The sequence below is a fragment of the Natronorubrum daqingense genome (assembly GCF_001971705.1).
Taxonomy (GTDB): Archaea; Halobacteriota; Halobacteria; order Halobacteriales; family Natrialbaceae; genus Natronorubrum; species Natronorubrum daqingense.
Genome location: NZ_CP019327.1, coordinates 959,836 through 1,416,953 on the forward strand (window position 1 = coordinate 959,836; position 457,118 = coordinate 1,416,953).

Below are 457,118 nucleotides of genomic sequence, written 5' to 3' on the forward strand. Positions count from 1 at the left end.
CGTATCGAAACGCTTACTCCCCGCTGGCTAGTGCGAGCAAGCATGAGCGACGCCGTCAGTCCCGAGGAAGTCCGCCACGTTGGCGAACTGGCTCGCGTCGACCTCGACGACGACGAGGTCGACCAGTTCACCCAACAGTTCGGTGACATCCTCGAGTACTTCGAGACGCTGGATACGGTGCCCGAGGTCGACCGAGAGGCCGACCTGACGAACGTGATGCGACCCGACGAGGAACGCGAATCACTCGATCACGAGGCGGCACTCGAGAACGCAACAGAGACCGAAGACGGCTACTTCAAAGGACCGAACGTCTCCTGATCATGTCCGAACACATCTTTATCACGAAAGAGACGATCGACGGCGCGGACGAAGGTCCACTCGCCGGCCAGACCGTCGCCGTCAAGGACAATATCTCGACCGAGGGCGTCCGAACGACCTGCGGGTCGACGATGCTCGAGGAGTACGTCCCGCCGTACGACGCGACGGTCGTCGAACGCGTGACGGACGCCGGCGCGACCATCGTCGGGAAGGCGAACATGGACGAGTTCGGAATGGGAACGACCACGGAGACCTCCGCGTTCGGCTCGACGGACAATCCGGCCGCGCCGGGGCACGTTCCCGGTGGTTCCTCCGGTGGTTCGGCCGCAGCCGTCGCCGCTGGCGAGGCCGACCTCGCACTCGGGTCGGACACCGGCGGCTCGATTCGCTGTCCCGCCGCCTTCTGTGGCGTCGTCGGCATCAAACCGACGTACGGGCTGGTCTCCCGGTACGGACTCGTCTCCTACGGCAATAGCTTGGAACAGATCGGCCCGTTCGCGAACACCGTCGAAGACGCCGCCTCCCTGCTCGACGTCATCGCCGGAAGCGACGAGCGAGATGCGACGACGCGAGAACCGCCACGCGGTTCGGACGATCGAGCGGGCGACGCCCGCGAGACGCGAGGTGAGGACGACTCGAGGTACGCCGACGCCGCAACGGGCGACGTCGACGGGCTGTCGATCGGTGTTCCGACGGAACTACTCGAGGGTGCCGACGACGGCGTCCTCGAGGCCTTCTGGGACGCGATTGCCGACCTCGAAGCGCAAGGAGCCGAGTACCACGAGGTCTCACTCCCGTCGGTCGAACACGCCGTCGAGGCCTACTACGTGATCGCGATGTCGGAAGCCTCCTCGAATCTCGCCCGGTTCGACGGCGTCCGCTACGGCCACTCCGCGGACGCCGAGGGCAACTGGAACGACGTCTTCGCCGAGACTCGCAAAGAAGGCTTCGGCGACGAGGTCAAACGCCGCATCCTCCTCGGCACCTACGCCCTCTCGGCGGGCTACCACGACAAGTACTACAAGAAGGCACAGGACGCTCGAGCGTGGGTCAAACAGGACTTCGACGAGGCGCTTTCGGACGCCGACGTGCTGGCTTCGCCGACGATGCCGGTCACGCCGTTCGAGCAGGGCGAGAGCCTCGACGACCCGCTTCAGATGTACGTCGCCGACGCGAACACCGTCCCCGTCAACCTCGCCGACCTGCCCGCGATTTCGGTGCCAGCCGGCGAAAGCGACGACGACGGCCTCCCTGTCGGCCTCCAGTTGGTCGGCCCCGCCTTCGGCGAAGAACGACTGATTCGAGCGGCGAGCGCGCTCGAGTAACGAACGCCATCCACTGTTTTGCAGCAATTTCCACGAGTCAGGATCTGTCAGTGGGAATCGAGAACGCCATCTGCGAGGCTCTCCGTCGATGGTGATGCGGCAGAATCGAAACCAGCAGTTGGTTACTCCTCGTAGGCGAGGTTCATAATCCACTGCGAGAACGCGTCACTGTTCGGGTCGACTTCCTCTTCACCGATATACGGCGAGAGCATGTCGCCGGCCATCAACAGCGTGAAGTCGAGGTCTCGAGCGGTCGGCGTGATGTAGTAGGTGTTGTGTCCGTCATAGACGGCGTCTTCGCGGTCGACGAGTTCTTTCTCGACGAGCGACTCGACGATTCGACTACCCTTTCGCGAGGAGACGTCCAGTTCCTTCCAGAAGTCACTCTGGTGGATCCCACCACTCTGACGGACGAGTTCGAGCCCGGCGCGCTCGTCCTCGGAGAGTTCGGCTTCGATCGCAGAAACGCTCACGGTGACCACCTCTCCGTGCTCATCGCTCGGAACGGGAGTGCGTCCATGTACGTATAAGGTTGGTCGAGGCGCTTAAATGTGCCCTTCGACGCTGCAATCGTCACTGATGGCGCGCGTGTTGGCGCACCCGGGAGCCTCGAGGTCGACGGGTTCGTACGCCGTCTCACACGGCGGACCTGGAGCGAACGCGTGTCGTGTCGGTGACGATCCGAGCGCGATCAGCGACGACGAGCGCGTTCCGTACCCGTTTTCGTGGAGACAAACGCCGTAGTCGTGATCCGCGAGGACTCCGCCAGCCCGCTCGAGCCACTCAGCGGCCGTCTCTTCGGTAGGGTCCGAAAGGACGTCGCGAACCGCGCGAGCGCTGTCGGCTTGCTGGCGGCCGGCGTTGGCCCGGCGGTCCGGAACGTCGACGCGGTCGTCCACGGCCACGTTGACGACCACGTGGACGCCCGGCTCGAACTCGAGTCGCGAGAGCGTCCCGTCCCACTCGTAGCAGTAGGCGTCCGTCTCGTCTGCAATCACGAGATAGAAGCCGTCGTACTCGATGTCGGCCGTCTCGGCCTCGAGAACCCCCGCTGCTTCAACGGCGGATTTGGCCGAAAGCACGTCTGCCACGAGCAATCCTCGAGATCGATCGCCGGCGAGGTCCGCGTCGGTCCACTTGTTCGTAATGCCCGCGAACACGCCGAACTCGTTGTACCCGATCCAGGTGCCGCCCGCTTCGGCGTCCCGGGGTGCGACAATCGCCGGCTCGTCTCGGTAGCGTCCCGGCGGTTCGGACGGCCGGCCGACGGCCTCGTCACGATTCGCAGCGACCGCGACCGGCGCGTCGTCGAATACCCGCCACGCGAGTGTCAGTGTACACACGACCGCCGTTTAGGCCGCCAACGCCTTAACTTCGCTTGCGTTCAGGACAGCTCAGAGACGTCGATCCCGCGCTCGAGGAGGAGGGCTCGCGCGCCATCTCGGTCGACGGTTCCCGACGCCGTTCGGGGAAGCGAGTCCGCGAGGGCGATCGTCTTCGGCTGTTTGAATCCGGCGAGGGAGTCCCCACAGCGTTCGAGCACGGACTCGAGGTCGATCGAATCCGCTTCGCTCGAGGCGACCCGACTCGAGTCGGCCGACTCGGCTTCCGTCGCATCCGAGCGACCCGATTCGTCGGGAACGACGAGCGCTGCGACGCGTTCGCCCCACTCGGAGTCCTCGAGTCCGAGCACGACAGCCGTGTCGACGTCGGGGTGGGATCGAATCGCGGCGATCACTTCGCCCGGGTCGACGTTTTCGCCGCCGGTGACGATTCGGTCGCTTCGTCGGTTGAGCACCCACAGCCGGCCCCCGTCGTCTCGGTACCCGATGTCGCCCGTGTGGAGGCCGTACTCGTCGAACGCGGCGTTCGTGTGCGCGTCCTCGAGGTATCCCGGCGTCACCGTCGGCCCGCTGACGACGAACTCCCCCGTTTCGCCGGGGTCGAGGGGGTCGCCGTCTTCGTCGACGACGGTCACGTCGGTGACGAGCAGCGGCGTTCCCGCCGTTCCTGTGTGATTGGCGAGATCCTGTGGCGTCGCCGTCGCGATTTGGGAGGCCGTCTCGGTCATGCCGTACGTCGGGTACACCGGCACGTCGGCAGCGAGACACCGATCGAGTAACTCGCTCGAGGCCGGTGCGCCGCCGAGTAAGACGAAACGAAGCGCTTCGTCGGGTTCCCACCCGCCGTCGAGCAGTCGCTTACACATCGTCGGCACGAGCGACACACCGGTGATCTCGTACTCCTCGAGCACGCGTGCGGTCTCGTTTCGGTCGAAGGTTCGCTGGATCACGACCGTCGTCCCGTACAGCGTCGATCGAACGACGGGTGCCAATCCGCCCATGTGGTACATCGGCAGACAGCACAGCCACCGGTCGGACGGGTCGGTTCCCAGACGGAATGCGGAGGCAGTCGCACTCGCGATCAGGTTACCGAGCGTCAGGCGAACGCCCTTCGGATCGCCGGACGTACCCGAGGTGAACATGATGAGGAACGTCTCGTCTCGCTCGAGCGCGGACGACCCGCTCGAGGAAACTGTAGTCCCGCTCGACGATTCTGAGGGCACCGTTTGCGGTGAGCGAGTGTTCGGTGAGCGCGCCGTCTCCTCGAGCGTCGCTCGAATTCGTCCGGTTCGGTTCGCACTCGGCTCGTCGACCGAGAGAACGGGTGTCGACGAGCCACCCGTGTCGACCGTCTCGGCCACCTCGAGCGCCGCCGACTCGGTCTCGCGTTCACAGACGATGGCCGTGAGAGCGGTCCGTTGGGCTTTCCAGGCCAGTTCGTCGGTCGTCTCGCGGACGTTCAGCGGGACGACGATAATCCCCGCTCGCATCGCGGCGAAGACGAGCGTTACGAACGCCGGTCGCGTGTCGACGAGCGTTCCGAGTCGCGGCCGTGCCCGGGTATCGTCGACGGCCGCGAGCGTTCGATCGAGCGTCTCGGCCACCCGATCGACGAGTGCGTCGAGTTCGCCGTACGACCACTCGCGTCTCGTTTCGTCGTCGAGCAGGGCCGTCCGTTCCGGCGTCGTCTCCGTTCGCATCGCGAGGAGATCACGGGGTGCGTCTGCGAGTGGGTCTCCGATCACGCGTCCCACACCCCCTCGACGCCGAGCCCTTTGGCCTGCGGGACGACGGCCGACCCGTTCTCGAGCAAGACGGGATCGTTGCCCAGGTCGTCCGCGAGCAGGTCCGCAGTTGCCAATCCACAGGCTGGAACGTCCGGGATCGACGCGGCGACGTGAAGCGCCCCCGTCCGCGCGACCACGCCGTCGATCGTCGTCGTGACGATTGGCTCGATATCGAGCATCCGTACCCACGCCGCGATCTTGCGGACAACGTCGATCCCGCCGAGCGCCATCGGTTTCAGAATGACCGTATCCGCCGCACCGGCGTCACAGATTGCGTCGACACCGTGCTCGAGCAATCCTTCGTCCAGCCCGATCGCGACGCCGTCCTCGCCGACGCTTCGTCTGAGGTCGGCGTGACCGTCCAGCGATCCGGCCGGTAGGGGCTGCTCGAGGAGCGAGACGTCGTACTCCGCGAGCGTCTCGAGTGCTCGCGTCGCCTCCGCGACGGTCCAGGCACCGTTCGCGTCGACCCGGAGTTCGACGTCCGGACCGACGGCCTCGCGGGTGCGGGCAATTCGCTCGAGATCCGTTTCGAGCGAGCGCTGTCCGACCTTCAGCTTACAACTCTTGAAGCCGCGCTCGACGGCCGCTCGTGCCTCCTGTGCGGTTTCGGCCGGGGATCCGGACCCGACGGTCGCGTTGACCGGAACCCGTCCGACCAGCGGGCCGTTGCCGAGGTACTGGTACAACGGCGTCGACCGGCTGGTCGCCTGCAGATCCGCGAGTGCGAGCGTTATCGCGTGTCGAGCGGCGACCTGATCGCTGACTGTCTCGAGTGCAGTTTCCGGGTCGACCTGCACGGCAGACTCGGCCCGCTCGAGGGCGTCCCGACAGTCCTCGAGCGATTCCGTCCACCCCGCGAGGGGCGTCGCTTCGCCGTAGCCGACCGGGGCTGGGTTTCCCTCGTGGTTCGCGTCCACGATTCTGACCAGAAATCCGTCCCGCGACTCGATCGTCCCGTCGCCGGTTTCGAGCGGGGCGGCGAGTGGAAGCGAGAACGACCGGTACTCGAGTTCGAGTTCGCGGTTCCGGTCGCGGTCGTCGGTACAGGATCCACTCACAGGACCACCCCGAGCGCGAACAGTAACGAGTACAGCGCGAGCAGCTTTCCGGTCCCCTCGAGCGCCGGATTCAACGCCTCTCCGTCAGTTCGAGTGTAGATCGTTCGGGTCAAGACGGCCGCGTACGGCAACGTGAGCAGGGGTAACAAGACGGCGATTCCGTAGCCTTCGCCGAGCCAGAACCACACCGGCGTGGCGTAGGCCAGCGCGAGCATGGCCACGTACTCGAGGCGACTCCACTGGTAGCCGAGCCTGACCGCGAGCGTTCGTTTGCCGGTTTCCGCGTCCGTCTCGAGGTCTCGGATGTTGTTCACGACGAGAATCGCCGTCGAGAGGCCGGCAACGGGAAGACTCGCGAGGAACGCCTCTCGCGTGAGCGTCCCCTCTGGAATCGTCGTCGCGAGTGGATCCGCGAGCGTCGCCGCGGCCTGCACGTAGAACGCCCCCATCACGGCGACGACGCCGAAGAAGACGAAGACGAACAGATCGCCGAGTCCGTGGTAACCGAGCGGATACGGTCCGCCGGTGTACGCCCAGCCACAGAAGACGCTCACCAGTCCGATGAGGAGGATCGGAACGCCGCCGACGTAGACGAGATAGGTGCCGGTGGCGATCGCGAGCGCGAACGTCAGGATCGTCGCCAGCTTGACCTGCTCGGGCGAGATGATCCCCGCCTGCGTGACTCGCGTGAACCCTTCCCTATCGTCGGTGTCGGCTCCCTTCATCGCGTCGTAGTAGTCGTTCGCGAAATTTGTCCCGATCTGGATCAGCGCCGCACCGACGAACGCCATCACCGCCGGCCCCAGCGCGAACACGCCCTCGTGAATCGCGAGCCCCGTCGCGACGAGTATCGGTGCCGCAGCCGCGGGCAAGGTCTGTGGACGCACAGCCATCACCCACGCCTTCGTCCGTGAAATGTCGACCTCCGCCGTACTCATTGCACCAGAGTGGTACTCGCGGGAGTGTGAACGTTGGCATTGCAGTCGACCACCGCCTCGAGACGAGCGTCGCGACTCTTCCATCGTGAGTTATCGAACGCGTCCACAATCGAAGTGAAATCACTTCCGGAACCGGCTCCGGCACCGGCCGGGAGCAAACCGACCAGCGACGGAAAACGAGCCATCTCCGACGGAACGCAAACCGATCAACGCCGCCGGCAGAGGAACAGGAGCGTCCCGCCGACCGCGACCAGTGCGACCAACGGGGTACCCGCCGGGATCGAATCGTCCGCGCCGTCACTCGAGTCACCGTCGATTTCGATCGAGCCGTCGCGTTCGATCGACGCCTGCGGGTACTCGCTGATCAGCATCGCCTCTGAATCGGTAATCTCGAGGTCCGTCTCCGTCGATGGTGCGTCCTCCGCGACCTCCACCGTGATCGTCGCCGCCGTTTCGGTTGCGACCGCGCCGTCGCCCGAGGGCTCGCGTTCCTGCTCGATCGACACGGCTCCGTCCTCGTCGAAATCGGTGGCCCCGTTGACCTCGGCGTCGTTGGACCCCTCCGCGAGCATCAGCCCGTGTTCGACGTCCGTCACCGTAAGCAGGTCCGAATCGTACTCGAGGTCGACGGACAGTTCGTCGATGCCGTCGCCCACGTAGTCGCCGTGGGTGCTCGCGACGAGGTCGACCGTGATCGTCTCGCCGGCGTTGGCCTCCGACTCGTGGGGATCGAAGTAGATCGTCGTCGCGTTGTCGCCGCCGGCGACCGTGGCTGGGACGACGAGCCCGGCGACGAGCGCACACGCGAGCGCAGCGGCGATGACGGCCGAGCGCCGTCGCCGAGGAGGCGACGTGCTCATCGGACCTCGGGAACGTCAAACTCGATCGGGGGCATCTCGAGAAACGCCGTCTCGTACCCCTGGTGGCGAGCGACCTGCGGGGGGGCGTCAACCTCGACGGTCACCCCGTCACCGGCGGCCGCGTCCGGGAGCGGCCCGGCGTAGTGCAGGCCGTACTCCCCGTCGATCGTCTGCTCGAGGTCAGCGTCCGCAACCGACTCGTCCTCACGCTCGAGGATGGCGCGAATCGACATATCCGCCAGCGGAACCCGGTTGTACGGCGTTCGCGGCGAAACGAGGAGCGTCGTCTCCCCGTCGACCGCGAGTCGAGAACTCGAGTCCACGAGCGTCGCGACGAACGCCGCGTCGCCGCTGCGGGGGAGGTCGCCGTCTTCCGGTTCTTCGGTCGACTCGAGTAGCGTTCCCGGATAGTCGCTGGCGGGTGGGAGCGAGGAGTAGGGAATGTCCTCGTGGTGGCCGTGATGGTCGTCGTCCTCGTGGTCTCCGTCTTCGTGACCGCCGTGATCGTCGTCAGCGTGCCCGTCGTCGTGGTGTTCGTCGTGCTCACCCGCGTCCTCGCCGTGCATCGGCTCGAGCGCGCCGGGTTCGCCCCACTCGTCTTCGTCGAAGTACGTCACGTCGAAGACCGCGTCCCGAAACGACTGGTCGTAGTCGAACTCGAACGTCGCCCGTTCTCGGTCGGTAAATCGATCCTCGAGGTCGCCCGTCCTCCGAACGGAGAGCGACGGCAACTCGACGTCGACGGTGTACGTTCCGTCGCCCTCGAGTGGGACGTTGTCGCCGAAGTGAAAGCCCATCTCCTGGGAAATCATCGTCCACGCCGAGCGCGGCGAGCCGACCGGGTCGCCGTCACGCGAGACGGCGATTTCGACGCCCTCGTCGACCGGGAGGATCGTCTCCGTCTCCTCGTCCCAACAGAGTACCATCAGATGGACGCCCTCCATCTGCTCGGGGTCCTCGCGCTCGACCTCGTCCTCGTCGGCCCCGCCGGCGACGACCCAGAAGGGGTGGGGATACGACAGCATCGGTGCGAGGGTGTACTCACCCGCATCGACGGGCTCGAGAACCCGCATCGACTCGCGGTGTGTAGGACGGTAGACGGCGTCCGGCGGGTCGTCGATCTCGGGAAACGCCGGGACGTCGACATCCTCGTCGGAGCCGCCGCCGTTTTCCCCGTCGCTCGAGTCGTCCCCCTCGTCGTCGCCGTCTCCGTCCGCGATACCGTCGAGACAGCCCGCCAGCGCGAGGGTGCCGGCTCCGACGCCGGTCAACCGCGCGAACGTTCGTCGGTTCATAGCTCGGTCGTGCATGGATCGAGTCGTGATTTTCTGAGTGGTTGTCGCGAATGTAAGTATCTGTTTTGCCGAATGGTCGACGTCACGTCTCGCCCGGATCGGGCGGCGGCAGTGCGCGCAGCGACCGCGACGGGATCAAGTAGTTCCCCCGCCGGGAGACGAACAGATAGCTCCGAATGCCGTTGTTCGCGTTCGAGACGGCCAGATCCTCGCCTTCCATCGCCTCTCGAACGTCGACGAACGTCTCGATATCTCGTTGGAGCGAGAGGAAGTGTAGTCCCGGCGTGTCGCCGTCGACGGTGTTGAAATCGCGGCGGAGCAACGGCGGCTCTCCGTCGATCCTCCCTCGAGCCGCCTTCTGTGCGTGCCCGACGACACCGCTTCGGGCGTCGTCCTCCGTCGCGTCGATCCGTTCGTCGGGTAGTTCGTTCGAGTCGGTCAGTTCCTCGCCGACCTCGCCCACCAGCTCTTCGTCCGCGTGCTGGGGACTGAACGTCTTCATCACGCGCTGGCGGTGGCTCTCCTGTTCGAACCACGTCCGGAGTTGCACGTCCATCGATTCGACGTGCTGGGTCGTCGCGCCCTCGAACGGTCCCTCCTCGATCGTCACCCGATCCTCGTCGGCCTGGCTCCGATCGAACCCGGAGCGAAAACCCATGAAGAACGGGGCCTCCTCGGGGACGGAGTCGGGAACTCCCGACACGTCGGTGTGCTCCGCCGGAAGTCCCGCCCCGACGAACCCGGTGCGGCGCTCGTCCTCGAGTCGCTCGAAGACGTCGGTGAGGTCGGTTTCGACGTCGACGCCGTTGACCGACGAGCGTTCGCCGAACAATCCTTCTTCGACTTCGAGAACGACGTCCGGATGGTCGCTGGCGAGGTGAATCACCGCGTCGGAGGAATCGGTCGATGGCTCCTCGCGCTCGGTGAGTGCCTCCGGAGCGGGCAAATCAACCGTCTCTGGAAGCGACTCGTCGAAGCGCTCGAAGTACGCCGGCGTGTAGCCGAGCGTAAACACCAGCCCGTCGTTGCTCCACTCGTACGCGCGCTCGAGCGTCCGTAACGCCGCTTCGATCACCGCTCGAGTTTCCTCGCTCGGTTCCTCGAGGAGCGACAGCGCGACGAGGACGTGGTGTTCGGGAAGGCGGACGTTTCCGTCGTCGTCTCGAGCGAGGGACTCGTTCCACGCGTGCTGGCGGGACGGGAGAGCGTCCGGATCGTCCGTCCCGCTCGGAACGTCGGTATCCTCGGTTTCGGAGAGACAGGCGCTGAGGGCCGTTGCTCCACCGATGGCGACGAGCGCGCGGAGGGAGTCCCGACGGGACAGTCCCGACCGATCGGGGAGTGTCACTGGTGTATTTTTCACGCCGATCCATCCAAAGCGTTACGCTTCCTGACAACTGCAACCGGAATATCCGAGGAATTCTGCAACCGTTCGCAGTCAGTAATGCCACGGATACTCGTCGAAATCGGGCTCGCGCCCCTCGACGAAGGCGTCTCTGCCCTCTTTCGCTTCGTCGGTCATGTAGCCGAGTCGCGTCGCCTCGCCGGCGAACACCTGCTGGCCGACCAGTCCGTCATCAGCCATGTTGAACCCGTACTTGAGCATTCGCATCGCCGTCGGGCTTTTCGCGTTGATCCGCTCGCCCCACTCGAGGGCCGTCTCCTCGAGTTCGTCGTGCGGAACCGCCTCGTTGACCATCCCCATCTCGGCGGCTTCTTCCGCGCTGTACGTTTTTCCGAGGAAGAACACTTCTCGAGCTTTTTTCTGACCGATCTGTTTCGCGAGATACGCCGAGCCGAAGCCGGCGTCGTAGCTCGCCACGTCGGGGTCGGTCTGAAGGAACTTCGCGTGCTCTTCGCTCGCGAGCGTGAGGTCGCAGACGACGTGTAGCGAGTGGCCGCCGCCGACGGCCCAGCCGGGGACGACACAGACCACGATTTTCGGAATGTGACGGATAAGACGCTGGACCTCGAGAATGTGTAGTCGCCCCTGTTCCGACGCGCGTGCTCGCGGGCGCTGTCCGTTCGAATTCTCCGTCTCCGAGGAGCGACGCGCCTCGCTCGCTTCGTCGCCGTTGTATTGGTACCCGTCGTCGCCGCGGACCGTCTGATCGCCGCCGGAGCAAAACGCCCAGCCGCCGTCTTTCGACGATGGACCGTTACCGGTCAGCAGAATGCAGCCGACGTCGGTCTGTCGTTTCGCGTGATCCAGCGCGTCGTACAGTTCGTCGACCGTCCCCGGACGGAACGCGTTCCGAACGTCCGGTCGATCGAACGCGATTCGAACCGTGCCCGAATCGACTGCCCGGTGGTAGGTCAGATCACGAAAGTCGAACTCCGCTACCGGTTCCCACTGCGTGTCGTCGAAACATTCCGAAACCATTGGCTCGCATTTCGCGTCCGGCAGGTGAAATAGGTTCGTCCTCGCGGTGTAGTGGCGACACCTACCGAACGCTCGAACGTCGTCTCCCGGTTACGTCGGACGAATTACTTTCCACAACAGACCGACTCGAGCATGAGATGGATACGGTTATTGGCCGTGAGACCACACTTCGAGACAACAGTGGCTCCGTCTCGAGAACTATGAGTGAGGACGTATCCCTCGGACGATTCGACGACGTCAGCGGCTACCTTCGGACGCTTACGTGGATCAATCTCTTCCTGGCCGCACAGCTCGTCGTCGGTCTGACGTACGCGGCCGTCGTCGACGCGAACACGCCGAACGTCCACTACTACTTCATCCCGTTCATCTGGATAACCATCTCCGCGCTGGCAGTCTGGTACACGAGACCGGTTACCCGTTCGTTCAAGTACGTCGCCATCGCTGCGAGCGTGGCGATCGCGTACTTCCTCGTGATCTTGTACCTCTCGGGGATGGTGATGCCGATTCGATCGATTGCAGAGCCCGGCCCATCGGGACTCGTCGTCGAGTGGGATCGACCGCTCGGCTGGTCGCCGATCGTCGACTACACCGGCAGTTGGGTCTCCGTTCGACTCATTCCGTACCAGGTGATCGGCTATCTGGCACTGTCGTATCTCCTCTACACCGCCGTGCTCAACATTTCCTCGTCGATCTACACCGGCGTCGTCGGACTCGTGACCTGTCCCGGCTGTGCCGCCCCAGTCTTGGCCCCACTACTCGCGGGTGCAGCGGGAACGTCCTCCGCGTTCGTCTTCATGGTCAACTACACCCACGAAATCGCGACCGTCCTCTTCGTCCTCGCCGTCGGCTTACTCTACTGGCAGCCAACGCTGGACGAGTTTTCACACGCGTTTTCCACCCGTCTTCGGGCACTCACGGGGGGCGTCGCCGTCGCCGTCGCCGGATTGCATCTCTTTCACCCGACGCTCGGTCTCCCCCGTCTGCTCGAGTACGTCCAACTCGGGACGCTCTACGATCCACGCCCGCTCCTGTTCACCCTCTCCGGGCTTGCCATCTTCGTCGGGATCGTGCTCGTCGCGACCGATTTCGTCGACGTTCCGAATCGCCACCTCTACGCGCTCGGCATCGGACTCGTCCTCGCGTACCTCATCGGCTACGTCGCGTGGCACACCGTGTTAGAACACGGCGCATTCTGGCCACACATCGAGGCCCACGGCCACCACGATCAGGGAGTCCTCGAGACGGTCGTCGCGCACCTCCTCGACGACGTGCACGCACTCGCGAGCAAGACCACCGAAGTCGTGTTGTTGGTGTTGCTCGTCGTGTTATACCGGCGCGAGCGCTGACGAGGCGTTATTCTCGAGCGGTTTCGACAATCGAAATTGGGTTGCTCGAGTGGAATGCGTATTGCCTTCACTTCCGTTCATTAGCTGATTCAAAATTCGCTAAAATAGTGAAGGTGACCTTTTAGCACACTATCTGATATTCAGTAAATTCTATACAACTTTTAGAGTTGGATGCCATTGCCACAACAATACTATATAGTACAGTCGAGAGGTTTACGTGGGCCATCTCAAAATGAGATTCGCCAATCATATATTATTCCTGGTAGAGCCCTATCCAATTAAAGAGGCACGACGGATATATTTCTTCTGTCGATAGAGGATGGAACATCGCCGATATCCCATCGGTCGGTAGTCTCTATGTAATGGTAATGGCTCCCGCTTTCTTCAAACGGCTCGGCGATAATTGGTTGGTCTTCATCGGCAAACGCAAGACCCACAGCTGCATGCCCTGCCTCGTTCGGATTCGATGGTAGATAGAAAATCAGTGCCGTGTCATGACCCCACGCCTTAAGCAACGACGCCAACAAGACGGAGGTATCAATACAATCGCCTTCGACATCAACGAGCGTCTCGGAAGGAAACCGGGTGTAGTCGTCGAATCCGACGCTCTGTTCATCTAAGACGTATGGGAGGGACTGAACAAACCGAACCATCATCAGCAGCATCTCAGTATCATCGTGATTGCCGTCAAGATCTGCAGACTGAAGGAACGCATTCAACATCGCCTCCGGGAACCCCAATTCAAGAGCCTCTGTGACAATCTTCACCCGATCTTCTGTGGGAAGTAATGTTCGCTCCTCTTGATTGTCTTGATGACGAGCGTAAATTTGCTTTGGAATATAAACTGGTACTGTAGTTGATAAATCCCATTCGGAAACAGATGGCTCGAACTCAATTGCGTATCCCCCTTCGACAGTTTTGCGAGTGTAAATACCATCTTCGGTGTCATCAGAGGGTATATAATCGGGACTGTGACGACGCATACCGTCCTCAGTTATTTCTACCGGATCGGATGTTTGAACTAGGTTGTCCATTGCTTCGGAGGCGTAGCCCCAATTGTGGGTTGCCGCATTAGGATCAACGAGAGACACATAGTAGGTAATACGTTCGTCGATTACCCCGTGTGAAAAATCCATTTCAACGGTTATGTCAGTCTCTTCCGTGCTATTAACGGTGAACGGTTCACTCACACCGGGTCCGTATACGTCTCCACCTGCGGGATAGGATTCTGCCAAAACGACTGCTCGCATCTCTTCACCATCCAAAGATACATCAGCACTATACACGTTCTCCTCTGAAACAGAGAGACCCACTTCCGCGTAACTGTACCAGTTTATTACATCTCGTATCGATGATGGGTGACGTTCAACCGTAATCCGTTCGTGTGCAGCCTCCTCGGAAAGATGATCACCGTATGTCTCGTCTTCAACATCGGTCGACGTTGGAATGTCTGGCACATCCCCCACCGAATTGTCTGTCGAGTTATTTGTTTCACCATTTACTGTGTCGTCTCTGAGAGACTCCATACATCCGGAAAGGGTTACAACGGTACCCACTCCGAAGGCTTCCAGAAACGAACGACGGTTCTTACGAACCATGTATATCTTCGTACCAATCGTCGAAATCGACGTAGTGGTATCCTTCTATTTTAACTTCAATGTCTACAAATGACCGGTTAGTAATTGCCATTGATGGTTCCTCGCCCGCGACAAACACGTAGTACCAGTAATCATCATCGTCGGGGACTGTAATCTGTTCCTCATAAAGCTCAACCGACTGTTGACTGTACTCGTCGTAGTAATCGAAGTCAGACTCGTCTTCGAAGAATGATTCTGGATTGTCGAGGTCGTCACCCATCCCCTCTTGTTGTGGACCTATCCAAACGTCTACGGGCTCTTCCAGTGCTTCGATTGTAAGTTCGTACGTGTACTCACTCCCTGTGATATCCTCGTCTTTACCGTTGAGGAAGCCAAAATCTGGCGTTGTCGAATCACCCCCGGGAAGGAATACTGGCACTTCGCGGTTCCTATAGTCATCATCTGGGAAGTCGTCTTGCTCTTTCCAGTGTTCTCGGCGTTCTTCACGATGTGACTCTTCTTTATTCTCACCCTCGCTTTCTTCAGAGATTGCGTCGAGACAACCGGCGAGTGTGGCTGCGACAGTTCCTACTCCTGTCCTCAGCAACGAACGTCGGATAAAATTCATGTGTGTGGGTAATTCAAATTCACTTATATTATTGGTTCGGTTTAACGTTTTCGTTACTACGTCTAAATCAGTTCAAAATCACATGACCGCTGTGTATGAGCATATTAGACGGGGAACGAATTTTATTATTAATTCCATCAATTTCTATCTCATCGGTTGGTTTGTAGAAATCCAAACTTGCAATCTCTGAGAGGCACACTCGCTATTTGATATAGCATTATACAATGTATGTGTCCAGTTTCGCCCTCGTTTTGTGACGAAGATGACCGCAGATTGACCACCAGAACTCGAAATCAGCGGCTCGAACGTGGCACTCAGTACGATTTTCACGACCAATCTCCAACAACGTTCCATCCAATGGGTGAGACCTACTACGAAATCCTCGAGGTCGACTCGGATGCTACACGGGCCGAAATCACGGCGGCCTACCGCGAGCGCGTCCTCGAGACCCACCCGGACCACAACGACGCACCCGACGCCGCGACGCAGTTTGCCCGCGTCTCGAGGGCTCGAGCCGTGCTCACCGACGGGGACGAACGCGCTCGGTACGACCGATTCGGACACGACGCCTACGAGCGCCTCGGTCGCTACTCGAGTGACTCGAGCGAGACGGGAGACTCAAGCGAGACAAGAAACACGAGGACGTCGAGACAACCGAAGACGACCGATTCAACCGAGAAGACGACCGAATCGAACGGTGCTCGAGGCACGCGAGGGGCGTCCGACGGAACTCGGTCACGAACCGGGTCGACACACGGCTCTGGAACGACGAGTCAGCGGAAGGCCGGAAGCCAGCGCGCACGACGACGAACGAAACGCCGTGGGGAATTCACACGAGACGCCACCGAAGTCGGTTCCGCCGCCCGGCCTCCGCCGGAGAACGAGGCCACGGAGCGTTCTGCAGGCGGATTCCGGTACACCGTTCACGATTGGGATGGCGAGGTCTCCCTCGAGTGGGAGGGCCGTCCGATCGATCGCGCGACGATGTTGACGATCGGCGGCTGTTGGCTGTTGTATCCGCTCTTCGTCGCCTCGAGCGTGACCGAAGTGTTTCCGCTCGCCGCGAACGTGGTGCTCGCGGTCTGTACCGGTGTACTCGTGGTATACTTGCTTACCAGACCGCGACTCGCAACCGTATTGTTCGGCAGTTGGAGCCTCTTCTTTCCGATCGGACTCCTCCAGCTGCCGGGCGTTTCCGTAATCTCGGTACCTGGCCTCATCGCCCTCGGTGCGGTCTGGATTCCGTTCGGCTACGCGCTGGCGTTCTGGTGGGCGTTGCGGCCGTAAAATGCTACGCCGAGTCGGTGCGGGCGTCTTCGACGGCGTCTCTCACACGTCGCTCGAGGGAGTCACGGGTTCGGTGATTCGTTTCGGAATCGAACGCGACAGAGAGCACCTGTGTTCCCTCGCGCTCAAGGGAATCCGCGTATGCGTCAGCGAAGTCGACGGGACCGACGCGTTCGAACTCGAGGCCGTAGAATTCGGCGAGCGAATCGAACTCGAGGCCGTGGGGCGTTTTGAACTGCTCCGTAAACGGCGGCTCGAAGTCCTCGATTGGGAGCTTGTGGAATATTCCGCCGCCGTCGTTGTCGAGCACGACGATGGTGGCATCGACGTCACAGCGCTCGACGGCGAGTAAGCCGTTCGAATCGTGGTAGAACGCAAGGTCGCCGGTAACGAGGACCAGGGGTTCGTCGCACACGCTGCCAGCACCGAGTGCCGTGCTCGTGATCCCGTCGATGCCGCTCGCGCCGCGGTTTGCCAATACCGTGAGTTCCGTCGCTCGAGGCCGCACAAACCGGTCCGCATCGCGAATCGGCATGCTGTTCGAGACGAAGACAGTCGCCGGGTCTGGCGCGCGTTGGAACACCGTGGCGAGGACGCTTCCCTCGAAGGGGTGGGCCTCGAGTGCCTCGTCCGCCCGCGCTTCCTCGAGGAGTCGCCAGTGTTCGCGTTCAGCGTCCCGAAACTGTTCGATCCAGTCGCTATCGGCGTTCGTTTCGGGGTCGACCCACTCGAGGAGGTTCGAAAAGACGGCTCCGGGCGAGGCAGCGAGCAGGTCCGTCGCGGTGAACGTGGCCTCGCGCCACGCTCCAGCGGGATCGACGAGGAACTGTCGTGCGTCACTATCGCGTAGGAAGTGACGAAGCGGTTTCGAGGTCGGCGACGCACCGAAGCGAACGACGACGTCGGGAGCCGGTATCGCGTCGATGTAACCGTCGTAGCCACCGCAGACGTACTTCTCAGGTGACCCGTCGTCGACGTGATCGCCGAATCGAACGGCGGAGAGGGGGTCCGCGAGAATCGGTGCGCCGACACGCTCGGCAACCGAAACGACGTGCGCAGGGTCGAGAGTCGAGAGCGAAACGGGGTCGGCCGGTCCGGCGACGATCACCGGTCGCTCGGCCGCCTCGAGAGCCGTTGCCAGCGATTGGGACTGCTCGTCCTCGAGCGAACGGACCCCTGCAGCCGTCTCGACGAACGCCCCGGATCTGCCTCGGCCAGCCAGGGTATCCGCAAACGACTCCGGAACGTCGCCGGGAACGTCGACTGGCTCGAGGGGCTTCCGAAACGGGCAGTTCAGGTGGACTGGACCGGGATCGACGCCGCCGGTCTCTGCGAGCGCCCGCGCGGCGGTAGTCCGAAGGCTCCTGACTTTCCGTTCGTCGGGTTCGGGGTCCGGCAGTTCGGCGTCCCACCGAACCGCGTCGCCGTAGAGCGACGGTTGGTCGACGGTCTGGTTCGCGCCGCTGTCGCGAAGTTCCCGCGGTCGATCGGCCGTCAAGACGAGCATCGGGACTTGCGCCTGATCGGCTTCCATAACTGCCGGGTGGAAGTTCGCCGCTGCTGTCCCCGACGTGCAGATCAGCGCCGTCGGCTCGCCGGTTCGTCTCGCACGCCCGAGCGCGAAGAAGCTCGCCGACCGTTCGTCGAGGTGCGAATAGACGTCGATATCGGGATGTGCAGCCGCGGCGACGGTCAACGGCGTCGAACGACTGCCGGGGGCGACACAGGCGGCCTCGAGTCCTCCCTTTGCCAGTTCGTCGATCAGAATCCGGCCCCACAGCGTCGAGCGATTGGGTGCGTCCATCTGATCACCTGAGTTCGTCGAGGATCGGTCGGAACTTGAGCTGTACTTCCTCCCACTCGTCCGTCGGGTCGCTGTCGGCGACGATTCCGTTGCCCGCGAAGAGCGTGACCGTGTCCTCGCGAGCGAGTCCCGAGCGAATGCCGACGGCGAACTCGCCGTCGCCAGCACCGTCGAACCAACCGATCGGGGCGGCGTACCAGCCCCGGTCGAACGTTTCGGCGTCCCGAATGGTTTCGAAAGCCGATCCCGGCGGGACACCGCCCACGGCGGGAGTCGGGTGGAGCGCTTCGACGAGGTCGAGAACGTGTCGGTCGTCCTCGAGAACGCCTGTGATCGGCGTCTGAAGGTGTTGAATGTTCGCGAGTCGTCTGATCGTCTGCTCCTCGACTGCGAGCGTTCGCGTGAGCGGTGTGAGTTGGCTCCGAATCGCGTCGACGACGAGTTCGTGTTCGTGCTGGACTTTTTCGCTCTCTGCCATCCGGTCCGCGAACGCCCGGTCCGCTTCGGGCGAGTCGCCTCGCTGTACCGATCCAGCCAACGCTTCGGTTTCGACCTGATTGCCGCGTTTGGAGACGAGCCGTTCAGGTGGGGCACCGAAGAAGGTCCCGCCTCCCTCGTAGCCCCCCAAGAACCGATAACAGTTCGGGTACTCGCGACGGAGTCGCTCGAGCGTCCCGGGAACGTCGATCGAATGCTCGAGATCGACCGAGAGCGACTGTGCGAGGACGACCTTTCTGAGCGAGCCCCGATCGATTCGCTCGAGGGCGGTTTCGACCTGTGTCGCCCAATCCGCTCTCGAGGTTGGGCGCTCGGTCGACGCGATACCGGGGCTCGCCGCCGTCGGCTTCATCGACGGTAACTCGGCGAGTCGCTGACTCCAGGACTCGAGTCGTTCCTGTGCGCGTGCCGAATCCTCGCCGAGCGTCGTCAGCCAGGTGCCGTCGTCGCTGCGAACGACGAGCGTTTCGGGGATGACGAACGACGCCGCGTCGAACCCGTTCCACAGTGTTTCCGGCACGTGTTCCTCGTGAAATGCAAACCCGCCGAACGCACGAGGCCGGGCGACGGCTGGGCCCGTGTGCTCGAGCGCGTCGAACGTCCGTCGTGTGCGAGTTCGAATCTGATCGAATCGGTTTGGGCCGCGGGCGCTGAATCGAGCACCGACACCCCGGCCGACGATCTCCACACCATCGGGCGTCGACCACAGGATCCGCGACTCGGCGTCCGTATCGACGATCGCGCCGAAGGAGACGTCCTCGAGTTCGCGGCTGTGGCTGACGAAAGAGGGCGGGCCGTCGGCTGGCTCGACCCCCGCCAGTCGACGGTCGCCCGACGAATGATCCATCGAACACAGTTCGGAACTGCCGTGCCTTCAGCCTAACTATACCGGGTACTGACGGGGAGGGTATACGTTCGACAGCGCAACGACGCAACGGAAGACGCGCGTTACATTAGCTGTAGCGTTCTTCTTGCCACGGATCCGCGGTCTCCGAATAGCCGCGTTTCTCCCAGTACCCGAGTTCGGGTTCGGTCAAAAACTCGACACCGTCGACCCACTTCGCCCCCTTGTAGGCGTACTTGTGCGGAGTGAGGACTCGTAGCGGCCCGCCGTGATCGGCGGGAAGCGACTCACCGTCGTACGCCCACGCGAAGAGCACTTCCTCACGGAGGCAGTCCTCGAGTGGAAGGTCGGTCGTGTAGCCGTCGAGCGCGGAAAACATGACGTGGACTGCATCGTCGTCGACGCCCGCTCTCTGGGCGAGTTCGGGGAAGGTGACGCCCGTGAACTCGCAGTCGAACTTGCTCCAGCCAGTCACGCAGTGAAAGTCCTGACACTGAGTCTCACTCGGTAACGCTCGGAACTCGTCCCACGAGAGCGTTAGTTCGTTCTCGACGGCACCCGTAACGGTGAACTCCCACGTATCGGGGTCCCAGTCGGGCGTGCTCCCCTTCGAGAGAACCGGAAACGCCGTCGTTTCCCGCTGTCCGGGCGGGAGTCGGTCGTCGCCGAACTCCTGATAAAGATCGGTCACGTCGGAGATGTCCGTGTTCATACGAATACGTCCGGACCGAGGGACGTAGGTGTGACGCTCGAGCGCCAACTCGAGTCGCGTCGCCATCGCGACTCGAGAGATCGATCTCTCGAGTCGCGAGTTCCGCGTGACAATCCGTACTTACCACGACGAAGGACGAAATGAAACGGTTTGAAACGGTTTCAGTGAGGTCCTATGGAAAGGATTCCGGGCGAAACCCTCGCCATCCCTTAGTACAGTCTCGACCACTCTCACATCGTATGGCGAGTAAACAACAGATGACGGAACAGGAGATGTCCGGACAGCAGGCAGAAGAAGTGACTAGACAAGCCATGGGCCCGGCGCTTCTTGCGGCGGTCGCATCGGTCGGACTGTCGTGGTACTACTTCTTCCTCCGCGGCGACCGACAACGTGGCATATTCGTCGGACTCTGGCCGCCGACCATCCTCGCGTTCGCGAGTTACTTCAACCAGCGTAAGATGCGCCGGCAACTCGAGATGGTCACCCAGCCCGGAACGACGCTCAAGAACGCGTTCGACTCGATGATGGGCAACAAATAACGGTCCGCTGACTCATCCTCGAACGCCCCCGTTTTTCGGTGAAGCCCCATCGGTCGATATCGAATGCGCCCGACCTGTCACCGACACAGCACTTTTCGTGTCGGTCGTCGACGAACCACCGACTGGCGACGAGTCGAGTGGCTCGAGTCCGTCTCCGTTCACAATATTTCAGTCCGATTCCAAGCACGATAGACTCCCCGTCAAACCTAAATACCCCCTCACCGAAACCCGAATCAGATGCCGAAAGTAGAGATCACCATACCGGAACACCTCGAGATGCAGATCGCTCAGATGGTCGAACGCGGCGAGTTCGTCAATCGCGAAGAGGCGATCGAGGATCTGCTGTCGACCGGTATCAAGGCCTACAAGACCAGTGGACCAATGGACGAAGATGAGGGTGGCCCGGGCGGCCTCGAAGACGACGGCATGATGGGCCACGACGACGAATACGTCTTCTAACTGACCTTTCCCGCGCGTTCCTGTCGCTACGGAGCCACTGCGACGAGCGGAATCCCGAACGCGAGCGCGACGCCGACGAGCAAGATCGCGAATCCGATTCCGGCTTCGCGCGCCGAAAACTCGCTCATCGGTGCAGTCGTCCGTTCGGCCTCGAGGTCGTGACCGACGTCAGCGCCCGAGTCGTCCTCGACATCGGCGTCTGATTCGTTTGCCATACCAGCGTGTTGGCCGGTGGTCGTCTTAAAGACACGCGATCCGAGAGGTCGCCTATTCTGTTGCGATCGGTGGAGAGGGGTATCGCCCTCAGCGATGACGCATCGATGCAGGTCACTTTACTACATCGGGTGCTAACCCTCGAATAGTACCTACATGCTGACCAAGCGAATCATCCCGTGTATCGACGTCGATCTGGACGAAGACGGGAACCCGGCGGTGTACACCGGCGTTCACTTCGAGGACCTCGAGTACACCGGCGACCCGGTCGAGATGGCAAAAGCGTACAACGAATCCGGCGCGGACGAGTTCGTCTTCCTCGATATTACGGCCTCCGCGGAAGGGCGCGAGACCATGCTCGACGTCGTCGAACGCGTCGCCGACGAAGTGTTCATCCCCTTGACGGTGGGGGGCGGCATCCGCACTACCGAAGACATCAAAGAAACGCTTCGCGCCGGCGCGGACAAAGTCTCGATCACGACCGGCGCACTCGAGCGACCCGAACTGATCAACGAGGGAGCGCGCGCGTTCGGAAGCCAGTGTATCGTCATCAGCGTCGACGCGAGACGCCGCTTCGACGAGCAGGGTGAACACTACGTCGACGTGGACGGCGAATCCTGCTGGTTCGAGTGTACGAAAAAGGGTGGCCGCGAAGGAACCGGGATCGACGTCATCGAGTGGGCACAGGAGGCCGAATCCCGCGGCGCGGGCGAATTGTTCGTCAACTCGATCGACAAGGACGGAACCAAAGACGGCTACGACGTCCCCTTAACGTCGGCCGTCTGCGATGCAGTCGACACGCCAGTCATCGCCTCCTCGGGTTGTGGCGGACCGGAACACATGCACGAGGTGTTCACCGAAGCCGACGCAGATGCCGGTCTCGCAGCCTCTATCTTCCACTTCGACGAGTACTCGATCGGCGAGGTCAAAGCGCATCTGGACGAACGAGACGTTCCCGTCCGCAACTGATTCGCTACGCTTTTCTTCTATCACTCGAGTTTCCGACTCGTGAAGTGGCGGTGTACGTGGTGTGGCAAACCACACGAGTCCGACGACCCTCCGTGTGATAGCTGTGGCCACAACGAGTTCGAGAAGGCCGTCGTTCGCCAACAGGAGTTCGAAACCGTCGACACCGGCACGCAATACATGTGGGTCTGTTCGAACTGCGGCCGCCAGCACATGAAGAACAACCCACCCTGTTCTCGCTGTGGCGACCACGACCTCGAGAAAGTCGAACAGACCTACGACGACGTCGGTAGCGACCTCGAAGTTCCAAGCTGGCTCGAGGTTGCGAAACCCTACGCGCCGATTATCGCCGTCTTCGGGCTCATCGTCGTCTTGTTCGCGACGGGGATCATCTCACCGTCGATCATCCCCGGTGTGGGAACGCCATCACCGCCCGACGCCCCCGGTGACGGAGCGACGGCAGCCGGCATCGACCTCGAGGCCACTGAGGAAATAATTCACGAGCAACTCGATGCGGAGCGAGAGTCGACGCGGACGTACGACGGCGGTATGGCTGCATACGCAGAGTACATCAATCGTGCGGAGGTCGCGAGCGAGTACGACGACGCGAACCCGGATTCGGTCGAACCGGCCGATTTTGGCGCTGATTGTAGCGGGGAGATCCCCGTCTGGCCGGGCATCGAAATGGTATCCGTCGACGAGTACGACGACGAAGACGAACTCGCGAGCGCCGTCACCACGGCGTTCGAGACGAGCGGCTCCGAGGAAATTACCGGCGACGAGTACGACATCGAGGGGATGGACCTCCACGCCGTCGACGGACAACTTTACGTTACGTACGCGGCGTGCTAACGACTGATTCGTTCCGGAATCACCGACAAAAACAGCCACACCGGACCTCGAGAACGAGACGAAATTACGCGGCCGCTTCGAACGTTTCGCGGAAGGAAACCGCTTTGTCACGAACGTCGCCCGCAGCGTCCTCGAGCGTGTCGATCGGGTCGGCTCCGGAGACGGTCTTGAGCGTGAGAATCGGTTCCGTCTGCCCACCCGACTGTTCGGGGTTGACGTCGTACGTTGCGGCGGTGACGTCGTCGTGTTCGAGCAGCGTTCCCTTGAGCACGTTCATAAAGGTGTGATCCTCGCCGGCGATTTCGATCGAGAGTTCGTTCTCGCTACTCTCGGTGACCCGCAGTTCCATAGTCTCCGTTCCGGCCGTCAGCCGCTTGTACCTTTCTGTTCGCCCTCGAGGCACGAGGCCGCTCGAGTCGGCATTCCCGGAATGTAAATCACTATACAGCAGGCCCCGAACCGTTGGGTATGTTGTCGATCGGAACGCTCTTCGCGATCATCCTCTCCGTCCTCACGGTGGGGACCATCCTCGCGTCGGTTGTGATCGTCGATCGGTTGCACGATTCCGAGGAGGGGTGGGTAGATAGTGCCCGCTCGAGGCTCGTGATGGGTGTTCCGTGGGGCTCGCTGATCGTCATCGGACTCGTCTGTGGCGTCTACCTGTTCGTCCAAGACGGCATCTCGTCGATCAACGACCCGGTGACAATTCCCCACCGGGCGTATTCGTACTTCTACCCCCTGGGGATGCTCACGTCCTCGTTTTCACACGCGTCCGCGAGCCATCTCATGGGGAACCTCGCGGGGGCGATGGTGCTCGCCCCCATCGCGGAGTACGCGTGGGGTCACTATCCGGACGAGCGAGCGACGGATCGATTCTCGTGGTGGCCGACCACCCCCTGGATCCGGGCGGTGGTCGTCTTCCCGCTCGTCGTCGTCGGTCTCACGCTCGTGACGAGTCTCTTCGCGCTCGGACCGGTGATCGGCTTTTCGGGAGTCGTCTTCGCCTTCGCCGCGTTCGCGATCGTGCACTATCCGATCGTCTCGCTCGTCGGCATCCTCGGCGTTCAGGGGGCGCTCGTGACCACCTACCAGGCGCTCCAATCGCCGATCGGCGTCTTCGTCGCCCAGCCCAGTCCGCCGTCGGCACCCTCGTGGGCCGGCATCGCGATACAGGGCCACGCACTCGGATTCTTCCTCGGACTCGTTCTCGGTATCGGGCTCCTACGCCTTCGAAACCGACAGCCTAACGCCCGCTGGGTCTGGCTCGCCGTCCTCCTCTTCGCGTTCGCACAGGGACTCTGGCAGATCTACTGGTTCGGCGGCGGGAACGTCTACTACCTCTTCAGAGGGCCCGGTGTCTTCCTCGTCATCGTTCTCGCGCTCGTGATTACCGTCGCCATCGCCGGCTCCGAGAAACCGATCGTGCCGGGACGGCTCAGGTCGCGAGCAGACCCCACCGACCGAAATCGTTCGGACGGCCCCCTCGAGCGATCGCTCGAACTCGCCCGCCGTTCTGGCGAACGCGCCCCATCGCCGACGGGCCGACTCGAGCGCATCGAAACGATCGCCAGCGGGCCACGCTCGAGGGGTCGAAGTCGGCTCGCGACGCTCGGGCAGCGACAGACGGGAACCGTCCTCGTCGTCGTCGTGCTGGCGATCCTCGCGGGTATGGCCGTTCCGGTCAACCTCTTCGTCCTCGAGGATGCTACACCGGAGTCCGACTCGGCCGTCGAAATTGAGGACTACACGGTGCAGTACGCCGAGGACGTCGAAAACGAAATGACGACTCCGTTCGCCATCGGTCCGCTTCAGGACGCCATTTCCCTCGAGTCGAGTGGCGTCATCGTCGCGAGCGAGGAGCGACAGCTCTGGTCCGAAGCGATTCCCGCACAGAACCTCGAGTTCTCCGGTTCGGATTCGGTCGACGTCGGCGGCGTCGGGTGGCGCGAAACCGTCCACGTCGAACGCACCGGCTGGGAACCGGTCGGTAACGATTCCGTCTATCAGGTCGAACTCTGGGCGGACGGCGAGGACCCACAGGTGGCACACGAGTCGAACGAATCACGAGCAGACGTCCAACTCGAGGGCCAGAACGTGACGCTCGCGTCGACGGACGGGACGTTCGAGTTCGCCGTCGAATCGACCGAAACGGGTGCCGTCGAAACGACGCCGATTCCGGACGGCAACGAATCGACGACGGCCGGGACGCTCACGTTTGAACGCGAGAGCGATCCGGACACCGATTCGGCCGAGACGATCTATGCAGTCGCCGACGGAACGCAGGTGGCTGTGGCGACCAAAGAGACCTACGAGTAAGGTGCTCGAGCCGCCCACGTGAAAATCTGACTGAGTGTCACATAAACGCTATAGTTCATCTTTAAATACACTCACGGGTACAGACACATTTCTTTCGCCGAGATTCACCGGTATCGAATTGAACGCATTTGCTCTCGAGATGGTCGCGAATCGATTACAGTAGCCGTGAAAGCGACAGTCGTCGCAACTGGGACGATCGTTAACGGCTACGTGGCTGTGAGAAGTCGGCGGGAAACAATAGCCGACTGCGTCGGCCTTTTGCGTGAGTTGACTCTGAATCGATGAGCAAGCACACGCTGCAACAGGACGCGCACTCGACCGACCGACCGCGTACCGACGAGGCCGAGCTACCGACTGTGGTTCGTCTCGCGGGCGTCACGCACGAGTACGGCTCGAGTGGGGCTCGCGGAGTCTCCGGGTCTGATCGGGCCGTGACCGCGCTCGAGGACGTCTCGCTCGACGTCCACGCCGGCGAAATCGTCGGCTTCGAGGGGCCAAGCGGCAGCGGAAAGTCGACGATCCTGCACGCCGTTTCGGGGCTATTGGTCCCCTCTTCTGGAACCGTCGAGTTGCTCGGAACGCCACTCGAGGGCCGTTCCAATCGGCAGCGAACCCGGCTTCGACGCGAGCACGTCGGCATCGTGTTTCAGCGATTTCACCTGCTCCCCTCCCTCTCTGCGCGTGCGAACGTCGCGTTGCCACTCGTCCAGACGGGACTGCCGAGAACTGCCCGTCGCGAGCGGGCCGAAACGTTGCTCGAGCGCGTCGGGCTCGCTGAACGGATCACGCATCTACCGGGCGAACTCAGCGGGGGTGAACGCCAGCGCGTCGCGATCGCGCGAGCGCTCGTGACCGATCCGGACGTCATCGTCGCCGACGAGCCGACGGGCGAGCTCGATACCGAGACTGGCGCGGACGTCCTCGAGTTGCTGACGGATATCGGCCGTGATCGGGCAGTACTGGTCGCCTCCCACGACGAACCGACGCTCGCCGTCGCCGACCGCGTGATCACCCTACGCGATGGACGGGTGGTTTCCGATGGCAGCTGACGACGCCTTCGAGTCGAACGAAGACGGCACGCGACGCTCGCGGTGGTGTGGAATCCTCGGCGTCTCGGTCACTCGGCTGTGGAAGCGGACCGTCCGAACCAGATCGAGTCGGGTCCTCGCGACCGTCTGTGCCGTCGCCCTCACGATTGCACTGCTCGTCGTCGTGACCGGCGTCGCGCTCGGACTCGCCGATGGCGGCGCTGTCGACGACGCCGATGCCGACGTACAGATCGTCCCCGAAGAGAGCGGCACGCTGTCGGCCGTCGACGGCGTCGAGGGGCCTCGCCTCGGTGAGACGAACGATCGGGCGGAGACGATTCGCGAATCCGACGGTGTCGATCACGCCTCACCCGTCCTCATCGAACCGGTCGAACTCGAGTCCCCGAGTGACGACGAATCCGTGACGATTCTTCTCGTCGGTGTCGATACGGACGACGAAAGCCGAACCGTCGGCGGGCTCTCGACGGCGCAGTTAGCGGGGGGTGACGACGGTGGCGACAACGAATCGGATGCCACCTCACAGGATGGCACCATCGTCCTCTCCGAACCGGCCGCAGACCGATTGGATGCAGCGCCCGACGACGACATTGCCGTCGGCTCCTCACACGTCCCAGAAGGCGTTCCAGCCCCCTCGATGACGGCGACTGACATCGAGTCGACCGACGACGAAACGCCGGTCGCACTCGTCGACCTCGAGCAGTTGCAGACGCTCTCGGGTGCCGACGACGACCAACTGGCAGATCAGGTCCTGGTGTGGGGCGACGACGACGCAGCGGCGTCCGCTGCTGACGACGAGTATCCCGACGCGGCGGTCGAAACCCACGACGGAACCGACCCGTCCGCACTGTTCAACGACGGACTCGCGTTCGCGACGAGCGTGCTTACGTTCGTCATCGGAATCGCAATCTGTGCCTCTTTCGTCGCCACGACCGCCGGGATGACCGTCACCGAAGAGCGCCGGACGCTCGCCGTTCTCGAGGCCGTTGGCTACCCTACGCGGAGTCGCCTCTCGATCGTCGCCGTCTCGACGATGCTGACGACGATCGTCGGTGCACTCGTCGGCATCGTCCTCGGCATCGGTGGCATCGCGCTCGTCAACGCAATCGCCACCGCGACGATTGCCCCCGGTGCCGTCGCCATCGTTCACCCAATACTCGTCCCCTACGCACTCGGCGTCGCCCTCGTCTCGGGGCTCGTCGCGATTCCTTACCCGCTCGCGGTCGCCGCGCGCACCTCCGTCCTCGAGGAGGTGGGACGGTGAGGCTTCGTCGGGGCGGTAGACGTCTGCGGGCGGTGGTCGGGCTAGCCGGCTCGCAGCTTCGGCGCTCGCCCGGACGAACTGTCCTCACCGTATTCGCCGTCGCGCTCGCGGTCCTGTCGGTGACGCTTCTCGCCAGCCTCGGCGTCGGCGTCGTCGAAACGGGAGAGGATGGCCTCGACAGTTCCAGTCGCGATATCTGGATCTCGAGCGATCCGATCGACCCGTCAGCCAGTGGCACCGAAAACCCGATCGTCGGCGCACACACCGTGTCTGCAGAGGTAAGCGAGCGTGAGGACATCAGTTCCGCCGCACCGCTCGCGATGCACGACGTCTACATCGGAACGTCACCGGACGACCTCGAGCGAACGTCGGCCGTCGGCGTCCACGAGACCCACGACGGGTTCGGCTTCGAGGAGGGGGAGGGGTTCGAAACCGATTCGAACGCGTCCGACGGTGAGGGGGTTGTCGACGAGCGGCCAACCGACCCGAACGTCGAAGAGATCGTCCTCGATCCCGATACTGCCGAGGAACACGACGTGTCGGTCGGCGAGTCGGTCTACGTCGGGACGGCTCGAGAGTCGGCACCGAACTACGAGTTCACCGTCGTCGGAATCGCCGAGTACTATTCGCAATTCCTCGGGTCGGACACCGAAGCGATTCCGTTGGGTGATCTCCAGGCCCTCGGCGGAACGGCCGGAACCGACCGAGCGACGTTCATCACCGCGAGCGTCGCCGACGGTGAAGATCCAAACGCCGTCGCAGCCGAACTGGACGACGACTATCCGGAGTACGACGTTCGAGCCAACGACGAGCAGGTCGGGGCGATGATCGAAGAGCGACCGCTCGTCATCGCGAGCGGCACGACGCTGGTCGGCCTCGCGCTCGTCGGCGGCGTCGTTTTGACGGTCAACCTCTTCGCGTTGGTCGCCTACCAGCAACGCGACGAACTCGCTGCACTACGAGCAATCGGCCTCTCTCGGTGGGTACTCGCCGGAACCATCGCCGTCCAGGGGTTCCTCATCAGCCTCGTCGGTGGCGTACTCGGACTCGCAACGACCCCCCTGTTCGCCACGGGACTCAACCACATCTCGGCGTCAGTCGTCGGCTTCGACGAATTACTGCAAACCCCACCTGAGGTGTACCTCCTCGGACTCACGCTCTCGATTGCCCTCGGAACGGTCGTCGCCCTCGTCACCGGCTGGCGTGGCGCTCGCTACGCTCGACTCGAGCACCTCGAGTGACGCGAGCGTCACCGACAGACACTGGTCACGCCCACTCGATCCGGAACACTTCCGCCTCGAGCGTTCGCTCGCCTTCGGTGTGGAACTCGAATCGCTGTTCGATCGGGAACTCCGCTCGAAACGCGTGCGTGACGTCGCCGCCCTCGTCCGCCGCGAACGACTCGACGAACGACTGACTCCCCTCGTTGTGGATCGTATACGAAACGTCGGCGATCGACCGAGCAGTCTCGAGGAACGCCCGATCCGCGTGACGATTTCCCCGTTGTGCGCCGAAGGGTGGATTCGAAAAGACCGTGACCGTAGCGTCGTCTACCGGCCCCGATAGTGGCGGCTGCGTGGCGTCAGCACGGACCCACTCGAGAAAACCCGATTCCTCCGCCGCGTCGAGTCTGGCCGCATTGGACTGCGCGACCGCGAGGGCGTTGGGATCGACGTCGACTCCGATCACGCGTTCGGCCCCCGAAAGCGACGCCGCGATCGCGAACATTCCCGTCCCGGTCCCTAAATCGACGACCCAGCCGTCGAGATCCCCGGTGAGTCGGGCCTGATGACAGACGTGGGCGGCAATCTCGGGGGGCGTGAGGTACTGCTCGAGTGCGACCGACGGGTCTGCAAAATCGTCGAGCGTCTCGAGCGCTCGAGCGAGCGATCGCCGCGACGGGCCGGACATGCGAATCGATTCGGACTCGAGCGTGATAGCCCCCTCGGAATTGGGACTGGAAGGGACACGTTCGACCGCCGACGGAACGTGTTCTCGTGACCCATCTGACGACCCGGTTGTCGAGACGCATGAATCATATTAAATATGGTATGTTCGAATAGAGTTAAGGATAATCCGTGTGACGTGCAGGTATGGAGTGTCCACGCTGTGAGGGAGCGTTAGAGGAGCTCTCGTTGGGTGACGTCTCGACGGTGTCGTGTCCACACTGTGAGTTTGCGGACGTCCCGGTCGACCACATCCCCGAGGGTGAGGAACCGGAGTCCTGGCGAGACGCGTTCCACCGATTTTACGATCAGTAACCGAGCTGTCGAACCACGGCCTCCTGCCCGTCCTTCGAACGTGTCTGCGAACTCGAGTGTCGCGACTCTCGAGAAACTCGTCGCCAAAAAATACGCTATGGCGCTTATTCGGCAGCCGCTTCCGCTTCTTCTGCGTCGTCGTCTCCGCCGTCGTGGTCGACGTCTTCGTCGGAACGGGCGGCCACGAGGCCACCACGGGCGACGCTGTAGAGGGGTTCGTTCGCGTGGGAGACGTCCCGAATCGAGAACGGAATGTTCGCGTCCTCGAGGTGGTCACGGAAGAGGTCCTCGAAGCCACTCGGACTCGAGGTTCCGCCCGTGACGACGACCGGAACGTCCAGTCCTTCCTCGACGTCTTCGTCGTCGACTTCTTTGACGATGTTCTCGATGACGTAGTCGAGCAGGTTCTCGTAGTAAATCGAGAGTGCACCTTCGACGCCACCAACGTCGGTCGTGAAGTCGAGTTCGAAGTCGTCTTCCTTGATGGAGGTGACCTTGTCGACGGGCGTGCCCGTCGCGCGGGCGGCCTGTTCGTCGACCCAGTCGCCACCGCGGGCGACGGAGAACTTCATGACCGGCACTGCGTAGTACGCCAAACAGACGTTCGTCATCCCGGCACCGAAGGAGATGCCGAGGCCGGTGAAGTTGTTGTCCGCGAGTTCGGAGTAGATGACGGACATCCCTTCGTTGATCGGTTCGGAGTCGTATCCCATGTCGTTGAGGAACGACTCGATCGTTTTCTGGTGATACAGCGTCGAGAGATCCGAGTCGATCGGATCTGCGGGCGAGGAGAAGTACAGTTTCTCGTCAGGATAGGCTGGCTCGCCGACGACCTGTTCGATGATGAGTTTCATCATCGGAATCGCGCTCTTCTCGTCGTTCGAGAGGATCCCGTGTTTCATCGGGCGGCGTGTCTCCTTGTTGAAAATGTTCGCAAAGTTAAGGGCGTCGTCACCAACGACGTACACCTTATCGTCTTTGCGAATGTGGAGTACTTCACTTCGCGAGAGCATTTGCTCGGCCATATCCGAGTATTCGATCTCTACGAATGAGTTGCGCTGTTGCACGAAAACCGTGTCGTTCCCATCCTGCTGTGCTGACAGGATGTTCATCGTCCCAACGTCTAGGCCTTTCGCCATAGTTGGGCAAGGCGGCCGACGGAATATAAATCTATGTGAATTTCTTACATCTCAACGTGTGAATTATAAGCGGCAATTACCGCCAGTATCAGATGATTACCTGCGGGGAAGGAGGCCTCGAAGCCGATCGAGTAGTCCAGAGATCGCCGATCCCTCGTTCTCGGCCGTTGCCAGTTCTTCGTTGCGCTTTTGCTCTCGAAGTTCCTTCAACTTCGACGTCTGGTCGTCGACCGTCGAACTCGAGGTCGTCGTCTTCGTTTCGCCACCTTTCAGTCCCTTCAAGCCCGCGACCTGTGCGTCGACACCACTCGAGCGTGCGGTCTTCGTTCCGGCGTCCGTATCGACCGAAACGTCCTCGAAGTCGTCGCTCGAGAAGCTCAGCCGTTTGTGCTCGGTCTTCTGGACGCCTCCCCACGAGAGTTCGACGTCTTCCATCGCTTCGTCGATATCCCGCTGGACGTCGGCATCGGAGAGTTCCTCTTCCTCGTCGTCCTCGCCGTCGATCTGAACCGTCTCCGCCTGGCGCGCGAGGTCGAGGTAGTGAGCGACGAGCGCCGCGCCGGTCGAAGCGATAAGCCCGGAGAGGCCGAGCGCGTACGTCGCGACGACCTCGATGGTGTAGTCGACCTCGCGAACGAAGTTCCAGTGCATCGGGTAGGCGTAGACGAACCCGATGACCGCACCGATGGTGACCACTGCACCCGCGACCGAGGTGTAACGCACCTTACGCTCGGCGGGCAACAAGACGACGATCCCCAGCATCATCGCGGGAAGCGAAAGCATTCCGAGTGCGTACGCCGACTGAATCCAGTCGTAGTACGCGCTGTCTAAGGTGTGGACCTCGTGCGTACTCCCCCAGAGGAAGAGTACGAGGGCCGTCACCGCGATTCCGATTCCACCGAAGAAGAGGCCGAAACCGACGTAGACGTCGGTTCGCTCCTCGGGTTCACCGATGTATCGACGATAGAGGTCGAAGAGATACCCATCTGCAGGCTGTTCCGCTGGCATTAGCAACCCGTTTATACTCCAGTACTATGACTGTTGGGTCGACTTACCAGTTATATATCAAACTGGTTTTTCCGTGATTTGATCCCCGTTTCCTCTGTCACGTTCCCCGTCTAGCCCGACGCTCGATTCGTCTCGTCCGACTGGTCTTCGTCACCGTGTGGCTCGCTCGTCGCTGTATTTTCGACAGCGTGCAGTATATACGTCCGTGCACGCTACACCGGACAATGAGTCACGAGTCGGAGTACACCGAGGGTGACCTCCGAAACACTGGGATGCGTCTCAAACACGACCGGGAGTGGGATTACGAACTCGAGCAAATCGTCGACGCCATCGACGAGCGAGATGCGAAGAAAGTTGGCCTGCAGTTTCCGGAAGGGCTGAAACGTCGCGGCCCAGCCGTCGCGGACGACCTCCGTCAGTTGGCCGACGACGACGTGACGTTCATGCTCTCCGGGCAGCCGTGTTACGGCGCCTGCGACCTCGATACGTTTCTGATGAAACGAACGGACGTGTTCGTTCACTTCGGGCACTCGCCGATGAAGAACACGGACAAAGTAATCTACGTCCCGCTGTTCTCGAACGTCGAGGTCCAGCCGATCATGGAGGAGGCTCTCGAGACGCTTGAGGACCCCGCAGAGACCGAAGACGTCGGACTCGTCACGACGGCCCAACACATGAATCGCTACGAGGAGATGACCGACTTCCTCGAGGAGCGAGGCTACGAGGTTCACAGCCGTCGCGGCGACGACCGACTGACCCACGAAGGGCAGGTACTCGGCTGCAACTACGCGAGTGCAGACGTTCCTGCGGATCAGGTGCTCTACGTCGGCGGCGGGAAGTTCCATCCGCTCGGACTCGCGATGGAACACCCCGAGAAACACGTCGTCATCGCTGACCCGGTGAACAACGTCGTCACCGTCGCGGACACGGAGAAGTTCTTGAAACAGCGCTACGCGTCGGTCCACAAGGCGATGGACGCGAAGAAGTGGGGCGTCATCTTCTGTACCAAGATCGGCCAAGGGCGGTGGGAACAGGCCCAGCAGATTCTCGACGACAACGACGACGCCTACCTCATCACGATGGACGAGGTGACCCCTGACCGCCTCCGAAACTTCGACATGGACGCCTTCGTCAACACCGGTTGCCCGCGAATCACGACCGACGACGGTCCGCAGTTCCACAAGCCGATGCTCACCCCCGGCGAGTACGAGATTGCCGTCGGCAACAAGCCACTCGACGAACTCTCCTTCGACACGTTCCACGGAACCTGGTAAGCAGACGATATCGCGGATCTTTCTCGGGACGTTGCAATCGATTATCCCCATCCACCTCGGAGCATACGTTTGCCGAATGTGAGTGTGTCCGTCACTACTCTTTCGTGGATCGCCAGAATGTTGACGAATAGTGAACGAACGTACCAGTGAACGTCGTAACCGTAGGTTGACTCCAAATAAATTTGGAGCAGTCCTTTTGCACGTATGGTGCCCACGAGTAATCGATGAGTAATTCAGACGTCGCTGGACGATCGACGCGGTCTCGAGACGTGGTCTTCGGGGTACTCACGAACGGGACGCGCCGTCGTCTCCTTCAAATTATCCGGGATCGGTCACCGACTGGGATCTCGAAACGTGCGCTTGCGCGTGAACTCGCCACCGTACCCACCGATGCCGAACCAGCAACGGTAACAGATGCCGAACTCGAGCGAACGCTCACCGAGTGTCACCACTCTCACCTCCCGTACTTGCTAGATTCTGGGCTCGTTGTCGAAACTGATGCGGATACGGTTGCCGCGGGCGACCACTGGGCGTTCGACGACCCCGTGGTCCGGACACTCCTCGACAGCCAAATGGACTCGAACGTCGTCGAGACGCTCGCCAACATCCTTACGGACCCACAACGACGAACCGTGCTGAGCGTGCTCGCGAACTACCAGAAGCCAGTTTCGACCGACACGCTCGCTCGAGACGTCACGGCGCGAGAGATGAGAGATACAGAAGCCATCGATTTCCAAGAGCGCCTCGACTACGTCCTGACTGCACTCGTCCACGATCACCTGCCACGATTGCAACAGGCGGGGCTCGTTGGAACGGGCGATCGGCGAGATGTAATCTCCTACGAAGGCGGATCACGGCTACGCGATACGCTAGTCACCACAACTTCCCCCTCCGAACCCGTCGTGTCGTGAATACCGATCGCCGAAATAACGCACAACCGCCAGTGACTGTCACAGGCGCCTCTCGAGTTCTACTTACTGTCGTGTGGGAGAGCTAGGACACGCTCCGGAGACAACAACACTTACCCACTCACTCCTCGCATCGGTAGGTATGATCCACAGCGACTGGGGAGACTGGCTCCTCGACGACGTTGCGGACGCATCGCCCGACAGCGTGGCAATCTGGTACCTCGGTTGCAACGGATTCGTCCTCAAAGGTCACGATGGGACCACGATCTATATCGACCCGTATCTCGGACTCGGCGATCCACCCCGGACCGTTCGGATGATTCCCGTCCCGTTCGATCCCGCCGACGTCACGTCGGCTGACGCCGTGTTCGCCACCCACGAACACTCCGATCACGTCCACGGCGAGAGTCAGGCACCGATTCTCGAGCAGACGGGTGCAACCTTCTACGCACCGGATGATAGCCTCGAGGCCGCTCGAGACGACCAGGAGTGGGCCACTCGCTGGGACCTCGACGACGACCAGTTCGCCGAAGTGGCCGAAGGAGACACGCTCGAGGTCGGCGAGTTTACCGTTCACGTCGAAGTGGCGAACGACCCCGATGCAACCCATCCGGTTAGTTACGTCTTCGAACACGACTCGGGAACCTTCTTCCACGGCGGCGACACGAAGCCCTCCGACGAATTCGACCGAATCGGGAGCGAGTACGACATCGACCTCGGCGTTCTCGCGTTCGGTACCGTCGGTCAGATACCTGATAAACAAACCCGCGAACCGTCCCGAACTCGCTGGTACAACGACGAGAACCAACTCGTCGACGCCGCATCGACGCTCCGACTCGAGCGCGTCCTTCCAAGTCACTGGGATATGTGGCGTGGTCTCACCGCTGACCCGAAATCACTTCATCACCACACGGCGAGTTTTGAGTACCCTCGACGGGTCGAACTCGCCGAAATCGGCGACCGGGTCGATCTCTAGGGCCGCGACGTACACCAAATCTGATACTGTCCGTATCATTTATAGTAATGGTGTGGTAACGTTGGCGTCATGAGTAGCACCGCCGACACGGACGACGTGATCGAGGTCTCTGCCGACGGGTTATCCGTCCGAAAATCGTTCACGGCGGACGAATTTCCGGTTCCTGCGATTAAATTCGAAATCGAATCAGAACGGGAGGAACCCGTTACATTCCGTCTCTCTGAATCGATTCCGGAATCGTTCCCGATGGACAGGGTCGGATTTCATCCAGACTACGACAGCGACAACTGGACTGCCTTCCAAGACAACCACGTCGAATTTACCGGAGCCGTCGACGCAGCCGACGACTTGCTCACGGTATACGGAATTCGGATCGATGACGACACCGACATCGGTGCGTTTCTGACGGACCCAACGATCGTCGAAGTGAGTTCTGAAACGACCGATTCCACAGGTTCAGGAGCCGACGTCGTGGAAGACGATGTTATCGGAAACATCGTCTCACCGGACCGAAATCAGGCGGTCAAAGACATGATCGCCGGGGAGACTGACTCGGTACCTGGCCTCGAAGACGAGGATACCGATTCTGAACGTCCCATCGACGAAGACGATCACAGCGAGGCCGATCCAGACGAAGAACTCGATCTATCACTGGGGACAACGGACGGAGCCGACGAGGAAGACGACATGGACGAACGTGACTCTGACGAGGACGCCCCCGATATCGACCTCGACTTCGAAGAAGACGATATCCCGGCTGCTGAGGAAGACGATGACGAGTCGGAACTCGAACTCGATCTCGACCACGAAACCGACACGGACCACGCAGACGAGGAAGACGACGCCGACGGCGACGAAGGAGTGACAGCCGAACCAGCCGAAGAGCCCGAAATCGACCTCGGCCCCGAGGAAGACGAAATCGACGAAACCGATATCGAAGACGACGACACAGCCGAAGACGCTGGTGAGAACACAGTCGAAGACACTGACGACGACACAGCCGATACTGAGACCGACATGGCCGATTCTACTGACACAACAGCGCCCGTCGAAGCGACCCAGACCGACACTGCACCTTCAAGTGATACCACCGAAAATGCAGACGCAGTTGCACTCGAGGGCACCGTTGGAGCCACACTCGCGGCGGAACTTCGCGACGGAGAAATCGACGACGACGACCTCGACGTACTCCAAGACGCGCTGGACCTCGAGCCAGCGGGGGCAGACGTTGCGAAATTCGACCATCTTCAATCTCGCGTCGAAGAAGTCACCGCCTATACTAGCGCACTCGAGGAGTTCCTCGACGAGAACGGGACCGGTGCGCAGATCCTCGAGGACGTCCAAGCAGACCTCGAGTCGATGAAATCGGACCTCGAGAGCGTGGACGATCAGGTCGCAGAGAACGGTCGTCGCCTCACGGATACCGAATCGGAACTCGACGACGTCTCGGGTGACGTCGACACAGTCTCGTCCGAACTCGAATCGCTCGAATCCGACGTCTCGACGGTGGAAACAGAACTCGAGGAGACGACAGCCGATCTCACGGCTATCGATGACGACCTCGAGACGGTTTCGACCGAGGTTTCGGGTCTCGAGAGCGACGTGGACAGCCTCGACGACGATGTCTCGACGGTGGCCGACGGTCTCGAAACGGTGACAGACGATGTCGAGGAACTAGAAGCAGACCTCGAAGACGTTCGTGGTGACGTCACCGATATTCAGGAGTGGCGTGACCAACTCGGCTCGATGTTTTCTGACTGATTTTCCACGCTCTGGCTTTCGAAACGCAACGCGTTTATCCCTCGGTACGTGAGAACTCGTCGATGGGCGAGACGATCCCGATTGCGGTTCCACGAAAGGGACGACCACTCGAGTCGGTCCTCGATCGATTAGCACACCGACTCGACGTCACCGACCTCGCGGACACGATTTCGTCGACGCTTCGTCACGAAAAGGCGCTGACGAAGGGGACGATCGAGCCAGCAAACGGACCCGACGAACACGTCTACCATCGTCTCGCAACCTACAGTTCCGTCGAGGACCCGACCGAACCCGAGTACACGCTCCTGAGAGACGACCGTGACGGCAAACCACGGCGTATCGTCTTCGACAGCGTCACGATTCCACTCGCCGGCGTCGACGGTATCCCCGGCGACGTCTCGATTCAACTCGTCGGACGGGAGGAACCGTTCCGTGCGCTTCGGACCCACGAGTTTGCACTCGGGTTCGACAGCGCCGACCTCGTCCTCGAGGAAGTCGTCGAACTCCGCCCGGATCCACTCGAGAGTTTAGCGGATATCAACACGCGAATCGATCCGTCGGACACGCACGTCCAGGTGGTTACCGGACTCGGTGATACCGTGTACCATACGCTGATGGCTACCCCCGACGTGTCCTCGACCGGATCGATCGATCGCGCGTTCCTCGAGCGCTACGAGGGTCCGTTATGTATCGAACCGCGCTACGAGCGACTCGTACAGGCCGTCCTCGGAACGCGCGTGCTCGAGGGGGTTTACTTCGAATACCCCCAATCCGGTCGCGAAGAGGAAGCGGCTATCGCCGACACCGGAATCGGCGTCTACCTCACGGTAACGGGATCGACCGCTCGAGAACACGGCCTCTTGCTCGGCGAGCAGCTCTTCCCGAGCGAAACCGTCCTCCTCGAGAGTTCCCCGGAAGTGACGGACACCGTCGAACGGGTTCGGTCGCTGTTCGCCGGTCCCGACCTCGAGACCGAACTGACGCTCGAGCCGTAGCAGCACAATTTTCGCCGCAGTTTCGAGCGGCGACTCACAAACCCCAGCTATCTCGCCGGAGACTCACCAATTGAATATAGCATTATACAATTTATCAGTCGTACTTCGGACGCGATATACTACAACAATCATAGTAATTATATTGGGCAGATTGAGTCAAACCCCGGGAATCGTGCCGATGAGACAAGAATCCATCTCCGCGTCTACGATAGCGCTCCTCGCGTCTCAGAGCAGTATTCAGCCGCGAACACAGGGAAAAGATGATCGACCGCGTGCCACTACCGACGAAGCGTATAGATGTGCTCGAGATACGTTTCTCGAACGCGATCACCCCAGTTGTGAGTGTACGTATCGATCACGTCGCTTGCGACGTCTCCGCGAAGGTACTGGACGATACCTCGATCACCCGTTCGGTCGCGAAGATGTGTCGTGAAGAAGTGTCGAAAGTAGTGTGGCGTGACGTTCTCTGCGGCTCCACCGCCCGTTCGATACCATCCGTAGGCTCTCGCGTACTGCTCGACCACGTGGTGGACGATGTTCGGCGTCAATCGCTCTCCCCAGCTGCTGGCTGTCCCGACGAAAAGGGGCTCCGATGCAGCCGGTGTGGCCGAGTTCGAAGCGACGTCCGGCCGAACGGCGAGCCACCGAACGAGGACGTCTTTGAGCTCCGAATCGATCGGAATCACCGTCTCCCGTTTTCGCTTATTCGACGCGTTTCGGCGTTCCCCGCCCGATTCCTGACCGTACGTGTGCTCCGTCGCGATGAAAAGCGAGTCGGAGCGACCGGAGATGTGGGCTCGAGGCTGCCAAGTCCGGGCCTCGTGCTCGAGATTGACGTCGATCAGATCGAGGTTGCAGAGTTCCCCCGCTCTGATACCCGTTTTCAAAAGGGTGAGCACGATTGCTTCGTGTAAGGGATGGTGAATCTCGCCGACGAATGACCGCATTTCGGGTAGCGTGACGTCGCGACGCGTCGGATTCGACTCAATCGACTCGTTCATCTCCTCCAAGACGACGGTCATAGGGTTCTCGTCGGTGTGTCCCACTCGCTCGAGATAGCTATAAAATCGGTTCAGATACGACGCGTACGTCGCGATAGTGCTGTCGGAGTGCGTGGAGCGGAGTTCGTGTACCCACGCCATACAATCCCGATAGCTGGCCGCTGGCGGCGTCTTATCGAAGCGTTCCGCGAGGAACTGTTCGTAGTCTGTGAGCACGCGTTCGTAGGCCGCTGCCGTTCGTTCGTTTCGTCCGTGGTGTTCGATGTCCTGGAGGAAGTACTCGACCGTATTCGGCCGTTGCTGGCCCTCACTCATCGCTCGTCACCACGTAGCCGCCCTCTCGGCCGCTGTATCGAACCAGATTATCGTCCTGTAGGCGCTGTATCTCTGCGTCGAGTTCGGCCTCCACGTCGTCGACCAATGCTTCGACGAGGTCGTCCCAATCCAGCGCGCCACTTCGCTGTAACACCTCGAGAATGCGGTCTGCAAAGTCCTCGTCAGCAGGTGCGTCAGAACCTGGTTCAGTACCCCCCGAGTCACCTGCCGAAGGGATCTCGAATTCACTCCGCCCAGCCTGGACCATCGTCCTGACGAACTCGCTTTGACTCATCTCGAGATCGTCCGCCTGGGCGCTCCAAATTTCCTTTTGTTGTCGAGGAACGTATGTTTTCACAGCGACGCGGTCGTCTTCAGCCATAGTCGGCGCAACTCAGCGGGCACACTTCAATCTACCCCACTATCACAAATAAGGGCATTTATTTGGGTATCTAATCCCCTAGGTACCGGCGATTGAATTGGTTATATTCCTTAACAGGACCACTAATCGTCTCCTTTTAGTCCTATGTGGGAGAATAAAGAAACAAGATTCGAGTTGGTCTGAATATGGGGTGCGACGAATTGGCAGATAGGTTATGCTACTGTGGGGCGGCCCAGTATTCTCACTCGACTGCTGAAAACCAATTGCAATTCGTAATCGGAGAACTGCTGAAACCGGCAATATTTGATTGCCATCTTCCGGGGGTAAACCCTCGGGGTAACGCCCCGAGAACACCCATCCAATACCAGATAATTTCGAGGCGACTTTCCAAGAATAGATCCTCGGCGAAGTGCGTTAATACTCACCCTCACTCATGCCTCAGAATCTCGCTTCAGTTGTACCTCCAAAGTAGTTCGAATCGATTTCCTCGAGCGAGTCAGAAACGTAATCCACGCCTCGCACGAGAGGGCCGAACGGTCGAAAAAGGGCCCGCCAGTGCGGGATCTTAAAACCCAGATGGGCGAGGGGCCCTACGTGGTACGCGTCAGGAAAAACAACCGACTCGAGACCCGCCGGACCAGAGTCAGGCCAATACTCGAGGAGTGTTCCTGTGAACGCGTGAGTCTTTTTCACTACACCGCCAAAGTCACCAGCCGACGCTGCTAGCGACTGTTCTGCTTATCGCGGGAACGACGATGGAAAGACGCCGGTCGGTCGATTCGTACACTCGAGTACGGTGTGCGTCGCTGGTCGCAAGCCACTCGAGAGAGTCGGTTTTGACCCGTACACTGTGTAGGTCCAGTTCCATCGGAAAATGGATTCGACGGCCGCTCATCGGCCTCGAGCGGAGTGCTGTCCGTGAGTAGCGCGGTTGATCGAACCACAGGTTTACCGCCGGAGAGACGCTTCGTCCGATCGAATCGGACTGAGTGACCGATCCATCAAAGCGGTGGTCCCCACCGTTGAATTAGGGGTAGACGGTCGACTCAGGTGTTCGTCGATTTGGGCCGCGATCTCGACGGCCTGTGAGCGGTGGATGTGGACAAGGAGTGGTGTCTCAACCGGTACTCGTTGTATCGATTGCAAAATGGGATCATCCGCCGAAGCGATCTGGCTTCCATTCGGTTGACGCCTCGAGCGAGTGCCCCGGTACCAACACTAAATCAAATTAGTTAGTACACTCGTAGTGAATATATCTCTCAACCGGGGTTGAAGACAGACACATATATCGTATTTCGCTATACCGAAAGATCGGTGAGATTGTTCACGAGTACGGAAGTCACCCACTATTATCACGACCACGGTGATGCGAACACGTATGGCTTCGCCAACACTTGTCGATTCGGACGTCACCGACGGAATTGCGACGATTACGCTGGCGCGTCCGGACAAACTCAACGCGGTGAATCTCGAGTTACTTTCCGCTCTCAGAGACGCCCTCGTCGACTTGCCCGAGGATGCGGTCGACGGTCTCGTCCTGACTGGGGCCGGTGACGTCACCTGTGCCGGCATGGACAGGGACATCGTCGCTGACCCAGCGTACGGCGAAACGTACGCCGACGAAATCGGCGAGTTGACCGGTGAAATATACGAGTTTCTCACCTCGAGACCGTATCCGACCGCCGTCGGTGCGCGCGGTGCACTCATCGGTATCGGCTTCATTCTCTCGTTGCGGTGTGACTTCCTCGTCGCCGGCGAGGAGACGACACTCGCGATGCCGGAGGTTCAATTCGGTATCGCGGCCTCGCATTCGATTCCCTACCTCGAGGCAATTGTGGGCTCTCGAGTCGCGAAAGAGATCGTGCTCACCGGCGAAGCCGTTTCACCAGAGCGCGCACGGGCGCTTGGACTCCTCAATCGAGTCGTTCCGAGCGAAGACGTCGAAGCCGAAACTCGAGAACTCGTCGGTGATATTGCGGACCACGATTCGGCCGTCGTACAGGAACTCAAAGGGGAGTTGACCGATCCAGCGTAATCGATACGTCGGCTGAAATGGAGTTGGTTCGGGTTCGGGGTGCGCTCGAGAGCGAATCTGTCGCCTGAGAACGCCCGCGAGACGGACTGTCGCGTGGAACACCCACTCAGTGTGTAGCGGTTCGAATGTCTTCAACTCGAAAGAGGTCCTCTTGGAGACCACCGCCGTCGCACTCGACGTCCGGACAGTCATAATGCCAGCCATCTTGTGTCGCCTCGGCCTCTCGGAACCGATCGCCACAGACCTGACAAAAGAGTTGGCCCTTCGTGCACGTATCACGGTGCAATTCGAGTGCGAGTTCCGTCTGAAACGACTGTTTACAGTCGCGACAGGTGTGCATATTTTGTCTGACGCGAGCCCCCGCCAAAACTGCTTGGATTTTTTATTCCGCCGGAGATTACCGTGATCTGGACCCACTATGTCGTTTTATTGGCTATTACTCGTGAAGAAAGAACGTCAGAATATCCCGAGTATTCGGTAACGAGTGGGGCGGTAACTGTCACGTTGGTCGGGGGAACTGTTTTCGCTCGAGAAAAATGTAGGATGACGCAACGAGTAAGTGTTGGTTCCGCTCAGGACTCAGTCGTCCTGGCCGAGGATCCCGCGTTGGGACATTTTGCGGGGGTCGAGCACTTCGTCGGCTTCTGCTTCGTCGAGATAGCCCTTCTCGAGGACGACCTCACGGACCGTTTTGTCCTCTTTGAGCGCCGTCTTCGCGACCTCGCTGGCTTTGTCGTATCCGATGTGGACGTTGAGCGACGTTGCCATCGCCATCGACTGTTCGACCTGGTCCGCACAGAATTCGCGGTTCGCTTCGAGCGGGTCAACGAACCGGTCGGCGAATACCTGACTCGAGTTTGAGATGAGTTCGGCGGACTCGAGGAAGTTGTGTGCGAGGACGGGTTTGTAGAGGTTGAGGTCGAGTTGGCCGTCTGCAGCGCCGGCGGAGACGGCGGCGTCGTTGCCGATGACCTGTTTGTGGACCTGATTGACGGCCTCGGCGACGACGGGGTTGATCTTGCCCGGCATGATCGACGAGCCGGGTTGATTTTCGGGCTGTTCGATCTCGCCGAGACCGTTTCGCGGTCCGGAAGCCAGCAGTCGAAGGTCGTTGGCAATCTTGTTCAACGAACCGGCGATGACGCGAAGCGCACCGTGGGCCTCGCTCATCGCGTCGTGTGCCGCCTGGGCCTCGAAGTGGTTATCGGCCTCGCGGAACTGGACGCCGGTCTCTTTCGTGATGTACTCGGCGACGCGACCGGGGAACTCCTCGTGCGTGTTGAGGCCGGTCCCGGTTGCCGTGCCACCGAGTGCGAGTTCGGCGAGGTGGTCGCGAACCTTGTCGACGCGGGCGAGTCCCTTCTCGACTTGTGTACGATAACCGCCAAACTCCTGACCGAGGGTCACGGGAGTCGCGTCTTGGAGGTGCGTACGGCCGGTTTTGACTACGTCGTCGAACTCGTCTTCCTTTCGCTCGAGCGCCTCGCGGAGTTGATCGAGTGCCGGGATGACGTCCTTTTCGACGGCCTCGAGTGAGGCGACGTGCATCGCGGTCGGAATGACGTCGTTGCTCGATTGGCCGTAGTTGACGTGATCGTTCGGGTGGACGACGCGGTCGCCGATCTCGGCTCCTTTGAGTTCGGCGGCACGATTGGCGATGACCTCGTTGGCGTTCATGTTCGAGGACGTGCCAGAGCCGGTCTGGAACACGTCAACCGGGAACTGCTCGTCGTGTTTGCCGGCGATGACCTCGTCTGCGGCCTCGACGATCGCATCAGCGACATCGTCTTCGATGAGACCGAGGTCGCGGTTCGCCTGTGCGGCGGATTTTTTGACGACACCCAACGCGCGAACGAAGCGTCGGCCGAACGAGATGCCCGAGATTGGGAAGTTCTGGATCGCCCGCTGGGTCTGTGCGCCCCAGTAGGCGTCCTTGGGTACCTCCATCTCCCCGAGACTGTCCTCCTCGACGCGGAACTCGTCATTGTCTGCCATACGCGACCCGTCTCGGTGAGTCAGGTAAAACCCACCGAAACGAGCCTCGGCCTCGAGAAGGGCGTCCCAAACTGATCGTCCGAAACGGATCAGAACTCGTCGGTCGGCGAGGTCTCCACGCCGTCTCGAGTTCGCTCGTGGAGACTACGCTCGAGTCGAGCGCGACTCTCGTCGTGAACATCGCGAGCGTCCTCGAGGTCGATGTCGACAATCTGTGGCGTCGACCGAGAGAACGTCCGCGAACTGGCCGTATCGACGACGACCGTCGCCAGATCGAGTCTGCGCTGGAGAACCGTCCTGTTGGTCGTCAGCGTTTGGATTCGGTAGTAGGGGATGACGGTCGTGGTCCGGTTCCAGAAGCCTCGGCGGACGACCAAGTGGTCCTCACCGAGGTAGTAGGACATGTGTTTCCACTTGAGGTGGGCCGCTGGTGGAACTGCGAGAAAGGCGAGTCCCGCGAAGTACCACTGCTCGAGTGCGGTCACCTGGGCTGTGACGAACGCGGCACCGACGAGGAGCGTCGCGAGAATCGTGTACCGCGCGAGGTATCGGCGGCGAGCGATCGGCGGGTGGTCCGAAAACGCCGGTCGCTCGATTCCGGTGACTCGTTCGGCGAATCGGTAGACTCGGTCCTCGGTCGCGAACGGAACGGTCGGTTGGCTGCCGCCGCTGCTTTCGGGGCCGTAGCCGGCCGTCTCGACCCAGAGCCCGGCGTAGCCGAACGCCCGCTGGATCGGATTGTCCGTGATCGACACCGATTGGACCTTGTCGATCGGAATCGAGCCGCTGTAGTGTTGGATGAGTCCATGTTCGTAGACGTAGTCGTCGCCGGCGCGCTCTAGCTGGAAATCGTAGTAGCGTGCGATGGTAAACAGCCCGCTAAAGAGGTACGCGGCCAGCGCCCAGGGGACGACGACGAGAACGGCTTGGAGGAGTATCGAGAGTTCGAAGAACCCGCTCGTGAACACCCCGGATCCGCCGTCGGTGAAGAAGACGAAGAGGATCACCGGCAACATGACGCCGCTCAGGCTGAACGCCGTGGTTCCGTAGAGCAACAGTTCGCGGGTCTCGAGTTCGAACAGTCGCGTTCGTTCGACTCGGTGGTCGTCAGTTGCTTCGGTCTCGATCCCGGAATCCGTATCAGAGCCGGTGACGGGTTGGGTCTCCGTGCCGACATCTGCGTCGACCGCTGGTGTTTCAGTGGCCGATTCTGTACTCGAGGCCCGTTCGTCCGACGTTGCCCGCTCGGATCCGGATTCGGCCGTCAGTCGGCGGACCTCGGTGCGGATTCGCTCGGCTTCGTCCTTGGTGACGAAGCTCAGGGTCGCCTCGGAGGCCCCGCCACCAGCCGTCTCGAGGGAGACGACGGCGACGCCGAGTATTCGATGGAGCAGATCCTGTCTGAGGTCGACGTTCTGGATTCGGCCGTAGGGAATTTCTCGAGACTGGCGCGCGAAAACGCCCGAGGAGACGTCGAACGTGTCCGGGGAGAGTTCGTACTCGAACCGGTAGTAGGTCGCAATTCCGTGTGAGACTCCCAGAACGAGCCCTATCGGAACCAGTGCGTACACCGCGTTCGTGCCGAGCGGGTCCGCGAGGAACGAGACGGTGAGAAACGGAAGGAAAAAGCCGATGATCGCGCCGCTGACGGCGTTCGAGACGGCGCTGAGTGGGTGGAGTCGGTTCATCGTGAGTTAGACCGCGTCGTCGGCCTCGCTCTCGACTGCCAGTTCGCGCAGCGCATCCTGAAGGTCTCGAGCACGGTCGGGCGTCAAGCCCGGAATTCGAACGTCCGCGTTGCGCGAGCCCGCCGTGTAGACGACGACGCTCGAGAGTCCGAGCACGCGTTCGACGGGGCCAAACTGCGTGTCGACGTGCTGGACGCGAACGAAGGGCACCGAGGTTTCGACGAAGGTAACGACGCCGCGCTCGAGGTAGAGCGCGTCGTCCTGAAGTTCGTACTGCCAGATCTGATACAGCCGAATCGCGTAGACGCTCGTGAGGACGAGGCCGATTGCGATGACGACGGCGATGATCGACGCGGGAACGTCTGTGATAAATTGATCGAGGGCGACCAGGAGGAGCCCAACGACGAGCGCCTGAAGAGCACCTTTTGCTATCCAGAGGAGCCTAATTCGCGAATGGAGGGATTCCATACCGCGGCGTTATTGTGGAAATTAGATAAAATCATCGGAGCGTTTACTCGAGGCGGTGAAGTCGACGTCGAGGCCGAGGTCGTCGTCTCGAGCGCGCTGGCGAAGCGCCGATTGGAGCCGTTTTCGGCCGGTCCCGTGCGCGTCGCGCGCGTCCTCGAGATCGACGTCGTAGATGGTCGGCGTCGTCCAAAAGAGCGTTCGCGAACTGGCCGTGTCGATGACGAGCGACGCCAGCCCGAGTCGACGCTGGAAGATCGACCGACGAGTCGAGACGGTCTGGATTCGGTAGTAGGGGATCACGGTCGTTCGGCGCTGCCAGAAGCCCCGTCGCACGACCAGGTGGTCCTCGCCGACGTAGTAGCCGAGGTTGACGTACTTCAGGTGGGCTGCGGGTGGAACCCCGGCGAAGACGACGGCAGCGAGGTACCAGCGCTCGAGGCCGGTTACCTGCGTGATTCCGAAGCTGATCGCGACGACGACGGTGGCGACGAGCGAGTAGCGAACGAGGTATCGGCGGCGTGCGATGGGTGGCGGGCGCTGGAACTTCGGCGTTTCGACGCCCGTCAGGTTTTCCGTGAAGCGATGAACGCGTCCCAGTTTCGCCAACGGGACGGCAGACTGGCTGCCGCCGTTGCTGTCGGGGCCGTAGCCGGCCGTTTCGACCCAGAGTCCAGCGTACTCGATCGCCCGTTGGATCGGGTTGGCGGTGACCGTCACCGATTGAACCTTTTCGACGGGGATCGAGCCGCTGTAACGCTGTAAGAGCCCGCGTTCGTAGACGAAGTCGTCGTCGGCCCGTCCGAGCTGAAAGTCGTAGTACGTTGCGAACGTGTACGCGACGCTCAACACGTACGCGATGACGACCCCGTTGGCTATCGAGACGAGCGTCAGGATGCCGTAGTCTGTCGTCGTCCCTTCGCCCAGCGATTCGGGGCCACCGACCGGTTGGGCGACGACTACGAGCAACTCGAGGAAGGTATCCGTCGCGATGAAAAAGAGTCCCAAGACGGCAGCGGCGGCCGCGGGCCGAAACGACGTGAACGAGTAGAGGAGGAGTTCTTTGGCCTCGAGGTCGAACAGTCGATGTTGTCGGCGTCGGCCGACTCCTGATGCGAGCGGAGACTCGGGGTCGAGCTCTCGAGAGCGGTTCGACGTCGGTTCAGGGACACCAGGATCGCCGGTCCCGTCGATCGTCTGGTCGCTGCTCGTGCGCTCGGCGTCGTTGGGGTGTTCGGATCGATCGGCAACTGACTCGGATTGATCGTCCGGCGACGATTCCTGTTCGCGTCGTCGACCTCGACGGTTCTTTACCTCGGCAGTTCGCCGCCTGATCTGCGTTTGGAGTCTCGTGGCTTCGGATTCGCTGACGAAGTTGAGCGTCGCTTCCGTTGCCCCGCCACCTGCGGTCTCGATCGACAGCGTCGCGAGACCGAAAAGTCGTTGAAACACCCCTTGTCGAACGTCGACGTTCTGGATCCGGCCGTAGGGAATTTCGCGGGATCGGCGCGCGAAAACGCCCGAGGAGACATCGAACGTGTCCGGCGTAATCGCGTACTCGAATCGGTAGTAGTACGCGACGCCGTAGGCGACGCCGATTACGAACCCAAGTGGCGCAGCGAGCGGAGACCAGGCCGGGCTGATCGAATCGACGAGGGCACCAAGCAGTAGAACCAACGCCATCGGTATCCAGAGCCAGATGAGGCCGTATTGAAGCCCGTACGTGGCTGCGCTGAGTGGATGGAGTCGGTTCATCGTGAGTTAGACCGCGTCGTCGGCCTCGCTCTCGACGGCGAGATCACGGAGGGTATCCTGGAGCGCCTCTGCACGGTCGGGCGTCAACCCCGGAATTCGGACGTCCGCGTTGCGCGAGCCCGCCGTGTAGACGACGACGCTCGAGAGCCCGAGCACGCGTTCGACGGGGCCAAACTGGGTGTCGACGTGTTGGACGCGAACGAACGGGACGGCCGTCTCGACGAACGTGACGACGCCGCGCTCGAGGTAGAGCGCGTCGTCTTGTAGTTCGAAGCGCCAGACCTGATAGAGTCGAATCGCGTAGACGACTCCCAGCCCGATTCCGACCGCGATGACAGCCCCGACCGCTTCGATGGGGATATCGATCACCCATTGACCGGCGAGCGTCCCGACGACGCCGAGGACGATCGCGACGATCGCCACGTTCGCGATCCAGAGAAGTCTGATTCGCGGGTGAAGGGATTCCATACGCATAGCCTCTCAGGAACGTGGATAAAGTTGCGGTTGTCTCCTCACGTGACGTGATTGTCTCGCGGCGGTGTCTCGAGTCAGTCCGCTTGCTCGTCGTACTCCTCGGGCGTGTACGTCGACAACTCGAGGGCGTGGATATCGGTCGTCATGTGCTCTCCGAGGGCGTCGTAAACGGCCTGGTGTTGTTGAACCAGCGGGAGGTCGTCGAACGTCGGCGAGACGACCGTCGCTGCGAGGTGGTCGTCGTCGTGTTTGTCTCGCGCGTGCGTGACGTTCGCCTCGGCGTCCTCGACGTTCGACTCGATGAGTTCCTCGATGTCGGATAGATTCATACACGGACATTCGGACGCTCGAGGCAAAAGCGCCGCGGTCTCGCTCGCAGCGGGTCGGCGTCTCCGTCTCGGTTGTCCCTTCTCGAGTCGCTTCGGCGTCGATACGCCGGTGCCTGCCGGACGGTGACGGCGAGTTTATACCGGTTCAGGGTCCTTGCTGGGATATGTCACTGGCAGCCGACGCGCGGCGGGCCGCCGACTCGCACCCGTTTCTCATCACGGCGTTGCGGGCGGGGATCGTGAACTACACCGCCGCCGCTCGATTCCTCGAAGTCGACGGCGAGACGGACGCGGTCGCGACGGCGTTGAGACGCTACGCCGAGGAGTTACCGACACACGAGACGAGGGCTCGAGACGCTCGGGTCACGATGGAGAGCGGGATCGGTCCGGTCGAACCGGGGTCGGACCACGCCGTTTTGGAGGAGGCACTGGTCACGGTCGCCGGGAGTGCATTCGGTCCGACTGGGGGCGACAGCACGGCCGTGATCGCGACCGGTGAAGTCGGCGCGACGGCACTCGCGGAAGTCCTCCAGCAGCTGTCGCGTTCGGGTGTCGAGCCCCAGTCGGCGGGCGTCGGCGACGAGTCGCTGATCGTCGTGGTCGATCGACTCGAGGGGGCGAACGCGCTCCGGGCGGTCGAGGACGCGCTCGAGTCGTGTCTCGACGCTCATCACACGCTTTAACTTTCGGCCGGGGGAAGTGAGCCTAATGACCCTGCACGTGACGAACACGTTGACGGGCGAGAGAGAGCCCTTCGAGCCACAGGACCCCGAGAACGTCTTGCTCTACTACTGTGGCCTGACGGTCTCCGATCCGCCCCACCTGGGCCACGCGCGCTCGTGGGTCCACGTCGACGTCATGCACCGCTGGCTCGAGTACCTGGGCTACGACGTGCGTCACGTCGAGAACTTCACCGACGTCAACGAGAAGATCGTCGCCCGGGTGGGCGAGGACGACCTCGGCTCGGACGAAAACGACGTCGCGGAGACGTACATCGAACGGACGCTCGCGGACATGCGCGCGCTCAATCTCCGCCGCGCGGAAGTCTATCCGCGCGTCTCAGAACACGTCCCCGAGATCGTCGACCTCGTCGAAACCCTGATCGAAAAGGACTACGCGTACGAGTCGAACGGCTCGGTCTACTTCGACGTGACGAGTTTCGAGGAGTACGGCAAGCTCTCGAATCAGGAACTCGAGGAGATCGAATCCCAGGGGGAAGCCGACGAGCGCTCCGAGAAGCGCCACCCTGCAGATTTCGCACTTTGGAAAGCCGGCGGCGTCGACGAGTCGTCCGTTCACGAACACCGCCACGACGATGTAGCGTTCGAGTGCGAGGACGAACCGAGCGGCCAGACCTGGGAGTCGCCGTGGGGCGAGGGCCGTCCCGGCTGGCACATCGAGTGCTCGGCGATGAGCATGACGCACCTCGAGGAAACGCTCGACGTTCACGTCGGCGGGAGGGATCTGGTCTTTCCCCACCACGAAAACGAAATCGCCCAATCCGAAGCCGCGACCGGCCAACAGTTCGCGAACTACTGGCTCCACTGCGAGTTGTTCCAGATGGACGACGAGAAGATGTCCTCGAGTCTGGGCAACTTCGTCACGGTCGACGACGCCGTCGAGCAGTGGGGGACGAACGCGATTCGGACCTTCCTCACCGCGGGATCCTACAACAGCAAACAGCTCTACTCCGACGAGACCATCGCAGAGGCACAGGAGCGATGGGATCGACTCGAGCGCGCCTACGAGTCGGCCGTCGAGGCGCTCGACTCGCCGGCCGCACGGACGAAAGCGTCGGACGAATCGCTTCGAGACACCGTCCGGAGCGCGCGTTCGAACTTCGTCGCCGCGATGAACGACGACTTCAACACGCGTGAGGCGCAGGCCGCGTTGCTCGAGCTCGCATCGGCGCTGAACGCACACCTCGAGAGCCACAACGAGTACGACTACCGCGGGCTCAGGGAGGCCGTCGAGACGCTCGAAGAACTCGGGGATGTCCTCGGTCTCTCCTTCGTCGGCGAGACGACGGGAACGGCCGACCTCGCGGGCGACGTCGTCGATCTGGTCCTCGATGTCCGCGAGCAAGAACGAACGGCGGGGAACTACGAGCGAGCGGACGAGTTGCGCGACGAACTCGAGGGACTCGGCATCGAAATACAGGATACCGACGACGGCGCGAGCTACCGGTTACCGAGCGACGAGTAGTCCGCTGGTTTTTCGCTACCACTTCTGCGAGGGCTCGTTTCAGCGAGTGACAACGGGCACGAGCTATATACGCACGAGTGGGGACGACCCGAGTAGATGAATCGACGGGTGTTTCTCGGGGCGAGCGTCTCCGGCATAGTCGGCGTCACTGCAGGCTGTCTGAGCGGTATTATCGACGACGAAACGACGTTCGAGGCGTCGCCGGTTCGCGTCTCTCCGGCCGCCGTCGACGAGACCGACTACGAGCATATCCGAACCGAAGAACGGGTCGAACAGCGGGAGTACGAGGGCGAATCGTACGAGGAAACGAGTTACGTGAGCGAGTACGCCCGGGAGGTCGAACACTCACTCGAGGACCTCGAGTCGTCGTCCGTTCCGGCCGTCGTCTCCGTCGTGTCCACGCCGACAGTCGTGGTCGCGGGCGAGGAACTCGAGACGCTCGCAGACCGCGATCCCGAGGTCATCGCCGAATCGGTTCAGGACGGGTACGAAGAGTTCGACCTCGAGAACAACGTCGGCGGCCGTGCCGTCGAGGTCGACGATCTAGAGATCCGGGTCTCCTTCGATACGTACGCCGCGACGGCGACGGTGGCTGACGACGCTGACGCGGAGATCGACTGCGTGGTCGACGTCGTTCGATTCGATGCCGGCGAGGATTCGCTCGTCACGATCGGCATCTATCCTGACGACGAGGCTCTCGAGTTGAGCGACGAACAGGGCGAGGTCGATACACTCCTCGCCGGTCTCGAACACGGCGAGGATGTAGACGTAGATATCGACGAGGAAACGGAGATCGATCACACGGACGATGACGAATAGAATCGGTGGCCACTCAGAATCCGAGCGCGGTCGAAATCGACAGGCCGCTCGCGATCGCCCCGAGCAGGTAGCCCCCGATTGCGCCCCCGTTGAGCAACGGTAAGCCAGCGTGGGGTCGGCCCTTGAGCACCATGTACATGAGCACCAGGAGGCCGGCGATCGTTCCGACGAGCGCGCCGAGTGCAGGCACGTTCAGTGCGAGTCCGGGTACGTCGATCGTCCCGGCCTCGAGGAAGTACGCGGCGCTCGCGACGAGAATCGTCGGAATCACGGCGTCACCGAGGCCGATGAACAGCGCGTCGCGCTCGCGTTCTTCGGCGGAGAGTTCCTCTGTGTTAGCTTCGCCCTCGGAGCCACTTCCGGCCTCGAGTTCGGCGTCTGAATCAATCTCGAGATCCGCGTCTGTCTCGGCCTCGAGTTCGGCGTCTGAATCAATCTCGAGATCCGCGTCTGTCTCGGCCTCGAGATCGGCGTCCGCTTTGGTCTCGGTGGCGGGGTTTGGTTCGGTCTCGGCCGCAGTACTCGAGTCCACCTCGTCGGTCGATTGGTGGCTGTCCGATGGATTCTCGTCTTCGACGTCGGTGACCCCCTCGGTGCTTCCCGCCTCGAGGTACGAGTAGGAAAGCGTCGTGGGGACGACGAGGACGACGGGGATTTTGAGGTCCATCACGCCCTCTGCGAGGTCGAGCATATGCTCGGTTCGGTAGACGCTGATTGCGTCGTAGATTGCGAGGATCGAGAGCAACAGGATGGCGGGTAGGAGACCGAAGCTGATCCCGAAGAGGGCGGCCGCGCCAGCACCTAATACGATACCCGTGGCGTCTATGACGTACCACTCGGGATATATTAACAGGGCTGCCCCGACGCCAAGCGCGCCGAGTACGGCGAGGACGTTGGTCGAGGCGACGGTAACCACCGGCGGGACGAGTTCGGCGAAGACGAACCACCCGAGCATCACGCTGACGCCGACGATCAGGGCCCTGATGAGCCAGTCGGCGTTGTACTTGAACGTGAGGAGCATGAACGCCGTCGCGACGAGGATAATTCCGAAGTAGAACGCGCTGTTGGCCGGATCGTCGGGATCGTCGACGGCCTGGTGGCCCGCCTCCTGGAACGGTTCGACCAGCGCGAGCGTCCCGAGCTGGATCGCGAGGAAGAGCGCCACCGTGAATCCGACGGCGGCGGAGACTCGAGTCCGATGGTTCATAGCCCGGCGTTCGTATCCTGCTGGTATGGGTGTTTTCGTCTCCGCTCGAGGAGGCGTACGCCGAACTCAACCCACTTAGCGTGTGTAGAGCTTCGAGCCGACGAGCGACGGCAGGTGGACGCCGTCCTCCGGTGTCACCGCAACGTAGGGTTGCTCGACGGGTCCGAACACGTCGACGACGCGACCGACGGTCTCGAGGTCGTCGTCGATGACCATCGTCCCGATTTCGTCGCGAAACGCGTTGCCGCCTGCGTCCGCTGCATTCTCGTCACTCCGTTCGGTCGCGCGGAGGACGGCGAGTCCCTGTGCCGTTCTGACGACGGAGCCAACCCGTCGCATCTTACTCACGCATCGCGACGACGTACGCCGCGACGGCCTGAACGAGGTCGTTCTTCGACGAATCGTCGGCACCGCGAACGACGACCCGACCCCGGTCGGCCCAGTGCTCTCGAGAGTAGGCTTTGTCCCGTTCGATCGAGGCGTCGTAGCCGATCTGTTGGACTGCCTTGGCGATTTCGTCGACCGTCGGTTCCTCGACGGCGAGCTCCTGTGAAACGCGCCGCCCGTCGGCCCGCGAAAGGGCCGCATCGAGATAGGCGGGCCAGATGACGTTCTCGACCATACACTCATCTCGGCAGTCCGACCGGTAAACCCTTTTCAAAATCAGTGGGGAGAGATTCCCTATCGGAACCGAACGAGGAACCCGACGGCGAGCAAGGCTGCGGCAACCGCGGCGGGAACGCCGAAGCCGGGGATCGGTTCGCTTTCGTCGCCGTCGTCAGCGTCGTCAGCGTCGTCGGCACCCTCAGCGTCCGATTCGTGCGCCTCGGCTTCGTCTGCGAGATCCTCGACAGTTTCGACGATCATCGGCCCTGGCTGGTTCATCAGGTTGTCGTTGACCGGAACGAAGTTCTCTTCTTCAGCCGCCGTCGTCGCCTCGACGGCATCCGGTATCGGTGGCTCGTCCTGATAGTCGGGATAGATGATGACGTCAGGATCCGCTTCGACCACCATCTCCGGGTCGATCTCGCCCCACTCCTCGACGCCAGCATCCTCGGCGATGTTCTCGAATCCGGCCGCCTCGAGCACGTCGTGGTTGAACGAGCCGGGACCGGCCGTGTAGCCTTCTTCGTCCATCGCGAAGTACGCCGTCGGCGACTCGTCGATGTCCGGTTCGGCGTCCTCGAGTCGGTCGTCCATCTCCTCGACCGTGTCGGTTGCACCCTCACACTCGCCGACGAGTTGCCCGGTGAGTGCGACGTTCTCGGTGACGTCGTCGATACTGTTGGCGTCCTCGACGACGAAAACGGTCAGGTCGGCCTCGTCACGGAGTTGGTCGATCAATCCCTCCTGGCTGAGTGCCGTTTCGTCGGCGACGACCACGTCAGGATCGAGATCGATGACCTGTTCGGCGTCGGTCGTCACGCCGTCGTCTTCGGTGATGTCGGTCGCGTGATCTTCGACGTCGAGGTAGTCGGTGAATTCGCCGATCGGCATGCCGACGACCTGCTCTTGGGCACCGATTTCGTAGGTCGTTTGTGCGTCACTCGGCTGTAAGGCGACGACTTCCTCCGGTTCTTCGTCGATCGTGACGGTCTCACCGGTCGCGTCGGTCATCTCGAGGGGATACTCACAGACGGTATCGTCCTGAATCGACGGTGTGACGTCACCCGCCGAGGTGCTCGTTTCGGGTGTGGCGTGTGTAGTAGCGCCGGCCGCGGCGGCCGGGGCGAACGCTGCGGTGGCAACGAACACTGCCACGACGAGTGCTGCGATAGGTCGCATACCTCCGACTCTGGAGCCACTTCAACAAATATTTGGCTAATCCAACCGTGGTTGTGACGTATGTACCGACCGGGCCGGCTCCTCGTGTGGTCGATGGGGTTGTTCGCCCTCCTCGTGGCCACGATCGTCGCCAGCGCGGCGCTCGGCTCGGTCCGGATCGACCCGCTCACGGTTTCGATGGCCGTCCTCAACGCGCTCGCCGTTCCCGTCGGGGCCAGCCTCGAGTCGTCCGGGCTTCCGGTCACCGGGTGGTCGATTCCGTTCCCGTCGTTCGAGTACCGTCCGCTGTTCGGCTTCGACGTGCCCGACAGCCATCAGATCATCGTCACCGACGTCCGCCTGCCGCGGATCGCCCTCGCAGCCACCGTCGGATTCTCGCTCGCCGCGGCCGGGACGGTGATGCAAGGATTCTTCCGCAATCCGCTCGCCGACCCCTCGATAATCGGCGTCTCGTCGGGTGCTGCCGCCGGTGCCGTCGCAGCCATCGCCTTCCCAGCACTGATTCCGTTCGGTGGCCTCCACCTCGCGGCGTTCGTCGGCGCGCTGGGAACGGCCTTTTTCGTCTACGCGATCGCGACCGAAGGCGGGCGAACGCCGGTTGCAACGTTGCTCCTCGCGGGCGTCGCGATTCAGGCCTTCCTCGGCGCGATGATCTCCTACATGCTCGTCCACAGCGGTGACGACCTTCGACAGGCCGTCGTCTGGATGATGGGCCATCTGAGCAACAGTACGTGGAGCGACGTCGCCTTCGCCCTCCCGGTGACGCTCGTCGGCGTGGCCATCTTGCTCACCTACACTCGAGAGATGAACGTCTTGCTCCTCGGGGAGGAAGACGCCCACCACCTCGGCGTCGACGTCGAACGGACCAAACTCCTCTTGCTCGCACTGGCGAGCATCGTCACCGCTGCGGGCGTGGCCGTCGCTGGCGTCATCGGATTCGTCGGCCTCGTCGTCCCCCACATCATGCGACTCCTCGTCGGCCCGGATCACCGAATCCTCCTGCCGACCAGTGCGCTCGCGGGGGCGTCGTTTCTGGTCGTAACGGATACGATCGCCCGCCTCGGGACGCTCTCGTTCCCACTGGGTATCCAGATCGAGACGCCGGTGGTTCCCGTGGGGATCATCACGGCCGCACTCGGTGCGCCCTTCTTCCTGTTCTTGCTCACGCGACGGGAGGTGCACTCGGTATGAATCCGTTTACTTCCGGCGCGAACTCGGATAGTACCGACACCCACGGGGAACCCCTCGAGACCGAGGAACGCGACTCGCTTCCATTCGCGAGTACCGGACGGACACCAGCATCCGCGTCGATCGAAATCGAGAACTGTTCGCTCTCGTTCGGTGACCTCTCCGTTCTCGAGGACATCTCGCTTACCGTCGACGCTGGTGAGTTCGTCGGCTTCATCGGCCCCAACGGAGCCGGGAAGACGACGCTCCTTCGATCGATCAGTAGCGCACTCGAGCCGGATTCGGGGACGATTACGGTCGACGGGACCGACGTCCACGACGCCTCCTCGAGGGCCTCGAGTCGGTTGCTCTCGGTCGTCCCCCAGGATACGTCGCTCTCGTTTTCCTTCCCCGTCCGCGCCGTCGTGGCCATGGGCCGTCACCCCCATCGTTCTCGCTTTAGCGCGCCCACGGACGAGGACCGGCTTGCGGTCGAACGAGCGCTCGAGCGAACGCGAACGACCGAGTTGGCTGATCGACCGATCGACGAGATTAGCGGCGGCCAGCGCCAACGTGTCGTCCTCGCGCGAGCGATCGCACAGGAGACGCCCGTTATGTTGCTCGACGAACCGACCGCGAGCCTCGACGTGAACCATCAGGTCGAGACGCTCGAGTTGGTTCGCGACCTCGTCGACGACGGCCAGACCGTCTGTGCGGCGATTCACGACCTCGATCTGGCCGCCCGCTACTGTGATCGTCTCGTCTTGCTCGCCGATGGCTCGGTCTACCGGAGTGGGCCGCCGGAAGACGTACTAACGGGTGAGACGCTCTCCGCGGTCTTCGAGGCGAGCGCAACGGTGACGCAGAATCCCGTTACGGGGACCGAACAGGTGACGGCACTACCGACTACCGACGGAACTGCGGACCGACTCGAAGCGACAAATTCGAGCGGAATGGACAACGATGAGAGAGCCAACGACAACGGCAGAGTCGACAACGACGGCAGAGTCGACAACGACGGTGGTGCCACGAACGTCACCGTCCACGTCCTCGGGACTGGACAGGTCAGTGCGGGCGTCGTCTCGCGACTCGAGACAGCGAATCGCGACTTCTCGGTAACCGTCGGTCCCGTGACCCGCGGGAGCACAGTCGCCGATATCGCGCGCCGACACGACCTCGCGTGTCTCGAGATCGGCCCCTACGAGTCGCCATCGCCGGCCGTACACCCGACGTTCGAGGTGCGAGTCGGAACTGCCGACGTCACGGTCGTCACCGAACGCGTCGTCGAATCGGTTGGGCCCGGGTCGCGCGCACTCCTCGAGACGGTCGATGCAGTCGCCGACTCGGTCGTGATCGTGACGGACTCGAGCGGAGACGACGGACGGGACAACAACCCTCGGGAAGCCGACAGTCGAGTCAGTGCCACCCGTGAAGACGACGTATCTGGTAGCGACTATCCAGCGTCGCAAACGGCCCCCGAAACGTTCTCGAGTCACCAGCGAGTGATTGCTGGAACCCGAGAGACCGTTCTCGAGTCCATCGACGCCGCACTCGAGGAACACACGAACGCGGTCGACTCGCGTCGGACCGCCGGGTCCGCGAGTAGCGGATCGACTTCCGAAGACGATTCGAGTCCGGGCGCCTCGGCGGAGTCCTCGAGCGATTAGAGAGTTGCAGAGCGCGGTATCAATCTGGGTTCTCGGTTTGCACCCCTCGAGACGCTCGAGAGGGGCTTTACCAGCCGATCAGTCGAAGGATGATCCCGAGAATGATTCCCGAGATGCCGACGAGAAGTCCAACTCCGGGGATGACGGGGATCGGAATGAGACCGATTGCGAGCACGATCGCGAGGATGATGACGATCGTCGAGAGTCTAACCATACTAAATTCTGTCACGACATCGACCGGTAACGATAGTGCTTGCATGTGCGAGACGCGAAGTGTATTTACGACTGTCTGTCACGCTTTCCGAGAGAGAACATGCTCGAGACATTTGCAATCGTCTTGCTCTTCGTGAGCGTCGGCGTTCTATTGTTCCTGCCGACTATCGCAATTAGCTGGTGGCAATCGCGCGAGCGAGATGAACGAGACGACCGTGATTCGAGCGAGCGTACACGTGAGTAAGGCGGCCGACGACGACTGAACGCAACTGGACGGTTTTTTACCCTTCCGCCACCGAGTGGCCGCTAATGAGCGAGTACGATTACGACGAGCTCGGACTCGTCGCCGGGCTGGAGATCCACCAGCAACTCGAGACGGCGACGAAGCTGTTCTGTCAGTGTCCGACCGAGCTTCGCGAGCCCGAGGAGTCGTCGCGGACCTTCACGCGCTATCTCCACCCGACGCGCAGCGAACTGGGCGAGATCGACGAAGCCGCCTTAGAAGAGAGCAAGGTCGACCGCGAGTTCGAGTACCTCGCGTACGACTCGACGTGTCTGGTCGAAGAGGACGACGAGCCACCACACGAACTCGACGAGGAAGCGCTCGAGACGGTCCTCGAGATCGCCCAGCTAATGGACATGCACCCGGTCGATCAGGCGAACGTCATGCGAAAGCTCGTCGTCGACGGCTCGAACACGTCGGGCTTCCAGCGCTCGACGCTGATCGCGACCGGCGGCGGGATCGAGACCAGCGAGGGGAGCGTCGGTATCGAAGACCTCCTCCTCGAGGAAGAGAGCGCCCAGCGCGTCGAGGAGACAGACGACGGCGTCCGCTACAGCCTGGATCGGCTGGGGATTCCGCTCGTCGAAATCGGCACGAAGCCCGACATCGCCTCTCCCGAACAGGCGCTCGAGGCCGCCGAACGAATCGGCATGCTGCTTCGTTCGACGGGCAAGGTAAAACGCGGGCTCGGAACCATCCGTCAGGACGTGAACGTCTCCATCGCGGAGGGGGCTCGCGTCGAGATCAAGGGCGTCCAGAGTCTGGACGACATCGACGACATCGTCCGCAACGAAGTGGGTCGACAGGCCGAACTCGTCGACATTCGTGAGGAACTCGAGAAACGCGAGGCTGCCGTCGGCGAGGGACAGGACGTCAGCGAGGTATTCGAGGGAACCGACAGCGGCGTCATCGCCGGCGCGCTCGACAGTGGTGGTTCGGTAACGGCCGTTCCACTCTACGGCTTCGACGGCATCGTCGGGCGCGAGATTGCACCCGATCGTCGGCTCGGCACCGAACTCTCAGACCACGCAAAGCGCCACGGTGCCGGCGGGATCTTCCACACGGACGAACTCCCGGCATACGGCGTGACCGAGGGCGAAGTCGACGCGCTTCGCGACGCGGTCGGGGCCGGTCCCGAAGACGCCGTCGCGATCGTCGCCGCTGACACCGACGTCGCCGAAGCCGCGATCGAGGCCGCCGCCGAACGCGCTGCGACTGCCCTCGAGGGCGTCCCCGAGGAGACCCGCGGCGCGAACGACGACGGGACGACCCGCTATCTGCGTCCACTGCCCGGTGCTGCGCGGATGTACCCCGAGACGGACGTGCCGCCCGTCGAACCGGATCCGAGCGGGGTTCCGGAGCCGGAACTCCTGACCGAGAAGGTCGAACGGTATCAAGACGAGCACGACCTCGGTGCCGGACTGGCCGAACAGGTCGCCTACGGCAGACGGATGCCACTCTTCGAGGACGTGGTCGCCGACGGCATCGATCCGACGCTCGCCGCGACCACCCTCGAGTCGACGCTCACCGAACTCAGACGAGACGACGTGCCGGTCGAGAACCTCGAACGCGGGCATCTCGAGACCGTGCTCTCGATGGCCGAAGAGGGCGACCTCCCTAACGAAGGAGTGCCGGATCTCCTCTCCACGCTGGCTCGAGAACCGGACCGAACCGCCGAAGCGGCGGCGGAAGCGGCGGGACTCGGCGGCGTCGACGAAACGGAGGTTCGGGACGCCGTCGTCGAGGTCGTCGAACGAAACGAGTCACAGGTCGCAGACGAAGGTATGCAGGCGTTCTCCGGACTCATGGGCGAGTGTATGGGCGCGCTCCGAGGGAAGGCCGACGGCGACCTCGTGAGCGAGTTGCTGCGTGAAGAGATTCAAAAACGGACGTAGACCGTCTGCGAATCAAAAACGGACGTAGACCGTCTGCGAAAACGCTCGAGACGCATTTCGTCGCCATCTTCGTAATTACGACTTCGAATAGCGTGCTCACTCACTGGCGAGTTCCTCGAGCAACGTCTCTAGCTCGTAACTCTGGAGCGCGTCCCGCTCTTCGATGGCCGAAATCACGAACGTCGAATCGGTCCGGTCGACGCCTTCGATCTGTTCGAACTCCGCGATCAGTCGTTCGACCATCTCGCTGGCGCTCAGTCGAGCGAGGACGATGAAGTCGGTTTTCCCCATCGTAAAGTAGACGTTCGTGACGCCCTCGACGGTCAGCAGTCGGTCGGCGAACTCCTCGTAGGAGCCCTGATAATCGGCGTGAACCTCGACGAGGACCGTCACGCCGAGGCCGAGTTCCTCGAGGTCGATCTCGTAGCGATCGTTCGTGATGATTCCCTCCTCTCGGAGGTTGCTCAACCGATAGTGGATCGTAGAGACCGGTATCCCAGTGGCTTCGTGGAGTCGTTCCGGGCTCCCGGTCTCGAGTTCCGAAATTGCCTTCAGCAGTCGCACGTCGCGCTCGTCCATGGAGTAACACTCAGCGTTCGGTTCGAATATATCCTTCGTCTGACGTACTTGGACATATCTATAACACAGTCCATCAGTGTGGCAGTACATTCGGATGTGATCCATATGTGTGGTTCTTGATTCGCCTCAGAGAGTGAGCTTGTAGAAGGATCTAAATATACCCCTCCATTCTGAATCGGATATGACTCATCTACTCTCCCGCCGATCTGAGTACCGAGAACTGGTGCTCTTTTCGATACTCGCACTCTGCTGGGGAAGTTCGTTCGTCGCAATCGAAGTCGGCCTCGAGTACGTCCCACCGTTGTTGTTCGCCGCCTTTCGCTACCTCGTCGCGGGCGCAATCGTCTTCGCATATGCGGTGATCGCAACCGACCGAATACGGCCACGGACTCGCGGCGAGTGGCTCGCCGTCTCCATCGCGGGCGTCTTCGTGATCGGTCTCTACCACGGGCTCTTGTACCTCGGTGAGCTCTACGTCTCGGGAGCAGTCGCCGCAACGGTCGTCAGTACGGCCCCGATTCTGACGGTCGTCTTCGCCAGTCTCCTGTTGCCGAATCAGCGAATCAACGGACTCAGCGTTATCGGGTTCGTCCTCGGACTGGTAGGTGTAATCCTCGTCGTTCGACCGTCTCCAGCATCGCTCCACGGCGACATGACGTACGGGGCGATACTCGTCCTTGGTGCTGCGATTACCTTCGCGCTCGGGAGCGTCCTCGTCCGACCGATCGAGTCCGCACTGCCGATCGAAACGCTCCAGGCGTGGGCGATGCTCATCGGTGCCGGCGTCCTGTTCGCCTGGGCGGGCGTTCGCGGTGAGTCGATGGCTGGCGTCGAATTGACGACGACAGCGTTGCTCTCGTACGCGTACCTGACGATTATCTCCGGTGTCTTCGCGTTCTTGCTCTACTTCGAGTTGCTCGAGCAAAGCGGACCGACGCAGGTCAACCTCGTGGGCTACGCCGAACCTGCCGTCGCGATCGTCGTCAGTTGGCTTGTGCTCGGCTCGGTCGTCGACTCGATTACGATCGTCGGATTGCTCACGATCCTCGTGGGCTTTCTCGTCATCAAGCGAAACGCGATCCGCTCCGCTCTGGTATCGACGCGTTCGGGCAAGCCAGATCGGGGACTTCCTGAGACGTACGTCGAAGCCAGCACTGAACCCCACCTCGAAGCCACCACCGAAACCCACGCTAAAGCCAGAACAGATGGCGGGGTCGTCCCCGAGTCCGACTCGAGTGAGTTACCCAACGAGCGCTAACCCCTAGAGTTCGAAGCGGTAGTCCCTCGGGTCTGACGGCCTCGTTCGTATCGTGCTCAACGGACTATCCGTTTCGTACTCGACGACTCCGCTCCTACTGTACCTCCGCTCTTACTGTACCTCTGCTCGTACTGCACCTCCGCTCCTACTGTACCTCCGCTCGTACTGCACCTCCGCTCTTACTGTCCTCGAAGACCCGAACGTAACGTAAATCGCTAGTAAGAGCTCTTCTGGCACTCAATCGGTCAGCTCTCCCGTGTACTCACCGTCGACCCGCACTGCAGTGTCGTCGGTCGTCGTCTCGGTCGAGTCTGCGTCGGTTCCGAGTGCCGACTCGAGTCCTTCACTGTCCAGTGAATCTTCCCCGGCGTACGTCACGAGCGTACTGGCGTGTGCGCCGTCGGATTCGACCGCGAGGTGTTGGTGAACGGCCGACGCATCCTCGAAGGCCCCGAATTCGAACTCGAGGCTCTCCTCGTCTTCCGCCGGTTGCTCGCCGTCGATCGTCTCGGCGGGAAGGGCCTCGTCGTCGGTGTACACACCGAGCGTGATCCCTCCCGATTCGCCCGTCCGGAGCAGCCACTCGAAGTCGTCGTCGGTTTCGTGTTTGGGCTCTCGGTCGCCAGTTGCTGTCTCGACGATTCTGTCGACTCCCTCGAGTGCGTCGTACTCGTCGTCGTTCGGATTCGGGTACGAAAAGGCGTACACGCCGTCGGTGATCCCGACGATTTCGTCGGTTTCGGCGTCACTGAAGAGTGCTGACGAATCAGATTCGGACTCGAGGTCGTATCCCGCCTGCTCGAGGTCGGTGTAGAGACCGTCGTAGTCGTACTCGCCGACGACTGCGAAGGCACCGTTCGCGTACACGAGCGTTCCCTCGTCCGTCGGTGTCTCGTCGTTGTCGCTGTAGGCGGTCGCTCCTGGGGAGTTTGCCAGGTGAGAAAACCCACTCGAGTTGAGGACGGCGACGACGATCGGGTTCCCGATGAGCGGATCGTCCGGTTCGTCACCAGCCGCCGCGTCTTCCTCGTCGATGATGGTCGCCATCGTCTCGAAATCGATCGCACCATAGACGTACGGCGAGTGGTCTCCGGTGGGAAGAATCGACGCGTACGACGGCAGTTCATCGTCGGCCTCGATCCCGCCGTCAGATTCCTCATCGTCGGAGCTAGGTAACTCCGAGCATCCAGCGAGGGCCAGCATTCCACCCGCGGCGAGAGACAGTGCGTGTCGTCGGTTGACCTCGATCATCCAGTCGTAGTAATTACCACTGATATATCATTGTAGTGGTATTCGTTCCGTTCGTCTCGCAGTGGCAACGAGGTGCGAGAATGCGAGGAAAGGACGGTCGGTGAAGCAGCTGTCGGCTTTGTTACTTCTTTTCGGGGCGGTCAGTTGCTCGGCGAAGGACACCGAGGAGCGTGTGTGCTTCTCGCGCTGTCAGATCCGCCCGACCGTGGATCCGACGAAGCATCCGCATCGTTTTGTCGTGTTTTTCGGACGGATGATTGAGTTCCGCGAGAAGCGCGTCCCATTGGTCGTACACTCGATCGACCGTCTCCTGTGGCGCTCGGACCTGCTCGCGGTCGGGAAGCTGTGTGTCTCCCTTCGCGAGTGTGAGTGAGCTGAGTTCGTAGAGCGTGATCGTCGCCGCCTGACCGAGATTGAGAACGGGGTACTCTTCGGCAGCCGGAATGGAACAAATTTCGTCGATTTGGGCGAGTTCCTCGTTCGTAAGTCCGACACGCTCACGGCCAAAGACGAGTGCCGTCGGTCCCTCGACGGTCTCGAGGCGATCTGCGAGTTCGCCAGGAGTCGAGAACGGAAAACGGACGTGACTGTTGTCGTCTTCGTTCGTCACTGCCGTACAGCCGATGGTGTGATAGTTTTCGACGAGCTGGTCGAACGTAACTTCACTCGCGTTCGGAAGAATGTCGTCTCGAGCGTGTCCTGCGAATCCGTACGCTGGGCCGTCACGGTCGAGTGCTGGCGGGTCGACGAGGAGGAGGTCTTCGAATCCGAAGTTCTTCATGCCTCGTGCAATCGTCCCGACGTTCCCCGGCGTCTGGGCATCGACGACGGCGACTGCTGGCGGTGTTCGACGAGTGACCGTGGTCTGGTCGTCTAACTCCTCGCTCATACGCGTTCAGCGAAGATCGGGTCGTGAAACGGGTTACCCTTTCGATTCATCACTCGGTGGCTCGAGGACGGAAGCAACGAATGAGAGAGGAGCGGGATTGACCGGAAGAGAACGAGAGTCTTGTTCAGGATACTCGACCAAATCTGGACATCGTCTCGGTCTCTTCATCTGTCTCGGTCACTTCTTCTCTTTCAGTCACTCTTTCTCTCTTCTTCTGTCTTCTAGTCTAGACTAGCTAATCTAGACTAGTTCCTAGACTAGTCAGTTGATACTAATTGTACTAATATGGTCTTGAGACTGTGATACTTTGGAATTGTGTGAGTACGGTCGTGGTTGGGTCGGTATAGTCTCGATTCACGAAGGTGTTTGGTAGCTCTCCGTATCTCGAGACACAACACATATAATGGGGGGAGGGACACACCCCCATCGCGTTTGTAAGGCTGTATGTGTGTGGGGGTTCTGTATCGGTACACACCAGTGCCGCGGATGTAAAATCAGCTCGACTGACCCTAAATGCGGACAAATCAGCCGATACTCTCAGACCCCACCCACCCATTTGCCGTTACAAACGCGATGGGGGTGTGTCTCCCTCGAGCGATGGAATTAACAGGTTCGAACGTCGCGAATGGCGTTTTGAAACACGAGAGACGAGTGGGAGCGAGTGGAACGATTTGTGCGAGAGCAAGTGGATCAATTTGAGCGAGAGCAAGCGAGACTTGCACTGTCCGCTCCTAGAAATCGAGTGAACTTCGGAGGAGCGCTCGTTTTAACCACCGTCAGCGTTCATCTCCCCTCGACCCCCTCCCTGTCGGCACAGTTACATCCGCGACGGGGGTGGGGGCGTTTCGCATACCGGTCGTCCATCGAACCACAGTGTTAGAAGCGCGATACTGGCAATCTACTGATTCACCGTCACTCCCGCGCGTACAGTCTTTTTAGAGGGGTTCCCACCATATTTACATCCGCGAGCGAAGTCCATAGGTTTATTTCAATCCAGTTGAAAGCCACGAGGTACTGCAATGTCCGCCAACGACGATCGTGATCCGCTCTTTCAATACGACGATCCGGTCTTTGCTGACGAGCGATTGCTCGAGATTACGCACCTCCCCGGCCCCGACCGCATCGTCGGCCGGGACGAACAGATGCAACGCGTCGCAGACGCCCTGAACCCTGCAATCTTCGGCAGCGAACCCAACCATCTATTCATCTTCGGGAAGACTGGAACCGGAAAGTCACTCATTTCTCGATCGGTGACCCAACGTGTTATCTCGGAAGCCGGTCGTGACGACATCGTCGTCAAGTACGCCTTTATCGACTGCGGCGAACAGAATACGGAGGCTTCGGTCATCAAGACCATCGCGCAACTCGTCAACGAACCCGAAGCGAGTGGCATCTCCGTTCCCGACCGCGGACTCGGCACCGGTGACTACTACAAACGCCTCTGGGAGGCCATCGACCACTGCACGGACGTCACGATCGTCATTCTAGACGAGATCGACATGCTCGAGAACGACGAGGTCCTTCGAAAGCTCTCTCGAGCGGGCGAAAATCGGCGTATCTCGGACTCGAGTATCGGTATTATTGGCATTTCGAACAAGATCGACTTTCCCGATCATCTCTCCGAGCGCGTCAAATCGAGTCTTTCACGTGACGAACTCGTCTTTTCACCCTACGACGCCAACCAACTCGTCGAAATCCTCGAGAAACGCCGCGACGCGTTTCACGATGGTGTCCTTTCCGACGACGTGATTCCGTTGACCGCCGCGCTGGCGGCCCAGGAACACGGCGACGCGCGGAAGGCGATCGATATCCTTCGCAATGCGGGTCGGATCGCAAAGAAACAAAACGCGACGCGCGTTACCGCGGATCACGTCCGGGATGCAAAGGAGAAAACCGAAGCCGACAGGTTCAACGAATTGATCGAGGGCTCTCCACAACAGGCGAAGGCGATCTTGTACTCGCTGACGCTGCTCACCGAGAACAGTTCGGAAAAGGAGTTCCCGACGAAGATTATCTACAACCAGTACAAGTCGATCGCTCGTCAACTCAACTTCGACGTCCTCTCCGAACGGCGAGTCCAGGAGATCCTACAGGAACAAAACTTTCTCAACGTGATTCAATCCGAACGTGAGGGACGTGGGCGCGGTCGAGGCGCGCACGCGAAACACCGGCTCCTCGAGAACCCGTCTATCGTCAAAAAGGTGCTCCTGCGAGATTCGCGACTGGCCGTCCTCGAGGACGACGGCGACGAGTAAGTCCCTCCGAGAAGCCGTGGACACGGTTCTCTCAAACTGACGTCTATTCTTCGCGATCTGACCCCAGTGCAGCGGATTTGCGGATTCACTAGTTACGCTCGCTATGTGCCCTTGCTGTGTGTCCCGTGTGAGTCTCTTTCATGGGGAAGACTGCGGTGTCTCAAATCACCAACCGTCGCACGACCGAATGCCTTCCTTAAGGATCCATTCACAAGGTAGACTATATGTTAATATCTTATACAGTACTGTGGAAACACTATTCAATTGTTGCGATATTTCCTACTCTATGTCGAATATCACGAAGCGGTTACGAGAAACAGCGATGGGTCATCAAAACGAACCAGCAATCGCCGGTGAGGATGGGGTCGAGCCACTAACGTTTTCGACGCTCTGGTCACAAACGGACGCGTTCGCTGGCGGGTTACAGGAACGTGACATCGCCAGCGGTGATACTGTCGTGATCTGTCTGTCGAACCCTCAAGCGTTTCTCGTCGCGTTCTATGGGGCGCTCAGAAACGGATCGGTTCCGGTGACGATGCCGTCTTCGTATACGAACGCCGAGCGGACGACCGTACTGAACGAGACAAATGGAACGGCGTACGTCACCGACGAAACGCCGTTTCTCGGCATTTTGAACAGAGTCACTTCGGTTCGTGTCGCGATCACCGTCGATATTGACTCTCGAATGGGGATCGATCTCTCCGCATTTCTCGACAACGACGGAATGAATAGCGCAGGATCTCGAACTGGCATCGACGTCGTTCGTCAATCTGACACGGACCGTGGATTGATCGCGTACGTCGGATACGACGACGGGAGCCCGCTGGGAGTGGTTTATACGCACTCGGCGATTTCGGCTAGCGCTCGCCTCGGCGCGTCTATTCCTCACGAAACGACGCGCCCCCACCACCTTGGGGTTCTTCCACCGTCGAACCCGATCGAACTGCTCTACGGAGTGAATGCGACGATACTGAGGGGCGGTCAGTATCATCCGCAGGCCCAGTGGTGTCCCGAGCGACTCCGGACTACCCTTGCCGCTGACGATATCGACCGGATATTAGTCACATCATCCCAGTACGATGAACTTCGAGCATCCGAGACGGACGGAACTAACGAAGACGACAGTGACACGACGATCGCCGTCATCGAACAGATGACGTCACTACCCGAGAGGACTCGTGAGAACGCAACGAGTGGGTGCGCAACAAATGGGGACGCAACTCGGTACGTCGGGTCGCCAGAGACGGGACTGACGCACGCTCGAGTCCCGGGTGATGGGCCCAATTCGACGCACACTACGCTTCCCGACGTCGAAGTGAGGAATATCGAGGATGGAGACGGTGGACGGTCCGTCAGGAGTCCAGCGGCGATGACTGCGTACGCGAACCGGCCAGAGTTGACCGATGAAACGATGATTACGACCGACGGTACGCGATGGATCCGAGCAGAGGCGATTGTGACGGGAGGGACGACTGCGTCGGTCGTCGGATCGACTGCGCGGTAAATCGAACTCGAGTTGTTCTCACAATCGGCGTACCTATCAGGCTCTGTTCCCCAGTGTGTGGTATGAACGCTGTCGACGCAGCAGGTCTCGGGATCGGTGACGATTACCCGCCCCGGATTATGGGTGTGTTGAACGTCAGCGAGGAGTCACCGTACGATCCGAGCGTGTTCGACGATCCCGGTGACGCCGCTCAATATGTCGACGAATCGTTGATCGACGAGGGTGCCGATATCGTCGACATCGGACTCGAGTCTGCGAACAAACGCTTCGACGTGCTTTCGGCCGACGAAGAACTCGAGCGACTGGATATCGCCCTCGAGACGATTGAGAGCGTCAGTGGAGATGCGGTGTTCTCGATCGAAACTCGGTACGCAGCGGTTGCCGACGAGGCGATTTCACGTGGGTTCGACATGGTCAACGACATTGCCGGATTCGCCGATCCGGAGATGCCGGTCGTCTGTTCGGAGTACGACGTCGCCGTCGCCAAGATGGCAAGTCCGCCCGACCTCGAGCGACCCGGTGCCATCGAGGAGACCGATTGGGCGCAACGAAAGTCACGCGTGTGGGCCGATAACGCCGACTACGTCGACAAGGTCTACGAGGCGTTGAAACAAAACGGTCTGACCGAGAAGACGATCATCGATCCGGCGTTCGGCGGATGGAGCGAGGCACAAACGCTCGAGAACGACCGGGAGACGTTCCGACGCCTGCGAGAGTTTCGGTCGCTCGAGCGACCGATGCTCGTCTCGATCAACCGGAAGAACTTCCTCGGAGACATCGCCGATCGCGAGACCGAAGATCGACTGCCGGTGAGCCTCGCTGCGACCTCGATGGCCGTCGACCGTGGGGCACACATCGTCCGAACGCACGACGTTGCCGAAACGAGGGATGCAGCACTGATCGGTGATGCGTTCGCTGATTCGTGTGCTCGAGACTGATTCGTGTGCTCGAGACTGATTCGTGTGCTCGAGACTGATTCGTGTGCTCGAGACTGATTCGTGTGCTCGAGACGAGTGTCGATCGATTTCTGTCTTCTTCTCTTTACGGCCGATCTACGCAGTCCCGATGAGAGGAGCCAGCCACTCGTGGTACCAATAACCATGGTACAGTAACGTCGGACCGATTCGACTGAATTCACGCCGCTCGAGTATTCTCTCCAGATATTCGTCACGCTCGACAGTATCAGATTCCAACTACTGACAGTGCTCAGGTAAGAGAAAGCTTATGCCTGATGCTTCAAAAGGATGGAGTGGACGCCGGGTGGCCTCCCGGGTAGGGGTACTTCGGAGGCGACCTCCCGGCCCACAACACGGAATTATTGTGGCCCCAACCGGCGAGTGACATCTTCACTCGAGCACGTTATGTACTCCGCCGTGACTGTTCTTCTTTGAAATAGAATCGACTGATGAACGCTGGCTGTTGTGAACACAACGTCGGACTATCGTTCGTTGGACTATCTCGCTATTGTTCGTCCCACTATCGTTTGTGGGGCCGCGTGCGCAATACAGATACGACTCCACTTCACAAGAGGAAGTATGGAGTTCGACGAGTGGGAACCCGTGTACGAAGCGATTCTCGAGGATTTCGGGTACGGTCGTGAAGGTGATGAGCGAGCGCGGGATCTTCTCGGATCGATGACCAACGCGTTCGATTTCGACGTACTCTCGAGCGTCGAAGACGCAACTGTCGCCATCGTTGGGGCGGGACCATCGCTCGAAGACGATGCTGCGCTCGAGCGAATCCGGGGAGCCGACGTCGTCTTTGGGGCCTCGACAGCGACCGATCGGCTCGCAGCCCACGGCATCGCCGTCGACTGTATGGTGACGGATCTCGATAAGAATCCGGGTACCGTTCGACGTCTCACGGAAGATGGCGTTCCCGTCGCAGTCCACGCTCACGGAGACAATATCCCGCTGATTCGCGAGGTCATTCCGACGTGCACAGACGAATACGTGCTTCCAACGACGCAGGCTGCACCGCGGGGTCCGGTCGTCAACGTCGGCGGGTTCACCGACGGTGACCGTGGGGCCTTCCTCGCCGACCATCTCGGTGCCACGACCCTCGAGTTCGTCGGCTGGGATTTCGACGATCCGACGGTCGATGGGCAGAAAGCCCGGAAACTCGAGTGGGCCGAACGACTACTCGCCTGGCTCGAGCGACGCCGCGGCGAGGCGTTCGAACTGTTAGACGGCCGTCGAGCGACTATCGATACGAACGACTTACCAGTGGAACCCACCCGAGACCAGTGACGGCTCACTCTCGTGTGCGCGTCGCCGAGGGGCTGAGGGGCTCGAGGTGGGTACACTACTCGAGATGACCCGATCACTCGAGGTGGTAGGTGGCGATCTCCTCGCGACCGCAAGTCGGACACGAGGGTGCCGACGTTTGCAACGTCGTTCCGCACTGACGACACTCTTCGATGGTCGTTCGATCCGAATCTCGAGAGAGGACGGCTCGAAGTGATCGGCGGATGCGTGAGTCGCGACCGCCCCGATTCGGCTGACTCTTCCGTGCCATAGTCGCCAGATCGATCGTATCGGGTTTCGTTATACTCTCCATACCCTGAATAACACAATATTTGATGCGGGCGACATCTCGATTGCGTCGGGTGGTCACACCAACTGTTCATCAGGCGGGGTTCGCGAGAGGGTTGAGTGAACGAATCATGGCTGGGTGTATTGAACGATTCCGGCATCACGGGCTACCTGTGACTGAACAAGGCAACACTGACGCCTCGAGTTACTAGTGTGGTCTCGAGCAATTCAGGCTCGAATTCGCTTCTCGAGCGTTAGAAGAGTGCGTCGAGTTCGCCGCCCGTATCGACCAGTGTCGCGAACTCGTCTTCGGCGTTCGCGTGCACGGTTGCCGTGGTCTCTTTCGCTTCGACAGCAACCTGTTGGAGTCGTTTGACACGTGGAACGTCCGTCACTCCCGAGAGGAGAACCACTGCTCCAACGTCCGAGTCGTCCGCCCGCGGATAATCGCCGCCGCGAATTTCCATGCTTCCCGTTTCCTCCTCGAGCCACTGTCGACCGCGTTCGACGCCCTTTCGATTGAGGTGATCCGCCGGCCCCGTGGCGACGACCAATCCGCGGTCTGCACTCCCGACGTCACACGGGAGCGTCAGTCGACCCAGCGTCGCCTTCCGGACGAGACTCGTCATCCGATTGGTGGCGCTTCCCTCGTCGAACTCGTCGTTGCTCCCGGTGAACGACGAAAGCAGTCCGTCGCTGTTCGTTCCGACGGATTCGCTCGCGTAACCGATCGTCGAGACGCCGCCACTCGAGAGCGTGTTGATGATCTCTGAGGAATCGACGACGCTCTCTGCGACCACGTCGCCGTGTGAGACCTCGCCGGAAGCGAACAGGAGGCCGAAGCGTTCGACGATTTCGCGATTGATCCGATCGTAGCCGTCTCCGACGGATTCGCCGGTACTCCGCCAGACGTCGTTGTCGAAGACGAGGAGGTTGTCGACTTCCCGGACGAACGTCTGGAACGAGCGTGCCGCGTTGAGCGTGTAGATCCCGCCCTCGTCCATCGCGGGGAGGAGACCTAGCCCGTAGACGGGTTGGGTGTAGATGGTTCGGAGGTGTTTCGCGAGGACGGGTGCGCCACCCGACCCGGTGCCTCCGCCCAGACCGGCGACGACGAGGAACGCGTCGAGTTCGTGCGTCGGCACCTGATCGATCGCGTGTTGTATCTCGTCGATGTCCGTTTCGGTGACCGCTGCACCGAGTTCGTTGTCCGCGCCGACCCCGTGACCGTTCACTCGCGCCTGTCCGACGAGCACGCGACGATCCTCCGGGACGTTCTCGAGTCCGTGGAGATCCGCCGTCGCCGTATTGACCGCGATGGCGTCCTCGACGAACCCGCCGCCGATCTCGGAATCGTACGCCAGAAATTGATCGACGACCTTTCCACCTGCCTGTCCAAAGCCGATGAGTGCGAGTTTCATGGGTGTATTCGTGGCCGCTACTGAGTCGGGGTCGTTCGACTACTCTGCCGAACGACCGTTTCAGTAGCCGTCTCACAGTTGATCGATCGACAGCCGTTCCTATTGTTATGGATAGAGTATACTCGAATAAACAAAAATAAATACCTCATTACATTCTTTATTTTCTAGATATTGGTCAGTTCGGACTCTCGAGATCAAACTGCGAGATGGAGCAATCCTCTCGAGTGTTCCGCGACACGTCAGCTAATCGTCTCGGCGAAATGTCGATTCGAGAGTAAGTCCTATACGCAACGGTAGCGTACCCTCGCTCGTATGGAAGGGGGCGCGCTGCCGACGACGCGACGAGGGTTCATTGCTGGCGGGAGTGTGGCCGCTGTGAGTTCTCTTGCAGGCTGTTTCGATCGACTCTGGTCCCAAGCGGAAACGACCGGTCCGGATCAGGTGACAATGTCGATCAAAACGGTCCCGGCAGACGACGATCCACTCGCCGCGACCGTTGCGAACCGGCTCCGTGAAAACTTCACCGAGGCCGGGATCGACGCGTCCCATCACCCAATCGCGAAGGCAGAACTCCACCGTGAGGTCCTCCTCGAGCACGATTACGACGTTTTCGTCGTCCGACATCGCGGGTTCGACGAGTACGACTCGCTGTCTGGGTTGTTACATTCGCAGTTCGTCAGCGAGCGGGGGTGGCAGAACCCGTTCCAATTCGCTGACCTCACTGTCGACGACCTCCTCGAACGACAACGCGAGGCGTCGAACGACGACCGCCCGACAGAACTCGTCGATCTCGTCGAGTTCCTGTTGGAAGCAGTGCCCTACACGGTGGTCGCACATCCGTACCGAATCAGCGGCGTCCAGTCCAGTCTCGAGGCTGCGACGCCGCCACGAGACACCCCGAGTTACGTCGACCTCCTCTCAGACGAGAACAACGGATCACTGGATGGTCGGGTAGAGTTGGGCGTTTTTGGAGAAAATTTGACCCAGCGACTGAACCCACTCACCGTCGATCGGAACCGAATCGACGGGGTGTTGGATTTGCTGTACGATCCGTTAGTTCGCCAGTTCGAAGACGACTACGTGCTGTGGCTGGCTGAGGACGTCGAATGGGACGACGATAACGGACTTCGTGCCGACGTCACGCTCCGTGAGGGTCTCGAGTGGCACGACGGTGAACCGATCGACGCGGACGACGTGGCGTTCACGCTCGAACTCATCGAGGATACGTCGCTCGGCGACGCTGAGAGTCCGATTCCTGCTCCAGTCTATCGAGATCAACAACTGCTCGTCGAATCGACTGACGTGTACGCGACAGACTCAATTTCGATATCGTTCGGATCGGTGTCGCGGGACGTCGCCAGACGCGTGTTCACGATACCACTCCTTCCAGAGCACATCTGGGCCGACCGATCGGAAATCATCGCTAATCGCCAGACTGAGGTGCTCGCAAGCGACAACGAGGAACCGATCGGCTCAGGATTGTTCGCGTTCGAAGCGGCGACGGAGGACAACGAAGTCCTTCTCGAACCGTTCGAAGCGCACGTCTTCTCCGAGAGTGGGGACCGACCATCGGTGCTCGAGAACTTCTCACATTTCGGTGGGCTGCGATACAGTATCGTGGCGAACTCGGGAACGATGGTCGACACATTGTTTGACATGGACATCGATATTACGGCGAGCGAACTGCCGCCGGAGTACGTTAGTGACGTTCAGGGAACGAGCGGCGTGACGACGACCAAGGATCCTTCTGACTCGTTTTATATGATTGGATACAACAACCAACACGACGAACTCGCGAATCCGAACTTCCGGCGTATCTGTTCGCGCTTGATCGATCGCGAGACGACCGTCGAAGACGTCTTCAATGACTTTGGGGATCCAGCGACGACACCAGCCGAACTCGTCGGCATGCACAACGCCGACTTCGACGACGATGACGAACTCGACTCGCTCACCCCAGAGGTGTTGAACTTTCCGGGGTCTGCAGGATCGATCGATACCGCTCAGACTCGGTCGCTGTTCGAAGATATCGGGTACAGCTACGACGACGGTGTATTGCTCAAGTAGTTCCGGTCGGTCGCGTGTGGGTGACTGCGTCGTTCTCACTTGCGTTCTCCCGCTCACTGTTGCGTTCTCTTGTTGACTGTCGACAACTCCGCTGGTTGGGGCTACGTCGGTCACTATCCGTCTGTCGACGACGAGCAACTGTTCTACAGTGGAACGTATCGGCCACCCACACCGATACCCATGAAAGAGTTAATGATGCGCAGTCTCTATCTCTACGTAGACCCGAATGGCGCTCCTCTCAGTACTGTTCGAACTCTCGCTCGTCGTGGCGGCGATGCTCGTCACCGGGATACTCGTTATTATCGGTCCCCGAAACCTGATCGATGCGATACGAGACTTCCGATGGCGTCTCGAGGCCTGCCTCTTGCCGGTTATCGCGTTGGCCGCCGTCTTGCTCTTGCGCTGGTCGACACAGGATATCGTGCAGTTACTCGAGCGTCGCGTCCTCCAGAACAATATCACGCCCTACCTCTTCGAGTTCGATCAGACGGTGTTCGGAACGGACCCCGTCGTTATGGTCCAGTCGGTCCAGACGGATCTGGTGACGGCGTTTTTCGTCTTCATCTACATCTACGGCTACGCGTTCTTGTTGTTGTTCCCGTTTCTCGCGTATTTTGCACTCGAGGAGATGGACGACCTCTCGACGCTCATCCTCGCGTTTACCGCGAACTACGCGATCGGGTTGCTCTTCTATACGCTCTTCGTGGCGTATGGACCACGCAACATCGATCCAACCACGTTCGAGCCGTTGTTATACGACGTCTTCCCGCAGTCGGGGGCGCTCACGACCGAAGTGAATCAGAGCACGAACGTTTTCCCGTCGTTGCACACCTCGCTTTCGATGACCGTCTTCTTCCTCGCGTGGGTAACGCGCCGGAAGTATCCGCTGTGGGTTCCGGTCTCCGGTTTCCTCGCGGTCAGCGTCGCGCTTTCGACGATGTACCTGGGAATACACTGGTTCGCTGACGTCGTCGCCGGCACCATCCTCGCACTCGTGAGCGTTTACATCGGCGTCAACTACACTGTCGAGGGCATCGTCGACTCGGTTCGTCGATTCTTCGAGACCCGGTTGGACTCGGTTAGCGGGACTAACGAATAATTCGCGGAATCCGCGCGATCGTCATCAGCAGTGACTCACTCGGCCCAGTGGGCCTCACCGGGTTCCGTCTCGAATATCGCACGCTCGAGGAGGTCGACCGCCTTCTCGAGGCCCTCTCGCGAACTCGTCAGCGAGTCTTCGTGCTCGATGCTGAGCGTGCCGTCGTAGTCGACCATGCGAAGCGTCGAGACGATATCCTTCCAGTGAGATTCGCCGTGTCCGTAGCCGACCGATCGAAAGAGCCACGACCGATTGCGTTCGTCGTCGTAGGCCGTGGTATCGAGCACACCCTTTTCTCGGGCCTGGGCTTGGTAGATTTTCGTGTCCTTCGCGTGGACGTGGTGAATCGCATCCCGTTCGGCGAGGTATCGAATAGCGTCCGTAATCGTGATTCCCTGCCAGTAGAGGTGCGACGGGTCGAAGTTCGCGCCGATTCGCTCGTTCGTCTCGTCGCGGAGTTTCGCCATCCCGTGGGGTTCATAAACCAGCATGTTCGGGTGCATCTCGATCGCGACGTCGACGCCGTGGTCATCCGCGTGTGCAGCGAGGTCTTGCCAGTACGCAGTCGCCTGTTCCCACTGATACTCGAGTGCGCGCTCGTGCTCTGGCGGCCAGGGAGCCGTAATCCAGTTTGGCACCTCGTCGTCGGGACTGCCAGCGGGGAGGCCGGAAAAACAGGTGACGACGTCGACCTCGAGTTGATCGGCGAGGGCGATCGCTTCGCGGAGTTCGGTATCGGCGGCGTCGGCGCGTTCGTCGTCGGGGTGTAACGGATTGTTGTGGGTGGCGAGTGCGCTGATCTCCATTCCGTACTCCTCGAGTTTGGTTCGAACGACCTGTTGTGCGTCCTCGTTATCGAGGTGTTCCGTCCGAGAGAGGTGATCTTCCCCGGGATGGCCGCCGACTCCCGGTTCGATCGCGTCGACGCCGATATCTGAGAGGTACCCGAGTGCCCCCTCGAGCGATTCGTCGGCCAGCGGCGGGGTGTGGACGCCGATATTCATACGAGACGACGGTCGACGGCCGGTAAAATAAAACGATGGCCGGCGATCGAGACGGTCCGTCTCGAGTTACAGTCGAAGCGGGTCGGTTGGTCGTGCTTTTCGCCTCGTCGAGGTGCGTGGCAAGGTTCGCACGAGGGTCGAGACGGGTTTGTACGCGGTGGTATCCGTCGGCGATTTGGCCGCGATAATTTTCCAGAATCCGGGCGAGTGAAACGTCACTTCACACCACCCACCGGCGTCGGTTCTGACCCGCTTCGAACCGGCCTCGACGATCGCACCCTCGACCGGACGGTTGCTCGACGTGACGCGAACGACGACGGGTTCTCCGACGGGGACTTCGTACCTGTTCACCTCGAGAACGAGCGATCGGTTCACGTTCATACTGACGTCTACCACCGTTTGCCCCCAAAAGCGCACACTTGCATGTGACACACGAAAAATCGGAAACCGCTACCGGCACGAACCGACGCTCTCAGTGAGACACCAGTTAGCTGGCACTGAAAGGCAGTGCGCACCCGATCCGACGATGAGTGTGCGATCGGTGCGAAATTTACTCCGCTCGTCACTCCGTCTCTGGCCACGAATCACTCTTCGACGGCGATCGTTTTCCCCGCTTCACTCGAGCGATAGATCGCCTCGATGACCTCCTGGACGGCCAGCGCCTGTTCGATACTGTGTTCAGGCGGGTCGTCACGACGAATACCCTCGAAAAACGCGCGTTGCTCCGCCGAATGGGTGTCGTTCTGGCGCGTTTCGATCGTCGTATTCTCGAGGTGATCCGGGCCTGTCGTACTCGCCGAGTGGATCGACAGATCGCCCTCGAGCAAGTCGAAGCGGGCGGCCGACTCGGTGCCTCGAACCACGAACTCGTGGTTTGCCGGGCGATTCGTCGCCCACGCGACCTCGAGCGAAATCGTTCGATTCCCTGTACACCGAACGAACGCGCTCGCAGAGTCGTCGACGTCGAATCCGGCGGGACCGGCGTCTTCGCCCCACATCTCGAGGTAGGCGTACTCGTCGCTCGCGCCGAACTCACCGCGGGCAACGCCGGTGACCTCCGTGAGATCCGGATAGTCGAGTAAGAACAGCGCGAGGTCGACGGCGTGGACGCCGAGATCGATGAGCGCCCCGCCACCTGCAATCTTGCGTCTGGTGAACCACGATCCTCTCCCCGGGATTCCTCGCCGACGGACGTAGTTCGCCTCGATGTGCGTAATTTCCCCGAGTTCACCGCGATCGATTCGATTGTGGACGATCTGGACCGTGTTCGCGAATCGGTTGTTGAATCCCACCATACAGTGGCCGGCCGACTCATCTGCTGCCGCTGCGATTCGCTCCGCACTCTCGAGAGAGTGAGCGAGTGGTTTCTCCATGAGGACGTGGAGGTCGCGGTCGAAGGCGTCGATGGCGTACGCTTCGTGGTACTTGTTCGGTGTCGTGATGATGACCGCGTCGATTGTATCGTAGAGTTCCTGATGGTCTTCGTAGACGTCCACATCGTATCGGCGTGCGAATCGCGACCGTGCTTCCGGAGCGACGTCCATGCCGCCGACCAGCGGAATACCGAGGTCGACGAGTCGCTCTGCGTGGTACTGGCCGATGTTTCCCAGTCCGATGATTCCTGTTCGTACGTCGTTTCGATCCGGTGTCATTGTCCTAGCCTCGGTGTGGCCGAATCCCTCGATATATTCGATATCGCTATATCAAATTAGGGGCTCGACCCTCTTTGCTCCGTTGGCGACTGTTCATTGGCCCCGTTCGTCGCTCGCCGGTTCAACTATCTGCCTCTCGAGTCGTGGTCCCCGGCTCCCGTTCGGAGTGGTCGACGAGGCCGTGGACGAGTGCGTCACCAGTTTCCGTCTCGAAGAGGTGAATCTTCGATCGATCGAGCACGATGTCTACGTCCTGTTCGACGGACACCTCCGTATCCGGCGTCACGCTCATCAACAGTTGGTCGGACGAGGACGTCGGGTCCTCCGCCATCGACTGCGACGACGTTTCCGCGAGCAACAGATAGACGAACACCTCATCACCCATCGGCTCGAGGACGTCGGTCCGAGCGTCGATTGGTGCCGTCGAGTGGTGGATCGTGTCCGCAAACTCACTGAGGTGGATGTCCTCCGGCCGAACGCCGAGTGTCACTGCGTCGCCAACCGTTACGCCCGAGAGCGTCTCGGAATCGAGACTGATGTGGAAGTTTGGTGTTTGCAGGCCGCTTTCGTCGAGTTCGCCGTCGACGAAGTTCATCGACGGCGAGCCGATGAAGCCCGCCACGAACCGGTTTGCGGGTTCGTTGTAACACTCTAGTGGCGGGGCGATTTGCTGGAGTTTCCCCGCGTTCAAGACGGCGATCCGATCGGACATCGTCATCGCCTCGGCTTGATCGTGCGTGACGTAGATGATCGTCGTCCCCAGTTGTCGGTGAAGCCGTTGGAGCTCCGTCCGCATGTGTACCCGGAGTTTGGCGTCGAGATTCGCCAGCGGTTCGTCCATCAAGAAAACGTCCGGATTGCGAACGATCGCGCGGGCGATCGCCACCCGCTGGCGTTGGCCGCCGGACATCTCGTCGGGCATTCGCTCGAGCATGCCCTCGAGTTGGACGATATCGGCTGCTTGCTCGACGCGGCGGTCGATCTCCTCGTCGTCGTACTTGCGCAGGCGAAGCCCGAAGGAGATGTTCTCGAAGACGTCCATGTGGGGAAAGAGCGCGATGTTCTGGAAGACCATCGCGACGCCGCGATCCTTGGGTGCGAGCGTGGTAACGTCGTCGTCACCGATGTACACCTTCCCGTCCGTGGGTTTCGTCAGGCCGGCGACCGTCTCCATCGTCGTCGACTTTCCACAGCCGGAGGGGCCGACGAATGTGACGAACTCGCCGTCTTCGATGTCGAGACTGACGTCGTCGACTGCCGTGACGTCTTCGTAGCGTTTCGTGACGTTCTCGAGTCGTACTCGTGCCATGGTTGTATCTTGGTTACTCCTTGAGCGCGCCGGCGGTCAGTCCGCTCACGATCTTCTCCTGGGCGATGATCACGAGGATCGCGACCGGAATGACGCCGATGATGCTCGAGGCGGCCATCAGGTGGTACATCACCTCGTACTGGCCCTGATAGCCGAGGATACCCTCGAGAATCGGAGCCCAGTTCTCCGGTTGGCCGTCGGTCATCAGGAACGAGAAGAAGAACTCGTTGTAGACGGCGATGAACGTGAGGACACCCGCGGTCGCGACGCCGGGTGCCGACAGCGGGATGATGACGCGAAACAGCGCGCCGAGGCGAGTCGTCCCTTCGACGCGGGCGGCGTCCTCGAGTCCGTCGGGAATCTGGCTGTAGAACGTCGTCAGGATGAAAATTGCCAGCGGCATGAAGATCGCCGAGAGTGGCAACACCATCGCTCCGGGCGTGTTGTACAGCGAGCCGTCGCCGGTGATCGGCTCGAGGGCGACGAACTGCGTGTTGAACAACTCGTTGAGCGGGATGAAAAACGCGGCTGGCGGGAAGAAGGAAATGACCAGCACGAGCAACATGAGCGGTACTTTCCCCGGGAACTCGAGACGGCCGAAGGCGTAGCCCGCGAGGCTGGCGACGATCAGGACGAAGATGGTCGAGGCCGTCGCGATCACGAAGCTGTTGAAGATGTACCAGTGAAACGGCAATACCTGGAAGACCTCGACGAACGCGCCGGGATTGAATCCGTTGGGCGTGAGGATGATATCTTGTTGTTGCCCTTCCGGCGTGAGCGCGACCATGAGCAACCAGTAGAACGGAAAGAGCGTCGTGAACAGGAAGAAAATCGTCGCGGTGTAGAACATCGCCCGGTACGCCCGCGTCGGGTTCGAAATCGAACTCGCGACCCATCGCTCGAGTGGTCCGCGGTCGAGTTCCGCGTCGTCTTCACCCATCAGCGCGTCGGGCCCCTGAGATTCGGGACGCCCCCCATCGGCTATCCGTTGTGGTGGCGTCTGAGCCGGTTCCGTCCCACGTGCCTCTTCTGACACGGTGTCGGAGGACTGCTCGAGCGGGTCGTCTCCGCCGGTCGGTGAGGTATCGTTCGTCATCAGTAGAGCCCTCCTTGCGTATCCCGGAAGAAGAACACGTACACCGAGATGATCAGGCCGATCACCAGCGCCGTCGCGAACGCGATAGCGGCAGCCGTCGCGAAGATCCGCGTCCCGCCGAACATCGCTTCGACGACGAGACAGGTCAGCGAGGGGACGGTCGTACAGCCGGCCGTCGATTCGATGAGGCCGTAGACGCGCATCGCGTCCATCGTTCGGAACAACATCGCGACTAGCAGTGCCGGCATGACGAGGGGCAGCGTGATTCGCTTGAACCGTTGCCACGGCGACGCGCCGGCGACGCGTGCGACGTCGTAGAGGCTCCGATCGACGCTCTGGAGTCCCGCGAGGATGAGCAGGGCCATGAACGCCGAGGACTTCCAGATGTCGGCGATGAGGATGATGATGAACGAATCCTGACTATCGGCCAGCGGATCTGCCCCGAAGAGACCGAGCCACTGCATCAGGTCGCTGCCGAAGCCGACTTCGGGTTGGAACAATAAGAAGAAGATCATCCCCTGGATCACGATCGGTACCGCCCACGGGAGGATGATCGCGACGCGAACCCACCGCCGGCCTCGGAACTCCTGATCGAGAACGTACGCCTGTCCGAAGCCGATGAGGGTCTCGGCGATGACGCTGATGACGGCGAACGCGAGCGTCACGAACAACGCTTGCTGCAGGAACGGCACGCCGAGTTCGACGAACGGAAACGACGTCGAGACCGTGACGTCGAGGAACTGCCGGGCGAGACGAGCGTTTCCGGTGAGTATGTCGACGTAGTTCTCGACGCCGACGAACTCACCGAGTGGCTCTACACCCCGCGTCTCATCGGAGCGCAACGACATGACGAACGTCTGAATGAGCGGGTAGAACGCGATCAGGGTGAGTAACGCGAACGCCGGGATCAACAGCAAGTAGGCGTACGCGGCCTCGCTCAGATTCTCCATCCAGTTGACGACGGCGTTTCCGCTTCGGTCTCGGTCTCGTTCCCGCCCTTCTTCTCCGCCAATCAACGGGTTCTCGTCGGTATCAGTCGCCATGTTGCTCGGCCACCTCCGATTCGCTTCGCTCGAGTCGCTCGTCCAGATCGTTCATCGCTTCCTCGGGCGATTTTGCGCCTCGATAGGCCGCGTTGATCTCCTGGAAGATGAGCGCCGATTGCTCCGGCCAGACGTCGGTGACCGGCCGTGAAATCGCATTCTCCCCGGCGAGTTGGAGTTGGTCGGTGTACCGTGCGATCGGGCCGATTTCGTCCGGGTCCGCCTCCTCGATGAGGTCGATGTTCGGCGGCAGGAAGCCCTGCAGTTCGAAAATCGTGAGCATGACCTCCTCGTGGGTGAAGGCCTCGAGCACCTCGAGCGCGAGGTCCTCGCGATCGGTGTAGGGACTGAGCGTGAGGTGCCACCCGCCGAGTGCGGCGGCCGTTCCACCGACGCCCTCGTACTCGGCGTCGTCCTCGGAGACCGCGTACGGTTGGGCCATCACGCCGAGATCCTCGCCGAACACCTCATCGTCGCCGGTTTCGGCGATCGAAAACGGCCAGTTTCGATGGGCGACGGCGTCGCCTCCCGCGAACGGCCCGAGTGACTCCTCTTCGGACCACTGAACGATGGCCGAGGGGCTGATCTGGGGGTAGCCCTCGAGTGCGTGTTCGTCGTCCTCGCCGTGGATGAACGCTCGCATCATCCGAATTGCATCCAGAACGCCGTCGTCGGTGACGGTGATCGGTCGCTCGCCGGCGACGAAGAGGTTCTCCGTGCCGCCGAAGTAGCCACCGCCCCAGGTCGTCATCACCTCGTTGAACGAACAACACGCCAGTCCCTCGAACGCGGCCGCCTGCGTGGTGTAGCCGAAGTCGACATTGTGTTCGGACTGCGTCTCGGCGACCGCCTCGGCGAACAACTCCCACGACGGCGGCTCCGTGTCCCACTCCTCCGTGTCGTATCCGGCGTCCTCGACGAGATCCTGTCGGTACAACATCATTCCGAAATCGGGAAACAGCGGAAGTCCGTGGAGGTCCCCCGTCTCCGGGTGCTGGGTCGTCTCGAGTGCTTCCTCGAGATACTCGGATTCGATCTGTTCGACGACGTCGTCCGGAAACGCGTCGGTCAGGTTTCGCGTCTGCCCGCGAAGGATAAACGGAATCGTCCATCCGCTGTCCATCATGTGAATGTCGGGGGGTGCTCGGCCGGCTTGGAGCGTCGATTGCGCTTCTTGCATCCGCTGGACCGAGTCGCTAACGACCGTCTGGAGTTCGACCGTGATATTTTCGTCGAGCCCGGCGTCCCACAGTGCCTGCTGGACCGAGGGTTCCCCCTCTTCCGTGTGGAGAATCTCCTCGAAATCAGTCGCACCGGTCATGACGACGGTTGTTTCGTCTCGTCCACGCCCGAGACAACCGGCCAACGCCGTCGCGGTGAGCGCCGTCGATACTGACGCGGTTCGTACGAACGTCCGGCGTGACACGCCAGCCCGCTGGAATCGTCCGCCAGTCTCGTCTCCCATCCGAACTCAATACACGGCGCTTCAGTGCTTAATTAGTCTGCTTGCATGATTATGCCTACCACAACTAGCGAAACCGATCACCGGAGTAATCCGTCGTTACGCCCCTCGAGAAGTGACGAGAGATCCGAGCGAGGCGCACACGGCCGTTCTGGAGCGATCGTCGGCGAAATTGAGTACTCACGAAGTCCTATCCAGGAATTCGGAGCGAGAAACGGTACGAACGTGAGCCACGAGGCGACGGAAACCCGTCAAGTGACTATCGAGACGCGTTCGAATTCGGGGCCGAGTTCGAACGTCGTCTCACGTTCTGGTTTCGGTTCGGATTCTGGGTCGTGTTCGGTGTTAGTCCTCGAGCGTCGGTGGCTCGTGGCGGCCGATGTGAATCTCGTGAGCTTCGACGTCCTCTAACGCGGCGACGCGACCACCGACGGAGACTTCTTCGCCGTCTTCGGTCTCGAGCGTAAGCGACGCGACTTCTTCGCTCACCTCGAAGGAAACGTCGAGAATGCGACCGCGAACGACACGCGGGCCGCCGACTTCGACGTCTCGACCGTCGATGGTCGCGTAGAACTCCCCGCCCTCGTCGAGGACGTCCTTGACGCACCGACGAATCGAGGCGTACTTGCGCGGGTAGGTGCCGGCAACGCCGTTCTCGGCGAGCGTCTCTTCGGCGGTCGTCCAGAGAACGGTACCGAAGAATCCCGAGACCAGGAAGCCAAGCGCCGACCGATTGAAGATAACGCCGTAACGGTCTTGATCGTCACGTAAGGCGTCCTGTGTCGCATACATCGAGTAGTTCCCGTCTGCAACGGCGACGACCGGCGTCGTAATTCCGCGCCGCGCTCGAACAGTCGTCGCGACCTCGAGGTAGTCGAACTCGTCCGGATCGGGCGCTTCGTTCGCCGGCGTGACGATCAGATCGACGCTCACGCCGTCGTCGATGGCCTCCTTGAGGTCCGCTTCGAACCGCGTGAGGAGCTCCGGCGTCAGCGACACCGAGAGTTCGAACTCTGCGTCGGCGATGACCTCCTCGAGATACCGAAGGATCGTCGAGCGCGATTTGACGAGGGAGACCGCCTCCGTATCGCGTGCGGGTGCCGTGTAGCGTGCTTCGAGTTCGGAGATCATCTCCTCGAGGGAGTCCTGGACGTTCTCGAAGGCGTCTTCCGGGTCGATCGCGACGACCTTCATCGGTCGAGACTCGCGCAGTTCGACCAGTCCGCGGTCGCTCAAACTGCGGACCGTATCGTAGACGCGGGGCTGGGGAATGTCAGTTTGGTCTGCGATTTCGCTTGCCGTCAGTTGTCCCTGCTCTAACACGGTGAGATAGGCATCGATCTCGTATTCTCCGAGGTTGAACCGATCGCCGACCTGCTCGACGGTCGAACGAAGTTCGTCTGAAGCCATATCGATTCGTACGGTCCCGACGGCTAAATGATTTATTATACTCTGAGTAGCACCTCTTTTCGAAATCGGGTAGTCTCGAGAACGATTCGGAATCGTTCTGCCAACATCTCTCAGGACATCGGGACTGTGATAGTCAGAACCCTTAACCACTGCGACCCTGATTTGCTGTCATGCGCGAGGGGTTGTCATGACCGAGAGTGAACTCACCGAGTACGTGCACCAAATCCTTCCGTTCGGTCCGCCGGAGTGGGTCGTTCAGCTCGTACTTGCGATCAGTATCGTCGTCCTCGGCTGGTATCTCTCGAAACTCGTCGTCCAACTCGCCGGTCGAACGATCGCCAGACGAATCGACCGACCGAGCGTTACTCGAACCGTCCTTCGCGGCGTTCGAATCTCGGTTCTGGCCGTCGCGACCATCGTTGCGGCCTGGATTCTCGGCGTTGGCGATACGGAGATCCTCCTCTCGGTGACCGTCATTTCGGCGGTTATCGCCGTCGTCCTCGCACCGCTGGTTGGCAGTCTGATCAACGGCTTCTTCATCCTCGCCGATCAGCCCTACGAAATCGGAGATATGATCGAAATCACCGACGAGGAACACAAAGGCTTCGTCGAAGATATCACGATTCGCTACACCAAAATATTCACCCTCGAGAATACGTTCATCGTTATCCCGAACGCGGAAATCCACGAACGGGACGTCATCAACTACTCCGCTGAAGACGAACGAACTCGCATCTCCATCTCGTTCGAAATTACGTACGAGAGCGACCTCGAGGAAGCACGGCGTCAGGCAGAACGGGCTGCTCGGACCGTCGATACCGTTATCTCTGGCGGGCCGGATATCCGAATTGGAAGCGCCAGATACGCCGCTGCACCGATGTGTACGATCGACGAATACGTCGAAGATGGGATCGCGCTACAACTTCGCTTCTGGATCAAACATCCCTACAAGCAAGCCGTTTCCCGCTCGGACGTCCAAACGGCTGTCTACGACCGATTCGAAGCGTTGGACGTCGAGTTCGCCTACCCACACCGTCACCACGTCTTCGACGACACCAGCGGCGTCGCTCGGACGACAGTCGAGGACGCCCAACAGACACGGTCGAAACCCGATGTCCCGGTTGACGCCCACGACCACGATTCGACCGGTTCTCGTCGAGAACCGGACGACGACAGCGAATGATCTTAGGCCGCCCGCGCTTTCCGCCCACTGGAATCGTGGTAGTCTTTTATCCCATCTTGTCACGAAGTCACGTACTAGCACAGCGATGTACGACGATATTCTCATTCCGACGGACGGGAGCGAAACGACCGACGAAACGCTCGAGCACGGACTTGCTATCGCCGAAGACAACGATGCAACGGTCCACGCGCTGTACGTCGTCGACAGCCGTATCACCGCAGCGGCGACCGAGGAAACTGGGACCGACCTCGAGCACTCACTCGAGGACGAAGGTCGTGAAGCCGTCACTGCCGTCACGGACGCTGCCACAGAACGCGGTCTCGAGACGGCACGCGACGTCCACAAAGGAACGCCGTCGAAAACGATCCTCGAGTACGCAGACGATCACGATATCGACCTGATCGTGATCGGAACGCGCGGCAAGAGTGCGCGAGAAAAAGTGACGTCTCTCGGAAGCGTGTCCGAACGCGTCGTCGACAACGCAGAAATACCGGTTTTCGTCGTCCGAAATGCGGGAACTACTGCGTGAGTCGACGGGTTTCTACTCGCGCGTTACTCTTCAGGCGCGCGCACTCTCGACGGTGATAATCTCGCACTCGAGGTGTGTACGAAGGTATTGGTCGATATTCGGATTGTCGGTGAACCGGCGGAAAATCCGGCGAAGGCGACTCGCCTGTCGACTGCCGATGACGACCGCGTCGGCTTCCTCTGCTGCCACCTCGTCGAGAATGCTCTCCTCGACCAAAAACCCGGTCCGCACGACGTAGCGTACGTTCTCGAGACGTCCGAATTCGCGCTCGACAGCGTTCTTGAGATCAATTCTCGTGACTTTCTTCCCGTTCTGATAGAGATCGACGTGGAGAACCGTCAACGCCGCGTCGCGCTCGCGCGCAACTGAAATTGCGCTCTCGAGCGTTCGACGCGAGTGCTTCGACAGTGGATACCGAACGGGAACCACGACCAGCGACATTATTCACCCGAACGGTTCGCCACCGGGTAAACCTTTCAGTGCGGACAGTCACGGGTGTGCACAATTGTCACGGACTGGCGGACGGTCCGTTTCGGAAACGAGTTTCGAACCTGGACAGACAGTCATTTACCCCGAGCGACGGTAGGGAAGCGCATGCAGTCACTGTCCACCGACGACGGAACGACCGTCTACGTGTCACAGACGGATGGCGACCGCGGTTCGAAGGGACCGTTTCTCGTGGCTTACGAGTCTCGAGCGGCTGACAGTCGATACGGCTGGTACTGTTCGAACTGCGAGAGCTTCGACAACGCGATGGATTCGATGGGCCGAATCAAGTGCAATCAGTGTGGGAACTTCCGCAAACCGACCGAGTGGGACGCCGCCCACGAGTAACCGCGTTCGACTCACGAGACTCGTCTCCAGTTACCGATTCTCGTGCTCAGTTTTCCGTCGCGAAAACCGCCCTCCATCGACGACGTAGAGGTGACGTCCACCCACTAAATTGACCGATTCCGTCGTGGTTTATCCACCGCTACTCGGAGATTCTGTCGACAACCCGAACTTACCTCGAATTCTCGTGTCGGACCAACACTTATGGTGTATGCCAACAACTGTCTATACGAATGGGTCCTGTTAACATGCGACTCGTCGAGCAGGCCAGGTCGATATTCGCTGAACTCGGATACAGCGTCGAAGGAAACGGCCCGACGTTCCGCGCCGAACGCGAATGGAAGGTCGTCCACGTCAACACCGTCCTCGAGACAGCAGAACTGTCGGACGAATCCGGACAGTTCCACTGTTATGTTGCACAACCTGAGGACGTAGACGAACTCGAGACCGAACTTCGGCGTCGCAGCCCTGAATACGAGTGGGCCATCATCGTCGTCGACGGTGACGACTATCAGGTCGAACGTGCCCCGCCGGGCCCGCACGCGACTGCCTAACGATCACGGCCTTATTTTATTGAACCCACCTTCCGGAAGCGCAGCGACTGCGTCGTTACTTGAGTGCGTTTCGCGTCGCAGAGACACCTGCACCGGGGTCGACGTCCGCACCCATCGACTCGAGGACGTCACCCAGCGCCGTCACGACGTAAATGACGTTTTCCGGGCGTGCGGAGTGTCCCATACAACCGATGCGGAATATTTCGCCGGCGAGGTCTCCCAACCCACCCGCGACCTCGAGGTCGTAGCGCTCGATGAGTTCCGAACAGACCGCTCCGTCGTCGATTCCGTCCGGAACGCGGACGGCGTTGAGACTCGGAAGCCAGTACTCCTCCGGCGCGTTCATCTCGAGACCCATTCCTTCTGCGCCCGCTTTCAACGCGCCGGCGAGTCGCTCATGGCGCGCCCAACGCTGCTCGATTCCCTCTTCGGCGACGAGTCGCAGCGCCTCGCGGATCGCGTAGACGTTCGTGATCGGTGCCGTGTGGTGGTACGCGCGTTCGTTCCCCCAGTATCCCTCGAGCAAGGAGAGATCGAGGTACCACGAGCGCGGATCTTCCTCGCGCGAGAGGACTTTGTCCATCGCCTCCTCAGAGAGCGTGAGCGGACTCGCGCCCGGTGGACAGGAGAGACACTTCTGTGGCCCCGCGTAGGCGACGTCGATGTCCCACTCGTCGACGCGGAGTTCGACGCCACCGATCGAGGTGACCGTGTCGGCGATCACGAGCGCGTCGTGGTCGTGGGCCGCCCCGGTAAGTTCGGGAACGTCGGGCTGGAGGACGCCCGTACTCGTCTCCGCGTGAACGAAGCCAAAGACATCGGGGTCGTGTTCTGCCAGCGCGTCGGAAACGTCTGCGGGCTCGAGGGGTTCGCCCCACGGCGCGTCGACCTCGACGACCTCGCCGCCGGCGCGACGCGCCATCGACGCCATTCGCCCGCCGAAGTAGCCGTTCGTCGGTACGAGCATGGTATCTCCTGGCTCGACGACGTTCCCGATGGCAGCTTCCATGGCCGCGGAGCCGGTTCCCGACACCGGGATCGTCCACTGATTGTCGGTTCTGAACGTGTAGCGAAGGAGTTCCTGCACCTCGTTCATGATCTCGACGAACGAGGGGTCAAGGTGGCCCACGAGCGGCGTGCTCATCGCTCGCAGCACGCGTGGATGGACATCGCTCGGCCCTGGGCCCATCAGCGTCCGATCCGGTGGCGTCAACTCGTCTATCTCCGCGACGTCTATCGCCTCGTCAGCATCTGACATGGTACCCTGTGGGAGCGGAACCCTCAAAAACGTTCACGCATCGCCACGGCACCCACACGCGAGTCCACACTGCATTTGGCGATTACAGTGCTGGAGCAGCGTGACTCTTGCTCACACGAGCCACATATTGAAGGCCGAGGACGGTGTACTCCAACAGGCGATGGTCTTTAAGAAAATTACCCTGATCGGAACCAGCACCGAAAGCTTCGACGACGCAGCCGACGACGCGATCACCCGCGCCGAAGAGACGCTCGAGAACGTCCACTGGGTCGAAGTCGACGAACTCGGCGTCGAAGTCGCGAGTGCGGACGACCGCGAGTATCAAGCGGAAGTGACCGTCGCGTTCAGACTCGAGGAGTGAGCACTCACTCCGTTTCCTTCCGTTTCGAGAGCGCAGTTTTGCGCGGCCACTCGTCGTCTCGAGAATCGGTGCCGAAAATGTATCCAGAAGAACGGACGGGAGGTGGCCGTCGTCGTTACGTTCGGAACGACTCTCCACAGCCACACTCGCTGACGACGTTCGGGTTCTCGACGTGGAACCCTTCTGCCTGGAGGCCACTTTCGTAGTCGAGGATACTTCCCTCGATGTATTTCAGGCTAGCCGGGTCGACGAAGACCCGAAGGTCGTGATGGTTGTAGATCGTATCGTCGTCGTCCGGTGAGTCGTCGAAACGCATCCCGTAGGAGAGGCCAGCACACCCACCCTGCTGGACGAAGAGGCGGAGTCCGGCTTCGGTCGCGTCGAGACCCTCACTGTCGAGTAGCGACAGCGCCTGTTCGGCTGCAATCTCCGTAACTTCGATCTCCGGGTGTGTCTTCGCATTGGCACCTTCCATGCTGTCCGTGCTCATGCGTATCCCTTCTGTCGCAACGATGTTAACTGTGACGCCATTCTCGGCCCGACACGCTCAGCAATCGATTCGAGGTACTCGACGTTACTCGCCGTACGTGTTCGCCCATTGCTGTACCGATTGGTAGTACGGACCGAACTGACGTTTGTCGTTTCGGGACAGCTCAATGTCGTACTCTGCTAGCAACTCGAGCATTCGTTTTGGCTCACACTCGTACCACATCGAGAGGAGTCGCACGTTCTTCTGTGCGTAATCGTAATTTCGCTCGAGCACCCGTCTATCGGTTGGATCGACCACTGGCTCGTTTTCACACTTCTGCCGTGGCATTATGCAGTTACCTACTACCTCGACGACCCTAAAACTAGGTTACAATCACACCCCGTTTCACTCGAGGCGATTTGCTTACTCCTCGAGTCGCTTTCGGACGCTCTCCGCGTGAGCCTCGAGCCCTTCTGCCGCTGCGAGGGTCGTAACCGTCTCGCTGATATCCGTAAGTCCCTCTCGAGAGAGTCGTTGGACCGTCGTCGACCGGAGGAAGGTCTCGGTCGAAAGCCCGCCCGTCACGCGCGCGCCGCCGTTCGTCGGGAGGACGTGGTTCGTCCCGCTCGCGTAATCTCCTGCAGCGACCGGTGTGTTCGGTCCGAGAAAGACGCTCCCCGCGCTGTCGATTCGCTCGAGGACTGCCTCGTCGTCGTCAGCCATAATCGAGAGGTGTTCGGGGGCGTACTCCTCGGTAAAGAGAATCGCCTCGCTCATCGATCTGGCCACGAGGATACCACTGGCGTCGTTCTCGAGGGCGTCTCGAATTACATCCTCGCGCTCGCGCGCGCTAGCCTGCTCGTCGACTGCAGTCTGAATTGCAGTAGCGAGGTCTTCGTCGGCTGTGACTGCGACGACGGAGGCGTTCGGGTCGTGTTCGGCCTGTGCGACTAGTTCCGCGGCGACGAGTTCGGGATCTGCCGTCTCGTCTGCGACGACGACGATCTCGCTCGGTCCAGCGAGGAAGTCGATTTCGACGTCACCGCGTACCACGGCTTTCGCCGCCGTGACCCACTTGTTCCCCGGGCCAACGATTTTCTGTACGCGCGTGATGGATTCCGTCCCGTAAGCGAGACCGGCGATTGCCTGCGCGCCACCGACGCTGTACACTGCATCTGCGCCTGCGACGTGGATCGCTGCCAGCGTCACGGGGTTGAGTTCATCGGCTGGGGGCGTGACGACAGCAACGTGTTCGACACCGGCGACGACCGCCGGAACCACGCCCATGATCGCACTCGAGGGATACGCAGCGGATCCACCGGGCACGTAGACACCGACGCGATCGATCGGTCGGAACCGACGCCCAAGCTCTCGACCAGGACTCGCTTCTTCTCGCCAGTCCGCTGGTAACTGGGTTTCGTGGAACGCTCTCACGTTACTCGCGGCCGTTTCGATTGCCTCTCGAAGATCTGGCTCGAGTCCATCGTACGCGCGCTCGCACGCGTCAGTTATTTCGATGTTTCCGAGTTCGACGTCGTCGAACTCGCTCGTGAACTCCCGGACGGCAACGTCGCCTTCCTCGCGCACGCGAGAGACGATCGCTTCCACGTCACCGCTGATCGCCTCGATTCCGGCGTCCCGCTCGAAAAACGCATTACGGTCTGCCGGACCGAGGTCGGCAAGTGACCGCACAAGTGCTGTCATACCCACGCATTCGGTCGGTGTGCGAAAAACGGTTTCCTTCCGGTGACGTCTCGCTCGAGGCGAGTTACACAGAATCCACTTCGGGAACGATTACGCGTCCGGATTTTCGACTTCCCAGATCCCGACGGCGTCAAGCGTCGCCCTGATGAATAAATAGACGACGATGCAAAACCCAACGAGCGCGAACGGTGCTTGTAGCATCTCAGCGATACCCCGACCGAGCGCGAGCTGGCTGAACCCACGAACGAAAAAGCTCAAGATGACGAGTCCGATCCCGATTACGGCGAGCTTGACGAATCCCTCTCGGTCCATGTCTCACTTATCGCTCGCTCGCCGCTAAATCGTATCGGTCGCCGACTCTCGCACGCTGGCACCTTACGCTTCCACCTCCATCTTCCGTACTTTCTATTCGACCCGTACGATTCACCGGGCTCTCGCACCGTCACTGTCGAGCGCCAACATCTCCGTCCTGGGCTCGGTGCGAACTCCACAACGAACGCGAATTCCCGACCGAAAGTGAATACAGGTGCTCCATAACTATCCATCGTCCACCGTACGCCCAACGTATGTGGCCATGGGAACACGCTATCGTTGGATATCTCGCCTACTCGCTGTTCTGTCACACGGTCTATCGCGATTCTCCCGGCGGACTCGAGGCGTTCGCCGTCGTCTTCGCTTCTGTCCTCCCGGATCTCATCGATAAACCACTCGCCTGGGAGTACGGCATCTTCGACAGTGGGTACGCGCTCGGCCACTCGATCTTTTTCGCGGTGGCCCTGTCTCTCTTCGTCGGAATCGTTGCGCACTCGCTCGGCCGCCCGCGGACTGGCCTCGCGTTTGGCCTCGGGTATCTCCTTCACCTCCCGTCCGATGTCGTCGACGCGTACGTCCGCGAAGGGGTCTATCAACCCGAACTGATGTTTTGGCCCGTCGAGACAACTGGCTCACACGGCCACAGCCGGAACTTCCTCGAGCAGTTCTTCCAACTGTTCTCCCAGTATCAGGCGGAATTGCTCGCGGGCGACCTCTCGACATACATGTGGATCCAGATTGGGATGGCTTCTAGTGCCGCATTACTCTGGCTCTACGATGGTGCACCGGTCCTTCGGGAGGTTCTCGTCGGAAGTTTTCGATTCGTTCGTACTCTCGTTTCACCCGAAACCCCGACCGAGACTCCATCTGAACGGAAGTAACGATACCGTACGGATACACTGATTCGGATTACCTAACGGCACTGCCTAACGTGGGCCAGACGCGACTCGAGACGACGGCCTTATGTGTACACCCGACTTTCGAAAGTAATGCGAACGACGTGGCGTACTTCGTCGCGTCCCCTCCGGCCGTTTCCCGGCACGGAGGTAGGTATAGTATCCCGCCCTCGTCTTGACGATACGGATCGCTCCGAAGCGTCGGATGGGAGTTCGGATTCTCCGTGATACACTTCGACGATCGACGTCGGAGACGACGCCCTTATATGTGGTCGTCGTCTATTATTGTATACGCGGAATCCTCCGTTGGATGTGGTTTCCGACGGTGGATTTGATCCGACGCCCTTATATGTACGAGGTCGTTTGGATACTAACGTGATCGGCGAGGCGCTTGACGTCTCGTCGGATCGGATCGCTCCGGTTCGAAGGGGTTATGTACCTCGGATGGCTTAGGAGTAGATCCGAAGGAAATGAGAATCCTACCCCTGCGGTCCGCCGTATAGATGGGATTTGATGTTAGCCTTGGTAGTTCGGTGTCGCTTGATCGGTCGACGATCTGGGGGACATCGAACGTGGACCCATGTGTGAGTGTGTATCTTGGATACGACATTCACCGCCAAATTTAGCCCTCCCAGCCCATTGGGGCTGGGAGTTAGATATAGCATTCCGGTTGATCCTGCCGGAGGTCATTGCTATTGGAGTCCGATTTAGCCATGCTAGTTGCACGAGTTCAGACTCGTAGCAGATAGCTCAGTAACACGTGGCCAAACTACCCTATGGATCCGAATAACCTCGGGAAACTGAGGCTAATGCGGAATACCGCTCGCTGCCTGGAAGTGGCGCGAGCGCGAAACGTTCAGGCGCCATAGGATGTGGCTGCGGCCGATTAGGTAGACGGTGGGGTAACGGCCCACCGTGCCGATAATCGGTACGGGTTGTGAGAGCAAGAGCCCGGAGACGGTATCTGAGACAAGATACCGGGCCCTACGGGGCGCAGCAGGCGCGAAACCTTTACACTGCACGCGAGTGCGATAAGGGGACTCCGAGTGCGAGGGCATATAGTCCTCGCTTTTCACCACCGTAAGGTGGTGGTGGAATAAGTGCTGGGCAAGACCGGTGCCAGCCGCCGCGGTAATACCGGCAGCACGAGTGATGACCGCTATTATTGGGCCTAAAGCGTCCGTAGCTGGCCGCACAAGTCTATCGGGAAATCTGCGTGCTTAACGCGCAGGCGTCCGGTGGAAACTGTGTGGCTTGGGACCGGAAGATCCAGAGGGTACGTCTGGGGTAGGAGTGAAATCCCGTAATCCTGGACGGACCGCCGGTGGCGAAAGCGCTCTGGAAGGACGGATCCGACGGTGAGGGACGAAAGCTCGGGTCACGAACCGGATTAGATACCCGGGTAGTCCGAGCTGTAAACGATGTCTGCTAGGTGTGACACTGGCTACGAGCCAGTGTTGTGCCGTAGGGAAGCCGTGAAGCAGACCGCCTGGGAAGTACGTCCGCAAGGATGAAACTTAAAGGAATTGGCGGGGGAGCACTACAACCGGAGGAGCCTGCGGTTTAATTGGACTCAACGCCGGACATCTCACCAGCATCGACAACGTGCCGTGAAGGTCAGTGTGATGAGCTTACTGGAGCCGTTGAGAGGAGGTGCATGGCCGCCGTCAGCTCGTACCGTGAGGCGTCCTGTTAAGTCAGGCAACGAGCGAGACCCGCACTCCTAATTGCCAGCAACACCCTTGTGGTGGTTGGGTACATTAGGAGGACTGCCAGTGCCAAACTGGAGGAAGGAACGGGCAACGGTAGGTCAGTATGCCCCGAATGTGCTGGGCGACACGCGGGCTACAATGGCCACGACAGTGGGATGCAACCCCGAAAGGGGGCGCTAATCTCCGAAACGTGGTCGTAGTTCGGATTGAGGGCTGAAACTCGCCCTCATGAAGCTGGATTCGGTAGTAATCGCGCCTCAGAAGGGCGCGGTGAATACGTCCCTGCTCCTTGCACACACCGCCCGTCAAAGCACCCGAGTGAGGTCCGGATGAGGCCCCTGTACGGGGGTCGAATCTGGGCTTCGCAAGGGGGCTTAAGTCGTAACAAGGTAGCCGTAGGGGAATCTGCGGCTGGATCACCTCCACAGACCGGGACTGGGGCGTTGCCCCAGCCCAGAAGTCGTGACGGTTATCCGTCACGCAGTTCACGTTCGATCGCCCACCGTTAGGCCGATCGAGCACCTCAGAACTACCAAGGCTAACAGTCATCTCGTGTCCACCATCGAGTGGTGGACGTGGGCCCATAGCTCAGTGGTAGAGTGCCTCCTTTGCAAGGAGGATGCCCAGGGTTCGAATCCCTGTGGGTCCATGACTCGGAGTCAATCACGGATCGTGTCTCTTAAGTGGGAGACGGCCCGAGGATTGAATCCGAAGCAGAACCGATGCACCAGCCCGCGCAAGTGTGGCTGGGAAGGGTCAATGCAGGCCGGCCGTCTACCGGCGTGCAGATGAGACCGTGTGTACGTGTAGTCCAGGCGTCCACTGGACCCGTTCCCGGGTCACTTAACGATTACATCTTTGATGTAATCCCGATCCGATGAACGTGGCTACTGTGCCAGCTGGTGGATCGCTCGGCTTGAGAGCTGAAGACGGACGTGCCAAGCTGCGATAAGCCTGAGGGACCCGCACGGAGGGAAAGAACTCAGGATTTCCGAATGGGAATCCCCACCGCAATTGCTTCGCGCAATGGGGAACGCCGAGAACTGAAACATCTCAGTATCGGCAGGAAAAGAAAACGTAATGTGATGTCGTTAGTACTGGCGAAGGAACGCGATGTAGTCCAAACCGAAGCCTTCGGGCAATGTGGTGTTCGGACTGACGATCACTTTCAGAAGATCTGCAGGAAGTCTCTTGGAATAGAGCACGAGACAGGGTGACAGTCCCGTAGTGTAGATTAGTATGAGACGAGTCAGCTCCAGAGTATCGGGGGTTGGATATCCCTCGTGAATATCCCAGGCATCGACTGGGAAGACTAAACACTCCTCAAGACCGATAGCGAACAAGTAGTGTGAACGAACGCTGAAAAGTACCCCCAGAAGGGAGGTGCAATAGGGCGTGAAATCAGTTGGCGATAGAGCGACGGGGCACACAAGGTCCTGTGAGTAATGAATCAGGTGCGAACCTGTAGTAAGCATCACGGGAAGCCGGTGTTCCGTCGTACGTTTTGAAAAACGAACCAGAGAGTGTGCCTGATTGACGAGTCTAACCCGGGTATCGGGGAAGGCGTAGGGAAACCGACATGGCCGCAGTGCTTTGCACAAGGGCCGCCGTGTTCAAGCGCGGGGAGTCAATCGGGCACGACCCGAAACCGGACGATCTAGGCATGGGCAAGGTGAAGCGTGGCGAAAGCCACGTGGAGGCCTGTTAGCGTTGGTGTCCTACAATACCCTCGCGTGACCTATGTCTAGGGGTGAAAGGCCCATCGAGTCCGGAAACAGCTGGTTCCAACCGAAACATGTCGAAGCATGACCTCTGCCGAGATAGTTCGTGGGGTAGAGCAACGGATTGGGGGATCGCACTCCGAGAGGAGTGTGCCCCCCTGTCCAACTCCGAACCTACGAACGTCGTTTGACGCAGGGAGTCCGGTGCGCGGGGTAAGCCTGTGTACCGTGAGGGAGACAACCCAGAGCTGGGTTAAGGTCCCCAAGTGTGGACTAAGTGCGATCGAAGGTGGTCTCAAGCCCTAGACAGCCGGGAGGTGAGCTTAGAAGCAGCTACCCTCTAAGAAAAGCGTAACAGCTTACCGGCCGAGGTTTGAGGCGCCCAAAATGATCGGGGCTCAAGTCCACCACCGAGACCTAGCGGCACTCTTGACGGAGTGATCCTGTAGGTTGGCGTACTGTTCGGGCGGAAGCACGGCCGAGAGGTCGTGTGGACCGTGCAGTAACGAAAATTCTGGTCATAGTAGCAGCGTGAGTCGGGTGAGATCCTCGACGGCCAAACGAGTAAGGGTTCCTCAGCAATGCTGATCAGCTGAGGGTTAGCCGGTCCTAAGTCAGCCCGTAAGTCGAAGCTGACAACAGGGAAGTAGGTTAATATTCCTACGCCAGTGTGCACTCAAAGCCGACGCTTTGGGGCCGCCTCTACCGGGTTTTCGCCCGGTCGAACAGTCGAAGATCGTGGAAGCCGTAATGGCAGGAAGCGATCGAATGGCTGGATAGCGAAAGAGAGGTCAACCTAGAGCCCGTGAAAAGGTAAGCACACAGTCCGTACCGAGATCCGACACAGGTACTCGTGGCAGCGAAAGCCAAGGTCTGTCGGGAATAACCGACGTTAGGGAATTCGGCAAGTTAGTCCCGTACGTTCGCAATAAGGGATGCCTGCCTCGGAAAGAGGCAGGTCGCAGTGACTCGGGCGCTCCGACTGTCTAGTAACAACATAGGTGACCGCAAATCCGCAAGGACTCGTACGGTCACTGAATCCTGCCCAGTGCGGGTATCTGAACACCCCTTACAAGGGGACGAAGGACCCGTTAACGGCGGGGGTAACTATGACCCTCTTAAGGTAGCGTAGTACCTTGCCGCTTCAGTAGCGGCTTGCATGAATGGATCAACGAGAGCGCCACTGTCCCAACGTTGGGCCCGGTGAACTGTACGTTCCAGTGCGGAGTCTGGAGACCCCCAAGGGGAAGCGAAGACCCTATAGAGCTTTACTGCAGGCTGTCACTGAGACGTGGTCGCCATTGTGCAGCATAGGTAGGAGGCGTTACACAGGTAGCCGCGCTAGCGGCTCACCGAGCCAGCATTGAAATACTACCCGATGGTGACTGCGACTCTCACTCCTGGCGGAGGACACTGGTAGCCGGGCAGTTTGACTGGGGCGGTACGCGCTTGAAAAGATATCGAGCGCGCCCCAAGATTTCCTCACCCGCGTCGGAGACGCGGGAAAGAGCGCAAGAGCATACGGAAGTCTGACAGTGTCCGGCACAACGACGGACGCTGACGCGAAAGCGTGGTCTAGCGAACCAATTAGGCTGCTTGATGCGGCCAATTGCTGACAGAAAAGCTACCTTAGGGATAACAGAGTCGTCACCCGCAAGAGCACATATCGACCGGGTGGCTTGCTACCTCGATGTCGGTTCCCTCCATCCTGCCTGTGCAGAAGCAGGCAAGGGTGAGGTTGTTCGCCTATTAAAGGAGGTCGTGAGCTGGGTTTAGACCGTCGTGAGACAGGTCGGCTGCTATCTATTGGGGGTGTTACGGTATCTGACGGGAACGTTCGTATAGTACGAGAGGAACTACGAATGGGTGCCACTCGTGTACCAGCTGTCCGAGAGGGCACGTGCTGGGCAGCGACGCACCACGGGGTAAGAGCTGAACGCATCTAAGCTCGAAACCCACCTGGAAAAGAGATACCACTGAGATCACTCGTAGAAGACGAGTTCGATAGACTCGGGGTGTACGCGCCAAGGCAACGAGGCGTTGAGCCCGCGAGCACTAATCGATCGAGCCACACAGTCATACATTATCGCATTGGATCCGTGACGCGGTGAACGGGTCCGGACGCAAACTGGACTACACATACACACGGTCGGAGACCACCGATTACGGTTTAGCGACGGTTCGAGTCCGTCGATCGGCGTTACGGCGGCCAGAGCGACGAGGTGCCTCCCGTACCCATCCCGAACACGGAAGATAAGCTCGTCTGCGTATCGGCACGTACTGGAGTGCGCGAGCCTCTGGGATCCCCGATTCGCCGCCTTCACTCATACTTCAAAGCCGACTCCTTCGCGGGGGTCGGCTTTTTTCATGTATTGCAGAGCAACGGTGCTGTTGCTCTGTGAAATCACTCTCGAGAGTGGATACACAGTTCGTTCGCGAATCGAATACACACGGAGAAACGGTGGCTGATTCGACTACCAATTCGGTAGTCACTCTTGAATGTTAAAGAGTGTCACCCGGAACACTAACGTCCAGCCTCATCCCGTGGCGGCATGCCGCGTCAGCTGGCTAACCCTCGTGCCGGGCGGAGGAGTAACAATTCTCCTCAGCGGGTGGGCACTGCCCACCGAGTGTATCGCGTGCCCGGGTTCGCCGTACTGTCATCGCACCCGAATGGGTAGACTCGGACGGGGACTAAAGGCACGCAGTCGTACTAACGTCTTCCACCGTTTAACCCTTGCTGCGCGCGTCGAGTGGACGCGGTAATGCGTTATTCTTCGCGCTCGTCGGGATCGTTGTACGTTTGCGGTGCCGGTTCTGGAGCAACGACCTCGCCATCACCCGGCTGCTCTGGAACGTACGTGAATTGACCGTTGCTATCTGGCGAGTCGCCTTCCGTCCAGGGAAGTCCAGGGTCAGGCTGTGGCTCGCGGCGGGTGGAGATGAACGTGTAGTTGTAGTCCTGATTTTCTTCCTCCTGTGGGAAACTCGCTGGTACGGGAACTGGGTCGTCGAGGGCCTCGAGTGCTTCGAGCCATTGATTTTGGTGCATCGTATCGCGGGCGATGAGGTAGGAGAGCATTTCCTCCATGCCGGGATCGTCGGTGAGTTCGTACAGCCGTGTCGCGAGCAGTCTGCCAGTCGATTCAGCCATAACGTTCGCGTAGAGGTCGGCTGCGAGGTTTCCGGAGGCGACGATGGTCCCGGCGTCGAACGGGACGCCGTTGCTGTCGATTGGCATAGCCGACTGTCCGGCGGATAACAGGTGACGTGGTGTCTGACCGGTCATCGATGCGGCCATGGCAGCGTGTTCTCTGGCTTCGTATGCCTCTTCGAGGAGGTCGTCGGGTGCGCCCCGAAGGTGTTCTGTGACGGCGCTCGCGAGCATTTCGATGTGACCGAGTTCTTCAGTTGCGGTCTCGAGCAAGAGGTTTCTAAACTGTTCGTGTTCTGGCGGGAGCGCCCAAGCTTGGAACATGTATTGCATTGCGACGCGAATCTCTCCTTCGGCACCGCCGATAGCCTGTTGGAGGAGTTTTGCGAAGTGCGGATCCGGTTCGTCGACGGTGACTTCGAATTGCAGTTCTGGTTCGTGAAAGAACATCCAGTAAAGTCACTGCAGCGAGGTGGGTAATGGTGGTACTTGCCTCTGCTCTGTCGGGGGAGAGGCGTTGTAAGGTCATGGCGAAGCACTATCCCAGTATTGCTGGTGGAGGTGCTGTATGCAACAGGAGGTAATTGGGCCACCGTCACGGCGCAGAGTGTTGAAATATGGACTCCTCTCGACAATCGGTTTCTCGGTATCGAGTGGTATGGGTAGTGCGACGGTCGAGACGCCCGATGAAGTGTCTGAAACGGCGGAACCGACGCGAGGTGTGATGTTTCCGTATCAGTGCGTTCCCGGTGGACGGGGGACAATTACTGACGCTCTCGAGTGGCATCCACGGAGTCTCGAGGGGGCGTATCGAACCTACGTACTGTCTTATCAGTCCACACCGTCGTATCAGGTGTATCTGTTCGTCGATACTACTGATGGAGTCGCCGAAATACATCGCGGCGATGGAAACGACGACGGTCCCTTCGAGGTTGGAGCAGACGTCTCAGTTGGTCGGATACACGGGTCGCCGTCCGGGACGAAACGCAGTTTCGTTACCGTTGATCTCGAGGACGTTACTGATCACTCGGTTGACTCCAGCATGTAACGCGTCGGGTGTGTGTCTGTCTATGACTATCGACTCTCGTCGGAGCGGACTGTATTCCGTGTGAGTTGGTCTCGGCGAGGTGATTCGGAACACGTCGAAAAAGCGCGTGTTCGTCGTTCCGATCTGGTTAGTAGACGTAGTCGTCTTCCCGAAGTTGCACGTAGTTGCCGTTGCGGTACTCGAACTTTTTCTTCTTGTAGAGGAGGAGTATCTTCGAGGCGCTCACACCAGCGGAGTAGCGGTTGCTGATGAGGGCCTTCGACCCATTGTCGCCTTGCATTTTGGTGACAGTGTCGAATGCCCAGTCCCAGTCGTCGGGGCCGTAGTCTTTGACGATGTCGGCGAACGCGACGTTTCGAAGGATTTCCTCACCGATTGCGCGCTTCCAGATGTCGTTGTAGTGCTCGAGTGAGTCGGTCGCGGCGAGTCGGCCGGCGATTTTCCCGGTTCGGACGGCCACGTGGTATCCACCTTCGTGGAACGCGGAGGTCGTTCCCATTGCGCCGCCAGCGACGGCAATGTTCGCGCCGACGGGTGACTCGATCGGACGGGTCGAGGAGATGGGGTAGGTTTCGGTCCCCTTCGATTTCCCGCGGTCTTCGACGATCGGAATGTCCTCCTCGATGTCGTACTCGTCACCGTACTCGAGTTCGAGCAGGCGTTCGATGTACTCAGAGCCGGTGGGGAGTTGGTCGTCGGTTGGCTCGAGGAGTTTGTAGGAGCCAGGATTCTCGACGTCCTCGAGTGTCATGCCGATGGGCATCGTGAGACCGACGCGTGCGACCGTGCCGTCGTTGGGGAATACCCACGGATAAGCGGTTTCGCCGGGCATGTACCCCCACCAGAATTTGAGGGTGTCTTCGAACTCTGCGAAGAGTTCGTCGGGAAACTCTCGGTACTCCTGGTAAGCGATATGATTCGCTTCGGGGGGTGAGAGCAACTCGGAAATGGAGCGTCCCGGCGTCGTAAACTGATCGAGGGCGTCGAGCGTGATCCGACGCTGGGGACCGTCGGCGAGAACGACGTACTGTGCGTCGAGTTGCTCGCCACTCGAGAGGGTGAGCGTGTGCGTTGGCCCCTCTGAACTCGTGGCGCGGAGGTCGGTTTCGAGGTCTTTGACGCTCGTTCCAACCCGGAGGTCGGCACCGGCGTCCTCGGCGCGTTCGTAGAGCCAGTCGTCCATCCGTGCACGGTGGAAGGTGTATCCGAATTTCGAGTAACTGGCGTCGATCCCGGTCGTCGTCATCTCGAGGGAACTGTCGGGACCGACGAATTCGGTCGCCTCGAGTTCTCGGTGTACGATGTGGTCGGGGATCTCTTCGTACTCGAAATCCATGATGTCGATCCAGTAGTCGAGCATCCCGGCGGCGTCGGTCGAGTCGGGACCGAGCTCGTCGCGGTCTTCCCGCGGGACGCCTTGCTCGAAAAGGACCGTCTCGGCGCCGTGGGCAGCGGCCCGTTCGGCTGCGGATGCGCCCGCGGGGCCGCCACCGACGATCGCGACGTCAACGCGTTCCATACTCCGTTTGGACTCAGTCGCCCGTATTAAACTGCGTGAATTTCGTATCAGAGACCAAGGCCGCTCGAGATTGCTGGTCGAGGGGGAGCAAACTCGAGTACGGAGTAGGAGGTCTGGGAGACGAACGTTTTTGATTCGGCCGACCGAGGCACCGAGTATGAGCGAGTCAGACACGGCCGAACTCCTCGTCCTTCGTCGGGGCGCACACGGAATGCCGATCGAATCGTACGCGGATGCGCTCCGCACGCGGCTTCCGGAGTGGGACGTAACCCTTGCCCGGACACCCACCGCAGAACGTGACTTGATCGAGGATGCTCGATTCGTCACCGGAATGATGCTCGACGAGGAGTTACTCGAGCACGCACGCTCGCTCGAGGTGTTCGGGTGTGCGTACGCGGGGACTGGCCATCTTCCGCTCACGGAGCTCGACGAGCGGGACGTGACGGTCACGAACGCGTCGGGTGTACACGGGCCGAACATCGGCGAACACGTCCTCGGTGCGATCCTTCGATTCGCGCGTCGCTTCCACGTTGGGGCTCGTCGACAGGAACGTCGAGAGTGGCGTCACTACAAGACCCACGAATTGCAGGACTCGACGGTGACAATCGTCGGATTGGGTGCGATCGGACGGGCCGTGTGCGAGCGTCTCGAGGCGTTTGGCGTCGAAACTGTTGGGGTACGCTACTCGCCGGAGAAGGGCGGGCCGACGGACGAAGTGATTGGATTCGACGACGAGGAGTTCGAAGATGCACTGGCACGAACCGAGTACCTCGTTCTCGCGTGTCCGCTCACGGAGACGACTCGCGGGGTTATCGATCGAGAAGCGCTCGTGACGATCGATCCGAACGCGGTTCTCGTCAACGTCGCGCGAGGGCCGGTCGTCGAGACGGATGCGTTGCTCACGGCCCTTCGGTCTGGATGGATACGCGGGGCAGCACTCGACGTTACCGATCCCGAACCGCTGCCAGAAGCCCATCCGCTGTGGACGTTCTCGAACGTCCAGATCACGCCACACAACGCGGGCCACACGCCGAAGTACTACGACCGACTCGCAGATATCGTCGCGGAGAACGCCAGTCGGTTCCGAGCCGATCCGAACGCGGAACTCGAGAATCAGATCGACTCGTAGCTGGCGTGGTCACGACGGCGTTCGGTCCCAATTGTGTCGACTGCAGTTTTTTCACGGTGACGTTCGTACAGCAGGTATGGTAAAACCGAGCGGGGCTGCTCGACCGAATTCGAGCGTTGATTCGAGCGTATTGCATCGAGTGGGGAGAGTGCGATGACACTCTCGTTCGACGGGACGGTTATCGTTCCCGCGGCAGATCCGGACGACGGGGAACGGACGGCGACGTCACTCGCCCCACATCTCACTGCCTCGAGTAAGGTAATCGTCGTCAACGTCGTCGAAAAATCGGGGGGCGGAATCGACAAGGCTCCGGTCGCACAGCGCGAGGAACACGCCGAAGACATCTTCAGGCGCACCCGGTCCCCGCTCGAGCAAACGGACGCGACGGTCGAAACGGCGGTCCTCTACGGGACGGATATCGTCGAGCGGGTGTTCACCGAAGCAGGGGACCGGAACGCCGATGCCGTGGTGTTCGTTCCGCGAGCGGGAAATCGTCTCGCGGAATTACTTACCGGCGACGTTGCCCGACGAATGGTCAAGGAAGCGTCGGTCCCAGTCGTTGCACTGCCCCAGACTGACGTCTAAGCGAGGCGAGTGCAGTTTTGACGGTACTGTGGTTTCTTCGTCGAACTCGAGTTCGGGGATTACTGGTTGTTGTATTCGTTCCCAGTCGTTGCTTCGACAGTTTCCGCTCGCGCAAGTAGTGACTCACTCGCCGGACCCGGCGTGACGGTGTTCGCGTCGATATCGAAGTCAACCGCATCGGCGGCTTCTAATTTTGGAATGTGAAGGTGCCGAAGTGAAAGCATGACGCGACGGCGAGTGCCCAACAGTGCGTCGCCGTAGTCTGCAATCGTACTGCGGTCTTCGTCGTGTTCCGTGATCGCGACGTGGTCTGCCAGTTCTTCGAGCGAAATCGGTTCGTCGGCCTCTTCGAGATACTGAAGAACGTAGTGCCGGCGGCGGTTTGCGAGGACGTCCAGCGATCGTGAACTGCTGTCGGTTGCAGCCGCGTCCGTCGAAGCGGACCCCGTAATTGGCGTCAACGATTCGGGGTCGGAGATTGCGGGAAGCATATCCTGTCGTTGGGAGTGAGTACACTAGTACACGCCGCCAAAGTGAACAGGTGGCTCTCGAGAGTCAGTGTCGGAAACTGACTGCTTTAGATGAGGCCGTTCTCGAGGAGGAGTTCGCCGTTCAGGACGCTCGCGCCGGCAGCGCCGCGAATCGTGTTGTGGGCGAGGCAGTTGTACTGGAGGCCAAACGGCGTTTCCTGCAGGCCGCCTGCGCCAATGGCCATGCCGTCGCCGAGCGTTCGGTCCATTCGTGGCTGGGGTCGGTCCGGTTCGTCGAACACGTGGATGAGCGGGTCGGGCGAGGAGCGAAGGTCGAGCGACGGGTACGCCTCCATCGCCGATGCAGCCGCTTCGGTACTCAGGTCGTCTTCGGTTTCGACCCAGACGTTCTCGAGGTGACCGTCTATCGTCGGGATGCGGTTACACGACGCCGAGACGTCCATCTGGTTGTGGCTGAGTTCGGCCCCGTCGAACGATCCGAGCAGTTTTCGAGATTCGGTCTCGAGTTTGTCCTCCTCGCTGCCGATGTGGGGAATCGCATTGTCGATGATCTCCATCGAGGAGACGCCGTCGTAGCCCGCGCCGGAGACGGCCTGCAGGGTGGAGACGTGAACTTTCTCGAGGCCGTACTCTGCCAGAGCGGCGAGCGTGGGGACGAAGGTGATCGTCGAGCAGTTGGGGTTCTTGACCATCGCACCGTCCCAACCGCGCTCGTCTCGCTGGACCTCGAGGAGGTCGAGGTGGTCGGCGTTGACTTCGGGGATGACGAGTGGAATGTCGTCGGCCATGCGCCCATTCGAGGAGTTCGAAGAGACGACGTAGCCGTCTTCACAGAAGCCGGGTTCGACTTCGGCACCGACGCTCGAGGGGAGCGAGGAGAACAACAGGTCGACGTCGTTTGGAACCTCGTCTGGATCCGTCGCGGTGACGGTCATCTCGGCGACGTCGCTGGGGATCGGGCTGTCGACACGCCACTTCGCGGCCTGTCGGTACGTCTTGCCAGCGCTCGAGTCACTTGCGGTCAATGCGGCGATTTCGAACTCCGGGTGGGGTTCGAGAAGCTGAATTAGTCGCTGTCCAACGGCACCGGTTGCGCCGAGGACGCCAACTCGTACTGCCATTTTCCCGGACTCGGGGTTGTGTCCGCAAAACCGTTTGGGTTTTCGTCTCACGTGTCGGCGTCACGAACCGGTGGTACAACGGCGTTGACGGTCGTAGCTCGAGATCAAATAGTGATCAGAGACTTTCAGACCGACCGATACGAGTGCGTCGGTAGTGGGCGGCCATAGAAGAGGTTAAGAAACCCGAGTGGAATGTAGTACCCATGTACGTCCAACAGGTTCGATTCGCATCGAACGCGGGGTGGTCCAAGTGACGAGTTCGACCGCTAACTCGAGCGGCGTCGGTCCGTTCGATACTCGTTTCCAGACAGGCGCTGCGGCACTCTCCGGAGTGTTCTTCCTGGTTGCGCTCGCCATCGGCTGGCTCGGGTACGACGGCGCAGAGCTTCTGGGTACCGAACTCAACGTGGTTTCGGGCGCAGCAGGTCTCATGGTCCTCAGTTTCTTCGGCGTCGTCTCGCTCGTCGTCGCAACGTACATGGAACCCGGATTCGACCACTGAGACGCCCACTATCTTCGCAGCGTTCGCTTCACTTCTGACTTGGAGACATCAACTTCGCAGTCCAAACGCTCGTCCACGCACCGACGGCTCCCGTGGCTCGTCGTCGTCGAACTCGAGGAAAATACTCGCTTACGCCGTCGCCGTCTGGGAACTCTTCTTTCGGGTGACGTAGCCTGCGATCCGGTTACGGACCCCTTTGGACTCGACGGTGGTGAGTTCGGTGACGCTGTCTTTGTTCTGTTCGAAGTCGGTCGTGAACGCCTCCGGGTACCGTTCCAAGAGGAGGTTCCCGGTCTTCTTGACGTAGGCCGGTTTGATTGCCATAGCAGTTGGTTCCGTCCAGAGGCTCTTAATCCCTTTCTCTTTCTCTTCGTCTCTGGAGACCAGACTGCCCGTAGCGAGCCGTCCGTGTTCCGTTTTGCACTCGAGTCGACCGGCGTCGACTACTGAGAAGATCGAACGTCCCGAATTCGCGTTGAATCAGGCACCGTGGCCGGAGGCGGAGTGGGAGTCCGGTTTGGACGGCTGTTCGGTTGGACCGTCCTCGTCGTCGTCAGCCTTGCTGATGAGTTCCTGGAATCGCTCCGAGCGTCCGGCGATGCGATCCATCGTCTCGCTGTCCGGTTCCGTGTCTCGAGATTCGACGAGGAACGTGGTAATCACGACGGTCTTCACCCACGGCTTGAGGAAGCCGGTGTAGATGGTGAGAAACACGCCACCAACGAGGACCCAGCTCACCGCCTCGAGCGTCGTCGAGAGCCCGCTCAACACGGTTGCGAGTGGCGTGAGGGTGAGCAAGAGGACGAACGCGGTGGCGTACATGCCGAGGACGATGAGCATGGTGGAACCGAGGACGGGTTTCCAGTGTTTGCCATAGAGGACGACGCCGTCTCGAGCCGACCGCCACGGATTCTCCTCGTCGCTGACGAACATGTGTGCGATGATCGCTTCGTCGATGTAGGAGGCAGCGATGGCGATTGCCTTTCCGACGAATTGGATTAGCTGTTTTAGTGCAGGAACGACGCTAAATAGCCCCGAAAACGACACGACGGCGTCGTTGAACTGTTTGACGACGGCTTTGATGACCTGATCGACGGCAAAGAGGGCGCTCGCTTCCGTAAATCGCTCGCTCACCTGTGATTTGCCGTATCGAAGCTGATCGTCGGGAACGTCACCGGTTTCGACGACGTGGGCGATGACGGCGATGTGGGCCGCTTTGACGAGATAGAGGACGTACCTGCTCAACAGCCGCCAGAACCACGCGAACGCGCCGAGTGCGACGAGTAAGCCGACGACTGCGATCCATCCGGAGATCGTTCCGCCCTCGAGAAGGTGGTAGCCGACGTAGAACACGCCGCCGAAGTAGAGGATACTGAGAACGCCGAGGAGGAGGCCGATACCCAATCTGAGGAGGACGAACGGGAGCGTTTTCGCGTAGATGCGTGTCGCCTGTCTGAAGTGGAGTACCATGTGGCCCTGCTTGGCCCCTCGTTCCTATTTAAAATCATTCACAGTCGGCCTCGAGAGGAACCGACGCTGGTCGGGGCAGTCGCTGTCCCGGCGGAGAAATCGACTCACCACTCCGTGTGCTCGCGGACGCGTTCGAGCGCGTCTTTCTCTCGTCGACTCCCCGCCCGGTCGACGACGGAGGCGACGTACTCGAGTCGCTCGCGGAGGGTCTCCTCGTCGTAGCCGGGAACGCCGAGTCGGGACGCCACGACGGTGGCTTCGACGACGGCTGCGAAGCCGCGGTCAATCGTCGGCACCGTTTTCGATTCGATCCCTGCCTCGACCGGGGAGAGTCGCCACGTTTCCCACTCGGTTCCGTCGCTCGTTCCAGCGTCGGTTTGCTCGACGGAGACGTGTGCCCACGCGTGCGCACACTCGAGAACTGGCTCTTCGCGTTCGACGATCGAGAGCGCGGCGTCCGCGAAGACGACGGGGTCGTCGACGAATACGACGTAGCCTTCTCCCTGTCGGTGAAAGTTCCGACGCGTTCGAGTATTACCCCACGTCCGTGCCGTGATTGGCGCGCCTTCGGCTTCGTCGTCAGCGAACAGCCCGAGTGCGGCGAAATTCCACAGCCCGTTTGGTCCAAGCGTCGAGACGATGGATTCGGTGACCCCGGAGAGGTGGAGTGGCCACACTGTGGATTCTCGCGTCGGCGCGTCTGGGTCGGAGTGGGACGCGTCGTCGCTCATACGCTGATCGCCTCGCGCTCGAGCGCGATGAAGAGCCCTGCGGCCGTCACGTCCGCCGTCGTGCCCGGGTTGATCCCGCGGGAGACGAGGTCGTCTGCGAAGGCTTCGAGTGCGTCGGGGTCCGACTCGAGGCCGTCGTCCGCGAGCAACTGCGCCGCGCGTTCGGAGACGCTTGTGGCGACGTCCTCACCGCGGCGATTCGCGACGAGGGTATCAGGCCGCTCGGCGAGCAACTCCAGAAAAACGTCAGCGGTGCGTTTCGATAGCGGCTCTGTTTCGTCGGTGTCGGCGAGGCGCTCCGCAGCGCCAAACGACCGCTCAAAATCGGTGAGCCACTCTCGAGCGACGTCGTCTCCGGGCACGCTCCGTTCCATCACGTCGAAGAGGGTCAGCTCCCGTTCCTCGAGTGCCGGAATCGCGTCGCTTCCGCGACGAACGTCGAGTGGCTCCATGTCTGCCGGCGGTTCGTCGACGAAGACGTCGACGTGGTCGAACGCGCGATAGAAGCCGGCCGCGTCCGCGACGGTCGTGTTCTCGCAGACGCTCGAAACGGTCGCTCGAGTCAGGTCGTCTCGAGCGGCCCGGACCAGCGGGGTGAGCAACAAGAGCGCGCCGAACTGCGTGTTGTCCCCGCCCTGGGCAGCCATCCCTTTGACGGCACGCTCGAAGGCCGTCCCGACCGGCTCGCCGTCGGCTGCGAGGTCGAGCCCCGTTCGTGCGCCCACGGCACCCGCGAGGAAGTGTTCGAACCGCAACTCCTCGAGGTCGCGATGTCGGTCGACGTTGCCCGGCTTGGGCGTTCCTGCGACCTCGAGGAGGAGTGCCAGTTCAGCCTGTTGCGCTGGCGTTCGCATGTCACCAGCTACGAATCGGGCGGGTTAATGACTGTGCATTTCGGGCAGTTTTAGCGGTAGATTCGCTGGAAGGCTTCACGATACTCGAGCAACCCGAGTCGGGCCCGTCGTCTCGAGGAGAATCCGAAGCCGACCGCGGGACAATCGTCCGTCTGGCACTCCCAGCGAAACGTCTGTGAGTGTGGATCTCTGCTAACCGGGACGTCTTCGTCACACCGGGGGCAGCGCCATCCCCAGCGAGTGTCGACTGCGTGCTCGTCTCTCCGACGCATACTCTCGTCTCGAGGTTAGCCTCGGGCCTGAAAAGGGACCGTCTACACGACTGGACGCTTTATAGGTGAGGCGACGACGAGTCCTGACTGGTCTGCTCGACGACGGCGTCGTGGACGCGCTCGAGGACGACCGGGTTGTCACTCGGTCGGCCGACGCTGACCGCGTCCGCGCCGTACTCCGCGTACTCGTTGACGGTCGCCTCGTCTCGGACGCCGTTATTGGCGACGACGAACAGATCCGTCTCCGCCACGATATCGCGGACGATCGACTCGGTGTCCATCGCGTCGACGTGGACGAACGACGCGCCGGCGGACTCGAGGGCGACAGCGAGCGCGGGGAGGTCGACTCCCGACACTTCCGCTCGAACTTTCACGCCGACAGTGACACCGGTTTCGGCCGCCGCTTCGACGTACGTGCGGAGTCGCTCGTCGTCTCGCAGCAGCGATTCGCCACAGCCGACCGCACAGAGTTCGTCCTGTCTGCAGTGGGCGTTGATCTCGAGGAGCGCGTCTCGATCCCGACAGATGCGAGCCGCGTCCGGGATCGGGTCGACGGTCGCACTCCGCACGTTGAATCCCGGTTGAAGGTCGACGTCCTCGAGCGCGGCGAGTTGGGCGTCGATGAAGGCGAGGGGATCGTCCGGGAGGAACTCGGTTCGGTCCCTGTCGACGAGCGCTCTGGCCGCGTCTCGAGCGTCCTCGTCGAGTGCGATACCCCCGAGGAACGCCCCGCCGGCGAACTCGGCTCCGGCTTCGGCCCAGGCCGCGTCGGATTCGCCGCTGAGACTCGCGAGGGCGAGTGGTGGTGAGAACATCGCCGTCACTCGACGACCTCGATCGCTTGCTCGATCGTTCGCGCGACGCGTGCCGCGTCGTCCGGCGTGTCGATGCGAATGTCGGTCTGGAACGTCGGTCGATCGAATACCGCGTCGTCCGTGTCGTCGACGACGAACGCGTCGGCGAAGGGATACGCCGTCGCCAGCCCTTCCGTATTCGGCGTCGCGTCGACCGCGCCCATGAGTTCGCCCGCGGGCCCCGAGAACGCGTCGTCGCCGAGGAACGGGGAGACGGCGACGACCGTCGTCTCGGAGAGCGCCTCCGCAACGCCCGGTAACGTCAACATCGGACCGATGCTGGTGACCGGATTCGAGGGTCCGACGACGACGGTCTCGGAGAGTGCCTCGAGGACGCCCGGTGCGGGTTGGGCGTTCGACGAGCCGCGAAATTCGACGGTTTCGACGGCAGGTTCGCCACGGTGGGCGACCCAGAACTCCTGGAAGTGCATCGTGCCGTCTTCGGTGTGGACGAGACTCGCGACGGGGTCGTTACTCATCGGGAGGATGTCGATCGAAACGTCGAACGCGTCGGCGAGTCGCTGGGTTGCCTCGCACAGCGTGTGTCCCTGCTGGAGGAGACTCGTCCGTGTGATGTGGACAGCGCGGTCGCGGTCGCCGATCGTCATGAACTCGTCGACGCCGGAGAATCGCCGCCAGTTCGCGAGTTCCATTCCGTTGGTCTGTTTTTCCTCTGGGAGGTACTGCGGGCCGCCGGGGAGTCCTGCAGCGTCCGCGATATCGGCCAGCGCTGTGTTCGTTCGGTGGGTATCCCCGTCGATCCCCCACCACGTCTCGCGATCGAGTACCCCGCCACCCTGAAACAAGAGCGTGTCGACGTCGGGCGAGACGAACAGTCCGCCGAGTTCGATATCGTCGCCGGTGTTGGCGACGACAGTTGTTTCCTCCGGCGAAAAGACGACACCAGCGCCGTCGAGTACCTTCGGCGTGCCGGTGCCCCCGGAGAGGAACGTAACCATATTCGTCACTGTCGAGCGAGGACACTTATACTGTCGGCTGACTCGCTGTGGCTATGTTCGCCCCGCGTCCCTGCTCAATCGCCGATCCAGTCCGCGAAACTCCCCTCGAGGAGCGTCTCGGATTGTTTGTTGACGTACTCCGTCTGCATGTCCTCGATGGCGTCGGCGAGCGAGGCTCCGTCTGCGACGGCGCTTCGGACGCGTTCGTGTTTCCAGCGGGCGGGGGTGACGCCCTGGCGGACCCGTCGCCGGAGCGGGTAGAGGTACTTCGCCGCCTCCTCTTCGGTTAGCCCGCGGTTGACGAGGCCGTCTTCGGCGTGAGCCAGCAGGTCCTCGTAGAGTGCGAGCTTGTCGGTCGTCTCCTTCCCGTCGTTCGTGATCCAGGTGAGATCGGCCTCGAGTCCCTCTCGCATCGCCGCGTAGAAGTTCTCTCTGGCGATCTGCCAGTCGAGTTCGATGACGGGGTGTTCGAGTCGGGTCAGGCTCTCGAGGACGCCGGCGAAGGCTGCGAGGAAAGAAATCGAGTCGCGAACGGTCGGCTGGGCCGGAACGGGCCGAAACTCGATGCGGGCGTTGGCTGCAGAGCGCGTGGGTCCGCCGAAGACGGGACGGACCCAGCGCCAGTACGTCCCGTGCTTTTGTCGGAAGTGTGGGAACTGATCGTCGAAGCGCTCGCCCGGTTCGACGGGCATCGGAACGATGGTGTCGTCGCTGGCGATTCGTGCGATCGCTTCACCGACGGTGTCGAGGTCGTAGGGGAATCGAACTTTGCCCTCGCCGGTGGCGGGATCGTTCAACACCGTTTCGAAGACGCTGATCCGATGTTCCATCCAGGCGTCCGCGAGGATTTCCTCGGGGGTCGCCCCGTCGTCGTAGAGGTCCGCGGGGAAAAAGGGCGAGTTGACGCCGAGTGCGAGGAGGGGCCCAGCGGCGCGCAGCGCGTAGTTAAAGTACAACGGGAGGTCGGGTGCGTGGGCGACCTGATAGTGTGGCTGGATCGACGTGATGAGGCTCTCGGGCATGACGGTATCGGCCTGCAACGAGACGTTCGGAGCCTCGAGTCGCATGCCGGCTGAGTCGGCCTGATCGGTGTTGGCCATCGCATGATAGCGCGCGGAGTCGCTCATGTTCGTCGCGATCCGGATCGATTGCTCAGACCCGTCGGGAGCCGTGACCGTTCGCTCGATGCTGTCACCGAGGTAGGTTCGGGCGTCTTCGCCCTCCGGCGGAATCGTCCAGAGCCCGTCACTGACCAGTCGCATGCGTTCGGATTTGGTGACGTCGAGTGCCGTCCGAAGCCGTGCTTTGATCTCCGACTCCTGGGCGGCCAGCCCGTGAGCGTTTAGCGGCTGCGGGCTGGTCGTCATCTCGGCGTTGTGCAAGCCGAGTTCCTTCTCGAAGCCGATGAGTTCGAGCAATCGACGGGGAACTCGCCGAAGCGTACAGTCGTCGTTTTTGACCGCGTAGAATTCGTACTCGAAACCGACGATCGCCTGTGGGTTGTCGAAGACGCCGTCGTGGACGGCGTCCGTGATCACCTCCGTGTTGGCTTGGGCACGCTCGCGAAACTCTTCGCCGTCGACCGCAAGCACGTCCGCGACCTGCGCAGCGAGTTCCTCCTCTGGCATACCTCCGAGTGCGGCCCGACTCTCTTTAAACCCTGTCCCTCGGATCGACTGGTCACAGGACCGAACGGGCGGAGAACGAGGATCAGGGGTCGATCTCAGAACCGTTTTACTCTCGAGTGCGTTACGCTCTCCCGATGGAGTTCGCCACGTTCGCCCAACGTGTGGCCGCGATCGAAGCCGAGCCCGCCGATCTCGAGATCGTTACACTCGTCACGGAACTGTTCGAGGAGACGCTCGAGACGCCCTCGCTCGAGGGTGTAAATCCCGGCTCCGACGCCGGGCACGGCACTGACTCGTCCGACGACCTCGACACACCAGACACCCTCGAGATCGTCGCCCGATTCGTGCAGGGGCGGGTCTTTCCGGCCTGGCAGTCCCGAACGCTCGATATCGGGCCGAGCACGTGCTACGAGGCGATCGCTCGGGCGGCGGGGACGAACGTACGAACCGACGACGTCGAGGCGCGACTCGCGGATATCGGTGAGATCGGCGAGGTCGCGGCGAGTTACGACCTCGGCGGACAGCAGGGACTCGGAGCCTTCGGTGGCGGATCCTCGAGCGACGACGGAACCGATGGAACCGACCTCACCGTCCGGGAGGTCTACGAGACGCTTTCGGAACTCGCGGCGGCCGAAGGCGCCGGCAGCCAGGATCGAAAGGTCGACCTCCTCTTCGGGCTGGTCAATCGCTGCTCGAGCGAGGAGGCGCGTTACCTCGCACGGCTCGTCCTCTCGGAGATGCGCATCGGCGTCGGCGAGGGAACCGTCCGCGACGCGATCGCCGAGGCGTTCGACGTTCCCGGCGGCGAGGTCGAACGCGCGCTGCAGGTCTCGAACGACTACGGGCAAGTCGCTCGAGTGGCCCGCGACGACGGCCTCGAGGGCCTGACCCAACTCGACCTCGCCGTCGGCCGCCCCGTTCAGGCGATGCTCGCACAGGCCGGCACGGTGACGGACGCCCTCGAGGAGTGGGAGTGCGCGGCCGTCGAGTGGAAGTACGACGGCGCACGGATTCAACTGCACTACGAGCCCGATTCGGACGACGCGAGCGAGACGATCGGCGTCTTCTCGAGGAACATGGAAGACGTCACCGACGCGCTGCCCGAAGTCGTCGAGTTCGCCGAGGAGACGCTCGAGAACCCCGTCATTTTGGACGGCGAAGTGGTGGCCATCGACGACGACGGCACGCCGCTCCCGTTCCAGGAGGTACTCAAACGCTTCCGGCGAAAGCACGACGTCGAGAAGGCTCGGGAAGACGTGACGGTTCGGCCGGTGTTCTTCGACTGTTTGCACGCCGACGGCGACGACTTGCTCGAGGAGCCGTTGACAACTCGCCACGACAGGCTCGAGGCGGTCCTTCGCGATGGGGACGAACAATCTCGCTCTCCCGAGAACGTGGACGGACTCTCCCTGCTCTGGCGGAGCGACGACCCCGAGGAGATCGAGTCGATCGACGCCGAGGCGCTCGAGGGCGGCCACGAGGGGATCATGCTCAAGAATCCCGAATCGACGTATTCGCCCGGTCGTCGGGGGAAACACTGGCGCAAACGCAAGCCGGACGTCGAGACGCTCGACTGCGTCGTAACGGGGGCGGAGTGGGGCGAAGGTCGGCGGGCGACGTTTTTGGGTACGTTCGAACTCTCCGTGCTGGCGGGGGAGGCGGGCGACGAACTCGAGACCGTCGGCAAGGTCGCAACGGGAATCACCGACGAAAAACTCGAGGAGTTGACCGCGTTGCTCGAGCCCTACATTACTGTCGAGGAGGGGCAGGAAGTCTCCCTCGAGCCCGAAGTCGTCTTCGAGGTGGGATACGAGGAGATCCAGACCTCGCCGACGTACTCTTCGGGCTACGCCCTGCGGTTCCCGCGGTTCGTGGGGGTGCGTTCGGACAAGGAGACGGCGGACGCGGATTCCCTCGAGCGACTCGAACGACTTCGCGGGTGAGACTCTCGATCGATTTCGTCGTAGGTTGACGATAGTCTGGCTGGTACTTTTTCTGACTCTGGACACGAGGAAACCTCACCCTCCCCAGCCGATTCGCTCCGTCACTTCGTTCCCTCGCTCATCCCTCGCACGGAAGCGTCGATCTGTCCTCGCCCTCGCTCGGACGCGATCGACGGCGCGCGCCACAGCACTGCGGAGGGGAGGGGGGTTCTACCGTGTGGAAACGGTCAGGGACGAGCGACTGTCCCCATGTAAGCACCCTTAAGAGCTATCGGAAACTGGATTGGCGTATGCAACCGCGCGACCTGTCCGATCACGTCGCTTACGAGGCGGGTCGGGGCATCGAGGAAGTCGCCCGCGAACTCGGGCGCGACCCCTCTGAATTCGTCAAACTCGCCTCGAACGAGAACCCACACGGGCCCTCGCCCGCAGCCACCGTGGCGCTTCGCGAGGCCGCCTCGAGCGTGAGTTCCTACCCGAAAGCGGCTCACGCCGACCTGAGCGCCGCCGTCGCCGAGCGCTGGGACGTTTCTGCCGACCAAATTTGGCTGGCAAACGGCGGCGACGGGGCGATCGATTACCTCTCCCGAGCGACGCTCGAGCCCGACGACACCGTGCTCGTTCCCTCGCCGGGGTTCGCCTACTACGGCATGAGCGCCCGATTCCACCACGGCGACGTCCGGGAGTACGACCTCGAGCGAGAGGACGACTTCGAACAGTCGGCCGACGCCGTGCTTTCGGCGTACGACGGCGACCGACTCGTCTACCTCACGAGCCCGCACAACCCGACGGGGACGACGATCCCGCTCGCAGAAATCGAGACGATTGCCGCGGAAACGGACGACGACACGCTCGTCGTCGTCGACGAAGCCTACGGCGAGTTCGCCGACCGCGACAGCGCCGTCGCGTTGCTCGAGGGCCGAGACGGGTTCGACGCTCGAGACGACGTCGCCGTCTTGCGAACGTTCTCGAAAGCCTACGGACTCGCCGGCCTCAGACTCGGCTACGCCGTCGTTCCCGACGAGTGGGCTGAGGCCTACGCTCGCGTCAACACCCCCTTTGCCGCGAGCGAACTCGCATGTCGCGCCGGATTGGCCGCCCTCGAGGACGACGAACACGTCGCGCGCACCGTCGAGACGACCGAAGACGCCCGCGCGTACATGCGCGAACACATCGACGCTCACGTCTGGGAGAGCGAGGGGAACTTCGTCCTCGTCGACGTCGGCGAGGCGAGCGCCGTCGCGCAAGCGATGCAAGAATCGGGCGTTATCGTCCGGGACTGCTCAAGTTTCGGCCTCCCCGAGTGCATCCGAATTACCTGCGGAACGGAGGAGGAAACCGAACGCGCCGTCGACACGCTCAACGACGTGCTCGAGTCGGCTGGGACTGGTTCGGAGGTGTCCGAAACATGAGAATTGCCGTCACCGGAACCCCGGGAACGGGGAAGACGACCGCGACGGAACGCCTCGCGTCGAAACTCGAGGAGAGAGACGCTGCAGAGTCGTCGGCCGATTTCGACGTGATCCACCTCAACACGGTGCTCGAGGACGAAGCACTCTACACCGAGGTCGACGCCGACCGACAGAGCAAGGTCGCCGACCTCGATGCGCTCGCGGCGTGGCTCGAGGGTCGCGAGGATACTATCGTCGAGTCCCACCTCGCACACCACTTCGATGCCGACCGGGTCGCCGTGCTTCGGTGTGCTCCCGAACCGCTCGAGAAACGGCTGCTCGAGCGCGGTGAGACCGAGGCGAAGGCGGCGGAGAACGCAGAGAGCGAGGCGCTCGACGTGATCCTCGCAGAAGCCGTCGATGAACACGGCCTCGAGTCGATCTACGAAATCGATACGACCGACCGCACGCCCGACGCCGTCGCCGCGGAACTCGCGGCGGTTGTGACGGGTGATCGCGAACCGAGTGCAGGCGACGCCGACTTCGTGGGGTATCTCACATGACGCTCGATAAGTTCAGGCCGTACGTTTCGAGATTTCTCGACCCGTTCGTGAAAGGATTCGACAAGGTGGGCATGACGCCCGACGGCGTGAGTATCCTTGCCTTTGGCATGGCCGTCCTCGCGGCGGGGGCATTCATGCTCGGGGGCCGTGCAGACCCCGTCTGGTACGCCGTTGCCGCGACGCTGGTCTTTCTCAACGGCTGGCTCGACATCGTCGACGGCGCACTCGCTCGAGAGCAAAACGTCGCCTCGGCGGGCGGGGACCTCCTCGATCACGTGCTCGATCGCTACGCCGACATCGTCATCATCGCGGGACTCGCAGCCGGTATCGGGGATTACCTCCTCGGATTTCTGGCCGTGACCGGCGTCGTTATGACCTCCTACCTCGGCACGCAAGCCCAGGCAGTCGGTCTCGACCGCGTTTACGGTGGATTGGTCGGCCGAGCGGATCGCTTAGCGATCATCGGCATCGTCGGCTTCCTCGCCTTCCCGCTCGCCGGCGAGTATGGCGGACTCACACTCACCGGCTGGTTGCTCGTCTTCCTCGCCGTCGTCGGCCACCTGACCGCCCTCCAGCGATTCGTCCACTCCTGGTCGGCACTCGAGTAGGTCGCTTTCTCCGTCCTTCGAGAGTGCGCCGCATGGTTTATCACTCGCCGCGATATACGTTCCTCCATGGTTCAGTGCGAGATGTGTGGCGCCGAGACGTCGTCTCCGAAGACGATCAAAGTCGAGGGTGCGAAACTCGACGTTTGTTCGAACTGCACCGACTTCGGCACCGAAGTCAAACAGCCGTCGAGCTCGAGTTCCTCGAGTAAGTATTCGACCTCGAGTTCGAAATCGGGTTCAGCTTCGAGTTCCAGTGGCGGTTCGGCCGCCAGTGGCTCGAGCGCGAGTTCAAGCGGTGGCTCGAGTTCCCAGCGTCGATCGGACATGTTCGACGATATGGATCAACTCGCGACCGACTACGACGAGCGAGTTCGCAACGCTCGCGAGGAGAAGTCCCTGAGTCAGTCGGAACTCGCCAACGAACTCAACGAGAAGGCGAGCCTGATCCGGAAGATCGAACGCGGCGACACCCTCCCGAGCGACAGCGCACAGTCGAAACTCGAGAACTTCCTCGAGATCGACCTGAGCGCAGCCGGAAGCTCCGGTGACGAATCCGAGTGGTCCGGTGGCTCCTCGTCGGGAAGCTACACCCTCGGCGACGTCGTCAAGCGAAAGGACTGACGCGTCACTTCTCACCTCGCGTCGTTGCGACGGTTTTGTCTCTCCAGTTTTCGTCACAGAAGACTCGAGAGTCGCCGTTCTCGCTCACGTCCGTCGCTTCGTCGGTGACTCGCAAGCTATTTCTTTCGGGCGAGAGGCTGTGCTGGTATGTTCGTCCTTGTCAACCTGAAGACCTATCCGTGCGATCCGGTCGCGGTCGCCGAAGCCGTTCGCGACGTCGACGAATCGACCGACGCCCGCCTCGCAGTTGCGCCGCAGGCGACCCACCTCGAGCGCGTGGCCGAGACGGGAGCTGAAACGTGGGCCCAACACGTCGATTCGATCGACCACGGGAGCAACACCGGCCAGACGCTGGCGGAATCCGTCGCGGACGCCGGTGCCGTCGGGACGTTGCTCAACCACTCCGAACGGCGGCTGAAGCTGGCCGATATCGACGGAGCTGTTCAGGCGGCAGAGCGTGCGGGCCTCGAGACGGTCGTCTGTGCGAACAATCCTGCACAGATCGGTGCCGCCGCGGCGCTCGGCCCCGACGCCGTCGCGGTCGAGCCGCCGGAACTGATCGGCACCGGGACGCCGGTCAGTCAGGCTGACCCGGACGTCGTCGAGGATGCCGTCGATGCGGCCCAGCACGTCGACCGAGACGTGTCCGTTCTCTGCGGGGCGGGTATCAGTACCGGCGACGACGTCGTCGCAGCGGGCGACCTCGGTTCCGAGGGCGTGTTGCTCGCGAGCGGGGTCGCGAAAGCGGACGATCCGACGGCCGCCCTCGAGGACCTCGTCGAACCGCTGTAGACGAGCGTAGTGGGTCGATTGGATCGCCGGCGTCGTTCGACGCCACAGTTCCTCGAACCGATGGTTTTTCTCACTCGCGATGGGAGGTCGACGTATGAGCGACGCTCGTCCCATCGAAGTAGCCCTCGAGAATCGACTGATGGGACAGGGAATCTACGTGGACGAGGTCACTCGTCTGCCACGGGCTTCGAACGAGGAGACGGCTGAAACGGGCGACATTTCCGACGGGGCTGGCCTCTCGATTTCCTACGAGACGGTCTCTCAGTCGAAACGGATCGACAGCGACGAGGTCGGCACCGTCGTCCGAACCGTCCTCGATATCGGTGCCGAACGCGAGTGGACGCCGGGACGACTCGAGGCGACCTCGCAGTCGACCGACGGCGATATCCGCGGTCGCTGGCACGTCGAAGCAGAGTGGTTCGACGAACTCGGCGTAGCGTTCGACGACCTCGAGTTCTCGGAGCGCGTCCTCGAGACGAGAGATCACAATTCTGTCACCGAGTAAGTGATGTCGACGAGTAGGTAGATTAATGGTCTCACACTCGTGTTGTCGGTGTAGATACGCAGATGGCCGGAGAACAGATCTACGTCTCACACGCACCTGCTGACCTCGAGCTCGTCCAGGAGTTGTTCTCGACGGTCAAGAATTTCCCCTTTGGAACACATATCGCGCTCGAGGAAGTCGAATCTGGTCGCTCTCGACAGCGACTCGAGGGCCGCCTCGCGAACAGCGACGTCGTCGTCGCGGTGCTCACGGCGGAATCGTCGACCAGCAGGTGGGTCAATCAGGAAGTCGGGTACGCACTCGCAAAGGGGATTCCCGTGATCCCACTCGCCGACAGCGACCGCCATCTCGGCGGCTTTCTCGAGAACGCCGACAGCGTCGCGATCACTCGAGAGAATCCCTCGCGAACCATTTACGATCTGATCAGCCGACTCCGAAGCGAACTTGCACCACTCGGTGCGCTGTCCGTGCCGAATTGGTACATTCGATTCCCCTGTACGATTCCGGACTGTGGCCACCCCGTGACCCTCGAGATCGAGCAAGACCAATCCAAGCTCTGGAAGCGATACGAACACGGGAAACTGCTGTCGTCGACGTGTGACGTCTGCGAGTCGACGTACTACTTCGATGCGGCGACGATCGGATACGTTCGCCGAGAAGACGGCATTCTCTAGTTCAGGCGTCTTTTTGAAGCCGTTCGTAGGCGTCCGTGACGAGTTGGAACGCCGAGCGACTCCCGCTCTTTCGGTCGGGATGGGCCCGTTTGACCTCGCGGTGGAACGCCGCACGAATTTCCTCGTCGCTCGCAGCGGGGTCGACGCTGAGCACCTCCCGAGCCTCCGACTTTCGCATTCCGATCGTTTTGACGATCCCGTTTTCTTTTGCGGTCTCGGTGCACGGCGGACAGAATCGCTCGCTTCGCCCGTCGATGGTGGTGATCTCGAAGCGTTCGGCGGTAACCCACTCGTTGCACTGCGTACAGAGCGTCTCGTCTTCGTCCGTCGACTCGGCGTGACCTCGAGTACGTGTGTCGTCTGCTGTGTGCGTCGACTCGTCGGCCTCGGAGGATGCGGACGTCGTCTTCGAGTCGGCCGCCGGCGCCTGCGCGACACACGTTGGACAGCACGTGAGGACGGTTCCGTCTTCGAGGACGACATCTTCGACTCGAGACGCGAGAATCGTGTCGGTGCAGCCGTCGCAGGTCCGACGTCGCTGGTCGATCGAAGAACACTTTCGAGCGGCCTCACGGGCGTGGGGCTCACAGCGAGGACAGCACGCGACCCTGTCGCCGTCGGGCATCGTGATTGCCGTCAGCTCCTCGAGTGGGACCGTTCGGCCACACCCATCACAACCACCCTGACGGTCGTCGACCACTGCCATTAGACGGTTGTTTATACTGAATCCTTATCAGTTCTTCTGCTGACAGACATACACGAGCGAGACGGCGATCGTTCATAGGAGAACGTTACCGCCGTCTTGGGACGCGCTGATCCGACCCCGTCGTCGGTGAAGGGTGTCGGTAACAAAGGCGAGTTGTGCCGACTACCGGCCCGTGCGAGGTGTGCCTCGCACGGATGTTGTCCGTTGGGTGGCTCTCGGCGACGAACTGTCGTCGGGGCCTCCTCTCCTGTCACCGACGATTCTCCTCGAGTACACACAGAATCCGAGACACCAATAGGGGTCCGGCACCGAGAGAACGTATGGAGTCCGCAACTCGACTGTCCACGCGCGTTGGGAGCGCCGACCGACGGACGTTCACACTCGTGGCCGGTGACCTCCTCGTACTCACCGCGTTAGTGCTCGTCGGGCAACTCGAGCACGGGATGAACCCGCTCGAGCAACCGATCGGTGCGCTCGAGGCGCTGGCCCCGTTCGTCGTGGGATGGATCGTCGTCGCCGCGTTGGCTGGTCTCTACACGCGACCGATTTCGACGTCGCTCTGGGAAACGACGCGTCTGACGACCGTCGCGTGGCTCGCTGCCGCGAACGTCGGATTAGTGCTTCGCCAGTCGGTCTTCGGTAGCACTGCGGCGTGGCCGTTCCCGCTCGTCATCTCGGCGTTCGGTCTCGTCCTCCTCGTCGGGTGGCGGGTTGGGTTCGCGTACGTCTCGAGCTCCACCGATACCTAATTTCGACGCGCTCGGTCGACGTCACATATCAGTGTTCGTATACGTCGACGATAGTACTGGAAGAAAGACCCTCCTTCTCGCGTTGTAGTTCCTCACAATGAATAATGCGAAATATGCGAAACAGGCCAATATCCCTGTCTATAGGCCCTGTACTACCCTCTTGTGAGGGTTCTATCGGGTTAAATAATGGCGCTGGGAGATAGAGATGATCGGCACCCGAGACTAAATAACCAACTCATAAGTTATGAGAATCCACGGTAGCAAATACTGATTAGAAACGGATCCACTACAGCGTAGGTATGAGAAACACTTATATGCCTGTCTCCCATACTATATGTTACGTTATGACTGGATATTACGACATTGTTCTCGGCCTCATCCCAGTCGCACTGATCGGTATCACCGCTGCCCTCGCGTTGGTTGGTCTGTCTCTGACGACTGCGGTGCCGATTGGTGCGTTCGTGTCGATGGCGATCATCGGTCACGCAATGTTCGTCAACGCGCCTGCGGACGTTCCGGAGGAACCCCAGTCCACTCACCCACCGATCAACGCTGACTAACTGTCTCGACTGCTCTTTTTTTCTTTCCTCTCGTCTCTGCAGGTGTTTCGGACTCGAGCGTTCTACCTAACTCTCGTTCCACCGAGCGTTATCGCCCGAGTGGGTATTCTCTCGGCGGCGATCGTCGTATCACCCGGTATCGACGCTCGTCCGTGACCGAATCCGTTCTCAAAAAAGTGCGAGAGGCTTTACTCCGCAGGTCTGACCTTGAACCCGTAGCGTGTCACGCCCTCTTGGGTGTAGACGCGTCGAATCGTCGTCTCGATCCGATCGCCGACGGCGAACGCATCGGGTGCTGCGTCAGTTCCCATCGCCGCAATACTGGCCGTTTCGTCGCCATCTCCCGACTCGAGGGCGACGATTGCGGCCGCGTAGTCACCGGAACGACCCTGCTGCTCGGCGAACTCGGGTGGTGCACCGCCCTGTGAAATCGTCGTCACCGCCTCGATTTCTCCCTCGCCGGAGAGGTGAACTGGTTCGTACTCCTCGAGAGCGTTACAGTCCGCACACGCTCCTTCCGGCGGGAACGCGAGCGAGCCACACTCGGGACAGCGGCCGGCCTCGAGGGTATAGCGCTGGGGAATCGACCGGTGCCACGAGGGGACGCTCACGTACGCACCCCCGCCCGAGGGCGGACCGGTCGTGACGACACCACGTTGGCGCAGGTACTCCGCGTAGGACAGTGATTCGTCGCGCTCGAGTGTCGTCTCCGCGGGAACGTCTCCATCGACGTCGACGACGAAGGCGTCCGCACCCGCGCCGCTACCGTGGGAGACGCCGAGTATGCGCTCGTAGCCGTCCTCGAGCGCGCTGACCAGCGAGACGGGGACGCTCGCCGCGCCGAGGTCGCCGAGTTCGTGGACTGTTGCCGCTGCTTGGATCTCGTCCGTTCCGACGCCCGCCGCCCCCGCTGCGCGGTAGGGGAGTTTGCCGTCTGGTGCCTGAATCGCCACGGCCGTCGGATCGGGATCGACCTCGAGTCCGGAGACTGCCCCGCCGATCGTTTCGGTGAACGCCGACCGGTCGTACTGCGTGACGCCGAGTCCCTGCGTTGCGTCCTCGCCGGTCGCTCGGAATCGCGTCCCGGGGTACGGCGTCGCGTACTCGGCACGGTCGACGATCTCGGCGGGCCCGTCTCGCTCGATGACGAACGCGGCTGCGCCAGCCCCGGCAGCGTGATCGATCCCGTCATCCGGGTCGCCCTGTGGTGCGTCGGCCGCGACGACGAGTCCGGTCGATGCCTCGGCCTCGAGGGCATCCATTCCGGCCCAAAGTGCGCGGGTTCCGGCCCGCGTGCTGCCCGTAAAGACGTGTCGCGTGGCGGAGTCGGAGACCTCGAGCATGGCGCCGAGCCGTGCGGTGAGGTCCTCCTCTGCGAGGGGCGGTGTCGAGGACGCAAATGCGAGCCAGTCGACCGTCTCGGGGTCGACGTCGGCCGCCTCGAGCGCGCGGTCGGCGGCCTCGTAGGCCATCGTCAGCGCGTCTTCGTCGGCAGCGGCGACGGCCTTCTCGGTGACGCCGGACGCCTGGAACTGGCCCCAGGCGTCCTGAAACGCTTCCGCGCTGATCCGGAACCGGGGCGCGTACGCACCGACGCCGGTAATTGCCGCCGTCATCAGGCGCTCACCTCCGTTTCCTGCTCGCGCTCAAAGATGTGAACAACGGACGCGCCACCGCTGCCGCCGACGTTGTGCGTGAGTCCGCGGGTCGGGTTCTCGACCTGGCGCTCGCCCGCAGCGCCGGAGAGCTGTTTGAACGCTTCGACGACCTGACCGGCACCCGTCGCGCCGATGGGGTGGCCCTTCGACTTGAGCCCGCCCGAAGTGTTGACCGGAATCTCACCGCCGAGTTCGGTCGCACCGGATTCGATCAGCTGTCCGGATTCACCTTTCTCACAGAAGCCGAGGTCCTCGTAGGCCAGCAACTCAGCGATGGCGAAACAGTCGTGGACCTCGGCGAAGTCGAGTTCCTCCGGCTCGATGTCGGCCATCTCGTAGGCCGTCTGCGCTGCGTGTTGGGTCGCGGGGACGCCGGTGTAGGAGTCGCGCTGGAAGAGACCCACGTTGTCGCTGCCCGCGCCGACGCCGGCGACGCGGATCGGATCGTCCGTGTAGTCGTCGACGACGTCCTCGCTGACGATCAGCGCACAGGCCGCGCCGTCGGAGGTCGGACAGCAGTGATAGAGGTTCAGCGGATCCGCGACGACCGGCGCGGACTGTGCGTCCTCGAGCGAGCACTCGAAGCCCAGTTGTGCGTGGGGGTTCTTCGCGCCGTTCGAGTGATTCTTGACGGCGACGCGAGAGAGGTGCTCGCGCGTGGTGTCGTACTCGTCCATGTGGACGCTGGCCATCTGGGCGTAGACGCCGGAGAAGGTGGTGCCCGAGAGGCGTTCCCACTCCGTCTCCCCGGAGACGCCGAGCCAGTACTTCGTCGCGTCGGAGCTCATGTCAGACATGATTTCGAACCCGCCAGCAAGGGCGACGTCGGCCATACCCGATTTGACGGCCTGGACGGCCTGACGGGTGGCGAATCCACTCGCTGCGCAGGCGTTTTCGACCCGCGTACACGGCACGCCGTCGAGTCCGACGTGCTCGGTCACTGCTGGCCCCGAAAGGCCGAGTTGTCGCCCACCGACGCCGAGATTTCCAACGAACGCTTCGTCGATATCTCCCGTCTCGAGTCCGCCTGGTACGCTTTCCGTAGCCGCTTCGAACGCCGTTCGGAACAGCGACCGGTAGCTTTCCTCGGGGAAGGCCCCGTAGTCAGACTGCCCCGCGCCGACGAGGTATGCGTCTCGCATATCCAAGGGTGTGCTCCCCGGTGTGAAATAAGTGCACACTTGTGGCGAATCGTGTACGGGGAAGGTGTCGGCGCCAGCACTGGTTCGTAACTCGAGACGGACTCGAGGTCGAGACGCTGTATTGGGATGCTACGCCGAATCAATCCGAGATTGCCCACGGGTTCGTTCACGTTTCGTCAGGGCATTCAAGCGTCTTGCTCGCGTGCAGCGGTTGTATGTCCCGCGCGGCGGAACTCGTCACCGTCCTCGAGTCGATCGACTCGGTGGCGATCGTTTGTCACGACAACCCAGATCCTGACTGTCTCGCCAGTGCACTGGCACTCGAACGAATCGCAACCGATCACGGGGTGGAGGAGGTGACGATTACCTACGGCGGCGACATCTCTCACCAGCAAAATCGCGCGTTCGTCAACATGATCGACATCTCGCTCGAGTCGATCGAGCGCCTCGAGATTGACGACTACGACTGTATCGCGTTCGTCGATCACTCCCAGCCCGGATCGAACACGGAACTGCCGGCACAGATTACGCCCGATATCGTCGTCGATCACCATCCCGGCGAGCCGATCGAGGTCTCCTTCGAAGACATTCGTGCGGAAGTCGGCGCGACGGCGACGATTTTCGTCGAGTACCTCTCCGAACTCGAGACGGAACTGACGACGCGACTGGCGTCGGCGCTCCTCTTTGCACTCCACCGCGAGCGACTGGATTTCGTCCGCGCACCGACGATACGTGAGTACGAGGCTGCACTGACAGTCTATCCGGATGCCGACCTCGAGACGCTCGAGCAACTCTACGGGAGCGCGTTCTCGCCGGGAACGATCGACGCGATCGGTCACGCCATCGCGACTCGAGAACGGCGTGGCTCCTCACTCGCGGCGAGCGTCGGTAGAACGACCGAAACGGACGCGCTCCCGCAGGCGGCTGATTACTTGCTGAACCTCGAGGGCGTCGATACCGTCCTCGTCTACGGAATCATCGAAGACGCGATTCGACTCAGCGCGCGTTCGATCGATCCGCGAGTACACATCGGTGAGACCCTCGATAGCGCCTTCGGCGACCTCGGACCCGTCGGCGGACACCACGACATGGCGGGCGGTCGTATCGGACTCGGCCTCTTCGCCGACGATTCGAACGACACGGACGCGTTGCTCGCGTTCGCCGGCGGGCGACTTACTCGTCGCTTCTTCGACGCGCTGAACCTCGACGATGACCGGTGAGGCCCCGCCAGTCGATCCGTGCGCACACCTGCTGGGGCGGCCGCCGGTCGTGGTCGACAGGGATTCGGCGTGGCATCTCGGTCACTCGATATCGATGGTGTGTGACCCACTGGTCGAGTCGCGTTTCGGGATGGTGACCGTCAAGATGCCGTTGTTGAGTGATGCCGTTACGTCGTCTGGATCGACTGGATCTGGAAGCCGAATGCGACGACTGAACGATGTCACCTCTCGTTCGCGGCGAATGTACTCCGCCGTCGCGTCGGCCAGTTGTGTTCGCTCATCGCCTTCGGTCTCGTCGCCGACCTCCTCAGCAGTATCGGGTTCGTCATCGGTTTCGCGTCGTGGTGTTCGCACCTGCTCGCGCTCGCCACTGATCTCGAGCGTCTCCCCGCGGAGTCTCGTCTCGAGGTCGTCGGTCTCGAATCCGGGGACGTCGACGGTGACGACGAACGAATCGCCGTGATCGGCGAGATCCAGCCGTATCGCCGACTCGCCGACGGAAAGATCGAGGTGGCTTCTGGTGTCGAACTCGGATTCCCAGGACCGGACGGCCGTCTCGAGTTGTCGATTCAATCGCTCGAGGAGTTCCTCGAGCCCCTCCAGTGGATTCGATCTGTCTTCCATTGTTCTCGTGAGATGTTCACTACCAATCACAAAAAAGGCCACTCACAGCGTGAGTGAGCCTCTCTGCGTCGAATGTGTTGAACTGCGTGATTGCGGCAGAACCGAGGGAGGGGCTGGTCGTTTTTAGGCTCCTCGCCGTAGGAAGCGGTATGGATTCAGCACTATTCGTCGTCAGCGAGGAAGGCTACTGGGGAGAGGAATGTATCGAACCGCTCGAGACGCTCTCGGATGCCGGACTCGAGATTACGGTCGCGACGCCGTCGGGTGGACCGCCGGAACTCGACGAGACGTCGGCCGACCCCGACGAGGTCGGGGAGGAAACCGCCGAGCACGTCCGAACGGTTCACGAGAACGACGAGCGATTGAACGATCCGATTCCGACCGCGCGGGCGGACGCCGAGGCGTACGACGCCGTCGTCTTCCCCGGCGGCCACGGCACCGAGTGGGACGTCAACCAGGACAGTGACGCCCGCAGACTCCTCCGCGACGCTGTCGCTGGTGACGACGGCAAGGCGCTCGTCGTCTGTCACGCCGTCGGCATTCTCGCGTTCGCTCGTGATAGTCAGGGCGCGTTCGTCGTCAACGGCCGCGACGTGACCGGCTTCCCGAACGAGTGGGAAGCAGACATCGTCGACGAGAACGACGTCATGCCGACCGGTCGAAAACTCCCCTACTGGGTCGAGGACGAAGTGATCACCGCGGGCGGCAACTGGGACGCCGAACTCGAGGCGGACACGAGCGTCACCGTCGACGGTGACCTCGTTACCGCCCGCGGTCCCGAATCCTCGAGTGCCGCAGCGCAGACGCTTCTCGAGGAACTGGACGCGTAAGGTTCGTACTCGCTCGGTTTGCTCTCGATCGTCCGTCCGTCTGTCATCCGTGACGTGTCGTCTTCGATACGAACATCTCAGCGGTTGCTGGACGGAATACGAGCGCTATTGTGGATCGTGCTACGCCGATTCGATTCGAATTTCGCCGTCGGCACGAACGGTGATCAGGCAGTCGTTGTACTCGAAAATGAGCGCCCCCTCGGATCGTACCCCGTTCGATCGGGGTTCGAACAGTCGCTCGAGCGCGTCGGTGTTGATAGTGTAGTGGAGAGGCTCGAGTTCGGTCACCTCCTCGTTGCAAAACGTCGCAACGGCGGTGACGATAGTCACGCTCAGCGGTTCGGAGTCGAGTTGATCGTACTGCACAGTGTCGTACTCCGCCGAGTGTGCAGTCTGTGGTGATGTCATCTCTGTCATGTAGTTTTGCGCACCCCCAGTGCGGTCAATGGGAACTCAACTGTCGTTCACCGTTCACACTAAAGAGCCTACTCGTTAATTGAGTAGCCGTCAGTCCAAACTGGGGTTAACTGATTAACCTTCGGACACCGTTTCGTCGAATATCGTCGCGAACAGCTTCTGCTCTACGGCTCTGACGTGCTTGTGGAACGCAGGCGGCGAGATCTCGAGTGAATCGGCCAGTTCGTCACCGTTCGTGTGACGCGGCCACTCGAAGTATCCGCCGTGGTACGCCGTTTGAACGACCTCCTGTTGTCTGTCGGTGAGTTCCGCGAGCAACGCGTTGCGCGCAGCGACGTCGATCGTCGGCTGTGTCGTCGACTGTTCTCGGCGTGCGACCATCGACGCCGAGAACCCACGTCGATTCAGGCCGGAGAGGAGCTCTCTCACCTCGATGGATTGGGGAACCTCGATAGTGGCTCGCGTCTCGTCGTCCGTTGCGACGAACGTCCGCAACGTTCCACCGTCGGTGTCGACGACCGAACCGAGAAACGGCTCCGAACACTGCAGCTGGAGCAAAGTTTCGTCCTCGGATTCGGCGATAATCGAAGCGTCGTGGATCCCCTCGAGTGAGCGAAGGTCACTCGAGTGCTCGGTCACCGCATCGGAGTTGGCGACGGCGAAAACCGTCGGCTCCCCGTCGTCTCGAATCGTCGCTCCCTCGAACGTCAGCCGTGTTTCGAGCGCGCCGGCGAGGCGACGAAACAGCGAGTCGCCGGTGAGTTCGACCTCGAGTTCGACGGTGTCGACGCCACTGTCGGCGAGCGCGGTTTTTCGTTTGGTGGCGGTGATCGCGTACGCGATCGTTTCGCCGAGTTCGGCGAGCGTGTCACGCAGCGGTTCGTCGAACGCGTCGCGGTCGTCACCGTAAATGGCGACGACGCCGTAAAGAAAGTCGTCGTAGACGATCGGAACGGCGTAGACCGACTGATAGTTTCGCGAGAGCGCTTCGACGCGCCAGGTTCCATCGCGCACGGAGTCAGCGATGTTTTCGGCGTAGGTCGGCGTTCGCGTTCGCGCTGTCCGGCCCGCTGGTTCGGCCGCGGAGTCGTCGACGGTCGTCACCGAAATTGTGTCGAGGTACGTACGTTCTCGACCAGCACTAGCTTGTGGTTCGAGTTGGTGGCCACCCGGATCCGGCTCGCCGAACCAGACGAACGAACACTCCTCGAGGGCTGCGAGACGCTCGCAGATGCCGCGTTCGATTTCCGATCGATCGTCGGCCATCAACAGCAACTGCTCGATATCCTGTCTGACCGTATTCGCCTCGTTCAACTGCTCGAGGTGGATATTTTGTCGTTTGAGCGTGCGTTCGCGGCCGTGAAGTCGACGCGTTCTGGAGATCCGGTCGAGCGCGGCTTCGGCGGTCGTCGCGAAGAGTTGGGCTAGTTCGTACGTCTCGTCGTCGTAGTGGTTCGTCTCGGTCTCGAAGGCGACGAGGACGCCGTGTTCACCGATCGGAACGTACAGCCCGCTTCGAGCGCGGTCGGGATATGTCCCGCCGGTATCCGTCCGGTCGTCGACGAGTGTTGGTGTCCCGTCGACGAACGTCTGCCACACGAGTCCGTCGTCGGGAGTGTGCTCCTCGGGCTGACCGAAGTTCGTTTCGAAGGCGTGTGAGTACGCCGCCGGGACGAGTTCGTTGTGGTGGTCGTCGAAGCGATAGACGACGCTCTCGATATCGAGGACGTCGCTCGCGACGTCGACCATGTACTCACACGCGGCCTGTTTCGACTCGACCGTCAGCAAGTGATTCGTCGCCTCGTGGAGGGCGTTGAGCGCCTCCTGGTACTGCGCACGCTCGGTGACGTCGACCGCGATGCCGATGACGCGTTCGACGGTTCCATCATCCGTCACCGGCCGCCACCACGATTCGAAAACTCGGTCGTCGAGGCGGATCTGCGAGTGCGACTGTTCGCCCCCTATTGCGGCATCCGTATCCGAGAGAACGGTCGGGTGGTCGCTGAAAATTTCGAAAATCGACTCGCCGACGACGTCGTCGGAGAGTCGCTCGACTTTCTCGAGGCCGCGACCCTCTGCGAGCAAAATCGTCCCGTCCGTTTCGTGGACGAACAGGATCACCGGGAGATTTTGAACGAGTATCTCGAGTCGCTCCGTTCGCTCTCTGAGCGCTCGTTCGCGTTCGATGCGCTCGGTCACGTCGGTAAAGTAGACCGCAATGCCGGAGGAGGAGGGATACATTCGGGCGCTGTACCACGTCTCCATCGGTTCGTAGTATCGCTCGATGGAGACCGCTTCGCGCGTTTCCATGGCTTCGACCGCTGCCGACTGAAACGCCGTCCCCAGAATATTCGGGAAGAGATCGTAAATCTTGACGCCGAGGACGGTCTCCGGATCGACGTCGAAGAGTGCTGCCGCGTGGTCGTTGATGTGGGTGAACCGCCACTCCGAATCGAGCGTGTAGAACGCGTCGCCGACCCGTTCCATCGCTTCGTCTAACTCCTGTTCCGCCTGGTGAAGGGCCGTAATATCGCGAATCGATGCGACGATACCGTTGATATCCTCGTCCTCGAGCCAATTAGTCAGCGTGGCTTCGTGGATGTACCAGTCGCCGTTCGCGTGTCGACACCGGTACGTCAGCCGTTTCGTCGTTCCGTATGGTTCCTCACAGAGTTCCTCGAACGCGGCTTCGACCATTGCGACGTCTTCTGCGTGGACGGCGTCGGTGAGGTGGCTGTCACGTAACTCGTCGGCGTCGTACCCACCGACTCGTTCGACCGACGGTTCGACGTAGGTGATCGTTCCGTTCGAGTTGGCAACGACGATGAGGTCCGACGACTGTTCGATCAACGCCTGGTACCACCGTCGCTGTCGCTGAATGGTTCGGGTTTTAGCGCCCAGTGTGGCGGCCTGTTGGACGCGATGGGCGAGCATCGAGGACTCGATGGGGAGCGTCTTCCGAACGAAATCCGTCGCACCGTCTGTCCGAAGTCGTTCGAGTGGGACTGCGTTCAGGTCGTCGATGGCGTAGACGACCGGACACGCGTCGCTGACCGTGGTGAGAACCTCGCGTTCGTCCGTCACGAGACAATCTGTCGCGTCGAGCCTGTCCATCTCGAGGTCCGTAGCCGGGGGGAGTGGACCGTCGACGATGATGGAATCCGCCGAGAGCTCCGTCGCTGCTTGGTGGAGCCACGGCGACGAGCCAACGACGAGCGCGCGAACGTGGACCGGTTCGGGACCCTCGAGTCTTCGGTCCATAATTCCTCTGTGTCGGGAATGGGTAAAAACCTCCTGTTGACGATGCAATAGATTCAGCGTAGAAGAACGTCTAATAGCCGATTGCGTTCCCGTCCTTTCTTGGCTCGGTTGCGCCAGCGAGCGTGCCGTCTCGATACCGGACGAGTTGTGCGCCACCGAACATGACGGGCGTGAGGACGTCGACATCGTGACCCATCCGCGCGAGTTTCGGGAGTTGCGAGAGTCTGTCCTCGACGCCGAGCGACCCGCTCTCTCGGTATCGCCAGCGTGGCGCGTCGAGTGCTGCCTGCGGGGTCATCCCGTAGTCGACGATGTTCGAGATCACCTGTACGTGCCCCTGTGGCTGCATGTACCCGCCCATGACGCCGAACGCGGCCCAATCGTCCGCATCGAACTTCGCGATGGCCGGGACGAGTGTGTGAAACGGCCGCTTGCCCGGCTCGAGGCTGTTGGGATGACTCGAGTCGAGCGAGAACGATGCGCCCCGATTCTGCAGGGCGATTCCCGTCTCGCCGGCGACCAGCCCGCTACCGAAGCCGGCGAAGCGGGAGTTGATGTAGGAGACGAGGTTTCCGTCCTCGTCGCCGACGGTCAACAAGACGGTGTCGGCGTCCTCGGCGTTGGCGTTTGGCACGCCGACTTCGGGGTCTTGAATCGGCGTCTCGCCGATTCCCCGAGCGCGCTCTCGAGCGTAGGATTTCGAGGCGAGCGGCGGAATCTCCTCGAACTCGGGATCGGTGATGTAGTGGTGGCCGTCGACGAACGCGAGTTTCATCGCTTCGGCGAAGGCGTGGACGCGTTCGGGCGAGTCGTAGGGGTGGTCGCCAGCGCCGATCTCTTCGGCGATGTTCAGCGCCTCGAGTGCGACGAGTCCCTGATTGTTCGGCGGGAGTTCCCAGACCTCCGCGCCGTTGTACGTCGTGCTGACCGGGTCGACGAACTCGGGTTCGAACGACGCTAGATCCTCGTGCGTCAAGAACCCGCCCGCCGATTGGATCTCTTCGACGATCGCGTCGGCAATCTCGCCCTCGTAGAATGCGTCGGCCCCGTCTTCGGCGATCGTTCGCATCGATTCGCCGAGTTGTGGGAGCGTGACCGTCTCCCCCGCGTCAGGAGTGTCTCCGTCGAAGAGGTAGGCCTCTCGAGCGTTCTCGTCGGTGAAGAGGTCTTTCGCGCCCTCCCAGTAGTAAGAAATCACCGGCGAGACGGGAAACCCCTCCGTCGCGTACTCGATCGCTGGCTCGAGAACGTCTCCGAGCGTGAGTCGCCCCAGTTCCTGCACCGTCGTCTCCCAGCCGCGTGCCGTCCCGGGGACCGTCACCGCGTGCGGGCCGAGAAACGGCATGCCCAACTCGTCGGCACTCGAGGCGCTGTCGACGGCATAGCCGCGAGATTCCGGGTAGTACCCCTCGAGCGTTTCGCTGTCGGTGTCCTCGAGTGCGCCGCGGACGTTCTCGATGGTGGCATCTGCGGGTGCGCCCCCACACGAGCGCATCGCGCCGACCTCGCCATCAGCGGTGCGATACAGTGCGAAGACGTCGCCGCCCAGTCCGGTCGACGTGGGCTCGACGACGTTGAGCGCGGCGGCCGTCGCCACGGCCGCGTCGAACGCGTTGCCGCCGTTTTGTAGAATCGAAACTCCCGCCTGTGCAGCGAGGGGTTGACTCGTCGAGACCATCCCGCGGTTTCCGTAGACGGTCGAGCGTCTCGAGTCGAATCGATCCAGGTCGAAATCCTCGGTCATACCCGGAGTTAGTGCTGGTAAACTAAATTATGATGGAAGCGGACAGAGGCTCGCAGTGAAGGTGACCGTCTCGTCGGTGTCGTTTCGGGCCCCGTGAATCGCACCGCGTTCGTGGAGAACGACGCCGGGGGCGTCGATCGCTTCGCTCTCGCCGTTACGGAGCACCGTTACCGTCCCCTCGAGGACGTGAAAGACGTTCGTACTGTTCGCGTGCTCGTGTGCCTCGAGTTCGGCACCCGGCCCGAGCGCGAACGCCTTCACGAGCACGTCGTCGCTGACGACGAGTTCCGCGGTTTCGAGTTCGCCCTCGTCGGGGTCCAGTGCTGGGAGTGCGTTCGTGTATTCGTCGTCGATCATACCTCCTCTTCGTCGGTCGGTCCAAAAAACGTACTCACTCGGAGAGCGGTGCGTGTTCGACCCGGTAGCCGTACTCATCATCCGAATTTTGGGAGATCGAGTCGACTGAGGCGACTTCGTGGAACCGAATGTCTCGTTCCATCTTCGTGACGACCGGCGTCTCGTAGTGGGTCGCCTCGTACTCGAAGGTCTCGCCGTCCTCGCGGCGACGCGTGACGAACTCGCGGTGTCGCTCGAGTCTCGCGCGAGCAACTGCGTGTGAGAGCGTCGAGACGTCGTCGATTCGGTCGGTGAACACCTCGAGAAACGCGTCCTCGAGTTCCGAGCCGAGCGAGTCTCGGCCCGCACACATCGCGGCGAGCGTCGTCGTTCCGGTGCCCCAGAAGGGGTCGAGAACGGTGTCGCCGTACGCCGAGTACATGCAGATCAGTCGGTAGGGAATCTCGAGGGGGTAGGCCCCAGATCGGTCACGGATGTCTTCGTCGCGTCCGTCGGCGAGCGACTGCAACTCGCCCTGGACGTCGGTCCAGACGTCGGAGAACCACTGATTGCGCTCCTCCCAGAAGTACGCCGCTTCGTAGCGCTGGTCTGCACCGGGTTCGAACTCCCGGCTCTCTGCGCCCTTCCGAAAGACCAGCACGTACTCGTGCTCGAGGGTCACGTAGGCGTTGGGCGGGATCATCCCGCTGCCCATGAACTTGGCCGCGCTGTTGGCCGGCTTGCGCCAGAGCACGTCCGGAAGCGGATCGAACCCACGAGCTTCGAAGGCCTCGAGGACGCGCGCGTGATTCGGGTAGACGCGAAAGCTCTCCTCGAGCGAGCGAGTCGCGTCGCCGACGTTGAGACAGACCAGTCCGCCGTCGACGAGCACGCGCTCGAGTTCGTCCCAGACGGCGTCGAGTTGCGCGTGCATCCCCTCGAACGCTGCCCGACCGTCGCCGGCCTCGAGCGCCTCTCCGACCGCCGGGTCGAGACTCGTAAAGAGGTCGTCCCACATCTCGATCATCGGATACGGCGGCGACGTGACGACGAGTTCGACCGACTCGTCGTCGACCGATTCGAGGGCCCGAGAGTCGCCGACGAAAACGCGGTGGGTCGTCTCCATTCGATAGACACTGTCGGCGTCGCCCCCTTAGCTTCTTCGCAGGAGGACTGTCGATCGGTACCGTCGAATTTCGAACGAAAATCGAGACCGTCGTCGTCGCAGTTACTCCTCCGTTTCCTCGTCGCCGGATTCGGCTTCGGCTTCCGCTTCCATCGCGTCGTCCTCGCTCTCGTCGTCAGCGTCCTCGTCCGACTCGTCATCCGTCGCCGGTTCGAACTCCTCGATCGGTTCCCACTCCTCTTTTTCGTCGGACGAGAGTCGCTGGCGAAGAATCGCGATACCGGCGACCAGCCCGATGGTGAGTATCAGTTTCCCGATCTTACTCGAGCCACCGCCGTCTTCCACCTCGGCATCAGTTTCGTCCGTCATTCCTTCCTCGTCACCGCCCATCATCCCCTCGTCACTAGCTCTCGTCTCCTCGAGTGCGTTCTGAATAATGTCGGGCTCGTCGATGTCCTCGAGCGATCCGACCTCGAGTTCGTGTGAGCGCCGGCCGGCGAGAAAGCCGAGTGCGCTACCGATGCCAAAGAGTGCGCCGGCGAGTGGCAGATTTCGGTCGCTTCCAGTCTTCCCCTCGGCGTCTTCGACGGCCTCGAGGATCGAATCGCGGAGCGGAGACTCCAGTCCCATCCCGACTGCTTCCCTGACGACGATTTCCGATAACGTCTCGTCTTGCTCCTCAGTTGTAGGCATACTCGCTCCCGACCACACCCCCGTAAATAATTCTATCCAACGTTTCGATCGCCCGCACTCCGGCGACGTCGAGTACATCACGACTACTCCGCACCGTTTTGACGAGTAACCACCGCCTACTCGAGCGCTCGCCCGACCCGGAACGTAATCGATTCTCCCAACTGCCACTCACGAGTTCGTCGCCTCCGGAATCCTGACGGACTGTCCGGGCCGACAACTCGACCCGATTCGTAGCGAGTCGGATCGTCGATTCGCTCCTCGAGCGTCTCTCTCGGAGTGTCGACCGCGCCGCCTCCGGTTTTCGGCGGGGCCCAACGGCCTCGTGGTCGAAACCGTTCACTTCCCGCCGTATATATCTGCACTGACGAGACTATGTGAGTTAATGTCTTCCATAACGAAAAGGGTTCCTCGAGTGGAGGTGTCTATGAGCGTCATTCGGCAACCCGGCGTGTTGGGTCAAACGACTCAACGGCGGGTCGTCGGTGTGAGCGCAGCCCTCACGGCGGCGCTGGTGGAGACGGTCGCCGTCGGTCTTTGGTTCGTTCTCGTGAGCGAGACACGCTCCGCATCGACGGCACTCGCCGGGCTCGGCATCCTCTTTTGTGGCGCGCTCCTCAGGGCGGGCGTTTTCGGCGTCACGATACGGAACCTCGACGATCTGTTACATCCTCGTCGACTCGGTGCCCCACTCCTGTTGTGCGCCGGCTGGATCGTCTGGTTGCTCGTCGCCGAAACCGTTGGCGGCCATGCCGGAATTTTCGTCGCGACGATTCTTCTCGTCGGCATACTCGTGAGTCAATTCGCATTCGAACGCCGCGCCTTCCGGCTTCGACGGGCCGCTGACGGTTCTTCAACCCCGTTCGTCCCCAGCCTGTTACTCGCCATCGGTGCCGCGTCGTTGCTCGTCTCCGCGTGGCTCGTCGAGTGGACGGTCGCAACGCCGCCGCTTTCCCTCGAGATTACGACGGTCGTCTTCCGCGTCGAAGCGGTGCAACTCGGGCTGCTGTGCTTCGGCGTCTTCGCCTTCCTCGCCCATCAGCGACGATTCGTGCACCTGCTCGAGTCCTAATTCCGGCCTCGGTCGTCCCCACCGTCGCTTACTTTCCTTCTGCACCGATGTTCTGGTCGCTTTGAAACGAGTCCGGATCCGGTTCGATCGTCGCGTACTGGACGGCACGGCGACCCAGCGTCGCCACGCGTTCCTCGAGGTCCTCGTCGACGAACTCGCCGTCTTCGAACGCACTGTGTGAGTTCGCGACCGCGGCCTCGTGAGGGATCACCCACGCGTTGAGCGCTCGACACACGGATCGCATGTGCTCGAGTGCAGTGACGGGAAACGCCCCGCCGGAAACGGCGAGCAACCCGACCGTGGTGTCTCTGAACTCGTCGAAGCCGCAGTAATCGAGCGCCGTCTTCAGCGGCGAGGAGTACGAGCCGTGGTACATCGGCGAGCCGAGGATAATCGCGTCGGCGTCTCGCAATCGGCTCGCGAGCGCGTCGGCATCGCCCGCATCCGCTCGAGACTGATCCGCGTCGAAAATCGGCAGTTCGTACTCGCGCAGATCGATCAATTCGGTCGTCGCCGTTCCCGCTCGGGCGGCTTCGAGGACGCACTCGAGGGCGATACGCGTCGCGCTGTCGTCGCGAAGACTTCCGCAAACGCCGACGACGTGGACGTTCGTCATAACCCGCATGACGGGTGCGAGGAACAAATAAACGTGGTCGAGTCTCGCCCGTTTATCGACGTAACCGCGCGACCGTCTCCGCTCGGGAATCCCCTCGCTCGAGGGTCACCAGTCCGTCGTCAGCAAGGTCGTCGAGGAGTCCCTCGAGCCACTCGCGGCCGTACTCGCCGTCGGGGGCGTAATCGACGCGAATCCGGTGGCCGAGCGTATCGAGCTCGAGTTCGTCGTACTCTCGCAGTGTCCCGACCACGCGGCCGCGAAACTGTCTGCGGCTCCCCTCGAAACTGGGCTGGGTCGGCACGTCGGGGGCCGTGAAGTCCCCACTCGCGTAGGCGTCACACCACTCGCGCCACGGACAGCCGGCTTCGTCACAGCGGGGCGTCTGGGTGCAGGCGACCCCGCCCAACTCCATGATCGCGTTGTTCCAGACCCGGGATCGATCGTCTGGCATGAGTTCGTTCGCAGCCGTCTCGAACGCCGCATCGTCGTCGGGAACGGAGAAGACGCGATAGCAGACGCGTTTGACGTTCGTATCGACGACCGCGTTCCCGTTGTTGAACGCGAAACTCGAGACGGCGTTCGCGGTGTAGGGACCGACGCCCATCAACTCCTGTAGCTCGTCGGGCGACTCCGGAAACGAGCCGTCGTACTCAGATTCGACCTGCTGAGCTGATTCGTGGAGATACTTCGCTCGGTTGTTGTAGCCCAGACTGTGGTCCGTCCAGAAGCCCACGACGTCCGCTCGGTCCGCGCCGGCGAGGTCGGCCGTCGTCGGCCAGCGCTCGAGGAACTCCTCCCAGGCCTCGACGACGCGACCAAGTTGAGTCTGCTGGCTCATCACCTCGCTCACGAGGATGGCGTAGGGATCGTCCGTCCGCCGCCACGGAAAGTCCCGGTGGTCGGCTTCGTACCACTCGACGAGGGCGTCTCGGACGGCCTCGAGGTCGTGGGCCTCGCCGAGACTGACGGCGTCGTCGCGCTCGGTCATCGTCCGTCGTAGGGACAGCCCTCGTTTAGGCGTGGTGATTCTCGGCGGCCACTCCCGTATTCGACGCGAACGGGCCGACGATTACCGCAGTTGGAATATCGCGAGGGACGCCGGCGTGAATTCCCTCGAGATGGATCCGAACGTCTCGAGCACGAAACCCATATCCCCTCGGCTCGAGTCCTAGCCGCCATGAGCCTCGACGACCTCACCGAGAACGTACAGGATTCGTATCGCACCATCGACGACGAGGTATCCGTCTCACTGGACCGAGAGGCACAGAACGAACTCGCGTTGCTCGAGGCTGCACTCGATCCGGAGGATACGGACGAACTTGTTCGCCGGGCGATTCACCTGTTCTTCCAGACGACCGTCGACAGCGGAAAACTCGACTTTCAGCTGCGCTCCGAGTACGACGTGACCTACGACGAGTACCTCTCGGGCATGACCTTCGAACAGATGACCGGTGCCGATCAGTACCCGAGTATGGACGACGAACGGCGGTACCAGTTCTAACCACTCTTGCAGTAGGCGGTTCGCTCTCGCTCGAGCGTTCCCAGAACCCCGTCCGTCGACGAACGGGATTCACCAGCGTGTGTTCGGTTTCGTTATCGCGTCGTTTCACGGTTCAACTGGTCGATTTCTCCGACAAATTGCATCGGTAGACACTCCAGTCAGACGATTATTCCGCCCAAATAACGAACGAACTTATTACCGTCGCGTGCTGTTGTCCCGACGTGGCTATCAGTCATTCCCCAACCGACGCAGACCTCCGCTGTCCAGAGTGTACCGGCACGTATTCGGTCCGGTACGACTCACTCGAGTGCCCCGACTGTGGCTTCACGCCACGCCACGGCGCGGATTAACTCGAGTCCAGAGACGGCTACGTAACGACAACTGATCACCGACACCCGAGTACGGTACTGCCGACGACTCGCGAGACGCATCTTTCGTTCGAGTCCGTCGGTCACTGACGTCTGAGCGGTCTCTCGTCGACTCTTTTGGCGTCCACACAGACGAACAGCGTCGCGAAAAGAATCAGCGGTCGTCGATCGGTACCTGTCGGTCAGCACTCGCCAGTGGGTAGCCGACGGCCGTCAGTCGTCGATCGGCGCTGCACTCGAGAGCGCTTCGTCGATTTCGGCGTCTTCCATCTTGTCGACGAGGGCGTCGATCACTTCCTCGCGTTTGCCTTTGACGAACTTGATCGAACCGACGACGAGGTGGCCGCCGCCGGAGACGCCGCCGCCGGGAATCTCCTCTTCGAGTTCCGAAACCATATTCGGAATGTCGAGGCGGACGCCGTCGGAGCGGAGGACGGCGAAGTCGGGGCCGTAGCCGACCGTAATTACGGGATCGCCGGTTTCCTCGATCTTTCGGTCGTGAATTTCACCGGTGGTTTTCCCTGGTGCAGGGTAGGTGAACCGGTGGGCGTAGTTCTCAACGTCGATCCGGTAGAGGTGTGCGCCGTTGTTGAGGTCTTCGTGTTCGAGGTGGGGCATCGCGGCCTCGAGTTGCTCGTCGACGTCCGCGCGAGAGCGGTCCGCGAGGAACGAGACGAGTTCGCGGTGGCGCTCCTCGTCGTCGCTATCGATCTGGAGGAGGTCCTGGATCAACTGATCGCCGGAGTTGTATCGCAGCCAGAACGCGGCGTAGTCGAGCGCTTCGCTCAGGTCCTGAAGACGCTGCTCGTCGTAGCCCTCCTCGTTTGCGAGTGCGAGGTAGTCCTCCATCGCGTCGGCCTTGGAACGATCCGAGAGGCCGGCGACGGCGGGGACGTGACGGAGTTCGTCCGTGATATCCGGGTAGATCATCCGCGCGAGTTCGACACAGCACATCCCCGTCGTAATCCGGTAGTCCTCGTCGTGGAGGTACGGGTTAACGTGGGCGTCGAGAAGGTCGCCGACCGCGTCGGGGTCGGGGTGGTGGTGGTCGACGACGGCGATCGGGATGTCGTAGTGTGCCAGCGTTTCGTAGGCCGGAACGTCCTCGGCCGTCGAGCCGTTGTCGAGCATGAGCAAGAGCGGCAGTTGCTGGCCGTGTTTCTCGCGGTCCTCGAGTGCGAAGTTGAGGTCTCGCGTCGCGTCTTCCATCTCGTAGAACGGAGCCTTCGCGGGCAGGCGTTTGATGAGGTGACGCGGCGCGTTCTCGTCCTCGTGAACCTCGCTGATGAATCGCTCGAGGGCGATCTGAACCGGGACGGCGGCGCACATGCCGTCGCCGTCGGCGTGGTGGCGAACGCGAATCGGGCGTCCCTGGAGGACGGTGCGCCGGAGCAGTTGGGCGACCTCCTTGAGGTTCGGGCGGAGCTTCTCGAACGCCTCCCAGTCGATCAGCGGGTCGACGTCGTGGGGTTCGGCGCGCGCTTCGAGTGCGTCCTCGAGTCGCTCGCGAGCCTCCTCGGCGTCCTCGCCCTCGAGTTTCGAGAGGCCCTCGGCCTCGATCTGAACGGAGTTTTCGTGGTGTTCGGGTGTACCGGTGACACGGACGATATCGCCGACCTCGATGGACGGATACGCTCGCACGCCAGCTTCCTCGAAGGCCGCACAGGGGACGACGCCGGCTTCGTCGGCGACGTGGAAGATGGTCGGGCCGCCGGTCTGTTTGACCTGGACGATTTCGCCTTCGATGTGCACCTGCTCGCCGATGGTCGCCTCGAGTCGGTCGGTGGCGGTCAGGGAGTAGTCGTGCTCGACGTGCTCGAGCGCGTAGTCGTCGACGTCGACGGGTTCGAAGGCGACATCGCCGTTGTCGCGAACGCTCTCGAGCGTGACGACGAGTTCGTCGCCGACGCCGTAGGTACCCTCGAGCACGGATTCGTGGACGAGACCGGAAACGGACTCGGAGAGATCGACGAAGATACCGTAGTCGACGATACCGTTAATTTCGGCGAGATACGACTGATTTTGCTCGACGTCCTCGATCGTACAGTCTTTGGAAAGCTCGTAGACGACGGAATCCCCGTCATCTGTGCCGGGTTCCCCGGCGGACTCACGTGTCATCTTGCCCCGTTATTTGAGACGGTCGCGTATAACCCTTGTCAAGAAGGGAGCACCACAGCGCCCACATCGTCCGTCGACGTGCGATCGGTCGGCTGCTGTGGGCTGTGGAATCACTCGTCCTGTGCGTCGACCGTGGCGACCGCAGCCAGATTGACGATGTCGCTCACGTCGTCGTCTCGCTGGAGGACGTGAACCGGCCGGTCCATGCCGACGAGCATCGGACCGATCGCTTCGGCACCGCCCAGTCGCTGGAGAAGCTTGTAGCAGATGTTCCCCGCCTCGAGGTTCGGCAGAACCAACACGTTCGCGGGCTCCTCGAGGTCGCTGAACTCGTAGCTGCCGGTGAGGAAGTCCTCGACGACGGCGGTATCGGCTTGCATCTCGCCGTCGACGGGGAAGTCGACTGCTGGGTCGTCGCGAAGTCGCCGTGCAGCGCGGCGCGGTTTGCGCGTTCCCTCGTTGTCGACGCTGCCGAAGTCGGAGTACGAGAGTAAGGCTGCTCGTGGCTCGACGTTGAACCGGCGAGCGAGGTCGGCCGTGTGACGGGTGATCTCGGCCAGGACTTCCTCGTCCGGATCCTGATTGACCGTCGTGTCCGCGAGGAAGACGACGCGATTCTTGAACGTGAGCATGTAGACGCCAGCGGCGTAGTCGGTCTCGGGAGCGGTCCCGATCACCTGCAGCGGCGGCCGAAGCGCGGAGGGATAGTGATTCGTCAATCCCGTTAGCATGGCGTCCGCGTCGCCCTGATCGACCATCACCGACGCGAAGTAGTTGCTATCGCGAATCCGTTCCGTCGCTTCGGTTCGCGTCACGCCCTTTCGCTGGCGACGTTCGTAGAGTGCATCGACGTACGCCTCGACCGCTGACGTGCTCGGATCGACGACGTCCGGGTCGAACTCGAGGCCGAGGGCCGAAATCGTCGTCTCGATCTCGGCCGCGTCGCCGATCAACACGGGAGCAGCGATCTCGCGGTCGGCGATCTGTGCCGCCGCCCGGACGATCCGCTCGTTTGCTCCCTCGGCCAGCGCAATCCGTTTGGGGTCGCTCTTCGCCTTGTTGAACACGGTTCGCATCATTTCGCGAGACTTGCCGAGTCGGGCCTCGAGTCGCTCGACGTACTCTTCAGGATCGATCTCGGTTCGGGCGGAACCGGAGTCCATCGCGGCGCGGGCGACGGCGGGTGCGACCTCGAAGAGGACCCGCGGATCGAGGGGTTTCGGGATGATGTACTCGGGGCCAAACTGCAGGGGTTGGTCGCCGTAGGCCTTGCGCACGGCGTCTGGCACGTCGGCTTTCGCGAGGTCGGCGATGGCTTTCGCGGCCGCGACCTTCATGGCCTCGTTGATCTCGGCCGCGCGCACGTCGAGCGCACCTCTGAAGATGAAGGGGAAGCCGAGCACGTTGTTGACCTGATTCGGGTAATCCGAACGCCCCGTGGCCATGATGACCGTGTCGTCGCGGGCGTTCTTGGCCGTCTCGTAGTCGATTTCCGGGTCGGGATTTGCCATCGCGAAGACGATTGGGTCAGCGGCCATCGATCGGATCATCTCCTCGCTGACGATTCCGCCGACGGAGAGGCCGACGAACACGTCCGCATCCTCGAGTGCGCCCTCGAGGCCGCCGTCGGGAACGTCGCGGGCGAACTCGCGGCTGTAGGGGTCGAGATCGCCGGATTCTGCTCGGTCGGTCGTCAAAACGCCGTCGATGTCGACCATCGTGATGTTCTCCTTCTCGACGCCGAGCGAGACGAAGAACCGCGCGGTCGCGAGGGCTGCTGCACCCGCCCCGGAGAACGTAACGGAGAGATTCTCGAGTTCTTTTCCAGCGATATCGACGGCGTTCAACAGTGCCGCTCCGCAGATGATCGCGGTGCCGTGTTGGTCGTCGTGGAAAACGGGGATGTCCATTCGCTCGCGCAGGCGCTCCTCGATTCGAAAGCAGTCGGGGGCGGCGATGTCCTCGAGGTTGATCCCGCCGAAGGTCGCGCCCATCGCGGCGACCGATTCGACGAACGCGTCGGCGTCGTCGTGCTCGAGTTCGATGTCGAAGACGTCGATGTCGGCAAAGCGTTTGAAGAGGACGCCTTTCCCCTCCATGACTGGCTTGGAGGCCTGCGCGCCGATATCGCCCAGTCCGAGAACGGCGGAGCCGTTGGAGACGACCCCGACGAGATTCCCTTTCGCCGTGTACTGGTAGGCGTCGTCCGATCGGTCGGCGATCTCTCGACACGGCGCGGCGACGCCGGGTGAGTACGCGAGCGAGAGGTCCCGCTGGGTGGTCGTCGATTTCGTCGTCCGGATCTCGATCTTCCCGGGCGGGTCATCACGATGGTAGTCGAGTGAGTCTTCATCTAGTGACATATAATCGACTACGAGTAGGTCCCCGAAAAGCCCCTCGCTAGTACCATTAGGAGTATACTGACACCTAGTTGATTACGTACAAACATCATCGATAATTCATACAGTATTGAATCAACTCGACGGGAAACGCTCGCAGAACTCCCGACTGCAGGGCCGACCACCTGATCGGAACGTTTAGCAACCGCAAGCACGCAGGGCCTGATATGGGGCTGTTCGACGCGCTGTTTCGCTCGAGCGAAATTCTCGGCATCGCCGAGGAGACGCTCGAGTTCGCACTCGAGTCCTCGGAGGCGACGCACCCGCACGAGTACATGGGGTTTCTCCGGGGCACCGACGCCCAGGAACTGGGACTCGAGCAAGATGGGCTCGTCATTACCGACGTGCTCGTCGTTCCGGGGACCGAGTCCAACAGCGTGAGCGCGACGGTTCGAACGAGCCAGATTCCGAACGACGTGAAGGCGCTCGGAAGCGTTCACTCGCATCCGAACGGCGTGATCTCGCCGAGTGCGGCGGACCTCGAGACGTTCGGTCGGGGGAGCGTCCACATCATCATCGGCGCACCCTACCGTCGCTCGGATTGGCAGGCGTTCGATTCGGAAGGTCACTCGACGCGGCTGAACGTGATCGACGTGGAACTACCCGATACCGATGATTTCTTCGACTTTACACAGGCGGATATCGACGACGACCTTCGACGATAGCATGATACGTCAGACGAAGCCGACGAGTTCGGCGACGACGGTTCGTTCGCACGGGTACCGACGGCTGAACGGGAGGAACGCATGACGAAGACAGTCATCGCACAGGGGACGTTCGATATCGTCCACCCTGGTCACGTCCACTACCTCGAGGAGGCCGCGGCGATGGGCGACGAACTGTACGTGATCGTCGCTCGAACGGCGAACGTCGACCACAAGGAGTCGCCGATCTGTCCGGCCACCCAACGCCGGGACGTGGTCGACGCCCTCGAGGCGGTCGACGAGGCGATCCTCGGTCACGAGGAGGACATCTTCGTCCCGATCGAGGAGATCGATCCCGACGTGATCGCGCTGGGCCACGACCAACACCACGACGACGCACAGATCGAAGCCGAACTCGAGCGCCGCGGACTCGAGTGTACCGTCCAACGCGCGAGCGCTCGCGAGTCGGTCGCGGACGACGAACTGCTCTCGACACGGCTGATTATCGAGCGGATTCTCGAGCAGCGGGCCTAACTCTCGTCGCTCGCAGTCGTGCGAGTGGCCTTTGTACAGTCGAGTTGACTGGTTTTAGTACCCATCACGGTCGATCCGGTTTTCGGGGATTGAGGCCCATCTGGCACCTCGAGTGGCGCGTCTTTCGCAGACGGCGACCCTCTTACCGGCGCGCTACCGTCTGCGGTTATGCGCCGAATCAAGTCATAGGTAGCGGCGATATTGTCCTGCTCGTGGGCGTTCATTCGGTATGGTGATTCCAACAGCGGCAGTATTCGGGCGATGAAGGGGATGTGAGTGTTCAAACTCGAGTCAATTCTTGCCTCATCCTATGGCTAAAATGCTGAAATCGCCACGTAGAAGGCCTGAAACCCGCACCCTTTTGATGGTGTAGCTCCCAGAGACGTGTATGCGAAAGGACGCAACACGCAGACGGTTCTTGGTGGGGAGTGCAACGGTGAGTGCAGTGGCACTGGCTGGCTGTGCGGGTGACGGCAATGGTGACGACGACAACGGTGAGGGGTCGGAGTTCGACGACGAGGACTACGACATCGACCCGGACCTCGAAGAGGGTGACGGATCGTACGAAGTCTGGGCGCTCGATCAGGGTCGAGACGACATCTTCATCTACGAACCCGCCGCAGACGCCGACGGCGACGACGAGTTCGCGATGACGGACTACATCGACGTCAACGACCTTGGTATCGACGCGGACGACATCGTCCCGCACATGATCGACTTCAGTTCGGACTACGCCTACGCCGCTATCGCCTGTACGGCCGGCGGCCGAACGCTCGTCTTCGACACCGAAGAGAAAGAACTCGTCGCGGACATCGAGACCGGGCCGTCCACGCACATGGCCGCGTTCAGCCCCGGTGACGAGTACATCACCGTCGACGTCATGGGCGACATGGAAGACGGTCACTACGGCAGCATCGTTCGCCTCGACGCCGATACCGAAAACGGCGAGTTCGAAGAAGTCGACCGTATCGAACTCGGCGAGAGCGACGAGGTGTCGGACAACGAAGTCGAGCCGGGTCATCCAATCTGCCATCAGTACACGGCCGACGGTCGCTCGCTTCACACGCTCGGCCCGGAGTATGGCAACGCGGGGCTCGTCATCGTCGATCACGACGAGTTCGAAATCGAACGCGCGTACACGCAAGAAGAAGCGCCGACTAACTGCGGAACGATGCCCCACTACGAGGACGAGAAGTTCTACCTCACCGCCGGCGCACCGTCCGACCCCGACGAGGGCGAAGACGGCGTCGGCCACTACTACGTCTACGACACCGCCGAAGACGAGTTCATCCTCGAGGAAGGTGACACGGAAGGCGTCGACGCACACGGCTTCTGGTTCACCCCTGACGGCGAAGAGCTGTGGATCCTCAACCGGGAAACGAACGACGGCGTCGTCGTCGACCCGGAGACCGACGAGCCAGTCGAAGACGGCTACATCGAGCAGTACGGTCCGGATCAGGCCGACGACCCGGCTGACAGCGACGCGCCGGACATCATGTGGTCCTCACCCGACGGCGAGTACATGTTCGTCAGCCTGCGCGGCCCCGACCCGGTTTCGGGCGACCCCCACGCAGCGACCGGCATTACGCCCGGCTTCTCGGTCATGAGCATCGAGGATCGCGAAATCGTCGACGTCGTCGAACCACACCCGATCGACGAGTTCGACGACGACGAGATCGAGGCCGCACAGGACGGCGACGGTCTGCGCCTTCCGGACTTCCACGGACTCGGCGTTCGCGTGGTCGACGACTTCGACACCGAAATCGAGAACTCGCCCGGCTTCAACTAAGCCGACGAGCCGAACTGGCTTTCTGCACCGTCACACCGATTAATTTTGCAGGACGATTGGCGGCGGTAGTCTGATCGAATCGACAGCGTGTCCCGTTTCGACGAAGTGATCGATCGCGTCTTCGGAGACCTCTCTAGGCGTCTGTCCGGCGTCCGTACTTGCGTACCAATCACACTCGAGGCAGTATTTGTACATCGGAACTGATCTTACGTGATATTCGACGATACGGCCCCGAAAGCCTCGTGCAGGAAATCGACGGTCCATGCACTCGCCTGCGTCGGAATGTCTCCGGAACGAACGAGTCAGCATCGATCGAAAACGAGTCGTGACGAGGTCGTGATCGGGAACCGATTACTGGCGTTTGAGGCCAGGGTTCGTCACCGCGCCGTGGGATGCAGATCCGAAGTCGCGGCAGTACTTGGCCAGCACGCCGCCGTCGTACGGCGGGTCCGGACGCTCCCAGTCCTCGCGACGAGCCTCGAGTTCCGCGTCGTCGACGTCGACCTCGAGGGTGCGCTCTGGAATGTCGACGGTGATCTCGTCGCCGTCCTCGAGCAGGCCGATCGGCCCGCCGACGAATGCCTCGGGGGCGACGTGGCCGATCATCGGGCCGCGGGTGCCACCGGAGAATCGGCCGTCAGTGATCAGCGCGACGTCGTCTTCGTGACCGGCACCGACGACGGCGGCGGTGACGCCGAGCATTTCACGCATGCCGGGGCCGCCACTCGGCCCCTCGTTTCGGATGACGATCACGTCGCCGCTCTCGATGTGTCCCTCCTGGACGTACTCCATCGCGTCCTCTTCGTCCTCGAAGATTCGTGCGGGACCGTGGTGGTGGAACTCGTCGTCGCCGGTCACCTTCAGGACGGAGCCGTCGGGCGCGAGGTTGCCCGTGAGGATCTTGATCGCCCCTTCGGCTTCTTTGGGGTCGTCGACGGAGTAGAGGAACTCCGCGTCGATTTCCGACTCGTCGGGCAGGTCGAGCGTCTCGAGTTCCTCCTCGATCGTCCGGCCAGTGACAGTCATCGCGTCGCCGTGGAAGAGATCGGCCTCGAGCAGTCGGCGGATCACGACTGGAACGCCACCGATCTCGTGGAGGTCGTTCATGACGTGGTCGCCGCCGGGAGAGAGGTCGGCGATCTTGGGGGTGCGCCGGGAAATCTCGTCGAAGTCCTCGATCTCGAGGTCGACGTCGGCCTCGCGGGCGAGCGCGAGCAAGTGAAGCACGCCGTTGGTCGAGCCGCCGATGGCGGTCTGGAGCGCGATGGCGTTCTCGAAGGACTTGCGGCTGATGACGTCGGAGGGGCGGCGATCCTCCTCGACGACTTCGACGGCGAGTTCGCCGGCGCGGCGGGCGACCTCGTAGCGCTCTTCGTCCTCTGCTGGTGGCGACGCGCTGCCGAGCGGGGCGAGACCGAGCGCTTCGGAGATGGAGGCCATCGTGTTCGCGGTGTACATGCCCCCACAGGAGCCGGCACCGGGACAGGCGCTTCGCTCTAAGTCGTCGAGTTCGTCGCCGCTCATCTCGCCGGTGCCGTAGGTGCCGACGCCCTCGAAGACGCTGACGATGGTGACGTCGCGGCCCTCGTGCTCGCCCGGCATGATCGAGCCGCCGTAGAGGAAGACGCTCGGGAGATCCGTCCGGATTGCGGCCATCAACATGCCCGGCAGGTTCTTGTCACAGCCGGCGACGGTGACGAGGCCGTCCATTCGCTCGCCGAAGGAGACCAGTTCGACGCTGTCGGCGATGAGTTCTCGAGAGATCAACGAGGCCTTCATCCCCTCCGTCCCCATCGAGATGGCGTCGGAGATGGTGATCGTGCCGAACTCGATGGGCATGCCGCCCGCTTCGTCGGTTCCCTCGAGCGCCGACTCCGCGACGTCGTCGAGGTGGACGTTACACGGGGTGATGTCTGCGGCCGGGTTCGGAACGCCGATCATCGGCGAGCCGAAATCCTCATCCTCGAAGCCCATCGCCCGAAACATCGCCCGGTGGGGGGCTTTCTCCGCGCCCTGGGTGACCTCGGTGCTTTTGAGGCGTTCGTCTTTGCCGTAGTCGAACTCGTCGTCGCTGCTCATGGTCGACCCTTGCGTCGAAACGGTATAAGTTACCCTTTCTCAGCCGGCAGGGTCCGCCCTTGTAGCAGGGAAAACGGCGCTCAGCCTTCGAGGCGGCGTTCGGCCTCGCGAAGCGCCGCTTGCGTGTCGATGCTCTCGAACGTGTGGTCCGGAACGCCCTCGAGTTCGCTTTCCTCGACCAGTTCGACGTCGATTCGATCGAACGCGGTGACGATTCGCCCGTCGCCCTCCTCGAGCGCTATCTCGCAGGCTCGAGCCATCGCATCGGCACGATAGACGGCTTGGGTCGTCTGGTACCAGCCGTCCTCGAGCGTGACGACGGCGGCGTCGCGGCCGCGGGCGCGCTCGAAAAGGTCCTCCAGCAACGCTGGATCGACGTGGGGCATGTCGCAGGCGACGACGGCCGCGTACGCCGCGTCGACCGCCTCGAGACCGACCCGAATGCCGGCCAGCGGGCCCAGGTCGGGCTCCGGGTCGGTCGCGTACGTCAGGTTGACGTCGCTTCCCTCGAGTGCAGTTTCGATCGCCTCGCGCTGATCGTCGCGACAGTTGATCACGCAGTCGTCGACGACCCGTCCCAGTCGGTCGACGACGCGTCGAATCATCGGCGTTCCGGCGAGCTCGGCGACGGCTTTGTCGGCTTCGCCGAAACGGGTCGAAAAGCCGCCGGCGAGGACGACGCCGGCGCGTGAGTCGTCGGTCATTATTCGTTCGATAGCACCGGCGCTGTATAAATGGCTGGCGACGCCACGACCACGTGTCGCCGTCGAAACTCCCTTTTAGGGAGGGTTCTTACCGCGTGCTATGACGACGGCGACGGTCACCGCGGGTGCGAGGGTCCACGTCGGATTTCAGAACCTCTCGCTCGCGCGACGGCGACTCTACGGCGGTATCGGCGTCGGCCTCGAGGAGCCGCGCGTGACGGTGACCGCCGAACCGGCGACAGCCGTCGAGAGCGATGACTCGCTCGCTCGAGCGTACGCCGAACGCGCGGTCGACGCCCTCGACGTGTCCGGGGTGACGATTTCGCTCGAGGAGCGACTGCCCCGCCACGTCGGATTGGGAAGCGGGACGCAACTCGCGCTCTCGATTCTCGCCGCGACGGCCAGCGCGCACGACCTCGAGGCGGACGTGCGAGCGCTGGCACCGGCGATGGGGCGGGGCGGGCGCAGCGGGGTCGGCGTCGCGACGTTCGAAGCCGGCGGCTTCGTCGTAGACGCGGGCCACCCGACGAATCGCTTCACGACCGAACCGCCCGCGGAGGGCGACTGGACGGTGCCCCCGGCCGTTGCCCGCCACGACCTGCCCGCGGAGTGGCGATTCCTCGTCGTGGTTCCGGACGCCGAACCCGGCCGAAGCGGCGACGACGAGGACGCGAGCATGCGAACCGTCGTCGAGCGGGCCGACCCGGCCGTCGCGGACGAAATTGCGGGCGTCGTCACCCGTAAGCTCCTCCCTGCCGCTGCAGAAGGGAGTCTCGAGGCCTTCGGCGACGCTATTTCCGAGATCGGCCGGAAGAACGGCTCGTGGTACGCGGACGCCCAGGGTGGCGTCTTTCGGCCCCCGGCGGGCGTCCTCGTCGAAACGCTTTCTGAATGTCCGGTCTGTACCGGCGTGGGTCAGTCGTCGTGGGGCCCCGTCGTCTACGGGGTCACCGATCGAGACCACGCGGACGAGGCCGAAGCGGCCGCTCGAGACGCCCTTGCCACGAACGGACTCGAGGGAAACGTTATCGTGACGCGGCCGAGTGACACCGGTGCTCGAGTTAGCACGGAACCGACCCAGTAAGCCGACGCTCGATTCGGACCGGTGGAGACAACTGCCCGAAACGGGAGTCTCTTGCACTCGACACTATCCTTTTGCCCGTCGACCCGTTACGCTCAGGTATGCGCTTTTGCGACGAATGCGGCTCGATGATGAAAGCCGACGGCGACGAGATGGTCTGTACGAGCGCCGACTGCGGGGCCTCGAGCGAACGCGACCGAGAACGAGAAGACGAGTTCGTCTCGACGGAGTCCCAGATGGACGCCGAAATCATCGAGTCCGACGAAAACGCCAACTTCGAGGGGAAGCCGAAGGCGACCGACGTCGTCTGCGACGAGTGTGGCAATCAGGAAGCCTGGTACACGCTCAAGCAGACGGCCTCCGCCGACGAGCCGCCGACGCGATTCTTCAAGTGTACTGAGTGTGGAAAACGATGGCGCGGGTACAACTGAATTCGCTTCGTTCTCGCGTTACAGATCGTTTTTGAGAAAAATTCCGACGACCGCGCCGAGAATGCTCAACCCGACGGTATAGAGTCCGCCGAACACGACGAGGAAGAGTATTCCGAACACGCCGAACCCGCCACCCCCGGCGGGACCGACGAACAAGGCCATGCCGAAGAATCCGAAGAGAACGACTGGGAGAAACATGATGAATCCTGCCAGCGCCCCGACAGGCACACCGTCTGCGGGTTCCCCTCCCTCGAGGTAGCCGGCGACGGCTCCCCCGATCACCGTCGATCCCGGAACGAACGAGAGGACGATACCGACCGCGGCACCGACGAGCGCGTTGAACACCGTGCTCGAGTCCGACTCGTCGTCGGATCCGTACGTCTCGATCGGCGGTGGCGTGTCTGCAGACGGCGAATCCATACGTGGCACTTTCGCCACTGGTAGGAAAGTAATTCGATTGATGTGTCAATTCGGGCGGTGTCGGACGACAGTGGCAACCGGCGGCCGGTAGGGCACAACGTTCACAACGACGCGGACGAACTCTCGAGTGAACGAATGACCGAGGGGCCGCGGCTACCGGGCGTAGGGACGGACGACGACGAGGAAGAGCGGATCGTCTGTCACGTCGACGCGGATTGCTTCTACGCGTCCTGCGAACGGCTTCGCGAGCCCGAACTGGCGGGCGAACCGGTCGTCGTCGGCATGGGATACGAACCCGGCGACAGCATCGGGGCCGTCGCCACGGCCAGCTACGAAGCCCGCGAGTTCGGCGTCGAGAGCGCCCAAGCAATCTCGAGCGCGCTCGAGCGACTCCCTCGTCGCGGCCCCCTCGAAGACGACTCCCAGCGCGACGAAACTGTTGACGAGACTCACGATGACGACCTGTCGGTAGAGAACACGGGGTACTACCGGCCCGTCGACATGGATTACTACGAGTCGGTCGCGAGCGAGGTTCGGGAAATCCTCCACGAGTGCGCCGACGTCGTCAGGGAGGTGAGCATCGACGAGGCCTACCTCGACGTCACCGACCGAACCGCCTGGGAGGTCGCGGACGGCTTCGGTCGCCACATCAAAGACCGGATTCGACGGGAGGTCGGTATCACCGTCAGCATCGGCGTCGCGCCGACGATGAGCGCCGCGAAAATCGCCAGCGACTTCGACAAACCAGACGGCCTGACCGTCGTCGAACCCGGCGAAGTAGCGGAATTCCTCGCGCCGCTCGAGGTCGACTTGCTCCACGGCGTCGGTCCCGTCACTGCCCGGGCGCTGCGCGAGATGGGCCTCGAGACGGCCGCGGACGTGGCGGCGACCGATCCCGAGCCCCTGGTCGAACGCTTCGGCGAACGGGGCCAAGAACTGTACGACCGCGCCCGCGGGGACGACGACCGACGCGTCCAGCCCAAGGGCGAGCCCAAAAGCTTCTCGCGAGAGTCGGCGTTCGCCGAACCCGTCGAGAATTCGGGGCCGAAGTACGAACAGATCGAGACGCTCGCGGCGGCCGTCGCCGACCGCGCCCGACGCGAGGGTGCCCTCTATCGGACGGTCGGTGTCAAGGCGGTCCTTCCGCCGTACGACGTCAACACCCGCGAGCGATCGCTCTCCGGTCCGGTCGACGACCCCGACCTGGTCGATCGAATCGCCCACGATCTGTTCTCGGAGTTCGAGTCCGAACCGGTTCGAAAAGTCGGCGTGAGGGTGGCCAACCTCGAGTTCGCGGCGGCTGATCAGGCGGACCTCGACGGGTGGGAGTCTCACTCGCCAACGTCTGCGACCGAAGCCGACGTGTCCGCTGACGAGGAGGTGTCTGACGCCGAGTCGCTAGATGATCGGGTATCTGAGACGAACACGGTACCTGACACGGAAGCGGAAACAGGTTCCAACGAGGAACGTTCGACGACTGCACGCGGACAGGCCTCGCTCACCGATTTTTCGACACGCTCGAGCGACGACTCCTGAGCGTGTGACACACAGGTCGGAAGGAGGGTCCTGGAACATCATTCAGTAGACAGTACTGTCCAACTGAAACAAACAATCTAATTACAACCCCGTCCAACAGTTCGTACAAGACACGCTGACTTTCACATGACTGAGGATTTCTACGACCTTCTCGACGTCCCGTCCGACGCCTCCCAGGACGAGATCAAAACCGCTTATCGCGAGAAGGTTCGCGAATACCACCCCGATCACAACGACGACGAACGCGCTCGAGCGCAGTTTACGGCGGTCAAAAAGGCCTACGACATTCTCGGCGACCCCGTCGAACAGCAGGCCTACGACAGACTCGGGCACGAAGACTACGTCGCCAAACGAACGAGTGGCCTCCCATCCGCGTCGGTGTGGCGAAGTTCCGACGACAATGACGACGACACAAACAGTTCCTCGAGTAGCGCTAGTGCCAGTTCCTCCGCGACGAAGCAGACGGCTTCCGCGACGAGTGGCGCGACGGGCACAAGCAAAACGACCTCGAGCACGGACTCCGCAGGAACCGGAACTGGAACCGGGGCCAGAACTGGAGCGGGGACCTCGAAGTCGACTGGAACACAGACAACTAGTGGAAGTACACGGTCGACGAGCCAGCAGACGGCGACCGCCTCCGGTACCCAATCCGAACGCAATGCCGCCGTCCGCTGGTGGCGACGACAGAACTTCTCGCTACCGCTGATCTGGGGTTCGCTTTTCGTCTATCTCGCCGGACTCGCTCACTTCGCCCTCGAGAACGAAGCCGAACTCACTGGGCTAGCCGGTGACTTCGGTGCAGTCGGTGGCGATTCCGGCGAACTCTGGGAACTGCTCGCGACCGGCCGGCACGGAGTCGACCCCGTTGTCTCGTTTCTCGCCGCGTTCGAACCGTTCGCGGTGCCACTCGAGGCCCACCTGTGGTACGCCGCGCTGGGCGGTATCACTGGCCTGACGGGCCTCACGTTACTGGGTGCTCGAGTGCGTCGCTCGAGCGAACTCTTCGGTGCGCTCTCGATCGACGAAACGATCGTCCTCGCGGTGGCCCTCGGCGTAACGACAGTCCTCGTCGGCGGTCCGCTGCTCGCCGGCGCGGTGCTCATGCCGTTGCTCTTTCTGGTGATCGTCCAGCACACGCGTCGCGGCCCAGGCTGGACGCCCTCGTATCTGTACGTCCTCCCGGTTCTGGGGCCCCTGGCCGGACTGGGGATCGGTCTTGGCGTCGGTGGCGAACCGACGCTGGTCGTCGACCTGATCGCGTTCGTCTTGTTGCCGATCGTCGGCGGTCTCGCGCTTCCGATTCGAGCGACGATTCGAAAGCACCTCGGCCGATAGCACTCGCCAGCCCGCTCGAGCGTCGCTTCTCACCCGACACGCGTCGCGACGCCCTTCGTCTGGCGGTAATCGCGTCCGAGAATCGCCTCGAGCCGCGAGACGATCGCGTCGGCTTCCGTATCCTCCCACACGGTCGGGTCTCTGATCGGGACGACCATGAACCCACGACCCCGGATCTCCTGTCCGTGCAGCGTGGCCATATCGAGCTCGAGACGGTCGCGCTGAGTCGTGTACGATCTGAGGACGTGGTCGGTTGCGCGCTCACCGACCGGGAGCAGAATGTGGGCGTTGATCGCGCGCAACTCGGCGTCGAAGTATCGCTCGAGGTCGTCGTACGTCGATTCGTCGGGCGTCTCACCCGGCGGGAGACAACACATGTGCCGGTAGCTACAGAAGAGATTCTCGACGGTTGGCTCGCTCCAGGAGCCCGCTGCGAAGCCGACCTCGCGAACGATCGATTGCACGCGCTCGCCGGCCTCGGTTTCGGTAAACGGTACGCCGCTCTCGCGTCCGCCGTGAACGCCGGGATAGTTACCGATCAGGTGAAAGTCGGCGTTCGCGTCGCCGTAGCCGAAGACGGCCGTTCGCTCGTCGGGCCTCGTGCGATCGAACGGCGGTCGCAGTCCAAACGGGTTGCGAGTCCGTTCCGTGACGTTCTTCACGACAGTGAGCAGGGCCTCGAGCGCATATAGACTGTCGGTCCCGTGCGATCACCGCGAGTCGAGTTCGTTCAGCGGGTCGTCTCTTGGCCGGTCGGGGGCGAGCGTCTCCTCGATGAGCGTCGCCAATCCCCGTCGCAGGCGCTGTGAGACCGCGGAGTCGGAGACCTCGAGTTGGGTACTGAGGTCGACGAGCGTCGACCCGCGGGGAACGTCGAAGTACCCGGCCCGATACGCATCCTCGATCACTTCGCGTTGGGGTGTAGTCAGGCCAAACTGGTGGGTCTCGGTGGGACTCACCGTTTCGTGTAGCTGAACGAGTTCGACGGAAATCTCCTGGTCGACGCAACTGCGATAGAACACGGAGAGCGACTCGTAAGTAGAAAATCGCAGCCGAAACGTCCACTGTGTTCCCGTGCCGACGGCGCTCGTGACGATCGCATCCTGCGCTCGAATCGACTCGAGGAGACCGTTGACTCGTTCTCCCCACGTCACTTTGAGCAAGACGTGATCGGCTGTTCGATCGACCGTCGAGACGCTCGCGACAACTGACTCGGTCTCGAGGGCGTCGACGACCGAGTCGGAGGCGGCGGCCGGAACCCAGACGTAGGGCACGACCGACTCGCTCGTCGGCACCGTCGTCTCGACAGTGAGCGTGACGTCTTCGTCGATGTCGGTGAGCGAACCGAGCGGGAAATCCGTCGACGGGACGGCGACTGTCGCGATGATGCTCATCTCACGCGGTCCTCTCGAGTGACGAACCGCCTACGTAATCGGTTTTCGACTGTTCTCCCTGTCCTATCAGTGTTCGTCGAATATCATCACACATGGAGGAACCGTTCGCTGTAACAACTGCAGGGACGTTCAAGAGTTGGCTGGTTAGATATCGAAGTAATTTAAGTATGAACGCGACCGAACGCGTCCTCGAGTTCGGTGGGGCGTACCGTGTCCGTCTCGCTGTTCTACTGGCGGTGGTGAGCCGGAGTTGACGCCTGAACCGGCCAAATACGCCGATCGATCGCGACCTTCACGTCCCGATTGCGGTGTGTTTATTACCGGATAGGCAATTTCCACGGACGATGTACCAGGTCGGTCACTACGGGGCCGCGTTGGTGGCGTACGCACCGGTTGGAACCGCTGTCGGACTGGCTGGGAACGAGACGATGGCGATACTCGGCGCACTCGTTTGCGTTGGCCTCTCGACAATTCCGGATGTGGACCACACACTCCCCCTGATCGACCACCGTGGTCCGACTCATACGGTCGGCTTCGCGGTGGCCGTCGGAATCGTCCTCGCCGCTGCCACGGCCGTACTCGTCGATGCCACCTCGCCGGCAGCGGACGTCGGATTCGTCACGTTTGCCTTCGTCGTCGGCACGCTTTCGATCGGTTCACACCTCCTCGCAGACGCGTTGACTCCAATGGGAATTCGTCCGTTCTGGCCGCTCTCGAGGCGTCATTACTCACTCGGCGTGACGACCGCGGCGAATCCGATCGCGAACTACGTCCTGTTTGCGATCGGTGGCGGTATGGCGCTTCTCGGAATCGGAGTTGTCGTCACGTTCGGCTAACCCCGACAACGCGAATAGTCGCCGCAGGTCGTCAGCATACGACGGTCTCAGTCAGCCGGTTCGGGTTCTGGGACTTTCGCGTCTTCGCTCACGACGGACCGATTCGGAATGTCGAGTTCGGGCTCGATACCGACGGTGAGCAGCCGTTCGGTGTACGTGAGTTCTTCCGCGATCGGATCGGGTTTGTCGACAGTTTCGTACTCGACGACGACGCCCTCAGATTCGGCCGCGATACGCGCGTAGTTCAACTGGAAGGACGGCTGGAAGACCGGCGGGAGCAATCCGGCGACGACTTCGCGACGGTAGAGTCGCTTCAGCCAGGTGCCCGTGTTGACGACGAGTCGGTCCTCGAGTTCAGTGACGGCGGGTCGGTGGGTGTGGCCGTAGCAAAAGACGGCCGTCTGCGGGCGCTCCTCGAAGACCTCCCGTGCGGCCTCGTGGTAGGGTTCCGTCGGATCCGCCGGCTCGTCGCCCTCGAAGATACCGAAGCGATTCAGCGTAATTCTGACGTCTCGAGCGACGAGATACAGCGGAACGCCGATCAGTAACAGCAAGCCGACGACGGCGACGTTGACCGCGAGCAAGGAGTAGACGAGGGTGCTCGCCGGACCCAGATAGACGAGGGCGCTCTCGAAGTACACTATCGGAGCCGACCAGACGTCCGCCAGGTCGAGTCCGGCGAGTATCGCGAGGATCGCGCTGACGTTGAACAACAACAGAAACGGCACCGCTGCGTACCGAAGCAAGGGGTTCATCTCCCGATAGAAGTACTTCGAGGTCATCCACGTCGGAATTCGCTGCATCGGGGCGACCGCCTGAATGTCCTTGAGCCAGTTGTAGCGGCCGCGATCCGACAACTGACCCGCACGACTCGTCACGTGCCGGTTTACGTAGTACCCCAGCGGTTTGTCGTGTTGATTGCCGAAATCTTCGATCCGATTGTTCGGGTCGCGTTGCATGCCGTGCTCGAGCCAAATCTCGCGCTCACCGACCGTGCGAGTGATCGACTCCTCCTGGACAAGGTCGACGTTGTACTCGGCGAAGCGCTCGACGTACTCGTCGTAGGCCGCAAGTTCGTAGTCGTGATTGCCCGGTAACAGCGTGATCTGGACGTTCTCGCCCGTCGCCCGAAACTGCTCGAACAGTTGGGGGTACGACGACACGAGCGAGTCGAACTTCTCGATGCCCTCGAGTTGGGTAAACTCCCAGAGCCCGAACGCGTCGCCGTTGATCAGTAACTCGGCGTCTTCGTCCGTCGTCTCTAACTCCTCCAGAAACGCGAGGAGTTCGTCTAAGAACTCGACGTGCTCGAGTTGTTCGTCACCACCGATGTGTAAATCGCTGATCACGTAGTAGACCGTCCCGTCGGCGTTGTCGGCCATTCGGGTAGGGGTTTCGAGGCCACCCTCAAAGGAGTGTCCCGTTCCCTCGAGACGTGTCGATCGGTTGTGAATTTCTTGACGGAACCGCCCAAAAACCGTGTGCTCCGAACGGCGTTACGCGCTGCTCGCGGCGACCCGCGTTCGCCAAATGCTGATTGCGAGGAAGACGAACAACAGTGCGGTGGAAGCGAGATACACGGCGTCGTAGGCTGGGTTGACGGCCTCTCGAGCGAGGAACGTGACGACGAACGCGAGCGCCGTCGTGAAGCCGAGCAGTGCGGTAAGGGGCTTGTTCGAGAACTGGCGTCGTCCGATCATGAACGCGACGAGGACGGCGGCGATGGAGACGAGCATCACGGCGTACTGGGCCATCTGCAGCGACGGGCCGTAGGCGGTGATGTCGCCGAGTGCGAAGGGACTGAGAGCGACGTGGAACGGGAGTGAGAGCGCGCCGAGTGCGAGCGAGGCGGTCGCGTGTGTCGCCGTCAGTTGTGACTCCCAGACGAGAACGGTCGCGACCACGAACAGGACGAAGATGAGAACGGCCGTCCAGAAGTGAAGCTGGAGGATGTCCATCGTGTACTGCGTGACGGTTTCGCGGCCGAGGACGACCTGAATCGGCGTCAAAATCGCGCCGAGAACGACGAGGCCGGCGATCCGGTTGTCGATGTCCGGCAGCCGCCAAGACGCGAATGCCGTGGCGACGATGGCGAACCCGGCGAACATCGCGACGAAGCGGTGGAACCACTCGTAGAAACTGGGCATGTTCGCCGGGAACGCGTTGTAGGGTCCGGCGTCGCAAAGCGGCCAGTTTTGCTCGCAGGCGAGGCCGGAGCCGGTCGCCTTCGCCGCAACGCCGAGGAGAATCGTCGCGGCGACCAGCAAGAGCGTCGTCACGAGCAGGTGGCGAAAGCCAAACCGTTCGATCAGCGGGCGCAATACCGGACGGGAAGTGTAACTATCGGTCGACACGGGCGTTCAGGCGAGGGTTAGCACTATCGCTACTTAGGTTACCCGAGTCGTTCCTACACCACTGGAATCGCCAGACAGGGACGGTACGCCGGTGATTCGCTCGAGTCCGTGCTCGTCCGCACCGACGCGGGCCGCGTTCGCCACGCTCGCTCGAGGCTGCCTTCGCCACGCCCACGCGAGGCCGGACTCGCAGCGCGCCCTCGCGTTCGTCGCATTCAAACGTTGTCCGTCCCAGCACCCGCTATGGACAAACGCGAGCGACTCGAGGCCTACCTCGAGTCGAACGGACTCGATTCGGTCTGGTTCGCTCGGCCGAACAGTTTCGCCTGGCTGACGGGCGGTTCGAACGTGATCGACCGCGAAACGGATGCCGGTGTCGCCGCCGTGGGGTACGACGGCACGGACGTTCGTGTCGTGACCAACAACATCGAGGCGGATCGAATCGCGGCCGAGGAACTCCCGGATCTCGCCGTCGAAGACGTCTCGCTCGAGACGTACTCCTGGCACGCCTCGTCGCTCGGCGAGGCGATCGCCGCCCGCGTCGGCGCGGACGAACGCGGCGCAGCCGACGTCGACGTTCCCGGTCTCGAGCGCATCGATCCGACGCCGCTTCGACAGCCACTGACCGAGCGGGATCGAGAGCGATACCGGACGCTGGGGCGGGAAACAGCCGCCGCCGTCGAATCGGTCTGTCGCGAACTCCGAGCCGAGGATACCGAACACGAGGTCGCCTCGGCGTTGCGCGTCGCCCTCACGGCGCGAGACATCGAAGCCCCCGTAGTGCTCGTCGGCGGGGCAGAGCGAGCACAGGAGTATCGCCACTACACGCCGACGACAGCCGAATTGGGTGACTACGTGCTCGTCTCCGTCACGACCCAACGCGCCGGCCTCCACGCGAGTTGTACGCGCGCCGTCGCGTTCGACCCGCCCGAGTGGCTCGAGGAGCGCCACGCGGCAGCGGCACGCGTCGAGACGACCGCGCTCGCAGCGACCCAGCAGGCAGCCCTCGAGGGCGAATCCGCGGGAACCGTCTTCTCGGCGATTCGAGACGCCTACGATGTCGTGGGCTTCGACGGCGAGTGGGAGTATCACCACCAGGGGGGAGCGGCCGGCTTCGCCGGCCGAGAGTGGATCGCGACGCCGGACCACCGGGCCCCGGTGATCGAGCCGATGGCGTACGCGTGGAATCCGACCGTTCGAGGTGCCAAAAGCGAAGGGACCGCACTCGTCACGGCCGAATCGGTCGAGGACCTGACGACGACGGATCGCTGGCCGACCACGACGGCCCGGGCCGTCGGCTACGAGTTAGCACTCGAGCGCCCGGCCGTACTCGGCCTCGAGGAGTGAGGAATAGACCTATTCGTCGTCCGTCCGCTGATCCGTGTCGCCGGCTACACTCGAGTCGGTGGCATCGTCAGTATCCGACTCCGGACGGTTCGGTGTACTCGAGCCCACGCCGTCCGTCTCTGTACTTGTGTCCGGTTCGTCCCGGGTTTCGGTCGAATCGATGTGGTCAGTCGATTCGGTCGATTCGGTTGGGTCGGTATCGTCGACGGTAATCGTCACCGGCTCGAGGTCGGAACCCCCATCGGAGGGGCGCTCGAGGATCGAATCGAGCGTGAAAATCGTGTTCAACTCGCGTTGAACCTGATCGACGACCCCCCCGACGAGATCGCTCGGTTGGATTGCGGTGTAGGCGTAGGGATTGTTGCCGGCACCGTCGTTTACGCGTTTCTCGCGCGTGACTCGCTCCTCGTCGTGGAGTTCTGCGAGTGCTTCTCGAACCGTACTCGGATAGAGGCCCGTGCCCGTCGCCACCTCCTCGGCGGTACTCGCGGGATTCGCGAGCAAGAAGACGTAGATCTTCGCGCGGGTCTCGGTGTCGAGAATCCACGAGAGCAGATCGACGATTCGCTGGTCGACCTCCTCGAGTGCGACCGTTCGGACGGCGTCGTCGTCACCGTCTCGAGGACGATCGGGTTGGTTCTCCTCGCGCGGACGCCCGTCTGTGTTGTCCGAACCCATCTGTCTCTCGAGTGGGGCGACACGTCCCACGGCAGTAAATCTTTGCGGGCCCTGAACAACTCGCTGGGAGACCAGTCGGTCGTTACTCGGTCCCGAGAAGCAGCGACTGACACAGGGCGTCGGGGCCGTCTTCCTCCCGAAGTCGCCGCTGGCGCTCGGCACCGCTTTCGCGTTCGTAGACGCGTTTGATCCCCTCGATACCGAGACGTTCGCACTCGCGGTCGACGACCTCGCCCAGATCGACCGTTCCCTCGAGGTCGCGAGTGATAAACGAGGCGTCCTGGCCGTGGCGAATCGCCCGCCACTTGTTTTCGTCGAGGAGTTCGCGGCGGTGCTCGCGACCGTAGCCGGGCGCGCCGTCCTCGTACTCCGCGGCGAGGGCCTCGACGAGCGCGTGGGCGTACTCGACGAACGCCATCACGATATCCGGGTCGGCCTGTCCGTCCGGCGTGCGGAGTTCGACGGTTCCGTGGGCCGTGTGCGGGCGCACGTCGTACCAGAGTTCGCCGCGGTCCTCGATCGCGTTCGTCTCGAGCATCCGTCGCTCGAACTGGTCGAACGCCTCGTAGTCCTCGAAGTACGTCGGCATGCCCGTGTTCGGCAGCGCCTCGAAAATCTTGGCGCGCGCGGACTGGAGGCCGGTGTCGAATCCGTTCCAGTACGGCGAGTTTGCCGAAAGCGCGAGCATGATCGGCACGTACCAGCGCAGTTCGTTCGCGATCCAGACCGCTTTGTCCGCGTCGTCGACGCCGACGTGGACGTGGACGCCGGCGGTCGTATTCCGGTGTTGTGGATACTGGATTCGGTCGAGTTGCGATTGGTAGCGGGGCTTTTCGGCGTGCTCGAGTTCGCGCCACTTCGCGAGGGGATGTAAGCCGGCGGCGGCGATCTGGAAGCCGTGTTCGTTCGCGTGGTCGACCAGCGCGCGTCGGATCTCGAGCAGCGACTCTCGGGCGTCGCTCGGTTCCTCGATCAGCGGCGTCTGCGTCTCGATGACGAACTTGAACAGCTCGTGGTCGAGGCGGTCGTCGAGGATCTCCGGCGGGTCGTGTTCGTAGACGAGTTCGTCGGTGCCACTCGTAGGGCGGCCGTCGTCGTCGACGACGAAACACTCCTCTTCGATCCCCAGCGTGCCCATGCGCGTAAACGATTCCCGGGACCCGCGTTCCATCGTCTCTCGTTTTCGCCCGCGGTGATAAATACCGTTTGGACTCGGAACTGACTGCGGTGTGATCCCCGTCGAAACGCTCGAGGAGGCAAAACGGGCGAGAGAATTCGCCAGAAGCTCAGGTGGTCGTGATCTCTGCGTCCGGTTCGACGGCGTCGTCGTCCTCGCGAAGCCTGAACTTCTGGACTTTCCCGCTCGGGTTCTTGGGGAGTTCGTCGACGAAGTAGTACGCGCGCGGCCGCTTGAAGTCGGCGAGGTCGTCGCTCTCGAGGACCGCGGCGTCGAGTTCGTCCGCGCTGACGCCGTCGGCGACGACGTAGGCGACGACCAGTTCGCCCCACTCCTCGTCGGGTTCGCCGAGGACGGCGGCTTCTTCGACGGCGTCGTGGGCGAACAGGACGTCTTCGACCTCGGCGGGGTAGATGTTCTCGCCGCCGGAGACGATCATGTCGTCCTTTCGGTCGACGACGAAGAGGTAGCCGTCCTCGTCGCAGTAGCCGAGGTCCCCCGTGTAGTACCACGTCGTTCCGTCGACCTCCCGAAGCGAGTGGTCGGTCGCCTCGGGGCGGTTCCAGTACTCGCGCATCACGCAGGGGCTGGCAATGAGAATCTCCCCGATTTCTCCTTGCTCGAGGGTCTGATCCGGATCCGCATCCGGCTCGACGATTCGAACCTGATGGTTGAGGCCGGGCAGGCCGGCAGAGCCCTGTTTCGGGTGTTGATCCTCGGGTGGCTGAAAGACCCCTGCTGGCCCGATCTCGGTCATACCGTAGGCCTGCACGTAATCGTCACAGAGGTGCTCCCGGCAGTTCTCGAGGACCTGTTCTGGCATCGGTGCTGCGCCGTAGAGGCCGAGTCGGAGCGAGGAGGTGTCGACGGGGGAGTCCGCGGCGGTGAGCGACAACGCGTTCCACGCCGTCGGTGCGGCGAACAGGAGCGACACGTCGTGTTCGTCGATCGCCTCGAGCGCGGCGACGGGGTCGAACTCGTGGTGGATGACGCTCGTCGCGCCCCGGTGGACGCGCGGGAACAGGTTGCAGTGTAACTCGGCGCAGTGATAGAGGGGCATGATCGACAACCCGACGTCGTCGCGAGTGAGGTTCATCTCGGCGATACACAGCAGGTTGTGCTCGACCATGCTTCGGTGTTCGTGAACCACTCCTTTCGGCCGACCAGTCGTTCCCGAGGTGTAGATGAACGCGTACACGTCGTCTTCCTCGACGGTGGCGTTCGGTCGCTCGGCCGTGCCGGACTCGAGGAGGTCGTAAAACCCGCTGGCGTACTCCGGCACGTCGTCGTCGATGTAGACGTACGAGTCGACGGTCTCGAGGGCCGGCTTCGCCCCTTCGACGGACTCTCGAGTCGACGATTCGAACACCACGACGTCGGCCGCCGCGTCGTTCACGATGTACTCGATCTCACCCGGCGGCAAGCGGAAGTTCAGCGGGGTGAAGACCGCACCGAGTTTCGCACACGCGTAGACGGTGAGCGCCATCTCCGACCCGTTTTGGAGTACCGTCGCGACGCGGTCGCCCTTCTCGACGCCCGACTCGCGAAACGAGTTCGCCAGTCGATTCACGCGCTCGTCGAACTCCTCGTAGGTCCAGCGCTGGTCCTTGTGCGGATAGACGATCGCTTCCCGGTTGGGGTGTCGATCAACCGTCTGCTCGAGCGTGTCGCCGATCGTGGGATGTGCAGACATAACGCGCTAGAATATCACAAACATCCTTATATTTGTTATCGCACATCGGACCAGCGTCCAGCCGCTCTTTCAAAAACTGAACTCAAGCTCGAGCTATCGCGGCCGAGCGACGATACCGAGGTGATCCGTGTGATAGTCGTCGAGTCGGCGCGTCTCGAGCACGTCGTACGCCGACTCGAGTTCCTCGCGAACGTCAGCGAACACGTCGCTCGGCTCTCGCGTCACGTCCTCGCTTCGGGCCTTCACGGCGAGTAAGAGTCGGCCGTCGTCTGCCAGGAATCGGGCGTTCTCGCAGGCGACGCGGGCCTGCCCGCGCGTCGCGACGTCCTGAACGAGCATGTCGACGTTCGATTCGACGACGTGGGCGTACGTCTCCGGTTTTCTGGCGTCCGCGAGCAACGGGAAGAGCCGCGGGCGGGACTCCGCGGCCTCGAGCAAGTCTCTGGCCGGCCGAGGCGCGAACTCGACGGCGTACGTCGGCCCGGAAAAATCGGCGACGTGGCTGACCGTCGTCCCGCTCGCCGCGCCGAGATAGAGGACAGTTTCTTCACCCGCGAGGGAGGTGTCCATCTCCAACTCGAGCATCGCCCCCAGTTTCGATCGATTCGGGTTCCAGGCTCGCCACTCGCCGTCCCTCGGTTCGCCGTAGACCGGCTCTCCGCGAGTCGCGAGGCGTTCCGTCCCGTCGATTTCGCGGTGCTCGACGCCCGCCGGGAGCGCGTCACTCATCGTCACCCTCCGGTTCGTCGCTATCGCTCGAACCAGCGTCGTCGGTTCGCGCCTGAATCGTTTCGATTCGCTCCGCGAGTTCGGCCTCGAGGTCGGGCTTTCGCTCACCGGAATAGTGATCGACGCGGGCGGCGATAGAGAGTTTCCCGGCGAGGGCTCTCGCCGCCGAGCCCCGCTCGTCGGGATGGGTCTGTCGCACCGCGTCGTGTGTGTAGATGATCCCGTGTTTTGGCGAGGGTGCGTGCCCACGGAGGTGAGCGAACAGCGCGTCCTCGGCACCGAGCACCTGTACCGTTCCGCTCGGCTTCTTCGCGAGGTTCTCGAGTCCCCCGGCTAGCGAGATCAGCCGCGCACCGAGGACGGGGCCGGCGAGCGCCGCGAGGTTCGGTGCGACTGTCGGCATCTGTCGCTCGACGTACTCCCGCAACGCCTCGGCCTCGTCGGCCAGACCCACCGCGCGCTCGGCGAGCGAGACGAGTGGCTGCGGTGGGTGCTCGCTCGCTGGGTCTCGAGTCGCGAGTTCGCGGGCGTAATCGATTCCCGTTCCGGCGTCGGGATCGACCGTCCCAGCCCACTCGGCGAGGCGTTCGGCGAGTTCGTTCGCCGTCCGCGTACAGTCGTCCATCGTGCGCACTGCGTGGACCAACTGGCGGTCGTCGGCCCCCTCGCGCTCGGTCACGGCCCCTCGAGTCGCCGCCATCGAGGCCTCGTGGAGCGCGTCGTAGTAGGCGTTCTCGTCGTCGACGAACCCGGCCTCGAGCGCGAGCGTCGGCCAGTCTCGAGGCTCGTCGGCACGCCCCTCGCGAATCGCCGTTGCGGCGGCCGCTGTGTCCTCCGCGTCGACGTTCGCGAACCATCCATCGTCCGCGGCGAACGTATCGGTCATACCGTCCCTTGGTGGCCGCGCTCGTATATGCGTTCTCGAAACCGTTCGAACTCGGCCTCGCGGTCGCTTCGAACGCTTCGACTCGAGGGTTCTGCCGAATTCGTTAGCCCCCGACGTCTCGTGCACGAGTGCGGGTCAACGACTGGCGGACGTCGTAACGCCTTTCGTCTCACCGCCACAACCTTCGATTCGTTATGGTCTCGCGGAGGCGCGGTCGCTAATGTACGTCCTCGTCGTCGGCGCGGGGGAGGTCGGGAAGATGATCGCCTCTAATCTCGAGGACTCACACGACGTCGCGATGGTCGATCGAGATCCCGACATCGTCGACGACCTCACCTACACCTACGACGTGCTCGCCATCGAGGGCGACGGCACGGACCTCGAGGTGCTTCACGAGGCGGGTCTCGAGAAGGCGGATCTCGTCGTCGCGTGCACGGACAACGACGAGACGAACATCGTCGTCTGTGGCACGGTCAAAACCGACAGCGACGCGTTCACGATCGCTCGAGTCAGGAATCGAACCTTGCTCGACACCTGGCAGGGGTCACAGGGTGGATTCGGGGTCAACTTCATGGTCTGTACCGATCTGCTGGTCGCACAGACGATCTTTCGAATTTCGGGGTTCCCGCAGGCTCAGGACGTCGAGATGTTCGCCGGCGGACTCATCCGGATGGCCGAGTTCGAAATCGACGCGGAGAGCCCCCTCGTCGACCAGCGCGTCAGCGAGGCCGACGAGTACGATTCGATGACGTTCGCCGGCGTCTTCAGGGGCGACGAGATGATCGTCGCCCGCGGGGAGACCGTTTTCTGTGCGGGTGATCGAATCGTCGTTATCGGGAGCCCCGAGTCCGTCAAAGCGTTCGCGTTGGACGCCGTCTCCGATACGACCTCACCAACCGAAGACGTCGTCATCGTCGGCGGCAGCGAGATCGGGTTTCAGGCCGCCCGCGAGTTCGAAGCCCACGGCTTCGAGCCGCGATTGATCGAACGAGAGCACGACCGCGCTCGCGAAATCGCGGAGGCGCTTCCAGACACGTTCGTCATGGAAAACGACGCGACGGACCGGGAGTTCCTGGCCCGCGAACACATCGACGAAGCCGACATCGTCGTCGCCGCACTCGACAGCGACGAGAAAAACCTGCTCGTCTCCTTGTTAGCTCAGCGCGTCGGCGTCGACCGAACGGTCGCGATCATCGAGAACACGCAGTACACCGACCTCTTCGAAACCGTCGGCATCGACGTCGCGATCAACCCTCGCGAGGAGACGGCCGAGGAGATCATCCGCTTTACGCGCACGAATCAAACCGAGAAGATCGCCATGCTCGAGCACGACCGCGCCGAGGTCATCGAGGTCGAACTCGGCGAGGACAGTGCCCTGACTGGACGACCGATCGCGGAATCGATGGACGACCTGCCCGATTGCGTCGTCATCGGCGCGATTTCTCGCGGTGGCGACCTCATCACCCCCCGCGGAACCACGGAGCCCCAACCCGGCGACCACGTCGTGCTCTTCGTCGACGCGACCGTGCTCGATGAAGTGTCCGCGGTGTTGTGATCACCGGTAGAGGGAGGCCGAACGAAAGAGCGCCCCCAGTAACACAGTGATCGGGATAATCTCGAGACGGCCGATCCACATGTTGAAAAGCAACATCACCTTGGCAGCGTCGGGCATCTCCGGGCCAGTGATTCCGGCGTCGAGTCCGACGTTGCTCTGTGCGCTCATCACGTCGAAGATAACGTACTCGAGCGGGTGAGTCGGCGATAGCACCCACAGCAAGACAGCGACGCCGACGACGAGAAAGACGATCCAGAGGACGAACACCACGGCCGCCTCGGTGTACTCACGACGGATCTGGTTTCGATCGAGCGTTCGTTTTCCGAGCCTGAGTCGACGGACCGCCGTCTCGGGCGAAAAGACGTTTTTGACTTGCCAGATCGTGCCTTTGATGAGCGTGATGGTTCGGATGAGTTTGAGTCCGCCAACCGTCGACCCGGCCGCCGCCCCAGTCAGCATTCCCAGACAGATCAACAACGTCGCGCCGGCCGTCCAGACCTGCTCCGTACCGTCGCCGATCGTCGTCGTTCCGAATCCGGTGTTCGACGTTGCGGAGACGAACTGGAACAGCCCGGTCCGGAACGTCTCCTCGAGGGAGCCGTACTGTCCGTTGACGGAGAGGAGACCGACCAGCGCGATCGAACCAGTGGCGAACCAGAGGAACACCCAGCGGGTCTGGATGTCGGCGTAGAAGTTTCGCAACTCGCCCTTGAGAATCAAGTAGTGAATCGGAAACGCGATGCTACCGGCGACCATCACCGGCACGACGGCGTACTCGATCAGCGGACTCCCGTAGTGACCGATCGAGTCGGCGTGGATCGAGAACCCGCCCGTCGCGATAGCGGTCATCGCGTGATTGATCGCACCCCAGAGCGGCATGCCAACCGCGAGGAAGAGTGCGACTGCTGCAACCGTCAGCCCAAGATAGATCTTCCAAATTTCCGTGACGGTCGAGACGATACTCGGATGTATCTTCTCCGATCGTGCTTCGCTCTCGAACAGCGTGAGAGAACCGCTTCCGGGTCGTGCGAGGATGGCGACGGTGAGGACGATAACGCCGACACCCCCGACCCACTCGGTGAACGAACGCCACCAGTGAAGCGACTGCGGGAGGTCGTCTTCGACGGCGGCCATCGTCAATCCGGTGCTCGTAAAGCCGCTGACGCTCTCGAAGATCGCGTTCAACGGATCGCGGAAGGCGGCGACGGTTTCGTTCCCTACCGGCGTGTTCATCCAGGCTGGATACGGATCCAGCGCGATGGTCCACGCGACGAGGACGAACGGGAGTCCGCCGAGAACGCCGACCATCCCCCACGCCGAGGCGGCAGTGATCATCGCCTCGAGTTTACCCATGTCGCGTGCCCCTCGGTACCGTCGTGCGAGTGCCGTTCCGATGCCAGCCATCGCGACCGCAGACGCGACAAACGCGGGAATTGCGTAGAACTCGCCAGTAACCACGGCGACAGGGATCGAGACGAGTAGCATAAGCGAGACTACCTGAAGGATGCGACCGAGGTCCCTCCCGATGGTCGAGTACTGGACGTTCATTGTCGGTCGCCCGTAAACGCCCCAACCGCGTCGGCTAACGTCGCGTCGTCGGTAAACACCGTGACGTCGTCTCTCGCTCGTATCGTCGTGTCCCCACGGGGCGCGCGAATTTCACCGTCGCGTTTGAGCGCGACCACGAGACAACCCGCGGGGAGGGTGCCGTCTTCGTTAGCCGTCTCGAGGAGGTGTCCGTCCATCGGCGCGTCCGGCGTGACGGTTAACTCGACCAGTTCCGTCTCGTCGTCGAGGTCGATGAAGTCGCTGACGCCGGGATACCTGACCGAGTGATAGAGGTAGTCGGCGATCAACCGCTGTGGATTTTCGATGAGTGTGACGCCGATTTTTTCGAAAACGGGCAGATTCTCGGTGTCGTGAACCACGCTGACGAGGTTCGGCACGTCGTGTTCTTGGGCGAGCAACATCACCATGATGTTGACCGCGTCGACGTTCGTCGTCGATATAACGGCGTCCGCACGCTCGATGTCGGCGTCTCTGAGTGTGGCGTGGTTCGTCGCGTCGGCGTTGAGCACGAGGCAATCGTACCGAGAAGCGACATCGTTCGCGCGCGTCTCGTCGCGTTCGACGACCACGACGTCGTTGCCGTCACGCACCGCGAGATCGATCAGATTCGAGCCGATACTTCCTGCGCCGATGATAACGATGTACATAGTGGTTTCTGTTAGGTGTGCTTCGGATCGTCGTCCGACTCGCGTCTCGAGAAGACGACGAGAGGTCGCTCGCTTTCCGTGATCAGGCGGTAGGCGTCGCTTCTAAACAGCAGTCGTCGGAGTCGACTACGAGGGCGGGTCACGAATCCGATGGCCGTCGCATCGACGTCCGCCGCGGCAGCGAGTATCTCGTCGACGACGTCGGTTCCGTATCGGAGTTCGCGTCGTATTCGTGGTCCGTCGGCGAAGCGCTCCTCGACGATTGAAAAGATCCGCTCGGCCTGTTCCTGGCGGGCCTCGAGGGGTGCTTTGTCCATGTACCCGGCCGTCTTTTCGATGACATGAACGACGGTGACGACGTTCGCGTGCTCTTCGATGACCGACTCGAGTTCGTTGCACGTCGTCGTTGCGTCGGTTTCGTTCGCGACTGGGACGACAGTCTTTCTCAGAAGTTCGCTCGTCATCCACGCCACCTCTCGATGGGCCGATGCCGTTCGGTCGATTTTCCATCTAACATAGTTGCTCCACCGACACTATTACTGATTGCGGAATATAAAACTCTAGGATTGTGGAATCGAAAACTGCCTATTAAGGTAGGTTTCTAACACGGCATGCCCCCAGAGTGAGTGTAGGTTGCTGATCGTGGCCACAATCCGATCGAAAACAGGACGCTTTCAGTGTGGGCCCTCGTATTCGCGCGTATGAGCATCCGTCTCGACGACGTAAACAAACGCATTATCCACGCACTGATGGGGGACGCCCGAAACACGTCCGCGCCCATGATCGCCGACGAAGTCGGCGTTTCTCCCGCAACGATCCGGAATCGAATCAACCAGTTGGAAGACGCGGGCGTCATTCGCGGCTATCATGCGAACGTGGATTTCGACGCCGCCGACGAGATGCTCACGACGCTGTACGTCGTTTCGGTCCCGATCGAAGAGCGTGCCCGACTCGCCCAGCAGGCACGGACGATCACAGGGGTAATCAACGTTCGAGAGTTCATGGCCGGCGAAGCGAACCTGCATGTACTCGCCGTCGGCGACACGGTAAACGCACTCAACGATATCGCACGTGAGTTGACGTCGCTCGGGGCTGAAATCACCGACGAAAAACTCGTTCAGACGGAGCAATTCCAGTCATACCATCCGTTTGGACCGACCGAAACCCACCAGCAGTTCTCGGACTACATCAGCCTCGCCGGCGGCAACGAAGTCGTCGAGCTTACCGTCGACGACGATGCCCCCATCGCCGGCATGACTCTCGAGGAAGCAGGAGATGCCGAATTACTCGAAGACGGGGTCCTCGTCGTCTCCATTGAACGTGATGATACGGTACTGACTCCACAGGGTGAGAGTTCGATCCGCGCCGGCGACATCTTGACGGTACTCTCTCGAGGCGGCTTCTCGGATGCGACGTTCGACGTTTTTGAAACAGAAACTAGCTAAGCCGAAGTTGTTGAAGCGAAAAGATAGGGTAGGAGTAGTTACCGAAGGCCAATACTCTTATTTCATCGGAACCAATCAAGGGCAGGTGTATGACTACTGCGCTTTGGTCGACCATCGTCGTTGATCGGTCATTGCTTCTCACTCGATCAGGTGCCACTGGTGGTGAGTCAGAACATGGCTGACTCCGATCAGGAACTCGCGCGTGACCTCGGCTTTCTCGAGGCGTACACCCTTGGACTTGGGACGATGATCGGTGCGGGAATCTTCGTGTTGCCTGGTATCGTCGCCGAGAGCGCGGGCCCGGCGAGCATGATATCGTTTATGATCGGCGGTGTCGTCGCCTTGCTGGCTGCCCTCTCGTTATCCGAACTGGCAACTGGGATGCCGAAAGCCGGCGGGAGCTACTACTACGTGAACCACGCGCTGGGGAGTTTCTTCGGCACCATCGTCGGCTGGGGAATGTGGGCCGGCTTGATGTTCGCGACCGCGTTCTACATGCTCGGTTTCGGCCAGTACTTACTCGACCAGCCCTCCGACGCATTCGCCGTGATCCTCGCCGGAGTGGTCATGGCGTCGCTCCTCGTGGCGATCAACTACCGTGGCGTCAAAGAGACGGGATCGTTACAGAACGTCATCGTTATTCTGTTACTGGGGCTGATCGTCGTCTTCATCCTCGTCGGCTTGCTCGCGATCGATACGGACCTGCTCACGCCGTTCGTTCCGGAGGGTGAGGGGTATCCCGTTGTTGCAGCAACCGCAGGAACGGTGTTCGTCACCTTCATCGGCTTCGAAGTGATCGCGACCAGCGCAGAAGAGATCGAGAACCCCGGCCGCAACCTGCCGCTGTCGATGATCGCCGCCGTCGTCACGCCGACGATTCTCTACGTCCTCGTCATGCTCGTCAGCACGGGCACGCTTCCGATTCCCGACCTGGCAGAGTCGGACGTTCCCGTCGCGGACGTCGCCGCAACGGCCGCCGACATGTTCGGCGCGCTCGCCATCGGCGAGTACACGCTCGAGTTCGCGACCGTCGGCTCGGTCGTGATGATCTCGGGGGCAATTCTGGCGACCATCTCCTCGGCGAACGCGTCGATCCTCTCGGCGGCCCGCGTCAACTTCGCGATGGGGCGAGACAAGATCCTCACGAACTGGCTCAACAAGATCCACGACGAGTACCGAACGCCGTATCGAGCGATTCTCGCGACGGGTGCCGTCATCCTCGCACTGATCGCCAGTCCGCTTCCGATCGATACGCTCGCGGACGTTGCGAGTTTCATGTTCCTCATCACGTACGCGCTCGTCCACACCGCAGTCGTCGTTTTGCGACGGGCCGAGCCCGACGAGTACGAGCCGGACTTTCGGATCCCGTCGCTCCTCTACCCGATCGTGCCAGCGCTTGGATTCATCACGTGCATTGCAGTGATGCTCCAGATGGAACCGGTCGTGCAACTGATCGGCCTCGGAATCGTCGGGGTCGGCATCGCCTGGTATCACTTCTACGCGAAAGAGCAGGCCGTCTCGACGACACTCATCGGCGAAGCGGTCGCTCCACGGGAGACGGAAGCAGAGACAATCGACGACGGCTACCGCGTCGTCGTTCCCGTCTCGAACCCGAACACCCAACAGCCGCTGTTGAACTACGCGGCGGCGAGCGCCGCGAGTCAAGACACGGAAGCCGAACTCGTCGCCGTCAACGTCATCGAGGTCCCACCGCAGACCTCGCCGGCACAGATCGAATTCGAGGAAACGCGCGTCGAACGCCAGCAACAACTCCTCGAGAGCGTCCGGGACGTCGCCGAGGCCTTAGACGTCGCCGTCCGAACGCGCGCGATCGTCGCCCGGAGCGCCGAAGACACGCTCCTCTCGGTCATCGACGAGGAGGACGCCGACCACGTCCTGCTCGGCTGGGGTGGCGAGCGCCGACGCCGGGACGTCCTCTTCGGGTCGACGATCGACCCGCTCCTCGAGCGTGCGCCGTGTGACGTGACGTTAGTCAAAGACCCGACCGACTCGCCGGGGCGAATCGTTTCGCTCGCCGGTAGCGGTCCCCACGCCTCGACGTCCGCGCGCCGGGCGGGCGAACTTCAGCGCGTGTTCGCCGACAGTTCGCTCACGCTGTTGAACGTCCAACCGGAACTGGACGACGACGCCACTGGAGACGACGCTGTCGAGGAAGCGAAAGCTCCCATCGATCCGGTTGCCGTTGGTCGGGAAACTATCGATTCAGTCGCGGCTGACGCCGGTCTCGACTCGCCAGAGTACGACTCTCGAGTCGTCGTCGACGACGACGTGACGGGGGCACTCGTCGACGCCGCCGCCGAGTACGACACTATCGTGATCGGTGCAACGGGAACCAGCACCGTCGCGCAGGCGTTGTACGGTTCGATTCCACAACGCATCGTCGAAGAAAGCGACGGGGCAGTGATTATGTCCCGCGGCGAGCAGCGAGCGCCGCGAACGTTCCGTCAGGCGCTCCTCCAGCGTCTGGAACGCTAAGGCAGTCCTCGAGTGCCCGATTCAGTCGTCCTCCGATCGACTGCCGACGAGACGATCCCAGAACGACCGTTCCGTCGGCCGTTCGGCGAGCAGAACGGAACACTCGACTTCATTGACCACGCTGTAGGCCAACGATCCCCGGATGAGCCGCGAGAGGAGGCCGCGTCCGGTTGCGCCGAGGATAATCAACGAGTGGTCGCGCGCCGCCGTCGCGATGGCGTCTTCGATGTCTCCCGACGTATCGACTCGTATCGTCGCGTCCTCGAGGCCGTGTTCCGTCGCCCACTCCGTCAGGAAGGCTTCACCTTCGGCCTGGCTCTTCTCGTCGACGACGTGTAAGAGCGTGATCTCGCTGTCGAATTGCTCGCGGAGGTATCGCGCAATTTCGGCGCTGAGGACGGAGTCCGGACCGCCAGCGGTCGGAACCAGGACTCGGTCAGTCTCGAGACCGCGGTCGTTCAGGACGAGAAAGTCACACGGGAGGTCGTGGGTCAGCTCGTCGAGTGGCCGTTCGGCGCGCCCGGCACTCCACGGACGATCCGGCCCCCAGCCCATGACGACGGTATCAGCGTGTTCGCGGCGGGCGACGTCGAACACTTCTTCGAACGAGCGGTGGGACGCGACCGTTCGAACCTCGACCGGCACGTCGAGGGTTTCCGTACTCTTGCGGACGTTCTCCATCAGGCGCTGTGACTCGTCGTCGATTCGCTGAACGTGTTCGGAACCTTCGACGAGTGGCGTCTGGTCGGGCACCTCGACGATGTGGACAGCTTCGACGACGCCGTCGTTGGCCTTGGCGACGACGCTCGCCAGCGAGAGCAGGTGAGATTCCGTTCGCGGGTTCGAAACTGGAACGACGACGGTGTGTTCGTTCTCAGCTTTCGGTTTGGCGACGTTCGCGGCCGAAACGGCGACGTCTGGCATCTCTTCGGTGCGAGAGAGGATGTAGTTGCTCAGGACGCCCTCGCGGTCGGTCTCGTGACGGGCGTAGATGCCGTACCAGATGAGCGCAGCGACGACGAACAGGAGGCTCAACGCGACCTCGATCATGTCCATGAACCCGATGAGTCCGAGCGAGAGGACGATCCCGAGGATCGGCGTGATCGGATAGAACGGGACGGTGAAGTCCGGATCGTAGTCGGGAACGTCCGCCTCGCGAAAGACGATCAACGCGGCGTTGATGAGCGCGTACACGATGAGGTGTAACGCGCTGGCAGCTTTCGAGAGCACCTCGAGGTTCTCGCCGAGCAAGATGATGAAGACGAGGATCATCCCGCCGGTGACGGCGATCGAGCGATACGGCGTCGCGAAGCGCGGGTGGATCTCGTTGAGCCAGTCGGTGACGATCTTGTCCCGTCCCATCGCGAAGTTGATTCGCGCGGAGGCGAGAATCGACGCGTTCGCACTCGAGGCCGTGGCTAACAGTGCAGCGAGCGTGATCGAGGTGACGCCGATGACGCCGAGATTGTTCTCGAAGATGACCCCTGCCACGTCGGACATCGGCGTCTCCTCGCTGATCGCGTCGTAGGGGATGATCCCGATCATCAACGCCACGAGAATCGAATAGATGATCATCACGATGACGACGCTGCCGATGATCGCGATAGGGAGATTTCGACCGGGATTCTCGAGTTCCTCACCGATGGTCGCGATCTTCGCGTAGCCGAGGTAGGAGACGAACACGAGGGCCGTTCCGGGCAACACTTCGCCGTAGCCAAGTGGGGCGAGGGTGCCGTCGGTCGTCACGGTCCCCCAGTCGAAGGAAAAGAAACCGACGAACGCGAAGACGGTGAGGATCGCGAGGAGCAGCGTGACGATGGCCGTCTGGATGCTCCCCGTCTCCTTCGCGCCGATGTAGTTGATGCCGACGAACGCGATTCCGGCGAGGAGCGCTCCGATCTGGATCTCGGTCAGGACGAGCGGACCCAGCGCGATGGTCGGGAGGAGTGCGAGTTCGCCGACGCCGGGAATCGGGACCACAACGCCGTCTAACAGCGTCGCGAGGTAGCCACCGAACCCGATGCAGTAGAAGGCGCTCGCGAAGGCGAGCCCGATCCAGTCGCCGACGCCGGAGATGGAGCCAAAGAGCGGCCCGAGCGCGCGATTGATGTAGTAGTACGCGCCGCCGGCTTTGGGCATCGCCGTCCCCAGTTCGCTCACCGAAAAGGCGTTTACGAGGGCGATCATCCCGCCGATAACGAACGAGAGGACGACGATCGGACCCGCCTCCTGTGCGGCCTCACCCGGGAGGATGAAAATTCCCGCACCGACCATCGTCCCGATTCCAATCGCGAGCGCGGAAAACAAGCCCAGGTCTTTCGCAAGTTCCTCGTCGGCCCCAGTCATCGGCGCTGTCCACCTCGCTTATCCCCGTTTCTGTAGAATTGTCCTCGCATACTATCGTACTCGTCCTCGAGGGCTGTCTCGTATTGGCTCCGAGTTGGCGATCCGTGTCGGAAATTCGGTGTCTGGACCGGCCCCGTTTCCGTCGCTGTACAGCCCCCTCCAAAACATACTCGTGGCAAGTGCCACCTACTTCTTAATACTGTTCGTTTCCCGATACCGGCCGTTCTGCGTGGTCTCGTGTGTCGTTCGCCAGTCGCAGTTCGATCCGAGAAGAACCGTCCGTTAGCGCGTGGATTCCCCTGATGAACTGGAGAGAATCCGAGTGATGGCCCAGAGCACCCACCCGAAGACGATCGCGGTGAAGACCCCCATCTCGAGGCGGACGAACGATCCGTGCCATATCGTGAGCACGATCGCGACGAGGACGATCGTACTGACGGTGACGGTGAAGACGTCGAAAAACGACGTCGGGTGTCGGAGACTGGGCAGTCTGATCATCGATACTCAAGTCGCCCCTACGATCCGAGAGACCGTAAACGACCGTGTGACCGGTACCCGCGTCAGTTCCGGTGGGGGTCGCTCGCCTTCCTCCGCACCTGTTTCGCGACGATCGTTTCAAATCTCGTTGAACGTGGAATTATGTGCCGCCAGCACGTTGGAACAGTCGTTATTTGGCGTCACGACCATCATCAGTCGACCCATGAAAATACGCGTTGATTGGCGGGCGAGTGTCTCTCTCACCGGCACGATCTGTAAATACCTCTCTCTTGCACTTTTCGTCCCGCTCGCCGTGGCCGTCGTCTACCAACGCGATATCCTCGTCTTCGTCGTGACGATCGTGATCACCGTCACGATCGGTCTCTTGCTCGAGCGAGTCGATCCCGACCCCGAGTTACGGCCTCGAGAGGCGATGTTACTGGTGGCGCTCTCCTGGTTCGCCGTTGCAATACTCGGGGCGATTCCGTACCTGCTCGCGACCGTCGGAACAGACTCTTCGCTCGCGCACCCGGTGAACGCGCTTTTCGAATCCATGTCCGGATTCACGACGACCGGGGCAACCGTGATGGACGAAATTTCGACCGATCGCTACTCACACGCGCTCTTGTTGTGGCGACAGATGACCCAATGGCTCGGCGGGATGGGAATCATCGTGTTGATGATCGCCATCTTACCGAAACTCGCGGTAAACGGTGCACAACTGATCCAGATCGAATCTCCGGGCCCCGAATTCCAGAAACTCACCCCGAGAATCGCCGAAACGGCGCGTATCCTCTGGGCGGTTTACTTCGTACTCACGCTCGTTCTCGCCGCCTCGCTCTACGGCCTCCACCTCGTCGGTCTCGCACCGAACATGACGGCGTACAACGCCGTCGCACACAGCTTCACGACGCTACCGACCGGCGGGTTTTCTCCCGAGCCGAACAGCATCGCGGCGTTCTCCGCGCCAGTCCAGTGGATTCTCATCCCGTTCATGGTCGTCGCGGGGACGAACTTTGCGCTCTTCTGGTATCTGGTGCGTGTCGAACCTCGACGATTTCTCGAGAACACCGAATTCCGGGCTTATGCAGGAGTCATAGCCGTCCTCACTGGAATCGTCGGTGTAATGCTGTACGGGGGCGCAGCCCCTGCACTCGGCGAACTGGGTGGCACGACCGAGGGATCCGGCGAGAGCGCCCTCCGTCACGGGCTCTTCCAGATCGTTTCGCTGCTCAACTCGACCGGATTCGCGACGAGTGACTTCGCGGCGTGGGATTCGACCGCCCAATTCATGTTGCTCACCGCGATGTTCGTCGGCGGCAGCGCCGGGTCGACCGGCGGCGGGATCAAGATCATCCGCTGGCTCGTCATCTGGAAGGTCGCCCGCCGGGAACTGGTCACCGCCGCCCATCCCGAGGCCGTGAAACCGATCCGTCTCGGCGGGTACGTCATCGACGAGGACGTCATTCGTGGCGTGCTCGGCTTCACCCTTCTCTACCTCCTCGTGTTCGTCGCCGCGACGGTGTTCATCGTGCTCAATTCGGCCCGCGTCGGCTCCTCGCTCACCGTCCTCGAGGCCATCAGCGCGAGCATCGCAACGATCGGCAACATCGGCCCCGGATTCGGAACGCTCGGCCCGTTCGGGAGTTACCTCGAATTTCCAATGACGTCGAAACTCGTGATGATTTTCCTCATGTGGATCGGTCGTCTCGAGATCATTCCTGTCCTGGTGTTGTTCACCGGTGCGTTCTGGAAACGCTGAGGTGAGCCCGTTTCTGTCGGTAGTTCGCAGAAATAGTCGCCGGCGATTAGATGGCGAACGTCGCTCGAAGCATATCACGCGTTCCGGGTCCGAGTCCGACTGCGACGACGGTGATCATCATCAGGATAGCGAATCGAGGACTCTCCTCGAAGATCTCCTCGTTGAAGATCCAGATGATGAACACCGGTGCGGCGAGCTTGAGGAGGGCGAACGGCCAAGCTTCACCGATGGTGTCCGTGAGACCTGACGGCACGAAGAACAGCCAGTCGAGCACCGCCTCCGTGTGCGTGACGATGGCGTCGTTGACTGGGTGTTTCGGGGCGTAGGCCAGTCCCCAGACGTGCGACCAATCGAGCATCAACTGGTTCGCAAAGCCGTCGACGGCGTGGGCCCAGATGACGACGATTCCCATGTAGCCGGTTCCGCGGTTCAGTGACGGCGCGAATCGCTGGATTCCCGCCCAGACGATCGCAGTCGAAACCGTCGCGGCCACGAGGACGATGGCGGCGATCGACGGGACGAATCCGACGTAGTCCGTCACCGCGGCGAGGTAGCCGAGCCACCCGAGCGTCACGGCGAGGACAACTGTCCCAATTCCGAACAGCGGATACTCGTAGCCCGAAACGTAGTCGTTTCGCTCGAGCCAGACCGACGCAACGACTGCGATGAGAGCGATTAATGCCACCGTGAAGTAGATCAGCGGGCTGATCAGGAAGCCCGACCACGGTAGCTGAATCGCGAGGTCGCCGGTCGCGCCGTATGCGGCGACGTTCGCGTCCTCGACGGTTCGCAGTGCGCCCCCGAAGAGCATGAACGGGAACAGCGCGAAAAAGCCCGCTCGATACCGGTCGATATCGAGACGCCGAATTGCGAACAGAATTCCGACCGCCATCAGGATGAGCGTCGGGATGTAACCGGCGTAGGAAACGGCGGTGTAGCCGGGTGAGGCGGTCGGTCCATCGTCTCCCGTGACCTCGCCGCATTCTAATTGGTCACCATCGGCCCACGTAACACAGTTCCATCCGTGCGCGTCGGCGACCACCGGTCCCCAGTAGTACTGCCAGATGAAGTCGACGTACACGCGCTGGGGAAAGAGGAATGCAGCGAGTGCAACGGCGCCCGCGAGGAGGACGACGGTCGCGACCCAGAGGCGCTCGGCCCCGTACCGTTCGATATACTCGTCCATGGATATCGAATATCCGTAGCGGCTGGCGCTTACCGTTTCCGATTTTCTACAGTTGGCGAAACTGGCTCCGTTCTTCCCACCCGAGCGTCGCTCCTCTCCCGTTATCCTGACCAAGTACCCGTTTCGGCGCTCGATTTCAGCTCATCCCGACGTCGATCTCTCGAGCAGCCTGCAGAACCTCCTCGTGAAGTTCACCGTTCGAGGCGACCAGTCCCGTACTGTCGTGGTGCCAGCGATTCCCCTCGAGATCGGTTACCGTCCCGCCCGCCTCGCGAACCAAGTGAACGCCGAGAACGGTGTCCCACGCCGGCGTTTGCAGATTCGTCACGACACCCTCGAGTCCCCCCGAGGCGACCATCGCGAGCTCGAGTTGCGCGCAGCCGAGGCGGCGCATGTCGCCGAAGCGTTCGACGATCGCTCGAGTCGCCGCGGCGTAGTGTTCGCGCTGGTCGAAGTCCCACCAGTAGGTCGGGCAGACGGTAGCAGTCTCGGGATCGCGACGCTCACTGACCGACATCGGCTCCCCGTTTCGAAACACGCCGTCGGGGCCGACGCGGTAGGTATCCGAGAGTGCGGGGCAGACGAACGCGCCAGCGACCGGCCGACCATCGCGAATGGCGGCGACGGCCGTGCCGAACGCCGAAATGCCGTCGACGTAGTTGTTCGTTCCGTCGATCGGGTCGACGATCCAGGCCGGCCCCTCTTCGGGGACGGTCTTCAGCGCCTCCGCTTCCTCGCCGACGACCGGCTCTCCCGGAAACACGTCGTCGATCCTGTCGATGACCGCCTCCTGTGCGTCTCGATCGGCTTGGGTGACGACGTCCGTCTTCCCGTCTTTGTGTTCGACAGCGAGATCACCCCGAAACGACCTCGCCGCGACCGCTGCACCCTCCGTCGCCGCCTCGAGTGCAACGCTCGCGCGTCGAGCGTCCGCGTCTCTTTCACTCATTGTCGACTGTCTGTGTCGGGGCGTGAAAAGTATCGTCCTCCAGTCGGTGGCCTAATCGGTCCGAAGGAACCGGTCGTCGTGTTCCGGTTCGTCCTCCCGGAGGAAAAAGAGCGCAGACGACCGCGCCGGGACGTCCGTCAGTCGCGTCGAAACCGACTCGAGTTCGGGATCCCAGCCGATCTTCTCGGATCGAACCGCGAGCGTGATCACGAACTCCGCGGGAACCGTCTCGAGTTCGAGTTCGGCGTAGAGTTCGTCCCAGGACCGGACGGACGCGAATTCGGCCACAACGTCGATTTCGACGAGATCGAAGAGCGTCCGATAGTGTTGGACGTTCTGTTCGAACACCCAGACCGTGACGGACGCCTCGAGCGTGCTCGCGAGTTGTTTGACGTTGTAAATCGCCTCGTAGAATCCTTCGTGGTGATCGATGTGTTGTGGGACGACGACGTGCAGCCGTTCTTTCTCCGAGAGGGCACCATCGAGATGGACCAGATACGTTGGGAGGGACGTCTCCGCGAGGACGTGATCGGCCGTTCGACCGAACGTCGCCCCCTCGCTGGCGTGGGACGGTTCGTGTCCCATGACGACCAGATCCGTCTCCGTTTCGTCGACCGTCTGAGCGACCGTCGCCGGTACGTCCTCGCTCTCGGTCGTATCCGAGTTGATGGCCGTGTTCTCCGCCGCTTCGAGGCCCGAAAACTGGCCGGGTGTACTCGAGTCCGCGTCGGAATCACCCGCCCCCGCGCGCGCTTCGGTAGATTGGATTCGAAGGAGGTGAACGGGTTCGTCACCGTAGCGATGCTTGATCGAGCACGCGAACGCGAGTACCTGCTCGGTGACGTCGTCGGTCGCGTCCGGGAAGTCTGGAAGGAAAATACGCGGATCGATCGCTCGAGCGTCGTCGACGTCTTCGGAGTCGAAAATCGACAACTGGGGTGACGCACTCCGAAGCGTCGATTCGGAGGACTCCTCGCTTCCGTCTGCGTGGCTATCACGCTGTCTCTGGATTCTGAAGCCGGCGACGACGAGGACGACGACACTGATGACGAGCGTGCTGGCGACGACGAGTGGACTTGAAAGCGTCATCTGGTTAGAACCGCCGATAACAGTGCCAAGCGTTGATCGCCACGCGATACGTCTCGTCACCGCGACTCGAGACAGTCCGCACTCGTGAGTCGTCCACTGTTCAAAACACCTACTCGTCACTCGGGACTTCAGGAATATAACTGTATTCAATCACGGCTCATATTCGAATGTTTGCGCCACGATTTTCCGACGATAAAAGTACAAACGTACAATAATATTTGGAACTGATTGACAAAGTGGCGTGGTTAGAGATGACACTGTCTCTCGACGAGTCGGTTTCGACCACTCCAGTTCTGCCCACTCTCGAGGCAGCTGTGCGCGATGGCTTCGCTCCTCGAAAGGAGTGCCCGTAGAAGTTTGCGAGGGCAAGATACTGCTCTTGCCGCACTGTTTGACAGTGCGAGGGGAGGGAATCGAACTACCTCCGAGAACCTGCGCGAAGCGCAGAACCTCGGCGTCATTCGATCCCTCCGTGCATTTTCGTTCGGCGCGGTGTGCGCCTCACTGCAATGCGAGGGGAGGGAATCGAACCCACGAACGTCTACACGAGCGGATCTTGAGTCCGCCGCCGTTGGCCGCTTGGCTACCCTCGCACGCAGTACGTGGTTTCGCCCTCACAGGGTTAAATCGTCCGATTTCTGGTTTTGGACACACGCGAAAACGCCGTCGTCTCGAGTGAGGTCTCTCGAGTCGACTGAAAACGCTTAGGGGTTCGCACACGATACGTAACCTGTGAGCGAGAATCGCGTCGTTCAAGGGCGAATGGTTACGGCTGGCAAACTCGCGGAGCTGATCGAGGACGACTCCGTGATGGAGGCCGAATCGATCGAAGAGGCCGACAGGGAGTGTCCCGACTGTGGCGGAGACGTGTTGAAAGTTGGCTACATGCCTTCAGTCACCGAGTTCGTTACCGGCTGGAAGTGCCAGGATTGCGACTGGAGCGACACCGACCGAGAGTGAGCCGACACGAAGAGTCGGCTTCGAGTCATCGATCGACTTCGTAGAGAACGACGAGCAACGCGAGCAAGATGGCCTCCGAGAGTTTACTCACCAGGTCGCGATAATCGTCGAGCATGTGGTCGATTACCGTCTCGAGTACGCCCATCTCGGCGTGCCCGTGGGCTTCGATGTGGGGCCAGAAGCCGCCGTGCTCGAGGACGGTGTGCCAGGCGACGTACCCGAGGAGGTACGCGAGCATCAACCCGATGCCGAGCGCGTAGACTCGGCGCTTGGCAATCTCGAGGAAGACGACGGCGATTCCGGCGAGGATCGCGAGGCCAGAGACGGTAAATGCGAGGGGGCGCGGATCGTACAGCGTCCCCAACTGAATGTGTTCGACGAGTCGCGGAATTCCTAATTCGGGGTGGAGCAAGTGGACTCCTGCGACGAAAAACGCGAAGAACGCTGCGTTGTACCTGAGCAACCGAACGTTTACAGAGGTGTGAGTGTCGGTCATGGCTGAGATCCGTGAGTCGTGGGAACTCTGGCTACAGTGGCACGTACGAACGTCGTGGTATCATAATACTCTGGTTTATCTGTCGAACGAGTGTCCGACGGACGTGCGTCGAACCTGTCCGGAGTCCGCTCGCTACGCACCGACGTCACCAGACGAGCCACTCGAGAGCCAGGACGACTGCTGCCAGAAACACGTGTTCTCCGTCGACGACGAAGCCGTAGTAAAGCGGTCCGCGCTCCGGCGTCGCGAAGGGAATGTAGGCCGCGACGTATCCGTTCATCGCAAGTAACGCGAGGAACTCGAGCGAGAGACCGGTTCCGACGACCAACGCGACGACGGCGACACCGATCGCGACGTTCGCGACCTGCGAGTAGCGTCGCGTCGCCGCCGGGCCGAGTCTGTTGGGAACGGTAGCGATCCCCTCGGCCCGATCGCCCGGAATATCCTTCACGTCGAAAATGACCGCGGCGACGGTGATCATCGCCGTCACGTACCCCGTAATCACGAGGATCTCGAGCGTCCAGAGCTGTTGGGAGTAGTAACCGACACCGAGTGGAATCGCCCCCCACGCCAGTCCGACGAAGCCGTTTTTCACCAGAAAGAGCTCCTTGACGCCACCGACCGAGTACAAAATTGCCACGACGAGGGGCAAAAGCAGGTAGACTGCACCCGGCAGCCCCTGCGAGACGGCGACCGCAATTGCGACGACGTAACAGCCGACCGCGAGCGCGAGCAGAAACCGGCCGTAGCGTTTCGTGAACGACGCGCGCTCGGGTACGTTCGCCTCGTCTTCCTCGAGGTCGGTGAATCGGTTGACCGTGTAGACGAACAACGTCGCGCCGAAGACGATGAACAACGGCAGGGCCTCGAGTGGGAGGTCCGCGAGGACGACCGTCGTGACCACGACGCTCATCGTCGCGAGCGAGATGAAGAGGTTGCTGTGGACCAGCACTCGGAGTGCCCGCTGGAGGGACGCGAGCCACTGGCGTTCGGTCGGGTTCGCAGTAGGTGTGGTCACGTCAGTTGCGCCTCCGGGCGGACGTAGCGACGACGAGCATCGATTCGGGATACCCGATCGATCGATTGGGTTGTAACGTCCGTATGCGTATCCGTTGCGTCCGCTTGGAAACAAACGCTTCGGTACTCCAGTCGCCGAGAGTCCCGGTTTCTCGGCACGCTCGTGTCGACCGGACGACGCGAGTCAGGTACGCTTTCAAAGAGGAGAGACGACGGGAGTCGTTATCGTGCCGGAAATTGACAAACACACACCGATGGCGTCGAATGTCACCGCGGTTCGGACGCGTGATCGATATTCGGCGTACTATAGTTGAAAAAACACAGCGAAAACGTATTTGAGAAAACGGTACGCGTGTCGTGTGTCGGTACAGTTGGTACCTGTTGATAGATTCCGGTTGCGAATTGAAACTAACAGGATTTAAGCAAGGTCGGAACGGCCGTTCGAATGGCTATGAAACTACACGAGTATCAGGCGAAGCAAGTCTTCGCCGACGCCGGGATCCCGACGCCGGCGTCTCAACTCGCCTCTGACGTCGACGGCGCTGTTGCCGCGGCCGAGGAAATCGGGTATCCAGTCGCAATCAAAGCGCAGGTACAGGTCGGCGGCCGTGGCAAGGCCGGTGGCATCAAACTCGTCGACGACGACGAGGAAGCCCGCGAGGCAGCCGACGAGATTCTGGGGATGGATCTCAAGGGCTACCACGTCGACCGCGTGCTCGTCGAGGGCGCAGTCGACTTCACCGACGAACTCTACGTCGGAATCACGATGGACCGCGGCGAGGGCAAACCCGTCGCGATGGTCTCGACGAAAGGCGGCGTCAACATCGAAGAGGTCGCCGAGGAAGACCCAGACGCCATCGCGCGCGAACACATCGACCCGGCCTTCGGCATGCATCCGTACCAGGCCCGAAAGGCAGTCTACGACGCAGGCGTCGACAAGGCGATCGCCCGCGACGTCTCGAGCGTCCTCACCACGCTCTACGATCTCTGGGAGAACCGCGACGGCTCCGACGCGGAGATCAACCCGCTGATGGTCACCGCAGACGACGAGGTCATCGCGGCCGACGCCGTGATGAACATCGACGAAGACGCGCTCTTCCGCCAGCCCGAGTTGGCGGAAATGGAAGACGAAGCCGCAGGCGGCGACGAACTCGAGCAAAAGGCGGACGAGTACGGCTTCGACTATGTCCGACTCGAGGGCAACGTCGGCATCATCGGCAACGGTGCCGGGCTGGTCATGACGACGCTCGACCTCGTCGACTACTACGACGGCGAACCGGCGAATTTCCTCGACGTCGGCGGTGGCGCGAAGGCAGAGCGGATCGCCAACGCACTCGATATGGTCTTCTCCGACGATAACGTCGACTCGGTCGTCTTCAACATCTTCGGCGGGATCACCCGCGGCGACGAGGTCGCCAAAGGGATCAACGAGGCCCTCGAGCAGTTCGACGAGATTCCAAAGCCGGTCGTCGTCCGCCTCGCGGGGACGAACTGGGAGGAAGGCATGGAGATTCTGAACGAAGACCTCGTGACGGTCGAACAGACCCTCGAGGACGCGGTCGAGCGTACCGTCGCGTACGCCGAGGAGGTGAACGAATAATGAGTGTACTCGTCGACGACGACACGCGCGTCGTGGTACAGGGAATTACGGGCGGGGAAGGCAAGTTCCACGCCGAACAGATGATGGAGTACGGGACGAACGTCGTCGCCGGAGCGGTGCCCGGCAAAGGCGGACAGGAAGCCGCCGGCGTCCCCGTCTACGACACGGTCCACGAAGCGGTCGAGGAGGAAAACGCCGACACCTCGGTAATCTTCGTTCCGCCGGCGTTCGCCGGCGACGCCGTCTTCGAATCGCTCGACTCGGATCTCGACCTCGCGGTCGCGATCACGGAAGGCATTCCGACCCAGGACATGGCGAAAGTAAACAAGCGCCTCACCGAGACCGACACGCGACTGATCGGTCCGAACTGTCCGGGTCTCATCACCCCCGGCGAGGCGAAACTCGGCATCCTCCCCGGAAACATCTTCTCGGCGGGTAACGTCGGTCTCGTCTCGCGCTCCGGGACGCTGACCTACCAGGTCGTCGACAGCCTGACCAACCGCGGCATCGGTCAGACGACCGCCATCGGCATCGGCGGCGACCCGATTATCGGCACGGACTTCGTCGACGCCCTCGAGCTTTTCGAGAACGACGACGACACCGACGCCATCGTCATGTGCGGTGAGATCGGCGGCGAGGACGAGGAAGAAGCAGCCCACTTCATCGACGAGAACGTCGACACGCCCGTCGCCGGCTTCATCGCCGGCCGCACCGCGCCTCCGGGCAAACGCATGGGCCACGCCGGTGCGATCGTCTCCGGGTCCGGAACCGGCACCGCCGAGAGCAAGATTTCGGCGCTCAACGACGCCGGCGTTCCGGTTGGTGACACCCCCGAGGAAGTCGCAGACCACATCGAGAGCTTCCTCTAACACCGCCGCGCGTCGTTCTTTCTCTCCCTTTTCTGCTGTCTCGAGTATCCAGCAGTCAAACGACTTCAGTAGTCAGAACGTGGTTCGAAACACGCGTTTGAGACAGGTCGTACACGTTTTGGCAACCTGAGTACCCGTCAGCGAACGCTAGTGCCTCGCAATTCTCGGCCGGGATACGACTCGACGTATTCCACGTCTTCGTGGTCACAACGATCCCCTCGCGAAAGCAATCGACGTTCTCTCCTCACCAGTATCCGCGTCTGTTCTAGAAGATATCTTATATTATCGAACATGTTATGAGCACGAAGCTACGACGCATCAGTTGCATGGCGACGTACCTTCCCCAGCCGAGTGGATCGCTGGATCGGCTTCGGCAAACTGGCTTCTATATATCAGTACTGCTGATTGTCGCGAGTCTGTACGTTGCCCGTCACGTTTCGCTACTGGTGGCAGCCGGATTCGTTCTCTCCGCTGTAGGCATTGCAGTACGTTCCTTTCCGTTCGAAGTGTTTCGGACGACAGAACGCACCATCTACCTCTACAATCGCGCCGAGACACCCATCCGGTTTACTCTGAAGACGAGCGCGGAGGACGATGACGCGAAGCGATCAGGGGACGCGTACGAACTATCACCCGAGAACAGGATGATCGTGACGGATCAATTCGAGATCGATCGACGCTACACCGTCTCGATAATTATCAACGGACGAGAACTGAAGGCTGACGTGACACCCGCGAAATCAGCGGAACGTGGGGGCTCGAGGGAACCGTACGTCGCGTTCGATAGGGATACCGTCCAAAGCGGGTGGCATTACCCGGCTGACTCCCAGTTCACAGGCCGGACGGTGGTGCAATCGCCCTCTGGAAACACGAGGAGTACGCTGTATCACGACTGGTAGTTTTCGTATCAGTATATTGAACGACCCAAATCACGATTTCACTCTGCAGAAAGCATTTAATCAGTGACACATGATTATAACCTATGAACCGGCGGGATTTTCTCGGTGCCGGCGGCGCGGGAATGGCTATGGGCGTTAGTGGCTGCCTCAGTGATTTAGCCGTAAACGTCCCCCCATCCAACGATAATTCTGCCACTAACGAAGAAGTTCCTGACGAAAAATCCGAACAGGGGCACGCAGACCCACTTACGGCTAGCGCTGAAGTCAGCACAGACGATGTCCGTGATGGACTCGATAACGAAACGATCTGTCAAAGCGAGGCGAGTGAAGCCGCATTCCACGTAATTCAATCGGAACTCGGCGATTCGTTTGATGAAGCTGAGTCTGACGATTCGTGGCAGTCGATCACCCCTTCTGTGTCCTCGAGCGATGGTGTCTCAATCAGAATGACGACAGTTCTTTCCCGTAACGGCGATGTCCGCAGGACCCCGAAAAGTGATTTCGAGGAAGTCGTCGAGGTTACCCCGGAAACAGTCGATATAACCGTCGATATCGACGGCGAAACGTATCAGTGTACGGATGATGTGACTGTTGTACAGGAGGCTGAACAGGAGGATTAACAGTGGATAGCAGCGCGATTTCTTTATTCAGAAGCAACTGAAACGGGGGCAGATGATCCGGTCACCACGTGTGCCAACCTTTTGCTCTACGTGCGGTCGCAAAGCGACCGCACTCGGCAAAACGTTGATGAAAAGCACTCCTCCCTCCCCGACGGGTCGGTCGTCGGCCCGCTCGCTCACTCCGTTCGCTCGCGGTGAACATACACTCCTTGCCCTGTCCTGAACGCGAGTTTCATGAGCCGTTTTTAATAAAGGAACAATATTATCGACTACTGCTATTACCAGCGAGTCAGTACGGATGAGTACACGAGACGTTCGCATACTGCTGTGAGAATTCGTTCAGGATTGAGAGCCCCATCCCAATTATCCGCTACTTCTTCAGCACGTCCGGCGGGAGCCGACAGCCACAGGGGGCAACTTGCGCGGCAGACGGTTCGACGAGCGCGACGACCATGACCTTACGGTGGCACTTCGGACAGTGCGTCCAGCGTTTCATGCCGTTCGCGTCGCGGTAGGCGTACTCGTCGTATCCTGTGGGGTCGTCACTCGAGTCCAGGTCCTTCCTCGAGCACTCGCCATCTCTCGGTGCGTTGTCGTCCCTCGTTGTGCTGTCACCTCTCGATACGCCGGTGTCCCTCGATGCTCCGTCTCCCTCCGTTGCAGCGTCGAATTCGCGATTCGACTCGTCGCCGCGATCCGGTGTTCGATCGTCGGTCACGGACGACCACCGCCTGCGGACTGGTACATTAGCGTCTGTTGTGGGTACGTTCGGTGCTGTGCGGGACGTTTATATCGTCGGAGTAGTAACGTAATCATGGCTTTTCAGATCCCCGTGAAGGGATGAAAGCCACGTCTCGGGTGCTTCTTCCACCCGGGGCAGTTCAGGGATATGCCCTCGCTGCTTGCTGGAGCGCGGCTTCCGGTATGATTGTTGAAGTATAGTCACTTATAACTACTGTTGAACGTGTGAAATTGGCTGTGCGAACCCGAGTCCCGCCTGCAGAAACGTGCCCGGCCCCTTCTCGAGCGTCCTTCGACCGGACAGTGCCGACACCGAGATAATGTTCGTCCGTGGTGTGGATCGGGCTATGCCCGTCACGATTCAGTGTGATGACTGCGGCCTCGAGCACACAATTCCGGATCGACCAGATCAACAGGGTGGTGGAACAGGGTGCCCGCAGTGTGGGGGCAGGTCGTTCACCGTTCGCCGGGATGAACTCGAGTGGCATCCCCGTTGTGCGGAGGGGTGAAACGGGGCGGAAAATGACTGATAGCTGTGGCGGGGGTGGTCGCTGTGTGTAATTAGAAGAGACTGCGCAGTTTCGCTCGAAGGCGAGCGAAGAGTCCGGATGACTCGGTAGTCTCGATTTCCGACTGGTCGTCTGTGTCGGCCGCCTCCGGGTCGTCCGTCTTAAATTCCGTTGGAGGGGACGGGTCGTCACTCGGTTCGACTGGCCCCTCATCCACCGTTTCCTCCGCCGAGATGTCGGGCTCTTCCGGCGAAGTATCCTCGTCGGGATCCACGGGAACGTCGTCGGTATCCGCGTCCATCTCGCTATCTGACTCTTGACTATCGGTTGGTTTCTGGGTGACCAGTTCGGAGTCCGACTCGCGGTCGCGTTCTTCGTCGGTCTCGACCCAGAGGAACTCGTCTGCTTTCGTCCGCCCGGTGAGCAACAGCGCCGCCAGTTCGTCGTCGTCGACGCTGAGAGCCTCGTCGATCTCGGGTTCCGGCTCTGGATCGTCCGCACTCGCGATGATGTCTTCGGGGCTCTCGTCCTCGAGAACGCCATCTGCGTCGTTTTCTGCGGATTCGCGAAGTTGATCGAACACGTCGGCAGCCGTTTGGTCCGTGACGCCCTCACCGTCGGACGCCCGATCGGCTGGCGGCTCGTCGTCGATTTCATCAGCGTGTTCGTCCTCGAGTGACTCGTCTGTCGGCTCGCCGAAGAAGTCCTCGCCGCTCGAGTTCAGGTCGAATGCGCTCCCACCCGACCGCGTCTCTATCGAACTATCAGTCATACTGTCCTTCGCCCTATCTACATTATCACACGACTTTAACTTTTGGAGTTTTCACAGACTGCTTTACTGACTATTCTGACGTATTAGCGTATCGGCCGATTTCTCTCCCGCTCGAATTTCCAGTGACCGAATGTTCATTTAATAGGATATATAGTGAACGTACGCCAATAGTTGTCCGAGTGACATTGAGCTTGGAATCGCTAATCGTTCGAGAGAGATGCGTAGCGGGTGGCTCAGGACGTGGCCATCGTTGTCCCGCGGACCTTCAGTTCCGTCAGTCTCGGGTTGGGTCTCTTGAGCATGACTGAAATCTGTCTCGTTTTATTCTCACTGACGAGGAGGGTGCAATTCTCGCGACGTTCCAAACAGTTATCTTGTCGTCAACCTCTCCTAGAATTGTGGTTTACGAGACGAACAACACGACGATCGACGACGCACTCGAGCGAATCTGGGCTGGCGAGCGACTCGACCGAACCGACGGAATCGCACTCATGGCTCAGCCGATCGACGCGCTTTCGGAGGCTGGCGGGGCCGTTCGCGATCACTTCGGCGACGGAACGGTCGACGCCTGTTCGATCGTGAACGCGAAGGCGGGCAACTGCGCCGAGGACTGTGGCTTTTGTGCCCAGTCGGTCCACTTCGACACCGGCATCGAGACCTACGGCTTTCTCGGCCCCGAGAAGATTCTCGAGGCTGCCAAACGAGCCGAACGTGACGGCGCACAACGATTCGGCATCGTCGTCGCGGAAAAAGGCGTCTCGAAAGAACGCCGGCCCGAGGAGTGGCAGGAGGTCCTCGAGTCCATTCGACTCGTTCGAGACGAGTGCGACCTCGAGGTCGACGCCTCGCTCGGTATTCTCACCGAGGAGGAAGCGAAAATCCTCGCTGCGGAGGGGATCAACCACTACAATCACAACATCGAGACCTCGCCGCGGTACTTCCCCGAAATCGTCGACACGCACAGTTTCGAAGACCGCGTGAAGACGCTCGAGATCGCCAAAGATGCCGGGATGGACCTCTGTGCCGGTGTCATCCTCGGAATGGGTGAGACGCCGACCGACCGCGTGGATGCCGCGATCGCGCTCCAGGAGATCGGCATTTCCTCGCTTCCGGTGAACGTCCTCAATCCCGTCGCAGGGACGCCGTTAGCGAAACGGGGCGTCTCGATTACGACCGAGGAAATCGTCAAGACGGTCGCGGTGTACAAACTGCTCCACCCTAACTCACGGGTGCGACTCACGGGCGGGCGCGAGGTCAATCTCGAACCCGACGAGCAACATCTCCCACTCGAGGCCGGAGCGGACGGTCTCCTCACTGGCGACTACCTGACGACGGAGGGCCAATCCCCCGGAGACGACATCGACATCATCGAACGGGCCGGACTCGAGCCGAATCAGGAGACGAACGAGTTCGATCCGGAGGCGGTTAAGGCCCGAAACAGGGATGGGGCGAGCGACTCCCCACCCGAGACGCAGGCGAGTACGGGTCCGGAACCAGGTGACGACTAACGACGCACGATTGGAGACACAATTATGAACGACATCACGTTTGCAGTACTCGGAACCGGCGGTATCGGTCGACGAACACTCGAGGTCAGCCAGCACACGGACGAACTCACGCCCGTCGCGGCGTGTGACCGTCACGGGGCGGCGGTCGATTTCGATGGGTTGGACGTCGAAGAACTCCTCGCGGCGACGGAAGGCAACATCGACAGCGGGCCCGGGGACGGCGACGTCGCGACAGACGGCGGCGCAGTCGCCGACGCCCCGTCCGGAGTCAAACAACACGGCGAGTCCGTCGGCGTCGTCGCCTCCGAGCAAGCCACTCCCAGCGACGATCCGATCCAGGCGATCATCGACCGCGGAGACCGGATCGACGCCGTCTTGCTCGCGTTACCGAACTACGAACACGACTTCATCCCTCGCGTCGCGGATCGATTCCTCGAGGGCGGCTACTCGGGAGTCCTGATCGACGTGCTCAAACGCTCGCGCGTGATCGAGATGCTCGACGAGCGCGGTGAAGCCTTCGACGATGCAGGGATCACGTTCGTCTGTGGGGCGGGCGCGACCCCGGGCTTGCTGACCGGCGCGGCGACCCTCGCCGCCCAGTCGTTCGTCGAGGTCACCGACGTCGACATCTGGTGGGGCGTGGGTCTCAAATCCGGCTACGAGGACAACCGCGGCACCGTCCGCGAAGACATCGCCCACCTCCCGGAGTACGACATCGAAACGGCGCGCGACCTCTCCGAATCGGAACTCGAGGCCGTTATCGACGACCACGACGGCGTCATCGAGTTCGAAGACATGGAACACGCGGACGACGTCCTCCTCGAGCGAGCGGGCGTTTGCGACGCGGAGGACGTGAGCGTCGGCGGGATTCTCGACGTTCGACGCGACGAGAAGCCCACGACGACGACGGTCTCCGTCACGGGACGGACGTTCGACGGCGAGACGGCGACGAACACGTTCGAACTCGGCGACGCGACGAGCATGGAGGCAAACGTCAACGGCCCAGCACTCGGCTACCTGAAGACCGGCGTCCGACGGAATCGCGCCGACGAATACGGCGTCTTCGGCCCCGCCGAATTGATGCCGCGCTTCTAACCGACGACGCGCGTTCAACAATTGTGACTCGACTCGAGACCCATACCAGACGAAACCGCCAGACGATGTCGAATTTCGACAGCGGCCGAACCACCGTCCCCCAATCAGAACCGTGAGAGTGAAACCGTGGCACTGACACCGTTGATGCGAATGGAAGATCGCGGGATCGATCTCGAGGATCGACTGGCCGACCTCGAGACAGCCAACCTGAAACGATCACTCTCTCCCGTCGACCGGATCGCCGAGCGGGGTCACTTCGCGCCGCCGGCAGCCGGCGACCTCCCAGTACTCGACTCCACGGACGCGCTGGTGTTCGCCTCCAATAACTATCTGGGGTTGACCGACGACGAGCGCGTCCAGGATGCGGCCCGGCAGGCCGCTGCTACCGTCGGGACCGGAGCCGGTGCGAGTCGGCTCGTGACCGGCGACACGCTGGTCCACCACGACCTCGAGCGACTCCTCGCCGAGACGAAGGCGACCGAGCGCGCGCTCACGTTTTCGTCCGGCTACGCCGCGAACGTCGGGACGATCACGGCGCTCGAGCCGGACGTGATCTTTTCGGACGAGTACAACCACGCGAGCATTATCGACGGCTGTCGTCTCTCCGGGGCCGAATCGATCGTCTACGACCACTGTGGCGCTGGCGACCTCCGTTCGAAACTCGAGGCTCGAGCGGCCGACGACGAGCACGCGGACGAATCGTGGCTCATCGTCACCGACTCCGTCTTCAGCATGGACGGCACCGTCGCCCCGCTCGCGGAACTCTGCGACGTCGCCGAGGAGTTCGGCGCGTGGGTCATGGTCGACGAAGCTCACGCGACGGGCCTCTACGCGAACGGTGGCGGCGTCGTGCAGGCGGAAGGGCTCGAGGATCGCGTGCACGTCCAGTTAGGAACGCTCTCGAAGGCGCTGGCGAGTCAAGGTGGCTACGTCGCGGGCAGTTCCGAACTCGTCGAGTGTCTGATCAACGACGCCCGGTCGTTCGTCTTCTCGACCGGCCTCACGCCGCCAGCGGCCGCCGCAGCGAGTGAAGCACTCCACGTCTCCCGCCACAGTGACGTCCGCGAACGGCTCTGGGAGAACGTCGCCCACCTTCGAGACGGCCTCGAGACGATGGGTTTCGAGGTCCCCGGCGACTCCCAGATCCTCCCGGTGGTCATCGGCGACCGACGGGATGCACTCGCGCTCGCTGACGGGCTTCGGTCGCGCGATATCGTGGCTCCGGCGATTCGCCCGCCGACGGTCCCCGAGGGGACGAGTCGGATTCGCGTCGTCCCGATCGCTTCACACGACCAACAAGATATCGTCACCTGTCTCGAGGCGTTTCGAGCCGCTGGACAGGATGTCGGCCTTCTCTGATCACAGGACACCACATGACCACTCCGATCGCAATCGTCGGCACTGACACCGACGTCGGGAAGACAGTCGTTACGGCAGGACTCACCAGCGCCCTGCGCGAGCGAGGAATCGACGCGCGAGCGATTAAACCCGCCCAGACCGGGTATCCGCCGGACGACGACGCCGGCTTCGTCGCCGAGGCGTGTGATGACCCTGCGGCCGCAACGTGTCCACACTATCTCGAGCCCGCACTCGCGCCGCGAGTTGCCGCAGCCGAAGCCGACGCGGAACTCGGCTACGAATCGATTCTAACGGCCTGTGAAGCCGAAATTGCAGACACATCGTTCCCGATCGTCGAGGGCATCGGCGGCCTTCGGGTGCCACTGGCCGGGGACCGCGAGGTGATCGACCTCGTCGCCGACCTGAACGCGACGGCCGTCGTCGTCACCCGATCCGGACTCGGGACGCTCAATCATAGCGCCCTCTCCGTCGAGGCCCTCGAGCGCCGCGGCGTCGACGTCGCCGGCATTGTGTGCAACGAGTACGCCGGTGCGACGCTCGCGGAACGGACGAATCCCGAGGAACTCGAGCGAATGATTGGGCACGAGGTCGAAACGGTCCCGTCTCTCGAGGGAGAGACACCAGCAGCGCTCGCTGGCGGTGTCGAAGACGCACTTTCCCCGGAATTCGTCGATCGAGTACTCGCATACGGCGAGTGAGTGGGTTCGTCGACTTCGTCGGTGTGTTCGTGGTATTCCGATACTGTCCGCGATACGTTCTCGAGTGATCCTATCAAAATCGAGCTAACGGCGCTCCCCCCTCAAAACGCCGGCTACATGAAATCGCTCAGTCCAGACTGGTCGTCGTCTTCGTCTGCCTCCGTTGCACCCTCCTCGACCCCGGATTCACTGCCACCGTCGTCCGAACCACTTGCTGCAGCGAGCGTCTCCTGTCCGTCCGACTCCTCGCCCGCGGTCGACTCGTTCGTCGCCGATTCGTCCGATTCGTCCGATCCGGCGGATTGGTTGTCGTCGCCGCTCGAGTCACCGGTGTTGAAAAATGCCGATCCCGAGTGCTCGACGGTCTGTTTCTCCCGGCGTTCCTCGGCGTCTTCGACGATCGATTCGACTTTGTTCGTGCTCTTGCCGCTGCCGGTGACGAACGACACTTCGGATTCGTCGAGTTCGTAGGCGCCGGCCATTCGAACGGTCAACTCACGATTTTTGCAGTGATGGGTCATCGCCGAGAGGAACGGGAGGATCTCCCGGCGTGCAGTGGCGACACTCGTACCTTCGCGCTCGGCGACGCGCTCGGCGATGGCGTCTCGAGTGTTTCGCGTGCCCTTCGTCCGCCCGAGTTTCGACCAGTAACTCGGCGGGCCGTAACGCGTCCAGCCCCCCTTGTCGCCGCGACGGGAGGCGGCGACGCCGGCGGTCATGTTGTCCGTCGCGTAGCGCCAGAACGAGTAGTTCTGACTCGAGCGGACGCGACCGAGCCAGCGATCGGCGTTCGAGAGGTACTGGTAGGCGTCGGCCAACTCGCCACCCTCGTAGTCCTTCGGAACGTTGTCTTCGATCCAGTTGAGCATCTCGTCGGGATTCTCGTCGACGTCGTAAGACGCACGGAGTGCACCCTCGGCGTCTGCTTCCTTGATCACGGTGTCCAAAAAGTCGAAGATCCCTTCGGTCGTATCCCGCTGGCTCGTCACGACGTCGTCGACGGTTAATTTGTCCGTCTGCTCGGCGACCGCCTGCAGGTCGTTGACCGCCGATCGAAGGTCGCCACTCGTCGACTCGGCGATTTTCTCGAGTGCCTCATCTTCGTACTCGACGTCCTCGCGCCGGCAGATATCCCGCAGCACGGGAACAATCGAGCGCTTCGAAACGTCCCGGAACTCGATCGTCTCGCAGGCGTTTCGCAGCGACTTGCTCATATCGTAGAACTCGTTGGCCACGAGGACGACCGGCTGATTGGCCTCTTTGACGACTCGAGTCACTTCGGCCGAACCGCCGTAGTCGGCGTTCCCGTGGAAGTTGTCCGCCTCGTCTAAGATCACGAGTCGGCGGCCGGTTCCGCCCGCGCTCAAGGTGCCGCTCTTCGAGGCTTCGCCGGCGACGCGTTCGATCACGTCGGCTCCGCGACTGTCGCTGGCGTTGAGTTCCATCACCGGCCACCCCATGTCGCTGGCCAGCGCGTGCGCCGCGGAGGTCTTCCCGACCCCAGGGCTGCCGTGGACGATCGCCGCGTCCCGGTGGTCGTCCCAGGTTTCGGCCCACTCCTCGAGTGCGTCGCGGGCTTTGTTGTTTCCGCGTACCTCCGACAGTGTCGTCGGTCGGTACTTCTCGGTCCAATCGCTCATTGCGCTGTGGTTGGGCCGAGTCGCGTTTAGTGGTTGCGGAGCGTTACTCTTCGGCGACTGAGACGAGGCGTTGCCAGATGCGATTTCCGCACGATAGGGCGACGAGGCTAACTACCGCACGACCGAACGGCCCGTATGAACGTCGCGATCGTCACCGTCGGCGACGAGATTCTGGCCGGATCGACGACGAACACGAACGCTACCTGGCTCGCCTCGAGACTCACCGACCGCGGGAACACCGTCGAGCGAATTCTGACGGTTCCCGACGAGCGAGCGCTCATCGCCGACACGGTCTCGGCGTGGGCGGACGCGTTCGACGCCGTCATCGTCACCGGCGGGATCGGCGGGACGCCCGACGACGTGACCGTCGAGGCCGTCGCCGACGGGCTGAATCGGGACCTCGTCGTCCACGAACGGATCAGAGACGAACTCCTCGAGAAGTCGACCGCGTTTCGCGAGGAGAATCCCGAACTGGTCGAGGAGTACGACCTGCACCTCGATATCGACGCTGCGGCATCGATTCCCGAAGGAGCGACCCCCCTCGTCACAGACGAGGGCTGGGCGCCGGGCTGTACCGTCGAGAACGTCTACGTCTTCGCCGGGATTCCCGATGAGATGCACGCGATGTTCGACCTCGTCGCCGAGGAGTTCCAGGGCTCCGTCGTCACCCGTACGATCCACACGCCCGCTCCCGAGGGCTCGCTCCACGACGTCCTCGAGGGGGTTATCGACCGCTACGGCGTCGGCGTCGGGAGTTATCCCCGTGGAGAGACGCACCCTGGTCGAATACGTATTCGGGGGGAAGACGAATCGACGGTCGATGCGGCAGCCTCGTGGGTGCGAGAGCGAATCGAAACGGTCGACGACCCGCCGGCGGAGTGAGTGGACGGAAATACCCTAAACCTGCCGTGAATCAAAACAAGGAGCGCCACAGCGCTTCGACGCGGATGGCGAGTCGCCTGCGAGTTCGACGCGGATGGCGATCCGCCCGTGGGTTCGACGTGGATAACGAGGTGCCCGTGAGGGTGTAGGTGTGGTCCGTCGTTTACCGGTAGAGAGAGAGATAGAGCATGCCGAAGCCGACGATGAACGGTACCGTCTCGGCGATGAAAAGCAACGACGGCGTGGACGAAAGCTGGGAGTTGATCGTCGTCAGCCCGACTCCCATGCTGAGGAAGGCGAAGCCGATGAACGCCGACTCGAGGCGTTTGGATCCCGTTTGGTTGTACGACTGGAAGCTAATGAGCGTCAGTCCGAGCGACAACGCGAAGACGACCATCTGGAGGATCATCAACACCGCGTTGAGGAGTTCGTTCATCGACGCTCACCAACGCATTGACGCCGCCTCGATCGGGTTTTCCGACTGTATGTAGTGCACATCGTTCGACGTTAGTTCGTTCCGAGTTCGTCCCACAGTTTCGTGAACCGATCGGGGAGATTCTCCTCGCGGAAGATACGAACGTCGTACTCGTCGTCTTCCAAGGAGATGACCGTGCTATTGAAGTTGCACGTGTACTCCTTGTAGTGATTACCGTCGTCGGCGACGAGCGTCCGGTCTTCGATCAGGTCGTTTTCCTCGAGTAACTCCAGGCGGCGGTAGATCGTCGGTTGGGAGAGCTCGAGTCGCGCTGCCAGTTCCTTTGCCGAGCCCGGCTCACGGCTGATCGAGGCGAGGACGGTGCGGGCGTGTTCGTCCCCGATTGTATTGAGGACTTCCTCGATAGAAGACTCGTCATCCATGTGTCTCTAATTAGAATACTCACCGCAAAAGGTTTTCCGAGTATTGATGAAAATCAGAAATACAGATAAAAACTCGGATTACAACGTCTTGGGATCACTCTCTCGCACCCACACGCGGATCCCTCCCGTCGCGAGCGTTTGCAAGCATTCGTTTAAAAAAGCTGCCAGATACTGATCAGTACGCGAGGGTATTATCTCGAATTGAGAACGCCTATTTATACCACTTCTCTTGGCACGAAGTCACTGTGGATGATATATCGTGATGTAGTACGATGGGGACAGTATGGCAACGACTAGTGGCGTATCAAACGGGATGAGAGAACCGTGCGAAGAGTGTGAAACGGACACATTGCACGAGGTTTCTATCCAACTCGTTACGGAGAGTAGAAGTGAAGATAACGCACAATATTCCCGAGAGCCATACCGCGTCCGGGAGTGTACGCGCTGTGGCAACCTCGATAGCCAGCGAATGAACAACGCGTAACGATCTCTCGATAGCCTGTCCGTTTCAACCACACCAATTCTTCTCGCCGACGAATTCGACCGTTCGATCAGGCGTCCCTTTATACCGATCAGGTCGGCCCGTCACGTCGGAGTGCCACCTCGTTCGCAGGGCCGCCGAACCGCCAGTAATCGCTACCGAACCGTCTTCAGTAGCTACTTGAGTCGACCGCGTAACAACGACGTATGAGCGGTCGTGGGCCCAAACGAGAACTCGCGGAGAAGATCGCCGGAGAGATCACGCTGAGTGACGATCCGGGCGCCACGCTACGCAAGTGGCGGACCGATTTCAACATCTCCCAGACGGATCTGGCGTCCGAACTCGAGATTTCGTCGTCGGTCATCTCCGACTACGAGAGCGGTCGACGTGAGAGTCCCGGCATCGGCGTCGTTCGCCGACTCGTAAACGGACTGCTCGGTATCGACGAACGCCGAGGCGGGGACCGAATCCGACAGTACGGGCGCGTGCTCTCGGCCGGATTCGACAGCGACGTCGTCCACGACCTGCGAGAATACGCCACCTCGATTCCCCTCTCGACGCTCCACGATGACCTCGAGGCGACCGAAATCGTCACGAACAATACGACGCACATTAGCGGCCACACGGTCATCGACAGCATCGAAGCGATCACGCGACTCTCGAGCGAGGAGTTCTTCAGACTCTACGGCCAGAGCACGAATCGCGTCCTGGTGTTCACCAACGTCACTCGCGGCGAGGGCGTCGGTATCGCCCTTCGCGTACTCAATCCGACGCCCAACGCCGTGATCCTCCACGGGCTCGAGGAAGACGAGTTGTGGGACCACGCCCGGGAACTCGCGCGTATCGACGGCTACGATCTGGCCGTGACGAACGTCGACCTCGAGGAGATGCTCGAGCGACTCGCCGCACTCGAGTGACCGAGGTGGACGCGATGGCTATGAGAGACCGATTCGATTGGACCGAACGACTGACGATCGTCTTGACGCTCGTTTTCGTCCTCTCGCTGGGACTCGTCCGCCTGAGTGGGAGCGCCGTTGCCTGGGTCGTCTGGGGTGTCGCGATGGTTCTCGTGAGCGGTATCGCGCTCGTTCTCGTCAACCGATCCGAGCGGCCGGCGGAGTAAGAGACGCGCGGAAATTCAGGCGATCTGTTCTTCGTACTCGTCGGCCGAGAGCAGGTCGTCGAGTTCGCTCGTATCGTCCGCATCGATCTCGAGCATCCAGCCGTCGCCGAAGGGGTCGTCGTTGACGAGTTCGGGGGCGTTGAAGAGGTCCTCGTTGACGGCCGTGACTTCGCCGCCGACCGGTGCGTAGAGATCGGAGACGGCTTTGATCGACTCGATGACGCCGAACTCCTCGCCCTGTGCGAGCTCGTCGCCCTCGTCGGGAAGTTCCACGAAGACGACGTCACCGAGTTCGTCCTGTGCGAAATCCGAGATGCCGATTCGGACGGTGCCGTCTTCTTCGTGTGCCCATTCGTGCGATTCGAGGTACTGTCTGTCGTCTGGAATATCGAAACTCATGTTATACGGTGTCGATGAAGGGGATGGTTTCAACTCTTGCCTTTTTGGACTGTCCGCGAACGACGACGTGAAGCGTCGTTCCCGGCTCCGCGTACTCACTCGGAACGTATCCGAGTCCGATCGCTTTCTCGAGCGACGGACTCATCGTTCCACTCGAGACGGCACCGACGACGCGGCCGTCGGTGTTCGTGATGTCGTACCCGTGTCGCGGGATACCTCGGTCGATCAATTGAAAGCCGACGAGGCGCTCGTCGACGCCCTCGCGTTGTATTTCGGCCAGCGCGTCTCGACCGACGAACTCGGTGTCGAGGTCGACCGTGAAGCCGATTCCCGCCTCGTAGGGCGTTCGCGGGTTCGACTCGAGGTCGAAGTCCTGGCCGGCGAGTAGGAGGCCCGCTTCGATTCGGAGCGTGTCTCGAGCACCGAGGCCACAGGGCTGGCACTCGAACAACTCCCAGATCCGTTCGGCGTCGGACCACGGGACGAGTAGCTCGAAGCCGTCTTCGCCGGTGTAGCCCGTCCGGGCGACCCAGCATCGACTGTCGTCTACCGTCGCGTAGCGGGCCTGAAATCGCGAGAGGTCTGACACGGGGTCGTCGCTCACGCGCTCGAGGAGGTCGGGTGCGTCGGGTCCCTGCACGGCGAACATTGCGAACTCGTCGGTCTGGTTGTCGACGGTGGCCTCGAGGTCCCACTCGTTGCGGTAGCTGATCCAGCGTTCGTGGGTCGCCTCGTCGGTGCCGGCGTTTGGGACGAAGAGGTAGGATTTTTCGCCCGCGACGTCGGGTTCGTCGCTGCCCGCATCTGGGAGTCGGTAGACGACGGTATCGTCGATGATGGCACCGTTCTCGTTGGTGATCGCAGCGTACTGGGAGTCGCCGACGGCGAGTTGGGTCACGTCGTTCGTCGTGAGTCGTTGCATCAACTCGGTCGCGTCGGGACCGGTGACGGAGAGTTGGCCCATATGCGAGACGTCGAAGATGCCGACATCTTCGCGTACGGCCGCGTGTTCCGTCTGGATCGAGTCGAACTCGACCGGCATATCCCAGCCGCCAAACTCCGTGAACTTCGCGCCCCGATCGGCGTGCACGTCACGTAACGGCGGCGTTTGAAGCGGCATACTCGCTAAATCACCCGGGGAGTAGTAATGTCTTTTCGTCGCGTGGGCTGTGGTGTCGACTCTCAGATGTGTTTTCGTCGACGCATCGTCGTTCGCCGCCGCAGTCTGACACCACTGGGTCCGTCGATCGACTCGCACGCAGTCACGCTCTCGTCCGTCTCCCCACTCGTTCTCCCGATTCATTCACGTAACTACTATGAGTTACAACTGATTACCGCATCGTCTCCGGTTGCCGAACACATTTATCTGAAAATAACGGTAGTAACGAACGGATGAGTACCCACGAACTCGAGCCGACAGCTGATTGGAGCCAATTGTACATCGATGGTGAGTGGTGCGACGCCTCGAGCGACGAGACGATCGCGGTCGAAAACCCCTCGAAACGAGAAGCGTTTACGTCGGTTCCGGCCGCGAGCGAGGCCGACGTCGACGCGGCCTACGAGGCAGCCGAGGCCGCCCAACCGGCCTGGGCGGAGACGCCTCGAGACGAACGAACCGAGATCGTCCAGAACCTGCGCTCGCAGCTGAACGATCACTACGACGAGATTACGACGCTCTTAGCGACCGAAGCCGGCACCCCGTCGTATCGCGCGACGGCCGAGTTCGCAACCGCGACCGGCGACGTGGAGATGGCGCTCAATCTAGAAGCACCCGACGAAGAAGTGCGCCAGTCGCCGTCGATTCCGGACAAGGACAACCACGTCATCTACGAACCGGTCGGCGTCGTCGGCATCATTTCGCCGTGGAACTTCCCGTTACACCTCTCCTTACGCGCGCTCGCGCCGGCGATCGCACTCGGTAACACCGTCGTCCTCAAGCCCGCGACGGATACGCCGATCACCGGCGGACTGTTGATCGCGAAACTCTGTGAACTGGCCGGCGTCCCGGACGGCGTCGTCAACGTCGTCACCGGTCGCGGCTCTGCGATCGGCGACCGATTCGTCGAGCACCCGGCCGCACGCGTGATCTCCTTTACCGGATCGACAGCCGTCGGAAAGGACGTCGCCGGGCAGGCCGGTCGAACCCTCGCACAACCCGCACTCGAGTTGGGCGGTAACGCTCCCTTCATCGTCACCGACGAGGCCGACCTCGAGAAGGCTGCGCGCGCCGGCGCGTTCGGCTCGTTCTTCCACCAAGGACAGGTTTGTATCTCTATCAATCGCCACCTCGTTCACGAGTCGCTTTACGACGAATACGTCGACTTGCTCGTCGAACACGCCCGGTCGCTTACCGTCGGCGATCCCTCCGAGGACGACCGCGTCACCTTCGGCCCGGTCCAGAACGAAGCCCAGCGCGACGACCTCATCGAGTACGTCGAGGCGACGCTCGAGGCGGGTGCGACGCTCGAAACCGGCGGCGACGCGGAGGGCTTGTTCGTCGAACCGACGGTGCTCTCGGGGTGTACGAACGAGATGGCGGCTGCGTGCAACGAACACTTCGGCCCGATCGCGCCGGTGATTCCCTTCTCCGACGACCAGGAGGCCCTCGAGTTGGCTAACGACACCGAGTACGGTCTCTCCGCCGCGATCCAGTGCGAGGACGAAACGCGCGCTCGCGAACTCGCCGACGGAATCGACGCGGGGATGGTCCACATCAACGATCAACCGATCAACGAGGACCACAACGCACCCTTCGGCGGCGTCAAGCAGTCCGGACTCGGCCGGTATCACGGCGAGTGGATCGTCGACGAACTCACCGAACCGAAGTGGATCTCCGTCCAACACGACGAACGCGATTACTTGATCTTCGAGTGAGCGACTGAGCGACCGAGCGCGAGCGGGTCACTTTCGTCACATCTATCTCGCGGCCCCAGAAACGCTCGAGCATGTTCGACCGCGTTCGCGCCCGTTTCGGCCAGAGCGAGGAGTCTGCTCCCGACCGCGAGCCGTCGGTGGGCCTGTTCGTCGACGGGCCGAACGTCTTTCGGGACGAGTTCGACGTCGATCTGAACGACCTGCGCGACGCCGCGCGCGACCTCGGACGCGTGGGCATCATCCGAATCTATCTCGACGAACACGCGACGCCGGGGCTCATTCAGGCCGCCGAAGCGCGAGGCTTCGAGGTCATCATCACGAGCGGTGACGTCGACGTGAAACTCGCCGTCGACGCGACCGCGCTGTGCAGCGAGGGGACGATCGACCGACTGGCCATCGCCTCTCGAGACACGGATTTCAAGCCCGCCCTCGAGTACGCCGGCTCGGTCGGCGTCGAGACGATCGCGATCGCGCCGGGCGAACACGGTCGCTCGGACGCGCTGAAAAACGCCGCGGACGACGCGATCACGCTCGAGCGCTGAGGTTCCCGCGCCACGACGCCGGCAGTCGGCGTCGGAAGTCGGAGCGTTTTCCCCTGAGGGCCCCTCACTGTCCGCTATGATCGACGAGGAGACGCCCGTACTCGACAATCACCTCCACCTCGATCCGGACAACCACCGCGGCATCGACGCGGTTCGAGACTTCGCTCGAGTCGGTGGGACACACTTGCTCGTCGTCAACAAACCCTCCTGGCACCTCGGCGTCGAGGCTGAGACTGGCGAGGACTTCAGGGAGGTCTTCGAGCGGACGATCGAGGTCGTCGACGAAGCCGACGAGGAACTCGAGGGGCGAGCCTGGCCCGTGCTTGGCGTCCATCCCGGACTCGTGTCGCGACTCGTCGACGAACGCGGGTTCACACCCGAGGACGCGCGCGACCTGATGCGAGCCGGAATCGACGCGGCGGCCGAGTACGTCGAGTCGGGCGACGCACTGGCGCTGAAATCGGGCCGACCGCATTACGAGGTCGACGACGCCGTTTGGGAGGCCTCGAACGCCGTCATGCGTCACGCGTTCGAACGCGGGGCCGACCTCGAGTGTGCCGTCCAACTCCACGCGGAAGCGAGCGAGGAGATGACCGAGGTCGCGGAGTGGGCCGAGGACGCGGGCCTCTCGCGACACAAGGTCGTCAAACACTACGCGGGCGGCCGACTCGAGGGGCCGATTCCGAGCGTGATGTGCGACAAAGGTCGACTCGAAACGGCCGTCGAACGCGGCGAACCGTTTTTGATGGAGACCGACTACATCGACGACCCGGACCGGCCAGGGGCCGTACTGGGGCCAAAGACCGTCCCCCGACGGGTTGCGTGGTTGCTCGAGAACGGTCACGCCGAAGCGGTCCGGAATGCCCACGTCGAAACTCCGGATCTCGTCTACGGAATTGACACGGAAGGAACCCTCTAACGACACAGAACGGGCGATAACGGTTCGTTCGGATTACCGTACAGTAGAGAAAGGCATTTCAAGCGGCCGGTGTAGGTGTCTGTATGAGCAATCCCCCGACCGAGTTCTACTCGGAGGAACGTTGGCAAAACTGGATCAGCCGCATCAAAGACGAAGAGATCGATCCGGAAGACGAGTCGTCGGCGCGGCTCCTGTTAAATCTACAGGACGACACGGCGATCGCGATCGCGAAGATCGTCGCCGCCTACGACGACGGGGACCTCGAGGAAGAGGCCGCACTCGAGGAGATCGCCGATGTCCGCGAGATCGTTCTCGGCGAGGTCGACATCGAGGACGAGGAGAAACTGATCCTCGTCGACGGCGTCCAGACGAGTCTCGTCTGCGTGTTCTTCGCCGCGGAGGAGTACATCGCTGGCGGCCCACCGGAAGACGGTAGCGTCGGCGACTACCTCGGCGCTGCGGCGGACGCGGAAGCGGAGGAGGAACTCGACGCCGCCCTCGGCTACGCCGCACAGGCCGGCACCCTCATCATCGACGGCGAGGAACTCGACATGGGCGTCGCAGAGGACCTCGAGTACGGCCTCGTTACCGAGTGGGTCAACGGACTCGACAGCCTCCAGAGCGCGATGAGCGATCCAGAAGTCGTCGAAGAAGAAGACGAGTAATCCCGACTAGTCCTCCCGCGATAGGTCGTCGTTCGTGGCGTTTTCGTCACTGGTACCGACCCGATACTCTCAGGCCGAGCAGCGTAGAGTGATTTTCAGCAGTTCGGCGGTCACCCGTTCCGCGTCGGGAGGTTTACCTCGACGACTCGAGTGTAACGCGTCCAAACAGTCACGAGCTTGTGATAGTGGCAATACGGTCCTCGTCTTCCGGCGAACGTGATGTCGCCGCGTTCACCACCGAGTTGTCGCGATCCGTCCTCGAGTCGCGGAATGCGTCGTCTCGTTGCGATTCGGGCCGATCGCGCGTCGTCGCGAGCCGTCGCAGTTTCCGTCAGACGTTTCCGCTCCCCCAAAGCGTTTAAATGAGGTAATTATATCTCATTACACAGCATGACGGAGAACTTCCCCGACTACGTCGACGTGGATTACGACGACGGCGATGGCGAAGATCCGGAGGACTACCCGCACATCCAGGATCGAATCGAGAAGGCGATCGAAGTCACTCGCACCGGTCTCGAGGAGTACGAGAACCCGGCGGTCATGTGGACCGGTGGGAAAGACTCGACGCTCACGCTGTACTTCATCAAGGAAGTCGCCGAGCGTTTCGACCTCGAGGTGCCGCCGGCGGTGTTCATCGACCACTACCAGCACTTCGACGAGATTCACGACTTCGTCGACCACTGGGCGACGGAGTGGGATCTCGAGGTCATCTACGCCCGAAACGAGAACGTCGGCGAGTACGTCGACGAACGCGGCCTCGAACCTGGCGACGAAATCGATATCTCGGAACTCTCCGAGCACAATCGACACCACGTTCGAGAGATCCTCGAGTACGAAGAAGAGACCTTCCCGTTCCTCCTCGACACCTACGTCGGCAACCACCTGTTGAAGACGGTCGCCCTCAACGACGCACTCGAGGAATACGACATCGACGGCGTCATCAGCGGTGTCCGCTGGGACGAACAGGAAGCCCGCGCCGACGAGACGTTCTTCTCGCCGCGTCACGATCCGGAGATTTACCCGCCACACGACCGCATTCAGCCCATCCTGCAGTTCGACGAGGCTGCGGTCTGGGAGGCCTTCTGGAACTTCGTCGTGCCGGACACGGTCGAGAACTTCCCCGAGGACGGCTACGTCCCCGAAAGCGACGAGGACCTACCGGAGGGCGTCGATCAGGACGATATCCCGATCTCGCCGAAGTACTTCGCCGGCTTCCGCTCGCTCGGCAGCGAGGTTTCGACGGAGAAGTCGGAAGAAGAGCCCGCCTGGTTGCAGGACCTCGAAGGAACCACCGAGCGTGCCGGGCGCGCTCAGGACAAAGAGGACCTGATGGAGCGCCTGCGCGACCTCGGCTACATGTGAGTGGACTCGAGTGATCGCACCCGAGTGAACCGGAACGAGGTGTCGGATTTCTCCGTCCACCTCACGTCGTCTACAGTCGTTACTGGCGAGTAGTGCCGTTCGAACCGCACTGACAGCAGTGTCAGATTCTCGAACGCGCTCAGTTCGTCGCGCGATACTCGCCGAATTTCACGCCGATCCCCAGCATGATCGCGCCGAATGCGATCATCGACGGGGCGACCATCATCAACACGTCGTCGGTCTGCATCATGTCGGTCGCGATCATTCCGCCGACGCCGAGTGCGATGATGGCGACGAACGCAATTCCTGTCGTGAGTTCGTTGAACTCCATACGAAACTGTTGGAAATCGGTCGCCAAAGGATGTCGGAAATCGGTCGTCCGTTTGCGACCGTTCACAATGCGAGTACGTCCTTACCGGGACGGGCGAACCAGATTCGCCAGTGCGATGACGATACCGAGAAACCACCCCAGCGGGAACGAGATGCCGACCCACATCGCGGCGTAGGCGGCCCCCTCGAGTTGGTAGTTCGCGCGCAGGTACTCGTTCAGGTCGCCAATGTAGAGGACGTTATCGAGCGCCCAGACCGCGAAGTCGTAACTGGGTTCGAGGATGACGCCCTCGAGCGACGGCGTGACGAGTGCGGCGACGACCGGTGGCAAGAACAGCGCGGTCATCGCGAACGGGTAGGCGAGCAACACCGAGGTAAGTCGCCCGCCGAACTTCGAGGTGATCGCGGCGAGCGCCGTCGAGACGGTCGCGACGCTGCTCGCGGCCGCGATGGCGATGACGGCTTCGGTCGGGAGCCGAAGGTGGGCGATAACTGTCAGGGTTCCCCAGACGACGACGGCCATGGCCGTGACGCCGACGATGCCCAGACGGGTCCGGGTCGAGTCGAGTTTCGCCGCGTAGAAGCGGGTTGCGAGTCCGATGACGGTGAGGGGATACAAGAGGAGTAAGCCGAGGAATCCGAGCGAACTCCAGGTGTGGTAACCGATTCGCTGCGGGAGGGTGTCGGGCTTCCACTTCCCCATGACGGAGTGACCGCGGCCACGCTGGCGTGGAAAGACGAGTTCCATCCACGCACCGTGTAACCGCTGAACGTCGGTCCTGATCGCACCGACGACCCCACCACCGCCACGTTGTCGTGAGCGGGCGGACATACGCGAGCCAAAAAGCCGTGATACCGTAAACTTTCCTGCTTTTCACGAACTCGAGTATGTTACTCGTACTGATACATAAGGGCGGACGAAGAGCGGGGAGGCACAGAACGCGAATCGGTCAGTTCCAGGGTCCAAAGTCCGGATCGACCTGCCGAGCGGTCTCCTCGATCGAATCGATTCGATCGATATCCTCTCGATCTAACTCGAGTGACAACGACGCCCAATTGTCACGAATGTGGTCTTCGCTCGTCGCTTTCGGAATCGATGTCACGCCCTTCTCGCGCAACCAGGCGAGGCTGACCTGTGCTTCGCTGACGCCGTGTTTTTCGGCGACTGCCTGTAGTTCTGGCTGGGAGAACACCTCACCGCGGGCGATAGGCGAGTACGCGACGACGTCGACGTCGTAATCCGCACAGGTCTCGCGGAGTTCCGGCTGTTGAAGCAACGGGTGTAGTTCGACCTGATTCGCCAGAATCGGTGCGTCACAGACGTCGACGGCGACCTCGAGTTGCTCGGGCAAGAAGTTGCTGACGCCGACGTTCTCGATCAGCCCTTCGTCGTAGAGTTCGGAGAACGCGGCGAGCGTTTCTTCGGCGTCGTACGTCCGGGCCGGCCAGTGGACGTACAGGAGGTCGAGTGCGTCGACGCCGAGTCGGTCGATGCTCGCTCGAGCGGTCTCGAGGACGTCGTCGTAGGCGAGATTCGAGATCCACACTTTGGTGGCGAGGAAGACGTCGTCGCGGTCGACGTCGGCCGCTTCGATGCCGTCGCCGACGGACTCCTCGTTGTCGTAGGCCTGTGCGGTATCGATGTGGCGATACCCGGTCTCGAGTGCGGTTGTGACGCTTTCGACGCATTGCGTCGGGTCGTCGTGTTGCCAGGTGCCAAAGCCGAGCATCGGCATGCCGCCGCTCGTAGTCGGACAACATTCTGGTGTAACAGCATCGGCATCGTTCGTTCCCATGAGCGAAGACATGGCCGTCGGGTGAAAATGGGTTGGGGTTGCGGCGAGGGTGTTGTTCGGGTGAGAACGGTCACTCGGAGGGATCCATCGAATCTACTCGTAGAGATGGTCCCACGGTCGTTCGCGCTCGAGTGCTCGGCTCGCGGCCAGGACGGTCTCGTCTTCGAATCGCCCGCCCGCAAGTTGGAGGCCGACGGGGTGTGAATCTGCGCTCAGGCCGGCGGGTGCCGCGGCGACGGGGTGACCGGTCCAGTTGAACGGCCACGTGAGCGGCCACTCCCAGGCGCTCGAGGCGAGGTCCTCGCGCAGGCCCACGTCGGCGCGCGAGAGCGTCGGCGTGAGGAGCACGTCGTACTCCGCGAGCACGTCCTGAACCGCGTCGTAGAACTCCGTTCGGACGATTCCGGAGCGAGCGAGTTCCGTGGGACCGTACTTCTCGCCGATGTGGACCATCGCGAGGAAGCTGTCCGAAACCTCGTCGGGGTGCTCTCGCACGTCGATGCCGTGGGCTTCCTCGAGCACCGTCGCGGTCTCGAGAATCGAGGTCATGTACGTCGCCATCGTCGCCTCCTGAAGCTCCTCGAGCGTGGAGCCGTGATCGACGGTGATCTCTTCGACCGTCGCGCCCGCGGCTTCGAACGCGCCGAGTGCGTCCTCGACGACCGCCCGGACCTCCTCCGTGACCGGAAACACGTCGAGGTCCGGGCTGTAGGCGATCCGGCAGTCGTCGATCGAGTCCTCGAGCGCTCCCAGTGGGTCGATGTCGACGGGGACGCTCGAGGGGTCCGCGGGGTGGGAGCCGGCCATCGCCTCGAGCATGAGCGCGGCGTCCTCGACCGTCCGGGCCATCGGCCCTTTCGTGACGTGTTGAGTTTTCCGGCCGAACGCGGTCGGTCGCCCGTCGTCCGGGACGAGTCCGAACGTCGGCTTGATCGCGTAGACGCCACAGGCCGCGGCGGGAATTCGAAGCGACCCGCCGGCGTCGCTCCCGGTCGCGAGCGAGGTCATGCCAGCGGCGAGCGCCGCCGCCGAGCCGCCGGAGGAGCCGCCGGCGTTGAGGTCGGTGTCGATCGGCGACGCCGTCGGGCCGATCAGCCCGTTGTCGGTCGTCCCCTTGTGCCCGAACTCGGGCGTGTTCGTCGTGCCGATGACGATCGCCCCCGCGTTCTCGAGTCGCTCGACGATCGCCGACGTTTCGCTCGCGACGTTTTCGGAAAAGAGCGGCGAACCGGACGTGTGGCGAACGCCTTCCTTGAGCGCGCCGAGGTCCTTCAACGCGAGGGGCACGCCGTGGAGCGGACCGACGTGGTCGCCTCGCTCGAGCGCCCGGTCGGCTTCGGCGGCAGCCTCGCGAGCGTCGTCCGCACAGACGGTCACGAAGGCGTTGAGCTCGTCGTCCAGACGCTCGATCTGCTCGAGGTGGGCCTCGACGGCGTCGCTCGCGGTTACGTCGCCCGTTCTGATTCGGTTCGCGAGTTCGCTCGCGGAGAGCCGTGTGAGTGCAGTCTCGAGTGACATACCACGAAGGTTGCACGGAACGTGTGTTATAGGTTAGCAAGTACGTAGCGAACTGCCACTTCTCCGGAAGCGTCCGAAACCCAGGAGAGACGGCGACAACTGGTGTGTTCGCAGACACGTCAATCGTGGTCCGGCCCCTCTGTTCGAGTCCGCCCGTCGAGCCACGGGAGCCCCTCGAGTTCGTTGCCGACGTAGGAGCCGTCGAACTCCTCGTCCTCGAGGACGCGATAGGCGTCGTGCTGGACGACGCTCTTCATCACTTCGGAGGCGCCGCCGAGGAATCGGCCGGCGCGGACGTCCCGCTGGATGCGCTCGATGGGATACGACGTGGTCGTGCCGATTCCACCGACGAGTTGGATGCAGGTATCCGCAATCTCGTGAGCGAGGTCGTTCCCGTACCACTTCGCCATCGCGCCTTCCATTCGACCGGCGGAAATCCCTCGCTCGTCCAGTATTCTGGCCGCTCGAGTGTTGAGGAGGTACGCCGCGTCGAGTTTCGTCGCCATCTCCGCGACCGAGTGGTTGACGGCCTGATAGCGCGACGTGGGGCGCTCGTTGACCACCCGATTCTCGGTGTAGTTCGCGGCGATTTCGAGCGCGCGTTGGCTCGCCCCGAGGCAGTACCGGGCGACGGTCAGGTGCTCGAGGTTCAACTCGTCGGTGATATACGACCACGCGGCTCCCTCTTCGCCCACGAGGTTTTCCTCGGGAACGCGGACGTCGTCGAACTCCATCCACGCCGCCGCGGTCCCTCTGAAGCCGTGCCAGTCCGACTGCGACTCGAGGAACTCGATCCCGTGGGCGTCGCCGTCGACGACGAGCAGCGAGACGCCCTCACGGTCCCCGTCGGCCCCGCTCGTTCGACACGGCAGGAAGTAGAAGTCGCCGTAGCGAGCGAAGTCGATGAATCGCTTTTGACCGTTTACCACCCACTCGTCGCCGTCTTTGTCGGCGGTCGTCTCGAGATGTGCGAGGTCGGTTCCGCTCGAGGGTTCCGTATAGGCTTGCGAGACGATCAACTCGCCCTCGAGCATCGGTGCGAGGTACGTCTCCGTGAGGTGGTCGTTGCCGTGTTCGTACAGCGTCCGGCCCACGTGCTGGGTGAGCGACGTCTGGCAGGCGTGGACGATCGTCCCGCAGTAGCCGATCGCCTGCTCGGCGAGTACGGTCTCCACGACGGTGCCGCCCGCTCCGTTGTACTCCTCGGGAACGGTGATTCCAGCGAAGTCGTGAGAGCCCATCCGACTGACGTATTCCTCCCAGTCCGCCCGCGATTCCTCGTTTCGATCGAGTTCCTGGAAGTGTTCCGCGTCGAGTTGGTCGACGAAGACCTCTTGCTCGAGGGTTTCGATGCACGCAGAGAGGAACTCCTGTTCTGCCGAGGTCAAACTGGTATCTTCTCCGATCATGCGTATGGCTATCAGTCACAAGGTCAACTCGTATAAAGCTACGAACCGATCTGTCGCTTTCACGGTTCGATCCGACCGCCACACCAGTGATACCAGTCGGTTAGTACTTCGGCTCCGCACCCGTGATGTCGTAGACCTGATCCATGACGGCGTCGCGCTCGGCCTGCCAGGCGTCGAAGTGTTCGGGGCCGTCCGGGTAGCTATCGTAGACGTCTTTGAGCGTGCCGGCCGATTTCTGGACCTTGTAGAGATCGTAGAGCGTGTCCCAGTGGCCGACGGTCTTGACGAGCGTCTTGAGCTTCAGGCCGATGCTCATCTCGGCAGTTCCCTTCTTGCCGATAGTATCGACGAGTTGCTGGCCGGGGAGGACGGTGATGACCGAGATCAGGTCGTCGAGGTCTCGCGCGGTACCGAAGATGTTGTAGAGGTCCATCGCCGCGAAGCGCTTCCCGAAGTCGGTCTGGACGCGGTGGTTGTACTCCCAGAGTGCGCCTTCGCTCACGTCACCGTTCGAAATCGCTTCCGTTGCAACCTTCGCGGCCCAGTGGCCCGCCTTCGCAGCGCCGGGAATGCCGCCGCCGGTACAGGGATTGACGTGTCCAGCAGCGTCACCGACGGCGACGTAGCCGGGGTGGACGGCGGAATCTAACGGCCGTCGGGTCGGCAACGCCGCGCCGAGTTTGTTCTTGACCGTCGCGCCCTGGAACTCGTCGCGGTTGGCGATGTCGTCTTTGAGCACGTCGACGAGTTCCATGGGCTCCTGACTCATTTGGAAGCCGAGTCCGGCGTTGATTTCCGTCGAAGAGCGCGGGAAGTACCAGAGGTAGCCGAGTTCGGCCGTCGGCTTGAAGACGAGCGCGTCGTCCCACTCGACCGGTTCGGGCACCTCGAGGACCTCGCGGTAGGCCGAACAGAACTGTGAGTAGTTGACGTTCGTGTCGAACGACGAGCGAGCGAGGTCAGCTTTGTCCTGCAACACGGAGAGGGCACCGGCGGCGTCGACGACGACGTCGGCTTCGTACTCGATGACCTCGTCGTCTCGGATAGCCGTGACACCCTCTACCTGTCCGTTCGGCTGGATAACGTCGTTGACGACGGTATTGTAGTGGATGTCGACGCCCGCGCGGTCGGTCTCCTCGAGCAACACCTGTCCGTACCGATATCGGTCGACGACGGCACCCGACCGGTCGAAGGGAATATCGAGGTGTTCGTCGGTCTGTGGGTTCTCGAAGACGGCGCGCGTGATGCCTTCGTTAGTGAACGACTCGGCTCTGAGTCGGTCGCGGTCGACGACGTCGGGGAACGTACTCTTGCCCTTGATGCCGTCGCCACAGGCGATGTGGCCGCCGTCGTCCTCGCTTTTTCGCTCGAGTAAGACGACGTCGAGGCCCTCGCGGGCGGCGGTCGATGCTGCGAAGCACCCACCCGTGCCGCCGCCGACGACGACCATGTCGGACGTCCTGGTCTTCGATGCCATTGCTATCCGTTCGAACGGTTTCAGTTATAAAAAATACGGGGAAACTGTCTTGACGCTATTGTGACATCAAAACACGTTGAATCGAGTTTAATTCCGAGAATCTCGAGGGTGGGGACGAAGCGGGGTGACGCCTCGAGGCGTTCACGAGTTGGCCAGCGTTCAGGATGGAACTCGGACACGACTCCCCGAGCCTTGAGGGACTCTGCGAGCCTTGGGAACGTGACGGGCGGCGTTACTGATACATCCGCAACGGCTGGGCCTGCGTGCTCTCCTCTTGGCCGATCTGTTGCATCTGCTGGGCGAACTGTTCGCGTTTTTCCCGAATCTCCTCGGCTCGGTCGACCAGGTCCTGGACGTCAATATCGAGTTCGGCGAGGGGCATGACTCCGTCCTCGAGGAGCGCGCCCGCCGCTTCGGGATCCGGAAACTGCGGGTCCGATTCGACGACGAGGCCGATACTCTCGTAGTTGCGGTGTATGGCGCGGTTGACGAGTGCACCGGTCGGCCCCGTGACGACGCCGTCCTCAGGAGGAGTGTCGATTTCCTCCGCCGCGAGCAACTCGTCTGCAGACCCCGTTCCGACGCCGTAGACGGCGGGACGTCCCTCTCGCTCGGCGGGAAGCCCGCTGAGGTAGATCGGGGTCGCCTCCTGTGAGACGATCCACTCGGTCAGGCAGTCGGCGACGGTGTGAACGGCACCGGAGGCGATCGGCGTGTCGCTCTGGAGGGCGAACAGGTCGTGTTCTTCGCTGACGTAGAGTCGAACTGGCGGCTGTGCGGTTCGCTCGCCGCTTCGGTAGACGCCGATACCGGGCAGCCCCGAACAGTCGACGCTCGCGTAGTAGCGCATCTCGAGTTCGCGCACGAGGTGGTCGGTCGCGATTTTACCGACGAGTCCGAGTCCGGGAAATCCCTCGACGAACACCGGGTCCTCGAGGTCAGCTTCCTCACCCTGCAAGTGAATCTGTGCCATGGGTGAACTGTGTGCTGGCGCGCTCATAAAATCGAGGGGGAATCGGTGGAGAGACGACCGATACGACGCGGGTGAAGCGGGGACAGACGCCAGTATCGCGCTTCGAAACCCACAAACGCCGGCTCTCCCAAACGAGAGTACATGGAGCCACTCGAGCGGTATCGGCCGATCGTCGACGATTTCGAGGCGTTTCTCGAGGCCTGTGCGCGGCCACTCGGTAGTGCCGTGCGCATCAACACGATCAAGGCCTCGGTCGACCGGACGCTCGAGGCGCTCGACGAGCACGGTGTCGCGTACGAACAGGCGGCCTGGAACCCTCGCGTCTTGCGTCTCGAGACGGATTCCCCGGGGTCGACGTGGACCTCGTTCCACGGCTTTACGCACGGGCAGGAGGAGGTTTCGGCGGTTCCACCCGTCGTTCTCGACCCCCAACCCGGCGAGCGCGTCTGGGACTGCTGCGCTGCCCCCGGCGGGAAGGCGACCCAACTCGCGGCGCGCATGGACGACCGCGGTACCGTCGTCGCGAACGACAGCAACCTCGGGCGCATCTCCGCGCTCCGGTTCAACGCGGAGCGACTCGGCGCGACGAGCCTCGCGGTGACGAACGACGACGCTCGGAACTACTCGCTCGAGCGGTTCACATTCGACGAGTTCGATCGGACGCTCGTCGACGCACCCTGTTCGTGCGAAGGGACGATTCGGAAGAACCCCGACGCGCTGGACAACTGGTCGGAGGGCCAAATCAGCTCCGTCGCGGGCATTCAGAAGGGAATTCTCCGCCGAGCGATTCAGGCCACCCGCGAGGGCGGCACGGTCGTCTACTCGACGTGTACGTTCGCCCCCGAGGAGAACGAAGCCGTCGTCCAGCACGCTCTCGAGACCGAATCCTGTCGCGTCGTCGACTTCGACATCGGCCTCGAGTACGCGCCGGGACTCACCGAGTGGGACGACGAGGAGTACGACGAGAGCCTCGAGCGCGCCGCCAGAATCTACCCGCACCACAACGACACCGGCGGTTTTTTCGTCGCGAAACTGGAGGTGAGCGCCTGATGGGAGAGGACTCGTCCCCCACGGAGACCGAGCAAAACGACGGCCAGCGGTTCGATCGACTCCCCGAAACGCCCGACGAGCGAACCGTCGAAGGCCGCGCCAGTCGCGAGGAGGTCGTCGAGTATTTCGACGACCGGTTCGAGATACCACCCGAGACGTTCGACGACTACACCTTCTGGGAGAAGGGGGCCGGCAAGATCTGGATCTACGCCGGGGAGTCACCGTCGCCCCTCGAGATCGAAGCGATCGGAATGACCTGCCTGCGAACCCGACAGGAACACTGGAAGCCGACGACGGACTTCGCTCAGCGCTTCGGTCGCCACGCGAGTTCGTGCGTAGTCGAACTCGAGGACGACCGGGCAAAACGGTTCGCGGCGGGCGAAGACCAGGACCTCGAGCGATGGGACGGCGACTGGGGCTACCTGATCGGCGCCCACGAACTAGCCGGTGAACTCGAACCGATCGGAATCGGCCTCTACGTTCACGGCGAACTCCGGTCGATGGTGCCGAAAGGCCGACAGCGGGAGCTGTAGCGGACCAGCCGGCGATATGCCGGCAGCGTCGTTTTGGCGCTGGGTCCGTACTGTCGAGCACACGTGCACCGTACCGCGAGTGATCACGATGGCCGGTGAGGACGTCGACCCCGGTGAGAACGTCGTTGGCGACAACGAGGTGGAACCGCCGTCCACATCGCTGGACGACACGTCCGTCTTCGAACGGCTCAACGCCGAGGAGTTCGTCCGCTGGACGTTCCTCTACGGTGACCGGCGCGTTATCTCCGGCCTACTACTGCTCGCGGTCTTCGCTGCCTCGCTGTTGCTCATCCGGGGCGGACTGATCACGCCCGCCGAGGCTGGCGACATCACGGCCATCAGCGCGGCCCTCGTCGGCGGGATGCTCCCCTTTATCACCGTCGTCCTCGCGATCAACCAGCTCATCCTCTCCGAGGAGTTCGGCTCGACCGGCGCCTTCTTCGAGCGACTCGAGGAGACCCGAGAGTACCGCAAGCGGATCGAAGACCACACCGGCTATCGGCCGACGCCAGCCGAACCGTCGTCGTTCCTCCGCGTCCTGATCGAGTCGAAGCGCCGGACTGCGCGGGGATTGCAGACCATCTGTCGCGACGGACCGGACGACCTACAGTCGCGGGTCGACGCGTTCGTCTCGCAAACCGACCCGCGGGATCGGGACGCGATCGAGACGCTCGAGGGCGCCACGTTCGGCTCGTTCACCGTCATCTCCGTCATCCTGCACTACAACGATCCCTGGCAGCTACAGATCGTTCGCCAGCTTCGGGAGGGTCATCGAAACGACCTCTCGGAGGCCGCGGACGGACAACTCGAGCGACTCGAGGAACTCCTCGGCGACATCCACATCGCTCGCCAGTACTTCAAGACGGTGTACATGCAACAGGAGCTCGCCGATCTGTCGAAAATTCTCCTGTACGTCGGCTTTCCGACGCTGTTGGGCGGCGCGTTCGTCATCGTCTCCTACGGAAACCTGCTGGCGATGGGGCTGCACCCGTCGGTCTACGTGCTGGTCGTCAGTACGACCGTGACGGCGCTGTTCAGTCCCTTCGCCGTCCTGCTCGTCTACGTCCTCCGGATTGCGACCATCGCCCGCCGGACTGCCGCGGACTTCGGTCCGTTCGTGCTCCAACAGGAGCTTCCACGGGAGGAGACCGAGATCATGGAGTCGTCGTGAGCCGGCGCTAACGAGCACTCGATCGGTCGGACGATCAGCCGCTGGCGATCAAGAGTCGGACGATCAGCCGCCGGCGATCAAGAGTCGGACGATCGGCTGTCGACCAATCGAGGGGTGTCCGATCAGGGGGAGAGCTCCGGCAATCCGGCTTCGATCTCCTCGCGTCTGTCCTCGAGCCACTCGGTGAGGACGAGCCGTTCGCCTAACTCGTCGAGTTCTTCGTCGACCGTGTAGCCCGGTTCGGCGGTCGCGTACTCGAAGAGCACGCCGCCGTGTTCGCGGGCGTAAACCGACTCGAACCACTTGCGGTCGATGACCTCGGTCGGGCGGAGCCCCCGGTCCATCAGGAGCTGGCGCCAGTCGGGGTGGTCGTCCCTCGAAACTCGGAAGGCGACGTGGTGGACGGTTCCCGCGCCGGGGATTCCGCGTGGCGCCTGCGGGTCCTCGAGCACGTCGACGACGTATCCCAGGTCGCCGTCGGCCTCGTACCGGTTTCGGCGCCCCTCGCGGTCTGTCTGGCGGTACCCCATCGCTTTCAGCAGGTCGCCGGTGGCGTCGCCGCTCGTTAGCGAGAGCGTGACACCGAAGAAGCCGCGAATCGCGTGCGCGTGGGGAACCGGGCTCTCGGGAAGGTTCGCCGGCGGGGCGTCCTCGCGGGCGACCAGTTCCAGCGGGAGCCCGTCGGGATCGGTAAACGCCAGAACAGTGTCGCCGAACCGCTCGCGGGGCTCCTCGAGGTCGACGCCGACGTCTTCGAGGCGGTCGCGCCAGTAGTTAATCGAGCCTGCGGGGACGAGAAACGAGACGGCGGTGGCTTGCCCCGAACCGACTTGTCCGGGTCGGGCGTCGGTGTAGGGAAAGAAAGTCATACTCGTCCCCGGCGTTCCCTCGTGATCCGCGTAGAACAGGTGATAGACCGAGACGTCGTCCTGGTTGACGCTTCGCTTGACGAGTCGCAAGCCGAGCGTCTCCGTGTAGAACTCGTAGTTTGCTCGCGGGTCGCTCGCAACCGCGGTGACGTGGTGGATACCGGGAATATCGTCGGGCATACGCCTCTTTACGTCGTCAGCGGGGATAATGCTGAGGGCGTGCGAACTGGGATACTGAACGGCCAGGACAGCGTGCGGACCGAATCGACGGAGCGGGGCGGTGCCGTCGCCATTCGAGATCGAAGCGATCGGAATCGGCCTCTACGTTCAGGAGTAACTGCGTTCGATGGTGCCGAAGGAACGCTAGCGAACGGTGTAATTACGTTGAGAGCGGCGGCAACTCAGCCTGTTCGAACCAGAAGGCTTCGATCGCGTGACCCAACTCGGCGAACTCGTCCGGACTGCTCGGTTTCGTCAGATACGCGTTCGCACTGAGATCGTAACTTTTGGAAATATCGTCGATGGTCTCCGAACTCGTCAGGACGAGGACGGGCGGAGCGGAGAGGTCCGGATCGTCCTCGAGTCGCTCGAGGACGTCGAATCCGCCCAACCGGGGCAGGTTGAGATCGAGGAGGACGAGGTCGATCGTCGGAAGTGACGGATCCTGTTGGTGGTCGCGCAGGCGCTCGAGTGCCGGATACCCGTCGGTGACGGTGTGGAATCTCGTCTCGGTGACAGTCTCCTTGAAGGCCTCTTCGATTAACCGTACGTCGCCCGGATTGTCTTCGACGAGCAAGATGTGTATCGACTCGGTGGAAGGCGAGTGGCTCACGAATGGTGCACGTTCTTCCACTGACAGTTCAACACCTTAAGACTGCACACTACACATGTTGGAACTCGAACGACTGCGGGTGATTTCGGGAGGTTCGACGGTCGAAATGAATCAGTCGCTTCGGCCGGTCAGAACACTCCGCTCGAAACGCGTCGTCCGCGACCATCGGTGTCCGGGAGCCTCAGCGGTGTCCGAGTGACTCGCGAATCGACTCGGCCGCGCGCTCGAGTCGCTCGCGCTCGTCGGTCGAGAGGTCCCACTCGACGATTTCGGCGACGCCGTCGCCGTCGAGGACGACCGGCACGCTCAGAGTGACGCCCTTGAGTCCGTACTCGCCGTCGAGTGGCGTCGCCAGACAGACGGGGTCCGCGTCGGGGTCGGTCCCACCCTCGAGCAGCCTCGAGACGATCAGCGAGATGCCGCGGCCGGTGACCCACCGCGAGGAGTCTCCGTTGTCCCGCATCTCGATGACGTCGTAGGGAACCGACCGAACGTAATCGAGGATCTCTACGCGTTCCGATTCCGCGAACTCGACCGGACGGCCGTCGACGGTCGTCCTCGAAAACACCGGCACAATGTGTTCCCCATGTTCACCCAGGATCGGACAGTAGACGTCGGCTGGCGACACGTCCCCGTTCGAGGGTTCACGCGCCGAAACCCGTCGAGCGATCTCGTCCGCGATTCGAGCCGTTTCTGACAGCGAGTAGCCGAGGAACGAACCCCGCGGCCAGCCACTCGCTTCCCAGAGGCGGTGGGTCACCCGATCGGAGGGGTTCGCGACGACGACGGTCGGCGTCGGATCGGCCGACGCGAACCACTCGCCGAGATCGCTCGCGATCTCGAGGTTTCGCTCGAGGACGGACAGTCGGCCGCCGCGTTCGAGACTGTCCGAACTCCGAGGCTCGCTCGCGGTGACGACGATGGCGTCTGCAGCCTCGACGGGGTCGGGCTCGGGACTCGAGGTGGGATCGACGACGGAGACGTCGCCGAGTGTTGAGGCCTCGAACTCCGGCCGGCCGATCGCGTGCGCTGCGTGAGAGCGAGAGTGGAACAGATCGATCGCGTGCCCTTCCGCGCGTTCTGCTTTCGGGTCGGCGAGCGTCACCTCGAGTGACGGATGTTGCGTCGCGAGCGTGTACGCGACGGTCGAACCGATCGTTCCCCCGCCGCCGACGACGAGTACGTGCATACTCGCCAATTTACGTCGGCTTCCTTGAATGGTTCCCATGGCACACGGACACGGTGGGTAGCGTTTTCGGAGGCGTCCGATTTTCCGCCACTCGGTTCGACACCGAAGACACGACCGATTGGCTGGCAGCTATTGTTCGACGGTGTATCCAGCCACCGCCAGGACCACGTACAGGTGGAGACGACCGCTGCGGTCGCGACGCAAGCACACCGTCCGCGAGCGGCTGGCGGGAGCGAGCGGCCTTGTAACGTATACTTTTGCACCGAGAGGTACGTGATCGAAGTCGTTCGAAAGACGCAAAGCGACGTTCGTGATGACGAGAAACCGCTGGTTTCTCGGCCCACGAGCGAACCCGAGGCGTACAAAGGGACATCCAGAGTGTACAGAGAGCGTCGGCTCAGGCGTGCAATCTTCTGAAAAATTGAAATTGTTGTCTGTCGCTGTGAACGACAGTTGTGTCTCGGTATTACTGCCGAACGACGTTCGTCGCGCGAGGCCCCTTGGGCGAGGACTCGATGTCGAACTCGACCTCAGTCCCTTCCGTGAGGTCTTCGCCGCCGACATCCTCCATGTGGAAGAAAACGTCTTCGTCGTCGTCGAGGTCGCCGTCATCTGTCGAAATGAAACCGTAGCCGCCAGTGTCGTTGAAGAAATCAACCTTACCGTTTGCCATTACAAACAAATAGTGAGTTGGACGAGGGATAACCCTTCCGATGGTCGTGGTACCACGACTCTTCACCCACATTCGCACGCAACGTTTGCGACCACGGTATCGTGATACGTGGCTGAAATGGACCCTGAAACAGGTCTTCACAGCTAGTCATCTCACATCGCCGAACGACTCGAGTCTCGTGTCTACCTTCAATCCTCGCGACGTACCGGGTCGCCGGTAACTGAAATTACAAGGGAGACCTGGCACATCCTCACATTCGTGGAGCCATCGGCAGGGTCGGGACGTGATCGGCTCATCGACATCTGGAGACGCGTGTTCGGCCTCTCCTGGCCGGTAATGGCAGAGCAGGTCCTCCGGACGCTGATGCGGACCACCGACCTCCTCGTCGCGGGGATGTTCTCTCCCGCCGCGGTCGCAGCCGTCGGCCTCGCGGATATCTACGGCCGCCTCCCCCTCTGGTTCGGTCTCGGTGTCGGCGACGGCGCGATCGCCCTCTCGAGTCAGGATACGGGAAGCGGACAGACGGCCAATCGAGACGAAGCCGTCACGCAGGCGCTCTTGCTCGGTATTCTCGCGGGGATTCCCTTCGCCCTGTTTGGACTCGTCGGGAGCTACTGGGCGATCGACGTCCTCGGCGCGGAGTCCGAGACCGTCCGGCTGGGCGGGCAGTATCTGGCGATCATCTTCCTGACGGCACCCGCGTTTCACGTGACGATGATCGCCGCGCGAGCGATTCAGGGGACCGGCGACACGCGAACGCCGATGTACATCAACGCCGTGGCGAACGCGCTCAACATCGGCCTCACCGTGGGACTGGCGTTCGGCCTCGGGCCGTTTCCGGAGCTATCGATCGTCGGCATCGCCGTCGCGACGGCCATCGGTGACGTGCTCGCCGCACTGACGTTTCTCGCCGTCATTTACAGCTCCTGGAGCGATTTGGGATTCGTCCGGCCGTCCCAGCCCGTCATCATGAAACAATTGCTCGTGATCAGTTCGCCGCGCATCGCCGAGGGGATCACCGAACTGATCGCCGAGTTCCCGTTCAACGCGATCTTGCTCGGGTTCGGTACCGGCGACGAGGTGAACGCGGCCTATCACGTCGGCAGACGGGTCTACCAGCAGATCTCCTCGCCACTCGCGCGGGGATACGGCGTCGCCGCGAACGTTCTCTCCGGACAGGCCTTGGGCCGCGGCGAGTCCGAGAAGGCGTACTTCAACGGCCTCGCGACCGCCGCGCTCGCGGTTCTGACCGTCGGTGGGCTCGGTGTCGTGATCTTCGTCTTCGCCGAGACCGTCGTCCAACTGTTCTCGAACGATCCGGAAACGATCGGCTACGCCGTCGGCTTCGCGCAGGCCTACGCCATCTCGACGTTTCTCATCGCCTGCTACGTCGTCCTCGCCGGTTCGCTTCGGGGCGGCAGCGAGACTCGGCCACCGTTCGTCGCGAAGGTCACCGGTGCCGTCTTCTTCTTGCTCGGCATCACCTACGTCTTCGGCGTCCAACTCGAGTACGGCGTCACCGCCGCCTACGTCGCTATCGTCGCCGACTTCGTCTGGCGAAACCTCGTGGTCGGTGCCGTCTACCTCCGAGGACACTGGCTCGAGCGGGGCCTCTCGATGATGCACGAACGCGGAAGCCTCTCTAACGACGATTAAGCGCTCCAACGACGTTGCGGACCCTCACTCGCGCCGCTCGAGCGTGCCGCCGGCCAAGCCCTCCCACTCGACGCGGTAGCCGAGTTCCGCGAGGATCGCACTCGAGTCGGAGATGCCCACCTCCTCGAGCACATCCTCTGCGTCCGCGAGATCCATCCCGACCTCGACGTCTTCGGCCAGCGACTCGAGCACTGACGGGCGAACGAGCGTTCTCCCGACTCGCTCGTGTTCCGGAAAGGCGACGTCCGCCAGTGCGTCCTCGCTCACGCCGTGAGCTGCGGCGAGGTCCTCGAGCGAGCGGACGTCCGCGTCGAGTCGCAACTCTGCGGGCAAGTCGGCGGCGCTCTCGGCGACGAGTTGGCGTTCGTACTCCCGAAGCACGGCCGCGACGTCTTTCATCCGAACGGTGCCCGTGTAGGGAATCGCCCGGAAATCCCGCGCCTCGATTTCCTCGCCGACGCCGAGTGACTCGTCGACGGCGACGACGAGTTCGACGTCCTCGAGTCCCTCGAGTTGGGCGAGTTTCTTCTCGACGTACTCGGGCGTCCAAAAGCCCATAATTTCGACGTAAACGCGAAAGTCGCGGTGTGCGTAGTCGAACGCGAAATCGGGAATCATCACCCGCGTTCCCGTCGCGAGGGGTTCTGGCTCGCGCTGGAGGTCCCACTCAAGGTCGAGCGTCGAAAACCGGCCGGCGAAGTCGGCTTCCACGCCGCTGTCGAACGAGACGTCCGTCACGGGCTCCGCGTCGGGAACGCGAACCGGATCCTCGTCGGACAGGGAGAGGGTCCGTTCGGTTCCGCGGTCGTCGATCGTGGCCTCGAGCGACCACTCCTCGGCCTTCGCGACGGTTCGCAGGAGCCGTGCGAAGCGCGTTCCGTACCGACGCGTCGCCCGAAAGAGGCGGGTCGGGCCAGTGACGACGATTTCGCGTTCGGCGATTCCGACATCGTCGTCGTCCGTCGCCGTGGAATCTGGAGTCAGCCGCTCGATTTCGTACATCAATCGCAGGCGCTTGATCGCCGAGACCAGCACCTTCGGATCGCTCGAGCGAACCCGAATCTCGGTCGCGTCGAACAGCGCCGTCTGAGCGAGCGAGAGGTTGTACTGCGCGATGAGGTCGTCGGGTTCCCATCGGGGGTCGACGCCCGTGAGAACCTGTCGCTCCTCGAGGTCGGCGTACAGCGCTCGTTCGAGGTCATCCGCGGAGCACTCGAGCGATTCGCTCGCACGAATGAGCGCCATCGCCCGTTCGTCTTCGGTGACGACCCCGAGCGCTTCGGCGGCCTCGAAGGCCCTCCGACGGGCACGTTCGGGATCGATCGCCGCCTCGGTCTCGACGGTCGCCTCGCGCTCGAGCAAGGCGGCCAACCCGCGGACGAGTTTGAAGTCGTCCGTCTCGCGCTCGAGCGCCTCGAGGGCGTTCTCGAGCGATGCGCGCGGTTCGCCGACGTGACCTTGGTACGTCCCGAGGACGCGCGCGGCAAGTGGCCGGTGCTCCCGGCCGGCAAATCGGGGCCGATAGCCGCCGCCGGCCCGAGAGACGCGAAGCAGGTCCTTCGTCAGCATTCCTCTCGGTCTGCGTGTGGTATCGTCAAAAGCGACTCGTTCTCGACGACCCGGTGGTTCTCGACGGCCTTCGGTTACGTTTTCGGCTCAGCGTTGTCCCTGTGCCTGCTGTCTGGCTTAGAAGATCCCAGCGATGAACGCCAGCCCCATTCCCACTAGCACCGTCGCCGTCAGCACCGGCAGGTACGGCGTGTACCGCTCGACCGTTTCCCGGTGGCGCTCGTAGCCCGCGATCAAGATCAGCGTCGGAACGAGGATTGCGACGATGACGACGAGCGAGTAGAGCAACATCAGTTCCAGACAGTAGTCCGTTCCGGCACAGATCGCCAGAATCTGAATCGGTTCCTCGTGGGCGAATCCCAAAACGAGGGCAGTCGTCCCGAGACCCATCAGCCCCCGCTCGGCGTCTGCTTCGCTCAGGTGGCGATGCCCGCCGCCGAAAAGTCGCTCTCGAATCCGAGTCAGCACCCCCTGCTGGGAGGACTCACTCGAGTGGCCGTGGCCGTGGTCGTGGTCGTGCTCACAGTGTGTCTCGTCGTCAGTATGCGTGTGTTTGTGATCACGGTGGCCCGCTTCGTCGGTGTGGTCGTGTCCCGTGCCGTGCCCGCCGTTCCGGTATTCGTGAATTCCAAGTAGAATAAGCACGGTTCCGGCGAGATACCGCATCAGTGGGCCTTCGGCGAACGCAGCAAAGCGACTGAACCAGAAATATGCCAGTACCAGGACGACGCTGCTAATCAGATGTCCAATCCCGAGAATGAGACCTGCAACCGTCCCGTAGAGCCACGTCCGAGAGCGATTCAACGCGTAGGTCGCCGCGATCGGCCACCCGTGATCTGGGAGTACCCCGTGAATAAAGCCGATTGCGGCGACGCCTGCGACGAGACCGATATCCATACCGGTTCTCGGCAGACACGGCACAAAAGTGCTGTTAGCACCGAATTGCGGGGACCGTAATACTCACTCTCCGTGAGCAAACCACAGCACCCATTCGTTCTCCCCGCTAGTACCGGCGTAGACAGATGCGTACCAGTTTCAATATCCCTGACGATTTACTCGCAGAGTTCGATCGGACGTGGCAATCCGAGGGATTCGACTCTCGCTCCCGAGCGGTTCGGGAAGCGATGCAGGAGTACATCGAGGCCCACACCGAACTCGAGACGGTCTCGGGTGACGTGACCGCTGCGCTCGCGTTCGATTACCAACACGAGCGCGTCATCCGCGACCTTCACGACGTGCAACACGATTTTCAGGACATCATCAAGACGACGAGTCACACGCACGAGGGAACCTGGTGTCTGGAAACGATTTTCTGTCGCGGCGAGGCGTCTCGAGTGCGCGAACTCGTGTATCGTCTCCGCGATTTCGACGCTGTAGGGCAGGTGAACGTCCTGTTACTTCGGTCGTGAGTCCTCGAGGAGTTCTCTTCACCGGTCGATCGATGTCCGCCCGATCGATTCAACGCCGTTCGAGAGCGCTATCAGGTAAATATCGTCAGAGGGTTGGCGACGGTCTCGAGGGACGACTCGAGGTCGTCCGACGCCTGAGCGTACAAGCCCGTTCGTTATCCGCGCATCCGTCGTTTGCTGAACTATCCGACGATGACCGGCAAACACACGTGGGCGATCCCGGAGGGGTACATTCCCAAGGAGAGCACCGGCCCGGAACCCGAGATGACCAGCCACGAGAGCGTCTGCGTGCTCAACGCGACCGACGAGGACGCGACCGTCGAGATCACGGTGTACTTCACCAATCGCGGTCCCATTGGACCCTACGAGAAGACGGTCCCCGCGGAGCGAACCAGACACTTCCGGCTCAACGAGTTCGAAGACCCCGAGGAGATCCCCCGGGGCGAGGACTTCGCGAGCGTCCTCGAGTCAGACGTACCGGTCGTCTGCCAGCACACCCGCCTCGACTCGAGACAGGCCGAGAACGCCCTGCTCACGACGATCGCTCATCCGGGTGAGTAATCGTGGGGCAGGAATCGGCCGACGAATCGTCCGCGGAGACGTGGTCGAACTGGTCGGGAAGCGTCTCTTTCGAACCCGACGAGATACTCGAGCCGGCGGACGAGGAGGAGTTGCGGGAGATCGTCAGCGCGTGCGCCGAGGCGGGCCGGACGGTCCGCGTCGCGGGTGCCGGCCACTCTTGGACCCCCGTAGTCGAAACCGAGGACGTGGTCGTCTCACTCGCGAACATGACCGGCGTCGTCGACCACGACGAGGACGCCAAGACGGCGACGCTGTACGCCGGTACGACGCTCGAGGAGGCCGGGACGAAGCTCCACGATCGGGACCTCGCGTTTCCGAACCTCGGCGACGTCTCGATGCAGACCGTCGCGGGCGCGTTCGGAACGGGGACGCACGGAACGGGGCCGACGTTCGAGAACCTCTCGGGCTCACTCGTCGGCGGACGGATGGTCACCGGAACCGGCGACGTGCGCGAGTTCGACGCCGAGAACGACCCGGACCTCCTGCGCGCAGCACAGCTATCGCTCGGCACGCTCGGCATCTTCACCGAGGTTGAACTCGATCTGCAGACGACCTACAAGATCCAGCGCCGCGAGTACTGCACGAACTGGCGGGAGTGTCGGGGCCACATCCCGACCCTGATCGAGGAGAACCGCAACTTCGACTTCTACTGGTACCCCCGCTCGGACGAGGTCAAACTGCGACTGTTGAACGCCCCGGGCGGCGGCACGGACCACAACGACCTCGCGTACGCGACGCTCGTCGAAGACCAGACGGGCTGGTGGCAAGAGACCATCCCCGAGCACGACGACATCGGCCGCGAATTCGACGAGATGGAGTACGCGCTGCCGTTCGAGGACGGCCTCGAGTGCTTCGAACGCGTGCGCGAGCGCGTTCGCGAACACTGGCGCGCCGACGTCGGCTGGCGACTCCTCGTGCGGACCGTCGCGGCCGACGACGCCTTCCTCTCGACGGAGTACGACCGACAGACGATGACCATCTCGTGCATCCAGAACGCCGAACTCGAGCACTGGCCGTACTTCGAGGACATCGAGCCGATCTTTCGCGAGTACGAGGGCCGCCCCCACTGGGGGAAGAAACACACTCTTCGCGCGCCGGAGCTTCAGGAACTGTACCCCGAGTGGGATCGCTTTCAGGAGATCCGACGCGAACTCGATCCCGACGGCGTCTTCCTCTCTGAGTATCTCGAGGACCTGCTCGAGGCCGAGTCGGACGACCCGGCCTCGGAGCGCCAACTGGCCACGGAACGGACCGAACCTGGGAGGAGCCGAGACGAGTCCGGAGGTGACGAACCGTGACCGACTCGAGTTCGTCCCAGCCGATCGGGAAGACCCGCTGGGAACTGGCTGGCGGGAGGGTCCCCGTCGACAGCACCGGACCGGAGCCGGAGCTGGTGAGCAACGACAAGGTGTGTCTTCTGAACGCCGGCGAGGAGATGGCGACGGTAACCTTGACGCTGTACTACGCCGACGGACGCGTCGCGGGTCCGTACCCGCTCTCTGTCGCGTCCGAACGCGTGCGTCACACGCGAATCAACGACCTCATCGACCCCTACGCGCCACCGCTGGGCGAGGCCTACGGAATCGTCCTCGAGTCGAACGTGCCGATCGTCGTCCAGTTCACCCGCCAGGATACCCGGCAGGCCGAGAACGCGACGCTCTCGACGGTCGCGTACGGGGAAGACTGAGGAATTCGGTGTAAAGTCGGGCGGACGTCTCTCTTCGAACCGTTCAACGTGTGGTGGCGCGCGCAGACCCGCAATAACTCGTGAAATCGCTATTTGAACGTGGAGAAAACATATACGTGCACAATAGCGTTTGAACGACATGAATAGGCGCGCGTTCTTCGTCGGGTGTACCCTTTCGGTGGGCGTTGCGGGCTGTCTCGACGATCTTTCGGACGACGAGGGTGGCTCGGACGAGTTACCCGGCGACATCCGGCCAGACGACGACCCGGAGAACGTCCCTGCCGAATTACACTGTGAGGGGGAGGAATTTGACCGTATTCAGTATCAGGACGACGACGATGAGTTGGTGTACGGGGACGCAGACGCGTTTGCGTTACGAGTGATGGATCTCTCGTACGACTACGGAGAAAGCGCGACTTTCGAACTCGTGAACACCTCGTCGGAAGAGCAATTAACGAGCACGAGCACGCGGTGGAATCTGCAACTGTATACGGAAAATGGATGGGAAGAGGTTCGAGGAACGACTGAAGACCGTAGACTCGAGCACACTGACGAAGAAGTCAGTCACGAACCCGGAGACGGGTTTTCTTGGACGATCGAACTGACTGAAGACGGAATCAGTGAAGCGGGACCTGTCTCCGACAGCGTTGCGGTCTGTCCGGAATTACGGGCCGGCCGATTTCGGTTTATCTATACGGGGTACGCACCCGAGGACGTTGCCGTCCAATTCGACTTCGAACGGTAACGGGTCCGCCGAGGGTACTCGCTCGTCTGACAACTGCCAACTGGATAGTCGGTCCGTTCCGACCTCTGCAACCCGTTGAACTCGAGCGTAACGATAGCCCGTCCCTACGTCAACATCGTAATCAGGACGAACAGGGTGACGATCGAAACGAGGGTCGTCGCGAAGACGTTCACCGACGCGAACTCCTCGTCGCCCTGCAACTCGGCGGCGAAGACGTACGTCGAGACCGCCGTCGGCGTCCCCAGCATGACGACTGACGCGACGAACGTCGCCGTATCGACGGCGAGCGTCGAGAAGACCAGCCACGCGAAGATCGGCATCGCGACGATCTTTATCGCCACGACCGACCCCGTCGCGCCGAAATCGATCGCCGGCAGGTCGACCTCGAGCGACGCGCCGACGCACAGCAAGGCGAGGGGTAACGCGAGCGAGCCGACGCCGTCGAGGCCGGTCGCGACGGTTCCCGGCACGAAGACGCCGCTCGAGCCGATGGCGAGTCCGGCGAATAGCGAGAGTAACACCGGATTCAACGCGAGCCCGCGCAGTTCGTCGATGAGTTCGACGTCGGCCCCGTTGAACGTCGAGAGCACCAGAATCGTCAACGGCACCTGCACCAGCGTTACGACCCCGAGGACGACGCTCGCGATCGCCGTGACCTGCGCGCCGAAGGTCGCCGCGACCAGCGGGAGCCCGAGGTAGCCCAAATTCGAGTGATACGATTGGACGATCGCGACGCTCTGTCGGTCGCTTTCCGAGCCCTGTATCTGGTGGACGATCCACGCGAGGCCGGCCGTCGAGAACAGGACGAGCAACAGTCCCGCGACCAGCGTCAGCGACAGCAGTTCGCCGATGTTCTGATCGTACACCGAGATGAAGATGAGTGCGGGCAACGCGACGTAGTACGCGACGGCGTTCAGCCAGTCGGTCCGCGTGGCGTCGAGGACTCCCGAGAGCCGAAGTCCCGTCCCGACGAGGAGGACCACGAGCAACGCCAACAACCTGAGGAGAACGTCGAGCTCACCACCGAGTTCCATACCGACCTCGAGTCGCCTCGGACGGTTTTCGGGAGTGGCTGCCTATGACGGCGTCAACCATTCACACGGGCCGTAGGACGCCCGTGTCGGTCGATCCGTCAGGATTCGTCCCGTCGACGCTTCGAGACCCGTTCCTCGCCCGTGTCCTCGGCGACGACTTCGTAGAGGACGGCTCGAGTGCCGTCCGATTTCGGGCGGAGAATCCGCCCGAGTCGCTGGGTGAACTCCCGTTCGCTCCCGCTGCCCGAGAGCACGACCGCGACGGAGGCGTCCGGCACGTCGACGCCTTCGTCGAGGACGTTCGAGGTGGCGATCCGCGTGTACGTCCCCTCGCGAAATCGCTCGAGGATTTCGCGCCGTTCCGCGGCCCCGCTCTGGTGGGTGATCGTCGGGATCAGGAAGCGTTCGCTGACGTCGTACGCGAGGTCGTTGTGGGCGGTGAAGACGATCGTTCGCTCGTCTCGGTGCTCGTCGAGGATCCCCTCGAGGGCCTCGAGTTTGGCGTCGCTACCGTACATGATCTCTCGAGCGCGCTGGCGCGCGAGCAGGGCCTCGCGGGCTTCGGGATCGCTCCCAGAGCGTTTGACGAGTTCTTGGTAGTCAGAACCTCGTTGCATCCGAATGTCGGAACGGGCGAGGTAGTTCGTGAAGACTTCTTGCTTACGCTCGTACTCCTCGCGTTCTTCGGGCAGCAAGTCGACCTCGAGGCGTTTCACGTCGTAGTTGGCCAGGTGGTCGCCGGCCAACTCGTCGATATCGACGCGGTGGACGAGGGGACCGACGATGTCCGCGACGACCTCGTGGGCGTTATCGGGTCGCTCGAACGTCGCCGTCAATCCGAGGCGTGCGGGTGCGGCGAGCAGCTGAGCGATTTCACGGTAGCCCTCTCCGCCGAGGTGGTGGACCTCGTCGAAGACGACGAATCCGAATCGATCACCCACAGAATCCGCCTTCAGGTACGCCGAGTCGTACGTCGAGACCGTGATCGCTTCGAGGCGTTGCTCGCCGCCCCCGAAGCGCCCGATGGGTTGATCGAACTCCGACTCGAGTTCTCGTTGCCACTGCTCGAGTAAGTCGATGGTCGGCACGACGACGAGTGTCGGAACCGAGAGCCGTTCGATCGCTTTCAACCCGATGACGGTCTTTCCGCTTCCCGTGGGTAACTCGAGGACTCCCGCGGGAGCCTCCGCGGGTGTTGGCTCGGTGGCCGTCTCGCCAGCACTACTGTCGTCCCATCGGTCGGTCTCGAGCCACGCCTCGAGCGCCGTCCGTTGGTACGCTCGAAGCTCGTAGGCCGATTCCAGTGGTCGAAGTGATTCGAACGCGAGCACCTCGTCGTCGACTCGTTCGGGGGTGTCCACGGCCTCGAGAACCGCAGTTCGGAGAACGGCGTATCGTCCCGCGGGAACGCGCCAGCCGTCGGTTCGCGGATCCGCCTCGAGAGCGGGAACGGCCTCGGCAATCGTCCCGGGCGAGACGGACGCGTCGTCGAGGCCGTCGATCCGGACCGTTCCGTCCTCGTAGCGAAGGCGAATCTGGGTTGCCTCGTCGGTCGATGGCCGCGTCACACCGTGGTGGTAGCCATTGGGTCAGCAAAAAACAGGTGGTCCCCGAACGCTCACTCGAGGAGGCTCGAGTGGGTGGCCGTCAACGGCTGTCGACCTCGCGTACTCCGTTCGACGGCGACCGACCGATCGGGACCAGACGGCGACCTCAATCCTTTTATTACCAGTGTTCCTTGACTGGCACATGAGCGAAGACGAGGGTACGAACACGACCGCCCAGGGAGTCTCGTCCGAGGACCATCCCGAGGACGGCGACGCCGCGACGAGGGGTGCGGAGGAATCGGACGCCGAACCTGCCCCGCCCGCCGACACCGAATCGGAGCGGACCGAGGGTGCGACCGACGCGACGGCACACACGTCTGCGAACGATGTGGAGCCCCGGACGACGCCGGAAACGAGCGAGGACATCCAACAACTCCTCGAGCAACTCTCCGAGTACGACGAGGACGTCGCCCAGCAGGTCAATTCGATCGTCGAGGAGGCGCGAGACCTCAACGCAACGGTCACGAACCAGCGCGAAGAACTCGAGGATCTCTCCGAGCGCGTCACCGAGCAGGCCGACACTATCGAGGAACTCAGAGCGGAACTCGAGGCCCGCGGCGAGAAACTCGAGGAGTACGAAGCGACCGAAGAGGATCTAAAGAGCCGACTCAAGCGCAAACAGGCCGACTTTCAAAACTACAAGAAGCGGGCCAAAAAGCGCCAACAACAGATCAAGGACCGAGCGACGGAGGACCTCGTCGAACGGCTCATCGGCGTTCGAGACAACATGAAACGCGCGCTCGAGGAGGAAAGCGACGATACTGACAGCCTGCGCGAGGGTATCGAGATGACGATGCGCGAGTTCGACCGCATCCTCGAGGACGAGAACGTTTCAGAGATCGATCCCGACCCCGGAACCGAAAGCGACCCACAGCGCCACGAAGTCATGATGCGCGTCGACAGCGACCAGCCCGAGGGCACTATCGCCGACGTCTACACGCCCGGCTACGAGATGGGCGATAAAGTCATCCAGAACGCACAGGTTACCGTCTCGAACGGCGAACTCGAGGATCTCGATGACGACTCGAGTGAGGACGGCGCGGGCGAGCAATCAGACTCCGATGGCGACGATACGGCCGACTCGACTTCAGAGACGGACGGCGACACCGGCGAGGACGCTGGTGCAACGGCGGTCGACGACGCAGGCGACGGTAATAGCGGTGACGGAGACGACGCGGGCGACGGTGGAGAAGCCATCGAACTCGGTGGTGAGGTCGAAACCGACGCGGATAGTCGGTCGGCAGCGAGCGAGGAGTAGTTCGATCCTTCTTCCCTCGGACGTCGGGGATCATTGACAGGTCCGCCGACGATCGTTCGGATAGTGTACTCGCATAGTGTCATCGAGATCCGCGAGAGTACGCTCGGTAGAGGGCGTGTGGCGGGGATATTCGCCATTTAATTCGACTCGAGAAAGTGCCTAGTAACCTTTAAAACAAAGTGCGCACAATAGCCGTCCACGATGGCGAGCAACAAAATTCTCGGTATTGACCTCGGAACGACGAACAGCGCGTTCGCGGTGATGGAAGGCGGCGATCCGGAGATCATCGTCAACGCGGAAGGTGAACGAACGACGCCGTCCGTCGTCGCGTTCACGGACGACGACGAGCGCCTCGTCGGCAAACCCGCGAAGAATCAGGCGATTCAAAACCCAGAAAAGACGATCGCCTCGATCAAGCGCCACATCGGCGAGGACGACTACACCGTCGAGATCGACGACGAGGAGTACACCCCCGAACAGATTTCGGCGATGATCCTCCAGAAGATCAAACGCGACGCAGAAGAGTACCTCGGCGACGAGGTCGAGAAGGCCGTCATCACGGTCCCTGCGTACTTCTCGGACCGACAGCGACAGGCGACCAAAGACGCCGGCGAAATCGCCGGGTTCGAAGTCGAACGGATCATCAACGAGCCGACGGCCGCGTCGATGGCCTACGGCCTCGACGACGACTCCGACCAGACCGTTCTGGTTTACGACCTCGGCGGCGGAACGTTCGACGTTTCGATTCTCGACCTCGGCGGCGGGGTCTACGAGGTCGTCGCGACCAACGGGGACAACGACCTCGGCGGCGACGACTGGGACGAGGCCATCATCGACTGGCTCGCGGAGGAGTTCGAAGCCGAAAACGGCGTCGACCTCCGGGAGGACCGTCAGGCCCTCCAGCGACTCAAAGACGCCGCGGAGGAAGCGAAGATCGAACTCTCGAGTCGAAAGGAGACCGAGATCAACCTGCCGTTCATCACGGCAACCGACGACGGCCCGATCCACCTCGAGGAATCGCTTACGCGCGCAAAGTTCGAGTCGCTCACCAGCGACCTCATCGAGCGCACCGTCGAGCCGACCGAGCAGGCGCTCGAGGACGCGGGCTACGAGAAAGACGACATCGACGAGGTGCTCCTCGTCGGTGGCTCGACGCGGATGCCACAGGTCGGCGAGAAGGTCGAGGAGCTAACCGGCAAGGAGCCCCAGAAGAACGTCAACCCCGACGAGGCCGTTTCGCTGGGCGCGGCGATTCAGGGCGGCGTCCTCGGCGGCGAAGTCGACGACATCGTTCTGCTCGACGTGACGCCGCTCAGCCTCGGTATCGAGGTCAAGGGTGGCCTCTTCGAGCGACTCATCGAGAAGAACACGACGATTCCAACCGAAGAGTCGAAGATCTTCACCACGGCGGCGGACAACCAGACCTCCGTCCAGGTCCGGGTCTTCCAGGGTGAGCGCGAACTCGCACAGAAAAACGAGATGCTCGGCGAGTTCCACCTGAGTGGCATCCCGCCAGCCCCCGCCGGAACGCCACAGATCGAAGTCATGTTCTCCATCGACGAGAACGGCATCGTCAACGTGAGCGCGGAGGACAAGGGCAGCGGCGAGAGCGAGGAGATCACTATCGAAGGCGGTGCCGGCCTCTCCGACGCCGAAATCGACAAGATGCAAGAAGAAGCCGAGCAACACGCCGAAGAGGACAAGAAGAAACGCGAACGGATCGAGGCCCGAAACACGGCCGAAGCCACGATCCAGCGAGCCGAGACGCTCCTCGAGGAGAACGACGAGGAAGTCGACGACGACCTTCGAAGCGACATCGAAGCCGCAATCGACGACCTCGAGGAAACTATCGACGACACGGATGCGGACGCCGAGGACATCGAGGCGGCGACCGAGACCCTGAGCACGGAACTACAGGAGATCGGCAAGCAGATGTACCAAGATGCCGGTGCTGCGGGCGCTGGCGCTGGAGCTGGCGGTGCTGCCGGAGCTGGAGCCGCAGGCGGCGCAGCAGGCGCAGGTCCCGGTGGTATGGGCGGTGGCCCGAACCCGGGTCCTGGCGGCGCTGCAGCGGATGGCGAGGATGAGGAGTTCGTCGACGCCGACTTCGAAGACGTTGACGAAGACGAGGACTGAAAGGACGAGTCTTCGTCTGCCAGCGAATCTTCGATTCGCACTGTTGACGAAAACGACGAAGACTGAGTCGTCTTCTTGGGCTTGGAAGACGAGCAGAGTGAGTCTTCCGTAGTTTCGAACACGAACGCGGTGAGTGTTCGAATCCGACGAGAACGAGGGTATCGAGTTACTCGTCGCTTCGAAAAGTGAGTGATGCGAACGTTTCGAAGAGGACGAAGTGATGTCTCTGCGGTCGAAGTGCAAGCGCTGCACCCGCGAGCGGTGCGCGGTTCGGAGCAGCGCGAGAACCGCGAGAATCCGAACGGGCGCAACGCGCCCGTGAAGGAGCGAGCGGCCTTTTAGCGTAGATTTTTGCGCCGAGTGGTTCCTCGCTTCGCGAGGAATCCTGAGGCGCAAAAAGGTACTGCCGGAACGTTCGTTTCAAGTGTCTCAACCGACTATCGGTCGAACAACGCATGAGCGAGGACTTCTACGATGTACTCGGTGTGAGTTCTGACGCCTCCGCCGAGGAGATCAAGCAGGCGTACCGGACGAAGGCCACGGAGTATCATCCGGACGTCAGCGACGACCCCGACGCCGAGGAGAAGTTCAAGAAGATTCAGAAGGCAAAGCAAGTCCTCACGGACGAAGACAAACGATCGGCCTACGACAGAATGGGCCACGACCGCTTCGAACAAGCCGAAAAGCACGGCTTCGACGCGGGTGATGCCGGCGCTGGCGGCATGGGTGGCGGGCCGTTCGGCGGCATGGGCGGCGGTGGCGGCATGGGCGGTGGCGGACTCGGCGACATCTTCGAGCAAGTCTTCGGCGGCGGTGGCGGTGGTGGCCGCGGGCGTCGCCGGCCGCGGAAGGGGCGCGACCTTCGAACCGAACTCGAGATCGACCTCGAGGAAGCGTACGAGGGGGCCCAGAAGCAGTTTTCCGTTCACCGACCGGAGGAGTGTGAGACCTGTTCGGGTGCGGGCCACCCGCCCGACGCGGACTCGCGAACGTGTCCGGAGTGTCAGGGTCAAGGGCAGGTAACGCAGGTCCAACAGACGCCGCTGGGTCGCGTCCAACAGACGACGACGTGCCAGCGCTGTGAGGGCGACGGAACGATCTATTCGGAGGAATGTGGCGACTGTCGAGGCGAGGGCTACGTGCGCAACGAAGCCACGTTGACCATCGACATCCCTGCGGGCATTCAGGAAGGCCAGACGCTTCGAATGGAAGGCGAAGGTGCGCCGAGCCCAGAAGGGGGTCGCCACGGCGACTTGCTCATCGACGTCCGCGTTCGCGAGCACGAGGAGTTCGAGCGCGACGGTAACGACCTACAGTATCGCCTCGCGATTTCGTTCCCGCAGGCGACGTTCGGCGACACCGTCGAAGTGCCGACACTCGACGGGGCGGCGGAGTTCGAGATTCCGAGCGGAACGCAAAGCGGCGAAACCTTCCGACTCGAGGGCAAGGGCATGCCGCGACTCCGTCGGCGCGGGCAGGGCGACCTCTTCGTGCAGGTGCAAATCGTCACCCCCGAGAGTCTCAACGGCGAGCAACGCGAGGCGCTCGAGGCGTTCGCCGAGGCCGGCGGCGACGAGATCGAGGTCGCGGACGGCTTCTTCGAGAAGATCAAACGGGCGTTCTAACTGTTTATTTCCTCGCTCGAGTGGAGCCAGCGGGCACAGTATCGACGTCGCGCGCCGCGAGTCGGCGCGCTTTTTTCGACCGGGTGCACAGACACGGGTATGAATGCGGCGACAGTCGACGAACTCTTGACGCGCGACCGTCGGGACGACCGGACGGCGCTCGAGGACGCGACGGGGCGGCCGTTCGACTACCACTGGGTGTGTACGACGGCCTGGCAATCCGGAAACTTCCTTCGCCACGCGGGGGTTCGAAACGGCGTCACCGTCGGCGTCGTCGGCGACGGCCCGCTGGCCCTGCTCGCCTTCTTCGGAACGACGCTGCTCGAGGGGGCGACACGGTTCGAGCCGCCGGCCGACCTGACTGACGAGGAGGACTTTCGCGCGCTCGTCGCGCCCGTCGACGACCTCGAGTCGGGCGAGTACGCCCTCCCCCGTGGGGCCCAGCGCGTCGGCTACGGCGCGAAACCCGAGGAGCCTGACATCCACCACTTCGACGCCGGCGTCTGGACGGAGAATCCGTCGTTCCCGCCGCTGGACGTCGATCCGGAGACGGAGATTCTGACGGACGGCGAGCGAACCGTGAGCCACGGCGAGGTGCTCGAGGCCGCCGAAGACGTCGTTTCGGCGTCCGGGCTCGAGGCGGGTGAGCGCGTCGTCGTCCGAAATCCACTTTCGGACCTCGAGACCGTCGTTGCCGGCGTCGTTGCGCCGCTGCTAGTCGGCGGGACCGTCGTTCTCACCGACGCTGAAGGGACCGAGGGGGATTCCAACGAGGCCCGTGGAGAGTACGCCGTCTCGAGTAGTCCGGTCCCCGAATCGACCCGAATCGATCCTGCCGAGGTACGGATTTCGTAATCCCTCGAGTGCGTCAGTGCAGACGTGACCGGCATTCGAGTCGAAGAGCGATCCGTTTTTGGAGGGTATCCACCAATCGGCAGTATGGAAAAGCTCGTCGCGTCGCTCGACGACGCACCGATTATCGACAAGGACGGCTACGAGTACTTGGTGCATCCGATCAGTAACGGCGTGCCGATGCTCGAGCCGGCTCTCTTGCGCGAGGTCGTTATCGAAGTCATGCAGACGGCCGATCTGGACGTCGACAAGATCGTCGCTCCCGAGGCGATGGGAATTCACCTCGCAACGGCGCTCTCGCTCCAGACCGATATCCCCCTCGTCGTAATCCGCAAACGACCGTACGGTCTCGAGGGCGAGGTGTCCTTGCACCAGCAGACGGGCTACTCGGAGTCGGAGATGTACATCAACGACGTCGAGTCGGGTGATCGCGTCGTGGTCGTCGACGACATGCTCTCGACGGGCGGCACGCTGGCGTCGATCTGCACCGCACTGGACGACATCGGGGCCGACATATCCGACATCGTCGTCGTCATGCGGAAAGTCGGTCCGTCGGCGCTCGATGAGACGCAATTCGAGGCGACGAGCCTACTCGATATCACCGTCGAAGACGGCGACGTGACCGTCCACTGAGTTGTTTCTCTCGGTACTCAAATCGACGCTCCATCTAACCGTTCCAGCGTTGCGAACCAGGTTGTTGTACACATACTTGCATACTATGGTGTGGTTAGTGGGGTAGTATGGGCGCATATACGAGATTTTTTGTACAACGACTCGCAACCGAGCGAGTATACTATGTCGGACAGCACGGACGGGGGCATGCAACTCGAATACGAACTCGACGACAGGCCGCCGTGGCCGAAGTCGATTCTCCTCGGCTTACAACACGTCGCGGTCATGATCGTCCCGGCGACGGCGGTCGCGTACATCGTCGCCGGCGACGTCGGCCTCGGCGGGGCGGATACGGCGTACATCGTCCAGATGGTCCTCTTGTTCTCGGGACTCGCGACGATCATCCAGGCGTACACGGTCGGTCCGATCGGCGCGAAACTGCCGCTCGTGATGGGCTCGAGTTTCACGTTCGTGGGCGCGGCGGCGACGATCGGCATCGACTACGGGATGGCAGCCGTGTTCGGCGCGATTCTCGTCAGCGGCTTCGCCGTCGAAGGCGTCATCGGTTGGCAGTTCAAACGCGTCAAACCCTTCTTCCCGCCGCTCGTCACCGGCCTCGTCGTCGTCATCATCGGCTTGTACCTCATTCCGACGGGGATGGATTACGTCGCCGGCGGTGACGCCGCCCAGGAAGCCGGAGAGTACGGCAGTTTGCACAACCTCGGATTAGCTGCGCTCGTCTTCGCCATCTCAGTCGGCCTCAACATGTTCACGCGCGGGATCGCACGGCTGTTGAGCATTCTCGCCGGCATCTCGATTGGCTACCTCGTCGCCGTCGTCCTCGACGTACAGTTTGGCTACGACCTCATCGACTTCGGCGAGTTCAGCGAGGCCGCCGTGGTCGCCATCCCCGAACCGGCGAGATTCGGCCTCGAGTTCGAACCCGTCGCCATCCTGATGTTCGCGTTCTTGTTCCTCGTTTCGGCGATGGAAACCGTCGGCGACATGTCCGGTGTGACGGCCGCCGAGGGGCGGAATCCGACCGACCGGGAGTTCCGCGGCGCGCTGTTCAACGACGGCTTCTTGAGTTCGCTCGGCTCGCTGTTCGCCGCGTTCCCGATCACGTCGTTCTCCCAGAACGTCGGGATCGTGACCTTCACCGGCGTAATGAGCCGACACGTCGTCGGCGTCTGCGGGGCTATCCTCGCTATTCTCGGTCTGAGTCCGCTCGTCGCCACCGTCGTCACCACCATTCCGAGCGCCGTCTTCGGCGGTGCCGTCTTGCTCATGGTCGGGATGGTCGCCGCGAGCGGCGTCAGGCTGATCGTCCTCCACACCGAACTCAACCGACGGAATATGGTTATCGTGGCCGTCTCGATCGGTCTTGGACTCGGCGTCGCGACGACGCCCGAAGCGCTGCAGGGGTTGCCCACCTCGGCTGAAATGTTCTTCAGCGAACCCGTCATCATGGCTGCCTTCTCCGCACTGCTGCTCAACACCTTCGTCCCCGGCGAACAAAGCCCACTCTTCGACGCCCGCTCACCGGATCACTCTACCGAGTCCGAACCCGCACCTGTCGGTCCGGGCGACGACTGACACGGTCGTTCCCGCCGCCTGCGTGTTCGGGGCTCACGACTATGGACTTTTCCAGCGGTGAGATACCTATGCGAACCAGTGTCGACCAGATATCAGACCTCGAGGAACTGTTTCATCACAAACTCGCCCAGCAGTACACCATCGAGCAAGAACTCGTCGGAATTCTCGACGAGATGGCGACGAACGCGACCAACGACCGCCTGAGAAAGGGGCTCGCCGATCACCGAGACGAAACTCGAACGCAGGTGTCGCGTCTCGAGGACGTGTTCGCCGCGCTCGACCGGCCGGCCGAACAGCGCGAGGCACCGATCCTCGAGGGTCTCGAGCAGGATCGACGCATGCTCGAGGACGCCATCGAAGACGACGATCTGCGCAACACGAGCTATCTGAACGCGGCGATGATGACGGAACGAATCGAGATGAGCGCCTACGAGGGGCTCTCGACGATGGCGACACAGATTGGCTACGACGACGAGATTCGAAAGCCACTCGAATCGAACTTCGACGAGGAGCAATCCGCGTACCGCGAACTGTCGGCAATGGAATCCGCGTCGGAGCTGAAGTCGATGTGGGATCGGCTGACACCCTCCTAACGACGCACGAGGACCGGAGCAAACGCAGGTTGTGGTCTCTCGACCGAGGGTGTGTTCCTCGTGTGGGGCGTCATGAGACTGCCGTGGGCTTATTCCGGTCGATTACTTGATCGTAGTATGGCAGTTATTGCAGAATTTTCAGTCCACTCGGACGACTTTGCGCTTCACCACGCGCTGACCGCGGCTCCCGAGATGATCGTCGAAATCGAGCGAGTCGTCGCGACGATGAAAGATCGGATCATGCCGTACTTCTGGGTCACTGGTGAGACGTTGTCGGAATTCGAGCGGGCGCTCGACGAAGATAATTCGGTGAAGAACATTACCGAGGTCGACGTCGTCGAGGATGCGAAACTCTATCGAGCGGAGTGGACTGAAAACATCGAGACAGTCATTTTTGCGTACGTCGAGATTGGAGCGACGATTTTGCAGGCGTCCGGACGAAACGACCGCTGGGAGCTTCAAATGCGTTTCGACGACCAAGAGAAGGTCGCCGATTTCCGCGAGTACTGTGACGAAAACGACGTTTCGTTCGAACTCCTGCAACTCCAAGAGCAAGAACAGCCCATGGCGAGTACACAGTACGACCTAACGCCAAAGCAACGAGAAACGCTGATCAGCGCCCTCGAGGAGGGATACTACGAGGTTCCACAGCAAGTGACGATGAGCGAGTTAGCAGCCGAAATGGGAATCTCACAACAGGCCCTATCGAAGCGATTTCACAATGCCCACAAGAATCTTATCACGAACGTGTTGACCGTTAGCGAACCCGACGAGCCGTGATTTTCCGCGGGCAGTCTCCCGGTATATGAACCGTTGGTCAATACAACCGTTCGTTCCATTGGGGCGTACCCGCTACTGTGTATGTGATAAGTGAGTTCCGACAGAAACACGACGATTCGCCACCACTCGCGCTCCCTGTCACGAGGACGACTCGATCATCGAAGACAATCATCGAAGAGGAACGAAGCAAACCGAGACTGCATTGCAGAACGTAACTTAGATACAACATGTCAGGAGACGACAACCGATCGAAGATTGCCGCAAAGTGTCGCGCGTGTGAAGCAGTTTACTCGGCGTGGCTATTGAGCGACGACTCGATTCACATCATCGGACGAAAAGACGGCTGTCGGTGCGGATCGAACGCGTTCGAAGCGCTCTCGAAACCGACACTCTAACTCGGTTGTGTTCCCCAGCTACTCACCGTGGTAGTCGACGTTCCATCGAGAACCGTCGGGTACAAGGCCGTACGCGTTGAGTCAGATCGCATGCAACTCGAGTGTATCTTTTTCGGTCCGTTTCGAGAAGCGATCGACGAGAAGACCGTTCACTACGAGACGGAAGCACAGACTGCCGGCGACTTGCTTCGCGAACTCGAGTCGACGTATCCCGAACTCGAGGGACGACTCGTTGCTGACGACGAAAGTGGGCTCGCCGGTGAGACCGTGGTCACGAAAAATAAGCGAAACGTGACTCACATCGACGGCCTCGAGACGGAACTCGAGGAGACCGACGTGATTCGACTCGTTCCGTCGGTGTACGGCGGGTGAACCGTTCGGTTTGGCTCGAGAGAGACTGAACAATTAGTCGTCGGACGGGAGGGCGTCGGTCGCCGACTCCATTCTCGCGTCGGGAACGGTGCCGTCGTCCGACCACGCTCGCGCCTCGTAGTACTCGTCGATCGCCGCCTCGAGATCCGGCAGGTCGTAGGGGACCCCGTCGTCGTCGTTGTCGAATCCGCGCTGGTTGTTGAAGTGTCGTTCGCGCTCGATCGTCCGGGAACCCACGGACATGAGGTCCTCGTAGTCGGCGTCGAAGAGTTCCTCGAGTCGTTCTTCGGTCACGTAGTCGTCGCCGAAGGCACAGACGATTCCCGTATCGCGGAAGGCGTTGTGGTTCTCGCGGTCGACGAGCGTCTCCGCTTTGCCGAGCGTTCCTTCGGGATCAAGTTTGCCGGCGTACTCGGGACTGAGCATGCTCGCGTACATGTGGTCTGCGCCCCGATTCGCGACGGCATAGGAGAGTCCCTGCCCGTGGAGGACGCGACCGTCGTGGGCGGCGAACTCCATGCCTTTGACCGTGTAGTTCTCGACGCCCAGTTCTTCGTGAGCGCGGGCGACACCCTCCGCGAGCGTGTCGCCGATCCCGTCTCTGTGGGCGATTTTCTCGGTGATTTCCTGGGCGAGGTCGGCGTTACCGAACTCGTCAACGCTGTCGAGGTAAGCCGCGACCGTCACGCCCGCGGAGATGGTGTCCATGCCGAGGGTGTCACAGAGTTCGTTGCCCTTCATGACCTCGACGATGTCGCCGACGCCCTGCTGGGAGCCGAAGGCGTAGACGGTCTCGAACTCCGGCCCTTCGGTCTCGACGCCGCGTTCTTCGTCTCGAGTCGGGAGTTTACAGGCGTACGCGCAGGCCGAACAGGCTCCTTTCTTGTACTTCTTCTCCTCGACGGCGCTGCCGCCGATGTCCGCTGCATCCTCGAACTCGTACTCCCGGAAGTATCTCGTGGGCAGCGAGAAGTTCTCGTTGATGAACTCCGTGTTCCCGGTCGTCCCCTGTCTGCGCATCAGGTCGTCGGATTGGGCGGCCTCGCGATGGACGTCCATCTCCGGCGGGTTCGGAATTTCGAGTGGGTTCTCGACGTCGCCGTCGAAGGTGACGCACTTGACGTTCTTCGAACCGAGGACGGCACCCAAGCCGCCGCGGCCGAACGCCCGCGAGTCGAAGGTCATCACCGACGCGAAGCGGACGAGGTTCTCGCCCGCTGGACCGATGGCGATGCAGTGCTCGGGACCCAGGTCGCGTCCTTGCTCGACGTGCTCCGACGTTTCGGGGACGGTCGCTCCCTCGAGTTCGGGCACTTCTTCGAACTCGACGCCCTCGTCCGTGACGTGAATCGCGAGTAACTCGTCGCTCTCGCCGACGACCTCGAGGACGCTGTAGCCAGTTGCGACGAAGTTTCTCGAGAGGTAGCCGCCGGCGTTCGTCGAGACCAGTCCATCGGTCAGCGGCGAGAGGCCGGTCATGTTCATCCGCCCGGTAAAGGACATCTGTGACTGCTGGAGCGGCCCCGTCGAGAGGTACGCCCGATTCTCGGGTCCGAAGGGATCCGCGTCGAACGGAATTCGGTCGTGTGCGAGCGCCGTCGCCGTGGCTCTCCCGCCGACAGTGTCCGCGAGGAGGTCGTCAATCGCCGTCTCAGTTGCGCGTCGCTCACCGACGTCGACGGTGAGCAGTGGCCCTGTCGCGTGAAGCATGTTCACACGGTTAGTGGGACAACACCTTAGTATTGTAGTGTAACTCTCCCGTGGTCCTGAGACGGTCGATCGACTGACGCGTCGCGTTTTACCGCGGTCATTGGCCGAACACGCACGAATCGGTATGACTGATAGCGAACATGACTAAAATTCTATAGGTCGAGGGCCAACACCCGACTATCGTTGGGGTCTCCCTCGCTCACGCATCGTCTCGTCCGCCCGTCGCCAGCCGGTGTGCGGTCGTCTTGACACGCTCGTATCGTTCGTGTGCCCACTCCCAGAGCGCCGATCCCGCCCGATCTTGCAACACCGAGTGAGTTCTCATGTGATCGTCAAAGGCCCCGAGTAACACCGTCTCGTCGACGAATCCGACCGCGTACTCCGGGACGGCACTCGACTCGTAGAGTTGAACCGACGGAGACGCCTCCAATCGTTCGAGCGTCTCGGTGTGGGTGCTCGCCAATCGCTCGTAGGCAGTTGGCGGGGCGAGAATCTCGATACGAACGTCCTTCTCGAGACCCTGCCGAAGTCCGTCTACGTACGTCGGATTGATGACGGGCAAAAATCCGCGAACGGTTTCGCCCGCTACGACCGCGGATTTGACAGTCGAAACCGGATCGAACGGGGCGTCGACGGCCGCGGATACGACTTCAGCTGTCAGTATGGTCTCGGTCGTGAGCGAAACCGAATCCGGGAAATATTCGAGGAACGGCTCGAGTGAATGGGCTCGTTCGACCGTCGAAACCGCTTTCGAAAACGTGCCGTGAATGACTTCGCCCGTGGCTGTCAGCGAGTACTCGTTCGCCGCGGGCGACCGTGACAGTATCCCGCGCTCAACGAGTGCCGAAAGGTTTCGATGAAGCGTCGACCGGGGCGCCTCGAGACGAGATTTGAGCGCTTGGATCTCCTGAGGGCCATCGGCCAGCACCGAACAGATCCGCAATCGAACGGGACTCGAAGCGAGGAATTCGACGGTCTCGAGGGCTTCTTGTGTCGATGTATCCATGCATTGGATGACAGCAGGTTGAACTTTGGATTTTCGGTTCGTACAGCAGGAGTGTCTCATACCGTGAGACTCCCTCAGGGGGGAGTCTTTTTACCTCCGTCAGTATACACGTTGGTACAGATGAATTACGACGCGGTTCTGTTCGATTTCGATGGGGTCGTCGTCGAGACCCCCTCCTCACAACGCATGTACGCTGCGCTCGGACGAACCTACGAAAAACTCGGTCGGTCGGGGCCGGCCGCCGAGACGTTCCAGGAACTCATGCAGGGCGATTTCGAGGCGATCGCGAACCGGTGTCGGACCCTCGAGATCGACACCGACGTCTTCTGCACGCAGGCTGCTCGCGAGTTGATCCAGACGCAGTTAGCCGACGTCGAACGCGGCGTGCGCTCCGTCTTCGACGACGTCCGCGTCGTTCGCTCGCTCCCGATCCCCCTCGGCGTCGTCAGCGACAATCATCCGACCGTCGTGACGAAACTACTCGACCGATTCGGCCTCCGATCGGTCTTCGAAACCGTCTACGGCTGTCCGCTGACGCCGGATGGACTCGCTCGACGAAAACCCAACCCGACGAACATCGAGACCGCGATGGAGACGCTCGAGGCCGACTCGGCGGTGTACGTCGGCGACCGCGGAGTCGACGTGGAGGCGGCCGCTAACGCGGGCATCGACTCGGTGTTGCTCTCTCGAGAGAGCGACTGTCCCCACCCGGAGGACACCTTCACTGTCGACCCGACCTATCACTGCTCGTCGCTCACCGAATTGCCGGCGCTACTCGAGTCCTAACCACGTTCTCGAAGCGAGTGCTCGACAGACTGCTGTGTCAAACGTGTACGATTTCGTCCTCTCACCACCTCCGATTCTCGCGCGATATCAGCTCCCACCTAACCGAAAGAAATACTGGTTGTTGATTTGAACCATCGACTGATGTGGTTTGATCCCGCTGTGGTCGAAGCTGTCCGTGACGGTATTCCTCACTGGTTGGGGGTCGTCATGGTCGTCCTCTCGTATTTCGGTAGCATCTACCTGATCGCCCCCTCGATCATCGGTGCCTACTGGGCCAATCGCGACCTCGTCGCGCCGTGGCTCGGCGGCGTGATCGGCTGTTACGGCCTGATGTCGATCACCAAATCGTACTACGGTTCGAGTCGGCCGATTATCGGACCGCCAGTTAATGCGGACGCGCTTCCCGGCTGGTTCTACCCGCTGTACGAACACGCCGCACACATCTCGACGACGAGTTTTCCCAGCGGACACGCGCTGGCAGTCACGATCGTCGTCGGCATGCTCGTCGTCGAACTCCCGGTGAGCACGATCTGGAAACGCGCCGTCGCCGGTCTCCTCGCAATCGGTTGGGTCGGATTCACTCGAGTCGGACTGGCGGTTCATTATCCGGGCGACGTCGTCGGTGGCATCGCCTACGCGCTCGCCTTCCTCGTCGTGTTTTATGCGGCCCGACGACTCGTGAGCCAGCGGCTGTCGATCGACGAGACGACGGTCGCCCTCGCGGTCGGTTTCGTCGTCGCCCTGATCGCCGTCGTCTACGTGGGGAGTCGAAACTCACACATCGCCTTCGGCGGCGGGTTCGGGGCGCTCCTCGCCTGGCAGTTTGCACCCCAGATCGCGACGCGAATGCGCGGGACCATCTGGGAGACGGTGGCCCCCGTCGTCGGCCTCGCCATCGTCCTGTGTACGTGGTACGTCGCCGAGATGGAACTGGGAAACGAGGCACTCCTCGCCGCACTCTCCGCACTGTTCATGGCCGCCATCGTTCTCGTCCCGTGGATCACACCAACACAGAAGCTGTGGTCGACGGCGAAGCGTCGCGGCCGAGCACTCGCCGAGTAACCTCCGAACCTGATTGGGACTTTCCTTTTGAGTTCCGCCACTCGAGTGACTTCGTCTCGAGTTCGAAGCCCGACCGACGAACTTGGGAGTCCGATTCCGTCCGTTCCGCCGCAAACGCTTTTGGAGTCAGCACCCCTCTTTCCAATCATGTACGTTCGGGACGCGAAAAACAGAGAGGAGGCCTGGCTACTCGAGCACATCGAGACGATGGGGCTCGACGATACGGCGTTTCGCTCACGCGATTACGTCGTCGCCGTCGACGAGACCTCCGGTGAAACGGCCGGATTCGGTCGCATTCGCGTTCACAAGCCCGAGGGCGACGAGAACAGCTGTGAGCTGACCAGCATCGGCGTCCCAGCTGGCTGGCGCGGACAGGGAATCGGTGCACACGTCGTCGAACGACTGGTCGAGTACGCCGGAGATCAGGGATTCGATACCGTCTACTCGCTCACGAGTGAGGGCGGCTACCTCGCGCAGTTTGGCTTCCGGCGGATCGAGGAAGACGCGCTGCCGGGTCCGCTCCAGGATCGACTCGAGGCCAAACGCGAGACGATCGATCCCGGCGCTTCGTCCTACGCGATCGACGTGGATCGCTTCCGGATGCCAGATCGACTTCGCGAGGCGTTCAAACGCGCGCCGGCGGAACGCGAGACGATCGCGAACGAGGAGTCGGCCGAGGATTTCGGGATCGATCCCGATTCGGCGACCTACAAGTACGACACCGGTGACTAAGGCAGGGCGAGCCGGTTGCGTCGATTCGGTTTCGGTGGCGCTGAATCGGTTGGATCTCACGCGATCGGTGACTGTGGTGATTCTGTCGTGCCAGCACTCACCCGTCGCGATCGGTGGAACTCGAGACGAGAGTGGCCGCGTTCATGAAGCTTCAAGCCCCACCCCGTCCTCGAGTAACGATAATGTTCGATCCTGACGATCTCGAGGAAATCCGCGCTGGGAAAGCGGAGTGGCACGAGGAGGAAGTCGAGCCGACGGTGGATCGGTTCGGCGAACGAAAAGAGACGTTTACGACGGATACGGGGGGTCAAACGGTCGATCGACTGTACACGCCAGCGGATATTTCGGACGTGGATTACCAGGAGGATCTGGGCTACCCCGGAGAGCCACCCTACACGCGCGGCGTGTATTCGACGGGGTATCGTGGTCGCCTCTGGACGATGCGTCAGTACGCCGGATTCTCGACGCCTGAGGATACCAACGAGCGCTATCACTACCTGCTCGATCAGGGCCAGACGGGGCTTTCGATGGCGTTCGACTTGCCGACGCAGATGGGCCACGACTCCGACGCGAGCATGTCGGCCGGTGAGATCGGAAAGGCCGGCGTGGCGATCGACTCACTCGCTGACATGGAGACCGTCTTCGACGGCATCCCACTCGACGAAGTGTCGACCTCGATGACGATCAACGCGCCTGCGTCGGTCTTACTCGCGATGTACATCGCCGTGGGTGACCAGCAGGGCGTCGACCGCGAGCAACTGCGCGGAACGATTCAAAACGACATTCTCAAGGAGTACATCGCTCGAAACACCTACATCTACCCGCCGGAGTCGTCGATGCGGATCATCACCGATATCTTCGAATTCTGTGCCTCGGAGACGCCAAAGTTCAACACGATTTCGATTTCGGGCTACCACATCCGAGAGGCGGGATCGACGGCTGCACAGGAACTCGCGTTCACGCTCGGTGACGGTATCGAGTACGTCGAGACGGCGATCGAAGCCGGCCTCGATGTCGACGACTTCGCGCCCCAGCTCTCCTTTTTCTTCAACGGGCACAACAACATCTTCGAGGAGGTTGCGAAGTTCCGCGCCGCTCGCCGAATGTGGCACGACATCATCGACGAGCGCTTCGACGCGAACGACCCCAAATCGAAACAGCTCAAGTTCCACACCCAGACGGCGGGGTCGATGCTCACTGCCCAACAAATCGAGAACAACGTCGTCCGCGTCGCCTATCAGGCACTCGCCGCCGTCCTCGGGGGCACGCAGAGTCTCCACACCAACGGCAAGGACGAGGCCCTCGCGCTGCCGACCGAGGAATCCGTCCGAACGGCCCTGCGAACCCAACAAATCCTCGCCCACGAGTCCGGGGCTGCGGACACGATCGACCCGCTCGCCGGCAGCTACTACGTCGAATCGCTCACCGACGACGTCGAGGAAGAAGCCTACGAGATCCTCGAGGAAGTCGACGAACGCGGCGGCATGCGCGAAGCGATCGAACAACAGTGGGTCCAGCGCCAGATCCAGGACACGTCCTTCGATCGCCAGAAGGAAATCGACTCGAACGACCGCATCATCGTCGGCGTCAACGAGTTCGAAGTCGACGAAGACCCCGAGATGGACGTCCAGGAGATCACCGAAGAAGACCAGCAACGACAGATCGACAGCCTCGAGTCGACCCGCGCGGACCGAGACGACGACGCTGTCGAGGCCAAACTCGACGCACTCCGAGAGGCGGCCCAAGGTGAGGACAACCTGATGCCGTACATCATCGACGCCGTGAAAGTGTACGCGACAGTCGGGGAGATCTGTAACGTGCTCCGAGACGAGTTCGGTGAGTATCAACCGGGAAGCGCGGTCTGAGACTGTTCGCCATTCGTCTTTCGACTTTCGCCGTTCGACTTTCGTTTTTTCGAGTCCGGCCTGGTGAAACCACATCAATATTTGTGTTCGACATCGAACCCTCGAGCGATGCACTTCGAGCACGCCGGAATCGCGACCGAGGACGCACAGGAACTCGCGGAACTGTACTCGGACCTCTTCGGACTGGCGGTCGCACACGAAGAGGAGTTCGACGGCATGCGCGTCGTCTTCCTCGAGTGTGGCGACGGCTACTTCGAACTCCTCGAGCCGTTCGAAGACGGCACCATCGCGCAGTATCTCGAGGCGAATGGGTCTGGTATTCACCATCTCGCGCTCGCAACGGAGGACATCGAAGCCGCCCTCGAGACGGCGCGCGAACACGACGTTTCGCTGATCGACGAGGAACCGCGCCCCGGTGCGTGGGGCCACTCGGTCGCGTTCCTTCACCCGAAGGATACTGGCGGCATCCTCCTCGAGTTAGTCGAACACTGACGCTCGCACCAGTGGAGAGGAAAACGAGTGCTACTTTCTGCCGACAGGACGTAGCCAAGCCGAGATTCGGCGTCCGAGTTACCGACTCGAGTCGCCGTCTCCGTCTCGATCGATACTGATTCGATGTGGCTCGGGTCGCTCTTGCTCACCACTATTGCCGCCGCCGACGGGAATCTTCGTTCGCAAGTCTGCGGCGAACGATTGAACCTGATCGACGACAGTCTGAACTTCCTCTTCGAACTGCTCGACGGATCGTTCGACGTAGTGGACTCGTTGAGCGGGTATCCGACGGACGATGTCGTGCCCTTCCTCGTCCTCGTCGGTCTTGATGATCCAGTGATCTTGGAAGTATGCGATGTGTTCGTTCGGAACCGTCTTGTTGACGGTGCCCTCGTCGGGTTCGTCGTAGACGATCGTTGCCTCACCGAGGTCTCGCTCGAGTTCGAGGTCATCGTCGACCATATCGGGTGCTAGAGTATCCTATCCGCGTAGCTACTGTGCTTGCGAATCAGTGTGGTTCAGTTCACCATGATACGCACACGAGGACGATTCGACGACGGTCGAACTCACCCGAAATTCTCGATCAGCGCGTCGTCAGCGTCGCCGCCGGCGTCTTCGATCGTCTCCGAGACGAACGTCACGAACGATTCGAAGCCAAAGGCGTAGAGTTGCCCGTCCTCGAGGTGAGTCTCGATTGCGTCGGCGAGTCCGTCGCTCTCGCCGTCCTCGAGAACGGTAACGGCCGCGCCCGCGTCCTCGAGGGCGTCCAGTCGGTCGGTGTGGGCCGGCGCGTCGTCCTGGTAGATCACGGTCGCGTCGTGACCCGACTCGTGGGCTGCTTCGGCGATGGAAACGGCAGGGCCGACGCCGGGGCCGCCCGCGACGGCGACGACGTCCTGGTCTCCGTCGTAGGTGATCGTGCCGAAGGGACCCTCGATGTGGACGATTTCGCCGCCCTCGAAGTCGGCGAGCCAGGGCGACAGTTCGCCGTCGGGGTCGATTCCGACCGTGATTTCGAACGTCTCCGTTACCGACGGCGAGGAGAGCGTGTAGTGGCGCATGACGACGTCGTCTTCCTCGAGGTCGGCTGCCGTCTGATCGTCTTCGCCGGGGACGGCCCGGAGCAAGACGAACTGGCCGGGGAGCGCCTCGAACTCCTCGGGTGCCTCGAGTTCGAGTGCAATGGTTCCGTTCCCAACGTCGCGAATCGCTTCGACCGTCACCGGTGTCCCGTCGATTGCCATGTCCGATCGTTTGGTGCCCCGTCGAAAAGGCGTTCCGTTACCCGTCGTCCTCGAGGGTGTAAATAGACAGTCGTCGGGTCTCTCGATTCGTTCAATTCGAGGCAAATATTGACGAACGTATGAGGTGGGTCTCCAAGATACGGAGTAGCAGGCCTGGATTGGCGATCTTTGCCAGAATTCGATATGTGTGGTTTCTCCCAGGAAGACTGTAACGATTAATAGAAACTGACCTCGGTAGCCGAACATATCATCGACTGTTGTCGAAGTGTGGTTGGGTTTTCAGAAGCCTTTTCATTTACTGGGGGCAAGGTTCGGCATAACATGGCTGAGGATCTCAACTGGGCGGTTGGAGGCGAGGCCGGGGACGGTATCGACTCCACGGGAAAAATCTTCGCTCAGGCACTTTCCCGAGCCGGACGGCACGTATTCACGTCGAAAGATTTCGCGTCGCGAATCCGCGGCGGCTACACAGCGTACAAGATTCGAACGTCGGTCGAAGACGTCCAAAGCGTCGTGGATCGACTGGACATTCTCGTCGCGTTGACACAGCGAACTATCGACGAAAATCTCGACGAACTACACGACGGTAGTGCCGTCATCTACGACGGCGAACGCTCGTGGGAAGCCGAGATCCCAGATGAAGTTGAAGCAGTCGACGTTCCACTTAAATCGATCGCAGAGGATGCTGGCGGTGCGATCATGCGCAATATCGTCGCCCTCGGTGCTGCGTGTGAAATCACCGGCTTCGACGTCGAATACCTCGACGAGGCCCTCGAGAAACGCTTCGGTGGCAAGGGCTCGAAGATCGTCGAGAACAACAAGGAAGCCGCACGCCTCGGTCAGGAGTACGTCCAGGAGCACTACGATTTGGACCACCTCGGCTACAACGTCGAGACGACGGACAACGACTACGTCCTGCTCAACGGTGACGAGGCGATCGGGATGGGTGCCATCGCTGCCGGCTGTCGCTTCTATGCAGGCTACCCGATCACGCCCGCGACGAACGTCATGGAGTACCTGACGGGACGGATCGAAGACTACGGCGGTCACGTCGTCCAGGCCGAAGACGAACTGTCGGCGATCAACATGGCGCTCGGTGGTGCCCGTGCCGGTGCCCGCTCGATGACTGCGACCTCCGGCCCCGGGATCGACCTGATGACCGAGACGTTCGGACTCATCGCGACGAGCGAGACGCCACTCGTCATCGTCGACGTCATGCGCTCTGGCCCCTCGACCGGGATGCCGACGAAACAAGAACAGGGCGACCTCAACATGACACTCTACGGTGGTCACGGCGAAATTCCGCGCTTCGTCGTCGCCCCGACGACGATTGCCGAGTGTTTCTGGAAGACCGTCGAGGCGTTCAACTACGCCGAGAAGTACCAGACGCCAGTGTACGTGGTCTCCGACCTCGCACTCGCCGTCACCGAACAAACCTTCGAGCCGGACGTGTTCGACATGGACGACGTCGAAATCGACCGCGGAAAACTCGTCGATGACGACGAAGTCGACGAGTGGCTCGACGCACAGGGACGCTTCCGCGCCCACGCCGTCACCGACGACGGCATCAGTCCGCGCGCGAAACCCGGCACGGTCGACGGCGCACACATGTCGACCGGCCTCGAGCACGACGAACTCGGTCGCCGGACGGAAGAGGAAGACGAGCGCGTCCAGCAAGTCGACAAACGCTACCGCAAAGTCGAAACTGCACAGAACGAAGAGGACTGGGATTACCGCGAATTCGGCGACGAGGACGCCGACAACCTCGTCATCTCGTGGGGGTCGAACGAAGGTGCACTTATCGAAGCGCTCGACTATCTCGAGGACGACGGCGTCGACGTGCGCGTCATTTCGGTTCCCTACATCTTCCCGCGGCCTGATCTCAGCGACGAGATCGAGGCTGCCGAGGAGACGATCGTCGTCGAGTGTAACGCGACCGGACAGTTCGCCGACGTGATCGAACACGACGCCCTTACCCGCGTCAAGCGCATCAACAAGTACACCGGCGTCCGCTTCAAGGCGGACGAACTCGCCGAACAGATTGTCGACCAACTCTCCGAGGAGGTACCAGCACAATGAGCTCCGACGTACGATTCACCGACTTCAAATCCGACAAACAGCCCACGTGGTGTCCCGGTTGCGGCGACTTCGGGACGATGAACGGTATGATGAAAGGCCTCGCCGAGACCGGCAACGATCCGGACAACACGTTCGTGGTCGCCGGCATCGGCTGTTCCGGAAAGATCGGGACCTACATGCACAGCTACGCGCTGCACGGGGTTCACGGTCGCGCGCTGCCGGTCGGCACGGGCGTCAAGATGGCTCGACCCGACATCGAAGTGATGGTCGCCGGCGGTGACGGTGACGGCTACTCGATCGGTGCCGGCCACTTCGTCCACGCCGTCCGCCGGAACGTCGACATGTCCTACGTCGTCATGGACAACCGAATCTACGGTCTCACCAAGGGCCAAGCCTCGCCGACCTCGCGCTCGGACTTCGAGACCTCGACGACGCCAGAAGGACCGAAACAGCCGCCAGTCAACCCGCTCGCACTTGCACTGGCCTCGGGCGCGTCCTTTATCGCCCAGTCGTTCGCCTCCGACGCGCTTCGACACCAGGAGATCATCGAGGAAGCCATTGAACACGACGGTTTCGGCTTCGTCAACGTCTTCAGCCCGTGTGTCACGTTCAACGACGTCGACACCTACGACTACTTCCGCGACAGCTTAGTCGACCTGCAAGAAGAGGGTCACGATCCAAACGACTACGAGGCTGCCAAAGAGGTCATCCTCGACAGCGACAAGGAGTACCAAGGCGTGATGTACCAGGACGACGAGTCCGTTCCGTATCACGAACAACACGGCGTCACCGAGGACATGTCCGAAATCCCTGACGGCGCGCCGGAAGACGCGATGGACCTCGTCCGCGAGTTCTACTGACGACCGCCCGCAGTTTTTGACCGCCGCGTTTTGAACACCACAGCCACCAGCGAAGCGCCTGTGTCCGGTACCGCTTTTTCGAAACCGATGCTCGAGAGCTGCATGCGCCTTCGTCTCTATCCATCCGACGGCGTTTCGCACGCCGCCTCGAGGACGCCGTGATGTCGGTCTCGAAATTTCAGCAACGGCCCGGTCCGACGCCTCGCGAGGAGCATGAGCGAGCCACCAGCGTCGACTCGCGTCACCGTCTCGATGCTGGCCGCGAAGTTAGACACCGTCCACGCGACCGGTCGACGACGACCGACGTCAGGCCGCTCACCGCAAAACAGCGGGAAGCCCTCGAGTTGGCGTACGAACTGGGGTACTATCGACGCCCCCGGGCGGTCCGACTCGGGACGGTAGCAACGTAAGTGACGATTTCGGAGTCGGGCACGTCACAGCGCTTGCAAGGCGCAGAATCGAGACTGATAAACGCCGTCTTCGGGACGTCCGCCCGCGAGTCCTGAGTCGGTAACGGACGCTGGATTTCCCCGTTCACCGTCCGGTCACCGTTCTCCGTTCACTCGCCGCGTCACGGTCGTTCGTCGCTCGAGTACACACTGGTCGTCCCGTTCGATCGCCGCATTTGGGACAGATACCGACCGTAACGGGGTGCGTCGGATCCCTATTCGCTACTGTACGAGGCGTCGTACCATCGGTACAGTGGTGTAAATACGGCGAAGACGAGAATTGCACCGATAGCGACACCAATCCACTCTGCGTATGGCATCTCGAGACCGGCGAAGGACTCTCCGAGCGTCCCTCCGGCGATCATCATCGCGTAAATCACCGCAAGACCGAGGATGATTCGTGTGATAAAATTGTCCTCGACAGGATTTTGACCCATGTTGCAACGTAGTCGGCGAGGTTCTATAGTTTCTCTGGTGACATAACTCGTGTTCAGTTCGTCCGGCCACTTTTCGTCGCTCGAGGAAGCCGTCGAATACCAGCGCGTAACCGCCAACCCGGGGCGAGTGCTGGTCGCATGTTCGTCGCTGTTATCCGCCAGTTGGTTTTCGTTTTCTGTTTTGGGTTCTCGCTCACGCTACTCGGGGCGCGCTCGTATCGAATCGTGCTAGCTCCGTTCGACCGACTCTTCAGCGACTGATGGCGCACACCATCTAGTGAACTCGCACCTCCGACGATTGAGGAGAGGACAAGTCCCCTCTCACAACAGTTGTGAAGGAAACAAGTCCGAATATCGACTGGATAGTAACGGACGCACTCGCGAACCGTCTCCGTATGGCAGAATGGCAGCGACGATCGGTGCTAGCAGGGGGCGTGGTGCTTTCGATTGGCGGACTCGCGTCGGTCGGTGCCGGGTCCGACGGAGACGATACGCAGGACCTCCCGGATCCGGACGTTGACCCCAACCCGGAACTAGACGAAGACTGGCCCTCCTCCGATGGCGGCCCCGATCAATCTAGGTCTATCCAGGCGACCCGCGAGTTCGACGGCGACGCCCTCGAGGCAGCCTGGAGCGTCGACCACGACGGCAGCGTCGCCGTCGCCGACGACACGGTCTATACGACGTCGGAGGAGTCTGTCCTCGCGCTCGAGGCGGCGGACGGGTCGGTCGTCTGGGAGACCGACGACCTCGACGTAAGCGGTCCGTCGGTCGCCGATGACACCGTCTATCTCAGCGACAGCGAAGTCGTCGCGCTCGACAGGGCTGACGGACGCGTGCGCTGGACCACCGACTTCGAAAACGGTGACGCGGGCAGTCAAACGGTCGCGTACGACGCTGTCTTCGTCGTTGCTGACGGAACGCTGTACGCCCTCGAGACGGAGGACGGATCGATCCGCTGGGGCCTCGAGTCGATCCAAGACGAGGATGGAGACGAACAGGCGTTCATCCGAGACGTCGCTGCGGCGAACGGCGTCGTCTACGCCGTCGCCGAGGGATACCGGGGCGTCGCGCTCGATCCGGAAACGGGCGAGGAAGTCTGGCAAACCGGAATCTACGGCGGTCAGGAGATTTATCCAAACCCGACTCGTGCGACGTCGACGGGTGCCCTCCTCGGGGGCGCGTACTACAATCGCGAAATCATCGATGCTGAGACGGGGGAGTCGTTCGAATACGGTCACATCGACTCGGAGTACGTCGATCCCGTTTTAGACGAGGAGATGTCCGTACACGGAGGCCAACACGCCCTCGTCGGTCGATCCTACGGTATCGACGACGAGTATAGCTGGGGAATTAGCATCCACTCAACTCAGCGAGTCTCGACCGTGATCACCGAGGAAACCGTCTACGTCTACGTGATGGAGGGCGATGGGTACCCGGACGCGGAGTACAGCACGGAACTTGTCGCTCTAGATCGGTACGACGGGACCGAACAGTGGGTGCTCTCTGCCGACGACTCGCCCGTTGGCCCGATTCGAGCCCTCAGCGACGACACGATTTACGTTGATCACGACGGCGAACTCGTGGCACTCCGCGAGGAGCTCAACGAGGACGACCAGTCCGACGGTGAGGATGGAGACGGTAGTGAAGGCGATCAGCCCGACGAAGATGAAAGCAGTGACGAGGACGATCGATCCGACGAGGAATCGGAGGACGGCGACTCCGACGGCAGCGACGACGAAACTGAGACCGAGGATGGCGACGATGAAACCGAGGAGGAAGGCGGCGACGGCGAAGGAACCGACAGCGACGATGACGATGCTGATACCGACACCGACGACAGCGACGACACCGACGCTGACGACGCGGATACCGACGAGGCCGACGACGCGGACGGAGAAGACGAGGTAGATGACGAAAACGAAACCGGTGACGAAGCCGACGGCGGGAATGGTGGGGACGAGAACGGCGACGCTGACGACGGTACGCCCGGATTCACGACAGGAACCGGTATCGCGGGCGGCGCGCTTGGCCTCGAGTGGCTGCGCCGGCAGGCTGGTACGGACGACCCGGAGGAATAACGAGGTCCTGGCCGCGGCGAATCCGAGCGAAGGCGTTGCTTCGTAGCTCGCGGCCTCGTCGACGCATCGTTAGCAGGTGCGTGTAATTCGTGATACTCATCGTCAGCATGTACCGAACTGTCAGCGTGTTCGCTGAACTCGAGTCCAAATGAGGGAGTTACCGAGGGCACGTTATATCGTGTCAACTGCTGACCTGATTTCTCCGTTCTCTGTCACCTCAACTTGATAGAAGTCCGGTCCACCGACGCTCCCTTCGTACGCCGTCTCTCCATCGATACATATCTCGAACGAACAAGACTCCGCATCTTCCTCGCGCTGAACGCCGAATTCTTCTTCCGAGTCGATTTTGAACCGTTCCGTTCGACAGTCAGTCTCGAGAGCAACCGTCTCGTCAAAATCACTATCGACGTCCACTTCGACCATGGTCGTACCCTCCGCGCGCGAATAATCCTCGTCGAAGTCGTCTGAGTCACCTTCTGACCCAGTATCGCTCGTTCCTTCGCTCAAATTGTCGACGCAACCTGGGACTCCGACCAACGAGACACTCCCGAGCAACACTCCTCGCCGATTCATACCCCACTCAACACGACGAACCTGTAAATGCTTTGTCGACATGAGGTCTCAAGCAGTAACTTGTCAACTTAGATAGTGGTAGCAAAACACGAAATCCAATCTGAGCCCGCCGTTCGTTCAGTTCCTCTGCACGACGGCTACTGTCAGCTTTCGATCGGGCTCTCGTCGGCGGGCACCGCTTCGCCGACCGAGGAGGCGAGGGCGCTATCTCGGCGTCTCAGCGCACCGACGGCGTCTGCCGTGTTGCCGGCGAGGGTTTCGAACGCTCGAGCGCTCGCGCCGTCGCCCAACGCGACGGGTGATCCTTCGTCGCCGTCGACCCGGATGTCCTGATCGATGGGGAGCGCGCCGAGGAACGGCACGTCGTACTCCCGGGCGAGTTCGTCGCCGCCGCCGTTGCCGAAGAGGTCGTGATGGTCGCCACAACTCGTACACTCGAAGGTTCGCATGTTTTCGACGATCCCGAGGACGGGGATGCCGTGGGAGCCGAACATCGAGAGGTTGCGCCGCGCGTCGTCGATCGCGACGCGTTGTGGCGTCGTCACGACCACCGCGCCGGTGACGTCGACGGTTTGACAGAGCGTGAGTTGGGCGTCGCCGGTCCCCGGCGGCAAGTCGACGACGAGGTAGTCCAGTGGTGCCCACTCGGTTTCGGTCAACAGCCGCTGGAGCAGGCTGTCGACCATCGGCCCCCGAAGGACCGCAGCCTCGTCTTCCGGGACGAGCTGTCCGATGCTGAGGACCTTCACGCCCTCGTGTTCGGGCGGGACGATACGCTCGTCGTCGGTTAGGGTGGGAGCGCCCTCGACGCCGAGGACGCGGGGCACGTTCGGCCCGTAGACGTCGCCGTCTAAGATTCCGACGCGGGCGCCTCTGTCGGCGAGTGCCGTCGCGAGGTTGACGGCGACGGTCGTCTTTCCGACGCCGCCTTTCCCCGAACTGACCGCGATGACGTTTTTCACGTCGGGGGTCGGCCCCTCGTGTCGTGTCGATTCCGGCGCGAGCGACAGTTCGAGGTCGCGCTCGAGGCCTGCGTCCTCGAGTTCGTCGCGGATCGCGGTGGCGATCCAGCGCTCGTCGGGGGCGTGTGGTGCGTGGAGTGCGACCTCGACGTTGGTCGTCTCGCCGTCGAGGTGGATGTCGGTCACGACGCCGAGACTGACGATGTCTTCGCCGAGTTTCGGGTCGTCGATGCGTGCGAGCGTTTCGTAGAGTGCTGATTCGTTCATCGTTAGAAGTTCATGAGGACGCCGATGGCGGCGCCAGCGATCGCCGTCCCGATGATCAGGACGATGATCGAGCCGAGTATTGCGCCGAGTCCGATGAACGCCGTTCGGAAGTCCCTCGGTTTTCCGAGGAACCAGCCGGCGAGCATCACGTACACGGGAACCAGGACGACGCCGAAGACGACGAACAGGCCGATGTGGACGAGCGAGTGCGTCATGGGTTAGATCTCCTCCGGGTCGAGTTCGACCATCGGGATGATCTTGGTCGCCAGTGCGATCAACAGCGCTGCGATAACGACGGTGCTCACAACGACCACCCATTCGATCGCGGTGGGGCTGTAGGATCCTGTCGGATACAGGTTCGCCAGCGGCGGCGTTGTCGGGTACAACAGCCCCTCGACGACGAAGATCAGCTTCTTGATCCAGATCGCGATCGACACCGAGATGGCACCGGCGACGACCGCCGGCAGGCTGTACGCGCTCGGTCGGACGATGGTCGCCAGCATGTAGAGTGCGGGAATCGTGATTCCGGCGACCGCCACCCAGAACAGCGGCATAGTGAGCAGCGTCTCGGTCAACGCTTCGTCTTGCACCGGTGCCGCGTAGACGCCTGAGAGGGTGTCGTGCAACAAGAACCAAAGGACGGCCATCGAGAGCACCGTGAGCGCCTTCGTGAGCCCGCGGAACACCGCGTCGTCGATGAACTCCCAGTCGTAGGCGTATCGGAACGCGGCCCCGACGACGATGACGAACGCGATCGCAGACGCGAGCGACTCGAACAACATCGCAGGGCCGGTCGCCGCACCGAACCAGCCGGGCTGTGCGCCGACTAAGCTGAACAGCCACGGAACGACTCCGCCGCTCAAAAGCGGCACCAGCGCGAGAATCGCGATCGCGAGCCAGTAGGCCATCTGCTCCGCCTTTTCGTCTTCTTCCGGACGGTATCCGAGCAACAACAGGCCGTAGACGGGTCGAAGGTATCGCGGAACGCGGTCCATCAGCGCGTAGAGTTCCGCCCGCATCGTCAGCGTGAGGTACGTCATCGAGAGTACCAGGTACAGCGAGACGACGGCGACGTCCCACGCCAGCGGCGAGTGGTGGACCGTCTGTGGCCACATGATCATCGTGTTGATCAACCGATCCGGGCCACCCAGATCGAAGACGATGTTGGCAGCCGCCATCGGCAGCGCGACCAGCGTGACGATCTCACCGATGCGAGCGATCGGCTCGAACTGGTCCATCTTGAACACGCGGACGGCCGCGGAGACCGCGATTCCGCCGTGAGCGATCCCGACCCACCAGATGAAGCTCCCGATGTACATTCCCCACGGGACGCCGCCGCCGGTACCCCAGTCGCCGAGACCCGTCATGATGAGTCCGTTTCGAAGCTGCGTGATCCAGGCCTCGAGGAACAAGAGCATTCCCAGGCCGAGGAGCACGAGCAGGGCCAGGAACTTCCACGTCGTCGTGTGGAGGGGCCTGAGAACCCGTTCTACCGGCACGTCGTCAGTCATCCGCCTCACCTCCTGCCCACCGCGCGTCGATCTCTTCTCGTCTGTGTTCGGTCATGTCCATCTCCTCGTAGGAAACCGGCCCCTCCACGGGCGTCGCGGAACTCGAGGGTTCGGGGCCGACGTACGTGATGTTCGGTTCGTTTCCGGCCTCGTCGAGGAGTTCGAACGTGTTGGAGTCCGACTTCTCCTCGAGGTGTCGTTGTGGCGCGTCATCCGGGTCGGTGATGTCGCCGAAGTGGATCGCGTCGGCCGGACAGGCGTCTTCGCAGGCGGTCGTTCCGACGAGGTCGGGGTCGTCGGAGTCCTGCCGGTGGACGCAGAACGTACACTTCCCCATGACGCCTTCCGGCGGGTTGCCGGCGACGGTGTCGCCGTGTTGGTCCGTTCGCGACTCGTCGAAGCCTCCCGCTTCGTCGGTTGGCTCCGCCCACTGGAAGTAGTTCACGCCGTAGGGACAGGCGACCTCACAGTAACGACAGCCGATACACGTGTCGTAATCCGTGAGGACGAGTCCGTCGTCTTCTCGCTTGTACCGCGCCTGCGTCGGGCAGACGTACGTACAGGTCGGCCGCGTGCAGTGTTGACACGGTCGCGTCATCGAGTCGTCGTGGTCGTCGTCCCACTCGGCGTCCTCGTCCTCGGCCCAGCGGAAGACGTACGTCCAGTGGACCGCGGCGGAGGTGTTGTTCTCCTCTTTACAGGCTTCGGAGCACTGGAGGCAGGCGATACAGTTCTCGACGTCGATGGTCATCCCCAGTTGCCCGTTCGACTCCTCCGTCGTCGCCATCGTCTGCTCGTCCTCCCCGAGACAGCCGGCGAGTCCTGCCGTCGCCGTGGCCGCTGCGCCTGCACCGAGGGCCTTGAGCATCGACCGACGACTCTGTTCGTGATCGTCGGGAACTCGCGGAATCGAGGCGGCGGACTCGAGTGTCGTCTTCGTCGGTCGCTCGTCGACGCCGAACTCGGCTTCGACGCGGTCTCCGTGTCGTCGCTGGAACGCTTCCTTCGAGAGGTCGCCGTCGGCGATTCGATAGGCGTCTCGAGCGAGTCGCTTCCCGAGTTCGGTGTCGAAGTCGGTCTCGGCGAGGACCTCTTCGGCCCACTCCTCCCACTCCGGCCCGGACAACGCTGGCGGTGGGCCGAACTGGGCGGGTTGCTCTTCGCCGTCCGGAACGGGAGTGTTCGTGGGGACATCTCCGCCGCCACAGCCACAGCCCTCACCGTCGGTACTCCCGCCGCAGCCGTTCACCATCGACACCACCTTGCAGATCGAATCGGTCGCCGTGCGATACCTCGACGCGAACGCGAGTGTGTACGTCTCATCTGTCGAATGATTTTGGAGACGAGACGGCTCGTCGCGGTGATCGGTCGCGGTGGGCTGTGCCCCAACCGAGTACGATCAGCGGTTGCCTCCATTCGGATAGTCACCTACCTAGTCGTCGACCCCCTACCTCGGTGAGTCCACTTCTCAATATTACAGACCTTTTTATACCCTGTCTATCGCGACGACCGTCTCCGGACTCACTGCCGTTTCAGTCGTTCTAGGGCCCGTCTTTCTCATCGTCGGTCGCCTCCTCCCGAGTCAAATTGGTAACATAACTGAAACCTCAACATAAATACTCGGTGGCCGTCGGTCCGACTACGCGTCGGGTTGGTCGCCAACGGACAGTTCGAACTCGTCTCGCGGTTTGCCCGTACAGGTCAGGATGTAGCCGTCTTCGACCGTCTCGTCGTCCAGTTCGTCGACGTTGTTTTCGGTCATTTCGACGAGTTCAGACCCGTCGCCGTCGACGCGGGACGTACACTGTCCACAGTTACCGGACCGACACTGGTAGGGCAACTCGAGTCCCTCATCCTCACCCGCTTCGAGCAAGTTCTCGTCTTCGGGCACCTCGACGGTTTGACTCTCGCCGTCCTCGAGCAGGTACTCGATTTCGTAGGACGCACCCTCGTCTTCGTCGTCGACGTGTGCGCCGACCTCGAGTTCGAACGCTCCGCGTGGTTCGCCGGTGCACGTCAAGACGTATCCGTCTTCGATCGCGTCGTCGTCTAGTTCGTCCACGTCGTTGTTCGTCATCTCGACGAGTTCCGAGCCGTCACCGTCGATACGGGACATACACTGTCCGCAGAAGCCTTCCCGACACTGATATGGAAGTTCCCAGTCCTCCGCTTCGCCAGCTTCGAGGAGATTCTCGTCTTCGGGGACCTCGATCGTCCCGCCGTCGTCGTCCTCGAGGAGGTAGGCAATTTCGAAGGGGCCCTCGTCTTCATCTTCGTCCTCGGTGTCGCCGTTGTCCTCGTCTTCGTCGCCGTTTTCTTCTTCATCGTCGTCCTGTCGTTGTGCCGGTTGGTCACCGAATTCGAACAGACCGACACAGCCGGCTAACGCGACCGAACTGCCACTCCCCACTGCTGCGAGGAGCCGTCGGCGCTGGACGACAGAGAGATTCTTCGGAAGCTCGATACGGTTCTCACACGGTCCATCCTCACCGGAACAGCCATCGTCGCTCATACTTCAACCGAGGACACACGCCGCGCTGAGCGTTCGTCTCAAGTATGAAGGGCTTTTTATCGCCGGCCGTTCCTCGCCGCTGATCGCCAGTTCCACCGGGTACAAAAGATTCCGTGAGAGGACCCACGCTGGGCAGTCGTGTCGACCTGAGTGAACTCCAGCTGACGCCACCGACCCAGCACGTGTCAGTACGCTCGAGACTCCGATCAACGCGAGCCTGGATACTACAGCGGTTTTTCCACCGACTCGCCGCCCACACTCGCGAGACACGATCCATCCCCGACGCGGGAAAGGATCGCGTCGCTCTTCGCTCGAGCGCCGAGCCTCGATAGAGTCTTGGAGTCAGTCAGATCGACGGGGAGAGACGAGTCCCCAGCCGGAGTGACTGGGAAAATGGCAGGAGTCGGACGTACCGTTACGTGGCAGTTACAACGACTGCTGTTCGAACAGCGACGTGACGAGCTTCGATTGTACGGCGCTCAGTCGCTGGGAGACCGCCGACGGCGAGACGCCTAGGCGGTCTGCAAGCTCGTCGAGATTGGCCTCCCGAGGCGTTTCGAAGTAACCGGCTTCGACGGCGACGCAAACCGCTTCGCGTTGCTTGTCGGTGACGCCGTCCACGTCGATCTCGAGGGACGATTCCGCGTTCCCCCCGCCTGCGTGACTGATTCGTCGAAGTTGAACCGTCGCGCCGGTTTCGCGCAGTTCCTCGACGAGCGATGTGAGCACATCGTTCGAGGGAGTCATGACGACGATGTCCATCGCGCCAGCTTCGTAGCGTTCGATCGAGGTCGTACACTCGTGTGCGTGAAAGATCGGACAGATACACCGACCTGACACGTCGTTGACTAGGTACTGTTGACCTCCGGTCTCGGGATCAGTGACGGCGGACCGACATTCGACGTCGGTCTCTCGAGTCTCGTCCGTGGGGACGAGGTTTCGCGTTACGTCATCGCTGCGCGGTCCCGACTCGAGGATCGAACAGTTCGCGGCCGGATGCGGTTCGATCGTGAATTCAGCACGGAGCGACGACGATTCGTCGAGCGCTCCGTTCGTTCCAGATACTGCCATCTCGAGTTAGTATTGGAATCTGATCAGTATATACTGACGGCAGAATAGCCAGACCGTGGGAATGTACTGTTGGATATGATACAATACGGATTCGTGACGAGTCGCGTGAGGTGATTTCTCGATGCCTACGCGGGGTGTTCGACCGACTCCATCAGCGTCTCCGCGTGCTCCGATTCCTCCTCTAAGTCGGCCGGATAGCTGCTGAGCAAGACGAGCACGTCGTCGTCGTGACTGAAGGACGTCACGCCGATGTCCACGTCGACCTGCTGGCCGGCGATTTCGGTCTCTCCCTCGAATCGATCGACGTCGCGGCTGTCGTCGAGGATATCGAGCGAGAACGAGTCCGCGTGGGAGACGTTGTCGAAATCCGCGTGCTCGCTGTCGACCTCGCCCATGAACTCCTCGAGCAACTCGTCGTTGTCCATGTCATCGATCGGATTGAGCGAGTAACCCAGTACCGAGACGTCCGGAATCGAGACGGCGGCGAAGAAACACGCTTCCTCCTCGATTCCCTGGTAATCGATCTCTTTCGAGTAGACCGAACTCCAAATCGTCGCCTCGATATCGCGCTCGACGCCGACGTCGACCGTTTCCTCCATCGATTGCTCGTCGATCTCGTACTCGTCGTACTCCGTTTCCTCGAGTGCGTCGTCGGTCGGTCTGACTTGCTCTGCGGAGAGTTCCAGCGGTCCGTCGCCGCGCACGAAATCGAGACAGCCCGCAGTGAGTGCTAACCCACCAGTCGCCCCGGCCGCGAGAAGTGCTCGTCGAGAGTAGTTCATAGACATCACATTCGGCAGAAACGGTATATGAGTTGTGGAACGTTCAGCGGGGAAGACAAGACAGTCACGGCGATAGTCGTCGTCGCGTTCGCAGGCGGGTTCAGACACATCAAGAGTTATCGGGGTCCACACCACCCTCTAGGTATGACCGAGTTCGCACGACGAGTCGAGCAGGTGTCGATCAGCGGTATCCGAGAGGTCTTCGAGGCGGCAGGCGACGACGCGATCAACCTCGGTATCGGCCAACCGGACTTTCCGACGCCGGCACACGCCCGTCGCGGAGCGATCGAGGCGATCGAATCCGGCCAGAGCGACGCCTACACCTCGAACAAGGGGACGCGTTCGCTCCGAGAAGCTATCGCCGCGAAGTACGACCGAGCCTACGGTCTCGAGGTCGATCCGGAAGACATCATCGCAACATCGGGCGGCAGCGAAGCGCTCCACCTCGTACTGCAGGCCCACGTCGATCCGGGTGAGGAAGTCATCTTCCCCGACCCAGGATTCGTCTCTTACGACGCGTTGACCCACATCGCCAACGGAACGCCGAAACCAGTCGGTCTCCGCGAGGATCTCACGCTCGATCCGGCAGCGGTCGAAGACGCGATCACCGACGACACCGCGGCGTTCGTCGTCAACAGTCCGGCCAACCCGACGGGTGCCGTCCAGAGCGAGGAAGACATGCGCGAGTTCGCCCGCATCGCGGACGAACACGACGTGCTCTGTGTCTCCGACGAGGTGTACGAACACATCGTCTTCGACGGCGAGCACCACCCGCCACTCGAGTTCGCCAAGTCGGACAACGTGGTCACCGTCAGCGCCTGCTCGAAGACGTACTCGATGACGGGCTGGCGACTCGGCTGGGTCGTTGGCGCAAACCCGCGTATCGAACGCATGCTGCGCGTCCACCAGTACGGCCAAGCGTGTGCCTCCGCGCCCGCACAGTACGCCGCCGAAGCCGCACTGACCGGGCCACAGGAGCCGGTCGACGAGATGGTCGCGGCCTTCGAAGACCGACGGGACGTCGTCCTCGACGGTCTCGAGGACGCCGGCCTCGAGGTTCCCAAACCCGAGGGGGCGTTTTACGCGATGCCGAACGTCCCCGAGGGATGGTGCGAGGAAGTGCTCGAGCGCGACGTCATCGTCGTCCCCGGTGACGCCTTCGGCGCGAACGGCGAGGGCTACGCTCGCCTCTCCTACGCGACGGGAATGGAGGAGTTGAAAGACGCCCTCGAGATCATCGACGCGGCGACGCAGGCGGTTCGATAGCGTCGCACCTGGGCGTCCCGTCGGTTCGACGCTTCGAATCGAGTTACGATCTCAGGTCGCTTCGAACTGCTCGAGAATCGTCTCGCAAAAGGCGTCGAGATCGTCCGGGTTTCGGCTGGTGATCAGCCCGTCGTCGGTGACGACCTCCTCGTCGACCCACTCGCCGCCGGCGTTGCGAACGTCGGTCTGGAGGCTGTGATAGGAGGTGAGCGTCCGACCGTCGACGACGCCCGCTTCGACCAGCGTCCAGGGGCCGTGACAGATCACGGCGGTGGGCTTTCCGTCCTCGACGTGTGCCCGGAGGAGGTCGACCCCGGCCTCGCGCGTCCGGAGCGTGTCGGCTCCGACGGTGCCGCCGGGAACGATTACCCCGTCGTAGTCTTCGGCCGAAACGTCCTCGAACGTCGTCTCGATTTCGTACGCGTCACTCTCCTCGAGGTCGTTAGTGACCGTCTGGCCCTCGCCGGTTTCGTGGCCGACGACGTCGACCGTCGCGCCGGCGTCTTCGACGGCTTGCTTCGGTTCGGTGAACTCGACTTCTTCCGTCCCTTCTTGTGCGAGGAAGATCGCGACGTCGACGCCCTCGAGGTCGTGATTAGTTGAGTTGCTCATCACCGACTCCTGCACCCAGCGGACGGACAAACGTTGGACTTGCTGGTGCAGTCAGCGAGTCCAGCGAATCTTCTTCGACTCGCCGAGCGACGCAGACACTGTACGCTTATGGCGTTCTAGCGGATGGTTTCACACGATATGCGCGCTGTCCGTCTTCACGAGCACGGCGATACCGACGTACTGCAGGTCGAAGACATCGAGCGACCGACGCCCGACGAGGACGAACTCCTCCTCGAGGTGGCCGCGGCCGGGGTCAACCCCGTCGACACCTACTTTCGAGACGGCTCGTACGAGCCGGTCTCGCTGCCGTTCACGCCCGGCGTCGACGTTTCGGGCGTCGTGGCCGAGGTCGGCGAGGGAGTCGAGGGGTTCGAGGAGGGCGAGCGCGTCTTCGGCACCGGAATCGGAAACAGCGGCTCACAGGGAGCGTATGCCGAATACGCGACGATTCCCACCGATAGGGTCGTTCAACTCCCGGACGACGCCGACCTCACCGAAGCGGGAGCCGCGGGCGTCGCAACCGTCACCGCCTGGCGGGCCCTGATCGACCACGCCGACCTCGATCCGGCCGAGCGCTGTCTGATCCACGGCGGTTCCGGGGGCGTCGGACACGCCGCCGTCCAGATCGCCGACGCGGTCAGCGCTCGAGTGATCACGACCGCTTCCGAGGCCTACCACGACGACCTCGCCTCCCTCGGCGCTGAGACCGTCCTCGACTACGGCCGAGACGACTTAGCGGACGCCGTGCTCGAGGAAAGCGACGGCGGCGTCGACGCAATCTTGGACCACCGGCTGGACGACTATCTCCAGTTCGACGCGGACGTCGCTGCGACCGGCTGTCGCGTCGTCGGGATCGGCGAGAACAGCCCCGACCCCGGCTTCACGAACGACGGCGCGGCCCGTTCGAAGGACGTCAGCTACCAGTTCATGAGCATGTTCAACACACCTGACCTTCGGGTCCCGCTGGGCGGCATCGCCCACCTCATGGCGAGCGACGCGCTCTCGATCGAACTCGCGCGAACGTACGACCTCGAGGAGGCAGGGCAGGCACAGAAGGATGTTATGACCGAGAGCGTCCTCGGAAAGGTCGTCATCGAGCCCTAACACCAGATACATACACGATTTCGATAGTTCGTTCGAGTAGTCGCGCTCGGAACTGTTTGTAGGGACGTGTCTCTCGATTGTGAAACAATTAGTACATCTTTCAGTGGGACTCCAGCAGAACTGCTGTGCTTGTAGAACTCGTCTTCAATTGCTTACAGTAGGTTCCCTGCCCTGTATCTGCTTTCTACCGCCTGTAGCGCTGTAGCGCTGAATCCAGCAACACAGCCGTTGAAATGGGATCGATCTCAACACTTGGCTGGCCGCCTCGACTCCGTTACCTTCTCACCCTTTGCCTCCCGGCGTTAGGATTCGTTTTCCGATTCCTGTATTCCCCGAGAGGGGAACAACTAAGTTTGTGTATTGTCTCCTACCCATTATGGAAAGCAAGCTATACACTATGTCAATGGTGGCCGACATAGTGAATCGGTTACGAAAGCACCCAGACGATTCTCGAAGAGAAGCGAAACGGGGGATACTATGAGTGAACTCCCCACAAATATCGAACAGCAAAAACGGAACGGGTATCTCATGCTCGCGGGTGCTGGGCTACTCATCGTTGGTGGTGCCGTCGTTGTCGGGCTTTCGTCACTTCCGCCAGTAAGCTATCTGGGCGTGTTCGTTCCAGTTAGCATACTCGTGTTCTTTGGATACAGAGCGGTATCTGCGGGTCGAAGCCAGAAGGCCCTCGGCGACGAACGAACCGCAAAGCTGCACGGAAAAGTCGGCGTTAATTCGTTCTGGATGCTCTTGTTCGTAATACTAGCTGATGGGCAACTTACTGTCGTCCCACCCGAAGGTGCGAGTACGGCATATATCTTTGCCGGACTTTTCTTCTACGGGGCGTATTTTGTATACTACAGATATATCGAGAGAGCATGAAAAATGAACTGAAGGTCTACCGAGCAACGCAAGACATTACGCAGGAAGAACTTGCCAAAGAGGTGGGTGTTACCCGTCAAACGATCAACGCCATCGAAACGGAGCGGTACGACCCCTCGCTCGAGCTTGCGTTCGAGCTTGCGGCATATTTCGACTGTACGGTAGAAGATTTGTTCACACCAGAATAGAAAGACCGCCAGACAGGCACTGTTACTCGGGAATCCTAGTTCAGAATCGATCGATAAGGAGGCGTCTGTAGAACTTTTTCGAATGTGCGGGTGATCAACGCTATTACTGTCCATCGTTGACGAAGCCCCTGCCAGCGTTTCAAGTGCCACTCCCCGAGATTGACCGGGCTCCCACACTGTCGCGAAGGGCCGACGCATCCACACCGCTATGCCGATTGCGAGCCTCAGATCTCCCATGGGAGAGTCTGTCAAACTTAATCGCGTCGAGACGGTCCTCGAGGACCTCGAGTATCCGATCTCACGGGAGGAGGCTATCGACGGGTGCGAAGACGTGACGCTGGTACTTTCCGAAGGTGAGGAGAACCTCGGCGAGATTGTCGCCGAGTCCAGCGGCGACCACTTCGAGTCGATGGACGACCTCGAGAACGAGGTGTTCAACCTCCTGCCGCGCCACGCCGTGGGCGAGCCCTATCAGTCCGAAGGCGAGGGCTGAGCCGCGGTCGCTGTGGACCGTCGGGATCGGACAAACGGATTCGAGTCAAATCGCGGTCGCGCCGGCCTACACGAGGTCTGCAACCGCTTCCATCGTCGTCTCCTTTTCCTCGTCGCTCAACTCGTTGACGAACCCGAGACGGACGGCGTCGACGCCGTCGATCTCCGCGTAGGATTCGACCCACTCGCGAACCTCCTCGGGCGTTCCCGCGGGGGCCAGTTCGTCGAGCAGATCATCGGGCAACGCCGCGGCCATGGCGTCCGTGTCGCGATCCTGCCAGGCCGCTCGGATCTCCTCGACGATGTCCGAGTAGCCCTGCTTTGCGACCGAGTTGCCGTAGTAGGGACCGTACGCGCCGAGCATGAACGCGATCGTTCCCCGCGCCTTCTCGCGGGCGACCTCGCGGTCTTCGCTCGCGACGCCGCGAACGATCGGGGCGACGCGCAGGTCCTCGAGCGTCTTGTCGCCGAGTTCGGCCCCCCGTTCGAGGTCCTCGAGTCTCGTCTCGAGGCCGTCTTCGGTGAACAGTTGTGGTGCCCAGCCGTCGCCGAAGCGGCCGGCCATCTCGGTCGCCTTCGGGCCGAGGGTTCCGAGGTCGATTTCAGGCGGGTTCTCGGGAATCTCGCGCTCGTAGTTGAGTCCGGCGATGTCGAAAATTTCGCCCTCGTACGCCGGCGAGCCGTTCTCGTAGACGGCGCGGATGACCTCGATGGTCTCGCGTGTCCGTCGCAGCGGTCGATCGAACTCGAGACCGTGCCACCGTTCGGTGATCGCGGGCGAACTCGGACCGAGGCCGAGCCGGAATCTGCCGTCGGAGGCCTCGTGCAAGGCGAGTGCAGTCTGTGCGAGCATCGCCGGCGACCGTCCATACGGTGAGATGACGTCGTTCGTGATCCCCAACTCGTCGGTGCGGTCGGCCGCGAGCGTCAGTACCGGGACGATGTTCCAGCCCGTCGTCTCGCCAACGGTGATCCGATCGAAGCCGAGTTCCTCTGCCTGAACGGCGCGTTCGGCCACCCCTTGCGGGCGTTCGTAGTCGTTCAGTCGCACCAGCAGGTCTAGTTCGGCGTTCACCGGTCTGCCCTCCGCGTCTCTCGAATCGCTCGAGTGTGTGCCATCATCACCTACCGCGTCAGCCACTCCCATAAACTTCAGCGTTCACGATAGCTGAACCGAGCGCCGCGACTGAACGATCACCTCACGAACGGACGGTTATCTCAGGCGTCGAAATCGCTGTTCTGAACTGTCACACAGATTTGGCGTGCCGCCTCGAGGTGTTCGTCTGCCTCCTCGTGGCCGGTCTCGTCGACTTCCGCGAGCAGTGTCTCGATCTTCCCAACGCGTTCGTCGACGACGGAGCGTTCGAGATCGGTCGTTGCGACGTCTCGAGCGATTGCGTCGGCTTCCCCGAGCCAGCGGGAGGCGTCCCGATCGACCGGCAACTCGGCGGTAGCTGCGAGGTGTCGGTGGAGGTACTCGAGGTTCGCCTCGAGTGGTTCGTCGGGGTCGGGTACCCGTTGCGGTGTCGTGTCGTCGGTCACGTTCGACGAGACGGTCTCGAGATCCGTAGCGTTTGAGATCTATTGCTGCTCGGCGGTAACTGTTCGCGACTCGGTTGCATCGGCCGCGTTCCGAAGTCGCTCGATTCGCGAGTCCGTCGACGGGTGGGTTCCGAGGACGCCGCGGACGACGAACCGGGCCGCCCCGTCGAAATAGCGCTTTTCCTGCCACGGCGGCGGGACGATGCCGAATGCGGCCGTCGAGCGTTCCGCGCGCATGTCCGTGTCTGGCCGCCTCGAGCGATCGCCGTCGAGTTTCTCAAGGGCGCTCGCCAGCGCGGCCGGATTCCCGGTGACGCTCGCCGCCGCGGCGTCGGCGACGTACTCGCGGTAGCGGGCGACGATGGCGACCGAGACGCGACTCGAGACGTAGACCGGGGCGACGACGACGAGGATGATGGGGTGATTGAACCGCGTGAGGACCATGGACGCCTTCGTCGCTGGAAATAGGAGACCCGTCAGAACCGCCGCATCGCGATTGCTGAGGTGTGCGAGTTCGTGGGCTAGTACGGCGTCCAATTCGTGGTCATCGAGGGTCTCGAGCAAGCCACGGGACACGACGATCACGGATTGCTCCGCTCGATAGCCGACGGTTGCAGCCTGTGGCGTTCGGGTAGTCCCGACGCGAACCTCCGGCGTGGGAACGTCGGCCTGTCGCGCCAACCGTCGAACGCGAGCCCGCAGTTCGGGTTCGCGCTCGTCGTCCTCGATGACGCCGTAGGCTTCCTCGAGATCGGATCGAACGGCACCGTCTTGGCGGAGTTCCGTTTCGACGAGTCGGTAGGTCTGCCAGCCGACGAACCCGAGGCCAACGACGACGCCGATGTAGGCGGCCGAAATCTCGAGAACGTCGACGATCAGGGTGTAGAGCAAGATGAACGAGAGGGCACCGCCGCCGGCGAGTCCGAGGTACTTCGGCGGAACAACCTGCGTCGGATTCCAGAAGAGGCCACCGAGTCCGGCGGCGGCGTCCGAGACGCCGTCGTGAGCGAGTCGCTCGGAGAGCGCGCCGGGGGAAACGAGTCTGGCGAGAACGGTCGCGGTGAGCCACCACCCGAGGAGGAAGCCGGAAGCGACGAGGACGAGCACGAGCACCATTCCAGCCATTTCCGGGACGCCTTCCACGAAGGCGAACGAGATGAGCGACGCGAGAACGATCTCGACGACGAAAAGGACGAGCACGCCGACGAGACCGAGGAGACTGGCGACACCCATTCGAATCCAGAGGCCAGTTCGGAGGTTGACGAGACTCATCGCTGATCCACCGCCGAACGCGACGTCGATTGCACCGACTCGAGTGAGCGGGCACCCAGCAGTATCGATTGCACAGGTGAGAATCCGTTGGTCGTGTCAGATCAAAATACCTCGGGTTCGTGATGGGTTGGCTGGGTCGCCGTTCGATACTGCGGCGAATCTGCCACTCCCTTTTTCACGGTCCTCCGAGCAATAACGGGTATGACCCACGGATTAGACCCGACGGAGGAGTACGACGGGTCGATCACCGTCCGGCTGTTAGACGACGAACGGGGGACGGAGACTCACCGATGTTCGTCGTACGAAGGGGCCATCGAACTCGTAAAGACCCACGAGCGACGCGTCACTGTCGCGAAAATCGTCGACCGTGAGGGAGCGGTCGTCTTCACCTCCGCCGACGCCGACATCGACGAGTGGGAACGCGTCTGGAATCGAGAGAAACGCCGACTTTCCGTCCACGTCGAGGAACGCGAGTGTCCCTACGACAGCATCTCCTGCTTTGCCGACGATCTCTGCGTGCAGTGTAAAATCGACACGGTTCAGGAACAGTACTGAACTGAGACGCTCGAGTCAGTCGTGGACTAACACGTCGAGGACGTCGACGCCCTCGTTCGCCAGCGCGTTCTCGAGCGCCCCCGCAATTTCGTCGGGCGTTTCGACGAGTTCAGCCCGTGCGCCGTGGCTCTCGGCGTTCTTCACGAGGTCGACCGGCGGGTCGAAGTCCATTCCGACGAACTCGTAGTCCCCTTCCTCGCCCCCGAGCAAGTCGAGCGTGTTGTTCTTGAGGATACGGTAGTTGCGATTGTCGGAGATGACGACCGTGAGGTCGACGTCGTGGCGGGCCGCGCTGTAGATCGAGTGAGGATAGTACTGGTAGGAACCGTCCCCGATGAAGCCGACCACGTCCCGCGGTTCGTCTCGCTGGCCTTCCGCGATGGCCGCACCGACGGCGGCTGGAAGCCCGTAGCCGAGTCCGCCACCCTTGTTGGAGATGTACTGCTCCGGCGCGAGGTCCCAGCGCGTCAACATGGCGTACTTCGAGGTGATTCCCTCGTCGACGATGGCGCAGTCGCCCGCCACCTGCTCCATCGTATCGACGAGTTCGGCCTTCGAGGCCCGCGGATCGTCTTCGGCGTCTCCCTCGCCCATACCAGCCATCTTCGCGTCGACCATCTCTTTGATCGCGGCGACGTCCTCGAGCCGGCCCTCGACGGTCTCCGGCGAAATCCGTCCCTGAACGCGCTCGATGAGTTCCTGCAGGACGAGGCCGGGGTCGCCGATGACGGCCGCGTCGGCGGGTTGGTTCTTCCCGACCTGCCAGTCGTCGTCGCTGATGTGGATGCACGTCGTCTCGCTGTCGACGAGGGCTCCCTCGTGGCGGGTCAGCGTCGTGTTGGTCGAACAGCCGACGAAGACGAGCGTGTCGGTGTCCATCAGCATCGACGCGAGCCCTTCACTCGGCGGGATGTAGGAGACCCACTGGTCGTGATCCGTCGGAAAGTCGACCTCCGCGGAGAGGATTTCTCCGTGGACGCGCGCCCCGGTCGCCTCCGCGAGTTCGACGGCCGCGGCGACGGCGTCGCCACCGGAGCGAGCGACGTGGTCTCCGACGACCATCACCGGCTCGTCGGCCTCGGCCAGGTGATCGGCCGTTCGCTCGAGTTGGGCCGGATCGCCGCTTCCGGCGTTCGGAATCGCGCCGAGGCGTTCGGGCTCGTCGTCCGTTTCGGCCAGCATGACGTCGAGGGGAAGCCCGAGGAAGACGGGACCCGTCGGGGGCGTCATCGCGACGCGAAAGGCCCGTCGGAGCATCGTCGGCAGCGCGTCGACGTCGAGGACCTCGTCGGACCACTTACAGAACTGCTCTGCCATCTCGGCTAACTGACCCGAAAGGATGGGCTCTTCGTGGCGGAAATCGGTGCTGTGGTTGCCCGCCGTGACGACAAGCGGCGCGCCGGCGACTTTGGCCGCGTACACGTTCCCGAGTCCGTGTGCGAGCCCGGGAGCGATGTGAAGGTTCGCGACGCCGACCGGTCGCACCGAGTCGTCGTGGTGTGAGTGATAGCGCCGCGTCTGTGCGTAGCCCGAAGCCATCCCCACGGCGATGTCCTCGTGGAGCCCGAGGATGTACTCGAGATCGCTTTTGCCGATCGATTCGACGATCGGTAGCTCCGTCGTCCCCGGGTTTCCGAAGACGTAGTCGACGTCGTACGCCTCGAGTGCGTCAGCGAAGAGATCAGCGCCGGTGTAGTCGTCTGTCATGGCTGTGCGTGGCACGGGACGGTACATCAACCTGTGTGTTTCGGCGTCCGACGCTGGTTGTTCGGCTGTCCCCTCCCAGCCGGGGCTGGGTATTATACGCCAGTTCGGTGTCACTCGAGGCATGGCCGTCGTGAGAGACGGGACCGGCACCGTTGCGATCGTTCGGGCCTACTGGTCGCAGGTCCATCCCGTGTTTATGCTCCCACCGCTCGCAGCGTCGCTCTTCGGCGTTATTCTCGCGGGCACGCTCGAGGTCGGACTCGCCGCGACTCACCTCGGTGCCATCTTCGCCGCGGTGTACACCGCCCACGTCAAGGACGGCTACGTGGACTTTCACGTTCGCGGCGAAGACGACGATCACCCGCTGACCGAACGCGGTTGTCGGATCGGCCTCGTTCTCTCGACGAGCACGTTCGCAGCGTGTTGTCTGGCGCTCTTCGCGTTCGTCGATTGGATCGCCGTGGCGCTCACGGTACCGACGTGGATCATCGCGTACTTCCACGCGCCACAACTCGACACGAACCCGCTGTCGGCGACGACCGGCTACCCGCTCGGGATCGCGCTCTCGTTGCTGGGGGGTTTCTACGTGCAAGCCGGGACGCTCGCCCTCGTCCCCGTTGGCTTCGCGCTCGTCTTCCTCGTCTTGCTCTCGGGGATCAAGGTGATCGACGACGCACAGGACTACGAGTACGATCGGTCGATCCGGAAACGAACCGTCGCCGTCGCTCTCGGTCGACAGCGCGCGGACGGCGTCGCCTACAGCCTGCTGATTTCGGCGTTGCTCCTCGTCGTCGGATTCGCCGCCGCTCGAGTGTTCCCGCCGTCGGCGATGCTCGCCGCGCTCGCCTTCGCAGCGGTCGCCGTCTTCGCCCGACGAGCGTCGCCCGACATCGCGACGATGTTGCTCATTCGGGGCTCGTACGTCTTCCTGGCCGTACTCGTCTTCGCCGTCTGGTTCGAGCCGCTGGCTGGACTCCTCTGACTCGAGTCGGAACCCTCACTGGGACAATGACGTGATCAACGAAACTGCGAACGCAGAAACGCGTGTGTATGCCGGGAATTGCGGACTCTCAGACCGTGAAGTAGCCGAGTTGCCAGAGGACCAATCCGACCACCCAGAGCGTCACGCTGGCGAGCCCTAATCCGGCGAAGAGGTATCCGAACCACGATCGATCCATTGCATTCGAGAGTTTGACGCCGCTGTAGGCGGCGACGATTCCAACGATTGGGAGCAAGAACAGCGAGACGACTGCCGAAATGATCGCACCCCACAGGTGGGCTCTGTGCGTTTCGCGTGCCCGATCGATGTCTTCCATCAACGTCGGTGCCTGGTTTTCCATCGGTCACTAGAGGCTTGGGAACCACGGCTATTAAACTGACTGGTTAGTCAGTTTTTGCTCGAACTGCTCTGCTGAAATGTTCATATGGAGACAACTTATTCGTAGTTTTGATGAATGCAGAGCGAAGTTGCATACGAGTTTTCGCTTGATGTGGGAAGGGAGTTGGGTGGCCAGTACAGGTCAACTATTGCTCAGGTTCCATATTCAGATAGGTATGTACTCCCCGAACAACTGCCCCAATTCCGACGAGAGCAAGAATCACCACGGTGAGGAGACTCCACTCCCACACAAGTAGCAACCCGGAAAGGGCCACCGAAAGGATACCAATCCCTGTAATTACGATTGGGTACGCTCTTGGGTTGATAACAATACTGAGGAAGCCAACACCAACGACAAAAGCGAAGATGGTCGCTATGGGGTATCCAAGGTACCCTCCGATACCAGACAGTCCCAAAACGACAACTCCCATAATAATCCACGGGTATTGCCACCGATCTAATCCGACCATGTTTTATCTTTTACCAATCAGCTCCCATATATTTTCTCTCTCATGTTTAGTTCGTACGTGTAGTGAGCAGGTGGTTCATCGGCTTTAGCATGAAACAAAATAGGGTCGCTGGATTGTGCTCATCTTCTGTATCCAACAAACCGTTTATATCAATCATTGAGCGCTCAATTGAGTTGCTCGAGCCCGCGTTCTCGAAGGTATCAATCAACTCGCGTTACGGTCACGAACGGCCGTAACGAACCTCTTTACCGCGGGTTGTGGAATCGTTTGCTGAACCATGGGTACAGTTGACGTTGCAATCGGCGTCGACGCGGACTGCGTCGCCGGCTGGCTCGGATCCTACGGCGGAGAAGACTCCCCCGCGGACCTCTCTCGAGGCCTCGCGGCCGGAAACGAAGGCATCCCGCGGATGCTCGCCCTGTTCGACGAGCAAGATATCGAGACGTCGTGGTACGTCCCTGGGCACACCATCGATACCTTTCGGGACGAAATCGAAGCCGTCGCGGCGGACGGTCACGAACTCGGGGTCCACGGCTACTCCCACGAGAACCCGACCGACCTCGAGCGAGAACAAGAAGACGAGATTCTCGAGGTCTCGATCGACCTCATCGAGGACGTGACGGGCTCGGAGCCGGTCGGCCACCGCGCGAGCTGGTGGGAGTTCAGCGAGAACACGCCGGATCTCGTCGAGAAACACGGCTTTCTCTACGACAGCAGCCTGATGGAACGGATGTTCGAACCCGGCTGGATGCGAAAGGGCGACAGCTGGGAGAAAATCGACTACGACAAGGACCCACAGACGTGGATGGAGCCCTACCAGTACGGCGAGGAGACCGACATCGTCGAGATTCCGATCAGCTGGTACCGTGACGACATCCCGCCGATGTTATTCATCAAACAGCCCATCTACCACGCGGGGTACAAGGACCCGGAGATGATGTACGAGCAGTACTACAAACGCCAGTTCGACTACCTCTACAACCGACGCGGCGCGGGTGTCTACACGTTCACGATCCACCCCGATATCCACGGTCTCCCACACATGATCCCGCTGTTCGAGGAGTTCATCCAGTACGTCAAGAGCCACGAGAACGCGCGCTTCGTCACTCTCGAGACCGTCGCCGAGACGTTCAAAGACGATCCGTCGGTCTACGAAAGCGAGAGCCAGTATATCTGAGCGTCCGCCGCCCAGTCACGCGTCCGCCTCGAACGCCGCCCGAATCGACTCGAGGTCGTCGACGGCCTCGAGCGCGAGTGCGAGTCGAAGCCTCGCCTGCCGCGGCGACCGATCCTCGCCGAAAATAGCCCCGTACTCGCGGAGGCGCTCACCACCGCCGTCGCCCCCGTATGCTGGCGTGACTCGTCCCTCGAGACACCGCGACGTAACGACGACGGGAACCCCCGACTCGACCGCGTCGCGGACGCCTTCGGCGAGTCCCGGCGTTGCGTTCCCGAGTCCGGTTCCTTCGACGACGAGACCCTCGGCCCCGCGCTCGAGGGCGGCCTCGAGTAGCTCACCCGTGACGCCGGTTCCGCTCTTGATCGTGTAGACTGATCGCTCGAGCGACGTTGCATCGATCGGGTCCGTCTCGGATCGGGGCGGTCGATGGATCGCCACGCCGTCTCGGTCGACGTGCGCAACCGGCCCCGAATCCGTCGATTGGAACGCGTCGAGTGCGGAGGTGTGCGTCTTCGTCACGTATCGCGCGCTGTGGATCTCCTCGTCGAACGCGACGAACGTCCCGCCGGCGTCGCGCTCGAGGAACGCACGACCGGCCCGAACCGCCGTCAGGAGGTTACTCGGTCCGTCGGGGCTCACCTCGTCGGGTCGTCGCTGCGCCCCCGTCAGAAACACCGGCGTCTCTGGCTGTGCCGTGACGTCGACGTAGTACGCCGTCTCCTCCATCGTGTCCGTCCCGTGGGTGATGACGACGATATCGACCGCCGAATCGTCGTCGAGTTCTCGGACGCGCTCGCCGATTGCCTCGAGCGTCTCGCCGTCCATCTCGAAACTCGGCACCTGTGCGACGTCTTCGATCGTCACCTCCGTGTGGGACTCGAGTTCAGGGACGGCCTCGAGCAGTTCCTCGCCCGTTTGCGTCGGCTTCGGGCCGCCGTCCGATTCGGTGCTCGCGATGGTACCGCCCGTGGTGAGTACGGTCGTGTTCATACCGACGCCTCCGACGCTGGCGGCCGAAAAGGTACGCCCTGTCCGCACTCTCACGACGGTGTCCGATGACGAAACTGAGGAGATCCTCACACAGTTAGGTACTGATCGAAATACAGCGGATATATCTATACCTCAAGCAGTTCGGAACCGACCAGACGACTGCCGACGAAGCTGAAACCATCGAATACCTTCATTCTCACACTGAAGAAATCGACCTCGTGGGAGAGATCGAACAGTGGCGCGACGATCTCATCCAGTACAGACTGGACGAACTAACCGACGATTCGTCTAACCCGAATGATTAACCGCAGTCGTGACGATACAACAACCATGGCGACCACGGAAAGTTCAGAGTCCCAGACCCCACTCGATGAAGTGATGGGGGATATCCGGGGTGAACTCGTCCGGCGGGTACCAGCGGCTGACCGGGACGCAAATCGAGATATCTACGACGCGCTCGAAAACGAGTAACGCGCTTCGACTCTACTGTTATCAGTTCGTGCTGACGATCTTGATTACCGATACTGAGTACACACAGTGTACACAACGGATAAACACCATTTGACCAACTTCGACCTTCGCGATCACTGCAGATGCGGAGTGAGTATCGCGTTCACCATCTACCTATTGGGAAAAATATATTACAGGATAACCTAAATCGTCATTTAATGGAGCCTATTGCTTTCCTTGGTCTGACAATCTTATACGTATCAATACACGTGATACTGTCGGTTCTTGTGCTAAAAGACGCAGAACAACGAGGAATCGAAAACTCGGTAATGTGGGCTACAATTATTATTATTCTCTCTGGGGTCGGACTCGTTATCTACCTCATCAGACGAACTATGCCTGAAAGTGAAGCTGAGGCCCCCGGAGATGCAGAATTCCCACTCCCCGGAACAGAGCCTTCTGATGACTCATCCCCCACAGACGAGTGACCGGGTTATTGACTATTCGTCATGTGAGTTCCCTGTACTGACCGACAGAACCACCGAAGACGTAGAGTTAGTTTGTTAAAATATTGTCAGTTCGTGCTGACGATCTTGATCACATCTCCCTCCTCGAGTTCGTACTCGTCGCTCACTTCCCGACTCGACTTTGCGTCGACGGCGTGGAGGTAACCGTCGCCGATATCGGAGTGGACGGCGTAGGCAAGGTCGACGGGCGTCGAGCCGTCGGGGAGGAGGAAGGCGTCGGGGAGGACGTTCCCGCTGCCGTCGGACCACTTCGCGGCGTCTTCGACGGGGTACGCAGTGAGATACTCGAGTAACTCGTAGACCGCGTAGTTCAGCGCCGACTGGACGCCCGTGCCGTCCCACTCGGCCATCGTCTCTGCGAGTCCCTCGAGGGCCTCGCGCTGGGCGTCGCTGACGCCGTCGCCGATTTCGAGGCGTTCGTCGCCGGGATCGTAGTCGACGAGGTCGTTGTCGGCGGCTCGCCGGAGGGCGAGTTCACCTTCTGCGGTGGTCGGAATCACGGGTTTATCGAGCTCGAGCAATTTCTCGACGTTCTCATGTGGGGCGACGTCGATCTTGTTCGCGGCGACGACGATCGGTTTGGTGCGTTCGCGGACCAGTCGAGCGAGTTCCTCGCGGTGGTCGTCCTCCCACTGGATCGGATCGTCGGGATACTCGAGTTCGCGCAGGACTTTCGCGATCTGCGTCGGCGAGGCGCCGAACCCCGAGAGCATGTCCGCGAGAACCTCGTCGATGTCGAAATCTGGCGAGCGGGACTTTCGTTCGACGGATTCCCAGTTGTCCTCGACGATGCCCGCCAGCCAGAGGTCCATCTCCTCCTCGACGAAGTCGATGTCCTCGAGCGGGTCGTGCTCCCCGATGTCGACGGGTTCGCCCTTCTCGTTCGTCCCGCCGGAGGCGTCGATGACGTTGACGATGACGTCTGCGTTGGTCAGTTCGTCGAGGAACTGGTTGCCGAGTCCCTTCCCCTCGTGGGCTCCCGGGACGAGCCCGGCCACGTCGAGGAGTTCGATCGGAACGTAACGCTTGCCGCCCTCGCAGTTGTCGGCGTTACAGCGTTCCTCGCGCTCGAGGCAGGGGCACTCGGTTCGAACGTAGCTGACGCCCCGGTTGGCGTCGATGGTCGTAAACGGGTAGTTCGCGACGTCCACCTCGGCCATCGTCGCCGCAGTGTAAACCGTTGACTTGCCGGCGTTTGGCTTTCCGGCAAGCGCAATCGAAAGCATGCCTCCCCGTAGCATCGTCGCTTCAAATTGTCTTTCGATTCCTGTACCCCACAGTGACGATTCGCCGGACGTGTTCTGATTGCCTGTATCGAGTCGAGCGCGAGCCTTTCACCTGAAGGCTTCAGTCTCTCGTGGCGGGCCCGTGAAGGTCCGCCCATGCAGTACGACAACTTCATCGGCGAGGTTCAACACCGCGCCCAACTCGACTCTCGAGAGGCCGCACTGAGCGTCAGCCGCGCGACGTTGACCACGCTCTCCGAACGAATCCAGCCCGGCGAAGCCGAGAATCTTGGTGCACAACTTCCCGAAGAACTCGGCCGATTCCTCGAAGAAGTTGACGACGTCGAGCAGTTCGCCTTCGACGAGTTCGTCGACCGCGTTGCCGACCGCGAAGAAATCGGTAACGACGACCCGGCCGACGCCGCGTTTCACGCCCAGGTCGTCCTCGACGTCGTCGAGGAAGCGGTCAGCGTGGGCGCGCTCGAGGATGTCAAAACGCAACTCCCCATGGACGAGGGGTACGACGAGCTATTCGAGATTGCAGAGAGCGAAGGGAGTCCGGCGTAACACAGCAATTCGAGCAGCGTCCGTTTTCGATAGTCCGTTTCGTCCGTTCTCGCGACCATGCTGGTCGCGCCCCGAGAGAACTCGAGGGAGCCTCGAGAATTGCCCCGAAGTCTTCGACTGGATCGGTTCTGCGTCGTCCTTGCTCACAACTCGAGTGCCATCATCACCTCGTCGGCGTAGTGGCCGTTGAGTTTGTAGTGGTCCTCGCGGACGGCTTCGGTTTCCCAGTCGTGGGCTTCGAGGAACGCGATGGCCTCCTCGTTGCTCGAGGGAACGCTCTGGTAGACGCGTTCGTAGCCGTTCGCGCCGGCCCACTCGAGTCCGCGCGCGAGCAGATGCGAGCCGATTCCGTACCCTTGGTACTCGTCTAAGACGCCGACGGTGAGTTCGGCCGTGTGTGAGAGCTTTTCGAGTTCCGGCGCGTAGAGGTGGACCCAGCCGACGACCTCGTCCTCGACGGTCGCGACGAAGAACATCCGGGACTCGAGTTCGTTGTGCCGAAGCAGCGTCTCCTGGTGGTCGATTTCGTCGGCGACGCTCTCGGCTTCGATGTAGGTTTTCTCCTCTGCGACCTGCCGAATCGCGCCGACGATTCCCGCGAGGTCTTCCTGTCTCGCCGGCCGGATGTGGAATTCGAGGTCGTCGGAGACGTACTCTTCTTCGGCACCGGCGGCCATCGTTACCCGAAGCGTTCCGTCCTCGCGCTCGAGTCGCCCGTCGCGTTTGAGGATGGCGACGTGATGTCTGAATCCGCTCGGATCGATGGAGAGGTCCTCCTGGACGGTATCGGGTTCGACGGCACCGTGGCGTTCGACGTACTCGTAGATGCGCTTACGGTCGTCGTGGCCAAACTCGAGGGGTTCACTGGATGACATGGTATTAGGTACCACCCAACAATACTTAATTCTTGGCTGGCTGCAGTTCGTTCACCGGTCATTTGAGAGTAATCTGGGACTTGGATCGACGAGACCGTCGCCGTCGCGTCTCGGTCGTCGCTTAATGAATCAACAGTTGAAGCAGGAGTGGCTTCCGTCCACAGTCATCAGATCAGCGTGCGTGAGACGGCGGGATGTATTCGGCCACCAGTGATCCCACCTCGAGTGCGTCCCGTCGTTTCGCGTCGCTACAATGGTCGGAACGGAACTGCTGGTTGCTGGCTGTTCGCTCGCCTTCGCAGTAGTGAGCGGACTCGTTCTCCACGAGTGGCTCCACGCACTCGTGCTTCGCCTCGCCCGAATCGACTACACGATCACGTACGGCCCGGATCGAAAGCGGGGTGCCATCAAGATGTTCACCAGTTGCCCGTGGGCATCGGTCACTCCCTATCCGAGCGGTCGGGAACCTGCCTGGAAGCTTCGGATTGCTGCACTCTCTCCGCTCTTGCTCGTCGTTCCCGTTCTCGGGATTGCTAGACTCGAGTCTCTCTCGTTTGATTCTCCGATTGTGACGGCGATAACGATCGGCTGGCTCGCGTGTTCGATCCCCAGTCCACAGGATTTCTCGGTCGCATTCTATGCACACGAAATCCTCGAGTCGACAGTTACTCGCGAACCGGATTCACCTCACCACTCCCACGCTGACTGATCGGTGTCGTGGCGACCCACCCGTCGTTCGCGTCGTTCGCATTGTTCGCATTGTGTCGTCGTTCGCGTCGTTCGCATTGTGTGTGCGTTTAGTCGGTCTCCCCAGTGTGCCACATCGTGTACGTGTGTACGCCTGTGAGGAGCGCAAACGCCGCGAGAATGACCGCCGTAACGCTACTCCACGGAACTGACACCGTGCCGCTGGCGACGACGACGGTCGCAACTCCACAACAGCCGACGGTGCCCGCGTAGCGAAACGGCCACGGATTATCCGAACTCGAGTCCTCGAGTCCCGTGAGATACGGATCGAACTGCTCGAGTGGCGGGTTCGTCCTGATCGTCCCTCGGTCCTTGTCGTAGTCGATGATTCCACGCGCATCCAGCTTCGGTAAGTGCGATTGATACAGCGAGATGTAGACGCGCTGGCGCTGATCCGAGTGGAGATTCGCCACGGTCGTCTCGTGTTCCCAGGCGGCGACCTGTTCGGCGAGATCGCTCAACACGACCGGTTCGTCGCTTCGCCGAAGATATCGAAGCACGTCACGACGCCGTTGTGTCTGGAGAATGTGATAGATATCGTCGGGCTCGAGAGAAGTCTCGTCCTCACCCCCAGAATCGTCTCCTTCGGCGTGTGTGACACTCCCGTGTCCTTCGGCTGCTGTGGGGGTCATTATCAATGTACACTCACTGACGAGTATGAATAACTATCCCATTTGATCACCGACGCCAGCGGTGAGACTCGAGTTAATTTACCAGTGTGGGCCAATGGACGGGGTAGGACGTGGCCCACGAACGGTTACGTGACGGTCACACAGCCACGAGTGACCGTCGTGAATTGAGCACGAGTGATCCACCGGCGCGTTCAAACACTCGGTAGGTAATCACAACGTCGGCGTCTGCCGACACTCGACTTTCGCTTCGCCAAATAATAAAGCTATCTACTGCGGCATACATGCTACAAATAGAGATATATGTGGGCAAATGTCCACGCCCATTTGAGATAGCGAACAAGTGGTCGATAATCTACCCCGCCGGGAGTGAAAAGTACCCAGCCGTCCGACTCGAGGTGTAGACGCTTGACGTCGCTGCTCGCTTTCGGTTCGTTCGAACCGGCGGAACTCGGAGTGACGGTACCGAAAACTGCGCTCGTTGCACCTCGTGGTCAGGGGTCGATCGGTGTCGGTTGCATTCCGTCGGTCAACTCGGCGCTCACTAACGCCGCGTGACAGCGCCGGAGCCGTTCGGAAAGTGCCTGATGAGAGACGTCGAGTTCGCTCGCCAGTTCTTTGAGCGTAATCTCTCGTGGAATGTCGAAATAGCCGAGATCGTACGCCGTACAGATCGTTTCGTACTGCGTTTGGGTCAACGGCGTTCGTGCACTTTCGAAATCGTCGATACCGGTCAGTCGAGTCACCTCGACGGCGTACTCGTACTGTTCGAACAGTGCATAACACTCCGACAGCGCACCGCGGTCGTGAAAGAGGAGTTTCACGGACCACGTCCCGTTTTGACCACAGGCCGTCAAAATCGCACCCGCGTTCTCTGCGACGATTTGCTCGAATACCTTCAGTTCATCACCGAACTCGAGTCTGAACAGCCACTGCTCGCGCTCCTCGAGTCCGTCGCTCGTCTCGGTGTGTTGGTTACTCCCCGTCAAACTCGCGATGACCGTGAGCGACGGATCCGCCTCCAGTGCGTCCCGAACGCGGCGACGGTTCGGCCCCGACACCCAGACGAGGGGCGGTGAATCGCCGATCATCCCGCCGATCTGACACTCGAACGTCGGCACTCGATCGAACGTTTGGGCCGCTCCGAGTCGATCCGCAGGTATCTCGAGTTCGACGACTGTCGTCATGATCGAAACCCACCACGATAACCTATAGACGCGTTGGGTTTCCGGTAGCCTTTCCCGCCACCCAATTACCGTGACTCTCAACTCGCTGTGAGTGTATATTCCCACAACAGCAGACTCGAATTAGGTGGGTCTCAGCGTTGTATCGACGTCTTCTGGCTGAATTCACCGAAAGGCTATAATATCAATGCCCGCATACGTTTATCTGGCCGAGCTTGGGACTTGGCTCACAGGGAATACAGGGAAGCGGTGTTGGTTTTCTCCACGACGATACGCTGACACGCGAGGTGAGCGCTCGGTGGGGCCAAACTCGCTGCTCGAGCGCGCTGTCCAGTCCAACCGAATGGGAGGGTACCGAGACGAAACAGAACGCGGTGAGTATTCGCGCGCCGAGCTTACGCCGGGACCTCCTCCGGACTCCGCCCCCAGTGGCGATGCTGGGCAATCGCATCGACGAAGGCCTCGGCGAAGGCGTCGAGATCGTTGCCGTCGCGACTCGTCACGACGCCCTCGGACGTGACGGTGCCATCACCGTCGCCCGCAATGTCGATATCCGGCAACTCGACTTCCTCGAGTAACTCGGTGCCCGCACCGAGCGCGGCGATCGGTTTGTAGTGCTTGAACGCCTCGGCGACGAAGTGTTTCGGGTCGCCCTGCTGGGTTAGCGTGTCGACGCTCTCGCTGCCGCCAGGGATGACAACCGCGTCGAAGGAAACCGAAGCCGCCGCGACGTGATGTTGATCGGCCTCGACCGTCTCGCCGTTCGCCCCGGACTTCTCGCCGAGGTACTTCGAGATGATCTTGACTCGTGCACCCTCGTCTTCGAGGGCGGACTCGAGTTCGCTCACGTGATCGTCTTCGAATCCGTCGTCGAGGAGGATGGCGATCTTGCGCGTCTCGATCGTGTCCGGCGTCCGGTTTTCCATACTCAGCGACGGATCCTCTCTGTCGTGGTCGGGCATTTCGTCGCCCGGCGAGTCCGGTGGCTCGACGCCGATTCCCTCGGCGACGCGCGTCGCGAACTCGTGGTCGACGTTGTTGAACAGGTCGTAAACCATCCGCTCGCGGATCTCCATGCGGTCAACCTTCCCGAGTTCGAAGTGAGCGGCGTCGACGATGTTCTGTTTCTCGGGCTCGCTCATGCTGTTCCAGAACAGTCGGGCCTGATCGAAGTGCTCCTGGAAGCTCTCGCTGCGGTTGCGGATCTTCTTCCCGTCGATTTTTTCGTTGTAGTGTTCGTAGCCGCCTTCTTCTTCGGGGACCTCCTGTGGATCGTCGTCGCCGATCGAGTTCGGCTTGTAGGACGCTTTCCCCTCGTTGATCTCCTGGCGCATGAAGCCGGCGCGCTGGTTGTTGTGGCGCTCGGCGAGTGGCCGATTGATCGGAATTTCGTCCCAATTTGCGCTGCCGAAGCGGTTGAGCTGGGTGTCCTGATAGGAGAACAGCCGCCCCTGGAGGAGCGGATCGTTCGAGAAGTCGATCCCGGGGACGACGTTGCCGGGGTGGAACGCGACCTGTTCGGTCTCGGCGAAGAAGTTATCGGGCGTTTCGTTGAGCACTAATTTCCCGATCGGTCGGACCGGAACTTCCGTCTCGGGAACGATCTTGGTCGGATCGAGGACGTCGAAGTCGAACTCCTCGGCTTGCTCTTCGTCGAAGAGCTGGACGCCGAGTTCCCACTCGGGGTCGTACCCCTCCTCGATGACGTCGTAGAGTCCCTTCCGATTGAAATCCGAGTCCTTGCCCCAGAGCTTCGTCGTCTCGTCCCAGACGAGCTGGTGAGTGCCGAGTTTCGGCGTCCAGTGGAACTTGACGAACACCGACTCGCCGTCGTCGTTGATCAGCCGGAAGGTGTGGACGCCAAAGCCCTGCATCATCCGATACGCTCGCGGCAGCGCCCGCCCCGAGAGCACCCACATGACCATATGTGTGATCTCGGGTTTCAAGGAGGCGAAATCCCAGAACGTGTCGTGGGCCGCCGACGCCTGCGGAATCGCGTTGTCGGGCTCGGGTTTGATGGCGTGAACCAGGTCGGGGAACTCCATCGCATCCTGGATGAAAAAGGGCGGCATGTTGTTCCCCACGAGGTCCCAGTTACCGTCCTCGGTGTAGAACTTCGTCGCGAACCCCCGAACGTCCCGGACGGTATCGGACGAGCCTCTCGAGCCGACGACGGTCGAAAACCGGACGAAGACCGGCGTCTTCTGGTCGGGGTTGGTCAGCACCTTCGCCTTCGTCACATCCGCGATATCGTCGTACTCGCCGAGGTCTGGATCCTCGTAGGGCTGGAAGTACCCGTGAGCACCCGTCCCGCGAGCGTGAACCACCCGCTCCGGGATCGATTCGTGGTCGAACTGGGTCATCTTCTCCCGGAAGTGGAAGTCCTCCATCAGCGTCGGGCCCCGCTCGCTCGCCTTCAGCGAGTTGTCCGTGTCACTGACCTTGACGCCGTGGTCCGTCGTCAACTCCTCTCCCGACGGATTCTCTCTCACCTCCTCGAGTTGCTCGTCTTTGCTCGCCTCGTCGAGTTCTCCCTCGTGAGCGTCGCTCGTCCCGGGTTGTCCCCCACCTCCGTCTTCGCCTGCACCGTCTGCTCGAGGCTGTGGCGTCTCTTGGGTGTCGCTCGAGTCGAGTTCGGGTTCGTCGTCGACGCGTTCTGCGTTGGTCGATTGCTCGGATGGCGTCTCACCAGAATGCTCCTCCGTTCGGTCGTGGGTATGGTCGTCGGAAGTCATCGGTCGATCGACGGTCGGGCGTTCGCTGTCCGTTTGGCGTCCGAAGGAAGCCCGATTTCCGCCGTATCAGCCCTTCGACGAACGGGTCCCTAATGGTCGACCTGACATGTGCATGCACCCCGACAGGAGGGTGCTCGGCCGGCGTCGATTCGAGCGAGGTTCTTCGTGCCCGGACACTTACGTCTCACTGGCGCTCGAGTGGGACAATTGCCAGCTACCGTAGACGCTGCCGACGGCCAAAAGCGCCACGAGCAACCCGGAGATTACGTTGCTCCAGAGGAGTCGGTCGGTGGTTCCCTCGAAGAGAAACGGTGCGGCGAGGACGACGAGCCCCAGCAGTGCGACGAAAATTGGGGCAACAACTGGGGGCAGCGATCCACCGTCCGGCCACGCTGCGGTGTACGCAGCGAACGCCGCGATTGCCGCTCCGGCGAGAAAGTTGAGGACGATAATCGTGCCCATGCCAGTTAGAACCACGCCGGACCAGAGAATCCAGGCACCGAGGCCAGCAGCGACTCCAGCCGTGCGAACCGGAATCGCCGACTGACTCGTCGTTTCACGCGTGTCGCTCATACCCACAATACGCGAGCGAGCGGTCTAAATTCACACCCAGCATTGTGCCGCCCAACCACGATTCCACTAGGATACTAGTCAGGTACGACCCTGGCGTGTCTGACCGTCTCGCGAACACCTGTCGCAGACGAATCCCACGACAGTAACTGTCGCCACGAATGACTATCCACGTTGAATACCTACGTAGTTTTATCGCCGTCGGGCAAACCCATCATATGGATTCCCGGGAACCGAACATGGATGGGGTGGTCGACATCTTACTCGTCGAACCAAACCCCGGCGACACGCGACTGTTTAGCGAGAATTTCAAAGACGCAAAGCTTCTCAACACTGTTCACTCCGTCTCGAACGGTGAACTAGCACTCGAGTTCGTCCACCAGCGAAACGAGTACGAAGACGCCCCGCGACCTGATATCATCCTCCTCGAGCCACAACTTCCCGGAACGAGCGGAATGGACGTTCTCGCCGAATTGAAAGCCGACCACTCCCTCGCCGACATTCCCGTCGTCATCCTCACGAGTTCGGATATGGGCGAGGCGATCGTCAAACGCCACGACCTCGAGGCCGACTGCTACATTCGTAAACCGGTCGCCCCCGAAGAGTTCGTCGAGTTCATCCGGTCGCTCGAGGAATTCTGGTTCGCGATCGTCAAGAACCCGGCCGAGGAGTGAGCAGGTCGACCGTTCGACGGTATCGCCATGCGCTGGCGCGTCAGCACTCAGCTACCGTTTCAATTTGGCGAGACGCTTTTTCCTCGTTCTCGCGTCTCTCTACTATGGCAACGAAGTCCCCCGTTTACTGTCGACTGTGTGATCAAGCAATGGGTCCTGAAAACACGCTCGAACAGCATTTAGTGCACACGCACGAACAACGAGAACTCGCCAAGCGACTCGTCTCCGAGTGGGAAGCGGAGGAACTCGGCGACATCGGTTGAGTAGGCTGTCACGACTTTCAGTGTCTCTGGGCGTCTGTTCCGATCACATATCGAAACGTACTCTCTCGATCGAGAGAAGGGGACGATCGGTGTGACAGTGGCGCGCTGGTATCTGGTAGACGCCGTTCGGTTCACTGTTGTCAAGTCTCGCTCACGAACCCCGGCGCGGCGACGAACGCGGAGTGTTCGGTAGTTCGTGAAGTCTCTGCGAGAGACATCCGCTGAATCGGTTCCGTTGACTTTGACGACAGCACGATGGCTCTTACAGGTCTTGGTGCATACAGCGCGTCTCTCTCGCAGGACGCTACATCCTGACCGGAACGGCTCAACCGGTCGGTAGCGTGAATTTACGTCTCGTCATCGCCTGTCGCAGGGAGCGTAAACGAGACGGTCGTGCCCTCACCCAATTCAGACTCGATCCAGATGTCGCCGCCGGCAGACTCGCTTCGCGAGCCTGCCGAGCTCGAGTTCGCTTCGCTCGCTCGAACGCCGTGGCGCTCGACGATGCGCTTACAGAGCGCGAGGCCGATCCCCGTTCCCGAGTGCTCGTCCTGCGCATGCAGGCTCTGGAATACGTCGAAGACACGCTCTCTGTCGTCCGGGTCAATACCGATCCCCTCGTCGGTGACCGAGACGATTACCTCGGAACCGTTCCGCACGGCCGAAACATCTACCTGTGGCGGGTCGTCGCCGCTGTACTTGATTGCGTTCGAAAGCAAGTTCTGGAACACCTGGCGTAACTGCCCTGGGTCACCCTCGACACGAGGTAGCGACTCGGCCGTGATTTCGGCATCGCTTTCTTCGATTTTCATCTCGAGGTCCCGGCGAACATCCGCGAGAACGGCGTCCAGATCGATCGGCTCGAAGGGATCGCCGCGCCGTTCGACCCGCGAATACTCGAGCAATCCTTCGATCATGTCGTGCATCCGGTCGGCACCGTCGACGGCGAAGTCGATGAACTCCGCACCGTCCTCGTCGAGCTCGTCCGCGTAGCGGTGCTCGATCAACTGGAGATAGCTCGTGACCATCCGAAGGGGCTCTTGTAAGTCGTGTGAGGCTGCGTAGGCGAACTGTTCGAGACGCTCGTTGGATGCCTCGAGTCGCCGCTCGAAGCGCTTGCGTTCGGTGATATCGGCCAGTGCGCCGGGGAACGACACCGGCGTACCGTCATCGTCGTATTCGATCTGACCGCGCGCAACGACCCAGCGGAGTTCGTCGTCGTCGTCCCACACGCGGTACTCTTCTTCGTACTCCTCCCCCGATTCGATGGCGTCCTCGATACTCCGTTTGACCCGCTTGCGATCGTCGTCGTGGATGGCCGAGATGAACTGGTCGAGCGAGACGCCCTCGGTACCCGCGTCGGGATCGATCCCGTACTTCTTGGCGAAGGAAGCGCTGGTGACCATCTGATCGTCGGGAATATGCCACTCCCACGTCCCGACAGCGCCGGCTTCGGCCGCCGCCTCCAGTCGCTCTTTTGTATCCTCGAGATAGCGCTCGCGTTCGACCCGTTCGGTGACGTCGTTCGCCGCCCCCAACCATCGAGTGAGTTCGCCATCCTCGTCCAGGAGTGGTGTGGCACGCGAGACGATCCAGGCTACTGTGCCGTCTTCACGAACGACTCGGTGTTCCAGCTCGAAACTGCTTTTCGTTCGAATGGCTTCGTCGATGGTGTCCTGAACCCGCGACTGATCTTCAGACGGAACGTATTTTTCGATCCACGATGGTCCTTGCTCGTCTGTGTCAGCGAGGAAATCCGCCCCCTCTAAATTGTGCATCTCACTCCAGTCCGCGTTCGTACTGAACACCACGTCCGACGTGGTGGTGACCAACGCGCGAAATCGTTCTTCGCTCTCGCGTAGCTGTTCGTACGCTTCTCGTTTCGCCTCTTGTAGCAACTCCTGTCCGCGCAGTACGATGTCCGATGCGAGCTGTGAATCCGCTGCCTCTGGATCCTGTAGCAGCTCCTGCTCGCGGTCTGTCTGGAGTTCCTGAACGATCGGAGTGATATCCTCGACGCTGTGGACGATGTAGTCGAGTTCGCCAGTCGTGTCGAACACCGGCGAATTGATCGGATTCCACCAGCGCTCCTCGAACTCGTTGCTGTCGGACGCGCGATCAGGAATCGGATAGTGTGTCACCGGCATGGTGTCCGCTTCCCCGGTCTCCGCTACTCTCTCGAGGGACTCGCGCAGGTTTCCGGCACCCTCGGCCGGATCGTCGGGATTGTTCGGAAAGATTTCGAACAACGTCTTCCCCATAATCTCCGCCCGCTCGGTCATCGTCGCGTTCAGATACGCATCACTCACGGCCACGATTTCGTAGTCCTCGGGCTGGACGATGAGATAGTTGCCGGGCACGTTCTCGAACAGTCGACGAAAGGTCGCTTCGGTGGCTTCCGTTTCCGTCTGTTCACGTTCGCCAATTTCGCGAACGATTCCGAGTGCTCCGTCCTCGGTATCGCCCGAATCGAGTACGCTCACCCGAACTTCGCAGCGAATTTGTTCCCCCTCGACGGTCTCCATGGTGAGCTCGAGTACATCGCTTTGGCCGGCGGCGTTCGCTCGGAGATGGTCGATCTCGCGTTCAATCGCCACACTGTCGTCACCGAAGAGCACGGACACATGCTCGTCGAGCAGTTCCTCACGCGTGTACCCGATGATATCGACGATGGCGTCGTTGACCGAGACGAGGTGGCCGTCGTCGTCGAGTCGATAGACCCCCGAATCGATCGTATCGATGAGGGTACGATAGCGCTCGAGGGCCTCAGTGTCGTCCATCCCTTCCCAGAACTCCTTTTCAGAACCCTCGGCCCGTTCGCTCATATACCGATTGTGGCCCTCAGATCGGATAAGTATCTTGCTTAGACCGCTCCTTGTATTATTCGGCAATTTGAGAACAGCACTACGATACCGATGACCTCGTCGTCACGTCGACGAAGTTCGTCACACCACCTGAGTTACTGAAGCCTCTCCAGCGTTTGCCCCGGTGTATAAGTGATCGCCCGCACGTTGTGGGTTACGAATTGGTTGGCAGGTAAGTGAAGGTCGGAGAGAGTGAACCACGAGGATTTCGCTTCACCCGTCTTTTGGGCTTAAATCCTTCACGTTCGTTACTCACCGCTCACGACGTTGTTCACGGTGAGGAAATGGGGTCGGAGGGATTTGAACCCCCGATCGACTGATATCTCCGGTGCGCCTCGGAACTCCAGAGGGTCATCACACGGACACTGATCAGGTGTCCGATCAGTATATCAGTTCTGGAGTGTCGTCCCGGGCGCCGTAGCCTCTGGAGTCAGTCGCCATCCCTGGCTTGGCCACGACCCCTCGAGTCTCAGTTGGGCTATCCTGCCTAAAGTGGTTTCGATTCGATTAGAGCCACGGGGCGCGACCGTCGGTGTCGGTCGAGTCGTCTCCGGGGTAGGGGCCGGGGTCCGAGTCACCGTCGTCCTCGTTCGCTTCCGTCTCGAGATCGAACTCCGCATCCGAGTCGCCGCCGTCGGTGAGCGCACCCAGACTCGAGGTCGGTGAATCACCGTCGTCGGCATCGTTCGCGTCGTCGCTCGAGTCGAGTGGGAGGTCGATGGCGAATACGCCCGCGACGATGAGGGCGGCCAGTGGGGCCTGTCCGAAGGCCATGCCGAGCATCGAGAGGGGGAGCAAGCCGAGTGCGACGGCGCTACCGAAGCGGAAGCGATCGATGTCCATACACTCGCGCAGGTACGGGCCGCTGAGGGCGATGGCGAGTGCGAACGCGACGCCGACGATCGCAGCGAGGGTGGCGTTCGCGACGAGTGCGGGGTCGTCCATGACGGTGAACGCGGCTCCGTTCGGATCGATACTGGCGACGAGTCCGAGGCCGATGATGACCATCGGATTCGGGAGGTAGTCACCGATCGTCGCGCTCGCCGTCTTGGCCGCGATGGCGACGATGACGAGTGCGGCGAATCGTTCGAAAATGACGATGTCGATGACGCTCCCGATCGCCGGCGCGAGAGCCGCCTGTATCGCCGCGAGCACGATGAGTGGGATGCCCACCAGCATGACGATCATCGCTTGCTCGCGGGGTCCGCCGGTCATCTCGGCGAGAATGACGGCGACCGTTGCGCTCCCGCCGAAGATCAACAGACCGACTTGGACGGCACCTAGGGGATCGTCGAGTGCGCCCGCGAGAATCAACGCCGGAAAGACCCCGTCGATGAGCGGGAGCATCATGACGAGTGCTAATAAGCGGGTGTCACCACCGACGAATCCCTCGAGACGAAGGGCGACCGGATGCCGTGAGGTACTCATTGGTCAGGGTTGGTGGCCATGACCCGAGGCCGGTGGGTAATAGGGGAGACGGTCCCGTACGGACTGGTGTGGAAGGAACCAGCGCACTGGATTAGGGCCTCGTGCTGTGAGTTTTGGTGTCCATTTACCGAACTGGAATGTGGCGGCGTCACAGTCGACGCTCGTCAGGCCAGCGGTTCGGTTTTCACTGAAACTCACAGTGTACATACTGGATTGGACAACCGGATTCTCAATAAACGTTGTGTGAGAACCCGTTTCACAACCCGTCACTATCTCACCACTGGGGTGCAAACCCGGAGCAGAATGCACACATCTGGGATTTGCTTTGTGTACTAAACCGGCGGTATTTTAGACAAATCGGAACTTAGTCATACTCTCCCTCACCCCACGCTCTCCCTCGCCCCACCCTCACAGCGCGAGGCGAGTGCAGACTCGAGGGCGACCGAATCGTTCAGGGCAGCCATCTCGCAACGTTTTTGCGTCACGGCTTCCGACGGTTTACATGGCGAACGACATCCCTGAGCAGGAGCCTTATTCTGAAAAATTACGGGTACCGGAGGCGCTAACGTTCGACGATGTCCTCTTGCGGCCCAAAGAGAGTCGTGTCGAACCAGACGACGCGGACCTCACCGCACACGTCTCGAGGAACGTCGAGGTGTCGGTGCCGATTCTCTCGGCGGCCATGGACACCGTTACGGAAAGTGGCATGGCCATCGCGATGGCTCGACACGGCGGACTCGGCGTCCTCCACCGGAACATGAACGTCGATCAGATGGTCGAAGAGATCGAGCGCGTCAAGAGCGCGGACGAACTCATCATCCCCCTCGATTCGGTCGTCACCGCGGACCCGGAGATGACGGTCCGTGAAGTCGACGAACGGATGGCACGAGAGGGCGTCGGCGGCGCACCGGTCGTGAACACGAACGGCGAAGTGTTGGGAATCATCTCGAGTACGGACATCCGGCCCCACCTCGAGGTTAACGAAGACGACGAGGTCACGGCAGCGATGACCGACGAGGTCATTACGGCGTCTGACGACATCGATCCACGCGACGCGTTCGACCTGATGTACGAACACAAGATCGAGCGCGTCCCGGTCGTCGACGACGAGAACCTTCTCGTCGGCCTCGTGACGATGCAGGGTATCCTCCAGCGCCGGGAGTATCAGGAAGCGGTCCGCGACGACGACGGCCGACTCCGCTGTGGCGTCGCCGTCAGTCCCTTCGAGCACGACCGGGCGACCGCCGCGGACGAGGCGGGTGCGGACGTGTTGTTCATCGACACCGCCCACGCGCACAACCTGAACGTCATCGACGGCGCTCGAGAGATCAAGGAGTCCGTCGACGCGGACGTCGTCGTCGGAAACGTCGGGACGCGCGAAGCGGCGGCGGACCTCGTCGACTTCGCGGACGGAATTAAAGTCGGCATCGGACCGGGGTCGATCTGTACGACGCGAGTCGTCTCCGGTTCGGGGATGCCCCAGATCACGGCGGTCGCGCAGGTCGCAGACGTAGCGAGCGAACACGACATTCCGGTGATCGCCGACGGCGGTATCCGCTACTCCGGCGACGCGATTAAAGCGATTGCCGCCGGTGCGAACGCCGTCATGCTCGGCTCGTACTTCGCGGGGACCGACGAGGCCCCCGGACGCGTCGTGACGATGAACGGCAAGAAGTACAAACAGTACCGCGGCATGGGCAGCGTCGGTGCGATGAAATCCGGCGACAGCGACCGATACCTCAAGGACGAACCGGACGAAGACGACGAGTACGTGCCGGAGGGTGTCGAGGCCGCAACGCCGTACAAGGGCACGCTCAAGTCCGAACTCCACCAACTTGCAGGCGGAATGCAGTCTGGAATGGGATACGTCGGTGCGGCGACGATTCCCGAGTTCAAACAACGCAGCGAGTTCGTCCGCGTCTCCTCGGCCGGACAGGCCGAGGGCCACGCCCACGACGTCGTCATCACCGACGAAGCGCCGAACTACTCGCCCGACAGCGACTGATCGGTTCGGCTCCTACCTCGAGTCGGAGTAGCCCAGTTCGGTCCGCCGAATCTTTCCGGTCGTCGTTGTCGGCAGTTCGTCCCGGAACTCGAGTTCGCGCGGATACTCGTACTCGGCCAACGTCTCTCGAACCAACTTCTGAATGTCGGTCCGCAGGTCGTCGGTTCCCGACACGCCGTCGACGGGTTGAACGACCGCCTTGATGATCTCGCCGCGCGTCTCGTCCGGCACGCCGACGACGCCGACCTGCCCGACGCCCTCGTGCTCGAGGATGGACTCCTCGACCTCCCGCGGCGCAACACGGTAGCCGCTCGTGATGATGAGGTCGTCGTCTCTCGAGGCGAACCAGAGGTAACCGTCCGCGTCGCGCTCGGCGAGGTCGCCCGTGAGGTGCCAGACATTTCCGTCCGGCCCGTCCTCGAGGGTCACTCGCTCGGTTCTCTCGGGTGCGTTCCAGTACTCCCGGAAGACCACGGGGTCGTCGCCGCGTCGGACGGCGATTTCTCCGATCTCGCCCGGTTCGACTCGCTCACCGGTATCGGAGTCGAGCACGGCGACGTCGTGACCCGGCACCGGCTTGCCCATGCTGCCCGGTTTCGCGGCGAACCACTCTCGGCAGTTCGTGACGAGTAGATTCGCCTCCGTCTGGCCGTAGAGTTCGTTGACGACCACGCCCTCGAGTTCCGACTCAGCCCACTCCAGAATTTCCGGGGTCAACGGTTCGCCACCGGAGCAGATCGCCTCGAGCGAGAGGTCGTAGCGCTCGGTCGGTTCGTCGACGCCCATTAGCATCCGGATCGCGGTCGGCGGGAGGAAGGCGTTCGTGACGTCGAACCCGCCCAGGATGTCGAACGCGCGTTCGGGATCGAACGACCCCATCGGGTGGCCTACCACAGGCCGGCCGTAGTGCCAGGCGGGGAAGACGAGATCGCCGAGCGCGCCGATCCAGGCCCAGTCGGCAGGCGTCCAGTAGACGGTGTCTTCGCTGTGAACGTTCCGCTCGAAGTACAGCTGAAACGCCGGACAGTGGCCGAGCCAGACGCCGTGGGTGTGGAGGACGCCCTTTGGCTTGCCGGTGCTCCCGCTCGTGTACATCACGATCGCGGGGGTGTCGACGTCGGTGTCGGCGAGTTCGACCGCCGTGTCGTCCCAGTCGACGGCGTCGACGAACGGTTCGACCGAGGCGCTCCCTGCGTCGTCACGTTCGTTGCGCCCCTCGTCGCCGACGACGAGGACGTGTTCGAGGTCGGAACAGTCCGGCGCAACCTCGAGCATCGTCCCTCGCTGGCTCTCGTCGACGACGGCTACTCGGGCCTCGCTGTCGGTCAATCGGTAGCGGAGCGCGTCGTCGCCGAATAGCACCGACAGCGGGAGCGAAATTGCTCCCAACTTCCAGCATGCGAGGTGCGTGAGTACGTTCGCGGGCTTTTGCGGGACGACGACGGCTACGCGGTCGCCGCGTTCGACGCCGCGGGACTCGAGGGCGCTCGCGACGGCGTTCGATCGCCCGTCGAGGTCGGCGAAGCTGTACGTTTGGTGGCCGCCGTCCGACGCGACCTGATAGAGGGCCACCTGCTTGCCGTCGGCGTGTTTCCCGACCAGGTCCGCGGCTGCGTTGAACCCCTCCGGCACGTCCCACGAGAACGACTCGCGAGCCGCCTCATACGACTCGCCATCGACGGTGACGGTGTACGTCATGACGTGCTATCTGTCGACAAACGCCAAGAAAAGACTGCCGCCGCCAACCGAGCCGTCAGGGATCGACATCCGGCGTCGAAAATGCCCCTTCGTCGGCATCCGGGTCGTACGCTTCGATTGCCGTCCGGACGAGTTCGAAGACGCCGCGTTTGCTCCAGCGCGCCGTGTTGATATTGAGGTCGTAGAGTTCGCGGTCGTCGATATCGATCTCGTAGTACGACTGATACCGACCGGCTTCGCTGACCTCGCGTACCCGCATCTCGGCTTCGGTTTCGACGCGGTCGGCGATTCGCTCGAGTCGAATGTCCTCTGGTGCGTCGAGCCAGATGCGGAGATCGGCGCGTTCGCCGGCGAGCCAGCCTGCGAGGCGGGACTCGAGGATGAAGGGTTTGTTCGCCATGCCCCACTTTTCGGCGATCTGTTGGAGGCGCTGATCGATCGCACGGTCGATGTCCGCGGAGGTGTCGGCTTGGGCCGTCAACTGGTTGAGGTTCAGCTCCCGATCGTCTGCGAGTTCGCGGAAGATATCGCCGCCGGAGACGTACGGACAGCCCATCGCGTCCGCGAGACGCTTACAGAGCGTCGTCGCGCCACACCCCGGCGGCCCGGAGACCGTGATGAAGAGTGTCGTCTCGATCTCGTCCGAGGTGGATGTATCCGTGGCCATACGTGCCCGGTCATCGCTCAGCGTGAAAAACCGTCTGGCCGAGGCGCGTCAGCGAAGCGACCACCGGTGGTCGTCGAGATCGATCGTAACGTCCTCGAGTCGCGGATCGTCCGTGAGGCCGGCGACGATGTCTCGCTGTGGCTCTGCGTCGCTGGTGCTGACGAGCGTCAGATTCCCATCGTAGCCGGTCGGATCGTCGTCGGATTCCGTCCACTCGAGGTCGAGACGGGCGCGGCGAAATCGGGTCCCTTCGACGTGACGGATCGACTCGAGGGCCTCGAGTGACACCGAGAAGTTCTGCTCGGCGAGTGATTCGAGGTCCTCGAGCGGAGTTTCCGCGACGGTGGCGCGGTCACGTTCGCCCATGTCCGCACGCAGGAGCATCGAGCGATACGACTGACCGACGTAACAACAGACGAGTCGTTCGTCGGTTACCACGAGTTCCCAGAACTCGATGGAGTTCGGGCGCTGGCGAAGCCATCTCGTGAATCTGGCGATCGGTTCGTCGGTTGTGGTCATCAGCATCGTCATCGTTCGAAGAGTGCGTGAAGGTCGTCCGGAAGCTGTCGTTCGGGCTCCGTGAACTGCTGTGCGAGGATCGAGACGAAGATGAAGACGGGCATCGCGACGAGCAACGAGATTGCTTCGGCCGGGACCTCCGGCGGGAACGGGTAGGTCGCCATGACTACGTTCTCGTTGAGCCACACGATGAACCCACCGCCGATGATGTCTGCCGCCTCCGGAATCACGTTGTAGACGACGTTAAACAGCATACCGACGACGAGCGCGGCGATCGCACCCCACTTCGAAGCCCCCTTCCAGTTGAGCCCCAACACGACGATCGGGACGAACGCGGCCGCGAAGAAGCCCCAGCTAATCGCGCCGAGAATGCCAACCAGCGCGTCGGAGAAGTAGACGACGACCGTCGAGAGGACCGTCAGCCCAGCCAACGCCACCTGTGTAACTCTGAGTTCGGTCTTGCTGTCGGTGATCGGTCGACCGAGTGACCGTGGAATGTCACGGGAGATAGCCGCCGCGCCGATGTTGAGGAACGAGTCGCTCGTCGACATGATCGCCGCGAGCAATGCGGCGAGGATCAGTCCGGCGACGACGCTCGGCGTGTACTCGAGGACGAAGACGGGGCCGACTTCACTGGCGCTAAAGAACGTATCGACCTCGCCGGCTTCGACCATAGCTCGCATCGAGAGGCCCGCCGAAAAGGCGATCAGACTCGAGATCGCGTAGGAAATCGCGGCGATCGGGGCTCCCCACTTGAGGATCGTCATGTCTCGACTCATGTAGAACTTCGTGATAAGGTGGGGTTGTCCGGCCGCGCCGACAGAGAACAGGACCCACCACGCGATGGCGACGAGAACAGCGGTCTCCGCGCCGCCCATCGCGCCGAACGGCGAGACGAGCGCGGGATCCGTACTCGCGAGGTTCTGCGAGATGTTCTCCATGCCACCGCCGAAGGAGAGTGCGTACGCGAAGACGAATCCGGCACCGACGATCATCGTGATCGCCTGCAGGAAGTCGGTCCAGACGCCGGCGATCATCCCGCCGAGCATGCTGTAGAGTAACAGGATGACGGCTCCGCCGAGGAGCCCCCAGATAACTGGAATGCCGAAAATCGCTCGCATCACGAACTGGAGTGCGGCCAGATTGACGGCGAGGTAGGCGACCACGCCGAGGGCAACGGCGACGCCGCTCAGCCCGCGAACCCACTCGCTCTCGTAGCGAACGTACATCGCGTCTGGGAGCGTCAACACGTTTCGAATGTCCGCGAGCAATCGCATTCGTTTCCCGAGTACGATCCACGTGACCAGGAAGCCAAGCGGCGCGGTGAAGAAGATCCACAGCGCCGTCGTCCCGAACTCGTAGACCAGTTCGGGGCCGCCGACGAAGCCGAACCCGGACTGAATCACCGAAAACGCGGTCAACGCGAGCACCCACGTGCCGATGCTCTTGCCCGTGATCAGGAAGTCTTTCGTCGAGTCCGTCTGCATCCACCCCCAGACGCCAATCGCGAGAACGATGAGCAGGTACGCTGCCCCGAACGCGATGATGACGGGGTCGTCAGCGATGGGGATGCCCTCCTCCTGCAACGGCAATGGTGTGAGCGCGAGTGGTGACTTCATTTGCTCTCACCTCCATCAGCCACGCCGGTGCCATCGACCACTTCACTCTCGCCGTCCGCGTCGCTCGCCTGTCGTGGCTGCTTGGGTGCCAGCGGAAACGACTCCTCGCGCTGTCTCGCTCGAGCGGACTCGAGGATGTCGTCGACGATCTCGTCGCTCGCGATTCGATCGAAGATCAGCGAGTAGTAGATTGCGGCGGTCAGCGGTAACAACCAGATGAACCCGAAGTAGATCAGCGTTGGTACCGGCACGCCGAGGACGTAATTGTACTCCGTGACGGAGGGATCCCACGTCAGCCAGATCCCACCGAGTCCGAGGAAGAAGAAGACCGCGAGGCCCGCGATCAACCCCGTGTAGGGTGCAAACGCCGGATCGCTGTCGCTTCGTTCGATCGTCGCGGAGGCGATCACCGCGAGGATGATCAACGCACCGACGATCGAGAACGCTCGATACCACCCGAAACTCGCCGTTGCGAGCGCGATCAGTGATAATGCACCGATCGCACCCATCGTCGTATTTCGTGCCATAGTGTGTGCTTTCCCGCATCGATCGTGTGTCATCGCCCGCTGAACCGTCCCTGTCGTCCCCATCCTGACGGTCACCTCGAGGCCGGTGACGGCTGTTGAGACGGAGTGGCAGCGGGCGTTGAGTCGCGATCGCTGTGGCCCAATACCACGGTAGTATTTACCACGAACTATACTCCCGAGAATGTACTTGTTAACATGTCAATAGCCTGCGCGTGAGCGTCCCCGTCTCCAGGTCGAACGCACGGGCCATATCAAACCGACTCGAGAAGAGACACGTCGGTGATTCAGTTGGCCGTGAACGCGTTGTCACAGCCCGTACAATGCATCTCGAACGCTCCCGCGTCCGTTAAATTCACGCCGTGAGGGACGGTTTCGTCACACGCTCTGCAGTACACCATGGATTCGATTTCGTCCCAGTCGTGTTTCGCACCCGGTGCACCGAAGGCGAATCCGACGACCGTCTCGTCACCGTCGTTGTAGCCGTGCTGGAACTCGCCCGGTCCAAAACGGATCACTTCGCCGGCCCCGACAGGGACGTCGCCGTCTTCCGTCTCGAACGTCGCCTCACCGTCCTCGACGTAGAACACCTCCTCTTGATCGTAGTGGGTGTGGTACCCACCGGAGAACGATTCGTTTGGCTCGAGTTCGAAGTAGTTCATCGCGAAGTCGCTGAACTCGAGGGCCTGTGAAATCGGTCGTCGAATCGAGTGGACATCCATCGGATTCGGTTGAGTGTCGACCTCGTCAATCGCAACTTTCTCCATACAAGTGTGTGTCAGTTCGACACGACATAAATACACACGGTTGCGAAAGCCACGCTATCGGCGGCTGGCTCCCAAACAGTAACGCCTACGGTCGTCGGTTCCCGACAATAGCGTGTGAACCGCCGTACGTTACTCCAGTCCGCCGGCGTCGCCGCCACCGTCGGGCTCGCAGGTTGTGTCGACGGCGTCCGCGAGCACTTCGGGTTACAGGGAATCGTCCCGATCGAAATTCACAGCGAGGCCGAGGAGAGCCGAAGCATCGTGCTGGAGGCTCGAGAGCGAGAGACCGGCCGTGAGAGCTACGAACAGAGCATCACCGTCGGTCCGAACGAAACCGTCGGCCCGCCGAATCTCAATCGAAACGAACAGAGCCTACGCATCGCCGAAATCCACGACGACGAGGAAGGCGAGGTCCTCGAGGCGTCGATCACGGAAGACTCCCAACTCGTCGTCATCGAAATCACCGACGACGAGATGACGGTCGAAGTCGACGAAGGCGACGATGCCGAAAACCACACTGTCGAAGACGACTCGAGTGGGGTGGACGATTCGGCCGAAGACGACGATGCAGGCGACGACGACGCCGACGACCCTGCAAGCGGGGATTCAGACGACGCCGAGAACACCGACGAAGACGACGCTGACGACTAACCAATCCCGAACGACGTATCCGAAAAATCGGGCCCGTGAGGGAGTTCGTGCGCTTGTATTCTGGCGGTGACGTCCCAAATTACGGATACGGATGATACGCTCGCTCGAGTCGCGACTCGAAGCCCAGATCCGCCGGAACGGTCTCCGCGCGTTCACCGAAGAACGGGTCACCGGTAAACAGCGGCTGTGCACCCGGCACGACGACGCGAACGGCCTCGAAGCCACTCTGAGAGACGTCTCGCGTCGTCACTCGCGTCGCATACGGCGTGAGTCCGACATCGGTCGTTCGCGAGACGAGTTCCTCGAGGGCGTCACGGCCCGACGGCGGCGAGTCAGGACCGACGCTGTCGGCGGGAATCGTCCGATCGACGTCGACGAACGACTGGACTACCTCGGGAAGCGCCGCGTACGCTCCGATCGATCCGGAGGCGTCGTCGGCGTCTTCGGGACCGAGTCCGCGCAGTTCCATCCAGTTTTGCAGCGCCTCCTCGAGCGCCGAGCGTGCAGCAGCGGTTGCGTCGAGTCCTGCGGCAGAACCGACCGCGAACGCGGGCCACAGGTCGCCCTGGGGATCGACCGGTGTCTCGAGGGCGTCCGGATCGCGGTGGACGGCGACGGCGACGACGGGGACGTCGATATCCTGCGTGACGAGCAACGGCGTGACGGACAACCCCTCACTTCGTGCGCGACGCTCGAGGACGTCGTACGTCTCGTCGTCGACGGCCAGTCCTAACGGTTCGAACGTCGAGTACCACCCGAGCATGGTCGCGTCGCGTTCGATGACCTCCGTGAGCCCCGACAGCAGGGCGTCGACGGTCGACGAGCCGAGTCCCAGTCCCGTGGTGATCGGCGGAAAGAGTCGCTCTCCGGGCTGTGGGAAGTGAACGGCGCTCGCGTGTACGTGCGCGTTCGCTCCCGTCTCGAGGTTCTCGCCGGGAACCCACCGCGAGTCCGCACTCGCGTCGAACGCCGGCGCGTCGTCCGGGCGAACGAGGTCGGTCGGCGAGACGACATCCTTGAGGTCGTCTTCGCTCGCGTGGACGAAATCTTCCTCTCGATAGACGCCGGCACAGTACCGCTCGAGGCCCTCGCCGACGGCTTTCATCAGGGCCTCGTTCCAGTCGTCGGCGACCCCGGCCGCCTGCGATGGCGCGCTCGCGTCGCTGAAGTGAGACGTCTCTGCCGCCGTGGCGAGGTAGTACGGCGCGGGAAACGACGACACTTCGCCGATGCTCTTGATGATCCCGACCCGGCCGTCGATAGCCGCTTCCGCGTGTTCGACGGCCACGTCGAGTGCCAACGAGTCGTCGTCGCGCTCGAGCGTCCGATTCCGTTCTGCCCGCTGGCATCCACACCCCGGAACTGGCAGGAATCGACGCCGACTGTAGGGGAGTTCGACGACGTGGCCGATCACCGATTGCTCCTCGCCTGAGAGCACGCGAACGCACTCCCGTCCCGCGTGCGCACCCGCCAGCCGTGCGGCGCTCCGATCGCCGCTCGCTCGTTCGCTGACGGCGTCCTCCTCGAGGTTCGCGGCGACGCGGTGGCGGAGACAGTCGAAACAGCCGGTTGCGGACGTAAAGCCGGACACGGCCGCATCGAGGCCCTCGAGTGGGTGTCCGCCGATGCCGCCGATTTCGACGGCGATCCACGGCGTCCCGCCCGCTTTGGCTGCATCGCTCGCGTGGCCAAACGTCGCTGCGCCGGCGACGTCGCTGACGATACCAAACCGCGCGTCCTCGAGATCATCGGGTTCGGCGTCGACGACGCTGACGTCGACGTCACCGAGTGCAGCGACGACGGCTGACCGAACCGGATCGTCACCGACGATATGTATATCCATACGTACACGCTCACAGGCCGGCATCAAAAGCGCCGCGCTCGCCCACTACTGACTGGGGATCGATCGCCGTCTCTGTTCACTCACAGAGCCGTCGTCATCCGGTGGAACCCGACGGCTGCAAGCATCGAGCGTTTTCCGTTCGTCTCCGTTGACTCGAACCGTCATGGCTTCGACTCAGACGCAATCCGACCGACTGAATCGACTGAAAAATGCGAGCGTCATCACGACGGCGATCGACGCCACCGTCGAGATCGCGAAGGGACGACGGAAAACCGGACTGTTGTTACTCGGTGCGGCCGCACTCTCCTCGAGAGTTCCGGGCGTTGGGACGGCGGCCTCGGTACTCTTGCGGATCTACCGTCGGCTCCGGTAGTCCGCATCCGAGACGGTCGTCTCCGTAATAACCGTAAAAACCTCGCCGAAATCGCTATCGGCCGGTTCGAGACAGCGACTATTCGTCTCGAAGCCGCTCGAGTACTTCTTCAGCGTTCTCGACGGCCTGTGCTTTCTTCGCGGGGTAGGCTTCCACCTTGGCGCGGACGGTGATGCCATCGCCCAGACGGACGTCCCCTTCGAACGCGGCCTGCTTGTCGAGTCGCAAGAACAGTTCCGTGTTATCGGTGACCCGCTCGTCGAGTTCGTCGATCAGCGTCTCGAAGGACTCGAGGTCGGCTAATCTCGAGAGGGCGTGTCGGACCTCGTCCGCTCGCTCGAGACGAGTCGAGAGGACGAGAATGCGGTCGCCGTAGTGGCCCTCGCTCTCTGCACGCTGGATTTCGAACTCTTCGGGGAGGAACGTTCGGAGTGCCTCCTCGACGCGTTTCTCGTCCTCAGTGGCGTAACAGAACGTGCGAATATCGACGTAATGAAGCGGGATCTGTGGCATCTGATCTTCGTAAGTTGTGTGGATTCTGCGTCTCTCGAGACGCCAGTAGTCGGTTATTCGTCGTCGACGTCTTCGGCGTCGTCGACGTCCGCTTCGTCAGCTTCCTCGAGGGCGTCTTCTGGAACGCCGGTTTCCTGACCGTCTTCGAAGCTGATCGTGTACGTGACGTCACCGAACATCGACTCCATCGTCTGGGTGATGGTGCCGGTCTCTCCGTCGAACTCGCTGTGCTCGTCGTGCAGGACGACGCGGTCGTCTTCGTCGAAGCTCATGGCCCTGAATTCCCCGCCATCGCGTAAAAAGGGACTGATTCGACTGTCCCTGATCCGGTGTTCGTCCGATTCGACGTTCACAGGCTGGGTGGGACGAACTGACGCCTGGCTCTCCGGGGGGTGACTCGAGTCTCCTGCAGCGAGTTACTGCATGCTATCGAGGGCGACGGCAGTATCGGACATGAGCCACGCGTCGTCACTGGAGGCGTCTTCGATGCTGAGCGCGTAAAACGACTCGCGTCCATCGTCGACGGTGATACGGTAGCTGTGACTCTCTAACGGTTCGGGCTGGACGGGGACGTTCGATTCGGCGGGGGCCACATACGTCTTCAGGAATCTGCGTGTATAACGCACTCGGTCTCGAGGTGCTCTCCTCGACGATGAAAGTTCCCGGAATCTGTGGACGTTTTAGCCGTTCAGTGGGCGTATTCCGATTCACCGAACGTCATCGATCTCCCTCCGACGACGTCGCTTGGACGGACCGATTCGCGTCTCGAGGGTGACTGAGTCTCTGCCACCTTCTTTCGATACGACTCGAGTCGAGAAACAGAATAAGTTCGTTCGACTATCATGTTTCGCGGAGGTGGTCACGATGGGCAGTCGGGTTCGAATCAACTAGAGGGGACCCAGCGAACGAATGGGCTCTTTCAGTGGGATAATCTCGATCACCTCGATGTTGCGTTCACTCTCTTCCCAGGCTCGTACTGACAAGCGCATATGGTAACGTGCCACCGTCGCCGTTCGCCTGATTGCACCTCGTTTCGACCTGTATCGAAAGCCTACCGATCCGTGTCGGGGGCAGTTGCAAACGCCTACTAATGGGTGATAATACCAAGCATACGAACTCGTGAACGCGACCAGACGATCCGTTCTCACGGTGCTCGGTTCGGTCGGAATGATGGGTTCTCTCACACTCGGATCTAACCAGCACTTGGAGGCGTCGAGGGACGACCGATCCGCTCCAATCGAGCCGATCTTTAGTTATCCAACAGTCGGTGCATCCGACGACGTACACGAGCGGACGGTACGCGACTTGCTCATACGGGCTGTTCCGGGAACTGCGGTCCATCTCACCACGTTCACGTTTACGCGTCCTCCGCTGGCAAGGGCATGTATCGCTGCTGCAGACCGCGGCGTCGACATCCATCTTCTACTCGACGACAACTCCGTCGGCGCTGATGCGACTCAGTTGTTACGCAAGCAACTGGGCGACCGAGTGTCGATCACCGAAGACGGAGCGATCGGGCACAACAATAACCACAACAAGTTCCTCCTGGTAGAGCGACTGACGACGGGGGAGTCGAACGTCGTCTGGCAGTCCACATCGAACTTCACGAGAAAGCAGTTGTACCGTCACAATACGTCGGTGGTGTTTCGAGAGGACGACACGCTGTACGACATCTACCGACATTACTGGAACGAACTGGCCGCTGGAAACACCGACCTCGACTACAATCGAATTGAAGAAACCGATTCGGCGACCGTCTACTTTTCGCCGCGATCAGACATCGACACCCACCTCGAAGCACTCAGAAACGTCGTCCCGGGGCCGGACACGACCATACGGTTCATGAACTCGATCTGGAACACGAATCGTCTCGCAGTTGTCAACCGTCTCGCTGAACTCATCGAACAGGAGTGTCGCGTCGAGGTAATCCTCAACGAATCGGAGAGTACCGTCGGCCCGAACCTGCGAGGCGCAGGCGCAGCGGTACTCGAATATCCGGATATCTCCCTGTCGGACGGAACGGGGTCCGAAATCCCACCCAACGTCCACTCGAAGAACATGCTGATCGACGCGGATTTTGACATCGGGAGGGGAAAGACCGAACGGAGAAAGCTCGTCTTTACGGGGTCCCAGAATCTGAGCGGACCGGGGTTATCCGACAACGACGAGACCTTCCTGCAAATCGAAGACGACGACGTGTACTGTACGTTTCTCGCCGACTGGAAACTCGTTCACGAGCAGGGAACCCGCCTGTCTAACAGAGGGGCCGCGTCACTCACTCGACCCAGACCGGAGCACGTCCTCGAGTCCGTCGAGTGCGCATCGTCGACATCCCGGCGTCTCTAACTGGGTGCTCGAGGACCGTGACCACCTTCACGAGTGTGGGGGAGTTCCCCGCCGAGTATCAACGCCGCCGGGGACACCCGCGAACCGTGAGCCGTTGTGCGAGCGAGGCTACTCGTGTGAAAGAGCGGGTTTCAACAGAGCCAACGCTGCCTCCCCTTTCGAAAATACTCCGTACCAATTGAATCACGAACGGGCGTCGAGTCCTTTTGAGCGCGTCTGGGGAGGGCTCCGAACCGCCGGAAGAGCTTCGCTCTTCCGTGCCCCCGATCGTTCGCTACGCTCACTCTCGAGGACCTACGGGTTCGGCGCCTCGTTCGGGCACTGACTTTCAGACTCGTCACTCCCTTCGTTCGTGACATCGTGTAAAAAGCCAGTGCCGGGGAGGGCTCCGAACCTACGAGAGAGCAAAGCGCTCTCGAGCCTTCGCTCGTTCGTTTCACTCACTCACGAAGGCCACCGGGTTCTCCGCCTCCCCGGGCATTTTTGGACTCGTCACTCCCTTCGTTCGTGACTCGTCGTCGAAAAATGCCCGGGGAGGGCTCCGAACCCTCGATCTCCGCATGTCCCAGGTTCGAGGCTCGGCAGTCCTCTGGTGGGACACGGAGGCTTCCAAGGCGAAACCGCACCGAATCTCTGAACCCTATGAGTGCGGCGCTATGTCCAGCTAAGCCACCCGGGCTCACTAATCGGTAGTGCGGTGTGTTTCTTTAACCTTCTTATTCGGCCTGAGCGTGCAACGTTGACCCACGGATTTATCACACGCCCTTTCTAACTACCCGCGCATGAGCGTTCCCGGCATCGTCCAATCTACTCTCGACGGCGAGGAAATCGCCGCTCGAGTCTCCCTCGGCGGCGAAGACGAACTGTTTGTCACTCCCTCGAAAACCCTCGTCTATAGCTCCGAAGGCCTCTTGAGCGACGAATCGACGACCGAGTACTCCCACGACGCAGACCGACTCACACTCGCTGAAGGTCGCCGAAAGACGAAATTCTCCCTCGAGTATCCCCTCGAGGGGACGAAAGAGTTCACCATCCCGACGGGAAAAACTGGGGCGGTCTTGCACCCAGTGCTGGCCGGTGTGTTGAACGGAAACGGCATCACCGACGCCGGTGAAACGGTCGTACAGACCTATCGGTTCAGCGAACTCACGTTGATCATCACGAGCAATCGACTCGTCAAGCACATCGGCGGCGCAGTGTGGGACGACGACTACGAAGAGTACCACTTTAGTGACGTGACGAACCTGTCGTTCGAAGACGGCAGCGTTGCGACGCAGATCGTCCTCACCGTCGGCGGCCGCCCACAGCGGATCAAAGCACCCAACGAGAAGGCGAACGACCTTCGCGAACGCCTCCAGCGAGCGCTCTTTGCCTATCACGATGTCGGCTCGCTCGAGGAACTCAACGAGCGGTTGGGCGACGACGAGGCCGAGCAGGACCGACAGTCCTCGTCGGTCGACTTCGGCGAGAGCGTCGAACCCCTCGGTGCGAACCCGCCCGAACCGGACGAACACGAGACGGCCAAGAGCACCGCTGCACGGGCCCACGAGCTAGACCAGTCGAACGATCGGTCTCCAAGCGAAGCCGCCGATGCGAGTGCGGGGACAGATCAGGGAGAACACGCACAGCAGACCCAGCAGGTTCGTGAGTCTACACAACAAGGCCAACAGCCATCGACCGAGCCAGATTCGCCAGCAGCGAACGCGGCCGAAACGGAGAGCCAACAGCAAGACCCACCGCGCCACCGCCAGCGACCAGACGCCGACGAAGCGGAGTCGACGGCCGACGTATCGAGTGACTCGCCGCCCGTCGACGAGCGCGCCAGGGCTGTCGACTCCGACACGACGAACACCGACTCAGCGGCGACTGAACAGCGAGCAGCCTCGCTCGAGGAATCGACGTCGCTCCTCGGCTCTGCGGACACGGACGACACCAATTCCTCGAGTGAAACGACCGCTACCGGTACTGACACCGGGACCGAAACCGGGACCGGAACTGGAACCGACGACCCGACGACCGCCGAATTGCTCGAGCGCGTCGAGTCACTCGAGGATGCGGTCGCTCGACAGAACACGCTTCTCGAACGCCAACAGCAGACGATCGAACAGCTCATTTCCGAACTTCGTGCGAGCCGATAACGGTGATATTGCGGTTTTTAGCGCGATGCGAGTGACCCTGCAGTGCTATCCAGTCGACCGTCTCCTCAGGAGCGGATCAATCGTCTCGTCCCGTCACTTTTCGAATGCACGAGGAGCCAAACGGCCCGATCTCCCCCGCGTCGAGTGAGATGAAATAGCCCGTCGTCACGCCGGAGCCACACCGTTTGCACGAGAAGTCTCCCTCCTTCGTAATGACGTCCTGTTCGTATCGGACGTACTGGCGGCTCTTCGGGCGGATGATACCGTCTTCGCGCTCGATGATTCCCCGGAGTTCCGCTTCGTCGAGGATGGTTCGCGTGACGGCAGGGTCGGTCGTCACCGTCTCGATCCGGTCGATCACGGTGGGCAACTCGAGTGACTCGTGCTCGAGTCGCTGGAGCAGCGCCAATCCGAGTGACACGCGGTCGTCCTCGGCGTCGACGGAAGCGACGGGGTCGCGTTCGTCTCGATCCATCGGTGGCAATCGGTCTGTGATGTCGTGTCCGCGCGAATAAACGTTGTGTCGTCGCTCGTGTCCCGCGTTGGTGATCGATTCGTCGAAGATAAGACGAGTCACAAAGGATTCAATACTCGGCTGACAACGTCGATCGATGACCGGGTCGTCGGTAGCCGCTCGCGCGCTCGTCGGTGCGATCAGCATCATCGCGATCGTTACCGCAGGTGTACTCGCTTCACCGACATCGATGCTCGAGTCTGCCGATTCGGTGTCAACCGATCCCGTGGTGTTCGGTCTCCTCGTGATCGGACTCTACCTCGTCCGACCGCTGTTCGTCTTGCCGACGACACCCCTCGCAATCGTCGTTGGCTACGGGTACGGCATCTCGGTCGGGGTTCCAGTCGCACTGGTCGGCGTCGCGATCACCGTGACGCCGGTGTTCTTCGGTGCACGCTGGCTGGCTGGCACTGAAAGCGATCCGTCAGCCGGCGGTTCGACACCCGACCGACCGTCGACCGACCACTCGAGCGACGACGCAGGAACGACCGTTCCGAGCGGTCCGATTGCGACGGTCTTCTCCGAATTCCGCGACCGTGTGCTGGTGCGCTCGAGGTCGGTCGTCTCCCGATATTACGAAACGGCGGGACCAATTCGGGGTGTCGTCGCGTCGCGACTCGTCCCGATACCGTCCGACATCTCGACGTGTGCTGCAGCGGTGAGCGGGGTCAAATACCACCAGTTCGTTCTGGGGACGCTTGTCGGTGAACTCCCGTGGACGGTCGCTGCGGTCGTCGTGGGAGCGTCGGCGGCGACGATCACGACCGCCGGTCTCGGAGAGCTCAGTCTCACGCTCACCGTCGCCTGTGTTCTCGCTGCGGCGGTACTTCTCGCCGGGCCGATCTATCGACTCGTCCAGACACGACTTCGGACTCGACCTGCCGGAAAGCCGACGGATCGGTAGCATAGTGGGTTCAGGCCGTCCTCCACGCGGCCGGTGTTACATCGTCCCGTCGTCAATCAGCAACCCGCAGAGGACCGTGAACGCACATTTAACAAGAATTATGTAGATTAAAATAAATTGTGTAATACTCCCGTCTATGTATGGCGTAGTTATCGTCGCGTTCATCGTGACAGCGATGATTCAGGCACTCCTAGCCATTCTCGTTCACATTGATGCAAAGCGATTGGGAGTCGAACGGCCAATGATGTGGGAATTTGGTGTAGTGACACCCGCTGCTGGATTTCTCGTCGCTGCGTACTATTTCTCTCAGCGACGTGAACTCGCGACGACCTCAAACTAGGTACACCTCTCTAGCGGTCGATTCTCTGTTGATCGCAAGCGGTCAATCTACTCAGCTCAGTTCTGAACGACCAAATCACTCTCTCAATACCAGAACGTATCAGCACAGTCGAACACGACGCCGTGTTGAGGACAGACGTACTTGCAGTGGCGCTTGAACAGTTCGCTCTCACAGCGAGGACATCTCGGCCCACCGCTCGAGTTACTCCCCACCGCTGGCTCGTCCGCTCTCGTTTCGTTTCCATCTTCGCCAGCGACCATGTTACTGCGATTGGATTGTCGCGGCTAAGTTCTGGTGGTTACACGCAGGAGTCAGGTTCTCCGTCGAAATCAAAAATAACTGCGATTACTACTAACCGCTGCTATCGCTCCTCAACACTCGCTCCAGCCACAGGACTCACAGGTCTTGCAGCCTTCGGAGAAGTACAGCGTGAGCGCGCCACAGGAGGGACACTCCGGCGATTCACCGGCGTCGATGAGGTCCTGGGTGGCGTCGTCCGCGTCGGATCCACCCGTCGCGGCGGCAGCGCCGCCGTCGGTTTGTGGGCCGTCGAATTCGGCTTCGACCCCTGCGTCAGCCGCATCCTCGAGCGTCTGCTGGGTCGGGTACGGCTTGTCGATCTCGTTCTCGAGGTAGCGTCGCATCGCGGTGCCGATGGCGTCGGGGATCGACTGAATCTGCTCGCCTTTGTCCCAGGCGACTTTCGGGCTTCGCGTGCCACAGAGTTCGTCGACGATCTCCTCGGGGTCGACGCCCGAGCGCAGCGAGGTCGAGATGACCTTCGCGAGCGCCTCGGTGAAGGAGTTCGTGAACCCACCCGAGTGGCCGATGTTTGCGAACAGTTCGAACGGCTGGCCGGTCTCGGGATCTTCGTTGATCGTCACGTAGACCTTGCCGTAACCGGTGTCGATGCGCTGGCTGACGCCCTGGAGCGCGTCTGGTCGCTCGCGTTTCTCGGTGAAATCGACCTGCACGGACTCCTGGCTGTCGCCGAGGAGTTCGTCGATGTCCTCCTCGAGGACATCCTGGACGTCCTCGCTCTCGAGGAAGGCCTCGAGACCGCCGAAAATTTCGCCGATCTGGTCGACGAGCGCCTCGGCCGCTTCGGTCTCGTCGGCGAAGTCGGCGTTGTCCGCGCGCGTAGTGAGCACCTGTTTGGAACGGGTGCCGTCGCGGTAGTAGGTGACGCCCTTGCCGCCGTTCTCGTAGACCCACTCGAAGACCTCTTTTGCGTCCTCGAGCGTGGAGTCGTTCGGTGCGTTGACCGTCTTCGAGATGGCGGAGTCGACGCCATTCTGTGAGGCACACTGGACGGCGGCGTGTTGTTTCGCCGAGAGGTCACTCGTGATGACGAACAGCTCACCGATGGCGTCGGGAACCGTGGAGAGCCCTTCGACGCCGTCGAACTGGTTCGTCGCCATCTGTTCTTGAGCTTCTTCCTTGACGGCGTCGACGTCGATGTCGTTCGCCTCGAGGGTGCGCAGGAAGTAATCGTCGAACTCGACTAACATCTCGTCGCCTTGCACGTCGTCGGTGACGTTCTTGTAGTAGGCGACGTTGTAAATCGGTTCGCAGCCACCCGTGGTGTTGCCGACCATCGAGGTGGTGCCCGTCGGCGCGATGGTGGTCACGTTGTGGTTGCGAATCGGGAAACCGCCGTCCCAGTCGTCTGCACGCTCGCCGGTCTGGTGTTCGAACCACTCGCGATACGCGGTCGGGTCGGCGTACTTGGAGTCGTTCCAGTCGGCGAAGGAGCCGCGTTCGATCGCGAGTTGGTGACTCGTCGCCTTCGCGCCGTGGTTGATGTGCGTCATCAGCTGGCGGGCGACCTCGTTGCCCTCCTCGCTGCCGTACTTGATGCCAAGCTGAATGTACAGCTGAGCGAGGCCCATGACGCCGAGACCGATCTTTCGCATGTCACGTACCTTCTCCTCGATCTCCTCGACCGGGAAGTCGGACATCGTGACGACGTTCTCGAGGAATCGCGTGCCGTACTTGATGCGCTCGTTGAACTCCGAAACATCGATGGCCTCCTCGAGGAAGGCGTCGACCGCGTCGGCCTGTGAGTCGTACTCGTCTGCGTGCTCTTCGGACCAGACGCGCCAGTCGGGGGCGTCCGTCGCTGCGAGCGTCGAGAGGTTAATGTGGCCGAGGTTGCAGGCTTCGTGTTCCTCGAGTGGCTGCTCGCCACACGGATTCGTCGCGAGAATGCGGTGATCCGGCTCTTCCTCGACGTCGAAGGAGTGTTGCTTGTTCACTCGCTCGAGGTAGATGACGCCGGGTTCGCCGTTTTCGTGCGCGCCTTCGACGATGCGCTCGAAGATGAGTTCGGCGGGAATCGACAGCGGTTCGCCGACCTCGACGTGTTCGGCGAGGTCGTAGCGGCCGTACATCTCCTTCGTCTCCTCGGTCGCGATGTGGGGCTCTTCCGTTCGCGGGTTCGTGAAGGTGAATTCCTCGCCGTTCTGGACGGCTTCCATGAACGCGTCCGTGACGCCGACGGAGATGTTGAAGTTAGAGAGATGACCTTCGACGGCGTTGCGCAGGTGTTTCGGAACGCGACCGTCCTCGTCGATGAGGTCGCGAGCTTCCTCGAGTGCTTCGGAGAACGTGGTGTAGGTGTAGTCGTCGGGGTCGTTGAGTCGCAGCGTGTGTGCCAGCGAGACGTCCTTGTTCTTGGCGTGGATGAACTCGATGACGTCGGGGTGTGAGACGCGCATGATGCCCATCTGGGCGCCGCGGCGGGTGCCTCCCTGAGCGATGGTCTCACAGAGCTGGTCGTACGTGCGCATGAACGTGATCGGACCCGACGCGATACCGCCCGTCGATCCGACCGAATCACCGTACGGTCGCAGTTGCCAGAACCCGTATCCGACGCCGCCGCCGGACTGGAAGACCTCCGCGGCCTTCTTCGCGGTCTCGTGGATGTCCGAGAGATCGTCGTCGGGGCTCATGACGAAACACGCCGAGAGTTGCTGGAGTTCGTCACCAGCGTTCATCAGCGTCGGCGAGTTCGGCATGAACGACAGCGTTTCCATGCCTTCGGTGAACGTCTCGGCGACGTCCTCGACGTGCTCGCGGATATCCGATGGGAGCTCCGGAACGACCGTCTCGTAGGCGAACTTGTTGACGTTGCGCTCGGTCAGTGCGGTTTCGGCGTACTCGTCCGCCGAAATGCCCGCTCCAAAGACCTCCTCGGCGAGTTCGTCGCGACGCGGGTGGTCCGGTTTGAGCTGATCCGGCGTGACGATAATTTCGCTGTCTCGTTTTTCGGCCTCGTAGACGACCTCAGCGAGTGCGATGTTCTTCCCGACACGATCGAAGAGATCCTCCTGCGTCTCGACGAGTTCACCGTCCGCATCCTTTCGCAGGTAGCGTGCGGGAAGGATGTTCTGGTAGGCGTTGTCGGTCATTCGCTCCTCGAGCGTGTCACCTTCAGTTCGCTTGATCGGGAGCGTGAGTTCTGCAGCTGAAAGTTCCGATTCACTCATGCGCGGGTCACCTCGCGGTAATCCCGCCGCAGGGTGGCGATTCTGTCGTGGGTCCGGGTCCTGAATTTCATTGTTCGTGACGAAGGTTCGGTAGTCATCGGTCCATCTTAAAACCGGGTGTTGTTGTCCTACGTTTCTTGTAGTAGGGCAATTTCAGTTGGATAGATTTCTCTGTACGCTATTCGAGTTGTGTCCGACCACGACCGCTGAAACGGGCGTGATCAGGGCTATGCGTAGCTACGGCGTCAACGGTCTTAACGATTTTCAGACCGGACTGAAAGTAGTGCTGAGGCCGACACTCCACACTGGTGGCTGATCAATTCGGCTCTGTCCCGTTCGCTACTGTGGGTTTTCCAACTGTCGCGTGCGGGACAGTGTCACCCTCCCGTCGACAGTCACAGCCGGATTTTTGTCACTATTTCCAGAAAGATTACGTCGGTGTAGCCGAGCAACGTGTATATGGTCGAACCACTAACGTCGTCGACCGTCCTGCTCGTGCTCGCCGGACTGGTCGCGTTGGCCGTTGCGATCGTCGCTATTCGTATCGCGATCAAACTGGCAATTCGAATCGGAATCGTCGCCGCGGTGATCCTCGCGGGCCTCTACACGGTCGGCTACCTCGGATAAGCACGCGCTTTCGATTCCACCCCCCAACACCGGTCGACTCGCCCACTACCACGGCATCGAGCACTCGACGGTCCGCGGATCTGCACTCGGACTACCGAAGCGACTCGAGGAAATTTTCGATGACGTCGTGACCCGCAGCCGTGAGCACGCTCTCCGGATGGAACTGGACGGCTTCGATCGGGTACTCGCGGTGTCGAACGCCCATTACGAGCGTCTCGCTACCGTGGTCGGCGGTCGCTGAAATTTCGAAGCACTCGGGTACCGCCGTCGCGACCAGCGAGTGATAGCGTCCGGCACGAAAGCCCAGTGGCAGGCCGGTAAAGACGCCCTCGCCGTCGTGTTCGACGGCAGAGGCCTTCCCGTGAATCGGTGCGGGTGCTCGCCCGACGGTACCGCCAAACTCGTAGACGGCAGCCTCGAGTCCGAGACAGACGCCGAGTGTCGGAATCTCGGGACTGAGTTCCCGAAGGACGCTCATCGTGACCCCGACGTCGCGGTCGTTCTTCGGGTGACCGGGACCCGGACTGATGATGATCGCGTCCGGATCGATGTTTCGAATGTCCTCGAGCGAGGCCGTGTTTTTCACTACCGCTGTCTCGGTGTCCGCTTGCTGGCTCACGTACTCGACGAGGTTGTAGGTAAAGGAGTCGTAGTTGTCGACGAATAGCACGGTCACCGCTTCGTCAGTAGCGTTCTCGTCAGCCGGCTTCGCCGACTCGCCTCGAGTGTTGGCGTGCTCGCTCATCTGCTCACCTCCGCGGTCTCGTGGCCGTCGCGCCTTCCGGAGGCACCACCATCATCATTCCCGTCATTCCCATCAGTATCATCAGCACCATCGCCGTCAGTACCAACACTATCGCTCGATCGTTCCTCGATGTTCTCGAGTGCGGCGAGCACGCCGCCCATCTTCTTCTCAGTCTCCACGTACTCGGCCTCGGGATCACTGTCGGCAACCAATCCTGCACCCGCACGGACGGTAATCCGGTCGCGATTCCCTTCGTCTTCGACGGTCGCCGTTCGGATCACGATCGCAAAGTCGGCGTCGCCACACCAGGAGTAGTAGCCGACGCCGCCGCCGTAGAGGCCTCGAGGTTCGGCCTCGAGGTCGTCGATAATCTCCATCGCACGGATCTTCGGCGCGCCGGAGAGCGTCCCCGCAGGGAACGACGCGCGGGTCGCGTCGAAGGCGTCAGCATTCCCAGCCAACTCGCCCGTGACGGTCGATTCGATGTGCTGGACGTGGCTGTACTTGAGGACGTTCATGAACTCGTCGACGCGAACCGAGCCGGCCTCGGCGACCCGTCGAACGTCGTTGCGAGCCAGGTCGACCAGCATGGTGTGCTCGGCGCGTTCTTTCTCGTCGGCCAGCATCTCGCCTGCGAGTCGGCGATCCTCGACGGGGCCGGTTCCCCGGTCGCAGGTCCCGGCGATGGGATTCGACATAATTTCGCGCCCGCGGACGGAGACCAACGTCTCCGGACTCGCGCCGACGACGGTCAGGTCGTCGTGCTCGAGTACGTACATGTACGGCGAGGGGTTTACGTCTCGCATCGCCTCGTAAAACCCGAGCGGATCGACGTCGCCGTAGAGCTCTCGCGTTCGGGAGACGACGCCCTGATAGATATCGCCGTCGAGGACGTGTTCTTTGGCTCGGTCGACGCTCTCCTCGTAGGCGTCTTTCGGACCAGCCACCTCGTCCGTCCGGGTGAAGCCACTCGTCTCCAACGTATCGGCGTCGCGTATCGTCTCTGCAACTCCCTTGGCTTCGGCGAGCACGTCGTCGTAGACGGCGTCCGGATCGTCGTCGGCCTCGAGAATCGGCGTACAGACCAACGAGACGGTCCCGTTTCGTTCGTCGAACGCGAGCGTCTTCGTCGTCAACACGAACTGGGCGTCCGGGAACCGCGAGTCGGGGCGCTCGAGGCCGACGTCCTCGAGCCAGAGATCGTAGACTGCGTCGTAGGCGAGAAAGCCGACGAGCCCGCCGGTGAGGTGCTGTCGGTCGTGCTCGGGTGCGTTCGCGAACCGAGCGTCCGGCAGTGCGGCGCGAAGGGCATCGACGGTGTCACCGTCGTCGGTCGTTTCGATGAGGTCCATCGGGGCGTCCGGAGACAACGCTTCGACAGCGGTTCCGTCCGATTCGACCGTGATGACGGCGTCCGGATCGTAGCCGACGTAGGAGTAGCGTGCGTGGCGATCAGCCTGTGCCGAACTCGGCCGAAACGCGCCGTCGGGATCGCTCGAGGCGGTCTTCTCCGCACTCTCGAGTAAGAACGCGTAGGGCGAGCGCTCGCGGTCGTTCGATGCCGTTCGACCGGTGAGGGCACCGTAGGCTGCGAGTGGCGTCGTGTCGACGTCGAGCGTCACGACGGTTCGGACGACGACCGGCCGTTCGGTGCCATCGCTCGCGTGTTCGCGAAACGTTTCGCGATCGATATCGGGTGTCGGTGAGGTGGGTGTATCTCTCATACTGGGAAATCACGGCTGTACTGGTCGACTCGCGTCTTTCGCTCGCTCGACGAACGATCTGACCGCGGTTGGGTCCTTGACGCCGCCAGTTTCTTCGACACCGCTCGCGACATCTACGGCAAACGGCTCGACCGTCGAAATCGCGTCCGGGACGTTCTCGGGCGTCAATCCGCCGGCGAGGATCACCGGTGACTCGAGGCCGTCGGTGGCTCTGCGGGTTCGGGCCCAATCGTGCGTGGTCCCGGTGCCGCCACCGCCGTCTTCGCCGGGCGTATCGACGAGCAAGCCGTCGACGACATCGTCGTACGTATGAGCCGTCTGGGCGTCGTCTGCGTCGACGGCGAGGAGAAGCTGAGAGTCGACTTTCGCGCGCACGTACGAAAGGTCACCCACGCCGATCGAGCCGTGGAATTGGAGCGCGTCCGGTTCGATGGCGTCGACCAGTTCGATCGCGTGGTTCGGACCCTTCGGCATCGTCACGAGGACAGTCGTGACGAACGGCGGCGCGGCATCGATGAGTTCGCTGGCCCGTACGCGGGAGACTTCTCGTGGCGTGTCGACGGGAACGTCACAGATGATGCCCACGGCGTCGGCTCCAGCCGCGATGGCCATCTCGAGGTCGTCCGTCGTCGTCAGTCCACAGATTTTGACGCGCGTCATTGCTGTACCCGCGTCGTCGCCCCCTCACAGAGTTGGGTGAGCTTCCGGGTTGCGCCCCCGGAGTCGATCGCGTCCCGGGCGACATCGACACCGGCCTCGAGCGAGTCGGCTTCGCCGGCGATGTAAATCGCCGCCCCCGCGTTCGCGAGGATGACGTCTCGCTTTGCGCCCGTCACATCCCCCTCGACGATTCCGCGCATGGCCGCCGCGTTTTCCTCGGGAGAGCCGCCCGAAATGGCTTCGATGTCGTAGGACTCGAGACCGAGGTCGGCTGGCTCGAGGGAGTACTGTTCGACGTCGGATCCATCGACCTCCGCGGCGATGGTTTCACCGTGAATCGCGATTTCATCGGTACCCGCGCCGTGGACGACAAGCGCCCGCTCGACGGCCATCCGAGAGAGGGCGTCAGCGAGAATCGGGACGAGGTCGGGATCGTAGACGCCGACGACCTGGGCGTCTGCTCCGGCGGGGTTGGTCAGCGGCCCGAGAACGTTGAAGATTGTTCGCATACCGAGTTCCCTTCGCGGGCCGATGACGGCTTTCATCGCGGGGTGGAACACCGGCGCGAGCATGAAGCCGATGCCGTCGCGTTCGATGGCGTCCTCGACAGCGGGCGGTTCGGCTTCGACCGAGACGCCGACCTCCTCGAGGACGTCCGCGCTTCCAGAGGAAGAAGAGACCGAGTAGTTACCGTGTTTGGCGACGGGGACGCCAGCGCCGGCGGTGACGATCGCGCTCGTCGTGGAGACGTTGATCGTATCGTAGTCGTCCCCACCCGTCCCGCACGTGTCGACCAGTGGCTCACGGTCAGGGGTAATCGTCCGGGCGGCCTCGCGCATCCCTTCTGCGAAGCCGGCGATTTCGGCTTCCGTTTCGCCTTTCGCCCGTAGTGCGGCCAGTAGCGCGCCGATCTGTGCCTCCGTTGCGTCTTCGAAGACGGACGTAGAGGCCGCTCGAGCGTCTGCTTGCGTCAGATTCTCGCCCTCCGTAACCCGCTCGACGTATTCCTGCATAGTGAACACCAATGTACGTAGTTGTCTTACAATGTCCAAATGAGTACATCAACTTAAGCATGTCGGAGGAATCGTGGGGGCGACTCGCGTACGGCTCCCGATTCGAAACCTTCAATTACGGTGGCGGGCAACGAACGAGTGCAGACAACGTGGCGATAGACGCCACGGAGGAAGCCAGGCGGGTTGGTGGTCTAGTCTGGTTATGACACCTCCTTGACATGGAGGAGGCCGGCAGTTCAAATCTGCCCCAACCCATTTCTGACGGAACAAAACTGACGAGCGAAGCGAGTCATCCGTTCCGTCAGAAATTGTTACGGGAGATTTGAACTAGACAAGTCGCAGCCCGGGAAGCGAACGAAGTGAGCGACCCGGAACGTCTTGGCGTCGTTCAAATCTGCCCCAACCCAGTTGTTTTTCACTGCCAACCGCTGGACTCGAGTCTCCCTGCTTTTGTTCTATAACCTCCACTTCGAGCGAGCCATCTCTACCGTTTAGTCGTCCGCGACGGCGGCGTCCGGGCGGTAGGTCTCGCTGATGGCTTTCCACTTGTCGGTGCGGAATCGCCAGTAGTTGATCGCGGCGGGGACGCTCGTTTCGGCGACGAACGCGAGGTAGAGTCCCCAGTAGCCGAGGCTCGTCGTTGCGCCGAGGTACGCGAGCGGGATCGAGACGAGGAACATTCCGACGAACTGGCTCGCGAAGGGCACTACCGTATCGCCACTAGCGTCGAGCGGGCCAGCGGCTGCACCGGCGACGCCCTGGAAGACCACCGCGACGCAAGCGGCGTAGACGAGTGTGACCGCGATCGGAATCTCGCCGCTCGTCGGATCGTCAGCGAAGAGGACGACGATCTGCTCGGCGAAGAGTGCGATGAGGATCGCGCTCACGATGTACGTCGCCACGGCGAAGCGGATGATGTCTCGGCCGTACGCTTTCGCCGTTCGCTCGTCGTTTTGTCCGAGGGCCTGGCCGACCAGACTCGAGGAGGCGAGACCGAAGCCCCAGCCGGGCGTGTTCATCAGCCCCCAGATGCGCCGAGCGATGACGAACGCGGCGACGGTATTCTCGCCGAATATACCGAGGACCCAGAGCATGGGGAACTCGGCGACCGTCCAGACGAGGTTTCGGCCGCCGACGGGGAGCCCGATTGTGACGATGTCGTGAATCGTGCCCGGATCGAAGTACGATCCCAGCGGGTCGACCTGGACGGGGAGTTCGCCGATGACTGGGAGCCACCCTGCGGTGATACCGACCGCGAACGTCGCCGTGACGACGACGTTCGCGAACACCGTCCCGAGCGCCGCCCCGACCACGCCCAAGTCGAGTCCGAAGATGAACACGGCGTTGAGTCCGATATTGATGACCGCGCCGGCAGCGCGGATCTGCATCGCGATGAAGGAGTCGTCCGCACCGACGAGGGTTCGGCTGCCGACTAGATTCAGGCCGGCGAAGGGAATTCCCAGGGCGACGACCTGCAGGTACGTCGCACCGTAGTCGATCGCCGCCTGATTGTCGGTGAGCACCGAGATGAACTGCTCCGGAAAGAGCCAGAACGTCGCCGAGACCGGAACGGAGAGTGCGATGACCAATACCGTACTCGAGCGAACCGCGAGTCCCAACTCGTCGTAGGCATCGGCACCGAATCGCTGGGAGACGAGGGCGATCGTTCCGCCGGCGACGCCGCCGCCGATCGCGAAGGCGAGCCCCCAGAACGGACTCGCGTAGCCGACGCCCGCAACGGCCGAGGTCCCGACGGCGACGCCAACCATCGCGACGTCCACGGCGCTCTTCGACATGCGCGCGATACCGGTGACGATTCGCGGCCACGCGAGAACGGTCGTCTCGACAGCGCGCTCACGGTCGATCAAGCCGAGACGGGCGAGTGCGAGTCCGATAGAGAGGATCGTAAGACGTAGTGGATTTGGAATCCGACTCACGGAGGTAGCTGTCTATTATCGAAGACGTTCAAAGGAGTTCGTTAGCCGGCAAGCCACGTGGCCGTTCTGGACCCTCTCTCCACGAATTTGAGCAGTGTCACCCCATCACACTACGACGAGTAACCGTGTACTAGAAGGAGCCGAGTCGACTCGAGACCGCTATGGAAGTGCTCGGCCGGTTGCTTGCGTTGCTCGTCGTCTTGGTGCTCGGCGCGGGACTGCGAGCGTCGGGATTCCTCGGTGCGAGCCGGACGAACCGATTGAACGCGGTTGCGTACTATCTCGCGTTGCCGGCGCTCATCTTCGTCTCGACGTACGATCAGGCGATCGGTCGGCTGCTCTCGATCGAACTGGTCGTGGGCTTACTCTCCGTACTGCTCGTCACGGTGGGTCTCGCGTGGATCGTCCATCGAAATCGCGACTCGAGGGGACGCCAGAGCGTCGCGATCGTGCAGTCGTATCACTCGAATCTGGGCTATCTCGGGCTCCCGCTGGTGGCGGCGACGTTCGACGCGGAGGTCACCGCAATTGCGAGCGTCGTCCTCGGCGTGATTACGCTGGTGCAACTCCCGCTGTCGCTGATCCTGTTGTCGACGCTCAACGGTGCGAGTGCGGCGATCGCCGACGAGTTGCGGGGGCTCGCGACGAATCCGGTGTTGCTCTCGTTGCTCGCCGGACTCTCCGTCGGGTCCCTCGGTGTGACGGTGCCTACGAACGCCGCGACCGGGCTGGACGTGCTCGGTTCGATTGCCCTCCCGCTGGCGTTGCTCTGTGTCGGGGCGTCGTTACAGATCGACCTCCCGGCCGTGGATTTCGGTGCAACGGGAGCCGTCGTCGGCCTCAAAATCGTCTGCATGCCCGCGCTCGCGTGGCTCGTCTTCTCGACGCTGTCCGTCGACGCGCCAACGCTGACGGCGACGGTCGTGATGTTCGCGACGCCCACTGCCGTCTCGACGTACGTCTTCGCCGCCGAACTCGGCGGGGACTCCGAGTTCGCGTCGCTGAACGTCTTCGCGACGACGCTCGTTTCGATGGTCACGCTGTTCGTAGTAATTTCGCTCGTACCCTGAGACATCTCGATCGCAAAAGCAGTCGGTTAGCTGCCGAAGAAGCGTTTGATCCGTCCGAGAAATCCGCCGGATTCGGACTTCTCGTCGTCGCTCGAGTCCGCGGTTTCGGGGTCGATCGAGCCCGCGAGTGGCCCGTCGTCGGCTGCCGTATCCGTACTCGCCGTCGGCGACGCACCGGACGTCGCTCGCGTCGCCTCGAGGTCGTCCATGGAGAGGTCGATCTCACCGACGTCGCGCGTCGACTCGCGCCCGTCACCGGCTTCTGCGGCGCGAACGTCGGAGCCGGTGACGTCACCGCGTTCGATTCGCGCCGCGAGGTCGTCGATCGAGGTGTCTTCGTTCACGCTCTCGACCGATCCCGTTTGGGACAGCGCGTCGGTTTCGTCGCTCGAATCGAAACTATCGTCTGCGTCAGTATTGTCGGCGTCGGTATCGTCGGCGTCGGCGTTGCTGGCACTGTCGCTTGCACCCTCGCTGGTACTGGTATCTCCGTCGCTGCCGGCTTCGTCGCTCACGTCGCTCGAGACGCCGGAATCGTCGACAGATGGTGGCTCGTCCGCCAGTTCATTTCCATCTGACGGCGTTTCGTCGGCTTCCCGTGTGCTGTCATCGACCGACGCTGTGGTGTCGTCTTCGCCAAGTGTGTCGTCGATATCGCTCGAGTCGGCCGGTTCGTCGGCTGGCTCGCCGAGAGAATCGAGAATATCGTCGACGCTTTGTTCGGAAACGACGCGCTGTGGGCCGCCGCCGGGGTCGTCCGCGCTACTCGAGGAGTTAGTGGGCGATTCCTGAGACTGGTCGTCGCTCATTATGGTGGTCTGTCTGTGCCGAGACCATAACCTTTCCCCAGCGCGGCTATCAGCTGAATGAACGCGAAGACCCAGTTGGAAGAGAGAATTACTCGGCGAGTGAGGGGTTCGCGAGCACGACGTTGACGACGGCTCCAAGGAGGATGAGGATGCCGGCGAAGTAGAGCCAGGTGACGAAGAGGAGGACCACGCCGACAGCACCGTATGCTTCGTACTGGCCGGCGTTCGCTGCGTAGAGTTGAAACCCACCTTGCAGAATCGTCCAACCGACGGCAGCGACGACAGCACCAGGGAGGATTTCGGTAACATCGACGGAGACCGGCGGTAGCACGTAGTACATCGGTAAGAAGACGAGTATCAGTCCGATCAGCAAGGAGAGCCAGCTAAGCCAACCGCCGAACGGAAGTGCGTCCGCTGCGAGGCCGAGGACCGTTCCGATCAGAATCATTAGCGCGAGTGCACCAGCCCCGGCGAAGATCACGACGAGACCGTCTTTGATCTGATCGACGACCGTCACCTCGACGGCTTCGTCGTAGATTCGCTCGAACGCGAGACTGAGTCCGCGAAAGACCTTGAGCGCACCCCACGTCGAGACGACGAGTGCGACGGCAGTCGCCTGAGACCGGCCGGACTCCGTCGTCAGCGCCTCGACGACGAGTGCTTCGCCTGCTTCCGGCAGGAAGTCTCCGGCAACCAGGATCAGCCGTTCGGCGGTCGCTTCGCCCCCGAGCAGTGAGCCGACGACGAGCGCGAGGAGGACGAGCGGGATCACCGAGACGAACGCGTAATAAGCGAACCCGGCCGCGAGAAAGGAGAGATCACGATCACTCGCAGTCTCGTAGACTGACACGAGCGTATCAGCGACGTTCATACCTGCAGAACGGACGCCACGATTAAAGAAGCGCGAGTCCACTGCAAAATATGGAGACGGCATCGGCTGCCGGTCGTTACCACTGCCGACAGAAGTTGTGCGACGCGTAGACTTCCCCGTCGTCAGTCACGTAAACGCCGACGCCACCGCGATCCCACTCCGGAACGCCCTCTTCCTCGAGAATCGCTTCTCGGTGAGACGTCGAGTTCATCCACTGATCGACGAGTCCGGTGGCGAGTTGCTCTGCGGTCTGGTGCTCGCTGGTTTCGCCGGTGTCCGTATTTTCGACGGGTCGATCGATGTACGTCAGGGCGATGTTCTCGCCGTAGCCCCGACAGTAGTCGTCGACGTCGGTAAAGCGGTCCATCGGCTCCTGTCCGTCGGGATTCGTGTGGTCGAAGTACTCCTGGTCGGCCATATCGTAACTGTGGGCGCGCGCGACGGAGGCGACCGTTCCGTCCCACTCGAGGTCGTCGACGTCGTGGTCGTCCCGACGGTCGTTGACCTCCGCGTGGACGAAGTCTTCGACGGTCTCGGTGTCGATGGTCTCGACGTTGGATTCGTACGTCGACTCACCGGGGTCGTCGGGGTCGGTCGTGTCAGGATCACGCTCACCAGCGGGGGGTGGCTCGGAACTCGGAGACGGCTGTGGGCCCATATCGACGCCGTCCGGTCCGTCGAAGCCGTCGATTCCGTCGATGTCATCGATAACGGCGGGTGCGATAGTGGCCGCGCCGACGACGAGTGCGCCGATGAGCACGACGGTTCCGAAGAGCCGCAAGATCCCTCGGATCACGGCTCGATCGCTGGCGTTTTCGGGACCCGAAGTGGACGGCTGATGGCGATCTCCCATCGGACCAACGGTCGTGAAACCACCATATGATTGTCGTGGTCGGTTGCACGCATTGATAGTCAATTCCTTCGTGTACGTGATGGTTACTCGGTCCCAAAGATCGTCTCGTGAAACCCAACGACGAGTCCAGGAACGACTACCATGAACAGGTGTTCCTCGAGTGGGATGCCGGCGATATCGATCCCGGTTCGGAGTTTGATGTCGAAAACGCCGACGGCGAGGGTGTATCGGTCCCAGAGATACGCGATTGGATACAGTGCAAGGATCGTACCCCCTGCCTTTCTGAGTGCGTTTGCGCGGTACAGTAAGACGGCGGCGACCGCACCCCAGAAGAGTTCAGTCGCGAGATAGGTGTACCGTCCGAGGACACTGATATCGAGTGTCATACTGCCCGTTCTACACGCAGGCGCAAAATGGTGCGTCTTCGTCCCACCCGGCTAAAACGGGCGGTATGTTCAAAAGCCCTGAGACAGTATATCATTGCGTAACGATGAATATCGCTGATATCGCCACCCGAGATTTCATCGAAGTCGACGTTGGCACACGTATGGGGAAAGTCCGTTCGACCTTCGAGGATGGCAACCCCAAAGGAATTATCGTCACCGACGATGGGGAGTACGAAGGCGTCATCAGCGAACGGGAGATACTCCAATCCCACGTCGAGGACGACGCGAAGGTAGCCGCACTCACCAAACCGAGTCGCAACTCGCCGGCACCGAAGGTCGCTCGAGACGAAGACGTTCGAGAGACCGCCCGCGTGCTCGTCGAGAGCAACTCCAAGGTCGCGCCGGTCTTCGAACACGACGACCTCTGGGGCGTCATCACGGACGACGCGATTCTCGAGGCCGTCCTCGAGAACCTCGACGCGCTTACCGTCGACGATATCTTCACCGACGATCCGGTCACGCTGTCCGAGGACGACGGCGTCGGGAAGGCGATCAACCACCTGCGAGAACACGGCATCTCGCGTCTGCCCGTCCTCAACGAGAACGGGTACCTCTCCGGTGTCGTCACGACCCACGACATCGCCGACTTCGTCATCAGAGAGAATCACACCACGACGACGGGTGATCGCGTCGGTGACTCCCAGCGACTGCTCGACGTTCCCATCTACGACATCATGAACAGCCCCGTCGAGACGACGACGCTCGACGCCACCGCGAAAGCGGCTGTCGAGCAGATGCTCGAACTCGATTACGCGGGGCTTATGGTTACGCCCGAGGACGACGACCGAACCGTCATCGGCGTCATCACCAAGACGGACGTCCTCCGTGCACTCACCTTCACCGAAGAGGAGTACATGGACGTCCAGATCACCAACATTTCGATGCTCGACACCATCACTCGAGAGTCGATCGTCCAGAGCATCGAGGGAGTCTCCGATAAGTACGCGGACATGCAGGTGATGCACGCGCACGTGCGTTTCCACGAACACAACGAGAAGCTCCGTGGCACGCCACTCGTCCAGTGTCAGGTTCGACTCCGGACCAACAAAGGACAGGTCGCCGGCACCGGCGAAGGATACGGGGCCGAGAACGCCTTCCGCGTCGCTGTCGACAAACTCGAGCGAAACGTTCTCGAGATCAAAGGAATCACGAGCGACGAGGAGTACCGCGGCCAACTCCTGCGAAAGCTCAACGAAATCTAGTAATTCGGCTCCACATCTACCGGCTCGGCTACCCGATTCGAGCCGTCACTGACGAACCGACCATTTTCGTGCTGTCACAGCCGCCGACCGTTTTCGTGCTGTCACAGCCGGGACGACTCGTCGCCACCCTCGAGGCCGTTGTCCGTAATTCGAAACTGCGTCGACTCGCCGACGGCTTTCGAGCGGTGTTTCTCGAGCGTCGCCCGTCGATTGCCGCCGCGAAAGCGCTCGAGGCGGAGGACAACGCCGGTCCAGTGCTCGAGCGTGTTCCCGCCGAGTCCGCGCGTTCGGTCGGCCTCGGGGTCGCTGAAGACCTGATTCGTCAGGACGACCGCGAGGTCGTGCTTTCGGGCGAGCGAGAGGAGGTGTGTCACCTGCCGAGTGACCTTCCGCAGCGCCTGCCCGCCGTCGTTATCGCCAGTTCGCTCGAGACGATAGAATCCGGTCGCGCTGTCGAGGACGATCAGATCGGCGCGTTCGGCGAACTCTTCTGCGTCGCGGACGGCTTCTGCCTGTTCGTCGAAGTCGAGGGCGTCTTCGATGACGATTCGCGAGGCGACGTCCTCGACGTCTTCGTCGGGAACGGACGCCGTGAGAAGCTGCTGGAATCGATCCACCGAGACGCCCTCGGTGTCGATGTAGACCGCCGTCCCACCGGCGGCGGCCGTGTCGACGGCAGCTGACAGCGCGAGGTTCGTCTTACCCGCTGCCGGCGGGCCGTACAACTGCGTGACGGTCCCACGTTCGAATCCCCCACCGAGTAGCTCGTCGACCGGGTCACAGCCGGTCGGGATCGCCTCGTCGTTCACGAGTCGAGTTTGGTGGTTGCGGGCAAAAAGGCCCCGGAACCGGCCTGAAGACAGGGTCATCGAGACGAAACGCCAGCCGTGAATAGGCCGACTAATTCACACGAGATGGAGAGCCAATGCGCGTACGTTTATTCCGCTCGGTCGCCAACGTGCGCTCGTGATCGTCGTCGCCACCGCAGACTTCGAACTCTATCACGGCGTCGTCAACGAGCTTCGTGAACGGGGCTCAGAGTTCACGACTGTCGAACCCAACGACGAACTCCCCGAGCGCGTCGCAGTCGTCGTCACCGGCCCCGAGCACGCCGATTCGTTTCCCGACGTGACGACGATCGTCGCCGATCCGGACGACCCTCGGCGAGCGGTCGATCAGGCGCTCACTGCCGTTCGGGGCGACGGTGGCCGGGTGATAATCGGCGTCGACCCGGGGCGGAAACCCGGCATCGCCGTGCTCGCGGGCGACGTCGTTGTCGCAGCGTTCCAGGTCCCTCTCTCGGATGCCGTCGACGTGATCCAGCGCGAAGCGAACGAAGCGGCGGCTCCGATCGTCCGCATCGGTGACGGCTCTCGACTCCAGAGCGCATCGCTCGTCAACGACCTCGAGGACGTAACGGTCGAACTGGTCGACGAAACCGGAACGACGCCGTATCTGGGCACCGGCTCGAGGGGGATGGGAGACGTCCTCGCGGCCGCGAATATCGCCAGGCTCGAGGGAGAGGTCGTCGAGACGCGACAGATCGATCCGACCGCGGGCGAGTTGCAGGTGATCAAGGACCGATCACGCGAACAGAGCGACGGGAATCGTGCGATCGACGACCTTCTCGCACGTCGCGTTGCCGCCGGCGAGTTGTCGATCGAAGAAGCGCTCTCAGAACACCGGACGGCGGGATCGGGTGGCGACTCGAGTGGATCGAACGAGGAGTTGGACCAACCCGATGAAGCCGAAGACGACCACGGCAGCGATCGGAGGCAGTAGTCGTTCTCCTCCAGTGAACGAGTGAAACGCGACGTCGCCCTCGCGGAGACGTCCTCGCGGGTATCGAACATCCGTCGGCCGGAGACGTTCGTCGAGTGGTCGCAGTGGCGCTGGTTGTCGGATTCGTCAGGTATCGTCGGTTGCGTTCTTTCGAGTGTGGCTCCACTCGAGCCAACGGCTCACGAGGTGAACGCGCCAAGAAAAAGCTGTGAGTCGAAATCGGTTCTACGAGGCGACGCCGACGTTCGACGCGGAGATGCCACCGGTCTGGACGTTCTCGTTCTCCTGCATAGTGATCTGCACGGAGTCTGCATCACCTTCGTCGTCGGCAATCGCGATCGATGCGTGTTGTTCGTCGTAGTTGCCCTGCTCCACTAGTTGGGACTGCTCGAGTGCGGCAGTTGCATCCTGAGTCACGTCGCTGGTCTGTTCGGCGCTCGTGTCGAAGTCGTAGGACATGCCCGGTGCGTCCTCGACGTCTTCGCCGCCGACGGTGACGGTCGAACTCGAGGTGTGACCGTCGGTGTCGAAGACGAGACCTGGGCCAGCGTAGACGTTGAGCGCTTCGGCGAAGCCGACCTGCGCGTTGTAGTTTTGCTGGTGGGCCAGTTGGACCGCCGAAGCCTCACTGTTGTCGGTCGCGATCGCGACCGCAGTGTTCTGCAGATTGACGTTCAGTTGTTCGACCGACTGCTCCTGATCGACGCTCGAGGTGGCAGTCTGTGAGTCGTCCTTGTCGTCTTTCTTGTCGTCTTCAGGCATTTCCGTGTCGACGACGCTACTTTCGGCCTCTGCGCCAGCCGTTGCAACGTTCATCCCGCCCATCGAGGCGAAGATGTTCTCAGCATCGGCGGAGGCGATCTGGTCGTTGAGGTTGGTCTGGTCGGATATCTGGATCGACGTTGCAGTGGAGTTTTCACCGACGGCGATGGCGACTGCACCGCTTTGCTCGTTGATGTTCGCCTGTTCGACGCCTTGTTCTTGATCAACCAGTTCTGCTTCGCTCTGGTCGACGTACTCGCCGCCGCCAGCGTAGATGTTTGCTGCGTTCGCAGCTCCCTCTTGGAGGTTCTCGTTGTGCTGGTCGGTCTGTTGGAGTGCAGTTGCGTCACTCTCGTCCGCAGCGAACGCGAACGCCGTACTCTGTTCGTTGACGTTCGCCTGTGCAACGTCCTGGCTCTGGGTTACGCTGGCTTCGGCTGACTGCGTGACCGTCTCTTTGTCGTCTTTCTCGCCAGCGACTCCCCAGCCATCGTACTGCTGGTTGTCGCCGTTACCCATCAGGAGGTAGACGTCACCGACGTCTTCGAACTGCGTTTCTTCGGTGTCGGCAGCCTCGTTCTCGGTGGATGCCTCACCCGTCTGGGCGTTCGCGTTCATCTGGTTCGCCTCCTGGACGGCCGTTGCTTCGCCGCCGTCGATCGAGATGGAAGCCGCTTCACCCTGTTCGTGGACGTTCACCTGATCGACGTCCTGATGTTGAATGACTTCTGTCGTGTCGTCTGCGTTTTCAGGATCGTCGACCGCGTGTTCTTCGACGTACTCCTCGAGCGACTGATCTTCGAGATCAGCGCCAAAGACCAAGTAGAGGTCTTCACCGTTCTCGAGTGCGTGTACGTTGTCTGCACCGCCACTGTCACCAGCCATTGCCGCGGGTGCGCCTCCGGCGAGCATCGCTATGGAAACGATACAGGCCAGGAAAGCTGCTGTATATCGTGATCGTCTCGTGTCTGTGTCTGTCATGATGTTTTCCGTTGCGTCTGTGAGTGTCGTTCGTTGCTGAAATTCTGCGACGCGAACCATCCTATCCCGATGAGTACCTTTGTTATCTACAAATTGCCAAAGAGATGAAGTGGGCTACCGAATAGAATAATCTCCTTTCTCGAGAGAAATCAGTTGCTTCGGTCGTTGCCACACATCATCGAATCCGACTTGTGTCCGACTAATTGACAGCGATCGAGAGTGATGGATGGCGCTCCTAACAGGCTATTACTGGTCCGAATACCGACCGTTTTCCGACAGGAGGATTCAATTTTGATACAAAATATTAAATTGTGGACTGTTCCTCGAGTGCAATCCGTTAATTCGGTGCAGACGGGAACCGGTGAACTGCTTTAATGAGGCAAATTTTGACCGTAACAACTGAACTGTTGTGCAATGAACTAACGTTCAGCCTCAAAATATGAGTGCTAGAGCTAGAACAGTTTAGAATCGATGAGTAGTTAATAATCTCTCATAACCGATAAGCGCACCCATAGGGGCTGCTAGACCACTCGTTCGAATTGAAACGGTTGCCCGGGTTCAAATGGCTCCCCAGTAACAGCATCGACCGGGCAACGCACCACGAGGATGGACAACATGACGGGGGTCACGAGAACGACCACGTCACTCGAAGAGCGATCTCGAATCGTGTGTCCTGTGGTGGCGTTTGCACGCCCGATCCCAACACACTACTAACAATGAAACGCGCACTCACAGCACTACTGACGCTCGCGATGATCGGCAGCCTCATGTTTATGGGGTTCGCTGGAACGGCAGCTGCACAGGAAGAAACTGACGCGGTAAACAACGTGGAGATTTCACAGGAGAACAACAACGCACAGGTTGGAATCTCCGGTGCATTCGCCGCGAGTGATACCACGAGCGCTGACGACCCTGAGCCGAACTGCAACGGCCAGTGTGACAGCGCCAACGATGGGCCAACTGATGGCGTCTCTGCAACGTCGTCCGTTGACCAGACCCAAAACCTCGCACAGGGTAACTCCGCAACCGTCGGCGACCAGACTGCGGTTGACATCGGCGACATTGACGTTGGCCTCGGCGCTGAGGACCCAGAGGAGGATGAGAACGACAACGACGAGAACGATAACGGCGAGAACGATAACGGCGAGAACGACAACGACGAGAACGATAACGGCGAGAACGATAACGGCGAGAACGATAACGGCGAGAACGACAACGGCGAGAACGATAACGGCGAGAACGATAACGGCGAGAACGACAACGGCGACGAATAACGCCGCGTAGCCTACTTAGTTCGTTTATTTTTTTGCGTATCGTCCCGAGGAGTAGATCGGCTAATCAATCTGGTACCCTCTCCTTCGAGCGACAGATTTTACGGAAAGGTTAGTGCTCGGTGTGTACCTCGTGTTCGGCGAGTCGTCGTATCTCTCGAATCGGTTCACCAGTTTCTGCCGCGATCGTGGCCGCGTCGTCGTACTCTGCACTCACGTCGTACACCGTGCCCTCCTCGTCGCTGGCAACCTTGACGGTCACGTCGTAGGTCTCTCCCTCGAGCGAGAGTTCGACCGTCTCGAACTCCCGATTCGCGATCCAACGGTGGGTAGCCCCGGCATCCCGAACGCCGAGCGTCCCTGTCTCTTCGGCCAGCGCTCGAGCGACACGCTCCCGATCAGCGGGCTTACAGATGACCTTCACGAGGTGGCCGGGGCGGGACTTCTTCATCGTCGCGGGGAGAATCGAAACGTCCCGCGCGCCCGCGTCCGCGAGTGTTTCCTGTAACCCGCCGAGGACCTCCGGCGTCGCGTCGTCTAGATTCGTCTCGAGGACGGCGATATCGTCCTTCTCGAGGCCGCCGCGTGCTCCGCTGTCCCCGACGAGCACGCGAAGGACGTTCGGGTGCGGATCGAGGTCGTAGCCACCCGCCCCGTAACCGGAGCCCTCGAGGTCGAGCGTCGGCAGCGACTCGATGCCGTCCGCGAGGTGAGCCAAAATCGCCGCGCCGGTGGGCGTCAGGAGTTCGGTTTCGACGGGACCGCCGCGAAGCGACCACTCAGCCCGCTGAGCGAGTTCGACGACCGCCGGGGTCGGGACTGGATACTCGCCGTGGCTCATCGACACGGTGCCACCGCCCGTCGCGAGCGGCGTGGTCACGATTCGTTCGATCTCGAGGTCGTGCACCAAGAGGGTCGCACCGACGATGTCCGCGATGGCGTCGTCGGCCCCGACTTCGTGGAAGTGGATCTCCTCGAGCGACTCCCCGTGGACGCTCGCCTCGGCTTCGCCGAGGAGTTCGAAAATCGCGAGCGCGTCGGCCTCGACTGCCGACTCGAGGCCCATCGCTTCGACGATCTCGCGGACCTCGAGATAGCTTCGGTGGGGACCGTGTCCCTCGGCGTGTGCGTGGGAGTGGCCGTGGGAATGGCTGTGGTCGTGGGAATGGTTGTGGTCGTGGGAATGGTCGTGATCGTCAGCGTCACCGTGTTCGTGATCGTGACCGTTGTCGCGCTCGTGAGAGTGGTCGTGACTATCCCCGTCACCGTGTTCGTGGGAGTGGCCGTCTTCACTACCGTCGTCGGCCGTTTCGTCTCGATCTGTCAGGTAGACATCGACCGTCGTCGCGGAAATCCCGGATTTGACGGTCTCGCCGATTCGGTATTCGACCTCGAGTGCGTCGGTGACGGGTTCTAAGGCGTCGGGGTCCGCGCCGGCATCGAGCAAGGCGGCGAGGATCATGTCGCCGCTTGCGCCCATGCGCCCGTCGAACGCGAGCGTTTTCATAAATAGACGGCTGTGAGGCACGGCTAAAAAGCCATCTTCTCAGTGCCACCGTCTCCCTCGAGATCGAGGGGACGGAGATGTGTCGGTACCCCCAAAACCGACCGATGCCGGTACAGCTATGTGTGTACCTGTGGGAGTTATCCATGGTAGCATTTAGCACAGGAAATGACTTGGGCTAGCAAAAAAACTATCCGCGCACGAGGCGGAGACACAGACAAGGCCGTCCATCCCGAATCATGAACGAAGTTCAACTGGAGGTTGCGAAGGCATACCCGAACGACTCGGGTCGTGGTATCGCCCGACTCGACCCGGACACGCTGTTACATCTGAAGCTCAGTCCGGGCGACATCATCGAAATTGAAGGTGCAGATACGACCGCCGCGAAGGTGTGGCGGGCCGACCGGCAGGACTGGAATACGGATACCGTCCGTATCGACGGGTTCACGCGCCAGAACGCCGACGTAGGGATCGGCGAGCGTGTGACGATCCGGAAAGCCGAGGCCACGAAGGCCGACAAACTCACCCTCGCCCCACCCGAGGAGGCGTCGGTGCAGTTCGGCTCCGACGCGGCCGGCATGGTCAAACGTCAGATCCTCAAACGGCCGGTCGTCGGCCGTGACATCGTCCCGGTTATGTCCTCGACGAACCACCCATTCATGCGGTCGCCCGGACAGGCGATTCCGCTCATCGCCGTCGAGACGGAGCCGGAAGGCGTCGTCCTGATCACCGAGGACACCGACGTAGAACTCCGCGAAGAGCCGATCAGCGGCTTCGAGAAGACCGGAGGCGGGATCACCTACGAGGACATCGGCGGGCTCCAAAACGAGATCCAACGGGTCCGCGAGATGGTCGAACTGCCGATGAAACACCCCCAGATCTTCAAGAAACTGGGGATCGAACCGCCACAGGGCGTCTTGCTTCACGGGCCGCCCGGAACCGGGAAGACCCTGCTCGCGAAAGCCGTCGCCAACGAAACCTCCGCGAGTTTCTTCTCCATCGCCGGGCCAGAGATTATCTCGAAGTACTACGGCGAATCCGAACAGCAACTCCGGGAAATCTTCGAGGACGCGAGCGAGGAGTCGCCGTCGATCATCTTCATCGACGAACTCGACTCGATCGCACCGAAACGCGAGGACGTCACCGGCGAAGTCGAACGCCGCGTCGTCGCCCAACTGCTGACGATGATGGACGGCCTCGAGGCTCGAGGGCAGGTCATCGTCATCGCGGCCACGAACCGCGTCGATTCGGTCGACCCCGCACTGCGTCGACCCGGTCGATTCGACCGCGAGATCGAAATCGGCGTCCCGGACGAGGTGGGTCGCGAGGAGATCCTGCAGATCCACACCCGCGGTATGCCCCTCTCCGACGACGTCAGCCTCGGTCACCTGGCCGACGAGACCCACGGCTTCGTCGGCGCTGACATCGAGAGTCTGACGAAAGAGGCTGCGATGAAGGCCCTGCGCCGGTACTTACCGGAGATCGACTTGGACGAGGAGGACATCCCGCCGAGCCTGATCGACCGGATGATCGTCAAGCGCGAGGACTTCCGGGGCGCGCTCAACGAGGTCGAACCCTCGGCGATGCGGGAGGTGCTCGTCGAACTACCGAAAATCTCCTGGGACGACGTCGGCGGTCTTCACTCCGCGAAAGAGCAGGTTCAGGAGTCCGTCGAGTGGCCGCTGAACAACCCCGGTCGATTCGATCGGCTCGGAATCGATCCGCCGGCCGGCGTCTTGCTCTACGGGCCACCCGGAACCGGGAAGACGCTCATGGCGAAAGCCGTGGCCAACGAGACGAACGCGAACTTCATCTCGGTCCGTGGGCCACAGTTGCTCTCGAAGTGGGTCGGCGAATCGGAGAAGGCCATCCGGCAGACCTTCCGCAAGGCGCGCCAGGTCTCCCCGACGGTGATCTTCTTCGACGAACTCGACGCCCTCGCACCCGGCCGAGGCGGCGAGGTCGGCTCGAACGTCTCCGAGCGAGTCGTCAATCAACTCCTCACCGAACTCGACGGCCTCGAGGAAATGGAGAACGTGATGGTCATCGGCGCGACCAACCGACCTGACATGATCGATCCCGCACTCCTGCGCTCGGGTCGGTTCGACCGCCTCGTCATGATCGGCGAACCCGACATCGACGGCCGCGAGCGAATCCTCGAGATTCACACCGAGGACACGCCTCTCGCGGCGGACGTGACGCTGCGTGAAATCGCGGAGATCACGGACGGCTACGTCGGCAGCGACCTCGAGTCGATCGCTCGAGAGTCGGCAATTGAGGCACTCCGTGAGGATCACGAAGCCGATATCGTCGAGATGCGCCACTTCAGGCAGGCGATGGAGAACGTTCGGCCGACGATCACCGACGACATCCTCGAGTACTACGAGCAGATCGAAGAGGAGTTCCAGGGCGGCGGTTCGGGCGGTCCCGGGCCGACGGGTCGACGCGGCAGCCGAATCGGCTTCCAGTAACCGGCTTTGGTCGGTTTCGAAATTGGTCGCCTTTTTCAGCTGATTCGGTTCCTCCACTGAGGTCGTCTGGACGTCACTGTGAAGTTCTCCGTTCGCCGCTGATTCCCTTCGACCGTCACCACATCTCTCCGTTCATCGTCGATTCACGTCTTCCGTTCGTTTCCAGTCCAAGTCGCTCGTCGCACAGCTTCTTTGTTCAAACTCACACCTGAAACTGAATTCGGCGATTCGACAACTACGCGTGCGTATTGACCGCTGGGGTTCCTTCCAATCAGCGTATTTCTTCGGAAGGTCCTGATGGATACACAGCGCATATGTGTCAATTGCTCCAGTTGGAACCCCATCGCTGGAACCATGAGTGAGTTGGTTAATTCATCGAAGATAATTATCACATATGCTACTGTTGCTTATTTGTCCGTCTTTGTGGCTTGTGAGCTTGTCGATGAGATCTGTCGTACAAGACGCCCATCACGCAGGTCACTACCAGTAGTCGAAGAGGCACCACTAAATGTCGGAAGTCTTATGGGTTACAATGGGGGCCTGCTGAATGGAGACCACCTACAAAATATAAATATCAATGAACATACTACCTTGTGTGCTGGTGTCTGACGAGAATTTATATGGGTAGGGAAGCCCTCAAGAGATATGAGTAGCGATTCGAAGGAATCCACGCAAGGCGTCAAACAGAATCAATCCCCTGAGACAGACGACACTTCATCTGCGACTGACACGCCCGAAACGCAACCTCTGTCGATAACGCTGCCAGACGGGAGTGAGAACGTTGCTGACGCGATTGTCACACATAGAGAGATGCTGGCTGATCCCCATGAACATGGGTTGGCGACTGATGAAGACATCTCGCATCTCTCAAAAGCGATGGAAACATTCTCGGATAGACTTGACAAAACCACCCAACAGTACGACGAGACTCAATCGCAGACCGATGAACTCCAAAATCTCGTGGAACAACAACAGCAACAAATCAACGAACTGCAATCGGTAGTCATCTCACTCGCAGATATTCTCGGGACCGAAGCAGAGTGGACAACGTTCAACGACACAGAAGAAGCCTAGAGGACCTCTTCCGAACGTATGACAAGCCCGAAGTTTAGTACCAGCAGTTGGTAATCTCCTACTGAAGGACCCGAAAGAAAATCACTGCCGCTCGGTCACTCTCACAGCGTTACGGACCTGTAATCTCGATTGGTTGAATCTGATTGAATAGAGGGGTCAAACGATGTACGTCTGCGCTCTATTCAGCAGGTCGATATTTCACGTTCCTCTCTGAATAGAGAAATCGTATTTTCCACTCTTGATACGATTCGGTGCCCGCTCGAGCGAACGCACGTCGGTTCGTGAGCCGTGACGACAGACTAGTGATGTGTGTGTCCGAATTCGGCTCACATTCACGCAGATTCAGCGTTCCAATGGTCGATTACGACGTGCATACTCGCGGCTTCTCCCTCGGAATGGCTGTTTGTCGGTGGACATCGGATTCGGGGACGGAATCCAGCCTCGCCGAAGATGTTCGGGTAATGGGCAACTACGTGGGATGAATTGAGCGTGTCTGTGGCAAACGTTCGCACTGGTATATGTGCTGGCGTCGATTCTGTGAGGTGTATCACCCAAAGCAATGGCGAGCCCACCCACAGAACGTGAGAGTCGCGCCGATCCGACCCGCAGCACACTCGAGGACGACGAGCGGACGCACCGAGCGCTCGAAGAACGCGTGCCGTCGCTCGCGAAGCCGATTCGGGTGACCGGCTTCTGGGGCGGCATTATTCTCCCCGTATTCTACGTTCCGTTGCTCGTGACCGGATTGTCGACGTCGTTCGAATTTTTGCTCTTTCTCGGTCTCGTCGCGCTCAATCTCCTCGCGTTGTACGTCGGACGGGTTCACAGACAGCAGTAGTTGACGTGCTATCCCGTTATTCACTCGAGAATCGACGGACGAGGTGATCGAACTCGCTTCGAATGGCCGTTCGTTTGACGAGGACGAAGCCTGCCGCGATGAATCCGAAGCCGACGACCGTGGCGGCGTCGACGACTTCGCCCAGATACAGCCAGCCGAAGAGCGCGGCGAAGACGGGGGCGACGTATGAGACCATGTTGATCTCGACAGCACCCAATCGCTCGAGTAGGTCGAAGTAAAGTAAAAAGCCGATCGCACTCGCAACCAGGGCCAGGTAGCCGAGTGCGCCGAGTGCTTCGGGGTGCGTCCACGCTGTCGGCTCGAGTGGTTCGCCAAGCGCGAGACTGACGGCGTGCATCACGAACGCGCCGCCGAGCATCGACCAGGCCTCGAGCGTTTCGATGGGGAGCGTGGCCTCGAGCGAACGGGTGATCACGCCGCCGAGGGCGAACGCGGTCGCGGCACAGAAGACCAAGAGAATCGCGACGACGTCTGTCGTCAGCAGCTGTTCTGGATCCGGTCGTGCGACGAGGCCGACGCCGACGAGTCCGAAGGCCAGTCCCACGATGCCGACGCTCGAGAGTGCATCCGTCGGGGTGAGTACTCGAGCGAAGCCGGTGGTCAACACGGGCGAGAGGCTCACGACGATGGCCGCCGCGGCTGCCGTCGTGTGCTGTTGTCCGACGAACAAGAAGACGTGGTACGCCGCGATCAAGAGCGTGGCACCGACGGCGACGAGGAGCCACTCACCGCGACGGGTCGGATACCAGTCGTCGACGGCGTAGATGGCGTAGGCGAGCATGAGCACGCCGGCAATATCGTAGCGAAAGGCGGCGAACAAAACGGGTGGAAAGTGCTCGAGGCCCGCGCTGATGGCGACGAACGCGGTGCCCCAGATTCCCGCGAGGGTGACGAAGAGGAGGGCGTTCCGGTATCTGCGCACACGGGACATCGACGGAGTATCGTTCTACGTGTTTCGATTCGTCCGTCTTCGGCCGCTCAGACGACGGTTATCGTTCGCCCCTGCAGACCACCCACAGGTACCCTATCCGGGCGAGGCTCACAGGAAGTGGCGACGTTCTCCAGACGCCATCCCCGCCAATCGAGTCGAAAAGTGGCCGCTTACAGCGACGGCAGTTCGCGAATCTTCGGATCTTCTTCGGTCTGTTTGAACTGGGTCAACAGCGGTTTGATGTCCTCGAACCCTTCAGTGAGAACGATGTCGCCGCTGCGGAGGTCGTAGTCGACGATGTCGTAGTCAGCCAGCCGCGGCAGGTGATTGTGAACGAGCGAGATGTAGATTTGCTGGCGGCGCGCCTCGTCGACCGTCGTCGGGTCCGCGTCGAACTTCCAGGCGGCGATGCCGTCGGTAATTTCGTCGATATTTGCACCGTGACGGTCTGTCAACTGATACAATACGTATCGTCGCTCGGGTTCCGACAGAAGCGAACAGGCGGCTTCCATCCGAGTTGTAGACGTCTCGTTCATACCCGAGGCCAGGAACTGGTGGGTATTACACCTACGGCCAACACAGATTGGTCGACCTGTCCAATCCGACAACCACCCAGATGCACTATTTCGTCGGACTCGAGCACTATAGTGGGGGATATCGACTCACGAGGCCGCAAAATATTTCTACTAATCACACAGGAAATAAATTCTATCCAACACACCGCTCTGTCCAACACACCGAAACTCGAGGGTGGGCAAATCCATGCAGACTCGAGAGTGGGCATAGTGATACTCGGCGTCGTTCCAATCCACGCAGACTGGACCGTTCACACAGCGACGACTCACATCAATTGCTCGGACCGAGACGACTCACAACTGCGGGTTCGTCTCCGCGAACGGATCTGAACCGTCGGTATAGAGGTGACACGCGACGGGGTGGTCTCCGTTCTCGAGTGTCGGTTGCTTCCGTTCGCAGACGCTTTCGTAGGCCTCGCGCAATCGAGTTGCCGCCTCGTCCCAGTTTTCGTCGGCCAGTTCGGCGAGCGCCTCGTCGACGATTCGGTCGTGTCGAGGCGGCAAATCGGTGTCGAGCAGTCGCGTTCTGAGCGTCTCGACGAATTCGGGGATGTCTTCCTCCGGAATCCCCCCCGAGGTGGGATCGAACTGGCCGTCGTCCCCGACGGACTCGAGGGAGATGTCCCGACGTTCGACTCGCTCGCGAAGGGTCATAATGGCGCGGTAGGCCTGCTGGTCGAGGTCGAGTTCGTCGGGCGGAATGACGTTCGGACACCGCGTTCTGAACCGACAGCCGCTGGGCGGGTCTCGCGGGGAGGGAACGTCTCCGGCGAGCGTCTCTCGGTCGCGTTCTCGTTCGTCGGTCGAGGCTCGAGGCACGCTCTCGAGGAGCGCCTGGGTGTAGGGGTGTTTTGGATCCTCGAAGAGGGCCTCGACGGGGCCGACTTCGACGATTTCGCCGAGGTACATCACGGCGACGCGGTCACAGACGTGGCGAATCACGGAGAGATCGTGACTGATCAGCAAGTAGGTGAGGTCGAACTCGTTCTGGAGATCGTCGAGCAGGTTCAACACCTGTGCCTGTACCGAGACGTCGAGCGCCGATGTCGGTTCGTCCAGCACGATAAAGTCGGGTTCCAGTGCGAGCGCACGCGCGATGCCGATGCGCTGGCGCTGGCCACCGGAGAACTCGTGTGGATACCGATCGAGTTGATCCGCAGCGAGGCCGACGCGTTCGAGTAACTCACGAACTCGCTCGCGTCGCTGCTCGGTCGTCCCCACGCCGTGGATGTCGAGTGGTTGCCTGATGATGCTTCCGACCGTCATTCGCGGGTCGAGACTCGAGAACGGGTCCTGAAAGACGATCTGTGACTCGCTGCGAAACGCCTGGAGATCGCTTCCGGACAGTTCGGCGACTGGTTCGCCGTCGAACTCGACGCGTCCGTCCGTTGGCTCTTGCAGTCTGAGGATGGTCTCGCCCGCGGTCGACTTGCCACAGCCGGACTCGCCGACGAGCCCGAGCGTCTCTCCCCGGTAGATATCGAGGCTCACGCCGTCGACGGCCCGGACCGGGACCGCCTCGTCGCCGAACAGTCGGTCGACGATCGAATCGTTCTCCCAGAAGTACTTCTCGAGGTCCTCGACGCGGACGAGTGGCTCGTCGATGCTCATTTCGTTTCACCTCCGGACTCCTCGAGCGGCGGCTGTTCGACCGGCGGCTGGGCTTCGGTCGATTCCTCCGGCCGTTCGTCCCGGGCTCCGTCCGTCGTCTCCCCGAAGTAGTCCGCCGGAAGCGCTCGTGACTCGTCGTAGGCCATCTCGGTCAAGACACACCGTGCTGCGTGCTCCTCACTCCCCGCTGCGTCGTACTCCGGCGGGTGCTCGAGACACTCGTCCATCGCCTTCGGGCAGCGATCGGCGAAGTGACAGCGATCGGCCATCTCGTGGTCGAGCAGGCTCGGGACGTTTCCGGGTATCGGCTCGAGGCGGCCGCCGACTCCTTCCAGATCGGGAATCGATCCCAGCAGCCCCTCGGTGTAGGGGTGGACGTGGTCGTCGAAGACGTCCGTAAGGTGGCCGCGCTCGACGATTTCGCCGGCGTACATCACGCCGACCCGGTCACACATCCGCGCGACGACGCCGAGGTTGTGCGTGATGAGGAGGATGGTCATCCCCGTTTCCGCCTGCAGGTCGTCGAGCAAGTCCAGAATCTGCGCCTGAATCGTCACGTCGAGTGCCGTCGTCGGTTCGTCGGCGATCAACACGTCCGGCTCCCCGGCGAGCGCTTGCGCGATCATCGCCCGCTGGAGCATCCCGCCGGAGTACTCGTGGGGGTACTCGTCGGCTCGTTCGATCGGGTCGGGAATGCCGACCAACTCGAGCAGTTCGACGGCCCGTTCGCGACTCGACTCGCTGACGTATCGCTGGGAGGGGAGCACCGTCGAGAGGAGGAAGTTGCTCATCGAGTACGCCTCGGAGTTGGTTCTGGCGCGCGTCGAACGCGGATTCGCGCTCGCTCGGCGCTGGACCTCGACGGCCTCGGCGAGTTGCTCGCCGACGGTGAGACTCGGATTGAAACTGCTCTCGGGATCCTGGAAGATCATGCTGAACGCGGAGCCCCGCAACGAATCTCGAACTCGTTCCGGCACGGCTCGCAGATTGACGTAGTCGCCGTCGACCGCGTCGGGGTGGTCGTCGCGGACCGCCTCGGCCAGGTCGGGTTCGTCGAACCAGATTTCGCCGTCGGTGATCCGACCCGGCGACTCGATCAGGTCGACGATCGATCGCGCGGTGACGCTCTTGCCGCTGCCGCTCTCGCCGACGATGCCGACGATTTCGCCGCGTTCGATCCGCAAGTCGAGATCGGAGACGGCGTTTACCTGTCCCTGTTCCGTGAAGAACCGCGTCGAGAGGCCCTCGACGCGGAGGATGTCGTCTGTACTCCAGTCGTCCGATTGCTGCGTATCTGGCGCGTTCTCTATCATGTTAGCCGGCACCTCCGCCCTCGCCCTCGATATTCGGGTCGAGGGAATCCCGGAGCCAGTCGCCCAGGAGGTTGATGCTGATCACGGCGAGTACGATCGCGATACCCGGCACCGTCGCGATCCACCACGCGGTCGCGAGGTAGTCCTGACCCTGTTGGATCTCGTAGCCCCACGAGAGCGTCGTCCCCGAGAATCCCAGGTACGAAAGCGAACTCTCGAGGAGGATGATCGCGGCGACCTGAATCGTCGCGAGTACGATCACCGGCGTGAGGCTGTTGGGCAGGACGTGCCTGAGCAGGATCGTCCGATTGGGCGCACCGAGGCTCTTCGCCGCTTTGACGTACTCCTCGTTGCGGATCGACATGGCCTCGCCGCGAGCGACGCGGGCGAACCAGACCCACGTGACGAGGGCGACGACCAGCGTGACGGTTCCCGGGAGAACGGCGTACTCGGGCATCCCCTCCGCGAAGCCGGCCATCACGATCGGGTCGGGAATGTACTGCGTGCTGGGTCCGAAGACGCCGATGAGCGCGATCGCGAGGACGAGCGACGGGAACGCGAGCATGATGTCCGCGATCCGCATCATGCCGTCGTCGATCCGACCGCCGTAGTAGCCCGAGACGAGGCCGAAGGGGACGCCGAACGCAGTCGCTAACCCCGTTCCGAGTAAGCCCACGAGGAGCGACGTTCGGGCACCGAAGAGGACCCTCGAGAACACGTCCTGCCCGATGTTGTTCGTGCCGAGGTAGTGCTCGTCGCTCGGTTCGACGGTGTAGCTCACCCGTTCTTGCCCGTCCTCACCCTCCTCCCACATGTGGGTGTCGTGTTCGACGCCCATCGGCGGGTAGGGGTTGCCGTGCTCGTCGAAGTTTCCGGTCGTGTTCGGATTGTGCGTCGCGAGGACTGGTGCGAACAGCGCCAGCAGGATGATCGCGATCGCAATCGCGAGACCGACCTTCGCGAGCAGGCTCTCGTTCCACTCCCGGCGCAGGTTCGATTTGAGTCGGTCGGGGATCATTCGTCGACCACCCGCGGGTTGAGGTAGGCGTACAGCGAGTCGACGAAGATGTTGATCACGACGAAGCCGACGCCGATGAAGATGATGATACCCTGGATGAGCGGCCAGTCGAGCGCGTAAATGGCGTTGATCAGCCGCAAGCCCAGTCCGGGCCAGGAGAAGACCGTTTCGGTGATGACCGCGCCGCCGATCAGCGTGCCGAGTTGGAGTCCGAGCACGGTGATGATCGGGATCATCGTGTTTCGCAGGACGTGCTTGTACCGGATCAAAACGCCCGGCAGCCCCTTCGCCTCAGTGGCTGTCACGTACGGCTTCCCCAGTTCGTCGATCATGCCGCTTCGGGTGAGCCGGGTGATCAACGCCGTGAAGTACGTCCCGAGAGCGATCGCGGGAAGCGTGATGTGACGCAGCCACGTCACGAGGTCGTGTGCGTAGCCGGTCGTGATCAGGGAGTGCATCGCGTCGGCGAACCCGACCGGACGTTGCCCCGTCGGGAAGAGTCCGAACTGGACGGCCAACACGAGGATCAGCATGATCCCGAGCCAGAAGTTCGGCGTGCTGATCCCGACCAGCGAGAACAGCGTCGCCCCGTAATCGGAGGGCTGATTTCGTCTCGTCGCGCTGATCACGCCCAACGGAATCGCGATGACGACCGCGACGACGGTTGCCGCGATCGCCAACTCGAGCGTGGCGGGGACTCGTTCGATAACCATCGTCGAAACCTCCCGACTCGACTGGTAGGAGTAGCCGAGGTCGCCGACGACGAGCCCTTGCAGGTACTCGACGTACTGCACGTAAATCGGGTCGTTCAGCCCGAGATCCTCGCGAATCTGCTCGCGTAGCTCCGGCGAGGCCGCGGGGTCGACGATCAGGTTCACCGGATCTCCGGGCGAGACGGCTCGGAGCCCGAACGTGACCGTGACGACTCCCCAGATGACGACGAACCCTTGCAGGATGCGTTTGACCAGGAACTTTCCGTACGACATCGAGTGTGGTGTAGTGTGGTGTGGCTGGGTTAGTGTGGTTGCTGTCGGTCAGTGTGCCTCGAGCCGACCGGGCGAAGTCGACGAACCAGCGTGACCCTCGAGACGGCAGTGTCGGGTGTCCCGAGGGCGATCTGGATCGGGCGATTGCGGCCGGATCAGTCGATTGCGGCCGGACCGGTTCCGATCAGTCCGTCGCTCGCTCGAGTGAGGGAGTCTCCCTCGAGTGGTGTCAGCTCGTCTCTCGTTTGATCTCCTCTCTTCCGTTCAGTTCTCGTCTGTCAGCCCATCTCCTCCGCGTAGAGGCTCTCGTCGGCGCGTGGCTCCCACTCGAGATCGTCGCGGACGCCGTAGATACTCTCCTCTAGGTGGAGGAACACCCACGGTGCCTCCTCTCTGAGTTGTTCGTTGATGTCCTGGAGTTGCTCCTCTCGCTCGTCCTCGTCGTCGATCTGTTGGCTCTCGAGGAGTTGCTCCTCGATGTCCTCGTCGGCGAAGTTGAACTGGCCGCCCCCGCTCGTGAACCACGGTGAGAGCCCGTAGTCGGCGTCGCCGGTCGGATTCCCCCACCCGAGCAGGAAGAAGGGAATTTCCTCGTAATCGGGCCCTTCTCCCGCCGCGTCGGAGACGTCGTCGAACGGAACGGTTTCGAAATCACAGTCGACGTTCTCGAGTTGGTCGATCTGATCGGCCGCGGTCTGGGCGACCTCGGCGTCGTTGAGATATCGTCCCTCCATCGTGTAGAGCGTGATCTCCTCTCCCGCGTAGCCGCTCTCTTCGACCAGTTCTTCGGCCTGACTTTGATCCTGTTCGTAGGGCTCGAGGTCCGGGTTGTAGCCGAAGAGTCCCTCGGGAATGGGCTGAGTCATCGGCTCGCCGAACTGGCCGAGAATCGAGTCGATGATTCCCTGGTTGTCGACCGCGTAATTCATCGCCTGCCGGAACTCCTGACTGTCGAAGGGTTCGATTTCGTTTTTCATCACCAGGAAGATGTTTCGGTTGCTGGTGACGTTTCGAATCTCGATGCCGTCGTCGGTGTCGACGTCGTCGACGTCCGTCGGCGGCACGTTGACGACGAGGTCGCTTTCGCCGGTCTGGACCGCGCCCACGCGGGAACTCGATTCGGCGGCCGCGTTGATCCGCACGCGTTCGTACGCCGGTTCGTCGCCCCAGTAGTCGTCGAAACGCGTGAAGACGGCTTGCACGTCGGGTTCGTACTCCTCGAGTTCGTAGGGACCGGTTCCCATCATGTCGCCGTCGATCGGTTGCTCCTGGTCTTCGACCCACTCTTCGTTGACGGCGCGACAGAAGCTCGCGAGCTGGAACTCGACGAGCGACTCCGAACCCTCGTGTTCGACGATCACCGTGGTGTCGTCCTCGGCTTCCGCGCCGGTGACGGTCGTGAGACCGGCCACCTGGTCGCTCGCGAAGCCGACGTCTTCGTCGACCTGTCGCCGCAACGTGTAGGCGACGTCGCTCGCGGTGAGGTCCTCCCCGTTGTGAAAGACGACGTCGTCTCTGAGCTCGAGTTCGACAACCCCGTCGTCGGGGTGGCTCCACTCCGTGACGACGCGTTCTTCGATTTCACCGTCTTCCGTCACCTCGAACATCGGCTCGTAGACCTGATCGAAGACGTTGTAGTACGGTGTCGCGTTGTGATCGTTCGGGTCGGTGTTTTCGACGAACTCACCCTGTGTGATGACCAGTTCGTCGGTGTCTTCCCCCTCCTCGCCGAGACAACCAGCGACTGCGACTACAGACGTTGCGCCAACGGCTGTCAGAAACGACCGTCGTGTTGAATTCTCGTGTGGCACCCATGCCATAAGGAAACATAGGACACGACAATATATAGGTATGATGACACAAATAGGATTCGGTGAAATACTGGTTCAGATGTTCGTTTGTTCCAGTGACATGATCCGCATGTGTCCATCTCGACAATAGTTTAGTATACGTTCCGTACCATATTCTTCGACCCGTGCACTCGCCGACAATTCGTGTCAACAGATGTCATGGGCAGAATAGTTAAGGGCGCAAATCCCATAGTCGCCTTCATGGCCGCTCACGGCCGGTCCGCACTGCGGGACCTGTTCGACGAGTCGCCCACACCCCACATCGCCCACCCGCCACGGACCCATCATCGTGACTTCTACGTCGCTACCGACGGGTCCTTCCGGAAATCGGGCGGTGGGCTGGGCGCCGTAATCGAAACACGCGACGGCACCCGCGTCGCCCGCGTTGCGACCATGGATTCACCGCCCGACAACAACGTCGCCGAGTATCGTGCACTCCACCTCGGTCTCGACGTGCTGGCAGCCCGTGCGCCTCGAGACGCACGCGTCGGCGTCCTCATCGACCACGACGCCCTCGCCAGCAACGTCAACAGCACGATCCTCGCGAGGAACCATCCGGACGGGAAACCGCCGCGTCCGGTCTCCGTGCCACCCGCCACTCGCTATCACTGGCGGGGCATTCAGGCACGGCTCAACGGCTTCGGCGAAGTCCGTGCCGCACGCATCGATAGCGACCAAAACCCGGCACACCCACTCGCGAACGAACCCGGTCGCTATCGACACGTCAACCACGAACCCGACCGCTGTGTCCTCCCCGAAACGCCCAAACCAGCCGCGAACGAGTTTCCGCCACCGTCTCGAGCGAATCGAAACGGCGGCGGAAGAGCGTCGGACTGAGAAATCGACAGACTATCGGCCCCAATGAATGTCGATCTTCTCTTTAACGGTACCGATACCGTTCCTCGAGGCTGACTGTCGGCAAATATAGGTGGTCTATACTATACGTCCGCTTCATGTCACCGCTACGTTCTCAATATAATCTATTCGAAACTAATGTGTGTTGACTAGTCTGCTCTCATATGGTCGTTCAAACCGCAGTCGTTGGGGCAGGAACCGTATCGCGTTCACACCTCGCAGGCGTTCGCAAACATCCCGATATGGAACTCGTGGCAGTTTGTGATCTCGACGAACAACGGGCCCGGGAACGGGCGCGGGAGTTCGGGACGATGGCCGTCACTGACTACACTGAACTGCTCGACGAACTCGACTGTGTGCACGTTTGTACGCCGGTTCAGACTCACTTCGAAATCGCGAAGCGAGCGATCGAGGCGGGCGTCGCCGTCGTCATCGAGAAGCCCTCGACCGTCACCGCCGAGGAGGTCGAGAAACTCGAGGAACTCGCGACGGAACACGATGTCCCGGCGACAGTAATTCACAACCACCTCTTTTACCCCGCCGTCCGGAAGGTTCGTCGGATGATCGACGACGGTGAACTCGGAGAGATCAGGTCGGTCAACACGCTCTACGCCGGCCTCACGCCGCCGGATATGGTCAACCGAGGTTCCTGGGTATTCGAACTGCCGGGAGGCGAGTTCGAGGAGGGCCTCCCCCACCCGATCTACTCGCTGCTCGGCATCGGTGGTCTCCCTGCCAGTGAGGCAGACCTCTCCGCCCAGACGGTGCTCTCGCGTGAGTACGACGACGACTTCAGCTACGACCAGGCACAGGTCCAGTACGTCTCTCGAGATGGGGCACTCTGCAACGTCACGATGCTCTCGGGAACGCTCTCCCAGCGACTCCACGTCGTCACCGGCTCGGAGCAATCGGTGATCCTCGACGAGATTAATCAGTCGATCTACCAGATCGACGAGGAGTACACCAACTCGGTCGTCACCCGATCGAAGAAAGGATTCGACCTCTCGGCGGCCCAACTGCGCAGCACGCTCGAGAACGCGAAATCCGTCGCCGTCTCGCGCTTCGACGACAGTTGGGAAACCGAGGCGAAGACGGACTCACACAGCGCGATTATCGGCGAGTTCGTCGAGGCTATCGAGGGAGACGGCGAGGTCCCCGTCTCCCTCGAACAGTCGCGGTGGACGATCCGGGTGCTCGAGGAAATCCGCGAGTCGGCACGACGCCGCGTCGGTGATCTCGAGAAGATGGCCAGTGACGGAACTGACGCCGCGGACCCGCAGGCGGACGTCGACGCCGAGGCGACCGTCGACGCTGAGTTGTAATCTGTCAACTCCCTTTGCGCCGCCTCTCAGCCGGCTACCCCCAGTGTAGCCGACCACCTACCGATCAGAGCACGTTTCATCCAACATGTCACTGTCCACCCGTCTCGCGCGTGGCGTGACGGCGAGCGTGGCTCGCCCGGCGGCCGTCGGTCGAAGACCGCCACCGTTATCTCGTCGTTCGAGCGAACACTGTTCATGAGCCTCCGGGTCGCCGTCGCCGCCCCGTTCATTCAGAACGGCACGCAGTGTTTGCAGGAAAACGAGTTCGTCGTGGCGCTCTCGCTCGATCGAGACTGGTTCTCCCCCGACCAATCGAAGCGATTGCTCGACGTCGCGACGCGTGAGGGGCTCCTCGAGCACACGGATGACGGACTCGAGGCGACGTTCGACCCGTCTTCGGTGACGGTGCCGGAGGAGTTTTCGCCGGACGACGACCTGCTCAGAGAGCGCTCGCCGTTCGAACGCGTTCTCGATACTCTCGTTGCGGAGGGCGTCGAGAAACACGAGGCCGTCGGCGCGATCAACACACTCCAGCAAGAACTCGGTGTGACGATCGAGACCGCAGCGGTCGTCTACGCCCGGCGGGAAGGGATCGACGTGAGCGAGCTGGCACCCGTTGCACGGTCGTCGCTCCAGGCCGAGGACGCGGAAGCCGAAGGGCGTTAATCCCCACAGCCCCATCCGTTTCTATGGTCGAAACGCGAATCACCGACGGCCGCCGGATCGCCGAACTGCTCGCGTCCGAACTCGACGGCCGCGAAGACGGCACGCTCGAGTCGACTCGCGTCACCAACGCCGACGGGGACGTCGAGCCGACAGCCGACGGCGCGCGAGCCTACGATGTGACGGTCTCCGACGAGCGAATCGCGCGGGTGTTCGTCCACGAGGACCGCGCACGACTCGAGTTCGAGGTCGGGCAGGATGTCGCCGCCGAAACGGCCACCGACCTCGAGTTACGCGTCCGACCCAAGGCGACGGAGCCGCCGCGAACGCTCGTCTTTCTCGAGAGCGGCGCGGCGACGAAGCGGGGGTCGGACGTCGTCCAGGCCGTTACGCGCTCGCTGTCTGAGTGAGAGCCACTACTCTCTTACTAGCCCACTCTTATGTATAGATTTTGATAGGATGTTGGCTACTGTCTATCCGAAATACTTCGAAAGCGGAACTGTCTTTCACCGATCAAAACAGTTCTGACATTTTCAATTCACATTATCGATCAAATAGTTACCAGAGATAGACATCCAGAGCGTAGATATGTCGAATTGGAACCGCAGATCCGTGCTGGTGACGGGGACAGCGCTCACAACTGGTGGACTTCTCACCTCGGCAGGGGGTGTCGGGGCCGAAACCGACGAAACGACGGACGGACTCGAGATGCCAGATGGCTGGTCGTCTCACCGCGGCGGTCCGGGTAAGGCCGGATACGTGCCCGCCGACGGTGAGTTCGAGAAGCCGGATACCGTCGCCTGGGAGTACGAGGAGGACGGGCCACTCGCCGTCGTCGACGGGACGGTCTACCTGAATACCGGCGAGGAAATCCACGCGCTCGACGACGAGGACGGCTCCGTCGAGTGGACGGCCGCTGTCGACGACACGGATGCGATGACGACGCCCGCGGTCGCCGGCAACGGCGTCTACGTCGGCGGCGACCAGTTAACGGCGCTCAACGCCGACTCCGGCGAGGTCGAGTGGACCGTTGAACGGGGTGCGTCGTCGCCGATCGTCGCCCACGGGGCTGTTCTCGCGATTGACGAGGGAACGCTCTACGCGCTCGAGCCCGACAGCGGCGATCTCGTCTGGGAGCGCGAGACCGTCGAGATGGAGACCGACGACGAGTCCGATCCACAAGAGCACACGGCGGCCGCAGTCGCGGCCTCGGACCACCTCGTCCACGCGAGGACGGCCAACGAAAACGGTGAGGACGAGAACGGCCTCGTCGCTTTCGACCCCGAAACGGGGGAAACGGTGTGGACGTGGCTGCCGACGGTTGATTCGGATTCGCAGTTCCCGACCTTCGGCGGACTGATGGCGAACGACGGATTGATCTACGCCGTTCGCGACGCGAGCGGCGGCGGCACTGGCGGCCCGATCCTCGACGCGGAAACAGGAGAACAAACCGGCGAGGGCCGAACCGAACTCGAGCCCGCCGTCGGCGATGAGGCGTGGATCAGCACGCTCGACTATCGATTCACGGCCTCCGACCATTCGGGGGAGGAACTGTGGCGTGTGAGCGGCGGTACCATGCAGTGGGGCCCGGCGTCGATCGTCGGAGAGACGGTGGTCGCAATCAAGGCGGGTCGGCCCCCATCGGAGGGGACCGAACTCGTCGGGTTCGACATCGAAACCGGCGACGAGCAGTGGACGGTTGAGATGGAGTTCGACAGTCGGGATACGGGGAGTCGTGCACCGACGCTCACCGAGGAGACGGTGTACGTTCGATCCGAGCCGGACGATGGCTCTGACAACGTGCTCGTTGCGCTTCGGCCGTCCGACGACGGCGATTCGGACGACGACGGTGATTCGGATGAGGACGGGTCAGACGATGACGGCGATTCAGGTGAGGATGGATCAGACGACGACGATGGATCAGACGACGGCGATGGTGGTTCGGATGAGGACGATTCGGACGAGGACGACTCTGACGACGATCCGGACGAGGGCGATTCGGAGGAACCAGACTCCGGCGAGGACGACTCCGAGGATGGAGATTCCGACGACGATGATTCCGACGACGATGATTCCGACGACGATGATTCCGACGACGATGATTCCGACGACGATGATTCCGACGCGGACGATGACTCCGACGGGTCCGACGACGAGAGCGACAACGACGGAACCGACGATCACGAACCCGACGACGATTCGGACGATTCGGACGATTCCGACGGCGTCGACGACGAGGCCGACGACGGAAGCGAAGATGCCGAAGACGACTCGGACGAAAACGGGGACGACGACGATAGCGTCCCCGGCTTCACCACCGGCGCGGGTATCGTCGGCAGCGCCCTCGGCCTCGAGTGGCTGCGCCGCCAGGTTGACGCGGAAGAACCGGCCGAGTAACGAAACGCACCTGCTCGAGACGGAGTGAGAGTCTCGGAGCGAACCCGCACCCCATTTGGTCTACACGTACCCCAGCGCGCTGAGTCGGTCCTCGACCACGTCGTCGTCGGCGTTCGTCTCGTCGACCGATTCGACTGGCGGTTCGGCGACGATTTTCCGTCGGTCGGTGTGCTCGGCCTCGAGCCACGGCACGGCGAGTAACTGGTCCATGTGGAGCCCGCGCGGGTGGCCGTAGAGGCGAATCGGAATCGGGAACCCGCGCTCGCCGATCAAGTTGCCGTGATCGGCGGTGACGACGCTCTTGCCGTCGAGTTTTTCGACGAGTGTCTCGACGTGTGGTAAGGTGAGGTCGAGGTTTTCGCGGTAGGCCGCGACCACCGTCTCGATGTCGATATCCTGTTCGTGGACGAGTCCGAACCAGGGGTTCGGCGCGCTCGAGCGTTCCTCGTCGTCGAGGTGGTGCTCGAGGCCCATGTGCGAGAATCGCCGGCCGGTCGGGCCGATGAAGGGGAAGTGTGGTTGCATGAAGTGGACGATCAGTCGCTTGTCCGGATAGCGTTCGTGGGCGGCGATCGCCTCCTCGACGACCGTTTCCGGGCGAACCGTCCGCGTCTCCTCGTCCCAGCCTCGCTCGAGCAAGTCGACGGTCGCGTGGAAGACGTCGTCCTCGAGTTCGTAGACGTGTGGATTCGCCGTGACGTAGACGGTGTCGTGGAGCGACCGGCCCTCGAAGTTCGTCTCCATGAACTCCCAGCTATCGCTGCCCAGCGAGCGCTTTCGGGACAGGGTTCCCTCGAGATCGGACTGGGCAGCGAACATGTCGTAGCGACAGCCATCGAGGATGAGCAGGTTGTCCCAGTCGGCGGCGATCATGTCGATACCGTCCGTTCGTCCGGCGCGGGCCGACTGAAGTCGGCTCGCTCGAGCGTTCACCCCCAAGCCGAGCGTGAACAGTTCCTTTTTGAGGAGTCGCGGATTTCGGGCGACTTTCTCGACGTTCTCGAGCGAGTAGCGATCGGGGAGGAGCGAGCCAACGGCCATAGGTGTCGCGAACCGCCAGATCCGCTTTGTTAGTCAGGGAGAAACGATCGGTACGACATCGCTACTCGAGTGGCGACGACGCTGTTACGCCAGTGACGACGGCCCTCGAATCGGACCGTCGCTCAGACGTAACCGAGTTTCTCGAGTCTGTCCTGAACGCCCTCGTCGACGCCGTCGGTCGTGCTGTCGGCCGCCTCGGCGAGCGCCCGTCGCTTGTATTCGTAGGCGTCGACGGCGAAGCGCTCCGTCGCCCACTCCGGGAGGGTCGCGTCGTCGACGCGCCGCTGCCAGCCCGGCCGGTCCCGGTCGAGTTCGTACTCCTCGCGGCCGCCCTGGGAGTCCCAGACGTATTTCGTCGAGCCGTCGTAGGCCGCCCGCATCAGCCGGTCCCAGTGCTCCGTTCGGTCCGGCGGTTCGGGTCCGGCGCTCATGCCGACGTGTTCGGCGACGACGCGGTCGCTCGTCGGATCGACGACCTCGTCTCGAGCCATCGCCGCGAGCAGCGAGCGAAGCTCGAGGTGTGAGACGTAGCGGTCTTCGGTCTCCGGGTAGCCCTCGGGCGGGTTGCTGACGAGCAGCGGGACGTGTACCAGTCCCTCCGAGAGGCTGCTCTTGTGTCGGACGAGTCCGTCTTCGAAGTCGTAGCCCTGGTTCTCGCCGTGGTCGGCCGTCACGACGACCGTCGTCTCGCGGCTCGTCTCCGCGTGGATCCACTCGAGGAAGGCGTCGATCGTTCGGTCGAGGTACTCGATGGACGCCCCGTAGAGCTCCCGGCGCGTCTCGAGGAACTCGCGGTGCTCGTCGGCCGACTCCATCAGCTCCCAGACGGTGTGCTCGGCGGTCGTGAACGTGTTTGACGCCGGGTGAAGCGACCGATCGAAGCCCCTGACGTGGCGCAGCGGCGTGTGGGCTTCCATGAACGACCCGAAGAGGAAGAAGGGGCCCTCGGTGTCGTCGATCAGCGACCGCGAGGTTCGGGTGACGGCGCTCGCCCCGTCGTCGAACAGCTTCGGAATCGGTGCGGTCTCGGAGAGGGCGTCGAGGAAGCCGACGGCTCCGTTCGCCAGACTGGCTCCCGGGTGATCGTGAGTCAGTGACCGCCGGAGGTACTCGAGGTAGGCACCTACACCCGTCCGCTCGGTGTCGCTGCGGACGGCGACGGGGTCCAGTCCGTCGGGGTATCGATAGGCTTCCGTAATATCGACGAACTCGTCGAAAAACGCGTCGAAGCCGTAGGCCGACCCGGCGAAGACGTTCGTGCTGACGCCCAGCGCGCGATGTGACTCGAGGTCGCCGAGGAGCGTCTCCTCGCGATCGATCCCGGTTACGTGGGTGTCGTGCGTGTGAACGCCGTGTTCGTGCGGGAGTTTCCCCGTCATCATGCTCGCGTAACTGGGGGCGCTCCAGGAACTCGCGGCTCGGCACTGCTCGAACGTCAGATCGGATCGTTCGGAGACGCGGGCGGCGCAGTCGTCGAACGTGTCCTTCCGAACGGAATCGAGACAGAGCAACACGACGTTTCGCATGCCCGGTCTGTTCACGAACGCACTCATTGTTACGGACCTGTTACTCACGAATTCACCGGTGATTCGATGGTACTCTCGCGGCTTGACGGGGCTGTTAGCCTCTCCTCCGCCGAAAATTCGGTACCGAGGAGACGACTGTCACGCTGGGTAACCGTCCGGCGCTCACTCGTCGCGTTCTCGACAGTTCCTCACTCGACACCGAGTAACCGGCCCACTACTATAGGCGTCGTTCGGGAATCGAGCCAACGATGACGGAAGACTCCTCTCGTGGACTCTCGGACCTCCGATCGGTCGCCGACGGTGCCTCGCTATACTACCTCGGTACCATCGTCGTCAACATCGTCGGCTTCCTGTTGAACCTCCTGTTAACTCGCGTGCTCGGGGCGAGCGTCTACGGTATCTACGCGTACGGGACCATGATCCTCGCCGCGGTGTTGCCGTTCGCGAACCTCGGCTCGGACATCTCGATCACCCGCTATCTCTCCGCGAACAAGGACGACACGGCCTACCAGCAGCGAATGCTCGGCCTGGCATACCTGACGACGCTCGCGATCAGCGGCGTCGTCGCCGCCGCGCTCTTCGTCGCCGCCCCGACCATCAACGCCTACACGCTCGAGGAGGCGCTGTTCACCACGGCCATGCAGGCGTTCGCGATCGCCCTGCCGTTTCAGGCGTTGACGCAGGTCGCCGCGAGCACGATGCGCGGCCTCGAGCGCCCACCCGAAAAGACGGTCATCATGGTCGTCGGGCCGGCGCTGCAGTTGATCGCGATCGCCGCCGCGATCGTCGTCGGCTACTCGCTGCTGGGCGTCGCCGCGGCGTTCTCCGTCGCGGCGATCATGGCCGCGCTATTCGCGATTTCGTACTCGCTGGTTCGCGCCGACCTCCGGCCCGCCGCGGGCTACTCGAAGGAGGAGGTCAAGGAGTTCTACAACTTCTCCGCGCCGCTGACGCTCTCGCAGGCCGCTTCGTTTCTGTTCAAACGCGTCGACGTGTTCATGGTCGGGATCTTTCTCGCCTCGGCCGACGTCGGTATCTACAACATCGCCGTGCTCCTGGCTGGCGTCATCGCGATGCCCCTCGCCGGATTCAACCAGTTCTTCCCGCCCGTCGCCTCCCGTCTCTACGCGAACGAGGAGTACGACACCCTCCAGTCGATCTACGCGACCGTGACACGCTGGTCCATCACGGCCTCCGTTATCGTCGCGCTGCCGCTTTTCATCTACCGAACGGAGGTGCTCGCGATTTTCGGCCCCGAGTTCGTCGCCGGAACGGCCGTCATCGCGCTGTTCGTCGCCGCACAGTTGTTCAACGCCGCCGCCGGCCCCGCGAACGACGTGCTCATGATGACTGATCACCAGTACGTCGTGATGGGCAATCACTTCGTCTTCGGTCTCGCCAACGTCGGACTCAACTACGTCTTCATCCTCGAGTTCGGACTCATCGGCGCGGCGATGGCGACGGCCGGCACGCTGGCCTCGTTGAACGCCCTCCGGGTGCTCCAGGTCTGGTACCTCGAGGGACTGTTCGCGTACTCCCTCGAGATCTGGAAACCGATCGCCGCCGCCGCCGTCGCCAGCGTCGTCATGTACAGTCTCCACCTCTCGTTCGATGGGCTCATCCTCGCGATCGGCGGCGGCGCGCTCGGCGTCGGTGCGTTCCTCGCCACGCTGTACCTGCTGGGAATCGACGAGGAAGACCGCCGAATCGCCGACGAGTACCTCGGCATGGTTCCGGATCGATAACGAGCGCAGCACCTGATGCCGGTAGTGTTAACCGGGCAGCGAGGGCAGGCGATGTATGCAGACGGACCTCTCGCTGGACGGACGAACACTCGCGGGCGTCGCAAACGACGACGCCGGAGAAGTTGGGGCAGACACGGTCTTTCACTTCGAGCAGACTGGAGACCGACTGTACGCCAATTATTCCGGCGGGAATATCGTGGACGGACACTTGGTCGGAACGTTCGACGGGGAGCAGTGGGACGTTCGATACACGCAACTACACGCGGACGGCGAAACCGCAACTGGTCACTCCGTCGGCGATGTCGAACTGCTCGAGGACGGCCGGGTGAGAGTCGAGGATGAGTGGGAGTGGGAATCGAAAACCGGCGAAGGCGAGTCGGTTCACGAAGAAATCGACCAGTAACTTCCGCCAGTAGACTCCGTTCGGATCGGTGAGTACGCAGACAAAACCCGTGGATTTCTACCGTAACGACAATTCGATCGCGGACGGCGAGCGTTGGAGACGGGCAGGTCGGTCGTTCGAGCGACGAACTCACCGATTCGACGCGTCGCTCGATACCCCGACGCGGCGCTCGAGCGAGGCAACGACCTCGGGAAGCGAGTCGGCGATTGCGGATTGCTCGACGGCCGCGTCGGCGCGGGGGTCCTTGCCCGGGCCGTCCTCGAGGAGGACTTGCACGACCGACAATCCGGCGTTCGTCCCGCCGGCGACGTCGGCTTCGACGTCGTCGCCGACGTAGAGCGCTTCTGCCGGGTCGACGTCGAGTTCGGTCGTGATCGCCTCGAACGCGCGCGGGTCGGGCTTGCCGGCCTCGAGTTCGCCCGTCACGAGGGCCGCGTCGAAGGCGTCCTCCCAACCGAGCGTCTCGAGTTTGTCGCGTTGGGCGCGGACCGGCCCGTTCGTGAGCAAGCCGACGCGGTACTCCTCAGTGAGGTCCTCGAGCATGGCCTCGACGCCCGGCAAGGCCTCGAGCGATTCGGCGATCGTTTCTCGGTACGTCTTCGCGAGGGTCGCAGGGTCGGCGTCCGTCTCTCGATCCTCGAGCAAGTCGGCAAAAATTGGCTCGCGCGTCTCGCGGGTGAGGTTCTCGCCGTGGGCCTCGAGGTAGGCCTCGCGGCTCAATTCCGGTGCGCCGGCTTCTGCCGTCGCGTCCTGGAGAATCATCTCGCGAGTCCGTGATGGAACGGCGAGCGTGTAGTCGAGGTCGAAGACGACGGCCCGGAGCATGGTAGTCACGGGGAACTCCAGCAGGTTGAACGTATCCCTTCCGGGCCGAGCAGCACGCACGCCATCACTTACGCGAGCAGTGAATCTCCTCGTCCGAGCCGTGTTAGAAATCCGTTCGCCGTCCGGTGAGAATTCGCGATCAGTGTCGACTGTCTCACCAGACGGTTTCGGTGCACGTAATCTCGAGATCCCGCTAGACTCGAGGTTCTGACAGACGGTATCGACATCGTTAATTCCGTCTATCCGAATCGTCAGAACGAAATGGTACTCGAGAGTGCACTCTCCGTCGATTTCGCCGTTATTCTCTTGAGTGCAACGTTTGCCGGTTTTTTAGCCAAGCAGACGGGACAGCCGACGATCATCGCCTACATTCTCGCCGGCGTCGTCATCGGCCCGGCGGCGCTCGGGATCGTCGAGGTCAGCGAACTGACAGAGTTGCTGTCTGAACTCGGCCTCGCGTTCTTGTTGTTCTTACTCGGGATCAAGATGCGAATCGAGGAGATTCGACACGTTCTCGCACCGATCGTTAAAATTTCGATCCCGCAGATGGTCGCCGTCTTTCTGGCCGGTGCGGGCGTCTCGATAGCGCTCGGATTCGCCCCCCTCGAGGCGTTCCTCATCGGGCTCGCCGTGATGTACAGTTCGACCGCGGTCGTCATCAAAATGCTCACGGACAAGGACGAGGCGACTTCGCTTCACGGCAAGTTAGACGTCGGCGTGTTGCTCGTCCAGGACGTCGTCGTCGTCATTATTCTGGCCGTGCTGGCGGCCGGACAACCAGAGAGTGTCACCGAGGTCGCAACGACGCTGGCGGTCGTGCTCGTTCTCGTCGCGCTGGTCACGATCGCGGCGCTCGTTTCCTCCTGGACCGTCCTGCCGGCCGTTTTCCGACGAATCTCCGACAACAAAGAGGTGTTCTTTCTGATCGCCATTTCGTGGGTGTTCCTGTTCGTCTTCGTCTCCGACAACATCAACCTCTTTCTCGAGCCCTTGGGTATCGAGGCGTACCTCTCGATCGAGATGGGCGCGTTCATGGCCGGGGTCGCCATTGCCCAACTTCCCTACAGCAAGCAGTTACAGGACCGCGTCAACCCGCTAACCGACCTGTTCGTCATGGTGTTTTTCGTCTCGGTTGCACTCGACCTCGAGGCCAGTCAACTCTTCGCGTACACGCAGGAGGCGATCATCGCGGCGCTGATCTTGATGCCGGTGAAGTTCCTCATTTTCTTCGCCCTGATCGATTGGCAGGGATTCGGCTCCGAAACGACGTTTCTCGGGAGTCTCACCATGATTCAGGTCAGCGAGTTCGGCATCATCGTGACCGCCGTCGCATTCGAGGGCGGGTTCGTCGACGCCGATATTCTCGGGTTCATGACGCTCCTCGCCATCTTCACGATGGCCGTCTCGGTGTACTTTATCGAGTACAGCCACGCCCTGTTCGAGCGGTTCGAACCGACCATCTCTCGGGTGACGAGCGACGGCGACTTCGGGGGCGGGAAGCAAGACTATCACGATCATGCGGTCGTCATCGGCTACGACGACGTGACACGAAACGTCCTCCCCCTGCTCGCAGACCGCTACGAGGACGTGGTCGTCGTCGACCGGACTGTCGAGCACATCGGGACCCTCGAAGAGGAGGGGTACGACACAGTGTACGGCGACTTCCGTAACGCGACGATCCGGAAGGACGTGGCCGTGAAGAAGGCTGATTTCGCCCTCTCCTCCTCGGTCGAACCCGCGCTAAACAAGGCGTTGCTCCGAGAAACCGGCGACGACACGACCGTCTTCGCCGGTGCGGACCGGATCGAGCACGCACGCGATCTCTACGACAGAGGTGCACACTGTGTCATCATGACCCCCTATCTCGCAGGCGATCGACTCGCCGACTACCTCCGGGCGTATCTCGAGGAAGACGAGCGATTAGACGAAGAGATCGACGACGACGTCGAACTGCTCGAGAGTTCCGAGCCGTTCCCGAACACGTACGAACGACTCGGAGGTGGTCTCGATGAGTGACTTGCTCACCGCGGTCTCGATCATGTTCATCGTGGCGGGGCCGTTCTTGCTGGTCGCCGATCGGTACGACCTGCCGACCGTCCCGCTGTTGGTGCTCGCGGGGATCGTCACCGGCTTCGGATTCGACGCCTTCGGGATCGACGAAGCGCTCACGCTCGAGCTCGCGCAGTACGGGATCGCGCTGCTCGTGTTCTCCTTCGGCGTCGAAATCGATATCTCCGCAGTGCGGACGGTTCTCGTCGACAGCGAACTCGCCGCGCTCGCGCAGATTCTCGTCGTCGGCTCGCTGGGGGTCGGGTTCGGGGTGATCCTCGGCGTCCCGCCCGAAGAGGCGCTCTTCCTCGGCGTGGCCGCGGCGCTCTCGTCGACGCTCGTCGGAACCGCGCTGTTACAGACCGAGATCGAAATGAACCTGGTTCGCGGTCGACTGGCCAGATCGATCCACTTCTCTCAGGACTTGCTGGCGATTCTTCTCGTCCTCGGGTTGAGCGCCGGGACGCTTGCCGTCGGTCCGATCGCGACGCTCGTGGGGTACGGTTTCGCGTTGCTCGTCGGTGCCGTCCTCGTTAACCGATACCTGTTCGACGTGATCGGCCGATTGGCCGGCGACTCGGACGAACTCATGATCCTCGGCGTCGTCTCGCTGCTCGCGGTGTTCGTCGGCGCGGCGGAGTTCGCTGGCATCTCGCTCGCCGTCGGCGCGTTCGCCGCCGGACTCGCGGTCCGACACGACCCCGTCGAGCACCTCGGGCTGTTCAACGGCCTCGCGTCGATCAAGGACTTCTTCGTCGCGATTTTCTTCCTGACGATCGGCGCGCTCGTCGTCCTTCCCTTCGTCGAACTCGGCTGGAGCGAGTCCGTCGAGAAGTTGGTCCTCGTGGCTGGACTCGTCTTCTTGACGACAGTAGTCAAGCCAGCGGTCACAACGATCATCCTGATCTATCGCGGGTACGAAGCTCGTTCGGCGACGCTGGCCAGCTTCAGCAGCGACCAGGTCAGCGAGTTCGCGCTCATCATCGCGATCGAAGCGCTCTTGCTCGGACTCCTGACCCAGTCGGTGTTCGACGCGATCATCCTCGCGGCCGCGGTGACGATGGTGACCTCGAGTCTCACGCAGCGCTACGACGAGCGGATCTATCGGAGCCTCGCCGACCGGGGCGTGATAACCGGACGACACGGAAAAATAGACGAGTGGAGCGACGTCTCCGCTCACCTCTTCGATCACGTCGTCATCGTCGGCTACGGCCGACACGGCCGAAAGCTGGTCGAAACCTGTGAAGCCCTCGAGCAACCGTACGTGGTCGTCGAGAACGATCCGCTCCGCAGGGAACTCGTCACCGAGGAGTGCGACGCGTTCGTCTTCGGCGACGCGATGGAACGCTACACGTGGGAGAAAGCGAACGTGAAGGACGCAAAACTCGTCGTCTCGACGGTCGACTCCGAGCCAGTTTCCAGGCGCGTTCTGTCGTTCGGATCCCAGAGTGACGTCATCTTGCAAGCGAGTGATCAGCCGACGGCGTTCGACTTACTCGACGACGGCGCGTTGTACGTCAGCGTTCCGAATCTACTCGCCGGGAAGCAACTGACCCACCAGATACGCGCCCTGTTAGACGACGACGTGTCACCCGCAGAACTCCGCTCGGAACAGCTCCAAGAGATAGAGAACCAGCCCGACGTTCCTCACCACCACTTGTGACGCTGGGCTCGGGTGGCATCTCGGACCGCCTCGAGACTCGAGGAACCGACAACACCGGCGCGTTCACAATCGCCGGGTAAGGCTCTCCTCGCGACGATCCGTTGAATCGGTCCTCACAGCCGCTCGTTTCTCGTGGCGAATCCGTATCGCTCGAGCGTGTCGAGTGTCTCGAGGTGATCCTCTCGGAACGTCACCTCGTCACCACCCTCGCTGATCGCCGTTTCGACGGTCTCGATCAGTCGATCCGAAGCCATCACGTTCGGCACGCTGACGTACGTCGCTCCCTGCTCGAGGAACTCCGCTGCGGCTGCAGACGTTTCGGTGCGAACGATGACGTCGGCGTCGGTTTCGACCTCGAGGACGGCCTCGGTGACGGGACGGTGATCGACCGTCGAGACGATAAGGGAAGCGTCCGTTACCGCTGCCTTCGTCCACGGATACGTCGAGATCACGTCACCGAAGACGTAATTTTGACACTCCGTCCGGATGTCGTCCCAGACCGCGGGATCGTTGTCGACGACGACGTACTCGCGCTCGAGCCGTTCACAGGTTTCGACGAGACGACGGCCCTGTCGGCCGTAGCCGACGATAATCACGTGATCGTCGAGGTCATCCGAAACGTGACTCCGCTCGTCGATTTTGTTCGTCTGTCGGCTGGCGACGACTCGTTCGACGATCTCGTGATAAACCGGCTCTTCGTACCGTCTGGCGACTGACGTCAGAATCATCGTGAGGGCTGCCGCCAGGATGATCGCCTCGAACAACGTCTGCGAGATGGTCTCGAACAAGTACGCCTGAATCGCGATGACGAGCGACAGTTCGCTGACCTGATTGAGACTCGCACTCGAGAGGAACGCGGTTCTGGCGTCGTAGCCCTCGTAGACGAACGAGAGCATGAGCACGAGCGGATTGACGAAGAGGACGAGCGTGACGAGAGCGAGGGCGACGGGGAAGACGGTGAGACTCGAGATCGAGACCAACGCGCCGAGTGTGACGAAGAAAATGGCGACGAAGAAGTCTCGGATCGACGCGATGCCGTTTTGGACGCCGAGTGACGAGACTTCGTCGCTTCGAATCGCGATTCCGGCGGCGAACGCGCCGACGACGATCGAAACGCCGGCGTACTCGGCTCCCGCGAGAAACGCGATGAGTATCGAAATGCTCGCCATCATCAGCAGTTCGTCCGAGTCGCCGGCGAGTCGAGCGACCAGCGGGAAGCCGTGTCGGTAGACGAGCAACGCGCCGAGGAGGAGGATCACGCCGTAGCCGATCTGGGAGGTGACCTGCGTCGAGGTGTACTGATCCGCGGTCAGGACGAGGATCAGTCCAATCGCGAGGAGATCGTCGAAGAAGTGCACTGACGAGGCGAGTCGGCCGTGGACGAGATTACTTCGAATCTCTCGCTCGAGTTCGCGCGCGCCGACGATGGTCGAACTCAGCGTCGCCGCGATGGCGAAGTAGACGGCGTTCTCGATGCTAAAGCCAAAGAGAAGGTACGCGACGCCGATTGCGATCGGACCGACGACCAGCAGTTGGGTAAACGCGGCCGTTTCGGCGTCTCTGAGAACCGATTTGATGCTCGAGAAATCGGTTCGGAAGCCGAAGGTGAACACGAGGAAGGCGATCCCCCACTGCGCGAGTTCGAGCAACTGCGTCTCCTCGATCGCGAGGCCGGCGACCACCCCCGCGAGGAGGTAGAACGGGATCGGCGAGAGCGATAGCTGATTGGCGATCAGCAAGAAGATCCCTGCGGTCACGAAGACGATCGCGAGCGTCGTGATCAGTTCAGTCATCGTCGTCACCTCTGGCTCCGGTCGGTCGCTCCTCGGATCTGCGTCCTCGGTCGTCCCCGCGGTCGCGGATCTGCTCGATATCCCGTTCGATCGATTCGTGGAACGCGTCGCGGTCGGTGACGTAGCGCTCGAGGTACTCGCCGAGTTTCTCGGCAGTCAGGTGTGTACTCATGATGACGTAATCCGCACCGCGGTCGTAGAGGTCGCGGGCGTCGTCGATTCGCTCGGCCTCGACGAAGGCGATTGCGTCCTCGTCGATCTCCTCGAGCAGCGCGCGATTGACGTCCGGTTGGACGGTCGAACTCAGGACGAACGACGCGTTCTTCAGGTTCGCCGCCTTGCGGATCTCGCCGTGGCGGAAGTCGCCGTAGATGTACTCGTAGCGACCCTCGTCCTCGAGTGCTTCGATGTGGTCCGTCTGTCGGTCGATGATAACCACCTCGCCGTACTCGTCCTCGAGGATGGGCAAGACGCGCTCCGTAATCTCGTCGTACCCGATCGCGATCGCGTGGTCGTCGTACTCCTCGAGGTCGACGTCGCCTTTGCCTTCGGATTCGAAGCGGCTGAACCACGGCTGGACGCGACCGTAGATGGTGTGATTGTAGTTGATGATGTACGTCGAGACGCTCATCGTCAGTAGCGCCATCAGGCTGAGATAGCCGAGCACGTCCGTGCCGATGTACTCCTGTTGGACCGCGAGCGCGCCGACCACCAGCGAGAACTCGCTGACTTGCACCATGTTGATTGCGCCGAGGAACGACGTTTCGACGCTGAAGTCCTCTCGATCGATCAGGTAGAACATGATCCAGAAGTTGCCGACCATCAACACGACCGACGCGACGATCGCCTCGAGCCAGTAGGCGAGCAAGTCGTCGGCGGCCAGTTGTAAACCGATGCTGACGAAGAAGATCAGGATGAAGAAGTCCGTAATCGGCGTGATTCGATCCTCGAGTTCCTTGCTGTAGGGCAACTGCGCGACGCTGATGCCCGCGAGGAAGGCGCCGACCTCGAGCGAGAGGTCGAAGTACTCCGAAATGGCGATGAAGAAGAACGCCCAGGCGATGGCGACGACGAGGAAGACGTCCTTGTTGTCCGCGATTCGCCTGAAGAGACCGGGGAGTAAGTACCTCGAGGAGGCAATGGAGAAGAGCCCGATGAACGTCATCATGACGGCGATGACGCCGAGCGTCGTCGCGATCTCGCTTGCGCTGCCGAGTTCGTCCGCGCCGAGCAAGGCGAGGACGACGACCAGGTAGATGTCCTGGACGATGAGCACGCCGACGTCGATCTTGCCGGGCAGGGAGGTAATCTCGTTCTTGTCGGTGAGGATCTTGACGATGATCGGCGTCGCCCCGAAGACGGTCGCGAGCGCGATGATGACGATTTCGGTCGGATCGAAGCCGAGCGCCCACGCGACGGCGAGCGCGAGCGCCGTCTGAAGGACCGTCTGCCAGATGGCGATGTTGACGATCGGGCGGAGGATCTCCCGGATGTCGTCGAAGCGCATCTTCATCCCGAGTAAGAAGAGCAAGAATCCGAGGCCGAGTTCGGCCATGCTCTCGACGAGTTCGCCCTCGGAGACGATGTCGAACATCACCGGCCCGAGAATCAGCCCCGTCAGAATGTAGGCGATGATCGTCGGCTGGCCCGTCTGGCGGGCGAGCAGACCGACCGCCGTGGCTGCAACGATGATGATGGCAAAGTCGGCAGCGAGAGCGATTTCGCTCATCAGGAAGTCAGTTCGATTGATTCTTTGCGCATCCCGTTTTTATACGTTGTCTTCTGCGCTCGCCGACGCTCGTCGCGGAATCTCTCGAGCGTTCGCCTGGGTGTTTTTACTGCAAGGCTGACGCCTTTTCCGACCGAGTGCGTATCCAGGTGCCAGAATGGTAACTGTCGGTCCTGCTTCGGTGGTGCGATCAATTGGGTGGGTCTCTCGTGAGCGGTGAGGACGGCGAACTCGCTCGGAATCTCGGCTTCGTGGAGGCGATGACGATGGGTGGGGGGACGATGATCGGTGCCGGAATTTTCATCCTCCCCGGAATCGCGGCCGAGGGCGCCGGGCCGGCGAGTTCACTCTCGTTCGCGATCGCGGGAGTCGCCGCACTGCTCGCGGCCATTTCGCTCTCGGAGTTGGCGACCGGGATGCCGATCGCCGGGGGGAGCTACCACTACGTCAACCGCGCGCTCGGGAGCTTTTTCGGGAGCATCGTCGGTTGGGGGATGTGGACCGGGTTGATGTTCGCAAGCGCGTTCTACATGATCGGTTTCGGCCAGTACCTCGTCGAACCCGTCCCGTTGTTCGATGGTCGCGTGTTCGTGATCTTGCTCGGATTACTCGGCCTCGGGTTTCTCGTCGGCGTCAACTACTACGGAACCGAGGAATCTAGCACGTTTCAGAACGTCATGATCGGCGCCGAGGCCGCCGTCATCGTCGTCTACCTCGGCGTCGGCTTCTTCTACATCGACACCGCGAACCTCGAGCCCTTCGCCCCGACGGGACCGAGCGGAATCATCGCCACGACGGGGCTCGTCTTCGTCACGTTCCTCGGATTCGAAATCATCGCCACCGTGGCAGAAGAAGTGGAGAACCCTGGTCGGAACATTCCGCTGACGATGATCCTCTCGGTCGTGCTCGTGACGATTCTCTACATGATCGTCATGATCGTCAGCACCGGGATCGTTCCGTTCGACGAGTTGGGTGGCTCGCTCGTTCCGGTCTCGGACGTCGCAGCAGTGTCGATGGGGACGACGGGCGTCGTCGGGATCGTCGCCGCGGCCGTCCTCGCGGCCATCTCGAGTTCGAATTCGTCGATCCTCGCGGCCGCACGCGTCGTCTTCGCGATGGGGAGAGACAACCTGATGAACGACTGGCTAAACACGACGCACAGCCAGTTTCGGACGCCTCATCGAGCGGTCGTCGCGACCGGGGCCGTCACGGCGTTGCTCATCGCTGCCGGGCTCCAGGTCGGCGCGATTATCGAACTCCTCGCGGAAGTTGCGAGTTTCAGCTTCCTGATCGCGTACGCGCTCGTCCACGTCTCTCTCGTCGTGATCCGACGAGCCGATCCCGACGAATACGAGCCGAAGTTCGAGGTACCGGGCCCGCTCTATCCGGCGGTCCCGTTCGTCGGCGTCGTGCTCTCGGTGACCATCATCACGCAGATGGACACCGTCGTCATCGTCATCGGCTGTGGGATCATCGCAGTAGGTGCCATGTGGTATCTCGGCTACGTTCGCCGTCGCGACGTCGACGAGAGCCTCATGGGCGACGCGATCGTCGGTGAACCGGTGGTATCGGACGAGTCAGACGACGGCTACACCGTGGTCGTTCCGATCGCGAACCCCGAGACACAGAAGGACTTGCTCCGTCTCGCCGCCGTCAACGCCCGCACACACGCTGGTGGCGACGATCCGAAAATCGTGGCCGTCAACGTCATCAAAGTACCCAATCAGACGTCCCTCGAGCAGAACGTTCAGTTCGAACAGGAACGGATCGAGATCCAGCGGGAGTTACTCGAGAGCGCCCGCGAAGCCGCCGCCGACCTCGAAGTCGACGTGCGAACGCGTGCGATCGTCGGACGCGACATCGGAAAGACGATCCTCACGGTACTGGACGAGGAGAACGCGGATCACGTCGTCCTCGGCTGGCGCGGTGAGCACCGAAACCGAGAGAAGGTATTCGGCTCGACCGTCGATCCCGTGTTGGAACGTGCACCCTGTGAAGTCTCCGTCGTGAATCTCGAGCGCGAAGAGATCGGTTCACCCGTTGCACTGGCCGGCCCCGGACCGCACGCGCCGGTCGCCGCCCGTCGCGCGGCCGAGTTCGCGACGCTCTCGGACGCGAAGCCGACGCTACTGAACGTTCAACAGCCGACCGACGACGCCGATATCGACCCGATCGAAGCGGGCGAATCGATGATCGAGAGCGTCGCCGATGAAGCTGGACTCGAGCCCGGAACCTACGAGCCCAGCGTGATCGTCGCGGACGACGTCCAGTCCGCGATCCTCGAGAATATCGAGGAGTACGACACGGTTTCCGCTGGCGTGTCGGAGCAGAGCGCGGTTTCGAAGATCCTCTTCGGTTCGATCGCCGAGCAGATCGAACGACGCGCCGAAGACAACGTCGTCATGATCCGCGGTCCGTACGAGACCAGCAGATCAGTTCGGGAAGCGGTCGCCGAACGGCTCGCGGACTGAGCACCCTGTCAGTGCTGACCGATAGCAGCCGAACTCTTCTCGGTCTTTCGTCGACTGGCTGCGTACGCCCCCAATCGTTGGAGGCGTCACAGCACTGTCGATGACTGGACGCCGCCTAAGCTGATCGTGGAACTGCCCCGCACGGACGTGCTCGATGTCGACTTCGGCGATCCTTCGCGTGTCGTCGAAGCGGGCCCACCAGCGGGAAAACCATCAATCTGCAAACCCCTCGATCAGAAATTCGGCGGACGAGCGGTTCGTCGCCAGCGGGATGTTGTGAACGTCACAGATTCGCAACAACGCCGAGATATCGGGCTCGTGTGGCTGGGCGCGCAACGGATCGCGAAGAAAAATGATTCCGTCGAGTCGCCCTTCTGCAACCTCCGCGCCGATCATCATGTCGCCCCCGAGGGGTCCCGACTCTTTGCGTTCGACCTCGAGGCCGGTCTCCTCCATGAGTCGTTTGCCGGTCGTCCCGGTCGCGACCAGTTCGTAGTCGGACAACTGCTCCTCGTGGCTTCGGGCGAACGCGACGAGTTCCGGCTTCGGCTCGTCGTGGGCGATGAGTGCGACGCGAGTCATACCGGTCGGTCGACCCCCGCGGAAATAATGCTACGGTGTGGGACACGCGCGACGAACGGAATCCGAATCGCACTAGTCGTCCGCGAGCACCGTTTCCCCGGCCCTCGCCGGCGGCGTGTTGCTCGAGGCGGGTTTCGTGACGAGACAGTCCTCGAGAACGAGCACGTCGAGTCCCATGCCGTAGAAGTCCTTGAGCGCCTCGGTGGGCGTGTTGACGATGGGTTCGCCGTTGTCGTTGAACGACGTGTTGAGGAGGACGGGCACTCCCGTCACGTTCTCGAACTCCTCGAGTAGCCGGTAGTAGCGCGGGTTTTGCTCCTCGCGAACGGTCTGCGGACGAGTCGTGTCGTCTGCGGGGTGGACGATCGCTTCGAGGTCGTCTCGGTGTTCCTGGCTCACGTCGAACGTGTCGATCATGAACGGGCTCTCCGTCGCGTTCTCGAGGTAGGTTTCGGCCGCCGATTCGTGCATCGAGGGTGCGAACGGCCGCCACTCCTCTCGGTGTTTCACGAATCGGTTCACTCGATCGCGCGAGGCCTCCGTTCTGGGGTCCGCGAGAATACTCCGATTGCCGAGTGCGCGCGGCCCCAACTCCGCGCGCCCCTGGAACCAGCCGACGAGCGCACCGTCGGCGATCAGCTCCGCCACCTGTCGCTCCAGATCGTTCGGTTCGGAGTACGCGACTTTGTTCGTCTCGAGGAGCGTGCGGATTTCGTCGCTGTCGTACTCGGGGCCCCAGTAGGCGGTCGTCATCGGCTCGACGTCGGCCGGCCGCTGGTCGATCCAGCCGCCGCCCAAAGCGAGTCCCGCGTCGTGTGCGACCGGCTGGACGAACACGTCGTCGACCGCGGGGAGTTCCCTGACGGCTTTGTTCAATTTGCAGTTGAGGACGACGCCACCCGCGAGCCCCACGTTCGACGTGCCGAGGCGTCGGGCGTACGTCTCGACTAACTCCGCGACGGACTCCTCGAGGAGTTTCTGGGCGGTGTGTGCGAGGTCCTTCTCGAACTGGTCGAACTCGCCCGTCGGCTCCGAGGGTGGCCGACCCAGGAGTTCCTCGAGCGTGTCGACGCCGTGTTCGGTCCCCCACCGACCGGTGAGCGACGTGACGTCGTAGTCGACGCCGGTCTCGATCGCCTCTCGAAGCCGTCGTTCGATCGCGGGATTGTCCTCGCCGTAGGGGGCGAGGCCCATCACTTTTCCCTCGCCGTTGTACATCCGATAGCCGAGGTAGTTCGTGACGGCGGCGTAGAACAGCCCCCAGCTATTGGGGTGTTCGTACGTCCGGACGCGCTCGAGTCCGCCGGGCGTCGCGTGCCAGACGACGGTCGACTCGTACTCCCCTTTCGCGTCGATGGTGACGACCAGCGCCTCCTCGAACGTCGAGGGATGAAACGCGGTCACGGCGTGACACTCGTGGTGGGATCGACACTCGATGGGTGGCACGGGTGTGTCGATCCGCTCGAGGCGGGATTCGACGATCCGTGTCGGCATGAACCGCGCCATGAACTGATCTCTGGCGACGTTCTGAAGGTGTGAAACCTTCCGGAGCGTGCTGTCGAGCTGTCTGGTGTTCTTCAGATAGTGGCCGAGGATGTTCGACCGAAGGGACGGATCGTATGGCAAGACGATTTTTTCGACGTCAGTGAGGCCGATTCCCTCGTACTCGAGGCAGGCGCGAATCGCTCGCTCCGGAAAGGTGTCGACCGCGTGCTTCTCTCGAGTGAGGCGCTCTTCTTCGACGGCGAAGACGAGTTCGCCGTCGTCGAACAACGCCGCACTCGGGTCGTGCTGTCCGTAGAGGTCGATCGCTGGCTTGAACGCGAGGTGGTAGCTCATGGATTCGTCAAATCACTCGGTGTGGGTTGCTGCCGGGTCGTCGAAGCGGACTGGCCGTCGCTGTCTGCACGATTACTGAACATACCCGAGATCCTCGAGTCGCTGTTCGACTCCCGAATCGACGGCGTCTGCCGCCTCCCCGTGGTACGCCGGATAGGACATCGGTTCGGATTCCTCGACGATCGGGAGCACGCGTCCGTCCATCCGATCACTGTAGGGAACGCCGAGGGCGGAGAGAATCGTCGGCGCGACGTCGAAGAGGTGTGCGCCCTCGACCGACTCCGAGGCGTCGATTCCCTCCCCGCTCGCGGCGAAGACGCCCTCGAGTTTGTGGTTCCAGGGCTCCGTCGTCTCGTCGAAGTATCCCTCAGCGGGTTCCGCGGAGAGGAAGTGCTGGAAGTCGTTCGGAACCGTCACGATATCGACCGCGCGGTCGGTGTAGGGCCCCTCGAAGTACGCCTCTCGCGGTGCGACTTCCTGGAACACCGGCTCGCCGTCGGGTGCCTCCGCCGACTCGAGTTCGCGGATGAGTGCCGCGCGGACGTCGTCGTACTCCTCCCGTGGGACTACTCCCTCGGGGTCGCGACCCTCGACGTTCATCCGCACGCCGAGTTCGGTTCGCGCACGGACGTAGGCCTTCGAGTTCGGGAAGTCGACCTGTTCGTTTCCAGTTCGGACGACGCCGTCGGGCGCGTGCTCCTTCGCGAATTCGGCGAGTCCGAGTCGCTCGAGGACCCGACCGATTCGGTGGGTCGTCATGCCGAGGCTCGCCAACCCTGCGGCGAGGCGTTCGACGGTCCCCGGTTCCCACTCGTCGGCTTGCTCGCCCTCGCGAAGGTCGTCTCGCATGACGTTCCACGTCGGCATCCCCTTCCCGCCGAGGGTCGTCTCGACGTAGCCGGCGTTCTCGAGGAAGGTGTTGACGCGAAATTCCGGCTTCTCGTAGCGGCCGATACCGTGATCGCTCGCGATGAACACCTGTCGCGGGTTACAGGACTCGAGGACCTCGCCGATCTGTTTGTCCGTCTCGGCGTAGACCCGTTTGACCTTCTCCCACTCGCCTTCGAACTCGTGGAAGACGGTGTCGGTCTTTTGGAACTGCAAAAAGCCGAAATCCGGCTCGAACCGATCGCTGAGATACTCGAACGCTTGCCCCCGCATCGAAACGAGCGAGCAGTACTCGTCCATCTTTTCAGTGGGCGACAGCGAATCGTCGCCCCTCGCGTATTCGGGGTAAACGCGGTACTCACCGATCTCCTCGCGAACGTCGTCGAGGATTCCCGTTGGGTGACACGGCGGATCTTCCGGGCCGATGAACCCGGGGATGATCGCACCGTCGATTTCGTCCGGCGGGTGCGTCACCGGGACGTTGACGACGACGCTCGAGCGGTCGTGGTGATCGAGCAGCGTCCAGAGTCGATGTGCGCGAACGTCGTCGCCTTTCACGACGTGGAAGTCGTACCCGTCGAAGCCGGTGAATCCGTAGACGCCGTGCTTCCCGGGATTGACGCCGGTGAACATGGAGGGCCAGGCGCTCGGCGTCCACGGCGGAATCTGTGACTCGAGTTCGCCGCTCACGCCCCCCTCGAGAAGCGACTCGAGGTTCGGAATCACGTTTTCGTCCGCCAGCCGGTCGAATACCGAGAGGCAACCGGCGTCGATTCCGATGAGCAAGGCGTCCATCCGGTTTCGACCCGACTCCCCGTCCGTCTGGTCGGCCGCTGCATTCCGTGTCATTCGAATACGCGACTATGGCGCGGGAACGCTGATAAGTAATATTTGGACAAGTGCCGCTTTCACGCTGACAGCGCTAGCACCGCCAGCATCGCCCGAAATTGCCCCCTAGGCGGCCCTCTCCGAGGGTTTAGCAACAGTTTCACTGGTGAAACAGTCACCTAACAGCTAGGTAAAGCGCCTCTCCGTCCGTATTCTCGCCTTGGCTGATTTGGCCGGTCTACAGTGTCACAGGAGGGGGATTTTTCGTCACAATAGCCCGTCCACTCCCGTGTCGAGTGGTATCACCTGTCGACAGACGCTCGAGTCGAGCACGAATGGAGCCGGAAGCGTTTTTTCCGCGGGGTCAGAGGATTCACTCGATGACGTCACTCAGCGCCCACCACGTCGGAGTTACCGTTCGCGATCTCGAGGAGATACTACCGTTTTATCGGGACGTCCTCGACCTCTCCGTCGCCGACCGCTTTCGCGTCGGCGGGGAGGCGTTTTCCGACGCCGTCGGCGTTGGGGACGCACGCGGCGAGTTCGTCCACCTCGAGGCCGACGGGATTCGTCTCGAACTCGTCGAGTACGATCCGGCTGCACGAGCGACACCCGCAGGCGGACTCAACCAGCCCGGTGTGGCCCACGTCGGGCTCGACGTTCCAGACCTCGAAGCGTTCGCGAACGGACTCCCCGACGACGTTGAGACGCTCAGCGAGCCACGGACGACGGAGAGTGGCACGTCGATTCTCTTCCTTCGCGACCCCGAGGGTAATCTGATCGAAATTCTCGAATCCTGAGAAAACGAGGGCGATACCAAGTGAGTGACACACATAGCGAACTGACCGTTCGCCGCTATGGTGTCCCTGAGAAATCTGATCCACGACGGGGAACGGAGACGAGTTACAGCTGTGGCGGTGTCGACTCGAGTTTCGACCGAACTTCTTCGACCGTGGTCTCACACGACGAACAGTGGCTTTTCTCGGAGTCGATGTAGACCGTTTCACACGTCGAGCACTGAAAGAGGTTCCCCGGTGCATTGGGGTCCGGACTCGAGTGGGGGCTTGGCATTTTTCGGTCGACGGCATCGTCTGCTGGCGTCTCTTCGCTCTCGAAGAACGTGGAGCGAATACGGTTCCGAAGTTGACCGAGACGGGAGGTGGAGGTGTCGGGTGTTCGTGTTGCCATACTGTTGTCCACGGGTATACTACCGAAGTACTTGATGTCTAAAATATTTGGAAGTACGACGATCCGAAGGTGATGACTATCAGTGTCCTGTGAGAAACCATACACTTCGGCAGCCGTCTGAAATGGCGCGTCTGCCGACTACCAGCGGATCGACTCTACGGGATAGCAACCTTTTCGATTGCCCCCCACACACTCCCAGCCATGAACTTCTTCGATCGCCTGCACGACCGCATTCGGACGGTCGACAGCGTCGTCAGCGTCGGCCTCGATCCCGATCCATCGCGGATTCCCGACCACTTAGGGGAGTACGACCTCCCGCGGTGGGCGTTCAACCGACGGATCATCGACGCGACGCACGAACACGCCGCCGTCTACAAACCGAACGCCGCCTTCTACGAAGACCCCGACGGCTGGGCAGCCCTCGAGGAAACCATCGCGTACGCCCACGGGAAGGGTGTTCCCGTCCTCTTAGACGCTAAACGGGCCGATATCGGTAACACGACCCGCCAGTACGCCCAGATTCTCGAGCGCGTCGATGCGATTACGGTCAACCCCTACATGGGTCGAGACTCCCTTCAACCGTTTCTTGCCGACGAGGAAGCGGGCGTCTTCGTCCTCTGTCGAACGTCCAATCCCGGCGGGGCCGACTTCCAGGACCTCGAACTCGAGACCGGCGAGCGACTGTACGAGCGCGTCGCCGCGCTCGCAGATCTCTGGAACGAACACGACAACGTCGGACTCGTCGTCGGCGCGACGAACGAAGACGAACTCGAGGACCTCCGCGAGCAGGTTCCGGATCTGCCGTTCCTCGTCCCCGGCGTGGGCGCACAGGGCGGAGACGCCGAAGCGGCGGTCGAGTACGGTCTCGCGAACGGCGTCGGACTGGTCAACTCCTCGCGGGGGATCATCTTCGCCGGAGAGCACGATGGCGAACGCTTCGCCAGTGCGAGCGGCCAGGCCGCCAAGCGGTTGAAATCGCGACTGAATCAGTACCGGGACTGACGCGCATCTACTATCCGTACTGACCAGCATCCACTATCCGTACTGACCAGAATCCACTACCCGAGCGGCGATGCGCCCGTCGACGGTCCGCGGGAGGAGTTCGACCTCGACTGGCTGCGTTGGCGGTTCCTCCTCGAGTACTGCCACCCCCTCGACGACGGCGATATCGAGTGGACTCGAGTCGTTCGGGTGTGCAGCGACGAGCGTGCCGTCGTCTCCTTTCTCGAGGGTGACACGGACGCGCTCGCCGATCGCGAGCGTCTCACCGAGGCGGTCGCGAAACGTGGTCATCGGCGTTCAGAACCGATTTACGTCCACGTCGTCCGACTGACGACTCGGGTTTGCTTGCGTCGCACACTGGACGCACAGCTGGGCGTCTCGCTCGTAGTGATCGGTACACGCGAGCGTCCCACAGTTCGCACACTGGTGTTGGGCCGGTTTGGACTCACAGATCTGACAGAGACCGCTCACGCTCATAGAGATACTCGGCGCTCGAGTGACTTGAAACCGGTGTCGGAACCCTCAACTGCCGTTCGCAGACCCGGTTCCGTATTCCATCGATGCAACTCAGTCGTGTACAGTGTTTTCCACCGACACCCTTTGGCCGTGTACAATGTTAGCAATGTACGGGAAGGCTTTTGCCATGTGGGCAGCTACCGGGCTACATGAGCCGTGACCGGGCTCTCCTCGAGCGAGCCCTGGACCGTGGTGAACAGGACGGTGGCAACGTCGAATTCAAGGAACGACTATCACGTGATGTCCACCTCGAGGGTGGACGCCGGGAGAGCCTGGCCGCACAACTGCGTCATCGACTCCTTTCTGGCGACGGCGAGGCGACGTACGCGGTCGGTGTCACCGACGACGGCGGGCTCGCCGGCATCGACCCCGACACGTTCTCCGAGACGATGGACGTGCTCTCGCTGCTGGCCGAGGAAGCCGACGCCCACATCGACGACGTACAAACGTGGGGAATCAACGGTGGTTCGGACGCGAACGAGTCCGACGGGGACCGGTCGTCGACGGCGTCCGACCGCGGCCTCGTCGGTCTCGCGACGATTCAGGAGGGGAGCGTCCTCGAGACCGACGACGAGCACGTCGTCGTCGGGACGGCGGGCCACGTCGACCACGGCAAGAGTACGCTCGTCGGCTCGCTCGTGACCGGCAACGCCGACGACGGCAACGGTGCGACGCGCTCGTTCCTCGACGTCCAGCCCCACGAGGTCGAACGAGGTCTCTCGGCAGACCTCTCTTACGCCGTCTACGGCTTCGACGACGACGGTCCGGTTCGAGTCCGTAATCCGAACCGGAAGGCAGACCGCGCGGCCGTCGTCGAAGAGGCTGAGCGACTCGTCTCGTTCGTCGACACCGTCGGCCACGAGCCGTGGCTCCGCACGACGATTCGCGGCCTCGTCGGGCAGAAACTCGACTACGGGCTCCTCGTCGTCGCCGCGGACGACGGCCCGACGCGAACCACACGCGAGCACCTGGGCGTCCTGCTCGCGACGGACCTCCCGACCATCGTCGCGATCACGAAAACGGACGCCGTCGACGACGAACGCGTCGAGGAGGTCGAACGCGAGGTCGAGCGACTGCTCCGCGACGTCGACAAATCGCCGCTGCGCGTCTCTCGCCACGGCGTCGACGCGGCCGTCGACGAGATCAGCGAACGCGTCGTCCCCATCGTCGAGACGAGCGCCATCACGATGGACGGCCTCGAGACGCTCGACGAACTGTTCGATCGCCTGCCGAAGACCTCACAGGACACGGGCGAGTTCCGAATGTACGTCGACCGAAGCTACTCCGTGACCGGCGTTGGAGCCGTCGCCTCCGGCACCGTCATGGCCGGCGAGGTCGAGGCCGGTGACGAACTCCTGCTCGGCCCGATGCCCGACGGCCGGTTTCAGGAGGTCGAAGTTCGATCGATCGAGATGCACTACCACCGCGTCGATACGGCTCAGGCCGGCCGTATCGTCGGAATCGCTCTGAAAGGAGTCAAAGAGAGCGCCATCGAGCGCGGGATGGCCCTTCTCCCGCGGAGCGCAGATCCAACCCCCGTGCGGGAGTTCGACGCGGAAGTGATGGTGCTCAACCACCCGACTCGGATCGGCGACGGCTACGAACCCGTCGTCCACCTCGAGACCATCGGCGAAGCCGCCGCGTTCCACCCCGAGGACGGACGGCTCCTCCCGGGCGATACTGGCGAAACCACCGTCCGGTTCAAGTTCCGCCCGTATCTCGTCGAAGAAGGCCAGAAGTTCGTCTTCCGCGAGGGCCGCAGTAAAGGCGTCGGAACGGTGACCGACGTCCATCCAGCTCACTGATTGATCGGTTGCCGTATTGATCGGTTCCGAGACCGACCGTATCGACTACTCGGTTCGCTCGCTCGAGATCGTTCCCACGCCGATCGTCGACTGTCCGGTGATCGTCCCGCCGAGCGTGACCGCATCCGGTTGCATGAATAACACCGTCTCGTCCGGCATCGAAACGTCGGTTCGGATCTGCCGATCGAGGAAATCCATCGACGCCGCGGCCGGTCCGGTCTCGACCAGTCCGCGCTCGAGTTCGCGACGCGTGTGGATGCTCATGTAGAACTCACAGGATTGTCGGTCAGGAGCGTCCTCGAGCGCACTGAAGAGTTCCTTACACGTCTCGACGACTCCCGTCCCGGTGGCTGTGGCGATCGTCGCGGACGGTGCGTTTGTCTCATTGTCGACGCCATCGGCGCTGTCACGGATCGACGCGACGATATTCTGAAAGTTGATCGCGCGGTCGGTCATTGCAATTCACGTCGAACTACCCACTCAAAAATCGGCCGATCGAGTGGCAACGACCCGTTTCTCGAGTGTCAGTCGCACTGCAATCGGCCGTCCGACACTCTCGCTAACACCGATACGCGCTCCCGCCTCGCTACCCCGACGAACGCAGGTATCGTCCGTCCGCCGTCCGCTGGACGAGGTCCAACAGCGCGGCCCACTCGAGGAGCCGCCGCGTTCGCTCGAGCCAGTGTGACTCGAGGTCGCCGTCCGTTTCCGCCCGCTTTAATGCTGGAATCTCGCCGCGAACGTCATCGAAAATCGCTTCGACGCTCCGGGGTTCGTCGGCACCTTCGAGCGCCTCGAGAACGGTTTCCGCGGCGTACACACGCGCCGTGAACGATTCCTGCAACGAATCGGTCCCCGCTCCAAACCGGGCGATTCGGTCGGCCGCGTCTTCCGCCCGGCGATAGCCCGCCGACTCCTCCCGAGCCAATTCGAGCGCCCGCAAGAACGCGAGCCACGCCTCGGCGTCCGCGCGCGTCTCGAGTCGCGTTTCGTCGACGAGGTGGGCACAGCAGTCGTCGACGGCCCCCGCCGTCTCCGGCACGGCCTCGAGAATCGACTCGACGGACGCGAGATCGGACGGCGGTTCGGGGATTGGTTTGAACTGCACGAGTAGAAGTTGATTTACAGGCCGAAGGACTCGACGAGAATGCCTTCGTCAGTTTCGCCGTGGACGTACGTCGGTCCGCCGATGACGTCAATAGTGACCTTCGCGGGCGCGAAGAGATCCGCAGGCACCTCCGAGAACTCCCACTCGAGGTCGTCGAATATCTCGCCGAACGGGCGACCGTGTCCGTCTGCCGCAGTCGACGGAACCGAATCGAAGACGTCCGCATCCTCGCGCACGGTGAGGTGCGCCGTCCCGCCGTAGGCGATGGCATCGTTCGTGCGAGCGATCGCCGTCGGTTCGTCCGCTCCGACTGGTGCAACCGGCGCTCGACCCGTCGCTGAGACGATGTCCAGCGGATCGTACCCGAGTTCCGAGAGCCTGAACGTCGCGAGTTCCGCCGCTCGAGCGGCGTTGGTGACGCTGCCGACTAAACTCGCGGTTGGATAGGCGAGCAAGAAGACGCTGCTCGCCTCGACCTCGGCCAGTTCTGCAACCTGCTCGGCCGCGGCCGCGGTCGGATCCTGATCCGTCTCGACGGCGAGCGCCGTCAGGTCGAACGCGTCGGTGTAGCCGATCTGGCGAAACTCGTCTTCTTCGGCAACGAGCGCACGCGCTGGGCCGCTTCCCAGTCCCTCGAAGTCTTCCGTCGTCAGCTCCCAACCCGCCTTCTGCGAGCCGAGCAACGACAACGCCGGTTGATCCGTCGAGAGTTCGATGTGTGGAATCGGTGCGCCGCCGATCTCCTCGAGGTGGTGACTCGGCGTCGCCATCCCCGCCGTTTGAATCTCCGTGAGCAACAGGCCTGCTTCGATTCCGCCGTCGAACTCGAGGCCGAAGTCGAGGACCGTCGCGTCGTTCGCGAGATCGTAGCCGCCAATATTCAGCTCCTCGGCGTACTCGAGGGCCTCGTCGACCAACTCGATCGCCATCCGGTTGAGACTTTCCATGCCCACAGGTTCATGCTGTAGCCTAAAACAGTTTGCAGTTCGACTATCGCGCCCTAGCGACGACGGGCGTTACTCGACGTCGTACCCAGCGTCGTCGATCGTGTTGGTGATCGACGCTTCGTCCACCGTCGTCCCGTCGTGCTCGACGCGTACCGTCTCCGCTTCGTGGTCTGCCGTCGCCGACGAGACGCCCTCGAGGGACTCGAGTGCGTCGGTGACGGTCGCTTCACAGCCATCACAGGCCATACCAGTGACGTGGAGTGTCGTTTGATCCATATCGGTCGTAGCCTCTCTGGCAGGGTAGACGTTTCGTTCGACGATGTTTGGCGGTGGGATCGATGGTATGGTTTGATATGTGAGTACGTTGTTCTTTCTCGCATGTACACAGTACTCGTTCCGATCGACGGCCACGAGGCGCGCGTGAACGCACAACTCGAGTCCGTTATCGACCTCGCGAACGCGAGCGAGGGGTTCGCCGTCGAACTCCTTCACGTCCGTAAGGAACTCGAATTCGCCGACAGCGACGACGACGTGGAGATCGGCGAGATCCGACGCGATCTCGACGACGACGCACTCGAGGAACTCGTCGAGACGGTTTCGATGGCTGCCGAGGAACTCGCAGCCGCGGACGTCGACGTAAGCGTTCACTCCGCGACGGGAAATCCGGCGGCCGCGATCGTGGACGTCGCGAACCAATTCGACGTCGACGAAATCGTCATCGGTGCACGCCGACAGTCGCCGGTGGGTAAGGTTCTCTTCGGTAGCGTCGCCCAATCGGTCATCCTCGACACCGATCGGCCGGTCAAAGTCGTTCCGGCCTAACTCGCTTTTCGTCAGTTTTTCTCGCCGCTCGTCGCAATTTCTCGTCGCTCATCGTAATCCGTCGTTCGTTGCCGCCGCACGTAGAGAACAACGGGGGTACTTACTCGTCCGCACTCGTCGCCGACCGACCGAGGTGCTCCTCGACCGACTCAACCTTCTCCGCCGCAGTCGTGTCTTGCGTCCGTTTGTCGTCGATCTTCAACACGGTACTCACGCGGTCGTGATCCACCGCATCGTGTGCCGCCTGCGCGGCCGAAAACAGTTCGTCGGTACTCTCGGCTTCGATCACCGTCCCCATCGGGTTCGTCTCGTACTCGACGTCGTACGCCTCGAGCGCGTCGACTGCCTTCGCGATCTCGCCGGACATGCTCTCTTCAGTTACCGGTGCGACGCTCAGTAATCCGATTACCGTCATGCCCGGACCCACGTGATGGTGGCTCCTAAACCCATCTCATGCGACGACTGGCACACTCAAAACGAAACGGGAGTGCGAACGCTCGATAGGACTCGACGTCGGGACAACAGGAGTCGGACCAAAATCAACGAAAACTCACAGTGATCGGGGAGCGTCAGTGGACACCAACGCGATTACTTCGGACGGCCGGGAGTGTCGACTTCGGACGGCGGATAGATGATGACGTCACCGTTCGCGTAGACGTAGACTTCGTGCTCGAGCGCGGTGAACGCGACGTGGCCGCCCGAACGTTCGGTGCCGTCGGCTTTCGTCCGAAAGAGCCGATCGAGTGCGTCGGGATCGACGCTGTCGTAGAGGGAGAACTCTCCCTGAGAGACGTCCGTATCTGCGATCTGTGCGAGCGCGTGTACGATCGTCGTCGTTATCGTGGCCGTGCTCTCCGGATCGTGATGGAACACGTAGCGGTCGTTGGGCTGGTCGTACTGGAGGCCGTTCGCATCGTCAGCGGTGGGTAGTTCCGTGTGCATTGCTTGATCTGGCGTCCGATCGTCCAGTCGTCCGTAGCAAACCCCAGTATAAAAGCCACTCGGCGACGGCATCAGTCACCTATCACGACACACTCATTTCGGTACTGGTTTCTCGCCGGGACAGTGACTCGAGTGACAAATAGCGTCGCCGTCTACGCTCATCGTACTCGAGGACGAGCGGTTTCGCGACGTTGTAGGATCGACGCACGGCTCGCTCGAGGAATTGAATGTAAAAAAGTGCACTGGCTGGGATTTCTGTCGCTCACGAGTTTGTTCGCGACAGAAATGCGCTGGCTGGGATTTGAACCCAGGTTGTGACCATGGCAAGGTCACGTGATACCACTACACTACCAGCGCCCTGTTGCACTTTATTCTACTTCGGGAAGGATGTATAAGGGTTGCGAATCGTTTCAGGTTCGGCAGAGCGGCACACGGTCGGCAGCCACTCCGTAGGCTGTCGGTTCTCGAGTCGATTTCCCGCCGGATTCCCGGACACTCGTCGAACCCCGTGTTATAGTTATCATCTCGAGTGAGTATGTGTCCGTTCACCACGAATTCGGGGCTGTGAGAGCGTCACAGTCGCAATCGAATCCGCTATCCTTTTAAGACCTTGAGCGCAACAAAACGCTACAGTCTAGTGACGCGGCGCCGAAGCGTTTCGGCATGACCGTCAGCATACTCGTTCCGTCGTCACTCACCCGCGAAGCCGAGGACAAACGCGAGGCAACTCGCAAACTCGGATACATCGCCCGCGCGGCGACCATCTTCCGGGCCGATCGCCTGCTCGTCTACCCAGATCGGGACGGCGAAACAGGACGATTCGACGGCGGGTTCGTACACACCGTCTTGCGGTACGCCGCAACGCCGCCATACCTCCGAAACGAGGCGTGGGGCATGCGGGACGAACTGGAGTATGTGGGCATCTTGCCGCCGCTCCGTGCGGTGTCACAGACCGGCTCCGAATCGAACGGTTCGGGGTCGTCAAGACAAGGGATCGTGACCGAGGTCGGACCTGAAGGGCGCGTCCGGGTCAATTGCGGCTTGCAACACCCGATCTCACTCAACGTGCCTCCATCGATGGAGGTCACAGAGGGGGAGCGCGTGACCGTCAGGATCTCTTCGCGACGACCGGTCCGGGCGAAGCTCACTGACGAGCCCCTTCCGGGGCTGTCAGTCGAGCGCGCGGACCTCTCCGCAGCACTCGGCCGTGAGGACGCCGGCGTCTGTATCGCGGCCTCCCGATTCGGTGAGCAACTCACCGTCGGGCGGCTCGAGACGCTGGCCGGACGCACCGAGCGAGATGGGATGACCATCGCGTTCGGCGCGCCCGAGAGAGGGCTGCCGGATATCCTCGGAATCGAGGCGTCGGCCGTCTCCTCGAGCGACGAGGCAGACGTTCAGTCGTCCACCGAGGACGCAGCTGACGACGGAGTCGAACCCACCGCTGATCCGGGGTTCGACCTCTGGCTAAACACGGTTCCGGATCAGGGAAGCGAGGTCGTGCGAACGGAGGAGGCTCTGTTCGCGACGCTCGCTCCCCTCTCACTGAGAGAGTGATAGAATGCCACAAGCAAATTCACCACGCAAAGGCTCACTCGGGTTCGGTCCACGAGAGCGTGCGACCAGCGAGGTCCCACGCTTTAACTCGTGGCCGGACGACGACGGACAGCCGACGCTCCAGGGCTTCGCGGGCTACAAGGCCGGCATGACCCACGTCGTAATGGTCGACGACAAAGCGAACTCGCCGACCGAAGGGATGGAAGAGACCGTTCCCGTTACGATCGTGGAGACGCCGCCAATGCGCGCTGTTGCACTGCGAGCGTACGAAGAGACGCCATACGGCATGCAGCCGGTCACCGAGATCTGGACCGACGAGTTCGTTTCCGAACTCGATCGCGTTCTGGACATTCCCGGTGATGACTACGACGCCACGGCCGCCGAAGACGACCTTCGCGGCCACCTCGAAGAGGGGCGCGTCGACGACGTTCGCGTCATCACGCACACGGTTCCGGGGGACATTCCCTCGATGCCGAAGAAGAAACCGGACGTGATGGAAACGCGAGTCGGCGGCGGCTCCCTCGAGGATCGCGTCGAATTCGCCCTCGAGACCGTCGCTGACGGCGGCGAACACGTCATGAACGACGTGTTCCGCGCCGGCGAGTACGTCGACGCAAGCGGCGTCACGAAAGGGAAAGGGACACAAGGCCCAGTCAAACGCTGGGGCGTCCAGAAACGAAAGGGCAAGCACGCCCGGCAGGGATGGCGCCGCCGCATCGGGAACCTTGGTCCCTGGAACCCGTCCCGCGTTCGGTCGACGGTCCCCCAGCAGGGCCAGACCGGTTACCACCAGCGGACGGAACTGAACAAACGCCTCGTCGACATTGGCGACGGCGCAGACGCGACGGTCGATGGCGGCTTCGTCAACTACGGCGAAGTCGACGGACCGCACGCGCTGATCAAGGGCTCGCTCCCCGGGCCGAACAAGCGTCTCGTACGCTTCCGCCCGGCGATCCGACCCGGAGACCAGCCACGCCTCGATCCCGAGGTTCGCTACGTCTCCACCGAATCTAACCAGGGATAACACATGGAAGCAACAGTACGAGACCTGGACGGCGACGACGCGGGCTCGGTCGACCTCCCGGCGGTCTTCGAGACGAACTACCGCCCGGACTTGATCGCGCGCGCCGTCAACGTCTCCCAGGCAAACCGAAAACAGGCCTACGGTGCCGACGAGTTCGCCGGCAAGCGAACGCCCGCGGAATCGTTCGGCAGCGGCCGCGGTATGGCCCACGTCCCACGCCAGGACGGACGCGCACGACGCGTCCCTCAGGCCGTCAAAGGACGAAAGGCACACCCGCCAAAGGCCGAGAAAGACCAGACCGAATCGATCAACACGAAAGCAAAGAAGCTGGCAGTCCGCAGCGCCATCGCGGCGACGACGGACGCAGAACTCGTCGCAGAGCGCGGTCACGCGTTCGACGAGGACGCCGAGCTTCCGGTCGTCGTCGACGACGAATTTGAAGACCTCCAGAAGACCGCCGAGGTCGTCGAATTCCTCGAGGCAGCGGGCCTCGCAGACGATATCGAACGCGCTGACGACGGTCGAAACGTCCGCTCGGGTCGCGGCAAGACCCGTGGACGCAAGTACCAGACGCCGAAGTCGATCCTCTTCGTCACCTCGAGTGAAACCGGCCCATCCCGTGCGGCACGGAACCTCGCTGGTGCCGACGTGGCGACCGCGACAGAGGTCAACGCAGAGGACCTCGCACCCGGCACACAGGCCGGCCGACTGACCGTCTGGACCGAAAGCGCACTCGAGGAGGTGGCTGAGCGATGAGTACGATTATCGATCACCCACTGGTCACCGAGAAGGCGATGAACGACATGGACTTCGAGAACAAGCTCCAGTTCGTTTGTAACCCTGACGCGACCAAACCCGAGATCCGGGAGGTCGTCGAGGAGCGCTTCGAAGTCACAGTCGACGACATCAACACGCAACTAACGATGAAGGGCAAGAAGAAAGCGATCATCAAACTCTCCGAGGACGACGACGCACAGGAAGTCGCCTCGAGAATTGGGGTGTTCTGAGAATGGGACGGCGTATTCTCGGACAACGACGTGGTCGCGGTTCCTCTACGTTCCGCGCTCCGTCACACCGATACAAGGCGAAACTCGATCACAAACAGACCGAGGACGACGACATCGTTCGCGGAACGGTCGTCGACATCGAACACGACCCGGCCCGCTCTGCGCCAGTCGCAGCCATCGAGTTCGAGGACGGCGAGCAGCGACTCGTCCTCGCACCCGAGGGAATTAGCGTCGGCGAAGAGATCCAGGTCGGCGTCTCGGCTGAGATCAAGCCGGGTAACACGATGCCACTCGCAGAGATCCCGGAAGGGGTCCCAGTCTGTAACATCGAAGCCAACCAGGGCGACGGTGGCAAGTTCGCGCGTGCATCCGGTGTCAACGCGGACCTGATCACCCACGACCGCAACGCGGCGGTCGTCCAGCTTCCAAGCGGCGAGGTCAAGCGCCTCGATCCGCAGTGTCGTGCAACCATCGGCGTCGTCGCCGGCGGTGGCCGCACTGAGAAGCCAATGGTCAAAGCAGGGAACAAGTATCACAAGATGAAAGCACGGGGCTCCAAGTGGCCTCGCGTCCGCGGTGTCGCGATGAACGCCGTCGACCACCCATTCGGTGGCGGTGGCCGACAGCACCCGGGCAAACCCAAGTCCGTCTCGCGGGACGCCCCGCCGGGACGGAAGGTGGGTGACATCTCCTCGCGTCGTACCGGCCGAGGTGGAGACAAATGAGCCAGGAGTACAGAACCGGCCGCGAAGGTGAGTTCACCTACCGTGGCCACACGCTCGAGGAACTGCAGGATCTGGAACTCGAGGAAGTTGCAGAACTGCTACCCGCTCGCAAGCGGCGAAGCATCGAACGCGGTCTCTCCGTCGAGAAACAGAAATTGCTCGAGGAAGCCCGCGAGAAAGACGAGGAACAGACGGCGAACGCGCCGATCCGAACGCACCTGCGGGATATGCCGATCCTGCCGGAGTTCGTCGACCTCACCTTCGAGGTCTACAACGGACAGTCGTTCGAGCGCGTCCGCGTCGAACCCGAGATGATCGGACACTATCTCGGCGAGTTCCGCCTCACCCGCACGTCCGTCGAGCACGGACAGGCAGGTATCGGTGCAACTCGTTCCTCGAAGTTCGTCCCACTGAAGTGATCATCGTATGGGAATCAACTACTCAGTCGACGCCGATCCCGAATCCACCGCGAAAGCGATGCTCCGGGAGCGTCACATGAGCCACAAGCACAGCAAAGAGGTCGCACGCGAACTGAAGGGTAAAACCGTCGCAGACGCACAGGCGTACCTTCAGGACGTCATCGACGAAGAGCAGTCGGTACCGTTTAAGTCCCACAACGCCGGTGCGGGTCACCGATCCGACATCGACGGCTGGGACGCCGGTAAGTACCCCGAGAAGGTCTCGGGCGAATTCCTCGACTTGCTCGAGAACGTCGCGGCGAACGCAGACCACCAGGGCTTCGACGGTGAGGCGATGGAGATCGTCCACATCGCAGCCCACAAGGTCGGCGAATCGGTCGGTCGCAAACCTCGTGCGATGGGGCGAGCGTCCGCCTGGAACACGCCGCAGGTCGACGTCGAGATCGTTGTCGAGGAGACCGACGAAACATCGGAGGACGATAACTAATGGCTGACGAACATCAATTCATCGAAAATGGCCTTCAGCGGTCCCAGATCGACGAGTTCTTCCAGGAAGAACTCGGCCGCGCAGGCTACGGCGGTATGGACGTCGCCAAGACGCCGATGGGTACGCAAATCGTCCTCAAGGCCGAGAAGCCCGGGATGGTCATCGGCAAAGGCGGCGAGAACATCCGGAAGGTCACGACGGCTCTCGAGGAGAAGTTCAACCTCGAGGACCCACAGATCGACGTGCAAGAGGTCGAAGAACCCGACCTGAACGCACGGATCGTCGCCGACCGACTGGCGAACGCACTCGAGCGTGGCTGGTACTTCCGCAAAGCCGGCCACACGACGATTGACCGGATCATGGAAGCCGGCGCGCTCGGTGCCGAGATTGTCCTCTCCGGAAAGGTCACGGGCGCACGCTCACGCGTGGAGAAGTTCAACCGTGGCTACATCAAGCACAACGGCGAACCCGCCGAAGAGGTCGTCGACCACGGTCAGGGCGTCGCCGTCATGAAACTCGGTACCATCGGGGTCAACGTCAAGATCATCCCGCCAGGTGCCGAGTTGCCCGACGACTTCGGCGTCCACGAAGATCTGGACCCCGAAGAGATCGTTCCAGACGCCGTCGAAGCCAACGAGGCCGAGGGTGTCGAGGAACTGCTCGAGGGAGAACCTGAGGAGGCAGACGCCGCCGAATCCGGCGCCGAAGCGCCCGCTGAGGACGCCGTCGAGACCGACCCAGAACTCGAGGAAGAAGACGTCGAAGAGGTCATCGAGGCGGAAGTCGAGGCCGACGAGGAAGAAGTCGAGATCCCCGACGAGTCGCCGGTCGAAGACGACCTCGACGAACTCGAGGAAGACGTCGAAGCAGAAGCCGAAGAACTCGTCGCAGAGATGGACGAGGAGGAAGCGGACGAAGCGGACGATGCCGAGGAAGACGAGGGAGGTGACGCCTGATGGCGATTCTCCACGTCGAAGAAGTTCGCGACATGACGCCTGCGGAACGCGAAGAAGAACTCGAAGAACTCGAGACGGAACTGTTGAACCAGAAGTCCGTTCTCGCAGCCGGTGGTGCCCCGGAGAACCCGGGACGCATCGGAGAGTTGAGCCGGACGATCGCGCGGGTCAAGACGATCCAGCGAGAAGAAGGCGACCTGGACGACGAGTAAGAACAACGATGGCACTGACACCCGAAACGCTCCCGCGGCACGAACTCAACGGACTTCCCGTCCGCGTCGTCGAGAGTGACGACGCCAGCCGGGAGGGAATCGAAGGACGAGTCGTCATCGAGACGACGAACACGCTTTCGATCGAAGTTCGTGACGACGGTGAGTCTCGGGTGTTGCGGGTGCCAAAATCGGGCTCAGTATTCGAGTTCGCGATCACAGATGAAGCCGCCGAGGACGCGAAGTCCTCGGGGACTGCGTCCAAACTGGCCGACACCCAACCCGGCTCTGCCGATAAAACGGACGAGTCGGACCGAGTCGACGGCGACGCCGTCGGCTGTGCTCGTATCAACGAGCACGCTGGCGAGGATGTAGCCTACGTTACGGTCGATGGATCGCGACTGCTCTCACGACCCGCCCGACGCACGGAAACTAATGGTGATTCACCATGGCAATAGGACTAGACGTTGAAACCCCTCCGGAACCAGAAAACCCGGAGGAATACGACTACGAGACGTGTCCGTTCTACGGCGAACTGCCCGTTCGAGGACAGACCCTCGAGGGACAGGTCGTCTCGACGGACATGGACAAGACCGTAGTCGTCGAGCGAGAGTACGATGTGGCGGTACCCAAATACGACCGCCTCATGAAACGCCGCTCGCGCATCCCGGCACACGTTCCGGGCGTGCTCGAGCCGCTCTCGGTCGGTGACACGGTCACGATCGCAGAGACCCGACCACTGTCGAAGACGAAATCGCACGTGGTCGTCGAAGTAACTGAAGAAGCGACTGCCGAAGACGTGGCAGCGCTCACCGGCGAAAGCGAGCCGGACCCACAGCTGTCCGCCGAGGACCTCGGCGGCGACGACGCTGAAGACGAAGGTGATGCCTAATGGAGGCAATGAAAGCCGACGTCACCCAGGGACTCAAGAAGGGGTCGCTGGTCACGTGTGCCGACAACACCGGCGCACGGGAGCTGAAGGTCATCAGCGTCGCGGGCTACCACGGCACCAAGAGCCGCCAGCCGAAGGCCGGCCTCGGTGACAAGGTGACCGTTTCGGTCACGAAAGGGACCCCCGAGATGCGCCGTCAGGTCCTCGAGGCAGTCATCGTTCGACAGCGGAAATCGATCCGCCGCCCGGACGGGACGCGCCTGAAGTTCGAGGACAACGCGGCGGTCATCATCGACGAGAATGAAGAGCCCCGCGGCACGGAGATCAAGGGGCCGATCGCCCGCGAAGTCGCAGAGCGCTTCGGAGCAATCGCATCTACAGCGACGATGATCGTATAGACAATGAGTAAACAACCACACAAACAGCGAACGCAGACGGAGCGTGCACCGCTGCACAAGCGACAGAAGCAGCTTCACGCGACGCTGTCCGACGAGCTCCGCGAGGAGTACGATACCCGTCGAACCCGCGTTAATGCGGGCGACACGGTCGAGGTCATGCGTGGCGACCACGCCGGCGAGGAGGCCGAAGTTCTCCGCGCCATCCTCGAGGATGGAACCATCCACGTCGAGGAGGTCACGGTGGAGACGGCAGATGGCGAAGAGGTGCCACGGCCACTCGCCCCCTCGAACGTTCGTATCACGGAGCTCAACCTCGAGGACGAGCGTCGCGAAGCACGTCTCGAAGGCGACGCAGACGAAGCCGAAGGTGATAGCGAATGACGAAACACCAGAAACGACTGTCAGTGCCGAAGTCCTGGCCGGTCGAGCGCAAGACGGAGACCTTCACGGTCAAAGCCGGCGCAGGCCCACACGGTAAGGACGGCGTCCCGCTCGTCGTCTTGCTGCGGGACGTACTCGGTTACGTCGACTCGAAGAAAGAAGCACGATACGCCCTTTCGGAGGATTCGATCCTCATCAACGGGGAACCGATCAACGACGAACAGCGCCCGATCGGCATGTTCGACATCGTTGCCTTCCCCGGCCGAGAGGAGTACTACCGCGTCTTCCCAGACGAAGGCGGCCGCCTCGCGCTGACCGAAATCGACGAGACGGCAGCCGACAGCCGTCTCGGAAAGATCGAGGGCAAACAGCAAGTTCCAGGCGGGAACACGCAGTTGACCCTCCACGACGGGACGAACGTCTTCGTCGACGACGAAACCGAGTACAACTCGAGCGACTCGATCGTCGTCGATAACGAGGACAAATCGATCGTCGCTCACTTCCCGTTCGAAGAAGGGGCACTCGTGACGGCCGTTCGTGGCAACCACGGCGGCAAGATCGGTGAGATCGACGCAATCGATATCACGCCTGGAAGCGGTCCGAACACGGTCGGCGTCTCCACGGACGACGACGGTTTCGAAACCATTCAGGAGTACGTCGTCGTCATCGACGAGAACTTCACGGACGAGGACTCCACGGGTGATGACGAATGAGCGAAGCTGATGCCGGTGACTTCCACGAGATGCGCGAACCACGCGTCGAGAAAGTCGTTGCCCACATGGGCGTCGGACGTGGTGGCCGCGAACTCGGGAAAGCCGAAGACATCATCGAGGAGATTACGGGTCAACAGAGCGTCCGTACCCAGGCGAAACGAACCGAACCCGACTTCGGTATTCGCCAGGGCGACCCGATCGGCACGAAGGTTACCCTTCGTGGCGAGGACGCATACGAGTTCCTCGAGACCGCGATTCCGATCGCCAGCGTGTCTGCGAAGCAATTCGACGATACGGGCAACATCAGCTTCGGCATCGAGGAACACACCGAGTTCCCAAGCCAGGAGTACGACCCGAACGTCGGTATCTACGGACTCGACGTCACCGTCAACCTGGTTCGACCAGGATACCGCGTTGCCAAACGCGACAAGGCGAACCGATCGATCCCGTCGAACCACCGACTCACCCCCGAGGACGCAATTTCGTTCCTCGAGGCGAATTTCGACGTGAGCGTGGAGGAGTCAGACGATGAGTGAAAGTGAAACAGAAGCCGAGCGCACGGGCGAGCACGCCACGAAGCGTACCGGGCAGGACGAAGCCTGCCAGCGCTGTGGTCGCAAACAGGGGCTTGTCGGAAAGTACGACATCAACCTCTGTCGACAGTGCTTCCGCGAAATCGCTCGCGACATGGGATTCAAGAAGTATCGATAACATGACTGGAAACGACCCACTCAGCAACGCGCTCTCGGGACTCGACAACGCCGAAAGCGTGGGGCATCTCAGCCACGAGGTAACACCCGCCTCCAACGAGATCGGCAGCGTACTCGAGGTCTTCTACGACCGCGGGTACATCGACGGCTTCGAGTACGTCGACGACGGTAAAGCCGGTCAGTTCGAGGTCGAATTGAAAGGAGCGATCAACGACTGTGGCCCAGTCAAACCCCGCTACAGTGCCAGCGCAGAAGACTTCGAGAAGTGGGAGAAACGGTATCTCCCCGCTCGAGACTTCGGTGCACTCGTCGTTACGACGAGCAGTGGCATCATGAGCCACTACGAGGCTCGTGAGCAGGGTATTGGGGGCCAGGTGATCGCATACGTCTACTAACCATGCGAGTCGAACTGGAAATCCCTGACAACGTAACCGTCGAGATCGACCACCTCGACGTGACCGTCGACGGCCCAGAAGGCAGCGTTACCCGCCGCCTCTGGTACCCCGACGTGACCGTCGAACTCGAAGACGAGACTGTGGTAGTCGAAAGTGACAACGAGGACGCGAAGACGAACGCGACCGTTGGCACGTTCGAGAGCCACATCAAAAACGCATTCCACGGCGTGGCCGAGGGCTGGGAGTACAAGATGGAAGTCTTCTACTCTCACTTCCCGATGCAGGTCCGCGCGGAAGGCGACGAAGTCGTCATCGAGAACTTCCTCGGCGAAAAGGCAGCGCGACGTACGACTATTCACGGTGAAACCGACGTGTCCGTCGACGACGAGAAACTCGTCCTCTCTGGACCCAACAAGGAAGACGTCGGCCAAACGGCGGCCGACATCGAGCAACTGACACGCGTCAGTGGCAAGGACACCCGAGTCTTCCAAGACGGCGTCTACATCACCGAGAAACCCGCTAAAGGAGGTGCCTGATAGATGGCAGACGACGAACCAGAAACTGAAGACACTGGGGCCGACCCAGACGAGCCACAGGAACTCGAGGACATCAGCGGTGTCGGCACGAGCAAGGCAGACGCCCTGCAAGATGCCGGCTTCGAAACTATCGAGGACGTCAAAGAAGCAGACCAGGACGACCTCGCTGGAGCTGACGGAATCGGGAACGCGCTCGCAGCCCGAATCAAAGCAGACGTCGGCGACCTCGAAGTTAGCGACGAAACCGACGCCGAAATCGAAGACGAAGACGTCGACGAAGACGCAGAATCCGTCGACGAGGACGTCGAAACCGAACTGCAACCTCGCGGATTAACCGAGAAGACGCCGGAGCTCTCCGAGGAAGAATCGGAGTTGCTCGAGCAGCGTCGAAGTGAGGGCAAACCGCAGTTCAACCGACAGGACTACCACATGAAAAAGCGGACGCCGGAGTCCTGGCGACGCCCACGCGGACAGCTGTCCAAACAGCGAAAGGGCGTCAAAGGCAAAGGCCCGACCGTCGAGGCTGGCTTCCGAACGCCAACCGCAGTTCGCGGCAAGCACCCGAGCGGATTCGACGAGGTCTACGTCGAGAATCTCGACGACCTCGAGGGTGTCGACGGCGACCGAGAGGCGGTCCGTATCTCCTCGTCGGTTGGTGGGCGCAAGCGCGAACGAATCGAAGAAGAAGCCGAGGAACAGGACGTTCGCGTCCTGAACCCAACCTACGAAGAAGTAGAGGTGGATTCAAATGACTGATCTCTCCGCACAGAAACGACTTGCAGCCGACGTTCTCGACGTCGGAGAGAATCGCGTTTGGCTCGATCCCGACGCTCAGGCAGACATCGCCGAAGCGATCACTCGCGACGAGATCCGAGAACTCGTCCAGGAAGGTCGTATTCAGGCTGGTGACGCCAAGAGCAACTCCCGCGGACGCGCACGAGAGCGCAACGAAAAGCGAGCCTACGGCCACAAGAAGGGGCCAGGCAAGCGCCGCGGCAAGAAGGGTGCACGCCAGAACGAGAAAGACGAGTGGCAGAACAAGATTCGCGCACAGCGACGGAAGCTTCGTGAACTCCGAGACAAGGGCGAACTCACGCCCACGCAGTACCGCGAGCTCTACAAGAAAGCTGGCGGTGGCGAGTTCCGGAGCGTCCAATACCTGTTGAACTACATCGACGAAAACTACGGTGACCAATAATGGCGACTGGACCACGATATAAAGTGCCGATGCGGCGTCGCCGTGAGGTCCGAACGGACTACCACCAGAGGTTGCGCCTGCTGAAATCGGGTAAGCCCCGCCTCGTTGCTCGCAAGAGCAACAAGCACACTACGGCGCAGCTGATCACTCCCGGACCTCAGGGAGACGAGACGCTTGCAAGCGCACACTCGAGCGATCTCGAGGAGTACGGCTGGGATGCGCCCACGAGTAACATCTCTGCGGCATACCTGACCGGCCTGCTGGCCGGCACGCGGGCGGTCGAGGCAGGCCTCGAGGAAGCGGTCCTCGACATCGGTCTGAATACGGCCACGCCCGGGAACAAGGTATTCGCAGTTCAGGAGGGAGCAATCGATGCCGGTCTCGAGATCCCACACAACGACAGTGTGCTCGCAGACTGGTCGCGTACCCGTGGCGAACACATCGCCGAGTACGCAGAGCAACTCGACGAACCGCTCTACAGCGGTGACTTCGACGCAACCGAACTCCCTGAACACTTCGACGAGGTACGAGAGGCGATTCTCGAATGAGCAACTACAACGACGACGGATGGGAACCCGTTACCCGTCTCGGCCGGAAGGTCCAAGAGGGCGAAATCGACGATATGGAGACCGCCCTCAACTCGGGACTCCCGCTCAAGGAGCCCGAACTCGTCGACCAGCTCCTTCCCGGACTGGACGACGAAGTGCTGGACATCAACATGGTCCAGCGCATGACCGACTCCGGACGCCGCGTCAAGTTCCGTTGTGTCGTCGTGGTTGGTAACCGCGACGGCTACGTCGGCTACGCGGAAGGCCGAGACGATCAGGTCGGCTCCGCCATCCAGAAGGCGATCGGTATCGCGAAACTGAACATGATCAAAGTCCCCCGCGGCTCCGGTTCGTGGGAGGACCGTTCGGATCGGCCACACTCGCTGACCCGACGCACCAGCGGCAAAGCTGGCTCCGTCGAAGTCGACGTCATTCCAGCCCCCGAAGGGCTCGGATTGGCCGCGAGTGACACCGTCCGTCACGTCCTCGAACTGGCCGGCCTCGAGAACGTCTGGACGAAGAGTCACGGCAACACGCGGACGACCGTGAACCTCGCGAAGGCGACGTTCAACGCACTCGAGAACGCATCCCAGTCGCGCCAACCCCAACAGCGGGGTCGACAAGACGAAGCCGAGGTGGCTGACCAATGAAAGCAATCGTCCAGGTTCGCGGTGAGGTAAACCGACAGGAGGACGTCGAGGACACGCTGCAGATGCTCAACATCCACAGCGTCAATCACTGTGCTCTCGTCCCCGAAACCGACACCTACGTCGGGATGGTCAACAAAGTCAACGACTACGTTGCCCACGGTGAGCCCGAAAGCGACGTTCTCGAGACGGTTCTCGAAAGTCGAGCAGAGCCGCTTGAGGGCAAACAGTCCGACGTCGACGAGGAGTGGCTCAGCGAGAACACCGATTACGACGACTTCGGTGACCTCGCCGAGGCATTGCTCGCCGAGGAGACGACACTTCGTGAGGAAGGCTTGTCACCAACGCTTCGACTTCACCCGCCACGAGGTGGCCACGACGGGATCAAGAAGCCGACACCCGAAGGCGGCCAACTCGGAAAACATACAACCGAGCAGATTAACGACCTGTTAGAATCGATGCGATAACCATGACAAGCAAAAAACGACGCCAGCGCGGATCGCGTACGCACAGCGGTGGCTCCCACAAAAATCGACGTGGAGCCGGTCACCGCGGCGGTCGCGGGCGCGCCGGGCGGAGCAAACACGAGTTCCACAACTACGAACCGAAAGGCAAACACGGCTTCAAGCGTCCACAGGGCATCCGCGAGGAGGTCGAAGCAATCGACGTCCAGAAACTCGACGAGGATGCACTCTTGTACGCAGCCGACGACCTCGCGGCAGAAACCGACGACGGATACGCAATCGACGCGCGTGATATCGTCGACGACGGTCACGAAGTCGACAAAGTCAAAGTCCTCGGTTCTGGACAGGTCCGAAACAGCCTCGAAATCACGGCCGACGAGTTCTCCGACACTGCAGCGGAGAAAATCGAATCAGCCGGTGGCGAGGCGCTGTTGACGGAGCGAGCGCAGGAGGCACAAGAGAAAGCGGACGCCGCCGAAGCTGACGAAGACTCCGAACAGGACGAGGACTAACATATGGGATGGAAGGAAGCCGCCGAACCGGTCTTGACGCGGATGCCCGCAGTGCGCCGTCCAGAGGGGCACGTCCCCTTCAAGCGTAAGCTGGCGTGGACTGCCGGCATCCTCGTGTTGTATTTCTTCCTGACGAACATCGCCTTGCTCGGGTTGCAAGGCGGAGAAGCGACCGACATCTTCGGTGAGTTCCGTTCGGTGCTCGCCGGTGAGATGGGGTCGCTGATGCAGGTCGGTATCGGTCCGATCGTCACCGCCAGCATCGTTATGCAGTTGCTCGGTGGTGCAAACTTGCTTGGTCTCGACACGGACGACCCACGAGATCAGATCCTCTATCAGGGGCTGCAGAAGGTGCTCGTCATCGTCATGACGGCGTTGACTGCGCTCCCGATGGTGTTCGCCGGTGGCTTCCTGCCCGCTCAGCCGTCGCTCACTCTCGGCGGACTCGAGTTCGGCGAGACGCAGGTTCAGATGCTGATGTTCGCCCAGATCTTCGTTGGCGGGATCCTCATCCTCTACATGGACGAGGTCGTCAGTAAATGGGGGATCGGCAGCGGAATTGGCCTGTTCATTATCGCTAGCGTGAGCCAGCAGCTCGTGACCGGATTCGTCAGTCCATCCAGTGAAGGATTCTTCTACAGCTGGTACGAGATCATTACGGGTCAGGTCGAAACCGGATCCATCGTCTCCAGTGACGGGCTCTACACGATCTTCCTCGGCGAAGGACAGATCATCGCCTTACTGACGACGTTGCTCATCTTCAGCGTCGTCGTCTACGCGGAGTCCGTCCGCGTCGAAATCCCGCTCAGTCACTCTCGAGTGAAGGGTGCTCGCGGTCGCTTCCCAGTGAAGCTCATCTACGCGAGCGTCCTGCCAATGATCCTCGTTCGCGCGCTGCAGGCGAACATTCAGTTCATGGGCCAGATTCTCGATAGTGTCTGGGCCGGGATGCCGACGTGGCTCGGGGACTATTCGGGAGGAGAGCCCGCCAGTGGGTTCTTCTACTACACTGCACCGATCTATTCACCTGAAGATTGGATGTGGTGGACCGGGGCAGTCACACAAGACGCGTGGATGGTACTGATTCGCATTTCCGTCGACCTGTCGTTCATGGTCATCGGTGGTGCGATCTTCGCCATCTTCTGGGTCGAGACGACGAACATGGGCCCCGACGCCACCGCACGCCAGATCCAAAACTCCGGAATGCAAATTCCCGGATTCCGACAGAACGTCGGCGTCATCGAAAAGGTCATGGAGCGCTACATTCCGCAGGTTACCGTCCTCGGCGGTGCGCTCGTCGGCTTGCTGGCCGTCTGGGCGAACATGCTCGGCACGGTCGGCGGTGTCGAAGGGACCGGTCTGCTGCTCGCTGTCTCCATTACGTACAAACTGTACGAGGAGATCGCCGAGGAGCAGATGATGGAAATGCATCCGATGATGCGCCAGATGTTCGGCCGAGAGTAAGCGTTCTTCTCTCTTCTTTCTGCTTCGAGCACAGCACACTCACTGTACGACTAGCATGCTTTGCTGGTTCGGTCAGTCCCCACTCGAGGCCAATCGTTCGCCTCGGGGGAGAACCAACGGAATGGATCTCGTCGGACTTCTGAGAGTCGTCAGCACGCGCTCATCGTGCTATGTTGTTCCAGTAACTGAATTGCCCAGCGTCTGGTGCGTTAGGACCTTGGTGGTGGCACACAGAAACACGGTGAACACATGAGTTCACTCTTCGACCTCACAGACGACGTGGCAGTAGTCACAGGCGGCGGTCGCGGCATCGGACGGGCCATCGCACTCGAGTTGGCTCGCGCCGGCGCGTGCGTCGTTCCGACGGCTCGTACCGATGCCGAGATCCAATCGGTCGTCGACGAAATCGAGGACGACGGCGGTGATGCACACGCTGTGACGACGGATGTGACCGACGCCGAGGACGTTGCTCGAGCCATCGACGAAACAGTCGATACCTTCGGGTCAGTCGATATCGTCGTCAACAACGCCGGTATCAACCCCGATGATGGGCTCGGCCTCCCCGAAGACGTCTCGAGCGAAGGATTTGCGAAAACAGTCGACGTCAATCTGACGGGTGCATTCGAAGTCACAAGCGCGGCGGCAGCACAACTTCACGAAAACGGCGGCGGATCGGTGATCAACGTCGCGAGTGTCGGTGGACTCGTTGGGTTGCCTCGACAACATCCCTACGTCGCGTCGAAACACGGCCTAGTCGGGTTGACGAAGAGCATCGCGCTCGATTGGGCACCAGACGTTCGCGTGAACGCACTCGCACCGGGATACGTCTCGACCGACCTAGTAGAGGACTTAGAGGAGAACGAACGACTCCGCCAGTCCGTGATCGATCGAACGCCGCTCGAGCGGTTTGGGGCTCCCGAAGAAATCGGCGGTCCAGCTGTCTTTCTCGCGAGCGACGCAGCACGGTACATCACTGGGGCCTGTCTCGAAGTCGACGGCGGGTGGACCTCGAGGTAACGACTAATATCGTCTTTCTCGTAAACAGTAGCTATCGGATGCCACACAGAGGTACAGAAAACCAAAGAACGGTAACGGTAAGAACAGTGGTTTTGTCGCCGATTACTGAATCGAGTATCCCGCTGCAACGGTTAGCAGGAACACCATGAACACGGCGACAACCATCATATAGGTGATTGCACGTGGCTCTTCACGGAGATGCTGATAATACGCAGCGATCAGCAGGGACTTGATGACAGCAAGTACGATGGTCCCGCCAATTGCCGCCGATTCGGGAATGTCTATCTCGAAGAAGACGAACTTCGCTGTCCCTAATATCAGCAGTACGACGTATATGAGGGTGTATGTCCGAACGTCAGCCATTGGTATACAATGTGGAAGACGGACACTTATACCTTCCTCATACGATCGATGCTGTCGATCTACTCATTCGGCTCCGATGCCACATTCACTCGGTACAATTCCACACTGCTTCGGACATCCGTTTCGTTTGGTTTGACTCACCACCCACGGAATAGTGTGCAAGTGAGCCCAAGAGACGCACTCGTATTTTTGAGAGGGGGGTCGTAGTCGTGGAGCGATGGACTCGAGGCATGAGCCGAGCTGAACAACTCGAGTGTGAGTGTGGCGTTAAAACGAATACTGCAAAATGAATCGATTCTACCTGCGTGGCCCGCCGGCACTACATCAGGTAGAACAGTGGGAACAGGAAGACCCACACGATGTCGACGAAGTGCCAGTAGAGTCCGAAGAACTCCACGGGCCGATGGTCCTCGAGGTAGGCGTCGATACTCATGATCCGGTAGATCATGAAGATCGCGATCAGAAGCCCGAGGATCACGTGTAGTGCGTGCAGGCCGGTGGTGACGAAGTAGATGGAGTACTCGACTCCGTTCCACCAGTAATCGCCTTCGGCGAACTTGACGCTGTACTCGTAGGCTTTGACGCCCATGAACGTCAGCCCGAGGAGGAGCGTAGCGGTCATCGCGCCGAGAAGCCCCTTCTTATTCTGGCGCTCTGCAAAGACGAGGGCCATGATGACCGTGAAGCTCGAGGTGAGCAACACATAGGTGTTGAGCAGGCCAGGCCAGGAGGCGAACGGAACGGTCTCCCAGCTGCCCCAGCCCATGTGCAGGCGCATGAAGATGAACGCGCCGATCGCTGCCCCGAAGACGACGACGTCCGACGCCAGGAAGATCCAGACACCGAGTTTCGTGTTCCCGACGGCTTCGAACGGCCAGCGTTCGGCAATCGCCATCTCGGGCGCATCGAACTGCTCGACACCGAACTTGAACAACGTGTACGCGAGGATCGCCAGTCCAGCGACGATGAGGACCGGGTACATGATGTTCGGGTCGGCCTCCATCGCGGCTTCTTCGAATCCACGATTCTCCGCGAACTCGATCATGTACGGCGTGAGGCCGGTTAGACCGAGGAAGAACACGAAGGTACCAAAGCCAATGCCGAGTGGCCAGATACTGGCGTGGTCTGCGTGTTCTTCTTCGTGACTCGTCTCAGTTGCCGCCGCAGCATCGTGGCCGGTCGCGACACCGCCGTCGGTTGCCGCTTTCGAGTCCTCGACGAACTCGAGGCGACCACTGGCGTAGCTCGGTCGTCCGCCCCAGTTCTCGAGTGGTGGTGGCGATGGAATCGCCCATTCGGCAGTTCGGGAGAACTCCCAGGGATTGTCGGGTGCTTCGGGCCCCGAAATCCAGCTCTTCGCGAACGTGTAGAACATGATCAGGAACGACGCGCCGAGGATAAACGCACCGACGGTCGCAACCTGATGGTAGATCTCCAAGCCCTCGCTGAATGCGAAGACACGTCGGGGCGTCTCCCAGGCGAGGAACATCGGGAAGTAAAGCAGATTGAACCCGATGAAGTACACTGCGAAGTTGAGCTTTCCGAGGGTTTCGGAGTACATCTTCCCGGTGATTTTAGGCCACCAGTAGTAGAGGCCAGCGACCAACGCGGTCACACCCGAAACCATCACGTAGTGGAAGTGAGCGACGACCCAGTAGGTGCCACGGAACTCGTAGTCGAGCACGACGGCACCGAGGAAGACGCCGGTGATTCCGCCCAGGATGAACAAGACGAGTGCACCGAGGCTGAACAGGAACGGCGTCGTGAAACGCACGCGCCCCTTGACCATCGTGTAGATTAGCGCGAAGACCATCAGGTCGAACGGTAACGAGATCCCGATGGTTGTCGCCATCATCAAGGTCGTAATCTCGAGGTTGATCGTCGTCAGGAACATGTGGTGCATCCAGACGAGGAACGACTGGACGGCCACGAGCACCATTGCAACGATAACCCATTTTCGACCGACGAGACGTCGACCACAGAAGGTCTGGAACGTCTCGAACATGATCCCCAGTGCGGGGAAGAAGACGATGTACACCTCCGGGTGGCCGAAGAACCAGAACAGGTGTGCCCACAGCAGGCCCGACCCCTGATCGGTCATGAAGTACTGTGTCAGGAACAGCCGATCAAGCGTCAACAGGAGTAATGCTGCAAGCAACGCTGCGAACGCGAACAGCATCATCCAGACCGTAAGCAGCCACGACCAGGTGAACATCGGCATGTTCCAGAGGCCGAGACCCTCCGCGCGAGAACGATGGATCGTGACGAGGAAGTTAATCGTCCCGAGGGTGATCGAAAAGACGAACATCAACAACGCGAGAACCGTCGCGTTGCCACCGGCTGTCGCTTCCATCGCCGGGGTGTACGTTGGCACGTTCAGTGGCGCGTACATCGTCCAGCCACCGGCGTACGTTCCGCCCTGGAAGAACGACAGTGCGATGAGGATCCCTGAGAACAGGTAAAACCAGTAACTCAAGGCATTCAGTCGTGGGAACGCGAGGTCTTTCGCACCGATCTGAAGCGGAACGAAATAGTTCGCGAACCCGGATGCGATCGGTGAGAGGAACCAGAACACCATCAACAGCCCGTGGGCCGAGACGGCCTGGTTGAACTCGTTACCCGAGAGGAGTCCTGTACCGCCTGCCTCCCAAAGGTGTGCACGGAAGATCAACGCGAGGATCCCGCCGAATAACAGGAAGAACAGCGCTGTTACCATATAGAGGATCCCGACGTCCTTGTGGTTCGTCGTGACTAACCACCGTTTGACGGACGTCATTGGAGGGAGATCACCCATTAGTTCTCACCTCCGTCTTCGTCGTCGTCATCCGCTTCGTCGTCAGCTTCTTCATCTTCTTCGTCATCCGCATCATCGTCTTCTGCATCCGGATCCTCGAGCGTCTCAGAGATGTTCTCCGGACCGTTGAGGTTGATCGAGTCTTCGATCGGTTCGTACTCGTCGTCCTCGAATTCGATGGTCAGCTCGTACTCGCCACCTTGCTCGATATCTTCGAAGGTGATCGTTCCGTTGTCGTACTCACCATCGTCTTCGTCGTAGACGAAGTCTTCTTCCTGGTGCTCGAGGGTGATTTCGTAGGTTCCTTCTTCGACTGGCTCTTCATCCTCGGTTTCGAGGGTAATATCGACGTTCAGTTGGTCGTCGAGCCAATCGTCGAATTCGTCTTCTTCCATGACCTGCACGCTGCCGACCATATCGGAGTGTTGGTCACCACAGAGTTCGAAACACTCGACTTCGTGTTCCTCACCGGCTTCCTCTGCGATGAACCACGTTTCGTCGTACTCACCGGGGATTGCGTCAGCTTTCACCCGTAAGTCCGTGACGCCGAACGTGTGCCAGACGTCACCGCCAGTCACCTCGATTGCGACTGGGTGATCGGCAGGGACGTTCATGGTGTTGGTCGCTTCGACGCCGTTTTCGTACTCGTAGTACCAGGCAAAGTTGTCACCTTCGACGTCGATCTCGATTGGATCTTCGTCGAAGTCGTCCTCTGGATTCTCGACGTACAACAGCATCGCGTACGTCCAGACAACCAGCGAAATGACGATGATTGCACTGATACCGAACGATAGGAACAGTTTCTTGCCGCCCTTTCCTCCTGTCGGTAACTCCCCGAGTGTTGGCAGAGAATCGTCGGTTTCCGCGTCGTCGGTATCACGATACTTGTACGCGTTGTACATTGTGTATGCGATAACGACGACACCGACGAGCGTCCCGAGTGCAAGAAACACCTGAAAGATGCTCTCGAACACGTCGACGCGCGTCTGCACTTCCATCGGAGTCGTAAATGCGCTGAAGATTGTATTCACCTCGTTTTGGTACCGCTTATATGTCGGACGATGATGGCCGTGGACACTTATCTATTTGGAAACGCTCTGACCGAATCGGAGACGTCATCACCTGCTACGGCGATTATTGACGATATATCGTCGTGCTTCGGGGCCATCACTCCGGGGTCCTTCATCAGTAGCTTCGAGGGAGAGACCTTTTTTCTATCGCTGTTTCCCGATGCTCGTGTCCAATGGCGGACACGTACAGCCTGAAAACCGCCGGCGAAAGCGAACGTGTTCGCCACGAAACTGAGACGACTGTGGTTCGATGCTCGAGCACCGAATTGAAAAGCCACATTCGCCCTCGCGCGCGCCGCGATAATTCAGATTCCGACGACCCATACTCGAGCGCTCTCGTCGAGTCCATACACACGCTGAAAGATCGCATCGAGACATTGTGCAATTCGGTTCGGATCCGCCTTCGCGCTCACGTGGACGTTCACTCCCGTCGCATCTTCGGGACGTCGAATCTCGTCGATTTTGAACGCGGGAAACTCACCTAAGAGAGCTTTGAGTGCCTCGAGTTCCGAATCCGTACAATCGAGGTTGATCGTCCCGTCGCTGAACTGTATCCAGGGAAGCCCAAGTTCCGGGTCCGGGCCCTCGGGTTCGGTGTCCGACACACCGCCCGATTCCTCGAGTGGTGTCTCGGTGTCGGCGTCGGTCGACTCGAGGACTGACCTGTCGGCCTCGAGTGTCAGGAAGTCGCTGCCTCGGTTTCGGTGTGCCGTGATGGCGTCGACGTACAGTTTTCGCCGTTCTGGTGGCTCGGACGCGTCGAATCGAGTCATACGTCATTCGATGTGCCCGTTTCTTTAAGCCTTTATGTGACGCCGGAGAACGAGTCCCTATGGCACAGCCACGAATGCTGATCCTGGGCGCACCAGGGGCAGGCAAGGGGACCCAGAGTGCAAAGATCACCGACGAATTCGACATCGACCACGTCACCACCGGTGATGCACTCCGTGCGAACAAGGAGATGGACATCTCCGAGATGGATACCGAGTACGATACCCCTCGAGAGTACATGGATCAGGGTGAGCTCGTCCCCGACGAAGTTGTCAACGCGATCGTCGATGAAGCTCTCTCACAGGCCGACGGGTTCGTCCTCGACGGCTACCCGCGAAACCTCGAGCAGGCCGACGAACTCGAGGACATGACCGACCTCGACCTCGCGCTCTATCTCGACGTGAGCGAGGAGGAACTCGTCCACCGACTGACGGGACGGCGACTCGATCCCGAAACTGGCGATATCTACCACGTCGAGTACAACCCACCCGAGGATCCCGAGGTTGAGGACCGACTCGAGCAACGGGAGGACGATACAGAGGAAACCGTCAAAGAACGACTGCGCGTCTTCCGCGAGAACACCGAACCAGTGATCGACCACTACGAGGATGAGGGCTCGCTCGAGCGTGTCGACGGTGAGCAGGCTCCTGAAGACGTGTGGGAAGACGTGAAGAAGACGATCGAAAATACCGACTAAAATAGTAACAAAACCCACATACGTTGCAGTGATGGTTTCTTCAACCTGAGTAGAATGTGCTAGTTCTGTTCCACGGTTAGTTCGTGTTTTACGACGTTGAGATACGTAATTTCTGGTGGGATTTGACCGCCACTCTGCATTCTAGGCTCGAACGAATCATCAAGATCGTTATCATGAATAATCTCTGACGCACCATCAATCGATTCAATTTCACCAACTACAACAGAACCGTAAATCGTTGGGGTACCGCCGCTAGTGACTGTCCCACCCGGAGCATAAATTATCCCCTCATAGTGATCGTTGCCACTCATATCTAATCTAAAGTCAGAGGTTCCATATATTTGGAGATGCTTTGCATGGATGTTTTCCTGATCACCTTCCCCTCCAGGATTCCCTGGAGAGTACGCAGATTCGCCAACATACATCCCATTGTCGCCATCTATAGCTAAATCACCTGTTGTATAAATCTGAGCTTCGTTGCCTTCCTCCCAGCCTGTAACCTGAATGTCTTCGCTTACATTTATCGATCCATCAACAAAAACTGAGACGTTTCCATTACTAATGTCAATGGTATCCAAATTGTAGTCATCATTATCAAGATCACCGTTAACGTAGTAGTCACCTGATGAGATTTGACTTTCACTCTCTGAGAGCGAATCGTGGCTCTCGTTTGCATCAGCGATAGCACTCGTTACTTGACTATCAATATTTGAAATGTTTACATCATCACCATACAGAGAAGTTCCATGGATTCCCCCTGCGTCACCGGATGGTGGTTTCTCATCAGTGACAACTGCATTCTCAAAGACTGCTTCAACACTAGTTAGACCAAACTCAACGTCAACATAGCCATGACTTTCGTTTATCTGGCCATAATCTTGTACTGCATCCCCTTCATCACCAACTGTTTGTTCAAAGTGTTCTTTCCAACCGAGATAGTACTGACTCGTAACGTTAATACTGACTGTTTCTCCCTCAACTGTGTTTGGATTGTGTATATTTTCGGTTTCCTCGTGTTCTAATGAGATGTCTCCCGAATTCAAATCTCCTTCTTCAGCTAATTCAACGATCGGGAAGCTAAGCGTTTGATCGTCATAGTGGATTGGTGGGGACGATTTTACTTGCGTTTCGTCCATCGTCTCGTGGAATACACCACCGGCCTGATAAGCCACCTTTTCGCCATTATTGGACTCGTATTCAATAGCTCCGATCGAGACGTTTGTATCGACATCCTCTCCTTGAATGTGTATGTTACCTGTGTCTTTACTTGCGACTGTGCCCTCGTCCCCAACATCGAGATTGAGTGATTGAGTCACATCATTACCCGAAGATGCTGACGCCATTTGATGCCCTAATTCAATGAACCCGTTTTCAATGCGGTCTTGTTCCGATTCATGTTCTATGCTTTCTGTAGAGTCTACAGCAACTAAGAACAGAGCGGTGCTCCCAACTGCGACCATCCCGATTAGGAGGACGATACCAAGTACTGTGGATTGCCCCCGGAGGGATGATGGAAGTGATTGGTCCCCGGACTGAACAGTCATGATACACAGCTAGAAAACCAATACTATAGTAATATCGGTCGGTCAAGTATTTTCAGACAGTTTATATTAGTTCACAGTGAGAATTTTTCTCCTCGCCTGTAGCGGAAAAAGTGGTACGGCAACTCTTTGCTGGGTTTGGATCCAGGATCTACCGATATAATAGTCGACCACTGCTTACTCGAGCACCGAAGATAAACACTTGTATACCGAACCTCCCCTAGCCACACATAGATGACGCGTACAGCGGAGAAAATCGACGACCTCGTCCGCGAGGATTCCGCCATGACGGATGCACTCGAGTCCATCCGCGAGGCGGCCGATCAGAACGGTGGCGAGGTCGAGTGGGCCGACGTCCGCGACGATTTGACGAGCGGGCAATGGGGCCGGCTAATCGAAAAAGGAGTGTTAGTTGACGGCGAAAATGGGTTCGAAATCGCCGATCGCGAGGCGTACGACGACGCCCTCGATGGTGATTCGTCCGCCAAAAGCTACGATACCGATATCGAGATCGAGGCCGAGGAATCACAGTGGTCCCAGTACGACAAGATGGCCGGCGTGGCCTCGCTACTGTTGATGTTCGGTTACTGGATCGAGTCCGTCCGTGACACGGTCGGTGGAACGATCGACGCTGCACTCGGTCCACTCGACGCGGCGCTTCCGTTTTATGCGGTTATTCTCTCGGTTGCCCTCCTGACGGGGCTGTACTCCACGCTGTTGCAGGCGAACCTCATGAACCCCGAAATCATGGGCAAGTACCAACAGCGCATGAAGGCGATGCAGGAGAAGCAAAAGGATGCCCGCGAGCGCAAGAAAGAGGCCGAAGAACGCGGAGCCAGCGAAGCCGAAATAGAGCGACTCGACGACGAACTCGACGCGGTCCGTGAAGAGCAGATGGAAGCGATGGCGGAGAATCTCGGTATGTTCAAAGAGCAACTCCGGCCGATGGTCTGGATCATGCTCTTTACCATTCCGTTGTTCCTCTGGATGTACTGGCGAATTCACGGTGTCGGTGTCGAGGGAACGATCGTCATGCCCCTCGCCGGGGAGACGAGTTGGAACGCGGGCCTCCTCGGTCCGATGCCAGCGTGGATCGTTTGGTACTTCCTGTGCTCGATGGGCTTCACGCAGTTACTGCGCAAGTCGCTCAATATCGACATGACGCCGTCGGGAACCTAACGAACGTTCTTCCTCGCCGGACTGTTCTTCCTCACAATTTCGCGCTGGATTTTCGATCGGGTTTCGTGTCTCAGATTCGGCTCCGACCTGCTTGTGAGCGATTCAAAACCCATTTTACCCGCCACCGCGCAGTTTGGATATGTTACTAACCGTCTCCGGCCCGCCGGGAAGCGGGAAGAGTACCACTGCGGAACTGCTCGCCGACGCCTTCGGCCTCGACCACGTCAGTGGTGGCGATATTTTCCGCGAATTAGCCGACGAGCGCGGCTATACCCCACTCGAGTTCAACAAACTCGCGGAAGAAAACGATCAGATCGATCGGGACCTCGATCGACGACTCCGCGAAATCGCCGTCGAAGAGGACGGACTCGTGCTGGAATCCCGTCTTGCCGGATGGCTCGCGGGTGAACAGGCTGATTTCCGGTTTTGGCTCGATGCGCCGCCACAGGTTCGAGGCGAACGAATCGCAGAGCGTGAGGGGAAAGATCCGGAACGGGCGACGGAGGAGACGAAAGCGCGTGAGGCGAGCGAGGCGTCGCGATATCTGGAGTACTACGACATCAACATTCAGGATTTGACGATTTACGATCTCTCCGTGAATACGGCTCGCTGGGAACCCGACGCCGTACTCGACATGCTCGTCACGGCCGTTGGAGAGTACGACGATTCGGGTGACGAAGGACAGGCAGCGATTCAACTCGAGTACGAGTTTTGACCATGGTCGAGCATTCCCGTCTTCGTGGTCCACCCGACGACCGAACGCCGGTCGAGTTGCTCACCTTCGGTGTCGTCAACCTCGATAAGCCACCGGGGCCATCCTCACACCAGGTCAGCGGCTGGTTACGCGATTCCGTCGACGACACGCTCTCTGCGTCCGGCGCAGCGGAATCACTCGAGCAAGCGGCCCACGCTGGGACGCTCGACCCCAAGGTTACTGGCTGTCTCCCACTGATGCTCGGCGATGCGACGCGTCTCGCGCAGGTCTTTCTCGAAGGGTCGAAGGAATACGTCGCCGTCCTCGAGTGTCACGCCCCCGTCCCAGCAGACGTCGAATCAGTCGTCAGCGACTTCGAGGGACCGATTTATCAGAAGCCACCGCGCAAAAGTGCAGTCTCTCGACGATTGCGCGTACGGGAAATATACGACCTCGAGGTGCTCGAGACTGACGACCGGAAGGTGCTCTTGCGAATTCGGTGTGAGAGTGGTACGTACGTGCGCAAACTGTGTCACGACCTTGGATTAGCCCTCGGTACTGGCGGACACATGGGGCATCTTCGGCGGTCGGCCACGACGCCGTTCGATGATACCGACCTCCACAACACGTCTGAGTTCCTCGATGCCCTCGCGTTCTGGCTTGAAGACGATGACGAGACACTACTTCGTGAGGTGGTCGACCCGGCCGAACGAATCCTCGAGGACCTTCCGTCGGTGACGATTGCCGAAAGTGCTGCCCAAGAAGTAGCGAACGGTGCGCCAGTGTACGAACCGGGCGTACTCGACGTGGACGACGGTATCGAGCAGGGGTCGCTCGTGGCCTGTCACACGCCGAACGGGAGTGCCGTCTGTCTCGGTACATTCGCTAGGTCGGGCGATACCGACCACGGTGTCGCTGTGTCCCTCGAGCGTGTACTCGTGTGACTCGAGTATCGAAACGATATGCTTAAACAGCGGAGCGCCTTTCGTGAAACTGCGGGACCGTGGGGTAGTGGTATCCTCTGCGGATGGGGTCCGTAGGACCCGAGTTCAATTCTCGGCGGTCCCATATTTTGCGAAGCCAAATTGGGAGCACGAGGTGTCGCGAGGCGACACCTCGACGGTCCCACTCGAAATCATTTAGGTGTTCAACCCGTAGCGCCTGAGACGGCTAAATCGGCCGAAAATCCTATTCTCGATTTCGAGATAATTCCGTATGGCCGACAGGACGTGAGGAGGTGGTCTGCGTGACGACCGCGCCCTGGCCGTCGGTTGACAGCGACTCGACGTGCCGTCACTGTGGGTCGTACGTCACCGACCAATTCGGCCGTGTGTTCGGTGACGGTGACGATCGCGTTCACCGCTGTTGTCACTGCGATTCCTACCGACGAATCCAGCGCGGCTCTGCAGCTGGGATAGCGGTCGGCATTCCAGATCCAGAGACGACATCCGGCCACCACGGAGGTGGTTCGGATGTGTAGTGAGTTCGTCCCAGCGAGCGAACTCTATCACGTCGAGAGTGAGACCCATCGCCCGTCCAGCCCACCAGGCGATCGACATCGACGTACGCCATGCGCTCGAGGCCGAAGGCGAACGCCAGTTACGGCCCGGCGACGGGACCGACTCGAGCGGACCTGAACGATCTACCTAAAGAAAGAGATGAGAGGAGTACAATCAGATTAGGTCCTCACTCCGTTGCATCCACAAGAGGAGCACTACGAGGCTCAAAATTCCGATAACGAGGAACTCGATCGCATCCGGTAGCCACGGGTTTTGGTTCGTTGCGAGTAAGCCGAGCCATCCGACGATTAGCGTACCGACGCCAGTCGTCACTAATGTGAGTAGCAGAAGAGATGCTCTCTCCATCACGATTAGTTCGGTTCCCGTCTCGAAAAATCACCCGCTTGAACCAGCAGGTGAACGAGCGAGATATCAGGCAGGGTTGCGATGACACGACGACCGTTCAGTGCGGATACTGGCCACGAAGAAGGCACGGAGCGTGCCCCAGGTTGAGACGACGGCCCACGAGGATGGGGGTCGCTCGGAGTGACCCGACCGGGTCCCTACACTCCAACGCGCTCTCATCGGTACTGCTCGGGCGACCGTGAACTGACTCTCGAGATTGGTCACAGTCTCTCCTCTCGTCAAACCGGTTAGGTGTCAGTCTCGTCGAAGTCGAACGAGGGCTCCGGTAACGGTTCGAACTCCGTCGCTCCACACGAAGTACATCCGTCACGACTTCCGATAGGCTGGATCGTTCCGTTCGGGAACTCGAGAGCGGCGAACACAGATTTACACTCCACACACGTTGCCATCAAGCGAGACGTTTCGTCGTCACCTCCCATCGACTCCGCCTCAGAAGCAATCAGAGAAAAATTCGCTGTGAGGACGAGCGGAGCACACTGTCGAGTGTCACTGAAGTAGTAACAGAGAGCGGTCGGAAAACGTGAGCACTCACTCGAGGGGTGTACACGATGGGCCAACTCGATGACTCTACTGGGTACTGGGTGCGAACGCTATGACGACACGGACGACAGGAACCGATACCGTGTTGTACGACCCCCTCAATCACTCGGTCGAATCGTTTGGTACCGATTCCGGTGAGCCGATAACGTCGAACGAGTCGCCCCCACAAGAACAGTGCGTTCCGGTTCCAATTGGCCGAATCGATCCGTCGCTCACAATTCGGACGGCAATCGCCCCGTTGCATCGACGGCAAATGGCAATCGATCGGCGGCCTTTCACGGGCATGAACGGCCGTATTCCACACTATTATTTCAACTCTTCTACTCCAGAACGATAGCTATGGGGTGAGAAATAGTGGTGTGAGACCCGATGTAGCGCCTGCCACACCGCGACCGGCGGCTTTACGTGCAATCCATCCTGACGGTAAGACAATGACGGTCGTTCTCGCAGGGGTTGGTGCTGATAGTACGAATTTCGGTTCACTGGCACCGATAAACGACGATGGTACCTTCGAGTACGTTCCAATCCCCGAGAAGACACCCGAGACGGACGAGACTGAAACGCTCGGATCATGGAAGTTGCGAACGACAGACCGGACCGCTGCAGATCTGACGACGCGGATCACCCCACAACCCATCGGTGACGCAGACCGAACGGTAAGCGGCGACGACCTCGAGTCCTGGCCGTTTCATCACGATCCGAACTTCGAGGCGCTAACGTACGGCGAACACCGAACGAGTGGCTACGTTTCCAGACTCCGGACGCTCGAGGCTGGCGACGTAGTGGGGTTTTACGCGGGATTGCGCAAGCCCGGTGGTGAGCGAGCACATCGGTACCTGATCGGCTACTTCACAGTCGAGCGCGTCGATGTCGTGACTCCCGAGATGTCGACTGAGGTGCGTGAGGAAATTCTCGAGAAACACTCGGACAATGCCCACACCAAACGTGCTCGGGACGGAGAGTGTTATCTCGAGAAGCCAATCGTGCTCGTCGATGGCCGAGAGCCCGGTGGGTTGTTCGATCGACATCCGATTCGCCTCTCTGAGTACTACGTGAAAGAAGGGAACGAACGTGCACAGTATTATCTACGCGATTCGGTCGCTTCAGCGTTGAACGTCGCCGAGGGGGGTGAGAATATGATGTACAAGCCCGCATATCGGTGTGACCTGACGGGCGACGCATTTTGCGAGCGCGTTGGGACGCCTGGCTCACGGAGCGCAGACGACGGAGTGATCGACGGTTCGAACGATCCGATTGAAGAAACAGCCACAGAGCCATCACGATAAGTTGCCTGGGATGTCCTGATCGGTGACGTCCGATTCGACGGATTCGAACGCCGGACCCGGGGAAAGAACGTCACTCGAGTGGGACTCGCTGGGACGCAACAACGAACGAGAAAACGACGACGGTTCCATTACCGGTTTTTCCTCACTGTGGGGAACTCACACGCGGATTCCACTAGACCTGGAAACGATAAGACCTGGAAACGATAACCGCACGATTGCTCGGAGTGTACTCGAACGGTCGGTTTCATGTAGTGATAGATCATATCCCGTGTCAGTGACCGACGATACGGACTCCCGTCACGATCGTATTCAGACACACCCGACGCCAGGAAGAGGCAACTCCCTCTCTGGATGGTGGCGAAATCGTAGTCCACTCCGCCTCGCGATATCGTACGCCGTCGTCTGGCTCGTCCGGATCTCCCCGAGTCTCACCCTCAAACGGTGGCTGCTTCGCCGACTGGGGGTAACGGTGGGCCCGGGCGTTTCCTGGGGCCTCGAGGCCACGCCGGACGTCTTCTGGCCGGAACTGATTACGGTCGAAGCCGAGGCGATCGTCGGCTACGACGCGACGATTCTCTGTCACGAGTTTCTGCAAGACGAGTATCGGACGGGGGAGGTCCACATCGGTGAGCGCGCGATGATCGGTGCGGGCGCGACGGTCCTCCCCGGCGTCGAAATCGGCGCAGATGCGCGCGTTGCAGCGAACTCGCTCGTGACTCGAGACGTGCCGCCGGAGACGACGGTCGCCGGGGTGCCAGCCGAGCCGATGGGATCGTCGGGCCGCGACGACGAGTAAGATCTGTCGGCGAGCGCAAACGAGAAATACCGGTCTACAGGAATGCCGAGACACTCGCGAACGCGTTCGATACGAACGTATTCAATCGGACGTGTGCGTACTGAGACTGAGATCGTCAGAATTGAAATCGGTGACTAAACGTCGCGTTCGTCACCGAGTTACAGCGACGACCAGGACTTACGCGCTTCGTTCCAGGAGGTGATGTCTGCGATCCAGCGAGCGGCGATCATCTTTTTCAGGTTCTTTGCGGGAATGCCGCCGAAGGTATCGACGGGAAGCACCATGACGTCGTGGGCGACGGCCTTGTCGCCGACGGAGATGACGGTTCCTTTGTCTTTGAACTCCCACGTTTTGAGCGGGCGGTTCTCGATTGCACGGGAAATATTCTCGCCGACGACTTCCGCGGCCTGCCAGGCTGCCTGTGCGGTCGGCGGTGCTGGCTGGTCACCCTGGTCGATGATGGCTGAGTCGCCAATCGCGAACACGCGTTCGTCGGAGGTCTGGAAGTTCGCTTCCGTGTTGACGCGGTTGTGTTCGTTCTCGAGGTCGACGTCGTCCATCGCGTCGCGGCCGGTGATTCCGCCCGTCCAGACGAGGACGTCGTGCTCGAGCGGTTCGCCTTCGTCGAACTCGATGACGTCTTCGTTGGCTTCCGTGATCGGGTCGTCCGTGTGGATCTGGACGCCAGCATCCTCTAAGAGGTCTCGAAGGGCCTGCTGGACTTCTGGATCGTTACCCGGGAAGATTTCCTCGAGCGCTTCGACGAGGTGGATGTCGATGGGCGCACGGTGGTTGTCGCGGAATTCGGCGATTTCGCCGGCGGTCTGGATGCCCGAGAGTCCGGCACCGCCGATGACGACCTGTGCGGGGTCACCACGGGTTGCTTCCTGACTGGCGTCGCTGATGGCGTCGTGAATCTCGAGGGCGTCGTCGAGACTCTTGAGCGTCAGGGAGTGGTCGTCGAGGCCGGGGATTCCGTAGTAGGCGGTCTGAGTCCCGAGGCCGACCATGACGTAATCGTACTCGACGTCGTCACCGTCGGCGAGTTCGACGACCTGCTCGTCGACGTCGAGGCCGGTGACTTCGTCGCGGATGAATCGCGTCGACGGGTCGGCGATGTCGTCGATCGGGAACGTGATGTCCGATCGGACGCTCGGGTCGCGGATGACGCGGTGAGATTCGTGCAATACGAGGTGGTAGTCGACGTCAGCGATCCAGGTTAGCTGCGCGCTTCCCCCGAGTTCCGATTGGAGCTTGTTGATCGCACCAGCACCGGCGTATCCGGCACCGAGCACGACGACGTTCTCAGTCATAGCTGACAGTCTGGCACACTACGATACAAAGGTGTTGAAACGAATACAACAGTGGCTGGTGTTACCAAAGCACGGTGTTCGTCGATACCTCGCCAGATTGCGTCGGTCCGCGATGTCGAGAAGTGACGGCTCCTTCAGAGGATTCGGTTCCCGAACGCGCTCGCGGTGAGTTCGGCCGCGAGTCTGGCCGTTTCGTTTCGTTCGTCCAGTATGGGGTTCACTTCCACGACGTCCATCGACCGAACGACACCCTCGCGTCCGTGGCGAGTGGCGACGGTCTCGAGTGCTGCGTGGGCTTCGCGATAGGTGACGCCGCCGCGAACCGGAGTGCCGACGCCGGGGGCGGTTTTGGGGTCGAGCCAATCGAGGTCGAGACTGACGTGGACGCCGTCGGTCCCACTCGTCGCGACGTCGAGGGCATCTTCGACGACGGCCGTCATGCCGTACTCGTCGATGTCGGCCATCGTAAACGCAGTCATCTCGCTCTCTCGGACGAGTTCGCGTTCGCGGTCGTCGATGCTCCGAAGGCCGACGTAGACGATCGATTCCTCGCGCACACGCGGTGCGTGCGCCCAGTCGACGTCGCCAAACGCTCCCCTACCGAGCGTCGCGGCGAGTGGCATCCCGTGGACGTTTCCGCTGGGTGAGGTCGCAGGTGTATTCAAATCGGCGTGCGCGTCGAACCAGATCGCACCGAGGTCGGCGTCGCGGGCGGACCCACGCATCGAACCGATGGCGACCGAGTGGTCGCCGCCGAGTACGAGCGGAAACTCGCCGTTCTCGAGTGCCGATTCGACGCGCTCGCCGAGGCGTGTACAGACGTCCTCGACTTCCCGGAGGAATTTCGCGTGTCCGTCAGCCGGTTGCTCCGCGTCCGGGTCCCGCTCTTCGGCCCGCGGGATAGACAGGTCGCCGTCGTCGATCGTCGTCACGCCGGCGTCCTCGAGTCGATCGGCGAGCCCCGCGTATCTAATCGCAGACGGCCCCATATCGACGCCCCGCCGATCGGCCCCGTAATCCATCGGCGCGCCGAGTATTCTGACTGTTTCACTCATACTCACTCGTACACGGTGGTCCCGTTTGATGGTAGCGGTCGAGATGGCGACAGATTTAGGGTTAGACGGGGCTAATTCGTGAGTACGATGATGCTGAGTGACGTGATGGAAGACTACCTCAAAGCGATCTACCAACTCCAGCGAGAGACCGACGACCGTATCAAGACGTCGGCGATCGCCGAGGAGTTAGACGTCACGTCACCGACCGTCACCAGCATGCTCGACAAACTCGAGGATCGCGGACTCGTCGACCGCGAGAAGTACCGCGGCGTCACGTTGACGGACGAAGGCGAAACGGTTGCACTCGAGGTCGTCCGTCACCACCGGTTGCTCGAGGCGTACCTCACCGAACACCTCGACTACGACTGGGCGGAAGTTCACGAGGAAGCCGACCGACTCGAGCACCACATTAGCGAAAACTTCGAGGCTCGGGTCGCCGACGCGCTGGATCAGCCGACGGTGGATCCACACGGGTCCCCGATTCCCAGCGCTGATCTCGAGCCGCCAGAGCGTCCCTCCGGCGAATCGGTGATGGAATTTTCCGAAGGCGACGCCGTCGTCGTCGAAGAAGTCGCCGACCGGGACCCGGACGTCCTCTCGTATCTCGCCGAACACGGCGTCGAACCCGGCGTCGAACTCGAGATCGTCGAGGTTGCACCGTTTGGCATGGTAACGGCACAGTCGGCCAATCGCGACGAGCCAGTTTCGCTGCCCGAGGCCGTCGCACATCATGTTCGCGTATCACAGCCCGCTGAGGTCCAGCAGTAGTTTAGCTGTTCGTTTGCCGGTATCACCGTTCTCGAATGCTGATAGTGACGATCGCTACCGGGAGTAATCAATTGGCAAGCTATAAGTTTAGACGCGTCTAATGATTTGTTGATGATGAATCTCGCATACAGACGTGGAGGTGGCTCACCTTCATGACGAGCCGCACTCTCCCCGATCTCCCGCGGTGGCTACAACTCGTCAGCCCAGTTATCGTTCTCGGTGCCGTGTTCGGAGCACTCTATCTGACTTCCCCGTTTGGCGACCTCTCCGGTGTCGAGGAAGCGAGTACGCTCGAGATCCTCTGGATGTTAACTGTAATCGGTGCCATCGCCGGGATCATCCCCGTCGCAATCGGCATGCTCTGGTTCCCGTTCATCCGGGATCTCGATCCACGGTATTTACACGCCTTTCTGGCGCTCGCAGCCGGTGTCCTCGCCTTCATCGCCGTCGAGATGACCGAAGACATGATCTTCGATTACGGCCTCGAGGTCGAGAGCGCGACGCTCGCGGGAAGTACGATCGACGGAACGATCCTCGCTGCGACGGCCGCGATCCTTGGAGTGGGCGGTACGTTCGTGGTCATGTACGCCGCGAGCGAGTGGCGACAACGAAAGATGGCGTCGCCCCAGAAGAGCGGCCTCGAGATCGCCTACCTCGTCGCACTGGCGCTCGGACTCCACAGTATCGGCGAGGGACTCGGAATCGGCGTCGCCTACATTCAGGGTGACGCGTCGCTGTTGATGCTCCTCGTCCTCGCGTTCATCATGCACAACGTGATGGAGGGGCCAACCATCGTCGCAGCGGTCGCCCGCGAACGGGAAACGCCGCCGCTTCGTCACTTCGCCGCGATGGGCGTCATCGCCGGCGGTCCCGTTATCCTTGGCGGCTGGATCGGCAGCTTCGCGGAGTCGAATCTGCTCGCCGTCCTGTTCTTCGCTATCGCGATCGGTGCGATTTTGCAGGTGCTCCTCGAGGTCGCCGACCTCATTCGCTTCGACGCCGAGGCGGTTCTGACGCGAACGAACGCCGCCACGTTTTCGTTCGGCTTCATTGTCATGTTCTTCCTCGAAGATGTGCTGACCGAGGTCCTTCTCGAGGGCTGGCTCGTCCCTGCCTAATTTTTTCAACACGTCCGTCCGTGAAGGTGGCCGTATCAACCAAAACAAAACGCCTTACTATGGCCGGTTCAAACACAAGAATCTGAGCGTATCCGACCAACTCACCCGTCGGGTTTAAGGAAATCAATTACGAAGATCATAGTATGTCATCAATCGAACTCACCCCCAGCCAGAAAAAGATTCTCCGCGCATTGACAAATCTCCACAAAGAATCGGAAGCAGCGATCAAAGGCGAGGATATCGCCGAGCAAGTCGATCGGAATCCGGGGACCATTCGCAACCAGATGCAGAGTCTGAAAGCGCTCCAACTCGTCGAAGGTGTACCGGGGCCAAAAGGTGGCTACAAGCCGACTGCCTCGGCCTACGAGGCACTCGAGATTCAACAGATGGACGATCCGGCGTCCGTCCCACTCGAGCACGAAGGCGAGGCAGTCGAAGACGTCATCGTCGAAGAGATCGATCTCTCGAGCGTTCACCATCCGGAACTCTGTCGTGCCGAGATCCACATTCAGGGGGCAATGAGTGATATCTCCGAGGACGACGCCGTCATCGTCGGCCCAACGCCACTCTCGAAACTCCGTATCGAGGGCCGCGTCGACGGCAAAGACGACACGAACAACATTCTCATCTTGCGCATCGAGGATATGGTCGCACCGGCCGAAGAACCGGCCCACTGAGCCAAGCCGACGCGCTCTTCCATTCTTCTCACAGTAGTCTCTCGAGTGTGAGCGCGTGCTCTCTCGAAAATTCGCCGTGACTTCTCGGAGTCGACCACTGCCAGTCGATCGTCGAATACTATCGCAGAAATCCCGTCGTCGCTTCCAGTCGGGATCAGCGAGCGACCAGAAAAAACGCGCCGTGATCAGTGTTCGTCGTCAGCGGCGACTGCGGCGGGGATGTCGTCGACGCTCGCGACGGCGTCACCTTCGTCGACATCCATAACGATCACGCCCATCGTATTCCGGCCGACTTCCGAGATTTCGTCGGCTCGAGTGCGGACGATCTGTCCGCGCTCGCTCATCAACACGAGGTGGTCGGCGTCGGAGACGGCTTTGACGGTCGTGACCGGGCCGTTTCGCTCGCCGGTTTTGATGTCGATCAGTCCCTTTCCGTATCGCGATTGCGTGCGATACTCGGCGAGGCGAGTCCGTTTGCCGTAGCCGTTTCGCGTCACGGTCAACAGCGCCTGTCCGTCGTCCTCGTCGGTTGCGACGAGTCCTGCGACGGCGTCCTCGCCCTCGAGTTTGATACCGTTGACACCGCGTGCGGTTCGGCCCATCGCACGGGCTTCGGATTCGTCGAAGCGGATCGTCATGCCGCCTTCCGTTGCGATGACGAGATCCTGTGAACCATCGGTGACCTCGACGTCGACGAGTTCGTCGCCATCCTCTAAGTCGGCCGCGATGATTCCCGTCGAGCGAATGTTGTCGAACTCTTCGCCGGCCGTTCGCTTGACGTAGCCGTGGCGAGTCGCCATCGTGACGTACTCCTCGTCGCCGAAGGCGTCGGTGTCGACGATGGCCGTGATCTCCTCTCGCGGATCGAGGTCGAGGATGTTGACGGCCGATTTCCCGCGGGCGGTTCGGCCCATCTCGGGAATTTCGTAGGTCTTGAGCTGATAGACCTTCCCCTGATTCGTAAAGCACAGGAGGAAGTCGTGGGTGTTCGCCTGGAACACCGTCGTCACGCGGTCGTCTTCCTTGACGTCCGCGCCGATGATGCCTTTCCCGCCTCGACCCTGGGGGTCGAACTGGTCGATCGGCATCCGCTTGACGTAGTCGTCTTCGGTCATGACGACGAAGACCTCTTCTTCCGGGATGAGGTCCTCGTGCGTGACCGTTCCCGTGTCCTCGATGATCGACGTCCGTCGGTCGTCGTCGTACTCGTCTTTGACCTCGCGAAGTTCGTCTTTGATAACCGTGAGCAGTTCGGACTCGCTCTCGAGGATCGAGGTCAGCCGTTCGATCTCGGCGGTCACGTCGTCGTACTCGTCTTCGATCTCGGCCGCTTCCATCGACGTGAGACTCCCCAGTTGCATCCGAACGATGTGTGCAGCCTGGTCTTCGGAGAAGTCAAATTCGGACTGCAGTCCAGCTCTCGCATCGTCGCGGTCCTCGGAGTTCTGGATGAGGTCGACGACATCGTCGACGTTCTCGAGTGCCTTCAGTCGGCCCTCGAGGATGTGCGCGCGGTCTTCGGCCTCGCCGAGGTCGTACTCACTGCGCCGGCGGACGACGTTTCGTCGGTGGGTGATGTACTCCTCTAAGGTTTCTCTCAGCGAGAGAACCTGTGGTTGGCCGTCGACCAGCGAGAGGTTGATGACGCCGAAGGTCCGCTCGAGGTGGTTCTCGAGGAGTTGGTTCTTGACGACCTCGACGTTCGCGCCGCGTTTGCACTCGACGACGACGCGGACGCCGTCGCGGTCGGATTCGTCTCGCAGGTCGGAGACGCCCTCGATCTTCCCTTCGGTAACGTCTTCGGCGATTCGTTCGACCAATCGAGCTTTGTTCGACTGGTAGGGAAGTTCGGTAATGACGATGCGCTCGCGGCCGTTCTTCCACTCTTCGACCTCGAACTCGGCGCGAACGCGGATGCGCCCGCGGCCGGTCTTGTACGCCGAGTAGATGGCGTCGCGGCCGACGATGTTCGCACCGGTCGGGAAGTCTGGCCCCTTGACGTGGTCCATCAGGTCCTCGACGGTCGCGTCGGGGTTGTCGATCAACTCGATCGTGGCGTCGATGACCTCGCCTAAGTTGTGTGGCGGAATGTTCGTCGACATGCCAACGGCGATCCCCGAGGAGCCGTTGACGAGGAGGTTCGGGAACGCTGCGGGCAGGACGTCGGGTTCCTGTAAGCGATCGTCGTAGTTCGCCGAGAAGTCGACCGTGTCCTTTCCGATATCCTCGAGCAGTTCCTCGGAAACGGGGGCCATTCGAGCCTCCGTGTACCGGGGTGCTGCGGCCGGATCGCCGTCCATCGAACCAAAGTTCCCCTGGCCGTCGACGAGCGGGTAGCGCATCGAGAAGTCCTGGGCCATGCGGACCAGTGTGTCGTAGATCGCGCTGTCCCCGTGGGGGTGGTAGTCACCCATCGTCTCCCCGACGATCGAGGAGGACTTGCGGTGACTCGAGCCGCTGGTGACGCCCATCTCGTGCATCGCGTAGAGGATGCGTCGGTGGACTGGTTTCAACCCGTCCCGAACGTCCGGGAGGGCTCGACCCGCGATAACGGACATCGCGTAGTCGATGTAGCTCTGTTCCATCTCGTCTTCGATGCGGACGTTTTCGACCGCCCGCGCTTCGATATCAGTCGGATCGGGGACGTCTGAACTCATGTATGTACCTCAGTCATCTTAGATGTCAATCCATTCCGCTTCCGGCGCGTTGTCCTTGATGAACTGCTTTCGGGGTTCGACGGCGTCGCCCATCAACACCGAGAACATCTTGTCGGCCGCAGCCGCGTCCTCGACGGTGATCTGCTTGAGAATCCGGTTGTCGGGATTCATCGTCGTCTCCCAGAGCTGTTCGGGGTTCATCTCGCCCAGTCCCTTGAACCGCTGGACCTGGGTTGGATTGCCGTCGCACTTCTCTTCGACGATCTCGTCGCGTTCGGCGTCTGTCATCGCGTCGTAGGTTTCCCCGCGGTAGCGAATACGGTACAGCGGCGGCTGAGTCGCGTAGACGTAGCCACCCTCGAGCAGCGGACGCATGTGCCGGTAGAAGAACGTCAGCATCAGCGTCCGGATGTGCGCCCCGTCGACGTCGGCGTCCGTCGCCATGATGATCTTCTTGTAGCGCACGTCTTCGACGTCGAACTCGTCGCCGATCCCCGCGCCGATGGCGGTGATCATGTTCCGTATCTCGTCGTTTTCGAGAATGCGATCGAGACGGTGTTTCTCGACGTTCAAGATCTTCCCCTTGATGGGAAGTACCGCCTGGAACTCCGGATTTCGAGCCTGCTTCGCGCTGCCGCCTGCGGAGTCACCCTCCGCGATGAACAGTTCTGCTTTCTCTGGATCTTTGGTCTGGCAGTCGGCCAGCTTTCCGGGGAGCGAGGTGGACTCGAGGGCGGACTTCCGGCGCGTCAACTCTTCGGCTTTCTGAGCCGCTTTCCGGGCTTTCGCGGCCTCGACGGCCTTCATCACGATGGCCTGTGCGGTGTCTGGGTGTTCCTCGAAGTACGTTCCCAGCCCCTCGTGCATCGCGCTCTCGACGATGCCACGAACTTCCGAGTTACCGAGTTTGGTCTTCGTCTGGCCTTCGAACTGCGGGTCTGGATGTTTGATCGAGATGACCGCAGTGAGTCCTTCGCGGATATCTTCACCCTTGAGGTTCTCCTCCAGGTCGGAGAGCAAGTCGTTGTCCTGTGCGTAGTCGTTTATGGTCCGCGTGAGGGCTGTTTTGAAGCCGGTGAGGTGAGTGCCGCCTTCACGCGTGTTGATGTTGTTCGCAAAGGCGTGGATCGAGCCCTGCAGTTCCTCGGTGGCCTGCATCGCGACTTCGATCTGAATGTTCTGTTCTTGGTCCTCGAAGTAGATGATGTCCTCGTGCATCGCCGAGCGCGTCTCGTTGAGGTAGGTGACGAACTCGCGGATGCCGCCCTCGTACTCGTAGGTCTCTTCGACGATTCCCTCGCCCTCTCCGGCCGCTTCGCGCTCGTCGCGCAGCGTGATCCGCACGTCGGAGTTGAGGAAGGCGAGTTCCCGAAGCCGATTCGAGAGCGTCGAGAACGAGAACCCATCCGATTCGAAGATTCCGGTGTCGGGCCAGAACCGGACCTGCGTTCCGGTCTCTTCGTCCGCATCCATGTCTCGAACGCGCTCCATGTCGCCGACGGGTTCGCCGCCTTCGAAGGCGTGTTCGAAGACGCTCCCGTTGCGTTTAACCTCGGCCTCGAGGCGCTCGGAGAGCGCGTTGACGACGCTCACGCCGACGCCGTGGAGGCCGCCGGAGACCTGGTAGGACTTATTGTCGAACTTCCCACCTGCGTGGAGGACAGTTAGAATCACCTCGAGTGCGGGGCGATCGTACTCTTCGTGCGTATCGACGGGGATACCACGGCCGTCGTCTGCGACGCTCACCGAGTCATCCTCGTGGATGGTGACGGTGATGTCGTCGCAGTGGCCGGCCAGTGCCTCGTCGATCGAATTGTCCACCACTTCGTAGACGAGATGGTGGAGTCCTCGAGAATCGGTAGAGCCGATGTACATCGCTGGCCGTTTTCTGACGGCTTCCAGGCCTTCTAGGACCTGAATTTGACCAGCGCCGTACTCGCTTTCCTGGGACATGTAAAACCTGGTTTCTGGTAGTGTTCGGGCACTAATAAAAGTCACGTACGCGCGCGGGCGAGCACGGAGCAATATGTGATTACGCTTTAAGAGGTCTACAGCCCCACAGTCGCGGACGCAACTCGGTTATCGCATGCCGACGGGTAATGGCTCGTTGGAAACCGATAGACCGACCGTACTCGGCCCCGAGCGTTAGAACCCGATCGCCTGTCCATCCCGTCGTGGATCGGAACCGCCGATCAACGTTCCATCCGAATCGCGGTAGATGAACTGTGCGCCACCGAAGTGATTCGCATCCGGTTCGAAGTACTCCGACTCAAGGACGATTTCGTGGCCTCGCTCGCGCAACGAGTCGACGGTCTCCTCGGGCAGTCGCGTCGTCTCGAGGGCGACCTCGTGGCCGTCCTCGAATCTAAATCGGGGAACGTCGATCGCTGCCTGGGGGTTCAACCCGGACTCGAACGTGTTAGCCAGCAACTGGAGGTGTCCCTGTGGCATCATCGATCCACCCATGACGCCGAACGAAGCACGAAACTCGCCGTTCTCGGCGAGCATGCCGGGGATGAGCGTGTGGAACGGACGCTTTCTCGGTTCGATCGCGTTCGGGTCCGCCGAGTCGAGACTAAACTCTGTCGCGTGGTTTTGGAGCGTGAAGCCGCCGACGACGAGGCCACTGCCGAAGGGCTTGTAGCCGCTGGTGAGCATCGAGACGGCGTTTCCGTTCCGGTCGACGACGGTGAGATAGACCGTATTCGAATTCGGTGTGTCGCCGGCCTCGGGTTCGTACTCCCCGACCGACTCGCCGATCTCTGTTGCACGCTCGCGAGCGTACGCTTCGTCGAGTTTCGACTCGAGCGGGACGTCCGCGTCGAGTGGGTCCCCGAGGTACTCCTCGGCGTCCGTGAAGGCGATTTTGATCGCTTCGATCAGTTTGTGGAGTCGGTCTGGATCGGTCGGTTCGTCGGGCAACTCGAGGTGCTCGACGATGTTCAACGCCTCGAGTGCGACGACGCCGATCGTGTTGGGTGGGTGTTCGAGTACCTCGTACCCCTGGTATTCCGTGCTGATCGGGTCGTTCCAGTTGCTCTCGAACCCCTCCAGGTCCTCGAGTTCGAGTAACCCATCGTGTTCTTGCACGCGATTGACGATCTGTTGTCCTAACTGCCCTCCGTACATCGTCTCAATGCCCTCGTTTGCAATTCGCTCGAGCGATTCCGCGAGCGCGCGATTCGTGAAGACGGATTCGGGAGGCAGCGTTTCACCGTTCTCGAGGTAGGTCTCTCGAAACGACTCGAACGAGGCGACTCTCGGCGCGGCGGCTTCCCACTGGGTGGCGATGTACTCGGTGATCGGGACGCCGTCCCTGGCGTGTTGAATCGCTGGCTGAAGCACGTCGGCGAACGGGAGGTCCCCGTAGCGATCCGACAGCCGATAGAGCCCGTCGACGACGCCGGGGACCGTTACAGATAGTGGCCCTTCGGACGGAATACTCGGAGACGCGTCCCCGTCCGTCTCGTCAATTTTCTCGCGATAGGTTTCGACGTCGGCGGCGGCCGGTGCGTAGCCCGTTCCGTTGAGCGCCTTGTACTCGCCGTCGAAGTGCGTGAGCGCGACGACATCGCCGCCGAGCGTGGTCATGTGTGGTTCGACGAACGCGAGTTCGGCCGCGACGGCGACGGCCGCATCGGCCGCGTTTCCACCGTTCTGAAGGACGCGAACCCCCGTCTCTGCCGCCAGTGGATGGCTCGTCGCGACCATTCCGTTTCGGGCCATGACGGCCGAGCGACGGCCGATAAACTGCCACGGGTACTCGAATTCACCCGTCGAAGACGGACTATACTCGTTGCGTTCGGCGGCCCCGATACCACTCCCACCCGGTGCGTTGGCCCCGATAACACCGGTTACTGCCGTTTCAGAACCGAATCGCTCGAGGAACGTCCGTCTGTTTGTCACAGCGTCGATACCTGAAGCACCGACTAAACGGTTATTGGTGATCGCTCTGTCCGTCTGTGGTGTCTGACACTCTCGTGACGAAGACGAAATTCGGCGACGAGAACGACTGCTGAACAGTCTCTCCTGTTGAGGGTGGCCCGCCAATCAGAAGAGTCACAACCCCCGCCACGAGCGTCTCACCAACGCCCGCAGATGCTTGGATTTCCGTTCGAACTCACTCTCGTCTTGTTGCTCGTCTCGATCGCCTTCTTCGCCGGCATCGGAATCACGACGATCGGTCCCGGTGGCATCTTCGTCACCATCGCCCTCTACTCGCTGACGCCGCTCGCCTCGGGCGAGGTCGCGGGGACCGCCCACGCGACGTTCGTCGTCACCGGTCTCGTCGGTAGCGTCGCCTACCTCTACTCCGGCGAGATGGACACCGGCGAGAGTCGCGCGATCGCCGTTATTTTGAGCGCCTCGAGTATCGTCGGTGCCCTCGCCGGGGCGTACATCAACTCGTTCGTGCCGCGAGCCGTGTTCGGAATCCTGCTCGGAGCCGTGTCGATGGCCGTCGGCGCTATTATCCTCTATCGAGAACGACGAGGCTTCACCCCGTTGTACGACCTCGACGCACTCGAGCGACAGGGGCAACTCGCGCTCGCGGGTCTCGGCGTGCTTCTTGGCGTCTGTAGCGGCCTGTTGGGGATCGGTGGGCCCGTGTTGGCCGTCCCGGCCCTGGTGTTGATCGGCGTCCCCATGTTACTCGCCGTCGCCGTCGCGCAGGTCCAGTCGATCTTTATCGCGGCGTTTGCCACCGCAGGGTACGCCTTGCAGGGAGAGGTTATCTTACCACTTGCCGTCGCCATCGGCTCTCCGCTGCTCCTCGGCGTCGTCATGGGGTGGAAGATCGCCTATATGATCGAACCGGAACGCCTCAAGGTCGTCCTCGGGGTCGTCCTCCTCGGCGTCGGTCCGTACCTCGCGCTGTAGCGCGCGTGTCGACGTGAGATGGTCGTTCAGGCAGTCCGGCCGAGTGTCGGCACCATCGTGCCAGACACTGAAGTCACTCGCTGTCGATTCTCCGTTCGACTACCGGTTATGCCCACCCGGATCCTTATCCCGTTCGACGACTCCGAACCCGCACGCCAGGCCCTCGAGTACGCCGTCGACCTCTTTCCCGACGGCGAGTTCGTCGCGTTGACCGTCGTCGACGTGACGACGATGCCGTTCATCCCGAACAGTGCAACCGACGCGCAAGCTCGTGACCGACTCGAGGAACTCTTCGGAGAATCGGACGAATCCACCTCCGTCGACGATCACCTGCAAACCGCCGAATCGCTCGCGAACGAATTGGGCGTCGACCTCGAGACGCGAATGCGACTCGGATCGCCGGCCCAAGAAATAGTCGAGTTCGCCGAGACCGAATCGATCGACCACGTGGTGATCGGAAGTCGCGGCCGCTCCGGTATGCGACGCGTCGTTCTCGGGAGTGTCGCCGAAGTCGTCGTCCGACACTCCCCAGCGCCGGTGACGGTCGTTCGCTAATCGGGATTGCTCTCCTGCGTTACTCTCGTAGCGTATCTGTCACTACCTACATTCAGTCCAGAAAAAATCAACAATCGAGATTGTAGGGACAATCGCCAAAATCCACTTACCACCAGTGCTGGTAGCCACACCCGAATGCTTCCAGTTGTCGCACTTGTGCTCGCGTTCGTCGCACTCGTGATCGTGCTCGAGGTCGTCTCGTACGCCTCACTCAAACGGATCCCCGCCGTTGCAACGGAAGAGTTTCCGGAGATCGACCGAACGCTGTTGGACAAATTCAGCAGCTACGATCCGGAGTTAGGGTGGTCTCCACAGCCAAACAGGGAAAAGCAAAAAGACACGGGTGATCACCTCCCTGGCGAAGAAGTTCGCAGCGTCGTCACGTACTCGACCGACGAGTACGGAAGCCGCGTGTGCGTCCCGAAAGACCGGGACGAAGACGCCGAACTCACCGTTTCGACGTACGGAGATTCGTACTGTTTCTGCAGAGAGGTCGACGACGACGAGACGTTTCAACACTATCTCTCGACGGACCTCGACACCCACGTCTCGAACTACGGCGGCGGCAACTACGGTCTCGATCAGGCGCTGATGCGGCTCAAGCGCCAGTACCCCGACGAAGAGACCGACTACGTGTTCATGGTCGTCACCGCCGCATCGATCGCCAGAATCCTCTCCGTCTGGAAACACTACCAGGAGTTCGGCAACATCCTCGCCGTCAAGCCCCGATACGTACTCGAGAACGGCTCGCTCGAGCGCGTCGAGAACCCCGTCCAGGAGAAAGAGGAACTGCTCGACTTGCCGGCCAAAGCCGACGTCTTGCGGGAGTACGACTTCCACTACGATCACTGGTTCAAACCACACTACGCGACGTTTCCGTACACGTCAGACTTCCTCGATAGGCCAGAGTACCTTCGGTACGCCCTCTACACGGGAGGGAAGGAACTCGAGCGCCGCGCCGGGCGGTCGGTTCCGGGTGTCGACTTCGATCAGGCACAGACGCAGTCAGCGCTGCGAATGGAACGCCCTCGCGTCCACTATCACGAACGACTATTCGAGACGCACGAACCACTCTTCGACGCGCAGATCGAGGAGTTCGTCGACTACGCGGACGAACAGGAGTTCACGCCGGTGTTCGTGATGGTTCAACAGCTTCGATACGCAACCTACGAGTCTGAACACGGCCCGATATACGGCGACCTGATGGACCGACTGGACGAATCGTACGACGACCTCGAGACGATCGACATGGCTCGACACTTAGACCCTGACGACGGCGTCGAGTCGCTGTACGTCGAACGTGGGGAGGGTGGACACTACAGTCCGGAGACGAATCAACAGATCGCAGACGTGCTGGCTTCGGTGATCGACGAAGAGCCCTGACGGAGCAATCCATCGTCGAACGTGCACCGAACGTGGTGTGATAAGGATTTACCACCCCGAGGTGAGACAGTACGGTTGATGGCAGCTGAGGCGACGTTTACGGTTCCGGCAGCGCAGTTCCCACTCGGGACGGTTTTCGATCAACTGCCGAGTGTCACGGTCGAACTCGAGCGAATTATTCCCGCACAGGACGTCGTCGTCCCGTACTTCTGGGTCCGCGGGACGACGGTCGACGACGTGGAGAACTCGTTCACCGAGCATCCGGGAGTCGAGGACATTCGATTCGTCGATTCCGTCGACGATCAACACCTCCTGCGCGCCGAGTGGACCCTCGAGTACGACGGCGTATTGCGGGCGATTTCAGAGGGGAACGTGGCGCTCATCGAAGCCGTCGGGACGAGCGACCAGTGGACGTTCGAAACCCGCGCCGATACCCGACAAGATATCTCGGAGTTCCAGAACCGATGTCGGGAGTACGGTGTCCCGATTCGACTGACGAAGCTACACGCGCTCACGCCACTCGAGTCCGATATCAGCGGGACGCTCACGGACACACAACTGGAGACCCTGGTGCTCGCGTACGACCGGGGATACTTCAACTCACCTCGCGACGTGACGATGGCGGAACTCGGAGCCGAACTCGGCATCTCACAGCAAGCCGTGGCGTCTCGCATTCGGCGTGGGCTCGATCAACTCCTCGAGACGACGCTTGCCGACGTCACCTCGAACGAGTAACCGGCCCGCCGACACTCCTCCACCGCTTATAAACGAATTGTATTTTCAACAACCACCCTCAACATCGCCGACAGATTTGGCTCATCGTATGGGTGGAACGCGGATTACTGTTGACACCATATTCGAATTGTGTCGAAGTAGACACCGTCGCCTCGTTCTCGCGAAACTGTCGAATCGATCTCGACCGATGACGGTCGACGAACTCACTGCGGTGCTCGTCGAACACGAGCGAACGCAACCGTCCCACTCGTCATCGGCGAACGAATCTGATCGCGTCGCCCTGTCGCTTCATCACGTCCACCTTCCCAAATTAGCCGCACACGACCTCATCGAATACGACCGCACCGACGGGTATCTCGAGCCGACAGCCACGTTCGACCGCCACGAATCCAAGATAACTGCCGTCATCGACGCGACCGAGTCGACGTTCGACACCCCACGAGATTGCCAGTAATCCGTTCCGTCCCACTCGCCTCTCTTGACACACAGCGTGTCGTCCCGCACAGTCGGATTCGACAGTGCCGAGACGGTCGTTCAGCGCCACGAATCGAAGTCCCTGCTCGAGACCGATTTCTGTGGGCTCGGTGATAAACACGTGTCAGTACCCGGGGTGTCGTTGACAGGGGAGAGTGTCGTAGCGATTGTACGATGGAGTGGCTGTATCTGGCTCTGGGAGTGGTCGTGCTCGTCGCTGTGGTCGTCGATATTCTCTGGACGACGCTCTGGGTCGACGGTGGGTCCGGTCCCCTTTCAGCGCGGTTGACCACGTGGACCTGGCGTGGTCTCCGGCGAGTGAGCAGTGATCACCCACTGGGGTTGAGTCTCGCCGGCCCATTGATCCTCGCGTTGACGCTCGCGATGTGGATCGCGTTACTGTGGCTCGGATGGACGTTGCTCTTCGCCGGTGACGAAACCGCGCTCGTCAGCACCCACACCGGCGATCCAGCGGACTGGTCCGGACGGTTCTACTACGTCGCGTACACGATGTTTACGAACGGGAACGGCGACTACACCCCGACGACAGGAGCGTGGGAAATCGCGAGTTCGCTGACGACCGCGACGGGGATGGCGTTCGTGACGCTCGGCGTCTCATACATCCTCACCGTGCTCGGTGCCGTCTCCGAAAAACGCTCGTTCGCGAGCGACGTCACCGGCCTCGGCGAGCGAAGCGAAGCCTTCGTTCGCGCCGGGTGGACCGACGAGGACGAATTTTCCGGGCTGGACCTCCCACTCGAGTCGCTGTCGGCCCAACTCTCCGTCCTCGCCGATCAGCACAAGGCGTACCCGATTCTCCACTACTACCACAGCGAACGCCCCTCTCGAGCCTCCGCGATGGCCGTCCCCATCTTCGACGAGGCGCTGACCATCTTCCGCCACGGCGTCAGCGAGGAGCACCAACCGAATCCGACGTTAGTCGAGAACGCTCGCTCGAGCGTCGATAGCTACCTGGATACGCTCGACACGGCGTTCATCGACCCCGCCGACGAGGTGCCGCCACCACCCGCTCTCGAGCGCGTTCGCGAGGAACAGATTCGGACCGCCGCCGACGGCGAGTTCGAGTCGGCCCTCGATGACCTCTCTATGCGCCGTCGAAAGCTCCTCGGCGTAGTCCGCGCCGATGCGTGGTACTGGCCGCCACTCGAGGAGTGATTGAGCTGGTACTCGAGGAGTGATTGGGTTGGTACCTGGGGATAAATCGCGCTTTTCGAGTCCCTCACACGAGTTACCCGGCCAACAGGAACGCACCGTCCGCCGCCCAACGTCGTCGCCGCATTCACTTTCACTCCGGTAACACACAGCTTTTAGCCCCGCCGTTAGTATGGAGGGACAATGACGTCGTTTCAGTCGACACTCGAGGACGAGGGGGGGATCGCGGAGGAGTTGGCCGAGAGCCAGCAGGCGATCTCGATCGCCGAGTTCTTCGAGAAGAACAAGCACATGCTCGGCTTCGACAGCGGCGCTCGAGGCCTCGTCACGGCCGTCAAAGAAGCCGTCGACAACGCCTTGGACGCCGCCGAAGAGGCGGGTATTCTCCCGGATATCTACGTCGAAATCGAGGAAGCGGGCGACTACTATCGATTGATCGTCGAAGACAACGGGCCCGGAATTACGAAGGAATCGCTCCCCAAAGTGTTCGGGAAGCTCCTCTACGGGTCTCGGTTCCACGCCCGCGAACAATCTCGCGGACAACAGGGGATCGGGATCTCTGCGGCCGTGCTCTACTCTCAACTCACCAGCGGGAAACCGGCGAAGATCACGAGTCGGCCACAGGGGGCGAGTGACGCCCAGTACTTCGAACTCATCGTCGACACCGACTCGAACGAACCGGAGATCAGCATCGACGAGACCACCTCCTGGGACCGCCCACACGGCACCCGGATCGAACTCGAGATGGAGGGGAACATGCGCGCCCGCAGCCAGCTTCACGACTACATCAAACACACCGCCGTCGTGAACCCCCACGCGCGTCTCGAACTGCGCGAGCCACAGGAGCACTTCAAGTTCGAGCGGGCGACGGACCAACTCCCCGAGGAAACGGAGGAGATTCGCCCGCACCCCCACGGGGTCGAACTCGGTACCGTGATGAAGATGCTGTCGGCGACCGACTCGCAGACGGCTTCCGGCTTCCTCCAAGAAGAGTTCACCCGCGTCGGCAAGAAGACCGCCGAGTCGGTCATCGACGAGTTCCGCGATCGGCACTTCGGCCGCGAGATGCGCTGGCGTCCGCCTGCCGGCCACGAATCGATCGATATCGAAGCGGCGATCACCGAGGCGACGGCGAACAAAGGTGCCGACGCGACGGCCGCCTTCGCCGAACAGATCGCAACCGGCGTCGGTGATACCGACCGAATCGCCCACCACGAACTACACGAGGTCGTCGAGACGGCCGCCGATACCGTCGCGGACGAACACGGAACGACGTTCGGTGACACCGTTCGCGAGAACGCCCTCGAGGTCGTCTGGAACACGCTGATCGACGCCCGCGAGGACGACTCCGCCGGCGAGGATGCCGAGGACGCCGACGACGCTCAGTCGCGACTCGTCGCGGACCTCTACGAACTCACCGACGACGCGACGAGCACCCGAAAAGACGACGAGGTGATTCACGCCTTCGCCGAACGCCTCGCCGCGAAATTCGAGGACGAACACGCGGGGGACGGCGACGGTCGTAACGTCCGACACCGCCTCTCCCGACGCGACCTTCGCGACCACGTCGATCGCGCTGCGGAACTCACCGAAGAGTACGACGACGTCACCTTCGGCGACACCGCACGCGAGAACGTGACCGAGGCCATCTGGGATCTCATGGTCACCGTTCCGGACGACCCGCCGCTCGTCCGCGAGTTCAACGGCGACCGCGACGCGAGCAGCGACCTCGTCGAGGGAATGCGCTCGACTGACATTATGGCTCCGCCGACTCGCTGTCTCGCCCCTATCACCGAGGATCTCATCTCTGCCGGCCTCGAGAAGGAGTTCGACGCCGACTTCTACTCCTCTGCGACTCGAGACGCCGAAGTTCACGGCGGTGACCCGTTCATCGTCGAAGCCGGGATCGCCTACGGCGGCGACCTCGAGGCCGACGGAAGCGTGGACGTCATGCGGTTTGCGAACCGCGTCCCGCTGGTCTACCAACGCGGTGCGTGTGCGACGACCGACGTCGTCAAAGCTATCGGGTGGCGAAATTACGGGCTCGATCACCCCGGGGGCTCCGGCCTGCCAAACGGCCCGGCCGTCATCATGGTCCACGTCGCCTCGACGAACGTTCCGTTCACGAGCGAGTCGAAAGACGCCGTCGCGAACGTTCCCGAGATGGAAGACGAGATCGAACTGGCGATTCGGGAGGCTGCACGCGAACTCAAGAGTTACCTCAACAAACGCCGCTCGATGGAACAACGCCGGAAGAAGCAGAACGTCCTCGGCAAGATTCTGCCTGAGATGGCGACGAAGGTCGCCGAGGTAACCGGACGCGACGAACCCGACATCGACGACGCCATCGCCCGAATCATGAACAACGTCCTCGTCGAGCGCTCGGTGAGCGAAAACGGGACCAGTCAATCCGTCTCCGTCACCATCGAGAACAACTCGAATACGAGCGAATCGCTCGAAATCACCGAAATTGTTACGGCCGAACCGACGACGATTCCCGACGACGCCAGCGTCGTCGAGATGGACGGCGAGTGGTTCCTCAAGTGGGAACCGGACGTCTCGAGTGGTGAGGAAGCCACACTCGAGTACGAAGTGGCCGACGACGCATCGTACGACCTCGACGTGAAGGGTGTCGAAGCGGAGAAACTGACGGTGAGTGACCAATGAGCGCAGATTCCGACGAGCAAGCACGAGAACAGTTAATCGACCTCGCAGCACAGTTTTACGATCAGTTCGAACTGGGCGAAATTCCCCACATGTCCGTCCCGACGCGGACGAAGAACAACATCGAGTACAGCGAAGCGGAGGACGTCTGGGTGTACGGCGACCGCGAGTCGACCCGATCGGCGAACTCCGTTCGCGGGGCTCGAAAGCTGCTCAAGGCCGTCTACACTATCGAGTTCCTCGCGAACCAACTCGATCAAGATCGATCCTCCACCCTGCGTGAACTGTACTACCTCTCGGAGAGTTGGGACAACAAGGAAGCGCAGTTCAACGATCAAGACGAGTCCAACGGGCTGATCGAGGACCTCGAGATCGTTTCGGGGGTCACTCGTGAGGACTTTCACATGCGCCCGGAGGAATCCGGCGCGACGATCATGGGCCCCCTGCACCTTCGCGAGCAAACCCGTCGCGGCGAACGCGAAATCCACTGTCAGAAAGACGTCGGCGAAGGTGGGTATCAGATCCCGAACAATCCCGACACGATCGAGTTCCTCGACTCGGAGGCCGACTTCATTCTGGCGGTCGAGACCGGTGGTATGCGCGACCGCCTCGTCGAAAACGGCTTCGACGACGAGTACAACGCCCTCATCGTCCACCTCAAGGGACAACCCGCCCGTGCAACTCGTCGGATCATCAAGCGACTCCACGACGAACTCGGCATTCCTGTCACCGTCTTCGCCGACGGTGACCCCTGGTCGTATCGGATCTACGGCTCCGTCGCCTACGGGTCGATCAAATCGGCTCACCTCTCGGAATACCTCGCAACTCCGGAAGCCGAGTACATCGGCATCCAACCCGCCGACATCGTCGAGTACGAACTCCCGACCGACCCGCTCAGCGACTCCGACATCAACGCCCTCGAGAGCGAACTCGAGGACCCGCGCTTCCAGACTGACTACTGGGAAGAACAGATCGAACTCCAACTCGAGATCGAGAAGAAGTCCGAACAACAGTCGCTCGCTGCACGCGGGCTGGACTTCGTGACGGAAACGTACCTTCCCGAGCGACTCGACGAGATGGGCGTCATCTAAGCTCCGTTTCGGCACCTCTCTCCGACTCTATCGCTCTTTTCGAGCGCAGTGTTCTCGAGGCTCAGTGGTCGTCTGGATCGTCAAGCACGACCGGGACACCACGGTTTGCGACATCGACGACGAACGCGTCCGCGTCGACCTCGATCGCCTCGAACGTATCGTAATGAACCGGCAGGACGAGATCCGGCTCGAGCGTTTCTGCGAGTGCTGCGGCGTCGTGGCGATCCATCGTGAACGTCCCCCCAACGGGCGGCATGAAGAGATCGACGTCCATCGTCTCGTGACTCTCGAGTGCGTCGGTGTCACCCGGCCAGAACGCCGTGACGCCGTCGACGGTAACCGCGAATCCACACCCCCGTCCTTCGGGGTGATACGGGTCGCCGCGTTCGTCGACGTGTGGTCCGTCGGGAGCGTTGTACGCCGGCGTCGTGAACAGATCGAGCGGGCCGAGGATGAACGACTCGTCCGCGCGGACGCGTTCGACCTCGTAGGGTAACTCTTCGGGCTGTTCGACCGGTCGATCGAGTTCCGTCGCGTCGATCGACTCGTGGACGACGACGATCGCGTTTTCGTGAGCCACCCGTCGGATCGAGTCGGAATCGTAGTGGTGGTCGTGACTGACGAGGACGAGATCGCCATCGTTCGGTTCGTGGCCCTCGAGCGTTCCGTACGCCTCGGGTCCGGGATCGATGTAGATCACGGTCCCCGTTCGCCCCTCGAGACGGATCGTGGCGAGACCGTACCAGTCGACGGTCACCGCACCAAATCTAACGGTCATACGAGTGAGTTCGAGGGAGTGAGTCGAAAAAGATTCGAAACAGGTGTTCTCTGAGTAGCGAACGCTTCGCACTCAGGCTCAGGGGACGCGAACGCTGTGCTCGAGCGTCCCGACGCCTTCGACTTCGATTTCTACCTCGTCGCCGTCCTCGAGCGGGCCAACTCCTTCGGGTGTGCCCGTTGCGATGACGTCTCCGGGCTCGAGGGTCATGTACGTCGTAATCTCCGCGATGAGTTCCGGAATGGAGAAGATCAGCTGTGTGCGCGATCCGTCCTGTTTGAGTTCGCCGTTGACTCGCGAGCGGACTGCCGCGTCCTCGGGGACTTCGTCGGGTGTGGCCAGCACCGGTCCGATCGGCGCAGCGCCGTCGAACGCTTTCCCGCGGACCCAGTTTTGTTCCTGGCGTTGATCGTCCCGGTTCGAGACGTCGTTGACGCAGGTGAAGCCCTCGACGACGTCCATCGCGTCCGCTTCGGGGACGTGACGGCACTGTTCGCCGATGACGACGCCGAGTTCGGCCTCGTGATCGATACGCTCCTTTCCGGCGGGGACGGTAACGGTATCCCCGTGGCTCGCGAGCGTGTTCGGCGGCTTCAAGAACAACAGCGGCCGGTCGGGAACGTCAGAGCCCATCTCGTCCGCGTGGTCGGCGTAGTTCCGACCGATACAGACGACCTTCGAGGACTCGCTCGGTGGGAGGACGTCGATGGCCTCGTCCTCGAGGCTATAACTCTCGTTTGCGAAGTGAACGTGGCCGTCGTCGTACTCGCCGCGGCGGATTGCGCCGGCCGGATCGCGGAATCGGACGTATTTCATGAGCGAAGGGTTGTGGCGATGGGTCAAAAGCGTTGAGATGGCGGTGGTGTCGGTTGGACATCAGAAGATGCCAGAAAAAGACAGTGGTGCGGTACTGTATGTCACGACGGAGTTGGAACGGAACGCTTTTTACTAGGCCTCGGCAATCACTGATTGCAGATCAAGTCACGCACCATTGGCGAGATGGACACCGTCCGTCGAAGCCCGGCGCGTGAACGATGTGAACGCTCCGTTGGTGTAGTCCGGCCAATCATTTCGGCCTTTCGAGCCGATGACCAGGGTTCAAATCCCTGACGGAGCACTCTTCTGAACGAACAACGTGAGTGAAGAAGGAGCGCACGCTCTGGGTTTGAACCACGGAAATCCGAGCGGTAAGGAGGATTTGCATCGGGTTCAAATCCCTGGCGGACACCCTTCCGACGTTCAACCTTTTGAGTTACGTCTACGATATTTGTTGTGTCTCGGTTTCTGATCGTGGAGTGGCAGCACTCGAGTTTCAGGCGATGGTGACTATTTCAGTACATAACACACGACCTTCTCGCCGTCTACATTCGTGTCCTTTCGATCTACAATTAGCTCTACTAATTGCTATCGACGATCAATATCTCAACCACGTTCGAACTCAATACAGCTACTGGCCAATGTATTTTTAATGGTGTATTTCCTTGGATAGGAAAACGATGGGACGCTTTCGCCTTTCTACGAATGAGCGGGCTCTTTCGCCGGTTATCGGGACGGTGCTTATGGTCGGTATTACAGTGACGCTGATGGCGATGGTTGGGGCCGTCGTCTTACAGGGGACACCGGCTGAAGCGAATTCGGAAATGGAAGTCGTTTACCAAGAAGACCACGACGGCGATAATACGCTGCTACAGGTTGGTGTGGCGTCAGGCGAGGGAGAACTTGACCTAGTCGCAGGTAATGAAGACGTTTGCGACTGGGACGGCCCGATGAACGTCGAAACAGGAGACACTGTTACTATGACGTGTTCTGAAAGCGATCTACCAGTAGCTGACTCCGTTTCCGTCATTCACGATGGTGGACAGTCAGAAGTTATCGACGAGATTGATATCGAAGGGAATGCACCGGAGTTCTTGACTAGTCTCAGTACAGAGACGAGTATTCAAAATGGCCAGTACACAATAGAAGCCACCGGACAAGTCGAGAACAACGGCAATGCAGCAGGGGAACAAGATGTTGTGCTTGAAGTCGTCGGCGAAAAATCAGAAACTGAGACCGTTATTCTTGACGAAGGGCAGACTGGATACCTAGACACAAAATGGGAAACTCCAATCAGCCAGGCAGACGACCAAACTGTCCAGATCCAGAGTGAAGACGACTCTGAAACCTCGAATATCGCGTTTGGTGAGTTCGTTATTACCGACGTTGAGACACCAGACGAAACCTTCGAAGGTGAACCGACAGAAATCGAAGCCGAAATCGAAAATACAGGTGAGGAAACCGACGTGCAAGACATCGAGTTCGAAATCATCAACGAAGGGGGTAATGGCGATGAAACCGTTGACACCCACCACAATCTCGAGCTTGGCGCAGGTGAATCCGAGACGGTGACGTTCGAGTGGGAACCAGCGGAGGAAAATAACGAACGAACGTATTCGTCAGTTGTTAGTACTGAGGACAATCACCAACCAGGTAATCCAATTCACGTTGATACAGTTCCGGTACCAGAGTTCGACAGCGTGACAGCAGAGGCCACTGAAGACCATAATCCGGGGCCCAACGATCCACCTAGTGTAGTGGAATTTAAGCACGATATCGAAAGTGAGCCCGCCGATATCGATATTGAGTTCGCTGTAGATGTTAATGAAGACGGTAATACGGAAACTGAGTCAGTAACGGAGACTGACGAAACAGTTGTAATCGAACTCGATGTCGACGGTCATGATGACGATTATCCAGCAGAAGTCACAGCGACCGTCGGTGAAACGGAGTGTACAACGACGATCAACGAAAACGACGGTGTCGTCGACGTTTGCTAATCAATCCGGTTAGATAGTACAATATTCTAAGCGGAGGTATTACGATTTAGTGACCGATTCCCGGCTACTGAAACGTCGTTTTGGTTGTCGTTGACTTCTCGAGTACATCCTCAATCTCAGAGGCAGCAAACACGTTGTTTCGATCGGACTCGTTGAGACGACGGAAGTGGTACGTCTCGGCACGGTCGAAGACCAGTTCGGTGAGGCGTCGTGAACGCTCGTACGGGATTTCGCTCACAGCGACTAAAATTGCGTCGGTTGGTTTGTATCCTTCAATTCGCAGTTTTGACATCGAGCAATCTGCGGGAAGTTTCAGATATCCTCCGTCGACGGTCACTCATTTCGTCTCCAACCCTGCTCGTTTGAGTGAGTCCGTTTGTACCGTTAGGCCTGTCACTCCTCAAGTTCAGATATCTCGAGTCGTCGTTCACAGTTGTGACACTGGTATCCGCCCTCGATGTGTTCGTAGACGCGTTCACCGCAGCGTTGGCATCGCCAGCGGGGATGTTTCATTGGTTGGGATGGGGCACCGAATAGTGATAAGGCCACGGGCTGTCAGTTGGGCTACCGATACGTCTGGACGCTCGAGCAGTCGATCATCGCCATCTCTGGTCCGGCGATGGAATTACCTTCGCCCCTCGAGTATCGTCCGCTATGGACGACCACACCAGTGACCCCTCGGTGGCTCCGCCGTCCGGGGATTCCGTTCCAACTGGCTGGAACACCTCCGAGGGACGCTGGGAGCACGCAACGCTTCGCCGGGCAACTGTACACGGCGTTCGACTGTTCAACGCCGGCGCGTACCACGAGAGTCACGATTGCTTCGAACTCGAGTGGTACAATTACGGCCGCGGAACGGCCGAAAGCGCGTTCTGTCACGGAATGGTCCAGGTTGCCGCCGGCGCGTACAAGCACGTTGACTTTCAAAACGACGACGGCATGCGCTCGCTCTTTCGAACGGCGTTGCAGTATCTCCAGCATACTCCGCGCGATTTCTACGGCGTTGACGTACTCGACGTTCGGACGGTGATCACGAACGCACTCGAGGACCCTGCACAAATCGACGACTGGCAGATCCGTCTCGACGGCGACGAACCGACCGCTCGAGCGATCGATTTCGAGTACGTTCAGGAACTCGAAGAGTGAGACAGTCGATTCAGACACGCATCGGCCGTCGGAACGCAGATAGTGTGGATAATTCACATCCTCCGTGGTCCGTGAGAGAGTCTCGTCCGGGTATGAGACCGAATCGCCTTTTGGCGCTGAGTCCAACTAGTCGGTAATGAACGTTGCACAGCTCGGGTCGGGAACGCCTGAGATTGCTGTCGTTGCAGGTGTTCACGGAGACGAGCCATGTGGTGTTCGGGCCGTCAGACGATTGCTCGAGGAGCGCCCGACCGTTGCACGGCCGGTCAAGCTCATCATCGTGAACGAAAAGGCACTCGAGCGACAGGTCCGATTCGTCGATGAAGACCTGAATCGAGCGTTTCCGGGGGATCCAGACGCGGCGACCCACGAGGGTCGCCTCGCTGCTTGGCTGGTCGAAGAACTCGATGGCTGTCTGACCTTTTCGATGCACTCGACGCAGAGTCACGCCGAACCGTTCGCGATCGTCAACGAGGTGACCGACCGAGCGCGTGAACTCGTGCCGCAGTTGCCGGTTGCAGCGATGGTCGAGACGAGCAACTTTGCGGAGGGGCGGCTCTTCTCCGAAATCGATACGATCGAGGTCGAGTGTGGCCTGCAGGGGTCCGAAACGGCTGCTCAGAACGCGGACCGATTGATGCGGGCGTTTCTCACCGCCGTCGGTGCGCTCCCGGGCGACACGATCCATCGAGAGCTCCCAGTCTACCGATTGACGGACGTTATTCGGAAAGAGCGAGCCGAGACCTACGAAGTCTTCGTCGACAACTTCACGGAAGTGAAGCCGGGCGATCCATTCGCCGCTGCCGACGGTAACCGACAGGTCGCAGAGGAGGCGTTCTATCCGATTCTCATGTCCTCGAACGGCTATCGGAACGTGTTCGGATACGCAGCAGAGAAACTCGAGACCGTGTCGTCTCAGTCGACTGCCGAGTAACCCGGCGGTAGGTCGTGCGTCGGCGTCCGAGATGGACACAAGTTTCCCCGGGTCGGTAGGTTTGATACGCTGGCACCCCTTTCCGGTGCATGATGAGTGCAACACTCACTATCGGGTTGCTCGCGGAGCTGTTCCCGAACGGGATCAGCCACTACGCGCTCGGGGGGTTGTTAGTCGGACTCGGGGTTGCCGTCATTTACCTCGGAACGGGGATCGCTGCAGGAGCGAGTACGTTCTTGGAGTCGACGCTCTCCTACGGCTCGAGCCTCTCGCAATTTCAACAGTATCGCGCGTCGCGTGACTGGCGCGTCGTGTTCACGCTCGGTATCGTCGCCGGTGCGGCCGTCTACGCGTTGACGTTCCAGTCGGGTCTGGTTTCGAGTGGGTTGCAGTCGGGCGCAACGACTGGTGAACTTCGTGACGTCGGCGGGATTACGATCTGGTTGACCGACGTCCAGCCGTGGCGGCTGTTCCTCGGGGGCATTCTGATCGGAATCGGCACGCGCGTCGGGAAGGGCTGTACGTCGGGCCACGGTGTCTGTGGCGTCGGATCCGCCTCGAGTGCGTCGTTCGTCGGTGTCGCGACGTTTCTCCTGATTGCGATTGGAACGGCTCAATTGGTGCAGGCCGTGGGGGTGAGCCCGTAATGAGCGCCGACCACGAGCAACATCCGTTGTTCCTTCCGCTGGTGTTTGCTGGCGGTCTCATCTTCGGCTTCGGGCTCGGATTCAGTCACATGGCACAGCCGGAGGTCGTTCTGAACTTCCTCACGTTCGAGGACTTAGGGCTGCTGTTCGTCATGTTCGGTGCGGCTGTCGTAACGGGACTCACGTTCTTCGGCGTGAAGCTCTTCCGGAGTGATGCCCCGTTGACCGGCACCGTTTACGGACGTCGACTGAAGACGCTAGATACGAACGTCGTTCTCGGGGGCGGAATCTTCGGCGTCGGCTGGGGACTTTCCGGGATCTGTCCCGGAGCAGCCTACGCCAGTCTCGGCGTGGGTAACATCTTCATCCTCTATGGAATCGCGGGCATGTTCGTCGGTGCGTACATTCAGGGCTACTGGCGCTCGACGAGCGCCGGGACAGACGCGTCGACACCCACAGCGGAGTGAGAGTGGACGAATTTTCACGCTCGAATCATCGAGAGAGTCTCGAGGCCCGACATCTCGGTGACCAGTTCGGATATGATGACGCAAGGTCTATCCCCCTTCGTCGACATATCTCAGACATGGAGTTCCCACCGAACCAGGGCCTCGATCAGGACGAAGTCGACGAACAGGTAGATGACCTCCTCGCCGACAACGACGTCGTCCTCTTCATGAAGGGGACCGAACTCATGCCACAGTGTGGCTACTCGCGCAAAGCGCTCGGGCTCATCTCCCAACACCGGGAGGAGTTCGAAACGGTCGACGTCCTCGACTCACTCGACGAGTACCGCGCCGCACTCAACCGTCACAGTGGCTGGGAGACGATCCCTCAGACGTTCGTCGACGGCGAGTTCGTCGGTGGATCTGACGTTCTCGAAGAACTCGAGGAGCGCGGAGAATTAGACGAGACGCTCGAAACAGCGTAAGTAACACACGCAATCCGATAGTACATGTATCCGGATTGATTCGAGGCGTATTCAATAGCAGGTCATATAAGTCACGCGCTCGTACTAGGAACTCAGCGACTATCGCCGCAGACCATCCACTCATGTCAACAGAGGAATCCAGACACGTATATCGGCTGCATTCGACGCTCGAATTGCCCCTCGAAGACCTACGCGAACACATCGACGAAGCCACATACCCAGATGGGGTCGCCGACGTGGAGATAACGCGGCGAAATAATACTCTCATTCTCAAAGCTGTCGCCGAGGATGAATCCGTCAGTAAGTATACGCCAACTGCGCAACTCAAAGCGAGTGTCACCGAAAACCGGGTGTACGAAGAGGATCCGGAGGAGCGCCGGAACTCGTTCCGCTGGGACGAGGAGGAAGAAGAGGAAATCGAATCCGAACTCGTCGAGTTCGCCGCGTTCAAAGGCGACCGCGAGACGGTCCTCCAGAACTCCTTGTTGCAGTACCAGATGTTCCTCGTGCTCTGTGAAATCGCGGAGGCGGCGGAGAAAGGGACGCTGACCGCGATTTCAGAACACAGCGGCGACCTCGAGGCGACGCGAATCGTCGAAGGTGAAGCGCGTCCCGCAGATATCGAGGTCGTCGAAGGGCCTCGAGAACACTCCTCCGGCCAAAACGGCGTCAACTGGCGAGACAACAAGTTCATCAGCGACTAGCCGAGTGGAGTGGAGTTCGGTAGCGAGTCGAGTGAATTCGAGAAAGAGTGTCCGTTCTCAGCCGATTCGGTTTCGCGACTGGAGATCCTTCACGAGTCGATAGGTTTCGTCTCGAGAGCGAGTGCTCCGACCGTTAGGCCGAGTCGTAGACGGTGAACTCGCGCCAGTGTCGGAAACACCACATTCCGAGCCCAGTACAGACGAGGCCACACGCGAGCAAGTACACGATCAACTGTGAACTGACGATCTGATCGGGATTCGACAGTCCGTAGCGCAGCCCCTCGATGGAGAAGGCGACCAAGATTCCACTGCCAAGCGCGATTCCCGTCGTCGCAATCAGGACGGTTACCCCGTCGGCGTCGTCTTCGTCGAGTCTCCATAGGATTGTCACGAACGCGATAGCTGTGAGGAGTACGTAGTACTGCAGTCTATCACTACTGGCTGTCACATCACCGGACAGCAGTGCGACAGCTCCGACCATCGCTGCCGTCAAGAGTATCGTGACACCGGCAATCGCCCCGAACACGCGATTATTGATTCTCTCGAGTGTCCGCTTCCAGTTCATGTCCCTTCAAGTACACCCATCCGAGAAAAACGTTGAGGTATCGAACAGCAATATTGACATGAAGTATTTATAGCACGAATTCGAAGGATCGAGCGAATGCCCGATTCCGTCGAAAAATTGGCAGTGTCGACCGACGACTTCGCGTTTCCAGCGGAGGAAATCCTCACAGGGCGGGGATTCATCACTGGCAAGTCGGGCAGCGGCAAGTCGAACACGGCGAGCGTCGTCGTCGAAGAGTTGCTCGATCGGAATCTCCCGTTATTGCTCGTCGATACCGACGGGGAGTACGTCGGTTTGCAAGAGACCTACGAGAACCTCATGCACGTCGGTGGCGCCGATCGCTGTGACCTCCAGATCGACAGCGAGAGCGCGGACAAACTGACGTCGTACGCGCTCGAAGAGCACGTTCCGATCGTGCTCGATATTTCGACGTACCACGACGAGGAGGAAACGGCGGCGGTTCTCGAGGCGACAGTCGAGGCCCTGTTCATCGCCGAACACGAGTACCGAATTCCGTTCTTGCTCTTGCTCGAGGAAGCCCACGAGTTTATCCCACAACAGGGTGGAACCGCGGGAAGCAATCTGAAGTCCTTGTTGATTCGAGTGGCAAAACGCGGCCGGAAGCGGGGTCTTGGTATCTGTGCGCTCTCCCAGCGACCTGCCGCGGTCGACAAGGACTTCATCACCCAGTGTAACTGGTTCGTCTGGCACCGCCTGACCTGGGAGAACGACACGGCCGTCGTTTCCCGAATTATCGGGACCGAGTCCGCCGAGACGGTACAGACGTTAGACGACGGTGAAGCACTCGTGCAGACGGACTGGGCTGAGTCGGTCGACCGCGTTCAGTTTCGACTCCGGCGAACCGACGATGTCGGTTCGACGCCGTCACTCGAGGATCTCGATCGAACGCGTCGAACCGACCAGCCGAACGATGTCAACGGTCCCGATTCGACGTCGGCATCCGGTGGCCCTGCAGATTCGTCGTCCGAATCTTCGAATCAGTCGACGTCGTCCGAGTCTTCGAGTCAGTCGACGTCGTCCGAGTCTTCGAGTCAGTCGACGTCGTCCGAGTCTTCGAGTCAGTTGACATCGTCCGAATCTTCAGGTCAGTTGACGTCGTCGTCGAGTCAGTCGGCGTTATCCACCTCGAGTCGAGCAGACAGACCGGGAGCGTCTGCGTCGAAAACGGACGTGAGTGGAGGGGTTGGTGCCCACACCGCGGAGCGGACCGAAATTCGCTACGACGAATCGACTACGTCTGCGTCGTCGCTCTCCGTCCCCGATCAAAAACCGTCACTCGAGCGACGACTCGACCGGCACAACCCGCCGGAGAACACCGCAGAGCCGCTGTGGGAACTCGGTGCGATGGTCGTCTACCTCTACGACTTACTCGTCTGGTATCACCTGTCTGCCATTTCGACACTCGAGGCCCGGTACGCTCGCTCGATCAGACGGGTCAAAACCGCACTCGTCAGTCGACACTACGCCCGCCGACCACGTCGCTACGAACAGTACCTGTATCGACTGGGTGCACTCCTCACGGTACTCCTCTGTTATGGACTCCTCATCTTGAGTGTGCTCGTATTGGTCTGATCTGGCCTCACTCGAGCGCGACGAGGTGGCGAAGCGATTTTCGACAGCCTGCGACCTCGAGTATGCGTGACGTACAGGGTCGCGCCACCCCTCGAGTCCCTTCCCTACGAGCCACGGCCACGTTCGGTCGCGCGGGTACGCTTCAAAATGCCTGCGGTCGATTAGTCGGAGGGTGTCGGAATCGATTGCCCGACGGCCGGTCCCCGCTCGGTTCGGTAGACGCTCGTGCTGAGCGTTCGAGCCAAATCGGTGTTGGCGTCGACCACGATACGGACTGTCTCGCCGTCGACCGTATTGATGGTGAGGAACGTCTCGTGACGCCGCTCGAGCCGGGGTGGTTCGATCCGATCGGAGTGGCGAGCGGCGTACGCTACGAGTGCCAGACCCCCCACCGTAACGAGCGCGTATAGTGGGGTGAAGACACTCGTCACGAAGACGGCGACGCCCACGAGCGCGGCCAGGGCGAGAATTCCCGCCCCGACGAGGACCGATTCGTACGATCGGTCGACGCGTGACCGGCCGCGAACGCGTTGGACGCCTGCTGTAATCGCGACCGTACCGACGGCGAGGGCGATCGTCGCCAGTATTTGATTCACATCGAGTGCAAACGCAAGTGTGAGGCCGATGCTGACGGCGCTCAAGACGGCCAGCCCGCCCAACAGCGGCGTTCGGTGCGACCGTTCGCCGTCGCTTCGATACTGGGTCTTCGTCCGTCGGTTGCTGTGAATCGAACAGATGTACTCGAAGGGAATGGCGATGTACTCGCCCGCGTTCGAGACGCAGAGTATTCGCCGGTCGGTAACGCCGACCGTGGCCCCACCGCGTAATGGCGTCTCGAGCACGCTCCCGGAGGTGAGATCCTGCACCGATTCGCCGTCGGCCAGATGGGCCGTGAACTGTTTTTCGGCAGATCTCATTCGCGATAGTGATAGCCCGAACCGATACATAGTAAGTCGCTGCCTTTTCGCGGTGTCGTTCGAGAATGCGCGTCGTGATCACGCCGCCGATCGTTTCCTCACGTGAACGTCACGCCGTCGTGAGTTCGCCGAGGGTCGGACGAGCAGTTCCGTTCGTTTTGCCGGTCCGTTCGTTTCATCGGTCGACCGCCTCAGCGATTCGAGTCAACCCGTTATCGATCCGTTTCGTTCTTCCCCCCGTTGGTGTCCCTCCAGAACTCGAGTGTTCGCTCGAGTCGCACTCCTTCGTACATGGGGGCGTGAAGATGCTACCGTAACGTCGAACTGACTCGTCAATTGACGAAATAACGAACGACAATATCATATGGGCGGACCAGTATGAAAGAGATATGACTGCAGTCGGTATCGACGCCGTCGAAATCTGGACCGGGAATCTCAAACTCGACTTACCCGGGACGTTCGCCCCCGAAAAGGACGAAGATCCCGAGAAGTACACCAAGGGGCTCGGCCTCAATGCCAGTTCGTTCCCCGACAGTTACGAAGATATCGTCACGATGGGAGCGAACGCCGCCCACCGACTGATGGAACGCAAGGGCCTCGAGCCGGACGATATCGGCCGAATCGACGTCGCAACCGAGAGCGCGTTCGATAACTCGAAGCCAGTTTCGACGTACGTCGCTGGCTGCCTCGAGCAGGTGTTCGAGGGCGACTTCCACCACGCGAACAAGGGGGAGCGAAAGTTCGCCTGTATCGCTGGGACGCAGAGTCTCGACGACGCGTACAACTGGATCCGCGCGGGCCGGAATCGAGGTCGCTCGGCGCTGGTCATCGCAACCGATACGGCGCTGTACGCACGCGGTGACGCCGGTGAGGCGACGCAGGGTGCGGGTGCCGTCGCGATGCTCATCAGCGAGGACCCGGATTTCGTCACGCTCTCGACCGAGCAGGGCTACGGCTCTGCGGACGAAACGGACTTCCTCAAGCCGAATCAGCAGTTCCCCTCCGTCGACGGCAAACGCTCGGTACAGGTTTACCTCGCTCGCATGCGCGAAGCGTTACAGGACTACGAGCAGGTTGCGGGAGACGTTCACCCCGACGACCTCTCGTTCATCCCGTTCCACACGCCGTTCCCCGGCATGGTCCGCAAAGCCGGCTTGCTCGGGTACCGACACATAACGCGCGACACCTCGTTCGAAGACGATTTGGCCGACGAAATCGGCCGCCAACCCCGTTCCGAGGCGTTCGACACCGACGAGGAGTTTCACGACGCGCTTCGGGAATACATGGACGCGCTCAAGGACACAGACGCCTACCAGGAGTGGTACGCGGAGACAATCGATCCGACACTCACCCTCTCTCGAGAGGTCGGCAACTGGTACACCGGCTCCGTTCACATCGCCCGAATCAGCGCGCTCAAACACGCCCTCGAAGCGGGCCGTGACATGACGGGGGAGCAACTCCTCGTCGGCTCCTACGGCAGTGGTGCCCAAGCCGAAATCCACTCCGAGATCGTCCAGGACGGCTGGGAAGCGGAGATTGAGTCACTAAATATCGACAGCCAACTCGAGGACCGCTACGACCTCTCCTGGGCGGACTACGAGGAGGTCCACGACGTCCACAATCACGACATGGACGTCGACGTCGAGGAATTCACTGCACCCGATTCGGAGTTCGTCTTCGATGGGTGGGGTCGGATGGGCGAACGAAAGTATCGGTACGTCGAGTAGACCCGATTCGTTCGTCATCGTTTTTGCAACCGTCAGTTGTTCCAGTCGAATCGGTTCAGGTCCTACCGACACCCTCCTAGATCTGTCGAAAAACGGTGACGTGAGCGCAAGGTATTTCTTCGCCCGGAAAGGTGCGTGAGTCATGGCTCGACAATCGTATCAAGAACAACTCACGGAACTCCGAGAGGATATTCTCTACATGAGTGAGATTGTTATGGAGCGTCTTCGGATGGGGCTCGATGCCCTCGAGCAGAAAGACGAAGCGCTCGCTCGAGAAGTGATGGAGGGTGACGGCGAGATCAATCGCATGTATCTGGAGTTAGAACAGCAGTGTATCGACCTGCTGGCGCTTCAACAACCCGTTGCGAGCGATCTGCGCTTTATCGCCGCGTCGTTCAAAATCATCACTGACCTCGAGCGAATCGCCGACCTCGCGGTCAACCTCGGTGAGTACACGCTCGAGGCTCAGGAGAACCTCTTTCCCGACGTCGACGTCCAGGAGATGGGCGAGTTGACGCTCGAGATGGTCGAAGACGCGATGATCGCCTACGACGTGGAGGATACCGACTCCTGTCGCGAACTCGCCGATCGAGACGACGATCTCGATCACTTCGCCGAGCGAGCCAGCGAAATCGTCGTTCGCGACCTGATCGAACGCGAACTCGACTCCCCAGAAGAGATCGAAGCGCTCTTGCAGGACGTTTCACGGCTCCTTCTGACGATTCGCGATCTCGAGCGCGTTGGCGACCACTCCGTCAATATCGCCGCCCGAACGGTGTACATGGTTGAAAACGACGACGAACTGATCTACTGATCCGGTGATCTACGGACCGCGTCTGTACCGAATTTCCTTCCTTCGAAGACGGTGTGGGTTCAGGTGAGTCGATCGCCGAGGTAGCCTGCGGCGATCATGACGACGACCAGCACCGTCGCCAGCGCGCTGATCTCCGGGCTGAGACCGGTTCCAATCTGGTTGTAGATGTAGATCGGCACGGTCTGTGAGCCAGCCCCCGTGAGGAACTGCGTCGCCGTGAACTCGCCGAAGGAGATCACGAACGCCAGCAACATACCGGCGGCGACCGCCGGTGCCAGCAGGGGCAACGTGACGTTACACACCGTCTCGATGTTACTCGCCCCGAGCGTCCGGGAGGCGTCCTCGAGTTGCGTATCGAAGGTGAGCAGTCGAGAACGCACGATCAAGAAGACGAACGGGAACGTCAGGACGGTGTGCGTCAAGATGATGACGGGGTAGCCACTGGACATCCCGACCGTGCCGCCGAATCGCAACAGCGCGAGGCCGATGATGACCGGCGAGATCATGATCGGGAGCAACATTACCGTTGCGAGCGTCTCCTTGTAGGGAATCTCGCTCCTGACGAAGCCAAACGCCGTCGCCGTCCCGATCGCTCCGGCCAGGAGCGATGCGGCAACGCCGACGATCACGCTCGAGATAATGCTATCGTAGATTCGCGAGTTGTAGAGGAGTTCGACGTACCACTCGAGGGTCACGCCGTCGTAGGGAATCGTCGGTTGCTCGCTGACGGTAAACGAGGTCAACACGACGATGACGACCGGCAATAACAGGAGGACGTAGACGAGTCCGAGCACCGGCAGTAGTCCGAGTCGCTCGAGTCGTTCGTTCATAGGTCGCCGAGCACCTCCGAGACGTTCGCGAAGTGGTTGAACAGGCCGACGAGGATCAACAGGCCACCCGTAAACACGACGGACATGGCGGAGGCGAGTGGTACGCTGTAGCCCTGTGCGTCGGCGATTCGGTTAGCCATCATGAGGTTCTCGGAACTGCCGAGGAACGACGGCGCGAGGTACGACCCGGCGGCGAGAATGAACACGAACAGCGTCGCCGCGATGACTCCGGGGTAGCTCAGCGGCAAAATCACCGTTCGAAGCGTCTGGAGTTGACTCGCCCCGAGCGTGTGAGAGGCGTTTATCAGTTCGTCGTCGATCGATCGGAGGGAGTTGTAGATCGGTAAGACCGCGAAGGGCAACAACGCACAGACGAGTCCGAGGATGACGCCGTTGCGAGAGAACAGAAACCCGAAGTCGGTGCCGAACACCTGCTGGACCGGCCCCGAGGAGATGAAGAACAACCGAACCCCGAAGAACCGGATGATGATCGCGATCCACAGCGGCAAGAGGACTAACGAGAGCAACAGGATCGCCCGTTTCGACTTGAACGCGATGTAGTACGCGCTCAGGTAGCCAAGGACCAGACAGATGGCCGTCGTGAGGAATGCGTACAGGAACGTCCGCACCAGTGTTTCGCCGTAGACGCCGCTCAACGCCGTTTCGTAGTACGCAAAGAGCGCCCCGTCGCCGAAGTTGAGACTCTCGACGAGGAGGTACAAGACGGGGACGATGAAGAAGACGGTGAGCCACACGACTCCGAGTCCGACGAGCGTCCGCGCCGACACGCGTTTGCGGAGCGCTGGTGGGAGCGAAACCGAATCGAGCCTGATCGTCCTCATAGCACGATCACGTCCGCCGGATCGAATTCGATGCCGATCTCGTCACCGTCCTCGAGGTCTATCGAGGCGTCACCGTAGGCGGTGACGACGGTGCCGTCCTCGAGGGTCGCTTCGATCTCGTTTCGGTGGCCGAGGTACTCGATGTGGGTGATCGTCGCCGAGAAACTGTTCGCCGATTGCGCCGTCGGCGACTCGAGGACCGTGATCTCTTCCGGACGAACGTACAGCGAGCGCTGCCCGTCCTCGAAGTCGGCCGATGTATCGACGTGGACCTGCAGGTCGCCGACGCTAATGGGAGTCGCGTCCGACGCCATTACCTGTCCGTCTCCCTCGAGTCCACGCGACGATTGTGCCGGCGCTCCGGTGAACTTCGTGGACTTGCCGACGAATTCCGCGACGAACTCGGTCTCTGGATCTCGGTAGAGTTCCTTGGGCGTCCCTTCCTGCTCTTTTTTCCCTTCGTTCATCACGATCACGCGGTCGGACATCGAGAGGGCTTCGGCCTGATCGTGCGTGACGTGTAACGTCGTGACGTCGACTTCCCGTTGGATCTTCTTGATCTCGTTTCGCATCGTCTCGCGCAGGACGCGGTCGAGCCCGGTCAGCGGTTCGTCGAGCAACAGAATGTCGGGTTCGTACGCGAGCGCACGGGCGAGCGAGAGGCGGCGCTGTTGTCCGCCGGAGAGTTCGGTCGGCTTGTGATCGCCGTGGCCGTCGAGTTCGACCATCTCGAGGAATCGCTCGGCCTGTTCGTCGTGATCGCGACCCTCGAATTCCTGCATCTTCAACCCGTACGTAATGTTCTCGTGGGCCGTCATGTGCGGGAACAACGCGGAGTGTTGGAACACGAATCCGATGTTCCGTTCGTTCGTCGGCACGTCCGTCACGTCCTCACCGCGAAGGTAGACCGTCCCGTCCGTCGCGTCGCGAAGGCCAGCGATAGCGTGGAGTGTCGTACTCTTCCCACAGCCACTCGGTCCGAGCAAGGTCGCGAACTCACCTTGCTCGAGTTTGAACGAGAGGTCGTCGACGGCGAGGAGTGACCCGTAGGTCTTCGTCAATCCGCTTACTTCGAGCATTATTGTGAAAGTGTCTCTGTCGGAGGTTATCCGGTGATGTTGGCGAAATCCTGTTCGATCCGTTCGATGTTTTCGACGACGAGTTCCCAGTCGAAGGTCAACACGTCGTCCGCGTCGAGAGATTCGAAGCGGCCCTCGAGTTCGTCGTGGTCGCCCTCGAGGGGAATCGGGTAGTAGTGGTGTTCGACCATCTCGAGGGCCGTCTCTTCCTCGTAGATCCAGTTGAGCAGGTCGTAGGCCTCTTCGTGCATGTCGCTCTCCTCGAGAATCGAGAAGGCGACGGACCAGCTGATACAGCCCTCTTCGGGGATGACGTAGTCGACGGGGTCGCCGTCCTCCGCGAGCGTCTCGACGCGACCACCCCACGCGTCGGCGACGTAGGCTTCCTCCTCGCTGAGGTCGCCCATGAAGTCCTGGCCCGAATCCCAGTACTGGTAGACGTACTGATCCATCTCCTCGATTTCGTCCATGACCTCGTCGTAGAGGTCGTCGTCCTCGAGCGCGTCAGCGACGTCGATACCCAGCGCTGCACACGAGTTCCCGAATCGCGTTGGGCCGCTGCTAAACAGCGTCACTTCGCCTTCCAGGTCAGGGTCTTTGATGTCGTCCCAGGAGGTGATCTCGTCGACTTCGTTCGTGTTGTATCCGATTCCCTGGGCGGAGACGTGATAGAACAGTCCTTTGTCGCCGAAGAACTCCTGATCTTGCCACTCTTCTTGGATGTTCTCCGTGTAATTCGGGACTTCGTCGTAGTCGATGTCGAGCAACAGATCCTCGTCGGCGTACTGGACGGAATCCAGCGCGTATCCGTAGGGTGAGAGCGTCACGATATCGTATCCCCCAGGGTCCGTCGACATCTGCTCCATCATGTCAGTGTCGTCCGGCTGTTCGTCGAACTCGATATCGATATCGTTCTCGTCTTCCCACTCTTGGAGCACCTCTATTTCGGCGTCCTGTATCGCACCGCCGCGATTGAGATAGGTCAATGTCTCTCCACTCCCAAGGCACCCAGCTAACGCCACCGCAGACGCCCCAGCACCGAGTTGGAGGTACGATCGTCGCGACATTCCACGTGTGGGGTTCTCTCCCGTACTAACGTCACGCATACTCAGGCCGAGTTTCCCTGACATAATTAATCTTTCGAGATATAATACAAACAGAGGAAGGATATACACTACGTGATTGAACAATAGTAACACTAGTTTCCCCTGACTGACCAGCAGTAATATCTCGATATTTTCTGATCTTCAACCTTCTCTCGGCAAAAGTGACTAAATAAGATAAGACTCGCTACAGCGAGTGTTTTTACAATAATCCAGACTAGTGGAATAAAACCCGACAACTCGACACTGACTCTCTCACCCGAACTGGTTACGAGTGTGACGCTCGAGGCGGGACGCCAGTCAACAACTGCGCGACGTCGTCGATATTCCGGGTGTCTAAGAGTAACTCGGCCGCCTTCCGCACGGAAAATGTCGCATCCAATTCGACGCCGTGACACCGAGCGTAACACTCGAGCCAGTGATTGAGCGCTCGCTCGAGCGCCTCGAATTCGGCGGGTGAGAGGTGAACGAACCGGTCGCCAGTTCGAGCGTCGACGTAAAGCAAGATCGCTCTGCCGGCACCTTCCCGCAGATACGACGACGGATCGACGGCAGCCGGGTCGTCCTCGCCGTCGCGTCTCGCGAGCGCACGGCTGTCTCGGAGGGCCTGGCGCTCGAGCGCGGCGATGCGCGGGCCGTAGCGAGACACGGCTACCCCTCTCGGTACTCGACGCCCTTGCCGCCGCGGGGGTGTTCCCAGTCGGTGTCTGCGACGACGGCGCAGGTCCCACACTCGATACACGGTTGGGTATCGAGGCTGATCAGCGTCTCTGCAGTGCCGTTCGTCTGAACCGTCTCGGCGCGATAACAACCGGCACCGAAATCTTGTGCGCTGACTGGACAGGCACTCACTGCAGCACCGCTCGCGGCCGCGGACTCGTCGAGCAGTTCGATGTGGGGATTGCCCACGTCCGTATCGTAGGTGAGATCCCCGATTCGTTCCTCGAGCGTCGGCGGTTCGACGCCGTTGTCCCAGCGGATCGTCCGCCCGTGTTCTTCGGCGATGACCGTCGGCAGCGTCACGTAGCCGGTGTTCGTGTCGGGCAACATCGACACGAGGAACGGAGAGTTGTAGGCTCGTTTCATCAGCCGCTTCGCGATCGGGTTGCCGACGGCGAGCGAGCCGACGGGCGACTCGAGCACGCGGTCGACGGCACTCGCCACCGCGTCGCGTTCGCCGACGGTTCGGCTGAGTTCGTAGCGACGGGGGCGGAGTTTGTCCATCGTTCCCGACTTCTCGAGCATCTGCGTGTAGCGACGACCCGCGGCTTCGGGGTGGGAGTTGCCCCGCGTAACGACGAACGCGTCGGCTGCGAGCGCGCCCGCGGTGATCGCGTGGTTCATCCCCTTGATGATCGGCCCCTGGGCTTGCATCTGCCCGGCGGCGTCGCCGACGAGCACGAGTCGGTCTCGATAGGGTTCCCGATGGGCCACCTTCTTCGAGTCGGGGACGAGTTTCGCCGCGTACTCGCGTTCGTGGTACTCGTCGCCCAGCCACTGGGCCAGCAGCGGATGGGTGAGCAACGCGTCGAGCAGTTCGTGCGGTTCTGCTTGCTCCTCGACGAGACTGTCGAGGTGGAAGACGGTTCCGATCGACAGCGAGTCCTCGTTGGTGTAGAGGAAGCCGCCGCCGCGGACGTCGGAGAAGAGGTCGCCCGAAAACAGGTGGGCTGCGCCTTCGTCGGCGTCGATACCGAACCGGTTGTCGATGGCGTCGGGGTCCATATCGACGACGGCTTTGACCCCCTGGAACCACTCGTTCGGTTCGTCCCAGTTCATCAATCCCGCATCGCGAGCGAGTTCGGAGTTAACCCCATCGGCGGCCACGATCACGTCCGCCGTGATCGGCTCAAGTTCGTCGCAGGTGACGCCGACGATCTCACCATCTGCTCGCGGGCTCTGCCCGCTCGCACGGTCCGATGGACGCGTGACGCGTCCATCGCTGTTCTCCCTGAGGAGACCGTTTACTCGAACGTCGGTGAGCACGCCCCCACCCGTCTCGCTGGTTTTCTCGTGGACGCGGGTCTCGAGCCACGAGTCCATCTCTCGGCGGAGCACGGCGTCACACCAGTCGGTGTCGTGCTCGTGGAGATCCGTGAGGTCGTAGCTCTTGACGCGATTGCCCGCGATGTTGTGGATCGTGTACTCCGTGACGGGGCGTTCGCTCGCCGCCTCGCGAAAGCCGTCGAAGAGGTCGTCTGCCGTGTAGGCGGCCGACTCCTCGGCGTAGACAAGTCCGCCGGAGACGTTCTTCGATCCCGCCTCCGTGCCGCGTTCGAGGACGAGCGTTTCGACGCCGTGGTCTGCCAACCGGGCCGCCGCTGCGGCACCGCCAGGTCCACAGCCGACCACGATCGCTTCGTAGTGTTCGTACTCGCTCTCCGTCGCCGTCGTCGACTCCGTTCGTACACTCATCAGTCGTCACCTCCGCTACCGTCGGCAACTGCCTCGAGTTCGATTTCGCCCGATTTGACCGCGTCCGTGAGTCGTGGAAGCACCTCGAAGAGGTCGCCCTCGAGGAAGTAGTCCGAAAAGTCCCGTATTCGGGCGTCCGTGTCCGTGTTGATCGCGACGATCGTGTCGGATTCGTCCATGCCAACTTTGTGCTGGACGGCCCCGGAGACGCCCGCTGCGACGTACAACTCGGGGGCGACGACCTGTCCGGTTTCGCCGATCTGGCGCTCTTCTTTCGAGTACTGCTCGACGTGGCCCTCGAACTGGTACGACGAGGTGACGATCCCCCGCGTAATACCGAGTTCGGCGTCTCCGAAGGCGTCGACGAGCTCGAGGCCGAGTTCCATTCCCTCGGTGGGGTCGTCCGCGATTCCGCGCCCGAGACAGACGACCACGTCGTGGCCCGTGAGGTCGACGCCGGCCTCGAGTTGATCGTGTTCGGTGATCTCGACGCGGAACCACTCGTCGGCGAGTTCCATGTCGTGTTCGATCACGAGTCCGTCCCGATCGTAATCGGGTTCGATGGGGTCGAAGCTCCCCGGGATGATCGACGCGCCCTGCGGGTGGAATTCCCGATTCGGGTTGTCGAGACAGAGGATCGTCGAGTACTCGAAGCCCGAGAAGTCCGGGCGCTTCATGTGTAAGACCTTCTCGAAGGTCTTCTTCACGCCGGGTTCGCCGGTCTTGACCGGGTTCGAGACCTCCTCTGCCTCGATGAAAAGGTCCGAACAGTCGGAGGCGAGGCCCGAATCGAGTTCTGCCTGCACCTTCGCCGAGAGGTCCCGCCCGTTGTTCGTCGCCGGGAACAGGATGTACCGAGGCTTGTCGTACTCGCGCCAGTCTGTACTCTCGACGGTCCCTTCGCCGCGGGCCATGTGGGCCGAGATTTCGGTGTAGGGTTTGTGGAGGAACCGCTCGAGACGGTCGTCGTCGTGATACACTGCGACGTCCGCGCCGTAAGCGATGCATTCCTCGGCGAGACTCTCGCAGTCGTCGCCCATCAGGAACGCGACGACGCGTTCTTCCTCGTACTCCTCCTCGAACTGGTCCATCAGTCCGCGCGCCTTGCCGAGCATTTCCCGCGAGACCTCGAGCAACTCGCCTTGTTGCGTCTCACAGAAGACCCACATGTCGGCGTACTCCCCGTCAGCGAGCGCGCGAACGTGCTTCTTGTCGCGCGTTTCCTCGGCCGGTTCGGACTCGTCTTCGTCTTCCGACGCTCCCGGCTCCTCGCCTTCCGTCTCCGCCACCGCTTCGACTTCCTCGCCGTCTGCTTCCTCGCCGACGTCTTCTTTCGTCTCCTCGTATTCGCCTTCGGTCTCAGTTCCTTCTTCGACGCCGTCGGTTTCGTCCGAGTCGATCTCGCCGGTCGCCTCGAGTCTGGCGTGAATCGCTTCCCGAGCCGTTTCTCGGTTTTGTCCCGCCTGTTCGGCCTCGAGAATCGCCTGGAGTTCCGACGATTCCTCGATCGTCTCGAGTTCCTCGGTCAGTTCGTCGACGGTGTGGTCGTCGGGGTCGATTGCAGTCATACTCACTCACCCGCCTCCGCGGCGTAGGGTTGGAATTCCTCGAGCACCGTGCGTAACTCGTCTCCGTCGTCGGGATCGATCATCGTCGCGTCGCGCTCGGAGGGAGCCTTCGGAATCGGATCGACCGACGAAACGATGGTCGGCGAGCCGTCGAGGCCGATGTAGTCGGGATCGAGGTGGAGGTCCTCGTGATCCCACGTCGTCAGGTACTCGTCGTGGTCGGCGGCGCGCTCGGTGGTCTCCGCCCTGAGTCGCTTGTGGGTCAGTCGGTGCGACGCGGTTCTGTAGCTGGGTTCGAACTCCGGGTCGGTGACCACGAAACACGGAAGGGGCGCTTCGACGGTTTCGATCTCGTCGACGTCGCCCTCGACGAGTCGCTTCGCGCGCAGTCGCCGCTCCTCCGGGTCTATGTCGAGCGCGAGGACGTGCGTCACGATCGGCCAGTCCATCGCCCACGCCGTCTGCGGCCCGGTCTGGCCGGTCTCGCCGTCAGCCGTCTTGAAGCCGGCAAAGACGAGATCGACGTCCGCGACTTCCTCCTGGTACGTCTCGAGGCCCGCGCTGAGCGTGATCGCCGTCGCCCACGTGTCGGAGGCGGCGAGTTCTCGGTCGGAGAGCAGGTAGCTGTCGTCGGTGTACACCGTTTCCATCGCCCCTTTCAGGACGTCGCTGTACCCTGGCGGACCCATGCTCATTCCGGTGACGTGCCCGCCGTGGCGGATTTTCGTCTGGAGTGCGGCCTGGACGGCCACCTCGTCGTTCGGGTTCATCACCGTCGGCGTCTTGCCCCGCTCTAAGTGCCCGTCTTCGTCGAACGAGACGGCCCCCTCCGAGAAGTCCGGCACGCCTTTGGTCAGAACAATCGATCGCATCGTCTCCTCCGTCTATAGTGTGTGTCTTTCACTCCCATACCTGGTATCACCTATCGCAATTATCAGTATTAAGAATAGGGGTGAAAATCACCGAAAATTCGAGTAGCGGTGTTCGATCATCCACGCTCGAGTGACTGTCGTGGAAACCGTGGACGAAACGTTGTCGTGATGTTGAAGAACGACCAAAAAACGGAAGACGGCGACGGGGTCCGTCAGTCGCTATTCGACGTCGCGCTCGGCCGTTCCCATCGAGATCTCGCCGTCGGCGCGGATCGTCCCGTCGACTTCGGCGTCAGGGCCGAGTTCTAGGTCCACACACGAGACGTCGCCGAGAATTCGCCCGTCGTCTTCGACGGTAACGTCACCATTCCGAGTCGTCAGATCGCCGTGAATGCGCGTGTCGCCGCCGACGGTGACGTCACCTCGAGCCCGGAGGCTACCGAAAATCGTGGTTCCCGCTCCGACGTCGATCGTTTCGGCGCGGATATTGCCGTGGAGGCGACACTCCTCGCCGATCGTCGCTGGAGTGGAGACGCGCCAGGCGTCGTCGCTGACGGTCGCGTTCCGGGGGATCACAAGCGGTTCGACCTCGGGTTGTGCGTCCCCCTCTTCGTCGACGAGTTCGGAGACGAGTCGCTGGGCGGTGTCCTCTTCGCCGACGAGGAGGAGGTGCTTGAGGTAGACGAACAATAATACGATCGTCGGCATGGGGTTTCGGATGACGATCCAGCCGTTCGCCTCGAACCCCTCCTCGATTTCGACGTCGTCGCCGATGTCTAAGTCGCCCGCAACTTTCATTTCGCCGCTGATGTGAACGCGTTCGCCGATATAGGCGTCCTGACCGACGAGGACGTTTTCGGCGACGTCACACCACATGTCGAGTCGGCAGTCGCCGCCGGCTTCGATCGCGCCGCCGAACTCGACGCTCTCGCCGGCGAGGACGTTTCGGCCGCGCACGCCGAACTCGATCGTGGTCCGGGAGCCAACGAGGACGTCGCCGTCGGTTACGAGGTCGACTTCCTTGACTTCCGTCCCGTCGGGAACGACCAGTTCGTCGAGGGGATCCCTGCTGAAGGCCACACTTCGGCCCAAAGGAGGCATCCCCTAATAAACCTCGCGCGTCGTCCGTCGGCCGTCAGACGCACGTCGGACGCAGTTGCGGGTGAGTCGTCTCCCTTTTATGACTCCTGGCCCGTACACTCGAGTATGACTACACTCGCGTTCGACGAAGACGGCGTCGACGTCGTCTACGAAGGCACCGAATTCCGCCTCGAGCGAGCCCTCATCGAAGAGGCGACGGAGAAAGCCTACTACGACGTGACGGACCACGAAGTGTTGAAAATCGTCGCCGAACAGCCGAATCTGCAGGGCGAGCCGCGTCGCGTCGGCGACATTCTCGAGTAGACTCAGTGTGGATTTTCCTGTTCGGTCTCGAGTGCTCGGTAGCAGTGGGTGACTTGAGGACGAGACCGACTCACATCCGGGGAGAAAAATCGAAACGGGTAAAAACGTCTCGCGGGTACGTACGAGTGAGCCGAGATAGCCTAGCCCGGCCAAGGCGGTAGATTCGAAATCTACTGTCCTCACGGACTCGGGAGTTCAAATCTCCCTCTCGGCGCTTTTCACGACGCAACACGGCGAGCGTAGCGAGCCACTGCGTCGTGAAAACGCGAACGGGGAGTTTGAAGTAGACGAGTCGCAGCCCGGGAAGCGAACGGAGTGAGCGACCCGGACCGTCTCGGTGTAGTTCAAATCTCCCTCTCGGCGTTCTTTCGCGAACAAACCCGCGAGCCCCGCGTAGCGTGTGCTCGCATCCGTGAGCGAGCCACTGGCTGGCGTTTGACCGGCGAGTCCTCACGCTCGAGGCGATCAGGCCGTATCACCGCGCTTTTCCCGTCCGATAGTGTCGTCCCCGGACGTGGTTCGACTCTCTACACTCGTCATCCTCGCCGGGATCGTGCTCGTGATCGTGCCGATACCACCGATCGGAATCACGTTGGGTCCTATCTTGATTCTCGTCGGCCTCGCGCTCCGGCTCGTCGCTGGCGTCTGAGCATCGTCGTCGCGGTCGACATCGACCCGTACGACGTCAATCGATCTGTTCGCCGCTCATTTTTGCCCAGACGGTACGGGTACGATCGTCGAACGTCGGTGCTCGAGCGAAACGCACTACACTGTCTGGTGGCTAGGTCGACGTACGAAACTGCGATTGCTACTCAGCTATGGACCCGCTCACGCTCCTGGGAGTCGACGTCGTGTTGTTCTTGCTGATCGGCATACTCGCGGGTGCACACTGTATCGGGATGTGCGGCCCGCTCGTAACGGTGTACGCCGGTCGGATGAGCCCGGAGCACGACGCGAGTGCGGGCAGCCCACAGGACACTCGCTCGAGTCACCTGACGACGTACGAGGTTCGCCAGCACGCGCTGTTCAACCTCGGTCGAACGGCGAGCTACACGCTTCTGGGAGCAGCGTTCGGCGCACTTGGTGGACTCCTGTTCGTCACGACGGCAGAGTTGACGCCGATCGTGGAGGCGACCCGCGGCGGCGTCGGACTCGTCATCGGCGCGTTCGTCATCGCGACGGGCCTGTACTACGTGCGCGGGCGGACGACCGGCGGAATTCGACTCCCCGGCCTCGAGCGGCTCACTGGTTGGCTGACGAAACACGTCGATCGACTCGCGAACGGCCCCGGAATCGTCGGCCTCGGGGCGCTCCACGGGCTGTTGCCCTGTCCGATCCTCTACCCGGCGTTCCTCTACGCGTTCGCGACGGGGTCGCCGACGAGCGGGGCGCTCGCACTCGCCGCGCTCGGGATCGGGACGGTGCCGACTGTGTTCGCGTACGGAACCGTTATCGACTCGGTGAGCGTCGTTCACCGACAACGGGTCCACCGGCTCCTCGGGGTCGCGTTCGTCGTCCTCGGGTACATCCTGCTCGCACACGGGTTGATGAGCCTGGGCATCCACGTCCCACACCCGGAGCTGCCGTTCTACGACGGCCTCGAGACCGGCGGACACGACCACCACTGACGAACGCTCTCAGATTACCATCGATGACCACACACTGACGATCACATGACACCCGCACCCGACACCGAAGATCGAACCGGCTGTACGCTGTGTGAGCTTCCCGTCGAGGAGAGCGGCGTCACCGTGGACGGCAACGCGTTCTGTTGTGCGGGCTGTCGCGACGTTTACGAGACCCTCGGCGACATCGAGACGGTCGACGCAGACGACGTTCGCGAGGCTCGCACGGAAGGCGACGAGGAACGGTCCGTCCCGCCGGATCACGAGACGACGTTCCTCGAGGTCGACGGGATGTACTGTGCGACCTGCGAGGCGTTCATCGAGTCCGTCGCGACGGCCACCGACGGCGTGAGTCACGCGAGCTCGAGTTACGTCACCGATACGGCGCGGATCGATCACGATCCCGAGCGGGTGTCGGTCGAGGATCTGAAAGCGGAGATCAGTCGACTCGGCTACAGCGCGTACGACCGCGAGGATTCGATCAGCCGCCGTCGCGCGAACAACTGGGAGATGGGGCGAATCGCGGTCGGCGTGATGATGGGGATGATGGTGATGTTGCAGTACATCATCATCATCTATCCGACCTACTTCGGGGGGCTCTTCTACGACGAGCGAACGACCGAGTTCTTCACGGAGACGCTCGCGAGCGACCTCGCGACGCCGTTTTACCTGATGATCGGTGCGCTGACGACGATCATTCTTGTCATCACCGGCAAGCCGATTCTGCAGGGCGCGTACGTCGCGGTGAAGACGCGCTCGCCGAACATGGACTTACTCGTCGCGATCGCGGCGGGCAGCGCGTGGCTCTACAGCACGCTCTCGATCGCCGTTAGCGGCCCCCACATTTACTACGACGTGACCGTCGCGATCATCGTCATCGTCTCCGTCGGGAGCTACTACGAGTCCGAGATCAAGCGCAAGGCCACCGAGCGACTCTCCGACCTGACGACCGTGCAGGTCGACGAGGCCCGGCGACTCACAGCGCACGGCGAGACCGAAGACGTGGCACTCGAGGACCTCGAGGCGGGCGACCGAGTCGTCGTCCGATCCGGCGAACGCGTCCCGATCGACGGGAGAGTCGTCGACGGCGAAGCGGCGGTCGACGAGGCCGTCGTAACGGGTGAATCGCTGCCCGTCACGAAAACCGACGGCCACGACGTCGTCGGCGGATCGACGGTCTCGAACGGCGCGCTCACGATCGAGGTCGGCGAGGACGCGACGAGCACGCTCGACCGAATCAGCGAACTCGTCTGGGACCTCCAGAGTGGCACCCACGGCATCCAGAAACTCGCCGACAAACTGGCCACCATCTTCGTTCCGCTCGTGTTGGTCCTCTCCGTGGTCGTAACGACCATCTACCTCCTGACGGGCGCTGGCATCGCGGACGCGTTGCTCGTCGGCCTCACCGTCTTGATCGTCTCCTGTCCCTGCGCGCTCGGCCTCGCAACTCCGCTGGCCGTCGCCGCCGGGATTCGAGACGCCCTCGAGCGATCGATCGTCGTCTTCGACGACAGCGTCTTCGAACGCCTGCGTAGCGCGGAGACGGTCGTCTTCGACAAGACCGGAACGCTCACGACGGGGGACATGACCGTCGTCGAGACGGACTGCGACGGCGACCTCCTCGAGCAGGCGGCGACGCTCGAGGCCCAGTCGTCTCACCCGATCGGTGCGGCGATCGCCGCCGAACGCGCGGTTCCAGACGGCGGCGCGGTCGAGTCCGACGCGGCCAGCGAGCGAGTACAGGAGGCCGACGAAGCGGACGCCAGTGCCGAACGCGTCGACTCTTTCGAGAGTCATCGGAAGGGCGTTTCGGGGGTCGTCGACGGCGAAGAGGTCGTCGTCGGCCATCCGGATCTGTTCCGCGACCGGGGCTGGACGGTTCCTGACGAAATCTCCGACCGGGTCGCGGCGGGCCGTGAAACCGGACGCGTCCCGGTCGCCGTCGGTCGCGATGGTCGGGCAGAGGGGGTCGTCGTCGTCGGCGACGACCTTCGCGAGGGCTGGGAGGAGACGCTCACGGCGATTTCGGACGCCGACGCCGACGTGGTCGTCCTCACCGGTGACGACGCGCAGGCGGCGAGTCGGTTCCGCGAGCACGCGGCCGTCGACCAGGTGTTCGCCGGCGTTCCACCGGAGGGGAAAGCCGAGACCGTCGACCGACTCTCCGCGACGGGCGACACGGTGATGGTCGGCGACGGGACGAACGACGCACCCGCGCTCGCCGCGGCGGACCTCGGCATCGCCCTCGGCGGCGGAACGGCGATGGCCGCCGACGCGGCGGACGTCGCCCTCGTCGACGACGCGCTCTCGTCCGTCGAGACCGTCTTCGAGTTGGCGCAGGCGACAGACCGTCGCGTGAAGGGGAACATCGGCTGGGCCTTCTGCTACAACGGCATCGCGATCCCGCTCGCGGTGACAGGCCTGCTCAACCCCCTGTTCGCGGCGATCGCGATGGGGCTGAGCAGTCTCCTCGTCGTGACGAACTCCTCGAGAGCGTTGCTCGAGGGGTAGGTGACTCGTTGCGACAGAACAGTCACTGCAGTAATTTGTCGTGACCTCGTAGGGTGGGCTATGTCCGATCGATCCACGCCGTCCCGGTGGTTCTCCGAACGCCCCGGATTGAGCCTACTCACGATCCTCAGCACCGCCCTTGCGGTTTTGATTATCCTTCCGTATCTCCAGTACGTTCTCCTCGCCATCGTGCTCGCGTACGTTCTCATGCCGGCCCAGCGTCGCCTCGAGCAGTACGTGCGCTCGATGACGGCCGCGCTCGTGCTCGTCGCTGTCGCCATCCTCGTTATTCTCCTGCCGGTGATGTACGTCCTCGCGATTGCCCTTCGGGAGGCACTCCAGTTGCTCACGGCCATCCAGGAGGGAACACTCGGGATGGCAGACATCGAACAGCGACTCGAGGCGACGGGGTACGTCATCGACCTGAGCGATCTCTACGAAACGTATCAAGAGCCGATCGGGACGGCCGCACAGGGGCTCGCGACGAGTGGGATCGAACTCGTCAGTGGGCTGCCAGGATTGCTCATCGGGTTGACGGTCACGCTGTTCGTGCTCTTTGCACTGCTCCGTGATGGGGATCGACTCGTTGTGTGGATACAACAGGTGCTCCCTATCGAGGCAGAGATCCAAGAGGAACTGCTGACGGAACTGGATCGGCTCATGTGGGCGTCGGTTGTCGGAAACGTTCTAGTTGCCGCGATTCAGGCCCTCGCACTCGGCATCGGGTTGGCCGTGCTTGGCCTTCCAGCTGTCGTCTTCTTGACGGTCGCGACGTTCGTCCTCGCACTCTTGCCACTCGTCGGCGCGTTCGGTGTCTGGGTGCCGGTCGCACTCTACCTCCTCGTGGTCGGCGATTTCGTCGGTGCCGGTGCGCTCGTCATCTACGGCTCGATCGTTAGCGCCTCGGACACCTACCTTCGACCGGCGCTCATCGGCCGAACGAGCGCGTTCAACTCCGCGATCATCGTCGTCGGTATCTTTGGAGGGATCATCATCTTCGGCGCAGTCGGATTGTTCGTCGGCCCCGTGATCCTCGGCGGCGCGAAAGTCACACTGGACGTCTTCGCTCGAGAACAGACCGCCGAATTGAAACCGCCGATCGGGCCCGGAAGCGATCGGCCAGCCGCGGACCCGGCCGTCGATACGTCCGCACAGACAGGAGTCAGAGCGGTGATCGAAGACGCGACACCGGCCGATGCCGATACTCGAGTGGAATCGGCCGGTTCACAGGCACCATCGGAGAGACAACCGGACGATGGTGATGGTGACGAAGGCGACGATGCGAGCGAGAGCGACGACGAAAACGATGATGACGGTGACAGCGATGACGAAAGCGACGCGATCGACCTCGCCGAGGACGAACCTCGCGACGGCAACGATCGATAGCCGAGAAAGGGCTCGAGTTGCGAGTCGAGGCGAGCCTCGAGAACTATTGAGCGAGACCGAATGCGATCGGGTCTGATAGAACAGTGACAGCTACTGCACCGGACTGTCGTTGGTTTCTACACACTTCCAGTCTCATCGAAGAGGTGCGTTCATTACCCCGTGCGCGTAAGTGCCAGATATCATGTCTCGAGTCGACCATCCACACTCATGTGGGAGAAGTGAGGGGTTTGCTGACCGACACTCACGCCAGACGGTCGACCGGGGCCACAACTAACAATGGATGGATCACACGCAACGGGGAGTCCGTACGCTCCCCATACGGACGCGGAACAGTCTGCAATGCTCGAGGCCGTCGGAGTCGACTCGGAAGCTGAACTCTTCGATATTCCGGAGACCGTCCGGTTCGACGGCGAGTTCGACATCGCGTCTCGATCGGAACAGGAAACGAGACGACTCGTTCGCTCGACGTTGGCACAAAACGACGACCTAACGGAACTGCTCGGCCGCGGGCATTACGGCTACTACGTCCCGTCGCTCGTCGATCACCTCGCGGATCGCTCGGAGTTTCTGACCTCTTACACGCAGTATCAACCGGAGGTCTCCCAGGGCTTTCTGCAGGCGCTCTTCGAGTTCCAGTCGCTGCTCGTCGAGTTGACCGGCCTCGAAATCGCCAACTGCTCGATGTACGACGCCGCGACGGCACTCGGGGAAGCCGCGACGCTCGCCGAGCGCGTCCGCTCTACCAGCGGCCATCGCGTGCTCGTTCCCGACCAGTTACTCGAGGGCCGGCGTTCGACGCTCGAGAACTACGTCGCCGGCACCGATCTCGCAGTCGAGGCGTACGCGACGGCCGACGGAACGGTCGACGTCGGCGCTCTCGAAGAACAGGTCGACGACGAGGTCGTCATGGTGTACGCGGAGAACCCGACGATCCGCGGAACGATCGAGGAACGCCTCGAGTCCATCGGCTCGCTCGCGGGCGAGGTCGACGCGCTGTTCGTCCTCGGCTCCGATCCCGTCGCCCTCTCCGTCCTCAAGCGCCCCGCCGACGTCGGTGCCGACGTCGTCATCGGCGACGCGAGCGTCCTCGGCCTGCCGACGAGCTATGGAATGGGACTCGGGCTCTTCGCGTGTCGCGAGGAGTACCTCCGGCAGGTTCCCGGCCGACTGGTCGGCGTCAGCGAGGACGCGACCGACCGCCGGGCGTTCACGCTCACCCTCCAGACGCGCGAACAGCACATCCGCCGCGAGCGAGCGACGAGTAACATCTGCACGAATCAGGCGTGGGTCGCACTCCGCACGGCGATGCACGCGGCCTCGCTCGGTCCCAACGGCATGGTCGATCTCGCCAACCGCGGCGTCACTCGAGCGACGGATCTCGCGAACCGAATCGACGAGATTCCCGGCGTCGACGCGCCGATTCACGACCGCCACCACATTCGCGAGTTCGTCGCGCGGACCGACCAGCCCGCGAACGTCCTCGCGGCCGACCTCGAGGACCGAGGCTTCGCCGTCCACGTCGTCGGCGACCACGAAATCCAGCTTTGTGTCGCGGGCGTCTCCGACGACCAACTCGACTCGTTCGCCGCGGCGCTCGAGGAGGTGGCACGATGAGCGACCGCGCGGAGGAGTCGCTCGAGGGGGCGGAACAAGTTCGCTACGACCAGGCGCGCTACGTCGAGGACGGCCAGTACGAGCCGTTGCTCTCCGAAAAGGATCTGACTCGAGTCGACATCGGCGACACGGGTTCGGATGCGGACGGGAGCGACGACGGAGCGAGCGCGGACTCGCCGCTCCCCGACGACCTGACGCGTGACTCACTCGAGTTGCCCGAACTCTCCGAGCCGGAACTCGCTCGCCACTACACGCGCCTCTCACAGATGATCTACGGCATCGACAGCGGCCCCTATCCGCTTGGCTCGTGTACGATGAAGTACAACCCCAAGTTCACCGAAGACGTGGCGGCGCTGCCCTCGGGTGCCGTCCACCCCGACCGGTCAGAGCGGTCGATTCAGGGCACGCTCGAGGTTCTCTACCGGCTACAGGACTACCTCGGTCGGATCGGTGGCATGGACGCCGTCACGCTCCAGCCGCCGGCCGGTGCCGCCGGCGAGTTCGTCGGCATCCGCGTCGCCGCGGCCTACCACGAGCACAACGGCGAGGGCCACCGCGACGAGGTCATCGTCCCCGAGAGCGCACACGGAACGAACTTCGCGACCGCAGCACTCGGGGGCTACGACGTGGTCTCCCTGCCGAGTGACGACGACGGCCGCGTGGATCTGGATGCGCTCGAGGCGGCCCTTTCGGAGAACACGGCGGCGCTCATGCTCACGAACCCGAACACGCTCGGCCTCTTCGAGCGCGACATCGAGGAGATCGCGGAGATGGTCCACGACGTGGGTGGGTTGCTCTACTACGACGGCGCGAACCTCAACGCCCTCCTCGGCCGGGCACGGCCGGGCGACATGGGATTCGACGTGATGCACTACAACGTCCACAAGACGTTCGCGACGCCCCACGGTGGCGGCGGTCCCGGTGCCGGCCCGGTCGGCGTCGTCGATGAGTTGGCCCCGTTCCTGCCCGCGCCTCGAGTGCGCGAGGCTGACGAGGACGGCGAGGGCGACGAATCGACGTACGAACTGTTCGATCCCGAGCAAACGATCGGCCACGTCCACGGCTATCAGGGCAACTGGCTCGTACTCGTCAAGGCATTCGCGTACATCGCGCGTCTCGGCGACGAGGGACTGACGGACGCCAGCGCGAAGGCGGTGCTCAACGCGAACTACCTCGCGAGTCAGATCGAGTACGACGTGCCCTACGAGCCGTTCCACCACGAGTTCGTCGCCAGCGCGGGCGACCAGGACGCAGCGGACGTCGCGAAACGAATGCTCGACTACGGTGTCCACCCGCCGACGACCAAGTGGCCCGAAATCGTCCCCGAGGCGCTGATGACCGAGCCGACGGAAATCGAGAGCAAGGACACGTTAGATCGACTCGCCGCCGCGTTCAACGCCGTCGTCGACGAAGACGACGCGACGCTCGAGGCTGCCCCCGACCGAACCACGGCCCGGCGGATCGACCAGACAGCCGCGGCGCGGAGTCCGCGACTCTCGTGGCACGCACTCGACGACGCAGACGAGCGCTAACGCTCGCCACAATTTTCGCGAGCAACGGCCCCCTTCTCGAGTGAACTGTGTTAGACGTCGTGTCTACGCTATCGCGACGATTGTGACCGCGAAGACGACTGCAATCCGTCGCCGAGGTGCTCGAGCAACGCGGGGTGTAAGGAACCGTTCGAACCGAGCAGTGCCGCCCTGGCTTCAGTGTCGAAGTCGAACTCGAACCGTTCGCCCGACTGGTCAGTTATCGTCGCGCCCGCCTCTCGAGCGATGACGAGACCGGCGGCGATATCCCACGGATAGGTGTCGTGCTCCCAGACGGCGTCCGCGCTGGCGCTCGCGAGGTAACAGAGGTTGAGCGCCGCGGAGCCGAGTCGCCGGACGCCGCGCGATTCCTGGTAAAAGTGGGAAAGAAAGCTCCCATCGGGGTCGTATCCCGAAATGAGCATGCTCTCGTCGAGGCGGTCGCGGTCGGTCGTCTCGATCGGGTCGCCGTCTCGCCAGGCACCTTGGCCGGCGATACCGGTAAAGAGTTCGTCGGTCTCCGGGACGTAGACGACGCCCAGAACTGGCCTATCGTGGTCTATCAGTGCGACCGAAATCGAGTAGTTTGGATTCCCGTGCGCGAAGTTTCCGGTGCCGTCGAGCGGGTCGACGACCCACGTGTAGTTCGAGTCGCCACTTCGGTCGCGGGTCCCCTCCTCTGAAAAGAGACCG

441 protein-coding genes, 9 tRNA genes, 3 rRNA genes and 2 pseudogenes (1 of these 455 running past the window's edge) are annotated in these 457,118 nt (G+C 61.4%); 226 read left to right on the top strand and 229 right to left on the bottom strand.

Annotated features, from left to right (window positions below; all coding sequences use genetic code 11):
* Positions 1–42 precede the first annotated feature (42 nt).
* Both gatC and gatA read left to right on the top strand, forming a co-directional pair.
* Positions 43–318, top strand: a complete 276-nt coding sequence (gene gatC / locus BB347_RS04700; protein ID WP_076577905.1) for an Asp-tRNA(Asn)/Glu-tRNA(Gln) amidotransferase subunit GatC — start codon at positions 43–45, stop codon at positions 316–318.
* 2 nt (positions 319–320) lie between these two features.
* Positions 321–1,643 (top strand): Asp-tRNA(Asn)/Glu-tRNA(Gln) amidotransferase subunit GatA, encoded by a 1,323-nt coding sequence (gene gatA, locus BB347_RS04705; RefSeq protein ID WP_076577903.1) that lies wholly within the window; start codon positions 321–323, stop codon positions 1,641–1,643.
* A gap of 122 nt (positions 1,644–1,765) precedes the next feature.
* Here the strand turns inward: gatA and BB347_RS04710 are convergent, their stop codons facing one another.
* The 9 genes from BB347_RS04710 to BB347_RS04750 form a co-directional block, all read right to left on the bottom strand.
* Positions 1,766–2,116: a helix-turn-helix transcriptional regulator gene (locus tag BB347_RS04710; protein WP_076580100.1), complete on the bottom strand. Its 351-nt coding sequence runs from the start codon at positions 2,114–2,116 to the stop codon at positions 1,766–1,768.
* A gap of 72 nt (positions 2,117–2,188) precedes the next feature.
* Positions 2,189–2,986: an NRDE family protein gene (locus tag BB347_RS04715; RefSeq protein ID WP_076577901.1), complete on the bottom strand. Its 798-nt coding sequence runs from the start codon at positions 2,984–2,986 to the stop codon at positions 2,189–2,191.
* A 41-nt stretch (positions 2,987–3,027) separates the two neighbouring features.
* Entirely contained in the window at positions 3,028–4,686 is a 1,659-nt protein-coding gene (locus tag BB347_RS04720) for a class I adenylate-forming enzyme family protein (protein ID WP_139326976.1), read from the bottom strand.
* A gap of 41 nt (positions 4,687–4,727) precedes the next feature.
* The gene (locus BB347_RS04725; RefSeq protein WP_076577899.1) at positions 4,728–5,834 is read right to left on the bottom strand and encodes a mandelate racemase/muconate lactonizing enzyme family protein; all 1,107 of its coding nucleotides are present in this window, start codon (positions 5,832–5,834) and stop codon (positions 4,728–4,730) included.
* A complete protein-coding gene (locus tag BB347_RS04730; protein ID WP_076577897.1) occupies positions 5,831–6,772 on the bottom strand; it encodes a 1,4-dihydroxy-2-naphthoate polyprenyltransferase in 942 nt (313 codons plus the stop codon). The genes BB347_RS04725 and BB347_RS04730 overlap by 4 nt, the downstream gene beginning before the upstream one ends.
* A gap of 206 nt (positions 6,773–6,978) precedes the next feature.
* A complete protein-coding gene (locus tag BB347_RS04735) occupies positions 6,979–7,632 on the bottom strand; it encodes a cohesin domain-containing protein (protein ID WP_076577895.1) in 654 nt (217 codons plus the stop codon).
* Positions 7,629–8,942: a DUF7350 domain-containing protein gene (locus BB347_RS04740; protein WP_076577893.1), complete on the bottom strand. Its 1,314-nt coding sequence runs from the start codon at positions 8,940–8,942 to the stop codon at positions 7,629–7,631. The genes BB347_RS04735 and BB347_RS04740 overlap by 4 nt, the downstream gene beginning before the upstream one ends.
* Positions 8,943–9,009: 67 nt before the next feature.
* Positions 9,010–10,275 carry a DUF7405 family protein gene (locus BB347_RS04745; RefSeq protein WP_076577891.1) on the bottom strand — a complete coding sequence of 422 codons (1,266 nt, stop codon included), beginning with the start codon at positions 10,273–10,275 and terminating at the stop codon, positions 9,010–9,012.
* A gap of 90 nt (positions 10,276–10,365) precedes the next feature.
* Entirely contained in the window at positions 10,366–11,310 is a 945-nt protein-coding gene (locus BB347_RS04750) for a 1,4-dihydroxy-2-naphthoyl-CoA synthase (protein ID WP_076577889.1), read from the bottom strand.
* Between the two features lie 200 nt (positions 11,311–11,510).
* Here BB347_RS04750 and BB347_RS04755 point away from each other — a divergent pair, with 200 nt between their 5' ends.
* Complete coding sequence (locus tag BB347_RS04755) at positions 11,511–12,656, top strand: DUF7546 family protein (protein WP_139326949.1); 1,146 nt, start codon at positions 11,511–11,513, stop codon at positions 12,654–12,656.
* 278 nt (positions 12,657–12,934) lie between these two features.
* Here the strand turns inward: BB347_RS04755 and BB347_RS18920 are convergent, their stop codons facing one another.
* Both BB347_RS18920 and BB347_RS04770 read right to left on the bottom strand, forming a co-directional pair.
* Positions 12,935–14,113 (bottom strand): hypothetical protein, encoded by a 1,179-nt coding sequence (locus BB347_RS18920; RefSeq protein ID WP_139326948.1) that lies wholly within the window; start codon positions 14,111–14,113, stop codon positions 12,935–12,937.
* A gap of 130 nt (positions 14,114–14,243) precedes the next feature.
* Positions 14,244–14,861, bottom strand: a complete 618-nt coding sequence (locus BB347_RS04770) for a hypothetical protein (protein ID WP_076577881.1) — start codon at positions 14,859–14,861, stop codon at positions 14,244–14,246.
* Positions 14,862–15,218: 357 nt separating this feature from the next.
* Between BB347_RS04770 and BB347_RS04775 the strand changes: the two genes are divergently transcribed.
* Positions 15,219–16,148, top strand: a complete 930-nt coding sequence (locus BB347_RS04775) for a DnaJ domain-containing protein (RefSeq protein ID WP_076577879.1) — start codon at positions 15,219–15,221, stop codon at positions 16,146–16,148.
* Between the two features lie 4 nt (positions 16,149–16,152).
* Here the strand turns inward: BB347_RS04775 and menD are convergent, their stop codons facing one another.
* From menD to BB347_RS04790, 3 genes are all read right to left on the bottom strand, one after another.
* On the bottom strand, positions 16,153–17,952 hold the full coding sequence (gene menD / locus BB347_RS04780; RefSeq protein WP_076577877.1) for a 2-succinyl-5-enolpyruvyl-6-hydroxy-3-cyclohexene-1-carboxylic-acid synthase: 1,800 nt from the start codon (positions 17,950–17,952) through the stop codon (positions 16,153–16,155).
* A 4-nt stretch (positions 17,953–17,956) separates the two neighbouring features.
* Entirely contained in the window at positions 17,957–19,297 is a 1,341-nt protein-coding gene (locus BB347_RS04785; RefSeq protein WP_076577875.1) for an isochorismate synthase, read from the bottom strand.
* A 106-nt stretch (positions 19,298–19,403) separates the two neighbouring features.
* Complete coding sequence (locus BB347_RS04790) at positions 19,404–20,006, bottom strand: sulfite oxidase-like oxidoreductase (protein WP_076580094.1); 603 nt, start codon at positions 20,004–20,006, stop codon at positions 19,404–19,406.
* Positions 20,007–20,245: 239 nt separating this feature from the next.
* Here BB347_RS04790 and BB347_RS04795 point away from each other — a divergent pair, with 239 nt between their 5' ends.
* Both BB347_RS04795 and BB347_RS04800 read left to right on the top strand, forming a co-directional pair.
* Complete coding sequence (locus BB347_RS04795; protein WP_076577873.1) at positions 20,246–20,545, top strand: hypothetical protein; 300 nt, start codon at positions 20,246–20,248, stop codon at positions 20,543–20,545.
* A gap of 237 nt (positions 20,546–20,782) precedes the next feature.
* Positions 20,783–21,004 (top strand): ribbon-helix-helix domain-containing protein, encoded by a 222-nt coding sequence (locus tag BB347_RS04800; RefSeq protein WP_006091440.1) that lies wholly within the window; start codon positions 20,783–20,785, stop codon positions 21,002–21,004.
* 26 nt (positions 21,005–21,030) lie between these two features.
* Here BB347_RS04800 and BB347_RS04805 read toward each other — a convergent pair whose 3' ends face one another.
* Complete coding sequence (locus BB347_RS04805; protein ID WP_076577871.1) at positions 21,031–21,219, bottom strand: DUF7550 family protein; 189 nt, start codon at positions 21,217–21,219, stop codon at positions 21,031–21,033.
* Positions 21,220–21,373: 154 nt separating this feature from the next.
* Between BB347_RS04805 and hisF the strand changes: the two genes are divergently transcribed.
* Both hisF and BB347_RS04815 read left to right on the top strand, forming a co-directional pair.
* On the top strand, positions 21,374–22,186 hold the full coding sequence (gene hisF, locus BB347_RS04810; RefSeq protein WP_076577869.1) for an imidazole glycerol phosphate synthase subunit HisF: 813 nt from the start codon (positions 21,374–21,376) through the stop codon (positions 22,184–22,186).
* 39 nt (positions 22,187–22,225) lie between these two features.
* Complete coding sequence (locus tag BB347_RS04815) at positions 22,226–23,035, top strand: hypothetical protein (RefSeq protein ID WP_076577867.1); 810 nt, start codon at positions 22,226–22,228, stop codon at positions 23,033–23,035.
* Positions 23,036–23,099: 64 nt separating this feature from the next.
* On the opposite strand, the gene BB347_RS04820 is transcribed toward BB347_RS04815, so the two are convergent.
* Positions 23,100–23,384: a DNA-directed RNA polymerase subunit L gene (locus BB347_RS04820; protein ID WP_076577865.1), complete on the bottom strand. Its 285-nt coding sequence runs from the start codon at positions 23,382–23,384 to the stop codon at positions 23,100–23,102.
* 119 nt (positions 23,385–23,503) lie between these two features.
* Here BB347_RS04820 and BB347_RS04825 point away from each other — a divergent pair, with 119 nt between their 5' ends.
* From BB347_RS04825 to BB347_RS04840, 4 genes are all read left to right on the top strand, one after another.
* A complete protein-coding gene (locus BB347_RS04825) occupies positions 23,504–25,351 on the top strand; it encodes a rhomboid family intramembrane serine protease (RefSeq protein WP_076577863.1) in 1,848 nt (615 codons plus the stop codon).
* Positions 25,352–25,632: 281 nt separating this feature from the next.
* A complete protein-coding gene (locus tag BB347_RS04830) occupies positions 25,633–26,400 on the top strand; it encodes an ABC transporter ATP-binding protein (RefSeq protein ID WP_076577861.1) in 768 nt (255 codons plus the stop codon).
* Positions 26,390–27,661, top strand: coding sequence for an ABC transporter permease (locus BB347_RS04835; protein ID WP_076580091.1), 1,272 nt, complete (start codon positions 26,390–26,392; stop codon positions 27,659–27,661). Before BB347_RS04830 ends, BB347_RS04835 begins: the two co-directional genes overlap by 11 nt.
* Positions 27,658–28,902 (top strand): ABC transporter permease, encoded by a 1,245-nt coding sequence (locus BB347_RS04840; protein ID WP_076577859.1) that lies wholly within the window; start codon positions 27,658–27,660, stop codon positions 28,900–28,902. Before BB347_RS04835 ends, BB347_RS04840 begins: the two co-directional genes overlap by 4 nt.
* Before the next feature lie 25 nt (positions 28,903–28,927).
* Here the strand turns inward: BB347_RS04840 and BB347_RS04845 are convergent, their stop codons facing one another.
* The gene (locus BB347_RS04845) at positions 28,928–29,572 is read right to left on the bottom strand and encodes an METTL5 family protein (RefSeq protein ID WP_076577857.1); all 645 of its coding nucleotides are present in this window, start codon (positions 29,570–29,572) and stop codon (positions 28,928–28,930) included.
* A 182-nt stretch (positions 29,573–29,754) separates the two neighbouring features.
* Here BB347_RS04845 and BB347_RS18775 point away from each other — a divergent pair, with 182 nt between their 5' ends.
* Entirely contained in the window at positions 29,755–29,922 is a 168-nt protein-coding gene (locus BB347_RS18775) for a zinc finger domain-containing protein (RefSeq protein ID WP_083687676.1), read from the top strand.
* Between the two features lie 104 nt (positions 29,923–30,026).
* Here the strand turns inward: BB347_RS18775 and BB347_RS04850 are convergent, their stop codons facing one another.
* Together BB347_RS04850 and BB347_RS04855 are read right to left on the bottom strand one after the other, a co-directional pair.
* A complete protein-coding gene (locus tag BB347_RS04850) occupies positions 30,027–31,061 on the bottom strand; it encodes a cell division protein FtsA (RefSeq protein ID WP_076577854.1) in 1,035 nt (344 codons plus the stop codon).
* A gap of 96 nt (positions 31,062–31,157) precedes the next feature.
* Positions 31,158–32,069, bottom strand: coding sequence for a DUF7139 domain-containing protein (locus BB347_RS04855; RefSeq protein WP_076577851.1), 912 nt, complete (start codon positions 32,067–32,069; stop codon positions 31,158–31,160).
* A 224-nt stretch (positions 32,070–32,293) separates the two neighbouring features.
* Between BB347_RS04855 and dph2 the strand changes: the two genes are divergently transcribed.
* From dph2 to BB347_RS04880, 5 genes are all read left to right on the top strand, one after another.
* The gene (gene dph2, locus BB347_RS04860; RefSeq protein WP_076577849.1) at positions 32,294–33,343 is read left to right on the top strand and encodes a diphthamide biosynthesis enzyme Dph2; all 1,050 of its coding nucleotides are present in this window, start codon (positions 32,294–32,296) and stop codon (positions 33,341–33,343) included.
* A gap of 224 nt (positions 33,344–33,567) precedes the next feature.
* Positions 33,568–34,254, top strand: coding sequence for a DUF7344 domain-containing protein (locus BB347_RS04865; protein ID WP_076577847.1), 687 nt, complete (start codon positions 33,568–33,570; stop codon positions 34,252–34,254).
* A gap of 139 nt (positions 34,255–34,393) precedes the next feature.
* On the top strand, positions 34,394–35,227 hold the full coding sequence (locus BB347_RS04870) for an MBL fold metallo-hydrolase (protein WP_076577845.1): 834 nt from the start codon (positions 34,394–34,396) through the stop codon (positions 35,225–35,227).
* Positions 35,228–35,296: 69 nt separating this feature from the next.
* Positions 35,297–36,988 (top strand): hypothetical protein, encoded by a 1,692-nt coding sequence (locus BB347_RS04875; protein WP_076577843.1) that lies wholly within the window; start codon positions 35,297–35,299, stop codon positions 36,986–36,988.
* Between the two features lie 62 nt (positions 36,989–37,050).
* Positions 37,051–37,983 carry a hypothetical protein gene (locus tag BB347_RS04880; RefSeq protein WP_076577841.1) on the top strand — a complete coding sequence of 311 codons (933 nt, stop codon included), beginning with the start codon at positions 37,051–37,053 and terminating at the stop codon, positions 37,981–37,983.
* Between the two features lie 278 nt (positions 37,984–38,261).
* On the opposite strand, the gene BB347_RS04885 is transcribed toward BB347_RS04880, so the two are convergent.
* Both BB347_RS04885 and BB347_RS04890 read right to left on the bottom strand, forming a co-directional pair.
* Positions 38,262–39,299, bottom strand: coding sequence for a tyrosine-type recombinase/integrase (locus BB347_RS04885; protein WP_076577839.1), 1,038 nt, complete (start codon positions 39,297–39,299; stop codon positions 38,262–38,264).
* Positions 39,292–39,681 carry a DUF5805 domain-containing protein gene (locus tag BB347_RS04890; protein WP_076577837.1) on the bottom strand — a complete coding sequence of 130 codons (390 nt, stop codon included), beginning with the start codon at positions 39,679–39,681 and terminating at the stop codon, positions 39,292–39,294. The genes BB347_RS04885 and BB347_RS04890 overlap by 8 nt, the downstream gene beginning before the upstream one ends.
* 1,378 nt (positions 39,682–41,059) lie before the next feature.
* On the opposite strand from BB347_RS04890, the gene BB347_RS04895 reads away from it, so the two are divergent.
* Positions 41,060–41,716, top strand: coding sequence for an enoyl-CoA hydratase/isomerase family protein (locus BB347_RS04895; RefSeq protein ID WP_076577835.1), 657 nt, complete (start codon positions 41,060–41,062; stop codon positions 41,714–41,716).
* A 106-nt stretch (positions 41,717–41,822) separates the two neighbouring features.
* On the opposite strand, the gene BB347_RS04900 is transcribed toward BB347_RS04895, so the two are convergent.
* The 7 genes from BB347_RS04900 to BB347_RS04930 all read right to left on the bottom strand — a co-directional run bounded on the left by BB347_RS04900 (position 41,823) and on the right by BB347_RS04930 (position 48,422).
* Positions 41,823–42,056, bottom strand: coding sequence for a transcriptional regulator (locus BB347_RS04900; protein ID WP_076577833.1), 234 nt, complete (start codon positions 42,054–42,056; stop codon positions 41,823–41,825).
* Positions 42,057–42,295: 239 nt separating this feature from the next.
* The gene (locus BB347_RS04905; protein WP_076577831.1) at positions 42,296–43,711 is read right to left on the bottom strand and encodes a class II fumarate hydratase; all 1,416 of its coding nucleotides are present in this window, start codon (positions 43,709–43,711) and stop codon (positions 42,296–42,298) included.
* Positions 43,712–43,800: 89 nt separating this feature from the next.
* Positions 43,801–45,399, bottom strand: a complete 1,599-nt coding sequence (locus BB347_RS04910; RefSeq protein ID WP_076577829.1) for a PH domain-containing protein — start codon at positions 45,397–45,399, stop codon at positions 43,801–43,803.
* A gap of 6 nt (positions 45,400–45,405) precedes the next feature.
* Complete coding sequence (locus tag BB347_RS04915; protein ID WP_076577827.1) at positions 45,406–45,867, bottom strand: PH domain-containing protein; 462 nt, start codon at positions 45,865–45,867, stop codon at positions 45,406–45,408.
* A gap of 21 nt (positions 45,868–45,888) precedes the next feature.
* Positions 45,889–47,619 (bottom strand): PH domain-containing protein, encoded by a 1,731-nt coding sequence (locus BB347_RS04920; RefSeq protein WP_076577825.1) that lies wholly within the window; start codon positions 47,617–47,619, stop codon positions 45,889–45,891.
* 6 nt (positions 47,620–47,625) lie between these two features.
* Positions 47,626–48,087, bottom strand: a complete 462-nt coding sequence (locus BB347_RS04925; protein ID WP_076577823.1) for a PH domain-containing protein — start codon at positions 48,085–48,087, stop codon at positions 47,626–47,628.
* Positions 48,088–48,167: 80 nt separating this feature from the next.
* Entirely contained in the window at positions 48,168–48,422 is a 255-nt protein-coding gene (locus tag BB347_RS04930) for a BolA family protein (protein ID WP_076577820.1), read from the bottom strand.
* A gap of 164 nt (positions 48,423–48,586) precedes the next feature.
* On the opposite strand from BB347_RS04930, the gene BB347_RS04935 reads away from it, so the two are divergent.
* The 3 genes from BB347_RS04935 to BB347_RS04945 all read left to right on the top strand — a co-directional run bounded on the left by BB347_RS04935 (position 48,587) and on the right by BB347_RS04945 (position 51,446).
* Positions 48,587–49,105 carry a DUF7523 family protein gene (locus BB347_RS04935; protein WP_083687674.1) on the top strand — a complete coding sequence of 173 codons (519 nt, stop codon included), beginning with the start codon at positions 48,587–48,589 and terminating at the stop codon, positions 49,103–49,105.
* Positions 49,106–49,130: 25 nt separating this feature from the next.
* A complete protein-coding gene (cysS, locus tag BB347_RS04940) occupies positions 49,131–50,627 on the top strand; it encodes a cysteine--tRNA ligase (RefSeq protein WP_076577816.1) in 1,497 nt (498 codons plus the stop codon).
* A 96-nt stretch (positions 50,628–50,723) separates the two neighbouring features.
* Positions 50,724–51,446, top strand: coding sequence for a DUF6517 family protein (locus BB347_RS04945; protein ID WP_076577814.1), 723 nt, complete (start codon positions 50,724–50,726; stop codon positions 51,444–51,446).
* A 13-nt stretch (positions 51,447–51,459) separates the two neighbouring features.
* Here BB347_RS04945 and BB347_RS04950 read toward each other — a convergent pair whose 3' ends face one another.
* From BB347_RS04950 to BB347_RS04965, 4 genes are all read right to left on the bottom strand, one after another.
* The gene (locus BB347_RS04950) at positions 51,460–52,653 is read right to left on the bottom strand and encodes a presenilin family intramembrane aspartyl protease PSH (RefSeq protein WP_076577812.1); all 1,194 of its coding nucleotides are present in this window, start codon (positions 52,651–52,653) and stop codon (positions 51,460–51,462) included.
* A 75-nt stretch (positions 52,654–52,728) separates the two neighbouring features.
* A complete protein-coding gene (locus tag BB347_RS04955; protein WP_076577810.1) occupies positions 52,729–52,992 on the bottom strand; it encodes an H/ACA ribonucleoprotein complex subunit GAR1 in 264 nt (87 codons plus the stop codon).
* 1 nt (position 52,993) lies between these two features.
* Positions 52,994–53,275, bottom strand: coding sequence for a signal recognition particle subunit SRP19 (srp19, locus tag BB347_RS04960; RefSeq protein ID WP_076577808.1), 282 nt, complete (start codon positions 53,273–53,275; stop codon positions 52,994–52,996).
* A 59-nt stretch (positions 53,276–53,334) separates the two neighbouring features.
* Entirely contained in the window at positions 53,335–54,438 is a 1,104-nt protein-coding gene (locus BB347_RS04965) for a PGF-CTERM-anchored ABC transporter substrate-binding protein (protein WP_076577806.1), read from the bottom strand.
* Positions 54,439–54,498: 60 nt separating this feature from the next.
* On the opposite strand from BB347_RS04965, the gene btuC reads away from it, so the two are divergent.
* Together btuC and BB347_RS04975 are read left to right on the top strand one after the other, a co-directional pair.
* A complete protein-coding gene (gene btuC / locus BB347_RS04970) occupies positions 54,499–55,629 on the top strand; it encodes a vitamin B12 ABC transporter permease BtuC (RefSeq protein ID WP_076577805.1) in 1,131 nt (376 codons plus the stop codon).
* Positions 55,626–57,272 carry a heme ABC transporter ATP-binding protein gene (locus tag BB347_RS04975; protein WP_083687673.1) on the top strand — a complete coding sequence of 549 codons (1,647 nt, stop codon included), beginning with the start codon at positions 55,626–55,628 and terminating at the stop codon, positions 57,270–57,272. Before btuC ends, BB347_RS04975 begins: the two co-directional genes overlap by 4 nt.
* A gap of 67 nt (positions 57,273–57,339) precedes the next feature.
* Here the strand turns inward: BB347_RS04975 and BB347_RS19230 are convergent, their stop codons facing one another.
* Positions 57,340–57,486, bottom strand: coding sequence for a hypothetical protein (locus BB347_RS19230; protein ID WP_168170929.1), 147 nt, complete (start codon positions 57,484–57,486; stop codon positions 57,340–57,342).
* A gap of 99 nt (positions 57,487–57,585) precedes the next feature.
* Between BB347_RS19230 and BB347_RS19235 the strand changes: the two genes are divergently transcribed.
* A complete protein-coding gene (locus tag BB347_RS19235; protein WP_168170930.1) occupies positions 57,586–57,729 on the top strand; it encodes a hypothetical protein in 144 nt (47 codons plus the stop codon).
* Positions 57,730–57,794: 65 nt separating this feature from the next.
* Entirely contained in the window at positions 57,795–59,663 is a 1,869-nt protein-coding gene (gatE, locus tag BB347_RS04985) for a Glu-tRNA(Gln) amidotransferase subunit GatE (RefSeq protein ID WP_076577800.1), read from the top strand.
* 96 nt (positions 59,664–59,759) lie between these two features.
* On the opposite strand, the gene BB347_RS04990 is transcribed toward gatE, so the two are convergent.
* Positions 59,760–60,242, bottom strand: coding sequence for an Lrp/AsnC family transcriptional regulator (locus tag BB347_RS04990; RefSeq protein WP_076577798.1), 483 nt, complete (start codon positions 60,240–60,242; stop codon positions 59,760–59,762).
* A gap of 181 nt (positions 60,243–60,423) precedes the next feature.
* On the opposite strand from BB347_RS04990, the gene BB347_RS04995 reads away from it, so the two are divergent.
* Positions 60,424–61,500 carry a DMT family transporter gene (locus BB347_RS04995; RefSeq protein ID WP_170871994.1) on the top strand — a complete coding sequence of 359 codons (1,077 nt, stop codon included), beginning with the start codon at positions 60,424–60,426 and terminating at the stop codon, positions 61,498–61,500.
* 237 nt (positions 61,501–61,737) lie between these two features.
* On the opposite strand, the gene BB347_RS05000 is transcribed toward BB347_RS04995, so the two are convergent.
* Together BB347_RS05000 and BB347_RS05005 are read right to left on the bottom strand one after the other, a co-directional pair.
* Entirely contained in the window at positions 61,738–62,751 is a 1,014-nt protein-coding gene (locus BB347_RS05000) for a hypothetical protein (RefSeq protein WP_076577796.1), read from the bottom strand.
* A gap of 121 nt (positions 62,752–62,872) precedes the next feature.
* Positions 62,873–63,640, bottom strand: a complete 768-nt coding sequence (locus BB347_RS05005; RefSeq protein WP_076577794.1) for an RNA methyltransferase — start codon at positions 63,638–63,640, stop codon at positions 62,873–62,875.
* 1,019 nt (positions 63,641–64,659) lie between these two features.
* On the opposite strand from BB347_RS05005, the gene BB347_RS05010 reads away from it, so the two are divergent.
* From BB347_RS05010 to BB347_RS05025, 4 genes and pseudogenes are all read left to right on the top strand, one after another.
* Positions 64,660–65,895, top strand: a complete 1,236-nt coding sequence (locus BB347_RS05010) for a Cdc6/Cdc18 family protein (protein ID WP_076577792.1) — start codon at positions 64,660–64,662, stop codon at positions 65,893–65,895.
* A 286-nt stretch (positions 65,896–66,181) separates the two neighbouring features.
* A complete protein-coding gene (locus BB347_RS05015) occupies positions 66,182–67,399 on the top strand; it encodes a class I adenylate-forming enzyme family protein (RefSeq protein ID WP_076577790.1) in 1,218 nt (405 codons plus the stop codon).
* Positions 67,400–67,461: 62 nt separating this feature from the next.
* Positions 67,462–68,319: pseudogene (gene folP, locus BB347_RS05020) on the top strand (dihydropteroate synthase); the annotation flags it as partial.
* Between the two features lie 615 nt (positions 68,320–68,934).
* Positions 68,935–69,648: a 6-hydroxymethylpterin diphosphokinase MptE-like protein gene (locus tag BB347_RS05025; RefSeq protein ID WP_076577788.1), complete on the top strand. Its 714-nt coding sequence runs from the start codon at positions 68,935–68,937 to the stop codon at positions 69,646–69,648.
* A 73-nt stretch (positions 69,649–69,721) separates the two neighbouring features.
* Here BB347_RS05025 and BB347_RS05030 read toward each other — a convergent pair whose 3' ends face one another.
* Together BB347_RS05030 and BB347_RS05035 are read right to left on the bottom strand one after the other, a co-directional pair.
* Positions 69,722–69,916 carry a hypothetical protein gene (locus BB347_RS05030; protein ID WP_076577786.1) on the bottom strand — a complete coding sequence of 65 codons (195 nt, stop codon included), beginning with the start codon at positions 69,914–69,916 and terminating at the stop codon, positions 69,722–69,724.
* A gap of 271 nt (positions 69,917–70,187) precedes the next feature.
* Positions 70,188–71,354, bottom strand: coding sequence for a tubulin/FtsZ family protein (locus tag BB347_RS05035; RefSeq protein ID WP_076577784.1), 1,167 nt, complete (start codon positions 71,352–71,354; stop codon positions 70,188–70,190).
* Positions 71,355–71,801: 447 nt separating this feature from the next.
* Between BB347_RS05035 and BB347_RS05040 the strand changes: the two genes are divergently transcribed.
* Together BB347_RS05040 and BB347_RS05045 are read left to right on the top strand one after the other, a co-directional pair.
* The gene (locus tag BB347_RS05040) at positions 71,802–73,421 is read left to right on the top strand and encodes an ABC transporter substrate-binding protein (protein WP_338141541.1); all 1,620 of its coding nucleotides are present in this window, start codon (positions 71,802–71,804) and stop codon (positions 73,419–73,421) included.
* Positions 73,422–73,647: 226 nt separating this feature from the next.
* Positions 73,648–74,520 carry a phosphatase PAP2 family protein gene (locus BB347_RS05045; protein ID WP_076577780.1) on the top strand — a complete coding sequence of 291 codons (873 nt, stop codon included), beginning with the start codon at positions 73,648–73,650 and terminating at the stop codon, positions 74,518–74,520.
* 35 nt (positions 74,521–74,555) lie between these two features.
* Here BB347_RS05045 and BB347_RS05050 read toward each other — a convergent pair whose 3' ends face one another.
* From BB347_RS05050 to trmB, 8 genes are all read right to left on the bottom strand, one after another.
* On the bottom strand, positions 74,556–75,524 hold the full coding sequence (locus BB347_RS05050) for a sugar phosphate isomerase/epimerase family protein (protein ID WP_076577778.1): 969 nt from the start codon (positions 75,522–75,524) through the stop codon (positions 74,556–74,558).
* A gap of 66 nt (positions 75,525–75,590) precedes the next feature.
* Positions 75,591–75,905 (bottom strand): hypothetical protein, encoded by a 315-nt coding sequence (locus tag BB347_RS05055; RefSeq protein WP_076577776.1) that lies wholly within the window; start codon positions 75,903–75,905, stop codon positions 75,591–75,593.
* A 203-nt stretch (positions 75,906–76,108) separates the two neighbouring features.
* Positions 76,109–77,176 carry a Gfo/Idh/MocA family protein gene (locus tag BB347_RS05060; RefSeq protein ID WP_076577774.1) on the bottom strand — a complete coding sequence of 356 codons (1,068 nt, stop codon included), beginning with the start codon at positions 77,174–77,176 and terminating at the stop codon, positions 76,109–76,111.
* A 121-nt stretch (positions 77,177–77,297) separates the two neighbouring features.
* On the bottom strand, positions 77,298–78,485 hold the full coding sequence (locus BB347_RS05065; RefSeq protein ID WP_076577772.1) for an ABC transporter ATP-binding protein: 1,188 nt from the start codon (positions 78,483–78,485) through the stop codon (positions 77,298–77,300).
* Between the two features lie 13 nt (positions 78,486–78,498).
* Positions 78,499–79,581 carry a carbohydrate ABC transporter permease gene (locus BB347_RS05070; protein WP_076577770.1) on the bottom strand — a complete coding sequence of 361 codons (1,083 nt, stop codon included), beginning with the start codon at positions 79,579–79,581 and terminating at the stop codon, positions 78,499–78,501.
* On the bottom strand, positions 79,581–80,624 hold the full coding sequence (locus BB347_RS05075; protein WP_076577768.1) for a carbohydrate ABC transporter permease: 1,044 nt from the start codon (positions 80,622–80,624) through the stop codon (positions 79,581–79,583). The genes BB347_RS05070 and BB347_RS05075 overlap by 1 nt, the downstream gene beginning before the upstream one ends.
* The gene (locus BB347_RS05080; RefSeq protein ID WP_076577766.1) at positions 80,614–82,089 is read right to left on the bottom strand and encodes an extracellular solute-binding protein; all 1,476 of its coding nucleotides are present in this window, start codon (positions 82,087–82,089) and stop codon (positions 80,614–80,616) included. Before BB347_RS05080 ends, BB347_RS05075 begins: the two co-directional genes overlap by 11 nt.
* A 342-nt stretch (positions 82,090–82,431) precedes the next feature.
* The gene (trmB, locus tag BB347_RS05085; protein WP_076577764.1) at positions 82,432–83,496 is read right to left on the bottom strand and encodes an HTH-type sugar sensing transcriptional regulator TrmB; all 1,065 of its coding nucleotides are present in this window, start codon (positions 83,494–83,496) and stop codon (positions 82,432–82,434) included.
* Positions 83,497–83,683: 187 nt separating this feature from the next.
* On the opposite strand from trmB, the gene BB347_RS05090 reads away from it, so the two are divergent.
* Both BB347_RS05090 and BB347_RS05095 read left to right on the top strand, forming a co-directional pair.
* On the top strand, positions 83,684–84,679 hold the full coding sequence (locus BB347_RS05090; protein WP_076577762.1) for a mechanosensitive ion channel family protein: 996 nt from the start codon (positions 83,684–83,686) through the stop codon (positions 84,677–84,679).
* An 85-nt stretch (positions 84,680–84,764) separates the two neighbouring features.
* Positions 84,765–85,208, top strand: coding sequence for a universal stress protein (locus BB347_RS05095; RefSeq protein ID WP_076577760.1), 444 nt, complete (start codon positions 84,765–84,767; stop codon positions 85,206–85,208).
* Positions 85,209–85,238: 30 nt separating this feature from the next.
* Here BB347_RS05095 and BB347_RS05100 read toward each other — a convergent pair whose 3' ends face one another.
* Positions 85,239–85,649 carry a universal stress protein gene (locus BB347_RS05100; protein WP_076577758.1) on the bottom strand — a complete coding sequence of 137 codons (411 nt, stop codon included), beginning with the start codon at positions 85,647–85,649 and terminating at the stop codon, positions 85,239–85,241.
* A 153-nt stretch (positions 85,650–85,802) separates the two neighbouring features.
* Here BB347_RS05100 and BB347_RS05105 point away from each other — a divergent pair, with 153 nt between their 5' ends.
* Both BB347_RS05105 and BB347_RS05110 read left to right on the top strand, forming a co-directional pair.
* Positions 85,803–86,042 carry a DUF5816 domain-containing protein gene (locus BB347_RS05105; RefSeq protein ID WP_076577756.1) on the top strand — a complete coding sequence of 80 codons (240 nt, stop codon included), beginning with the start codon at positions 85,803–85,805 and terminating at the stop codon, positions 86,040–86,042.
* A gap of 245 nt (positions 86,043–86,287) precedes the next feature.
* Positions 86,288–86,593, top strand: a complete 306-nt coding sequence (locus BB347_RS05110) for a DUF7116 family protein (protein ID WP_076577754.1) — start codon at positions 86,288–86,290, stop codon at positions 86,591–86,593.
* A 55-nt stretch (positions 86,594–86,648) separates the two neighbouring features.
* Here the strand turns inward: BB347_RS05110 and BB347_RS05115 are convergent, their stop codons facing one another.
* Entirely contained in the window at positions 86,649–87,851 is a 1,203-nt protein-coding gene (locus tag BB347_RS05115; protein ID WP_076577752.1) for a pyridoxal-phosphate-dependent aminotransferase family protein, read from the bottom strand.
* A gap of 160 nt (positions 87,852–88,011) precedes the next feature.
* On the opposite strand from BB347_RS05115, the gene BB347_RS05120 reads away from it, so the two are divergent.
* Positions 88,012–88,212, top strand: coding sequence for a dodecin (locus BB347_RS05120; protein ID WP_076580085.1), 201 nt, complete (start codon positions 88,012–88,014; stop codon positions 88,210–88,212).
* 115 nt (positions 88,213–88,327) lie between these two features.
* Here BB347_RS05120 and BB347_RS05125 read toward each other — a convergent pair whose 3' ends face one another.
* From BB347_RS05125 to BB347_RS05140, 4 genes are all read right to left on the bottom strand, one after another.
* On the bottom strand, positions 88,328–88,702 hold the full coding sequence (locus BB347_RS05125; RefSeq protein ID WP_076577750.1) for a HesB/IscA family protein: 375 nt from the start codon (positions 88,700–88,702) through the stop codon (positions 88,328–88,330).
* 84 nt (positions 88,703–88,786) lie between these two features.
* Positions 88,787–89,029, bottom strand: a complete 243-nt coding sequence (locus tag BB347_RS05130) for a hypothetical protein (protein ID WP_076577748.1) — start codon at positions 89,027–89,029, stop codon at positions 88,787–88,789.
* A gap of 75 nt (positions 89,030–89,104) precedes the next feature.
* Positions 89,105–90,385 carry a histidinol dehydrogenase gene (gene hisD, locus BB347_RS05135; protein ID WP_076577746.1) on the bottom strand — a complete coding sequence of 427 codons (1,281 nt, stop codon included), beginning with the start codon at positions 90,383–90,385 and terminating at the stop codon, positions 89,105–89,107.
* 90 nt (positions 90,386–90,475) lie between these two features.
* The gene (locus tag BB347_RS05140) at positions 90,476–90,697 is read right to left on the bottom strand and encodes a hypothetical protein (RefSeq protein ID WP_076577744.1); all 222 of its coding nucleotides are present in this window, start codon (positions 90,695–90,697) and stop codon (positions 90,476–90,478) included.
* Positions 90,698–90,951: 254 nt separating this feature from the next.
* On the opposite strand from BB347_RS05140, the gene BB347_RS05145 reads away from it, so the two are divergent.
* The 5 genes from BB347_RS05145 to rrf all read left to right on the top strand — a co-directional run bounded on the left by BB347_RS05145 (position 90,952) and on the right by rrf (position 97,349).
* Entirely contained in the window at positions 90,952–91,578 is a 627-nt protein-coding gene (locus BB347_RS05145; RefSeq protein ID WP_076577742.1) for a metal-dependent hydrolase, read from the top strand.
* 678 nt (positions 91,579–92,256) lie between these two features.
* Positions 92,257–93,730 (top strand): 16S ribosomal RNA (locus BB347_RS05150).
* A 152-nt stretch (positions 93,731–93,882) separates the two neighbouring features.
* Positions 93,883–93,954: transfer RNA gene (locus BB347_RS05155), tRNA-Ala, on the top strand.
* A gap of 229 nt (positions 93,955–94,183) precedes the next feature.
* Positions 94,184–97,103, top strand: a 23S ribosomal RNA gene (locus tag BB347_RS05160).
* A gap of 124 nt (positions 97,104–97,227) precedes the next feature.
* A 5S ribosomal RNA gene (rrf, locus tag BB347_RS05165) occupies positions 97,228–97,349 on the top strand.
* Together the 16S, 23S and 5S rRNA genes with 1 tRNA gene alongside form the textbook arrangement of a ribosomal RNA operon.
* Before the next feature lie 447 nt (positions 97,350–97,796).
* On the opposite strand, the gene BB347_RS05170 is transcribed toward rrf, so the two are convergent.
* Complete coding sequence (locus BB347_RS05170) at positions 97,797–98,630, bottom strand: manganese catalase family protein (protein WP_076581759.1); 834 nt, start codon at positions 98,628–98,630, stop codon at positions 97,797–97,799.
* Positions 98,631–98,838: 208 nt separating this feature from the next.
* Here BB347_RS05170 and BB347_RS05175 point away from each other — a divergent pair, with 208 nt between their 5' ends.
* Positions 98,839–99,228 (top strand): hypothetical protein, encoded by a 390-nt coding sequence (locus BB347_RS05175; protein ID WP_076581761.1) that lies wholly within the window; start codon positions 98,839–98,841, stop codon positions 99,226–99,228.
* Positions 99,229–99,355: 127 nt separating this feature from the next.
* On the opposite strand, the gene BB347_RS05180 is transcribed toward BB347_RS05175, so the two are convergent.
* Complete coding sequence (locus BB347_RS05180) at positions 99,356–100,747, bottom strand: NAD(P)/FAD-dependent oxidoreductase (RefSeq protein ID WP_076581763.1); 1,392 nt, start codon at positions 100,745–100,747, stop codon at positions 99,356–99,358.
* Positions 100,748–100,904: 157 nt separating this feature from the next.
* Between BB347_RS05180 and BB347_RS05185 the strand changes: the two genes are divergently transcribed.
* Positions 100,905–101,876 (top strand): D-2-hydroxyacid dehydrogenase, encoded by a 972-nt coding sequence (locus tag BB347_RS05185; RefSeq protein ID WP_170872005.1) that lies wholly within the window; start codon positions 100,905–100,907, stop codon positions 101,874–101,876.
* A 153-nt stretch (positions 101,877–102,029) separates the two neighbouring features.
* Entirely contained in the window at positions 102,030–102,461 is a 432-nt protein-coding gene (locus BB347_RS05190) for a universal stress protein (RefSeq protein ID WP_076581766.1), read from the top strand.
* Between the two features lie 59 nt (positions 102,462–102,520).
* Here the strand turns inward: BB347_RS05190 and BB347_RS05195 are convergent, their stop codons facing one another.
* Both BB347_RS05195 and asd read right to left on the bottom strand, forming a co-directional pair.
* Positions 102,521–102,952, bottom strand: a complete 432-nt coding sequence (locus BB347_RS05195) for a DUF7344 domain-containing protein (protein WP_076581767.1) — start codon at positions 102,950–102,952, stop codon at positions 102,521–102,523.
* An 86-nt stretch (positions 102,953–103,038) separates the two neighbouring features.
* A complete protein-coding gene (asd, locus tag BB347_RS05200; protein WP_076581769.1) occupies positions 103,039–104,073 on the bottom strand; it encodes an aspartate-semialdehyde dehydrogenase in 1,035 nt (344 codons plus the stop codon).
* Positions 104,074–104,323: 250 nt separating this feature from the next.
* On the opposite strand from asd, the gene BB347_RS05205 reads away from it, so the two are divergent.
* Complete coding sequence (locus BB347_RS05205; RefSeq protein ID WP_076581770.1) at positions 104,324–104,575, top strand: hypothetical protein; 252 nt, start codon at positions 104,324–104,326, stop codon at positions 104,573–104,575.
* Positions 104,576–104,704: 129 nt separating this feature from the next.
* Here BB347_RS05205 and BB347_RS05210 read toward each other — a convergent pair whose 3' ends face one another.
* The 8 genes from BB347_RS05210 to BB347_RS05245 form a co-directional block, all read right to left on the bottom strand.
* Positions 104,705–104,899 carry a 30S ribosomal protein S17e gene (locus BB347_RS05210; RefSeq protein WP_076581772.1) on the bottom strand — a complete coding sequence of 65 codons (195 nt, stop codon included), beginning with the start codon at positions 104,897–104,899 and terminating at the stop codon, positions 104,705–104,707.
* Positions 104,900–105,055: 156 nt separating this feature from the next.
* On the bottom strand, positions 105,056–106,045 hold the full coding sequence (locus tag BB347_RS05215; protein ID WP_076581773.1) for a hypothetical protein: 990 nt from the start codon (positions 106,043–106,045) through the stop codon (positions 105,056–105,058).
* 104 nt (positions 106,046–106,149) lie between these two features.
* Entirely contained in the window at positions 106,150–106,776 is a 627-nt protein-coding gene (locus tag BB347_RS05220) for a DUF447 domain-containing protein (RefSeq protein ID WP_076581775.1), read from the bottom strand.
* The gene (locus BB347_RS05225; protein WP_076581777.1) at positions 106,773–107,630 is read right to left on the bottom strand and encodes a triphosphoribosyl-dephospho-CoA synthase; all 858 of its coding nucleotides are present in this window, start codon (positions 107,628–107,630) and stop codon (positions 106,773–106,775) included. The genes BB347_RS05220 and BB347_RS05225 overlap by 4 nt, the downstream gene beginning before the upstream one ends.
* Before the next feature lie 50 nt (positions 107,631–107,680).
* The gene (locus BB347_RS05230) at positions 107,681–107,902 is read right to left on the bottom strand and encodes a hypothetical protein (protein WP_076581779.1); all 222 of its coding nucleotides are present in this window, start codon (positions 107,900–107,902) and stop codon (positions 107,681–107,683) included.
* A gap of 59 nt (positions 107,903–107,961) precedes the next feature.
* Positions 107,962–108,717 (bottom strand): tRNA-dihydrouridine synthase, encoded by a 756-nt coding sequence (locus tag BB347_RS05235; protein ID WP_076582479.1) that lies wholly within the window; start codon positions 108,715–108,717, stop codon positions 107,962–107,964.
* A gap of 5 nt (positions 108,718–108,722) precedes the next feature.
* Complete coding sequence (gene cofD / locus BB347_RS05240) at positions 108,723–109,715, bottom strand: 2-phospho-L-lactate transferase (RefSeq protein ID WP_076581780.1); 993 nt, start codon at positions 109,713–109,715, stop codon at positions 108,723–108,725.
* Positions 109,716–109,789: 74 nt separating this feature from the next.
* Positions 109,790–111,343 carry a hypothetical protein gene (locus BB347_RS05245; RefSeq protein WP_076581782.1) on the bottom strand — a complete coding sequence of 518 codons (1,554 nt, stop codon included), beginning with the start codon at positions 111,341–111,343 and terminating at the stop codon, positions 109,790–109,792.
* 134 nt (positions 111,344–111,477) lie between these two features.
* Here BB347_RS05245 and ligA point away from each other — a divergent pair, with 134 nt between their 5' ends.
* The 8 genes from ligA to BB347_RS05285 all read left to right on the top strand — a co-directional run bounded on the left by ligA (position 111,478) and on the right by BB347_RS05285 (position 118,440).
* Positions 111,478–113,286 carry an ATP-dependent DNA ligase LigA gene (gene ligA, locus BB347_RS05250; RefSeq protein WP_076581784.1) on the top strand — a complete coding sequence of 603 codons (1,809 nt, stop codon included), beginning with the start codon at positions 111,478–111,480 and terminating at the stop codon, positions 113,284–113,286.
* A 290-nt stretch (positions 113,287–113,576) separates the two neighbouring features.
* Positions 113,577–114,698 carry a histidinol-phosphate transaminase gene (hisC, locus tag BB347_RS05255; protein WP_076581785.1) on the top strand — a complete coding sequence of 374 codons (1,122 nt, stop codon included), beginning with the start codon at positions 113,577–113,579 and terminating at the stop codon, positions 114,696–114,698.
* Positions 114,695–115,240 (top strand): adenylate kinase family protein, encoded by a 546-nt coding sequence (locus BB347_RS05260; protein ID WP_076581787.1) that lies wholly within the window; start codon positions 114,695–114,697, stop codon positions 115,238–115,240. The genes hisC and BB347_RS05260 overlap by 4 nt, the downstream gene beginning before the upstream one ends.
* Positions 115,237–115,848 (top strand): CDP-alcohol phosphatidyltransferase family protein, encoded by a 612-nt coding sequence (locus BB347_RS05265; RefSeq protein WP_076581788.1) that lies wholly within the window; start codon positions 115,237–115,239, stop codon positions 115,846–115,848. Before BB347_RS05260 ends, BB347_RS05265 begins: the two co-directional genes overlap by 4 nt.
* Before the next feature lie 66 nt (positions 115,849–115,914).
* Positions 115,915–116,469 (top strand): multiprotein bridging factor aMBF1, encoded by a 555-nt coding sequence (locus BB347_RS05270; RefSeq protein WP_076581790.1) that lies wholly within the window; start codon positions 115,915–115,917, stop codon positions 116,467–116,469.
* A 147-nt stretch (positions 116,470–116,616) separates the two neighbouring features.
* On the top strand, positions 116,617–117,261 hold the full coding sequence (gene tpiA, locus BB347_RS05275) for a triose-phosphate isomerase (RefSeq protein WP_076581791.1): 645 nt from the start codon (positions 116,617–116,619) through the stop codon (positions 117,259–117,261).
* A gap of 94 nt (positions 117,262–117,355) precedes the next feature.
* Entirely contained in the window at positions 117,356–117,766 is a 411-nt protein-coding gene (locus BB347_RS05280) for a hypothetical protein (RefSeq protein ID WP_076581793.1), read from the top strand.
* 62 nt (positions 117,767–117,828) lie between these two features.
* Positions 117,829–118,440, top strand: coding sequence for a toll/interleukin-1 receptor domain-containing protein (locus BB347_RS05285; RefSeq protein WP_076581794.1), 612 nt, complete (start codon positions 117,829–117,831; stop codon positions 118,438–118,440).
* A 1-nt stretch (position 118,441) separates the two neighbouring features.
* Here the strand turns inward: BB347_RS05285 and BB347_RS05290 are convergent, their stop codons facing one another.
* Complete coding sequence (locus BB347_RS05290; protein WP_076581796.1) at positions 118,442–119,146, bottom strand: J domain-containing protein; 705 nt, start codon at positions 119,144–119,146, stop codon at positions 118,442–118,444.
* Positions 119,147–119,466: 320 nt separating this feature from the next.
* Here BB347_RS05290 and BB347_RS05295 point away from each other — a divergent pair, with 320 nt between their 5' ends.
* Complete coding sequence (locus BB347_RS05295) at positions 119,467–119,895, top strand: DUF3054 domain-containing protein (protein WP_076581797.1); 429 nt, start codon at positions 119,467–119,469, stop codon at positions 119,893–119,895.
* Positions 119,896–120,239: 344 nt separating this feature from the next.
* Positions 120,240–120,455 (top strand): hypothetical protein, encoded by a 216-nt coding sequence (locus BB347_RS05300; RefSeq protein WP_076581799.1) that lies wholly within the window; start codon positions 120,240–120,242, stop codon positions 120,453–120,455.
* A 188-nt stretch (positions 120,456–120,643) separates the two neighbouring features.
* Here the strand turns inward: BB347_RS05300 and BB347_RS05305 are convergent, their stop codons facing one another.
* Positions 120,644–122,071 (bottom strand): zinc ribbon domain-containing protein, encoded by a 1,428-nt coding sequence (locus BB347_RS05305; RefSeq protein WP_076581800.1) that lies wholly within the window; start codon positions 122,069–122,071, stop codon positions 120,644–120,646.
* Positions 122,071–123,255 carry a thiolase domain-containing protein gene (locus BB347_RS05310; protein WP_076581802.1) on the bottom strand — a complete coding sequence of 395 codons (1,185 nt, stop codon included), beginning with the start codon at positions 123,253–123,255 and terminating at the stop codon, positions 122,071–122,073. The genes BB347_RS05305 and BB347_RS05310 overlap by 1 nt, the downstream gene beginning before the upstream one ends.
* A 215-nt stretch (positions 123,256–123,470) precedes the next feature.
* On the opposite strand from BB347_RS05310, the gene BB347_RS05315 reads away from it, so the two are divergent.
* Positions 123,471–124,475: a DHH family phosphoesterase gene (locus BB347_RS05315; protein WP_076581803.1), complete on the top strand. Its 1,005-nt coding sequence runs from the start codon at positions 123,471–123,473 to the stop codon at positions 124,473–124,475.
* A gap of 81 nt (positions 124,476–124,556) precedes the next feature.
* Here BB347_RS05315 and BB347_RS05320 read toward each other — a convergent pair whose 3' ends face one another.
* Positions 124,557–125,099: an Hsp20/alpha crystallin family protein gene (locus BB347_RS05320; protein WP_076581805.1), complete on the bottom strand. Its 543-nt coding sequence runs from the start codon at positions 125,097–125,099 to the stop codon at positions 124,557–124,559.
* Between the two features lie 149 nt (positions 125,100–125,248).
* Here BB347_RS05320 and BB347_RS05325 point away from each other — a divergent pair, with 149 nt between their 5' ends.
* A complete protein-coding gene (locus BB347_RS05325) occupies positions 125,249–125,929 on the top strand; it encodes a type 1 glutamine amidotransferase domain-containing protein (protein ID WP_076581806.1) in 681 nt (226 codons plus the stop codon).
* Positions 125,930–126,049: 120 nt separating this feature from the next.
* Here BB347_RS05325 and BB347_RS05330 read toward each other — a convergent pair whose 3' ends face one another.
* The 6 genes from BB347_RS05330 to BB347_RS05355 form a co-directional block, all read right to left on the bottom strand.
* Positions 126,050–126,346 carry a HalOD1 output domain-containing protein gene (locus tag BB347_RS05330; protein WP_076581808.1) on the bottom strand — a complete coding sequence of 99 codons (297 nt, stop codon included), beginning with the start codon at positions 126,344–126,346 and terminating at the stop codon, positions 126,050–126,052.
* Positions 126,347–126,460: 114 nt separating this feature from the next.
* A complete protein-coding gene (locus BB347_RS05335; protein WP_076581810.1) occupies positions 126,461–129,607 on the bottom strand; it encodes a PAS domain-containing protein in 3,147 nt (1,048 codons plus the stop codon).
* A gap of 70 nt (positions 129,608–129,677) precedes the next feature.
* On the bottom strand, positions 129,678–131,351 hold the full coding sequence (locus BB347_RS05340) for a gamma-glutamyltransferase family protein (RefSeq protein ID WP_076581812.1): 1,674 nt from the start codon (positions 131,349–131,351) through the stop codon (positions 129,678–129,680).
* Positions 131,352–131,378: 27 nt separating this feature from the next.
* Complete coding sequence (locus BB347_RS05345; protein ID WP_076581813.1) at positions 131,379–131,708, bottom strand: cupin domain-containing protein; 330 nt, start codon at positions 131,706–131,708, stop codon at positions 131,379–131,381.
* A gap of 34 nt (positions 131,709–131,742) precedes the next feature.
* Positions 131,743–132,813 carry a DNA-methyltransferase gene (locus tag BB347_RS05350; RefSeq protein ID WP_076581815.1) on the bottom strand — a complete coding sequence of 357 codons (1,071 nt, stop codon included), beginning with the start codon at positions 132,811–132,813 and terminating at the stop codon, positions 131,743–131,745.
* Between the two features lie 102 nt (positions 132,814–132,915).
* Positions 132,916–133,506, bottom strand: coding sequence for a hypothetical protein (locus BB347_RS05355; RefSeq protein WP_076581816.1), 591 nt, complete (start codon positions 133,504–133,506; stop codon positions 132,916–132,918).
* A 424-nt stretch (positions 133,507–133,930) separates the two neighbouring features.
* On the opposite strand from BB347_RS05355, the gene BB347_RS05365 reads away from it, so the two are divergent.
* On the top strand, positions 133,931–134,575 hold the full coding sequence (locus BB347_RS05365; RefSeq protein WP_076581819.1) for a hypothetical protein: 645 nt from the start codon (positions 133,931–133,933) through the stop codon (positions 134,573–134,575).
* A gap of 28 nt (positions 134,576–134,603) precedes the next feature.
* On the opposite strand, the gene BB347_RS05370 is transcribed toward BB347_RS05365, so the two are convergent.
* Together BB347_RS05370 and BB347_RS05375 are read right to left on the bottom strand one after the other, a co-directional pair.
* Positions 134,604–135,191 carry an NADPH-dependent FMN reductase gene (locus tag BB347_RS05370; RefSeq protein ID WP_076581821.1) on the bottom strand — a complete coding sequence of 196 codons (588 nt, stop codon included), beginning with the start codon at positions 135,189–135,191 and terminating at the stop codon, positions 134,604–134,606.
* Between the two features lie 52 nt (positions 135,192–135,243).
* On the bottom strand, positions 135,244–136,179 hold the full coding sequence (locus BB347_RS05375; protein WP_076581822.1) for an HhH-GPD family protein: 936 nt from the start codon (positions 136,177–136,179) through the stop codon (positions 135,244–135,246).
* Positions 136,180–136,368: 189 nt separating this feature from the next.
* Here BB347_RS05375 and BB347_RS05380 point away from each other — a divergent pair, with 189 nt between their 5' ends.
* The gene (locus BB347_RS05380) at positions 136,369–136,692 is read left to right on the top strand and encodes a hypothetical protein (protein WP_076581824.1); all 324 of its coding nucleotides are present in this window, start codon (positions 136,369–136,371) and stop codon (positions 136,690–136,692) included.
* Positions 136,693–137,273: 581 nt separating this feature from the next.
* Here BB347_RS05380 and BB347_RS05385 read toward each other — a convergent pair.
* Together BB347_RS05385 and BB347_RS05390 are read right to left on the bottom strand one after the other, a co-directional pair.
* A complete protein-coding gene (locus BB347_RS05385; RefSeq protein WP_076581825.1) occupies positions 137,274–139,178 on the bottom strand; it encodes a DHH family phosphoesterase in 1,905 nt (634 codons plus the stop codon).
* A 110-nt stretch (positions 139,179–139,288) separates the two neighbouring features.
* Positions 139,289–141,541: an NADP-dependent malic enzyme gene (locus BB347_RS05390; RefSeq protein ID WP_076581826.1), complete on the bottom strand. Its 2,253-nt coding sequence runs from the start codon at positions 141,539–141,541 to the stop codon at positions 139,289–139,291.
* A 203-nt stretch (positions 141,542–141,744) separates the two neighbouring features.
* Between BB347_RS05390 and BB347_RS05395 the strand changes: the two genes are divergently transcribed.
* From BB347_RS05395 to BB347_RS05405, 3 genes are all read left to right on the top strand, one after another.
* The gene (locus BB347_RS05395; RefSeq protein ID WP_076581827.1) at positions 141,745–142,242 is read left to right on the top strand and encodes a Mov34/MPN/PAD-1 family protein; all 498 of its coding nucleotides are present in this window, start codon (positions 141,745–141,747) and stop codon (positions 142,240–142,242) included.
* A gap of 81 nt (positions 142,243–142,323) precedes the next feature.
* Complete coding sequence (locus BB347_RS05400; RefSeq protein ID WP_076581829.1) at positions 142,324–142,755, top strand: adenylyltransferase/cytidyltransferase family protein; 432 nt, start codon at positions 142,324–142,326, stop codon at positions 142,753–142,755.
* Positions 142,756–143,143: 388 nt separating this feature from the next.
* Positions 143,144–144,544, top strand: a complete 1,401-nt coding sequence (locus BB347_RS05405) for a cell surface protein (protein ID WP_076581831.1) — start codon at positions 143,144–143,146, stop codon at positions 144,542–144,544.
* Between the two features lie 351 nt (positions 144,545–144,895).
* Here the strand turns inward: BB347_RS05405 and ilvD are convergent, their stop codons facing one another.
* Both ilvD and mobA read right to left on the bottom strand, forming a co-directional pair.
* Positions 144,896–146,623 (bottom strand): dihydroxy-acid dehydratase, encoded by a 1,728-nt coding sequence (gene ilvD / locus BB347_RS05410; protein ID WP_076581832.1) that lies wholly within the window; start codon positions 146,621–146,623, stop codon positions 144,896–144,898.
* A gap of 80 nt (positions 146,624–146,703) precedes the next feature.
* Positions 146,704–147,327 carry a molybdenum cofactor guanylyltransferase gene (gene mobA / locus BB347_RS05415; protein WP_170872006.1) on the bottom strand — a complete coding sequence of 208 codons (624 nt, stop codon included), beginning with the start codon at positions 147,325–147,327 and terminating at the stop codon, positions 146,704–146,706.
* 100 nt (positions 147,328–147,427) lie between these two features.
* Between mobA and BB347_RS05420 the strand changes: the two genes are divergently transcribed.
* Complete coding sequence (locus tag BB347_RS05420; RefSeq protein ID WP_076581835.1) at positions 147,428–148,411, top strand: beta-ribofuranosylaminobenzene 5'-phosphate synthase family protein; 984 nt, start codon at positions 147,428–147,430, stop codon at positions 148,409–148,411.
* Between the two features lie 98 nt (positions 148,412–148,509).
* Positions 148,510–148,839, top strand: coding sequence for a transcription factor S (locus BB347_RS05425; protein ID WP_076581837.1), 330 nt, complete (start codon positions 148,510–148,512; stop codon positions 148,837–148,839).
* 18 nt (positions 148,840–148,857) lie between these two features.
* On the opposite strand, the gene BB347_RS05430 is transcribed toward BB347_RS05425, so the two are convergent.
* A complete protein-coding gene (locus BB347_RS05430; protein ID WP_076581838.1) occupies positions 148,858–149,259 on the bottom strand; it encodes a DUF5518 domain-containing protein in 402 nt (133 codons plus the stop codon).
* A gap of 135 nt (positions 149,260–149,394) precedes the next feature.
* Here BB347_RS05430 and BB347_RS05435 point away from each other — a divergent pair, with 135 nt between their 5' ends.
* Both BB347_RS05435 and BB347_RS05440 read left to right on the top strand, forming a co-directional pair.
* Complete coding sequence (locus tag BB347_RS05435) at positions 149,395–150,795, top strand: DNA polymerase Y family protein (RefSeq protein ID WP_076582480.1); 1,401 nt, start codon at positions 149,395–149,397, stop codon at positions 150,793–150,795.
* A gap of 126 nt (positions 150,796–150,921) precedes the next feature.
* Complete coding sequence (locus BB347_RS05440; protein ID WP_076581840.1) at positions 150,922–152,130, top strand: J domain-containing protein; 1,209 nt, start codon at positions 150,922–150,924, stop codon at positions 152,128–152,130.
* A gap of 29 nt (positions 152,131–152,159) precedes the next feature.
* On the opposite strand, the gene BB347_RS05445 is transcribed toward BB347_RS05440, so the two are convergent.
* Positions 152,160–152,792 carry a uracil-DNA glycosylase family protein gene (locus BB347_RS05445; protein ID WP_076581841.1) on the bottom strand — a complete coding sequence of 211 codons (633 nt, stop codon included), beginning with the start codon at positions 152,790–152,792 and terminating at the stop codon, positions 152,160–152,162.
* Between the two features lie 48 nt (positions 152,793–152,840).
* The gene (locus BB347_RS05450; RefSeq protein ID WP_076581843.1) at positions 152,841–153,524 is read right to left on the bottom strand and encodes a helix-turn-helix domain-containing protein; all 684 of its coding nucleotides are present in this window, start codon (positions 153,522–153,524) and stop codon (positions 152,841–152,843) included.
* 344 nt (positions 153,525–153,868) lie between these two features.
* Here BB347_RS05450 and BB347_RS05455 point away from each other — a divergent pair, with 344 nt between their 5' ends.
* Complete coding sequence (locus tag BB347_RS05455) at positions 153,869–154,360, top strand: metal-dependent hydrolase (protein WP_076581844.1); 492 nt, start codon at positions 153,869–153,871, stop codon at positions 154,358–154,360.
* Positions 154,361–154,407: 47 nt separating this feature from the next.
* On the opposite strand, the gene BB347_RS05460 is transcribed toward BB347_RS05455, so the two are convergent.
* Positions 154,408–155,742 carry a metallophosphoesterase gene (locus BB347_RS05460; protein WP_076581845.1) on the bottom strand — a complete coding sequence of 445 codons (1,335 nt, stop codon included), beginning with the start codon at positions 155,740–155,742 and terminating at the stop codon, positions 154,408–154,410.
* Between the two features lie 114 nt (positions 155,743–155,856).
* Positions 155,857–156,714 carry a COX15/CtaA family protein gene (locus tag BB347_RS05465; protein ID WP_076581846.1) on the bottom strand — a complete coding sequence of 286 codons (858 nt, stop codon included), beginning with the start codon at positions 156,712–156,714 and terminating at the stop codon, positions 155,857–155,859.
* A gap of 243 nt (positions 156,715–156,957) precedes the next feature.
* Here BB347_RS05465 and BB347_RS05470 point away from each other — a divergent pair, with 243 nt between their 5' ends.
* Positions 156,958–158,061 (top strand): M24 family metallopeptidase, encoded by a 1,104-nt coding sequence (locus BB347_RS05470; protein WP_076581847.1) that lies wholly within the window; start codon positions 156,958–156,960, stop codon positions 158,059–158,061.
* 9 nt (positions 158,062–158,070) lie between these two features.
* On the opposite strand, the gene BB347_RS05475 is transcribed toward BB347_RS05470, so the two are convergent.
* From BB347_RS05475 to BB347_RS05495, 5 genes are all read right to left on the bottom strand, one after another.
* Positions 158,071–158,739 (bottom strand): helix-turn-helix domain-containing protein, encoded by a 669-nt coding sequence (locus BB347_RS05475; RefSeq protein WP_076581849.1) that lies wholly within the window; start codon positions 158,737–158,739, stop codon positions 158,071–158,073.
* An 82-nt stretch (positions 158,740–158,821) separates the two neighbouring features.
* The gene (locus BB347_RS05480) at positions 158,822–159,910 is read right to left on the bottom strand and encodes a glutamate--cysteine ligase (RefSeq protein WP_076581850.1); all 1,089 of its coding nucleotides are present in this window, start codon (positions 159,908–159,910) and stop codon (positions 158,822–158,824) included.
* A 115-nt stretch (positions 159,911–160,025) separates the two neighbouring features.
* Positions 160,026–161,609, bottom strand: coding sequence for a long-chain-fatty-acid--CoA ligase (locus BB347_RS05485; RefSeq protein ID WP_076581851.1), 1,584 nt, complete (start codon positions 161,607–161,609; stop codon positions 160,026–160,028).
* Between the two features lie 93 nt (positions 161,610–161,702).
* A complete protein-coding gene (locus BB347_RS05490) occupies positions 161,703–162,338 on the bottom strand; it encodes a fibrillarin-like rRNA/tRNA 2'-O-methyltransferase (protein ID WP_076581852.1) in 636 nt (211 codons plus the stop codon).
* Complete coding sequence (locus BB347_RS05495) at positions 162,331–163,224, bottom strand: NOP5/NOP56 family protein (protein WP_076581854.1); 894 nt, start codon at positions 163,222–163,224, stop codon at positions 162,331–162,333. Before BB347_RS05495 ends, BB347_RS05490 begins: the two co-directional genes overlap by 8 nt.
* Before the next feature lie 220 nt (positions 163,225–163,444).
* On the opposite strand from BB347_RS05495, the gene trkA reads away from it, so the two are divergent.
* Positions 163,445–164,779: a Trk system potassium transporter TrkA gene (gene trkA / locus BB347_RS05500; RefSeq protein ID WP_076581855.1), complete on the top strand. Its 1,335-nt coding sequence runs from the start codon at positions 163,445–163,447 to the stop codon at positions 164,777–164,779.
* Here the strand turns inward: trkA and BB347_RS05505 are convergent, their stop codons facing one another.
* Genes BB347_RS05505 through BB347_RS05515 form a run of 3 tightly spaced genes read right to left on the bottom strand, consistent with a single transcriptional unit; the run spans position 164,780 to position 167,459 of the window.
* Positions 164,780–166,327 carry a TrkH family potassium uptake protein gene (locus BB347_RS05505; protein ID WP_076581857.1) on the bottom strand — a complete coding sequence of 516 codons (1,548 nt, stop codon included), beginning with the start codon at positions 166,325–166,327 and terminating at the stop codon, positions 164,780–164,782.
* Positions 166,324–166,995 carry a potassium channel family protein gene (locus tag BB347_RS05510; RefSeq protein ID WP_076581858.1) on the bottom strand — a complete coding sequence of 224 codons (672 nt, stop codon included), beginning with the start codon at positions 166,993–166,995 and terminating at the stop codon, positions 166,324–166,326. The genes BB347_RS05505 and BB347_RS05510 overlap by 4 nt, the downstream gene beginning before the upstream one ends.
* Before the next feature lie 11 nt (positions 166,996–167,006).
* On the bottom strand, positions 167,007–167,459 hold the full coding sequence (locus BB347_RS05515) for a universal stress protein (RefSeq protein ID WP_076581860.1): 453 nt from the start codon (positions 167,457–167,459) through the stop codon (positions 167,007–167,009).
* A gap of 237 nt (positions 167,460–167,696) precedes the next feature.
* On the opposite strand from BB347_RS05515, the gene BB347_RS05520 reads away from it, so the two are divergent.
* Both BB347_RS05520 and BB347_RS05525 read left to right on the top strand, forming a co-directional pair.
* Positions 167,697–168,440, top strand: coding sequence for an Lrp/AsnC family transcriptional regulator (locus BB347_RS05520; RefSeq protein WP_076581861.1), 744 nt, complete (start codon positions 167,697–167,699; stop codon positions 168,438–168,440).
* A gap of 174 nt (positions 168,441–168,614) precedes the next feature.
* Positions 168,615–170,936, top strand: a complete 2,322-nt coding sequence (locus BB347_RS05525; protein WP_076581863.1) for an amino acid permease — start codon at positions 168,615–168,617, stop codon at positions 170,934–170,936.
* Positions 170,937–170,957: 21 nt separating this feature from the next.
* Here the strand turns inward: BB347_RS05525 and BB347_RS05530 are convergent, their stop codons facing one another.
* Both BB347_RS05530 and BB347_RS05535 read right to left on the bottom strand, forming a co-directional pair.
* Entirely contained in the window at positions 170,958–173,282 is a 2,325-nt protein-coding gene (locus BB347_RS05530) for an amino acid permease (RefSeq protein WP_076581864.1), read from the bottom strand.
* 282 nt (positions 173,283–173,564) lie between these two features.
* Positions 173,565–173,780 (bottom strand): hypothetical protein, encoded by a 216-nt coding sequence (locus BB347_RS05535; protein ID WP_076581866.1) that lies wholly within the window; start codon positions 173,778–173,780, stop codon positions 173,565–173,567.
* Between the two features lie 202 nt (positions 173,781–173,982).
* On the opposite strand from BB347_RS05535, the gene BB347_RS05540 reads away from it, so the two are divergent.
* A complete protein-coding gene (locus tag BB347_RS05540) occupies positions 173,983–175,521 on the top strand; it encodes a TrkH family potassium uptake protein (RefSeq protein WP_076581867.1) in 1,539 nt (512 codons plus the stop codon).
* A gap of 46 nt (positions 175,522–175,567) precedes the next feature.
* On the opposite strand, the gene BB347_RS05545 is transcribed toward BB347_RS05540, so the two are convergent.
* The 4 genes from BB347_RS05545 to BB347_RS05560 form a co-directional block, all read right to left on the bottom strand.
* Positions 175,568–176,707 (bottom strand): DUF63 family protein, encoded by a 1,140-nt coding sequence (locus tag BB347_RS05545; protein ID WP_076581869.1) that lies wholly within the window; start codon positions 176,705–176,707, stop codon positions 175,568–175,570.
* Positions 176,708–176,843: 136 nt separating this feature from the next.
* Positions 176,844–177,656 (bottom strand): inositol monophosphatase family protein, encoded by an 813-nt coding sequence (locus tag BB347_RS05550; protein ID WP_076581870.1) that lies wholly within the window; start codon positions 177,654–177,656, stop codon positions 176,844–176,846.
* A gap of 51 nt (positions 177,657–177,707) precedes the next feature.
* Positions 177,708–178,745 (bottom strand): universal stress protein, encoded by a 1,038-nt coding sequence (locus tag BB347_RS05555; protein WP_076581872.1) that lies wholly within the window; start codon positions 178,743–178,745, stop codon positions 177,708–177,710.
* Positions 178,746–179,255: 510 nt separating this feature from the next.
* Positions 179,256–179,338, bottom strand: a tRNA-Leu gene (locus tag BB347_RS05560).
* Positions 179,339–179,477: 139 nt separating this feature from the next.
* Here BB347_RS05560 and BB347_RS05565 point away from each other — a divergent pair.
* The gene (locus tag BB347_RS05565) at positions 179,478–179,705 is read left to right on the top strand and encodes a DUF5795 family protein (protein WP_076581874.1); all 228 of its coding nucleotides are present in this window, start codon (positions 179,478–179,480) and stop codon (positions 179,703–179,705) included.
* 25 nt (positions 179,706–179,730) lie between these two features.
* Here BB347_RS05565 and BB347_RS05570 read toward each other — a convergent pair whose 3' ends face one another.
* Complete coding sequence (locus BB347_RS05570) at positions 179,731–180,201, bottom strand: hypothetical protein (RefSeq protein WP_076581875.1); 471 nt, start codon at positions 180,199–180,201, stop codon at positions 179,731–179,733.
* A gap of 145 nt (positions 180,202–180,346) precedes the next feature.
* A complete protein-coding gene (locus tag BB347_RS05575) occupies positions 180,347–181,219 on the bottom strand; it encodes a UbiA family prenyltransferase (RefSeq protein ID WP_076581876.1) in 873 nt (290 codons plus the stop codon).
* Between the two features lie 450 nt (positions 181,220–181,669).
* On the opposite strand from BB347_RS05575, the gene sucC reads away from it, so the two are divergent.
* The 4 genes from sucC (at position 181,670) to BB347_RS05595 (ending at position 185,206) form a co-directional block, all read left to right on the top strand.
* Positions 181,670–182,818, top strand: coding sequence for an ADP-forming succinate--CoA ligase subunit beta (gene sucC / locus BB347_RS05580; protein ID WP_076581877.1), 1,149 nt, complete (start codon positions 181,670–181,672; stop codon positions 182,816–182,818).
* Positions 182,818–183,687: a succinate--CoA ligase subunit alpha gene (gene sucD, locus BB347_RS05585; RefSeq protein WP_076581879.1), complete on the top strand. Its 870-nt coding sequence runs from the start codon at positions 182,818–182,820 to the stop codon at positions 183,685–183,687. The genes sucC and sucD overlap by 1 nt, the downstream gene beginning before the upstream one ends.
* Before the next feature lie 326 nt (positions 183,688–184,013).
* Positions 184,014–184,586, top strand: coding sequence for a hypothetical protein (locus tag BB347_RS05590; RefSeq protein ID WP_157524982.1), 573 nt, complete (start codon positions 184,014–184,016; stop codon positions 184,584–184,586).
* 83 nt (positions 184,587–184,669) lie between these two features.
* Complete coding sequence (locus tag BB347_RS05595; RefSeq protein WP_139327018.1) at positions 184,670–185,206, top strand: twin-arginine translocation signal domain-containing protein; 537 nt, start codon at positions 184,670–184,672, stop codon at positions 185,204–185,206.
* A gap of 370 nt (positions 185,207–185,576) precedes the next feature.
* On the opposite strand, the gene BB347_RS05600 is transcribed toward BB347_RS05595, so the two are convergent.
* Both BB347_RS05600 and BB347_RS05610 read right to left on the bottom strand, forming a co-directional pair.
* Positions 185,577–185,924, bottom strand: a complete 348-nt coding sequence (locus BB347_RS05600) for a hypothetical protein (RefSeq protein WP_076581882.1) — start codon at positions 185,922–185,924, stop codon at positions 185,577–185,579.
* 584 nt (positions 185,925–186,508) lie between these two features.
* Positions 186,509–187,228 (bottom strand): hypothetical protein, encoded by a 720-nt coding sequence (locus BB347_RS05610; RefSeq protein ID WP_076581885.1) that lies wholly within the window; start codon positions 187,226–187,228, stop codon positions 186,509–186,511.
* A 398-nt stretch (positions 187,229–187,626) separates the two neighbouring features.
* Here BB347_RS05610 and bioB point away from each other — a divergent pair, with 398 nt between their 5' ends.
* From bioB to bioD, 4 genes are all read left to right on the top strand, one after another.
* Positions 187,627–188,736 (top strand): biotin synthase BioB, encoded by a 1,110-nt coding sequence (bioB, locus tag BB347_RS05615; RefSeq protein WP_076581886.1) that lies wholly within the window; start codon positions 187,627–187,629, stop codon positions 188,734–188,736.
* A gap of 24 nt (positions 188,737–188,760) precedes the next feature.
* Complete coding sequence (locus BB347_RS05620; protein WP_076581887.1) at positions 188,761–189,831, top strand: transcriptional regulator; 1,071 nt, start codon at positions 188,761–188,763, stop codon at positions 189,829–189,831.
* Positions 189,832–189,981: 150 nt separating this feature from the next.
* The gene (locus tag BB347_RS05625; RefSeq protein ID WP_076582482.1) at positions 189,982–191,190 is read left to right on the top strand and encodes an aminotransferase class I/II-fold pyridoxal phosphate-dependent enzyme; all 1,209 of its coding nucleotides are present in this window, start codon (positions 189,982–189,984) and stop codon (positions 191,188–191,190) included.
* A gap of 14 nt (positions 191,191–191,204) precedes the next feature.
* Complete coding sequence (gene bioD, locus BB347_RS05630) at positions 191,205–191,888, top strand: dethiobiotin synthase (protein WP_076581888.1); 684 nt, start codon at positions 191,205–191,207, stop codon at positions 191,886–191,888.
* A 113-nt stretch (positions 191,889–192,001) separates the two neighbouring features.
* Here the strand turns inward: bioD and BB347_RS05635 are convergent, their stop codons facing one another.
* Positions 192,002–193,528 (bottom strand): replication factor C large subunit, encoded by a 1,527-nt coding sequence (locus BB347_RS05635; protein WP_076581889.1) that lies wholly within the window; start codon positions 193,526–193,528, stop codon positions 192,002–192,004.
* Between the two features lie 135 nt (positions 193,529–193,663).
* On the opposite strand from BB347_RS05635, the gene BB347_RS05640 reads away from it, so the two are divergent.
* Positions 193,664–194,410 (top strand): competence/damage-inducible protein A, encoded by a 747-nt coding sequence (locus tag BB347_RS05640; RefSeq protein WP_076581890.1) that lies wholly within the window; start codon positions 193,664–193,666, stop codon positions 194,408–194,410.
* 163 nt (positions 194,411–194,573) lie between these two features.
* Here the strand turns inward: BB347_RS05640 and BB347_RS05645 are convergent, their stop codons facing one another.
* Both BB347_RS05645 and BB347_RS05650 read right to left on the bottom strand, forming a co-directional pair.
* A complete protein-coding gene (locus BB347_RS05645) occupies positions 194,574–194,846 on the bottom strand; it encodes a DUF7521 family protein (protein ID WP_076581891.1) in 273 nt (90 codons plus the stop codon).
* Positions 194,847–194,917: 71 nt separating this feature from the next.
* Positions 194,918–195,268 carry an ArsR/SmtB family transcription factor gene (locus BB347_RS05650; RefSeq protein ID WP_076581893.1) on the bottom strand — a complete coding sequence of 117 codons (351 nt, stop codon included), beginning with the start codon at positions 195,266–195,268 and terminating at the stop codon, positions 194,918–194,920.
* A 283-nt stretch (positions 195,269–195,551) separates the two neighbouring features.
* On the opposite strand from BB347_RS05650, the gene BB347_RS19550 reads away from it, so the two are divergent.
* The 3 genes from BB347_RS19550 to BB347_RS05665 all read left to right on the top strand — a co-directional run bounded on the left by BB347_RS19550 (position 195,552) and on the right by BB347_RS05665 (position 196,872).
* Positions 195,552–195,752: a DUF7835 family putative zinc beta-ribbon protein gene (locus BB347_RS19550; protein WP_076581895.1), complete on the top strand. Its 201-nt coding sequence runs from the start codon at positions 195,552–195,554 to the stop codon at positions 195,750–195,752.
* Between the two features lie 203 nt (positions 195,753–195,955).
* A complete protein-coding gene (locus BB347_RS05660) occupies positions 195,956–196,666 on the top strand; it encodes a helix-turn-helix domain-containing protein (protein ID WP_076581896.1) in 711 nt (236 codons plus the stop codon).
* Between the two features lie 14 nt (positions 196,667–196,680).
* Entirely contained in the window at positions 196,681–196,872 is a 192-nt protein-coding gene (locus tag BB347_RS05665; protein WP_076582483.1) for a hypothetical protein, read from the top strand.
* A gap of 15 nt (positions 196,873–196,887) precedes the next feature.
* Here the strand turns inward: BB347_RS05665 and gcvH are convergent, their stop codons facing one another.
* A complete protein-coding gene (gene gcvH, locus BB347_RS05670) occupies positions 196,888–197,271 on the bottom strand; it encodes a glycine cleavage system protein GcvH (protein ID WP_076581898.1) in 384 nt (127 codons plus the stop codon).
* A 1-nt stretch (position 197,272) separates the two neighbouring features.
* A complete protein-coding gene (gene gcvT, locus BB347_RS05675) occupies positions 197,273–198,391 on the bottom strand; it encodes a glycine cleavage system aminomethyltransferase GcvT (RefSeq protein ID WP_076582485.1) in 1,119 nt (372 codons plus the stop codon).
* A gap of 272 nt (positions 198,392–198,663) precedes the next feature.
* Here gcvT and BB347_RS05680 point away from each other — a divergent pair, with 272 nt between their 5' ends.
* The 5 genes from BB347_RS05680 (at position 198,664) to BB347_RS05705 (ending at position 203,633) form a co-directional block, all read left to right on the top strand.
* On the top strand, positions 198,664–200,145 hold the full coding sequence (locus BB347_RS05680) for an aldehyde dehydrogenase family protein (protein ID WP_076581899.1): 1,482 nt from the start codon (positions 198,664–198,666) through the stop codon (positions 200,143–200,145).
* 71 nt (positions 200,146–200,216) lie between these two features.
* On the top strand, positions 200,217–200,687 hold the full coding sequence (locus tag BB347_RS05685) for an NYN domain-containing protein (RefSeq protein ID WP_076581901.1): 471 nt from the start codon (positions 200,217–200,219) through the stop codon (positions 200,685–200,687).
* Positions 200,688–200,763: 76 nt separating this feature from the next.
* Positions 200,764–201,606, top strand: a complete 843-nt coding sequence (locus BB347_RS05690) for a TatD family hydrolase (protein ID WP_076581902.1) — start codon at positions 200,764–200,766, stop codon at positions 201,604–201,606.
* Between the two features lie 83 nt (positions 201,607–201,689).
* Positions 201,690–202,271 (top strand): DUF2150 family protein, encoded by a 582-nt coding sequence (locus tag BB347_RS05695; RefSeq protein WP_076581904.1) that lies wholly within the window; start codon positions 201,690–201,692, stop codon positions 202,269–202,271.
* A gap of 390 nt (positions 202,272–202,661) precedes the next feature.
* Positions 202,662–203,633 carry a phosphoadenosine phosphosulfate reductase family protein gene (locus BB347_RS05705; protein WP_076581907.1) on the top strand — a complete coding sequence of 324 codons (972 nt, stop codon included), beginning with the start codon at positions 202,662–202,664 and terminating at the stop codon, positions 203,631–203,633.
* A gap of 139 nt (positions 203,634–203,772) precedes the next feature.
* On the opposite strand, the gene BB347_RS05710 is transcribed toward BB347_RS05705, so the two are convergent.
* The 7 genes from BB347_RS05710 to BB347_RS05740 all read right to left on the bottom strand — a co-directional run bounded on the left by BB347_RS05710 (position 203,773) and on the right by BB347_RS05740 (position 211,136).
* Complete coding sequence (locus BB347_RS05710) at positions 203,773–203,964, bottom strand: DUF7333 family protein (protein WP_076581909.1); 192 nt, start codon at positions 203,962–203,964, stop codon at positions 203,773–203,775.
* An 81-nt stretch (positions 203,965–204,045) separates the two neighbouring features.
* The gene (locus tag BB347_RS05715; protein WP_076581910.1) at positions 204,046–204,795 is read right to left on the bottom strand and encodes a hypothetical protein; all 750 of its coding nucleotides are present in this window, start codon (positions 204,793–204,795) and stop codon (positions 204,046–204,048) included.
* 118 nt (positions 204,796–204,913) lie between these two features.
* Complete coding sequence (locus BB347_RS05720; protein WP_076581911.1) at positions 204,914–205,759, bottom strand: aldo/keto reductase; 846 nt, start codon at positions 205,757–205,759, stop codon at positions 204,914–204,916.
* 93 nt (positions 205,760–205,852) lie between these two features.
* The gene (locus BB347_RS05725; protein WP_076581912.1) at positions 205,853–207,277 is read right to left on the bottom strand and encodes an amidase; all 1,425 of its coding nucleotides are present in this window, start codon (positions 207,275–207,277) and stop codon (positions 205,853–205,855) included.
* 119 nt (positions 207,278–207,396) lie between these two features.
* Positions 207,397–208,686, bottom strand: a complete 1,290-nt coding sequence (locus BB347_RS05730) for an acyl-CoA dehydrogenase family protein (protein WP_076581913.1) — start codon at positions 208,684–208,686, stop codon at positions 207,397–207,399.
* Between the two features lie 100 nt (positions 208,687–208,786).
* The gene (locus BB347_RS05735) at positions 208,787–210,163 is read right to left on the bottom strand and encodes a geranylgeranyl reductase family protein (protein ID WP_076581914.1); all 1,377 of its coding nucleotides are present in this window, start codon (positions 210,161–210,163) and stop codon (positions 208,787–208,789) included.
* A 232-nt stretch (positions 210,164–210,395) separates the two neighbouring features.
* A complete protein-coding gene (locus BB347_RS05740) occupies positions 210,396–211,136 on the bottom strand; it encodes a proteasome assembly chaperone family protein (protein WP_076581916.1) in 741 nt (246 codons plus the stop codon).
* Between the two features lie 141 nt (positions 211,137–211,277).
* Between BB347_RS05740 and BB347_RS05745 the strand changes: the two genes are divergently transcribed.
* From BB347_RS05745 to BB347_RS05755, 3 genes are all read left to right on the top strand, one after another.
* Positions 211,278–212,186, top strand: coding sequence for an RsmB/NOP family class I SAM-dependent RNA methyltransferase (locus tag BB347_RS05745; protein WP_076581917.1), 909 nt, complete (start codon positions 211,278–211,280; stop codon positions 212,184–212,186).
* Positions 212,186–212,719: a DUF7122 family protein gene (locus BB347_RS05750; RefSeq protein WP_076581919.1), complete on the top strand. Its 534-nt coding sequence runs from the start codon at positions 212,186–212,188 to the stop codon at positions 212,717–212,719. Before BB347_RS05745 ends, BB347_RS05750 begins: the two co-directional genes overlap by 1 nt.
* Positions 212,720–212,807: 88 nt before the next feature.
* On the top strand, positions 212,808–213,890 hold the full coding sequence (locus BB347_RS05755) for a hypothetical protein (protein ID WP_139327019.1): 1,083 nt from the start codon (positions 212,808–212,810) through the stop codon (positions 213,888–213,890).
* A gap of 122 nt (positions 213,891–214,012) precedes the next feature.
* On the opposite strand, the gene BB347_RS05760 is transcribed toward BB347_RS05755, so the two are convergent.
* The 4 genes from BB347_RS05760 to BB347_RS05775 form a co-directional block, all read right to left on the bottom strand.
* On the bottom strand, positions 214,013–214,939 hold the full coding sequence (locus BB347_RS05760; protein ID WP_076581920.1) for a ring-cleaving dioxygenase: 927 nt from the start codon (positions 214,937–214,939) through the stop codon (positions 214,013–214,015).
* Between the two features lie 199 nt (positions 214,940–215,138).
* A complete protein-coding gene (locus BB347_RS05765) occupies positions 215,139–215,591 on the bottom strand; it encodes a response regulator (RefSeq protein WP_170872007.1) in 453 nt (150 codons plus the stop codon).
* 181 nt (positions 215,592–215,772) lie between these two features.
* On the bottom strand, positions 215,773–216,780 hold the full coding sequence (locus BB347_RS05770; RefSeq protein WP_076581922.1) for a malate dehydrogenase: 1,008 nt from the start codon (positions 216,778–216,780) through the stop codon (positions 215,773–215,775).
* Positions 216,781–217,246: 466 nt separating this feature from the next.
* Positions 217,247–217,453 (bottom strand): cold-shock protein, encoded by a 207-nt coding sequence (locus BB347_RS05775; protein WP_076581923.1) that lies wholly within the window; start codon positions 217,451–217,453, stop codon positions 217,247–217,249.
* Positions 217,454–217,789: 336 nt separating this feature from the next.
* Between BB347_RS05775 and BB347_RS05780 the strand changes: the two genes are divergently transcribed.
* Complete coding sequence (locus BB347_RS05780; RefSeq protein ID WP_139327029.1) at positions 217,790–219,109, top strand: MATE family efflux transporter; 1,320 nt, start codon at positions 217,790–217,792, stop codon at positions 219,107–219,109.
* A 24-nt stretch (positions 219,110–219,133) separates the two neighbouring features.
* Here BB347_RS05780 and BB347_RS05785 read toward each other — a convergent pair whose 3' ends face one another.
* Together BB347_RS05785 and BB347_RS05790 are read right to left on the bottom strand one after the other, a co-directional pair.
* Entirely contained in the window at positions 219,134–220,678 is a 1,545-nt protein-coding gene (locus BB347_RS05785) for a DUF790 family protein (RefSeq protein WP_076581926.1), read from the bottom strand.
* Between the two features lie 117 nt (positions 220,679–220,795).
* Positions 220,796–221,575 carry an ABC transporter permease gene (locus tag BB347_RS05790; protein ID WP_076581928.1) on the bottom strand — a complete coding sequence of 260 codons (780 nt, stop codon included), beginning with the start codon at positions 221,573–221,575 and terminating at the stop codon, positions 220,796–220,798.
* A 125-nt stretch (positions 221,576–221,700) separates the two neighbouring features.
* Here BB347_RS05790 and BB347_RS05795 point away from each other — a divergent pair, with 125 nt between their 5' ends.
* The 5 genes from BB347_RS05795 (at position 221,701) to BB347_RS05815 (ending at position 225,101) form a co-directional block, all read left to right on the top strand.
* Complete coding sequence (locus BB347_RS05795; protein ID WP_076581929.1) at positions 221,701–222,087, top strand: CopG family ribbon-helix-helix protein; 387 nt, start codon at positions 221,701–221,703, stop codon at positions 222,085–222,087.
* A gap of 192 nt (positions 222,088–222,279) precedes the next feature.
* Positions 222,280–222,648 (top strand): sensory rhodopsin transducer, encoded by a 369-nt coding sequence (locus tag BB347_RS05800; protein WP_076581931.1) that lies wholly within the window; start codon positions 222,280–222,282, stop codon positions 222,646–222,648.
* Between the two features lie 2 nt (positions 222,649–222,650).
* The gene (locus BB347_RS05805) at positions 222,651–223,967 is read left to right on the top strand and encodes a D-arabinono-1,4-lactone oxidase (protein WP_076581932.1); all 1,317 of its coding nucleotides are present in this window, start codon (positions 222,651–222,653) and stop codon (positions 223,965–223,967) included.
* A complete protein-coding gene (locus tag BB347_RS05810; protein ID WP_076581934.1) occupies positions 223,964–224,356 on the top strand; it encodes a sensory rhodopsin transducer in 393 nt (130 codons plus the stop codon). The genes BB347_RS05805 and BB347_RS05810 overlap by 4 nt, the downstream gene beginning before the upstream one ends.
* 139 nt (positions 224,357–224,495) lie before the next feature.
* The gene (locus BB347_RS05815; protein WP_076581935.1) at positions 224,496–225,101 is read left to right on the top strand and encodes a hypothetical protein; all 606 of its coding nucleotides are present in this window, start codon (positions 224,496–224,498) and stop codon (positions 225,099–225,101) included.
* A gap of 104 nt (positions 225,102–225,205) precedes the next feature.
* On the opposite strand, the gene BB347_RS05820 is transcribed toward BB347_RS05815, so the two are convergent.
* Together BB347_RS05820 and BB347_RS05825 are read right to left on the bottom strand one after the other, a co-directional pair.
* Positions 225,206–226,135: an AEC family transporter gene (locus tag BB347_RS05820; protein ID WP_076581937.1), complete on the bottom strand. Its 930-nt coding sequence runs from the start codon at positions 226,133–226,135 to the stop codon at positions 225,206–225,208.
* 98 nt (positions 226,136–226,233) lie between these two features.
* The gene (locus BB347_RS05825) at positions 226,234–227,703 is read right to left on the bottom strand and encodes a DEAD/DEAH box helicase (RefSeq protein WP_076581938.1); all 1,470 of its coding nucleotides are present in this window, start codon (positions 227,701–227,703) and stop codon (positions 226,234–226,236) included.
* Between the two features lie 181 nt (positions 227,704–227,884).
* Between BB347_RS05825 and grpE the strand changes: the two genes are divergently transcribed.
* The 9 genes from grpE to BB347_RS05870 all read left to right on the top strand — a co-directional run bounded on the left by grpE (position 227,885) and on the right by BB347_RS05870 (position 237,961).
* Positions 227,885–229,000: a nucleotide exchange factor GrpE gene (gene grpE, locus BB347_RS05830; protein ID WP_076581940.1), complete on the top strand. Its 1,116-nt coding sequence runs from the start codon at positions 227,885–227,887 to the stop codon at positions 228,998–229,000.
* A gap of 201 nt (positions 229,001–229,201) precedes the next feature.
* Entirely contained in the window at positions 229,202–231,136 is a 1,935-nt protein-coding gene (gene dnaK, locus BB347_RS05835; RefSeq protein ID WP_076581941.1) for a molecular chaperone DnaK, read from the top strand.
* A 455-nt stretch (positions 231,137–231,591) separates the two neighbouring features.
* On the top strand, positions 231,592–232,761 hold the full coding sequence (gene dnaJ, locus BB347_RS05840; RefSeq protein WP_076581943.1) for a molecular chaperone DnaJ: 1,170 nt from the start codon (positions 231,592–231,594) through the stop codon (positions 232,759–232,761).
* A gap of 99 nt (positions 232,762–232,860) precedes the next feature.
* Positions 232,861–233,616, top strand: a complete 756-nt coding sequence (locus tag BB347_RS05845; protein ID WP_076581945.1) for a hypothetical protein — start codon at positions 232,861–232,863, stop codon at positions 233,614–233,616.
* A gap of 84 nt (positions 233,617–233,700) precedes the next feature.
* Complete coding sequence (gene hpt, locus BB347_RS05850; protein WP_076581946.1) at positions 233,701–234,246, top strand: hypoxanthine/guanine phosphoribosyltransferase; 546 nt, start codon at positions 233,701–233,703, stop codon at positions 234,244–234,246.
* 162 nt (positions 234,247–234,408) lie between these two features.
* On the top strand, positions 234,409–235,821 hold the full coding sequence (locus tag BB347_RS05855; protein WP_076581948.1) for a uracil-xanthine permease family protein: 1,413 nt from the start codon (positions 234,409–234,411) through the stop codon (positions 235,819–235,821).
* Between the two features lie 68 nt (positions 235,822–235,889).
* Positions 235,890–236,414 carry a YciE/YciF ferroxidase family protein gene (locus BB347_RS05860; protein ID WP_076581949.1) on the top strand — a complete coding sequence of 175 codons (525 nt, stop codon included), beginning with the start codon at positions 235,890–235,892 and terminating at the stop codon, positions 236,412–236,414.
* Between the two features lie 117 nt (positions 236,415–236,531).
* Entirely contained in the window at positions 236,532–237,194 is a 663-nt protein-coding gene (locus BB347_RS05865) for a helix-turn-helix domain-containing protein (RefSeq protein WP_076581951.1), read from the top strand.
* Between the two features lie 485 nt (positions 237,195–237,679).
* A complete protein-coding gene (locus tag BB347_RS05870; RefSeq protein WP_076581952.1) occupies positions 237,680–237,961 on the top strand; it encodes a ubiquitin-like small modifier protein 1 in 282 nt (93 codons plus the stop codon).
* A 33-nt stretch (positions 237,962–237,994) separates the two neighbouring features.
* Here BB347_RS05870 and BB347_RS05875 read toward each other — a convergent pair whose 3' ends face one another.
* Positions 237,995–239,671: an aldehyde ferredoxin oxidoreductase C-terminal domain-containing protein gene (locus BB347_RS05875; protein WP_076581953.1), complete on the bottom strand. Its 1,677-nt coding sequence runs from the start codon at positions 239,669–239,671 to the stop codon at positions 237,995–237,997.
* A 199-nt stretch (positions 239,672–239,870) separates the two neighbouring features.
* The gene (locus BB347_RS05880; protein ID WP_076581955.1) at positions 239,871–240,677 is read right to left on the bottom strand and encodes a helix-turn-helix transcriptional regulator; all 807 of its coding nucleotides are present in this window, start codon (positions 240,675–240,677) and stop codon (positions 239,871–239,873) included.
* 120 nt (positions 240,678–240,797) lie between these two features.
* Here BB347_RS05880 and BB347_RS05885 point away from each other — a divergent pair, with 120 nt between their 5' ends.
* The 5 genes from BB347_RS05885 (at position 240,798) to mce (ending at position 245,614) form a co-directional block, all read left to right on the top strand.
* Positions 240,798–241,463, top strand: coding sequence for an HAD family hydrolase (locus BB347_RS05885; protein ID WP_076581956.1), 666 nt, complete (start codon positions 240,798–240,800; stop codon positions 241,461–241,463).
* Positions 241,464–241,604: 141 nt separating this feature from the next.
* Positions 241,605–242,525: a phosphatase PAP2 family protein gene (locus tag BB347_RS05890; RefSeq protein WP_076581958.1), complete on the top strand. Its 921-nt coding sequence runs from the start codon at positions 241,605–241,607 to the stop codon at positions 242,523–242,525.
* A 147-nt stretch (positions 242,526–242,672) separates the two neighbouring features.
* A complete protein-coding gene (locus BB347_RS05895) occupies positions 242,673–243,257 on the top strand; it encodes a GNAT family N-acetyltransferase (RefSeq protein WP_076581959.1) in 585 nt (194 codons plus the stop codon).
* Between the two features lie 182 nt (positions 243,258–243,439).
* Complete coding sequence (locus tag BB347_RS05900) at positions 243,440–245,122, top strand: acyl-CoA mutase large subunit family protein (protein WP_076581961.1); 1,683 nt, start codon at positions 243,440–243,442, stop codon at positions 245,120–245,122.
* A gap of 108 nt (positions 245,123–245,230) precedes the next feature.
* Positions 245,231–245,614 (top strand): methylmalonyl-CoA epimerase, encoded by a 384-nt coding sequence (gene mce, locus BB347_RS05905; RefSeq protein WP_076581962.1) that lies wholly within the window; start codon positions 245,231–245,233, stop codon positions 245,612–245,614.
* A gap of 78 nt (positions 245,615–245,692) precedes the next feature.
* Here mce and BB347_RS05910 read toward each other — a convergent pair whose 3' ends face one another.
* Both BB347_RS05910 and BB347_RS05915 read right to left on the bottom strand, forming a co-directional pair.
* Positions 245,693–246,076, bottom strand: coding sequence for a hypothetical protein (locus BB347_RS05910; RefSeq protein WP_076581963.1), 384 nt, complete (start codon positions 246,074–246,076; stop codon positions 245,693–245,695).
* Between the two features lie 104 nt (positions 246,077–246,180).
* Positions 246,181–246,858, bottom strand: a complete 678-nt coding sequence (locus BB347_RS05915) for a ferredoxin--NADP reductase (RefSeq protein ID WP_076581965.1) — start codon at positions 246,856–246,858, stop codon at positions 246,181–246,183.
* 321 nt (positions 246,859–247,179) lie between these two features.
* Here BB347_RS05915 and BB347_RS05920 point away from each other — a divergent pair, with 321 nt between their 5' ends.
* Both BB347_RS05920 and BB347_RS05925 read left to right on the top strand, forming a co-directional pair.
* Positions 247,180–248,937, top strand: coding sequence for a 2-oxoacid:acceptor oxidoreductase subunit alpha (locus tag BB347_RS05920; RefSeq protein ID WP_076581966.1), 1,758 nt, complete (start codon positions 247,180–247,182; stop codon positions 248,935–248,937).
* Positions 248,934–249,797: a 2-oxoacid:ferredoxin oxidoreductase subunit beta gene (locus tag BB347_RS05925; RefSeq protein WP_076581967.1), complete on the top strand. Its 864-nt coding sequence runs from the start codon at positions 248,934–248,936 to the stop codon at positions 249,795–249,797. The genes BB347_RS05920 and BB347_RS05925 overlap by 4 nt, the downstream gene beginning before the upstream one ends.
* A 116-nt stretch (positions 249,798–249,913) precedes the next feature.
* Here BB347_RS05925 and BB347_RS19555 read toward each other — a convergent pair whose 3' ends face one another.
* Positions 249,914–250,072: a hypothetical protein gene (locus BB347_RS19555; protein ID WP_236996010.1), complete on the bottom strand. Its 159-nt coding sequence runs from the start codon at positions 250,070–250,072 to the stop codon at positions 249,914–249,916.
* Positions 250,073–250,123: 51 nt separating this feature from the next.
* Between BB347_RS19555 and BB347_RS19560 the strand changes: the two are divergent.
* Positions 250,124–250,207 (top strand): annotated as a pseudogene (locus tag BB347_RS19560) (helix-turn-helix domain-containing protein); the annotation flags it as partial.
* 254 nt (positions 250,208–250,461) lie between these two features.
* On the opposite strand, the gene BB347_RS05935 reads toward BB347_RS19560, so the two are convergent.
* Positions 250,462–250,683 carry a hypothetical protein gene (locus BB347_RS05935; protein ID WP_076581969.1) on the bottom strand — a complete coding sequence of 74 codons (222 nt, stop codon included), beginning with the start codon at positions 250,681–250,683 and terminating at the stop codon, positions 250,462–250,464.
* A 395-nt stretch (positions 250,684–251,078) separates the two neighbouring features.
* Here BB347_RS05935 and BB347_RS05940 point away from each other — a divergent pair, with 395 nt between their 5' ends.
* Complete coding sequence (locus tag BB347_RS05940; RefSeq protein WP_076581970.1) at positions 251,079–252,764, top strand: PQQ-binding-like beta-propeller repeat protein; 1,686 nt, start codon at positions 251,079–251,081, stop codon at positions 252,762–252,764.
* Positions 252,765–252,935: 171 nt separating this feature from the next.
* On the opposite strand, the gene BB347_RS05945 is transcribed toward BB347_RS05940, so the two are convergent.
* The 8 genes from BB347_RS05945 to BB347_RS05980 form a co-directional block, all read right to left on the bottom strand.
* Complete coding sequence (locus tag BB347_RS05945) at positions 252,936–253,337, bottom strand: hypothetical protein (RefSeq protein ID WP_076581972.1); 402 nt, start codon at positions 253,335–253,337, stop codon at positions 252,936–252,938.
* Positions 253,338–253,480: 143 nt separating this feature from the next.
* Entirely contained in the window at positions 253,481–254,566 is a 1,086-nt protein-coding gene (locus tag BB347_RS05950; RefSeq protein WP_076581973.1) for an Mrp/NBP35 family ATP-binding protein, read from the bottom strand.
* Between the two features lie 2 nt (positions 254,567–254,568).
* Positions 254,569–254,781, bottom strand: coding sequence for a hypothetical protein (locus tag BB347_RS05955; protein WP_076581974.1), 213 nt, complete (start codon positions 254,779–254,781; stop codon positions 254,569–254,571).
* A 3-nt stretch (positions 254,782–254,784) separates the two neighbouring features.
* Positions 254,785–256,077, bottom strand: a complete 1,293-nt coding sequence (gene nrfD, locus BB347_RS05960) for an NrfD/PsrC family molybdoenzyme membrane anchor subunit (protein WP_076581975.1) — start codon at positions 256,075–256,077, stop codon at positions 254,785–254,787.
* The gene (locus BB347_RS05965; protein ID WP_083687751.1) at positions 256,070–257,329 is read right to left on the bottom strand and encodes a 4Fe-4S ferredoxin N-terminal domain-containing protein; all 1,260 of its coding nucleotides are present in this window, start codon (positions 257,327–257,329) and stop codon (positions 256,070–256,072) included. The genes nrfD and BB347_RS05965 overlap by 8 nt, the downstream gene beginning before the upstream one ends.
* Positions 257,330–257,716: 387 nt before the next feature.
* Positions 257,717–258,589: a 2Fe-2S iron-sulfur cluster-binding protein gene (locus BB347_RS19865; protein WP_076581977.1), complete on the bottom strand. Its 873-nt coding sequence runs from the start codon at positions 258,587–258,589 to the stop codon at positions 257,717–257,719.
* A gap of 426 nt (positions 258,590–259,015) precedes the next feature.
* Positions 259,016–259,660, bottom strand: a complete 645-nt coding sequence (locus BB347_RS05975; RefSeq protein WP_076581978.1) for a helix-turn-helix domain-containing protein — start codon at positions 259,658–259,660, stop codon at positions 259,016–259,018.
* Between the two features lie 125 nt (positions 259,661–259,785).
* On the bottom strand, positions 259,786–260,442 hold the full coding sequence (locus BB347_RS05980; RefSeq protein WP_076581980.1) for a DUF6517 family protein: 657 nt from the start codon (positions 260,440–260,442) through the stop codon (positions 259,786–259,788).
* Between the two features lie 144 nt (positions 260,443–260,586).
* Here BB347_RS05980 and BB347_RS05985 point away from each other — a divergent pair, with 144 nt between their 5' ends.
* Positions 260,587–261,708, top strand: a complete 1,122-nt coding sequence (locus BB347_RS05985; RefSeq protein WP_076581981.1) for a pyridoxal phosphate-dependent aminotransferase — start codon at positions 260,587–260,589, stop codon at positions 261,706–261,708.
* A 51-nt stretch (positions 261,709–261,759) separates the two neighbouring features.
* On the opposite strand, the gene BB347_RS05990 is transcribed toward BB347_RS05985, so the two are convergent.
* Entirely contained in the window at positions 261,760–262,320 is a 561-nt protein-coding gene (locus tag BB347_RS05990; RefSeq protein WP_076581983.1) for a type 1 glutamine amidotransferase domain-containing protein, read from the bottom strand.
* Positions 262,321–262,458: 138 nt separating this feature from the next.
* On the opposite strand from BB347_RS05990, the gene BB347_RS05995 reads away from it, so the two are divergent.
* The 4 genes from BB347_RS05995 to BB347_RS06010 all read left to right on the top strand — a co-directional run bounded on the left by BB347_RS05995 (position 262,459) and on the right by BB347_RS06010 (position 264,984).
* On the top strand, positions 262,459–263,424 hold the full coding sequence (locus BB347_RS05995; protein WP_076581984.1) for an NADPH:quinone reductase: 966 nt from the start codon (positions 262,459–262,461) through the stop codon (positions 263,422–263,424).
* 477 nt (positions 263,425–263,901) lie between these two features.
* Positions 263,902–264,303 (top strand): hypothetical protein, encoded by a 402-nt coding sequence (locus tag BB347_RS06000; protein WP_076581986.1) that lies wholly within the window; start codon positions 263,902–263,904, stop codon positions 264,301–264,303.
* Entirely contained in the window at positions 264,300–264,491 is a 192-nt protein-coding gene (locus BB347_RS06005) for a helix-turn-helix transcriptional regulator (protein WP_076581987.1), read from the top strand. Before BB347_RS06000 ends, BB347_RS06005 begins: the two co-directional genes overlap by 4 nt.
* Positions 264,492–264,726: 235 nt before the next feature.
* Positions 264,727–264,984 (top strand): DUF5789 family protein, encoded by a 258-nt coding sequence (locus BB347_RS06010; protein ID WP_076581989.1) that lies wholly within the window; start codon positions 264,727–264,729, stop codon positions 264,982–264,984.
* A gap of 66 nt (positions 264,985–265,050) precedes the next feature.
* Here the strand turns inward: BB347_RS06010 and BB347_RS06015 are convergent, their stop codons facing one another.
* The 3 genes from BB347_RS06015 to BB347_RS06025 all read right to left on the bottom strand — a co-directional run bounded on the left by BB347_RS06015 (position 265,051) and on the right by BB347_RS06025 (position 267,797).
* Positions 265,051–266,058, bottom strand: coding sequence for a TIGR04024 family LLM class F420-dependent oxidoreductase (locus BB347_RS06015; RefSeq protein ID WP_076581990.1), 1,008 nt, complete (start codon positions 266,056–266,058; stop codon positions 265,051–265,053).
* A 143-nt stretch (positions 266,059–266,201) separates the two neighbouring features.
* Positions 266,202–266,525, bottom strand: coding sequence for a hypothetical protein (locus tag BB347_RS06020; RefSeq protein ID WP_076581992.1), 324 nt, complete (start codon positions 266,523–266,525; stop codon positions 266,202–266,204).
* A gap of 39 nt (positions 266,526–266,564) precedes the next feature.
* Positions 266,565–267,797: a M48 family metallopeptidase gene (locus BB347_RS06025; protein WP_076581993.1), complete on the bottom strand. Its 1,233-nt coding sequence runs from the start codon at positions 267,795–267,797 to the stop codon at positions 266,565–266,567.
* Positions 267,798–267,998: 201 nt separating this feature from the next.
* On the opposite strand from BB347_RS06025, the gene BB347_RS06030 reads away from it, so the two are divergent.
* Positions 267,999–268,352 (top strand): hypothetical protein, encoded by a 354-nt coding sequence (locus BB347_RS06030; protein WP_076581995.1) that lies wholly within the window; start codon positions 267,999–268,001, stop codon positions 268,350–268,352.
* 15 nt (positions 268,353–268,367) lie between these two features.
* Here the strand turns inward: BB347_RS06030 and BB347_RS06035 are convergent, their stop codons facing one another.
* The gene (locus BB347_RS06035) at positions 268,368–270,059 is read right to left on the bottom strand and encodes a thiamine pyrophosphate-binding protein (RefSeq protein WP_076581997.1); all 1,692 of its coding nucleotides are present in this window, start codon (positions 270,057–270,059) and stop codon (positions 268,368–268,370) included.
* Positions 270,060–270,180: 121 nt separating this feature from the next.
* On the opposite strand from BB347_RS06035, the gene BB347_RS06040 reads away from it, so the two are divergent.
* Positions 270,181–271,041, top strand: a complete 861-nt coding sequence (locus tag BB347_RS06040) for a UbiA family prenyltransferase (protein ID WP_076581999.1) — start codon at positions 270,181–270,183, stop codon at positions 271,039–271,041.
* An 88-nt stretch (positions 271,042–271,129) separates the two neighbouring features.
* Here BB347_RS06040 and BB347_RS06045 read toward each other — a convergent pair whose 3' ends face one another.
* On the bottom strand, positions 271,130–271,399 hold the full coding sequence (locus tag BB347_RS06045) for a hypothetical protein (protein WP_076582000.1): 270 nt from the start codon (positions 271,397–271,399) through the stop codon (positions 271,130–271,132).
* A 184-nt stretch (positions 271,400–271,583) separates the two neighbouring features.
* On the bottom strand, positions 271,584–271,907 hold the full coding sequence (locus BB347_RS06050; protein WP_139327020.1) for a hypothetical protein: 324 nt from the start codon (positions 271,905–271,907) through the stop codon (positions 271,584–271,586).
* A gap of 277 nt (positions 271,908–272,184) precedes the next feature.
* On the opposite strand from BB347_RS06050, the gene BB347_RS06055 reads away from it, so the two are divergent.
* On the top strand, positions 272,185–273,084 hold the full coding sequence (locus tag BB347_RS06055) for a polysaccharide deacetylase family protein (protein ID WP_076582003.1): 900 nt from the start codon (positions 272,185–272,187) through the stop codon (positions 273,082–273,084).
* A 15-nt stretch (positions 273,085–273,099) separates the two neighbouring features.
* On the opposite strand, the gene BB347_RS06060 is transcribed toward BB347_RS06055, so the two are convergent.
* Positions 273,100–274,077: an asparaginase gene (locus BB347_RS06060; protein WP_076582005.1), complete on the bottom strand. Its 978-nt coding sequence runs from the start codon at positions 274,075–274,077 to the stop codon at positions 273,100–273,102.
* 330 nt (positions 274,078–274,407) lie between these two features.
* Here BB347_RS06060 and BB347_RS19240 point away from each other — a divergent pair, with 330 nt between their 5' ends.
* Positions 274,408–274,548: a hypothetical protein gene (locus tag BB347_RS19240; protein WP_168170931.1), complete on the top strand. Its 141-nt coding sequence runs from the start codon at positions 274,408–274,410 to the stop codon at positions 274,546–274,548.
* A gap of 197 nt (positions 274,549–274,745) precedes the next feature.
* Positions 274,746–275,015, top strand: coding sequence for a hypothetical protein (locus BB347_RS18930; protein ID WP_139327021.1), 270 nt, complete (start codon positions 274,746–274,748; stop codon positions 275,013–275,015).
* 86 nt (positions 275,016–275,101) lie between these two features.
* Here BB347_RS18930 and BB347_RS06070 read toward each other — a convergent pair whose 3' ends face one another.
* Positions 275,102–276,280: a redox-regulated ATPase YchF gene (locus tag BB347_RS06070; RefSeq protein WP_076582006.1), complete on the bottom strand. Its 1,179-nt coding sequence runs from the start codon at positions 276,278–276,280 to the stop codon at positions 275,102–275,104.
* 156 nt (positions 276,281–276,436) lie between these two features.
* Between BB347_RS06070 and BB347_RS06075 the strand changes: the two genes are divergently transcribed.
* Complete coding sequence (locus BB347_RS06075; protein WP_076582008.1) at positions 276,437–276,847, top strand: DUF2267 domain-containing protein; 411 nt, start codon at positions 276,437–276,439, stop codon at positions 276,845–276,847.
* A 143-nt stretch (positions 276,848–276,990) separates the two neighbouring features.
* On the opposite strand, the gene BB347_RS06080 is transcribed toward BB347_RS06075, so the two are convergent.
* On the bottom strand, positions 276,991–277,722 hold the full coding sequence (locus tag BB347_RS06080; protein WP_076582009.1) for a GNAT family N-acetyltransferase: 732 nt from the start codon (positions 277,720–277,722) through the stop codon (positions 276,991–276,993).
* A gap of 253 nt (positions 277,723–277,975) precedes the next feature.
* On the opposite strand from BB347_RS06080, the gene BB347_RS06085 reads away from it, so the two are divergent.
* Entirely contained in the window at positions 277,976–278,431 is a 456-nt protein-coding gene (locus tag BB347_RS06085; protein WP_076582011.1) for a hypothetical protein, read from the top strand.
* A gap of 88 nt (positions 278,432–278,519) precedes the next feature.
* Here BB347_RS06085 and BB347_RS06090 read toward each other — a convergent pair whose 3' ends face one another.
* The 4 genes from BB347_RS06090 to BB347_RS06105 all read right to left on the bottom strand — a co-directional run bounded on the left by BB347_RS06090 (position 278,520) and on the right by BB347_RS06105 (position 283,590).
* A complete protein-coding gene (locus BB347_RS06090; RefSeq protein ID WP_076582012.1) occupies positions 278,520–279,101 on the bottom strand; it encodes a DUF7344 domain-containing protein in 582 nt (193 codons plus the stop codon).
* A gap of 491 nt (positions 279,102–279,592) precedes the next feature.
* Positions 279,593–280,285 (bottom strand): helix-turn-helix domain-containing protein, encoded by a 693-nt coding sequence (locus BB347_RS06095; RefSeq protein WP_076582014.1) that lies wholly within the window; start codon positions 280,283–280,285, stop codon positions 279,593–279,595.
* 392 nt (positions 280,286–280,677) lie between these two features.
* Positions 280,678–283,017: a catalase gene (locus BB347_RS06100; RefSeq protein ID WP_076582015.1), complete on the bottom strand. Its 2,340-nt coding sequence runs from the start codon at positions 283,015–283,017 to the stop codon at positions 280,678–280,680.
* A gap of 177 nt (positions 283,018–283,194) precedes the next feature.
* Positions 283,195–283,590, bottom strand: a complete 396-nt coding sequence (locus BB347_RS06105; protein ID WP_076582017.1) for an SPW repeat protein — start codon at positions 283,588–283,590, stop codon at positions 283,195–283,197.
* A 215-nt stretch (positions 283,591–283,805) separates the two neighbouring features.
* Between BB347_RS06105 and BB347_RS06110 the strand changes: the two genes are divergently transcribed.
* Both BB347_RS06110 and BB347_RS19245 read left to right on the top strand, forming a co-directional pair.
* Positions 283,806–284,261: a response regulator gene (locus tag BB347_RS06110; RefSeq protein ID WP_076582018.1), complete on the top strand. Its 456-nt coding sequence runs from the start codon at positions 283,806–283,808 to the stop codon at positions 284,259–284,261.
* Between the two features lie 104 nt (positions 284,262–284,365).
* The gene (locus tag BB347_RS19245; protein ID WP_168170932.1) at positions 284,366–284,524 is read left to right on the top strand and encodes a hypothetical protein; all 159 of its coding nucleotides are present in this window, start codon (positions 284,366–284,368) and stop codon (positions 284,522–284,524) included.
* A 347-nt stretch (positions 284,525–284,871) separates the two neighbouring features.
* Here BB347_RS19245 and BB347_RS06115 read toward each other — a convergent pair whose 3' ends face one another.
* From BB347_RS06115 to BB347_RS06125, 3 genes are all read right to left on the bottom strand, one after another.
* Entirely contained in the window at positions 284,872–287,349 is a 2,478-nt protein-coding gene (locus BB347_RS06115) for a PAS domain-containing sensor histidine kinase (RefSeq protein ID WP_170872009.1), read from the bottom strand.
* 324 nt (positions 287,350–287,673) lie between these two features.
* Positions 287,674–287,850, bottom strand: a tRNA-Trp gene (locus BB347_RS06120).
* 45 nt (positions 287,851–287,895) lie between these two features.
* Positions 287,896–288,816: a DUF5794 domain-containing protein gene (locus BB347_RS06125; protein WP_076582020.1), complete on the bottom strand. Its 921-nt coding sequence runs from the start codon at positions 288,814–288,816 to the stop codon at positions 287,896–287,898.
* Between the two features lie 502 nt (positions 288,817–289,318).
* Between BB347_RS06125 and guaB the strand changes: the two genes are divergently transcribed.
* Entirely contained in the window at positions 289,319–290,821 is a 1,503-nt protein-coding gene (gene guaB, locus BB347_RS06130; protein WP_076582021.1) for an IMP dehydrogenase, read from the top strand.
* A gap of 12 nt (positions 290,822–290,833) precedes the next feature.
* Here the strand turns inward: guaB and BB347_RS06135 are convergent, their stop codons facing one another.
* The 6 genes from BB347_RS06135 to BB347_RS06160 all read right to left on the bottom strand — a co-directional run bounded on the left by BB347_RS06135 (position 290,834) and on the right by BB347_RS06160 (position 296,615).
* Positions 290,834–292,519 (bottom strand): acyl-CoA synthetase, encoded by a 1,686-nt coding sequence (locus BB347_RS06135; protein ID WP_076582023.1) that lies wholly within the window; start codon positions 292,517–292,519, stop codon positions 290,834–290,836.
* A gap of 55 nt (positions 292,520–292,574) precedes the next feature.
* Positions 292,575–293,186, bottom strand: coding sequence for a (d)CMP kinase (cmk, locus tag BB347_RS06140; RefSeq protein ID WP_076582025.1), 612 nt, complete (start codon positions 293,184–293,186; stop codon positions 292,575–292,577).
* A 48-nt stretch (positions 293,187–293,234) separates the two neighbouring features.
* A complete protein-coding gene (locus BB347_RS06145) occupies positions 293,235–293,705 on the bottom strand; it encodes a hypothetical protein (RefSeq protein WP_170872010.1) in 471 nt (156 codons plus the stop codon).
* An 8-nt stretch (positions 293,706–293,713) separates the two neighbouring features.
* Positions 293,714–295,324 (bottom strand): sodium/proline symporter, encoded by a 1,611-nt coding sequence (locus BB347_RS06150; protein ID WP_076582027.1) that lies wholly within the window; start codon positions 295,322–295,324, stop codon positions 293,714–293,716.
* The gene (locus BB347_RS06155; protein WP_076582028.1) at positions 295,321–295,851 is read right to left on the bottom strand and encodes a hypothetical protein; all 531 of its coding nucleotides are present in this window, start codon (positions 295,849–295,851) and stop codon (positions 295,321–295,323) included. The genes BB347_RS06150 and BB347_RS06155 overlap by 4 nt, the downstream gene beginning before the upstream one ends.
* Positions 295,852–296,135: 284 nt before the next feature.
* Positions 296,136–296,615 carry a cupin domain-containing protein gene (locus tag BB347_RS06160; RefSeq protein ID WP_076582030.1) on the bottom strand — a complete coding sequence of 160 codons (480 nt, stop codon included), beginning with the start codon at positions 296,613–296,615 and terminating at the stop codon, positions 296,136–296,138.
* A gap of 114 nt (positions 296,616–296,729) precedes the next feature.
* Here BB347_RS06160 and BB347_RS06165 point away from each other — a divergent pair, with 114 nt between their 5' ends.
* Positions 296,730–297,266 (top strand): twin-arginine translocation signal domain-containing protein, encoded by a 537-nt coding sequence (locus BB347_RS06165; RefSeq protein WP_076582032.1) that lies wholly within the window; start codon positions 296,730–296,732, stop codon positions 297,264–297,266.
* 79 nt (positions 297,267–297,345) lie between these two features.
* Here BB347_RS06165 and BB347_RS06170 read toward each other — a convergent pair whose 3' ends face one another.
* Positions 297,346–299,109 carry a YcaO-like family protein gene (locus BB347_RS06170; RefSeq protein ID WP_076582033.1) on the bottom strand — a complete coding sequence of 588 codons (1,764 nt, stop codon included), beginning with the start codon at positions 299,107–299,109 and terminating at the stop codon, positions 297,346–297,348.
* A 163-nt stretch (positions 299,110–299,272) separates the two neighbouring features.
* Here BB347_RS06170 and BB347_RS06175 point away from each other — a divergent pair, with 163 nt between their 5' ends.
* Positions 299,273–299,482 (top strand): hypothetical protein, encoded by a 210-nt coding sequence (locus BB347_RS06175; RefSeq protein WP_076582035.1) that lies wholly within the window; start codon positions 299,273–299,275, stop codon positions 299,480–299,482.
* A 78-nt stretch (positions 299,483–299,560) separates the two neighbouring features.
* On the opposite strand, the gene BB347_RS06180 is transcribed toward BB347_RS06175, so the two are convergent.
* The 3 genes from BB347_RS06180 to BB347_RS19250 form a co-directional block, all read right to left on the bottom strand.
* A complete protein-coding gene (locus BB347_RS06180; RefSeq protein WP_076582037.1) occupies positions 299,561–299,995 on the bottom strand; it encodes an RNA-binding protein in 435 nt (144 codons plus the stop codon).
* Between the two features lie 53 nt (positions 299,996–300,048).
* Entirely contained in the window at positions 300,049–300,267 is a 219-nt protein-coding gene (locus tag BB347_RS06185) for a DUF1918 domain-containing protein (protein WP_076582495.1), read from the bottom strand.
* 144 nt (positions 300,268–300,411) lie between these two features.
* Positions 300,412–300,588, bottom strand: coding sequence for a hypothetical protein (locus tag BB347_RS19250; protein ID WP_168170933.1), 177 nt, complete (start codon positions 300,586–300,588; stop codon positions 300,412–300,414).
* Positions 300,589–301,300: 712 nt separating this feature from the next.
* Here BB347_RS19250 and BB347_RS06190 point away from each other — a divergent pair.
* Positions 301,301–302,341, top strand: a complete 1,041-nt coding sequence (locus tag BB347_RS06190; RefSeq protein ID WP_168170934.1) for a phospholipase D-like domain-containing protein — start codon at positions 301,301–301,303, stop codon at positions 302,339–302,341.
* A gap of 526 nt (positions 302,342–302,867) precedes the next feature.
* On the opposite strand, the gene BB347_RS06195 is transcribed toward BB347_RS06190, so the two are convergent.
* Positions 302,868–303,020 (bottom strand) — tRNA-Met (locus tag BB347_RS06195).
* Between the two features lie 103 nt (positions 303,021–303,123).
* Here BB347_RS06195 and BB347_RS06200 point away from each other — a divergent pair.
* Positions 303,124–304,479, top strand: coding sequence for a DUF7115 domain-containing protein (locus tag BB347_RS06200; RefSeq protein WP_076582040.1), 1,356 nt, complete (start codon positions 303,124–303,126; stop codon positions 304,477–304,479).
* Between the two features lie 76 nt (positions 304,480–304,555).
* Here BB347_RS06200 and BB347_RS06205 read toward each other — a convergent pair whose 3' ends face one another.
* On the bottom strand, positions 304,556–304,954 hold the full coding sequence (locus BB347_RS06205; RefSeq protein WP_076582496.1) for a DUF5830 family protein: 399 nt from the start codon (positions 304,952–304,954) through the stop codon (positions 304,556–304,558).
* A gap of 136 nt (positions 304,955–305,090) precedes the next feature.
* On the opposite strand from BB347_RS06205, the gene BB347_RS06210 reads away from it, so the two are divergent.
* Complete coding sequence (locus tag BB347_RS06210; RefSeq protein WP_076582042.1) at positions 305,091–305,897, top strand: TVP38/TMEM64 family protein; 807 nt, start codon at positions 305,091–305,093, stop codon at positions 305,895–305,897.
* A 423-nt stretch (positions 305,898–306,320) separates the two neighbouring features.
* Here BB347_RS06210 and BB347_RS19880 read toward each other — a convergent pair whose 3' ends face one another.
* Together BB347_RS19880 and BB347_RS06220 are read right to left on the bottom strand one after the other, a co-directional pair.
* Positions 306,321–306,497: an HVO_2523 family zinc finger protein gene (locus tag BB347_RS19880; RefSeq protein ID WP_157524985.1), complete on the bottom strand. Its 177-nt coding sequence runs from the start codon at positions 306,495–306,497 to the stop codon at positions 306,321–306,323.
* Between the two features lie 111 nt (positions 306,498–306,608).
* The gene (locus BB347_RS06220; protein ID WP_076582045.1) at positions 306,609–309,728 is read right to left on the bottom strand and encodes an adenosylcobalamin-dependent ribonucleoside-diphosphate reductase; all 3,120 of its coding nucleotides are present in this window, start codon (positions 309,726–309,728) and stop codon (positions 306,609–306,611) included.
* A gap of 459 nt (positions 309,729–310,187) precedes the next feature.
* Here BB347_RS06220 and BB347_RS19255 point away from each other — a divergent pair, with 459 nt between their 5' ends.
* Positions 310,188–310,355 carry a hypothetical protein gene (locus tag BB347_RS19255; RefSeq protein WP_168170935.1) on the top strand — a complete coding sequence of 56 codons (168 nt, stop codon included), beginning with the start codon at positions 310,188–310,190 and terminating at the stop codon, positions 310,353–310,355.
* A 91-nt stretch (positions 310,356–310,446) separates the two neighbouring features.
* On the opposite strand, the gene trpG is transcribed toward BB347_RS19255, so the two are convergent.
* Genes trpG through trpD form a run of 4 tightly spaced genes read right to left on the bottom strand, consistent with a single transcriptional unit; the run spans position 310,447 to position 314,497 of the window.
* Positions 310,447–311,100: an anthranilate synthase component II gene (gene trpG / locus BB347_RS06225; protein WP_076582047.1), complete on the bottom strand. Its 654-nt coding sequence runs from the start codon at positions 311,098–311,100 to the stop codon at positions 310,447–310,449.
* On the bottom strand, positions 311,097–312,824 hold the full coding sequence (gene trpE / locus BB347_RS06230) for an anthranilate synthase component I (protein WP_083687753.1): 1,728 nt from the start codon (positions 312,822–312,824) through the stop codon (positions 311,097–311,099). Before trpE ends, trpG begins: the two co-directional genes overlap by 4 nt.
* A 9-nt stretch (positions 312,825–312,833) precedes the next feature.
* Entirely contained in the window at positions 312,834–313,484 is a 651-nt protein-coding gene (locus BB347_RS06235; RefSeq protein ID WP_076582048.1) for a phosphoribosylanthranilate isomerase, read from the bottom strand.
* Complete coding sequence (gene trpD / locus BB347_RS06240; protein WP_076582050.1) at positions 313,481–314,497, bottom strand: anthranilate phosphoribosyltransferase; 1,017 nt, start codon at positions 314,495–314,497, stop codon at positions 313,481–313,483. Before trpD ends, BB347_RS06235 begins: the two co-directional genes overlap by 4 nt.
* 180 nt (positions 314,498–314,677) lie before the next feature.
* Between trpD and BB347_RS06245 the strand changes: the two genes are divergently transcribed.
* Positions 314,678–314,752: transfer RNA gene (locus tag BB347_RS06245), tRNA-Val, on the top strand.
* 236 nt (positions 314,753–314,988) lie between these two features.
* On the opposite strand, the gene BB347_RS06250 is transcribed toward BB347_RS06245, so the two are convergent.
* Positions 314,989–316,434 (bottom strand): MATE family efflux transporter, encoded by a 1,446-nt coding sequence (locus BB347_RS06250; protein WP_076582052.1) that lies wholly within the window; start codon positions 316,432–316,434, stop codon positions 314,989–314,991.
* 161 nt (positions 316,435–316,595) lie between these two features.
* On the opposite strand from BB347_RS06250, the gene BB347_RS06255 reads away from it, so the two are divergent.
* Entirely contained in the window at positions 316,596–317,504 is a 909-nt protein-coding gene (locus tag BB347_RS06255) for an AEC family transporter (protein WP_076582053.1), read from the top strand.
* A gap of 26 nt (positions 317,505–317,530) precedes the next feature.
* Here BB347_RS06255 and BB347_RS06260 read toward each other — a convergent pair whose 3' ends face one another.
* The 4 genes from BB347_RS06260 to BB347_RS06275 form a co-directional block, all read right to left on the bottom strand.
* Entirely contained in the window at positions 317,531–318,313 is a 783-nt protein-coding gene (locus tag BB347_RS06260; RefSeq protein WP_076582055.1) for a hypothetical protein, read from the bottom strand.
* A gap of 88 nt (positions 318,314–318,401) precedes the next feature.
* The gene (locus BB347_RS06265; protein WP_076582056.1) at positions 318,402–319,184 is read right to left on the bottom strand and encodes a YihY/virulence factor BrkB family protein; all 783 of its coding nucleotides are present in this window, start codon (positions 319,182–319,184) and stop codon (positions 318,402–318,404) included.
* 76 nt (positions 319,185–319,260) lie between these two features.
* Complete coding sequence (locus BB347_RS06270) at positions 319,261–320,037, bottom strand: CAP domain-containing protein (RefSeq protein ID WP_076582058.1); 777 nt, start codon at positions 320,035–320,037, stop codon at positions 319,261–319,263.
* A gap of 83 nt (positions 320,038–320,120) precedes the next feature.
* The gene (locus BB347_RS06275; RefSeq protein ID WP_076582059.1) at positions 320,121–320,423 is read right to left on the bottom strand and encodes a lycopene cyclase domain-containing protein; all 303 of its coding nucleotides are present in this window, start codon (positions 320,421–320,423) and stop codon (positions 320,121–320,123) included.
* Between the two features lie 104 nt (positions 320,424–320,527).
* On the opposite strand from BB347_RS06275, the gene BB347_RS06280 reads away from it, so the two are divergent.
* Positions 320,528–321,685 carry a CBS domain-containing protein gene (locus BB347_RS06280; RefSeq protein ID WP_076582061.1) on the top strand — a complete coding sequence of 386 codons (1,158 nt, stop codon included), beginning with the start codon at positions 320,528–320,530 and terminating at the stop codon, positions 321,683–321,685.
* Positions 321,686–321,786: 101 nt separating this feature from the next.
* Here the strand turns inward: BB347_RS06280 and radB are convergent, their stop codons facing one another.
* Positions 321,787–322,494, bottom strand: a complete 708-nt coding sequence (gene radB, locus BB347_RS06285) for a DNA repair and recombination protein RadB (protein ID WP_076582062.1) — start codon at positions 322,492–322,494, stop codon at positions 321,787–321,789.
* Positions 322,495–322,651: 157 nt separating this feature from the next.
* Here radB and BB347_RS06290 point away from each other — a divergent pair, with 157 nt between their 5' ends.
* Positions 322,652–323,467: a hypothetical protein gene (locus BB347_RS06290; RefSeq protein ID WP_076582064.1), complete on the top strand. Its 816-nt coding sequence runs from the start codon at positions 322,652–322,654 to the stop codon at positions 323,465–323,467.
* Between the two features lie 225 nt (positions 323,468–323,692).
* On the opposite strand, the gene BB347_RS06295 is transcribed toward BB347_RS06290, so the two are convergent.
* A complete protein-coding gene (locus BB347_RS06295) occupies positions 323,693–325,141 on the bottom strand; it encodes a hypothetical protein (protein WP_170872011.1) in 1,449 nt (482 codons plus the stop codon).
* Positions 325,142–325,926: 785 nt separating this feature from the next.
* Here BB347_RS06295 and BB347_RS19575 point away from each other — a divergent pair.
* Positions 325,927–326,484: a hypothetical protein gene (locus BB347_RS19575; protein WP_077202629.1), complete on the top strand. Its 558-nt coding sequence runs from the start codon at positions 325,927–325,929 to the stop codon at positions 326,482–326,484.
* Between the two features lie 109 nt (positions 326,485–326,593).
* On the opposite strand, the gene larC is transcribed toward BB347_RS19575, so the two are convergent.
* Complete coding sequence (gene larC, locus BB347_RS06305) at positions 326,594–327,988, bottom strand: nickel pincer cofactor biosynthesis protein LarC (RefSeq protein ID WP_076582070.1); 1,395 nt, start codon at positions 327,986–327,988, stop codon at positions 326,594–326,596.
* Positions 327,989–328,224: 236 nt separating this feature from the next.
* Between larC and BB347_RS06310 the strand changes: the two genes are divergently transcribed.
* From BB347_RS06310 to BB347_RS06320, 3 genes are all read left to right on the top strand, one after another.
* A complete protein-coding gene (locus BB347_RS06310; protein ID WP_076582072.1) occupies positions 328,225–330,456 on the top strand; it encodes a CDC48 family AAA ATPase in 2,232 nt (743 codons plus the stop codon).
* A gap of 645 nt (positions 330,457–331,101) precedes the next feature.
* A complete protein-coding gene (locus BB347_RS06315; protein ID WP_076582073.1) occupies positions 331,102–331,530 on the top strand; it encodes a hypothetical protein in 429 nt (142 codons plus the stop codon).
* 559 nt (positions 331,531–332,089) lie between these two features.
* Positions 332,090–332,368, top strand: coding sequence for a hypothetical protein (locus BB347_RS06320; protein ID WP_076582075.1), 279 nt, complete (start codon positions 332,090–332,092; stop codon positions 332,366–332,368).
* Between the two features lie 16 nt (positions 332,369–332,384).
* On the opposite strand, the gene BB347_RS06325 is transcribed toward BB347_RS06320, so the two are convergent.
* From BB347_RS06325 to BB347_RS06355, 7 genes are all read right to left on the bottom strand, one after another.
* Positions 332,385–333,311 carry a DMT family transporter gene (locus tag BB347_RS06325; RefSeq protein WP_076582076.1) on the bottom strand — a complete coding sequence of 309 codons (927 nt, stop codon included), beginning with the start codon at positions 333,309–333,311 and terminating at the stop codon, positions 332,385–332,387.
* A 179-nt stretch (positions 333,312–333,490) separates the two neighbouring features.
* Positions 333,491–333,856 carry a DUF7344 domain-containing protein gene (locus BB347_RS06330; protein WP_076582078.1) on the bottom strand — a complete coding sequence of 122 codons (366 nt, stop codon included), beginning with the start codon at positions 333,854–333,856 and terminating at the stop codon, positions 333,491–333,493.
* A 333-nt stretch (positions 333,857–334,189) separates the two neighbouring features.
* On the bottom strand, positions 334,190–335,506 hold the full coding sequence (locus tag BB347_RS06335) for an ABC transporter ATP-binding protein (protein ID WP_076582080.1): 1,317 nt from the start codon (positions 335,504–335,506) through the stop codon (positions 334,190–334,192).
* Positions 335,503–336,819 (bottom strand): ABC transporter ATP-binding protein, encoded by a 1,317-nt coding sequence (locus BB347_RS06340; protein WP_076582081.1) that lies wholly within the window; start codon positions 336,817–336,819, stop codon positions 335,503–335,505. Before BB347_RS06340 ends, BB347_RS06335 begins: the two co-directional genes overlap by 4 nt.
* Before the next feature lies 1 nt (position 336,820).
* The gene (locus BB347_RS06345) at positions 336,821–337,837 is read right to left on the bottom strand and encodes an ABC transporter permease (RefSeq protein ID WP_076582083.1); all 1,017 of its coding nucleotides are present in this window, start codon (positions 337,835–337,837) and stop codon (positions 336,821–336,823) included.
* Positions 337,834–338,823, bottom strand: coding sequence for an ABC transporter permease (locus BB347_RS06350; protein WP_076582085.1), 990 nt, complete (start codon positions 338,821–338,823; stop codon positions 337,834–337,836). Before BB347_RS06350 ends, BB347_RS06345 begins: the two co-directional genes overlap by 4 nt.
* A 278-nt stretch (positions 338,824–339,101) precedes the next feature.
* Positions 339,102–340,643 (bottom strand): ABC transporter substrate-binding protein, encoded by a 1,542-nt coding sequence (locus tag BB347_RS06355; RefSeq protein ID WP_076582087.1) that lies wholly within the window; start codon positions 340,641–340,643, stop codon positions 339,102–339,104.
* A gap of 231 nt (positions 340,644–340,874) precedes the next feature.
* Here BB347_RS06355 and BB347_RS06360 point away from each other — a divergent pair, with 231 nt between their 5' ends.
* From BB347_RS06360 to BB347_RS18785, 5 genes are all read left to right on the top strand, one after another.
* Positions 340,875–341,510: a ribonuclease H family protein gene (locus BB347_RS06360; RefSeq protein ID WP_076582088.1), complete on the top strand. Its 636-nt coding sequence runs from the start codon at positions 340,875–340,877 to the stop codon at positions 341,508–341,510.
* 182 nt (positions 341,511–341,692) lie between these two features.
* Positions 341,693–342,850 (top strand): Gfo/Idh/MocA family protein, encoded by a 1,158-nt coding sequence (locus BB347_RS06365; protein WP_076582090.1) that lies wholly within the window; start codon positions 341,693–341,695, stop codon positions 342,848–342,850.
* 195 nt (positions 342,851–343,045) lie between these two features.
* A complete protein-coding gene (locus tag BB347_RS06370) occupies positions 343,046–343,516 on the top strand; it encodes a DUF2240 family protein (protein ID WP_076582091.1) in 471 nt (156 codons plus the stop codon).
* Positions 343,517–343,539: 23 nt separating this feature from the next.
* Positions 343,540–343,923, top strand: a complete 384-nt coding sequence (locus BB347_RS06375; protein ID WP_076582093.1) for a hypothetical protein — start codon at positions 343,540–343,542, stop codon at positions 343,921–343,923.
* A gap of 178 nt (positions 343,924–344,101) precedes the next feature.
* Complete coding sequence (locus BB347_RS18785) at positions 344,102–345,910, top strand: outer membrane protein assembly factor BamB family protein (RefSeq protein WP_083687754.1); 1,809 nt, start codon at positions 344,102–344,104, stop codon at positions 345,908–345,910.
* A gap of 60 nt (positions 345,911–345,970) precedes the next feature.
* On the opposite strand, the gene BB347_RS06395 is transcribed toward BB347_RS18785, so the two are convergent.
* Both BB347_RS06395 and BB347_RS06400 read right to left on the bottom strand, forming a co-directional pair.
* Positions 345,971–346,951, bottom strand: coding sequence for an alkaline phosphatase family protein (locus BB347_RS06395; RefSeq protein WP_076582094.1), 981 nt, complete (start codon positions 346,949–346,951; stop codon positions 345,971–345,973).
* A gap of 122 nt (positions 346,952–347,073) precedes the next feature.
* Positions 347,074–348,504 (bottom strand): sulfatase-like hydrolase/transferase, encoded by a 1,431-nt coding sequence (locus BB347_RS06400; RefSeq protein WP_236995988.1) that lies wholly within the window; start codon positions 348,502–348,504, stop codon positions 347,074–347,076.
* A 221-nt stretch (positions 348,505–348,725) separates the two neighbouring features.
* Between BB347_RS06400 and BB347_RS06405 the strand changes: the two genes are divergently transcribed.
* Together BB347_RS06405 and BB347_RS06410 are read left to right on the top strand one after the other, a co-directional pair.
* On the top strand, positions 348,726–350,222 hold the full coding sequence (locus BB347_RS06405) for a flippase (RefSeq protein ID WP_076582096.1): 1,497 nt from the start codon (positions 348,726–348,728) through the stop codon (positions 350,220–350,222).
* Between the two features lie 55 nt (positions 350,223–350,277).
* Positions 350,278–350,625: a hypothetical protein gene (locus BB347_RS06410; RefSeq protein ID WP_076582097.1), complete on the top strand. Its 348-nt coding sequence runs from the start codon at positions 350,278–350,280 to the stop codon at positions 350,623–350,625.
* 129 nt (positions 350,626–350,754) lie between these two features.
* Here the strand turns inward: BB347_RS06410 and BB347_RS06415 are convergent, their stop codons facing one another.
* A complete protein-coding gene (locus tag BB347_RS06415; RefSeq protein ID WP_076582099.1) occupies positions 350,755–351,450 on the bottom strand; it encodes an HAD family hydrolase in 696 nt (231 codons plus the stop codon).
* A gap of 261 nt (positions 351,451–351,711) precedes the next feature.
* Between BB347_RS06415 and BB347_RS06420 the strand changes: the two genes are divergently transcribed.
* Positions 351,712–353,466, top strand: a complete 1,755-nt coding sequence (locus BB347_RS06420; RefSeq protein ID WP_076582101.1) for a cation:proton antiporter — start codon at positions 351,712–351,714, stop codon at positions 353,464–353,466.
* Entirely contained in the window at positions 353,459–355,162 is a 1,704-nt protein-coding gene (locus BB347_RS06425; RefSeq protein WP_076582103.1) for a cation:proton antiporter, read from the top strand. Before BB347_RS06420 ends, BB347_RS06425 begins: the two co-directional genes overlap by 8 nt.
* Positions 355,163–355,275: 113 nt before the next feature.
* Here BB347_RS06425 and BB347_RS06430 read toward each other — a convergent pair whose 3' ends face one another.
* Both BB347_RS06430 and BB347_RS06435 read right to left on the bottom strand, forming a co-directional pair.
* Complete coding sequence (locus tag BB347_RS06430; protein ID WP_076582501.1) at positions 355,276–356,955, bottom strand: cation:proton antiporter; 1,680 nt, start codon at positions 356,953–356,955, stop codon at positions 355,276–355,278.
* Positions 356,948–358,684, bottom strand: coding sequence for a cation:proton antiporter (locus BB347_RS06435; protein WP_076582105.1), 1,737 nt, complete (start codon positions 358,682–358,684; stop codon positions 356,948–356,950). Before BB347_RS06435 ends, BB347_RS06430 begins: the two co-directional genes overlap by 8 nt.
* A gap of 209 nt (positions 358,685–358,893) precedes the next feature.
* Between BB347_RS06435 and BB347_RS06440 the strand changes: the two genes are divergently transcribed.
* Positions 358,894–361,155, top strand: coding sequence for an amino acid permease (locus tag BB347_RS06440; RefSeq protein ID WP_076582106.1), 2,262 nt, complete (start codon positions 358,894–358,896; stop codon positions 361,153–361,155).
* Positions 361,156–361,368: 213 nt separating this feature from the next.
* Here BB347_RS06440 and BB347_RS06445 read toward each other — a convergent pair whose 3' ends face one another.
* The 3 genes from BB347_RS06445 to BB347_RS06455 all read right to left on the bottom strand — a co-directional run bounded on the left by BB347_RS06445 (position 361,369) and on the right by BB347_RS06455 (position 365,313).
* Positions 361,369–361,737 carry a methylglyoxal synthase gene (locus BB347_RS06445; protein ID WP_076582108.1) on the bottom strand — a complete coding sequence of 123 codons (369 nt, stop codon included), beginning with the start codon at positions 361,735–361,737 and terminating at the stop codon, positions 361,369–361,371.
* Between the two features lie 72 nt (positions 361,738–361,809).
* Positions 361,810–363,576 carry a carbamoyltransferase family protein gene (locus tag BB347_RS06450; protein ID WP_076582109.1) on the bottom strand — a complete coding sequence of 589 codons (1,767 nt, stop codon included), beginning with the start codon at positions 363,574–363,576 and terminating at the stop codon, positions 361,810–361,812.
* 72 nt (positions 363,577–363,648) lie between these two features.
* A complete protein-coding gene (locus BB347_RS06455; RefSeq protein ID WP_076582111.1) occupies positions 363,649–365,313 on the bottom strand; it encodes an alkaline phosphatase family protein in 1,665 nt (554 codons plus the stop codon).
* 359 nt (positions 365,314–365,672) lie between these two features.
* Here BB347_RS06455 and BB347_RS06460 point away from each other — a divergent pair, with 359 nt between their 5' ends.
* Complete coding sequence (locus BB347_RS06460; protein WP_076582502.1) at positions 365,673–366,092, top strand: VOC family protein; 420 nt, start codon at positions 365,673–365,675, stop codon at positions 366,090–366,092.
* Positions 366,093–366,195: 103 nt separating this feature from the next.
* Here the strand turns inward: BB347_RS06460 and BB347_RS06465 are convergent, their stop codons facing one another.
* Positions 366,196–366,480, bottom strand: coding sequence for a hypothetical protein (locus BB347_RS06465; protein ID WP_076582112.1), 285 nt, complete (start codon positions 366,478–366,480; stop codon positions 366,196–366,198).
* 201 nt (positions 366,481–366,681) lie between these two features.
* On the opposite strand from BB347_RS06465, the gene pyrF reads away from it, so the two are divergent.
* On the top strand, positions 366,682–367,482 hold the full coding sequence (pyrF, locus tag BB347_RS06470) for an orotidine-5'-phosphate decarboxylase (protein WP_076582114.1): 801 nt from the start codon (positions 366,682–366,684) through the stop codon (positions 367,480–367,482).
* Between the two features lie 33 nt (positions 367,483–367,515).
* Here the strand turns inward: pyrF and BB347_RS06475 are convergent, their stop codons facing one another.
* Positions 367,516–367,773 (bottom strand): hypothetical protein, encoded by a 258-nt coding sequence (locus BB347_RS06475; RefSeq protein ID WP_076582116.1) that lies wholly within the window; start codon positions 367,771–367,773, stop codon positions 367,516–367,518.
* Between the two features lie 6 nt (positions 367,774–367,779).
* Positions 367,780–367,959 carry a hypothetical protein gene (locus BB347_RS06480; protein WP_076582117.1) on the bottom strand — a complete coding sequence of 60 codons (180 nt, stop codon included), beginning with the start codon at positions 367,957–367,959 and terminating at the stop codon, positions 367,780–367,782.
* A 188-nt stretch (positions 367,960–368,147) separates the two neighbouring features.
* Between BB347_RS06480 and BB347_RS06485 the strand changes: the two genes are divergently transcribed.
* Complete coding sequence (locus BB347_RS06485; protein WP_076582119.1) at positions 368,148–369,803, top strand: GTPBP1 family GTP-binding protein; 1,656 nt, start codon at positions 368,148–368,150, stop codon at positions 369,801–369,803.
* Between the two features lie 45 nt (positions 369,804–369,848).
* Here BB347_RS06485 and BB347_RS06490 read toward each other — a convergent pair whose 3' ends face one another.
* The 4 genes from BB347_RS06490 to BB347_RS06505 form a co-directional block, all read right to left on the bottom strand.
* The gene (locus BB347_RS06490) at positions 369,849–370,259 is read right to left on the bottom strand and encodes a hypothetical protein (RefSeq protein ID WP_076582121.1); all 411 of its coding nucleotides are present in this window, start codon (positions 370,257–370,259) and stop codon (positions 369,849–369,851) included.
* A 130-nt stretch (positions 370,260–370,389) separates the two neighbouring features.
* A complete protein-coding gene (locus BB347_RS06495; protein ID WP_076582123.1) occupies positions 370,390–370,911 on the bottom strand; it encodes a hypothetical protein in 522 nt (173 codons plus the stop codon).
* Between the two features lie 14 nt (positions 370,912–370,925).
* On the bottom strand, positions 370,926–371,858 hold the full coding sequence (gene mch, locus BB347_RS06500) for a methenyltetrahydromethanopterin cyclohydrolase (protein WP_076582504.1): 933 nt from the start codon (positions 371,856–371,858) through the stop codon (positions 370,926–370,928).
* Between the two features lie 69 nt (positions 371,859–371,927).
* Positions 371,928–372,134 (bottom strand): heavy-metal-associated domain-containing protein, encoded by a 207-nt coding sequence (locus tag BB347_RS06505; protein WP_076582124.1) that lies wholly within the window; start codon positions 372,132–372,134, stop codon positions 371,928–371,930.
* Positions 372,135–372,236: 102 nt separating this feature from the next.
* On the opposite strand from BB347_RS06505, the gene BB347_RS06510 reads away from it, so the two are divergent.
* A complete protein-coding gene (locus BB347_RS06510; RefSeq protein ID WP_076582126.1) occupies positions 372,237–372,680 on the top strand; it encodes a universal stress protein in 444 nt (147 codons plus the stop codon).
* Between the two features lie 100 nt (positions 372,681–372,780).
* Here the strand turns inward: BB347_RS06510 and BB347_RS06515 are convergent, their stop codons facing one another.
* The 3 genes from BB347_RS06515 to BB347_RS06525 form a co-directional block, all read right to left on the bottom strand.
* A complete protein-coding gene (locus tag BB347_RS06515; RefSeq protein ID WP_076582127.1) occupies positions 372,781–373,095 on the bottom strand; it encodes an MTH1187 family thiamine-binding protein in 315 nt (104 codons plus the stop codon).
* A gap of 173 nt (positions 373,096–373,268) precedes the next feature.
* Positions 373,269–373,622 carry a HalOD1 output domain-containing protein gene (locus BB347_RS06520; protein WP_076582129.1) on the bottom strand — a complete coding sequence of 118 codons (354 nt, stop codon included), beginning with the start codon at positions 373,620–373,622 and terminating at the stop codon, positions 373,269–373,271.
* A 286-nt stretch (positions 373,623–373,908) separates the two neighbouring features.
* Positions 373,909–373,979 (bottom strand) — tRNA-Gly (locus BB347_RS06525).
* A gap of 306 nt (positions 373,980–374,285) precedes the next feature.
* Between BB347_RS06525 and BB347_RS06530 the strand changes: the two genes are divergently transcribed.
* From BB347_RS06530 to BB347_RS06655, 26 genes are all read left to right on the top strand, one after another.
* Positions 374,286–375,179: a putative RNA uridine N3 methyltransferase gene (locus tag BB347_RS06530; RefSeq protein ID WP_076582131.1), complete on the top strand. Its 894-nt coding sequence runs from the start codon at positions 374,286–374,288 to the stop codon at positions 375,177–375,179.
* A gap of 4 nt (positions 375,180–375,183) precedes the next feature.
* Positions 375,184–376,203, top strand: coding sequence for a 50S ribosomal protein L3 (locus tag BB347_RS06535; RefSeq protein WP_076582132.1), 1,020 nt, complete (start codon positions 375,184–375,186; stop codon positions 376,201–376,203).
* A gap of 3 nt (positions 376,204–376,206) precedes the next feature.
* Entirely contained in the window at positions 376,207–376,959 is a 753-nt protein-coding gene (rpl4p, locus tag BB347_RS06540) for a 50S ribosomal protein L4 (protein WP_076582134.1), read from the top strand.
* Entirely contained in the window at positions 376,956–377,210 is a 255-nt protein-coding gene (locus BB347_RS06545) for a 50S ribosomal protein L23 (protein ID WP_076582136.1), read from the top strand. The genes rpl4p and BB347_RS06545 overlap by 4 nt, the downstream gene beginning before the upstream one ends.
* Positions 377,211–377,212: 2 nt before the next feature.
* Positions 377,213–377,935 (top strand): 50S ribosomal protein L2, encoded by a 723-nt coding sequence (locus tag BB347_RS06550; RefSeq protein WP_076582137.1) that lies wholly within the window; start codon positions 377,213–377,215, stop codon positions 377,933–377,935.
* A complete protein-coding gene (locus tag BB347_RS06555; protein ID WP_076582139.1) occupies positions 377,932–378,354 on the top strand; it encodes a 30S ribosomal protein S19 in 423 nt (140 codons plus the stop codon). Before BB347_RS06550 ends, BB347_RS06555 begins: the two co-directional genes overlap by 4 nt.
* A gap of 7 nt (positions 378,355–378,361) precedes the next feature.
* Positions 378,362–378,841, top strand: a complete 480-nt coding sequence (locus BB347_RS06560; protein WP_076582140.1) for a 50S ribosomal protein L22 — start codon at positions 378,362–378,364, stop codon at positions 378,839–378,841.
* Positions 378,841–379,797: a 30S ribosomal protein S3 gene (locus tag BB347_RS06565; protein WP_076582142.1), complete on the top strand. Its 957-nt coding sequence runs from the start codon at positions 378,841–378,843 to the stop codon at positions 379,795–379,797. The genes BB347_RS06560 and BB347_RS06565 overlap by 1 nt, the downstream gene beginning before the upstream one ends.
* Positions 379,797–380,009, top strand: coding sequence for a 50S ribosomal protein L29 (gene rpmC / locus BB347_RS06570; RefSeq protein ID WP_076582143.1), 213 nt, complete (start codon positions 379,797–379,799; stop codon positions 380,007–380,009). The genes BB347_RS06565 and rpmC overlap by 1 nt, the downstream gene beginning before the upstream one ends.
* Before the next feature lie 8 nt (positions 380,010–380,017).
* Positions 380,018–380,464 (top strand): ribonuclease P protein component 1, encoded by a 447-nt coding sequence (locus BB347_RS06575; protein ID WP_076582145.1) that lies wholly within the window; start codon positions 380,018–380,020, stop codon positions 380,462–380,464.
* Entirely contained in the window at positions 380,455–380,898 is a 444-nt protein-coding gene (locus BB347_RS06580) for a 30S ribosomal protein S17 (RefSeq protein ID WP_076582146.1), read from the top strand. Before BB347_RS06575 ends, BB347_RS06580 begins: the two co-directional genes overlap by 10 nt.
* Positions 380,898–381,296 (top strand): 50S ribosomal protein L14, encoded by a 399-nt coding sequence (locus BB347_RS06585; RefSeq protein WP_076582148.1) that lies wholly within the window; start codon positions 380,898–380,900, stop codon positions 381,294–381,296. Before BB347_RS06580 ends, BB347_RS06585 begins: the two co-directional genes overlap by 1 nt.
* Positions 381,297–381,299: 3 nt before the next feature.
* On the top strand, positions 381,300–381,677 hold the full coding sequence (gene rplX / locus BB347_RS06590) for a 50S ribosomal protein L24 (protein ID WP_076582149.1): 378 nt from the start codon (positions 381,300–381,302) through the stop codon (positions 381,675–381,677).
* Complete coding sequence (locus tag BB347_RS06595; protein ID WP_076582151.1) at positions 381,674–382,390, top strand: 30S ribosomal protein S4e; 717 nt, start codon at positions 381,674–381,676, stop codon at positions 382,388–382,390. Before rplX ends, BB347_RS06595 begins: the two co-directional genes overlap by 4 nt.
* Positions 382,387–382,926 (top strand): 50S ribosomal protein L5, encoded by a 540-nt coding sequence (locus tag BB347_RS06600; protein ID WP_076582152.1) that lies wholly within the window; start codon positions 382,387–382,389, stop codon positions 382,924–382,926. The genes BB347_RS06595 and BB347_RS06600 overlap by 4 nt, the downstream gene beginning before the upstream one ends.
* Entirely contained in the window at positions 382,919–383,101 is a 183-nt protein-coding gene (locus tag BB347_RS06605; RefSeq protein ID WP_076582154.1) for a 30S ribosomal protein S14, read from the top strand. The genes BB347_RS06600 and BB347_RS06605 overlap by 8 nt, the downstream gene beginning before the upstream one ends.
* 1 nt (position 383,102) lies before the next feature.
* Positions 383,103–383,495, top strand: coding sequence for a 30S ribosomal protein S8 (locus BB347_RS06610; RefSeq protein WP_076582155.1), 393 nt, complete (start codon positions 383,103–383,105; stop codon positions 383,493–383,495).
* A 2-nt stretch (positions 383,496–383,497) separates the two neighbouring features.
* On the top strand, positions 383,498–384,031 hold the full coding sequence (locus BB347_RS06615) for a 50S ribosomal protein L6 (protein ID WP_076582157.1): 534 nt from the start codon (positions 383,498–383,500) through the stop codon (positions 384,029–384,031).
* Positions 384,032–384,034: 3 nt separating this feature from the next.
* Complete coding sequence (locus BB347_RS06620; protein ID WP_076582158.1) at positions 384,035–384,787, top strand: 50S ribosomal protein L32e; 753 nt, start codon at positions 384,035–384,037, stop codon at positions 384,785–384,787.
* A complete protein-coding gene (locus BB347_RS06625) occupies positions 384,780–385,229 on the top strand; it encodes a 50S ribosomal protein L19e (RefSeq protein ID WP_076582160.1) in 450 nt (149 codons plus the stop codon). Before BB347_RS06620 ends, BB347_RS06625 begins: the two co-directional genes overlap by 8 nt.
* Entirely contained in the window at positions 385,229–385,777 is a 549-nt protein-coding gene (locus BB347_RS06630; protein WP_076582161.1) for a 50S ribosomal protein L18, read from the top strand. The genes BB347_RS06625 and BB347_RS06630 overlap by 1 nt, the downstream gene beginning before the upstream one ends.
* The gene (locus BB347_RS06635) at positions 385,774–386,427 is read left to right on the top strand and encodes a 30S ribosomal protein S5 (RefSeq protein ID WP_076582163.1); all 654 of its coding nucleotides are present in this window, start codon (positions 385,774–385,776) and stop codon (positions 386,425–386,427) included. Before BB347_RS06630 ends, BB347_RS06635 begins: the two co-directional genes overlap by 4 nt.
* Positions 386,424–386,891: a 50S ribosomal protein L30 gene (rpmD, locus tag BB347_RS06640; RefSeq protein ID WP_076582164.1), complete on the top strand. Its 468-nt coding sequence runs from the start codon at positions 386,424–386,426 to the stop codon at positions 386,889–386,891. Before BB347_RS06635 ends, rpmD begins: the two co-directional genes overlap by 4 nt.
* A gap of 2 nt (positions 386,892–386,893) precedes the next feature.
* Positions 386,894–387,400 carry an uL15m family ribosomal protein gene (locus tag BB347_RS06645; RefSeq protein ID WP_076582166.1) on the top strand — a complete coding sequence of 169 codons (507 nt, stop codon included), beginning with the start codon at positions 386,894–386,896 and terminating at the stop codon, positions 387,398–387,400.
* Positions 387,401–387,403: 3 nt separating this feature from the next.
* A complete protein-coding gene (secY, locus tag BB347_RS06650; protein ID WP_076582167.1) occupies positions 387,404–388,864 on the top strand; it encodes a preprotein translocase subunit SecY in 1,461 nt (486 codons plus the stop codon).
* 249 nt (positions 388,865–389,113) lie between these two features.
* Positions 389,114–389,881, top strand: coding sequence for an SDR family NAD(P)-dependent oxidoreductase (locus tag BB347_RS06655; RefSeq protein WP_076582169.1), 768 nt, complete (start codon positions 389,114–389,116; stop codon positions 389,879–389,881).
* A gap of 102 nt (positions 389,882–389,983) precedes the next feature.
* Here the strand turns inward: BB347_RS06655 and BB347_RS06660 are convergent, their stop codons facing one another.
* From BB347_RS06660 to BB347_RS06675, 4 genes are all read right to left on the bottom strand, one after another.
* Positions 389,984–390,244: a cytochrome C oxidase subunit IV family protein gene (locus BB347_RS06660; protein ID WP_076582170.1), complete on the bottom strand. Its 261-nt coding sequence runs from the start codon at positions 390,242–390,244 to the stop codon at positions 389,984–389,986.
* Between the two features lie 319 nt (positions 390,245–390,563).
* Positions 390,564–393,038, bottom strand: coding sequence for a cbb3-type cytochrome c oxidase subunit I (locus BB347_RS06665; protein ID WP_076582172.1), 2,475 nt, complete (start codon positions 393,036–393,038; stop codon positions 390,564–390,566).
* A complete protein-coding gene (gene coxB / locus BB347_RS06670; protein WP_076582173.1) occupies positions 393,038–394,036 on the bottom strand; it encodes a cytochrome c oxidase subunit II in 999 nt (332 codons plus the stop codon). Before coxB ends, BB347_RS06665 begins: the two co-directional genes overlap by 1 nt.
* Positions 394,037–394,413: 377 nt before the next feature.
* A complete protein-coding gene (locus BB347_RS06675; RefSeq protein ID WP_076582175.1) occupies positions 394,414–394,881 on the bottom strand; it encodes a hypothetical protein in 468 nt (155 codons plus the stop codon).
* 59 nt (positions 394,882–394,940) lie between these two features.
* Here BB347_RS06675 and BB347_RS06680 point away from each other — a divergent pair, with 59 nt between their 5' ends.
* Entirely contained in the window at positions 394,941–395,576 is a 636-nt protein-coding gene (locus BB347_RS06680; RefSeq protein WP_076582177.1) for an adenylate kinase, read from the top strand.
* A 59-nt stretch (positions 395,577–395,635) separates the two neighbouring features.
* Here the strand turns inward: BB347_RS06680 and BB347_RS06685 are convergent, their stop codons facing one another.
* Entirely contained in the window at positions 395,636–397,120 is a 1,485-nt protein-coding gene (locus BB347_RS06685) for a DUF7289 family protein (protein WP_076582179.1), read from the bottom strand.
* Positions 397,121–397,351: 231 nt separating this feature from the next.
* Here BB347_RS06685 and BB347_RS06690 point away from each other — a divergent pair, with 231 nt between their 5' ends.
* From BB347_RS06690 to BB347_RS06735, 7 genes are all read left to right on the top strand, one after another.
* On the top strand, positions 397,352–398,296 hold the full coding sequence (locus BB347_RS06690) for a DUF106 domain-containing protein (RefSeq protein WP_076582181.1): 945 nt from the start codon (positions 397,352–397,354) through the stop codon (positions 398,294–398,296).
* A gap of 139 nt (positions 398,297–398,435) precedes the next feature.
* On the top strand, positions 398,436–399,011 hold the full coding sequence (gene cmk, locus BB347_RS06695; protein WP_076582182.1) for a (d)CMP kinase: 576 nt from the start codon (positions 398,436–398,438) through the stop codon (positions 399,009–399,011).
* A 2-nt stretch (positions 399,012–399,013) separates the two neighbouring features.
* Complete coding sequence (locus BB347_RS06700) at positions 399,014–399,934, top strand: RNA-guided pseudouridylation complex pseudouridine synthase subunit Cbf5 (RefSeq protein ID WP_076582184.1); 921 nt, start codon at positions 399,014–399,016, stop codon at positions 399,932–399,934.
* A 53-nt stretch (positions 399,935–399,987) separates the two neighbouring features.
* Positions 399,988–400,058 (top strand) — tRNA-Pro (locus BB347_RS06705).
* A gap of 169 nt (positions 400,059–400,227) precedes the next feature.
* Entirely contained in the window at positions 400,228–400,470 is a 243-nt protein-coding gene (locus BB347_RS19580; protein ID WP_076582185.1) for a DUF7563 family protein, read from the top strand.
* A 1,416-nt stretch (positions 400,471–401,886) separates the two neighbouring features.
* Positions 401,887–402,741 carry an Nmad3 family putative nucleotide modification protein gene (locus BB347_RS06730; protein WP_076582191.1) on the top strand — a complete coding sequence of 285 codons (855 nt, stop codon included), beginning with the start codon at positions 401,887–401,889 and terminating at the stop codon, positions 402,739–402,741.
* Positions 402,742–403,015: 274 nt separating this feature from the next.
* Positions 403,016–403,537, top strand: coding sequence for an acyltransferase (locus BB347_RS06735; RefSeq protein WP_076582505.1), 522 nt, complete (start codon positions 403,016–403,018; stop codon positions 403,535–403,537).
* A 158-nt stretch (positions 403,538–403,695) separates the two neighbouring features.
* On the opposite strand, the gene BB347_RS06740 is transcribed toward BB347_RS06735, so the two are convergent.
* Complete coding sequence (locus BB347_RS06740) at positions 403,696–404,850, bottom strand: NAD(P)/FAD-dependent oxidoreductase (protein ID WP_076582193.1); 1,155 nt, start codon at positions 404,848–404,850, stop codon at positions 403,696–403,698.
* Positions 404,851–404,984: 134 nt separating this feature from the next.
* Positions 404,985–405,905, bottom strand: a complete 921-nt coding sequence (gene rocF, locus BB347_RS06745) for an arginase (RefSeq protein WP_076582194.1) — start codon at positions 405,903–405,905, stop codon at positions 404,985–404,987.
* An 87-nt stretch (positions 405,906–405,992) separates the two neighbouring features.
* Between rocF and BB347_RS06750 the strand changes: the two genes are divergently transcribed.
* The 3 genes from BB347_RS06750 (at position 405,993) to BB347_RS06760 (ending at position 408,468) form a co-directional block, all read left to right on the top strand.
* Positions 405,993–406,673: a metal-dependent transcriptional regulator gene (locus BB347_RS06750; RefSeq protein ID WP_076582196.1), complete on the top strand. Its 681-nt coding sequence runs from the start codon at positions 405,993–405,995 to the stop codon at positions 406,671–406,673.
* A gap of 152 nt (positions 406,674–406,825) precedes the next feature.
* Complete coding sequence (locus BB347_RS06755) at positions 406,826–407,791, top strand: ZIP family metal transporter (RefSeq protein ID WP_076582197.1); 966 nt, start codon at positions 406,826–406,828, stop codon at positions 407,789–407,791.
* 143 nt (positions 407,792–407,934) lie between these two features.
* The gene (locus tag BB347_RS06760; protein WP_076582199.1) at positions 407,935–408,468 is read left to right on the top strand and encodes an Rrf2 family transcriptional regulator; all 534 of its coding nucleotides are present in this window, start codon (positions 407,935–407,937) and stop codon (positions 408,466–408,468) included.
* A 185-nt stretch (positions 408,469–408,653) separates the two neighbouring features.
* Here BB347_RS06760 and gyrA read toward each other — a convergent pair whose 3' ends face one another.
* The 3 genes from gyrA to ggt form a co-directional block, all read right to left on the bottom strand.
* Positions 408,654–411,125, bottom strand: coding sequence for a DNA gyrase subunit A (gene gyrA / locus BB347_RS06765; protein ID WP_076582200.1), 2,472 nt, complete (start codon positions 411,123–411,125; stop codon positions 408,654–408,656).
* 18 nt (positions 411,126–411,143) lie between these two features.
* Entirely contained in the window at positions 411,144–413,078 is a 1,935-nt protein-coding gene (gyrB, locus tag BB347_RS06770; RefSeq protein WP_076582202.1) for a DNA topoisomerase (ATP-hydrolyzing) subunit B, read from the bottom strand.
* Between the two features lie 192 nt (positions 413,079–413,270).
* Positions 413,271–415,031 carry a gamma-glutamyltransferase gene (gene ggt / locus BB347_RS06775; protein WP_170872012.1) on the bottom strand — a complete coding sequence of 587 codons (1,761 nt, stop codon included), beginning with the start codon at positions 415,029–415,031 and terminating at the stop codon, positions 413,271–413,273.
* Positions 415,032–415,223: 192 nt separating this feature from the next.
* On the opposite strand from ggt, the gene BB347_RS06780 reads away from it, so the two are divergent.
* From BB347_RS06780 to BB347_RS06815, 8 genes are all read left to right on the top strand, one after another.
* Positions 415,224–416,003 (top strand): sulfite exporter TauE/SafE family protein, encoded by a 780-nt coding sequence (locus BB347_RS06780; protein WP_076582204.1) that lies wholly within the window; start codon positions 415,224–415,226, stop codon positions 416,001–416,003.
* A gap of 108 nt (positions 416,004–416,111) precedes the next feature.
* The gene (locus BB347_RS06785) at positions 416,112–416,558 is read left to right on the top strand and encodes a universal stress protein (protein ID WP_076582508.1); all 447 of its coding nucleotides are present in this window, start codon (positions 416,112–416,114) and stop codon (positions 416,556–416,558) included.
* 135 nt (positions 416,559–416,693) lie between these two features.
* Positions 416,694–417,941: a hypothetical protein gene (locus BB347_RS06790; protein ID WP_076582206.1), complete on the top strand. Its 1,248-nt coding sequence runs from the start codon at positions 416,694–416,696 to the stop codon at positions 417,939–417,941.
* A gap of 78 nt (positions 417,942–418,019) precedes the next feature.
* Positions 418,020–418,676 (top strand): helix-turn-helix domain-containing protein, encoded by a 657-nt coding sequence (locus tag BB347_RS06795; RefSeq protein WP_076582207.1) that lies wholly within the window; start codon positions 418,020–418,022, stop codon positions 418,674–418,676.
* Between the two features lie 88 nt (positions 418,677–418,764).
* A complete protein-coding gene (locus tag BB347_RS06800) occupies positions 418,765–419,130 on the top strand; it encodes a DUF7344 domain-containing protein (protein ID WP_076582209.1) in 366 nt (121 codons plus the stop codon).
* A gap of 194 nt (positions 419,131–419,324) precedes the next feature.
* Positions 419,325–420,326: a potassium channel family protein gene (locus BB347_RS06805; protein ID WP_076582210.1), complete on the top strand. Its 1,002-nt coding sequence runs from the start codon at positions 419,325–419,327 to the stop codon at positions 420,324–420,326.
* A gap of 180 nt (positions 420,327–420,506) precedes the next feature.
* Positions 420,507–422,990 (top strand): DNA topoisomerase VI subunit B, encoded by a 2,484-nt coding sequence (locus BB347_RS06810; protein ID WP_076582212.1) that lies wholly within the window; start codon positions 420,507–420,509, stop codon positions 422,988–422,990.
* A complete protein-coding gene (locus BB347_RS06815; RefSeq protein WP_076582214.1) occupies positions 422,987–424,078 on the top strand; it encodes a DNA topoisomerase IV subunit A in 1,092 nt (363 codons plus the stop codon). The genes BB347_RS06810 and BB347_RS06815 overlap by 4 nt, the downstream gene beginning before the upstream one ends.
* Positions 424,079–424,139: 61 nt before the next feature.
* Here BB347_RS06815 and BB347_RS06820 read toward each other — a convergent pair whose 3' ends face one another.
* Together BB347_RS06820 and BB347_RS06825 are read right to left on the bottom strand one after the other, a co-directional pair.
* Entirely contained in the window at positions 424,140–424,856 is a 717-nt protein-coding gene (locus tag BB347_RS06820) for an MBL fold metallo-hydrolase (protein ID WP_076582215.1), read from the bottom strand.
* Positions 424,857–424,934: 78 nt separating this feature from the next.
* The gene (locus BB347_RS06825) at positions 424,935–425,672 is read right to left on the bottom strand and encodes a fumarylacetoacetate hydrolase family protein (protein ID WP_076582217.1); all 738 of its coding nucleotides are present in this window, start codon (positions 425,670–425,672) and stop codon (positions 424,935–424,937) included.
* Between the two features lie 226 nt (positions 425,673–425,898).
* Between BB347_RS06825 and BB347_RS06830 the strand changes: the two genes are divergently transcribed.
* The 8 genes from BB347_RS06830 (at position 425,899) to BB347_RS06870 (ending at position 432,031) form a co-directional block, all read left to right on the top strand.
* Positions 425,899–425,973 (top strand) — tRNA-Glu (locus BB347_RS06830).
* Positions 425,974–426,352: 379 nt separating this feature from the next.
* Positions 426,353–427,672 (top strand): type IV pilin, encoded by a 1,320-nt coding sequence (locus BB347_RS19270; RefSeq protein ID WP_076582218.1) that lies wholly within the window; start codon positions 426,353–426,355, stop codon positions 427,670–427,672.
* Between the two features lie 654 nt (positions 427,673–428,326).
* Positions 428,327–428,818 carry a DUF309 domain-containing protein gene (locus BB347_RS06845; RefSeq protein ID WP_076582220.1) on the top strand — a complete coding sequence of 164 codons (492 nt, stop codon included), beginning with the start codon at positions 428,327–428,329 and terminating at the stop codon, positions 428,816–428,818.
* A gap of 136 nt (positions 428,819–428,954) precedes the next feature.
* A complete protein-coding gene (locus BB347_RS06850; protein ID WP_076582221.1) occupies positions 428,955–429,752 on the top strand; it encodes a M14 family metallopeptidase in 798 nt (265 codons plus the stop codon).
* Positions 429,753–429,844: 92 nt separating this feature from the next.
* Positions 429,845–430,399 carry a YeeE/YedE family protein gene (locus tag BB347_RS06855; RefSeq protein ID WP_076582510.1) on the top strand — a complete coding sequence of 185 codons (555 nt, stop codon included), beginning with the start codon at positions 429,845–429,847 and terminating at the stop codon, positions 430,397–430,399.
* Positions 430,399–430,866, top strand: coding sequence for a DUF6691 family protein (locus BB347_RS06860; RefSeq protein WP_076582223.1), 468 nt, complete (start codon positions 430,399–430,401; stop codon positions 430,864–430,866). The genes BB347_RS06855 and BB347_RS06860 overlap by 1 nt, the downstream gene beginning before the upstream one ends.
* A 116-nt stretch (positions 430,867–430,982) precedes the next feature.
* On the top strand, positions 430,983–431,327 hold the full coding sequence (locus tag BB347_RS06865; RefSeq protein WP_076582224.1) for a glutaredoxin family protein: 345 nt from the start codon (positions 430,983–430,985) through the stop codon (positions 431,325–431,327).
* A gap of 122 nt (positions 431,328–431,449) precedes the next feature.
* Positions 431,450–432,031: a DUF7110 family protein gene (locus tag BB347_RS06870; protein ID WP_076582226.1), complete on the top strand. Its 582-nt coding sequence runs from the start codon at positions 431,450–431,452 to the stop codon at positions 432,029–432,031.
* 133 nt (positions 432,032–432,164) lie between these two features.
* On the opposite strand, the gene BB347_RS06875 is transcribed toward BB347_RS06870, so the two are convergent.
* Complete coding sequence (locus BB347_RS06875; RefSeq protein WP_076582227.1) at positions 432,165–432,596, bottom strand: hypothetical protein; 432 nt, start codon at positions 432,594–432,596, stop codon at positions 432,165–432,167.
* Positions 432,597–432,692: 96 nt separating this feature from the next.
* On the opposite strand from BB347_RS06875, the gene BB347_RS06880 reads away from it, so the two are divergent.
* A complete protein-coding gene (locus BB347_RS06880) occupies positions 432,693–434,189 on the top strand; it encodes an ATP-binding protein (protein ID WP_076582229.1) in 1,497 nt (498 codons plus the stop codon).
* Between the two features lie 161 nt (positions 434,190–434,350).
* Here the strand turns inward: BB347_RS06880 and BB347_RS06885 are convergent, their stop codons facing one another.
* Positions 434,351–435,106 (bottom strand): hypothetical protein, encoded by a 756-nt coding sequence (locus tag BB347_RS06885; RefSeq protein WP_076582230.1) that lies wholly within the window; start codon positions 435,104–435,106, stop codon positions 434,351–434,353.
* Positions 435,107–435,495: 389 nt separating this feature from the next.
* On the opposite strand from BB347_RS06885, the gene hmgB reads away from it, so the two are divergent.
* Together hmgB and phoU are read left to right on the top strand one after the other, a co-directional pair.
* Entirely contained in the window at positions 435,496–436,833 is a 1,338-nt protein-coding gene (gene hmgB / locus BB347_RS06890) for a hydroxymethylglutaryl-CoA synthase (protein WP_076582232.1), read from the top strand.
* A gap of 142 nt (positions 436,834–436,975) precedes the next feature.
* Positions 436,976–437,647 (top strand): phosphate signaling complex protein PhoU, encoded by a 672-nt coding sequence (phoU, locus tag BB347_RS06895; protein ID WP_076582233.1) that lies wholly within the window; start codon positions 436,976–436,978, stop codon positions 437,645–437,647.
* A 59-nt stretch (positions 437,648–437,706) separates the two neighbouring features.
* Here the strand turns inward: phoU and BB347_RS06900 are convergent, their stop codons facing one another.
* The 9 genes from BB347_RS06900 to BB347_RS06940 form a co-directional block, all read right to left on the bottom strand.
* Positions 437,707–438,477, bottom strand: coding sequence for an ABC transporter permease (locus BB347_RS06900; RefSeq protein WP_076582235.1), 771 nt, complete (start codon positions 438,475–438,477; stop codon positions 437,707–437,709).
* Positions 438,474–439,319 (bottom strand): ABC transporter permease, encoded by an 846-nt coding sequence (locus BB347_RS06905; protein WP_076582236.1) that lies wholly within the window; start codon positions 439,317–439,319, stop codon positions 438,474–438,476. The genes BB347_RS06900 and BB347_RS06905 overlap by 4 nt, the downstream gene beginning before the upstream one ends.
* Positions 439,316–440,398: an ABC transporter ATP-binding protein gene (locus BB347_RS06910; protein ID WP_076582238.1), complete on the bottom strand. Its 1,083-nt coding sequence runs from the start codon at positions 440,396–440,398 to the stop codon at positions 439,316–439,318. Before BB347_RS06910 ends, BB347_RS06905 begins: the two co-directional genes overlap by 4 nt.
* 26 nt (positions 440,399–440,424) lie before the next feature.
* The gene (locus BB347_RS06915) at positions 440,425–441,384 is read right to left on the bottom strand and encodes an ABC transporter substrate-binding protein (RefSeq protein ID WP_168170936.1); all 960 of its coding nucleotides are present in this window, start codon (positions 441,382–441,384) and stop codon (positions 440,425–440,427) included.
* 385 nt (positions 441,385–441,769) lie between these two features.
* Positions 441,770–442,150: a hypothetical protein gene (locus tag BB347_RS06920; protein ID WP_076582241.1), complete on the bottom strand. Its 381-nt coding sequence runs from the start codon at positions 442,148–442,150 to the stop codon at positions 441,770–441,772.
* A gap of 2 nt (positions 442,151–442,152) precedes the next feature.
* On the bottom strand, positions 442,153–443,916 hold the full coding sequence (locus tag BB347_RS06925) for an FAD-dependent monooxygenase (RefSeq protein ID WP_076582243.1): 1,764 nt from the start codon (positions 443,914–443,916) through the stop codon (positions 442,153–442,155).
* The gene (locus BB347_RS06930; protein ID WP_076582512.1) at positions 443,916–445,484 is read right to left on the bottom strand and encodes an electron transfer flavoprotein subunit alpha/FixB family protein; all 1,569 of its coding nucleotides are present in this window, start codon (positions 445,482–445,484) and stop codon (positions 443,916–443,918) included. Before BB347_RS06930 ends, BB347_RS06925 begins: the two co-directional genes overlap by 1 nt.
* 2 nt (positions 445,485–445,486) lie before the next feature.
* Entirely contained in the window at positions 445,487–446,356 is an 870-nt protein-coding gene (locus tag BB347_RS06935) for an electron transfer flavoprotein subunit beta/FixA family protein (protein WP_076582244.1), read from the bottom strand.
* Between the two features lie 219 nt (positions 446,357–446,575).
* Positions 446,576–447,436, bottom strand: coding sequence for a polymer-forming cytoskeletal protein (locus BB347_RS06940; RefSeq protein ID WP_076582246.1), 861 nt, complete (start codon positions 447,434–447,436; stop codon positions 446,576–446,578).
* 126 nt (positions 447,437–447,562) lie between these two features.
* On the opposite strand from BB347_RS06940, the gene BB347_RS06945 reads away from it, so the two are divergent.
* The 8 genes from BB347_RS06945 (at position 447,563) to gcvPB (ending at position 456,428) form a co-directional block, all read left to right on the top strand.
* Positions 447,563–447,760 carry a DUF5800 family protein gene (locus BB347_RS06945; RefSeq protein WP_076582247.1) on the top strand — a complete coding sequence of 66 codons (198 nt, stop codon included), beginning with the start codon at positions 447,563–447,565 and terminating at the stop codon, positions 447,758–447,760.
* A 129-nt stretch (positions 447,761–447,889) separates the two neighbouring features.
* Positions 447,890–447,974, top strand: a tRNA-Ser gene (locus tag BB347_RS06950).
* Positions 447,975–448,274: 300 nt separating this feature from the next.
* A complete protein-coding gene (locus tag BB347_RS06955; protein WP_076582249.1) occupies positions 448,275–448,409 on the top strand; it encodes a transporter in 135 nt (44 codons plus the stop codon).
* 169 nt (positions 448,410–448,578) lie between these two features.
* On the top strand, positions 448,579–449,388 hold the full coding sequence (locus BB347_RS06960) for a sulfite exporter TauE/SafE family protein (protein WP_076582251.1): 810 nt from the start codon (positions 448,579–448,581) through the stop codon (positions 449,386–449,388).
* A gap of 45 nt (positions 449,389–449,433) precedes the next feature.
* Complete coding sequence (locus tag BB347_RS06965) at positions 449,434–451,896, top strand: heavy metal translocating P-type ATPase (protein WP_076582252.1); 2,463 nt, start codon at positions 449,434–449,436, stop codon at positions 451,894–451,896.
* Between the two features lie 60 nt (positions 451,897–451,956).
* Positions 451,957–453,282: an AI-2E family transporter gene (locus tag BB347_RS06970; protein ID WP_076582254.1), complete on the top strand. Its 1,326-nt coding sequence runs from the start codon at positions 451,957–451,959 to the stop codon at positions 453,280–453,282.
* A 276-nt stretch (positions 453,283–453,558) separates the two neighbouring features.
* The gene (gene gcvPA / locus BB347_RS06975; RefSeq protein ID WP_076582255.1) at positions 453,559–454,896 is read left to right on the top strand and encodes an aminomethyl-transferring glycine dehydrogenase subunit GcvPA; all 1,338 of its coding nucleotides are present in this window, start codon (positions 453,559–453,561) and stop codon (positions 454,894–454,896) included.
* Positions 454,893–456,428, top strand: a complete 1,536-nt coding sequence (gene gcvPB / locus BB347_RS06980; RefSeq protein WP_076582257.1) for an aminomethyl-transferring glycine dehydrogenase subunit GcvPB — start codon at positions 454,893–454,895, stop codon at positions 456,426–456,428. Before gcvPA ends, gcvPB begins: the two co-directional genes overlap by 4 nt.
* Positions 456,429–456,496: 68 nt before the next feature.
* Here the strand turns inward: gcvPB and BB347_RS06985 are convergent, their stop codons facing one another.
* Positions 456,497–457,118 carry the end of an NAD(+)/NADH kinase gene (locus tag BB347_RS06985; protein WP_076582258.1) on the bottom strand. Its footprint extends 1,178 nt past the window's final position, so only the last 622 of its 1,800 coding nucleotides appear in the window; its start codon lies beyond the right edge, outside the window; its stop codon occupies positions 456,497–456,499.

Coding starts and splice junctions, on each gene's coding strand:
- gatC (WP_076577905.1), top strand. CDS start 43: ATGAGCGACGCCGTCAGTCCCGAGGAAGTCCGCCACGTTGGCGAACTG.
- gatA (WP_076577903.1), top strand. CDS start 321: ATGTCCGAACACATCTTTATCACGAAAGAGACGATCGACGGCGCGGAC.
- BB347_RS04720 (WP_139326976.1), bottom strand. CDS start 4,686: ATGCGAACGGAGACGACGCCGGAACGGACGGCCCTGCTCGACGACGAA.
- BB347_RS04730 (WP_076577897.1), bottom strand. CDS start 6,772: ATGAGTACGGCGGAGGTCGACATTTCACGGACGAAGGCGTGGGTGATG.
- BB347_RS04735 (WP_076577895.1), bottom strand. CDS start 7,632: ATGAGCACGTCGCCTCCTCGGCGACGGCGCTCGGCCGTCATCGCCGCT.
- BB347_RS04740 (WP_076577893.1), bottom strand. CDS start 8,942: ATGCACGACCGAGCTATGAACCGACGAACGTTCGCGCGGTTGACCGGC.
- BB347_RS04750 (WP_076577889.1), bottom strand. CDS start 11,310: ATGGTTTCGGAATGTTTCGACGACACGCAGTGGGAACCGGTAGCGGAG.
- BB347_RS04755 (WP_139326949.1), top strand. CDS start 11,511: ATGAGTGAGGACGTATCCCTCGGACGATTCGACGACGTCAGCGGCTAC.
- BB347_RS04770 (WP_076577881.1), bottom strand. CDS start 14,861: ATGAATTTTATCCGACGTTCGTTGCTGAGGACAGGAGTAGGAACTGTC.
- BB347_RS04775 (WP_076577879.1), top strand. CDS start 15,219: ATGGGTGAGACCTACTACGAAATCCTCGAGGTCGACTCGGATGCTACA.
- menD (WP_076577877.1), bottom strand. CDS start 17,952: ATGGACGCACCCAATCGCTCGACGCTGTGGGGCCGGATTCTGATCGAC.
- BB347_RS04785 (WP_076577875.1), bottom strand. CDS start 19,297: ATGGATCATTCGTCGGGCGACCGTCGACTGGCGGGGGTCGAGCCAGCC.
- BB347_RS04790 (WP_076580094.1), bottom strand. CDS start 20,006: ATGAACACGGACATCTCCGACGTGACCGATCTTTATCAGGAGTTCGGC.
- BB347_RS04795 (WP_076577873.1), top strand. CDS start 20,246: ATGGCGAGTAAACAACAGATGACGGAACAGGAGATGTCCGGACAGCAG.
- BB347_RS04800 (WP_006091440.1), top strand. CDS start 20,783: ATGCCGAAAGTAGAGATCACCATACCGGAACACCTCGAGATGCAGATC.
- BB347_RS04805 (WP_076577871.1), bottom strand. CDS start 21,219: ATGGCAAACGAATCAGACGCCGATGTCGAGGACGACTCGGGCGCTGAC.
- hisF (WP_076577869.1), top strand. CDS start 21,374: ATGCTGACCAAGCGAATCATCCCGTGTATCGACGTCGATCTGGACGAA.
- BB347_RS04820 (WP_076577865.1), bottom strand. CDS start 23,384: ATGGAACTGCGGGTCACCGAGAGTAGCGAGAACGAACTCTCGATCGAA.
- BB347_RS04825 (WP_076577863.1), top strand. CDS start 23,504: ATGTTGTCGATCGGAACGCTCTTCGCGATCATCCTCTCCGTCCTCACG.
- BB347_RS04830 (WP_076577861.1), top strand. CDS start 25,633: ATGAGCAAGCACACGCTGCAACAGGACGCGCACTCGACCGACCGACCG.
- BB347_RS04835 (WP_076580091.1), top strand. CDS start 26,390: ATGGCAGCTGACGACGCCTTCGAGTCGAACGAAGACGGCACGCGACGC.
- BB347_RS04845 (WP_076577857.1), bottom strand. CDS start 29,572: ATGTCCGGCCCGTCGCGGCGATCGCTCGCTCGAGCGCTCGAGACGCTC.
- BB347_RS18775 (WP_083687676.1), top strand. CDS start 29,755: ATGGAGTGTCCACGCTGTGAGGGAGCGTTAGAGGAGCTCTCGTTGGGT.
- BB347_RS04850 (WP_076577854.1), bottom strand. CDS start 31,061: ATGGCGAAAGGCCTAGACGTTGGGACGATGAACATCCTGTCAGCACAG.
- BB347_RS04855 (WP_076577851.1), bottom strand. CDS start 32,069: ATGCCAGCGGAACAGCCTGCAGATGGGTATCTCTTCGACCTCTATCGT.
- dph2 (WP_076577849.1), top strand. CDS start 32,294: ATGAGTCACGAGTCGGAGTACACCGAGGGTGACCTCCGAAACACTGGG.
- BB347_RS04865 (WP_076577847.1), top strand. CDS start 33,568: ATGAGTAATTCAGACGTCGCTGGACGATCGACGCGGTCTCGAGACGTG.
- BB347_RS04870 (WP_076577845.1), top strand. CDS start 34,394: ATGATCCACAGCGACTGGGGAGACTGGCTCCTCGACGACGTTGCGGAC.
- BB347_RS04875 (WP_076577843.1), top strand. CDS start 35,297: ATGAGTAGCACCGCCGACACGGACGACGTGATCGAGGTCTCTGCCGAC.
- BB347_RS04880 (WP_076577841.1), top strand. CDS start 37,051: ATGGGCGAGACGATCCCGATTGCGGTTCCACGAAAGGGACGACCACTC.
- BB347_RS04885 (WP_076577839.1), bottom strand. CDS start 39,299: ATGAGTGAGGGCCAGCAACGGCCGAATACGGTCGAGTACTTCCTCCAG.
- BB347_RS04890 (WP_076577837.1), bottom strand. CDS start 39,681: ATGGCTGAAGACGACCGCGTCGCTGTGAAAACATACGTTCCTCGACAA.
- BB347_RS04895 (WP_076577835.1), top strand. CDS start 41,060: ATGGCTTCGCCAACACTTGTCGATTCGGACGTCACCGACGGAATTGCG.
- BB347_RS04900 (WP_076577833.1), bottom strand. CDS start 42,056: ATGCACACCTGTCGCGACTGTAAACAGTCGTTTCAGACGGAACTCGCA.
- BB347_RS04905 (WP_076577831.1), bottom strand. CDS start 43,711: ATGGCAGACAATGACGAGTTCCGCGTCGAGGAGGACAGTCTCGGGGAG.
- BB347_RS04910 (WP_076577829.1), bottom strand. CDS start 45,399: ATGAACCGACTCCACCCACTCAGCGCCGTCTCGAACGCCGTCAGCGGC.
- BB347_RS04915 (WP_076577827.1), bottom strand. CDS start 45,867: ATGGAATCCCTCCATTCGCGAATTAGGCTCCTCTGGATAGCAAAAGGT.
- BB347_RS04920 (WP_076577825.1), bottom strand. CDS start 47,619: ATGAACCGACTCCATCCACTCAGCGCAGCCACGTACGGGCTTCAATAC.
- BB347_RS04925 (WP_076577823.1), bottom strand. CDS start 48,087: ATGGAATCCCTTCACCCGCGAATCAGACTTCTCTGGATCGCGAACGTG.
- BB347_RS04930 (WP_076577820.1), bottom strand. CDS start 48,422: ATGAATCTATCCGACATCGAGGAACTCATCGAGTCGAACGTCGAGGAC.
- BB347_RS04935 (WP_083687674.1), top strand. CDS start 48,587: ATGTCACTGGCAGCCGACGCGCGGCGGGCCGCCGACTCGCACCCGTTT.
- cysS (WP_076577816.1), top strand. CDS start 49,131: ATGACCCTGCACGTGACGAACACGTTGACGGGCGAGAGAGAGCCCTTC.
- BB347_RS04945 (WP_076577814.1), top strand. CDS start 50,724: ATGAATCGACGGGTGTTTCTCGGGGCGAGCGTCTCCGGCATAGTCGGC.
- BB347_RS04950 (WP_076577812.1), bottom strand. CDS start 52,653: ATGAACCATCGGACTCGAGTCTCCGCCGCCGTCGGATTCACGGTGGCG.
- BB347_RS04955 (WP_076577810.1), bottom strand. CDS start 52,992: ATGCGACGGGTTGGCTCCGTCGTCAGAACGGCACAGGGACTCGCCGTC.
- srp19 (WP_076577808.1), bottom strand. CDS start 53,275: ATGGTCGAGAACGTCATCTGGCCCGCCTATCTCGATGCGGCCCTTTCG.
- BB347_RS04965 (WP_076577806.1), bottom strand. CDS start 54,438: ATGCGACCTATCGCAGCACTCGTCGTGGCAGTGTTCGTTGCCACCGCA.
- btuC (WP_076577805.1), top strand. CDS start 54,499: ATGTACCGACCGGGCCGGCTCCTCGTGTGGTCGATGGGGTTGTTCGCC.
- BB347_RS04975 (WP_083687673.1), top strand. CDS start 55,626: ATGAATCCGTTTACTTCCGGCGCGAACTCGGATAGTACCGACACCCAC.
- BB347_RS19230 (WP_168170929.1), bottom strand. CDS start 57,486: ATGGTTAGACTCTCGACGATCGTCATCATCCTCGCGATCGTGCTCGCA.
- BB347_RS19235 (WP_168170930.1), top strand. CDS start 57,586: ATGCTCGAGACATTTGCAATCGTCTTGCTCTTCGTGAGCGTCGGCGTT.
- gatE (WP_076577800.1), top strand. CDS start 57,795: ATGAGCGAGTACGATTACGACGAGCTCGGACTCGTCGCCGGGCTGGAG.
- BB347_RS04990 (WP_076577798.1), bottom strand. CDS start 60,242: ATGGACGAGCGCGACGTGCGACTGCTGAAGGCAATTTCGGAACTCGAG.
- BB347_RS04995 (WP_170871994.1), top strand. CDS start 60,424: ATGACTCATCTACTCTCCCGCCGATCTGAGTACCGAGAACTGGTGCTC.
- BB347_RS05000 (WP_076577796.1), bottom strand. CDS start 62,751: ATGATCGAGGTCAACCGACGACACGCACTGTCTCTCGCCGCGGGTGGA.
- BB347_RS05005 (WP_076577794.1), bottom strand. CDS start 63,640: ATGAGCGAGGAGTTAGACGACCAGACCACGGTCACTCGTCGAACACCG.
- BB347_RS05010 (WP_076577792.1), top strand. CDS start 64,660: ATGTCCGCCAACGACGATCGTGATCCGCTCTTTCAATACGACGATCCG.
- BB347_RS05015 (WP_076577790.1), top strand. CDS start 66,182: ATGTCGAATATCACGAAGCGGTTACGAGAAACAGCGATGGGTCATCAA.
- BB347_RS05025 (WP_076577788.1), top strand. CDS start 68,935: ATGGAGTTCGACGAGTGGGAACCCGTGTACGAAGCGATTCTCGAGGAT.
- BB347_RS05030 (WP_076577786.1), bottom strand. CDS start 69,916: ATGGCACGGAAGAGTCAGCCGAATCGGGGCGGTCGCGACTCACGCATC.
- BB347_RS05035 (WP_076577784.1), bottom strand. CDS start 71,354: ATGAAACTCGCACTCATCGGCTTTGGACAGGCAGGTGGAAAGGTCGTC.
- BB347_RS05040 (WP_338141541.1), top strand. CDS start 71,802: ATGTCGATCAAAACGGTCCCGGCAGACGACGATCCACTCGCCGCGACC.
- BB347_RS05045 (WP_076577780.1), top strand. CDS start 73,648: ATGGCGCTCCTCTCAGTACTGTTCGAACTCTCGCTCGTCGTGGCGGCG.
- BB347_RS05050 (WP_076577778.1), bottom strand. CDS start 75,524: ATGAATATCGGCGTCCACACCCCGCCGCTGGCCGACGAATCGCTCGAG.
- BB347_RS05055 (WP_076577776.1), bottom strand. CDS start 75,905: ATGAACGTGAACCGATCGCTCGTTCTCGAGGTGAACAGGTACGAAGTC.
- BB347_RS05060 (WP_076577774.1), bottom strand. CDS start 77,176: ATGACACCGGATCGAAACGACGTACGAACAGGAATCATCGGACTGGGA.
- BB347_RS05065 (WP_076577772.1), bottom strand. CDS start 78,485: ATGGCACGAGTACGACTCGAGAACGTCACGAAACGCTACGAAGACGTC.
- BB347_RS05070 (WP_076577770.1), bottom strand. CDS start 79,581: ATGACGAACGATACCTCACCGACCGGCGGAGACGACCCGCTCGAGCAG.
- BB347_RS05075 (WP_076577768.1), bottom strand. CDS start 80,624: ATGGCGACTGATACCGACGAGAACCCGTTGATTGGCGGAGAAGAAGGG.
- BB347_RS05080 (WP_076577766.1), bottom strand. CDS start 82,089: ATGGGAGACGAGACTGGCGGACGATTCCAGCGGGCTGGCGTGTCACGC.
- trmB (WP_076577764.1), bottom strand. CDS start 83,496: ATGGCTTCAGACGAACTTCGTTCGACCGTCGAGCAGGTCGGCGATCGG.
- BB347_RS05090 (WP_076577762.1), top strand. CDS start 83,684: ATGACCGAGAGTGAACTCACCGAGTACGTGCACCAAATCCTTCCGTTC.
- BB347_RS05095 (WP_076577760.1), top strand. CDS start 84,765: ATGTACGACGATATTCTCATTCCGACGGACGGGAGCGAAACGACCGAC.
- BB347_RS05100 (WP_076577758.1), bottom strand. CDS start 85,649: ATGTCGCTGGTCGTGGTTCCCGTTCGGTATCCACTGTCGAAGCACTCG.
- BB347_RS05105 (WP_076577756.1), top strand. CDS start 85,803: ATGCAGTCACTGTCCACCGACGACGGAACGACCGTCTACGTGTCACAG.
- BB347_RS05110 (WP_076577754.1), top strand. CDS start 86,288: ATGCGACTCGTCGAGCAGGCCAGGTCGATATTCGCTGAACTCGGATAC.
- BB347_RS05115 (WP_076577752.1), bottom strand. CDS start 87,851: ATGTCAGATGCTGACGAGGCGATAGACGTCGCGGAGATAGACGAGTTG.
- BB347_RS05120 (WP_076580085.1), top strand. CDS start 88,012: ATGGTCTTTAAGAAAATTACCCTGATCGGAACCAGCACCGAAAGCTTC.
- BB347_RS05125 (WP_076577750.1), bottom strand. CDS start 88,702: ATGAGCACGGACAGCATGGAAGGTGCCAATGCGAAGACACACCCGGAG.
- BB347_RS05130 (WP_076577748.1), bottom strand. CDS start 89,029: ATGCCACGGCAGAAGTGTGAAAACGAGCCAGTGGTCGATCCAACCGAT.
- hisD (WP_076577746.1), bottom strand. CDS start 90,385: ATGACAGCACTTGTGCGGTCACTTGCCGACCTCGGTCCGGCAGACCGT.
- BB347_RS05140 (WP_076577744.1), bottom strand. CDS start 90,697: ATGGACCGAGAGGGATTCGTCAAGCTCGCCGTAATCGGGATCGGACTC.
- BB347_RS05145 (WP_076577742.1), top strand. CDS start 90,952: ATGTGGCCATGGGAACACGCTATCGTTGGATATCTCGCCTACTCGCTG.
- BB347_RS05170 (WP_076581759.1), bottom strand. CDS start 98,630: ATGTTCTTTCACGAACCAGAACTGCAATTCGAAGTCACCGTCGACGAA.
- BB347_RS05175 (WP_076581761.1), top strand. CDS start 98,839: ATGGGTAGTGCGACGGTCGAGACGCCCGATGAAGTGTCTGAAACGGCG.
- BB347_RS05180 (WP_076581763.1), bottom strand. CDS start 100,747: ATGGAACGCGTTGACGTCGCGATCGTCGGTGGCGGCCCCGCGGGCGCA.
- BB347_RS05185 (WP_170872005.1), top strand. CDS start 100,905: ATGAGCGAGTCAGACACGGCCGAACTCCTCGTCCTTCGTCGGGGCGCA.
- BB347_RS05190 (WP_076581766.1), top strand. CDS start 102,030: ATGACACTCTCGTTCGACGGGACGGTTATCGTTCCCGCGGCAGATCCG.
- BB347_RS05195 (WP_076581767.1), bottom strand. CDS start 102,952: ATGCTTCCCGCAATCTCCGACCCCGAATCGTTGACGCCAATTACGGGG.
- asd (WP_076581769.1), bottom strand. CDS start 104,073: ATGGCAGTACGAGTTGGCGTCCTCGGCGCAACCGGTGCCGTTGGACAG.
- BB347_RS05210 (WP_076581772.1), bottom strand. CDS start 104,899: ATGGCAATCAAACCGGCCTACGTCAAGAAGACCGGGAACCTCCTCTTG.
- BB347_RS05215 (WP_076581773.1), bottom strand. CDS start 106,045: ATGGTACTCCACTTCAGACAGGCGACACGCATCTACGCGAAAACGCTC.
- BB347_RS05220 (WP_076581775.1), bottom strand. CDS start 106,776: ATGAGCGACGACGCGTCCCACTCCGACCCAGACGCGCCGACGCGAGAA.
- BB347_RS05225 (WP_076581777.1), bottom strand. CDS start 107,630: ATGCGAACGCCAGCGCAACAGGCTGAACTGGCACTCCTCCTCGAGGTC.
- BB347_RS05230 (WP_076581779.1), bottom strand. CDS start 107,902: ATGCGTCGGAGAGACGAGCACGCAGTCGACACTCGCTGGGGATGGCGC.
- BB347_RS05235 (WP_076582479.1), bottom strand. CDS start 108,717: ATGTTCTCACCACCACTCGCCCTCGCGAGTCTCAGCGGCGAATCCGAC.
- cofD (WP_076581780.1), bottom strand. CDS start 109,715: ATGGTTACGTTCCTCTCCGGGGGCACCGGCACGCCGAAGGTACTCGAC.
- BB347_RS05245 (WP_076581782.1), bottom strand. CDS start 111,343: ATGCCAGAGGAGGAACTCGCTGCGCAGGTCGCGGACGTGCTTGCGGTC.
- ligA (WP_076581784.1), top strand. CDS start 111,478: ATGGAGTTCGCCACGTTCGCCCAACGTGTGGCCGCGATCGAAGCCGAG.
- hisC (WP_076581785.1), top strand. CDS start 113,577: ATGCAACCGCGCGACCTGTCCGATCACGTCGCTTACGAGGCGGGTCGG.
- BB347_RS05260 (WP_076581787.1), top strand. CDS start 114,695: ATGAGAATTGCCGTCACCGGAACCCCGGGAACGGGGAAGACGACCGCG.
- BB347_RS05265 (WP_076581788.1), top strand. CDS start 115,237: ATGACGCTCGATAAGTTCAGGCCGTACGTTTCGAGATTTCTCGACCCG.
- BB347_RS05270 (WP_076581790.1), top strand. CDS start 115,915: ATGGTTCAGTGCGAGATGTGTGGCGCCGAGACGTCGTCTCCGAAGACG.
- tpiA (WP_076581791.1), top strand. CDS start 116,617: ATGTTCGTCCTTGTCAACCTGAAGACCTATCCGTGCGATCCGGTCGCG.
- BB347_RS05280 (WP_076581793.1), top strand. CDS start 117,356: ATGAGCGACGCTCGTCCCATCGAAGTAGCCCTCGAGAATCGACTGATG.
- BB347_RS05285 (WP_076581794.1), top strand. CDS start 117,829: ATGGCCGGAGAACAGATCTACGTCTCACACGCACCTGCTGACCTCGAG.
- BB347_RS05290 (WP_076581796.1), bottom strand. CDS start 119,146: ATGGCAGTGGTCGACGACCGTCAGGGTGGTTGTGATGGGTGTGGCCGA.
- BB347_RS05295 (WP_076581797.1), top strand. CDS start 119,467: ATGGAGTCCGCAACTCGACTGTCCACGCGCGTTGGGAGCGCCGACCGA.
- BB347_RS05300 (WP_076581799.1), top strand. CDS start 120,240: ATGACTGGATATTACGACATTGTTCTCGGCCTCATCCCAGTCGCACTG.
- BB347_RS05305 (WP_076581800.1), bottom strand. CDS start 122,071: ATGACGGCGGCAATTACCGGCGTCGGTGCGTACGCGCCCCGGTTCCGG.
- BB347_RS05310 (WP_076581802.1), bottom strand. CDS start 123,255: ATGCGAGACGCATACCTCGTCGGCGCGGGGCAGTCTGACTACGGGGCC.
- BB347_RS05315 (WP_076581803.1), top strand. CDS start 123,471: ATGTCCCGCGCGGCGGAACTCGTCACCGTCCTCGAGTCGATCGACTCG.
- BB347_RS05320 (WP_076581805.1), bottom strand. CDS start 125,099: ATGGAAGACAGATCGAATCCACTGGAGGGGCTCGAGGAACTCCTCGAG.
- BB347_RS05325 (WP_076581806.1), top strand. CDS start 125,249: ATGGATTCAGCACTATTCGTCGTCAGCGAGGAAGGCTACTGGGGAGAG.
- BB347_RS05330 (WP_076581808.1), bottom strand. CDS start 126,346: ATGACAGAGATGACATCACCACAGACTGCACACTCGGCGGAGTACGAC.
- BB347_RS05335 (WP_076581810.1), bottom strand. CDS start 129,607: ATGGACCGAAGACTCGAGGGTCCCGAACCGGTCCACGTTCGCGCGCTC.
- BB347_RS05340 (WP_076581812.1), bottom strand. CDS start 131,351: ATGACCGAGGATTTCGACCTGGATCGATTCGACTCGAGACGCTCGACC.
- BB347_RS05345 (WP_076581813.1), bottom strand. CDS start 131,708: ATGATCGACGACGAATACACGAACGCACTCCCAGCACTGGACCCCGAC.
- BB347_RS05350 (WP_076581815.1), bottom strand. CDS start 132,813: ATGGAGACGACCCACCGCGTTTTCGTCGGCGACTCTCGGGCCCTCGAA.
- BB347_RS05355 (WP_076581816.1), bottom strand. CDS start 133,506: ATGCCTACAACTGAGGAGCAAGACGAGACGTTATCGGAAATCGTCGTC.
- BB347_RS05365 (WP_076581819.1), top strand. CDS start 133,931: ATGAGCGTCATTCGGCAACCCGGCGTGTTGGGTCAAACGACTCAACGG.
- BB347_RS05370 (WP_076581821.1), bottom strand. CDS start 135,191: ATGACGAACGTCCACGTCGTCGGCGTTTGCGGAAGTCTTCGCGACGAC.
- BB347_RS05375 (WP_076581822.1), bottom strand. CDS start 136,179: ATGACCGAGCGCGACGACGCCGTCAGTCTCGGCGAGGCCCACGACCTC.
- BB347_RS05380 (WP_076581824.1), top strand. CDS start 136,369: ATGAGCCTCGACGACCTCACCGAGAACGTACAGGATTCGTATCGCACC.
- BB347_RS05385 (WP_076581825.1), bottom strand. CDS start 139,178: ATGACACGTGAGTCCGCCGGGGAACCCGGCACAGATGACGGGGATTCC.
- BB347_RS05390 (WP_076581826.1), bottom strand. CDS start 141,541: ATGTCACTAGATGAAGACTCACTCGACTACCATCGTGATGACCCGCCC.
- BB347_RS05395 (WP_076581827.1), top strand. CDS start 141,745: ATGGGGCTGTTCGACGCGCTGTTTCGCTCGAGCGAAATTCTCGGCATC.
- BB347_RS05400 (WP_076581829.1), top strand. CDS start 142,324: ATGACGAAGACAGTCATCGCACAGGGGACGTTCGATATCGTCCACCCT.
- BB347_RS05405 (WP_076581831.1), top strand. CDS start 143,144: ATGCGAAAGGACGCAACACGCAGACGGTTCTTGGTGGGGAGTGCAACG.
- ilvD (WP_076581832.1), bottom strand. CDS start 146,623: ATGAGCAGCGACGACGAGTTCGACTACGGCAAAGACGAACGCCTCAAA.
- mobA (WP_170872006.1), bottom strand. CDS start 147,327: ATGACCGACGACTCACGCGCCGGCGTCGTCCTCGCCGGCGGCTTTTCG.
- BB347_RS05420 (WP_076581835.1), top strand. CDS start 147,428: ATGACGACGGCGACGGTCACCGCGGGTGCGAGGGTCCACGTCGGATTT.
- BB347_RS05425 (WP_076581837.1), top strand. CDS start 148,510: ATGCGCTTTTGCGACGAATGCGGCTCGATGATGAAAGCCGACGGCGAC.
- BB347_RS05430 (WP_076581838.1), bottom strand. CDS start 149,259: ATGGATTCGCCGTCTGCAGACACGCCACCGCCGATCGAGACGTACGGA.
- BB347_RS05435 (WP_076582480.1), top strand. CDS start 149,395: ATGACCGAGGGGCCGCGGCTACCGGGCGTAGGGACGGACGACGACGAG.
- BB347_RS05440 (WP_076581840.1), top strand. CDS start 150,922: ATGACTGAGGATTTCTACGACCTTCTCGACGTCCCGTCCGACGCCTCC.
- BB347_RS05450 (WP_076581843.1), bottom strand. CDS start 153,524: ATGAGCATCATCGCGACAGTCGCCGTCCCGTCGACGGATTTCCCGCTC.
- BB347_RS05455 (WP_076581844.1), top strand. CDS start 153,869: ATGTACCAGGTCGGTCACTACGGGGCCGCGTTGGTGGCGTACGCACCG.
- BB347_RS05460 (WP_076581845.1), bottom strand. CDS start 155,742: ATGGCCGACAACGCCGACGGGACGGTCTACTACGTGATCAGCGATTTA.
- BB347_RS05470 (WP_076581847.1), top strand. CDS start 156,958: ATGGACAAACGCGAGCGACTCGAGGCCTACCTCGAGTCGAACGGACTC.
- BB347_RS05475 (WP_076581849.1), bottom strand. CDS start 158,739: ATGGGTTCGGACAACACAGACGGGCGTCCGCGCGAGGAGAACCAACCC.
- BB347_RS05480 (WP_076581850.1), bottom strand. CDS start 159,910: ATGGAACGCGGGTCCCGGGAATCGTTTACGCGCATGGGCACGCTGGGG.
- BB347_RS05485 (WP_076581851.1), bottom strand. CDS start 161,609: ATGTCTGCACATCCCACGATCGGCGACACGCTCGAGCAGACGGTTGAT.
- BB347_RS05490 (WP_076581852.1), bottom strand. CDS start 162,338: ATGAGTGACGCGCTCCCGGCGGGCGTCGAGCACCGCGAAATCGACGGG.
- BB347_RS05495 (WP_076581854.1), bottom strand. CDS start 163,224: ATGACCGATACGTTCGCCGCGGACGATGGATGGTTCGCGAACGTCGAC.
- trkA (WP_076581855.1), top strand. CDS start 163,445: ATGTACGTCCTCGTCGTCGGCGCGGGGGAGGTCGGGAAGATGATCGCC.
- BB347_RS05505 (WP_076581857.1), bottom strand. CDS start 166,327: ATGAACGTCCAGTACTCGACCATCGGGAGGGACCTCGGTCGCATCCTT.
- BB347_RS05510 (WP_076581858.1), bottom strand. CDS start 166,995: ATGTACATCGTTATCATCGGCGCAGGAAGTATCGGCTCGAATCTGATC.
- BB347_RS05515 (WP_076581860.1), bottom strand. CDS start 167,459: ATGACGAGCGAACTTCTGAGAAAGACTGTCGTCCCAGTCGCGAACGAA.
- BB347_RS05520 (WP_076581861.1), top strand. CDS start 167,697: ATGAGCATCCGTCTCGACGACGTAAACAAACGCATTATCCACGCACTG.
- BB347_RS05525 (WP_076581863.1), top strand. CDS start 168,615: ATGGCTGACTCCGATCAGGAACTCGCGCGTGACCTCGGCTTTCTCGAG.
- BB347_RS05530 (WP_076581864.1), bottom strand. CDS start 173,282: ATGACTGGGGCCGACGAGGAACTTGCGAAAGACCTGGGCTTGTTTTCC.
- BB347_RS05535 (WP_076581866.1), bottom strand. CDS start 173,780: ATGATCAGACTGCCCAGTCTCCGACACCCGACGTCGTTTTTCGACGTC.
- BB347_RS05540 (WP_076581867.1), top strand. CDS start 173,983: ATGAAAATACGCGTTGATTGGCGGGCGAGTGTCTCTCTCACCGGCACG.
- BB347_RS05545 (WP_076581869.1), bottom strand. CDS start 176,707: ATGGACGAGTATATCGAACGGTACGGGGCCGAGCGCCTCTGGGTCGCG.
- BB347_RS05550 (WP_076581870.1), bottom strand. CDS start 177,656: ATGAGTGAAAGAGACGCGGACGCTCGACGCGCGAGCGTTGCACTCGAG.
- BB347_RS05555 (WP_076581872.1), bottom strand. CDS start 178,745: ATGACGCTTTCAAGTCCACTCGTCGTCGCCAGCACGCTCGTCATCAGT.
- BB347_RS05570 (WP_076581875.1), bottom strand. CDS start 180,201: ATGACCGACACTCACACCTCTGTAAACGTTCGGTTGCTCAGGTACAAC.
- sucC (WP_076581877.1), top strand. CDS start 181,670: ATGAAACTACACGAGTATCAGGCGAAGCAAGTCTTCGCCGACGCCGGG.
- sucD (WP_076581879.1), top strand. CDS start 182,818: ATGAGTGTACTCGTCGACGACGACACGCGCGTCGTGGTACAGGGAATT.
- BB347_RS05590 (WP_157524982.1), top strand. CDS start 184,014: ATGGCGACGTACCTTCCCCAGCCGAGTGGATCGCTGGATCGGCTTCGG.
- BB347_RS05595 (WP_139327018.1), top strand. CDS start 184,670: ATGAACCGGCGGGATTTTCTCGGTGCCGGCGGCGCGGGAATGGCTATG.
- BB347_RS05610 (WP_076581885.1), bottom strand. CDS start 187,228: ATGACTGATAGTTCGATAGAGACGCGGTCGGGTGGGAGCGCATTCGAC.
- BB347_RS05620 (WP_076581887.1), top strand. CDS start 188,761: ATGAACGACATCACGTTTGCAGTACTCGGAACCGGCGGTATCGGTCGA.
- BB347_RS05625 (WP_076582482.1), top strand. CDS start 189,982: ATGGAAGATCGCGGGATCGATCTCGAGGATCGACTGGCCGACCTCGAG.
- bioD (WP_076581888.1), top strand. CDS start 191,205: ATGACCACTCCGATCGCAATCGTCGGCACTGACACCGACGTCGGGAAG.
- BB347_RS05635 (WP_076581889.1), bottom strand. CDS start 193,528: ATGAGCGATTGGACCGAGAAGTACCGACCGACGACACTGTCGGAGGTA.
- BB347_RS05640 (WP_076581890.1), top strand. CDS start 193,664: ATGAACGTCGCGATCGTCACCGTCGGCGACGAGATTCTGGCCGGATCG.
- BB347_RS05645 (WP_076581891.1), bottom strand. CDS start 194,846: ATGAACGAACTCCTCAACGCGGTGTTGATGATCCTCCAGATGGTCGTC.
- BB347_RS05650 (WP_076581893.1), bottom strand. CDS start 195,268: ATGGATGACGAGTCTTCTATCGAGGAAGTCCTCAATACAATCGGGGAC.
- BB347_RS19550 (WP_076581895.1), top strand. CDS start 195,552: ATGGCAACGACTAGTGGCGTATCAAACGGGATGAGAGAACCGTGCGAA.
- BB347_RS05660 (WP_076581896.1), top strand. CDS start 195,956: ATGAGCGGTCGTGGGCCCAAACGAGAACTCGCGGAGAAGATCGCCGGA.
- BB347_RS05665 (WP_076582483.1), top strand. CDS start 196,681: ATGGCTATGAGAGACCGATTCGATTGGACCGAACGACTGACGATCGTC.
- gcvH (WP_076581898.1), bottom strand. CDS start 197,271: ATGAGTTTCGATATTCCAGACGACAGACAGTACCTCGAATCGCACGAA.
- gcvT (WP_076582485.1), bottom strand. CDS start 198,391: ATGCCGCTTCAAACGCCGCCGTTACGTGACGTGCACGCCGATCGGGGC.
- BB347_RS05680 (WP_076581899.1), top strand. CDS start 198,664: ATGAGTACCCACGAACTCGAGCCGACAGCTGATTGGAGCCAATTGTAC.
- BB347_RS05685 (WP_076581901.1), top strand. CDS start 200,217: ATGTTCGACCGCGTTCGCGCCCGTTTCGGCCAGAGCGAGGAGTCTGCT.
- BB347_RS05690 (WP_076581902.1), top strand. CDS start 200,764: ATGATCGACGAGGAGACGCCCGTACTCGACAATCACCTCCACCTCGAT.
- BB347_RS05695 (WP_076581904.1), top strand. CDS start 201,690: ATGAGCAATCCCCCGACCGAGTTCTACTCGGAGGAACGTTGGCAAAAC.
- BB347_RS05705 (WP_076581907.1), top strand. CDS start 202,662: ATGACGGAGAACTTCCCCGACTACGTCGACGTGGATTACGACGACGGC.
- BB347_RS05710 (WP_076581909.1), bottom strand. CDS start 203,964: ATGGAGTTCAACGAACTCACGACAGGAATTGCGTTCGTCGCCATCATC.
- BB347_RS05715 (WP_076581910.1), bottom strand. CDS start 204,795: ATGTCCGCCCGCTCACGACAACGTGGCGGTGGTGGGGTCGTCGGTGCG.
- BB347_RS05720 (WP_076581911.1), bottom strand. CDS start 205,759: ATGGGAACGAACGATGCCGATGCTGTTACACCAGAATGTTGTCCGACT.
- BB347_RS05725 (WP_076581912.1), bottom strand. CDS start 207,277: ATGTCACTCGAGACTGCACTCACACGGCTCTCCGCGAGCGAACTCGCG.
- BB347_RS05730 (WP_076581913.1), bottom strand. CDS start 208,686: ATGATCGGAGAAGATACCAGTTTGACCTCGGCAGAACAGGAGTTCCTC.
- BB347_RS05735 (WP_076581914.1), bottom strand. CDS start 210,163: ATGGCATCGAAGACCAGGACGTCCGACATGGTCGTCGTCGGCGGCGGC.
- BB347_RS05740 (WP_076581916.1), bottom strand. CDS start 211,136: ATGGCACAGATTCACTTGCAGGGTGAGGAAGCTGACCTCGAGGACCCG.
- BB347_RS05745 (WP_076581917.1), top strand. CDS start 211,278: ATGGAGCCACTCGAGCGGTATCGGCCGATCGTCGACGATTTCGAGGCG.
- BB347_RS05750 (WP_076581919.1), top strand. CDS start 212,186: ATGGGAGAGGACTCGTCCCCCACGGAGACCGAGCAAAACGACGGCCAG.
- BB347_RS05755 (WP_139327019.1), top strand. CDS start 212,808: ATGGCCGGTGAGGACGTCGACCCCGGTGAGAACGTCGTTGGCGACAAC.
- BB347_RS05760 (WP_076581920.1), bottom strand. CDS start 214,939: ATGCCCGACGATATTCCCGGTATCCACCACGTCACCGCGGTTGCGAGC.
- BB347_RS05770 (WP_076581922.1), bottom strand. CDS start 216,780: ATGCACGTACTCGTCGTCGGCGGCGGGGGAACGATCGGTTCGACCGTC.
- BB347_RS05775 (WP_076581923.1), bottom strand. CDS start 217,453: ATGGCAAACGGTAAGGTTGATTTCTTCAACGACACTGGCGGCTACGGT.
- BB347_RS05780 (WP_139327029.1), top strand. CDS start 217,790: ATGGCAGAGCAGGTCCTCCGGACGCTGATGCGGACCACCGACCTCCTC.
- BB347_RS05785 (WP_076581926.1), bottom strand. CDS start 220,678: ATGCTGACGAAGGACCTGCTTCGCGTCTCTCGGGCCGGCGGCGGCTAT.
- BB347_RS05790 (WP_076581928.1), bottom strand. CDS start 221,575: ATGGATATCGGTCTCGTCGCAGGCGTCGCCGCAATCGGCTTTATTCAC.
- BB347_RS05795 (WP_076581929.1), top strand. CDS start 221,701: ATGCGTACCAGTTTCAATATCCCTGACGATTTACTCGCAGAGTTCGAT.
- BB347_RS05800 (WP_076581931.1), top strand. CDS start 222,280: ATGACCGGCAAACACACGTGGGCGATCCCGGAGGGGTACATTCCCAAG.
- BB347_RS05815 (WP_076581935.1), top strand. CDS start 224,496: ATGAATAGGCGCGCGTTCTTCGTCGGGTGTACCCTTTCGGTGGGCGTT.
- BB347_RS05820 (WP_076581937.1), bottom strand. CDS start 226,135: ATGGAACTCGGTGGTGAGCTCGACGTTCTCCTCAGGTTGTTGGCGTTG.
- grpE (WP_076581940.1), top strand. CDS start 227,885: ATGAGCGAAGACGAGGGTACGAACACGACCGCCCAGGGAGTCTCGTCC.
- dnaK (WP_076581941.1), top strand. CDS start 229,202: ATGGCGAGCAACAAAATTCTCGGTATTGACCTCGGAACGACGAACAGC.
- dnaJ (WP_076581943.1), top strand. CDS start 231,592: ATGAGCGAGGACTTCTACGATGTACTCGGTGTGAGTTCTGACGCCTCC.
- BB347_RS05845 (WP_076581945.1), top strand. CDS start 232,861: ATGAATGCGGCGACAGTCGACGAACTCTTGACGCGCGACCGTCGGGAC.
- hpt (WP_076581946.1), top strand. CDS start 233,701: ATGGAAAAGCTCGTCGCGTCGCTCGACGACGCACCGATTATCGACAAG.
- BB347_RS05855 (WP_076581948.1), top strand. CDS start 234,409: ATGTCGGACAGCACGGACGGGGGCATGCAACTCGAATACGAACTCGAC.
- BB347_RS05860 (WP_076581949.1), top strand. CDS start 235,890: ATGCGAACCAGTGTCGACCAGATATCAGACCTCGAGGAACTGTTTCAT.
- BB347_RS05865 (WP_076581951.1), top strand. CDS start 236,532: ATGGCAGTTATTGCAGAATTTTCAGTCCACTCGGACGACTTTGCGCTT.
- BB347_RS05870 (WP_076581952.1), top strand. CDS start 237,680: ATGCAACTCGAGTGTATCTTTTTCGGTCCGTTTCGAGAAGCGATCGAC.
- BB347_RS05875 (WP_076581953.1), bottom strand. CDS start 239,671: ATGCTTCACGCGACAGGGCCACTGCTCACCGTCGACGTCGGTGAGCGA.
- BB347_RS05880 (WP_076581955.1), bottom strand. CDS start 240,677: ATGGATACATCGACACAAGAAGCCCTCGAGACCGTCGAATTCCTCGCT.
- BB347_RS05885 (WP_076581956.1), top strand. CDS start 240,798: ATGAATTACGACGCGGTTCTGTTCGATTTCGATGGGGTCGTCGTCGAG.
- BB347_RS05890 (WP_076581958.1), top strand. CDS start 241,605: ATGTGGTTTGATCCCGCTGTGGTCGAAGCTGTCCGTGACGGTATTCCT.
- BB347_RS05895 (WP_076581959.1), top strand. CDS start 242,673: ATGTACGTTCGGGACGCGAAAAACAGAGAGGAGGCCTGGCTACTCGAG.
- BB347_RS05900 (WP_076581961.1), top strand. CDS start 243,440: ATGTTCGATCCTGACGATCTCGAGGAAATCCGCGCTGGGAAAGCGGAG.
- mce (WP_076581962.1), top strand. CDS start 245,231: ATGCACTTCGAGCACGCCGGAATCGCGACCGAGGACGCACAGGAACTC.
- BB347_RS05910 (WP_076581963.1), bottom strand. CDS start 246,076: ATGGTCGACGATGACCTCGAACTCGAGCGAGACCTCGGTGAGGCAACG.
- BB347_RS05915 (WP_076581965.1), bottom strand. CDS start 246,858: ATGGCAATCGACGGGACACCGGTGACGGTCGAAGCGATTCGCGACGTT.
- BB347_RS05920 (WP_076581966.1), top strand. CDS start 247,180: ATGGCTGAGGATCTCAACTGGGCGGTTGGAGGCGAGGCCGGGGACGGT.
- BB347_RS05925 (WP_076581967.1), top strand. CDS start 248,934: ATGAGCTCCGACGTACGATTCACCGACTTCAAATCCGACAAACAGCCC.
- BB347_RS05935 (WP_076581969.1), bottom strand. CDS start 250,683: ATGGGTCAAAATCCTGTCGAGGACAATTTTATCACACGAATCATCCTC.
- BB347_RS05940 (WP_076581970.1), top strand. CDS start 251,079: ATGGCAGAATGGCAGCGACGATCGGTGCTAGCAGGGGGCGTGGTGCTT.
- BB347_RS05945 (WP_076581972.1), bottom strand. CDS start 253,337: ATGAATCGGCGAGGAGTGTTGCTCGGGAGTGTCTCGTTGGTCGGAGTC.
- BB347_RS05950 (WP_076581973.1), bottom strand. CDS start 254,566: ATGAACGAATCAGCACTCTACGAAACGCTCGCACGCATCGACGACCCG.
- BB347_RS05955 (WP_076581974.1), bottom strand. CDS start 254,781: ATGACGCACTCGCTCGTCCACATCGGCCTGTTCGTCGTCTTCGGCGTC.
- nrfD (WP_076581975.1), bottom strand. CDS start 256,077: ATGACTGACGACGTGCCGGTAGAACGGGTTCTCAGGCCCCTCCACACG.
- BB347_RS05965 (WP_083687751.1), bottom strand. CDS start 257,329: ATGGTGAACGGCTGCGGCGGGAGTACCGACGGTGAGGGCTGTGGCTGT.
- BB347_RS19865 (WP_076581977.1), bottom strand. CDS start 258,589: ATGAGCGACGATGGCTGTTCCGGTGAGGATGGACCGTGTGAGAACCGT.
- BB347_RS05975 (WP_076581978.1), bottom strand. CDS start 259,660: ATGGCAGTATCTGGAACGAACGGAGCGCTCGACGAATCGTCGTCGCTC.
- BB347_RS05980 (WP_076581980.1), bottom strand. CDS start 260,442: ATGAACTACTCTCGACGAGCACTTCTCGCGGCCGGGGCGACTGGTGGG.
- BB347_RS05985 (WP_076581981.1), top strand. CDS start 260,587: ATGACCGAGTTCGCACGACGAGTCGAGCAGGTGTCGATCAGCGGTATC.
- BB347_RS05990 (WP_076581983.1), bottom strand. CDS start 262,320: ATGAGCAACTCAACTAATCACGACCTCGAGGGCGTCGACGTCGCGATC.
- BB347_RS05995 (WP_076581984.1), top strand. CDS start 262,459: ATGCGCGCTGTCCGTCTTCACGAGCACGGCGATACCGACGTACTGCAG.
- BB347_RS06000 (WP_076581986.1), top strand. CDS start 263,902: ATGAGTGAACTCCCCACAAATATCGAACAGCAAAAACGGAACGGGTAT.
- BB347_RS06005 (WP_076581987.1), top strand. CDS start 264,300: ATGAAAAATGAACTGAAGGTCTACCGAGCAACGCAAGACATTACGCAG.
- BB347_RS06010 (WP_076581989.1), top strand. CDS start 264,727: ATGGGAGAGTCTGTCAAACTTAATCGCGTCGAGACGGTCCTCGAGGAC.
- BB347_RS06025 (WP_076581993.1), bottom strand. CDS start 267,797: ATGAGTCTCGTCAACCTCCGAACTGGCCTCTGGATTCGAATGGGTGTC.
- BB347_RS06030 (WP_076581995.1), top strand. CDS start 267,999: ATGACCCACGGATTAGACCCGACGGAGGAGTACGACGGGTCGATCACC.
- BB347_RS06035 (WP_076581997.1), bottom strand. CDS start 270,059: ATGACAGACGACTACACCGGCGCTGATCTCTTCGCTGACGCACTCGAG.
- BB347_RS06040 (WP_076581999.1), top strand. CDS start 270,181: ATGGCCGTCGTGAGAGACGGGACCGGCACCGTTGCGATCGTTCGGGCC.
- BB347_RS06045 (WP_076582000.1), bottom strand. CDS start 271,399: ATGGAAAACCAGGCACCGACGTTGATGGAAGACATCGATCGGGCACGC.
- BB347_RS06050 (WP_139327020.1), bottom strand. CDS start 271,907: ATGGTCGGATTAGATCGGTGGCAATACCCGTGGATTATTATGGGAGTT.
- BB347_RS06055 (WP_076582003.1), top strand. CDS start 272,185: ATGGGTACAGTTGACGTTGCAATCGGCGTCGACGCGGACTGCGTCGCC.
- BB347_RS06060 (WP_076582005.1), bottom strand. CDS start 274,077: ATGAACACGACCGTACTCACCACGGGCGGTACCATCGCGAGCACCGAA.
- BB347_RS19240 (WP_168170931.1), top strand. CDS start 274,408: ATGGCGACCACGGAAAGTTCAGAGTCCCAGACCCCACTCGATGAAGTG.
- BB347_RS18930 (WP_139327021.1), top strand. CDS start 274,746: ATGGAGCCTATTGCTTTCCTTGGTCTGACAATCTTATACGTATCAATA.
- BB347_RS06070 (WP_076582006.1), bottom strand. CDS start 276,280: ATGCTTTCGATTGCGCTTGCCGGAAAGCCAAACGCCGGCAAGTCAACG.
- BB347_RS06075 (WP_076582008.1), top strand. CDS start 276,437: ATGCAGTACGACAACTTCATCGGCGAGGTTCAACACCGCGCCCAACTC.
- BB347_RS06080 (WP_076582009.1), bottom strand. CDS start 277,722: ATGTCATCCAGTGAACCCCTCGAGTTTGGCCACGACGACCGTAAGCGC.
- BB347_RS06085 (WP_076582011.1), top strand. CDS start 277,976: ATGGTCGGAACGGAACTGCTGGTTGCTGGCTGTTCGCTCGCCTTCGCA.
- BB347_RS06090 (WP_076582012.1), bottom strand. CDS start 279,101: ATGACCCCCACAGCAGCCGAAGGACACGGGAGTGTCACACACGCCGAA.
- BB347_RS06095 (WP_076582014.1), bottom strand. CDS start 280,285: ATGACGACAGTCGTCGAACTCGAGATACCTGCGGATCGACTCGGAGCG.
- BB347_RS06100 (WP_076582015.1), bottom strand. CDS start 283,017: ATGACTTCCGACGACCATACCCACGACCGAACGGAGGAGCATTCTGGT.
- BB347_RS06105 (WP_076582017.1), bottom strand. CDS start 283,590: ATGAGCGACACGCGTGAAACGACGAGTCAGTCGGCGATTCCGGTTCGC.
- BB347_RS06110 (WP_076582018.1), top strand. CDS start 283,806: ATGGATTCCCGGGAACCGAACATGGATGGGGTGGTCGACATCTTACTC.
- BB347_RS19245 (WP_168170932.1), top strand. CDS start 284,366: ATGGCAACGAAGTCCCCCGTTTACTGTCGACTGTGTGATCAAGCAATG.
- BB347_RS06115 (WP_170872009.1), bottom strand. CDS start 287,349: ATGAGCGAACGGGCCGAGGGTTCTGAAAAGGAGTTCTGGGAAGGGATG.
- BB347_RS06125 (WP_076582020.1), bottom strand. CDS start 288,816: ATGAGTACCTCACGGCATCCGGTCGCCCTTCGTCTCGAGGGATTCGTC.
- guaB (WP_076582021.1), top strand. CDS start 289,319: ATGGCGAACGACATCCCTGAGCAGGAGCCTTATTCTGAAAAATTACGG.
- BB347_RS06135 (WP_076582023.1), bottom strand. CDS start 292,519: ATGACGTACACCGTCACCGTCGATGGCGAGTCGTATGAGGCGGCTCGC.
- cmk (WP_076582025.1), bottom strand. CDS start 293,186: ATGGCCACGGATACATCCACCTCGGACGAGATCGAGACGACACTCTTC.
- BB347_RS06145 (WP_170872010.1), bottom strand. CDS start 293,705: ATGACCACAACCGACGAACCGATCGCCAGATTCACGAGATGGCTTCGC.
- BB347_RS06150 (WP_076582027.1), bottom strand. CDS start 295,324: ATGAAGTCACCACTCGCGCTCACACCATTGCCGTTGCAGGAGGAGGGC.
- BB347_RS06155 (WP_076582028.1), bottom strand. CDS start 295,851: ATGGCACGAAATACGACGATGGGTGCGATCGGTGCATTATCACTGATC.
- BB347_RS06160 (WP_076582030.1), bottom strand. CDS start 296,615: ATGGAGAAAGTTGCGATTGACGAGGTCGACACTCAACCGAATCCGATG.
- BB347_RS06170 (WP_076582033.1), bottom strand. CDS start 299,109: ATGGATATACATATCGTCGGTGACGATCCGGTTCGGTCAGCCGTCGTC.
- BB347_RS06175 (WP_076582035.1), top strand. CDS start 299,273: ATGGCTTCGACTCAGACGCAATCCGACCGACTGAATCGACTGAAAAAT.
- BB347_RS06180 (WP_076582037.1), bottom strand. CDS start 299,995: ATGCCACAGATCCCGCTTCATTACGTCGATATTCGCACGTTCTGTTAC.
- BB347_RS06185 (WP_076582495.1), bottom strand. CDS start 300,267: ATGAGCTTCGACGAAGACGACCGCGTCGTCCTGCACGACGAGCACAGC.
- BB347_RS06200 (WP_076582040.1), top strand. CDS start 303,124: ATGAGCGTTCCCGGCATCGTCCAATCTACTCTCGACGGCGAGGAAATC.
- BB347_RS06205 (WP_076582496.1), bottom strand. CDS start 304,954: ATGGATCGAGACGAACGCGACCCCGTCGCTTCCGTCGACGCCGAGGAC.
- BB347_RS06210 (WP_076582042.1), top strand. CDS start 305,091: ATGACCGGGTCGTCGGTAGCCGCTCGCGCGCTCGTCGGTGCGATCAGC.
- BB347_RS19880 (WP_157524985.1), bottom strand. CDS start 306,497: ATGGTCGCTGGCGAAGATGGAAACGAAACGAGAGCGGACGAGCCAGCG.
- BB347_RS06220 (WP_076582045.1), bottom strand. CDS start 309,728: ATGAGTGAATCGGAACTTTCAGCTGCAGAACTCACGCTCCCGATCAAG.
- BB347_RS19255 (WP_168170935.1), top strand. CDS start 310,188: ATGGTCGAACCACTAACGTCGTCGACCGTCCTGCTCGTGCTCGCCGGA.
- trpG (WP_076582047.1), bottom strand. CDS start 311,100: ATGAGCGAGCACGCCAACACTCGAGGCGAGTCGGCGAAGCCGGCTGAC.
- trpE (WP_083687753.1), bottom strand. CDS start 312,824: ATGAGAGATACACCCACCTCACCGACACCCGATATCGATCGCGAAACG.
- BB347_RS06235 (WP_076582048.1), bottom strand. CDS start 313,484: ATGACGCGCGTCAAAATCTGTGGACTGACGACGACGGACGACCTCGAG.
- trpD (WP_076582050.1), bottom strand. CDS start 314,497: ATGCAGGAATACGTCGAGCGGGTTACGGAGGGCGAGAATCTGACGCAA.
- BB347_RS06255 (WP_076582053.1), top strand. CDS start 316,596: ATGGAAGTGCTCGGCCGGTTGCTTGCGTTGCTCGTCGTCTTGGTGCTC.
- BB347_RS06260 (WP_076582055.1), bottom strand. CDS start 318,313: ATGAGCGACGACCAGTCTCAGGAATCGCCCACTAACTCCTCGAGTAGC.
- BB347_RS06265 (WP_076582056.1), bottom strand. CDS start 319,184: ATGAACGTCGCTGATACGCTCGTGTCAGTCTACGAGACTGCGAGTGAT.
- BB347_RS06270 (WP_076582058.1), bottom strand. CDS start 320,037: ATGGGAGATCGCCATCAGCCGTCCACTTCGGGTCCCGAAAACGCCAGC.
- BB347_RS06275 (WP_076582059.1), bottom strand. CDS start 320,423: ATGACACTCGATATCAGTGTCCTCGGACGGTACACCTATCTCGCGACT.
- BB347_RS06280 (WP_076582061.1), top strand. CDS start 320,528: ATGAATATCGCTGATATCGCCACCCGAGATTTCATCGAAGTCGACGTT.
- BB347_RS06295 (WP_170872011.1), bottom strand. CDS start 325,141: ATGCTCGCCGGAGGCGCACCCGCGGCAATGGCTGGTGACAGTGGCGGT.
- BB347_RS19575 (WP_077202629.1), top strand. CDS start 325,927: ATGAAACGCGCACTCACAGCACTACTGACGCTCGCGATGATCGGCAGC.
- larC (WP_076582070.1), bottom strand. CDS start 327,988: ATGAAAACGCTCGCGTTCGACGGGCGCATGGGCGCAAGCGGCGACATG.
- BB347_RS06310 (WP_076582072.1), top strand. CDS start 328,225: ATGAACGAAGTTCAACTGGAGGTTGCGAAGGCATACCCGAACGACTCG.
- BB347_RS06315 (WP_076582073.1), top strand. CDS start 331,102: ATGAGTAGCGATTCGAAGGAATCCACGCAAGGCGTCAAACAGAATCAA.
- BB347_RS06320 (WP_076582075.1), top strand. CDS start 332,090: ATGGCGAGCCCACCCACAGAACGTGAGAGTCGCGCCGATCCGACCCGC.
- BB347_RS06330 (WP_076582078.1), bottom strand. CDS start 333,856: ATGAACGAGACGTCTACAACTCGGATGGAAGCCGCCTGTTCGCTTCTG.
- BB347_RS06335 (WP_076582080.1), bottom strand. CDS start 335,506: ATGAGCATCGACGAGCCACTCGTCCGCGTCGAGGACCTCGAGAAGTAC.
- BB347_RS06340 (WP_076582081.1), bottom strand. CDS start 336,819: ATGATAGAGAACGCGCCAGATACGCAGCAATCGGACGACTGGAGTACA.
- BB347_RS06345 (WP_076582083.1), bottom strand. CDS start 337,837: ATGATCCCCGACCGACTCAAATCGAACCTGCGCCGGGAGTGGAACGAG.
- BB347_RS06350 (WP_076582085.1), bottom strand. CDS start 338,823: ATGTCGTACGGAAAGTTCCTGGTCAAACGCATCCTGCAAGGGTTCGTC.
- BB347_RS06355 (WP_076582087.1), bottom strand. CDS start 340,643: ATGGCATGGGTGCCACACGAGAATTCAACACGACGGTCGTTTCTGACA.
- BB347_RS06360 (WP_076582088.1), top strand. CDS start 340,875: ATGGCCGCTCACGGCCGGTCCGCACTGCGGGACCTGTTCGACGAGTCG.
- BB347_RS06365 (WP_076582090.1), top strand. CDS start 341,693: ATGGTCGTTCAAACCGCAGTCGTTGGGGCAGGAACCGTATCGCGTTCA.
- BB347_RS06370 (WP_076582091.1), top strand. CDS start 343,046: ATGAGCCTCCGGGTCGCCGTCGCCGCCCCGTTCATTCAGAACGGCACG.
- BB347_RS06375 (WP_076582093.1), top strand. CDS start 343,540: ATGGTCGAAACGCGAATCACCGACGGCCGCCGGATCGCCGAACTGCTC.
- BB347_RS18785 (WP_083687754.1), top strand. CDS start 344,102: ATGTCGAATTGGAACCGCAGATCCGTGCTGGTGACGGGGACAGCGCTC.
- BB347_RS06395 (WP_076582094.1), bottom strand. CDS start 346,951: ATGGCCGTTGGCTCGCTCCTCCCCGATCGCTACTCGCTCGAGAACGTC.
- BB347_RS06400 (WP_236995988.1), bottom strand. CDS start 348,504: ATGAGTGCGTTCGTGAACAGACCGGGCATGCGAAACGTCGTGTTGCTC.
- BB347_RS06405 (WP_076582096.1), top strand. CDS start 348,726: ATGACGGAAGACTCCTCTCGTGGACTCTCGGACCTCCGATCGGTCGCC.
- BB347_RS06410 (WP_076582097.1), top strand. CDS start 350,278: ATGCAGACGGACCTCTCGCTGGACGGACGAACACTCGCGGGCGTCGCA.
- BB347_RS06415 (WP_076582099.1), bottom strand. CDS start 351,450: ATGCTCCGGGCCGTCGTCTTCGACCTCGACTACACGCTCGCCGTTCCA.
- BB347_RS06420 (WP_076582101.1), top strand. CDS start 351,712: ATGGTACTCGAGAGTGCACTCTCCGTCGATTTCGCCGTTATTCTCTTG.
- BB347_RS06425 (WP_076582103.1), top strand. CDS start 353,459: ATGAGTGACTTGCTCACCGCGGTCTCGATCATGTTCATCGTGGCGGGG.
- BB347_RS06430 (WP_076582501.1), bottom strand. CDS start 356,955: ATGACTGAACTGATCACGACGCTCGCGATCGTCTTCGTGACCGCAGGG.
- BB347_RS06435 (WP_076582105.1), bottom strand. CDS start 358,684: ATGAGCGAAATCGCTCTCGCTGCCGACTTTGCCATCATCATCGTTGCA.
- BB347_RS06445 (WP_076582108.1), bottom strand. CDS start 361,737: ATGACTCGCGTCGCACTCATCGCCCACGACGAGCCGAAGCCGGAACTC.
- BB347_RS06450 (WP_076582109.1), bottom strand. CDS start 363,576: ATGAGCTACCACCTCGCGTTCAAGCCAGCGATCGACCTCTACGGACAG.
- BB347_RS06455 (WP_076582111.1), bottom strand. CDS start 365,313: ATGACACGGAATGCAGCGGCCGACCAGACGGACGGGGAGTCGGGTCGA.
- BB347_RS06460 (WP_076582502.1), top strand. CDS start 365,673: ATGACGTCACTCAGCGCCCACCACGTCGGAGTTACCGTTCGCGATCTC.
- BB347_RS06465 (WP_076582112.1), bottom strand. CDS start 366,480: ATGGCAACACGAACACCCGACACCTCCACCTCCCGTCTCGGTCAACTT.
- pyrF (WP_076582114.1), top strand. CDS start 366,682: ATGAACTTCTTCGATCGCCTGCACGACCGCATTCGGACGGTCGACAGC.
- BB347_RS06475 (WP_076582116.1), bottom strand. CDS start 367,773: ATGACCACGTTTCGCGACCGCCTCGGTGAGACGCTCGCGATCGGCGAG.
- BB347_RS06480 (WP_076582117.1), bottom strand. CDS start 367,959: ATGAGCGTGAGCGGTCTCTGTCAGATCTGTGAGTCCAAACCGGCCCAA.
- BB347_RS06485 (WP_076582119.1), top strand. CDS start 368,148: ATGAGCCGTGACCGGGCTCTCCTCGAGCGAGCCCTGGACCGTGGTGAA.
- BB347_RS06490 (WP_076582121.1), bottom strand. CDS start 370,259: ATGACCGACCGCGCGATCAACTTTCAGAATATCGTCGCGTCGATCCGT.
- mch (WP_076582504.1), bottom strand. CDS start 371,858: ATGGAAAGTCTCAACCGGATGGCGATCGAGTTGGTCGACGAGGCCCTC.
- BB347_RS06505 (WP_076582124.1), bottom strand. CDS start 372,134: ATGGATCAAACGACACTCCACGTCACTGGTATGGCCTGTGATGGCTGT.
- BB347_RS06510 (WP_076582126.1), top strand. CDS start 372,237: ATGTACACAGTACTCGTTCCGATCGACGGCCACGAGGCGCGCGTGAAC.
- BB347_RS06515 (WP_076582127.1), bottom strand. CDS start 373,095: ATGACGGTAATCGGATTACTGAGCGTCGCACCGGTAACTGAAGAGAGC.
- BB347_RS06520 (WP_076582129.1), bottom strand. CDS start 373,622: ATGCACACGGAACTACCCACCGCTGACGATGCGAACGGCCTCCAGTAC.
- BB347_RS06530 (WP_076582131.1), top strand. CDS start 374,286: ATGACCGTCAGCATACTCGTTCCGTCGTCACTCACCCGCGAAGCCGAG.
- BB347_RS06535 (WP_076582132.1), top strand. CDS start 375,184: ATGCCACAAGCAAATTCACCACGCAAAGGCTCACTCGGGTTCGGTCCA.
- rpl4p (WP_076582134.1), top strand. CDS start 376,207: ATGGAAGCAACAGTACGAGACCTGGACGGCGACGACGCGGGCTCGGTC.
- BB347_RS06545 (WP_076582136.1), top strand. CDS start 376,956: ATGAGTACGATTATCGATCACCCACTGGTCACCGAGAAGGCGATGAAC.
- BB347_RS06550 (WP_076582137.1), top strand. CDS start 377,213: ATGGGACGGCGTATTCTCGGACAACGACGTGGTCGCGGTTCCTCTACG.
- BB347_RS06555 (WP_076582139.1), top strand. CDS start 377,932: ATGAGCCAGGAGTACAGAACCGGCCGCGAAGGTGAGTTCACCTACCGT.
- BB347_RS06560 (WP_076582140.1), top strand. CDS start 378,362: ATGGGAATCAACTACTCAGTCGACGCCGATCCCGAATCCACCGCGAAA.
- BB347_RS06565 (WP_076582142.1), top strand. CDS start 378,841: ATGGCTGACGAACATCAATTCATCGAAAATGGCCTTCAGCGGTCCCAG.
- rpmC (WP_076582143.1), top strand. CDS start 379,797: ATGGCGATTCTCCACGTCGAAGAAGTTCGCGACATGACGCCTGCGGAA.
- BB347_RS06575 (WP_076582145.1), top strand. CDS start 380,018: ATGGCACTGACACCCGAAACGCTCCCGCGGCACGAACTCAACGGACTT.
- BB347_RS06580 (WP_076582146.1), top strand. CDS start 380,455: ATGGCAATAGGACTAGACGTTGAAACCCCTCCGGAACCAGAAAACCCG.
- BB347_RS06585 (WP_076582148.1), top strand. CDS start 380,898: ATGGAGGCAATGAAAGCCGACGTCACCCAGGGACTCAAGAAGGGGTCG.
- rplX (WP_076582149.1), top strand. CDS start 381,300: ATGAGTAAACAACCACACAAACAGCGAACGCAGACGGAGCGTGCACCG.
- BB347_RS06595 (WP_076582151.1), top strand. CDS start 381,674: ATGACGAAACACCAGAAACGACTGTCAGTGCCGAAGTCCTGGCCGGTC.
- BB347_RS06600 (WP_076582152.1), top strand. CDS start 382,387: ATGAGCGAAGCTGATGCCGGTGACTTCCACGAGATGCGCGAACCACGC.
- BB347_RS06605 (WP_076582154.1), top strand. CDS start 382,919: ATGAGTGAAAGTGAAACAGAAGCCGAGCGCACGGGCGAGCACGCCACG.
- BB347_RS06610 (WP_076582155.1), top strand. CDS start 383,103: ATGACTGGAAACGACCCACTCAGCAACGCGCTCTCGGGACTCGACAAC.
- BB347_RS06615 (WP_076582157.1), top strand. CDS start 383,498: ATGCGAGTCGAACTGGAAATCCCTGACAACGTAACCGTCGAGATCGAC.
- BB347_RS06620 (WP_076582158.1), top strand. CDS start 384,035: ATGGCAGACGACGAACCAGAAACTGAAGACACTGGGGCCGACCCAGAC.
- BB347_RS06625 (WP_076582160.1), top strand. CDS start 384,780: ATGACTGATCTCTCCGCACAGAAACGACTTGCAGCCGACGTTCTCGAC.
- BB347_RS06630 (WP_076582161.1), top strand. CDS start 385,229: ATGGCGACTGGACCACGATATAAAGTGCCGATGCGGCGTCGCCGTGAG.
- BB347_RS06635 (WP_076582163.1), top strand. CDS start 385,774: ATGAGCAACTACAACGACGACGGATGGGAACCCGTTACCCGTCTCGGC.
- rpmD (WP_076582164.1), top strand. CDS start 386,424: ATGAAAGCAATCGTCCAGGTTCGCGGTGAGGTAAACCGACAGGAGGAC.
- BB347_RS06645 (WP_076582166.1), top strand. CDS start 386,894: ATGACAAGCAAAAAACGACGCCAGCGCGGATCGCGTACGCACAGCGGT.
- secY (WP_076582167.1), top strand. CDS start 387,404: ATGGGATGGAAGGAAGCCGCCGAACCGGTCTTGACGCGGATGCCCGCA.
- BB347_RS06655 (WP_076582169.1), top strand. CDS start 389,114: ATGAGTTCACTCTTCGACCTCACAGACGACGTGGCAGTAGTCACAGGC.
- BB347_RS06660 (WP_076582170.1), bottom strand. CDS start 390,244: ATGGCTGACGTTCGGACATACACCCTCATATACGTCGTACTGCTGATA.
- BB347_RS06665 (WP_076582172.1), bottom strand. CDS start 393,038: ATGGGTGATCTCCCTCCAATGACGTCCGTCAAACGGTGGTTAGTCACG.
- coxB (WP_076582173.1), bottom strand. CDS start 394,036: ATGGAAGTGCAGACGCGCGTCGACGTGTTCGAGAGCATCTTTCAGGTG.
- BB347_RS06675 (WP_076582175.1), bottom strand. CDS start 394,881: ATGACTCGATTCGACGCGTCCGAGCCACCAGAACGGCGAAAACTGTAC.
- BB347_RS06680 (WP_076582177.1), top strand. CDS start 394,941: ATGGCACAGCCACGAATGCTGATCCTGGGCGCACCAGGGGCAGGCAAG.
- BB347_RS06685 (WP_076582179.1), bottom strand. CDS start 397,120: ATGACTGTTCAGTCCGGGGACCAATCACTTCCATCATCCCTCCGGGGG.
- BB347_RS06690 (WP_076582181.1), top strand. CDS start 397,352: ATGACGCGTACAGCGGAGAAAATCGACGACCTCGTCCGCGAGGATTCC.
- cmk (WP_076582182.1), top strand. CDS start 398,436: ATGTTACTAACCGTCTCCGGCCCGCCGGGAAGCGGGAAGAGTACCACT.
- BB347_RS06700 (WP_076582184.1), top strand. CDS start 399,014: ATGGTCGAGCATTCCCGTCTTCGTGGTCCACCCGACGACCGAACGCCG.
- BB347_RS06730 (WP_076582191.1), top strand. CDS start 401,887: ATGACGGTCGTTCTCGCAGGGGTTGGTGCTGATAGTACGAATTTCGGT.
- BB347_RS06740 (WP_076582193.1), bottom strand. CDS start 404,850: ATGACTGAGAACGTCGTCGTGCTCGGTGCCGGATACGCCGGTGCTGGT.
- rocF (WP_076582194.1), bottom strand. CDS start 405,905: ATGAGTGAAACAGTCAGAATACTCGGCGCGCCGATGGATTACGGGGCC.
- BB347_RS06750 (WP_076582196.1), top strand. CDS start 405,993: ATGATGCTGAGTGACGTGATGGAAGACTACCTCAAAGCGATCTACCAA.
- BB347_RS06755 (WP_076582197.1), top strand. CDS start 406,826: ATGACGAGCCGCACTCTCCCCGATCTCCCGCGGTGGCTACAACTCGTC.
- BB347_RS06760 (WP_076582199.1), top strand. CDS start 407,935: ATGTCATCAATCGAACTCACCCCCAGCCAGAAAAAGATTCTCCGCGCA.
- gyrA (WP_076582200.1), bottom strand. CDS start 411,125: ATGAGTTCAGACGTCCCCGATCCGACTGATATCGAAGCGCGGGCGGTC.
- gyrB (WP_076582202.1), bottom strand. CDS start 413,078: ATGTCCCAGGAAAGCGAGTACGGCGCTGGTCAAATTCAGGTCCTAGAA.
- BB347_RS06780 (WP_076582204.1), top strand. CDS start 415,224: ATGCTTGGATTTCCGTTCGAACTCACTCTCGTCTTGTTGCTCGTCTCG.
- BB347_RS06785 (WP_076582508.1), top strand. CDS start 416,112: ATGCCCACCCGGATCCTTATCCCGTTCGACGACTCCGAACCCGCACGC.
- BB347_RS06790 (WP_076582206.1), top strand. CDS start 416,694: ATGCTTCCAGTTGTCGCACTTGTGCTCGCGTTCGTCGCACTCGTGATC.
- BB347_RS06795 (WP_076582207.1), top strand. CDS start 418,020: ATGGCAGCTGAGGCGACGTTTACGGTTCCGGCAGCGCAGTTCCCACTC.
- BB347_RS06800 (WP_076582209.1), top strand. CDS start 418,765: ATGGGTGGAACGCGGATTACTGTTGACACCATATTCGAATTGTGTCGA.
- BB347_RS06805 (WP_076582210.1), top strand. CDS start 419,325: ATGGAGTGGCTGTATCTGGCTCTGGGAGTGGTCGTGCTCGTCGCTGTG.
- BB347_RS06810 (WP_076582212.1), top strand. CDS start 420,507: ATGACGTCGTTTCAGTCGACACTCGAGGACGAGGGGGGGATCGCGGAG.
- BB347_RS06815 (WP_076582214.1), top strand. CDS start 422,987: ATGAGCGCAGATTCCGACGAGCAAGCACGAGAACAGTTAATCGACCTC.
- BB347_RS06820 (WP_076582215.1), bottom strand. CDS start 424,856: ATGACCGTTAGATTTGGTGCGGTGACCGTCGACTGGTACGGTCTCGCC.
- BB347_RS06825 (WP_076582217.1), bottom strand. CDS start 425,672: ATGAAATACGTCCGATTCCGCGATCCGGCCGGCGCAATCCGCCGCGGC.
- BB347_RS19270 (WP_076582218.1), top strand. CDS start 426,353: ATGGGACGCTTTCGCCTTTCTACGAATGAGCGGGCTCTTTCGCCGGTT.
- BB347_RS06845 (WP_076582220.1), top strand. CDS start 428,327: ATGGACGACCACACCAGTGACCCCTCGGTGGCTCCGCCGTCCGGGGAT.
- BB347_RS06850 (WP_076582221.1), top strand. CDS start 428,955: ATGAACGTTGCACAGCTCGGGTCGGGAACGCCTGAGATTGCTGTCGTT.
- BB347_RS06855 (WP_076582510.1), top strand. CDS start 429,845: ATGAGTGCAACACTCACTATCGGGTTGCTCGCGGAGCTGTTCCCGAAC.
- BB347_RS06860 (WP_076582223.1), top strand. CDS start 430,399: ATGAGCGCCGACCACGAGCAACATCCGTTGTTCCTTCCGCTGGTGTTT.
- BB347_RS06865 (WP_076582224.1), top strand. CDS start 430,983: ATGGAGTTCCCACCGAACCAGGGCCTCGATCAGGACGAAGTCGACGAA.
- BB347_RS06870 (WP_076582226.1), top strand. CDS start 431,450: ATGTCAACAGAGGAATCCAGACACGTATATCGGCTGCATTCGACGCTC.
- BB347_RS06875 (WP_076582227.1), bottom strand. CDS start 432,596: ATGAACTGGAAGCGGACACTCGAGAGAATCAATAATCGCGTGTTCGGG.
- BB347_RS06880 (WP_076582229.1), top strand. CDS start 432,693: ATGCCCGATTCCGTCGAAAAATTGGCAGTGTCGACCGACGACTTCGCG.
- BB347_RS06885 (WP_076582230.1), bottom strand. CDS start 435,106: ATGAGATCTGCCGAAAAACAGTTCACGGCCCATCTGGCCGACGGCGAA.
- hmgB (WP_076582232.1), top strand. CDS start 435,496: ATGACTGCAGTCGGTATCGACGCCGTCGAAATCTGGACCGGGAATCTC.
- phoU (WP_076582233.1), top strand. CDS start 436,976: ATGGCTCGACAATCGTATCAAGAACAACTCACGGAACTCCGAGAGGAT.
- BB347_RS06900 (WP_076582235.1), bottom strand. CDS start 438,477: ATGAACGAACGACTCGAGCGACTCGGACTACTGCCGGTGCTCGGACTC.
- BB347_RS06905 (WP_076582236.1), bottom strand. CDS start 439,319: ATGAGGACGATCAGGCTCGATTCGGTTTCGCTCCCACCAGCGCTCCGC.
- BB347_RS06910 (WP_076582238.1), bottom strand. CDS start 440,398: ATGCTCGAAGTAAGCGGATTGACGAAGACCTACGGGTCACTCCTCGCC.
- BB347_RS06925 (WP_076582243.1), bottom strand. CDS start 443,916: ATGAGTGTACGAACGGAGTCGACGACGGCGACGGAGAGCGAGTACGAA.
- BB347_RS06930 (WP_076582512.1), bottom strand. CDS start 445,484: ATGACTGCAATCGACCCCGACGACCACACCGTCGACGAACTGACCGAG.
- BB347_RS06935 (WP_076582244.1), bottom strand. CDS start 446,356: ATGCGATCGATTGTTCTGACCAAAGGCGTGCCGGACTTCTCGGAGGGG.
- BB347_RS06945 (WP_076582247.1), top strand. CDS start 447,563: ATGACTACACTCGCGTTCGACGAAGACGGCGTCGACGTCGTCTACGAA.
- BB347_RS06960 (WP_076582251.1), top strand. CDS start 448,579: ATGGACCCGCTCACGCTCCTGGGAGTCGACGTCGTGTTGTTCTTGCTG.
- BB347_RS06965 (WP_076582252.1), top strand. CDS start 449,434: ATGACACCCGCACCCGACACCGAAGATCGAACCGGCTGTACGCTGTGT.
- BB347_RS06970 (WP_076582254.1), top strand. CDS start 451,957: ATGTCCGATCGATCCACGCCGTCCCGGTGGTTCTCCGAACGCCCCGGA.
- gcvPA (WP_076582255.1), top strand. CDS start 453,559: ATGGATGGATCACACGCAACGGGGAGTCCGTACGCTCCCCATACGGAC.
- gcvPB (WP_076582257.1), top strand. CDS start 454,893: ATGAGCGACCGCGCGGAGGAGTCGCTCGAGGGGGCGGAACAAGTTCGC.